The following is a 459400-nucleotide window of genomic DNA, read 5'->3' as shown; positions in this document are numbered from 1 at the left end:
CGGACTCGGTGATCTCGTCGGCGAGCTCGTCGAGGGCTGCGTGGTCAACTTCCGACAGCTCGATCTTTGCCAGCCTGGACTCGTAGAAGATCCGGACAGTCGCGCCATCCTCCACTGCCCTTGTGAGGTCGTACACGTCGACGTAGTCGCCGAACACAGCCCGGGTGGACTTGTCTTTCGACTCGATCGGAGTGCCGGTGAAACCGAGGTACGTGGCACCAGGGAGCGCGTCGCGCATGTGCTTGGCCAGCCCAGACTTGAGCCGGCCGTGGCGGTCGAGCGTCTCGCTGAAGCCGTACTGACTCCTGTGCGCCTCGTCGGCGATAACGATGACGTTCCGACGGTCAGTGAGCACGGGGTTGGTATCCCCGTCCTCGCCCGGCGCGAACTTCTGCAAGGTGGTGAACACGATCCCACCCGACGCGCGCTTCAGCTTGGCCCGCAGATCCGAGCGCGTTGCTGCCTGCACCGGCGTCTCCGGCAGGATGCGCGCGGGGGCGAAAGTCTCGCCGAACAGCTGATCGTCGAGATCGTTGCGGTCAGTGATGAACACCAGCGTCGGGTTCGCCATGCGCGGGTCACGCATGATCTTCGCGGCGTAGAACACCATCTCGAAGCTCTTTCCCGACCCCTGCGTGTGCCACACGACACCGCCGCGACGGTCCCCATCAGGGCTTGACGCTTGCACCGTGGACTCGACGGCAGCGTTGACCGCCCAGTACTGGTGGTACTTCGCCACACGCTTCACGAGCGCCCGCGTCGGCTGTCCTGTCGACTTGTCGGTGACTGTCTCGTCACTGAACACGACGAAGTTCTTCAGCAGGTCCAGGAACCGCTTCGGCTCGAACACACCCTTGATGAGAACCTCAAGGGCTGGCCGGTTGCTGACAACCTCACGCCCCTCGATGGTCTTCCACGGCGCGTAGTGCTCGAACGCACCCGAGTAACTGCTCATCGCAGCAGATGTGCCGTCAGAGATCACCGTGACAGCGTTGGGCACGAACACCGACGGGATGTCATGGCGGTAGGTCTGCACCTGGTTCCACGCCGACTTCAGCGTCGCGTGCTCAGCGGCCGGGTTCTTCAGCTCCAACAACGAGAGCGGGAGCCCGTTGACCATGACGAGCACGTCAGGGCGGCGATTCTTGCCGTTCTCGACGATCGTGAACTGGCTGACAGCCACCCAGTCGTTGTTCTCCGGCTCGTCGAAGTCCATGAGCCACAAGCGCGTTGTGCGCAGCAGACCATCGTCGCCGCGATGCTCGACCGGTACGCCCTCCGTGATGAGCTTATGCAGGCGAGCGTTCTCGTCGATTGGGCTCTGTGACTCGGCACGCTGAACCGTCTTCACAGCCTCTGCGACAAGCGCGGCGTCCGCACCACGATTAATCCGCCGAAGCGCATCACGCACATGCCCCCACAACATGACGTCCTCGTACGACTCCCGCTCAGCGCCAGGCTCTCCTGGCGCGATGTCAGGGCCATGCACACGTCGGTAACCCAGCTCGGCGAAGTACTCCAGAGCGGCCTGCTCAACGACGTTCTCATTGAAGGTGTTCATGTGACACTCCTCAGAACCGATTCGTCCACCCAGCGTGCGAGCACACTGAGTGCGGCCAAGTACTCCAGTACCTGCTGCTCAGGCATTTCCTGTTCAGCTTCGTGCGCGAGCGGATTATGGATACCGGCGAAGACACCTTCGGCGAACATGCGAGCCCCGCGCTGAACTGATTTAAAGGTCTTACTGCCGTCGTTCGGCATCCGATGGAGGCGTGGATTGTTCGCAGCAGCAGGTTGCTCGCTGAACGCCTGGTTGAAAAGGTCTGTCTCGCTCACGTCGCGACGACCGAGCTTGTTTTGTGTTTCGGCGTTTAACTTGCGGATCGCACCCTCGACCGCCTCGCGGTAATGACCCGAATGCCACAATGACGACGCTCCCTCCCAGATCCAGGAGTGCAGCTTCGCAGCAGACAGCTCAGGGGCATCCTCCCCTAGATTTTTTCGGACCTCATCGGCACGGACTAAGGCCTCCCGCGCTCGAATAGATGCTTCATAGTGAATTGACCACTTCTGACGGTCCTTCTTCTTGATGCTCTCACGCCAGCCGGGCACAATACGGTCGAGAATTTGCTCGACGACCTGAGCCTTCTTGACGATGTCGTCCTCCGACGCTGCGGTCTTGTAGCCGTGGAATCCAACCGACCCAGGCGGCGACGGGACGTATGAGACTGTCGTCGCCGCAATAAACTCGTTAAGTTTTTTCTGTGCCCAATCGCCGTTGATATTCGTCATGCAGGGTCTCCTTCAATGGGGGCCCGAACACGACCGGAGAGGAGCTCGGGGAGCAGGGTGTCCCGAAGGGCGGCAAGACGTTCCGACTCAGCCCGAGCCTGAGCGACACGGCGCCGCAGTGGCATCGTGTCTGCCTCGAACTGCTCGGCGACAACGGCTTCCTTCGGCACAACAACCGAATAGTTACCCATGGCCTGAATACCGACGGCGGGATACGCACTACCGTGGGCGACCGATTCGAGGTACTCAGCGAACTTGTGCGCGCCCACCACGCTCGTTAACATCGATGAGCCGAGTCGGACGCTCGGGCTCATGACGGCAAAACCAGTCGAGGCGACGCTGCCGGGAGTCGGGTCAACAATTAGAGCAAAGGCGCGGTTGCCAGGGCGCACGGTCGAGTAAATTACGTCACCATCGCTCACACCACGTCGTGCCCGACTCGGCGCTTCATTCCAGGTTAGCTCCTGAACCGAGTCGATCTGCCCCGATGATACTGACGCGATGTCAATGTAGCGCAAGGTATCGGTCGAGTGCGGGTTCACGCTCAGTCGATTGAACTCCACAAGGTCGGCGAGAGGTAGAACCTCCGTCGATGTGCGCGCCAGGAGCTGCGAGGCAGATGCATCGATCAGCGCCGACGCTCGTTCAGCAAGTCGCCGGTTCGACTCGATCTTGTCGTCGAGCGCGCCGAGCGTCGCAGCGATCGCGCGCTGCTCGGGCAACGACGGTAGAGGCAGCTCAATATTAGATACTTCCGCGAGGCTCAAGTTCTGCTGCACAGATTGCACAACTCGTGTTCGTGCACGTGCAATGCGCTCTGTATCACGCAAGCAGTAATAGAGATAGTCGCGATCGACCTTCTCTGGGTTGGGGCGAATAATGGCGACTGCTTGGTTCGTATTCCCGGGGAGATCGCTGGGTCGCACTCGTGCAACTCTGCCAATTGTGCCAGCGATCGAAAAGAGCAAGTCGTCTTGCTCTAGGATCGAGCGAGCAAGCATTGCGTGCGTCTGCTCATCAATAAATGCCAGCTTTGAATGATTGAGCGTTCCAGCTTCGGTGATCGACTCCACTTTGACGAAGTTGATGCCGCTACTCTCAAACGTCCCGCCAAGTGTCGTTGGCGTGGTTCCCTTCGTCACACGATGCGTAACCTCGCCAACCGTGCCGGCTTTCCACGACTTGCTAGTCAAAGCACACCTCTCAGTCGAGCACGAACCTCATCTTCAAGCTCACGTCCGCGCTCGAATTCTGCAAATAGCTCGGTCGTGAGGCGCTCGATTTTCTCGTCGATCGGCTCGTCGTCAACCTCCGCCTCCGCCGCACCTACGTAGCGGCCAGGGGTCAGGACGAAGTCATGCTTCTCGATTTCTTCGATCTTCGCGGCCTTCGCGAACCCAGTCTCGTTCTGGTAACCGCCGTCGTGGTCGCGCCACGCATGGTACGTGCCCGCGATCTTCCCGATGTCGTCGTTATCGAGCACGCGCAGTTTGCGTGACTCCATCCGGCCGAGCTTGCGGGCGTCAATAAACAGCACCTCCCCTTTGCGCGCGCGGTGCCCGTTGCCGTCACGCCCCTTGGAAACGAACCACAGTGACACGGGGATGCCAGTGTTGAAGAACAGTTTGTCGGGCATCGCGACGATGCAGTCGACCAGGCCCGCCTCGACGAGCCGCTGACGGGTCTCGCCCTCGCCACTGCTCTTGGAAGACAGTGACCCGTTGGCGAGCACGAACCCTGCTGTGCCGTAGGGAGCAAGATGGTGAAGGAAGTGTTGCACCCATGCGAAGTTCGCGTTGCCCTTCGGTGGTGTTCCGTATTTCCATCGGGGATCGTCGGCGAGCTTCGCATCCCACCAGTCAGACACGTTGAACGGCGGGTTCGCGATTACGAAGTCAGCGCGCAGGTCTGGGTGGAGATCCTCGGTGAATGAATCAGCCGAGTGCGTGCCCATGTCAGCCTCGATGCCCCGCAAGGCCAGGTTCATCTTCGCCAGTTTCCACGTGGTATCGGTGAACTCCTGCCCGTACACAGAGATGTCAGTGCGCTTGCCGCCGTGGGCCTTCACGAACTCCGCTGACTGCACGAACATGCCGCCAGAGCCTGCTGCTGGGTCATAGACGCGACCCTTGTAGGGCTCCAGCATCTCCACGAGCGTCCGGACGACGGAGCGTGGCGTGTAGAACGCTCCGGCGTCCTTGCCAGTCTCTTTGCCCGCGAACTGGCCCAGGAAATACTCGTACACGCGGCCGAGCACATCGTCTGCGCCGTGATCGTCGGTCTCAGTGAAGCCGATCGAACCGATGAGATCGACCAGCTCACCGAGACGGCGCTTGTCGAGACCGTCCCGGCCATAGTTGCGAGGGAGCACGCCGCGCAGGGAGGGGTTCTCCTTCTCGATGAGATCCATCGCCTGGTCGATCTGCTGGCCGATCTCAGGCTGCTTCGCCACCGACTGCACGTAGCCCCATCGCGCGAGGGATGGTACCCAGAAAACGTTCTGGCTCGCGTACTCGTCGCGATCCTCCAAGAACGACTCGATCCGCTCGGGCTTGATGCCCTCGGCGGCCAGCTCGCCCTTGAGCTGCTCGCGGCGCTCCTCGAACCGGTCGGAGACGTACTTGAGGAATACCAGACCCAGCACGACATGCTTGTACTCGCTGGGCTCCTGGTTGCCCCTGAGTTTGTCAGCGGCATCCCACAGTGTCTGTTCCAGCGTCTTCGCTGGCTTCGTCTTCGCGGCCCGTCTCGCCATCAAGTTCGTCTCCTTTGCGCCCGAAACGCGCTTCCATCAGATTCATCCGTTTGAATTAGATGGTATCGGCGGTTACCCACATACAAGGGATGCTGAGGCTATGACGAGTCGCGCGGCGACGGCGGGCAAGGACCGGCTGTACCGCAACGACCTCGCCGCGGTGCCGGGAGGCGGGGCGACGGGCGCGGCGGCGGCGTCGTCGGCCGAGGAGGGACGTGCGCAAGGGGACGCGCGCGTACATCGGGTTCGTGGAGCTGCACCCCACGAACGTGGATTCCAAGGTGGACGTGATCCTCAAGCACTATCAGCACACCGTGAAGAAGGAGCTGGGCGGGCGCGCGAAGGCCATGGTGGTGACGGGGTCGCGTGCGTCCGCGGTGAAGTACCAGCGGGCGTTCCAGAAGCACATCGAACGCGAAAAGCTGCCGCTGCAAACCCTCGTGGCATTCTCGGGCTCGCTGCCGGATCCGGATGTTACCGCGATCGGTAATGTGGCCGTGCCGGAGGTGACCGAGGCGTCCATGAACCCGGAACTGCGCGGGAGGGACCTGGCCGGGGTGTTTAGCCAGGAGGACCAGAACATCCTGATCGTGGCGAACAAGTACCAGACGGGCTTCGACTAGCCGCTACTCACGGCCATGTACGTGGACAAGCAGCTCTCCGGGATCGCCGCGGTGCAGACGCTGTCGCGGCTCAACCGGCGCGCGGACGGCAAGAAGAACACGTACGTGCTGGACTTCGTCAACGACCCCGCCCAGATCCTGGCGGCGTTCCAGGACTACTACGAGGACGCGCGCATCGAAACCGATTCGGACCCGGACCTCGTGGCCAAACAGATGACCAAGCTGGATGCCGCCAACATCTACACGCCCGCGGAGGTCAACCGGGTGTGGGCGGCGTGGTCGGACAGGAACGGCAAGCGCGGCGCGCTGACCTCGGCGCTGGTGCCGGCGGTCGAGCGGTTCACCAACCGCTGGTCCCGCGCCGTGTACGACGACGACGCCGCAGCGCGCGACGAGCTCGACAAGTTCCGTTCCCTGCTGGACCAGTACACGAAGTCCTATGCGTTCTTCTCCCAGATCCTCAACTTCGGGGACACGTACTACCTCAAGCTCTCGGTGTTCGCGGACCTGTTGGCGCGACTGCTGCGCGAGCAGCTGGACGGCGGCGAGCGCGAGACGGTGACGGCGGACGACGTCGTCCTCACCCACTACCGGCTGGAGAAGCAGCGGGACGAGGACCTGCAACTGGAGGACGGCGAGGCCCGAGGGCTGCAGGGCATGACCGAGGCCGGCATGACCCGCCAGCAGGAACGCGAGCGGGCGGCCAAGGCCGAGCTGGTGGAGAAGGTCAACAGATTCCTCGGAGGCCTGGACGCCAGCGACGAGCACAAGGTGAGCGCGGTGGAACTACTGGTCCGCGAGGCCGCCGAGAACAAGGACCTGCAGCAACAGGCGCGCAACAACACCAGGGTGGACTTCTCGCATTCCCCGCAGGTGCGTCTTGTGCTGGAGGATTCCGTATGGAATCAGAACCGCCAGTCCGAGGCGATCGCCAAACGGTTCCAGGAGCTTCCACCCACCGATCTGGTGGAACTGGCCATGGCGTTCGATTTGTGGGAACGGTCGCGGGCAGGGTAGGGCTTATCCCTGAAAGCACGTGTTAGGGGGCCGCGACGCCGGGGAGAACTCAGGAGTACGAGTGAATACGACACGACGCGGGGGCACGGGGGACGTGGCAACCGCAACGGACGGGGCGCCACGCAAGCGGCGACTGGTGGGGATCGATGCCGCCCGGGGGCTGGCACTGATCGGGCTCATGGCCATCCACCTGCTGCCCGCGTGGAACGAGCAGACCGGGGAGGCCAGCTGGTCCTGGCGACTGTTCTCCGGGCACTCGGCGGCCCTGTTCGCGCTGCTGGCCGGAGTGGGCCTGGCGCTGGGCTCCGGCGCCCGACAACCACGCGAGGGGCGAGCCCTGACCGCTGACCGGGTGAGTGTCCTGGTCCGCGCCCTGCTGATCGTCACGGTGGGTATGACCGTTAACGCCGCGATGCCGGAGGATCCTCCCGCCTACAACATCCTGTTCTACTACGGCATGTTCTTCATCCTGGCCATCCCGTTCCTGCATGCCCGCCCCAAGACGCTGTTCATCTGGGCCGCCGCGTTCGGGATCCTCTCGCCCCTGCTGATGCAGCGCATGCTGAATGTCCTGCCGGAGTGGTTGTACTACAACCCCACGCTGCCCAATGTCCTCAGCAACCCCGCGGGCACGCTTTCTCAGCTCCTGCTGACGGGCAATTATCCGGCGCTGCCGTACATGACGTATCTACTGGTGGGGATGGGGCTGGGCCGCCTGGATCTACGGGCAGTGCGCACTCAGGTCCGCCTGGTGATCGTGGGCGTCGCGCTCACCGTGTTGGCCCAGCTCGTGTCCGCCGTGCTCCTCTACGGCCTCGGGGGCTACTCCGTATTGCAGGAGGCATCGCGCTTGAGCGAGTCCAAGCTCGACGAGATCCTGGTGTGGGGTACCGGCTCACTACCGACCGACACCGGGTGGTGGTTGGCCATCACGACCCCGCATTCCAACACGCCGCTGGCCATTGCGACCAGCCTCGGACTGAGTCTGGCGGTGCTGGGGGTGTTCCTGCTGATCAGTCAGAAGATCGGGGACTGGCTCCTGCCGTTGTCGGCGATGGGATCGATGACCCTCACGCTGTACTCGGCGCACCTGCTGGCCCTGTCCCTCGAGCTGCATTACGACTCCCCCTACCTCTGGTACCTCGTCCACGTACTGGTGGCCGCCGTCTTCGCGGTCATCTGGCAGCGGACTCTTGGGCAGGGACCGCTCGAGCGGGTGGTCGCCTACTGCGCGAAGGGCACGCGCCGCCTCGTCGCCGGGCAGGGCGGCAATGCCAATCCTGGAAAGACCCGCAACTCCTAACTGGGACCAACCTTGTCCCGCGGTACCCGCTCTGGCGTTCGACCTATGGAAGCGGCTGCGGCAGAGCGAGGGCTGCTGATCATCTGGGAATTTCCCGGCCGACACTGGTCAAGCTGCTGGAGCAAGGTGATATCCCATTCACCAAAGTCGGAAGACACCGCAGAGTCCTGCTGACTGATCTCATTGCCTACGAAGAACGCCTCGAGAAGACACGCCGCGAAGGCCTCCGACAGGCAACTCACGAGGCAGCTAACCACGGCACATACTTCGACATCCCGGCAGACCCGGCCACCCGGTAAATCCCCATGTCGTTCCCGGTGGTTCTCGATGCATGCGTATTGATTCCCATGCCTATCGCAGATCTACTACTGCGTCTGGCCACGGCCAAGCAATTCAGGCCACTCTGGTCGAGAACTACGAGAGCCTCGTGCCTGCCATGACCAATGACCCCAAGGACAGACATGTGCTGGCAGCAGCGGTCCGTTCAAGAGCCGAGCTCATCGTGACATCCAACCAGAAGGACTTCCCGACGACCGCCCTCAAGCCCTATGACGTTGCGGTGCGGTCTCCGGATGACTTCTTACTCGATCAGTTGAATTTGGACCCTTCAACCGTGGTCCGCATCGCCGAAGAAGTGGTGGCGGACATGCGGAATCCGACGATCACGTGGAATGGGTACCTCGAGGGTCTCGCTCGCGCCGGCTTGCCCCTATGTGCTACGGAACTCGAAAAGCGGACCGCAGGAGTCGGCTAGAAGCCAGTTCCAAGGGGCACCCCACAACGCTGACTGCCCATCTTCATCGTCGCCGGGCGGGGTGGCTCGTAGCTCACCCCAACTCCCCACCTCCCATGAACCCCTCCAACCGCTCGAGGTACGGGGCGATGTCCAATCCCTCCCCCGCCAGCCACTCGTCCGAGTAGTACTTGTCCAGGTAGCGGTCCCCGAGGTCGCACAGCAGCGCGATCACGCTGCCCCGCTCCCCCGCCCGGACCATCTCGGAGATGATGCGCAACGCCGCCCACAGCCCCGTGCCCGTGGAGGCCCCCGGCCTTGCGACCGATCAGGGTGTCCAGGTGGCGGATCGCGGCGACCGCGGCGGCGTCGGGAACGCGGATCATCCGGTCGATCGCCGAGCCCATGAAGCTCGGCCCCACGCGCTGCCGGCCGATGCCCTCGATCCGGGACCCGAGCGGCGTCGTCACCGAGGGGCCCTGCTCGCGCCAGGCCGGGAGGAAGGCCGAGTTCTCCGGGTCCGCCACGCACACCCCCGTCTGGCGGCCGGTGTAGCGCACGTAGCGGGCGATCGTCGCGGAGGTCCCGCCGGTGCCTGCCGTGGCCACGATCCACGCGGGATCCGGATAGCGCTCCTGGGACATCTGCGCGAACAGCGACTCCGCGATGTTGTTGTTCCCGCGCCAATCCGTGGCCCGTTCGGCGAACGCGAACTGGTCCATGTAGTGACCGCCGGTCTCGCGCGCGAGGCCCGCGACGACGTCTTACACCTGGTCCGGGCGCTCCACGACATGGCAGCGACCGCCGTGCAGCTCGATCAGGCGGATCTTGTCACGGCTGGTCCCCTGGGCCATGACGGCGATGAACGGCACCCCGATCCGCCGTGCAAAGTACGCGTCGGATACCGCCGTGGACCCGCTCGACGCCTCGATCACCGGCCGCCCCTTGCGCACCCACCCGTTGCACAGCGCGTGCAGGAACAGCGAGCGCGCCAGGCGGTGCTTGAGCGAGCCCGTGGGGTGGGTGGACTCGTCCTTGAGGTACAGGTCCACGCCCCACTCCTCGGGCAGCGGCACCGACAGCAGGTGGGTGTCCGACGACCGGTTGCCCTCCGCCCGCACCTTCGCCCCGGCCTCGGCGCACCATCGCCGGGCCTCCGCGTCGAAACGGTCGATGTCCTCGTCGGGAGCCACCGCCGACGATGACGCCGCTGGCTCCCCCACGCTCATTCCTCGAGTGCCCATGAGGGAAGCCTATGCCGGGCCCACTTCCCCGCGGGGCATCCCGTCACCGCAGCCAGCCGGGGTGGGCGTCACCCGTCAGCGCGGTCAGCCAGTAGTCCGGCAGCAGGTCCGCCAATCGCTTCCACACGACCGCCGTGGGATCGTCCCGGTCCGCCACCGCCGCCAGGACGTCCGGCCCGTACGCCGCCAACCGTTCCCGGCACACCCCGCACGGGCTCAGCACGACGACGCTGCCATCCGCCCTGCGGTGCACACACACCGAGGCCACCACCCTGAGGTCCAACCGGTGGGCGGCACAGTACGGTTCGATCTCGTGGCACACCTCGACCGCGGCATTCGGCATGTCCGGGGCGGTTCCGGTGACCACGGCGCCGTCCTCGAGCAGCATGGCCGCCGCACCGTGCTCCGACCCGTCCGGAAACCGGGTTTCGAGTAGTGCCTTGCACTCGGTCACGACGTAGTCCAGAGCGGAAGTGTCCATGGCCGGAGCCTATCGGGGAGCGCGCCGCATGGGTCGATTGGCCAGTCGGCCAGAGTTGCCTGCGGGTCCGCGAGTCCACTGGAATCGGCCGCTGGGCCGGGCTTACCGTGCAAGGGCATGTACTCATGGCGCGAAGCCACCTCAGACGTGTCGAGAGACAACACCGTAGGACCACCTCAGAATCAGGAGCCCGCACCATGAAGTACCTCCCCGGAATCCTCTCTCTGTCCTGCGCGATCGCTAGCCTGTTGATCTTCTTCCTGGCCCGCGAGCCCATGCTGGCCATGCTGGTCGCACTGCTCGGTGTGGTGGCCAGCGGTGCGACCACGTTCCGACGCCGGCCCGGCGGACGATCGAACCCTCGAACCGACCGAGGTGACGGTCGCACGGTGGAGCTGCAGCGGCGTCGTCTCCTCGCGGACGTGCAGGCGCACCAGCGCAACGTGGCGCACGAAGGGGGCCCGGCGGCCTCGCACTGAGAGGGCACGAACGTGTGAGGCGGGGCCTGACCGGCGACCCGCGCCGGCCACGAGCCGCCCTTGCTCCGCCCGCCACGACCGCCCCGCCTGATGGTGGCAGCGGCGCTCACCTGTGGTGCAACCCGACCCGGCATTGCCCGCCCCAACCACCACTGATACCCGTTCCGCATGAAACTCACGGGTAAGTGTTCTGGGTCACCCATCCATTGTATGAATGGGAGTCTCCGGTTGTCCGCCCCTCCGCGAGCGCGAGAGGGGCCGGACCCGGGCGATCCGACGGACCCGTTCAGTGGAGGCCCCATGCCCCGTACACTCAACCGCCGCGCGCTCCTGGCCGCAGCGGCGTCGTTACCCGTGCTGGCCGGTGTGGCCGGGTGCTCGGGCGGCTCGAAGGCCGCCGGGGGCTCGCAGCAGCTCGTGTGGTCCACGTACGGCGTGGGCACGGGCACGTACAACGATCTCGCCGCGGTGGCCAACACGCTGACCCAGAAGACGGGCCGGCAGATCCGGCTGATGACCTCGGACACCGGCATCGGGCGCCTGGCGCCGCTGATCAACGGGACCGCGCAGTACTCCCGCACCGGGGACGAGTACTACTACGCGTTCGAAGGCAACGACGAGTACTGCTCGGAGCAGTGGGGCCCGCAAGCGCTGCGCCTCGTGTGGACTCCCCCGGGCAACTACGGGGTGCTGGTGCGCAAGGACAGCGGCATCGAGACCGTGGCGGACCTCAAGGGGAAGAAGTTCCCCAAGCTGATCGCGAGCACGTCCATCAACCGCAAGATGGAGGCGATTCTCAACTTCGGCGGCCTCACCGGCAAGGACGTCCAGATGGTGGACGTCACCTACAGCGGCCAGATCGAGGCGCTGAAGACCGGGCAGATCGACACCCTGTACCAGAACGTGGTGGGCGCCAACGTCTCTGAGCTCGCGTCCCAGTACCCCATCCGCTGGCTGAACCTGGGCGGCGGCACACCCGACCAGTACGCCACGTGGAAGGAGCTGGCCCCCATGGTCAAGCCCGGCGAGTTCTCCAAGGGCGCGGGCCTGGCCAAGGGCGAGACGGCGGTGAACATGCAGTACACCATCCCGGTGGTCGCCCGCGCGGACCGCCCCGCGGAGGAGGTGGCCGCGCTGGTCGCGGACATGGACCGCTACTACCCGGACTACAAGGACACCACCCCGGACGCCCACCGCTTCGGCACGGACCAGATCCAGCTCACGCCCCTGGTGATCCCGTTCCACGACGCCATGGTGGATTTCCTCACCAGCAAGGGCCGCTGGAGCAAGGACCTGCAGACCCGCCAGGACGCCCTGCTGGAGCGCGAGCGCCGCATGCACGAGGCCTGGCCCGCGTTCTGGCAGGACCACAAGGACCGCGAGGACCCCAAGTCCGCGCGCAAGCAGTGGGTGGACTGGAAGAAGGCCAACCTCCCCGAGCTCCCGGACACCCCCGGCACCCTGCCCGGCGCCTCGTCCACCACCGCACCCTCCGGAGGCCACGCATGAGCACCCCGTACCAGACCGGCGACGCCGCCGGCCCCGCCAGTGCCTCGGCTCCCACTGGCACCGCTGGCCCCATCACCACCCCCGGACCGGCTATCGACCCCCGCACCGGCGCGGAGATCACCGCCACGCACCCGCACGGGGGTGACGACGCCGCCCAGCCCACCATGCCCTCGGACGTCTCCCTGCACGACGCGAGCCCGCGGCTGACGCCGTTCTGGCGCAGCCTGGTGATCGTGCTGACCGTGGTGGGCGTGCTGCTGACCATGAACCAGGTGTTCTTCTGGAACGTGGGCGGGGTGACCATCCCCACCAACTCGTTCCTGTACCTGCTGATCGCGGTGTTCGTGCCGATCGTGTTCATCGTGACCCCCATCCGCAAGCACGCCCCCGGGTCCGCGGCTCGGCAGCGGCGGGGCGTGCCGTGGTACGACGTGCTCCTGGTGCTGGCCGTGGTGGGCACCAGCGTGTACTTCGCGGTGCACGGCATCGAGATCCAGGAGTACGGCTGGCAGTACATGGCCCCCACCCTGGCCACCGTGCTGAGCTTCGTGTTCTGGGCCCTGATCCTGGAGACCCTGCGCCGGGCCGCCGGACTCGTGGTGCTCGTGATCGCGTTCCTGTTCTCCGTGTACCCGCTGTTCGCGGGGATCATCCCGCTGTCCTTCCTGCAGGGCATCTCCTACGACCTGCCCACCCTGGCCCAGGTGCACACCATGGGCGTGGACAGCGTGCTGGGCCTGCCCCTGCAGACCGCGGGCACCATCCTGGTGGGCTTCCTGCTCTTCGGCGTGGTGCTGCAGCACACCGGCGGCGCGGACTTCTTCCACGAGCTGTCCATGGCCGTGTTCGGCCGCTACCGCGGCGGCTCCGCCAAGGTGGCCGTGGCCAGCTCCGCGGCCATGGGCATGATGAGCGGCTCGGCGGTGTCCAACGTGCTGACCACGGGGCCCATGACCATCCCGGCCATGAAGCGCTCCGGGTTCAGCGCCCGGGTGGCCGGGGCCGTGGAGGCCACCGCATCCTCCGGCGGCTCCATCACCCCGCCCATCATGGGCACCGCGGCGTTCCTGATGGTCTCCTTCGTGGGCGTGCCGTACACGTCCATCCTGGTGGCGGCCACCATCCCCGCGATCCTCTACTACCTGGGCATCTTCCTGCAGATCGACGGCTACGCCGCCCAGCGCGGACTGCGCGGCACGCCCAAGAACCTGCTGCCGCGCGCCCGCCATGCCCTGGCCATGGGCTGGCCCTACCTGGGCGCCCTGGCCGTGCTCACGGTGCTGCTGTTCACCACGGACTCCGAGGCGCAGGTGCCCTACTGGGTGGTGGCCATCCTGCTGCTGATCGCCCTGGTCAAGCCCAGCGTCACGTTCGGCCCCCGCCAGTGGGTGGACATGGGCGTGGACGTGGGCAAGACGCTCGCGCAGATCGTGGGGATCATCGCGGGCGTGGGCCTGATCCTCGGTGGGCTGACCGCCACGGGCGTGGCCCTGTCCCTCTCGCGTGACCTGGTGGCCCTGGTGGGCGACAACGTGGTGCTCATCCTGATCGCCGGCGCCGTGGTGTGCTTCATCCTGGGCATGGGCCTGACCATCTCCGCCGCGTACGTGTTCCTGGCCATCGTGATGGTCCCGGCCGTCACGGCCCTGGGCGTGGACCCGATCGCCGCGCACCTGTTCGTCATCTACTGGGCCTCGGTCTCCTACATCACCCCGCCCGTGGGGCTCGCGGCCTTCGCGGCGGCGGGCATCTCCAAGGCCTCCCCCATGGCCACGTGCTTCTCCGCCATGAAGCTCGGCGCGGTGAAGTACGTGGTGCCGTTCGGCTTCGCGCTCAACCCCGCGCTGGTGGCCCAGGGGGAGCCGGTGCACATCGTGCTGGCCTTCCTCTCCAGCCTCGTGGCGGTCTACGCGATCGCCGCGGCCATGGGCGGCTGGCTCACGTTCGTGGAACGCCAGCTGCCCCTGTACCTGCGGGTGGTTCTCGCGGTGGGCGGATTCATGATGTTCTTGCCTGGGGCCCTGGTCACGCTCATCGGTCTGGCGCTGGTGGTCGCGGCCGCGGTGCTCGCGCGCCTGAGCCGGCCGCGCGCCGTCGTCGACCCCGAGACCGGGCAGATCACCCGGGTGCCGGAGGGAGCCGAGGTTCCCGACGCCGCCCGCGGCACGCACGGCGCGCACGACACCGGTGGTGCCACCGCGGGTGCGCACGCCCCGCACGAGAACACGAAGGAGAACGCATCATGAGCGCAGAGAACAACGACGTCCTGACCGTGGACGTCACGGACGGGATCGCCCTGGTCACCGTGAACCGGCCGGAGGTGCGCAACGCGATCAATGCGACCGTGCTGCGGGCCATCACCGAGACCCTCGCGGAGCTGGCCGAGAACGATGACGTGCAGGTGCTGGTCTTCACCGGCGCCGGGGACAAGGCGTTCGTGGCGGGCGCGGACATCAACGAGCTCGCCGTGCGCACCCCCAAGGACGGGCTGAAGGCCACCATGCAGGGCGTGTACGAGAAGGTGGAGCAGTTCCCCAAGCCCACCATCGCGGCCGTGAACGGCTACGCGTTCGGCGGCGGGCACGAGCTGGCCCTGGCGTGCGACATCCGGGTGGCCTCCACCAACGCGCAGTTCGCGCTGCCCGAGACCGGGCTGGGCATCATGCCCGCCGCGGGCGGCACGCAGCGCCTGGCCAAGCTCGTGGGCCTGGGCCGGGCCACCGAGATCGTGCTCACCGGGCGCCGCGTGAAGGCGGACGAGGCCCTGGACATGGGGCTCGTGACGCAGGTGGTGGAGCCGGGCGAGCTGCTGGCCACCGCCCGCGAGGCGGCGCAGGCCATCATGGCCAAGGGGCCGCTGGCCATCCAGCTCGCCAAGACCGTGATCCGCCACGGCTTCGACGTGGACCACCAGACCGGGATCCTGCTGGAGCGCCTGGCCCAGTCCGTGCTCTACAGCAGCGCCGAGAAGGCCGAGGGAACCACCGCGTTCCTGGAGAAGCGGACCCCCGATTTCCACAGCGCAGCACAGAAGGACGCGCCGCAGAACGCACAGAAGGACGTGAGCAAGTGAGCGAGAACCCCCTGAAGGACATCCAGCACATCACCGTGATCGGCGCCGGGGCCATGGGCTCCCAGATCGCTATGGTGTGCGCCCTGGCCGGGTACGACACGGACGTGGTGGACATCAAGCAGGAGGCCGTGGACAAGGCCTCCGAGCAGCTGCACTCCCGCATGGACCGGGACGTCAGCAAGGGCCGGCGCACCCAGGAGGACGTCGATGCCGCGTTCGAGCGCCTGACGTTCTCCACGGACCGGGACGTGTGCGCCGCGCAGGCGGACTTCGTGATCGAGGCCGCGGTGGAGGACCTCACCATCAAGCGCCAGGTCTTCGCGGAACTGGACGCCGTGTGCCCCGAGCACACCATCCTGGCCACGAACTCCTCGAACATCGTCTCCTCGCGCGTGGCGGACGCCACGAACCGCCCGGAGAAGGTGTGCAACGTGCACTTCTTCAACCCCGCGCTGGTGATGAAGTGCGTGGAGGTGGTCCCCCATGAGGGCACCTCGCGCGAGACCGTGGAGACCGCCATGGAGCTGGCCCGCTCGATCGGCAAGGCCCCCGTGGAGCTCAAGAAGGAGGTCCCGGGCTTCGTGGCCAACCGCCTGCTGGGTGCGCTGCGCTCCGAGGCGCTGAAGCTCTACGAAGACGGTGTGGCGGACTACAAGGACATCGACGTGGCCGCCAAGACCGCCCTGAACCACCCCATGGGTCCGTTCGAGCTCATGGACATGGTGGGCATCGACGTGGTCTACCTGATCCGGCTGGCCGAGTACGAGCAGACCGGCGACCCCGCGTCCCTGCCGGCGGAGTCCGTCAAGGAGAAGTACGAGGCCGGTGACTACGGCCGCAAGACCGGCCACGGGTGGTACGACTACAAGTAGGACCCGCTAGCTGTACAGCTAGCTCCCGGGGACCTCTGCAGCCTGGCCGCGGGGGTCCCCGTAGAGGTTCTGGGCCAGGCGCACCACAGCGCGCAGCGCGGGGTTGGAGTCCGCCGCCCGCCACACGAGCTGCACGTCCAGGGGGCGCTGCGGCTGGGCGAGGGGCCGGAACACTACGCCGTCCGAGGACACGTTGTCCCGCACGGTGTCCAGGCTCAGGGCGCAGCCGATCTGGGCGGCCACGAGCACCACCAGCGTCCACGAGTCCGGTGCCACCTGGGCCACCCGCGGCACGAAGCCCGCGGCGGTGGCCAGGGAGGTCAGCCGGTTCTGCAGCGCGGCCCCCGGACCCGCGGGCAGGATCACCCAGGACTCCTCGGCCAGCTGGGACATCTCCACCCGGGGCGCCTCCGCGAGCGGGTGGTTGCTGGGCAGCACCACCATGACCTCCTCGTGCCCGATCACGGACGAGCGCAGCTCCGAGGGGATGAAGTCCCACCGCCCGATGGCCACGTCCAGGGAGCCGTCCAGCACCTTCTGCATGGCGGTGTGGGAGAACTGCGAGCCGTGCAGCTCCAGGTGCACCCCGGGGCGGTGGGTGCGCACGTGGCGGGCCAGCTCCCCCACCTTCCGGTTGATGGACGCCCCCGCGAACCCGAGGCGCACCCGCCCGGTCTCCCCGGTCATGGACTTGGCCACCGCGGTGCGGGCCTGCTCCGAGGCCGCCACCAGCTCCCGTGCAGGCTCCACGAGGGCCGCACCGGCCGGGGTGAGCGAGACCTGCCGGGTGCTGCGCTCGAACAGCTGCGCGCCCAGGGACTTCTCGATGCTCTTGATCAGCCGGCTCAGGGGTGGCTGCGCGATCCGCAGGGTGGCGGCGGCCCGCCCGAAGTGCAGCTCCTCCGCAACCGCCAGGAACGCCTTGGCCTCGTGGACTTCCATGGGCGGAGCCTACGTGATTGTTGCCACACCCGCATCAGTCCCCCGCTCTTTTTGTATTGGACAGAACCCAATGGCGGTGGTTGTGTGGGATGCAACACAGTCCCCGTCACAGTGGAGCGCTCATGTCCCTCACCCAGGATCCTGCGACCCCCGGGCCGCTCAGCGGAGTGGTCGTTGCGGACTTCTCCCGCGTGCTCGCGGGCCCGTACTGCACCATGCTGCTCGCGGACATGGGCGCCACCGTGGTCAAGGTGGAGGGCCCCGCCGGGGACGACACCCGCGGGTACAAGCCGCCCAGCCGGGACGGGGTGGGCACCTACTACCTCTCCGTGAACCGCAACAAGCACTCCATCGTGCTGGACCTGCGCGATCCGGCGGACCTGGAGACCGCGTACGAGATCATCGACGCTGCGGACGTGTTCGTCGAGAACTTCAAGCCCGGCGGGCTGGCCCGCTACGGGCTGGACCCCGAGGCCGTGGCCGAGCGGTGGCCCGGGCTCATCCACACGAGCATCACCGGATTCGGCACGGACCGCGGCGCGCACCTGCCCGGCTACGACCTGCTGGTCCAGGGCGTCTCGGGCTTCATGTCCGTGACCGGCTCCGCGGACGGCCCGCCCCAGCGTGCGGGCGTGGCGATGTTCGACGTCCTCACCGGGCTGCACGCCGCCGTGGCCATTCTGGGCGCCCTGCACGAGCGGGACACCTCCGGGAAGGGCCAGCACATCCACCTGGACCTGCTCTCCTCGGCGCTGTCCTCCCTGGTCAACCAGACCACGGGCTACGCCGCGTGCGGCAACGACCCCCAGCGCATGGGCAACGACCACCCCAGCCTGTTCCCCTACGGCCCCTTCCCCACCGCGGACAAGGACCTCATCATCACGGTGGGCAACAACCCCCAGTTCCGGCGCTTCGTCACGGTCCTCGGGCTGCCCGAGCTCGCCGAGGATCCCCGCTTCGACACCGTGGAGAACCGCAACCACCACCGGGACGAGCTGCGCCCGCTGCTCAACGAGGCGCTGTCCTCGGACACCGCCGAGGTGTGGGCGTCCCGGCTGCAGGCGGAGGGCCTGCCGTGCGCCCCCATCCTCACCATCCCGGAGGGCGTGGAGTACGCGACCTCCCTGGGCCTGGAGCCCGTGGTCGAGGTGGGCGAGGGCGAGGAGGCCGTGCCCCTGATCAAGAACCCCGTGACCTTCAGCCGCACCCCGGTGCGCTACGACAAGGCCCCGCCCGCCCTCGGCGCGGACGGCACCGAGGTCATGGACTGGCTCCGCACCCACCGAAAGGACATCCCATGAGCGAACTGCTCGAGAACCCCGACTTCTTCCTGCTGGACCAGCAGCTCTCCGCCGAGGAGACCGCCCTGCGCGACCGCGTGCGGACCTACGGCCAGGAGCACGTGCTGCCCGCGATCAACGCGTTCTGGGAGCGCGGCGAGCACCCCCTGCCCGTGTTCAAGGGCCTCGCAGACCTGGGGATCGTGGGCACGTTCATCGAGGGCTACGGCTGCCCCGGGCTCTCCCGGCAGGCCGCCGGGCTGGTGGCCCGGGAGATGGGCCGGATCGACGGCTCCGTGAACACGTTCTTCGGGGTGCACTCCAACCTGTGCATGGGCAGCATCTACATGCTGGGCAACGAGGAGCAGCGCCAGCGGTGGCTGCCCACCATGGCGAAGATCGAGAAGACCGGGGCGTTCGCGCTCACCGAGCCCACCCACGGCTCGGACTCCGTGTCCCTGGAGACCTCCGCGCGCCGGGACGGGGACCACTGGGTGCTCAACGGGCACAAGCGCTGGATCGGCAACGGGCACGCCGCGGACGTGATCGTGCTCTACGCCCGGGACGAGGCGGACGGGCAGGTCAAGTGCTTCGTGGTGGAGAAGCAGGAGGACGGCGAGTACCCGCAGGGCTACCGCCCCACCGTGATCGACGGCAAGATCGGCAAGCGCGCCATCAACCAGGCGGACATCGTGATCGAGGACCTGCGGATCCCCGAGGAGAACCGGCTGGAGAACTGCCACAGCTTCAAGGACGTCAACAAGGTGCTCAAGGCCACCCGCGGCGGTGCCTCGTGGGAGGCCGTGGGCCACGGCATGGCGGCGTTCGAGATCGCCGCGAACTACGCCCTGGAGCGCGAGCAGTTCGGCATGCCGATCGCCAACTACCAGCTGGTGCAGGAGCGCCTGGCCACCATGCTCTCGGACCTGACCTCCATGCAGCTGCTGTGCACCCGCATGGCGCAGCTGCAGGAGAGCGACCAGCTCACGGACGCCATGGCCTCCCTGGTGAAGATGACCACGTCCCGCAAGGCCCTGGACATGTGCCGCACCGCCCGGGACATGCTGGGCGGCAACGGGCTGCTGCTGGAGAACCACATCGGCCGCCACCTCACGGACATGGAGGTGGTCTCCACGTACGAGGGCACGGACTCCGTGCAGGCGCTCATCGTGGGCCGGGCGATCACCGGCGTCTCCGCGTTCACGCGCACCCGCCGCTGAGCCGCCGCGGGGGCGGCTCACAGCCAGTACCGGGCGGAGCATGCCACCATGGAGGGCCGGGTCCACGCCGTCCGAGAGGACCCGTCCGTTCTCTCCCCGATGAGGTCCGCCGTCCGTGTCCTACAGCCAGCACCCCCTAGGCCCCGATCCCTACCGCGGTGATCCCTACCGCGGTGACCAGTACCCCGCTCCCGGGTACGGCGCACCGGGCCACCCCGGCTCCGGTTACCCGAGTCCCGGCCAGCCCGGGGTCGGCTACCCGACTGCGGGCCAGCCCGGCCCCGCCGCGCCGTCGTCCCGCCCCGTGGGCGCGCGCACCGTGCTCGGGGCGCTCGTGTGGCTGGCCGTGCTGTGGGGGCTCGTGCTGCTGATCGCCCACGGCGGGCTGGGCACCATGACCGGTCAGGCGCTGGACGAGGCCGCGCTGCAGCAGGCCGAGGCGGACCGCAACACGTTCTTCCCGGGACCGGTGCTGGTGGCCGCGCAGCTGCTGCCGGAGGTCGTGGCGGTGGCCGCGGGTCTGCTGGCGCTCGTGTGGGCCGTGCGGCACCGGCGGTGGATCGCCGCGCCGTGCGCGCTGGCCGCCGTGGTGGCGGCGAACCTCACCACCCAGGTGCTCAAGCACGGGGTCTTCGACAAGCCGGACCTGGGCGTGCAGCAGATCGCGTCCAACTCCTTGCCCTCCGGGCACACCACCGCCGCGGCTTCGCTGCTCATGGCCGCGTTGCTGGTGGCGCCCGCGCACCGTCGCGCCCGCGCCGGGCGGTGGGGTGCGTTCACCGCGGCACTCGTGGGCATGACCACCGTGCTCAACGGCTGGCACCGCCCCACGGACGCGGTGGCCGCGCTGCTCATCGTGGGCGGCTGGGGTGTCGTGGCCGCGCTCGTCGCCCAGCTTCTCGACGCCGCCCTCGCCCGCACCCGTGCCGGAACCTCCCCGGCCCGGGCCTACCAGCGGCTGCGCGAGGACCGTTCCCGCCGCCGCCAGGAACGCGCGTGGAGCACGGACCGCGGCGACAGCGCCTGGGTGCCACCCGCCCACGAGCGGGACGCGCTGCAGCGCGAGCGGGCGGCGTCGTCCTCCGTGCGCCGGAACGCGCCCCGGAACGCGGGGTGGGGCGGGGTCGAGCCGTGGCAGGTGGTGCCGTACGGTCCCGGTGCGCCGGTGCGGCCCCGGCTGGGGACGGCCATCACCCTGACCGTGCTCACCGCGGTGCTGCTGGCGGTGGCCGTGTGGTGGCCCTATCCCACCCTGGCGGGCACGTTCGCCGGGCGGATCACGCTGACGGCGGGGTATCTGGGGATTGCGTCCGCGGCTGCTCTGGGGTGGTCGGTGGTGTCGCGCCGGCTGCGTCCTGTGAGGCGATGAGCGCCCAGCGGTCCAGGAATACGCGCGCCACCCCGGCCTGGTAGGGCAGGCGGTACATGGCCGCGGTGGACGGGCCCTCCTCGGAGCGGTGGACGTCCCGGGCGCGCTGGATGGCGAGCTCCATGGTGTCCGCCTGCTGCGTCACGAAGTTCACGGACACCGGGGTGCCGTGGCCCGGCACGAACGCCGTGTAGCGCTCCAGCGTGGCCAGCGCCCGCAGGGACTCCACCCAGCGCTGCGGGAAGGCGTCCTCGAAGTTCGGGTCCGCGCCCTCCTCGATGAGGTCCCCGCAGAAGACTACGTCGTCCACGCCCACGCAGACGTCGTTGTCCGTGTGGCCGGGGCCCAGGAAGAACAGGGTCACGGGACGCTCGCCCAGGTCGATGCGCGTGAGCGAGGGGCGCAGCCCCGTGCCCGGAAGCGTGTTGGTGGGCAGCACCAGGCGGGTGTCGATGCCCTCGCCCGCGCCCATCTCCGGCTCCTGCGTGCTCACGAAGCTGCGCTGGTACTCCCCCACCTCGGCCATGGCGCTCGCGCACGCCTTGTGGGCCCAGAACTCTGTGGCCCCGGCACGGGCGAACACGGCGTTGCCCATGTAGTGGTCGTAGTGCGCGTGGGTGTTTGCCACGGTCAGCGGCAGGTCCGTGATCTCCCGGACGGCCGCGAGGATCTCCCGGCCCTGACGCGGCCCGGCACCCGTGTCCACCACCAGGGCGCGCTGAGTGCCCAGCACCAGACCGGAGTTGAGTCTCCAGTTCTCGGTGCCGATCACGTAGACGCCGGGGCGCAGCTCCTGGGTGCGTGCCATGACCTTCATTCTATCCGTAACGCACTACCGGTCCCGCATCCGCTGGAGGCCCGCGGGCCCCGGGTACCGGGCCGCAGGGCGCGTGGTGCGGGCCTGCACGCCGGGCTGGTGAGGGCCTGCGCACCGGGCCGGTGGGGGGCCACGGTTCCCCCCCTGCCGGCCCGCTGGCCGCCGGTGCTACTGTCTCTCGCGTGACTGCCCGCCACCCCGAGACCGCCCCTGCCCCCGCGGGCCGCTTCGCGCCGTCGCCGTCCGGGGACCTGCACCTGGGCAACCTGCGCACCGCCCTGGCCGCGTGGGGTTTCGCGCGCGCCACCGGGCGTCGTTTCCTGCTGCGCGTGGAGGACCTGGACCGGGTGAAGCGGGGCGCCGCCGAGCGCAACGTCGAGGACCTGCGGTCCATCGGCCTGGACTGGGACGGGCCCGTGGACGTCCAGTCCGAGCGCATCCCCGTGTTCCTGGACCGGGTGCGCGCCCTCACGGAGGCGGGCCTCACCTACGAGTGCTTCTGCACGCGCAAGGAGATCCACGCGGCGGCTTCCGCACCCCACGGCATCCCGGGCGCCTACCCGGGCACGTGCCGGGAGCTGACCGACACCCAGCGGGAACGACGCCGCACGGAGCGCCCTCCCGCCGTGCGGCTCCGCGCCGGGGTGCGTGAGTTCACCGTGCACGACAGCTTTGCGGGCGAGTTCACGGGTGCCGTGGACGACATGGTGCTGGTGCGCAACGACGGCACGCCCGCCTACAACCTGGCGGTGGTGGTGGACGACGCCGAGCAGGGCGTGGACCAGGTGGTGCGCGGGGACGACCTGCTGCCCTCCGCTCCCCGCCAGGCGTACCTGGCGGAGCTCATGGGCTACGAGGTCCCGGAGTACGCGCACGTGCCCCTGGTGCTCGGGCCCTCCGGGGACCGGCTGGCCAAGCGGGACGGCGCCGTGACCCTGCGGGAGCTGCAGGAGCTGGGGTACACGGCGCAGGACGTGGTGGGGTGGCTGGCCCGCTCCCTGGGGATCACCCACCCGGTCCGCACCGCCGCGGACGTGTTGGAGCACTGGGATCCGCCGAGCTGGAACCGGGAGCCCACCACCTTCAAGCCCTGGCCGGATGTGCGCGGCACCTGAGGGGCACGTGCCGCGGCGGGGCGTGGCTGCCGCGCAGGGAAGCCTTCCCCTCACCCCGGCCCAGCTGCGCTCCCACCTCGACGCGGCAGCAGCACGGCGGTGACGACGCCCGGCGAGGCGCGATTCCCGCGAGCGGAGGGCCGAGACACCTGCGGTCTGCGGCCCGGCCCTGGCGAGCGGTGGCGAACCGTATCATGGTGACGTAGCTCACTTCATGAATCCCGGTGGATGCTCACACCCCTATACAGTGGGCGCAGTCCAACGATCCCGTACCGGAAGGCACGCGTATGTCCGATCAGGCGTACCAACTCATGGCGATCCTGGCGTACTTCATCGCCATGATCTGCATCGGCCTGTGGGCCAACAGCAAGACCAAGAACCTCGACGACTACATGCTGGGCGGGCGCAACCTCAAGCCCGGTGTGGCGGCACTGTCCGCCGGGGCGTCGGACATGTCCGGGTGGCTGCTCATGGGCCTGCCCGGTGCGGTGTACCTCTCCGGGCTGGTGGAGGCGTGGCTGGCCATCGGCCTGACCGCCGGTGCGTGGGTCAACTGGAAGATCGTGGCGCCGCGGCTGCGCGCGTACACGGAGGTCTCCCACAACTCCATCACCATCCCCTCCTTCCTGGACAACCGGCTCAAGGGCAACACCCGGATCCTGCGCGTGATCTCCGGCGTGATCATCCTGGTGTTCTTCACGTTCTACGTGTCCTCCGGCATGGTGGCCGGCGGCGTGTTCTTCCAGTCCTCGTTCGGCACCAGCTACCTCACGGGCATGCTGCTGGTGGCCGGGGTGACCGTGCTCTACACGTTCTTCGGCGGCTTCCTGGGGGCGTCCTACACGGACCTGTTCCAGGGTCTGCTGATGCTCGCCGCGCTGCTGCTGGTGCCCATCGTGGGCATCTTCCTGGTGGGCGGGCCCGGTGAGATGGTCAACCGGATCGAGAACGTGAACCCCAACGCGCTGTCCCTGTTCGCGGGCGGCACCGCGGTGGGCATCATCTCCTCGCTCGCGTGGGGCCTGGGCTACTTCGGCCAGCCGCACATCATCGTGCGCTTCATGGCGCTGCGCACCCCCGCGGACGCCAAGTCTGGGCGCCGGATCGGCATCGGCTGGATGGTCCTCACGGTGCTGGGCGCCATCGGCACCGCCCTGGTGGGCATGGCCTACTACGGCAACCGCCCGGGCCAGGAGCCCACGGACCCGGAGGCCATCTTCCTGGACATGTCCCAGGTGCTGTTCCACCCGCTGATCGCGGGCCTCGTGCTCGCCGCGGTGCTGGCGGCCGTGATGTCCACGATCTCCTCGCAGCTGATCGTCTCCTCCTCCGCCCTGGTGGAGGACCTCTACAACCTGGCCGCCAAGCGCACCCCGTCCCCCAAGGCGCAGGTGTGGCTGGGCCGCGGCGGCGTGCTGCTCGTGGCCGTGGTGGCCGCCGGGCTCGCGTGGGAGCAGAACTCCACCATCCTGGATCTCGTGGGCTTCGCGTGGGCCGGGTTCGGTGCCGCCTTCGGCCCCGTGGTGCTGATGAGCCTGTTCTGGCGCAAGCTCACCAACGCGGGCGCCATCAGCGCCATGGTGGTGGGTGCGCTGGTGGTCTTCACGTGGCAGTACACCCCGTGGAGCGACCTCTACGAGATCATCCCGGGCTTCATCCTGGGTGGCCTGGTGGGCATCGTGGTCTCGCTGCTCACGCACCGTGAGAACCCCGAGATCGACCGCGAGTTCGACGAGACCCTGCGCCTCGTCAACCACCCCGAGCAGGCCGATCCCGCGGCCGCCGCGCACGCCGCTGCCGGCGACGCTCCTGCCGGGACCGTCTGAGTTCCACGGCCTGCGCCTCGGCGCAGACGGACGACGCCCTCGCACCGCACGGTGCGAGGGCGTCGTTCATTCCCGTGGACCCCGTTGCCCCGGGGTGCGCGGGCTCAGAAGCCGAGGTCGCGCAGCGAGGCCCGCATGGTCTCTGCGGACGCGCGCAGCTGCTGCTTCTCCGGCTCGCCCATGGGGATGCGCAGCTGCTGGCCCACACCGGTGCCCCCCACCACGGACGGCACGGACAGGGCCACGCCGCTCACGCCGTAGTAGTCCTCGAGCACCGTGGACACGGACAGCACCGACTGCTGGTCCTTGAGCACGGCCTCCGCGATCCGCACGCCGGCCAGGCCGATCGCGTAGTTGGTGGCGCCCTTGCCCTCGATCACGCGGTACGCGGCGTTGACCACCTGGTCCTTGAGCTCATCCAGGCGCTCGGGGGTGAAGGGTCGGTGCCCGTCCACCTCCCACTCGCTGAGCGGCACCTGGCCGATGCTCGCGGAGGACCACACGGGGAACTCGCTGTCCCCGTGCTCGCCGATGATGTAGGCGTGCACGCTGCTGGTGTTCACCTGCGCCTCGCTGCCGATCAGCCAGCGCAGCCGGGAGGTGTCCAGCACGGTGCCGGAGCTCATGATCCGCTGGTGGGGCAGCCCGGTGATCTGCTGGGCCACCACGGTGAGCACGTCGCACGGGTTGGTCACCAGCACGAAGACCGCCTGTGGCGCCTGCTCCACGAGCTGCGGCATCAGCGACTTGAGGATCGCGGTGTTGGCACCGGCCAGGTCCAGGCGGGTCTGCCCCGGCTTCTGCTTGGCGCCTGCGGTCACGAATATGATGTCCGCGTCCTTGAGCACGGCGACGTCGTCCGAGCCCTCCACCCGGACACCCGGGGCGAACATCTGGCCGTGGGAGAGGTCCAGTGCCTCGGCCTCCACCTTGGCGGTCTGCAGGTCGTAGAGGGCGATGTCCGTGGACGTGCCCCGGATCATCGCGGCGTAGGCCAGGGAGGTTCCCACGGAACCCGCTCCCACGATTCCGATCTTGGTGCGGCGGACGGTGGTTTCGATGGACGGGCTCACGGGGTCACTTCTCCATTCGACGCTGACGGCCCGGCCGCACCCGGCCACCTCGGCGGCGCGAACACGGTCCGGTTGGCGGAAACGCCTCCCGGTTCCGCGCCCGGCCGAGGCCGGATACAGATGGCACCGAAATGCGTTCCCGCCACCATCTTCCGCCGTCGCCCCCGGCCAGGCAATGACGCGGCCCACTCCGCGGCGGCGTGTCTCCGTCGGGGCCCAACCACGGGCCGGGGGCCCTCCGTCACTCCCCTACCGCGGCCGTGCCCGACGGCGCGGGGATGCGCGGGTGCCCGACGGGGCAGAGATGCGCCCCCCCGTCGGCGAGGGAAAGTGCTGGCACCGGACGGCGCGGGGACCTGCGGGTGCCGGACGGGGAGGGGACGGGCGCCGCGCGGAATCAGCAGTGGTAGGTGTCCGTGGGGGCCTCGAAGTGCATGTCGTAGCCCTCCGGCAGGCGCATGCCGAACGCCGTGGCCAGGCCCAGCACCTTGCGGGCGCGGGCCAGGCGGGGCAGGTCGGAGCCGTTGCGGATCTGGCCGCCGTCCTCCTCGAACTCCTGCAGGAACTCGGTGGCCCACGAGAGCTCGCTGAGGGACGGGGACAGACCCTCGTTGACCGTGGCGGTCTGCTCGGGCATGAGGCACAGCTTGCCGGTCATGCCGAACTCGTCCGTGATGCCCGTGGCCTCGGCGAGCTTGGCGCCCAGCGCACCCACCGCCGGGCCGTCGATGGGACCCGGGAGGTTCGCGGCGCGGGACGCGATGGTGAACTGCGAGCGCGTGTACGCGAGCGCCATGGGGTTCTCGCCGAAGCCGGTGTCACGGCGGTAGTCGCCGATGCCGAACGCCAGGCGGTACGTGGAGCGCGCGGTGGCGATGTCCTGCAGGTTCTGCACCCCGCGGGCGGTCTCCACGAGGGCCACGATCCGGGTGCCGCGCAGCATCTCGGCGGTGCGGGTCACGTGCTCGGGGGACTCGGTCATAGCCAGCATCACGCCGTCCAGGCCGGGGACGTCACGCAGAGCGCGGAGGTCGTCCTCCCACCACGCGGTGCCGAAGCCGTTGATGCGCACCCACGCGCGGTTGAGCTGACCGTCCTGGTTGCGGGAACCGAGCCACGCGATCACGTTCTCGCGGGCCTGGGCCTTGTCCGCAGGCGCCACGGAGTCCTCGACGTCCAGCACCACGGCGTCCGCGGCGCTCTGCGCGGCCTGGTCGAAGCGGGACGTGTGGGAGCCGTTGACGAGCAGCCACGAACGGGCCAGCTCCGGCCCCACGGCGGGGGTCTCGGTGGGATCGATGGTCATGGTGGTTTCAGCAGTGGTGGTGGTCATGAGAGTCACTTCGCGATCTGTGTCTGAGAACGGACACGCCCCCTCAGGCCTCGGTGTCCGGGCACGTGCGGGCGGTGAGCCGCGGCTGCGCGGGTGCTCTCCGGCCCTCCCGTGCGGCGTGACGGGTGAGGTGGGGTGGCGCGGGCCAGCCGATCACACGGACCGGCCTGAACGATGAGGGGCCGGTGCGGGTCGTCTGCCAGTCGTGCTGCCCGGTGCTTCCGCGCCGTGAGGTGAACGGTCGGACCCGGGGCGCACGTGGTGATGCGCTCCGGGAATGGGCGAAACTTCACCGTAACGCAGCTCACAGTCGATCTCAAACACGGTGTCCACGGCCGTCCCGGCTGCACCGCAACGCCTCCGCGGTCACGGGTCGGCGACCTCCGCCCACCTGCACCGTCCCGCCCCGGACCGGCGCGACCGCCCAGACCCCACCGCCCCGCCGCGTGCGCACACCGGGCACGCGATGGCCCCCCCCCCCCCCCGCGCCTGAACCCCTGCTCAGCCCTCCCGCCGCAGGGCCCGCGAGGTCTTGGCGGTGGCCACCGCGTTCCACGGGTCCTCGGGCCAGGGGTGCTTGGGGTAGCGCCCGCGCATCTCCGCGCGCACCTGGGCGTAGGGCCCGGACCAGAACGAGGCGAGGTCCTCCGTGATGGCCAGCGTGGCCTTCCCGGGGGAGAGCAGGTGGAACTGCACGGGCACGCGGCCGTCCGCCACGCGCGGGGTCTCCGCCCAGCCGAAGCACTCCTGGAGCTTCACGGCCACCACGGGCGGGCGGGCGGGGTCATCCTCGTCGAAGACCTCCGGATAGGCGATCCGGGCGGTGTTCCCGCTGGGCACGTCCAGCCGCCGCGGGGCCAGCTCGTCCAGCCGGGCGGCGTCGGGCCACGGCAGCAGCCGGCGCAGGGCGTCCGCCACCCGCACCGAGCGCAGCGACCCGCCGCGGGCCACGTCCCGCAGCTCGGGGCCCAGCCACTCCTCGGCTCGGGCGAGCAGGGCGGCGTCGTCCACCGCGGGCCACGGCTGCCCCAGGTGACGACGCAGCAGGGCGAGGCGCGCGCGCAGCCCCCGGGCGGCGTCGTCCCAGGGCAGCAGGTCCAGGCCCTCGGCGGCGAGCGCGGCGCGGATGGCGGGCACGGCGGTGTCCGGGTCCGCGCGGACGGGCGTGGCGGAGAGCTCGATCGCGCCCACCGCGCGCACCTCGCGGGTGCTCACACGCCCGTTCGAGAAGCTCGCGCGGGTCTCGGTGCGCGCGAGCGAACCCGCGACGAGCTGCGCGTGCTGCAGGTCAAGGGGTGCCGCCGCACGAATCACCGCGCCGGTACCCGCGGCGGCCCGTCCCGCAGCGCGCGTCAGTTCGGCGACGGCCAGCCACTCGTGGTGGCGCAGCGGGCTCCCGGCCTCAAGCCCAGCGCGCGTGCCGGAGGCGAGCAGCCACTGGTCCCCGTGGGCGTCCGCCCGCCGGGCCATCCACTCGGGCCGCGCCAGGCCCACGACGACGCCCTCCCGGACCTCGGCGGGCACGTCCGGTTCCGGCCCGCGGGGCGGCGCGTCTGTGTCCTCCCCGGATCCGTCCGCCGGGCCGCCGGCCGCGGGGTGCGCCGTCATCCGCTCCAGCCGCTGCACCTCGCGGCGCCACCGGGTGGACTCGCCACCGCGGGAGGAGCGCAGACCGCGCACCAGGGCAGGGATGTCCGCGGCGGGCACGCGGGCGCCGTCGGAGACTGAGGCGATGACCTCCGCCGCCGTTCTGGCGCCCACGAGGTCCGCACCGTCCAGCAGGGCGCGACCCCAGCGGGGTTCCACCGGCAGGGAGACCAGCAGGCGCCCGAGATCCGTGGCGCGGCCGTCCTCGGCCACAGCACCCAGCCGGACCAGCTCGGCGTCGGCGTCCGCGCGGGCCCGGGGCGGCAGCGGGTCCGGCAGGGCCATGCCCTCCCCACCCGGGGAGCCCCACACGGCGAGCGCGAGGCACGCGGCGGTGAGGTCCGCGGTGCGCACCTCGGGGACGGTGTGGGCGGGCATGGCGCCCCAGGCGGCGTCGTCGTAGCAGCGCACCACCGTGCCCGGGCCCTGGCGGGCGGCGCGGCCGGCGCGCTGCTCGGCCGACGCCTTGGACGCGGAGACCGTGACGAGCCCGGAGATCCCGCGCCCGGCGTCCCGGCGGGGCTGGCGGGCCAGCCCGGAGTCCACCACGAGGCGCACGCCGTTGACCGTGAGCGAGGACTCCGCGAGGGACGTGGTGACCACGATGCGCGGGCGCTCCCCCGGCCCGCGTCCCGCCACGGCGCGGTCCTGCTCGCGCGGGGGCAGCTGGCCGTGCAGCTCCAGGACCTCGGCGTCGGTGAGACCGCGCAGCTCGGCGGCTACATGGGAGACCTCCCGGGCGCCGGGGAGGAACACGAGGGCGTCCACGGACGGGTCCTGTGCCAGGGCCCTGCGATGTGCGTCGGCCGCTGTGCGGGCCATGTGGGAAAGGAACGAGGGGGTGACGCCCCGTTCGTCGAGACGCTGCGGGCCCGGCGCCCACTGGACCGCGAGCGGGTGCAGGGCCGACGGGCAGTCCACCACGGGCGCGGGAGCCTCCCCTCCCAGCAGACCCGCGAACCGCTCCGCCTCCACCGTGGCGGACATCGCCACGAGCACGAGGTCCTCCCGCAGCTGCCGCAGCTCCGCAAGCATCCCCACGAGCAGGTCCGACTCCACGCCGCGCTCGTGCACCTCGTCCAGCACCACGGCCGCGGCCCCGGCCAGCTCCGGGTCCCGCAGCAGGCGGCGCAGCAGGATTCCGGGGGTCACGAACTCCACGCGCGTGGCCTTCGACGTCTTCCGCTCGCCCCGCACGCTCCAGCCGACGACGCCGCCCGGCTCCGTTCCCGTGAGCGCCGCCAGCCGGCGCGCGGCGGCCCGGGCGGCCACCCGGCGGGGCTGGACGATGACGACGCGGGCGGCGGTGGGATCGAGCGCGGGGGCGGCCGTGTCCGTGGAAATGCGCGATTGGCCCGGGGCTCCCGCCGTGGCGGAGGAGGCGTGCGCACCGCGGTCGTCGACGTCCGCTGGACCGGTGGGGTCTGCTGTCTCGGCAGGTGAGGCCGTGGACCCGCTCTCCGCGAGAACCAGGTTGGCCACGACGGGCGGGACCACCGTGGTCTTGCCCGTGCCCGGAGGGGCCTGGACCACGGCCACTCCCCCACGCAGGGCGCGCTCCAGCTCGGGAACGGACTCCGCGAACGGGAGCCCCGCGCCGATGCGGTCCAGGTCGAAGGGGGTGAGCATGGTGTCCAGTATCGCGGAGCGCCCCGACCCCGGGTCACACCAGCAGGTACAACGACCCCAGCACCGTGACCACGATGACCGCGGTGTCGAAGACCCGCTGCCGGATGCGCGTGATCGCCCACCGCCCCGCGAAGGCACCGAGCACCACGCCGGGGACCAGCAGTGCGTCGAGCACGAGGGTCTGCGTGGTGATGAGCCCGAGCCCCACGGATACCGGGACCTTCAGCAGGTTCATCACCGCGAAGAACCACGCCGCCGTGCCCAGGAACGCGTGCTTGGGGAAGCGCGCGGCCAGGAAGTACATGGACATCACGGGCCCCCCGGCATTGGCGACCATGGTGGTGAACCCGCCCAGCGAGCCGTACCCCGCGGCCACGGCGCGAGAGGCAGGGGCGGGCGGAGCGGCATCGTCGTCCCGGGGTGCGGAGTCCCGGTGACGCTGCCAGAGCGTGAGCGCCATGAGCATCAGCAGCATCACGCCGATCACGCGGCGGACGAGGGAGTCCCCCGCGAACGCGAGGAACACGGCACCCAGCGCGAGACCCACCAGAACGGCCGGGAGCATGCGGACCAGCGTGGGCCAGTGCGCGTGCTTGCGGTAGGTCCACAGCGCGAACATGTCCCCCACGATCAGCAGCAGGAGCAGCGCGCCGGTGGACGGCTTGGCGGGAAGAACGGCTGCGAAGATCGCGACGGCCAGGGTGTTGATGCCCGGCAGCGCCGTCTTGGAGAACCCCACGAGCACCGCGCTCACCGCCAGGGCGGCCCAGGCGAGGGTGCTCAGGTCGGGGAGCAGGGTCATGGCAGGTCCTTTCCGCGTGACGGGCGGAGAACTTCCCCGGCGCCCCGGACAATCTAGTGGAACAAAGACAGCCCAGCGACCCGAAATCTGCACTGACAGAGCAAATGCAGGTGCCCGGGCGGGCGGGGGTGGCACCGGCCATCGAGGGCGGGCGAGGGCACCGCCCACCCCGTCCTACAGTGGTACCCATGACCAACGCGCAACTTCCGGACCGGGTGTCCGGGATCTTCGACCCCCAGCAGTGGCGGCCCGTGGAGGGCTTCACCGATCTGCAGGACATCACCTACCACCGCGGGGTGGAGCGGGATGCCAGCGGCGCCGTGGTGAAGGACCTCCCGTGGGTGCGCATCGCGTTCGACCGTCCGGAGGTGCGCAACGCGTTCCGCCCCGGCACCGTGGACGAGCTCTACCGCACGCTGGACCACGCCCGCATGTCCTCGGACGTGGGCGCCGTGATCCTCACCGGCAACGGACCCTCCGCCAAGGACGGCGGCTGGGCGTTCTGCTCCGGCGGGGACCAGCGCATCCGCGGCCGGGACGGCTACCACTACGCCGAGGGCGAGACCGCGGACTCCATCGACCCCGCCCGCGCCGGGCGCCTGCACATCCTGGAGGTGCAGCGCCTGATCCGCACGATGCCCAAGGTGGTGATCGCGGCGGTCTCGGGCTGGGCCGCTGGCGGCGGGCACTCGCTGCACGTGGTGTGCGACCTCACCATCGCCTCCGCCGAGCACGGGAAGTTCAAGCAGACGGACGCCACCGTGGGCTCGTTCGACGCCGGCTACGGTTCCGCGCTGCTCGCCCGCCAGGTGGGCCAGAAGTTCGCCCGGGAGATCTTCTTCCTGGCCGATGAGTATTCCGCCGAGGACATGCACCGCATGGGTGCCGTGAACCGCGTGGTCCCCCACGCCGAGCTCGAGTCCACCGCCCTGGAGTGGGCCCGGAAGATCACCGCCCAGTCCCCGCAGGCCGTGCGCATGCTCAAGTACGCGTTCAACCTCCCGGACGACGGCATGGTGGGCCAGCAGGTCTTCGCCGGGGAGGCCACCCGCATGGGTTACATGACGGACGAAGCCGTGGAGGGCCGCGACGCCTTCCTGCAGAAGCGGGACCCGGACTGGTCCGCGTTCCCCTACTACTTCTGAGCCGCCGCGTGAGCCCCGGTTCCACCCCCTTCCCCGACGACGACGCCGTGCCCGCCCCCCGCGGGTCCGGCTCCTCCGTTTCCGGACCAGAGCCTGGCCACCCGCTCGACGCCCCGCAGGCCGCGGAGCTGCCGAGCGACGTCGTGCTGCTGGACGGCCCCGTGGCGGGGGACCCCGCCGAGCTGCTGCCCCGGCTGCGGGCGGTGCTGTCCCGCCCGGGGCCCGCGGTGGTCGTGGCCACCTCGGGCTCCACGGGACGCCCCAAGAAGACCGTGCTGAGTTCGGAGGCCCTGACCGCCTCCGGACGGGCCACCGAGCGCGCAACCTCCGGGCCCGGCCAGTGGATGCTGTGCCTGCCCGCGCACTACGTGGCCGGGGTGCAGGTCCTGGCACGCTCGGTGCTCGCGGGCACCACCCCGGTGGTCCTGGGCGCGGAGCACTTCACCCCCGAGGCGTTCGCACATGCCGCCGAGAGCATGGACCACGCGGTGCGCTACGTGTCCGTGGTGCCCACCCAGCTGCAGCGCATCCTGGACCCGGCGGACGGCTCCCCGGATTCCCGCGCGGTGGCGGCGCTCACGCGCTTCGACGCCGTGCTCGTGGGCGGCTCCCCCCTCTCCCCTGCGCTGGCGGCCCTGGCCGACGCCTCCGGAGTGCGGGTGGTCCGCACGTACGGCATGTCGGAGACGTGCGGGGGCTGCGTCTACAACGGGGTGCCTCTCGACACGGTCACCGTCCGCCTCCTGCCCGACGACGCCGATCCCCACCTCGCGCACATCCCCGCACCGAGCACCCCTCCCGCCGAGGAGCAGTCCATGGGAACTTCCTCTGCCGAGGATGGGCCGGTGGGGAACTCGCCCGCAGAGGTGGGGGCTGCGGGGACCTTGCCCGCAGAGGCGGGGTCGGCGGTGGCTCCCTCCGTGGCGGCAGGTTCTGCCAGTGAACCGTCCCCGGTGGCACCGGTCGAGGGCCGCATCTGGCTGGGAGGTGAGGTGGTTGCCTCGGGCTACCTGGACGACCCCGAGCAAACCGCCGCGCACTTCCGCGTGGCGGACGGGCGGCGCTGGTACCGCACCGACGACCTCGGCAGCCTGGACGAGCACGGCCGGCTCACCGTGCTGGGCCGCACCGACGACGTGATCAACACCGGCGGCGTGAAGGTCTCCGCGGGTCGGGTCGCCGAGGTGCTGCTGGCGGATGAACGGGTCCGCCAGGCGCTCGTGGTGCCGGTGGCGCACCCGGAGTGGGGGCAGACCGTGGCCGCGGTCGTGGCCGCGCGGAATCCCCGATCCCACGAAGGCACCCGGTCGCAGGGCTCCTCCCCCGAGCATCGGGATCTGGAGCACGACCTCTCCCGGGCCGTCCGCGAACGCCTGGGCGCCCCCGCCGTTCCCAAGCAGTGGCGCCACGTGGCGCACCTGCCGCTGCTGACCACCGGCAAGCCGGACCGCAGGGCCGCCGGGGCGTTGTTCACCGAGGAACCCGCAGCACCCCCGCAGGCGTCGGACGAGCGACCGAGTGCACCCCGGCAGGGGCCCCAGCACCCGGACCGCGCTTCGTCCTGACCGGAGGATCCATGCCCCTGCACTCCCTGGACCTCGTGTTCTCCCCCGCCCACGACGCCGCGATCCGTGAGCGCTGGGACGCCCTCGAGCGCGCGGGGCTGCCCAACCTGGCCCGCCACCGCGGATCATCCAACGCCCCGCACGTGACGGTGCTGTCCGCACCGCGCTTCGAGGAGTCGGTGCTGCAGCGTGCCAGGGAGCTGTTCGGGACCCTGCTGCCGTGCACCCTGCCCGTCACGGGCCTCGTGGTCCTGGGCAGGGGCCCGTGGGTGCTGGCCGAGGCGCTGGCGGTCCCGGCCGCGGTGCTCACGGCCGTCGAGGACCTCCGGGCTCTGCAAACGGACGGCCCCGAGGAGTCCCGGCCGTGGGTCCCGCACGTGACCCTGGCCAAGCGTATGGACGGGCCCACCGTGGCCCGGGCCCTCGAGGTCCTCGGTGCCAGCCCGGCGCCGGAGATCCTGGAGGTCACCGCGCTGCGCCGCTGGAATCCCGAGCTGCGGGAGACCACGGTGGAGGCCCCCTGACCCGTTCCGGCAGCACCGAACGCCCGACACGTCAGAGCTCGCCGCCCTGCGCCGCGGGGACCCCCACCGGTTGGACGTCCCTGTCGCAGTCCCCTGGCCCACCCCCACGCCCTCCCCGGACGCCCGGGGCATCGGCCGGGGCGGGCGGCATCGTGCGCCGACAGGCCCGACAACCCCGGGCGCCCGGTGGCATGTGCACCTGCACAGCGCGTGGGACAATGGGATGAATTCGCCGTCAGTTCACGAAAGGTTGCACCGTGGCCACACCAGCTCAGTGGGTCGAGGGGGCGCGGCTCCGCACACTGCCCATGGCCGCGGCACCCGTGATCGCCGGAACCGCGGCCGCGCAGGCCATGTTCGGCGCGCGGATCGGCCCGGCGCTGCTCGCGCTGGTCGTCGCGCTTGCCCTGCAGGTGGGTGTGAACTACGCCAACGACTACTCGGACGGCGTGCGCGGCACCGATGACGAGCGCGTGGGGCCCCTGCGGCTCACCGGCTCCGGGGCCGCCGCTCCCCACCAGGTCAGGCTGGCCGCGTTCGCGTGCTTCGGGGTGGCCGCGCTGGCCGGTGCCGCGCTCGTGGTGCTCTCCCAGCAGTGGTGGCTCGCGCTCGTGGGTCTGCTGGCGATTGCCGCGGCCTGGGGCTACACGGGCGGGCGCAAACCCTACGGCTACATGGGCCTCGGGGACGTGTTCGTGTTCATCTTCTTCGGGCTCGTGGCCACCCTGGGCACCACGCTCACCCAGGCGGGGCGGCTGAACGCGGACGCGTGGGTCATGTCCGTCTCCACCGGGCTGTTCGCGTGCGCGCTGCTCATGGCCAACAACGTGCGGGACATCCCCGGTGACCGGGAGGTGGGCAAGCAGACCCTGGCGGTGCGGCTCGGCGATCCCCGGGCGCGCCTCGCGTTCACGGCGGAGCTGCTCGTGGGCATGCTCCTGCCGCTGCTGCTGGTGCCCCACAACCCCTGGGTGCTGCTGGTCTACGCCATGAGCCCGCTGGCCGTGGGCGCGGCGAGCACGGTGCTCCAGACCCCCGAGCGGCGCGAGCTGATCCCCGTGCTCAAACAGTGCGGGTTCATCAACCTGGGTGTCACCGTGCTGTACGCGGTGGCGGTGCTGGTCTACCAGTACGTGGGCTGAGCCCGCTCAGACGTCCTTGCGGGACTCGGCGTCCGTGTACGTGTCCTCGATCTCCTGGTCCTCCAGCGCCACGCGGTTGGCGGGCTTGGGCGAGCGGGAGATGAAGCGGTGGAAGTCCTGCCCGGCGGCATAGTGCAGCTTGGGGAAGAAGATGTAGCAGATGGCAAACGCGGCCAGCACGGCGGCGATCCCGGAGAACACGAGTCCCAGGCCCGCGAGCATGAACAGCAGGAACAGGACCACCAGGATGCCCAGGCGCAGCAGGGAATACTTCACGAAGTTCACGGCACCAGTCTAAGCGTGCGCCCTGGGTGCTCCCCGGGGGCACGCCCCCGGTGGGCGCCCGCCCCGTCCCCGCACAACCTCGCTGGGCCGGTGGGTGCGTGCGAGGTGCGTGCCCGCTGTCCGTCACCGCCCACGTCCGCGACGCCGCCCTGCCCGCCGCCCCCGCCCGGCCACGCCCGGCTCCCGGGCACGGTCGGCGCACGGCGCCGCGGCGCTCGTGCCCGCCGCTTCCCCGGACCGCGCGCCATGAACGGGGTGCACCCGGCCCGCTCGCCTAGGATGACACGCATGGGCAGAGCGATTCTCATCATCACCGCGGGTGCGCTCGCGGTGGGCGTCATCATCTACGCGCTCATCGAGTGTGCGCAGTCGGACCGGTACCGCGTGCGGGCCATCCCCAAGGGCGCCTGGCTGCTGGTGATCCTGCTGCTGCCGGTGGTGGGCGCGCTGCTGTGGCTCTTCTTCGGACGCCCCCGGCAGGACGACGCCGCCCGCGCCCCCGAGCGCGGCCGCGGGCCGGACGACGACCCCCAGTTCCTGCGCAACCTCGAGGAGCGCCGCAAGCAGCAGGAGCAGGCACGCCGGTTGCAGGAGTGGGAGAACGAGCTCAAGCGCACGGGCCGCGCCCCCGGCGCCCGCCCCGGCACGGACGACGCCGAGGACGGCACGAGCGCCCCGGACGCCGATTCCCGAGGCACCAATTTCCGCGGCACCGATTCACAGGGCACCGATTCCCGCGGCACTGATCCGCGAGAACCGCAGCCCCGCCGGGAGAACCCGGGTGACGAGGGCCCGACCGAGAACCACCCCGCAGCAGAGGACACCGACCCGCGATCCTGACGCAGGCGGTGGTCTCCGCCGCACCCGGGCCCGTCTCCTGCACCCCGGGATGCACACGAAAAGAGCCCGCCTCCGCAAGCACATGCGGAGGCGGGCTCTGCCGTATGGGGGCGCGGGCGGCGTCGTCGGCGCCACCCGGCCGCGAGGTCACAGACCCGAGTAGGAGTGCAGCCCCGGGAACAGCGTGTTGACCACGGTGAAGTTGAAGACCACGCACAGGTAGCCGGCGATCGCCAGCCACGCGGAACGGTTGCCGTTCCAGCCGCGGGTCACGCGGGCGTGCATGTAGGCGGCGTAGACGGTCCACACCACGAAGGTCCAGACCTCCTTGGTGTCCCAGCCCCAGAAGCGGCCCCACGCCTGGTCCGCCCAGATGGCGCCAGCGGCCAGGGTGAAGGTCCAGAACACGAAGCCCACGGAGTTGAGCCGGAACGCGAAGTTCTCGAGCGTCACCGAGTTGGGCACGGCGCGCAGGAAGCCCATGCGGGACTCCTCGCCCGCGGCCAGGCGCTTCTCACGGCGGGACTGCAGCAGCTGCAGCACGGCCATGGCGAACGTGATGGTGAAGATGCCCGAGGCGGCCACCGCGATCGACACGTGGATGATCAGCCAGTAGGACTGCAGGGCGGGCTGCAGCGGGGACACCGGCGTGGGGAACGCGATGGTGGCCAGGCACAGCATGGTCAGCACGAGGCCCGAGACCATGGGGCCCACGAAGCGCAGGTCCTTGAAGGCCAGCGTGACCAGGTACACGCCCGAGACCACCAGGGCGCCGGTGCTGCAGAACTCGTACATGTTGGCCCACGGCACGCGGTCCGCGGCCACACCGCGGGAGATCACGGCGAAGGCGTGCAGCGCGAACGCGAGCACCATCAGCGTCACGGCCACCCGGGCCGCGGGGCGGCGGGCGTCGCGGCGGTAGTTCAGGGCCTCGAACTCGCCCACCGCGCGGGCGGGGTTGTCCGCCGAGGTGCGGAACTCGCTCGCCACGGACGATCCCGCGGCCTCGCGCGAGGACACGCTGCCACCGCCGGAGGACGACGCCGCCCCGGCCCCGCGGGACGCGCCCGCGGCCACCAGCTGCGGGGACTCCGCGGCAGCCTCGGCACGCTTGCGCGCGCGCTGCTCCTGGACCCCCAGGGTCTTGGAGTGGCTGGCCATGTCCCACACGAACGCCACGAACACCACCATGTAGGTCATGGCGGCCAGGAGCATGAACCACTCGCTCCAGTTGCCCAAAGTCACATTGATGTCGCTACCCATTGTTCTGCGCCTCATCCGACGATTTCAGGTGGAACTCCCGGACACCGCGGTCCTCCCACAGTGACGTCCACAGTGCTGTCAGTTTTTCCGCTTCCGCGCCCAGCCGGTGGTCCTCACCGCGTGCCAGCAGTCCGTACTCCAGAACAGTACACCGCACCCCGTTGGCGTCCTCCGTCTCGGTGGCCCGCACCCAGGCCCGGCGGCGGGCGATGAACAGGCTCATGATCAGCCCCGCGAACGCCACCAGGAAGGAGATGAACGCCGGGATCCGCCCGGGGTCGCTGTGCACGTCCAGGCCCACGTAGCGCTTGACGTCCAGGAACTCCACGCTGCCCTTGCCGTCGGGCAGATCGGCGGTGCGGTGCTGGGCGTCCAGCATGATGGGCCCGTTCTCCGAGGTCATGGAGTTGAGCTCGGTGAGCCTCTGGGTGTCCAGCACGTACACGTTCTGCGGCTGGCCGCTGTCCAGGCCCAGGTCCCCGGAGAACGAGGAGAGGATCAGCGCCGGGTTGTTCAGCGCCGGGTCCACGGACTTGGGGATCTGGCCCTCCTGGGAGACCGCGGTGGGCAGCAGCAGCCCCACGAAGCCCAGCTGGTCCGGTGCGGCGTCCGGGACCTTGAGGGTCAGCGAGGACGTGTACACGGAGTCGGAGGGGACCGTGACCACGGGGCCCTCGTACGCCACGTTGCCCTTGCCGTCCTTCACGCGGATCACGGGGGCGTAGCCGTTGCCCACCAGGTACACCTTGGTGCCGTCGATGTTCAGCGGCTTGTTGACCGCCAGGTTGACGTCCTGGGGCGTGGCGCCGGGCTTGTCCGTGACCGTGAGGTCCGCGTTGAAGTCCGTGGGCTGGCCGTAGTGCTTGGGGTCCGAGGTGTCCCGGTTGAAGGTGGCCTCGAAGGACTTCAGTTGCACCGAGAACGGGTTGAGCGAGTCCGCGTCGAAGTTGGTCCCGGGGTTGAAGGAGTCGTAGTCCACCAGGGTGTTCACGAAGGACTCGCCCTCCACCACCACCTTCTGGCCCTTGTACCCGTAGAGGGAGCCGATGGCCACGGAGATCAGCACGGCCAGCAGCGCCACGTGGAAGAGGATGTTGCCCACTTCCTTGAGCATCCCGCGCTCCGCGGCCACCGACGGCGCCGCGGTGCCGAGGTCCTGCGGCGCCACCCGGTAGCCGCGCTTCTTCAGGGCGGCCGCGACTTGCTCCACGGCCTCGTCCGGGGTGGGGCCGGGCGCGCCGTCCCGCCCGCCGAGCATGACCTTGCGGTACTGCGGCATGCGGGAGATCCGCCGCGGGGTGCGCGGGGGCTTGGAGCGCCACGCCCTGAAGTGCTGCACCGCGCGCGGGATCACGCAGCCCACCAGGGAGATGAACAGCAGGATGTAGATCGAGGAGAACCAGTAGGACGAGTACACGTCGAAGAGCTGCAGCCGGTCCAGCCAGGGCCCCATGGTGGGGTTGGCCTGGATGTAGCTGGTCACGGCGTCCGGGTCCTGCACCCGCTGGGGGAACAGGGAGCCGGGGACCGCGGCGATCGCGAGCAGCAGCAGCAGCACCAGCGCGGTGGACATCTTGGTCAGCTGCCGCCACGCCCAGCGCAGCATGCCCACCGGGCCGAGGGCCGGGACCTCCACGTCGGAGCGCTTCGGGTTCCGCTCACGCGGAGTGCGCGCTGAAGTCATATCGGCATCACCCAATCGGTTACGAATTCGGACTGGATCCAGGAGACCAGCGCGGACCACACGCCCGTGGCCATGGCCAGCCCGATGAGCACGAGCACCACGCCGCCCACGCGCTGCAGCGTGAGGCGGTGGCGGCGGAAGAAGGACATGGCGCCCATGCCCCGGCGCAGCGCCAGGGCGATGAGGATGAACGGGACACCCAGTCCCAGACAGTAGGCGGCGGTCAGCACCACGGCCTTGCCCGTGGAGGCGCCGTCCACGTAGGCGAGGGCCTGCACGGCCGCGAACGTGGGCCCGATGCACGGCGCCCAGCCCAGCCCGAAGGTCATCCCGAGCACGGGTGCACCCCACAGCCCGGGAGGTGGGCGGCGCTCGATCTTGCGGTCGCGCTGGAACCACGAGAAGCCGCCCAGGAACACCACGCCCATGAGCGCCACCAGCAGACCCAGCACCACCATGATCCAGCGTTGGCCCAGGAACCACGCGAACGCCCCCAGCTGGGCGAGCACCACGGACATCACCACGAACACCACGGAGAAGCCGAGGACGAACAGCAGCACGCCCCAGAAGATCCGCCCGCGCTTCTGCTCGCGCAGGTCCGCGCCCGTGAGCCCGGTGATGTAGCCCAGGTACCCGGGGATCAGCGGCAGCACGCACGGGGAGGCGAAGGAGACGAAGCCCGCGAGCAGGGCCACGGGCAGCGCGGCAATCAGTGAGCCGTCGAGGATCACCTCGGCGAAGGGATTGCCGTTCATGCGGACTCGGCCACCGTGTCCTTGATGAGCGCGTCCAGGGTGGACTTGTCCGCCTTGCCCAGCACGCGCGCTGCCACCCGGCCCTGCGGGTCCAGCACCAGGGTGGTGGGCACGGCCTGCGGCGGGACGTAGTCGCTCAGCGCCAGCAGCACCGCACCGTTGACGTCTGTGGCGGAGGGGTAGTCCACGCCGAAGGTGCGCTCGAACGCCTCGGCGGTGGCCTTCTGGTCCCGCAGGTTCACGCCCATGAACCGGGCCTTGTCCCCGTACTCCTCGTGCAGCGCCACGAGGTCCGGCGCCTCGGCGCGGCACGGGGCGCAGCCGGCGTACCAGAAGTTCAGCACCACGGGCTTGCCGCGCATGCTCTCGGCGCTCACGGTGGAGCCGTCGAACATGGCGGCGTCGAAGGCCACGGGCTCCCCTCGCTTGTCCGGGGCGTACTCGCTCACGGAGCCGTCACCGGCCACGTAGCCCTTGTCCCCGCCGGCGTTGGCCTGCTGCGCGAGGCTGTCGTCCGAGGACGAGCACCCCGTGAGTGCGAGACCCACCGCGGCCACCACGGCAATGACGCCCGTGCGCACGCGTGCTCGGGTGGCCGGGCGCCGGGAGGAGGAGGGCAGTGAGTTCACGGGGGCAGCACCTGGAAGGGGTCGGGTGGGGTGGGACATCGATTATGAGCCGGGAAGCTGGTTGACACCTGGATAGAGGTGCGCGGCCGGCTCGCGGTAGGAGACCGTGGGGACCTCGGCGGCGTCGACGTCCCGGAAGGTCAGGGACGTGAGGGAGGCCAGGTTGCACTCGCGGCGGCGCGGGTCGTGCGGCAGGGGCCGGCCCTCCGCGGAGAGGCGGGTGAGCCAGATGGGCAGCTGGTGGGACACGGCCACGGCCTGGGCGCCGTCGCCCCCGCGGCGGACCGCCTCCCGGGCGATCTCCCGCACGGCCTCGGCCATGCGCGCGACCTGCTCGCGGTACGGCTCGCCCCACGAGGGGCGCAGGGGGTTGAGCAGGTGGGGCCAGTGCCGGGGCCTGGCCAGCTCGGCCGGTGTCACGTGCAGGCCCTCGAAGTGGTTGGCCGGCTCGATCAGCCGTTCGTCCGTGTGAACGTCCAGGCCCAGCTCGCGCGCCACCGGGGCGGCGGTCTCCCGGGTGCGGGTCAGCGGGGAGCAGGCCAGGTAGACGATCTCGTCCCCCGCCTGCACCCGCTGGGCGAGGTCCGCGGCGGCGGCCTCCGCCATGCGGGCCCCCTTCTCGGAGAGGTGGTAGTCCGGCAGACGCCCGTAGACCACGTGCTCGGGGTTGTGGACCTCGCCGTGGCGCAGGAGGTGAACGGTTGCGGAAGCCATGGCCCCAGTGTCTCAAACCCCGGGGGAAGGCCCCAATCCGCGGCTCACTCCAGCACGGAGCGCAGCCGCTCGGCGTCGATCCGCCAGCGGTCCCACGCCGCTCCGTCCACGAAGACCACGGGCACGAACTCGGCGTAGTCCCGGGTGAGCGCCTCGTCCCCGGTGATGTCCTGCTCGCGCAGCGCGCTGCCGGTCTGCGCGCAGACCCGCTGGACCACCTCGCGGGCGTCGTCGCACAGGTGGCACCCGGGTTTCGTCAGCAGCACCACCTCGTGCCGCGGCCGGGGGCGCGTCCAGTCCACCCCGGCCAGCAGGCCACCGGTGCGCCGGGCAGTTCCGGCGGTTCCAACTGCTCCAGGGGTTCCGGCTGTGTGAGCGGCTCCGGCAGCTCCAGCGGTCCCGGCACTGCCTGCGGTTCCGGCGCTCCCGGCCGGGGTGCGTGCCGGATGCGTGGCTCCGGAACCCGGCCCCGCGGCGTCGTCGTGGCCCGCGCGCGCCGACGCGGAGCGTGCGGCACCCGGGCTCCCCGGGGCGCCGGGGCCTGTGGACGGCTGGGCAACGCGGGGGTGATCGGTCATGGCGCCCATGCTACGCACACGGCACAGGCCCCGTTCCCTGGTGCGGGAACGGGGCCTGGCGCGAGCGCGACTACTTCTTGTTGCGGCGCTGGTGGCGGGTCTTGCGAAGCAGCTTGCGGTGCTTCTTCTTGGACATGCGCTTGCGGCGCTTCTTGATGACCGAACCCATAGGATCCCTCACAATTCTCTGGACAGTGTGTTTGCTGGGGGTCGCGAGTCGACGCCACCCCGCCCCGTGGAACTCAGGGGCAACATCCGATTAACGGCAAACTACGGCATAGCCTACCGCGTGACCCCGCCCCGCCCGAAAACGGAGGGCCGGTCTCACGCGCTCGCCCGGCGCTGCGAGCTCAGCTCGTGCTCCTCGCCCGGGGCGGACGACGACGCCGCGGGGCCCGGGTGCCCCACCTCCCCCAGTGCGCGGGGGTCCGCCGTGGTGCTGCGGGCCTGGTCCGGGTCCACCCCGGCCTCCTCGTACTGGTACTCGATGTGCTCCCGCACGAGCCGGGCCGCCAGGGTGCGGTCCCCCGCCTCCAGCGCGCCCACGATCGCGCGGTGCTCCGCGCGGATCCGGCTGGACGTGGTGGACCACAGGGGCACGTGGCCCACCAGCGCCATCGTGTACTCGTAGATGGAGTCGCGCAGCGCGGTGAACAGCGCCACGTTCACGGCGTTGCCGCAGGACTTCACGAGCGCTATGTGGAAGCTCACGTAGAGGTCGTGGAACTGCTTGAGCCCGAGGTCCTCGCGGTCCATCTGGGCCATGATCCCCTGCAGCTCCTCACGGGGGATGCTGCGCTGCTGGGCGGCGTGCAGGGCGGCGGTCTCCAGCAGCACCCGGGCCTCCACGATGTCCCGCAGGGGGTGCTCGGAGGTGGCCATGTGCAGCTGCAGCGCCGGTCCCGCGGACGCCGCCGGCTCACGCACCAGGATCGGGAGGATCCCGCGGTGCGGGCCCTCGAAGAGCTTGACGATGCCCTGCGCCTCCAGGATCTTCAGCGCCTCGCGCATGGAGCTGCGGGAGACCCGGAAGATCGCCGCGAGGTCCTTGTCAGTGGGCAGCCGCTGCCCCAGCACCAGGTGTCCGTCGAACAGCTCGTTCTCGAGCCACTGCAGAACCTCTCGATGCGTTGCCATGTTCCCCACCCTAGACTCGGCGGGTGGGCCAGCCGCGCCACGACGCGGCTGGCCCACCTTGCGAGACGTCTCGTGACCGTGCGTGTGATCAGATGATGCCCTGGGCCACCATGGCGCGCGCCACCTTGATGAACCCGGAGATGTTCGCGCCGGCCACGTAGTTGCCGGGCATGCCGTACTCGTCCGCGGTCTCCGCGCAGGTCTCGTGGATGCCGCGCATGATCTCCTGCAGCCGGTCCTGCGTGTGCTCGAAGCTCCACGAGTCCCGCGAGGCGTTCTGCTGCATCTCCAGGGCGGAGGTGGCCACACCGCCGGCGTTCGCGGCCTTGCCCGGGGCGAACAGCACGTCCGACTCCTGGAAGAGGTGCACGGCGTCCGTGGTGCAGGGCATGTTCGCACCCTCGGCCACGGCCACCACGCCGTTCTCCAGCAGGGTCTTGGCCTGGCGGCCGTTGAGCTCGTTCTGGGTGGCGCACGGCAGGGCCACGGATCCCGGGACGTCCCACACGGAACCGCCGGCCACGTAGGTGGCGGAGGAGCCGCGGCGTTCGGCGTAGTCGCTCATGCGCCCGCGCTCCACCTCCTTGATCTGCTTGAGCAGATCCAGGTCGATGCCGTCCTTGTCCACCACGTAGCCACCCGAGTCCGAGGCGGTCAGCGCCTTGGCCCCGAGGGACTGCGCACGCTCGATCGCGTAGATGGCCACGTTGCCGGAACCGGAGACGATCACGTCCCGGCCCTCGAAGGTCTTGCCCTGCGTCTTGAGCATCTCCTCGGCGAACATCACCGCGCCGTAGCCGGTGGCCTCGGTGCGCACGAGGGAGCCGCCCCAGGACAGGCCCTTGCCGGTGAGCACACCGGACTCGTAGCGGTTGGTGATCCGCTTGTACTGGCCGAACAGGTATCCGATCTCCCGGCCGCCCACGCCGATGTCACCGGCGGGAACGTCCGTGTACTCGCCGATGTGGCGGTACAGCTCGGTCATGAAGGACTGGCAGAAGCGCATGATCTCGGCGTCGCTGCGCCCGGAGGGGTCGAAGTCCGAACCGCCCTTGCCGCCGCCGATGGGCATGCCCGTGAGCGCGTTCTTGAAGATCTGCTCGAAGCCCAGGAACTTCACGATCCCCAGGTACACCGAGGGGTGGAAGCGCAACCCACCCTTGTACGGGCCCAGGGCGGAGTTGAACTCCACGCGGAAGCCGCGGTTGATGTGCACCTCGCCCTGGTCGTCCACCCACGGCACGCGGAAGATGATCTGCCGCTCGGGCTCGCAGATCCGCTCCACGATCGCGGAGTCCAGCACCTCCGGGTGGCGCGCCACCACGGGCCCCAGGGACTCGAAGACCTCGTCCACGGCCTGGTGGAACTCGGACTCCCCCGGGTTGCGTGCCGTGATGATCTGTCGGATGGGGATCAGTTTCTCGTGCATGTCTCTCCTGCCGTCTTGAAAGTGTCTGCGGATGCGCGCTCAGTCGCGGCGTGAGCCGCGGCCTCGGCGCCGGAAGCCCGTCAGAGTGGACAGCAGACCGCTCTGACGGCGATGCGCCCCACCGCGCGGACGCATCGGCTCCGCGGGCTCCGGTGAGGCGGTGTCCTCGGGGAGGTCGCGGGGCTCGACGCCGCGGGGCTCCTCCTCGTGCGCGGCACCCGGCTGCGCGGTCGAGTCGGCGGGGACATCGTCCTCCACCCTAGCGGCTGCCGCGTCGAGCCCTCCGGTCGCGGTCTCCCGCTCGACGTCCGCCACCGCGTCCGCGACGTCCTCGGCGGGATCGTGCTCGACGTTTGCCACCGCGTCCGCGGAGTCCGCGTGCAAGCCTGCGGTCTCGGCCACCACGTCCTCACCGGAGGTTGCGGTCCGGGCGCTCGGGGTGCTCTCGTCCGCGGCGTCCTCAGCGGTGGCGTCTGCGTCCTCGCCGTCCACGGCGGCACCGTCCGGCTCGACGTCGCTCTCGACCGCCGCGGGCCCGGTCACCTCGGTGACGTCCGCCGTGAACCACGGAACGGAGCGCTCCGGCTCGGCCGCGGGGAGCTCCGCGGGCTCCGCGACGTCCTCCCCCGCGGGCTCAACGGCCGGGGCGGCCTCCTGGCCAGCAGGCGCGGCGACGGCGGCATCCCCCTCGGTGCCCGCCGTCCGGGACGGCATGTCCGCACCAACGGTGGGCGAGGTCTCGGGGACGTCCCCGGTCGGAGGGGTGGTCTCGGTGACGTCCTCCTCGGCCGGGGAGGGCGCGTTGGCGTGGTCCCGGGAAGGCGCGGTCGGGTCGTCCCCCGACCGTGCGGCGTCGTCGTGCGACGGTGTGGCCGCCGTCTCCGGAACCGGCGCGGACTGCGGTGCGGCCTCCGCCGCGGCCACGAGCTCGTCGAGCCAGTCGGCGACCTCGGTGAGCGGCTCGGGCGCGATGCTGTAGAAGCGCTTCTGTCCCTGCGCGCGGGTGCTGACCATGTGCGCATCCCGCAGCACCTTGAGGTGCTTGGAGACCGTGGGCTGGGAGACCTCCAGCTCCGTGACCAGCTCGCCCACGGGCCTCGGACCGCCCCGCAGTGCCGCGAGGATGCGGCGTCGGGTGGGGTCGGACAAGGCGGAATATGCATCGTGGGACATGGGAAACAGCCTAGTGGGAGCGCACGTGTCCGCCCCAATCCGGTGCCCGGGTGGTGCCGGGCCGTGGTCCGGTGCCGTCCGGTGCGCTCAGTCGTACCAGGGGTCCAGTCCCCAGTGGGGGAAGACCTCCTTGCGCGTGGCCATGATGCTGCGGTCGGTCTCGTCGTTGGGGTCGTAGCCGATCTCCCAGGAACGCCACCAGAGGTCCACGTCGTCGCCCATGGACTCGGGAGGGCGCCCGCCGTACTTCTCGCTCATGTAGTCCCGCCAGGGCTGCGGCACGGGGGTGCTCACGTCCACCGGGTGCCCGGAGGCCACGCCCACCAGGTGGGCCCAGGAGCGGGGAACGGCGTCGTGGACGTCGTAGCCGCCCCCGCCCGTGGCCAGCCAGCGGCCCTCGCACAGCTCCCCCGCCAGCTCGGACATGGACAGTGCGATCTGGCGCTGCCCGTCCACGCTCACGCGCAGGTGCGTGAGCTCGTCCTGGAAGTGGGAGTCGCAGCCGTGCTGGGAGACGATCACCTCGGGGCGGAACTCGCGCGCGATGGGCGGGACCACGGCGTCGAACGCGCGCAGCCACTGGGAGTCGTCCGCGCGGGTGGGCACGGCCACGTTCACGGCGGTGCCCGCGGCCTCGCCCTCACCGATCTCGTTGGCGAAGCCCGAGCCGGGGAAAAGGGAGAGCCCCGTCTCGTGCAGGGAGATGGTCATCACGCGGGGTTCGCTGTAGAAGATCGACTGCGTGCCGTCCCCGTGGTGGCCGTCCACGTCCACGTAGAGCACCCGCTGCACACCGTTGTCCAGCAGGTGCTGGATGGCCACGGCGCAGTCGTTGTACACGCAGAAGCCCGAGGCTCGGTCCGCGGCCGCGTGGTGCATGCCCCCGCTGAAGTTCACCGCGTGCACCACCGAGCCGCTGAGCAGGTCCATGGCGCCCTGGTAGCTGCCGCCCACCAGCCGGGCACTGGACTCGTGGATGCCCTCGTAGCCGGGGGTGTCCTCCGTGCCCAGCCCGCACTCGGGGATCTCGCGGGTGGGATCCTCGGAGACGGCGTGGACGGAGGCCACGTACTCGGGGGTGTGCACGAGCTCCAGGACACTGTCCTCCGGGACCTCCGGGACGGTGACCCGCACGTTCTCCGCGGTGTCCAGGCCCAGCTCGCGCACCAGGCGCATGGTGGCGTCCAAGCGCGTGGGACTCATGGGGTGGTAGTCCCCGAAGTTGTACTGCAGCAGCTGCGGGTCCCAGTAGACGCTGGTGGGGTGCAGGGCGTCCTTGCCCCTTGTTGCGGAGGTCACAAGCCCATTAGACCACTCGGGTCCCGGGGCTGTCGCGGCACCGCACCGGCACGGGGGATACTGGGGGACGTTGCCCGCAACGAGCCCGGGGCCCGCGCCGCCGCGTGCGCCCCGATCCCACCCGCGACGTTCCCGAGGAGGTGCCGTGAGCGAGCTCGAACAGTGCAGTGCCGTGGAGGAGTCCGAGACCGAGGCGCCCACCACGGAGCCCCTGACCTCGCGCGCGGCACGCGGTGTGCGCGACTTCGTGGACCGGGTCGCGGATTCCTCCCCCGCCCGGCTGGCCGTGATCGTGTTCGTGATCGTGGACCTCGGCTTCGCGCTGCTGCTGTGGCTGCCGGTGTCCGCGCAGCCCGGGCGGCACACGCACTTCGTGGACGCCGTGTTCACCGCCACCTCCGCGGTGACCGTCACGGGACTGACCACGGTGTCCACCGCGGCGCAGTGGTCCGTGCTGGGGCAGGTGGTGATCCTCGTGGCCATCCAGGTGGGCGGTCTGGGCACCCTGACCATGACTTCCATCCTGGCGCTGGCGATCGGGCGGAAGCTGGGGCTGAAGTCCAAGCTCATCACGCAGGAGGCCCTGAACATCGGGCGCCTGGGCGAGGTGGGCTCGCTGCTGCAGATCATCGTGATCACCTCCATCTCCATCGAGGCGGCCCTCGCGGTGGTGCTCTCCGTGGGCTTCCTCGCGGAGGGCGAGCCGCTGGGCACCGCCCTGTGGCACGGCGTGTTCTACGCCGTGTCCAGCTTCAACAACGCCGGTTTCACCCCCCACACGGACGGCCTGGTGCCCTACGACCACGCCGGGCCCACCGTGTGGCTGATCCTGCTGCCGGTGTCCGTGGGCGTGATCGTGGGCTCGCTGGGCTTCCCCGTGATCCTGGTGCTGCGCCAGGTGGGCTTCCGCTTCAACCGGTGGAACCTCAACGCCAAGCTCACCGTGGTCACCACGGCCATCCTGCTGGTGCTCGCGTGGGTGCTGTTCCTGGCCGTGGAGTGGAGCAACCCGGCCACCCTGGGCGGCAAGTCCGTGTCCGAGCGGATCTTCCAAGGGTTCTTCGCCTCCGTGATGATGCGCTCGGGCGGCTTCAACCTGGTGGACATGCCGGACACCTCGCAGGTCACCCTGCTGCTCACGGACGCCATGATGTTCGCCGGGGGTGGCTCGGCGTCCACGGCCGGTGGGATCAAGGTGACCACGCTCGCGGTCGTCTTCCTGGCCATCCTCGCCGAGGCGCGCGGCGACCAGTCCGTGATCGCGTTCTTCCGCACCATTCCGGACTCCGTGCTGCGCATCGCGATCTCCGTGATCATGATGGGCGCCTCCGTGATCCTGCTGGGCTGCGCCGTGATGATCTCGCTCACGCACCTGCCGCTGGACCACGTACTGTTCGAAGTCATCTCCGCGTACGCCACGTGCGGGCTGAGCACGGGTGTCTCCGCGGCCTCCCCGGACGCGGGCAAGTACGCACTGTCCGTGATCATGCTGGTGGGCCGCATCGGCACCAACACCGTGGCCACCGCGCTCGCGCTGCGTTCCCGGCGGCGGCTGTACTCCTACCCGGAAGAGAGGCCGATCATTGGCTAAGAACTCCTCCCACGCCGCGCCCGTGCTGGTGGTCGGTCTGGGCCGCTTCGGCGCGGCCACCGCACTGCAGCTGATCCAACAGGGCCGCGAGGTGCTGGGCGTGGAACGGGACGCCGCGCTCGTGCAGAAGATGTCCGGGCAGCTCACCCACGTGGTCGAGGCCGAGGCCACGGACATGGACGCCCTGCGCCAGATCGGTGCCACCGAGTTCTCCTCGGCCGTGGTGGGGGTGGGCACGTCCATCGAGTCCTCGGTGCTGATCACCGCCAACCTGGTGGACCTGGGCATCGACCGGATCTGGGCCAAGGCCATCTCCCCCGCGCACGGCAAGATCCTCGCGCGCATCGGCGCGCACCACGTGATCTTCCCGGAGGCCGACGCCGGGCGGCGCACCGCGCACCTGGTCTCCGGGCGCCTGCTGGACTACATCGAGTTCGACGACGACTTCGCGATCGTCAAGATGTACCCACCCCGCGAGACCCAGGGCTTCACGCTGGGCGAGTCCCACATCCGCTCCAAGTACGGCGTGACCGTGGTGGGCGTGAAGTCCCCCGGCGAGGACTTCACCTACGCGCGCCCCGAGACCACGGTCTCCTCGCGGGACCTGCTGATCGTCTCCGGGCACGTGGACCTCATCGAGCGCTTCGCCGCCCGCCCGTAGGACGACGCCGCACGGTCGCCTCCCGGGTGCCCGTCACCCGCAGGACGCCGGCGGCTGTCCCGGCCCGCTGGGGAGGGCACGCGGCGGCACCCGCGGGCGCAGCGGCGTCGTACCGACCCGCACGCGCGTGCACGCCGCAGCGGAACCGTGCCCCGTTCCCCGACTCAGGCCCGCGGGTCGGCCGTCATCGCCGCGGTGGCCATGTCCATGACACCGGGGATCCCCGCGCGGGCGAAGGCGCGGCGCTGCCGGATGGCCCCGTTGCCGCGCTCCGCGATCCGGCGGACCCCGGCCTCGGCGAACTCGCGGTCCGCCGCCGTGGGGTAGTAGTCCCGCACCCGCTCCAGCAGGTCGGTGACCAGCGCCTCGCCCGGGACCAGCTCGGCGGCCACGGGGTCCAGCACCCGGCCGCTGAGCCCCCAGCGGGCCGCCTGCCACAGGGCGATGTCCAGGTACTCCTGACTGAACTCCATGGTGGGCGGGACGTCCATTGCGTAGTCCGCCAGGGCGCGGATCAGCACCGCGATGGCCACGGAGTCCTGCGCCTCGAGCTGCACGTCGCACGCCCGGATCTCCAGGGTGCCGTGCTTGTGGGACAGCCGGGCCAGCCAGCTCAGGGTGGAGGGGCTCTCCATCACGTCGAACGCGCTGAGCACGGCCACGCGCTGCTCGTGGTCCGCCAGGTCCTTGAAGTGCGGAGGGATGTCGTTGGCAATCCAGCGGCGGTAGTGGATCGAGCGCCAGGACTCGAACCCGGACTCCGCGCCGCGCCACAGCGGCGAGTTGGCACCGATCGCCACGAGCGCGGGCAGCCAGCCGCGCAGCCCGTTCAGCGCACGGACAGCGTCCTCCATGTCCGGGAAGCCCAGGTGCACGTGCATCCCGCTGATGTACTGGTCCGCGGCGACCGCCGGGGTGTACCCGGCGAGGCGCTGGTAGCGCTCGTTCACGGTGATGTCCGCCGGTTCCGGGCGGATGTCGGGGGCCGCGGCGAGTCCCACCACGTCCATGCCCATGGCGTCCGTGGCGTCGTGCAGGGCGGTGCGGAAGGTCACGAGCGAGTCCACGGCCCCGGCGGCGTCGTGGAAGATCGGCGAGGTCTCCTCCACCTGGCACGCCAGCCACTCGGGCGTGGCGGAACCGCCGCCCGCCTCGAGGGAGACCAGCTGCGCGGACTGCTCCGGAGTGGGGCGTGCGGGCAGCCTGTCCCCGCGGTCGATCAGGAGGAACTCCTCCTCGATGCCGAACGTGCTCATGGTGCTACCGCCTTGCTGGTCTCGTGGGGTGGCCGGTGGCGTCACTCGCCGCCGTACTCCTTCTCCATCTCGTCGCCCTTGGCCGCGGACGCCTCGGCACCCGCGGCGACGATCTCCCGCAGGCCCTTCTCGTCGAACGTGGTGATGGCCTGCTCCGTGGTGCCGCCCGGGCTGGTGACGGCCCGGCGCAGAGCCGCGGGATCGGCGTCGTCGGGGCGCAGCAGCTCACCGGCGCCCGAGACGGTCTCCTTGGCGAGCACGCGCGCGGTCTCGGGGTCCAGGCCCAGCCGCTCGCCCGCCTGCTGCATGGCCTCGGCCAGGTAGAACACGTACGCGGGCCCGGAGCCGGAGACGCCGGTGACCGCGCGGATCAGGTGCTCGGGGACCTCCACCACGGTGCCCACGGTGGAGAGCACCTCCCTGACACGGGCCAGCTGCTCGGCCGAGGTGTGCTCCCCCGGCGTCACGGACAGCGCGCCGCGGCCCACGCTCGAGGGGGTGTTGGGCATGCAGCGCACCACGGGCTGCCCGTCCGGCAGTGCCTTCTGCAGCGCGTCCAGCGCGACGCCGGCCGCCACGGAGACCACCACCGTGGCCGGATCCAGCGCGGGGGCGACCTCCCGGGCCAGGTCCAGAACCGCGTAGGGCTTCACACCCAGCAGGACCACGTCCGCGCCCGTCACGGCCTGGGTGTTCGCCTCGGGATCTGACTCCCCGGCAAAGACCTCCACGCCGGTCTCCTCGTGCAGGGCTTCCGCCGACGACGCCGAACGGGTCGTCGCGCGCACCCGCCCCGCCTCCGTGCCCGCGGCCAGCACACCGCGCAGGATTGAGCCGTTCATGGATCCGGCGCCCAGGAACGTCAGGGTGGTCTCGCTCATCGGATCAGTCCTCTCTGCCCCCGCGGTCCCCGCCCAGCAGGGGCGGCAAGACGCGCGGTTGGTGCGGATGTCGGGAAATCTGGTCTCGACCGTACAGCGCCCCGGGGCGTCCCGCGACCGTCCCCGCGGGCCCGTGCAGTGCGCACCGCGGGCTCAGGCGGTGGGCAGCGACCCGTGCGGCGCCAGCGCGAGGTGCAGGATCGGGTACGGGCACCCCGCCTCGTCCGTGGCGTTGCGTCCGACCGTACGGAAGCCGTGGTGCTCGTAGAAACCCACGGCCCCGGGGTTCTGCTCGTTGACGTCCACCGCCGTGACGCCCCGCTCCCGGCGCACGTGTGCGAGCAGGGAGCTTCCGATCCCCCGGCCGCGGTGGTCGTCGGAGACGAAGAGCATCTCCAGGCTTCCGCCCAGGGTGCCCACGAACCCCACCGGCTCCCCGTCCAGAGTGGCCACCGTGAGCTCCACGGCGGGGAAACAGTCCGGCTCCAGGTGCGCGGCGATCGACTCCCGGTCCGCCACGCTCAGGAAGTCGTGGGTGGCCTCCACCGCGCTGCGGCAGATGCGCACCAGCGCGGGATGCTCCTGCGGCCCCCGGCAGGCACGGATCACGGGCTCGGAACGGGGTGCGGCGGCGGCGTCGGCCATGGCGGTTCTCCTGAGCGGTGCAGGCGGGCTACGGCGTGGGCGTCATGTGGCGCCGGGCGAAGTCCAGGGACTCGGCAAGCCACTCGTCGCGCTGCTCCGGGGTCTCGCACTTGCGCGTGGAGACCTCCACGCCCACCACGCCCTGCCAGCGCTGGTCCCGCAGGTACTCGAGGGTCTGCGCGACCGGTTGCACGCCGTGGCCCGGGAGCAGGTGCTCGTCCGCAAGCGTCTGCCCGGAACCGTCCGTGAGGTGCACGTGGCCCAGCCGGGAGCCGAGCTCCTTCACGGCCGCGAGGGAGTCCATCTTGGCGGTGGCGGCGTGGGAGAAGTCCCACGTGACCCAGTCGTAGTCCTGGCCCAGCGGGCTGTAGTGCGGGGAGTAGACCACGGCCTCCCGCCCGGCCACGCGCCACGGGTACATGTTCTCCACGGAGATCTTGGTGTCCGTCATCCGGGAGACCTCCCGGACCCCGGCCACGAAGTTCCTGGCGTACTTGCGCTGCCACCGGAACGGCGGGTGCGCCACCACCACCTCGGCGCCCACCTGGTGGGTGAGCTTGGCGGCCATCTGGATCTTGGTCCAGGACTTGCCCCACACCTGCTGGGTGAACAGCAGCGTGGGCGCGTGGATGGTGGAGATGGGGATCTGGTACTTCTGCACGCTGTCCAGCAGCTGGTGGGTCAGCTGGCTCATGCGCTCGTGGGTGACGAGCACCTCCACGCTGTCGTAGCCCAGGCGAGTGGCGGCCTCGAAGGTCTCCGGAACGCCCTGCGGGTACAGCGAACTCGTGGACAGCGCCACGTGCGGGCGGTAGACGGCGGGGTTCTCGCTCATCGGCGGTTCACCAGGTCCTTCGGGTTGACGGTCTCGCTCGTGGCGTCCCGGACCAGCCGGTCCATGCGGCGCAGGATCAGGCCCTCGCGCAGCGCCCACGGGGAGATCTGCACGGTGTCCACGGCGAGCATGTCCATGGCGGTCTCCGCGACGATCGCCCCGGCCACCACCTGGGCCGCGCGGTACTCGGAGACGCCCGGCAGGTCCTCGCGCTCCCGCACGCTCATGGCCTCCATGCGCCGGGTCCACAGCCGCAGGTCCTCCAGGTGCATGAGCCGCTCCACGTAGGGCCCCTGGGCGGACGGCGCGGCGCCGCAGATTCGGGCGAGGGAGCGGAACGTCTTGGACGTGCCCGCCACCAGGTTGGGGTGCCCGCCCCCGGCGATCCGGTCCACGGCCGGGCGCAGCGTGGTGCGCACGTGCTTGCGCAGGGCCTTGAACTGGGCGGGAGAGGCCACGTCCGCCCCCGCCAGGTACCCGCGGTACAGCCGGCCCGCTCCCAGCGGCACGGACGTGGCCACCGAGGGCAGCGCGTTGGTGCCGATCGCCATCTCGAACGAGCCGCCGCCGATGTCGAAGTCCAGGATCCGCCCGGCGCTCCACCCGAACCAGCGCCGCACCGCGGAGAACGTGATGGCGGCCTCCTGGTCCCCGGAGAGCTCCGTGAGGCTCACCCCGGACACGGACTGCACGTGCTCCAGCACGTCGGCGCCGTTGGTGGCCTCACGGATCGCAGAGGTGGCGAACGCCAGCAGGTCCTCCGCCCGGTGGTCCACCGCGAAGTCCCGAGCCTCCACCACGAAGGACGTCAGCAGGTCCCGCCCCTCGTCCGTGATCCGCCCCTCGGCGTCCTGGTGGTCCACCAGGCGCAGCGCCATCTTGTGGGACGCGTACGGCTCCGGGCGGGATCCCGGGTACACGTCCAGCAGCAGCAGGTGCACCGTGTTCGAGCCGACGTCCAGGACGGACAGACGCATGTGTGCTCCTTCGCTCGCGGGCGGGGCGGGTGCGCGTCCCACCCCGCGGATTCACCGGTCGACGACGCCGCTCGCGGCGTCCCCGGGCTCAGCTCGACTTCTTCGCGGGGGCCTTGCGGGTGGTCCGCGCCGCGCCCGTGGTGCTCTTTGCCTTCGTCGCGGAGGCGCGCTTCGCCGTCGTCGTCCCGGCCTTGGCCTTCGAGGAGGTGCCCTTGGAGGCGGAGGCCTTGGACGTGGAGCTCTTCGACGCGGTGCGGGCCTTGCCGCGCGCCGGGGACTTGGCCGGGGCGGGGCCCTTGGCGCGCTTCTCCGCCAGCAGCTGGGAGGCCCGCGCCGCGGTGATCTGCTCGACCGCCTCCGCGCGCGGCACCGTCACGTTGGTCTCGCCGTCCGTGATGTACGCGCCGAAGCGGCCCTCCTTGATGACCATGCGCTTCTCCGTGAGGGGGTCCGCGCCCAGGTCCGCGAGTGGCGGCCGCGCGGCCTGGCGGCCACGCTGCTTGGGCTGCGCGTAGATGGTCTTGGCCTCCTCCAGGGTGATCGTGAAGATCTGGTCCTCGGAGGAGATCGAGCGGGAGTCCGAGCCCTTCTTCAGGTACGGCCCGTAGCGCCCGTTCTGCACCGTGATGGTCTCGCCGTCCGTGTCCTGGCCGAGCTCACGCGGCAGGGACAGCAGCTTCAGGGCGTCGTCGAGCGTGATGTCCTGCAGATTCATGGACGAGAACAGCGAGGCCGTGTTCGGCTTGGGCTTCTCGATCTTCTTGGGTTTGGGGTTGCCGTTCTTGTAGTACTCGGTGGGGATCGCGTCGAGCTCCTCCTGCGTGGGCTCGGGCACGATCTCCGTGACGTACGGGCCGTAGCGGCCGTCCTTGGCCACGATGGTGCGCCCGTTCGCCGGGTTCACGCCGAGCTCCCGGCCGTCCGCCTTGCCGATCTCCATGAGCTCCTGTGCCTTCTCGGGCGTGAGCTCGTCCGGGGCGAGGTCCAGGGGAACGTTGGCGCGCACGGGATCCGTGATCTCCCCGGTCTCCGGGTCCACGGTGCCGCCGGCCTCCAGGTAGGGGCCGTACTTGCCCACGCGCAGGGTGATCTCGTCCGTAATGGGGATGGAGTTCACCGCGCGGGCGTCGATCTCCCCGAGGTCGTCCACGATGGGCTTGAGCCCGGGCTCGGACGGGTTCTCCCCGAAGTAGAAGCCAGAGAGCCACTTCACGCGCTCGGCCTCGCCGCGGGCGATCCGGTCCAGGTCGTCCTCGAGCTCCGCCGTGAAGTCGTAGTCCACGTAGTCGGAGAAGTGGTCCTCCAGCAGGCGCACCACGGAGAACGCGAGCCAGGACGGGATCAGCGCGGAGCCGCGCACCTGCACGTAGCCGCGGTCCATGATCGTGGAGATCGTGGCGGCGTACGTGGAGGGGCGTCCGATGCCCAGCTCGTCCAGGGTCTTCACCAGGGAGGCCTCGGTGTAGCGGGCCGGCGGGGTGGTGGTGTGCCCGTCCGCGGTGACCTCGGAGGCGTCCAGGGCGTCGCCCTCGGCCATCACGGGCAGACGCTTGTCCTCGTCCTTCGCGCCCTTCTTGCCCGAGTCCGCGGTGAGGTCCGGGTTCACGTCCCGACCCTCCTCGTACGCGGCCAGGAACCCCCGGAAGGTGATGACGGTTCCGGAGGCCGAGAACTCGGCGTCGGCCCCGGCGTGCTCACCGGCGGCGGAGGTGGCCGTGGCGCCCAGGCGCACCGTGGCGGTGTCGCCTTTGGCGTCCTGCATCTGGGAGGCCACGGTGCGCTTCCAGATCAGCTCGTAGAGCTTGTACTCGTCCACGGACAGCTGCGAGCGCACCTGGGAGGGCGTGCGGAAGGTGTCCCCGGCGGGGCGCACGGCCTCGTGGGCCTCCTGCGCGTTCTTGGACTTGGAGGCGTACACGCGCTTGGAGGACGGCACGAACTCGGGGCCGTAGAGCTCCTTGGCCTGCGCGCGGGCGGCGTTGACGGCCTGGTCGGACAGGGCCACCGAGTCCGTTCGCATGTAGGTGATGTAGCCGTTCTCGTACAGCCGCTGCGCCACGCGCATGGTGGTGCGGGAGGTGAAGCGCAGCTTGCGCGCGGCCTCCTGCTGCAGCGTGGAGGTGGTGAACGGTGCGGCGGGGCGGCGCGTGTAGGGCTTGGTCTCCAGGGAACGCACCGAGAAGGGCGCGTCCTGCAGGCCGGCCGCGAGCGCCGTCGCCACGGCTTCGTCCAGCGTGACCGGGGCGTTGCCGGACGAGGGGGACTTGAGCTGGCCGCGGTCGTCGAAGTCCTTGCCCGTGGCCACGCGGCGGCCGTTGACGGAGCTCAGGCGCGCGGAGAAGGCGCGCCCGGCGTCCTGGCCCTCGGGGCGGGAGAACTGGCCCGTGAGGTCCCAGTAGTCGGCGGGCACGAAGGCGATCCGCTCACGCTCGCGCTGGACCACCAGGCGCGTGGCCACGGACTGCACGCGGCCCGCAGACAGGCCCGCGGCCACCTTGCGCCACAGCACCGGGGAGATCTCGTAGCCGTAGAGGCGGTCCAGGATGCGGCGGGTCTCCTGGGCGTCCACGAGGTCCTGGTCGATGTCCCGCAGCTGGCCGAAGCCGCGCTCGATCGCCTCCTTGGTGATCTCCGGGAACGTGAGGCGGTAGACGGGCACCTTGGGCTTGAGCACCTGCAGCAGGTGCCACGCGATGGCCTCGCCCTCGCGGTCCCCATCAGTGGCGAGGTAGAGGGCGTCGGCGTCCTTCAGCTTGCGCTTGAGCTCCGTGACCTTCTTCTTCTTGTCCGGGTTGACCACGTAGTACGGGTCGAACTCGTGCTCCACGTCCACCGCGAACTTGCCGTACGGGCCCTTCTTCATGTCCGTGGGCAGCTCGGAGGGCTGCGGCAGGTCACGGATGTGGCCCATGGAGGACTCCACCTCGTAGGCGTCCCCCAGGTAGCCCGCGATCGTCTTCACCTTGGACGGTGACTCCACGATCAGCAGGCTCTTGCCCGTGCCTTCGTTCTTGGTGGCCTTCGATGCCAAAGGTGCTCCTCGTCCTGACCCGTGCGTGCGGGGCGGGTCTGTCTGTGGTGGTCGCCGTTCAGCGTAGGCGACGGCGCCCGGTCTGGTGCTCGTGGTGTGTCTCGTCCCGCGTCTGAGTCGTCAGCGTACGTCACGCGGCTCATCGGCCCCGGTGGGCCGCGTGACTGTGCAGATGTTCACACCCGGTGGGCGGCCGTGGTGCGGATCAGCACCGGGCACCCGTCCACGGGCTCAGTCTGACACCTCCAGCAGGAAGCCGTGGGCGATGAGCCCCTCGATCTCGGACACCAGCTGCGCGGACGGGCCCTGCTCCCACCCCAGCAGCACGCCCAGCGCCGTGAGGATCTGCTGGGCACTCAGCTCGCCGTCGCACACCCCCGCGAAGCCTGCGGCCTCGCTCGAGAGGATCACGGTCCGCCGCAGCCCGGTGCCCTGCCGCAGCAGGATCAGGGACGGGTCTTCCGCGCCGGGGGTGCCGTGGCGCTCCTCGGTGACGTCCGGCGCCACGGTGAAACGACGCTCCAGCCACGCGGGCTGCCCGGGCGCTCCGCTCTCGGCATCCGCCGCTTCCCGGCCCAGCCGCACGGTCCGCTCCCACTCGGCCGCCAGTGCGGGCGCGATCGGCTGCTGGATAGGGTGCGGGACGGTCTCGAAGATCCGCGGCAGGGACCACGACGCCGCACGGCCGGGTTCCGCGGTCCCGCTCGCCGTGCGCTGTATGTCCTCGGGGCGCTGCAGCCACACCATGCCGAAGCCGATCGCGGCCACGTCCCGGGAAGCGAAGTCGTCCAGATAGGCGGCGTAGGCGCGGTCGAAGCCCTCGGGATCGCGCTGCTGGGAGGCGTCCTGGAGCCAGGTCTCGGCGTACTCGCACGGGTCCTGCAGCTCGCGCTGGATGAGCCATGCCCCGGTGCCCTCCGGGAGCCACGACGCCGGACCGCGGGACCACGTGGTCTCGGGGGTGTCCTGCGGATCGTGGGGGATCTCCCAGTTGGCGAGCAGGTGCGCGGTGCCGCCGGGGGCCAGCACGGAGGGCAGCGTGCTCAGCAGCTCACGTACGATCCGGTCCCCGGGCAGGCCGCCGTCCCGGTAGGTGAAGCGTTCGGTGTCCGACTCCCGCGGGGTGCGCGGGGTGATCACGAACGGCGGGTTGGAGACAACCATGTCGAAGGACCGCCCGGCCACCGGCTCCAGCATGCTGCCGAGCTCCAGGCTCACCCGGTCCTCCAGATGCTCCGGGTCCAGGCCCAGGGCCGGGGCGTTGAGCAGCAGGTTGAACCGCGTGGTGGCCAGGGCGCGCTCGGAGATGTCCGTGGCGGTGACGTGCTCCGCGTGGGCCAGCAGGTGGAAGGTCTGGATGCCGCAGCCCGTGCCGAGGTCCAGGGCCGTGGCCACCGGGCGGCGCGGGGTGGACTGCACCAGGGTGGTGGAGGCTCCCCCGATGCCCAGCACGTGGTCGTGGCGCAGCACGCCCGGGCGCTGGAAGGCCCCCAGGTCGCTCGCGACGTACAGCTCGGCCGAGGAGTCCGTGGCGTAGGGGCGCAGGTCCATGGCGGCGCTCAGCAGCGGGTCGGTGCCTGCGCCGGCGCCCGGGCAGGTGCTCGTGGGCTCGGGGGTCCCCTCCACCAGCCCGAGACGCACCAGCCCGAAGGCGCCCACGGTGGGCAGGGCGGCGTCGAGCGCGGAGGACTGAACGGGGTCGCCCAGGAGGAAGAACGCCGTCAGGGTGCTCAGCGCCGGATCCTGTGCGCCGCGGTCACGGAGGGCGCGCCGGGCGGGTACAGCCTGGTCACGTGACCACGCGGACATGGCCTCCGGGCCCACCAGGTCCGTGACACTGTCCACCGTGAAGCCCGCCGCTGTGAGGTCCGCGTGCAGGGAGGCGAGCAGGGCGGCGTCGTCGGAGCGGGGTGCGTCCGGGACGGTGCTGAACGGGGCGGGGCCGGAGACAGCCGCGGCCACGCTCAGTGACCCAGCCGGAACGCGCGGCCGGTGATGCGCGTGGGGGTGATCTCCACGAACTCGATCTTCTCCGTGTTCAGCCACGGCCGCAGCCCCAGGCCCTCCACGCGCTTGATCTCCGCGGAGTCCGTGATCATGGCCGCGGTGCCGCGCACCACCACGGAGTGCGCCTCGGAACCGGACGTGCGGTCGATCTCCAGCGCCACGTTCGGGTTCAGCTGCAGGTGCAGCACCTTGGTGCCCTTGGCGGAGCGGAAGTAGAGCTTCTCGCCGTCGGTCACGATATTCAGGGGCGTGATGTCGATCTCGTCCCCGTCGCGGGTGGCCAGCCGGGCGAACCGGGCCTGCCGGAGCAGCTCCCAGCTCTGCTCCTCGCTCAGCTCCGTGATGGGCGAGCCCTGGGGGGCGTCCTCGTGCTCGCCGGCGATGTTCATGGGGTGGGAATGCGCGTCGTTGCTCATGCCCCCATGATTCCACGCAGGCGGGCGCGGCGGGTGAGAGGGCTCGGACGCGTCGTCGGCACCCCGGGCTGGCGGGGGCGGGTGGGAGACCAGCAGGGCCGGGGCGGGCGATGCCGCCGATTCCTCGCGTGGCCGGGGTGCAGCGTGGCTGGGGTGCGGTGGCCAGCGCGCGGTACGGCCGGGGTGTGAGGCGGCTGGGGTATCAGGCGGCGGCGGGGCGGGCCGCCGCCCGTCCCCGGGAGCCGGGCAGCTCGTTCGTGCTCCCTCACCGGGTGGGCGACAATGACGGGATGACGACCTCCCAGCAGATGGTGGACCTGCTCGGCCGCGGACCGCGCCCCGAGCAGGTGCGTCACGTCCGGGAGATTCCCGAGCGCGCCCCGGTCCACGCACCGTGGCCGGACTGGCTGCACCCGGACGTGGTGGCCGCCTACGAACGGCTGGGCATCCACGAGCCCTATGCCCACCAGGTGGCCGCGCTGAACGCCCCGCGGCACGCGATCGTGGCCACCGGCACGGCCTCGGGAAAGTCGCTCGTCTACCAGTCGCTCGTGGTGGACGCCGTGCACCGCGGCCGCCTGGCCGTGGCCGAGCGTCCTGGGATGCTCCACCACCCGGACGAGGCCACCGCCCTCTACCTGTCCCCCACCAAAGCGCTCGCGGCGGACCAGCTCAGCTCCCTGCGCTCCCTGGGTTTCGACGACGTCCGGGCCGCCACGTACGACGGCGACACCGATCCCGGCGAGCGCCGCTGGATCCGCGAGCACGCGGACGTGATCCTGTGCAACCCTGACATGCTCCACCACGGGGTCCTGCCGAACCACGCCGGGTGGTCCCGGTTCTTCCGGCGGCTGCGGTACGTGATCATCGACGAGGCCCACTCCTACCGCGGGGTCTTCGGCTCCCACGTGGCGGTGGTGCTGCGCCGGCTCGCGCGGATCGCCGCGCACTACGGGGCGTCCCCGCGGTTCATCGGGGCGTCCGCGACGAGTGCCTCCCCGCAGGAGTCCTTCGCCAAGCTCATCGGCTGCCCTCCCGAGGACGTCACGGCGGTCACGGAGGACACCTCGCCCCACGGCTCGCGCACGGTGGTGCTGTGGGAGCCCGAGCAGTCCCCCGGCGGCTCGGACAACGGCGCCCCACGACGCCGCACTGTCACCGCCGAGGCCTCGGACATGCTCACCGACCTGGTGCTGCGCCAGGTGCGGACCATCGCGTTCATCCGCTCCCGGCGCGGCGCGGAGACGATCGCGCAGGCGGCCCACCGGCAACTGGAAGAGGTTGACCCCTCGCTCGGCCACCGGGTGGCCGCGTACCGCTCCGGCTTCCTCCCGGAGGAGCGGCGAGAACTGGAGCAGCAGCTGCGGGACGGTCGGCTGCTCGGGGTGGCCAGCACCTCCGCACTGGAGCTGGGGATCGACATCGCAGGCCTGGACGCCGTGCTCGTGGCCGGGTGGCCCGGCACCCGGGCCTCGTTCCTGCAGCAGATTGGCCGGGCCGGACGGGCCGGGCAGCAGGCGCTCGCTGCGCTGATCGCCGGGGACGATCCCCTGGACGGGTACCTGGTGAACCATCCAGAGGCGATCTTCGACGTCCCCGTGGAGGCCACGGTGTTCGAGGCGTCCAACCCCTACGTACTGGCACCCCACCTGTGCGCGGCGGCCGCCGAGCTGCCCCTGCGCCCCGAGGAGCTGGAACGCTTCGGCCCCACGGCCCGGGACGTGGTGGACTCCCTCACCGCGGCTGGCCACCTGCGACGTCGCCCGTCCGGCTGGTTCTGGACCCGTTCCGAGCAGCCGGCGGGCATGGTCTCGATCCGTTCCGGGGACGGCGGCCCGGTGCAGATCATCGACTCGGACACCGGTACCGTGCTGGGCACGATGGGCGCGCCGCAGTCCCACTACCAGGCACACCCCGGGGCGGTGTACGTGCACCAGGGCAGGACCTACCTGGTGGACGAGCTGGACGAGGAGCTGCACGTGGCGGCCGTGCGGCGGGCGTTCCCGGACTTCTACACGGTCGCGCGGGACGTCACCGAGGTGCGGGTGCAGGACGTGGCCGACTCGGTGCAGTGGGGTCCGGTGAGCATCCACCGCGGCTCCGTGGACGTGACCACCCAGGTGGTCAGCTACCAGCGCAAGCTCGTGGCCTCCAACGAGGTGGCCGGCGAGGAACCCCTGGAGCTGCCACCGCGGCAGCTGTCCACGGTGGCCACGTGGTTCACGGTGTCCGGGCCCCAACTGGCCGCCATGGGCATCGAGGAGCCGGACATCCCCGGCGCCCTGCACGCCGCGGAGCACGCCATGATCGGGCTGCTGCCCCTGCTGGCCTCGTGCGACCGGTGGGACGTGGGCGGGCTGTCCACCGCGCTGCACGTGGACACCGAGCTGCCCACGATCTTCGTGCACGACGGCCACCCCGGTGGCGCGGGCTTCGCCGAACGCGGCTACGACATGTTCCGCACGTGGGTCACCGCCACCCGGGACGCGATCGCCCAGTGCGAGTGCGAGTCCGGCTGCCCGTCCTGCGTGCAGTCCCCCAAGTGCGGCAACCGCAACAACCCGCTGGACAAGGCCGGGGCGCTGAAGCTGCTCAACGGGGTGCTGCGCTTCGCGCCCTGAGCGATCTCCTAGCGGGTGAACGCGGGCCAGCGCGGGCGTCAGCCGACGGTGGCCATCCTCGGACGACGCCCTCCGGTTCCGTCCGGTTGCCCCCGGCCCCGGAGATACCGGGGGGGCTTCCCCGGGTCGTGACCATCACGGCTCCCCCGGTGGCGGTCCGGCGCGGGACACGCCGCGCGCCGGTCCGAGCGGGCTCAGCGGCGGCGGCAGGTCGATGCTCGCGGTGACGTCCACCGAGGTGTTCTCCGGAGCCACTACCGCGCACTCGACGGCGTCCGCGCCGTTCTCCCGGGCCACCGCCCCGGCAACGTCGCACGGCACCCCGGGACTCAGCCCCCGCGCGACGTCCGCTGCCGCGAGTGCGGCGAGGTCTGCGGCCTTGGCGGCGCGGTGCGTGGCAATGCCGGCCTGCGCCACGAGGAGCAGCGCGATCAGCAGCGTGCACAGCACCGCCGCGAGGGTGAGCCCGTGCACGGTTCCGGAGCCCTCGTCACGGTCCTCCATGACCGGCTCCGTCCCTGTCCGTGGCGGGCCCGTTCCCACCGGCTCCGTTCTCGCCGCCCTCCTGCCCGCGCTCCCCGGCTCCGCCCGGCCCGTCATCCGACGGCGCGACCGCGATGCTCTCCACCGCGGCACTCGCGTCCGCGTCGAGCCGCCAGCCGCTCCACTGCCCCAGGATTCCGGGGGCGGGTCCGCTCACGGCCACCGTCACGCGGCCGGCAGCGGCCCCGACGATGACGCTCGCGGACTCCCCCGCGATCTCCCGAGCGGTGCGCTCCACCACCGCAGTGTTCTCGCCCCGCGCGGCAGCACGGGCGGACGCCCGGGCCGCCTCCTCGTAGCGGACGGTGGTCATCCCGGCGGCGGCCGCGGCGAGCAGGACCGCGAGCAGCAGCACCAGGGCGGGCATGATGACGGCGGTCTCCACGGTCACCGCACCCCGGTCCGGGTCGGTGTGGTCTGGACGAGCTCTGGTCCGGTCGATCATGGTTCCTCCTGACAGGTGGTGGGTGACTCGGCAGCCCGGTCTCCGCTGCACCGACCCACCGGAGCGCGGGGCGCCCGCTCGTTGCGGCGAGCACCCCGCACTCCGTGGCCTCGGTGGCATCTCAGATGGCCAGGGCCTTCTGGATGATCCCGAGCAGCATCCCGGACACGGAGTCCGAGGACAGCACCGCGGCCATGACCCCGCCGAACGCGGCGGCGGCCAGGACGATCACCGCGTACTCCGCGGTGGACGCCCCGAGATCGGGATCGTCCTGGTCCGGGAGCACCTCGGCGGTCGCGCCCGGGTTAGTGACGGCCCCCGCATCCGCAACGGGGTCGGTCGAGGGGTCCGTGGTCTCGACGGGGACCTCGGTGTCCGTCGTGTCGGTCGGCTCGGTGACGGGCACGGCCAGGGGCGGCACGTCAGCGAGGTGGGCGGCGTCGTCGTGGCCGGAGGTCGGGGTGGCGGGAAGGCAGGTGAGCATGGACATGGTGGGTCTCCTTCGGTGGGTGGATCGGTCGAGTGCATAGAACGGGATGGAACGGCTGTGGACGCCGCGAGCGGTGGATCGACCGCGGCACGGCACGCGGGCGGGCCTCGCGCCGGAGGCGCACGGTGGACGCACGGCGGGCTCATGAGCCGAACGCCCTGGGCAGCAGGCCCATGAGCACGGGCACCACGCCCCAGCACATGAACGCCGGCAGGAAGCACAGGCCGAGGGGAAGCACGAGCTTCACCGCAAGGGCCTCCGCGGCCCGTTCCGCGCGGCGGTACTCGGCGCGGCGCACGAGTTCCGCCTGACCCCGCAGCACGGACGCGGACGCCGTGGCGGAGGTGGCCGTGAACTCCAGGGCGTCCCGATAGTCGTGGATCTCGTGCGGCAACGCCGTCTGATCCGGCCACGCGGCGTCCCACGAGAGGCCGAGACGCAGTGCGGCGGCCGCCCGCGAGAGCGCCGGATAGGGGCGCCCCGCGCTGCTGTCCGCCAGCACCCCCACCGCTTCGACGAGGGGCAGCCCGGCATCCAGCTGGCACGCCGTGAGCTCGACGAGAGCGGCGGCCGGCAGAGCGGGGAACGAGTGCTCCCCCGGCCCAGGACGAGCACGGTGCAGGGCGGAACCGCCGGCCGCGCGGCGTCGTGGGCCCGGCCCGCGTGAACGGACACCGAACGCGCCCCGTGACATCCACAGCAGCAGGGCACCGGCGGCGAGCAGGCCCGCGAGGACGGTGGCGATCACGACCCGTTCACCCCCTCGGCGCGGTGCATGAGGCTGCGCGTCCACAGCCGGCCCGCAATGCTCAGTCCGGCCCCGGCGGCGAGCGCGATCCGGCCCCACACGGTGGTGAGCAGGGTGCTCACGGGGTCCGTGCCCATCAGCACGCCGAGCCCCAGGGCGAGGACGGGCAACCAGGACAGGGTGCGGACGGTGACGCGCGGCCCGGCCAGGGCGCTCTCGCGGGCGGCCTGGGCGTCCAGCCGCGACTCGAGAGACTCCGCAACCCCGGAGAGGGTCCGGGCCAGTGAGGAGCCGGAGCGCTCCGAGATCTCCCAGCACGCCGCGAGCTGGGCGCACACCGAACGGGCCGTGGCGCCGAGCACGCGGTCCCCCACGGCGGCGGGCCGGCGGGCGAACTGACCGAGCGTCGTCGAGACCGGAATGCCCACGAGGGCCGCGGCGTGCACCTCCTGGCACACACGGGTGATCCACCGGGCGGTGGGATCAGCGGTGCCGGGGGTGATCTCGGCGAACACCGTGGCGGGGGCCCGCCCGGCATGCAGCAGGGCCGCCAGACGACGCACTGCGGTGACCCAGCGCATGGCCTCGGTGGCGCGGTCCCGGCGCCGCCACCGTCCGACGAGCCGCGGGCGTGGCGTCTCACCCGAACGCTGCGGGTGCAGGGCCCCCAGCGAGTGCAGACGCCCGGCGGGCGCTGCGGCCCCGGAGCCGATCAGCAGGGCGGCGAGCACCAGCGCGCCCGCGAGCACGGCGGCCGTCATGACGGCTCCCGTCCGCGCGCGAGAAGCTGGGCCAGCCGGGGCCACCCGGGTCCCTGGACCGGGTGGCCGTCCGTGGTGCTCAGCGCGGGCAGCGTGCGCAGCACGCCGTCCTCCCGGGCCAGGACGCACAGCTCGCTCAGGCGGCGCCCGGCGGGTGCGCGGTCCACGTGGGCCACGAGGTCCAGGGCGCTGGCCGCCTGCAGGTCCACGGCCTCGCGGCCGAGCCCGGCCAGTGAGCCGAGCGCGGCCAGCCTGGCGGGCACCGCCCGGGCCGAGTTCGCGTGCACGGTTCCCGCCCCGGAGTGGCCCGTGTTCAGCGCGGTCAGCAGCTCGCGGACCTCCGCACCTCGGCACTCCCCCACCACGAGCCAGTCCGGGCGCATCCGCAGGGCCTGGCGCACGAGGTCCGCGAGATCCACGGACCCGGCGCCCTCCACGTTCTCCTGGCGGGACTGCAGGCCCACCACGTGCGGGTGCTCGGGGTTCAGCTCCGCAGCGTCCTCCACCAGCACGATCCGCTGCTCCGCTGGGCACTGGGACAGCAGCGCGGAGAGCACCGTGGTCTTCCCGGACCCGGTGGCCCCGCTGATCATCAGGTTGACACGGGCCGCCATGGCATCGGTGAGCACGTCCGCCGTGAAGGGGTGGACCGTGCCGGAGGCCACGAGGTCCGTCAGGGACAGCCGCTGCGGCGCCCGGAACCGGATGGACAGCAGCGTTCCTCCGGTGGACACGGGCGGGATCACGGCGTGCACGCGCAGTCCCGTGGCGGTCTGCACGTCCACGCAGGGGTGGCCGTCGTCCAGCCGCCGTCCCGCGGCCGTCACCAGCCGCACCGCGAGCGCTCGCAGCTGTGCCTCGCCCGTGAACGGTGAGGCCACGCGCTGGATCCCGTCCAGGGTCTCCACGAACACGTTCTCGTGGCCGTTGACGTAGAGATCGCTCAGCCCGGAAGCGGGCAGCAGGGGTTCGAGCGGACCGAGGCCGGTCAGCTGCGCCTTGACGTGCTGGGCCGCGCGCACCGAGCCCACGGCGCCGAGCACCCGCCCGGTCTCCCGCACGGCGGTGGCGATCCGGGTGTCCGTGAGGGCACCGCCCTCGGACAGCAGACGTTCGCGCACCTGGTCCACGAAGGCGTCGTCGAGCGCGGTGGCCTCCGCGGCGGCGTCGAGCGTGGCGCGGCCCGCGGGGGTGCGGTGGGCGGGCCCGTTCACGAGAGTCCCTCCAGGGCCCGGGCGAGCGCCGCCACCGTCTTGGCGTGCTTGGCGGTCCGGCCGCGCCGCAGCACGGTGCCGTCGTCGAGGTGCTGGGGCACGCGCGCGTCGAACGCGATCGTGGCCGCGCACGGCACCCCGGTGGCGTCGGCGAGGACGCGCGGTTCGAGATCCGCCACGTTGACGCCCGTGAGCGCGGTGGCGGCGGGCACCGGGGCGCAGCGGGCGAGGGCGAGCTCGGCCGCGAGCACGCCGCGCACCGTGCGCGGGGTCAGCACCAGCACGGCGTCGCACCACCGGGCCTGGCGTTCGAGGTCCGCGCGGGAGAGGTCCACGACCTGCACCGCCGCAGCGCCCCGCAGAGCCGCGACGACCGTGGCCGCGGGAACGGTCTCCGCGTGCGTGGCGCGACGGTCCCACGAGAGGTAGCGCAGCGCCTCCACACGCGGCATGGCGGCCCACAGCTGGTCCGCGGCCAGGGCGCCGGAGAACTGGTTCAGCTCCGGCCAGCGCAGCCCGTCCGCGCCCTCCTCACCGAGCACGAGGTCCAGTCCCGCACCCAGCGGGTCCCCGTCCACCAGGGCGGTCTCGCTGCCCTGCCCGGCGAAGTGCCCCGCGAGCCAGCTCGCCACGGTGGACGCGCCGACCCCTCCGGTGGCCCCGACGACGCCGTACACGCGCCCGTGCGCCCGCGGCACCTCCGTGTCCACGGAGCGGGAGATCAGCTCGGCCAGCCACGCGGCGGCCTGCGGCAGGACCACCACAGCGGATGCCCCACGCCGTGCGGCGACGTCCCACGCGTCGCCGTGCTCGGCGAGCGCCACGACCACCGCTCCCGGTGGCACGGCCTCGCCCTCCCAGCTGGCGTCCACGAGCACCACGTCCGACGACGACGCCGCCCGCGCTCCGGTTTGCGCGCCCTCGACCGTGAGCGGCACTGCGGCTCCAATGCACACCGCCTCCACGGCCTCCGCGAGGTCCGGGCAGCTGGTGAGCAGGCGGACTCCGCGCCCGCGGTCCTGCCGTGACGGGGCAGGGGCCGGCCGGGTGCGTCCCCACTGGCGGGGTGCGATGGGCCCATCCCATGAGGCGGGTCCGTGGCCCACTCGCTCGTCCCCGGTGAACCGGCCCACCGACGTCGATCCGGCGGCTCCCCGAGGCGGGCCGGCGGCCTCCGGAGCCGGATCAGCGGCGCGACGAGCTCGGCGCGGGCTGTCGACAGCGGGAGCGCCCGGGGCGGTCATGTGTGCGGTGGTCATGGCCCCACGGTGGCGGTCGCGCCGTGGCCATGGTCCGGGCCACCTCGGGATTGTGGAGCGCCGCCGACGGCCGGTCAGGGCAAAACGGGCTGTGCAGTGACCCCGCCGCGCGCCGGGAACTCTGGCCGGAGGGCCATGGTGGTAACGGACTCACACCGCCAGCATGGATTGATGGATATCAAGCCGGTCTCCCGTACGTCAGTCGTCGGCGCCCTCGCCCTCTGGTTCGTCTACGTGGGGCTCGTGGTGCTCCTCTTCCGCTGGGCGAGCGGCGAGTTCGTCCCGATCGTCGTGGCTGGGGCCGTGGTGGCGGGCGTGTCTGCGGCCATCTTCAGCCTGGTGGCCTGGCGCCCCGGCGTCCGCCGGGACGAGGGGTGGGAACTCACGGTCCACGGTGCCCGCTGCCAGGGCCGGGCCCATCTGGATGTCCCCGCCGAGGACGTGCCGGGACTGGTGGAACGGGTATGCCAGCGCAATGAAGAGCTGGGGCTGCGGACACTCGCGGCTCACGGCGGCACGGCAACAACGGGGCCCTCGTTCCGGACGTGGGGCGAGCGCCTGCGCTTCGCCATCCGCCCGTCCTCCGACGAGGGCTCCGAGGTGGAGGCCACGTGCCGCCCGGTGGTCCCGTTCGTGGTCTCGGACTGGGGTCGAAGCGAACGGATTCTCCGCGAGTTCCTGCGCGCCCTGCACCAGGAATCCCTCCAGCCACAGGCCCCGTTGCACACCGCCGGGCCGCCACACACCCCCTAGAGGGGCGCCCGTCTCACAGGGTGAGGGGGACTCTGCTCACCACCACGCCCGCGTGGTGTCCGTGGGTCCGTCCAGCTCGGTCAGCCCGGAATCCGTGACCGTCACCGGCCGCCGCGCCCCGGTCCACTCCCGCTCCGAGGGGAACACCACCCGCACGCGGTAGTCGTCCGCCCGCCAGCGGTCCCGCACGTCGGCGGGCATCTGCTCCCACGCGAGCTGCGCGGCGTGCCCGCACTGCGCCGCGAGCTTGCCGCTGGAGATCCCCAGCCCCGGAGCCACCTCCACGGTCACCACGGCGTCCTCGGCCCGTGACACGCCGCCCGCCGGGAACTGCGTTCCGGACACCTGCAGCTTGTGCAGTTCTCTCGGAAGGGGGCGCACTGGGGCCGGGACGAACGCGCGCACGGCGGCCGCGGCGTCGTCGTCCGAGCCGGCGCGCACCACCGTGACGCCGGGCAGGGACTGGACGTCCTCCCAGCGCTTGCCGTCCGCGCGGCGCACGAGCTTGCGGATCTGAACGTCGCGCCAGGTTCGCACGGCCTCGTGCCAAGGCCCGCCGGGGGCGCTGCGCTCGTCGGCCAGCAGGGTGACGACGGCGCTCGCGGCCGCCTCCGCCGCGTCCACCTCGCGTGCCGGATCGGCCCTGTCCCGGTGCACGACCAGCTGCATGGCCCACGGCACGTCCTGCTCCACGTTCGCCTCGCTCATCATGCCGCCCAGTCTCCCACCGACCCCGCGGAGCACGACGCCGCCCGCTCCCCAGCCTGCGCGTCCCGGGTTCGGGAGCGGCCGCGGTCGCTGATGCGTGTCCTGGCCATCCGGTAGACCTGGAAGCATCAGCGGGACAGGTCGTGCTGGCAGAAAGAACACGTGGGCGGTTCCCCGGCCACGGCGCAGCACGCACCGCTCCCGCCCGGCATGCAGGAGGAGCCATGAGCACTCTCACGGACCGCGCCAGGGACATCGCCACCCGGGCGCACCGGGGCCAGACGGACAAGAGTGGCGCGGACTACATCGACCACCCACGCCGCGTCGCGCAGCGGGTGCGCCACTACGCGACTGCGGACCAGCAGGACGCCGCACAGGTGGTGGCGTGGCTGCACGACGTCGTGGAGGACACCGGGGTGACCCTCGACGACCTCCGCAATAACTTCACCGAGGACACCGTCGCTGGAGTGGACGCCATGACCCGGCGGCCGGGTGAGGACGGCGACGACTACTACCGGCGGGTGGCCGCCCACCCCCTGGCGCGCGCCGTCAAGCAGGCGGACCTGGACGACAACACGGACCCCGCCCGCACGGCCCTGCTGGACGAGGACACCCGCGCCCGCCTGGCGCGCAAGTACGCCCACGCCCGGGAGGTGCTCGCCGCCGGGTGAGTCCGCCGGGCGATCCTTGGCGCGTTGGTCTGTTCGGCCATCGGTCCGCCGCCGAACACGCAGCACACCCGGTCCCCCGCAGAGCTCCGGCTGGGCGGCCGCTCAGTGCCGCGGGCCGCCACTGTCGGAACCCCGGCCCATAATGAACCCCATGCACATCGTGGTGGCCGCCGCCGAGCCCGGGACCTGGGTCCTGCAGGTGGTCTCCGCCAACGGCGAGCGCGCGGGGCAGGAGCTCACGGTCGCGGACGCGGAACTGCCCGGCGTCGTCGCCCAGCGGGAGGAGGCGGCCGCCCGCGCGGGCGTCCAGCCCCCGGTGTGGACCTGGCAGGACACCTCCGTGCCCGCCGCTCTGCTGTGCGCCGCGGGGGTGTGGGTCACGCGGTGCCGGGACCTGGGACTGTGCGCCACCATCCTGGCCACGGCCTCCACCGCCCCGGGATCGGGCGCGCCCGACGATGCCGGGGAACCCCGTCCCCTCGCCTACCGTCCCGTCCTCGAACCGGCGGACCCCCGGCACGTTCCCGGGCCCCGGCCACTGGCACCGGCAAGCAACCAGGGATCGCTGTTCGCGGTGGCCGAGGAGCACGGACCGGGCGTCACGGAGCTGATCGCCGAACTCGCGGCCCAGACCAGCGCGTGCGCCACGGCCCGGAACCCGCAGCGTCTCGAACGGCTGCTGAGCCTCGAGTCCCAGGGGGCGCTCGTGGCCGCGGACATGCGCCACCGGGGCATCCCGTGGAACCCCGCGGTGCACCAGCAGATCCTGGAGGACATGCTCGGCACGCGTCCGGCAGGTGAGGAGCGCCCTGCCCGGATGCAGGAGCTCGCACAGGAGGTCCGCACCGCACTGGCCGCGCCCGCCCTGAACCCGGACTCGCCCGTGGAGCTGCTCAAGGCCCTGCGCAACGCCGGGGTGGACGTGGACACCACCCGCGCGTTCAAGCTCCAGGAGTGGACGCTCGTCAACGGTCAGCCGCAGGAGCAGCGCGTGGCCACGGTGACGCCGGTGCTCGAGTACAAGAAGCTTTCCCGCGTCTTCTCCGCCACCGGGTGGCACTGGCTGGACACCTGGGTCCACGAGGGCCGCTTCCACCCCGAGTACGTGGTGGGCGGCGTCGTCACCGGCCGGTGGGCGGCGCGCGGCGGGGGTGCCCTGCAGATCCCCAAGTACATCCGGGACGCGGTGCGCGCGGACCCCGGTCACGCGCTCGTCGTCGCGGACGCCGCCCAGCTGGAGCCGCGCGTGCTCGCCATCCTCGCTCGCGACGACGCCCTGGCCGAGGCCTCGCGCGGCCGCGACCTCTACACCGCCATCGCGGAGCAGGGCCAGGCCCGCGGTTCCGAGCTCACGGAGCGCTCCCACGCGAAGCTCGCGCTGCTGGGGGCCATGTACGGCGCGACGTCCGGGGCGGGCGGCCGGTTCATGCCGCAGCTGACCCGCATGTTCCCGCGGGCCGTGGGCTACGTGGAGCACGCGGCGCGCGTGGGCGAGCTCGGCCACCAGGTGTGCACCTACCTGGGCCGCTGGTCCCCCGCGCCGGGCCCGGAGTGGTTCGAGGTGCAGCGCGCCACGGACACGCAGGCCGGCGAGCGCCGCGCCGCGCAGGCGTCCCGCAGCCACGGCCGGTTCTCCCGCAACTTCGTGGTCCAGGGCTCGGCGGCGGAGTGGGCGCTCGCGTGGCTCGGCCACATCCGTCAGGGCCTGCACGGCGCGGACGTGGACGCGGAGCTCGTGTTCTTCCTCCACGACGAGGTCATGGTGCACTGCGCCGAGCAGCACGCGGACCGGGTGCAGCAGATCGTGGAGCACGCCGCGGGGCAGGCGGTGCACACGGTGTTCGGCACGGTACCGGTGGAGGTCCCGGTGGCCACGACGGTGGTGACGTCCTACGCGGACGCGAAGTAGAGGCGCTGCCTCACCCACCCGACGGAGAGGCCACCCGGATGCGACCTCCGCGACCGGGCCACCACATGCGACAAGCTCACGCCGCCCGGCCTGGCTCTACGTCTTCGGCCCCATCCCCGGCGCCGGCCGCTTCACCGATCGGTCCCACTCCACGGACCACCCGAGCCACTCGAGCACGCGGTCCAGCACCACGCCGGTGAAGCCCCACACGGTCACGGTCTCGGGGGCCCCGGCCACGGAGACGTCGAACGCCGGGGACTTGTAGGTCTGGTTCCCCCGGGTCACGGTCGCGTAGTAGCGGTGGGCGGGGTTGATGAGATCCAGCACGGGCACACGGAACACCAGGGAGGACTCGGCGTGGTCCACCACGTCCACGGGTGACTGGCTGCGCCACCACCCGATCACGGGGGTCACCAGGTGGTTGCTCACGGGCAGCGGCACCTCGTGCAGTGCTCCGAGCACCTCCACGCCGTCCGGGTCCACACCGGTCTCCTCGTGGGCCTCGCGCAGCGCCGCGCGCACGTGCGGGGCGCTCACGGTTCCCCCGGGGGTCTCCAGGGTGGTTCCGGGTTCGCCGTCGGGTGGGTCGAGGCGCCCGCCAGGGAAGGCCACCTGACCGGGATGCGCCCGCAGGGTGGAGGCACGCTGCACCAGCAGCACGTCCAGGTCCCGCCCGGGGCCCTCCGCGTGCTCGGCGTAGGCGGAGGGCACGCTGTCCAGCGCGCCGAAAAGGATGAGCACCGCCGAGTGCCGGAAGTTCTCGTTCAGCTGCCCGATCCGCCACGGCTCGCGGTCGTGCATGACCACGGAGTCGCCGTGGCGCGCGAGCTCCACGAGCTGCTCGCGCGGGCCCGCGGGCATCGCTGAAGAAGTGGTCATCGTCCGTCCTTTCACGCGCTGAGCGTGTGTCCCTCGGCGCGCAGCTGCCGCCGGGTGCGTCCCGCCATGAACCCGGCCAGCAGGTCCTCGCGGCCGGGTTTCAGTTCGTAGCCGAGTAGCTGGCGCGCCGCCTCCGGGTCCGTGGGGCCCTCGCCGTAGGAGGGGCACAGGTCTGCCACCGGGCACACCCCGCACGCGGGCCGGCGGGAGTGGCAGATCCGCCGTCCGTGGTAGATCAGCTCGTGGGACAGCTCAGTCCACAGCGCGGGCGGGAACAGCGCCGCCACGTCCGCCTCGACCTTCACCGGATCGTCCTGGACGGTCCACCCCAGCCTGCGCGCGAGCCGCCCGAAGTGGGTGTCCACGGTGATCCCGGGCACCCCGAACGCGTTGCCGAGCACCACGTTCGCGGTCTTGCGCCCCACGCCGGGCAGGGTCACGAGCTGCGCGAGCGTGCCGGGCACGGTGCCGTCGTACTCGTCCACGACGCGCGCGGCCAGGGCCTGGATCGAGCGCGCCTTGGAACGGTAGAAGCCGAGGGAGCGCACCATCTCCTGGACGTCCTCGGCGGGCGCCTCGGCCAGCTCGCGCGGGCCGGGGTACGCCGCGAACAGCCCCGGGGTGACCGCGTTGACGCGGATGTCGGTGGTCTGTGCGGACAGGACCGTGGCCACGAGCAGCTGCCAGGCGTCGTCGAAGTCCAGCTCCGCCACGGCGTAGGGGTACGTCTGCGCGAGGATCCGCTGGATGCGCCGCGCGCGCCGCGTCCTGGACAAGGCAGTCTCACTCCCGGCACGACGACGCCGCGCGGCCGCCTGCTCCGCCTGCCGCGCCGGGACGAAGCGCACGTGCTCGGCTGCGGCGGGGGTCTCCATGCCCTCGATCATGGTGCGCCCCGTCACGGGGGTCAAACCCGCCCTGGCGCCGCAGAACCGGGCCGACATGCGCCCGCACACGATGGAGGGCGCCCGCGGGGTTCCACTAGGCTGAGCGGGAGAATGTGAACTGCACCACGCGCCCGCGCAAGCGGCGCGCACCGGCCCCAGTGAAGGAGCACCATGACCACGGATCCCGCAGCCCAGCCGAAGACCTTCGCCCCGAGCGAGGAGTTCGCCGCCCAGGCCAACGCCACCGCGGAGCTGTACACGCAGGCCGAGGAGCAGGGCGAGGAGTTCTGGGCGAACCAGGCCCGTGACCTGCTCACGTGGTCCACCCCGTTCACCGAGGTGCTGGACTGGTCCAACCCGCCGTTCGTCAAGTGGTTCCAGGACGGCACCCTCAACGCCGCGTACAACGCCGTGGACCGCCATGTGGAGGCCGGCAACGGGGACCGCGTGGCCCTGTACTTCGAGGGCGAGCCCGGGGACAGCGCGTCCTACACGTACGCGCAGCTCAAGGACGAGGTCTCCAAGGCGGCGAACGCCTTCGAGGCGCTCGGCGTGGGCAAGGGCGATCGCGTGGCCGTGTACCTGCCCATGATCCCGGAGGCCGTGATCACCATGCTCGCGTGCGCGCGCATCGGTGCGATCCATTCGGTGGTCTTCGGCGGCTTCTCCGCGGACGCCCTGCGCTCGCGCATCGAGGACGGCGAGGCCAAGCTCGTGGTCACCGCAGACGGCTCCTACCGCCGCGGCAAGCCCACCACGCTGAAGCCCGCCGTGGACGCCGCCCTGGAGAAGGGCGGGGACACCGTGCAGCACGTGGTGGTGGTCAAGCGCAACGGCGAGGACGTCGCGTTCCAGGACGGCCGCGACGTGTGGTGGCACGAGATCACCGAGAACGCCTCCACCGAGCACACGCCCTCGGAGCAGAACGCCGAGGACCCGCTGTTCATCCTCTACACCTCCGGCACCACCGGCAAGCCCAAGGGCATCCTGCACACCACCGGCGGCTACCTGACCCAGGCGGCGTTCACCCACAAGAACGTGTTCGACCTCAAGCCGGAGACGGACGTCTACTGGTGCACCGCGGACGTCGGGTGGGTCACGGGCCACACCTACATCACCTACGCGCCGCTTGTGAACGGCGCCACCCAGGTGATCTACGAGGGCACCCCGGACTCCCCGCACCGCGGCCGGTTCTGGGAGATCGTGCAGAAGTACGGCGTGAGCATCCTCTACACGTCCCCCACCGCCATCCGCACCATGATGAAGTGGGGCGAGGAGATCCCCGCCGAGTGGGACCTCAGCTCCCTGCGCCTGCTGGGCACCGTGGGCGAGGCCATCAACCCCGAGGCATGGACCTGGTTCCGCAGGGTCATCGGCCAGGACCGCTGCCCCATCGTGGACACGTGGTGGCAGACCGAGACCGGCGCCATGATGATCTCCCCGCTGCCCGGCGTCACGGCCACCAAGCCGGGCTCCGCACAGGTGCCGCTGCCGGGCATCGCTGTGGACGTGGTCGACGACGCCGGCACCTCCCTCCCCAACGAGACGGACGGCTTCCTGGTGGTCCGCAAGCCGTGGCCGTCCATGCTGCGCACCATCTGGGGTGACGACGAGCGCTTCGTGAACACCTACTGGGGCCAGTTCGGGGACAAGTACTTCGCCGGCGACGGCGCCAAGCGGGACGCGGACGGGGACGTGTGGATCCTGGGCCGCGTGGACGACGTCATGAACGTCTCCGGCCACCGCCTGTCCACCCCCGAGATCGAGTCCGCGCTGGTCTCCCACCCCTCCGTGGCGGAGGCCGCCGTGGTGGGCGCCGCGGACGAGACCACGGGCCAGGCGGTCTTCGCGTTCGTGATCCTCTCGGACCAGGCCACCGCCGAGAACCGGGACGCCGCCGAGCTCGCCGAGGAGATCCGCGCGCACGTGGGCCGGGAGATCTCCCCGATCGCCAAGCCCAAGAAGGTGCTGATCGTTCCCGAGCTGCCCAAGACGCGCTCCGGCAAGATCATGCGCCGCCTGCTCAAGGACGTCGCCGAGGACCGCCCCGTGGGGGACGTCTCCACGCTCGCGGACCAGACGGTCATGCAGCAGATCGTGGACTCGCTCGGCACCAAGTAGCCCACCCGCACGCTCCGTTCACGACGCCGCCGCGGCGCCTTCCCCACGGGAGGCACCGCGGCGGCGTCGTCCGTGGCGAGTGCCCCGCGACGGGGACCGTCAGACGCCCGGGCGGCACCCAGCAGAGCAACGGCCCGGGCGGCGCCCGCCGGAGGAACGGCCCGCGCGATCTGCCCGGGAGACCCGGGAGGGCCACCGCGGCGTCGTGCGTCCGCGGCACAGTGGGCGGGACCGATGCGCTTGAATGGGGGCATGAGCGAGCTGCCGATCCACGTCCTCAACGGCCCGAACCTGAACACGCTGGGCACGCGCAAGCCCGAGATCTACGGGCACACCACCCTGGCGGACGTCGAGGCCGACGTGCGCGCCAGGGCGCAGAGCTACGGGCTGGAGGTCGTGTTCGAGCAGTCCAACTGGGAGGGCCAGCTCGTGGACTGGATCCAGCGCGCGCGCACCGAGGCGTGCGGGATCGTGATCAACCCCGCCGCCCTGACCCACTACTCCGTGGCCATCCACGACGCGCTGGAGATGTGCGAGATGCCGGTCGTGGAGGTGCACATCTCCAACGTGCACCGCCGGGAGGCGTTCCGCCACACGTCCTTCGTCTCGCCGCAGGCCACCGCGGTGATCGCCGGGGCCGGGGTGCTGGGCTACGAACTGGCCGTGGACGTGGTGGCCCGGAACCTCGGCCTGGGCTGAGCGCACCGCACCTCAAGGCGGCGCAGCCGCAGCGGCACCGACGCGCCGCTGCCCGGACGGGCCGTCCCGCAACTGCACCGGACACCCACGCCCCCGTTACGCACGGCCCGCTCAGCCACGGCTCGGGCAGGAGCGGCCCGGGCAGGAGCGTCGCCCCAGGGATCAGGGCACCACGCACTCGCCCGTGGCCACGGACTCCGTGGAGTCCCCTGCCGCGGTGAGCACCTCGCGGACCCGGTCCACGGGAATGGCGTAGCCCACCTGGTCCTGCACGGCCTTGGCGAAGACCACGCCCACCACGTGGCCGTCCGCGTCGAGCAGCGGCCCGCCCGAGTTGCCCTGCTCCACCTTGCCCGCGATCTGGATGATGCTGCGGGTCTGTGTCTCCCCCGTGGTGACGTTCTGCACGGGGGCCACGGCCTGGCCCTGCACGGTGGCCGCCCGCAGGGTGTAGGGCCCGCCCAGGGGGTAGCCCGCGAAGGACACGGCCTCGCCCTGGCTCACGGTCCCGTCCATGCTCAGCGGGGCCTCGGGCAGGTCCGGGATGCGCAGCACGGCGAGGTCCGAGGCGGCGTCGTACTGCACGGTACGGGCGGGGTAGGCGCGGCCGTCCCGGGTCTCGACCACGGGCTGGTCCACGCCCGCCACCACGTGAGCGTTGGTGACCACGGTGCCGGGCTGGGCCACGAAGCCGGAGCCCGTCTGGTTCTGGGCGCACTTGGCGGCCGTGCCGTAGACCTGCACCACGGACTGCCCGGCGTCCGCGACGGTCTGCGAGTCCGGGGTGTCCTTCGGATCGGGGGCGGCCTGCGTGGGGAACAGCAGCTCGTCCAGCTGCCGGATGCCCTGCGCACCGCTGATCGCGTTGCGGGTCTGGGTCATGGCGTGGCGCACCGGATCCGGGGTCATGCGCTCGATCCCGCGCAGCACCTGGGAGGACGCCACTTGCTGGGAGAGCCCCGGCAGACCCATCTGCCCCACCAGGGAGCCCAGCAGGGACATCACCAGGCCGGCCACCACCACGTTGAGCACCGCACCGCCGAGCCGGTCCAGCAGACCCACCCCGGACTTCTCCAGCAGCTCGGACAGGGCCCTGCCCAGCACGGCGCCCAGGTACTCGCCGAGGGCCAGCAGCACCAGGACCGTGAGCAGCACGGTGGGGATCTGCCACTGGGTGTCCACGTACGCGGCCACCACGGGACTTGCCCAGAAGGCCAGCACAGCGCCCAGCAGCAGGCCCACCAGGGCCGCGAACGAGCGGAAGAAGCCTCGGCGGAACCCGGCCACCAGGTACGCCAGCAGGACGACGATCAGCACGGCGTCCAGGAGGTTCAGGGCCAGGGTCATCAACGGTCCTCGGGAAGTTGAGGGGTCACGCGGGGATCCACCGCGTGTGGGCACGAGCATACGGTGGGTGCCCGGGCGCCACACGAATCCCGCGGCCGCACCCCGGATCGCGGGCTCCCTCCGGGGAATTTCCTGGACGTCCACACGGAGCACCCACCCCCGGGTGGCCCTGAACCGTGTGAAACTCGTTACTATGTAACGTAATCATGCACGTGGCCCCACCGGGGCACACCCTTCTTCGTGAGGAGATCTACCTTGGATACCGACGTCCTGCGCCGCGCTCCGCTTTTCGCTTCCCTGGACGACGAGGCGTTCGCGGCTCTGACCAAGGAGATCACCGAGGTGGACCTCTCCCGCGGCGCCACCCTCTTCTACGAGGGCGATCCCGGGGACCAGCTCTACTTCATCGTCTCCGGCAAGATGAAGCTCGGGCGCACCGCGAGCGACGGCCGTGAAAACCTCGTGGCCGTCATGGGCCCGGGCGAGATCTTCGGTGAGATGGCGCTGTTCGACCCCAGCCCGCGTTCCACCTCCGCGACCGCGGTGTCCGAGACGCGCCTGGCCGGGCTCAAGCACGAGAACCTGCGCAAGGTCATCCAGCACTCCCCCGAGGTCTCCGCCCAGCTGCTCCAGGCCCTTGCCCGCCGGCTGCGCCGCACCAACGAGAACCTCGCGGACCTCGTGTTCTCGGACGTCCCCGGCCGCGTCGCCAAGGCCCTGCTGGACCTCGCGGACCGCTTCGGGCGCCCCGCCACGGACGGCATCCTGGTGGCCCACGAGCTCACCCAGGAGGAGCTGGCCCAGCTGGTGGGCGCCTCCCGCGAGACCGTCAACAAGGCCCTCGCCGAGTTCGTTCAGCGCGGCTGGATCCGCCTCGAGGCGCGCGCCGTGGTCATCCTGGACCTGCAGCGCCTCAAGCAGCGCTCGCGCTGACCCCCGTCACAGCATTCACGACGACGCCCACGGCACCTGCCGCGGGCGTCGTCGCGTTGTGCACGCGCTCACCGTGGCGTGCGTCGCGTACCGGCCCGGGCGGCGTCGTCCGGCGGTGGGGTGTGCGGCTGCTCGCGGTGGGGTGTGCGGGTGTCCGCCGTTGAGCACGCCCGCAGCGGCGGATCCCAGCGGGGCGGGTGCGAGGTCCGGTGTCAGCCGTCGAGCACGAGGACGGGTTCGCCGTCGCGCAGGTCCAACCGGGGGCTGCGCACCCGCAGGTCCCGGCGCGCCGCGAGGAACGCCACCGCGGAGGACGCCTCGGCCACCGCCTCCACGGCGCACTGCACCCCGGGAGTGGTGAGCTCGTGGAACTCGAAGTGCCTCGGATCGTCCGTGAGCGCGGAGTCCTCGGCCTGCTGCCGGAACAGCTCGGGAACCGGCGTGGACCACGGGTCCTCCAGCAGCGTGCGGGCATCCACCCACCCGAGCCACGCGCGCCCGCGCTGGGTGGCCAGCGGACTGTGGCGCTGACCCACGGGCACCGCCGCCGCGAAGAACTGCAGGTCCACCCGCTGGTGCACGAAGTCCGAGGTCACCCAGTGGGACAGCGGGCGCAGGCACTCGCTGTGGAACGCCATGCTGCGCTTGGCCAGCAGGTCCGCGAAGGAGATGTCCTCCGTGGCCAGCAGCTCCCGCGAGCGCATCCAGTCCACGCCCTCCACGGTGTCCGCGACCCCGTACATGGGGGTCCCGGCGAAGAGGATCCCGGTCTCCACGAACGTTTTGCGCGCGGCGGCGACCACGCGGCGTCGTGAGAGACCGATGTCCTCCGAGAGCAGCCGGTGCGCCCACTCGGCGGGGGACGGCCCGCACCAGCTCAGGGGCTCGTCGTCGCTGGTCTCGGTGATGCCACCGGGGAACGAGAGCGTACCCATGGACTGGCGCCCGGGGCGGTGGAGCATGAGGGTCTCGACCCCGTGCTCGCCGTCACGCACGAACACCGTGGCCGCACCGTGGCGCGGCGCGGACCCGTGCATGCCGAGCCCGCGCTCGAGCCACGCACGGGCCGCCTTGGAGTACGCGCGGGGCACCGCGAAGATGCGCTCGCTCCCGCGGGGGGCGTCCATGCTCAGCCGAACTCGACGATCAGCTCGACCTCCACCGGGGAGTTCAGGGGCAGGACGCTCACGCCCACCGCGGAGCGCGCGTGCACGCCCGCGGCCCCGAACACCCGGCCCAGCAGGGTGGAGGCACCGTCCACCACGGCGGGCTGGCCGTGGAAGTCCGGTGCGCTGGCCACGAAGCCGGTGACCTTCACGATGCGGCGGATCCGGTTGAGGTCCTCGATCTGGGACTTCACGGCGGCAATCGCGTTGAGCGCGCAGCGCTCCGCGAGCTCGGCGGCCCGCTCCGGGGACACGGTGCCGGCGGCGCCGGAGTCGCTGACCACGCCGGTCTCCGGCAGGGCCCCGGACACGAGCGGCAGCTGCCCGGCGGTGTACACGTACGTGCCGCTCACCACGGCCGGTGCATAGGCCGCCAGGGGCTTGGCCACCTCCGGCAGCTCGAGCCCCAGCTGCGCCAGGCGCTCCTCGAACTTCTCACTCATGGTTCGACCTTCCCGCCGCTCAGGGCTTGGGGCGCTTGAAGTAGGCGATCGGGTTGTTCTGGACGGGCGCGTTCATGTTCCCGGCCGGCGTGTCCGCGGCCTGGGTGCCCGGCAGGACGGTCACGAGCTCCCAGCCGTCCTCCCCCCAGTTGTCGAGGATCTGCTTGGTGGCGTGGATCATGAGCGGAACGGTTGCATATTCCCAAGTGGTCATGGCCTCCACACTACTTGCCACGACACTGTCAGGCGCGTGCGCGCACCCCGGGAGAACACAGTGTGACCCCTCCCGCGCCCGCCCGGTCCACCCCGCCCCGGCTTGTACACTGGCGCAATGGCATCACGCAACAACTCGGGCTCCGAGCCCACGTCGGTCCTGGGCAACGTCGTCGCGTTCATCGCCGTCGCCGTGGTCACCGGAGTGGTGGCGGCCGGACTCCTGGTACCCCCCGCCGCGGCCGCCGGGCTGGCCGCCAACGCGTCCGTGGGCTGGTTCAAGTCCCTGCCCGCGAACATGGAGTCCGGACCCGTCTCGGAGGCCTCCACCGTGGTGGCCAAGGACGGCACCGAGGTGGCCAAGTTCTTCGCGCAGAACCGTGATCCCGTGCCGCTGGACCAGATCTCCCCGAACATGCGCAACGCGCTGCTGTCCATCGAGGACCGCGACTTCTACGACCACGGCGGCGTGGACCCGTGGGGCATCGTGCGCGCCATGGGCAACAACCTGCTGCGCCCCAGCACCCGCCAGGGTGCCTCCACCATCACGCAGCAGTACGTCAACAACCTGATCATCGACCAGCAGGTCCGGGCCGGTGAGCAGGCCAGCACCATCGGTGCCGACAAGGGCGTGGTGGACAAGATCAAGGAGATCAAGCTCGCCCTGTCCATGGAGCAGGAGAAGTCCAAGGACGAGATCCTGGAGGGCTACCTCAACATCGTGCTCTTCGGCGGCTCCAACTACGGCGTGGAGGCCGCGTCCCAGTACTTCTGGGGCATCCCGGCGTCCAAGCTGAGCATCGCCCAGTCCGCCACGCTCGCGGGCATGGTGCAGTCCCCCAACTACTACAATCCCGAGGTCAACCCCGAGGCGTCCACGCAGCGGCGCAACGTGGTGCTCGACACCATGGTCCAGACCGGGTCCATCACGCAGCAGCAGGCGGACCAGGCGGCCAAGGAGCCCATGAAGCTGGACATCCACCACACCAACTCGGGGTGCTCCGCGGCCAAGACGGCCCCGTACTTCTGCGACTACGTGGAGAACGAGGTCATGCAGTCGGACTCGTTCGGCACCACCCCGGAGGAGCGGCTGGCCACGCTGCAGCGCGGTGGCCTGACCATCCGCACCACCCTGGACCCCAAGGCCCAGAAGGCGGCGGACACCCAGGTCAACGCCACGCAGCCCAAGGACAACAACCCGGACAGCGTCTCCACGTCCCTGATCTCCCTGGAGCCGGGCAACGGGCACATCGTGTCCATGGCGCAGAACACCAACTACTCCGCCGCGGAGGGCATGTCCAACACCACGTACAACTTCAACGTGGACACCTCCATGGGCGGGGCCGGCGGCTTCCAGGTGGGCTCCACGTTCAAGCCGTTCACCCTGGCCCAGTGGATCAACTCGGGCAAGGGCGTGAAGGCCAGCATCGACGCCCGCAGGCTGAGCTACCCCGCGGACTACCAGTGGAAGGCCTCGTGCCTGCCCAACGGGTACAAGATCGAGCCCGGCACGGACGGCAACGGCCTCTCGTTCCAGAACGCCACCGAGGGCTACAACAAGGTGATGGACGTGGACTACGGCATCTACAACTCCATCAACTCCGCCCTGTACGCCATGGCCGCGGACCTGGACCTGTGCCAGATCGGCGAGATCACCAAGGCGCTGGGCATCCACGACGGCAAGACCGGCGACCCCGTGGACACCACGGTGCTGTCCTCGCTGCTGGGTGGTTCCGCGGACATCTCCCCCATGACCATGGCCCGCGCGTTCTCCGCGTTCGCCAACGACGGCATGATGTGCGAGCCGCGCTCCATCACCAGGGTCACGGACCGTTCCGGCAAGAACTACTCGGTGCCCGGTGACAAGTGCCAGCAGGTCATCAAGAAGGAGGTCGCGCAGGGCGTGAACTACGTCCTGGAGCAGGTGATCGTGAAGGGCTCCGCGTACCAGCGGGGCATCGGACTGCCCAACGCCTCCGCCGCCAAGACGGGCACTACCGACAACTCCACCCAGACCTGGATGCTCGGCTACACCAAGGGTCTGTCCACGGCCTCGTGGGTGGGCAACTACCAGTCCGGCTCCCGCTCGCTGAACGGGCTGAACATCGGCGGCAAGCGCGGCGGCTCCGGCACCGAGTGGGTGGACGGCGCCACGTACGCGGGCAGCCAGTGGCAGAACTACATGAAGGAGATCGCGCCGAACTACAGCACGGCGCCGTTCTCCGACCCGCCCTCGAACGTGCTGTCCACCCGCAAGTGACGGCGCCCTCCCCCGGCACCGGCCCCGCCCCGGTCGCGCGCACCCTCGCCGCGACCGGGGCGGGGCTCTTCGCCGCCGGCGCGGCCACCGTGGCCTGGGCCACGCTCGGGGAGCGCCGCCGGTTCCAGCTGCGCCAGGAGACCGTGCGGGTGCTGCCCGCCGGGTCCCGGCCGTTGCGCATCCTGCACCTCTCGGACCTGCACACGGTTCCGGGCCAGGAGGCCAAGAAGCGCTTCGTGCACTCGCTGGCCGCGCTGGAACCGGACCTGGTGGTGGACACCGGGGACAACCTCTCCCACCCGCACGCGGTGCCGTACCTGCTGGAGATCCTCGAGCCGCTGTTCCGCTTCCCGGGCGTCTACGTGCCGGGCTCCAACTGCTACTTCGCGCCGCAGCCCAAGAACCCCACGCGCTACCTGTGGCGCACCACCGCGGGCGAGAAGTCCTCGGGCGAGGCGCCCCGGCTGCCCACCGAGCAGATGCACCGCGCGTTCGAGTCCCACGGCTGGCAGGGACTCGTGAACCGCGCGCTGCGCCTGGAGGTGGCCGGGACGGTCGTGGACTTCTCGGGCGTGGACGACCCGCACCTGAACTACGACCGCCACCCCGGTTTCCCCGAGGGCCAGCCGACCCCGGCGGACGTCCGGATCGGGGTGGCCCACGCCCCGTACCTGCGCACCCTGGACCGCTTCGCCGCGGACCGGGCGGACATCGTCTTCGCGGGCCACACCCACGGCGGCCAGGTGTGCCTGCCCGGGGGCCGGGCCCTGGTCAGCAACTGCGACCTGGACCCCGCGATCTGCAAGGGACTCATCGATCACCGCGGCGTCCCGGTGAACATCTCCCAGGGCCTGGGCGAGTCCCGCTTCGCCCCGGTGCGGCTCTTCTGCCCACCACAGGCCGTTCTGGTCACGCTCACGGACTAAAGTTCTTCCCATGGCACCGATCCGACTCCCCCTCCCCACGCGCCGGCCCGACGACGCCCCGGCTCCCCTCGACTCTCCGTTGGACCACGCGGTGGCGAGGATCGAGCGGGAGTGCGGCAGCGGCGTCGTCGTCACCGGGGAGCTGGAGCGGCGCGCGGTGGCCCACGACGCCTCCCACTACCTGATGCAGCCGCGCGCGGTGCTGCGCCCGCGAGACACGCACGAGGTGGGGCAGATCTTCGCCGCGGCCGCGGACACGGACGCGGGCCTGACCCTGCGCTCGGGCGGCACGTCCCTGTCGGGGCAGTCCGTCACGGACCAGATCCTCGTGGACGTCCGCCGCCACTTCAAGAGCGTGGAGGTCCTGGATCGGGGTGCCCGCGTGCGCGTGCAACCGGGGGTCACCGTGCGCCAGGTCAATGCGCGGCTGGCTCCGCACGGGCGGGCGCTGGGCCCGGATCCGGCCAGCGAGTCCGCGTGCACGCTGGGCGGAGTGGTGGCCGACAACTCCTCCGGGATGGCGTGCGGCACCGAGTTCAACACGTACCGCACCCTGGAGTCCATGGTGCTCGTGCTGCCCTCCGGCACGGTGCTGGACACCGCCGCCCCGGATGCTGGTGAGCAGCTGCGGGCCCGAGAGCCCGACCTGTTCGAGGGCCTGCTCCGGCTGCGGGACCGCGTGCGGGGCAATCCGGAGTCCGTGCGGACCATTGAGCGGCTGTTCGCCATGAAGAACACCATGGGCTATGGGCTGAACTCGTTCCTGGACCACGAGGACCCCGTGGCCGTCCTGGAGCACCTCATGATCGGCTCGGAGGGCACCCTGGGGTTCGTGGCGAGCGCGACCCTGCGCACCGTGCCCGTGCACCCGCACGTGGCCACCGGCCTGCTGGTGTTCCCCACCGTGGTGGCCGCCACGAGTGCCGTTCCGGAGCTGGTGGGCTCGCAGTGCGCCACCCTGGAGCTGATGGACGCCACGTCCCTGGCGGTCTCGCAGCGCACCGGACTCGCGCCGCCCGCGATCATGGACATCCCGGTGGGCCAGCAGGCCGCACTGCTCGTGGAGTACCAGCACGACACCGCGGCAGGTGTGCGGGAGCTGGCGGAGGCGGCGGCGTCCACCTTCGATGCGCTCGAGCTGGCCGGGCCGGTGGCCCTGACCACCGACCCCCGCGAGCGCGCGAGCCTGTGGACCGTGCGCAAGGGGCTCTACACCACCGTGGCGGGCAACCGACCGCAGGGCACCAACGCGCTGCTCGAAGACGTGGTGGTGCCGGTGGACCAGCTGGGCGGCGCGTGCGAGGAGCTCACCGGACTCTTCGACGCCCACGGCTACCGGGACTCCGTGATCTTCGGCCATGCCAAGGACGGCAACGTCCACTTCATGCTCAACGAGCAGTTCGACGATCCCGCCCAGCTGGAGCGCTACGAGCGCTTCACCGAGGAGATGGTGGATCTGGTGCTCGGCCGCGGTGGGTCCCTGAAGGCCGAGCACGGCACCGGGCGGATCATGGCCCCGTTCGTGCGGCGGCAGTACGGGGACGAGCTGTACTCGGTGATGGTGGAGCTGAAGGCCCTGATCGATCCCGGCAACCGCTTCAACCCCGGGGTGATCCTCACCGAGGACCCGCGCGCGTACCTGCGGGACCTCAAGACCGCCCCGCCCGTGGAGTCCGAGGTGGACCGCTGCGTGGAGTGCGGCTACTGCGAGCCGGTGTGCCCGTCCCAGGACCTCACCCTCACCCCGCGCCAGCGCATCGTGGGACGCCGGGAGATCGCCCAGGCCGAGGAGCGCGGGGACACCGCCCTGGCCGCACGGCTGCGCCGCGAGTACGACTACGCCGGGCTGCAGACGTGCGCCGTGGACGGCATGTGCGTCACGGCCTGCCCCGTGCACATCAACACGGGCGACCTGGTGCGGCGGCTGCGCGCGGAGAACCACTCCACGGTCGCGGACCTCGCGTGGGGAGCCGCCGCGCGCTCGTGGGCCGCGACCTCCGCCGGGGCGGCCTTCGCCCTCACCATGGCCTCGCACATGCCCGCGGTGCTTCCGGTCTCCGCCACCCGCGCGGCCCGCGCGGTGCTCGGCGCAGACACGGTCCCCCGCTACAACGCCACGCTCCCGGCGGGCGGCGGCACCCGCTCCCGGTTGACGACGCCGCCCGCGCACTCCCCTGCCGGGCAACCGGTCCGAGGGGCTGCGGGCGCCCCGGGCACGAGCGCCCAGGGCACGAGTGCCGCAGGAGTGAGGGCGGCGGCTCCCCGCGGTGACGCCGCGGCGTCGACCTCCGCCGAGCACCGCCCCGTCCGGGCCGTGTTCTTCCCCGCGTGCATCGGGGCGATGTTCGGCACGGTCTCCGGTGAGGGCCCCTCGGCGTCCGAGGCGTTCCTGCGGCTGTGCGAGCGCGCCGGGGTGGCCGTGCGGATCCCGGAGGGCATCGACGCGGCCTGCTGCGGCACCCCGTGGAAGTCCAAGGGACTGCCCACCGGCTACGCCACGATGAGCGAGCGGACCCTCGGGATGCTCTGGGAGGCGTCCGAGCACGGGCGGCTGCCGGTCGTGTGCGATGCGGCGTCCTGCACGGAGGGGCTCGAGACCATGCGGGAGCTGGCTACGGAGCACCCCGTGTACCGTGACCTGCGCTTCGTGGACGCCGTGACGTTCACCGCCGAGCACGTGCTGCCCGGGCTGGACCGGGGAGCACCCCTGGAGACCCTGGCCGTGCACCCCACGTGCTCGTCCGTGCACCTGGGCGCCACCGAGGACCTGCTGCGCGTGGCCCACGCGTGCGCCGGGGAGGTCACCGTGCCCGTGGACTGGGGCTGCTGCGGCTACGCGGGGGACCGCGGGATGCTGCACCCGGAGCTCACGGCGTCCGCCACCCGGCGCGAGGCCGCGGAGGTCGTTGCCGGAGATTTCGATGCGTATGCATCGTTGAATCGGACGTGCGAGCAGGCCCTCACGGAGGCCACGGGCCGGCCCTACGAGCACGTGCTGCAGGTCCTGGAGCGGGTCACCCGCTGAGCGCGTGCGCCACCTGACGCCGGCGGTGGGCTCAGCGCGGACCCACCGCCGGCGACGGCCGGACAGGCCACCGCGCCACGTGCGAGCGGCCGACGCACCGGGGCGGGCGCGCCTCAGCCCTGCGGCGTCGTCGTACCCGGATCCGGAACGCCGCGTGCCGCGGCGCGTGCCACAGGGACCGCGGAGGCCGCGCACACCAGCACGCCGAAAAGCAGGCACCACACGAAGCCCGTGGTGGGCTCCACCCCGGCCCAGCGCGCCACGGCCGGGGCCACCAGGGACAGCACGAACGGCACCGCGAAACCCGTGTAGGTGAGGGTGTAGAACACCCCGATCAGCGCCCCGAGCTCGTGCGGGCGGGCCATGAGCTCCACCTCGCGCAGCCCGGCAACCATCATGAACCCGTAGCTCACGCCCAGCATCACGGCTGTGGGGAACGCGAGCCAGCTCAGGTGCCACGTGACGGTCAGGGCCCCGAGGACCAGGCCCGCGCTCGCGGCACCGAGCCCCGTGACGGACAGGGGGAGCCACCCGCTGCGCGCGAGCCGGGCCGCCAGGGGCTGCACGAGCACCCCGGTGAACATCACCGTGGCGGCCACCGCGCCGAGGTAGGCCACGGGGAAGCGCACCGTGGTGAGCAGGAAGGACGGGATGCTCGCGAACGCGATCGTGGCCGTGCCGAACACCCACGGCGCCCACGCGGCCACCACCCAGAAGAACCGGCCCGTGCGCGCCACGGCGGGCACGAGCGGCCGGGACGGGCGCGGGCCGCTCGCGGGCGGCTGGGTCTCGGGCACGCGCCACACCAGCACCGCAGCGCAACCCGCGAGCAGCACGTGCAGCAGGAACGGCGTGACCTGCGGTGCGGGCAGGAACTGGGCGAGCAGTCCGGCGGCGAGCGGGCCCCCGCCGAATCCCGCGGAGAGCACCACGGTGGCGCGTCGGGGTCCGGAGCCGGGGCGGTCCGTGCTGAGCTGCTTGACCCACGCGGAGCCCGAGGCCATGGCCATGCCCACCCCGAAGCCCATGACCCAGCGGCCCGCGTACAGCAGCCAGTCCGAGGTGTGGGACGCCGCGGCGAGCACCAGGGAGGCCGCGATCACCACGACGAGCGCCGGGCGCATCACGGCGCGCCGCCCCCGGTGGTCGGACACCGGCCCGAACACGAGCAGCGCGGGCACCAGCCCGGCGGCGTAGATCCCCAGCATCCCGGTCACGAAGGACTCGCTGAGCCCGTCCTGCGAGCGGTAGACCTCGAGCATGGGGGCGAACAGGTTGGCCCCGAACCCCACGGTGAACATGGCCGCGCCCACCCGCCACCACGTGCGCGGGGCGGCGGCCGTCATGGCGGGATTCTCCATATGGGCGAGCGTACCGGTGCCCGCCCCGGTGATTTCGCATTCCCCGGAGCCTGACGCTATGCTGAAGCAGTTGTTCGCGGGTCCGCCCGTGCAACTTCCGGGATGTGGCGCAGCTTGGTAGCGCGCGTCGTTCGGGACGACGAGGTCGCAGGTTCAAATCCTGTCATCCCGACCGAAATCCCCTTGCTCCTCCGCAACCGGAGCAAGGGGATTTTTTCATGCCCGCCCCGGGCGTCGGGGCTCCGTGGTGGAATCGTGGCATGACCTCCGCACCCCGCTCCCGCCCGTTCGCCCAGGTGGACGTCTTCTCCGCCGAGCCCTGCCAGGGCAACCCCGTGGCCGTGGTCCTGGACGGCACGGGCCTCTCGGAAGAGCAGATGGCACGGTTCGCCACCTGGACCAACCTCTCCGAGACCACGTTCGTGCTGCCGCCCACCGACCCCGCGGCCGACTACCGGCTGCGCATCTTCACCCCGGACCGCGAACTGCCCTTCGCCGGGCACCCCACCCTGGGTTCGGCCCGCGCGTGGCTCGCGGCGGGCCACGCCCCGCGCGCCCCCGGCAGGGTGGTCCAGGAGTGCGCGGCGGGTCTCGTCCGCATCCACGTCCCGTCCCCGGACGACGACGCCGCCGCGCTGCGTTTCGAGGCCCCACCCATCCTCCGCTCGGGCGGGCTGGACCCCGGGGACCTGCGGGCGGTCACCGTGGCGCTCGGGCTGGCCGAGGGGCAGGTGCGCGACCACCAGTGGGTGGACAACGGCCCCGGGTGGGCCGCGCTGCTGCTCGCCTCCGCCGAGGACGTGCTGGGCGTCGAGCCCGACTACGCCGCGCTCGGGGACCGGAAGGTGGGCGTGGTGGGCCCGGCGCCGGACGGGGCCGGGCACCGCTTCGAGGTGCGGGCCTTCGTGCCCGGGGCCCGCGGCTACGAGGACCCCGTGACGGGCAGCCTCAACGCGGCCCTCGCGCAGTGGCTGATCCGCACCGGGCGTGCACCCGGCGAGTACACGGCACGGCAGGGCACCCGCGTGGGCCGGCACGGACTCGTGCACGTGATCTCGGACCGGCAGGGCGCCGTGCTGGTGGGCGGCGAGTGCGCGGTGCGCATCACCGGGAGCGTGGAGCTGTGAGCGCACGGCTGCACGTGGTCTTCGACGGCCGGTGCGGTTTCTGCACCCGCGCCGTGGGCTGGGTGCGGCGCCTGGACCGGCACGGGCGGGTCGAGCTGCACGCGTGGCAGCAGCCGGACGTCCCGGAACGGTTTGGCCTGACCCCGCAGGAGTGCGACGCCTCGGTGTGGGCGGTGCCCCAGGCCGGGGAGAGCACCGTGATCGCCGCGCAGCGCCCCCGCGGGGGCGGAGCCTCGGGCAGTGCCTGCGACGGTCCGCAGCCTGGAGCTGCGCCGCCGGACGCTCCGGAGTCCGGATCCGGTGACCTCGGGTCTGGGATCGGAGGCCTCGGGTCGGGGCGCGGAGGCCCGCAGGCCACGAGGAGGCAGGCGGTGAGCGGCGCCCGAGCAGTCGCGGCGATCCTCGACACCGCCCTGGGCACACGCTGCTTCGGCGCGTTCCACGGCCTGCCACTGGTGGGCCGCACCCAGGAGGCCGTCTACCGCTGGGTGGCCACCCACCGGGGCCGCTTCCCGGGGGTCACCCCGTGGTGCGAGGAGCACCCCGGGCAGTGCGCCGGGGATGCCTGACCTCCGGTTCTGCCCCGCCTCGCGCACAGCCCCCGCACCAGCTTCCCCGCCGGAGACGCCGGGGGGGGACCACCCCGGACGACAACGCGTTGCGTCGCCGCCCTGGTCAGGCGGGCAGCGCGCTGCGCAGCTCCCGCGCGGCGGCGGTGACGTCCCGCGCCTCGGTGACGGCGCGGACCACCACGATGCGCGTGGCACCGGTGCCGAGCACGGCGGGCAGCCGGGCGGCGTCGACACCCCCGATGGCGAAGAACGGGGTGGTGCCCGCGTGCTCGGCGGCGTAGCGGGGCAGCTCGAGCCCCACGGCCGCGCGGCCGGGCTTGGTGGGGGTCTCCCAGACCGGCCCGGTGCAGAAGTAGTCGAGCCCGGGGTCCGCGAGCGCGGCGTCCACCTGCGCGGGCGAGTGGCACGAGCGGCCCAGCACCACGTCCGGGCCCAGCACAGTGCGTGCCTGCCGCGTGGTGAGATCTCCCTGGCCCACGTGGAACACGTCCGCACCGGTCAGCAGGGCCACGTCCGCGCGGTCATTGACGGCGAAGAGTTTGCCGTGCTCACGGGCGACCTCCGCGAGCACCTGGATGGCCTCGATCTCCGCGGCCGCCTCGAGCGTCTTGTCCCGCAGCTGGATGATGTCCACCCCGCCCTCGTACGCGGTGTGCAGGAAATCCCGCAGGTCACCGCGCTCCCGCCGAGCGGTCACGCACACGTAGAGCCGCGCGTCCCGCAGCTGTCGGCGTCGTCGTCGTCCCTGGTCCTCGCTCCGTTCCATGCCGCCATGGTGGCACGAACAGCGCACCGGGGGTGCAGCGCGCGCTCAGCCGGCCGCGAATCCCCAGGGGAAGCGACCGGCAAGGAGGACTAGACTGGCGGCGTCGTCCGGTTGCCGACGCCGCACCGCGCGACGAGGTCCACGGGAGCCCGCACACGTCACCGACCACCGCATCCGGCTGAGAGGGCGTGAGACGCCGACCGGTCACCTGATGCGGATCATGCCGCCGGAGGAAGGATGAGGATGTCCGAGAACGCACCCGTGCACGTCGTCGTGGCCGGGGCGGGTCTGATCGGGCTCGCCACCGCGGTCGAGCTGCGACGCCGCGGCGCCGCCGTCACGGTCGTGGACCCCCAGCCCGCGTGGGGCGCCACCCGAGCCGCTGCGGGCATGCTCGCACCGGTCGCGGAGACCCAGTACGGCCAAGAGCGGCTGTACCCCCTCATGCGCGCCTCTGCGGAGGAGTACCCCCGGTTCGTGGAGCGCATCGGCGCGGCCACCGGGCTGCCCACGGGCTACCGCACGGAGGAGACCCTGGTGGTCGCCGCCGACGCCGCGGACGCCCATTCCCTCTCTGACCTCGCCTCCCACCAGATCGCCTCCGGCATGGACGTCGAGGAGATCTCCACGGGCGAGGCCCGCGCCATGGAGCCCGCGCTCGCCCCCCGCCTCGCGGGCGCCGTGCGCATCGTCTCCGACCGCCAGGTGGACCCCCGCATGCTGGCCGCGGCCATGGTCGAGGCCCTCAAAGCCCCGCACACCGAGACGCTCGCCGGGGTGCCCGACGCCGGGCCCGCCCTGTGGCGCACCCGCCGCGTGGACTCCGTGCAGGTCCCCCGCAGGGGCCCCCGCCGCGCCGAGGGCGTACTGCTGGACGACGGCGAGCGCCTGCCCGCGGACGCCGTGGTGGTGGCCTCGGGGCTCACCGCCAACACCGTGGGCGGACTGCCCGAGGACCTCGAGCTGCGCCTGCGTCCCGTGTTCGGGGACATCCTGCGGCTGCGCGTTCCCGACGCCGCCCTGGCCCCCGGTGAGGACCACCTGCTCACCCGTACCGTGCGCGCCCAGGTGATGGGGCGGCCCGTCTACATGGTCCCCCGCGTGGACCGCACCCTGGTGGTGGGTGCCACCAGCCGTGAGGACGGCCGCGAGTCCGTGCTGGCCGGCGGGGTGCACCAGCTGCTGCGGGACGCCCGAGCCGTGGTCCCCGCGATCGACGACTGCGACGTCCTGGAGATGATGGCCCGCGCACGGCCGGGCACCCCGGACGACCTCCCCTACCTCGGCGCCACCTCCGTGCCCGGACTCGTGATCAGCACCGGGCACTTCCGCCACGGCATCCTGCTCACCCCGGTGGCCTCGCGGCTGGCCGCGGAACTCGTCACCGGGGTCCTGGACCCGGCGGTGGACCACGCGCAGGACGCGCAGTTCCTGGCAGCAACCGACCCGGGCCGGCACAGCCCCCGCAACGACGACCCGCACGACACCCCTGACTTCTCGGGAGGACTCGCATGAGCACCCCTGCACCGCACACGCCCGGCCCCGCCACCCCGGCCGCTTCTCCGCTGACACCCGCCGTCACCTCCGCCCCGCAGCCCCAGACCGCGGTGGTCTCGCAGCACGATGACGCCGCCGCGGGCACCGCGAGCATCAACGGCGCTCCCGTGCCCGTGCGCGAGGGGTTCACCCTCACCGACGCCGTGGCGGATCTGACCGGGCGGGAGATCACCCCCCGGGGCACCGCCACGGACGGGCATCCCCTGGGCATCGCGGTGGCCGTGGACGACACCGTGGTCCCCCGCTCCCTGTGGGCCACCACCGCCGTGGCACCGGGGCAGTCCGTGGAGATCGTCACCGCGGTGCAGGGAGGCTGAGCATGACGGATGCACACCGGACCGGCACCCCGAACACCGATCCCGTGACCGGAGGCCCCGCCACGCCGGAGAACCCCGCCACCGCCGCCGGTTGCCGTGCCCGCGGCTCCGGTGACACCCGCAGAGCCCGGACAGCGGGTGACCCCTCGCTGCCCGCCCTGAGCGTGGCCGGGGTGGAGCTGTCCTCACGGCTCATCATGGGCACCGGCGGTCTCACGGACCTCGCGATGCTCGAACGCGCCCTGCTGGCCTCCGGCACGGACCTGACCACGGTGGCGCTGCGCCGCTTCTCCCCGGGGGTACCCTCCGCGGACCGCCCCACCGGGCAGGGCCCGCACGGAACCGGACCGGCGAGCGGTGCCGGCGGAGCGGCGTCGTCGTCGGGGGCCCCGCAGGACAGCCTGTACGGGATCCTGCGCCGCCACGGGATCCGGGTGCTGCCCAACACCGCCGGGTGCTACACCGCCCGGGACGCGCTGCTGACCGCGGAGCTCGGGCGCGAGGCCCTGGAGACGGACTGGGTGAAGCTGGAGGTCATCTCGGACGAGGACACCCTGCTGCCGGACGGCGTGGAGCTGCTGGACGCCACCGAGAAGCTCGTGCGACGCGGCTTCACGGTCTTCGCGTACACCTCCGACGACCCCGTGCTCGCGCTGCGCCTCGAGGACGCAGGGGCCAGCGCCGTGATGCCCCTGGGCGCGCCGATCGGCACGGGGCTGGGCATCCTCAACCCCCACAACATCGAGCTGATCGCCTCGCGAGCCTCCGTGCCCGTGGTGCTGGACGCCGGCATCGGCACGGCGTCCGAGGCGGCGCTGGCCATGGAGCTCGGGTGCGACGCCGTGCTGCTCGCCTCCGCGGTGACCCGCGCCCAGGACCCCGTGGCCATGGCCCACGCCATGAAGCACGCCGTGCAGGCGGGTCAGCTCGCGCGGGGCGCGGGGCGGATCGCGCGCCGCACCCACGCGCTGGCATCCTCGCCCATGGCCGGGCGGATCGGCACCGATGAGGACACCCCGCGCGGGGACTGGCCCGCCCGGTCCGTGACCGAGACCGCGGGTGAGCCCGTCACCGGTGAGGGAGCGGCGCGGAACCCTCGAGGGAACCACCCGTCCCCGGTGGGACCCCGTATGGATGGGGGTGGCGGCGCACCGCGTGACGTGGTGGACGCCTCCCCCGGCGCCCCCGGAAGCGCGGGGGACGTCACCCGATGAGCGCTCCCTCCCCCTTTGATCCCCTGGTGGAACCGGCCGCCGAGCTCACGCGCGAGGAGCTCGAACGGTACTCGCGCCACCTCACCCTCACGCAGTTCGGACCGGTGGGGCAGCGGCGGCTCAAGAACGCGCGCGTGCTCGTGGTGGGGGCCGGGGGGCTGGGCGCGCCCGCGCTGCAGTACCTCGCCGCCGCCGGTGTGGGAACCCTGGGCGTCGTGGACGACGACGTGGTGTCCGTGTCCAACCTGCAGCGCCAGGTGATCCACACCGTGGCGGACGTGGGCCGTCCCAAGGTGGACTCTGCCGCGGACGCCCTGGCCCGCCTCAACCCGCTCGTGACCGTGCGGACCCACGACACGCGCCTGAGCACCGACAACGCCCTGGAGATCCTCGGGCAGTACGACCTCGTGCTGGACGGCGCGGACAACTTCGCCACCCGCTACCTCGTGGCGGACGCCGCGGAGCTCACCGGGATCCCCGTGGTGTGGGGATCCATCCTGCGCTTCGACGGCCAGGTCTCGGTGTTCTGGGCGGGCCGAGGGCCGGTGTACCGGGACCTCTACCCGGAGGCTCCCCCGGCCGGTTCCGTCCCCTCGTGCGCGGAGGGCGGGGTGCTGGGCGTGCTGCCCGCGACCATCGGCTCCGTGATGGCCACAGAGGCCCTGAAACTGCTCACCGGCATCGGGGCGCCCCTCGTGGGGCGCGTGCTGGTCCACGACGCCCTCGCCCAGACGTGGCGCACCCTCACCGTGCTGCCGGACCCCCAGCGCGAACCCGTCACCGACCTCACGCAGGTCTTCGTGGCGTGCGGCCTCCCGGCCCCCGACAACGACGCGGCGGACCGCGGGGACGTCCCGCCCGCCGCGCCCGGGGCCGGGGCGGGCACCCCGCCGGCCGCACCGAGCGCCGCGGAGACCGTGGACGCCACCGAACTCGCCCGGCTGCTGGCGGCCCGCGAGCGCGGCGAGACAACGTTCACGCTCGTGGACGTGCGTGACGACTGGGAGCGGCAGCTCGTCTCGATCCCCGGATCCGTGCCGGTGCCGCTGGACCGGCTGCTCGCCGACGGCGTGCAAGCGTTGCCCGCGGGCTCCGAGGGGGACGTGGTCCTGCACTGCAAGGCCGGGGTGCGCTCCGCACAGGCACTCGCGGCCCTGCGAGCCGACTACGCCCTGCGGGAGGACCGCCTGAAGCACCTCGACGGTGGCGTCCTCGCGTGGATCGAGGACGTGGACCCCACGCTGCCGCGCTACTGAGCAGCGCAAGAGGCCACGCGCCGCGAGCGCACCTCAACCGCGCACCCTCCTGACCCAGAAAAAAGTGCAGATATTGTTATCTACCGCTTGGTAGATAGCAATATCTGCACTTAATCCCGCGGGGTGAGCCTCGGCATCAGCCCGTCGGACAGTCAGCCCAGCAGGATGACGTCCAGCGTGCGCGGACCGTGGACGCCCTCCACGCGCTCGAGCTCGATGTCCGACGTGGCGGACGGGCCCGAGATCATGGTGGTGGGCGCGGTGGGCTCCACGCGGGCCATGGCCTCGGGGATTAGCTCCACCACGGAGTCCAGCGGCACGATGCAGATGTGGTGGTCCGGCACCAGGGTGATGGCGCGCCGCCCCTCGTCCGGGCGCCCGGACAGGAAGATGGTGCCCGTCTGCGCGCACGAGACCGTGGAGGAGGTCACCACGGCGTCCACCTGGTTGAGGTCCCGCACGGTGAGCGCGGAGGCCTTGCGGGCGTCGTTGGGGTCCACGATGGCCCGGCGCGCGGCGGTCTCCTCGGGCAGCCACGCGGTGTCGAGGCCCTCGGGGATCACGTAGCGCGCGGAGGTCCCAAGCTGGGTGGCGACGCGCTGCGCCACGGTCTGCGCGGTCTCCCGGTACACGTTGGCCTTGTAGTCGAGCAGCCGGTCCTCGAGCATGTCGATGATCTCGTTCCGCCCGAGGTCCGAGGTGTGCCGGTAGTCGCGAGGCACGTGGGGAGCCCGCGGGTGGTCCGCGAGGGCGCCGTTGAGCCGCTCGAGGATTTCGGTCTTGGCGTCGGCGCTCATGCCCGCTCTCCGTCCTGGTTCCCGCGGCCTGCGTGGCCGTTGCGGGGTGCGATGTTGTCCTTCTGGGGGTCGCCCGTGGCGGCACTGTCCGCTCCGGCCACGGCGTCCGCGCCGGCACCCGGGGTGGCGGCGTCCTTGCCGGTGCCCGCGGCGGTCTCCTCGGTCCGGGCGGCCTTGGACTCGCCGTGCGCACCCGCGGGGCTCGCCTCCCCGGGGGACGACGCCGCCGGGTGGCCCTGCGCGGGCCCCGCACCGGTGCGCGCGGTTCCCGACGCCGCGGTGACGCCGTCGCGCTCGAGCCGCTCGTCGGTCTCCCCCTCGTGCTTCTTCCACCAGTTGCGGAAGGACTCCTTGGGGGGCTCGGGGATGTCGCGCTCGGCGGTCCAGCCGCCCACCATGCCGGGCAGCCAGCCGATGGCGCGGTCGCGGCCGGCGATTACACGGCCCATGGGTAGCCCGCGCTCCGCCAAGGACATCCGCTGGCCCGACGACATCACGAAGGAGGCGCCCTTCATCATGGCGTCCATCTGCGTGGGCACACCGCGGGAAGGCACGGCTCCTCGGATGCGGCGTCCTGCGCGACGCGCCCGAGAACCGAGCTCCTGGAGGGTGCCCTCCTGGGGGGCAGTGTCCTGCCCACCCCGGCCCTCGTCCGCGGTCAGGGACTTCTCCTCGCGCCAGTTGTCGTCCCCGCCCACCGCGGGGTCCTTGGAGACCGGTGCTGGGTTGGCGTGGTCCGCGCGTTTCCCGTGCTGGGCGCGGATGTCCTCGTCCCGCAGATGCACGAGGATCTCGGGGATGTTGATCTTCACGGGACACACCTGGTAGCACGCCCCGCACAGGGAGGACGCGTACGGCAGGGAGGCATTCTCCTCGGACGTGATGCCCGTGAGCTGCGGCGAGAGGATCGCCCCGATGGGACCGGGGTAGGTGGAGCCGTAGGAGTGCCCGCCCGCGTGCTCGTACACGGGGCACACGTTCAGGCACGCGGAACACCGGATGCAGTGCAGTGCGGAGCGACCCTGCGGGTCCGCGAGCACCGCGGAGCGCCCGTTGTCCAGGAGCACCACGTGGAAGTTCTTGGGGCCGTCCCCGGGCGTCACGCCGGTCCACAGGGAGGTGTACGGGTTCATGCGTTCGCCAGTGGAGGAGCGCGGCAGGAGCTGGAAGAACACCTCGAGGTCCTGGTAGGTGGGCAACAGTTTCTCGATGCCCATCACGGTGATCAGGGTCTCGGGCAGGGTCAGGCACATGCGCCCGTTGCCCTCGGACTCCACCACGGACAGGGTGCCGGTATCCGCGATGCCGAAGTTCGCGCCGCTGATGGCCACCTTGGAGGTGAGGAACTTCTCCCGCAGGTGCTGCCGCGCGGCCTCCGCGAGCACTCGGGGCTCGCTCGTGAGCTCCTCGGTGACGCCGGGCATCTCGCGGCTGAAGATCTCGCGGATCTCCTCGCGGTTCTTGTGGATCGCGGGCACCAGGATGTGGGAGGGCTTGTCCCGCCCCAGCTGCACGATGAGCTCGGCGAGGTCCGTCTCCGTGGCGGTGATCCCGTGCTCGGAGAGGTGCTCGTCCAGCCCGATCTCCTGAGTGGCCATGGACTTCACCTTGATCACGTCCGTGGTGTCCTGCTCCTGGACCAGACGGGTCACGATGGCGTTCGCCTCGTCCGCGTCCCGGGCCCAGTGGACGACGCCGCCGCGCGCCGTCACGTTCGCCTCGAACAGCTCGAGCAGCTCGGGCAGCCCCGCCATCACGGTCTCCTTGATGGCGGAACCGGCGTCGCGCAGCTCGCTCCAGTCCGGGACCTCCCCCACCACGCCGGCGCGCTTGGCGCGGATGGTGTGGGTGGCGTGCCGGATGTTGGCGCGCATCTGCTTGTTCTGCAGCTCCTTCTTGGCGGCCTTGGGGAAGGCGACCTGCGCGTGCAGGTTGCCCTGCCCGTGCACGGGACGCACGGCGGGCATGCCGAGGGACGTGACGCTCATCGAGTTGCTCCTGCGGTGGTGGCCGGGCTCGCCGCGCGACGGCCGGGTTGGGAGATGGACAGTTCAACGGGGCCCTCTACCTGCAGCGGGTTGGCCCGGGTTGAGGCGAGGATTTCCGCGAAGTGGACGGTCTGGACGTCCACGTTCCGCTTGGACGCGGCTCCGCCCAGGTGCAGCAGGCACGAGGCATCCCCGCCGGTGCACAGCGAGGCGCCCGAGCTGCGGATGTTGTTGAGCTTGGCGTCCGCCATGGCACCGGAGACGTCCGGATTCTTGAAGGAGAACGTGCCGCCGAAGCCGCAGCACTCCTCGGCGTCGGGTAGCTCATGGAACTCGATGTCCGCCACGGAGCGCACGAGGTCCTTCTGGCGATCCCCGAGTCCCAGCAGGCGCATGCCGTGGCACGAGGGGTGGTAGGTCACCGGGTGCGGGAACCAGGAGCCGAGCTGCTCGGCGGCGTCCGTCACGCCCAGCACGTCCACGAGCAGCTCGGAGAGCTCGTAGGTGTTCTCGGCCACCATGGCGGCATCCTCGGCCAGGGCGTCCTCGCCGCACTGGCGCGCAACCATCGGCTGCTGGTGCCCCAGGGAGGCCACACAAGAGCCGGAGGGGGCCACGGCGACGTCGTAGTCCACGCTGGTGAACGCGCGCACGTGGTTGCGGATCACCGGCACGGCGTCCTGGAAGTACCCGCTGTTGACGTGCATCTGGGAACAGCAGCCCTGCCCCTGGGGAAACACGACCTCGTGTCCCAGCCGCTCGAGGATCCGCACGGTGGCCAGCGCCACCTTGGGATACATGGCATCCACAATGCATGTGGCGAAGAGCGCGATTTTCATGGGTGTGGTCTCCTAACCGTCTGCCCCGGTCATGCTGTGCCCCGGTCCATCTCTGTGGCCAGACCAGGCTACGCCCGTGAGTCCGGTCACAACAACGCACCGCTCGGCATCGGGGATGTGCATGGAGGCCCGCACACGGGCTCCCCGCCGCCGGGCGCGAGATCTTCACCGTGTGACCTGGATCATGTACGCTGTGTGGTCGGACCACTGTGGTCTGACCACTTATCGTACGACCGGTCCCGGACACGGAGCACACCGCCCCGCCGGGACCATCCTCTCGACCCGGGAACCACGGTTCCGATCCGGCCCCACCCCTTGGAGAACGCGTGAACACCTTTACCGCCGCGACCGACGCCGTGGGCGGCAGCGTCGGGCTGTCCGCCCTGGTCGGCTGCCTGCCCCTGCTGACCTTCTTCGTGATGCTGCTGGCCTTCAAGGCCAGCGCCTACGTGGCGGGGCTGACGTCCCTCGCCGTGGCCCTGCTGGTGGCCATCCTGGGCTTCGGCATGCCGGCCCACCTCGCCGCGCTGACCGCCACCCAGGGCGCCGTCTACGGACTGTTCCCGATCGTGTGGATCGTGGTCATGGCCCTGTGGTTCTACCAGGTGACCGTGCTCTCGGGGCGCTTCGAGGACCTGCGCACCATCTTCGACACCATCGGCGGCGGTGACCTGCGCATCCAGGCCATGCTCATCGCATTCTGCTTCGGCGGCCTGCTGGAGGCGCTGGCGGGCTTCGGTGCCCCCGTGGCAATCACCGCCACGATGATCCTGGCCCTCGGCCTCAAGCCGCTCAAGACGGCCACCCTGGTGCTGATCGCCAACACCGCCCCGGTGGCGTTCGGCGCGATCGCCATCCCCATCACCACCGCGGGCACGCTCACGGATCTGGACCCCGCCCACATCGGTGCCGTGGTGGGGCACCAGGCCCCGTTCTTCGCATTCGTGGTCCCCTTCTTCCTGCTGCTGATCGTCGACGGCGCCCGCGGCCTCAAGCAGGCCTGGCCCGCCGCCCTCGTGGTGGGTGGCAGCTTCGCGATCGCCCAGTGGTGGTGCGCCACGCACTTCTCGTACGAGCTCACCGACGTGGTCGCGTCCCTGGCCGGACTCGCCGGCGTGGTGATCCTCATGCGCTTCTGGCGGCCCAAGGGCGCCGAGGCCGTGCGCGCGGACCTCGGCATTGCCCGCCCGGAGAACGCGGCCGTCCTCACGCCCGGACGCGTGTGGATGGCGGTGCTGCCCTACCTGCTGGTGGTGGTCGTCTTCGGCATCGCCAAGCTCTGGACCGCCGGAATCAATGTGCCCAAGGCACTCGCGTCCACGGACGTCAAGATCCCGTGGCCCGGCCTTAACGGCCACCTGCTCAACGCCAAGGGCGAGGCCATCTCGGGCACGGTCTACTCCTTCCAGTGGCTCTCGAGCCCCGGCACGCTGCTGCTCATCACCGGGCTGCTGGTGGCCGTGATCTACGCTCTGTTCACCCACCACGGGATGTTCCGGCTCTCGATCGCGGACGCCCTTGCCGAAATCGGACGCAGCTTCTGGAAGATGCGTTTCTCCGCCCTGACCATCATGTCCGTGCTGGCACTGGCGTACGTGATGAACTTCTCCGGCCAGACCCTGGCGATCGGCACGTTCGTGGCCGGTCTCGGCGCGGCGTTCGCGTTCTTCTCCCCCGTGCTGGGCTGGGTGGGCACCGCGGTCACCGGTTCGGACACCTCCGCCAACGCACTGTTCGCCAACCTGCAGAAGACCGCGGCCCTGGGGTCCGGGCTGGACCCGCACCTGATGACCGCCGCGAACACGTCCGGCGGTGTGGTGGGCAAGATGATCTCGCCGCAGTCACTGGCCATCGCGTCCTCAGCGGTGGGCATGCAGGGCAAGGAGTCTCAGATCTTCCGCTCCGTGGTTCCGTGGTCCCTGGGCATGCTGCTGGTGCTGTGCTGCCTGGTGTTCCTGCAGTCCAACGTGCTCTCCTGGATGCTCCCGGCGGCCTGAGCCGCCCGAGAACGGTGAGCACCCATGGCCCGTCGTCGCCGCGCGCGACGGCGGGCCACTGCACGTGAGGACCCTGGAGGAAGCATGAGCGCTGCACCCGCCTACACGGTGGTGCTGGACTGGCTCGAACGGCAGCTGCGTTCGGGAGCGCTGCGCGTGGGCGACAAGCTGCCCGCGGAGCGCACGCTGGCCGAGGACTTCGGGATCTCCCGCGCCTCGGTGCGGGAGGCCGTGCGGATCCTCGCGGCCATGGGCCTGGTGCGCTCGGCCACGGGGTCCGGCCCGCAGTCCGGGGCCACGGTCATCTCGGACCCCTCCGCCGCCCTGGGCTGGGCGCTGCGGATGCACATCGCCACCCGGTCCCTGCCGGTCGCGGACGTGGTGAGCGCCCGTGTGCTTCTGGAGACGCAGTCGAGCCTGGACGCGGCATCGTCGACATGCCCCGAGCGCGAGGAAATCTTGGAGCAGGCCGCGCAGATGCTCGACCGCATGGACGACCCTGCGGTGGACGACGAGCAGTTCCACATCCTGGACGCGCAGTTCCACCTGCACCTGGCCTCGCTGGGCGGCAACGTGGTGCTCGAGACCATCATGGCGTCCCTGCGGGAGGCCACCATCGGCTACGTCCAGGAGACCGTGGCGGGAACCTCCGACTGGCCCGCGATCCGCGCCCGCCTGCAGGAGCAGCACCACGCGATCCACCGGGCCACCGAGGCCCGCGACGGCGCTCTGGCCGCCCGGCTGCTGCGCGAGCACATCATGTGGTTCTACGGCCACGCACCGGACGCGCCTCGCCACCGGGAGTAGGTGCCGCGGGTGCCGCCGGGTCCGGGAACAGAGGAACCCCGGCGCCCACTGGTCGGAGGACGCCGGGGCCAGGCCTGTCTCTGCCCTGGACCGCTGACGCAGCGGAGGTCCCGGAGCTTCGCGTGAGGTGATCCAGGCCTCACGGTACTCATCCGGTAACACCAGGGGCACGAGGACCCCCGCTGCGAGTTCAGCGATCCGCTCCTGCGCGGGACGGACGCCGTACATCCGCCCGCCCCGGTGGAGCGTGGGGACACCTCTCGGGGTGTCCGCCACCTACTCTGCCGCACGGGGTGCCGCGCCCACCATGGCCGAACGGCCAGAGTTGCGCCCCGAAGCTGGGCGGGGACTGGGAGTCAGCGCGGGCCGAGGGTGCCCTCCGGCTCCAGTTCGGGGTGCACGAGGCCCCACTGGATGCCGGAGATCAGCACCTGCACGCGGTCCCGCACGGCCAGCTTCTCGCACAGGTGGGACACGTAGGACTTCACGCTGCCGTGGGACACGGACATCCGCTCCGCGATCTCGGCGTTGTTGAGCCCCTTGGCGATCCACTGCAGCGTCTCCTGCTCGCAGTCGGTGAGCTTGGGAGCACCGGGGTGCGGGCCCGGTGGCGGGGACATCGCCGCCTGGGTCATCGCGCCGCGCTGGCGCCCGCGCCGCACGGACGGCACGGGCACGTCCCCCAGCACGTTGTTGGCCAGGGAGTTGGCCACGGACGGGGACAGTGCGAGCTCGTCCTCCCGGATCAGGCTCACCGCGGAGACGATCTCGTGGTGCCGCGCGTCCTTGACCAGGTACCCCGAGGCGCCGGCGCGCAGGGCCGGGACCACGTACTCGAGCGTGGAGAACGTGGTGAGGGCCAGCACCTTGGTGTCCGGGCACTGCGCGACGATCTGCGCGGTGGCCTCGATGCCGTCCATCCCCGGCATGCGGATGTCCATGAGCACCACGTCGGGGGACAGGTCCAGGCACGCGGCCACCGCCCCCGCGCCCTCGGAGGCCTCGCCCACCACCTCGAAACCCGGCTCCGCGCGGAACAGGTTGGCCAGGGCATCACGCATGAGGGGGTGGTCGTCCACGAGAATGAGCCTGCACAAATCCATGATCTTGATCATAAACTGGGTGCATGACTCACACTTCTCAGGGCTCCGGCACCGCCGCCCCCACTCGCAACGTGACCCTTCTGCGCGCGGCCGCGGCCGCCACCCTCGTGTTCTCCATGCTCTTCGCCTCGGCGGCACCCGCCATGGCCCTGCCCGACGACGCCTCGGTGCGCGGCCCGGGCAGCGCCCTGTGCCGCTTCTTCCCCATTTACTGCAACCCCCGGTGAGTTCGGCCCCCGCCGTCACGGACGGGGATCCCACCGCACGCACCAGCACGATGCCCAGTTGGCTGCGCATCGTGCTGGTGCTTTTTGCCGCCGTGGCACTTTTCGACGACCTCCACGCCCTGGACTGGCCCGCCCTGTCCCCCGGGCAGAGGGTGCTGACCTCGGCCTGGATCGTGCTCAGCTACGGCGCGGTGGCCCTGCTCGCGTGGTCCGCCGTGGCGGGAGCGGCGGCCATCGCCCTGTCCTACGCGCTGTGCCTCGTGCTCGACGAGTACTCCATCACCCTGCTGTGCGGGTGCGTGGTGATGGTGGCCGCGCTCGCGATGCTCGAACGCACGGCCATGCTCGTCCACCTGGCGGTGACCGCCGTGTGGATCGCCGTCACCGCGTGGGTGCTCGAGAGCACCGACTTCCTCTGGGCCCTGGGGCTGCCCCTGGGCATCGCGGCGCTGATCGGCGTGGCGGTGCGCTTCTTCCTGGGCCAGTACCGCCTCAGCACGCGCCGGCTCGCCGCCATGGAGGCCACCCACCAGCGGCTGCGCGAGCAGGAGCGGCTGGCCCTGGCCCGGGACCTGCACGACGTGGTGGCCCACGAGCTCACCCTCGTGACCATGCAGGCCGCGGGCTCGCAGCGCCAGAGCGACCCCGAGGAGCTGCACCGCACGATCGACACCATGGACACCGCCGCGCGCTCCGGACTCACCGAGCTGCGGACCCTGCTGCACATCCTGCGGGACTCCCCCGGCTCCTCGGACACGGACCCCGACCCGGACGGACCCGAGGAGCGCGGCAACGCGTCCGGGCTGACCACCGGGTCCCTGCACGGCGTGGCCCAGGCGCTCGAGGGGAGCCTGGAGCGCGCCGGTCTGCTGCCCCGCTTCGAGCTGGGTGAGGGCGTGGACGACCTCCCGACCTCCATCCGCGGCACCGCCGCACGGGTGATGCAGGAGGCCGTGACGAACATGATCAAGTACGCCCCCACCGGCTCCCGGTGCCTGGTGCGGATGAGCGTGCGCGGTTCCACGCTGCACATCCACACGGAGAACCGGATCCCGCACCGGGCCGTGGAGCTCGACCACCGGGAGCTGGCCTCCGGTTTCGGGCTGCGGGGCATCCACGAGCGGGTTGCGCTGCTCGACGGGGAGGTGGCCTACGGGCCCCGCAACCACGTGTGGCACCTGGACGTGCGGATCCCGTTCTCGTGAGCGAGGGGCGCGGCACCCGCACCGGGGCGGACGCGGTCGAGGCGGTGCGCGGCGTCGTGCTGGCCGTCCCGCCCGCCGCGGTGCTGTCCTACGGGGACGTCGCGGAGCTCGCCGGGCTGGGCACCCCGCGGCTGGCCGCGCGCATCATGGCCCTGGGCCAGGCTGGTGAGGACATTCCGTGGTGGCGCGTAGTGCGTGCGGACGGCACCCTGCCGGACCGGCTGCAGATCGGCGCTCGGGAGCACTACGAGCGGGAGGGCACGCCCCTGCTCGAGACCGCGGCGCACTGGGTCCGGGTGGACATGGCCCGCGCCCGCTGGGCCGGACCGGGCGGGGCGCTCAGCCCTCGCGGGATCCCGTGACCTCGAGGAACGGGCCGCGGGGGTCGAAGACCCGACCCGTGAGCCGTTCGTAGGCCTCCACGTAGCGCTCGCGCGTGCGGGCCACCACGTCCTCGGGCAGCTGGGGCACCGGCCCGTGGCCGTCCCACCCGGAGGCGTCCGAGCGCAGCCAGTCGCGCACGTACTGCTTGTCGAAGGAGGGCTGCGCGCGGCCGGGCCGGTAGGTCTCCATGTCCCAGAAGCGGGAGGAGTCCGGGGTCAGCACCTCGTCCCCCAGGGTGATCGCGCCACGGTAGGAGTCCAGGCCGAACTCCACCTTGGTGTCCGCCACGATGATCCCGCGCTCCCGGGCGATCCGCTCGGCGCGCGTGTAGATCTTCAGGGACAGCTCCCGCAGCCGGTCCGCCACGGAGTTGCCCACCACGTCCGCCATCTCGCGGTAGGTGATGGGCTCGTCGTGCTCGCCCAGGGCGGCCTTGCCCGTGGGCGTGAAGATGGGCTGCTCCAGGCGGTCGCCGTCCTGCAGCCCCTCGGGCAGCTCGATCCCGCAGACGGATCCCGTGGTGCGGTAGTCCTTGAGACCGGAGCCCGTGAGGTAGCCGCGCACGATGTTCTCCACGGGGAACATGGACAGGTTCTTGCACACCACGGCGCGCCCGCGCACGGACTCGTGCACGTCCGTGGAGAGGATGTGGTTGGGGATCCCGTCCAGCTGCTCGAACCACCACAGGGACAGCTGCGTGAGGATCGTGCCCTTGTCCGGGATCTCGGTGGGCAGCACCTGGTCGAACGCGGAGATCCTGTCGCTCGCGACCACCAGCACGGCACCCGCGCGGTACTCGGCGTCGTCGTGGATGGCCACTCCCGTGGCGGTCATGCGGGACTCGTCCGGGACGTACAGCTCCCGCACCTTCCCGGAGTAGACGTGCTTCCAGCCCGGGATCTCGCGGGGTGTGCCGTGCTCGCTCATGCCTGCTCCTCTGCCGTGCGCGCCGTGGGCGGGGCGTCCGCACCGGTTCCGCCGTCCGGGTCCGCCGGGGACGACGACGCCGCCCCCACCCCGGGCAGCGCCACGCGGCCGTGCGCGGCGTCCAGGGCAATGTCCGTGCGGTGGTGCGATCCGTCCAGGGTGATGTGCTCCATGCCACGATAGCCGCGCTCGCGCGCCTCCCCCAGATCAGCGCCCCGGGCCACGACCGCGAGCACCCGCCCGCCAGCCGAGACCAGGTTCCCTGCGGCGTCGCGGGCCGTGCCGGCGTGGACCACCCACGTGTCCTCCTCACGGGCGGCGTCCTCGAGCCCGGTGATCACGTCCCCCGTACGCGGGGCCCCGGGATAGTTGTGCGCCGCGAGCACGATCGTCACGGCCGCACCGGGCTCCCACTCGAGGGGCTGCTCCTCGGACAGCCGTCCCGTGGCGGCGTCGAGCAGCAGCTGCCCGAGCGGCGTCTCCAGCACCGCCAGCACGGACTGGGTCTCGGGGTCCCCGAAGCGCGCGTTGAACTCGATCACCCGCATGCCCTGGGACGTGACGGCCAGCCCGCAGAAGAGCACGCCCGTGAACGGGGTGCCGCGGCGTCGCAGCTCGTCCACCACGGGCCGGGCCACCCGCTCGACGACCTCCCCGGCGAAGCCCTCGGGGAGCCAGTCCAGCGGCGTGTAGGCCCCCATGCCGCCCGTGTTGGGGCCCCGGTCCCCGTCCCGCACGCGCTTGAAGTCCTGCGCCGGCTGCAGCGGCACCACGTGCGTGCCGTCGCTGAGCACGAACAGGGAGACCTCGGGACCGTCCAGGAACTCCTCCACGAGCACCGAGCCCCCGGCGTCGAGGCACTCGCGGGCGTGGGCCTCGGCGCGCTCGCGGTCGTCCGTGACCACCACGCCCTTGCCCGCGGCCAGACCGTCGTCCTTGACCACGTAGGGCGCGCCGAACTGCTCGAACGCCTCGCGCACCTGCGCCAGGTCCGAGGTGGCCACGGCCCGCGCGGTCGGAACATCCGCTGCGGCCATGACCTCCTTGGCGAACGCCTTGGAGCCCTCGATCCGGGCGGCCTCGCGGGACGGGCCGAACACGGGGATCCCGGCCTCCGTGAGGGCGTCGGCGACGCCCGCGACGAGCGGCGCCTCCGGACCCACCACCACGAGGTCCACCGCGAGCTCGCGGGCCAGGGCCACCACGGCGTCCGGGTCCTGGGCGTTGAGCGGGTGCACGGGGACGTCACGGGCGATCCCGGCGTTGCCGGGGGCCGCGTGGACCTCGCTCACGTGCGGGTCCCGCAGCAGGGACATGATCATCGCGTGCTCGCGGCCGCCTGGGCCCACCACCAATACCTTCACGCGCTCAGCGTATCGGCCGGGGCCCCCGCCGGGGCAACGACGCCGCGCGGTGCGCTGACATACTGGGGCCATGCAGACTTTCAGCTCGGATCAGGCCGTGGACCTCGCCGTGGTGCAGCGCAGCGGCTTCGTGGAGTCGCGCCACCGCGGCTCCGCCGTGGTGCTGGCCCCGGACGGCTCCGTGGCCCTGTCCCTGGGGGCCCCGGACGTCCCGGTGTTCCCCCGCTCCACGCTCAAGCCGTTCCAGGCCATCGCCTCCATGAAGGCCGGGGCCGCGCTGCGCGGCGAGCAGGTGGCGATCGCGGCGGCGTCGCACACCGGCACGTTCGACCATCTGGACGCCGTGAGCTCCATCCTGAAGGCCGCGGAGCTGGGCCCCGAGGCACTGCAGTGCCCGCCGGACTGGCCCGAGGACGAGGACACCCGCGCGTGGCTGATCCGCACCGAGCGCGGGAAGAACCGGATGTGCATGAACTGCTCCGGCAAGCACGCGGCGTTCCTGCTCGCGTGCGTGACCAACGGCTGGCCCACGGACTCGTACCTGGACCCCTCCCACCCGCTGCAGCAGCTTGTGGTGGAGACCATCGAGGAGTTCTCCGGCGAGCGCGCGGCGCACCTGGGCGTGGACGGCTGCGGTGCGCCCCTCGCGGCCGTCACCCTCACGGGTCTGGCGCGGATGTACTCCACCCTGGGCCGTGCCGCGCGCAACATCCAGGCGGACGCCCGCGCCGCCACCGTGGCCACCTCCATGCTCGACTACCCCGAGTACGTCCAGGGGCCGGGCCGCTCCAACACCGTGATCATGGAGGAGCTGGACGTGATCACCAAGCTCGGCGCAGAGGGCGTGCTGGGCCTCGGCACCCGCTCGGGCTGGTCCGTGGCCATCAAGATGCTCGACGGCTCCTCGCGTGCCAACTCGCTCGTGGGCCTCACCCTGCTCGCGCACGCGGGGGCGATCTCCCGGGCCGACGCCGACCGTGTCCTCGCGCGCGTCACACACCCCATCACGGGGGCCGGGAAGCCCGTGGGCGCCATCGAGCTCGCCCAGCCGCTGCTCGACCTCGTGGACTGAGGGCGGCTCCGTGGTGCGACGCAGGATCGACCCCGCCGACGGCTCCCTCGCGCTCGCGCGCTGGCGCCGGGACCCCGCGGCCGCGGACCGCAGGACCACCGCCACCGCGGTGCGCTACTGCCTCGAGGAGCTCGGCTCACGGGCCGAGGGGAACTCCGTGGAGGTGCGCGTGCCCCCGTTCGGCGTGACCCAGTGCGTTCCGGGACCGCGACACACCCGCGGCACCCCGCCCAACGTGGTGGAGACGGACGCCGCCACATGGCTCGCGCTGGCCACAGGCACCGAGACGTGGGCGGGCGCCGTCGGGCGCGGCACCGTGGCGGCGTCGGGAACGCGCACGGACCTCAGCCCGTGGCTGCCCCTGTTCGGGTGACGCGAACTCCCAGCGGACCGCAAGAGCACCCACAGCCCGCACGGAGCGCGGGAGCGCGCGGCCGCGATAACCTGGAGACCATGAGTTCCGCGAGCCCCGAGACCCCAGACCGCGCAGCGCAGACCACGTCCGAGACCCAGCGGATGACCGTGCGCCGCGCACCCAACCTCGTGGCGTTCGTGGCCGCGGGCGCCGGGGTGGGCGCCATCGCGGGGCTGCTCGTGGGAGCACTGGGCCCGGGAGCCCTGGCCTACACCCGGGCGGCCATCCTCGGCTTCTTCCTCATGGCGTTCCTGATCCTCGGCGCGGCCCTCGGGGCCGTGGTGGGGCTGCTGCTGGACCGGATCTCCCTGCGGCGCTCCCGCCAGGTCTCCGCGGAGGTCAGCGACGTTCACGAAGCGGAGCCCGAGTCCGGCGCATGAGACACTGTCAGCGTGGTTCGAGCTGACGGAAAACTCTCTCACGACCTTCTTCCCGGCGAAAAAGGCCCCCAGGACGCGTGCGGCGTGTTCGGCGTGTGGGCCCCCGGGGAGGACGTGGCCAAGCTGACCTACTACGGTCTCTACGCGCTGCAGCACCGCGGGCAGGAGTCCGCGGGCATCGCCACCTCGGACGGCGAGCGGATCTCGGTCTACAAGGACATGGGGCTCGTGTCCCAGGTCTTCGACGAGACCACGCTCAACACCCTCAAGGGCCACCTGGCCGTGGGCCACGCCCGGTACTCCACCACGGGTGCCTCCCACTGGGCCAACGCGCAGCCCACGCTGGGCGCAACCCCGCACGGCACCCTGGCGCTCGCGCACAACGGCAACCTCACCAACTCCGCGGAGCTCTACGACCTGCTGCTGGACAAGTCCGGCTTCCCGTCCCGCGGCGAGATGGCCCGCGGCAACACCACGGACACCGCTCTGATCACCGCACTGCTGGCCGAGCACCCGCTGAACTCGCTCGAGGAGGCGGCCATGAAGCTGCTCCCCCAGCTGGTGGGCTCGTTCTGCCTCACGTTCATGGACGAGAGCACGCTCTACGCGGCCCGCGACCCCCTGGGGGTGCGCCCGCTCGTGCTGGGACGGCTGGAGCGCGGCTGGGTGGTGGCCTCCGAGACCGCCGCGCTGGACATCGTGGGCGCCTCCCTGGTGCGCGAGGTCGAACCCGGGGAGTTCATCGCCATCGACGAGAACGGGCTGCGCTCGAGCCGCTTCGCGGAGCCCACCCCGGCCGGGTGCGTGTTCGAGTACGTGTACCTCGCGCGCCCGGACACCACCATCAACGGCCGCTCGGTGTACGAGTCCCGCGTGGAGATGGGCCGCCGCCTGGCGCACGAGCACGCCGTGGACGCGGACCTCGTGATGCCCACCCCCGAGTCCGGCACCCCGGCCGCGATCGGCTACGCCGAGGCCGCCGGGATCCCCTTCGGCCACGGACTCGTGAAGAACTCCTACGTGGGGCGCACGTTCATCGAGCCCTCGGACACCATCCGCCAGCTCGGCATCCGGCTCAAGCTCAACCCCCTGCGCTCGATCGTGGCGGGCAAGCGCCTGGTGGTCGTGGACGACTCCATCGTGCGCGGCAACACCCAGCGGGCCCTGGTGCGGATGCTGCGCGAAGCGGGAGCCGCGGAGATCCACGTGCGGATCTCCTCCCCGCCCATCAAGTGGCCGTGCTTCTACGGCATCGACTTCGCCTCCCCCGCCGAGCTGATCGCCAACGGGATCACCGTGGAGGACGTCCGGGCGTCCCTGGGCGCGGACTCCCTCGGCTACATCTCCGAGGACGCCATGATCGAGGCCACCGCCCAGTCTCGCGGCAACCTGTGCACGGCGTGCTTCTCCGGCGAGTACCCCACGGCCCTGCCCAAGGCGGACCGCCTCGGCAAGGCCGTGCTCGAAGCACCCGGCGCCCACGCGGAGCCCTCCGCGGACCTCGTGGAGCCCCTCACCGACCGACCCGACGACGCCGCCACCCAGGAGACCCGCGCATGAGCCAGCAGCCCCAGCAGGACAGGTCCGTCACCTACGCGAGCGCGGGTGTGGACGTCGAGGCCGGGGACCGCGCCGTCGAACTCATGAAGGCCGCGGTCAGGGCAACCCACACGCCGGGCGTGGTGGGCGGCGTCGGCGGCTTCGCCGGACTCTTCGACGTCTCCGAGCTGACCGCGTACCGCCGGCCGTACCTGGCCACCTCCACGGACGGGGTGGGCACCAAGGTGGCCATCGCGCAGTCCCTGGACATCCACGACACCATTGGATGGGACCTCGTGGGCATGGTCGTGGACGACATCGTGGTGGTGGGCGCCACGCCCCTGTTCATGACCGACTACATCGCCACCGGCAAGGTGGTGCCCGAGCGCGTCGCGGACATCGTGCGCGGGATCGCCGCGGCCTGCGAGGCCGCCGGGACCGCTCTCGTGGGCGGGGAGACCGCCGAGCACCCCGGCCTGCTGGCGGTGGACGAGTACGACGTCGCCGGGGCAGCCACGGGCGTGGTCGAGGCCAACGAGCTGCTCGGCCCCCAGCGCGTGCGGGACGGGGACGTCGTCATCGGCATGGCGTCCTCCGGTCTGCACTCCAACGGATACTCCCTGGTGCGTCGCGTGATCAACATGGCGGGCTGGCAGCTGGACCGCCAGGTCAGCGAGCTGGGCCGCACCCTGGGCGAGGAGCTGCTGGAGCCCACCCGCGTCTACGCCGCGGACGTGCTGGGCCTCGCCCGAGCCTTTCCCGTCAACGGGGACGACGGCGCCACGGGCCACGGTGTGCGCGGCTTCTCCCACGTGACCGGTGGCGGGCTCGCCGCGAACCTCGCCCGCGTGCTGCCGCCGGAGCTGCAGGCCACCGTGGACCGCTCCACGTGGTCCCTGCCCCCCGTGTTCCGCCTGGTGTCCGAGCTCGGCGGCGTGCCGCAGCCGGACCTCGAGCGCACCCTGAACCTCGGGGTGGGCATGGTGGCGATCGTGGACCCCGCGGTGGCCGACGCCGCCGTGGCCCACCTGAACGCGCGCGGAGTGCCCTCGTGGGTCATGGGCGGGGTGGGGCCGGTGGACCCGGACGCCGCGCACCACGGCAGCGACTGGGTGCAGGGCGCCAAGGGTGTGTCCGGCGGCGGAGTGCTGATGACCGGCTCCTACGCGCACTGAGCACGGGGGCCCGGCCCACGACACGCAAAGAACCGCCCACACGGTCGTGTGGGCGGTTCTTGCTGCACTGTGCTCGAGGGGCGCTCGGTTCGCGGAGACTCTCCTCCCGCAGCTTCGCTGCGGTCAGGACTGCGCTGGGTGCCAGGCTGCGCCACGGTCCGATGCCGAACTGGTGTCGAGCGGCGCGCTCACCGCGCCGGGCGCGGGGTCAGTCGTAGTCCGAGTACTTCTCCGCGTAGGTCGAGTAGTCGTCCTCGTCCTCGGGTCGTTCCTCGTGGTCCACGGCTCGGGAGGACGGTGTCGTGCCTCGCAACTCACGTTGCAGGGCCGAGTAGTCGGTCTGCGGGCTGAAGTACTTGATCTCCCGCGCCTGTCGTGTCGCCTTCGCCTTTTGACGGCCGCGCCCCATGGCGTGACCCCCTCTGCGTCTCGTGTCCGGTGGGCGGTGCCGTGTTGAACACACAGTACGGCCCCGGAGTGTCTTGTCAGTTTTTCGTGAGTCCAGGGTACATGTTTTGAACGCTTCCCGCGCACCAGTGCCCGTTGCGTTCACCCCCGGCCGATCGGGGGCTGCCAGGGCGTGGAGCCGCGCCGGTACAGTGGGGCGGCCCGGGCGCCCCGACCCGCGCTCCGCCACCCCGGAACGCAGGTTCCCATGAGCTCCCCCCTGCCAGGACCCGCCCGCCGGAAGTCGCTGCCCGCACGACGCCCATTCCGGTCTGGTGCCCGGGGTGTCCGTGGAGGAGCAGCGGGTGCGCTCGCACCAACCGCATCACCTTCGGCATGGCCGGTGCGCTGGTCATCGGCTTCGTGGTGAGGGGGCGGTCTCCACCGATCCCATCAGTCTGCGTCACCGCTACGCCCGCACCGCGCTGGAGAACGCCGTTCGCCAGGGCGTGGGCGAGCACGGCGATGACGTCGCCCTGCAGGTGCGCCACACGTCGGGGCCCGCGGCTGCGGGCCCCGACGTGGACTTCACCGGCGAGCGGATGAGCTCGTGGGACCGGCGCACGGACGCGGACGGCCGCCCCGTGACCTGCGACTACGCCCGGGACAGCTGCGTGGAGCCGGATTCGCCCGAGCACTACTGAGGCATGACGCTGCCCGCCCGCCTCGCGCGCCCGCTGCACCGCCGCACACGGTCCCCGCTCGGTGCCCCGTCGGCGACCTGCCCGGCAGGGAACCGGAACGCGCGACGAAGCGCCGGGCCGGACTCCCAGGAATCCGGCCCGGCGCTTCTGTCTCCGGTGCACGAGGACACGGGTTCCCCACGCCCTCGTCTCACGCGGAGGTCACTCGTCCACGATCTCGGCGTCCACGACGTCGTCGTCGCCCATGGCCCCAGAGGCGTCGGACTCGCCCCGTTCGGCGGTGACCGTGAGGCCGTCCTCGGCGACGTCCGGGTTGACGTCCACCACCACAGTATCCCCGTCCAGAATGGCCCCGGACAGCAGACCCTTGGCCAGCCGGTCCCCGATCTCGCGCTGCACGAGCCGGCGCAGCGGGCGTGCGCCGTAGGCGGGGTCGTAGCCGGTGATGCCCAGCCACTCGCTCGCCGCAGGCGTGACCACCAGGGTCAGGCGGCGCTGCGCGAGACGCGTGGCCAGCTGGGCCACCTGGATGTCCACAATCTTCGCGAGGTCCTCGGTGCTCAGCGGCTCAAACATGATGATGTCGTCCAGCCGGTTCAGGAACTCCGGCTTGAAGGACGCGTTCACCACGCCCATCACGGCGTCGTTCTTGGCCTTCTCGTCCAGGGTGGGGTCCACCAGGAACTGGCTGCCCATGTTGGACGTGAGGATCAGGATCACGTTGCGGAAGTCCACGGTCCGGCCTTGCCCGTCGGTGAGCCGGCCGTCGTCGAGCACCTGCAGCAGGATGTCGAAGACCTCGGGGTGAGCCTTCTCCACCTCGTCCAGCAGCACCACGGAGTACGGACGACGCCGCACGGCCTCGGTGAGCTGCCCGCCCTCGTCGTAGCCCACGTACCCCGGAGGGGCACCGACCAGGCGCGAGACGGAGTGCTTCTCCGAGTACTCGGACATGTCGATGCGGATCAGGGCGCGCTCGTCGTCGAACTGGAAGTCCGCCAGGGACTTGGCCAGCTCGGTCTTGCCCACGCCCGTGGGGCCCAGGAACAGGAACGAGCCGATGGGCCGGTCCGGGTCCGAGATGCCCGCGCGGGAGCGGCGCACGGCGTCGGCCACGGCGGTCACGGCCTTGCGCTGGCCGATCAGGCGCTTGCCGAGGACCTCCTCCATGTGCAGCAGCTTCTCGGACTCGCCCTGCAGCATCTTGCCCGCGGGGATCCCGGTCCAGGCCGAGATCACCTCCGCGATGTCGTCCGCGGTGACTTCCTCGGAGACCATGGTGTCCTCCGCCGCGCCACCGGCTTCTTCCTGGGCCTGGGCGGCATCGAGCTGCTTCTGGGCGTTCGGGATCTCGCCGTAGAGCAACCGGGAGGCCTCACCCAGGTCGCCGTTGCGCTGGGCACGCTCGGCCTGTGAGCGCAGGTCGTCGATGCGGGCCTTGAGCTCACCCACCTGGTTCAGCCCGGCCTTCTCCGCCTCCCAGCGCGCGTTGAGCGCGTCCAACTCGGCTTCCTTGTCCGCCTTGTCCTGGCGCAGAGCGGCCAGGCGTTCCACGGAGGCGGGGTCTGTCTCGCCCTCCAGGGCCAGCTCCTCCATGGTCAGCCGGTCCACGGCACGGCGTAGCTCGTCGATCTCCTCCGGCGCGGAGTCGATCTCCATGCGCAGCCGGGACGCGGCCTCGTCGATGAGGTCGATGGCCTTGTCCGGAAGCTGACGGCTGGGGATGTAGCGGGCGGACAGCTGCGCGGCGGCCACCAGGGCGGAGTCCGCGATCTGCACCTTGTGGTGCGCTTCGTAGCGCTCCTTGAGCCCCCGCAGGATGGCCACGGTGTCCTCCACCGAGGGCTCCCCCACGTAGACCTGCTGGAAGCGGCGCTCCAGGGCGGCGTCCTTCTCGATGTTCTCGCGGTACTCGTCCAGCGTGGTGGCACCGATCAGGCGCAGCTCACCGCGGGCCAGCATGGGCTTGAGCATGTTGCCGGCATCCATGGACCCCTCGGACGCACCCGCACCGACCACGGTGTGGATCTCGTCGATGAACGTGACGATCTGGCCCTCGGACTTCTTGATCTCGTCCAGGACGGCCTTGAGCCGCTCCTCGAACTCTCCACGGTACTTGGCGCCGGCCACCATGGACCCGAGGTCCAGGGAGATCAGGGTCTTGCCGCGCAGGGACTCGGGGACGTCCCCGGCCACCATGCGCTGGGCGAGGCCCTCCACCACGGCGGTCTTACCCACGCCGGGCTCACCGATCAGCACGGGGTTGTTCTTGGTGCGCCGGGAGAGCACCTGGACCACGCGGCGGATCTCCGAATCACGGCCGATGACCGGATCCAGCTTGCCGTCCCGGGCGATCGCGGTGAGGTCCGTGCCGTACTTCTCCAACGACTGGAACGTGCCCTCCGGATCCGGGCTGGTCACCCGGCGGTCGCCCCGCACCTGCGGAATGGCCTCGCCGAGGGCCTCGTCCGTGACCCCGGCACCCTTGAGCGCCTCCGCGGTCTTGTCGTGGCCCGCGGCCAGACCGTAGAGGATGTGCTCCGTGGAGACGTACTCGTCCTTCAACTCGCGGGCGTAGTTCTCCGCAGCCTGCAGCGCCTGCAGGGCGGCACGGCCCAGCTGCGGCTGCGCGGTGGAGTTGCCGGACGCGCTGGGCATCTCCTGGATGAGGTTGCTGGCCTTGATGGACACGGCGTCCGCGTTCGCGCCGGTGGCCTTCAGGACCGCCACGGCCACGCCTTCCCGCTGGTCCATGAGGGCCTTCAAGATGTGGGCCGGTTCGATGGTGGGGTTGCCCGCCGTGGCGGCATTCGTGGCCGCGGCACTCAGGGCTTCTTGGGACTTGGTGGTGAACTTGGTGTCCATGGCATCTCCTCGTACTTGATCGACGTTTTATCAGTTGCCTTGAGTCTACCCCGCTCAAGTCGCATTGGGAAGGCCGGAGCCTTGGGGACTTCGGGAACCGCTTCGTTGCACCGGCTATGCTTAATGCATTAGTTGTTGAGGCGAGACCGCCCCGCCCGCCCCGTGGGAAGGACCAGCCATGCCCCGCAGCCACGACGCCGATCCACCGCGCCGCAGTCTCTTCCGGCGCTTCGACGACTTCGTGATGAAGTTCGTCGGGCCCGCCGACCGCAGCCCCGTGGATCTCAGGGGCAAGGAGCGGATGAACGAGCAGACGCAGCAGTGGTACGACAACCTGCAGTCGGAGTACGAGCTGGTCAAGGACGCTCACGGCCAGAGTTACCTGCGCCGCCGCGAGGGCTGAGCCCTACCACGCGCCATCGGCCCCGACCGAGCGGCGCCGCCACCCGTTACTGCACCGTCGGCCCGCCCGCACGCCCAGAGACCCGAGCTGCCGCGGCGATGGCTGCCCACCAGGTGCGTGTCCACCATGCCGATCGCCTCCATGAGGGCGTACATGGTGGTGGGCCCCACGAAGGCGAAGCCGCGGCGCTTGAGTTCCGCGGACAGCGCCGCGCTCTCGGGCGAGGCCGTGGGCACCTCCGCGAACCGCACCGGCTCGGGGGTCTCGGAGGGTCGGAAGGACCACACCAGCTCCACCAGTCCCTCGTACTCCCGCAGCGCCACGGTCGCGCGGGCATTGGTCAGGGCGGCGCGGATCTTGCGCTCGTTGCGGATGATGCGGGCGTCGGCCATGAGCCGCTGGACGTCCGCGTCCGTCATGGCGGCCACCGCGTCCGGATCGAAACCGTGGAACACCTCGCGCAGCGCCGTTCGTTTGGCCAGCACCGTGCGCCACGAGAGTCCTGCCTGGAACCCCTCGAGCACGATCCGCTCGAGCAGCCCTGTCTCGTCCCGCACGGGCATGCCCCACTCGGTGTCGTAGTACTCGCGCAGCAGCGGATCGCTCGCGGCCCACACCGGGCGGGCCAGGCCGTCCGAGCCGACCACCAGGTCCGGGTTCTCACCCATGGTCGTTCGTCCCCTTCTGCCCCGTGGCCGCGGCCGACGAGGCCGCTCCCGTCAGCGGTGCCTCGCCGCACGTCCCGCTCGGGGCGGCGGCGGGCGCCGTGCGCTCGAAGAGGGCGCACTCGGCGTCGTAGTAGGCGCGGCTGAGGCCCCGCGGGGTCATGCCCAGCCGCAGGCACACCACCTGGGACGCCTCGTTGGCGGGGTGCGTCACGGCCACCACGCGGGTCAGGCCCGCCGCGAAGGCGTGGGCCAGCACCGCGTGCGCGGCTTCGGTCGCGTAGCCGTGTCCCCAGGCGGGCGGGTGGAAGTGCCACCCGATCTCGATGTCGTGGGCGGTGGCCGCGCCCGAGTCCGGAATGGGCTTGAGCAGCAGGGTTCCCAGCGGCTCGCCCGCGCGGGTGCTCACGAGCCACACCCCGTGCACGGGGTGGCTGCCGTGCAGCTCGTTCCAGCGCTCGATCTTCTGCCCCGCCGCCGCGAGGGTCCGCACGCGCTGGGTGCCGTCTCCAAGCCACCGCTGCACCTCCGCTCGGGAGTAGAGATCGCGCGCGAACGGAGCGTCCGCGGCGGCGTCGTAGGCCCGCAGCTGCAGGCGCGAGGTGCGCAGGGGAACCGTCACGAGCGGCCCCCGGTCGACGCCGCGGTGCCCGGACGTGCGGCGTCGTCCTCCCGCTGGGCCTCCAGCCGGTCCAGGCGCTTGTCCTCAGTGAGCGGCTCGCCGCGCAGCCGCCGCGCGGTGACCCGCAGCTCCGTGACCGCCAGCAGCACCAGGGCCACCGCCATGGCCACGGACAGCACGCCCAAGATGTTCACGAACCCGTAGCCGAGCTCCAGGTACCCCGCTCCCGCCACACGCGTGAACACGGACTGCATGCCCTGGGCGGTGGCGTCCGGGAGGAAGAAGCCGAACCCCAGCGTCACGAGCCAGGCGCCCACCGCGGTGAGCACGGCCCGCCGACTCACGGCGTGGGACGGGTAGTTCAGGGCGTCCCGGCGGAACAGCGCCGCCGCAATCACGTGGAGCACCAGGACGGGCAGGGCGATCGCCACGGCGTACACCGGTGTGAGACCGCCCAGCACACCCGCCAGGGCACGGCCGAAGCCGACCCACAGGGCCAGCAGCAGCGCCACCACCACCATGACCGCGGGGAAGCTGCGGGACAGCGCCGATCCCGGTCTCGAGAGGGCTGCGGGCTCACGGTCCTGGGAACTCATGTGCCCATGGTAGGGCGCTGGGACGTGTCGGGGCGGGCACGTACCGTGGAGTCATGAGCGCCGCAGACTTCCCCCGAGCCGTCCTGTTCGACCACGACGGCACCCTCGTGGACACCGAGCCCCTGTGGGAGACCGGCAAGCAGCGGATCGTGGCCGCCCACGGCGGCGAGTGGACCGACCGGGACACCTGGGACACCCTGGGCGAGCCCCTGGCCGCCACGGTGCAGCGGCTGTCCGAGCTGGGCGTCCCCGGCTCGCCGGAGGAGGTCTTCCGCGAGTTCTACGAGGTGCTGGAGGACGTCCTCGCGAAGAACCCTCCCACGTTCATCCCCGGCATCCGGCCGCTGCTGGCGGACCTGGACCGGGCCGGCATCCCGGCGGCCATCGTCACGAACGCCACCTCGGAGGTGGCGCGCTACACCGCCGGGCTGGCCCCGGACAACCTGTTCCGGGTGATCATCGGGGACGAGGAGGTGGCGCAGGGCGTCACCCCCAAACCGGACCCGGACGCGTACCTGGAAGCGGCCAGGCGCCTGGGCGTGGACCCCCGCGCCTGCGTGGTGGTCGAGGACTCCCCGTCCGGCGCCGCCGCGGGAGTGGCCGCGGGCATCGTCACCGTGGTGGTTCCCGGGGTTCAGCAGGTCCCGGAGGGGCCGGGGGTCGTGCACGTCCCGGAGCACTCCGCCGTGACCCTCGACCTGCTGCGCTCCCTCGACCCCCGCGACTGAGCAGCCGCGCGGCCGCCGGCGGTCCACCACTACACTGTCCCCATCCCGGTGCACCGCTCCGACGACCACCGGCGCTTACCCACCGCGCACCCCTCGCGGCTGCTCCCGAAAGGCGGACATGAGCTATCCCCTCGCCGTGCTCTTCGACCACGACGGCACCCTGGTGAACACCGAGCCCCAGTGGGCGGTGGCCAAACGGAAGGTCGCCGAACGCTACGGCCAGAGCTGGAGCGTCGCGGACGACCACGCCACCCTGGGCGGCACCGTCCAGGACGCCGCGCGCACGTTCGTGGACCGGGGCGCCCCGGACTCGGTGGAGGACATCACCCGGCAGCTGGCCGAGCACGTGATCGGGAGCATGGACGAGGAGATCCCGTTCCTCCCGGGCATCCGCTCCCTGCTGCGGGAGCTGGCGGACGCCGGCATCCCCGCAGCCATCGTGACCAATGCCCTGACCTCGGTGGCGCGGCACACCGCGGCCGGCGCCCCGGAGGTCCTCACACGCATCGTCTCCCACGACGACGTCACCCACGCCAAGCCCGATCCCGAGCCGTACCTGCGCGGTGCCGAGCTGCTCGGCGTGGCGCCCCGCGACTGCGTGGCCGTGGAGGACTCCGAGCCCGGCGTGCGCAGCGCCGTGGCCGCGGGCATGACCGTGGTGGTGGTCCCCGGGGACAAGCCCGTCCCGGAGGGGCCACACCGCGTGTTCGTGACCGCGCACGAGGACGTCACCCTGGACTTCCTGCGCTCCCTCACCCCGCCGGCCTGACGGGCCGCACCGCGCCCGCCTGCGCCTGCACTTGCCCACCCGCGCACGAAAGACCCCCGGCTCGATGCTCTCGGGCCGGGGGTCCTTCGTGTCGTGCGTCCGGGGGTCGACCCGGTCGCCTCAGGGGTCAGCGCGCCGACTGCCCCGAGCGGTTGCTCTCACGACGACGCTGCGCCGCCGCCATGGCGCGATCCGGCACCCGGTCCGCGGCGCCGCCGCGCGCGCCTCGCGGGGAGGAGCTGCGCGCGGCACCGGGCCCGGCGGCGTCGCCACCCGAGCGGCGGGTGGTGGCGGACCGGCCGCCGTTGCCACCGCGCCCGGCGTCGGAGCGGTTCGTACCGGAGCGGCCGCCAGAGGGACGGCCGGAGCCCTGGCCCTGCTGGCCGCCACCCTTGCCGGAGCGCCCGGCCGAGCCGGAACGTCCACCGCTCTGACGGGACCCGCCCTGGCGCTGGCCACCGGAGCGGCCACCCGAGGAACGACCACCCGAGCGCCCGCCGGATCCGCGGCCGCCGCCGGGCTGGGTGACCGCGGGGGCCGCGGTGGGTGCCACGCGCTCGGCACGCTCACCCACGAGCTCCTTCACGACCTCCGAGTCCGGACGCACCTCGTCCACGCGGGGTTTGACGCCGGCCTTCTTCATGAGCTTGTCCACGTCCGAGCGCTCCTCGGTGGTCGCGATGGTGATCACGGCACCGGAAGCACCAGCGCGGGCGGTGCGCCCGGAGCGGTGGAGGTAGGACTTGTGCTCGGCGGGCGGGTCGATGTGCACGACCAGCTCGACGTCGTCCACGTGCACGCCGCGCGCGGCGACGTCCGTGGCAACGAGGACCCGGACGTCGCCGTCGGAGAACGCGCCCAGGTTGCGGTCACGCGCGCCCTGGGAGAGGTTGCCCTGCAGATCCACGGCGGGGATGCCGGCCTGGCTGAGCTTCTTGGCCATCTTCTTCGCGCGGTACTTGGTGCGCGTGAACATCATGCGCCGCCCGGTGCCGGAGGCGAGCGCCTCGATCAGGGCCTGCTTGTCGTCCGCGTGGGTGACCAGGACCTGGTGGTCCATGGTGGTCACCGCGGCCTGGGCGTTGTCCGCCGAGTGCAGGACGGGGTCCTGGAGGAACTTCTTGACCAGCACGTCCACTCCGTTGTCCAGCGTGGCGGAGAACAGCAGCCGCTGCGAGCCCTTGGGGGTCTTGGCGAGGATCCGGGTGACCACGGGCAGGAAGCCCATGTCCGCCATGTGGTCGGCCTCGTCCAGCACGGTGACGCGGACGTCGTCAAGTGTGAGCAGGCCCTGCTTGATGAGGTCCTCGAGACGACCGGGGCAGGCCACCACGATGTCCACGCCGTCCGCGAGCGCCTTCTCCTGGCGCTTCTGGGACACACCGCCGAAGATCACGGTGGTGTTCAGCCCGGCGGCCTTGGCCAGCGGGGCCACGGTGCGGTCAATCTGCGTGGCGAGCTCGCGCGTGGGAGCCAGCACCAGGCCGGTGGGGCGGTGCGCGCGGCGGGACGCGCGGGACGCACCCGGGGCCATGCCGGCGAGCCGCGCCACGAGCGGCAGCGCGAACGCCACCGTCTTGCCGGAGCCCGTGCGGCCGCGGCCGAGCACGTCCCGACCGGCCAGCGAGTCGGGGAGGGTCTTCTCTTGGATGGGGAAAGCTTCCGTGATGCCCACGCGGGCGAGATCGGCGGAAAGCGCCTCGGGCACACCGAGGTCTTCGAAAGAATGAGACAAGGAACGTCTTTCAGAATTGGTCCACGCGAAACGATTCCGCGCGCTCGCGCCTCATGGGACGCGGCCTGCGCGCCTCGGACCGGCGCGCTTCGACCCCGCACTCGGTGCGGGGGAACTGGGCAAGTCTACACGCAGTATGTGTGGCGCCACGAACCGGGTGGCTCAGAGGAGTTCGTCCCAGCCCGACGCCGTCGGCTCGCGCGGGCAGGTTGCGCGCCGCACCGGCGGGGTGCCCGCGCAGCCCGGTGGGGGTGCAGGCACCCCGCCCGGGCGCCAGGAATCAGACGGCGGTGTACCCGCCGTCCACCAGGTAGTAGGACCCGGTGATGAAGGATGCGGCGTCCGAGAGCAGGAACGCGGTCAGCTGCGCGACCTCCTCGGGGGTGCCCAGCCGCCCCATGGGGTGCTTGGCAATCAGCTCCGCAAGTACCTGCGGCGGCAGGTTCTCCAGCAGCGGGGTGTCGATGTACGCGGGGCCCACGGCGTTCACGCGGATCCCCCGCTGGGCGTAGTCCACACCGGTCTGCCTGGTGAGACCCACCAGGCCGTGCTTGGCGGTGGTGTAGGCGGAGTTGCCCATCATGGTGGCCACGGTGGAGTGGATGGAGCCCACGTTCACGACGGCCCCACCCCCGTGCTGCTCGATCACCGGCAGCTGGGCGTGCATCCCGTAGGCCACCCCGTTGAGGTCGATGGCCACCGTGCGCTCCCAGGCGGCGATGTCGGTCTCCCCCAGCGCCTCGGCCTGCCCGCCCACACCAGCATTGTTCACGGCGTAGTGCAGCCCGCCGTATGTCTGGACCGCGAAGTCCACGGCGGCCTGCGCGTCGTCCCTGCTGGCGACGTCCTGGCGAATGCCCGCGGCATCACCACCGGCGGCCATGATGGCCTGCACCACGTCGTCGACGCCCGTGGCATCGATGTCCGTGACCACCACCTTGGCGCCGCGGCGCGCCAGATCCTTCGCGATCGCCGCGCCGATCCCCGAAGCCGCTCCGGTGACCAGTGCTACTCGGGATGTGAACTCTGACATGGGGACTCCTGGGTGTCGATGTCGGTGTGAACCCCTCCAGTCTTACCGGCGGGACACGCCACGGCCAGGTGTTGCGCACATGAGACGGTGGGAACACCCGCGGTTCGTGGACTGCGGCGTTCCCACCGGGATCCTCATGCACGACGAGACCAGCCACGCGGGAGAACGAAGCCGGCCGTTCCACGGCGTCACGCCTGCGGTCTGCTGTCCCTCGCGAAGCGACGCGCCTTGACCCGCTCGGGCAGGACCGTGTTGAGCAGGGCAGCGCGGCGTGTGGCCCGGTCCCCGCCGATGACGTGGTCCTTGCCCGCGAACATGGCCTCCACACCCTGGCGGGCGACCTCGGCCGGGTCGTTCTTCCAGTCGTTCGAGCCGAAGACCGTGTTGTCCATCCCCGCGGTGTGGTGGAACTGTGTGGCCGTGGCGCCGGGAAGCAGGGCTGTCACGGACACCCCGCACTCCTTCATCTCCTCATGCAGCCCCTGCGCGAAGGCGTATGCGAAGGCGCGCGTGGGCCCGTAGATGGATTCGTAGGGAGTGGGAGTCAGCGCGGAGAGGGACGCGGTGATCAGGATCCTGCCCGAACGCTGCCGCGCCATAGTGCGCACCACGCGCTTGGCGAGCCGCACCTGGCCCGCGACGTTGAGATCCAACATGTGCAGCTCGTCCTCGAGGTCCGTGTCCACGAACGAACCACCCAGGCTCTTGCCTGCGTTGAGGACCGCCACGTCCAGGGGCATGGCAAGTTCTTCGTAGCGGGCCCAGAGCAGCGCCACTCCCTCCGCGGTGCTGAGGTCCGCGCGCACGGGGATGACATTGACCGTCGGAGCGGAATCGCCCGCAGCCTCCTGCAACTTCTGCGGCAGGGACTCGATCCGCTCGCTCGAGCCCACGCCCAGGATGTCGTACCCGTGGGCCACGAGCTGCGACGCCATCTCGAACCCGATTCCGGATGATGCGCCGGTGACGAGCGCCAAGGACGTCACGATTGCTCCTCCTCGTCTGCGGCCTTCTCCGCGTCGTGTTCCGCGCGCAGCTCCTGGGCCGACTGCTCCTCCTGCGCCTTCTGCTCGCGGACCACCTCGGTGAGCAGCTTGGTCATCTCCTTGGCCACGCCGGCCGCGGACTGCGGGTTCTGCCCGGTGACGAGGCGCTCGTCCACCTGGACGTTCTCCTCCCAGTTCTCCGCGACCTTGACCGTGGCCCCCTGCTCCTCGAGCCGCTCCTGCAGCAGGTAGGGCACCGTGTCCTTCTTGCCCACTTCCTCCTCCTCGGCGGTGGTGAAGGCCGCCACCTTCCGCCCGGAGAGCAGGTTCACGCCGTTGGCCAGCTCCACGTCCACCAGCCCGGACGGGCCGTGGCACACCGCGCCCACCACACCGCCGGCGTCGTAGACGGCGGCCACGAGCTTCTGGAGGTCCCGGTTGCCCGTGAAGTCCCACATGGTGCCGTGCCCGCCCACCAGGTACACGGCGTCGTACTGGGCCGGGTCCACCACCGAGACCTTGGGGGTGTTGTAGAGGGAGGCCTTGGCGGTCTCGTCCTGCGTGAACTCCACCTGCACGGGATCGTCCTGCTGCACGGCGTCCTGCGGGGGCTGCCCGCCCGCGATGGACGCGAAGTCCACGAAGTAGCCGGCGTCCCGGAACACCTTCCAGGGGTGCGCGGCCTCGGCCACGTTGTAGCCCGTGGCCTCACCCGTGTCCCCGAGGGTGTCCTGGCTGGTCAGGACCAGGAGGATCTTCTTCATGGTGGTGATGTCCATGGGGTCTCCTTTCGTGAGCGCGCGGCGCGCGCGGCGTGGCACCACCCTAGACAAGCGCCGCAGCCCCGGGTCCGGGACGTTCGCTGTGGGCGTGCCCGGCGCCGCCGGAATGGTGCGGGAACCCGCTGTTAGCATGAGCAGCGATCCCCGGCGGGGTGCTCCGACCCCCGCGCGGCCCCGTCCCACCACAACGAAAGGCTCTTCCCATGCGCATCTCCAACGCCATCCTCCGCGGCATTCCCGGCGCCTACCTGCTGCAGTCCGGCTACGGCAAGCTCGGCATGGACGCCCAGGCGGCCGAGGGCCTCAAGCAGTTCGCTGCCACCGGCGTCCCCCAGTTCGCCGAGTGGGACTCCCGGACCTTCGCCACGTTCATCGCGGGCACCGAGCTGGCCGTGGGAGCCGCCCTGGTCACGCCGTTCGTGTCCAGGCGACTGGCCGGCGCGGGCCTGCTCGCGTTCAGCGCCGGGCTGCTCACCATGTACTTCCGCAACCCGGAGATGACCCAGGAGGACGGCATCCGCCCGTCCGAGCAGGGCATCCAGCTCTCCAAGGACGCCTTCCTCGCCACGATCGGCGCGGCCCTCATGGTGCAGAAGTAGCGCCTCACACGCATCCGGTCACGACGACGCCGCAGGCCACCCTGCGGCGTCGTCGCCTTTTCCGCCCCGGGCACAAAAGGCGGGGCACTGCACCCCAAGGGGTACTGCTAGGTTGGTCAGCAATCCGCACCATCCCTCATGGAAAGCTCCGTCCCCCATGGAATCCCTGCAAAGCAGCTTGGACACCGTTCGCGACCTGATCTGGGGGCCGTGGCTGCTCCTGCCCCTGCTCTTCGGCACGGGCGTCTTCCTCACGTTCCGCCTGCGCGGGATCCAGTTCCGCCTGTTCACCAAGGCCATGAGCCTGGGCTTCGGGCGCCGCTCGCGCGCCAAGGGCGAGAAGGGGGACATCTCCTCCTTCGCGGCCATGTCCACCGCGCTGGCCGCGACCGTGGGCACCGGCAACATCGTGGGCGTGGCCGCCGCGATCTCCATCGGCGGGCCGGGCGCGCTGTTCTGGATGTGGATCACGGCGCTGTTCGGCATGGCATCCAAGTACGCGGAGTGCTTCCTGGGCGTGCGCTTCCGCACCCGGGACACCGCCGGGCAGCTCACGGGCGGACCGCAGGTGTACCTGGCCCGCGGGATCCCCAACAAGTTCGGCCGGGCCCTGTCCGTGGTCTTCGCGGTGGGCTGCGTGGTGGCCACGTTTGGGATCGGCAACATGACCCAGGGCAACGCGATCGCGTCCAACCTGGAGCACTCCTTCAGCGTGCCGCCCGTGCTGACCGCCGTGGTGCTCGCGATGGGCACCGGGCTGGCCCTGGTGGGCGGCATCCAGTCCATCGCCAAGGTGACCACCTACATGGTGCCGCTGATGATCGTGCTCTACATCGGCTCCGGTCTCTACATCATCGGCGTGAACTACGAGGGCATCCCCGAGGCCCTGCGGCTGATCTTCACAGGTGCGTTCACCCCCATGGGCGCCACGGGCGGCTTCGTGGGCTCCACGGTGCTCGTGGCCATGCGCATGGGCGCGGCGCGCTCGCTGTTCTCCAACGAGTCCGGCATGGGCACCGCCTCAATCGCGGCGTCCATCGCCCAGACCAGCCACCCCGTGCGCCAGGGGCTCGTGTCCATGACCCAGACGTTCGTGGACACCCTGGTGGTCATCTCCATCACGGGCTTCGTGATCCTCACCACCGGCATGTGGACCCAGGGCGACACCGCCACCATGACCTCCCGGGCCTTCGCCACCGGGCTGCCGGGTGAGTGGGGCGGCACCATCGTGACCATCTGCCTGGTGCTGCTGGGCTACTCCACCGTGCTGGGCTGGGCGTACTACGGCGAGCGCAACGTGGAGCGCCTGGCGGGGGCGCGGGCGGCCATCGTGTACCGCGTGGTCTTCTCGGTCGCCGCCGGTCTCGGGGCGCTGGCCCCCCTGGCGCTCGTGTGGACGTTCTCGGACATCATGAACGGCCTCATGGCCATCCCCAACCTGATCGGGCTGGTGATGCTCTCCGGGCTGGTGGTCCGGGAGACCAGGCTCTACCTGGACCACGACCCCAAGTTCACCGCCACCACCGAGGAGATCAACGCGTTCATGGGCAGCCACCCCGGCGCCCTGGACGCGCAGATCGGCCACGAGGTGGACCTCACCTCGCCCACGCCCGCCCTCTCGGAGACGGGTTCCGCGCCCACGCCCCCGGCCATCACGGGCAACGACGCCGCCGCGCGCTCCTGAGCCCCGGGTCCCCGGGCTGCCCGCTCAGGCCTGCCCGGAGTCCCGAGCCCGCACCTCGACGGTCTGGGCGATCGTGTGGGACTCCCCCGCCGCCAGGCGCACCGGGGAGCCCATCACGTTGCCGGCCTCGACGCACACCATGGTCCGCCACTCGTCGTCCCCGAAGTCGCTGATCCCCACGGCCTTGTCCGCCCACGGGTTCCACACCACGGTGCTGTCCGAGCCCTCCTTGCCGAGCACCAGCACGCGGTCCAGGGCGGGGTCGTCCACGTGCACCTCGCCGCGGTGGGCGAACACGGCGTCGGTCTCGCCCGTGAGGCGCAGCCCGCCCACCTGGGTGCGCTGCTCCTTGGCCACCTTGTCGTAGTAGGACACGCCGTCCAGTCCGGAGAGCGTGATCCGGGTGGCGTCCCCCACGTGCAGGTAGGTGTGCAGGGCCTCCTCGACCTCGAAGGTATCGGAGCCCGTGTTCGTGACCGTGAGCTCCAGGCGCAGCCTGCGCCCCGCGGTCATCCGGAACCGGGCGGCGAACTCGTGGGGGAACGGTGCGCGCAGCTCGTCGGAGACGTCCTCGGGCGTGAGGGTGAACTCCGCGAAGGGGTCACCGTGCTGGTCCTCGCCCTGCTCCGTGAGCGCCCACTCGGTGATCCGCGCGAAGCCGTGGGCGGGTTCCATCTCCCCCGTGCGCCCGGGGCCGAACCACGGGAAGCACAGGGGCACCCCGCCGCGCAGCGCCCGGCCGGTCTCGCTGTAGGCCCGCGAGGACATCCACAGGACGGGCTCGTGCCCCTCCGGGGCCCAGGAGACCGCGTGGGCGCCGTAGCTCAGCACGGCGCCGGTGCCGTGGGGGCCCGACAGGGTCAGGGGTTCGGGCAGTCGTGTCATACCCCCACCTAAGCACGCTCCCCGGCCTGCGCCGGGGAGCACCACGGCAGGTTACTGCTGGGTTACGAGTCCGCGTGCTCCGCGGACTCCGGGTGCGCGACCTCCTGCTTGAACCACTCGAAGGCCTGCCGGTGGGACTCCGAGCGGCGGACGAAGGCCCAGGAGATCCCCAGCAGCACGAGCCACACGGGAAGGGCCACGAGTGCCGTCGCCGTCTCCACCTCGGTGGTCAGCGTCCACACCACGAACGCGAAGAACAGCAGCACCACCACGCACATGAGAAGCCCGCCCGGCATCTTGTACTCGGAGGCCGCGTGGCGCTCCGGGTGCTTGCGGCGGAAGCACATGTATGACACCAGGATCATGGACCACACGAAGATGAACAGCATGGACGCCACGGACGTGATGAGCGTGAACGCCTCGATGATCGAGGCCCCGGCGTAGAGCACCGGGATGGTCAGCAGCAGCACCAGGGCGGTGAAGAACAGGGCCCGCACGGGAACTCCCACACGGTTGAGCCCCTTGAACAGCCGGGGTGCGCTGCCCTCCGCAGAGAGCCCGAACAGCATGCGGGAGGTGGAGTACACGCCCGAGTTGGAGGAGGACATCGCCGAGGTCAGCACCACGAAGTTCACCACGGAGGCGGCCGCCCCGAGGCCCGCGAGGGAGAACATGGCCACGAACGGGGACTGCTCCGGGTTGATCGAGCGCCACGGGGTGACCACCAGGATGGCCAGCAGGGAGCCCACGTAGAAGATCAGGATGCGCAGCGGCACGGAGTTGATGGCGCGGGGCAGCGTGGTGCGGGGGTCCCGCGCCTCGGCCGCCGTGGTGCCCACGAGCTCCACACCCACGAAGGCGAACACCGCGATCTGGAACCCCGCGACGACTCCCATGGCCCCGTGGGGGAACCAGCCGCCGTCGTTCCACAGGTTGGACACCTGGGCCACGTTGCCGTCCGGGGACGTGAAGTGCGTGACGGCCATGACCGCGCCCACCACGATCAGCGCCAGGATGGCCACGATCTTGATGAGCGCGAACCAGAACTCCATCTCCCCGAAGCTCTTCACGCTCACCGCGTTGAGCAGGAACACGACCACGAGCACGGCCACGGTGGGCAGCCACAGGGGCACCGAGGGCCACCAGAACTGCACGTACCCGGTGATGGCCACGAGCTCCGCGATCGCGGTGACGATCCAGCAGAACCAGTAGGACCAGCCCACGAAGAACCCGGCCCACGGCCCGATCAGGTCCGCCGCGAAGTCCGCGAAGGTCTTGTAGTGCAGGTTGGACAGCAGGATCTCGCCCATCGCGCGCATCACGAAGAACAGGACGAAGCCGATGGCCATGTACACCAGGACCACGGCCGGACCGGCCAGGGAGATGGTGCGGCCCGAGCCCATGAACAGCCCGGTGCCGATCGCACCGCCGATCGCGATCAGCTGGATGTGACGGTTGCTCAGGCCACGGGTGGGGCCGGAGTGTGCGTGGGGCGGCGACACCGCGGTGGAGCTGTTGGTCATGGCTCCCGAGGGTACACCGCCACCGCGCGTGGCCGTGGCCTGGACCACACCCCTGCGCGGGTCGTCCGGGAACCGGGCCGGCGAGGCGTGGGCCCCACCCGGGGACCACTCCGGCATCACGTCGACCTCGCCCCGGGGGCCGTGCCGGCGTGATGCTGGGGACCGTGCCCGTCAGGTGCCGGGAACGCCTTCGAGGGTGCTCCGGGCACGACGCGGCCCCCGCGTCGCACTGTCGTGAACAGGCGGCGCGGGGGCCGGGGTGGATCACCCCAGGGCCCGCCGGGGCGGGCACCCGCCGCGGGCGGGCTCAGCGCACGCCGCCCGATGCCGCGCTCTGCGGCAGCACGTAGCTGTCGATCGCACCGGGGCGGCCGTCCATGAACCCGTCGATCTGCAGCTTGTCCGCCCGCAGGTGGGGGTCGTTGCGCAGGTAGTGCTTGGTCTCCCGGGCCACGAGCCCGGAGAGGATCAGCAGCCCGATCAGGTTCGGGATGGCCATGAGCCCGTTCATGAGGTCCGCGAAAGACCACACGATGGCCAGCGGCACGCTGCAGCCCACGAACACCACCGCGGAGAAGAACACGCGGTAGGGCATCACGGCCCCGCGACCGAAGAGCCGCTCCATGCAGCGCTCGCCATAGTACGCCCAGCCCAGGATGGTGGAGTACGCGAAGAGCACCAGGCCCACGGTCACGATCAGGTGGCCCCAGCCGCCGGGCAGGCCGTGGCTGAAGGCGTCACCGGTCATGGTGGCGGCGAAGTCCTTGCCCTGCTCCCACACGCCGGTGGTGACGATCACCAGGCCCGTGCAGGTCACCACGATGATGGTGTCGATGAACGTCTGCGTCATGGACACGAGCCCCTGGCGCACCGGGTGGGTGGTCTGGGCCGCGGCGGCGGCGATGGCCGCGGAGCCCATGCCGGACTCGTTGGAGAAGATCCCGCGGGCCACACCCATCTGCACCACGATGATGATGGCCGAGCCCGCGAAGCCGCCCACGGCCGCGTGGCCGGTGAACGCGGTGGTGAAGATGGTGGCGAAGGCCGCCGGGACGGCGTCGAGGTTGACCACCAGGATGAACAGCGCGCCGAGCACGTAGAAGATGATCATCACGGGCACGAGCGCGGAGGTGACCTTGCCGATGGACTTGATGCCGCCCACGAGCACCAGCAGGGTCAGCACGGCGAGCACCAGGCCGGTGACCCACACGGGCACGCCGAACGAGGACTCCACGTTGGCGGAGATGGAGTTGCCCTGGGTCATGTTCCCGATGCCGAACGAGGCCAGCACGGCAGCCACGGCGAAGAACAGGGACAGGAACTTGCCGAAGCCGTTGGGGATGCCGCGGAACAGGTAGTACTGCGGGCCGCCCGAGATCTCGCCCTTGGCGTCCCGCGCGCGGAAGCGCACGCCCAGGAACGCCTCCGAGTACTTGGAGGCCATGCCGAGGATGCCGGTGACCCACATCCAGAACAGGGCGCCGGGCCCGCCCACGGAGATGGCGGTGGCCACGCCCACGATGTTGCCGGTGCCCACGGTCGCGGCGAGCGCGGTGGTCAGGGCCTGGAACTGGGAGACGTCCCCGCCGGGGGCGTCCTTGTCCTTGCGCTCGAACAGCGCGAGCCGCAGCGCGGGGATCAGCTTGGTGACCTGCAGCCCGGCGAGTCGGGCGGTGAGGTAGATGCCGGTGCCGAGCAGCAGCGGCATGAGGATGAAGGGCCCCCAGACGACGCCGTCCACGGCGTCGAGGAGGTTCTGGATCGCATCGAGCATGGAAGTGTCTCTCGTTCGTGCTGGAGGCGCGAAGCCGTGGATCAACTGTGAATCACGTCACCGTTTGGCACAGTGAACCACATCGGCGCCGCGGCTCCCGGCCCATCCGCCGCGTGGCGCGGCGGTGTTGCCAGCCCCGCCGGTCCTCGGGCACGACGACGCCGCGCGGCCGCCCCGGTGCCCTGCGCACCCGGGTGCCGGGTCACCGGGGTGCCGGAGCACCCGTGCACGAGGGGATGACGAGACCCCTGCACGCTCGACCCGCCGGGTACGGGTCCCTGCGGCGCCGCGGCCGAGGGGCCCGCCGCCCGAGCGCGCGCCGGGGTGCGGGAGCGCGCTGGGGGCGCGGGCGGCGTCGTGCGCTAGCGGCGCGCGGCGAGCACGAGGGCCACGGAGACCACCGCGCACGAGGCCATGCACGCGAGCATGGGCACGGCGGTGGACTCGCCCGCCAGTCCGGTGAGCGGGGTGACCACCCCGGCCATCACGAACTGCGCGGTGCCCACCACCGCGGCGCCGGTCCCGGCGAGGCCTCGGGCCTGGGCGCGTCGCTGGGCGAGGGCCACCGCGTTGCCGAGCACGAAACCCATGCAGGACTGGGAGAGGAAGATCAGCACGAGCGTGGCGGGGCCCACCACACCCAGCAGCGCGAGCACGAGGTTGAGCACGGAGGTCGCGGCGAGCCCCGTGACCCCGGCCAGCAGCAGCGACTCCGGCGCACGGGAGCCCACGATCCGGGTGTTGACCACGCCGGTGGCGATCGACCCGCACGCGTTGAGCGCGAAGACCACCGAGTACCCGAGCGCGCTGAAGCCCAGCACGTCCTGGATCACGAACGGGGACGCGGAGATGTAGGAGAACAGGGCCCCGAACGCGAACGCGAAGCTCAGGGCGTGCAGCGTGAACCGCCGGTCCCCGAGCACCGCGCGGGCGTTGCGGAGGATGCGCCCGATGCCGCCCCGCGAGCGGGCCTCGGGCGGCAGGGTCTCGGGGATCACGAGCAGCGAGCACCCGAGCATCACGGCGCCGAAGACGGTGAGCACCGCGAACGCCGTGCGCCAGTCCGCCACGGTGGCGATCACCCCGCCCGCGAGCGGTGCCACCACGGGCGCGAGGGACGTGATGAGGGACAGCACGGAGTACAGCTGCGCGGCCCGGTGCCCGCGGGCGATGTCCGAGACCACGGCGCGCGCGATCACCACCCCGGCGGCCCCGGCGGCGCCCTGCAGCAGCCGCAGCCCAAGCACGAGCCCGATGTGCGGGGCCACGATGATCGCCGCGGAGCTCAAGAGGAACACCAGGTTTCCCCCGAGCACCAGCCGACGGCGCCCGAGGACGTCCGAGAGCGGCCCCAGCAGGAACTGCCCGAGGGCCATCCCGACCATGTAGGCGGTCAGGCTCAGCTGGATCACGCTGGCCGGGGCGCCGAACCACTGCGCCATCTCCGGCATGGAGGCCAGGTACATGTCCGTGGCCATGGGACTCACGGCGGAGAGCACGCCCAGGGATCCCACGAGCACCACCGCGTCCCCCCGCGGCCGCAGCCCCAGCCGGCTGCGCAGCAGATCGCGCGGCCCGGGATCCTGCATCGCGGGGCCCTGCTCGTCGGGATCCCCCTTCCGGGGGTCGCGCTCGTGGGGGTCCCGCTCGTCGGAGTCCCGCTCCCGGGCGTCCCGCTCGTCGGGATCGCGCTTCCGGGGGTCGCCGGGCGGGGACTCGGGCGGCTCGTGGTCCTGGGGCATGCGAGTCTCCTGCGCGGCGCGGGCGGCGGGTGGGCCTCAATCGTAGGGTCCGCCCGCCGCGCCGTGACCTCCCGTGACGGCCCGCCTAGGATGTTCCACGATGGAATCCAGCGATCGCACCCAGTCCTCCGCCCTCCCCTCCGGGGACGACGCCGCCCTGCCGGACTCGTCCGCCCCGGGCACCCCGGCCACCGCGCCGGCGACCACCGCCCAGCACTCGGACGCCGAGCACGGCGAGCGGGCCGCCGCACCGCGGGACGGCGGGGGCGGCGCGGCGGCGTCGTCGTCCGGGGACGCGGTGGGTGGCGAGCCCGGCACCGACGGCCCCGGGGCGACCCCCGCGGCGTTCCACCGGCAGCCGTTCTCGTTCGTGCGCCGCGGGGACCGGCTCTCCCCCAAGCGGCAGAAGGCGTGGGAAGAGCATGCCGGGCAGTGGGTCCTGGAGATCCCCCGCGTGCGCACTGACACCTCCGTGGACCCCTCCTACCACCTGGACCGGGAGGCCGTGTTCGGCCGCACCGCGCCGCTCGTGGTGGAGATCGGCTCCGGGCTGGGCGAGGCGATCGTGGCGCACGCCGCCGCGCACCCCGAGCTGGACCACCTCGCGGTGGAGGTCTACAAGCCCGGGATCGCGGACCTGCTCATGAAGGCCGCGCAGGCCGGGGTGGAGAACGTGCGGGTCGCCCAGGCCAATGCCCCCGAGGTGCTCGAGCACATGCTCGAACCGGCATCCGTGCGCGAGCTGTGGGTGTTCTTCCCCGATCCGTGGCACAAGACCCGCCACCACAAGCGCCGCCTGGTCTCCCCCCGCTTCGCCGAGCTCGCCGCGCGCGTACTCGAGCCGGGCGGGCTGTGGCGCCTGGCCACGGACTGGCAGGAGTACGCCGTGGTGATGCGCGAGGTGCTCGACGCCGCGGACGCCGACTTCGAGAACCTCCACCCCGGGCCCGTGGCCGACGACGAGCACCCCGAGACGGGGTGGGCACCGCGCTGGGACGGGCGGGTCCTCACGAGCTTCGAGCGCAAGGCCACGGAGGCCGGCCGCGTGCCCCGGGATCTGACCTACCGGCATCGCTGACCCTGCGGCCACAGGGATCCCGGCCGGGGCAGTTCGGTCGCTGAGCAGTTCGGTCGCTGAGACCACGGATGTGACCCCGCGCCCCCCCGTTCTGGACGCCACGGAGTGGGCAGATGCGCAGGGACCCCGCACCACGAGGTGGTGCGGGGTCCCTGCATGCCGAGGTGCGCTCAGGACGCGCTACGGCCGCGCTTCATCCCGCGTGCGGTCGGGGCATCGGCGGCGCCGGTGTCGCGGCCACCGTGCTCCGGCCGGGCCGGGCGGTAGAGCATGAGCGCCTGCGAGACCTTGCGCGGCGCCCGAAGCGAGCCGCGGGCGATCCTCACGACGTCCCCTTCGGAACCCGCCGTGAAGATCATGTCCCGCTCGCGCCGGGCCTCCCGCTCCTGCTCCAGCTCCTCGGAGAGTTCCGTGACCCGGGACTGCAGCGCCTGTACCTGGTTCTCCAGCTGCATGATCCGCTTGATGCCCTCCAGGGACACCCCATCCTGGGAGAGCTCCTGGATCTGGCGCAGCTTCTGCACGTCCATCTGGGAGTAGCGGCGCGCCCGCCCGGAGGCCCGGGACGGGGTCACCAGGCCCAGGCGGTCGTACTGGCGCAGCGTCTGCGGGTGCATGTCCGCGAGCTCGGCCGCGACTGAGATCACGAAGACGGGCTGGGCGAAGTCGATGGACATCTCAGACCGCGGCCTCCTCGGTCAAGGACGCACGGGGATCAAAGTCCCCCGTGGCCTCGGCGAACGTGCGCAGGGCCTCCTTGGCGGCGTCGTCGAGGTCGGCGGGCAGCTGGATCTGCACGGTGACGATCATGTTGCCCGTGCTGGATCCCGTGGTGAAGCCCTTGCCCCTGACGCGCATCCGGCGCCCGGACGATGTCCCCGCGGGAACCTTCACGCTCACGTGGCCCCCGTCCAGGGTGGGCACCTGCACGGTGGCCCCCAGACCGGCCTCACTCACGGTCACCGGGACCGTGACGTGGACGTCCTGGCCCTCCCGGGTGAAGAACGGGTGCTCCTTGACCTTGACGGTCACGAACAGGTCCCCGTTGCCGCCCGGGCCGGTGTGGCCCTTGCCGGCGATCTTGAGCCGTTGGCCGTCCTTCACGCCCTTGGGCACGCGCACCGTGGTGGTCTGCCCGTTGCCCCGGCGCAGCTTCACGGTGGTGCCGTGGTACGCGGAGCGCAGCGGAATGGTGGTGGTCGTGTGAATGTCCTCGCCCTTGGTGGGCGGGGCCTGATAGCCGCCGAACCCACCCTGGCCGCCGAAGCCGCCACCAGTGCTGAAACGGGTGTCCCCGCCCTGGGCACCGCCGAACTGCGCGAACAGGTCCTCGAACCCGCCGCCGCCGCTGGACGTGGTGTAGCGCCTGCGGCCGCCGCCACCGCCGTTGAACAGGTCCCCGAAGATGTCCTCGAAGCCCGCGCCGCCGGTGCCGCCCGCTCCCGCGGGCCCGCCGGCCGTGAAGCGCGCACCCGAGCCCATGGCCCGGATGGCGTCGTACTGCTCACGCTCCTCCGGGTCGGAGAGCACGGAGTTCGCCTCGGTGATGTCCTTGAACTTCTTCTCCGCAGCCGCGTCCCCCGGATTCTGGTCCGGGTGGTACTTGCGGGCCAGTTTGCGGTACGCCTTCTTGACGTCTTCCGGGGATGCGTCCTTGGAGACGCCCAGGACGCTGTAGAAATCCTTGTCGATCCAGTCCTGACTGGCCATGACGCCTCCTTCCTGTGAAATCTTCCTCAGTAGGACTCGGGGCGGGTCCCGTCATGTGGACCCGCCCCGAGGTGTTGGTGTGCGCTACGGCTGCGCCGCCACGGCCACCTGGGCCGCCCGGACCACCCGGTTGCCCACCTTGAAGCCCGAACGCAGCACCATGGACACGTGGTCCGGCTCCACCTCGTCGGTGGGCTGCTGCATCACGGCTTCGTGGACGTTGGGGTCGAAGCTCTCCCCCACCTCACCGATGCGGGTGAGTCCCTTCTTGCCCAGGGCGTCCTCGAGCTTGGTGGCGATCGCCGCGAACGGGCCGTCCGTGAGGTCGCCCGCCTTGCGGGCGGCGTCGACGTCGTCCAGCACCGGCAGCAGCGCGGAGATCAGCTCACCCGAGACGAAGTCCCGCAGCTGGTCCTTCTCCCGCGCCGTGCGGTTCTTGAAGTTCACGAACTCCGCCTGCAGCCGCCGCAGGTCCTCGAGCCGCTCGTCGGCCAGCTTCTGGGCCTCGGAGCCGCCCGCCGGGGCGGCGTCGCCGGACGACGACGCCGCGTCCGCGGACCCGGCCTCCTGGGACTGGGGGGTGCCGAGGATGTCGTCCACGGTGAGCCCCTCCTGTCCCTCGGTGCCGTCCTGACCGGTGCGAGCGGGCTGTTCCGGATCCTCCGGCACGGACTGGCCGTGGCCCTGGGTGTTCTCGGAATCGCTCATGCTCACTTCTTCCCGTCGTTGTCGTCGTCCACGACCTCGGCGTCGACGATGTCGTCGTCCTCCTTGGCCTGGGCGCCCTCGGCACCGGCGGCACCGGCCCCAGCACCCGCGGCCCCCTCGGCCTGGGACTGGGCGTACAGGGCCTCGCCGATCTTGGTCTGCGAGGACTGCAGCTTCTCGAACGCGGTCTTCACGGCATCGTCGTCATCGCCCTCGAGCGCGGCCTTGACGGCGTCCACGTCCGCCTGGACCTCGGACTTGACGTCCTCGGGGATGGCGCCCTCGTCGTCCTTGATCAGCTTCTCCACCGAGTACGCGGTCTGCTCCGCGTTGTTGCGGCGGTCCGCGGCCTCACGGCGCTGCTTGTCGGCGTCCGCATTGGCCTCGGCGTCCTTGACCATGCGGTCGATGTCCTCCTTGGACAGCGAGGTGCCGCCCGTGATGGTCATCGACTGCTCCTTGCCGGTGCCCTTGTCCTTGGCGGACACGTGCACGATGCCGTTGGCGTCGATGTCGAAGGTGACCTCGATCTGCGGCATGCCGCGCGGGGCCGGCGCGATGCCGGTCAGCTCGAACGTGCCCAGGTTCTTGTTGTCCCGGGTGAACTCGCGCTCACCCTGGAAGACCTGGATGGACACGGAGGGCTGGTTGTCCTCGGCGGTGGTGAAGGTCTCGGAGCGCTTGGTGGGAATGGCCGTGTTGCGCTCGATGAGCTTGGTCATCACGCCGCCCTTGGTCTCGATGCCCAGCGACAGCGGGGTCACGTCGATCAGCAGCACGTCCTTGCGGTCGCCCTTGAGCACACCGGCCTGGATCGCGGCGCCGATGGCCACGACCTCGTCCGGGTTCACGCCCTTGTTGGGGGCCTTACCCGCGAGCTCGGTGACCTTCTCGACCACGGCGGGCATACGGGTGGAACCACCCACGAGCACCACGTGGTCGATGTCGGAGACGTTGATCCCGGCCTCGGAGATGACGTCCTTGAACGGCTTCTCGGTGCGGGCCAGCAGGTCCTTGGTGAGGTCCTCGAACTTGGCACGGGAGAGCTTCTCGTCCAGGTGCACGGGGCCCTCGGGGGTCACGGACAGGTACTGCAGGGAGATGGTCGTGGACGTCGCGGAGGACAGTTCCTTCTTGGCCTGCTCGGCTGCCTCCTTCAAGCGCTGCAGGGCGATCTTGTCCTTGGACAGGTCCGCACCGGTCTTGGACTTCACCTGCTCCAGCAGCCAGTCCACGATGCGCTGGTCCCAGTCGTCGCCACCGAGGCGGTTGTCACCGGCGGTGGCGCGGACCTGGATGGTGGAGAAGTCGTCCTCGTCCTTGCCGACCTCCAGCAGGGAGACGTCGAACGTGCCGCCGCCGAGGTCGAAGACCAGGATGAGCTCGTCCTCCTTGCCCTTCTCCAGGCCGTAGGCCAGGGCCGCGGCGGTGGGCTCGTTGACGATGCGCAGCACGTTCATGCCGGCGATCTCACCGGCCTCCTTGGTGGCCTGGCGCTCGGCGTCGTTGAAGTACGCGGGGACGGTGATCACGGCGTCCGTGACCGTGTCGCCCAGGTAGGACTCGGCATCCGCCTTGAGCTTCATGAGCGTGCGGGCGGAGATTTCCTGCGGGGTGTACTTCTTGCCGTCGATCTCAGTGGTCCAGTCGGTGCCCATGTGGCGCTTCACGGAGGCTACGGTGCGGTCCACGTTCGTCACGGCCTGGCGCTTAGCCACGTCACCCACGAGGGTCTCGCCGTCCTTGGAGAACGCGACGACGGACGGGGTGGTGCGGTTGCCCTCGGCGTTCGCGATGACGACGGGCTCGCCGCCCTCGAGAACCGCCACCACGGAGTTGGTGGTGCCGAGGTCGATTCCTACTGCACGGGACATTGTCGATCCTTTCGTTGATGCGGTGCGGCCCGTCGGTGACGCCGGTGCGTCCGCGGTGCCGCCAATACTTGAGCTTTCGTGACTCAAGTTTACACATTGAGCACCCCGTGTCAACCTAAGTTGAGTGCCACCCACTCAACTTACTGGCCGCCCGATCTGGCAGGATGCGCGGCGAGTTAGGCCGCCTACCCGTTGCGCGTTACAATCGTGAGTTTGCACGCCCGGGGCGAAACATGGTGTCGCCCTGGTACCACCCACCACGTCCATGGGAGACGCACACCCTTCAGGCCACACATCACTGCCCCGCCACAGTCAGGAGAACTGTCTTGAGCACGCCACCGCCCTCCTCGCCACGAGACCCGCAGGAGACCCCCGCCGTCGAGCACGGCTCCACCTCCGGATCCAGCGCCCGCAGCCGCCCGCGGCAGATCATCGACGAGCTGACCTACCCCCACGGCATCCACCCCGCGCTGGTCCCCGGCGTGGGTGTCGAGGACCGCAAGGTCCGCTTCAACACGGACAAGACGGTGTTCACCGTGACCGCGCTGCTGATCGTGGGGTTCATCGCCTGGGGCGTGCTGGGCACGGAGAGCCTGTCCTCCGTCTCCTCCACCGCCCTGGCCTGGGTCACCGCGAACACCGGGTGGTTCTTCATCCTGCTGTCCACCGCGGCCGTGTTCTTCATGCTCTTCATCGGCTTCACGCGCACCGGGCGCATCAAGCTCGGCCGTGACGACGAGAAGCCCGAGTACTCCTTCTTCTCCTGGCTCGCGATGCTCTTCGCGGCCGGCATGGGCATCGGGCTCATGTTCTACGGGGCGTTCGAGCCCATGAGCTACTTCGAGGGCGGGATCCCCGGCTTCTCGCACATGGCCGAGGCCGGCAGCGACTCCATGGCGGTCTACGCCCTCGTGCAGTCCGCGTTCCACTGGGCCCTGAACCCGTGGGCCGTGTACGCGGTGGTGGGCGTGTCCGTGGCCTACGGCGCCTACCGGCGCGGTCGCGCACCGCTGATCTCCCGCGTGTTCACCGCCCTGCTCGGGCACAAGCGCGTGGACGGTCCGCTGGGCAAGCTGATCGACGTGTTCGCGATCTTCGCGACCCTCTTCGGCACCGCGGCCTCCCTGGGCATGGGCGCCCTGCAGATCGGCTCCGGCATCTCGATCGTGAGCGGCCTGGGCGAGCTGGGCAACAACGTGCTCATCCTGCTGATCGCCGTGCTCTCCGTGGGCTTCATCATCTCAGCGGTCTCGGGCGTCTCCCGCGGCATCCGCTACCTCTCGAACATCAACCTGACGCTGGCGTTCGTGCTCGCACTGTTCGTGTTCTTCGTGGGCCCCACGGTCTTCCTGCTGACCCTGATTCCCTCCACGTTCTCCACGTACGTGTCCCAGTACCTGTTCATGACCGGCCAGTCCGCCGCCTGGGGCCCGGAGAGCGCCAAGTTCTCCAACACCTGGACCGTGTACTACTGGGCCTGGTGGCTGTCCTGGTCCCCCTTCGTGGGCATGTTCATCGCCAAGATCTCCCGCGGGCGCACCATCCGCCAGTTCGTGACCGTGGTGCTGGTGGTCCCGGCCTCCGTGTGCGTGCTGTGGTTCATCGTCTTCGGCGGCTCCGCCATGTGGTTCTCCAAGAACGGTGCGAACCTCTCGGTCGAGGACGGCGCCGAGTCCATGCTGTTCAGCCTGTTCGACCAGCTGCCCCTGACCGGGGTCACCTCCGTGCTCGCGATGGTGGTGATCGGCATCTTCTTCATCACGAGCGCCGACTCCGCCTCCGTGGTCATGGGCACCATGACCCAGCGCGGGCGTCCGGACCCGAGCAAGTGGATCGTGGTCTTCTGGGGCGTGTGCCTGTCCGGCATTGCGATCGTGATGCTGCTCGTGGGCGGCGACGACGCCCTGGCCGGGATGCAGAACCTGGTGATCGTCTCCGCGCTGCCGTTCGCCGTGATCATGGCGTTCATGATGGTGGCGCTCTACCGGGACCTGCGCAACGACCCCGCCACCCTGCGCACGCGCTTCGCGCTGTCTGCGGTGGAGAAGGCCGTGTCCACGGGTCTGGCCGAGCACGGCGACAACTTCGCCTTGCAGGTGGAGCACGCCGAGGGCTACCGCGCCGCCGGCGACTCGTTCGACTCCCACGACCCGGCGATCACCGAGTGGTACCGCCAGACGGACGAGAACGGGGACGAGACGGACTTCCAGTACAAGTCCCGCTGGGTCTCCTCCGCGGTGGACGACATCGTGGAGCAGACCCCCGAGGGCGAGGCGCCCTGGGACCAGACCACTCCCCACAACGCCAACCAGAAGTAGCCAGGGGGGGGCGGCACCCACCTGAGCCGCACCACGCAACGGGGTGCACGTCCGCGGACGTGCACCCCGTTGTCCGTTCGACCGGTCGCGTCAGTGCTCCGCGGTGTCCCGCGAGTCCGTGAGGGTGCGGATGCCCACCCCGGCGAGCACCAGCACGAGCACCGCCAGCAGGGAGAACGAGATCTGCTGCGAGTGGATGAACCCCGCGACGGTGGCGGGGTCCCACGTTCCGGTGGGCAGCGCGGTGCCCACCACGGAGGCCATCACGGTGCCCACGATGGCGAGCCCCACCGCGTTGCCCACCTCCTGGGCGGTGTCGTTCATGGCCGACCCCATGGAGGTGTGGCTCTCGGGCAGCGCCCCCATCAGCGCCACGGCCCCGGTGGTCATCACGGTGCGCATGGCCACGGTCATCATGAGCATCCCGAGGGCGCACCACACGAAGCCGGGGCCACCGCGCAGACCCACACCGCGAGGCTCGCGAGCAGCAGCACGACGGCGCCCAGCGAGGTCCTCCGGTGCCCCTACCCGGCCACGGCCCGGTCCACGAAGGGTCCCGCGCCCATCATGCCCACCACGAACGGCAGGTTGGCGAGGCCGGCCTGCAGCGGGGTCCAGCCCCACGCGAACTGGTGGAGCTGGGTGGACACGAACATCACCCCGGCCATTGCCGTCATCACCGAGGTCTGCAGGATCGCGGAGCCGCGCACCGTGCGGATGCCCAGCAGGGAGAGGTCCAGCATCGGGTCCGCCGCGGTGCGCTCGCGCCACACGAACCCGGCGCGCGGGCTCTGGGGCGAGGACCCGGCGCGGTGCCGGGCGCGGTGTCGGTGAGCTGTGTCGTGGGAGGCCCTTATTTAGTGTCAGACACTATTCGATTAGTCGAACTGTGTTCGAAAATAGAACGTTGTTTGATACTGCGCAACACCCTGCGTACCGTGAGCTCCATGACAGCCGCGCGTGAACCCTCCCCGGACCGGACGTCCCCCGCCCAGAACGCCGCGCAGTCGGGCCCCGAACGGCGGGCGGGCGGGCCCGGACGGGGCCGGCGGGGCGGCACGCAGGCGGGCGGGCGGCGTCGCGCGTCCCTGTCCGTGGACGCGATCGTGGAGACCGCGATCGCCATGCTGGACCGGGAGGGGGCCGCGCGGCTGACCCTGCGGGGGCTGGCCGGCACGCTCGACAGCGGCGTGGCCAGCCTGTACTGGTACGCGTCCGGCAAGGACGAGCTCATGGCCATGGTCGCGGACGAGGTGCTGGGCCGCGCGCTCGCCGAGTTCGAGGCGCTGCGGGTGGCGGGGCGGAGCACGCCCGAGCAGTTCGCGCAGCTGCCGGCCCCGGAACCGGACCGCCGCACGAGCGCCCGCACCCGGGAGGCCCTCGTGGACCTGCGCCGGCTGTCCCTGTGCCTGTTCGCGCAGATGCTGGAGCACCTCTGGCTCGCGGAGCAGCTGATGCACGCGGGCCCGGACGAGGAGAACGCCCTGCGCACGTGGGAGTGCACCGGGCAGATCCTGCAGCGCATGGAGCTGAGCACCTCCCAGCAGTTCCACGCGTCCATGGCGGTGACCAACTACGCCACCGGGATGGGTGCGGAGATCTCCCAGCGCAACGAGCAGGACGCCGAGCAGATGTTCCGCGAGCAGCTCGAGCGCTGGGAGCACGCGAGCACGCAGGACTTCCCGTTCGTGCACTCGGTGCTCGGGGAGTTCCGCCGCCACGACGGCCGCGCCGAGTACGCGGCCGGGCTGGACCTGCTGCTGTCGGGCATCGAGCGCCAGACGTGGAGCGCCGACGCACCGCGCTGAGCCCCCTCGCGGCGGCCGGATTTTTCGTACAGTGGTGGCCATGATCGAAATCGTCACGGTGTGCACGGGCAACATCTGCCGTTCCCCCATGGCCGAGGCGCTGCTGCGCCGCGAGCTCGAACGGGCGGGCCTGGGCGAGCGTGCCGCCGTGGGCTCCGCCGGTGTGAGCGACGAGGAGCACGGCAACCCCGTGGACCCGCGCGCCCGGGAGGTCCTTGAGCGCAACGGTCTGCAGCTGCCAGCGCACAGCGCCCACCGCGTCACCGACCGCGAGCTCGCGGACGCGGACCTGCTGCTGGCCATGACCGGGGAGCACGCGCGGCGGCTGCGGGAGCGGCTGCCCCACGGCGCCCGGGACACCGTGCGTCTGCTGCGCAGCTTCGACCCGCAGGCCGTGGCCTCCCACGAGGACCTCGACATCGCCGACCCGTGGTACGGCGGCTCGGAGGACTTCGACACCGCATGGGAGCAGATCGAGGCGGCGACCCCCGGGGCCGTGGAGTGGGTCCGCGAGCGGGTGTCCGAGCGGTGATCGGCCCCGGCGAGGCGTTCCACGACCACGAGCTGGAGCGGTACCCGGACGGCGTCAACCTCGCCCGGACCCTGCCCCCGGTCACCCGCAAGCCGTTCCTCGTGGGGATCGACGGACGCTCCGGGGCGGGCAAGACCACCCTCACCGACCAGCTCGCCGCAGTGCTGCGCCGCTCGCACGACGTGGTGGTGTTCCGCCTGGAGGACATCTACCCGGGGTGGGGCGGCCTGCTGGCGGGCATGAATGCCTACCGCACCGAGATCCTGGAGCCGCTGCGCCGCGGCGAGGACGCCCACTGGACGGCGTGGGACTGGCTGACCAGTGAACCGGGCACCCCGCGGCTCACGCGCACCGCGGAGATCGTGCTGCTCGAGGGCGTGGGTGCGAGCCACCGCGAGGCCCGCGGACTGCTGGACACCGCCGTGTGGGTCGAGCTGCCCACCGCACAGCGCAGGCAGCGCGCGTTGGAGCGGGACGGCGCCGCGTACGAGGGCCACTGGGAGCAGTGGGCCGCGCAGGAGGAGGAGTACCTCGCGGAGGACCATGTGTGGGAGGCCGCGGACGTCATCCACCCCGGCCCGTCCTCGGAGAACCCCGCGGCGGAGGACCGGGGCCCGGCATGAGCTCCCGGGGTGCCGGCACGGCGGCCGTGATCATTTCCCCCGTCACGGGAAAGCCGCGGCTCGTGGACCCGCACCACCCCCACGTGGGCCTCGAGGACCAGGCGCTCACCCGCGGGGACGGTGTCTTCGAGACGCTGCACGTGCTGGACGGGGACGCCTACAAGTTCGACGCCCACCACGCCCGCCTGAGTGCGTCCGCGCGCAGCTGCGACCTGCCCGCTCCCACGGCGGCCACGTGCCGCGCGGCCCTGGCCATGGCGCTCGACGCCGCCGGGCCCGGTTCCCAGGACCCCGCCCTGGGGCTCGGCGCGGAGCACTCCGTGAAGCTCAGCATCTCGCGCGGCGCCCCGGGGGACGCCCCGTGGGCGTGGCTCACCGCGGCCCCCGTGCCGGACTCGACGTTCGCCGCGCGCCGGGACGGGGTGTCCGTGGTGCTGCTGGACCGCGGCCACGACCCCGCGGAGGATTCCGGGCTGCCCTGGCTGCTGCCGGGGGTCAAGACACTCTCCTACGCCGTGAACGTGGCCGCCCTGCGCCACGCGCGCGCCCACGGCGCCCAGGACGCCGTGTTCACGGCGTCCTCCGACCGCCGGATCCTGGAGGGCGCCACCTCCTCGGTGGTCTGCGCCCGCCTCGCACCCGGTGCCCCGCCCACGCTCGTGACCCCCGAGCCCTCCCGCGGGGTCCTGCCGGGGACCTCCCAGGCCAGAATCTTCGACGTGGCACGCGCCCACGGGTGGGGCGTGGACCACGGCCCCCTGCACCCCGGGGACCTGCTGCGCGCCGACGCCGTGTGGCTGACCTCCTCGGTGCGGCTCGCGGTGCCCGTGACGGCCGTGGACGGCCACCCCGTGTCCACGGACCCGCAGCTCACGCGCACGCTCACCGGCTTCCTGGTGGGGCGCGACATCGGGCACGGCACCGGGGGCCGCTGAGGAGGGAGCTCCGCCCGCGCCCCGCGCGCGCCGACGGACCCGCCCACGTCCCGGGGACACACGGCTCGGGTGTCCCGTACCGGCCCGCGCTCCGTCCCGTTCGCGCCCCCGACGTTGCTCCCACCCCCGACGCCGCTCGCACCCCCGACGCCGCGGGGGCCGCCGGTGCCTCACCCGCGCGCGGCTCCGCTCCGGCTCCCGGTGCAGGCGCCCGGACCGGACGACGACGCCCGCGCCGTCACTGCCAGATGAACCGGTGGGTGCCCAGCGCCAGGGACAACGCTGGCCCGCCGAGGGCGGTGAGCAGCACCGCGGCCCCCACGACCACGTCCACCCGGCTGTAGTGCAGGCTCCTGGCCCACGTGCGCGGCCCCGCCCCGAAGCCCCGGGCCTCCATGGTCATCGCGAGTCGGGTGGCGCGGCGCAGGGACTGCACGAGCAGCGTGAACGCCTGGCCGCCGAACTCCCGCAGCATCCCCCACGGGCCGCGCCTGCCCCCGGCACCGCGTGCGCGGCGCGCAGCGGCGAGCACGCTCCACTCGGTGATCATGACCTCCACGAGGCGCATCGCGGCCAGGGCGGCCAGCACGAACCGGGCGGGCAGCCGGAGGGTCTGCGCGAGTCCGTCCGCGAGGTCCGTGGGGTCCGTGGTCAGCAGCACGGTGATCCCGGGCAGCGCGATCGCGAGCCCGCGCAGGGCGATCGCCCCGCCAGCGGCCAGCGAGCCGGTGGTCACGGTGACCCAGCCCAGCTGCACCAGCACGGTCCCGCCCTCCGGGGAGAGCATCGCGGTGCCCCAGCCACTGACGAGCGCGGCCACCACCACGGGCCACAGGGTGGCGAGCAGCCGCACGGGGCCGAGACCCACCCCGGCGAGCAGCACGAGCTGGCCCGCGAGCACGGCTGCGTTGGTCACGGGGTCCGCGCTCACCACGACCACCACGGTGATCAGCAGCGCGCCGAGCAGCTTGACCACGGGGTTCGCGCGGGCCAGCAGCCCGCTGCGGGCTCCGAACACGGAGGGTGCTGCGGTGGTGCTCATGGGCCGAGTCTCACTTCCTGGGCGTCGAGGGCGGCCAGGAGGTCGCGGTCGTGGGTCACGGTGACCACGGCGGTGCCGCGGTCCAGCTCCGCCACGAGCAGGTCCACGAGCTCCCGCCAGGTCTGGGCGTTTTGCCCGAACGTTGGTTCGTCCAGGACCACCACGCGCGGCGCGGCCGCGAGCACCGTGGCCACGGACAGCCGGCGCTTCTGGCCCCCGGACAGGGTGAACGGGTTGGCGTCCGCGAGGTTCTCGAGGCGAAGGCGGGCCAGCAGCTCCGACACGCGGGCGGCATCGTCCTCCGGGAGCTCGTCGTCCCCGTGGCCAGCGCGCAGCCGCAGCTGACGCGGGCCGAACTCGAGCTCCTCGCGCACGGTGGGGCGCAGGAACTGGTGCTCGGGGTGCTGGAAGACGGTGCCCACGCGCGGGACCAGCTCGGCGCCGTCCCACAGGCACGGATCGGACGGGGCGTCCCCGGCGAGCAGCGGCGCCGCGCGCACCGTGCCGCGCACCGGCACGAGCAGCCCGGCGAGCGTGAGCGCCAGAGTGGACTTGCCCGCGCCGTTGACCCCGGTGACCGCGAGCGCCCGCCCGGCCCGCACCTCCAGGCTGATCCCCTCGGCCGCCACGGGCGGGTCCCAGCCCGCCGGGCGCCGGGTGGGCGCGTCCCCGCCCCGCCGCCACGCCCTGCGCGCACGACGCCGCTCGCGCGCCACCGTGCGCCCGGGGGGCTGGACCCGGGAGACCGCGAGGTCCCGCGCGCTGAGCAGCAACTGCCCGGCGTCGGGTCCGCGGGCGGTCTCGGGGGCCGGGGTCCGTGTGCTCGGGACCCAGCCGGGAACCCACGTGCCCTGCTCCTGGAGCAGGTGCCGGGCCTCGTGCAGTGTCTCCCGGGTGGGTCCGTCGAAGGCCACGCCGCCGTGCTCGTCCAGCACGAGCACCCGGTCCACCACGGACTCCCACAGGGCCACGCGGTGCTCCACGACCACCAGGGTGATGCCCTCCTCCGCCACGGCACGGGACACGGCCCGGCAGAGGTCCTCGGCACCCTCCTGGTCCACGCTGGCCGTGGGCTCGTCCAGCAGCAGCAGCCGGGGCCGCATGGCCAGCACGCCCGCGAGCGCGAGGCGCTGCTTCTGGCCCCCGGACAGGGCCGTGGTGGAGTGCTCGAGGGGCAGCGGCAGCCCCACGCGGGTCAGTGCCTCCGTGACGCGGGGCCAGATCTGCTCCCGGGGCACCGCGAGGTTCTCCAGTCCGAATGCGACGTCGTCCCCGACCCGCGAGAGCACCACCTGGGTCTCGGGGTCCTGGTGCATGAAGCCCACGGTGCCGCGGACGTCCCGGGGGTCCGCGCCGTCCACGGTGAGACCCCCGGAGCGGGACTGCCCGTCCGGGTCCTGCTCGACACCCGCGAGCGCCTGCAGCAGCGTGGACTTCCCCGCACCGGAGGGACCGAGCAGGAGCACGCGCTCCCCCGGGGTGATGGTGGCGGTGACGTCCCGCAGGCTCGGGTCCTGACGGCCGGGGTAGTGCCAGTCGAAGCCCTCGAGCCGGACCTCGGCGCCCCTGCGGGCGGCGGGCCCCTCCCCCGTCATCGACGCCGCGTGGCGCCGGAGGCCAGGGCCCCGAGCACACCCGTGGCCTGCAGTGCGCGCACCACGAGCCACATGAGCGCACCGGCGATCACGGCGCCGGAGAGCGTGGTGAGTGCGGCGTAGACGACCCTCTGGTCCAGCGCCCACTCGTAGTTGTACATGATGTCCTCGCTGACGCCGAGGAACAGCCCGGAGAGCGCACCCGCCGCCGTGGCGGTGGCCAGGCCGAAGCGGCGGTACCCGGTCAGCAGGAACACGAGCTCCACGCCCAGGCCCTGCACGAGCCCGGAGACCACCACGGTCCACCCGAAGTGGGTGCCCAGGAACCCCTCGAGGACGGCCGCGAGCAGCTCGCAGAACAGCGCGGCGCCCGGCTTGCGGATGATCAGGGCGCCCAGGGTTCCTGCCACGAGCCAGCCGCCGGCGAGGAGTCCGGCCGAGGGCGGGTAGGCCACCGAGGCCGTGGACACCACCGGGTACAGCAGGTTGGACCACATCCAGAAGATCACCGCGCACGCCGCCGCGAGCACCGCGGCCACCACGATGTCCACCACCCGCCACGAACGGGCACGCGCTGTGCCGTGTCCGGCCCGGGGCGAGGTGCTGCGCGTCTGTGTCATGAGAAGTCCTCCTGAAGGTTCCAGGAGGGGAAGAGCACCGGGCGCCGTTGCGCACGGGCTCCTGAGATGCTCGACTCCCTAGCGCCGGTATGAACCGGATCAGGTTCGAGGGTCTGCGCTCGCGCGCACTCTCAGCGCCGCGGTGGCGCTCCCCTGTCGTTGAGGCTCCAGCTTAGACCACGACGGCGGGCGGGCGGGGCATCCTGGATGCCTCGCCCGCCCGCCGTCGCAGGGGCGCCGCGGTGCCCGACGCCGGGCTCAGACCTCGGTCTGCGAGCTCTTGCCGGACTCGGAGTCCTCGGACTGCATCTTGGCCACCTGGCGGGAGATCCCCACCTTGATGACGGTGCCCACCAGGCCCGTGAGCAGGGACCACAGGATGATGTCCCGCCAGGCCTCGTCCTCGTCCGGGTTCTTGGCGGGGGGCTCGTTGCCCGTGACCTTCTTCCAGACCACCGTCAGGGCCTTGTTGGACAGGGCCACGCCGCCCAGGGAAGCGGCCGTGCCGAGCAGGTCCATCGCCTTGTTCATGGAGTTCTCCTTGGTTCTCGTGAGTGCCGCCGGCGCAGGGTGGCCGACGGCGCGGTGTTCCTCCCCCAGCATACGAACCTCGGCGCGTGTCCGGGGACACCGCTGCGGGGGAGGCGCCCTGGTGGCGCCGTCAGCCGGACTCCTCGCCCGCGCGCGCCACCACGTCCCGCAGCTCGTCCTCCACGAGGTTCTCCTCGTGCAGGTGCTTGGAGCGGTAGGCCGCACGGCCCACCATGTGCGCGGAGACCGGGACCGTGAGCAGCTGGAAGATCCACGCGAGCAGCAGCAGCGGGATCATGCGCGGCTCGCCGCTCTCCAGGGCGACCGCCGTGAGCAGCAGCAGCAGCCCGAAGACCTGCGGCTTGGTGCCCGCGTGCATGCGCGAGAGCAGGTCCGGGAAGCGCAGCAGGCCCACGGCCGCGGCGAGGGACATGAACGTCCCCACCACCAGGCAGATCACGGCGGCCACGTCCACCACGGTGTGCCAGCTCATGAGCGGTCCAGCCCCACGTTGCGGGCCACTGTGACCGAGCCGAGGAAGCCCACCAGGGAGACGATCACCAGCAGCACGATGTTGTCCGTGTGGTGGTGGTAGACCATGTCCACCGCCAGGGCGGCGCCCACGATCGCGAGCAGCACGTCGGTGGCGATCACCCGGTCCAGCAGGGACGGCCCCTTGGCCAGCCGGTAGATGGTTCCGGCCGCCGCGAGCGCGAGGAGCACCCCGCACACCCACACGGCCACGTCGAACATGGTCATGATCGCTCCTGTCCCGGCCCGCGCTCGGCCTCGTCCATATCTTCGGTCGGGGACTCCACGGCACCCGTGGCCTCCGTGCGGTCCGGATCCCCCTTCACGGGCAGCAGCGCGAGGTCCTCGCGGGAGCCCATGATCCGGATCCACGCGGCCTCCGCGTCCAGCACGGAGCGTTTGAAGGCCTCCGCCTGCTCCGCGGTGGCGATGTCCAGCACGTGGAAGTAGAGGATCCCGTTGCCGCGGTCCACCTCCACCACCAGCGAGCCGGGGATCAGTGCCATGGTGTGGCCCACGGCCGTCATCAGGAGGTCGTTGTTCTGCCGCAGCGCCACGCCCAGCACCGCGTTGTGCACGCGGGGGCCCTGGGTCAGCGCCACCCGGAACACGTGGATGCTCGCCCGGGCCACCTGCCAGATGAAGGTCACCACGAACAGCACGAAGTGCACCACGCTGAAGCGCCCGGACAGTCGCACGGGCGGCAGCACCAGGGTGCGCGTGACCAGCAGGGCCAGCAGCAGCCCGAACACCAGGTTCCCGGGGCTCCAGTCGCCCCACAGGGCACCCCACACCACCACGAGCCACAGGATGAGGGGCAGCTCGGCCCGCAGGGAGTTGCGGGACTGCCGACGGATCGCGGACGTGCTCACTGGCCCTCCTCGCTCACGCCGCCGTCACCCATGGGTGCCAGTACGGCGTTGGTGTAGCGCTGCGGGCTCACCAGGTTGTCCGCCGCACTGCCCGCGAGGTCGAACAGGGGTCCGGCGAACACGGTCAGGGCCACACCCACCGCCACGAGCGCCGTGGTGGCGCCCACCATGGTCTTGGGCAGCAGCACCACGGGGGCGGAGTCCGAGAACCTGCTCGCCGGGTTGCCTGCGACCACGCGGGACGTGCGCGGACGGTGGCCCTGCGCGGTGGTGGCCCGCAGCACGGGATCGGGGTACTCGGCGTCGTCCACCCGGCGCAGGAACACTCGGTTCCACACCCGGACGAGGGCCATGAGCGTGAGCAGCGAGACGAACACGGACACGCCCACCAGCAGGTAGTCCAGCCAGGTTCCGCTCTGCACGCCGGCCTCGATCAGACCCACCTTCCCCAGGAAGCCTGAGAACGGCGGGATCCCGCCCAGGTTCAGCGCCGGGACCAGGTACAGCACGCCCAGCATGGGGGAGATCCGCAGCAGCCCGGCCAGCCGGTCCACGTTGGTGGACCCGCCGCGGCGCTCGATCAGCCCCGCCACCAGGAACAGGCTGGTCTGGATCACGATGTGGTGGGCGATGTAGTACACCACGGCCGCGAGGGCCTGCGGGGTGCCCACCGCGATGCCGAAGATCATGTACCCGATGTGGCTGATCAGCGTGAAGGAGAGCATGCGCTTGATGTCGATCTGGGCGAGGGCGCCCAGGATGCCCACCAGCATGGTCAGCAGGGCCACCCACATCAGGAGGTCGTTGATCTGGCGCCCCGGGAACAGCAGGGTCTCCGTGCGGATGATCGAGTAGACACCCACCTTGGTGAGCAGGCCCGCGAACACCGCGGTGACCGGCGCCGAGGCCGTGGGGTAGGAGTCGGGCAGCCAGAAAGACAGCGGGAAGATCGCCGCCTTGACCCCGAACGCGATCAGCAGCATGAGGTGCAGCTGCATCTGCGTGCCCTGCGGCAGGTCCGCGAGCTTGAGGGAGAGGTCCGCCATGTTCACGGTGCCCGTGGCCCCGTAGATCATCCCCAGGGAGATCAGGAACAGGATCGAGGAGATCACCGAGACCACCACGTACGTGACCCCGGCCCGGATGCGCTGCGCGGTGCCGCCCATGGTGAGCAGCACGTACGAGGCCGTCAGCAGGATCTCGAAGCCCACGTAGAGGTTGAACAGGTCCCCGGCGAGGAACGCGTTGGAGACCCCCGCCACGAGCAGCAGGAACGTGGGGTAGAAGATCGAGATGGGGCCCTCGTCGTCCCCGCTGGCCACGCCCTCGCTCACTGCGTACACGAGCACCGCGAGGGAGACGACCACCGAGACCACGAGCATCAGCGCGGAGAGCTGGTCCACGACCATCACGATCCCGTACGGGGCCGCCCAGCCGCCCAGGTGCACGGCCTGCGGGCCCTGGTTCCACACGTCCGCGAGCATCAGGCAGTTGAGGACCAGCGTCAAGGCCATGGTGCCCACGGTCACCGTGCGCTGGAGCTTGTTGCGGTGCACGATCACGAAGTTCAGGGCCGCGCCCACGAACGGGATGAGGACCGCGAGCGGTGCCAGCTGCGCCAGATCAGTGCTCATGCGGATCCCTCCTGTCGTCCTGCTGCAGCCGCTCCACCCGGTGGTGGCCCGGGGACTCCGTGGCCTCGTCCTCGTTGTGCCGGGCCGGCGAGTAGCGCGGGTCCCCGTGGTTGAACTCGGAGGTGTCCTGCGGCATGGCGTCGTCGTCCTCGGCGTCGTAGGAGGACTGCTGCGCCACGCGGCGGTCCTCGAGGTCGTCCTGGATCTCGTCCCGGCGCGCCAGGATCCACGAGCGCCAGATCATGGACAGCAGGAAGGCCGTGGTGGCCAGCGAGATCACGATGGACGTGAGCACGAGCGCCTGCGGCAGCGGGTCCGAGTACTCGGAGGGGTCCAGCCCGGACTCGTAGAGGGGCGCCGCCCCCGGGGCGCCGCTCGTGTGCAGGATCAGCAGGTTTGCCCCGTTGGTCAGCAGCATCAGCCCCAGCAGCACGCGGGTCAGGGAACGCTCCAGCAGCAGGTACACGCCCACGGCGAAGAGCACCCCCATGACCACCAGCAGGGTCACGTTGACCGTCATGGCCGCACCTCCGAGGTCTCGTCGCCGGAGGCCATGGAGCCGGCCGGCAGGTCCGGGCTCTCGGAGCGGGTGGCGGACATGGCCGATCCCTTGCGCGTGAGGCGGATGCGGGAGCCGCGACCGCTGCGCTGGGTGCTCGCCTCGAGGGCGGCGCGCTCGATGCGCTCGTCGATGCGCCCGCCGAGGGAGCGCAGGATGTCCAGCACCAGGCCCACGACGATCAGGTAGACGCCCACGTCGAAGACCAGCGCGGTCACGAACTTCACGTGGCCGAACAGGGGCATGTCCCACTCGAAGGTGTAGCTCTCCATCACCGCTCCCCCGAAGAACAGCGGGCTCAGCGCGTAGAAGGAGGCCAGCGCCAGACCGGCACCGAGCATCCAGCCGGCGTTGACCAGGGTGGCGCGCTCCAGCTCGTAGCGCCCGCCTGCGAGGTAGCGCAGGGCCAGGGCCAGGGAGGCCATCAGACCGCCCGCGAAGCCGCCGCCGGGATCGTTGTGGCCCGCGATGAGCAGGTACAGGGAGACCAGCATGAAGGTGTGGAACAGCAGCCGTGCGACCACCTCGAAGATGATCGAGCGGCGCTCCGGGGCCAGGGTGCGCCCGGCGAGCAGGAACGGGTCCGCGTCCGGGCGTGAGGAGAACCGCCGGGCCACCTCGATCTCCCGGGTCACGCCCTGCTGGGAGTGCGCCGCCGAGTCCGCGCCGCGCAGCGCCCGGAGGCGGCGGGTGTCCAGCTGGTGGCGCTCGCTGCGCAGCCGGTCCCCGCGGCCCTTGACGAAGATCAGGGATGCGATGCCCGTGGCGGCCACGGTGAGCACGGAGATCTCGCCCATGGTGTCCCACGCGCGGATGTCCACGAGGATCACATTGACCACGTTCTGGCCGTGGCCCAGTTCGTATGCCATGGACGGCATGTCCAGGGAGATCCGCTCGGCGCTGCGCGAGGAGATGGAGAACACCGCGAGCGCCGTCATGAACAGCCCGAACACCACCGCGAACACCGCGCGGAGCACCCGGCGCCCGGCACGGCGCCGGTTCCAGAGGGGCCCGGGCAGGGAGCGCAGCGCCAGCACGAAGGCCACGAGGGAGATGGTCTCCACGAGCATCTGCGTGAGGGCGAGGTCCGGGGCGCCGTGCAGCGCGAAGGTCAGTGCCAGCCCGTATCCGGTCACGGACACCAGCAGCACGGCCAGGAACCGTTTGCCCGCGGTGAGCACGAGCAGCGCGGCCACCACCATGGCGATCCCGGTGACCACCTGCGCGGGCGAGTCCGCCAGCCGGAAGCCGGCCAGCGGCGGGGTCTCGAACCAGAACAGCGCCACGAGCGGCACCACGATGGCCGTCACGAGGATCACGGAGAGGTAGAACATCAGCGAACCACGCTGGGTGCGCCCGGTGAGCCACACGGCCACGATGTCCAGCACGTTGATGATCCGGCGGTACACGTAGTCGCCGGTGGGCAGCTCGGGGAGGCGGCGCTGGAAGCGGGCCACGGGTCCGCGCAGGGCGTGCAGTGCGAGGCCCGCGGCGATGATGCCCGCGGAGATCCCGAGCGCCGGGGTCAGCCCGTGCCACAGCTCGAGGTGCACGTGGGACTCGTCCGCGTGCGGGAACAGCCGCTGGTAGGGGGCGATCCCGGCCTCGAGGGGTGCCGGGAGCACGCCGAGCACCACGGTGGCCACGGCCAGCACGATGGGTGCCATGAGGAAGGCCCAGGACGCCGGGGTGAACTCGCTGATCACCGACTGGCCGTCCGGGGCGGCGTCGAGATCCGAGAACTCGGCCGACTTGCGGGCGAAGCCGCCCCACAGGAAGCGCGCGCTGTAGGCCACGGTGAGCACCGAGCCCAGCACCGCGCAGACCAGCGCGATCAGGCCCACGGGTTCGGAGACCTCCTCGAAGAAGGCCGTGAGCACGGCCTCCTTGGCCACGAAGCCCAGCAGCGGGGGGATGCCCGCCATGGAGGCCGCACCGATCACGGAGACCACGAACAGCTTGGGCGCCATGCGCCCCACCCCGGAGAGCCGGCGGATGTCGCGGGTGCCCGCCTGGTGGTCGATCACGCCCACGCTGAGGAACAGCGTGGCCTTGAACAGCCCGTGGGCCATGACCATGCCCATCCCGGCCATGGCCGTGTCCGCGGTGCCGAAGGCCACCACGGCGGTGATGAAGCCGAGCTGGCTCACGGTGCCGTAGGCGAGGATCAGTTTGAGGTCGTACTGGCGCAGCGCCACCCAGCCGCCGAAGACCATGGTGCCGAGGCCCAGGGTGAGCGTCACGGGCAGCCAGAACTGCGTCTCGGCGAAGCCCGGAGCCAGCCGCGCCACCAGGTAGATCCCGGCCTTGACCATGGCCGCCGCGTGCAGGTAGGCGGAGACCGGGGTGGGCGCCGCCATGGCCGCGGGCAGCCAAAAGTGCGTGGGGAACAGCGCGGACTTGGTGACCACCCCGGCCAGGACGAGCACCACGGCCACGTCCACCGGGGTAGAGCCCATCAGCTGGGGGGCCGCGGCGAGCACCCCGGAGATCCGGAACGTGCCGGCCGCGGTGCCGAGCATCACCAGGCCCACGAGCATGGCCAGTCCGCCCGCGGTGGTGATGATCAGGGCCTGCAGCGCGGCCCGGCGCGCTGCCAGCTTGGTGCGCGAGTACGAGATCAGCAGGAAGGAGAGCACCGAGGTGATCTCCCAGAACACGAACAGCACCATGAGGTCGTCCGCCGTGACCAGGCCGAACATCGCGCCGGCGAACGCCACCAGCTGGGCCGCGAAGGATCCGATGTCCTGCGCGTCCGCCTTGAAGTAGCGCGCGCAGTAGGCCAGCACCAGGGCCCCCACCCCGAGCACCAGCACGCACATCATGTACGCGAGCGCGTCCATGCGGAACGCCAGGCTGATCCCCAGCTGGGGGATCCAGCCGAAGGAGGTGGACCACCCGTCCTCGGGTCCGTACACGCGTGCCGTCTGCGAGAGCAGCCATGCGAAGCCCGCGAGCGGGGCCAGGGCCACGACGTAGAAGCCGGAGCGTCCGGTGCGCTTGAGGATCGACGGTGCGCACAGGGCCATCAGCCCGTGGAGGAGCAGCACCGGGATCATGGAACCCTACCTTTCGGGCCGCAGAGCACTCACGCGCACCCCCGGGAAGGGCACAGTGGCAGTCGAGGGGAAGTCGTGGACTGACGAGACCCCATCGTAACAAAACGGACTGTTGACGCGTCCCCGACAGGACGGCCCCGCGGGAGCCCCGCACCACACTGCACCGCGCCGACTCCCGGACCGTGTGACCGGCGCCGCACCGTAGGGTGAACCCCATGACCGGTCAGCACGCGCACGCGTTAGCACGCCCCCCACGCAGCACGGACCCCTCCCCCGAGGGCGGCTCGCGCGCCCGGGTGCTGATGTGGTGCCTGTGGGACACGGGCACCTCCGCGTACAACTCCGTGATGCTCACGTTCGTCTTCACGGTGTACCTCACCAGCTCGGCGTTCGGCTCCGCGGAGTACACCTCCACCGTGCTGAGCGTGGCCATGACCGTGGCCGGTTTCGCCATCGCACTGACCGCCCCGATCGTGGGCCAGCGCAGCGACACCCCCCGCTCCCGGGCCTCGTTCCTCACGGTCAACACCGCGGTGCTCGTCGCGTGCACGGCACTGTGCTTCTTCGCCCGCCCAGAGCCCGGCTACCTCTACCTGGGCGTGGGCCTGGTGGCCGCCGGCAGCGTGGCGCAGGAGTTCGCCACCGTGAGCTACAACGCCATGCTGCCCGCCCTGGCCGGACCCGCGCGCATGGGCAAGGTCTCCGGGTGGGGCTGGGGCGCGGGCTACGTGGGTGGGATCTTCGCGCTCGCGTTCGTGCTGTTCGGCTTCGTGACGCCCGGCTTCCTGGGCATCCCCACGGACGACGCCCTGAACTACCGCGCCGTGGCCCTGTTCAGCGCCGCCTGGATCCTGGTCCTCTGCCTGCCCATGAGCCTCGCGGCCCGCTCCATGCCGTTCCGGGCGCACGACGGCGCCGTGCACGGCCCCTCCCCCGCCGCGACTCCCACGCTGGGCGGGCTCGCGGGCCCCGACGTCCCGGTGTCCCCGCCCGCCACGCGGCGGCGCGGGATCATCGGCCCCTACCGGGAGCTCTTCGCCACGGTCGCCGGGCTGTGGCGGGTGTCCCGGGCCACCGTGTTCTTCCTACTCTCCTCCGCGGTCTACCGGGACGGGCTCGCCGGGGTCTTCACGTTCGGCGGGGTGCTCGCGGCCGGCTCGTTCGACTTCTCCCTCACCGAGGTCATCCTCTTCGCGGTCGCCGCCAACCTCATTGCCGCCCTCGGTGCGTTCGTGGGCGGTTCGCTCGACGACGCACTGGGGCCCCGGCGGGTCATCGTGGGTTCCCTCGTGGGCGTGATGGCCGCGGGGGTCGTGCTGCTGTTCTGGCACGGCAAGCCCGCGTTCTGGGTGTGCGGGCTAGCACTGTGCCTGTTCGTGGGACCGGCGCAGGCGGCGTCGCGCACGTACCTGGGGCGGCTCATCCCCCCGGGGCGCGACGGCGAGATCTACGGGCTCTACGCCACCACCGGGCGCGCGGTGAGCTTCATGGCCCCCGGGCTGTTCGGGATCTTCGTGTCCCTGCTGGGCGCGCAGATCTACGGGATCCTGGGCATCCTGGTGGTCGTGGCGGTGGGGCTCGCGCTGCTGCTGCTCACGCCCAGGCCGCCCGAGGGGTTCACCACCGCGCAGGTGTGAGCGCGGCTACTCGATGACCGTGCGGTGGAAGTTCAGGTGGCTGCGCGAGGCCGTGGGGCCGCGCTGGCCCTGGTACCGGTTGCCGTACGCGCCGCTGCCGTAGGGGTGCTCGGTGGGCGAGGAGAGCTGGAAGAAGCACAGCTGGCCCACCTTGGAGCCCGGCCACAGCTTGATGGGCAGGGTGGCCATGTTGGACAGCTCCAGCGTCACGTGCCCCGAGAACCCCGGGTCGATGAACCCGGCGGTCGAGTGGGTGAGCAGCCCCAGGCGTCCGAGCGAGGACTTGCCCTCGAGCCGGGCGGCGATGTCGTCGGGCAGCGTGACCTTCTCGTACGTGGCACCCAGCACGAACTCCCCCGGGTGCAGCACGAACGGCTCGTCCGGGGCCACCTCCACCAGGCGGGTCAGCTCGGGCTGCTCCTGCTCGGGGTCGATGTGCGCGTACTTGTGGTTGTCGAACAGCCGGAACCAGCGGTCCAGGCGCACGTCCACGCTCGCGGGCTGGACCATGGCGGGATCGCTGGGCTCGAGGCGCACGCGCCCGGAGTCCAGGTGACGGCGGATGTCGCGGTCTGAGATGAGCACGCTCCCACGGTAGTCCACGGGTGCCGCCGACAGCCCGGTCCCCGCACCGCCCCCGGGTGTCCGCGGGATGCGCGGCCGCGTGCCGCGACTGGCACTGTGGGGCAGGGAGGCGAGGAAGGTCGCGCGGGGAGCGGGCCGGCGTCGTGCGGGGGGGGGGTTGCGGCGTCGTGCCGCCACGCGCGCGGCGAACGTGTTGTACAGTGGTGGGCGTTCGATCGGGAACGTCGGCTGGTCCGGCACCCGAGGAACCGCGCGGCTGTAGCTCAATGGTAGAGCGCACGCTTCCCAAGCCTGATACGCGGGTTCGATTCCCGTCAGCCGCTCCACGACGACCACCCCGGGCACCCACTGCGGACCCGGGGTGTTTGCGTGCCGGCCCCCGGGCCGCCGGACGGACCCCGCCCGGCACCCCGCGCGGGACCGGTCCCCTCTTCACCCCAGGAGCACCCATGCTGCGCACCATGTTCACCGGCAAGATCCACCGGGCCACCGTCACGCAGGCGGACCTGCACTACGTGGGCTCCGTGACCGTGGACCAGGACCTGCTCGACGCCGCCGGGATCCTCCCCGGTGAGCTCGTGGCCGTCGTGGACGTCACCAACGGCGCCCGGCTCGAGACCTACACGATCGCCGGTGAGCGCGGCAGCGGTGTGCTGGGCATCAACGGCGCCGCCGCGCACCTGGTGCACCCCGGGGACCTCGTGATCCTGATTGCCTACGGCCTCATGGACACCGCGGAGGCGCAGACGTACGAGCCCCGCGTGGTGCACGTGGACGAGCGCAACAGGATCGTGGCCCTCGGCTCGGACCCGGCGGACGCCGTGGTCGGGGACGTGGTGCGCCCGCCGCACGCCCGAGAGCACGGCCGCGCCCGGGAGGACGCCGCCACCACCCGCGCGTGAGGCGCGGCACGGGAGCCGCGGCGTGAGCGGCGTCGCCTCCGGGTTCTTCATCGTGTGGGCCGTGATCGGGCTCGGCTGGGTGATCGGGCGGCTCGGCGTGCTGGGCGAGAACGGCCAGCAGGTGCTCTCCCGGCTCGCGTTCTACGTGGCCTCCCCTCCGCTGCTGTTCACCACGCTCGCCCAGGCCGACGTCCGCCACGTGTTCTCGGCGCCGCTGCTCGTGGCGGCGGGCTCCGCGTGGCTCACGATGCTCGGCTACGGGCTGGTCTCCCGCTTCGCGCTGCACCGGGACGCCGCCACCGTGGTCATGGGCTCGCAGGCCGCGGGGCAGGTGAACTCCGCCAACCTGGGGATCCCCATCGCCCTGTTCGTGCTGGGGGACGCCTCCCAGGTGGCGCCCGTGATGCTGTTCCAGCTGGCGCTCAACAGCCCCCTGTACCTCACGGCCATGGACACGATCACGGGTGGTCGGCGCCCCACGGTGGGTTCCGTGCTGCGCACCGTGGTGAGCAATCCGCTGATCGTGGGCTCCGCCCTGGGCATCGCGGCCTCGGCCACGGGCGTGACGCCGCCCGAGCTGGTGATGGAGCCCGTGCGGATCGTCGCGGGGGCCGCCGTGCCCGCCATGCTGCTCGCGTTCGGGATCTCCCTGGTGGGTGCCCGGCCGCTGTCCGCGCCCGGTGCGCGCGCGGACACGCTGCTCGCCACGGGTGCCAAGGTGCTGCTGCACCCCGCCCTCGCCTGGGGCCTGGCCCTGTCCCTGGGACTGACCGGCCCGACCCTGTACGCGGCCGTGGTCATGGCGGCCCTGCCCACGGCCCAGAACCTGTACGTGGCGGCCGTGCGCTACGACCGCGCCACCACCGTGTGCCGGGACACCGTGCTGCTCACCACGGTGGTCTCTATGCTCGCGATGGCAGGCATCGCGGCTTTCCTCTCCTGACGTCGAGTCACACGGGCGAAGTGAGCCACGCCACCCGTAGACTGTGCAAATGCTGAACCGGCTGGGATCCCCGCGGGGCCGCCGGGCAGATCCGCTCAGCACTCGCGCTCGCCAGGGGAGGAACCACAGTGAAGCCCACCCACCACTCACGCAGGGCCGGGACACCGCGTGCCGTCCGCAGCGCCGCGGCCGCCGCAGCCGCGTCCGTCATGCTGCTCACGGGGTGCAGCGGCGGGGAATCCGGACCGCCCACGCTCACCTGGTACATCAACCCCGACGACGGCGGCCAGGCCGTCATCGCGCAGGACTGCTCCGAGGCCTCGGGCGGCAAGTACACCATCCAGACCTCCCTGCTGCCGCGCGACGCCTCCTCGCAGCGTGAACAGCTCGCGCGCCGTCTCGCCGCCGGGGACTCCTCGATGGACATCATGAGCCTGGACCCGCCCTTCGTGGCCGAGCTCGCCGAGCCGGGGTTCCTGGCCAAGCCGCCGCAGGACGTTGCCAAGGCCACCACCCAGGACACCCTGGAGGGTCCGCTCAAGGGCGCCACATGGAACGGCGAGCTCGTGGCCGTCCCTTTCTGGGCCAACACCCAGCTGCTGTGGTACCGCGAGTCCGTGGCCAAGGCCGCGGGGCTGGACATGTCCAAGCCCGTCACGTGGGACCAGATCATCGGGGCCGCCCGTTCCCAGGACAAGTACCTGGGCGTGCAGGGCATCCGCGGTGAGTCCATGTCCGTGTGGGTCAACGGTCTCGTGGAGTCCAACGGCGGGCACATCGTGACCGACGGCCAGGAGGGTCAGGACGCCCGCGTGAGGCTGGACTCCGAGGCCGGGAAGAAGGCCGCGGACATCATCGGGACCATCGGCCGTGAGGGCCTGGGCGGGCCGGGCCTGGCCACCCAGGACGAGAACGCCTCCATGATCCAGTTCCAGGGAGACAAGGGCTCCTTCATGGTCAACTACCCCTTCATCTACTCCGCCTCCAAGGGCGCGGTGGAGGAGGGCTCCCTGGACCAGTCCGTGGTGGACGACATCAAGTGGACCACGTGGCCGCGCGTCAACGCGGACACCACCGCCGCCGCCCCGCTGGGCGGAATCAACCTGGGCGTGGGTGCCAACTCGCAGCACCAGGACCTCGCGTGGCAGGCCGTGCAGTGCATCGTCTCCACCGAGCACCAGGCGCAGTACTTCGCCACCAACGGCAACCCGCCCTCGTCCGCCAAGGCGTTCGACGACCCCGCCGCTCGGAAGGCGTTCCCCATGGCGGACACCATCCGCAAGTCCCTGGACGACGCCAAGCCGCGCGCCCAGACCCCGTACTACAACGAGATCTCCACGGCCATCCAGCAGCACTGGACCCCGCCGAGCGAGGTCACCGAGGACACCCCTCGTGAGACCACCGAGTTCATCCAGGAAGTCCTGAAGGGAGATGCGCTGCTGTGAGCACAACCGTCGACTCTCGCGCTCGCGACGCCGCGCCCGGGAAGCCCCGCAAGAAGGCGCAGCTCTCGGACCGTGCCCGCTCCGAGCGGAAGCTGGGGTGGCTGCTCGCCGGCCCGGCCTTCGTGATCATGCTCCTGGTGACCCTGTACCCCATCGTGCAGGCCCTCTGGGACTCGCTGTTCTCGTTCCGCCTGACCGCCCCCGGGGACAAGGAGTTCGTGTTCCTGGGCAACTACGCCACGGTCCTCTCGGACAGCCTCTTCTGGCGGGACCTCGGCGTGACCCTGCTGATCACGGTGGTCACCGTGCTCGTGGAGCTCGTGCTGGGCCTCGCGCTCGCCCTGGTGATGCACAGCGCCGTCAAGGCCACCCGCGGGCTGCTGCGCACCGCCATCCTGGTCCCCTACGGCATCATCACCGTGGTCTCGGCGTTCGCGTGGTTCTACGCGTTCGACATCACCACGGGCTACGTGAACAACTGGCTCTCGTGGCTGCCCGTGATCGGCCCGGACTTCAACTGGTTCGCCTCCGCGGGCCCGTCCCTGACCGTGATCATGGCGTCCGAGATCTGGAAGACCACGCCGTTCATCTCGCTGCTGCTGCTCTCCGGCCTGGCCCAGGTTCCCGGTGAGCTCTCCGAGGCGGCCCGCGTGGACGGCGCGTCCTCGTGGCAGCGCCTCGTGCGGGTGGTCCTGCCGAACATGAAGGCCGCCATCATGGTGGCCGTGGTGTTCCGCGCGCTGGACGCCTTCCGCATCTTCGACAACGTCTTCATCATGACCCAGGGACAGTACGGCACCGAGACGCTCTCGCTGCTCGCGTACCGCACGTCCATCGGTCGTCTGGAAATCGGCCTGGGTTCGGCCATCTCGGTGATCCTTTTCATCTGCGTGATGCTCATCGCGCTCGTGGCGATCAAGATCTTCAAGGTGGACCTCACCGGTGGCTCTGGGAAGGGGAAGTGACCCGTCATGTTGAGCACTAAGCAGAAAATCGGGTGGACCGTGGTCTCGGTCCTGGTGCTGGTCTACGCACTGTTCCCGGTGCTGTCCATCCTGATGACCTCCTTCAAGTCCCCCTCGGACCTGAACTCGGGGAAGTTCCTCCCCACCACGTTCGTGTCCGAGAACTACCAGCAGATCTTCGTGGGCGACGCCAAAGACCTGTTCCTGCCGGCCCTGCGCAACTCGATCGGGATCTCCCTGATCGCCACGCTGATCGCCGTGGTGCTGGCCACGCTGTGCGCGTACGCGATCGCCCGCCTGGACTTCCCGGGCAAGAAGCTCGTGCTGACCACGGCGCTGATGGTCTCGATGTTCCCGGTGATCTCGATCGTCACGCCGCTGTTCAACCTGTGGCGCCAGGTGGGCCTGTACGACACCTGGCTCGGCCTGATCATCCCCTACCTCTCCCTGACGCTGCCGATCTCCATCTGGACGCTGGCCGCCTTCTTCCAGCAGATCCCGTGGGACCTGGAGCGCGCGGCCCAAGTGGACGGCGCCACCACCTGGCAGGCGTTCCGCAAGGTGATCGTGCCGCTGACCCTGCCGGGTGTGTTCACCACGGCGATCATCGCGTTCTTCATCGCGTGGAACGACTTCGTGTACGGGATCGGCCTGACCTCCACCTCGGCGGCCCGCCCGGTGCCCGCGGCCCTCGCGTTCTTCACGGGCGCCTCGCAGTTCGAGGACCCCGCGGGCGCGATCTCCGCGGCCGCCATCATCGTGACGATCCCCGTGGTGCTCCTCGTGCTGGCCTTCCAGCGCCAGATCGTCTCCGGTCTGACCCAGGGCGCCGTCAAGGGCTGAGCCCGGCCCTCCCCATTCACGCTCGGACACAGTTAGGACTGACAGAACATGGCAGCTATCACCATGGAGCACCTCGTCAAGAAGTACGACGACGGCTTTCCGGCGGTCAACGACATCTCCATCGACATCGCCGACGGCGAGTTCCTGATCCTCGTGGGCCCCTCGGGCTGCGGCAAGTCCACCCTGCTGCGCATGGTCGTGGGGCTCGAGGACATCACCAGCGGCGATCTGCTGATCGACGGCGAGCGGGTCAACGACCGCCAGCCGCGCGACCGCAACCTGTCCATGGTGTTCCAGAACTACGCCCTGTACCCGCACCTGTCGGTGTACGAGAACATCGCGTTCCCGCTGCGCCTGGCCAAGGGCCAGTTCAGCGACGACGAGATCGACCGCAAGGTGCGCGAGGCCGCGGAGACCCTGGACCTCAACGAGCACCTCGAGCGCAAGCCCGCGAACCTCTCGGGCGGTCAGCGCCAGCGTGTGGCCATGGGCCGCGCGATCGTGCGCGACGCGGACGCGTTCCTGTTCGACGAGCCGCTGTCCAACCTGGACGCCAAGCTGCGCGGCCAGATGCGCACCGAGATCGCGCAGCTGCAGCGCCGCATGGGCATCACCTCCATCTACGTGACCCACGACCAGACCGAGGCCATGACCCTCGGGGACCGCGTGGCCGTGCTCAAGCGCGGTCAGCTGCAGCAGATCGCGTCCCCGCGGGAGCTCTACGAACAGCCCGTCAACCTGTTCGTCGCCGGGTTCATCGGAGCCCCGTCCATGAACTTCATCCCCGCGCGGATCGAGGGCGGTGTGTTCCAGACGCCCATCGGCGAGATCGAGATCCCGCAGCGCGTGCGCGCCTCGCTCTCGGGTGCTCCCGAGATCGTGCTGCTGGGGCTGCGCCCGGAGCACTTCGAGGACGCCAAGTTCGTGGACGAGGCCAAGGCTGGGCACGGCACCACGTTCGACGCCGAGTTCACCCACACGGAGTGGCTGGGCAACCAGCAGTACGGCTACATCCGCTACCAGCAGGACGAGACGGTCCAGCACAAGCTCAACGAGCTGGCCCAGGAGCTGGACGCGGACGAGATGCCGGCGCAGGTGATCGTCTCCCTGGACGCGTCCTCGCGCATCCGCGGCGGGTCCACGTCCAAGATCTGGCTGGACAGCCGCCGGATGCACGTGTTCAACCCCGAGACGGGTGAGAACCTCACGCGCGACGCCGAGGCCGGCGCCGAGCTGACCCGGGAGGCCAACGAGGAGCGCAAGGCCGAGATCGACCGCGCCCGCCAGCACGAGGGCACGGACCGCACGGGCGGCCCCACCGCGCCGGGGCACGACGACGCGCGCGCGGCGGATGCCCCGGCCCACGGCGGCCACGCCGGACCGGGCGACGGCGGCAGCAGCGCCGCCCGCTGAGCCGCATCCCTCGAACCGCGCCCGCTGAACCGGTTCCGCTGAGCGGGATCCGCCGCGGAACCGCTGCGAGGCGGCAGGTTCGGGCGCCGCCGGGCACGTGCGGGGTGCACGTGCCACCGGACCACCGCGAACGGCCGGTCCCCTCCCGGGGGGACCGGCCGTTCGTTGTGAAGCGGCGTTGCGGGGCGTGCAGGGACATCGTGGGAGCCGGCGGGCGGAGTGACGGCCCGCCGCTCACCCGGCCCGGGAGGCGAGCGCCCACCACACGGCCAGCGCGATCGCGGCCACGAGGGCGAGCGAGGACACCGCGTACCGCAGCCGCGGATAACGCACCCGCCAGGAGACCAGGTGGGGCCGGTGCTCGCGCACCTCGGCCGGGGTGGCCCGCCGGAAGTTCAGGTGCCGCGCGCCGCTGAGCCGGGCGATCTCCTGCAGGCTCTTCCCGTCCCACACGGTGCCGTCGAGGGCCAGGGCGCTGCGCCCGGCCCCGGTGACGAACCACAGCTGCGGGCGCCCGCGGGGCGTGCCGCCGCCGACCCGCGGGGGCAGCAGCGCCTCCACGGTGACCACCTCCGCGATACGCTCGCGGGGCACGGCCCGGAACCCCACCCAGCGGGAGACCAGCACGTGGCTGGCCGTGAGCACCGCGAGCGCCGGCCGCAGGTACGCGTAGGACACCACGAGACCCAGGAGGGCGAGCAGCACCAGCACCGCCGCCGCGGGCGCACCCGGGCGGCGGTAGTACAGCATGGCCACGGCGAGTCCCACCACGAGCAGCGGGGGCAGCGCGGCGCCCAGCCGCCTGCCGTAGGACCCGATGCGGGGGTGGAACACGTGCTCGGGCGTGCCGTACCGGGCGGGAATCTGTCGGACGGTCTCTGCCATGGGCTGCTCTCGTGCTTGCGGGTGCCGGTCCGCACGGTGGCGCGGACCCCGTGGCGGCCCCGTGTCCGGGTGCGGCCGCCGCTCGGCGGCTCCGACCGGTCGGTGCCGCGGGGGCGACGCCGCGGCGTCGCCCGGTTCAGCCTAACGGCACCGCAGGCGGGCCGCGCGGGGACACAGGTCGGCCGGAGTCCCGGGCATCAACTACCGTGAGTGGTCATGGAACGCAGTGATCGCATCGTCAGGGCCGTGGGGGCGTGGTTCTTCCTGATCGTGCTCTCGGTCGCGGCCGCCGCGGTGACCATCGCGCTCGTGAACAAGTACCAGTACGGCCCGGAGACGGACGTGCGGGAGTACTTCCAGGCGCTGCAGGACGGCAACGGCGGCAAGGCACTGGGTCTGCTCAACGCCCGCGTGCCGGACTCGAATGCAGCGCTGCTGGACGGGGACGCCCTCGCGGAGGCGGGCAGCCACCTGGAGGACGTCGCGGTGTCCACGGTGTCCTCGGACGGGGACCGCGCGGTGGTGCGGGCCAGCTACCTGCTGGACGGCAAGGAGGCCTCCTCGGAGTTCACCCTGCACCCGGCGGAGACCCAGTGGGGTTTCTTCACCGTGTGGGACTTCGACCCGTCCACACTGCCCACGATGACCGTGTCCATGCCGGGCTCCACCGCCGTGGACATCAACGGCGCGTCCGTGGCGCTGCGCGGCTCGTCCCGCGAGTTCGCGGTGTTCTACCCCGGCGTGTACACCGGTTCCTACAGTTCGCCCATGATCACGGCCGAGCCGCGCGAGGTCCCGGTCAGCGACGAGGACCAGCGCACCACCATGGAGCTCACCGCCGTGCCCTCCGAGCAGCTCAAGCAGCAGGTGGAGCGGCAGGTCCACGACCACCTGGACGCGTGCGCGCGCCAGGACAGCCTCTACCCCGCCGGGTGCCCGTTCTCCGCGGACTTCCCGGGCCGGATCCAGGGCGCGGTCTCGTGGAGCATCAAGGACTACCCGCGCCCGGAGGTCCGCCTCGGTGGCGCCCACGCGGACCAGTGGTCGCTGCCGGACAGCCGGGGCACGGCGCACCTCGAGTTCACTGCCGTGGACCTCTACGACGGCCACACCACCAAGGTCTCGCGGGACGTCCCCTTCACGTTCTCCGCGGGTCTGCAGGTCACCGGGGACAAGGCCACGGTCACCCCGAAGTAGCGCCCGCACCACGGCGCGCCTCCGCACGACGCCGCCCGGCCCGGGTGTCGTGCCGCGCGCACCGCGGGCGGTGAAGCCGCCCGCGGGCCCGACGCCGGGTCCGAAGTCTGCCGCGCGCGGGGCGCGGTCCACGCGGTGGCCAGCGGGTGCCCGGGCCACCTCGCGCCCTGGGGCGCGCCCGCGGGACGACGCCGCACGGGCCGTCCCGCGCCAGGGCGGTCCACCCCAGCCGTGCCGGGCGGCGTCGGGTTCCGGCGTGCCGCCCGTGCCGCTCAGTCCGTGCCGCGCAGGTCCAGCGTGAGCTCGGATGGCGCCGCAGGATCCACGCGGAACGGGATCCCCCAGTCCTGCTGGTACAGGTGGCACGCGGCGTGGTCCGGGATCTCCCCGTCCGGAGAGCCGTCGCACGCGGCCGCGCGGGCCGAGATGTGCAGGACGCCCTCGGTGACCCCCTCGGCGAGGCGCAGGGTGCGGGTGAGCCCCTGGGCCGTTCCCCCACCGGACGCGAGGGCCTCCTCCGGGGACGCGGAGACCTTCAGCTGGGTGGGATCCCCCCAGCGGGTGTCGAGCTTCTGCCCGGCGGGGGCGGCGAAGCGCACCGCGAGCTCGAGCTCACCGGGGGCCAGCTGGGTGCGCTTGCGCTGCACCTGGGCCGCCCCCTCGTCCACCGTGAGGGCCTGCCGGGGCACCGGCACCCGAACGAGCCGGTGCGCGTTGGTCTCCACCACCACCAGCACGGGGTCCTCGTGGGTGGTGTCCAGCAGCACGTCGGACGGCTCGGCCAGGCCGCGGGTGAGGGTCGTGACCTCGTCCGTGGCGGGGTCGTAGCGCCGCACGGCACCGTTGTAGGTGTCCGCCACCGCCACGGAGCCGTCCGGGAGCACGGTGACCCCCAGACAGTGCTGCAGCCGGGCGTCCGCGGCGGGGCCGTCCCGGAAGCCGAAGTCGAACAGCCCCAGCCCTACGGCGGAGTCCACCGTGGCCGCGCCGGTGCCGGGGGCACCCACGCCCCCGGGCGTCGTCGCCCCGTCGGAGGGCGCCGCCGCCCCCGTGGAGGGTGTCGTGGAGGCCGCGCCGGAGGGCAGCGCGTCCACCGCGCGGGCGAAGATCCCCTCCGACCCGGCAGCCGGGGCGGCAGCGGCACCCGGCGCGGCGGCGTCGTGACCCGGCAGCCGGACGCGCCGCAGCGCGGAGGACTCGGAGTCCGCCACCCACACGTCCCCGTGCGCGTCCTGGGCCAGACCCGAGGGCTGGGCGAACCAGGACTCGTGGGCGGAGCCGTCGCGCAGCCCCTCGTCTCCCGTGCCGGCGAGGACGGCGAGCGCCCCGGTGCGCGGGTCGAAGGAGAACAGCTGGTGGGTTCCGGCCATGGCGACCACCAGGGTGTCCGCGGCGTCGGACCACACCACGTCCCACGGGGAGGACAGCGCGACCGACGTGGGTTCCGTGTCCGTGATCTCGTTGGGGTCCACGCCCCGGGCGCGGGCGTCGTCGAGCAGGCGCTGCACACCGTTGCCCGCGAGGGTGCGCACCGAGCCGGAGCCCAGGTCCACCCCGCGCAGCCGGTGGTTGACGGTGTCCGCGACCACGAGATCGTAGCCGACCTCCGAGCGCAGCCTGCCCGGCAGCACCGCGATGCCCTGCGGCTCGTTGAACCGGGCCACGTCCCGCGGGCCGTCCGACCAGCCGCGCGCACCCGAGCCGATGGCGCGCCGCACCGTGGTGAGGTCCGACTCCAGCTGCACGAGGCGGTGATGGCCGGTGTCGCTGACCATGAACGAGCCGTCCGGCAGCGCGACCACCTTGCCGGGGAAACGCAGGTCCCCCTCGGGCTGCGGGCGCGGCACGTAGGGTCCGTCCCCGCGGTGCAGCGTGCCCTTGGCCTCGTGCTCCGCCACGAGCTCCGTGACCAGGGACTCCAGCCCCTGCACGTGGCCCTCCCCGGACAGGTGCGCCACGATGTAGCCCTCGGGGTCCACGACCACCAGGGTGGGCCACGCGCGCGCCGTGTAGGCGTCCCACGTGCGCAGCTCGGGGTCGTCCAGCACGGGGTGGGTGAGCTCGTAGCGGTCCACCGCGGCGGCCAGGGCGTCCGGATCGGCCTCGTGCTCGAACTTCGGGGAGTGCACGCCCACCGTGACCAGCACGTCCGCGTACTGCTCCTCGAGCGGGCGCAGCTCGTCCAGCACGTGCAGGCAGTTGATGCAGCAGAAGGACCAGAAGTCCAGGATCACGATCTTGCCCCGCAGCGACTGCAGGTCCAGCGCCTCGCCGCCGGTGTTGAGCCAGGCCCGGCCCTCCAGCTCCGAGGCGCGAACGGGTGTGGTCATGCGTGCAGCGGTCACGGGGGTCCTTCCACGGGGGTCAGGTATCTGTCATTGCCAACGCTAGCGGCGCGCCCACGCTTCCCGCGCGCCGCATGACGCCCCGCACACGCGGCTCGTCACACAGGCTCTGCCCACGGCGCCGGGGACGACGCCGCCCGCACCGGGAACGGGACGACCGCTCCCGCGGCGACCGTGCGGCGTCGTGCCCACGCGCACGGTGGCGGGCCCGCTGGGAGGCGGGGTCAGCGGCGGGACTCGTCCCGCTCGGCGAGCTCGGCCATCATCTCGTTGTAGGCGCGCAGCTCGGCGTCGTCCGTGCGGTCCGCCTGCCGGTCCACGCGCCTGTTCTCCTTGCTGCCCTCCATGGCCCACAGCACCGCCATGATCACGGCCAGCAGGAACGTGGGGAACTCCCCGATGCCCCACATCAGCATGCCGCCCAGCTCCTGGTCCTCCAGCGCGGTGAGCCCCCACGGGCGGCCCATGTTGCCGAACCACGAGGCCTGCATCACGGACGTGAGGCTCATGATGCTGATGCCGATGAACGCGTGCGCCGCCATGGTGGCCAGCAGCAGCACCAGGCGCATGGGGTAGCTGGGACGGCGCGGAATGGGGTCGATGCCGATCAGCACGAGCGCGAACATGTACCCCGTGAAGAGGAAGTGGACCATCATGAACTCGTGGCCCACGTGGTAGCGCAGGGTGAAGCGGAAGAGGTCCGTGAAGTAGAACAGCACGATCGAGAACGCGAAGTTCGCCCCCGCGAAGATCGGGTTGGTCACGATCCTGCCCCACGTGGAGTGCACGAGGCGCAGGATCCACTCGCGCGGACCGCGGGTGCCGTCCCGGCGGGGTTCGAGCGCCTTGAGGATCACCGTGACCGGCGCGCCGGAGACCAGGAACAGCGGGATGATCATGGTCAGCGTCATGTGCTCCACCATGTGCGCCGAGAACAGCACGCGGGCGTACACCGAGACCCCGCCGCACGTGGCGTAGACCAGGGCGGCCAGGCCCACGAACCAGGAGACCGTGCGCAGCGCGGACCACGTGTCCCCGCGGCGCCACACCTTCACCGCGGCCCACAGGTACACCACGGCCATGAAGAGCACCACGGCCACCCAGAACCAGTCCCAGCGCCACGTGGTGAACCAGTGGGCGAGGGTGGGCTCCGGGGGCAGCTCGTACCACGTGAGGATCCGTGCGGGTGAGGCGTCCGGGGCGAGCTCCTCCGGGACGGGCGGGGCGGTGCGGCTCAGGGACGTGGCGATCCCCATGAGCAGGCCCATGAGGAAGACCTCCACCACGATCACGCGCCACAGCGTGGCCGTGCGCGAGCGCGAGCCCTCCGCGACCCCGGGGATGAGCCACTGCCGGTGGGCGAAGCCCGCCGCCGCGAGCAGCAGGGTCAGCACGAGCTTGGTCAGGGCGAGCACCCCGTAGGACGAGCCCAGCTGCTCCCACGTGCCGATGCGCACCGCGGCGTTGACGATCCCCGAGAAGAACACCAGGGCGTAGCAGCCCAGGGCCACCACGGAGTAGCGGCGCAGCACCACCGCGAGCAGCGGTTCCCGGTGCGTGGTGCCACCGCGGCGGCTGACCACCGTGGACTCGCGGGACAGCAGCGGCCCCACCCACACCAGCACCACGATCCCGCCGACCCACAGGCTGACGCCCAGCAGGTGCAGCCCCAGGGAGTTGACCGCGCCCATGTGGTCCGCACCGCCGGCGGCGTGCCCGTTCAGGGCCAGCGCCACGAGGGCCACGAAGGACAGCGCCAGCGTGCAGAACAGCCCCAGCAGCGCGCGCACGCCGAACACCAGCGTGGTGACCACGGCGGCCACCATCATGATCACCGCCTGGGACTGGCCCGTGGAGATCTCCGTGACGTAGTGCAGCAGCTGCTGGGTGTAGCCCGCTCCCCGGCCGAAGCCCGAGCCGGAGACGTCCGCGTACGTGAACACCAGCACCGCCACCGCGGAGACCGTCCACACCACGGACGCGGCCTCCACGAGCTGCAGCACGGAGCGGTACACCGGGTGCTCGGGCTCCCCCACCTGCTCCTTGCTGTTGCGGGGCGGGCGCTTGCGGGTGGTGTCCGCGAAGCGCGGCACCACCCCGATGGCCAGCAGCAGTCCGCCCATCACCACGGTCATGGCGATGTTGTGCACGGTCTCCACCACGGGCAGCCCCCAGCGCACGAGGGTGCCCGGATCCGCCACCTGCCGGGGTGCGGCCGCACCGCCGTACAGCAGCGCGGCCGCCATGCCGAGCATGGCCGCCACCAGCACGAGCGAGATGCTCCACGGGCTGACGCTCACCCCGCCGTCCCCGGGCGCAGAGGTGCGCCCGGCCGGGCCGTTCGTGCGCTCCCGGGTTCGGCCCCGGTTCCGTGCGGTGGTGCTCATCAGTGCTCCTTCGGCCCCTCGACCGATCGCGGTGGTGTCCTGGCGCCGTGATGGCGGGACCGTGCGTGGTGAACGCGCTAGTTGAACAGCACGTCCCCGATGAACCCGCCCGGCTGGCAGCCCGGCGGGATCGCGAACACCGCGGAGCCGATCGGCACCGTCCACGTGTTCAGCATGTCCAGCTCGTCCAACCGCTTCTGGATCGGCACGAACTGCCTGTCGGGGTCCGACTGGTAGGACGCGAAGATCAGCCCCGTGTTGGACACCCCGCCCGAGACGTCCCCGGAGCGGCTCTGCCCGGAGGCGTTGCTCACCGCCAGATCATAGTTGTAGACCCTGCGGAAGATCTTCTCGTCCGGGTTCTCGCTGCGGGAGCGGCGCACGTGGCTGTAGGAGGAGATCACCGGGAACCCCAGGGGTCCCTTGGCCTCGAAGTCCGGCTCGTCGTGCTCGCTGCCGCCGGTCAGTGGCGCCCCGTCCGAGAGGCGGCGCCCCACGGCGTCCTCGCGGGCGGGGGTGTCCGCCTCGTCCCACGTGTCCAGGTTCATGTGGATGCGCCGGATCACCACGGAGGTGCCGTCCTGGATCCACGGCTCGAAGCCGCCCTGGCCGTAGACCACCTTCTCGTGGTCGGGCTCCCCCGGGTAGGCGTTGACGGTGCCGTCCAGCTGGCCGAACAGGTTCCGTGTCGTCTGACCGTCCGGGGTGGCCCCCACGGTGTTGCGGAAGCCGTCCTGGACCCACTTGACGCTCGCGAAGGAGCGCACGTCCTTGAGCAGCACGCGCTGCGCGTGGGCCAGGGTCAGCTTGTCGTCGCAGCACAGTTGGATCAGCAGGTCGCCCTGGCCCCACCGGGGCTGCAGCCGGTCCACCCCGAAGGCGGGCAGGGGCCGCAGCCAGGACGGGGAGCGTGTGCGGTCCACGAGCTCCATTGCACGGGGGCCGAAGCCCACGGTGACCGTGAGCCGCGAGGGGTTCTCCGCGAGCCACGGTTCCTGGTCGTTGAGCGGGGCCCGGCCCTGGGTCAGCGCCGCGGCGTCGTCCGTGAGCACCCGCAGCAGCCGCCGCAGGGAGTCCCTGGTGGCGCCGTCCGCGAGCCGAAGCGCGACGAAAGCACTGAAGGCCTGGGGCAGCGTGGCCACGCCGGCCTGCCGGGCGCCGTGGAAGGGCTCCGTGGCCAGCCCGTGCCGGGGCAGGCCCTGCTCGGAGGAGAAGCGGGGATCCCCGGCGCCCAGGGCGGCGGCCGAGACCGCGCCGAGACCCGTGGCGCCGGCGCCGGCGACCGCTCCCGTGAGGAGCGATCGCCGACTCCATCCCGAGGGGGAAGGGCTGGGATCAGTGGGCATGGCACTCCGGCAGTGCGGAGGAGGAGGGCGAGGACATGTCCATCCCGCCGTGGGATGCATGCTCGCCCGAGCCACTCCCGTGGGAGCCGTGGAAGGCGTCCGAGCCGTGATCGCTCGCGGACGCGCTCGCCTCCTCGCCCGGTGCGTAGTTCTCCTTGGCGCCCGAGTAGTCGCGCACCGGGACGCTCACGTCCTGGGTGCCGCCGTCGGTCTCCAGCTGCAGCGTGAGGTCGCTGCCTGCCTTGAGCGAGCACGTGAGGCCCATCAGCATGATGTGGTTCCCGCCCGGCTCCAGGTTCACGCTCTGCCCGGGGGCGATCGTGAAGCCGTCCTTCTTCTCCTTCATCTCCGTGGCCCCGGTCTTTGGATCCTTCACGGTCTCGTGCATCTGGACGTCGTCCGCGGTGCCGTGGGCCGCCGCGCTCTTGAGCGTGACCTCCTTGTCCGAGGTGTTGGTGACCTTGCCGAACACGGCCGTCATGCCCGAGTCCGCGGCTTTCGCCCAGCCGTCCTCGATCTTCAGGGCCCCGGCGGCCGCGGCGTGGGAGGCGGAGCTGCTGCCGGAGGCCGACGGCGCCTGCTCACCGTTCTGCGCGGAGCAGCCGGTCAGCGCGGCGAGGCCCAGCCCCAGCACGGTGACGGCCGCCACCGCCCGGTGGGCGGGACGCACGCGTCGGTCGGGGCGGGAGGAGGTGTGGGTGGTGGTGTTCATGGTGTGAATCCTTCGAGTGTGCGACCGTCGGGTGCCGGCGGGCCGCCACGGGTGGCATGCTGCCCATGGCATGTACCGCGGCTCGCCCTGCGTGGTGGTTCCCGCGGGGTGCGGGTGCCGGGCCGGGGACGCCGAGGTCCCCGCCGTGCCCGCGCGGTCCGCTCCGGGGCTCGGACTCCACCGCGTGGGCAGGCCCGGCCTCACGGGGCAGGCACCGTTCGGTCGATGAGTGTGATGAGTGGTCGGGACCGGCGCGGGGCGCGCCCTGCCTGCCGGTCCGGGTGTCAGCGCTGCCGCGGACGGGTGGCGAAGGCGAGGACCACGAGCAGCAGGATCAGCGCGACGACGCCGCCGATCACGGGCAGCACCCAACTGGGCACCCCCGTGCCGCTCACGTTCTGCTGGCCGGCGTCCCCGCTGGCCTCCCCCGCACCTTGGGAAGTGGAGGCCACGGGCGCCGGAGCCGCCGTGGTCCCCGAGCCCTTGCCCACGGAGTAGGAGAAGGTCCCCTCGATGGGGTGCCCGTCCTGGGAGACCACGCGCCACGTGACCGTGTACGTCTCGTCCGTGCTCCCGCCCTCGCGCAGCGGCTGGGACACCTTGGTGTTCTGCACCGCGAGCTTGCCGCGGGTCATGTCCGTCCCGTGGGAGTCCGTGACCCGGACCTCGCTGCCGATGTCCTGGATGTTGCCGGAAAAGGTGAGGTCCAGCGTCGTCGGCGCCTTCTCCAGGGTGGCACCGGACTCGGGGGTGGTGCGCACGAGCTCGTCGTGGGCCTGCGCCGGGCCGGAGGCGGCCAGCGCGAGGACCATGGCGAGCAGCACCGCGAGGACCGCGGTGAGCGCCGCCCCGGGCCCTCGGAGGGCGGCCGTCGCGGGCGGCCCACCGGCGGAGAGCGGGGGTGCCGTGCGGGCGACCGCCCGCACGGTGGAATCTGAACGGGTGTGACGGTGTGACATGGGTGCTCCTGCGCCGAAGGGCGCGGACGGGCCGCACTGGTGCGGCGGGGTGGATGCGATGGACGCCGGGGCGGCATCGGATCCACGGGGCGCGGGGCCCGTCCGATGCCTAGGCGAACGCGGGCGGTCCGCGGTACCTGCAGACCGAGGGCAGCAGGAGCTGGGGCGTGAGTGCGCGCGGCGAGGTCCAGGAGGTGCGCCGGGGCACCTCCACCGTGACCGGGCGCAGCACGGGCGCGAGGATGCGCAGCACGCGCACGGAGAAGGCGTCGAGCAGCCGGAAGGCCGCGACCTCCCCGTGGCGCAGCAGCAGGTAGGTGGCCAGCGCGGCCACGGCGTGGGCGACGAGCATGCCGCCACCGTGGTGGGCCACGACGGGGGCCGCGGTGATCACCACGGTAGGGCCGTCCGTGGCGGCCGCGAGGTGGTGGTGGGTGTGGTCCACGGTGTGCACCGCGCCGCCGGACTGGGCGAACAGCGTGTGGAGCAGCGCCTGGGAGAGCGCGACACTTGCTGCCACGGCGCCCCGCGAGAGGACGCGCCCGGCCAGCAGCATGCACACGGGTGCGGCCAGGCACGTGGACAGTGCCACGAGCAGCGGCGAGGGCCAGCCTCCCCCCACGGCGGCGTGGGAGGCCGCGGCGAGGGTGGTGGCCACCACGGCGGCAACCCATCCCCGGGCAAGCCGGTGGGCGCGAGGGGACACCGGACACCTCCGAGGCAGACGCAATGGGATTCGTCCTCCATTATGCGCCACGGCCCGCGGGAGTTCGACCACCGCCGGGACACGGACCGCGCTCCCCTCTGGCCCGTGACGCGCCCCACGCACTCGAAGGGTGCGCCGGGGTGCAGGTGTTCGCGCCCAGGGCCACCTGGGCCCGAACACCGGCGGCGGGAACACGGCGGGGTGCGGGGGATGCGGGCGGGGATGCACGAAGGGACCGTTCACGCGAGTGCGTGAACGGTCCCTTGAGCAGTCACGGGTGAGGCACCCGTGCAGACCTGCCTCACTTGGAGGAGACGGCAGCCTTCAGCTTGGAGCCCGCGGTGAGCTTGACACCGTGGCCGGCCGGGATCTGGATGGCCTCTCCGGTCTGCGGGTTGCGGCCCTGGCGAGCGGCACGGTCGGTGCGCTCCACGGACATCCACCCGGGGATGGTGATCTTCTCGCCCTTGGAGACGGAGCTCTCGAAGACCTCGAAGAGAGAATCCAGCACGCCGTTGACGGCGGCCTGGGTGTTGCCGGACTTCTCGGCAACCTCGGCAACGAGTTCGCTGCGGTTCATAGCCATGTGCTTGTCCTCCTGGACTTGGTTGGCGTTCTCTGGGACGGACCGCGACCGGGGGTCACTCGGCCCTTCCGGGTGAGAAATTACCAGCTGGACTTGTAGATGCCGGGCAACTCGCCACGGTGAGCCATGTCGCGGAAGCGCACACGGGAGATGCCGAAGCGCTGGAAGGTGCCACGGGGACGGCCGTCGATCTGGTCGCGGTTGCGCACGCGGATCGGGGAGGCGTCACGGGGCAGCTTCTGCAGACCCAGGCGGGCCTCCTCGCGGGCCTCGGGGGAGGCGTTCTCGTCCACGAGGGTCTTCTTCAGCTCAGCGCGCTTGGCGGCATAGCGCTCGACGATGACCTTGCGCTGCTCGTTCTTGGCGATCTTGGACTTCTTGGCCATGGATTCAGCGCTCCTCGCGGAAATCGACGTGCTTGCGGACCACCGGGTCGTACTTCTTCATGACGAGGCGGTCGGGGTTGTTACGGCGGTTCTTGCGGGTGACGTAGGTGAACCCGGTGCCGGCCGTGGACTTCAGCTTGATGATGGGACGTACGTCCTTGTCCTTGGCCATCTCAGATCTTCTCCCCACGTGCGATGAGCTCGTTGACCACGGCGTCGATGCCGCGCGCGTCGATCACCTTGATGCCCTTGGCGCTCAGGTTGAGCGTCACGTTGCGGCGCAACGAGGGCACCCAGTAGCGCTTCTTCTGGATGTTCGGGTTCCACCGGCGCTTCGTGCGGCGGTGCGAGTGCGAGATGCTGTGGCCAAAGCCCGGCTGGGCCCCGGTCACCTGGCAGTGCGCTGCCATAGTGTTCTCCTCCAATGTCCAATGTCGACGAAATGACGGCACGCATGGTGACCGCCGGGCGGTGTTCCGCCAGCAGCCGTGGCCACGAGTGATCCGCCACCTCAAGAAAATGCCACCGTTCGCGCGCCGGGCGTGATGTGTGCTTACCCCGCGGCAGTACCGGTCAGGGCACTCGCTACGACGAAGACGGTGAAGATCAAGGCGCCGGTAGATGGACTCCACCACACGACAGCCTTAGATTCTAGGCTTCTGCGGGCTCTCTCGCAAACGTGGAACAGCAGAACGGTGCGAGTGAGCGCCCCTCGATCTTAGCCGGTGGGGCTCGCCTGACCAATTTGGCGGGCCCGGCACCCCCTCTCGGGACCCCGATCCACGCCCCGGTGGGCCTGCGGGCATGCACCCCGTGGGTGCGCATCGAGAATGCTCCCGGCGGAATGCACGGGATAGCGCAACGGGGTGGGGGCGCGTCCATGACCCGCGCCCGCCACCCCGATGCCTTTCCTTCGGCCCCATCTCCTCACCCAGGAGATTAGGTAAGAGAAGTCTCACCTAATTGCCCGGCCGGGGCAACCCCCGCACGGCGTAACTCAGGACGCGCTGCGGAACGGGTCCGCGAGGTCCCGGCGCTCCGGCTGCTCGGGCGCGGTCACGGCGGAGGTGCGCCGGTGGGTGCCCAGAGCCTCGTTGACCACGTCCACGAGGCGCTGCACGCGCGGCATCCTGGGCAGGGACTCGAGCATCACCGGCCGGCCGTCCGCGTCCGCGAGCGGAACGCGCCAGTTGGGGTACTCGTCGCTGGTGCCCGGCTGGTTCTGGATCCGCTTCTCCCCCACGGCGTCCACGAGGGACACGTTGAGCAGCAGGGACGGCGCATCGCACAGGTAGCGGTAGAGCGCCTCGACCTTCGTCTCGGCGTCGGCGTCCGCACCTCCGGGCAGGTACCCCGCCTCCGTGACGGCCGCGAAGAACGTCTCGAGCTGGGCGCGGGCGTCCTCCCGCTCCTCCTCGGGGGAGCGTGCCAGCAGCCCGAGGTCCTCCCGCAGCTGCAGCTGCACGCCCTCCAGGTACCCGGGCGTGGGCGGCAGGTCGTGGGTGTTGACCGAGGCCATGCACAGCTCCCGGTAGCGGGACGGGTCCCGGGGGACGTCCCCGTCCATCTCGAACCACAGGATCGAGGTGCCCAGCACGCCCTTGGACTCCAGGTACTCGCGCACGCTGTCCTCGACCGTGCCGAGGTCCTCGCCCACCACCACCACGCCGGCGAGCTCGGCCTCCAGCGCCAGCACGCCCACCATGGCCTCGTGGTCGTAGTAGACGTACGTGCCGTCCGAGGCGGTGTTGCCCTCGGGGATCCACCAGAGCCGGAACAGGCCCGCCACGTGGTCGATCCGCACCCCTCCGGCGTGCCGGAAGATGGTGCGCATCATCTGGCGCCACGGCCGGTAGCCCAGCTCCGCGAGCTTCTCGGGGTGCCACGGGGGCTGGCTCCAGTCCTGGCCCAGCTGGTTGTACATGTCCGCGGGGGCACCCACGCTCACGCCCGCCGCCATGGCGTCCTGCAGCGCCCAGGCGTCCGCGCCGTGCTTGTGCACGCCCACCGCGAGGTCGTGCACCACGCCGATGTCCATCCCCGCGCGGTGCGCCGCGCGCTGCGCCGCCTCGAGCTGCTCGTCCAGCAGCCACTGCAGCCACACGTGGAAGTTGACCCGGTGGGCCAGCCGGGTGCGGGCCTCCTGCGCGTACGGGGACCCGGGCGAGCGCGCCTCGTCCCGCCACAGCGGGGAGTCCTCCCCCAACTCCTCGCGCAGCGCGCACCACAGCGCGAAGTCCTGCAGCGGTTGGCCCGCCTGCGCCACGAACGCCTCCAGCTGCTGCTGGCGGTAGGGCGAGCGGCGCACGGTGTAGAGCAGCTCCAGGGTCTTGAGCTTGGCGGCGTAGGCCGGGTCCCGGTCGATCGAGGAGGGGTCCAGCACGGCCTTGCGCTGCACCGCGGCCAGGCGGTCCACCACCTCACGGTCCGCGGGGCGCAGGTAGGGGAACTCCGCGACGTCCGCCACGCGCAGGTACAGGGGGTTGAAGAACCGGCGGCTCGAGGGCAGGTACGGGGAGGGCTCCACGGGCGGCTCGGGCTCGGCCGCGTGCAGGGGGTTGATGAGCACGTAGTCCGCGCCCTGCACACCGCTCAGCGCCGCGAGCGAGGCGAGGTCCGAGAGGTCCCCCACCCCCCACGAGCGCGAGGACATCACCGAGTAGAGCTGCGCCATGTACCCCCAGCGCCGACGCCCCCGCAGCCGGTCGGTGGTGCTCAGCCGCCGCGGCGTCACGGCCACGTCGATCCTCGCGCGCTCACCCGATCCCGTGACCGCCTCGAGCCGGTACCAGCCCAGGGGCAGCTCCGCGGGCAGCGCGTAGGGCACACGACGCCGCTGCTCACCGTCCACCTCGCGCGTCTCGGGCTCCTCGTCCGCGGCGGGCTCCAGGGCACGCTCCGCGTCCTGGTCCCCCTCCGGCCACAGCCGCACGCGCACCGTGTCCCCCGGGGCGGTGGTCACGGCCACGGTGGCCGCCCTGCCGACCTCGGTGACCACCACGGGCGGCAGCAGCCGCCGCCACGGCGCGGACTCGCGCTCGCGCAGGGAGCGGGCCACGGCGTCGTCGTCGGACACGTCCGCCCCCAGCGCGGTGAGAACGCTGCGCAGCGTGGCGTCCGGAACGCTCTCGTGCTCGCCGTCGAAGCCCTCGTACTCGGTGGCCACACCGTACTCGGTGGCCAGGCGCCGCACCGTGGTGTCCCCTGAATTCCCTGCCTGCTCAGCCATGCCCCACACTCTAGTCAGCGCGGGGTGCGACCCTCGCCCCGCACGACGACGCCGCACCCGGCCGCCGCGCGCCGCCCGCCCGGGTGCGTGGTTGACTGGAGGCATGGAACCCACCCTGCCCGGACCGGACCCGCAGTGGCGCCCGAGCGCCGTCGTCTTCGACTGCGACGGCGTGCTGATGGACACCGAGAGCGCGTGGGCCCGCGTGCAGAAGCAGGTGGCGGCCGGCTACGGGGTGGACATCGACGCCCGCACCGAGGCGGACCTGATGGGACTCTGCGCGCAGGACATCGCCGCGTTCATCACGGGCCGCGCCGGCGAGGTGGCGCGCGAGCGGGGGACGTCGGCCCCCGGGCAGGGCGAGGTCCTCGCGCGGCTCGTGGACACCGAGGCCGAGGTGGTCGGAGCGGTGATTGAGGCCCTGCCAGGAGCGGTCGAGACGGTGCGCACGGTGGCCCGGCACGTCCCGGTGGCCGTGGCGAGCAACTCCACGAGCGCGATCCTGGACCGCAAGATGCACGGCGTGGGGATCGCGGACCTGCTGCGGACCTGGGTCAGCGCGGAGGACGTGCCGCGCGGCAAGCCCGCGCCCGACATCTACCAGGAGGCCGTGCGCAGGCTCGGCGTGGACCCTGCGGACGCCCTCGCGGTGGAGGACTCCCCCGCAGGGAGCACCGCCGCGCGCACCGCGGGACTGTGGGTGCTGGGGGCGCCGCTCGGCCACACCGAGCCCATGGCCACCCACTTCCTGGTGGAGTCCCTCGCGGACCCCGCGGTGGGGCGGCTGCTGCGCGGCTGGGGCTTCGAGCGCTGACGCCGCGGGGCGCGCGGCCTCAGCTGTTCCAGAGGCCGTAGGTCTCGGCGAGCTCGGAGACTTTCCGGGCGCGCGCGAGGCGGGGCAGGTAGGAGCCGTCCGCGCCCCCGTGGCCCGAGTTCGCCTGCTCGATCATCTCCCGGGCCCACCGGATCTCCTGCTCGCTGGGGGCCAGCGCGTGGTTGATCGTGTCGGTCTGCGCCGGGTCCAGGCACAGCTTGCCGGTCATGCCCATGGACTGGGTGACCTTGCAGGCCGCCTCGAGCTCCTCACCGGACACGCCGTTGCTGGGCCCGTCGATGGGCCCGGGCAGCTCACCCACGCGCGAGGCCGTGACCAGGGTGGAGCGCGCGAACGCGAGCGCCATGGGATCCCCCGAGGCACCGGTGTCCTTGCGGAAGTCCCCCACGCCGAAGGCCAGGCGGAAGACGCCCGGGGCGCGGGCGATGTCGTAGGCGTTCATGAGGCCCACGGCGGACTCGATCAGCGCCACCACGGGGGTGCCCGCTCGGCTCATCATGGCGGTCTTGGTGATGTGGTCCGGGTGCTCGGTCTTGGCCAGCACGATGCCCCGCAGCTGGGGGACCTCGCTCAGGGCGGCGAGGTCCTTCTCCCAGTGCGGGGTGGAGATGTCGTTGATGCGCACCCACGCGCTCACGCCGTCCTGCATGGCGGCGACCATCTCCTCGCGGGCGCGGTCCTTGTCCTCCTCCGGCACGGCGTCCTCGATGTCCAGGACCACGGAGTCCGCCTCCGAGGCCATGGCGGGCGCGAAGAGCGAGGTGTCCGCCGCGGAGGTGAGCAGCCACGAGCGGGAGAGCCGTGCGGGAAGGGCTGCTGCGCGCTGGTTGCGGTACGGGGCCATGGATCTCCTCGATCGGGTGGGACGGTGGACCCCGGAGGTGGCACCGGGGCGGGGCGTGCGGCGGCCCTGGAGGGACCGCCCGGCCCGGTCCCGGACACGGCGCACGCGAACCACCACAGGGGCCGTGGACGCGCGGAAGTGCCGCGGGGATCAGGCGCCAGGCACCCGATCCACTCTAGTGGCTCCGCGCGGGACCGGTCCCGAGGGGTGGGCACAAAAGGCCCCGCCCGTGATTTGTGCGGTTCCCACCACCGCGCGCCGCTGCCGGACCGGCCCGGCAGCGGCTCAGCGCCCCGCCCGCTCACCCCGGGGCCGGCTCCGCCCGGGCCGGCTCGACCCGGCGCCGCTCAGCAGACCAGCGGGGTGTGCTCCGGGTCCACCCGCTCCTCGGCGCGCACCGGGCCGGGGGCCGTGGCGCCGGGAGCGAACGGCGAGCCGCCCAGGGACTCCCGGCCGTGCGGCGTCGTCCAGTTCGACAGGTCGGGGCCGAGCGGCACGATGCCCGAGGGGTTGATGTCCCGGTGCACCACGAAGTAGTGCTCCTTGATCTGCTGGAAGTCCACGGTGTCCCCGAAACCGGGGGTCTGGAACAGGTCCCGGGCGTAGCCCCACAGGTTCGGCATCTCGGTGAGCTTGTTGCGGGAGGCCTTGAAGTGGCTCACGTAGACGGGGTCGAAGCGCACCAGGGTGGTGAACAGCCGCACGTCCGCCTCGGTGATGTGCTCCCCCATGAGGTAGCGCCGTGTGCCCAGCCGGTCCTCCACCCAGTCGAGGGCGGTCCACAGCCGCTCGTACGCGGCGTCGTAGGCCTGCTGGGAACCGGCGAAGCCGCAGCGGTACACGCCGTTGTTGATCTCGGTGTAGATGCGCTTCATCACCGGGCGCATCTCCGGGACCAGCTCGGCGGGCCACAGGTCCGGGGCGCCCTCGCGGTGGAACGCGCGCCACTCGGTGGCGAAGTCCTCGGTGATCTGAGAGAAGTCGTTGGTGACCACCTGCCCCGAGGGGACGTCCACGATGGCGGGCACCGTGATGCCGCGCGGGTAGTCCGGGAAGCGCGCGAAGTAGTTCTGCTGCAGCCCCTGCGTGCCGAGCACCGGGTCCCGGCCGTCCGGGTCCAGGTCGAAGCGCCACGAGCGCGAGTCGTGTGTGGGGCCCGGCAGACCCACCGAGATCGCGTCCTCGAGACCCAGCAGCCGCCGCACGATCAGCGTGCGGTTGGCCCACGGGCAGGCCCGCGCCGCGATCAGCCGGTAGCGACCGGGCGCCACGGGCCACGCCCTGGCTCCCGCAGCGAGCTCGGCGTGCTCCGGGTCCGCCACGATGCGGTCCTCGATGTAGCTGGTGTCGCGGGTGAACTCCTCCCCCGCGTGGACGTAGTGCCCCGCGGTCGAGTACTGCTCGTCCTCGTGCGCTCCGGTCTCCTGCGCCATGGCGGCCCCTTCCCTCGGTGTGCCTGGATGCCCTCGGTGTGCCTGGATGCTACGCCACGCACGGCGCAGCGCATGACCGGTGGGCCCGCCACCCCGCGGGCCGGGAGGACTACAGTGGCGGTGTCCAGTCCGTCGCGGCCAGGCCCGCGCGGCACCGCCGAGAACTCCACCGGATCGCCACCATGAACCCCGTTCAGCGCCCACGGGACGAGCACGGCTCGTCGGACCCCCACCCCTCGGACTCCCCTGCCCCGGATCCCCGCGCCTCGGCTCACGAGGCCTCGGATCCCGACGCCTCGGCGCCGGGTGCCCCGGCAACGGGGGCCACGAAGGACCGCACCCGGGATGCGCGCGACCGGTCGCAGTACGGCATCCGCCTCGATCCCTCCGCGCAGGCCTCCGGCCCCGGTGCGGGCACGACGCCGCCCGCTCGCCCCGACGCTCCGCAGGGAACCTCCGGGGGCCGGGGCACCGCACGCGGGAGCGCCGCGCAGGGGGCGCGGTCGGCGTCGTCGTCCGGGGCGGGCACTGCCCCCGCCACCGCCGCGGAGGACCCTGCGGCGCGTTCGGCCGCGGCCCGAGCGGCACGACGGATGGGGCGCGGGCTGTCCTTCACCGTGATCATGCTGGGGGTGCTGGCTGGGCTGGCGCTCGTGGCCATGGACGTGTGGTTCGGCTGGGTCGTGGGCACGGTGCTCGTGGTGCTCGGTGCGCTGGGCTACGCGCTCGTGCAAACGCGCGCGCTGCCCGTGCTCCAGGACCCGGGTGAGCCCGAGCGGCGCTCGTGGTCCAAGCTGTGGCTGATCCCCGCCGTCCTGCTGCTGCCCGGGTTCGCGTGCCTGGGCATGGCGTTCGTCGTACCGTCCTGGCTGGGCCCCACCGTTCCCGCGGACCTGCTGGACGACTACGTGCTGGCGTTCATCGTGGGCGGGATGACCATGATCGTGGGCGCGGGGCTCGGCTTCGGGCTCGTGGCCACGGCGCGCTTCACCCGCCCGGACGACGACGACTCCCCGCTGCGCCCCACCGACTACGCCGAGCGCCTCCGGGAGCGTGAGCGCCCCGAGGGCGGCGACTACTACGATTCGGACTGGATCCGGCGCGATCCCCGCACCTGAGAAACCCGTCCCGCGGTGCGGCGCGTCACGGAGGAGCACTGGAACATGGACAGCACACCCACCGACCGCCCCGTCCCGTGGCTCAGCGACGCCGAGCAGGAGGTGTGGCGCAGCTTCCTGCGGCTCTCCCGCGGCATGGAGCGCGCCGTGGACCGGCAGCTGCAGCGGGACAGCGAGCTCTCCGGCTCGGAGTACGAGATCCTGGTGCCGCTCTCCGAGTCCGAGACCGGTGAACTGGCCTCGCGCGAGCTGCTGCGTGCCCTGGGCTGGGAGCGCTCGCGGCTGTCCCACATGCTCTCGCGGATGGAGCGGCGCGAGATGATCCGCCGCTCCCCGCACCCCACGGACGCCCGCGGACTCATGGTGGGGATCACCGAGCACGGCCGCCGCACCATCGCACGGGCCGCCCCCGCGCACCTGCTCATGGTCCGCGAGGCCTTCGTGGACCGGCTCGAAGAGCAGGACCGGGCGGCGCTGGTGCGCATTGCGCGCGCGGTGCTGCCGAGGCTGGAGCAGCTGGGCCTGACCTGACCCGCCGCCGTCCTCGGCCGGCTCCGGCCCGACGCCGCGCCCGCCCGGCTCGCCCCGGCGAGCGTTCCGGCGGCGTCGCCGTCAGGGACCCGCGCCGCGTTCTGGACACTGTGGAACGAACCCCACGAGGGGACCGAGGCGTGGAGTGGGGCTGCGGTGGCGGGGAAAAGACCCGTTAACAGGGGACGGGTCCTGCCACTTGGGGGATCGGCAGGACCCGTCGGACATCCCGAATCTGGGGGAGATCGGGACGCCGGCCAGCCGGGGGATCATCCAGGCGCGTATTTGGGGGGATGCGCCCGGGCCACTTCGACCGACATCAACACATTATGTGGCAAGTCCATCCAGACGCAAGTAAACCATCCGATAAATCCGCAAATACTTTCCCACCTGGGACGATGCGTCGCGACGTGACGAGGACCATGTCTTCGTTCGTCACACTGTGCGACACCCCCCCCCCGAGCCCCTTGTCCCCAGGTAGGACCACACGTACTTTGCCCCGGCCCGCCCCGCGAGCGCCGGCTCACTCCGCGTCCTCGAGCTCCTGGAGCATGGTGAGGACCGTGCGCAGCAGCGGGGAGCGGTCCTCGCTGCGCCACGCCACGGCGAGATCCACCGCGGGCGGATCGGCGAGCTCCTCGTACGCGACACCGTGCAGCTGCAGGGCACGCAGGGCCTCGGGCACCACGGCCTCACCGCCACCGGCGGCCACGAGGGAGAGCACCGCGGAGCTCTCCCGGGCCACCTGCCCGATCAGCGGCGCGAAGCCCGCGGCCCGGCACATCTCCTCCAGCGCGCGGTGGACCGCGGAGTCCGGCGCATGGCACACGAGCGGGCGGCCCGCGAGCGCACTCGCGGGCACGGGCCGGCCCGTGGCGAGCGGGCACCCCGTGGGCACGGCCAGCACGAGCCGCTCCCGGCGCACGAGCCGGCGCTCGAGCCCCGGGGACGCCACGGGAGGGTGCAGGACGGCGGCGTCCAGGGTGCGCCCACGCAGGGCGGCCTCCATGTCCGGGGTGGACATCTCTCCCTGCAGCCTCAGGGTGGCGCCGGGGAGCCGGCGGGCCACCTCACGGGCGAGCCGCGGCATGGTCCCGTAGGTGGCCGAACCCGCGAAGCCCAGCCGCAGGGCACCCGCCGATCCCCGACCCACCTGGCGGACGTCCGCGGCAAGCGCCTCCACGTCGGTGACGATCCGACGGCCCCGGTCCAGCAGCAGCTGACCGGCGGGGGTGAGGTCCACGCGTCGGGTGGTGCGCTCCAGCAGCGTGACCCCCAGCCGCTCCTCGAGCTGGCGGATCTGCTGGGACAGCGCGGGCTGGGCCGTGGACAGCCGCTCGGCCGCGCGCCCGAAGTGCCGCTCCTCCGCCACCGCGATGAACTGTCTGAGCTGCCGCAGCTCCATCACCGTTCTCCTCTCCGCCCCGGACCAACCGGTCCACGGGTGCGCCGGGCGGGCAGTCCTCAGCCCTTGAGCAAGTCCTGGGACAGGATCTCCTCCTTGACGGCGCGACGCAGGGTCTTGCCGAGCATCGTGCGGGGGAGGTCGTCCATGGCGATGATCCGCCGCGGGACCTTGTAGCGGGTGACCTTGTCGTAGCAGTGCTGGCGCAGGGCGGCCTCGTCGAGGGTCACCCCGGGCTCCAGCACCACGGCGGCCACCACGGTCTCGTTGCCGTCGTCGTTGGGTATCCCCACCACGGCGGCGTCGGCCACGCTGTCGTGCAGCTTCAGGGCGGTCTCCACCTCGGTGGGCGCCACGTTGAACCCGCCCGTGATGATGACCTCCTTGATCCGGTCCACCACGCGCAGGAAACCGTCCTGGTCCACGGTCACGATGTCGCCCGAGCGCAGCCAGCCGTCCTCCGTGAACAGCTTGGCGGTCTCCTCCGGGCGCTTCCAGTAGCCCTGGGTGGTCTGCGGGCCCTTGACCAGCAGCTCGCCCTCGGCGTCCACGGGCACGTCCTCGCCGGTCTCGGGATCCACCATGCGGATGTCGGTGCTGGGGAAGGGGACGCCGATCGACCCCGCGCGGCGGTGCTCGTTGAGGGGGTTGCACGCGACCAGGGGGGAGCACTCGGTCAGCCCATAGCCCTCGATCAGCATGCCTCCCGTGGCATCCTCCCACGTGGCGACCAGGGGGACAGGCAGACTCATGGCGCCGGAGACCGCCACCCGGACCCCGGTGAGGTCCTTGCCCTGCTCCTCGGCGGCGTCGAGCACCTTCTGGTAGACCGGCGGGACCGCGGGCAGCACGGTGGGCATGCTCTTCTTCATGGCCCGCAGGATCAGGTCCGCGCGCACCGTGGGGAACAGCACCAGCTTGGCCCCCAGGGACATGGCGAAGGTCAGCCCGAGCGTGAGCCCGAAGGCGTGGAACAGTGGGAGCACGCCGTAGACCACCTCGTTGGAGGAGCTGTCCAGCCAGTGCTGACCCATCAGGGCGTTGGACTCCAGGTTCCGGTGGCTGAGCATCGCCCCCTTGGGCAGGCCCGTGGTCCCGGACGTGTACTGCAGCAGGGCGGTGTCCGTGGCGGTGGGGCGCGGGTGGTCCGCGCGCAGCGGCGTCGAGTCCAGCAGGGAGGCCCACGAGATGGTGCCGGGTGCGGCGCCGGTGAGCTCGCGGCGCTGGGCGGCGAGCTTCTTGAGTGGCAGCCGCAGCCCGAGGCGCATGGGGGCGGGCATCGCGGTGGTGATGTCCACGGCCACCACGTGCTCCACGGCGAGATCCTGGGGCATGCTCGTGATCCGCGAGGCCACCTTGTCCCACGCGATCACCACGCGGGCACCGTGGTCCTCGAACTGGTGCCGCAGCTCCGGGGTGGTGTAGAGCGGGTTGTGCTCCACCACGATCGCTCCCAGGCGCAGCACCGCGTAGAACGCCACGATGTGCTGCGGGCAGTTGGGCAGCACGATCGCCACGCGGTCACCGGCCTGCACCCCCAGCACGCGCAGCCCCTCGGCCACGCGCTGGACCTGGTCCCCCAGCTGCGCGTAGGTGGTGCCCGCGCCGAAGAACTCCACGGCGGTCTTGGCGCCGTGACGGGCCACGGACTTCTCGAGCATGTGCACCAGGGACGTCTCAGGCAGGTCCAGGTCCCGCGGGACCCCGGGGTCGTAGCTCGCCGTCCAGGGTCGGGTCGCCAGGAAGTCACGGGAATTCACGTCAGCCATGACTGCGAGGTTACCTGCCTCACGCCGCCCGCCCGCACGCGGTCCCTCGATACACTTCTGGGGACCCGCCCACCGGACTCCCCGCCGAATCGAGGCCTCTCGCATGTCCCCCTCCACCGCCCGCGATCCCTTCGACGACGGCAACGCCCCCTGGACCGGCGCCCACACCGAGGTGGGCCCGGACCGTTCGGGCGAGGACACCCGCCCGCTGCCCCGCCCGGGAACCGGCTCCGGCGCCGAGGGCGCCACCGGACCCGTCCCCATCGGGCACGAAGCCGCGCGCACCGCTCCCCTGCCCTCCTCCGAGGACGCCGCCGTCCCCACCCGGGGCGGGGCGGCACCCACGGGCCGCACCGGGGTGGCCTCGGGTCGGCTGCAGCCGCGGAGCCAGCGCAGCGGGCCGGCGGACCCCGTGGGCGACGACCACCTCACCCGCTCCCCGGACCGGATCTCGGCGGAGGCCTCGTGGGAGACCATGCGCCCGGCCGTGCGCTCCGGGCAGGACGGTGCCACGGCCGTCGCACGGCCGAGCGCGGAGCAGGTGCGGGCGCGGCAGCGGCAGCGGTTCGGGGGCATGCGGATCCTGCCCGGGCTCATGGGCCTGCTGGTCGCCCTGGCCCTCGGCGCGCTGCTGCTCGGGCTCGCGGACCTCGCCGGGCCCGGCGTGGGCCTCGATGTGAGCGGCGGCGCGGGCAGCACCCTGGACCGCGCGTGGTCGGAACCGGGGGCAGCGCAGCTGTGGGGCGGCGTCGTCGTGCTGGGTCTCGTGGAGCTGCTGTCCATGCTCGCGGGGGGATACACCGCGGGGCGCATGGCCCGCTTCTCCGGAGTGGCGCAGGGGGTCAGCGTGTGGCTGTGGTCCCTGCTCGCCCGCGCGGCCGCCTCCGCGGCGGTCCTGCTGTGGGCCACCGGTGCGACCCCGCGGGAGGGCTCACGGTGGGTCGTGCAGGAACTCGTGGGCGCGAACCCCGGCGTGGGACTCGTGGCCCTGGCCGGGCTGCTCGTGCTCGGGCTGCTGGGCGCGGTGCTCGGCGGCGCGTGGGGCATGCGCTACCACCGCAAAGTGGACGCATGGACCATGTCGAATGCATGGGAATAGTAGACTTCCGTACTGTCGGAGGCCTGGGCTGGGCCTCCACAGGGGAGTACGGAGGAAACATCTATGCCTTCAACACTCGTCGCGGTAGTCGACGATCATGAAGTGGTTCGTGAGGGCGTCCGACTGGTGTCCATGACATCGCTCGCGGACGTCAAGCTTGTGGGGTCCTCGGACTCGGTGACCACGCTGCTGGACCAGTTGGGCCGGGACCCGGAGAATCCCGCGCTCACGGCGCAGGGGGCCAAGCGCATCGAGTGCGACGTCGTCCTGCTGGACCTCTCGCTGGCGGACAAGTCCCGCCCGGCGAGCAACGTGGAGCGGTTGCGCAGCGCCGGCATGAAGGTGCTGATCTTCAGCATCGGGGAGAACGCCGGGCTGATCCGCGAGGCCCTGCGGGCCGGAGCGCTGGGGCTCGTGCGCAAGTCGGACCCGCTCGAGCACGCCATCGAGGAGGCGCGCGCCATCGCGGACGGCAAGCCCGTGATCACCAAGGAGCTGGCCGCCGCCATCGACGGCGACGTCGAGTTCTCCCGGGCCGCACTGTCCCCCCGGGAACGCGAGACCCTGCGGCTGTACGCCTCGGGCTTCGCGCAGGTGCAGGTGGCGCGCCGTATGGGCATCAAGCAGTCCGCGGTGAAGACCAACATCGACCGGATCCGCGAGAAGTACGCGCGCATCGGCCGCCCCGCGCCCACCAAGATCGACCTGCGCATCCGTGCCATCGAGGACGGCCTGGTGGACCCGGAGGACGACGTCACCACCGCCGAGAAGAAGCTGTGACCCCCGCCCCGGGGGCTCCGTGATCCGTCCGGGCAGGACCACGGGGAACAGAGCCCGCTCCTACCGCATGGTCAACACCCAGCTGCGGTGGAAGCGGTTCTTCGCGACCACCGCTCCCGGTGAGCTGGGGGTCTACACCTACCGGGCGCACTGGCTGGCCATGATCGGCTTCGGGGTGTTCGGGGTGACGCACCTGATCGAGGTGCTGCCGATCTTCGCGCAGCAGCAGACGTCGCTGCGCGGGTGGTACACGTTCTTCCTGGTGGCACTGGGCGTGCTCACGGGATTCACGCTCTACTTCGGGCTGCGGCACTCCGTGCGGCCGCGGGTGTTCTTCGCCTACACCACAGTGGTGGCCGCCTCCATCCTGGCGCTGCCCATGGCCTGGACCGGCGACCCACTGCCCCAGAACCCGTGGATCTCCGGATTCATCATCCTGGCGGTGGGCGCGGCCGCGGTGCTGTGGAGCCCCATGGCGGCGATCCTGTACATGCTGCTGATCGAATTCGTCTACGCCGTGGTGGCGAGCCAGATGATCACCGTGAACCCCACCGCGGAGTCCTGGGTGGGCGAGGGGCTCTCGCGCATCGTGTTCAGCCTGATGCTGATCATGATCATCACCGTGGGCAAGCGGGGTGTGGAGCGGATGGACCTCAACTACGCCGAGGCCCTTTCCGAGACCCTCGCGATGCGCCGCAGCCGCTCCGAGACCGAGGACCAGGAGCGGATCGACCGGCTGATCCACGACAACGTCATGGCCGCGCTGCTGGACGCCTCCCGGTCCCAGGGGGTCCTGCACCGGCGGACCCGCCAGCTCGCGGCCCGGGCCCTGGATGTGCTGGCCGAGGAGTCCAGCCGGTCCACGGGGGCACACACCGTGATGGTGCACGACCTCATGGACGAGCTCATGGACTCCCTCGCCCCCTGGCGCTCCCGCGTGCGCTTCACCAACCTCCGCGCGCCCATGCGACCCGTGGGTGAGCCGCGCGTGTTCGTCCCCGCCTACGTGGCCCACGGGCTCACGCAGGCCGTCACCGAGGCGGTGTCCAACAGCGCCCGGCACTCCGGCTGCGAGGTCACCACGGTGTCCATGGAGGGTGAGATGTGCGAGCCCAGCGCCATCAACCCCGAGGGCTTCTGCCTGCGCTTCACCATCACCGACGACGGCCGCGGCTTCAACTACCACGACGTCCCCAACCGCCGGCTCGGGGTGCGGGTGTCCATCATGGAGAACCTCGACGCCATCGGCGGGCGCGTGCAGCTGGACACCGCTCCCGGCCGCGGCACCCGCGTGAGCCTCGTGTGGCCCAGGGACGTGACGCCGTGAGGACCGTGCAGCGGACGGTGTTCGCCAACCGGTTCATGGGCGTGTTCGTGCTGGCCGCGTTCACCGCGCCCTTCATCGACGCCGTCATCCACTTCGACACCGCGGAGCGGCCGCGGCAGATGCTGGTCTCGCTCGCGGCCTACGCGGTCTCGGGGCTGACCGTGGCCGTGCCGCCGTGGAACGGGCGCCGGTTCCATGTCACGGCCACCGCCGCGAGTGCGCTGCTGTTCCTGGTGGCGGCGCAGCAGGGCTACGAGGCCACCCGGGTGACCATGGACGCCGGGCAGTCCCCGTGGTTCCACCTGGGCTTCATCGCCGAGCTGTTCGCCCTGGGCATGCGGCGGCGGCGCGGCTGGGCGCTGCTCGTGTGGCTGGGCGTGACCGTGATGTCCTTGCTGCGCTGGCCCGTGGTCAACGGCACGCTCATTCCCATCGAGGCATACCATGTGGTGGGCGTGGCCGTGATGATCGTGACCTGGATGGTCGAGCGCCAGTACGTCTTCTTCATGCACCGCCGCGAGGAGACCCAGCGCATCCTGGACGCGGCACGCAGCCGGGACTCGGCGGAGAAAGACATGCGCCACGCCTCGAGCCGCCGCGTGGACGAGGTGCGGCGCCTCGCGGGCGGACTGCTGGAGCAGATCGCCCAGGAGTCCTCCGTGGTCACCGACTACGACCTGAAGCAGTTCCGCCTCACCGAGGCCCAGCTGCGGGACAGCATCCGCGGCCGCTCCATCGCCACCCCGCACGTCCTGGAACTCACCCGCGCTGCCCGCGCCCGGGGCGTCGCGGTGGACATCCTGGACGAGCGCGGCACGCCGCCCTCTCCGGAGGTGCTCGCCTCGACCGCCAAGCAGCTCTCGGAGATCCTCTCCCAGGCGCGCTCCGGCGTGGTCACGGTCCGAGCACTGCCCCCGGGGGATCCCGCGGCGGTTCTCATCGTCCACGACTCCCAGGACCCGGACGCCGATCCCGTGGCCGTGGAGATCGAGGACGGCACGGGGATCGCCTCGGCCTTCTGAGTCCGAGCCCGCGGCGAGGGCACTGCACAGCCCCGCCGTTACGGTCCTGAGCGGTTCCACGGTCCCCAGGCCCGCGCTCGGCCCTGCCCCGGGCCCTCGCGCGCTCCTAGCCTCCAGGCATGACGACGATCGCACCGCCCACATCCGCGGACGCACAGCCGCACTCCACCGCCCCGGCCGGACCCCACGAGCACGATGCGCCGCCACCGGGGTCCGCGCCCACGCGGGCCGCGTTCCAGGCGGTGGGGTGCGGGGACGGGCTGGAGCGCTGCCCCTGGGCCCTGGGCGCGCCGGGGACCCTCGCGGACCACGACGACGCCTGGGGCACCCCCGCGGGCAGCGCGCGGGAGCACTTCGCGAGCCTCACGCTGGAGCTCGTGGACTCCGGCCTCGCACGCTGGTCCCAGTCCGCACGCCACGGTTCCTGGTACCTGCACATGGCGGGGCTGGACCCGGCGCGGGTGGCGCTGCTCGACGAGGACGACGTCGAGGACCTCCTGGTCAACCCGGAGCTGATCCGCAACCGCGCGAAGATCGAGGCGGTGATCCACAACGCCGGGGTCTGCCAGGACTGGGACCTCTCCCGGTGGCTCGACATTGTCGAGGAGGCGCAGATCCCCGAACCGGAGGCACCTCCCGAGAACGCTCTCGACCTCCCGAGCTCCTCCGAGGCCTCCCGCAGGCTCTCCCAGATCCTGCGCACCCGCGGCATCGTGCTCGTGGGGCCGGTGACGGCCCACCGGTGGCTGCAGCGCATCGGCCGCGCCCCCGGGCACGTCGCGGGGTGCTTCCGGGCGGGTGCCCTCGGCTAGCCGTGGCCGCACCGCACCGCACCGCACCGACGAGGGCACCGCGGTCGTCGCGGTACGGCGCCACGGCCGCAGCGCGGCGCGGGATCACTCCAGGAGCAGCGCGGGCTCCTCCACGATCCGGGCGACGTCGGACATGAACCGGGCGGCCAGCTCGCCGTCCACCACGCGGTGGTCGAAGGACCCGGCCAGGGTGGTGATCCAGCGGGGGACCACGTCCCCGTCCACGACCCACGGCTTCTGCTTGATGGCACCGAACGCCACGATCGCGGACTCGCCCGGGTTGATGATGGGGGTGCCCGTGTCCGCCCCCAGCACACCGATGTTGGTGATCGAGAGGGTCCCGCCCTGCATGTCCGCGGGCTGGGTGCGACCCGCGCGGGCGGTCTGGGTGAGGTCCTGCAGGGCCACGGCCAGCTCGCGCAGGGTGAGGTCCTGGGCGTCCTTGATGTTGGGCACCAGCAGACCCCGTGGGGTGGCCGCCGCGATCCCGAGGTTCATGAAGTGCTTCACGAGGATCTCGGTGTCCGCCCAGGTCGCGTTCACGTGGGGGTTGCGCTCGGCGGCCCAGATCACGGCCTTGGCCACGATCAGCAGCGGGGAGACCTTGACCCCCTCCATGCTGGGGGACTCCTTGAGCCGCTTCACGAACTCCATGGTGCGGGTGGCGTCCACCTCCACGAAGATCGACACGTGCGGGGACGTGAACGCGGACTTCACCATGTTCTGGGCGGTGGCCTTGCGCACGCCCTTGACCTTGATCCGCTCGATGCGGTCGTCCGGCAGACGGGCTGCGGAGGCCTCGGGCACACCCACCGCGTCCGTGGCCTTCCCGGCCCGTTCCGCGTGGGCGAGCAGATCGCGCTTGGTGACCTGGCCGCCGTCGCCGGTGGCCTTCACGTCCGCGAGGTCGATGCCCATCTCCTTGGCGGCCTTGCGGACCGGCGGCTTGGCCAGTCCAGGGCGCCGGGGCACCGCAGCGGCCTGATCCCCCGAGGGCTCCTCGAGCGAGCGCAGCAGCGATCCGCCGCGCCCTCGGATCTTGCCCGCGCGCTCGGCGAGGTCCACGGCCGCGCCGCCCAGGCCCGTCCGCGAGAGCCGGTCAGCCCACGCGGAGCGGCGCTGGGCGTTCGACCCGCCGGAGAGCTCGGAGTCGGCACCGGCGCCGGTCAGCGCCTGGGGCGTGTCCGAGTCCATGCGCATGCCCACCCGGGAACGACGCCGCCGGCGCACCGGGTCCGCCTTCGGACCGGAGCCCACGAGGGCCTTGCCCTGGCCGGACTCGGCGGGCTCCTCGGGAGCCGCCTCCGCGGCAGTGGCGGCCTCCGTGCCGGCGGCGTCGGAGCCAGCCACGGCGCCGCGCTCGAGGCCGTCCTGCGGCACGGATCCCGCGTACCCGGGGTCGGTGCCGCCGGCGGGCGCGTCGTCGGCGGAGCTCACCGCGATGATCGGCGTGCCCACATCCACGGTGTCACCCTCGGCGACCATGAGCTCCTGCACCGTTCCCTCGAACGGTGAGGGCAGCTCCACCACGGACTTGGCGGTCTCGATCTCCACCAGCACCTGGTTGACGGACACGGTGTCCCCCTTGGACACCTTCCAGGCCAGGATGTCGGCCTCGGTCAGACCCTCGCCCACGTCGGGCAGTGTGAAAACCTGGGACATCTGTTCTCCCTCCAGGCAGCGCCACGCCCGTGCCGGGCGGCGGCGCTGAACAGCGGACGTCTAGTAGGCGAAGGACCGGTCGAGTGCTTCCAGCACGCGGTCCAGGTCCGGGACGTAGTGGTCCTCCACGGCCGCGGGCGGGTAGGGCTGGTGGTACGCGCCCACGCGCAGCACCGGGGCCTCCAGCGAGTAGAACGCCCGCTCCGTGACCCGAGCGGCGATCTCCCCGCCCAGTCCCCCGAAGGTGGGGGCCTCGTGGGCGATCACCATGCGGCCCGTCTTGCGCACCGAGGCGGTGAGCGTGTCGAAGTCGATGGGCGAGATGCTGCGCAGGTCGATGACCTCCACGCTGCGCCCGTCCTCCTCCGCGGCGGCGGCCGCGGCGAGCGCCACGGGCACGAGCGGACCCCAGGCGACGACGGTGGCGTCGTCACCCTGGCGGATCACCGACGCCGAGAACGGGTCGCCGGGGGAGGTGGTCTCGTCCACCTCGCCCTTGAGCCAGTACCGCCGCTTGGGCTCGAAGATGATCACGGGATCGTTGCACGCGATGGCCTGCTGCTCCATCCAGTAGGCGTCGTGCGCGTTGGAGGGCGAGACGATGCGCAGCCCGGCCGTGTGCGCGTACAGCGCCTCCGGGGACTCCGAGTGGTGCTCCACCGATCCGATGACCCCGCCGTAGGGGATGCGGATGGTCATGGGCAGGGTGAGCCTGCCCTCCGAGCGCGCGTGGATCTTGGCCACCTGGGTGGTGATCTGGTTGAACGCCGGGAAGCTGAAGCCGTCGAACTGGATCTCGCACACGGGCCGGTAGCCGCGCTGCGCGAGCCCCACCGCGGTGCCCACGATCCCCGCTTCACCGAGCGGGCTGTCCAGCACGCGGTGGGCCCCGAAACGGTCCTTGAGCCCCTCGGTCACGCGGTACACGCCTCCCAGGGAGCCGATGTCCTCCCCCATGAGCACGACCTTGGGGTCCTCCTCCATGGCTCGCGAGAGCCCCGCCGTGATGGCCTTGGCAATGGTCAGCCTGCTCATGCTCCCGCTCCTTCCGTGTGCGCGTCCTGGGCATCGGCCGGGACGTCGAATCCCGCCTGGTAGTCCAGGTACTCGGCGCGCTCGGCCTCCACCAGGGGGTGGGGCCCGGCGTAGACGTTCTCGAAGCGCTCCACGAACTCGGGCGTGGTCATGGCCAGGACGTCGGCGCGCATGCGGCGCGCGAGCTCGTCGTTCTCGGTGGCCACGGTCTCGAAGAAGGAGTCCTCCACGCCGTGCTCGGTGCGCAGCAGGACCGTGAGCCGCTCGACGGGGTCGAGCAGTCCCCACTGGTCCTCCTCCTCGCGCTTGCGGTACTTGGTGGGATCGTCCGCCGTGGTGTGCGCGCCCATCCGGTAGGTCTCGGCCTCGATGAGCACGGGGCCCTCGCCCCGGCGGATCTTGTCGAGCGCGTAGCGGGTGGCCGCCACCACCGCCAGGATGTCGTTGCCGTCCACCCGCAGCCCCTCGAAGCCGTAGCCCGCCGCACGGGTGGCGAGCGGCACGCGGGACTGCGTGGCGAAGGGCACGGAGATGGCCCACTGGTTGTTCTGGATGAAGAACAGCACGGGAGCGTCGTAGGAGGCCGCGAACACCATGGACTCGTGGACCTCGCCCTCGGTGCTGGCGCCGTCCCCGAAGTAGGCGACGACGGCCTCGGGCTCGGTCTCGAGCGGCGTGCCCGCCTCCTCGGCGGCACGGCGGTCCATGACGGTGCCCATGGCGTAGCCCACCGCGTGCGGGACCTGCGAGCCCAGCACCACGGTGTAGAGGTTGAGGTTGTGCTCCTCGGGGTCCCAGCCGGCGGCGGTGAGCCCGCGGAAGTAGCGCATCAGCTCGGAGGGCTCCACGCCGCGCTCGAAGGCCACGGCGTGCTCGCGGTACGACGGGTAGAGCCGGTCGGTGGGCCGCGTGGGCCACGTGGAGCCGATCTGGGCGGCTTCCTGGCCGCGCAGCGGGACCCACAGCACGAGCTGGCCCTGACGCTGGAGGGAGGTGCCCTCCTCGTCGATCCGCCGCGCCCGGGTCATGGAGCGGTAGAGGTGCTTGAGGTCATCGACGGTGATGTCCTGCACGTGGGGGGAGAGGAGGGGGTCCTGCGTGACGACGCCTCGTTCGTCCAGCAGCTGGTGGCGCGGGAGAGTGCTCTCCACGACACCCGGGTGAATGGCTGATTCCATGGTCGATCTCGGTCCTTCCGCTGTCTTCATGACCGGAGGATCGCCCCGGTCATGTCGAGCCTTGCGAACACAGAGTTCTCGGTGCGCTCCACCACCTCAGGGTTGCCGGGGTGTCGGCATGGTGCTGGGGTGCGGGAAGGCAGCGCAGAGTTCCAGGAATCGGGAGTTCGCCTCGGGTTCACCGAAGCTTACACGGACCCCTTCGGAAGTGAAACACCTCACAGACAGGGCGTGTTGGTCGCACATTTCGGTGAATTCCGCGCTGCGCTCGCCCAGCGGCAACCACACGAAATTGGCCTCGGTGCGGGGGTGCTGCCACCCGAGCTCGGCCAGTCCGCGCAGCACGCGCTCCCTCTCGTCCACCAGGCTCTGGACCCGCTGCTCGACCTGCTCGATGCTGGCGAGCGAGGCCGTGGCCGCGAGCTGCCCGAGCTCCGTGACGGCGAAGGCCGGGGCGCTCTGGCGCAGGTGGCGGGTGACGTCCTGCTGGGCCACGGTGTAGCCCACCCGCAGCCCGGCCAGGCCGTGCGCCTTGGAGAAGGTGCGCAGGGAGACCACGTTCGGGTGCTCCCGGTACAGCTCGATGCCGTCCACGAGTCCCTCACCGCGCTGGAACTCCCAGTACGCCTCGTCCACCACGACCACCACGCTGGACGGGATCCGCCCCAGGAACTCGCGCACGGCGTCGGCGCGCAGGCTCGGACCCGTGGGGTTGTTGGGGGTGCACAGCAGGACCACGCGGGTGCGCTCTGTCACGGCCGCGGCCATGGCGTCGAGGTCGTGGGAGCCGTCGGAAAGGTTGGGCACCTGGACGCTGAGGGCGCCGGCGAGGCCCACCGAGATGGGGTAGGCCTCGAACGAGCGCCACGAGTAGACCACCTCGTCCGGCCTGCCGTCCTCCCCCGTGCCCGCGAACGCCGCGAGCAGCTGGTTGAGGGCGCCCAGGCTGCCGGCCCCCGCCACGATGTCCTCCGCGGGGACGTGCAGGTAGTCGGCCAGAGCCTCGCGCAGCGCAGTCGCTGAGGGGTCCGGGTAGCGGTTGTAGGCGTCGAAGCCCGCCACGGCCTCGCGCACGGCGGGCACTGCCCCGAAGGGGTTCTCGTTGGAAGCCAGCTTGTAGGCCACCAGCCCCGGGATCTGGGAGGCCGGCTTGCCGGCGGCGTACGCGGGAAGCTTGGCGAGGGCCGCGCGCGGGGTCACGCGTGTGACGTCCCCGGGGGTCTCGGACGGTCCGGATGCGTGCGTGGCTGAATCCATGCCTGACATGCTAGTCCGGCCCTGCACCTCACCCGGGGAGGGGACCGCTGCCGGCCCCGCCCTGACCTGGGCACTCACCCGGTGCCGTGCCCGAGCACCGGGCCCGGGCCCGGAGGGCGCCGCTCACCGCACGCGGTCCGCGGCCCGCCGGGGGCTCACCACGCCGTCGAGCCCGGTGTGCTCCTCCCACCCCTCGTACACGTAGCTCTCGGTGCGGGTCCCGGGACCGTGGGGCACCGCGTCCGCGAGCCGCTGCTCGTGGGCCAGGACCACCGGGTGACCGGAGCCGGAGATGCCCTGGGCCCCCACGGTGTAGAGGTGCATCTCGTGCGCGGTGGCCCCGGTGCGACCGCCGTACCACTCCAGGGCGCCCGCGTAGGGGGTGTTGACCTGCACCGTGGAACGGTGCGCGCCGTCCGGGTTGGGCACGCCGTCCAGGGTGGGCACCACGTCGTCCACGTGCTCCACGGCCATCACGGAGGTCTCCCCGGGGATCGCGAAGTCCCCCACGGGCGCGCCGAAGGTGGTGACCGCGGCGACGTCGTAGAGCCCCCGGAACTGCTGGTTGGCGGCAAGCCCGGCGGCATCGATCCCGCCCAGGCTGTGACCCGTGAGCACCACGGTGTCCCCGGGGCGGATCCCCGCGTCCCGCAGAGCCTGCACCGCCATGCGCTGGGCCTGGGGGAGCTCGCTGAGCGGTGCCGAGGGCACGGTGGTCATTCCCTGGCTGATCCCCTTGAGGTCGTGCACCCCGGCGCTGTCCGTCCACTTCTCCGTGCCGGTGAGGACCACGGAGTACGCGGTGCGCCCGTCCGCCCCGGTGGCCTTCTGGACCATCACGGTGCTGTTCTCCACGGGCCGGCCGTCCGCGTCCGTCCCCGAGACGATGCTCTTGGCGTCCTTGAGGGCGGCCGCCGTGCCCGCCACCGTGGTGGGCACGGCGCCGTCGTGGTGCACGCCCGCCGGCAACGGTCGCCCGGAGAGCGGGGTCATGTGCCGGGCGGCGGCGGTCGCGGGGGTCACCCCCGTGAACACCTCCCGGCGCGCCGGGTACAGAGCCCGTTCCTTCTCGAGGCCGCGCAGCACCCCGGTGAGCCCCGGACCCGGGCGCTCCGCAGCGCTCAGCCGCCGCCCGGTGCGGTACAGCGCATAGATCCCCGCGGTCGTGGGATTCGCGAGCATCATGGCGGCCACCGCGGGCTCGAGGGAGTCGAGGAGCTCCGCGTCCGTGGCCGGCGGGTCGCCCTCCCCCGGCCCGCGGGCCAGCCGCCGGCCCGCGCCGTCGAGCCGGCCCACCATCACGCCGCGCAGGTACTGGCCGAGCGTCAGGGGCGAGGATCCAGAAGCCGCCGCGCCACCGGGAGCGTGCCCGGCGCCGGGGTCCTCCCGTCCCGGCACCCCACCCGGACCGGGCAGCTGCAGCACCCCGTCCAGGAGGTCGTCCACCCCGGGGCCGCGGATCACGGCGTCGGTGCCGTGGGGGCCGCCGCCCCGCACGATCACCCCCAGGGCCGAGAACCGCACGCGCTCGCGCAACGCCGCGGGAGAGTCCACGTCCGCCCGTGCCAGGGCCACCTCGACGTCCTCCGCGGTCCGCGCCGCCTCCCTCGCGAAGGACGCGCTCAGTCCCCCCAGCGGCGAGCCCAGGGCCGCGGCCGTGAACGACCCGGTCAGGGCGTGCTCCGTGACGTCGTAGCGCAGCGCGGCCCGGCCGAGCCGCCCAGCGGTCAGGGCGACCCCGGCCGTGTGCTCCAGCACGCTCGCCACCAGGGCGCCCGACAGCGCGGCGGCGTCCCCGAGCAGCGCCTGACCCGTGAGCGCCCACAGCTCCAGCTCGGCCGTGAGCGGCACGAGTGCGGCCGCGGCCTCCCCGAGCTCGCCCGCCGCGCGCCCGAGGTCCTCGGAGGTGCTCCGGAGGCCGTCGCCGTCCACCGTGACGATCCCGCCGCCCTGCCCCGGCGCCGCTCCCCCGTGCACGCTCATGCTCTGCCGCGCGCCCTCCGCCGCGGCGGCGACCTCCCGGGCGGAGGTGAACCCCCGCGCGGCAGGGCGCCACGGGTCCCCCTCGCCGAACAGCTGCGCCTGGACGTCCTGGGCGGGGCCACGGACCTCGGTCACGCCCCCGGCAGGGAACGACGGCGCACCCGCCGTGCTTCCCGCGGGCGGCGCACCGCGGCCCGCACCCTCCGCGGCGCTCATCCCCGGCGCTCCGACCCGAGTGACGGGAGCACGACGCCGGGACCCAGCAGGGTGCTCAGCACCGAGACCAGGGGCGCACCCAGCTCCGCGGCCGTCTCGAGCGCGGCAAGGCGCTCCGCGAGCACCGCAGCCGCCCAGCGCACCGACCGCGCGGCCTCACGGCACGTCTCCACGTCCCGGGCGAGGGTGCGCTCGTGGCGCTCCACGCGGGCCCGGAAGGCCCGGGACCCGGGCCCGGTCCAGGCGCCGTGGGCCTGTCCCAGGCCGCCGACCCTGTGGCCCAGCGCGCCGAGCCGTTCCGCGGCGTCGTCGTAGCGCTGGGCGAGCGCCGTGAGCTGCTCGTGGACCATGGCGCCGAGCCCAGGGTGCAGCCCGGGGGCCGCGTTGAGCGTGGATGTCATCTCGTGTCCTCTCCGCGCGGCCCGGGCGAGGTGGCCGGCGCGCGGGATCAGGCTAGGACGGGGTGCCCGGCGGCACGGGCCGGTCGCGGGCCCCCGGGACACCGCGGCGCCACAGGCCCCGGAGCGTGCCGCGGTGCAGTGTGCTCGCCGCGGCACCGGGCCGCGGGCCCGTGGAAGAATGGGGGCCATGTCGAACGCCGCGCAGACCCTCCCGTCCGGACGAGTGGCCCTGGGCCAGCAGAGCCCCGCGATAGCCCTGGGGCCCTTGGACGGCCGCTACCGTCCGCAGGCCTCCGCGCTCGTGGACCACCTCTCCGAGGCAGCCCTGAACCGGGAGCGCGTGCACGTGGAGGTGGAGTGGTTCATCCACCTGTGCGAGCGGCGCGCCCTGCCCGGGCTCGACCCCCTCACTGCGGAGCAGCAGGCCGGGCTGCGCGCGCTCGTGACCGGTTTCGACGCCGCCTCCGTCGCGGAGCTCGCGGAGCTCGAAGCCGTCACAGTGCACGACGTCAAGGCCGTGGAGTACTTCATCGCCCGACGGATGCCCGAGCTGGGTCTCGAGCACCTCACGCCCCTGGTGCACTTCGCGTGCACGTCCGAGGACATCAACAACCTGGCCTACGCACTCGGGATCAAGGACGCCGTGCAGAACGTGTGGCTTCCCTCGGCCCGCGGACTGGTGGCGGCGGTGTCCACCATGGCGCGCGAGGCCAAGGCCACGCCCATGCTGTCCCACACCCACGGCCAGCCGGCCACGCCCACCACGCTGGGCAAGGAGCTCGCGGTGTTCGCCCACCGCCTGGACCGGCAGCTGCAGCGGGTGGCCGGCACCGAGTTCCTGGGCAAGCTCAACGGCGCCACCGGCACGTTCGCGGCGCACACGGCGGCCGCCCCGGACACCGACTGGCCCGCGGTCTCCCGGACCTTCGTGACCGGGCTGGGCCTCACGTGGAACCCCCTGACCACCCAGATCGAGTCCCACGACTGGCAGGCGGAGCTGTACGCGGACGTGTCCCGGTTCAACCGGATCCTGCACAACCTCTGCACGGACGTGTGGTCCTACATCTCCATCGGCTACTTCCAGCAGATCCCCGTGGAGGGTGCCACGGGCTCGTCCACCATGCCCCACAAGGTCAACCCCATCCGCTTCGAGAACGCGGAGGCCAACGCGGAGATCTCCTGCTCGCTGCTGGACACCCTGGCCGCCACCCTCGTGACCTCCCGCTGGCAGCGCGATCTCACGGACTCCTCCTCGCAGCGCAACATCGGCGTGGCCTTCGGCCACTCGCTGCTGGCCATCTCCAACGTGGTCAAGGGCCTGGAGCGCCTCGACGTCGCGGAGGCCACCCTCGCCGAAGACCTCGACGGCAACTGGGAGGTGCTGGGCGAGGCCGTCCAGACCGCCATGCGGGCCGAGGCGATCGCCGGGCGCGAGGGCATGGACAACCCCTACGAACGGCTCAAGGACCTCACCCGGGGCCACCGCGTGGACGCCGACCGGATGCGCGAGTTCATCGCCGGGCTGGGGCTCTCCGAGCAGACCGCGCAGCGGCTCAGCGCCCTGACCCCGGGCGGCTACACCGGTCTGGCCGAGGAGCTCGTGGACACCTACGGCCTCTGAGCCGCACCGCCGGGCGGCGGTCCCGTGCAGGGCCCGCCGGCCGTTCTCGGACCACCCGGGCCGGAGGGATGGGCCGGAGGGATGGGCCCGAGGAATGAGTCAGCCGCAGCGGGTCTCCCCTCAGACCGACCCGAGCACCTGGGGGACGCGCGTCCGGTGCCCCGGAACCGGGGCCCGGTGCGGATCGGTCCAGCTCCGCACCAGGGCCGGAACGTTCGTGGTGATCTGCTGGACTCCCAGGGCCAGGCACACGTGGGTGTCCGCGAACGTGTCCACCGTCCACACCCGCAGGGTGGAGCCGCGCTCCCGCCAGCGCTCGACCAGCCGCGGGTTCTCCCGCACGAACCGGATCCCAGGCCCCGCGATCTCCACCTCGCCGCGGGAGATCAGCGGGACGGCCGGGGGCACCACGAGCCGCATCCCGGCGCGGCACACGGCGGCGGTGGCCGAGCCCACCCCGAGGCTCGAGCGCACCGAGGCCACGGTGGACTGCGTGACCAGCTGGCACACGTGCCGCGGGGCCACCACCCCCAGGACGTAGCGGACGGCGTCGGGGTGGAAGCTCATGATCGACACCGTCACGGTGCCGAGCCTGCCGGTCTCCGGGTTCCAGCCGCGGCGCATGAGCAGCACCAGCAGCGCCTCCTCGAGTCCCTGCCCGTGGGGGCTGGGGTGCTTGGTCTCGACCGCCAGCCCCACCGGCCGCCCCGCGGCGAGCAGCAGGTCCAGCAGCTCGTCGAGCGTCATGAGCTGCTCGTGCGGTGCCCCGTGGGTCGGCGGGATCCGCACGCCCTTCCACGTGGTGAAGTCCAGCCGCCGCAGCTGCGCGAGCGTGTGCTGGCCCACGGGTCCGCTGCCGTTCGAGGTGCGCCCCAGGTGGGCGTCGTGGTGCAGCACCAGGTGCCCGTCACGGGTGAGGTGGACGTCGCACTCCACGCCGTCGGCGCCATCGGCGAGGGCCTGCACGAACGCGGCCCGGGTGAGCTCGGGATAGCGCTGCGAGGAGCCGCGGTGCGCGTAGACCAGGGGGCGGGCGGCGGGCGGTTCGGTCGGGGTGGCCACGGCCCCACGCTAGGAGGCGGGGGAAACGCGGGTCCGAGCGCCGCCCGACGCGGAGGTGACCTCCCGGTGACGTCCGCGTGAACGCGCACGGGCGCCCCGGGGAACCGTGGTCACCCGGGCGCCCGTGCGCGCGTGGTCGGGTGGCTACTTGCCCCGGGTGCGCCCCTTCGCGGAGGACTCCACGGCCTCCTGCTGGGTGGCGGTGGTCCCGCCCTCGAACGCCGCGGCACGCTCGTCCACGGCCAGCGTGGCCGGGAAGTCCGAGGGGAACTCCCCGAACGCCTCCTGCGCGGACTTGATGACCTGCCGGGCCATGGCCAGGTTGGCGCCGCCGCCGACCACCGCACCGATGCCGAAGGGCAGGGCACGGCCGAGCATCGCGCCGGACTGGCGGGCGATGAACCGCTTGACGAACATGTTGCGGATGGACCGGCCCACGTCGAAGCGCTTGGAGTGGTCCGAGGACTTGCCCATCATGAGCCCCCACTTGCCGGAGAGACTCTTGCTCGCGGAGGAGCTGGTGAGCAGCTGGCCCATGAGGGCCTGACCGTCCTCGCCGAGCATGAGGGCCATGACCATGGTGCGGTTCTGCTCGTCGTCCTGCGGCTCCACACCGTGCAGCTCCGCCACGGCCTGCGCGTACAGCGCGGTGGCCTCGAGGTAGCCGGTCACGGCCACCGACGAGAGCCCGAAGGAGGCCAGCGTGCCGATGCCCGGCACCGCGGCCGTTGCGCCCACCGCGCCGCCGCCGGCGGTCACGGAGCGCACGTAGAGCTTCTGGGCGCGCTTGGCCAGCTGGGCGGGGGTCTCGTCCGGGTGCTGGCGGCGCATGTGCTTGATCATCTTGACCACCCAGGGCTTCTGCATGCGCAGCGCGTGGTTGAGGAACTTGTTGACGCCCGGCGAGGGCTGGCCGTTCTCGTCGAACGCCTTGTTCAGGGGGTTAACGCGCATCTCTGTCCACTCCTCGACACGGATGGGGGGTTGTTCGGCGGGTGCGCCGGAAATCTCCGGATTCACTATGACACAGCGCCCGCCACCGCGCGCCGCCGTACGCCCAGGGCTCACAGGACGGGCCCGCAGCCGTGGGTCGCGGGGCGGGTTCGCGGCTCCGGTTCACGGGACGGGCCCGCTCCCCTCAGCGCACGAAGTCCCGCCACGCGTGCAGCTGCCGCAGCAGGTCCGTCTTCTTGGAGGCGTGCCCGGACATCCGTTCCAGCACAGAGGAGAGGGTGCGGATGGCCTCCACCACGAAGGGCCCCTTGTTGAGCATCACGCACTCGGCCTGCTGGCCCTGGGCGGCGTCCGTGATCTCGGCGCGGGAGGGCAGGCCCTTCTTGGCGAGGGTCTCCAGCACCTGGGTGGCCCAGACCACCGGGACGTGCGCAGCCACAGGATCTCCTGCTGCACCTCGGCCATGCGCTCGAAACCGGTCTCCACCGCGAGGTCCCCGCGGGCGATCATGACACCGGAGTCCTGCCACCGCATGACCTCCAGCAGGATCATGGACAGGTGCTCGAACCCGCCCACGGTCTCGATCTTGAGGGTGACGTCCACGGAGCGGGCGTCCAGCGCCTCCAGGCGGGCGAGCAGGTCCGCCACGTCCTGGGCACTGCGCACGAAGGACATGTTGACGTTGTCCGCGTGGCGGGCCACGAACGCCAGGTCCTCGCGGTCCTTCTCCGTCAGCGCGGGCAGGTGCAGGTCCGTGTCCGGGAAGTTGATGCCCTTCTCGGCCCGGAGTCTGCTGCCCGTGGGCCCGGCGTGGGTGATCTCCACGTCCATGTGCTGCGGGTGCACCGAGCGGATCACCCCGCCGATCCTGCCGTCGTCCAGCCACACGCGGTGCCCGGCGGCGGCGTCCCGGAAGACCTCGGGGAGGGTGCAGCCGATGACGAGCGGAGCCGTGCCCTCCGCGGGCACGGGGTCCGTGTGGTTCAGCAGGCGCAGGGTCTCGCCCACCGCCACGCGCAGGGACTGCTCGGTCTCGGGCAGCTCGCCGAGCACGCCCTCCGCACCGTCCGGGGCCCTCAGGACGATCCCCGTGGCGAAGTAGACGGTCTTGGAGAACTCCACCAGCACGGCGTCCTCGTGGACCTCCACCACGCGCAGGGTGCGTCCGGAGTCCCGGGCGTCGCGCAGCCGGAGGCGCTCGCCCACGGTGCGCGCGGCGAGCCACCCCTGGGGCTCCACGGGCACCGCGGGGACGTCCTCCGAGCGCTGCGTGCCGAGCCACAGCCGGGCGGGGCGGCGCACGTGGCCCTGGCGTCCCGTTCGGGCTTGATCTTCTCCACGCGCGGGCCCGGTGACACGGGTCCCGTGCGCACCTTGGGCCCCGCGAGGTCCATGGCCACCCGCAGGTCGGTGCCCAGCTCCGCGGCCGCCGCCCGGAGGTGCTCGAGCATCGCGGCCCACTCCCGCGGCCCGTCGTGGGCGCAGTTGATGCGCGCCACGTCCATGCCGACGGCCACCATGCGCCTGACGAGCGCCGGGTCCCGGGCGGCGTTGGTGGGCATCGTGACCATGATGCGCGTGGCGCGGCGCTCACGGCCCTGGCCCACGAGGCGCACGGTGTCGCGTTCCAGCGTCAGTGGTCCGGGGAGGGCGTCCTCCCCCGGCGGCAGGCCCGGGTCGAGGTCGGGCAGCCGGGCATCCGTGCCCGCCACGGCGACCAGCGTCAGCGCGACCGCCACGAGGTGCTCCGCGACCCCGGACTCCATGCGCCCGAGGGGAGGAGACCCCCAGCGCCGCGAGCTCGGTCGGCAGCTCCCTAAGGTCCTAGGAGCGCACGTCGGTGTAGTCCACCAGGTTCAGCGCGGAGTGCCGGTGCCGGGGCGCCACCCGGTTGACGTCCGCGAGACGCGCGCGACGGGCCGCGCGGATGCGCTCCAGCAGCTCGACGGCGCCGCCCAGGCACCGGGCCGCGCGCTCAGGCCGGGAGCCGGTCCCCGGGGAACTCGTGACGGTCATGGACTCCTCCTCGCGGGCGGTCGGTCGGACTCCCCCACGGTAGGGTCCGCAGACCAACCGGAGGTGAACACGGCCGCGGACCCGCGAATCAGTGGGTGGTGAAGTCCGTGTACTGACCGGTGGCGGGGCCGAAGTGCTCGTCCACGGTGATCACGGCCCCGGGGGTGTCGCGGGAGATCAGGGCCTGCAGGAACTCCCCCACGGCCCAGCGCGGCCCCTCGGCGACGACGCCCACGGTGCCGTCCTCCTGGTTGGTCGCAGTGCCGGTGAGCCCGAGCTTCTCCGCCTGCCGCCAGCACCAGTAGCGGAAGCCGACCCCCTGGACGGTCCCGTGGACCACGGCGGTCAGGGCCATGACCTCGTTGAGGTCCATGCGCTCCCGGGGGTGGCCGTCGGAGGCCTCGGGGTGGATCAATGGCATATCCATGCGCTCAGCCTAGAAGATCGCCCGGCCCGCACGGCACCCCGGCAGGGGCGGCGCGGACCGGGCGATCGGTGTGCGGATCAGTCCAGCGAGTCGACGGCCTCGGCGATCGGGGTGCTGCCGTCCGCGAACTCGATGAAGCGGTGCACGGTGTGGGCGGGGTCGGCGAGCACCCTGGCGGCCACCAGTGCCACGTTGCCGCGGGCGGTGTCCCGGTTGCCGTCCTCCCCGGCCCTGCCGATCGCGATCGAGCCCGTGGCGGCGTCGTCGGTGAGCATTCCGGGGCCCAGGATGGTCCAGTCCAGGGAGCTCGCCCGCAGGTGGTCGTCCGCGTCCGCCTTGGACTGGGCGTAGGCGTAGAAGTCGTTGTCCTGGGGCACACCGTGGTCCTGCCCGGCGCCCATGTAGGAGACCATCACGTAGCGCTTCACACCGGCGGCCTCGGCGGCGTCCATCGAGCGGATGGCGGCGTCACGGTCCACGGCGTAGGTGCGCTCGGGGGATCCCCCGCCGGCGCCCGCGGACCAGACCACGGCGTCCTGCCCGGCCAGCAGCTCGCTCAGCGCCGCCACGTCCATCTCCTGCACGTCCGCGACCACGGGGTTCGCGCCCGCGTCCTGCACGTCCTGACTCTGCTCCTCCTTGCGGATCACGGCGTTGACCGTGTCCCCCTGCGAGGAGAGCAGCCGGCTCAGCTGCAGCGCCACCTTGCCGTGGCCACCGATGATCGTGATCTGGGACATTGTGAGTCCTTCCTGTCGGAACGGATCTGTGAGGGGTGCTCGCGCGCCCCTGGACTCCGTACAGCGGCTGTGAGGGCGTGATTATTCCGGCAGGGGGCGTGGTGGGCCCGCCCTCAGCAGCAGCTCATCGACTCCGCGAGCCCCGCACTGAGGGAGTGGGCCAGGGACTGCACGCTCACGCCCGGCTGCGCCACGAGGGACTCGGCGATCACGCCCACGAGACCGTGCACGATGAAGCGGTCGCACTCGCCGGCGTCCCGCACGCGGGGGTCCTCGATGCGCCCGCGCACCTCCCGCAGCCCGGTGACCGCGTGGTCCACCACGGCGTCCCGCACCAGGAAGCAGCCGGGTCCGGAGAGCACCGCGCGGTAGAAGTCCCGGAACTGCTCCACGTGCTCGGCGATGGGCGCGAGCACCACGTCCCAAGGGTTCGGCCGCTCGGCGTCCAGCGCGCTCACGCGCAGGGGCACCGTGGCCAGCAGGCTCTGGGTGGCGCTGCACAGCACCTGGTCCCTGGAGCCGAAGTTCTCGTACACGGCCTTGCGGCTGACGCCCGCGGCGTCAGCGATCTCGGTCATCCCGACCTGCGAACCGCGGGACGCCACCAGCTCCACGGTGGCCTGCACCACTGCCGCGCGGGTGCGTTCGATCCGCCGGTCCATCTGCACTCCCTAGCACTGCTCGTCAAACATGGGCCCAGCCATTCAACGCCTCTCGGCGGCCGCGCGCGACCATCTAAAGGGTGAGACGGGGCCCGTGCGGCCGGCCGGGAGTCACAGCCTCCACGAGGAACACACACCCCTCGCCGGTGATCCGCACGGTGCACGCGCCGCCCAGGCGCACGAGCGACTCCCCGGCCGCCGCGGCCGTGCCCTCGTCCTGCGCGCCGCCGTCCTCGGGCCCCGCCGTGGCGGAGACCCGTACGGAGCCCTCGGTGACGAGCACCATGCAGGTGTCCGCGACCTCGCGCACGAGCGGCGCACCGGGTGCCACCCGCGCGGACACGAGGGACAGGGCCGGATCCCACAGGGGGTAGTGCACGGCGCCGTCCTCGGCGGTGCGGGTCTGCAGCAGTTCCACGGGCTCCTGGGTCTGCGCCATCACGGCGAGCAGCTCGGGGACGTCGATGTGCTTGGAGGTCAGCCCCGCCCGCAGCACGTTGTCCGAGCACCCCATGATCTCCACGGCCGTGCCGCTGAGGTAGGCGTGGACCTGCTGCGCGGGGGTGAACAGCGCCTGCCCCGGAGCCAGGTGCACCACGTTCATGCACAGGGCCACCAGCATCCCCCGGTCCTGCGGGTGGTGCCGGCTCAGCAGCTCGATGAGGTGCACGGCGCGCTCGGCCGGGCCCTGCTCCGGGGACAGCGACCCGGTCCCCTCTTGTGAGGACGCCGCCGTGTCGCGTGCGGAGGCGGCCGCGGTGACGCACACGCGCACGGCCGCGGCGGCGTCGTCGTCACCGAGCTCCAGGGCGTGGCGCAGGGGACACGGGGAGGCGGCCGCCGCAGCGAGCCACGGCAGGTCCAGCGTCTCGGCGAGCTCCGCGAGCCGCCCGGGCTCCTGCTGCCCGGCGAGCAGCCACATGTCCGTGAGGGCGATGACCGTCTCCGGCTTGGCGTGCTCGTCCCGGTAGTTGCGGTGGGGTGCGTCCGGGGCGATCCCGGCGGCGTTCTCCCGCGCGAAGCCCTCCCGTGCCTGGTCGGAGGAGGGGTGGACCTGGATGGACAGGGGTGCGTCGATGGCCAGGACCTTGAGCAGGAACGGCAGGTGCGGGGCGATCTCGTCCAGGCCCCGCTGCTGCCCGGCGAGCTCCACGCGCGACGGTGCGCTCGCGTGGGCGCCCATCCACAGCTCCGCCTCCGGCCGTTCGGTGGGCCCGGGGCGGCCCTGCATGTCGGCGAGCACCGAGCAGGACCCCCAGGCGTAGTGCTGGATCGGGTTGCTCATCCTCAGGAACTCGGCCATGCCACACATGTAACCACAGCGCCCCGCGCGGACCCTGGCACCCCGCGAACCCCCAGGGCCCCTCCCGTAGAATCGGGGCCGTGACCACAGACCTTTCCTCATCATTCAAGGCCTACGACGTGCGCGGCATCGTGGGCGAGAGCATCACCGCCGAGAGCGTGCGGGCCACGGGCGCGGCCTTCGTGGACGTCCTGGGCCTGACCGGCTCCTCCGTGGTGGTGGGCGGGGACATGCGCCCCTCCTCCCCGGAGTTCGTCGAGGCCTTCGCGGCCGGTGCCACCCGCCGTGGCGCGGACGTCACGGTGATCGGCAGCATCTCCACGGACGAGCTGTACTTCGCGTGCGGCACCCTGGACTGCGCGGGCGCCACGTTCACGGCGAGCCACAACCCGGCGCAGTACAACGGGATCAAGATGGCCCAGGCCGGTGCGGTGCCCGTGTCCTCGGACACCGGGCTGTACGAGATCCGCGACGCCGCCCAGGCGTACCTGGACGCGGGCGAGATCGAGGCCGTGCCGCGCGGTGGTCGGGTGACCCGCCGGGACGTGCTGGGCGACTACGCCCGCTACCTGCGCTCGCTCGTGGACCTGAGCGGGATCCGTCCGCTGAAGGTCGTGGTGGACGCCGGCAACGGCATGGCCGGTCTCACCACCCCCGCGGTGCTGGGCGATGCCCTGCTGGAGGCCCTGCACCTGGAGATCGTGCCCCTGTACTTCGAGCTGGACGGCACGTTCCCCAACCACCCGGCCAACCCGCTGGAGCCCGCCAACCTGGTGGACCTGCAGAAGGCCGTCCGGGAGCACGGCGCCGACATCGGCCTCGCGTTCGACGGGGATGCCGACCGCTGCTTCGTGGTGGACCAGAACGGCGAGCCGGTCTCCCCGTCCGCCGTGGCGGCGATCGTCGCGGAGCGGGAGATCGCCCGTGCGCAGGCCGCGGGCGAGGAGCACCCCGTGGTGATCCACAACCTCATCACCTCCCAGGCCGTGCCGGAGCTGATCGAGGCGAACGGCGGGCGCGCCGTGCGCACCCGCGTGGGCCACTCCTTCATCAAGGCAGTGATGGCCTCCGAGCGCGCCGTGTTCGGCGGGGAGCACTCCGCGCACTACTACTTCAAGGACTTCTTCAACGCGGACACCGGGATGCTCGCGGCCATGCACGTGCTGGCCGCCCTGGGCGAGCAGACCGGCACGCTCAGCGACCTCATGGACCGCTACGACCCGTACGTGGCCTCCGGCGAGATCAACTCCGAGATCGAGGACAAGGCCGCCGCCGTGGACCGCGTGCGCGCGCACTTCGCCGAGACCGATCCCGCGGTCACGGTCGAGGACATGGACGGCACCACGTTCACGCACCCCACCCAGGGCTGGTGGTTCAACCTGCGCCCCTCCAACACGGAGCCCTTCCTGCGGCTCAACGTGGAGGCCCCGGACGCCGCGGCCATGGAGGCCGTGCGGGACACCGTCCTCAGGATCGTCCGCCAGGGCTGAGCACCCCGGGCACCATCCCCGCCTCCGGACAGGGTACGACGACGCCGCGCAGCCACCCGGCCGCGCGGCGTCGTCGTACCCCCGGCTCTCCGCACGTACCCGGCCCTCCGCGGGTGCCCGAGCCCTCCGCGCGTGCCCGCGGGCGCTGGGCGGGGGGCACCGCGAACGGGCGACGTCACCGGCCCACCGGGTCACCGCCGCCCGGCGCCCCGCCGAGCGGTCGCGCGCGTTGTGGCAGTGGTGACGGGGCTCAGGCCGCGGCGCGGGCCTCGTCGTGGAGCATCCACAGGTCCGGGCCGAAGATCTCGTAGTGGATCGCGCGGCCGGGCACGCCCGCGTCGACCAGCTGCGAGCGCACGGCCTGCATGAACGGCAGCGGGCCGCACATGAACACCTCGGCGTCCGCGGGGACCTCCACCCGGGAGACGTCCATCCGCCCCTCGTGGTCCCCCTCCCCCGGAACCCCGAGCCACGAGACCAGGCGGGCGTTGGGCAGCTGCGAGACGTACTCCCGCACCTGCTCCCGGCACGGCCAGGCCGCCGCAGAGTGGTCCGCGTGCAGCACCAGCACCTCCCGCTCGGGATCCTCGCGCACGAGCTGGTCGAGGAACGCGAGCACCGGCGTGATCCCGATGCCCGCGGACACCAGCACGAGCGGAGCGGGGGACGCCGGGTCCAGGACCACGTCCCCGTACGGGTTGGAGAGCTCCAGGACGTCCCCCACGGCCACGTCCCGGTGCAGCACCGGGGTGACCTCCCCCTGTGGGTCCTCCCGCACGATCACCCGGCGGTGGCCCGGGCGGCCCGGCACCAGCGTGAACTGGCGGGGCTGGCGCAGCCCGTCGGTCACGGTGACCTGCACGGTCACGTACTGCCCCGGGACCGCCGGGGTCATGGGGGTGCCGTCCGCGGGCTCGAACTCGAAGGCCAGCACACCGTCCGCCACGGCCTCCCTGGCGCTCACACGGAAGGGCGCGAACGCCACGCGGTTGGCCTGCCGGGCGTAGAGGTCCTTCTCGAGGGCGATGAGCGCGTCCGCCATGAGCCAGTAGACCTCGTCCCACGCGGCCACGACCTCCGGGGTGGCGGCGTCCCCGAGGTCCGCGGCAATGGCCTTGAACAGGTGCTCGTGCACCGTGGGGTACTCCCGGGGATCGAGCCCGAGGGACGCGTGCTTGTGCGCCACACGGGAGAGCACCTCGTCCGGGTAGGAGTCCGGGTGGTTCAGCAGGTGCGAGGCGAACATGGCGATCGACCCGGCCAGCGCCTGCGGCTGCGTGCCGTTCTTCTGGTTGGCGCGGCTGAACATCCCGTCCAGCAGGTCGGGGCGAGCCTCGAACATGGACCGGTAGAACACCGGGGTGATGTGGGGGATCCGCTCGGCGATGATCCCCAGGGTCTGGGCGATGACCGGGCGTGACTTCTCGGACAGCATGGCGGCTTCCTCTCGTCTGAACCTGACGAGACTAATTTAGCATTTAATATGCTGTGTTTAGTGAGCGGTGCTGTCGGGTCCCCCACCCGTGCGAGTGACCGGGGTGACGCCCGCCGCCCCCTCGCCCGGTGCAGTGCCCCCGGCGGGCGGGCGCAGCCCCAGCTGCACGGCGATCGGCCCCACCTGGCGGGGGTTCACCAGGTCCGTGACCGTGACGCCGTCGAGCTCCCGGTAGAACGCCTCCCGTGCACTGTTCAGCGCCCGGCGCAACCGGCACCCGTGGTTCAGCGGGCACGCCGCCTCGTCCGCCTCACACTCCACGATCGCCGTGTCCGCCTCGAGCTCCCGCAGCACCCGGCCCACGCTCACCCCGCACCCCTCGGCTGTGAGGGCAACGCCTCCCGCGCGGCCGCGCTGCGAGCACAGCAGGCCCATCCCCCGCAGCCGCGCCACGGTCTTGGCCACGTGGTGGTACGGGGCACCCACGCCCTCCGCGATGCGTTGCGTGGACAGCATGGTGCCCTGCGGCAGCCCGCCCATGAGCAGCAGCACGCGCAGGGCGATGTCCGAGAACGCCGTGAGCCGCATGGTCTTCCTCTCCTCGGTGCCGTCCGTCGGCACGCACGACGACGCCGCGCGGCCAGCTCGGCCGCGCGGCGCAATCGCACAGGGGGTCCGGCGGGTGCCGGCCCTCGTCAGTCGTTCTTCAGGCGCTCCTCGAGACCGGCGCGCTGCTCGAGGATGACCTCGGGGACGTCGCGCAGTCGGGCGAACCACTCGTCGATGCCGGGCAGCTCCGCGAGCCACTCGTCCTTGTCCACGCGCAGGGCTGCCTCGATCTCCTCGTCGGAGATCTCCAGACCCGTGAGGTCGAGGTCCTCCTTGGCCGGGAGGATGCCCACGGGGGTCTCGTGGCCGCCCGCGGTGCCCTTGAGGCGTTCCACGATCCACTTGACCACGCGCGAGTTCTCACCGAAGCCGGGCCACGCGAAACCGCCGTCCGGGGTGCGGCGGAACCAGTTCACGTAGTAGATCCGCGGCATGTTCTCCTCGCCCATGCGGGCGCCGGTGTCCAGCCAGTGCTCGAGGTAGTCGTTGGCGTTGTAGCCGATGAACGGGAGCATGGCCATGGGGTCGCGGCGCACCACACCCACCGCACCCTTGGCGGCGGCGGTGGTCTCGGAGGACAGCGTGGCGCCCTGGAACACGCCGTGCTCCCACCCGAAGGACTCGGACACCAGGGGCACGGTGGTCTTGCGGCGCCCGCCGAAGATGATCGCCGACAGCGGCACGCCCTCGGGGTCGTCGTACTCCGGGGCCAGGATCTCCACCTGCTTGATGGGGGTGCAGAACCGGGAGTTGGGGTGCGCGGCGGGTCGCCCGGACTCTGGGGTCCAGTCGTTGCCCTTCCAGTCTGTGAGGTGCTCGGGGACCTCGTCGGTCATGCCCTCCCACCACACGCCGCCGTCGTCGGTCAGCGCCACGTTGGTGAAGATGGTGTTGCCGCGAGCAATCGCGTGCATCGCGTTCGGGTTGGTGGACCACCCGGTGCCCGGCGCCACGCCGAACAGCCCAGCCTCCGGGTTGACCACGCGCGGGGTGCGGTCCTTGCCGAAGCGGATCCAGGCGATGTCGTCCCCGACCATCTCGGCCTTCCAGCCCTCGATGGTGGGCTCGAGCATCGCGAAGTTGGTCTTGCCGCACGCGGACGGGAAGGCCGCGGCGATGAAGCGGGAGTCGCCCTCGGGGTCCGTGACCTTGAGGATCAGCATGTGCTCGGCCAGCCAGCCCTCGTCGTGGGCGATCGCGGAGGCGATGCGCAGCGCGTAGCACTTCTTGCCCAGCAGTGCGTTGCCGCCGTAGCCGGAGCCGAAGGACCAGATGGCGCGGTCCTCGGGGAACTGCACGATGTACTTGGCCGGGTTGCAGGGCCAGGGGACGTCCTCCTCGCCCGGCTGCAGCGGGGCGCCCAGGGAGTGCACGCACTCCACGAACGGGGCCTTGTCCCGGGACATCTTCTCCAGCACGTCCGTGCCGATGGTGGCCATGATGCGCATGGAGCACACCACGTAGGGGGAGTCGGTGATCTCCACGCCGTACTGGGGCTTCTGCGCGTCCAGGGAGCCCATGACGAACGGGATCACGTACATGGTGCGCCCGCGCATGGCGCCGTTGAAGCGCTTGCGCAGGGTCTCCTTCATGACCTGCGGGTCCTCCCAGTTGTTGGTGGGCCCCGCCCCCTTCTGGGTCTTGGTGCAGATGAAGGTGCGCTCCTCCACGCGGGCGACGTCCTCGGGGTCGGAGAACGCCGCGAACGAATTGGGGAACTTGTCCTCCGCGAGACGCACCAGCGTGCCGGCCTCGACCATCTGGTCGGTCAGCTGGGCCCACTCGGCCTCGGAGCCGTCCGCCCAGTGGATGCGGTCCGGCGTGGCAAGCTCTGCGACCTCGCGCACCCAGTCCACGAGCTCCCGGTAGTCCGTGGGCGGGTTGTCCAGCGACTGCTGGACCTCGCGGTTGAGCTCGGTGGTCCCGGTGCTTGCTGTGCTGTTGTCAGCCATTGACATGTCTCCTCGTTGAGGCCGTCGTGCGTGCCGCACCACCGCGGGGCCGCGGCCGCCGGTTCACGCGCCGCACCTCGCTGTGCAACGGCGCCGGGGTCGGGCCTCCCCCGGGGGCACGGGGGTGTGCCTGGAGTCTATCGCGGTGCCGGGAACCCCGGACGAGAGTTACACCACATCCACCCCGCACGGAGAGCTCCGCGATTTGTCGCCGGGGGCACGCGGGTGTAAGTTGTTACCCGTTGCAGAGGCCGCGTGCCGCTGCACGAGGGCGCCTGTAGCTCAACGGATAGAGCATCTGACTACGGATCAGAAGGTTGTAGGTTCGAATCCTATCGGGCGCACTCCATCGGGACCCCGCATCCACCGGATGCGGGGTCCTTGCGTTAACCGCCGCCCCGCCGGCGCCGCCAGGATCGAGGACTCCCTGACTTCCCCCCGCACCTCCCCCGCCCGCAGCACCGCCATCGTGGCCGCGGTGCTCGCCGTCGCCCTCGCCGGGTGCGGCGCCCCGGGCACGTCCGCCCCCTCGTCGGACGCGCCGACCGCCTCCGCTGCGCGCACAACCGACACGACGACGCCGCCCGCGCCCTCCCCCACGCCGGCCGCGAGCCGCACCGGGGCAGCCGGGGCGGGGACGGCGTCGTCGTCCCCCTCCGACCGCACGCGCAGTGCCGCACCCGGAACGGCGCTCGCGGCACTGGGAGAAATCCCCGTGAAGGGCCGCGCGCCCAGGACCGGCTACTCGCGGGACGAGTTCGGCCCCCGCTGGGCGGACACGGACCACAACGGCTGCGACACCCGCAACGACGTCCTGCGGCGGGACCTCACCGGGGTGGAGGTGAAGCCGGGCACGCACGGCTGCAAGGTGGCCGCGGGCTCGCTGCTGAGCCCGTACACGGGGGAGGCCATGGCGTTCACGGCGGGCCGGGACACCAGCGCGGAGGTGCAGATCGACCACGTGGTGGCCCTCTCCGACGCGTGGCAGAAGGGTGCGCAGCAGCTCGACGCCGCCCGGCGCACCGAGCTCGCCAACGACCCCCTCAACCTGCTGGCCGTGGACGGCCCGAGCAACACTGCGAAGTCCGACGGGGACGCCGCCACCTGGCTGCCCCCGGCCAGGGGCGAGCGCTGCGAGTACGTCGCCACGCAGATCGCGGTGAAGAAGACCTACGAGCTGTGGGTCACGGACGCGGAGAAGCAGGCGCTGATCCGCGTGCTGGACACGTGCCCCGAGCAGATACTGCCGGGCCCGCGCGCCGTTCCGGCCCCGGCGGACGAACCCGCCGCGGAACCCGCGGCACCGCCCGCCGTGCCGGCGGCACCCGCCGCCCCGGCCGCGCCCGCACCCCGGCTGCCGGCTTCTGCGCAGCCCCCGGCCGGTGCGGGTGCGCCCGGCGGGGACGTGTACTTCTCCCGCTGCGCCGAGGCCCGCGCCGCCGGGATGGCGCCGCTGTACGCGGGATCCCCCGGGTACCGCCCGGGTCTGGACGGGGACGGCGACGGTGTAGCGTGCGAGGCCAAGCACTGACCCCTGCACGAGGCCGCATGAGACCCTTCCACCGCACGCTGCGGAGCCTGTGGCTCACCGCGGGCGTCCTGGTGGCGCTGGCCGCGGTGCTGTGGGGTGCCGCGCTGCTGGGCCTGCCTCTCGTCCCGGACGACGGTCTGGGCACCGCCGTAATCGGGTTCGTCCTGCTCCTGCTGAGCGTGATGAGCGCGGGGATCTCCCTGGCGTTCGTCATCGCCCGCGCCCGGCGTGAGGCGCGCCGGCGGCGGGTCACACCTCCGGTGCGTGGAACGCGGTGAGGCGGGCGTCCGCACCGTCGAGCAGCGCCCAGTCCCCGGGGACCTCCAGCACCGCGGTGCCCGCGGTGGGGAAGCCACCGGCCACGTCCATCATGGCGTCCGGGTCCGAGTCGCGTGAGGCCAGGCGCAGCACGGCGTCCAGGACACCCGGCATGTGCGCGACCACCAGCAGGGTGCGCACGGATTCCGGCACGTGGTTGACCGCGGCGACCAGCTGGGCGTCCGCCCCGTTGTAGAGCCCCTCCCACAACTGGGGAGTGGGCGCCTTCTCCCCCAGTTCGTGGCACACCCACGTGACCGTCTGCCGCGTGCGCAGGGCGGGCGAGACCAGGATCATCTCTGGCGGCGCGTTCTCCGCCAGCCACGCCCCCGCCGCCGCGGCCTCCCGCGCACCGCGCGGCACGAGCGGACGGTCGTGGTCCGGGACGTCCCGCGGGTAGTCGGCTTGCCCGTGGCGCATGATCACCAGGTGCTTGAGGTCGTGGCGGGTCATGCAGGCCAGTCTGTCACGGGCCGCCCACCCCGGGTGACGACGCCGCCGGGCACCGTTGCGGGCGGCGTCGTGCACGCTTCGCGGCGGCGCGCACGTGCGGCCGCGGCGCCGTCAGATGGAGTACTCGGGAGCCGCCCACACGACCACCTCGGGGTGGTCGTAGAAGCGGTAGCCCTGGCCCCGCACGGTGCGCACGGTGTTGGCCAGGCGCCCCAGCTTGGAGCGCAGCCGCCGCACGTGGACGTCGATGGTGCGCTCGGAGGGCACCTCCTCGGCGTCCTCCCACAGGTTGTCGAGCAGCTCGGTGCGGCCCACGGTGCGCGTGCCGTTCTCCACCAGGTAGTTGAGCAGCTCGAACTCGCGGTGCGTGAGGTTGAGCAGGTCCCCGTCCAGGAACACCTCGCGGCGGGACAGGTCGATCAGCACGCCCACGCGCTGGTGGTCGATGCGGCTGCCGGCACCGCACGCGGGCAGCGGCGCGATGGGCTCGATCACCGGATCCGTGAAGGTGGGGTCCCCCAGGGCGCTGCGCACCACCTCGAGGTCCGTGCCCTGCGCGTTCACCGGGGCGAGCGCCACGGCGGCGTAGGAGTCGGACCCGGGAACGGTGGAACGGATGTGCTGGCGGATCTCCTGCACGAGCTGGACCAGGTTGATCCCCCGGTCCGCCGCGGCCTGCTCGTCCACGCCCACGTACAGCACGAAGCCGCGGGCCTCGGTGGGCTGCTGGTCGGGCACCTGGGGGTCCCGGACCTCGGGGGCGTAGTCCGCGGAGACGGAGCGCAGGTGGCGGTGCTCCTCGGGAGCCCCGGGAGCGCGGTGGGCTCCGCGTGCGCGCACAGGGGCCTGGGCGCCGGACAGCCGGTGCCGCTGGGAGATGTGGACGTAGCCCGGTGCGCCTGACATTCGTACCCCTGCCTCGTGAAGCCCCGTTCCCGTGAATTTCCTGGAAAACGGTGTTATATCCCATGTTCCGCGACATGGGGCTGGACTGGCAAGTAATATATGCGCTTTTTTCTCACATGGTGAGATGGGGTACACCTCTGGCGTGTCCGGAGCGAAAAAAGGTTGCAATTCGCCCGGGCTTAGGGGTCAGGTGTGGCGCATCATGGTGGGGGATCACATCCCGCACGTCTTTCGCTGGTCGGCGGCTGCCGGGCAGCTCAGTCCACGACGCCGTACAGACGGTCCCCGGCGTCCCCGAGCCCCGGCACGATGTAGGCGTTCTCGTCGAGCCGCTCGTCCACGGAGGCGAGCACCACGTTCACCTCGCTGTCCCCGAGCTCCTTCTCGAGCCGGTCGAGCCCCTCGGGGGCGGCCAGCAGGCACACGCACGTGATGTCCTGCGCACCGCGGCGGTACAGGAACTTGATGGCCTCGCTGAGGGTGCCACCCGTGGCGAGCATGGGATCGAGCACGTACACCTGGCGCCCCGTGAGGTCGTCCGGCAGCCGTTCGGCGTAGGTGATGATGTCCAGGGTGGCGTCGTCCCGGGCCATGCCCAGGAAGCCGACCTCCGCGGTGGGGATCAGGTGGGTCATGCCCTCGAGCATCCCCAGCCCGGCGCGCAGGATGGGAACCACCAGCGGGCGCGGGCGGGTCAGGGCGGTGCCCTGCGTCTCGGCCACCGGGGTCTGGATGGTCACCGGCTCCACGCGGACATCCCGGGTGGCCTCGTAGGCCAGCAGCGTGACCAGTTCCTCCACCAGCTGGCGGAACACGGGGGACGGGGTGTCCTTCTCGCGCAACACGCTCAGCTTGTGGGCGACCAACGGGTGATCCAAGACAGTGACTCGCATACCCAGAATCTAGCAGTAGCCCCGGCTGCGCGGACCATCGCCGGAGCGGGCTCCACCGGCCCCGGCCCACGCGCCCACGACGCCGCCGTCCCCGGCCGGACGGGTCACGTCACGACTTCGTCACGGGACACCGCCGCACGCCGTGCAGGATGGTGCCGTGCCCTACTCTCGTAGGGAACATGCGATCCCGCTCCACCCAGTCCTGCGCACGGCAACCCTCGGAAGGGGCACCACACATGACGGCACCGGTTCTCGAGACGGAGAATTTGGTCAAGATCTACGGCAGGGGCGACACCCGCTTCGACGCCCTCAAGGGCATCAACCTGGAGATCGGCAAGGGCGAGTCCGTGGCCGTGGTGGGCAAGTCCGGCTCGGGCAAGTCCACCCTCATGCACCTGCTCGCGCTGCTGGACGCCCCCACCCACGGCGTGGTGGCCGTGGAGGGCAGGCCCACCGGGGACCTCGGCGCCAAGGAGCTCAACGAGCTGCGCAACTCCGCGTTCGGCTTCGTGTTCCAGCAGTTCTTCCTGACACCCAACCAGAGCGTGCTGGAGAACGTCACGCTGCCCCTGAAGATCGCGGGCGTCCCCGCGTCCGAGCGCAAGCGCCGGGGCCTCGAGGCGCTCGAGCAGCTGGAGATGGCGGACAAGGCGGACAACAAGGCCACCGACCTCTCCGGCGGGCAGAAGCAGCGCGTGGTGATCGCCCGCGCGCTCATCAACGACCCCTCCGTGATCTTCGCGGACGAGCCCACCGGCAACCTGGACTCCGCGACCTCCAAGGTGGTGGAGGACATCCTCTTCGGACTCAACCGGGACAAGGGGATCACCCTGGTGGTCGTGACCCACGACGAGGACCTCGCCAAGCGCTGCTCGCGCCAGATCTACCTGGTGGACGGGCAGATCGTGCCGAGCCCCGAGAAGCCCGCGAGCGACGTCGCCCCCGGATCCCCGGCCCACCCGTGGGCCCAGCAGCCCGCCGAGGCCGCTGCGGAGACCCTGCAGGTCACCGAGCCCGCCACCGGGGAGGTGGTCACGATCAGCCAGGCCGACGCCGCCGAGATCGCCCGCGCCGCCCAGGAACCACCGCGCCCCGGCAAGCACGCCGCGCCCGCCCCCACCCCCGAGCAGCCAGGAGCCACCGCGTGAAATTCATCGATCTGCTGCGCACGGCGATCGGGAACACGTTCCGGGCCAAGGCGCGCACCATCCTGACCGTGATCGCGATCTTCATCGGCTCGTTCACGCTCACCCTGACCTCCGGGATCGGCACGGGCGTCAACGACTACATCGACAAGACCGTGGCCGCGTTCGGCAACGAGAACGCCCTGTTCGTCCAGAAGGTCTCCGAGCAGTCCGCCCCCGGCTCCAGCGAGCAGGACGGACCCACCGAGTACAACCCGGACGAGACCAACGTGCAGCTCGGCTTCGGCTCCATCAGCGGCCTGACCGACTCGGACATCGACAAGATCGAGAAGATCGACGGCGTGGGCTCGGTGGACCCCATGTACATGGTCACCCCCAAGTACCTGGAGGCCCCCGGCGGCGAGAAGTTCACGCTCAGCCTGGGCTCGCCCCCGGAGGCGGACGGGCTGCAGCTCGAGTCCGGTGAGGCCCCGGAGCGCGGCAAGGACGAGATCCTGCTGCCCTCCTCGTGGGTCGAGCCCCTGGGCCTGGGATCCAACCAGGACGCCGTGGGCAAGACCGTGAAGATCGCGCTGGGCAACGCCGTGGACCAGGACAGGACGTTCACCGTCAAGGTCTCGGGCGTCGCCCAGGCCTCACTGGCGGGCTCCTCCGACAACCCCATCCCCTCCGCGGGCCTGAACAAGAAGCTCTACGACTACCAGGTCTCCGGAAGCCCCCGGAAGGTCCCGAACTCGTACCTGACCGCCACCGCCACCGTGGACGACATGTCCAAGGTGGGCGCCATCAAGTCGCAGCTCTCGGACGAGAACATGCTCGGACGCACCGTGGAGGACCAGCTGGGCATGTTCCGCGCGGTCATCAACGGCATCGTGTGGATCCTCAACTCCTTCGCCATCATCGCGCTGCTCGCCGCGGGCTTCGGCATCGTGAACACGCTGCTGATGTCCGTGCAGGAGCGCACCCGGGAGATCGGGCTGATGAAGGCGCTGGGCATGAGCGGGGGCAAGGTCTTCGGCCTGTTCTCCCTCGAGGCGATCTTCATCGGCTTCCTGGGCTCCGCGATCGGCGCCGGCGTAGCCGTGGCAGCCGGGAGCATCCTCAGCGGGGTGCTCTCCAACGGGCTGCTGTCGTCACTGCCCGGGCTGAGCCTGTTCCTGTTCAACCCCGTGAACATCGCCCTGATCATCCTCTCGGTCATGTTCATCGCCTTCCTGGCCGGCACCATCCCCGCCGTGCGGGCTGCCCGCCAGGATCCCATCACCGCCCTGCGCTACGAGTGACCCCCCACACCTGCACCACCACTCGCACCACCACATGAAAGGACGGCAGTCATGAGCACCACTCCGAACGAACCGCAGAACCCGCAGTCCGGCATCCCCGGACAGCCCGGCCCCGCACAGTCCGGCCAGCCCATGCCCTACGGCCAGGGCGCGGTCAACGGCGCACCGCAGGGTGGCCCCAACGGCCAGCAGTACGGTCAGGCCGGAGGCAAGTTCGGCACCGCGGAGTACAACCCCGGGCAGTACACCGGCCTGATGGAGCGCCCCTCCACGATCGACCGGCTGCTCAAGCTGACGCTGGTGTCGCTGGGCATCTACGTGCTCAACGCCGTCCTGGGACTGGTCGCGACTGCCAACATCGACTTCCCCGAGCTCTACCGCAACATGGGCTTGAGCACTGAGACGGCGAACCAGACTGCCGACCGCGCTTCCGGTGTGGGTGGCCCCATCGGCTCGATCATCAGCATGATCGTCACCATCGGCTTGTACCTCCTGGTGTACACCTTCCTCAAGAAGGGCAAGAACTGGGCACGAGTCCTTGGCACCGTGTTTGCGGCCATTTCGATCCTGGGCGGCATCTTCAACCTGTTCACCGCCTTCGTCTTCCCTGCCCCGTGGAACATCCTCATCGTCGCCCTTGGCCTGGTGAAGGTTGTCGTGGACATCCTCTGGATCGTCACCGCGTACAAGGCCCCCACCACCGCCTGGTTCAACCAGAACAGCGTGCAGCGATGAGTCGCATGGCTCTTCCGCACACCGCCAGGTCCATCCAGCTCGAGGGCTGGATGGACCTGGCGCTTTCCGAGGCCGCACTCACGGCCGCGTCCGGGGACGTGCCCATCGGCGCCGTCGTGCTGGACACGGACGGGCGGGTGATCGGCACCGGGCGCAACCGCCGCGAGGAGTGCGGGGACCCCACCGCGCACGCGGAGGTGCTCGCCCTGCGCGAGGCGGCGGCGCACCGCGGTGAGTGGCGGCTGGAGGGGTGCACCCTCGTCGTCACCCTGGAGCCGTGCGCCATGTGCGCCGGGGCGGTCGTGCTCGCCCGCGTGCCCACCGTGGTGTTCGGCGCGTGGGACCCCAAGGCCGGGGCGTGCGGCTCGGTGTTCGACATCGTGCGGGACCCCCGCCTCAATCACTGGGTGGAGGTCACCGGCGGCGTGCGCGAGGACGAGTGCGCCGCTCTGCTGCGCGATTTCTTCCGCACCCACCGCTGAGCGCCGCATTCCCCGACGCCGCCGCGCAGCCTGCCAGCCCAGGGCTCCGGTTTGGAGGGGTTGCGTCTCGGCCTGTAAAGTGCTGGGAGCTGGTGACGTGTCCGAGCGGCCGAAGGTGCATCACTCGAAATGATGTTTGGTGTCAAAGCCAACGTGGGTTCAAATCCCACCGTCACCGCCACTGTCCCGATCAGGGACTCCGAGAACACCCCGAACCTCAGGTTCGGGGTGTTCTCCGTTGCAGGGGAGCACCACGCCGCAGAGCGTCCAGGAAGCCCGAAGGATGAAAAGGGCCCGCAGGGATTGCCGGCCTGCTTATCAATCGGATAGAACTTGGGCATGGGCCGCTCCGGGATCGTGAGATTCCTCCACGCAGCAGCCGGCATCCTGAGCTACCCCCAGGATCCGCGCTCGTTTGCACAACTCTTCGGCGCACTCTCGAGCGCCCACTACACGCGCGGGCGGATCACCCGCATCCACCGAGAGACGCCCGACACCGTGACCGCGTTCTTCACCGCCGGCGACGGCTGGATCCCGCACCGCGCGGGCCAGTGGGCGCGGATCGGCGTAGAGGTGGACGGGAAGCGGATCTGGCGCCCCTACTCCCTCAGCGCTCCCGAGCAGGGCGACCCCTCGATCACCGTCAGGGCCCAGGGGACCGTGTCCGAGCACCTCGTGCACCGGGCCGCCCCCGGGGACGTGCTGTACCTGGAGCGCCCGGAGGGGCAGTTCATCCTCCCGGAGATGCCCACGGCGCTGCTCTTCATGGTAGCCGGTTCCGGCATCACCCCGGTGATGTCCATGCTGCGGACCCTCATGCCGCGCAGACCGGATCACGACGTGGTCCTGGTCTACGTGGCCAGGAACCGGGAGTCGTGCATCTTCCACGACGAGATCCTGGAGCTCGCCGACCAGTTCCGGGGCCTGCGCCCGGTCTTCTGGTTCACCGAAGAGCGCGGGCGGCTCGACGCCGCGGACCCGGGTGCAGTGGGCGCGCTGTGCCCCGACCACCGGGCGCGCGCGACGTACGCGTGCGGCCCGGACTCCTTCGTCACGGCCGTGGAGGCCCTGGGGGAGGTTTCCGGTCACGCCCCCGTGGTGGAGAGGTTCGACGTGGCGCGCGCAGCCACCGGCGGGCGCCCGGGAGAGATCCGTCTCCAGCAAAGCGGCCTCACGGTGGCGGTGGGCGGACGCGACACCATCCTGGAGGCCGCCGAACGCGCCGAGCACCCTCTGCCCCACGGCTGCCGGATGGGCATCTGCCACAGCTGCCTGATTCCCATGACGGACGGAGCGGTCACCAACATCCGCACCGGTGAGCTCCACCGGGAACCCGGACCCATCCAGACCTGCGTGACGCGGCCCGCCCCCTATGCCGCGTTCGATGCCTGACACCCACCACCCTCCCCTCTCCGCCGGCACCGATCCCTCCGGCCTGCACCCCCGGAACAAAGGAACCACCATGACGCTCACCTCAGTCACCCCCACCCAGAACACCAGAACAGCGCCGCGTCCACCGGGTGATCCCCTGAACCTCACACGGGCGGAACTCGACGACCTCGCGGCACAGCTCGACGCCGTGCGGGAGGACATCTTCTCCCAGCGCGGGCAGTCGGACGCACGCTACATCCGCCGTGTGGTGGCCCTGCAGCGCGGCCTGGAGATGACGGGGCGCGCGTGCATGATCTTCTCCAAACACCGGCCCCTGTGGTGGGCGGGCGTGGGCTGTCTGAGCGTGGGCAAGATCCTGGAGAACATGGAGATCGGCCACAACGTGCTCCACGGTCAGTGGGACTGGATGAACGACAAGGAGATCCACTCCACCACGTGGGAGTGGGACTTCGTGGCACCGTCCGCCGGCTGGCAGCGCACCCACAACGATCTCCACCACACCTGGACCAACGTGCTCGGCAAGGACCGGGACGTGGGGTACAACGTGCTGCGCATGGACCCGGACCAGCCGTGGCGGCCCGTGAACCTGCTCAATCCCGTGATCAATCTCCTGCTGGCCCCGGCGTTCGAGTGGGGGATCGCCATCTACGACGTGGAGCTGGACCAGTTCCGCGCCGGGACCAAGTCCGGCCGAGCCACCTGGGAGGACTTCAAGCGGGTGATGAAGAAGCTCGGGAGGCAGTCCGCGAAGGATTTCCTGGTCTCCCCCCTGCTGGCATCCCTCACCGGGTCGGGGAAGGCGTCGATCAAGGGCTTCCTGGCGGCGAACGTGATCCGCAACGTGTGGGCGCACGCGGTGATCTTCTGCGGCCACTTCCCGGACGGCGCGGAGACCTTCACGGAGGACGAGGTGGAGAACGAGTCGCGGGGGCACTGGTACCGGCGGCAGGCCATGGGATCCGCGAACATCGACGGCTCCCGCCTCATGCACTTCATGAGCGGCAACCTGTCCTTCCAGATCGAGCACCACCTGTTCCCGGACATGCCCTCCAACAGGCTGTCCCAGATCGCACCGCGCGTGCGGGAGATCTGCCGGCAGTACGGGATCCGGTACACCTCCGGCCCGCTGCCCCAGCAGGTCTTCCAGGCGTGGCGCAAGGTGTTCAGGCTGGCCCTGCCCTGATCTCACCCGGAGTCCGGGACAGGTGCTCGACTCGCCGAGAACTTCTGCGAGGCAGGCGCGAGCCCGCGCTACGCGCCGGTAGGCGTTCACACAGCCCTCCCCCTAGGGTGTAATCCGGCACACACTTCGGTCGTGGATGGGGGTGTCCCCTGGGACGCGCCGCGCACCCACGGCCCGGACAGGAAGAGGATCAGAGCATGAGCGACGAGCAGCCCGTGGGGCACCTGGGCGTGAACGGCGAGGACACCCCGGACGCCCACTACATCCGCACCGGGGAGCACAGCTTCCGCACCACCGTGTACACACAGGGCGCGTGGAGCCCCCTGGAGCAGCACATGGCGGCGTCCTCCGGGCTGCTGGTGCACGAGATCGAGCGCAACCACCCGCGTGAGGACATGATCCCGGTGCGGTTCTCGTTCGACATCCTGGGCTTCATTGCCGGCGGCGAGATCGAGGTGCACACCCGCGTGCTGCGCCCGGGCAAGACCATCGAGCTGGTCGAGGCCACCATGAGCAGCGGCGGGCGGGACTGCATCCGGCTGAGCATGTGGCGGCTGAAGACCTCGGACACCCAGGACGTGGCGGGCGGCGAGATCGAACCGCTCACCCCGCTGGAGCAGTGCGAGGAGCTGAACATGTACGAGCAGTGGGGCGGCGGCTACATCGGCTCCCTCGAGGCCCGCGTGGCGCGCATGCCCCGCCCGGGCAGCGGCGCGGGCTGGCTGCGGATCAGCAAGGCCGTGGTGGAGGGCGAGGACTCCTCCCCCACCGCCCAGTTCATCAGCGCGGTGGACGCCGCCAACGGTCTGGCGCCCCGCGTGGAGATCGGCCCGTGGGCGTTCCCCAACGTGGACCTCACCATCCACATGTTCCGCGCCCCCGTCTCCGCATGGGTGGGCCTGGACACCAACGTGGAGTTCGGCGGGGACGGCGTGGGCCTGACCCACTCGGAGCTCTTCGACGAGCAGGGCCCCATCGGCCGGGTGGCGCAGGCGCTCACCGTGCGCCGCATGGGCTGAGGCCCGGGCGGCGTCGTGCGATGACGCAGGGTTTGACGGGCGCTCGTAGAATGGCGGCTGATTCCCAGAACAATTCGGACGGGGTGCGAGCCCCAGGAGGTCCAGGCGAGTGAGCAGCATCCAGATCAACGTGACCGACCGCGACGGTGTGCGCACCCAGGGTGTGGAGTGGAAGGACTTCGAGTCCCTCATGGAGTGCCTCACCCGCAACAAGTTCCCCATCCTGGCCACGTGCGGCGGCAACGCCTCGTGCTCCACGTGCCACTCGTACCTGGACCAGGAGACGTTCGTGAAGACGGGCGGCACCAACGAGGAGGAGGAGGACCTCCTGGAGATGCTGGACGACACCCGCCATGACAACTCTCGCCTGACCTGCCAGGTGGAGTGGTCCGAGGACCTGGACGGCGCGGAGATCGAGATCGCCCCGGAGTGGTGAGCGCCCACCGGTGACAGCAGCGCGGCAGTGCGCGGAGGAAGAGGTAGCACCATGACGGTCCTGCGGGACGACCTGACCACGCGCGCGGCGTACGTTTCCGACGCCTCGATCTACCGCAGGCTCCCGGCCGCGGTGGCCGAGCCGAGCTCGGTCGCGGAGATCCGCGAGCTGCTCGCCACCGCGCGGGAGAACGGCTGGTCCGTGGTCCCCCGCGGCGGCGGCACGTCCGTGGCGGGCAACGCGATCGGCGAGGGACTGGTGATCGACACCTCCCGCCACTTCCGCCGCATCCTGGAGATCGACCCGCAGGCCCGCACGGCGCGGATCGAGCCCGGGGTGATCTGTGACCAGCTGCGGGAGGCTGCCTCCGAGTTCGGCCTGACCTACGGACCGGACCCCTCCACGCACTCCCGCTGCACGGTGGGCGGGATGGTGGCCAACAACGCGTGCGGCTCCCACTCGGTCGCGTGGGGCACGAGTGCGGAGAACCTCGTGTCGGTCACTGTCATGCTGGCCGACGGCCGCCTGGTCACCCTGGACGCGGGCGGCACCTCGGAGCCCGCACTGACATCGCAGCTGGAGCGGCTGCGCAACGAGCACCTGGCCATGCTGCGCACCGAGCTGGGCCAGTTCCCCCGGCAGGTCTCAGGCTACGGGTTGCACTACCTGCTGGGCGAGAACGGCTTCGACACCGCCAAGGCCTTCGCGGGCACCGAGGGCACGTGCGGGATCATCACGGAGCTCACGGTCAAGCTCGTGGCCAGGCCCGCGCACACCGCGCTGGCGGTCCTCGGGTTCCAGGACGCGATCGACGCCGCGAGCGCCGCACCCGCGCTCCGCGTCTCCGGCGTGACCACCATCGAGGGCATGGGCTCGGACCTCCTGGACGCCCTGCGCACCCGCCCCGGCCAGGAGCACGCCGGCTCCGAACTCCCGCGCGGCGGCGGCTGGCTGTACTGCGAGGTTTCCGGGGACACCCCCGAGCAGGCCTACGACGCCGCCCGGAGACTCCCCGCGCTGGTCGAGGAGACGGTGGTGGACTCGGTGGTGGTCGGGGATCCGACGCAGGCCCGGGCCCTGTGGCACATCCGAGAGGCCGGGGCAGGCATCGTGACCCGCCTGCCGGACGGCGGCGAGGCGTGGCCCGGGTGGGAGGACTCCGCGGTGCCCCCGGCACGGCTGGGCGAGTACCTGAGGGACCTCTACGCCCTGCTGGACGAGATGGGTCTGCGCGGCATACCGTTCGGGCACTTCGGCGAGGGTTGCGTGCACATCCGCATCTCCTTCGACTTCAACTCCGACCACGGAGTGGCCCAGTACCGCACGTTCATCGAGCGGGCCGCCGAGCTGGTGCACCGCTACGGCGGTTCGGTCTCCGGAGAGCACGGGGACGGCCGCGCCCGTTCCGAACTGCTGAGCACCATCTACACACCGGAGGCACTGGCCGCGTTCGCGCGCTTCAAGCGGATCTTCGACCCCGAGGGCCTGTTCAACCCCGGTGTGCTGGTGGATCCGGAGCCGCTGGACCGTGGCATCCGCCCCGGACCGGGTGCGCGCACGTTCGAGCTCACCCCGGTGCACGCGTTCTCCCACGACAACGGCTCGTTCGGCCAGGCCGTGAACCGCTGCGTGGGCGTGGGAGCGTGCCGCTCGGACTCCGGTGCGATGTGCCCGTCCTTCCACGCCACCGGGGACGAGGTGCACTCCACGCGAGGCCGCATGCGCTCACTCGCGGAGATGCTGCGCGGCGAGCACCTCACCGACGGCTGGAAGTCGCAGGAGACCTACGAGGCCCTGGACCTGTGCCTTTCGTGCAAGGCGTGCGCCACCGAGTGCCCCGTGAACGTGGACATGGCCACCTACAAGGCCGAGTTCCTGCACCACCACTTCCGGCAGGGCCTCCGTTCGTTCATCGGCCGGGACCGCCGGCCCATGGCGCACCTCACCATGGGGTGGATGCCGTGGCTCATGCGGATCGCGGCCCGCGTGCCCGGCTCCCTGCGCGCGGTCAACGCCCTCGAGCGCATCCCGGCCGTGGAGGCGCTCACCAAGAAGCTCGGTGGCATCGAACCGCGCCGCGACATGATCCGCTTCAACGACACCCCGTTCACCGCGTGGTTCCGCGCGCGCTCCCGTCACGCGGGCCACGACGCCGCCCACCCGGGGACCGCGCGGGGTGTGGCCCCCTCGGGAGCAGCGCCCACGGGCACTGGGGCCCTCGCTGCCGGGCAGCATGCTGCGGGGAACGACGCCGCCGGTGCGGCTGCGCGCGGAGGCGGCCGTGCGGCGTCGTCGGCCCGCGGCGCCCTGGCAGACGGGGTGGCGGGCGCGGACCCCGCCGGGCGCCCGTCCGTGGTGCTGTGGCCGGACACGTTCACCACCTACTCCGCGGACGGGCCCGGCAAGGCCGCCGTGGAGGTCCTGGAGGCCATGGGCTACCGCGTGCTGATGCCCATGGGGGACGTGTGCTGCGGGCTCACGTGGCACTCCACGGGCCAGCTGGACATGACCCGGAAGGTGCTGCGCCAGACCCTGGACGTGATGGCACCGCTGCTGGAGGCCGGGTACCCGGTGATCGGACTGGAGCCGTCCTGCACGGTGATGCTGCAGCACGAGATCACCGAGCTGCTGCCCGAGGATCCGCGGGCCCATGCGGTGAAGGGCCTCACCCGGACCCTGGGCGAGTTCGCGGCGGCCCACCTGGAGGCCGGCGGGGACTGGCCGTTCGAGCCGCTGGAGACCCGGCAGGGGCCGAGCAGCGCCGTGTGCCAGGTGCACTGCCACGAGAAGGCCATGGGGGACTACTCCCCGGAGCTCACCGTGCTGGAGAAGCTGGGCGTGGACACCTCCGTGGTGGGCGGCGGGTGCTGCGGGCTGGCCGGGAACTGGGGCTTCGAGCCGGGGCACTACGAGATCTCGCAGACCCTCGGCGAGCGCAATCTGTTCCCCGCGATCCGGGCCGCCGAGCCCGGGGCGATCGTGCTGGCGGACGGTTTCTCGTGCCGCACGCAGATCTCCCAGGGCACCGGGGCCGACGCGGTGCACCTCGCGGAAGTGATGTGTGCCGCATTGCGGACGAAACGTAGGACACTGTCACCATGACGACCTCATCGCCCGACCCCCGGGGCACCCGCAAGCACTCCCGTCCGCTGCTCGCCGCCACTGCCCTGACCGCCCTGCTGGCGCTCTCCGCGTGCGGCTCCTCCGACGACTCCCCCACCACAGACTCAACGTCCGCGAGCGCATCGGCCACCTCGGCCTCGCCGAGTGCGTCCCCGAGCGCGTCGGCCAGCTCCTCGGCCAGCTCCTCCGCGAGCGAGACGCCGGCCCCCTCGGAGACCGCCACGGCGGCGGACGCCTCACAGCCCCAGCCGGAGGAGACCCGCATGGCGTCGGCCCCCGAGGTCGGGATGCCCACCGCGAGCCCGTTCGACAAGGAGAAGGCCGACCAGCAGGGCGTGGGCGGCGTGTGCAGCGCGTCGCAGCTCAGCGGCACCGCGGCACCCTCCAACGGCGCGGCCGGGCACGTCATCGCGAGCCTCACCGTGACCAACACCGGCTCCACCCCGTGCGTGCTCAGCGGGTACCCGGGGGTGTCCTTCGTGGACGCCTCCGGCGCCATGGTGGGCGCCCCGGCCTCCCGCACCGAGTCCGCGGCCGCCGCGGTCACGCTGCAGCCCGGGGCCTCCACGAGCACGAGCCTGAGCATCACCCAGCCGGGTGTGATCGGGCAGGTGTGCAACCCGCACGACGTCACCGGCCTGCGCGTCTACCCGCCGGGCAGCCACGAGTCCCTCGTGGTCTCCTACCCGGGGCAGGCCTGCGGCAACCCCAAGGTCTCCCAGCTCCAGGTCAGAGGCTTTGGATCCTGACTCGGTCCTGAACCTCTTCTCCCCCGCGACCGCGCGGTGGTTCGACGCCGCCTTCCACGGGCCCACGGCGGCCCAGCGCGGCGCGTGGGAGGCCATCTCGGCGGGCCACCACGCCCTCGTGGTGGCCCCCACCGGTTCCGGCAAGACGCTCGCGGCGTTCCTGTGGTCCATCGACCGGCTGCTCGCGGCAAAGTCCCCCGCGGGCTCCCCTGACGGGAGCTCGCCGAGCGGCCCCACCGCGCCGGGCTCCTCCGGCGACGACGACGCCGCGGCCGCCCCGTCCGAGGACCGCACCTCGGTGCTCTACATCTCCCCGCTCAAGGCCCTCGGCGTGGACGTGGAGCGCAACCTGCGCGCACCCCTGATCGGGATCACCCAGGCGGTCAGGGCCGCCGGGGGTGAGCCCCCGGAGATCTCCGTGGGGGTCCGCTCGGGCGACACCCCCCAGGCGATCCGCCGCTCCCTGCTGGCCCACCCGCCGGACATCCTCATCACCACGCCCGAGTCCCTGTACCTCATGCTCACGTCCAAGGCGCGAGAGACCCTGCGCCACGTGAACACCGTGATCATCGACGAGGTGCACGCGGTGGCCGGGACCAAGCGCGGCGCGCACCTGGCCGTCAGCCTCGAACGCCTGGACGACCTGCTGGAGCAGCCCGCCCAGCGGATCGGGCTCTCCGCCACCGTGGAACCCGTGGACACCGTGGCCGGATTCCTGGGCGGTTCCCAGCCCGTGGACGTGGTGCGCCCGCCGTCCGAGAAGGACTGGGACCTCACGGTCTCCGTGCCCATCCCGGACATGACCGTGCTGGGCGGGGCGGCGGCGTCGCCGTCATCGGACGGCTCCCCCTCCCTGGACGCCGAGCTGGACGGTGCGGGGCAGCAGGCTACGGCATCCATCTGGCCGCACGTGGAGGAGCGGATCGTGGACCTCGTGGAGGCCCACCGCTCCACCATCGTGTTCGCGAACTCCCGCGGGCTCGCGGAGAAGCTGACCGCGCGGCTCAACGAGATCCACGAGTTCCGCCTGGAGAACGCCGCGGAGCAGTTCCCAAGTGGTGAACGCTCCGGGGATCCCGTGGCCGTGGGGGACGCACTGAACCACCTCTTCGCGGAGAGCGCTCGGCGCGCGGCCGGGGACGAGGACACCGGATCCGAAGGCCTCGACGGTTTCGCCGTCGAGGGGGACGACACGCCGGGCACCCCCGGTGCGCCCTCGGACGGTCCCAGCCACCCAGGGCGAGCGCCCGGCGACGCAGCGCTGTTCGGCACCCCCGGGGACGGGACTGGCGCGCCCGACGGCCCGGGCGGCGTCGCCCGCCCCGCGTCCGACGAGCGGGAGCCCGCCGCGATCCCCCGGCAGAGCAACCGGCACGAGGGCGCGTCCCCGGTGCTCGCGCGCGCCCACCACGGCTCGGTGTCCAAGGACCAGCGCAGCCTGATCGAGGAGGACCTCAAAACCGGGCGGCTGCGGTGCGTGGTGGCCACCTCGTCCCTGGAGCTGGGCATCGACATGGGCCACGTGGACCTGGTGGTCCAGATCGAGTCCCCGCCCTCGGCGGCCTCCGGGCTGCAGCGCGTGGGGCGTGCCGGGCACCAGGTGGGTGAGGTGTCGATCGGGCGGATCTACCCCAAGCACCGCGGGGACGTGCGGGACGCCGCGGTGATCGCGGAGCAGATGCTCGCCGGAAACCTGGAACCGCTCTCGGTGCCCGCCAACCCCCTGGACATCCTGGCCCAGCAGACGGTCTCCGCGGTGGCCGCCGAGGACGTGGACGTGGAGGCCTGGTACGACACCGTGCGCCGCAGCGCCCCGTTCCGCTCCCTGCCGCGCTCCGCGTACGACGCCGTACTGGACCTGCTCGCCGGGCGGTACCCCTCGGACGAGTTCGCACAGCTGCGCCCGCGACTGGTGTGGGACCGCGAGACGGGCACGCTGCAGGCCCGCCCGGGAGCGCTGCGCCTGGCGACCACGAGCGGCGGCACCATCCCGGACCGGGGACTGTTCCCCGTGTTCCTGGTGGGTGAGCAGGACTCCAAGTCCCCCAAGCGCGTGGGCGAGCTGGACGAGGAGATGGTCTACGAGTCCCGCGTGGGGGACATCATCGCGCTGGGCGCCTCCAGCTGGCGGATCGAGGAGATCACCCACAACCGGGTGGTCGTGGCCCCGGCGCCGGGTGTTCCGGGCAAGCTGCCGTTCTGGCACGGGGACGGGCTGGGCCGGCCCGTGGAGCTGGGGCGCGCCGCCGGGCGCTTCACCCGGGAGCTGGCCGGTGCCGCGAACGCCGAGGCCCGCGAGCGCCTGGCGGTGTCCGGGCTGGACGAGTGGGCCCAGGACAACCTGCTGGCCTACCTCGCGGAGCAGCGGGAGGCCACCGAGCACGTGCCGGACGACCGCACGCTCATGGTGGAGCGGTTCCGGGACGAGCTCGGGGACTGGCGCGTGGTGCTGCACAGCCCGTTCGGCACGCCCGTGCACGGCCCGTGGGCGCTGGCCGTCCGCGCGCGGCTGGACGAGCGCTGGGGCCTGGATGCCTCCGCGCAGGCCGCGGACGACGGCATCGTGCTGCGCGTGCCCGCCACGGATGAAGAGCCTCCCGGGGCGGAGCTGTTCCTCTTCGAGCCGGAGGAGCTCGAGCAGATCGTCACCGAGGAGGTGGGCGGTTCCGCGCTGTTCGCGTCCCGGTTCCGGGAGAACGCAGCCCGCGCCCTTCTGCTGCCGCGCGCGGACCCCGGCAAGCGCACGCCGCTGTGGCAGCAGCGCCAGCGCTCGGCGCAGCTGCTGGACGTGGCCCGGAAGTACCCGCAGTTCCCGATCATCCTGGAGACGGTGCGCGAGTGCCTCCAGGACGTGTACGACGTCCCCGCCCTGCTCCAGCTGCAACGGGACCTGGCCGGACGGAAGCTGCGGGTGGTGGAGACCACCACGGACTCCCCTTCACCCTTCGCGCGCACCCTGCTGTTCGGATACGTGGCGCAGTTCCTCTACGAGGGTGACTCCCCGCTGGCCGAGCGCAAGGCCGCCGCGCTGTCCCTGGACCCCGCCCTGCTCAACGAGCTGCTGGGCCGCGCCGAACTGCGCGAGCTGCTGGACCCCGAGGTCATCGAGACCACCGTCCTGCAGCTGCAGCGCCTCGCCCCCGACCGCCGCCTGCGCGGGGTGGAGGGCGCGGCGGACCTGCTGCGCCTGCTCGGGCCCATGACCGCCGACGACGCCGCCCTGCGCCTGCGCGGGGACGGTTCCGTTCCGGCGGGGTCGCCGGCCGCGGGGTCCGCCTCCGCCGGGGCAGGTGCTGCGCCCCCCGACGCTCCGGCGCCCAGCACCGGGGCTTCGGGGGCGGCGTCGTCAGCGGCGTTGGAGGCGCCGGGCGCCGCCGCGTCCGCCCGGATCGGCGACGAAGGCGGCCCTGAGGACGAGGAGGACACGGGGCGGGCCGAGGACCCCGCGTACCGGGCAATCTCCCCGGAGGCCGCGCGCGAGCTGCTGGACGCCCTCGTGGACACCAACCGCGCGATCGTGCTGCGCGTGGGCGGGCGTGAGGTGTACTGCGCGGTGGAGGACGCCGCCCGGATGCGGGACGCGCTCGGTCAGCCCCTGCCCATGGGGGTTCCGCTCGCGTTCCTGGAACCGGTCGCGGATCCCGTGGGGGACCTCGTCTCCCGGTACGCCCGGACGCACGGGCCGTTCAGTGTGGCCGAGGCCGCGCAGGCCCTGAGCCTGGGCCCTGCCGTGGTGGAGTCCGCCCTGCGGTCCCTGGCCAGGCAGCGGCGGGTGAGCGAGGGGGCGTTCCGGCCGAGCGGTGACCCGGCGGCGTCGGACTCGGAGTGGTGCGACATCGAGGTGCTGCGGACCCTGCGGCGTCGTTCGCTGGCGGCCCTGCGCGCGGACGTGGAGCCGGTGGACCCGCAGGCGTACGCCACGTTCCTGCCCGCGTGGCAGCACGCCGTGAAGGGACATCAGCTGCGCGGGCTGGACGGGGTGCTCACCGTGATCGACCAGCTCGCCGGGGTGCCGATCCCGGCGTCCGCGTGGGAGCCGCTCGTGCTCGCGCAGCGCGTGGTGGACTACCGGCCCGCCATGCTGGACGAGCTCATGGCCACGGGCGAGGTCGTCTTCTCCGGCGCCGGGTCCCTGGGTGGTGAGGACGGCTGGGTGGCGTTCCACCTGGCCGAGTCCGCGGAACTCTCGCTACCGCCCGTCGCCCAGTTGGACGCCACCGCGGACGCCCTGGACTCCGCGCTCGAACGGGAGCTGCTCACGGTCCTGCAGGGCGGTGGCGCGTACTTCGCGTGGCAGCTGGTCCAGCCCCTCGCCGCGGCGGGCGTGAGCGTGGACATGGCCCAGCTGCGCACCGCGCTGTGGAACCTGCTGTGGGCGGGGCTGATCACCAACGACACGTACGCCCCCGTGCGCGCACTGATCTCCGGCGGGCACTCCGCGCACAAGACGCCCAAGCGGCCGGGGCGTTCCCGCTCCGCGGGGCGCCGGGGTGCGGCGCGGCTGCGCGCGGTCGGGCGCGGTCCGGCCGGCTTCGACCCCGCGGGTTCCGCCGACGACGCCGCTCCGTCCGGCACGCGCGTGGTCCGCGCCTCCGGGGGCGGCGAGGAGCGCACGACGGCGGGCCGGTGGTCCGCGCTGCGCCCCGAGCCGCTGAACCCCACCGTGCGGGCGCAGGCCCAGGCGGAGCTGCTGCTGGACCGCTACGGGATCCTCACGCGTGGACCCGTGGCGGTGGAGGACGTCCCCGGCGGGTTCTCGACGGTCTACAAGGTGCTGCGTGCCCTGGAGGACGCGGGGCGGGCGCGGCGCGGCTACTTCATCGAGGGTCTCGGAGCCGCCCAGTTCACGCAACCGGCAACGGTTGATGTGTTGCGCAGCTTCACGGACGACGACGCCGCCCGCAAGGCCGATCCCCAGGTCCTCGCCCTCGCGGCTACGGACCCCGCGAACCCGTACGGCGCGGCGCTGGACTGGCCGGAGGCGGTGGTGCTGGAGTCCAGCACAAAGCACCGGCCGGGGCGCAAGGCCGGTGCCGTGGTGGTGCTCGTGGACGGCGCGCTGACCCTGTACCTGGAGCGCGGCGGCAAGACGGCGCTGGCGTTCGCCTCTGACCCCGCGCTGCTGCACCTCGCGGCGGAGGCCGTGGCCGCTCTCGTACAGCGCAAGGCCGTGGACTCGCTGGTGGTGGAGAAGGTCAACGGGGACTCGGTGCTCTCCTCGGAGGAGCTCGTCACCGCGGTGCGGGACGGGCTGCTCGCGGGCGGCTTCTACCAGACCCCGAAGGGCGTGCGGATGCGGGCGCCGGTGGGTGGGGGCCGGGGGTGACGGTCCGGGGCCGTCTCCACGGTCACTCTGGGGAGGCCCGGCGACCTCGATGGAGTTTCGTCCTGTTCTGTGCGGGAGTGCGTGATCAGGGCACGGCAGGATGCCTGCGGATGAAAGCGCCCGCCCGCCGGAGCACGAGGTCCGCACTGTCAGGGTCACTCATGAAACCGTGACCGCGCCCGTCCACGATATTCAGTTCGCAGTCCCATCCGCGGCTCGCGCAGATAGTTGCCAGCATTCGCGCCTCTGGAACCAGAGAGTCCTCGCTTCCGACAGCAAGAAAAATGGGTGGCGGCGGTTTCTCCGGTCGGTGGAACTCCGGGGCTTCCTGCAGCGGCAGCGGCCGTGACCAGAGCGTGAAAGCACGGTGAGTCAGTTCCCAGTCCGGACCCTGGGGAGCCTGACGGTCGAAGGACTGCAGAGTGAGGTCGAGATTCGGGTTGGTGAGCATTGAAGCGCGAACCGTGGCTCCGATCCGATTCCCTGCGGCGACGCTCACGGCATCCCCGGCCGAATCTCCACAGAGAATGACGCCCGTGGTCCCTGTCTGGACCCGAACACAGCTCGCGAGATCGTCGACTGCGTCGAAGAATGAATTCTCGGGCGCCAGGCGGTAGTCAACGGCCACGACTCGACGGTGCAAGACCGTTGCGAGACGACGACAGTAGGCGTCCTGCAGGTCGAGGTCACCGAACACCCCGTATCCACCGTGTGAGAAGTAGACGATGGCATCGGTCATCCTCTCGTGCGGGGTGTAGGACCGCGTCGCAACGACGCCCACGTGCTCATCGCGGATCACACCGTCAAATGGGGACCCTGGCCGCGCGGCTGCTCGCTGCCGGGCTGACTGCCACAGCGCTTCAACGTCGATCATCTCGTCACCATAGGCGGGACCGGACGTGCACCGGCGGAGATGGGCCTACGTGTGGACCATGGACACCGCTTGCTCCTGCGTCACTCGTTTCCCTTGCGCTTGTCGTAGCTGTCCCGGACCTTCTGACCGGCCTGCCGTTTGAGGTCTTGCACATCGTCGTCGAACGTCTCGTGCGTCATCTGCTTGGTCTGGCGCCACTTCTCGTCAAACTCGGCCTGGGTGTCGCCGGGCAACCAGGACTTCGACAGGATCGTCTCGCCCACCGCGGCCACTGCATATGCCATCCCCAGAGCGATGCCGCCCCTCAGACCGCCCAGGAGGAGGGCGCCGAGGCCCAGCCCCACGACCGCGTGGATCACCACGGGCACGAGCGCGTAGTCCCAGCCGCCCGGGGCGGAGAGCCGTCGCTTCACCACGAAGGGCCGCTCCGCCAGTGTGGTGAGGACCTCCCCCACGACCACTGCGGCCACCCCTGCGACGACCAGATTCTGCAGGGGCGCGGCCGCCAGCCACCCCGTGAGCGTGGCGGCCCACAGCAGAAGCACCATGACGGGCACCTTGACCGCCCCCATCATCAGGTGTCCGGACACCGGCGCCCACAGAGGAGGCGGGGTCCAGCCTTCGGCGTTTCTCGCGATTTCCTCGGATCTCATCAGGGCTCCTCACAGTTGGAGTGAACCGCCAAACACTCGGCGAATCCGGAAAATCCACCATAAGCATCTGGTGGAGCACGCCGTACGCTGAACACCCCACCGCGAACCGAGGAGGACCCGTGCCCGAAGGTGATTCCGTCTACCGCCAGTGCAAGATGCTGCGCGAGGCGCTGGAGGGTGCCGTGATCGAGAGCTCGGACTTCAGGGTGCCCGCCCTCGCCACCTCGGACGTGTCTGGACGCACCGTGGTGGCCGTGGTGCCGCGCGGGAAGCACATCCTCATCCGGCTCTCCGCGGCCCCGGACGCGGAGCAGATGAAGTCCGGCGCCGAGCCCCTCACCCTGCACTCGCACCTCATGATGGACGGCACCTGGCGGGTCTTCGACCGGCAGCAGGACGACGCCGCCGCGCGCCCCGGCGGGCGCCGGAGCCGGCCCGGCGCGAGCCCGTACCGACCGCGCGGCCAGGCCCGGAAGGGCGGAAGTGTGCGCTCCGCCGCCGAGGCGCGCACCCGGCTCAGCGCCGACGTGGCCATCGGGCAGGGCTCGCACACCATCCGCGCGATCCTGCGCACCAAAGAGGTGGAGGCCGTGGGCTTCGACGTCAAGGACGTGCGCCTGGTGCCCACCCGGCTGGAGGACCAGGAGCTCGTGGGCTACCTGGGCCCGGACATCCTCGGCCCGGACTGGGACCTGGAGAAGGCCCTGGAACGGTTGAGCGCCCAGCCGGACCGGGCGATCGGCACCGCCCTGATGGACCAGCGCAACCTCGCGGGCATCGGCAACGTGTACCGCGTGGAGACCCTGTTCATGACCCGCACCAACCCGTGGGCCCGGGTGGACTCCCTGCCGGAGGGCAAGCTGCGCGAGATCGTCGTGCTCGCCCACAAGCTGCTGCACCTGAACAAGGACCGCTCGATGCGCTCCACCGTGGGCCAGGCGCCGCCGGGCCGCCCCCTGTTCTGGGCGTACGGCAAGGACGGTCAGCCGTGCCGCCGCTGCGGGACGCAGCTCAAGCGCGGGGAGATCGACGACGCCCTGCTCACCGTGGACCCCGCCCCCTCACGCACCGCGGTGCAGCACCTGCGCACCATCGCGTGGTGCCCCCGCTGCCAGGCCGCGGCCTGACGCAGCCGGCCGGCACGTCACCGCGCGCCCCCGGGCACGGCCACCGCGCACGACGCCGCCCGCTCACGTACTCGAAGCACGCGGTCTTCGCTTCGGGCCGGGGCGATGGGCGCCGCTGCCCGGCCCATGGACCCTGTCCCCGCCCACCTGCGCTGCCCGGGCCGCAGCGACAGGGAAACGCAGCGCCCCGCGGACCCGTGCCGAGGCAGGGAGTCCGCGGGGCGGCGTCGTCGGCTGTGCGGTACGTGTCAGCGCGTGACCCAGGTGCGGCCGGTGGTGCGGGACCAGTGCGCGGTGTAGCCGTTGGAGAAGCGCTGCTGGACCTCGGAGCCCGCGCGGTATTCCTCGGTGAGCGGGTAGCCCCAGCCGCGCTCGAAGCCCGCGGCCTTCCAGGCGCTGCCGATCCCGCCCGACTCCTTGACGGCGTGCGCGCCCGTGCGCGGGGTCCACAGGATCTTCCACTGGGCGCCGTTGGCCGCGCGGAAGCTCTGGTAGACGCCGCCTCCCACGAGACCGCCGCGCTCGTTGGCCAGGGGAGCACCGCACACGGAGGCCCCGCCGAGGGCGTCGTAGCGGCCCCTGATGGCACCACGCACCACGACCTTGGGAGGTGCGGGCTTCACGGCGCTCGCGCGGGGTGCGACGGCGCCGGCCACCCGGGTGCTCGTGTCCGCGGGGGCGCGCCCGGCCGGGAAGCCGTAGGAGTTCACCGTTCCCACCAGCCGCCAGCCCTGACCGCTGCCGCCCAGGCTGCCGTCCACGTAGGTCAGCCCGATGCCGATCACCTCCATGCGCGGATCGGTGAGCACCTTGTTGTGCGCCGGAGAACCCTTCCACCAGGTGGTGAGGTCCGTGACTGAGTTCTTCCAGGACAGGGCGTGGATCTCACCCGCGGCGCTGTACCCCGCGGCCCGGCGGTCCGTGAGGAAGGTGTTGGAGTGGTTGATGACCTCCTGGTTGACCAGCCGGTCCGACTGCCCCTGGGCGAGCCCGGACAGGGACTTGGAGTACTTCACGGGCTTCAGACCACGGGACGCCCGGTGGCTGTTGACCTGGTCCAGCAGCTTCTGGGAGTCGGCGGCGCGGGTCCCGGAGGACACGGCCACGATGTCGGAGGGGCTGGCCTGCGCCTGCGGCGCAGTGAGCAGGCTGCCCGTCAGGACCACGGTGGCCGCGGACGCGGCGGCGGCGAGGGTGGTCAGGGCACGGCGGATCGGACTCTGCGCGCGGGGCGCAGAGGTGAGGTGTGTGGACATGCAGGGCCGTTTCGTCGTCGGGCGGGCACGAGGGTCCCGCCGGGTGCGACGGGTCGTGCACGCTGTGGGGACAGCTCCCGGTGGCTGACGCCAACCGGTTCGGGCCCCCGCACTGCGGCGGTGGCTCCGAGGTGGGCCCGCTGAGGGGGGAAGACCCGCGCGCTACGGTACCCCCGGAGGGCATCGGCGTGTGCCACCCGTCACATGTTACGCAATCGTTACGTGGCGCTCCGAGTGGCCGCCGCATGGCTGCCGGGGGTCAGTCGCGAGTCGATCCGCACCGCGCGACCCGTCACGGGGTGCACGAACTCGATGGAGCGGGCGATCAGCTGCAGGGGGTTCTCCGGGTCCTCCACGTCGAAGTCCTGCCGCGGCTGCGGATAGAGCTTGTCCCCGCGCAGCGGCAGCCCGAGCGACGTCATGTGCACGCGGATCTGGTGGGTGCGCCCGGTCAGCGGGGCGATCTCGTAGAGCCCCCATGTGCCGTCCGCGTCCGTGAAGGTCTCCACGCGCCGCACGTCCGTGACCGCGTTGACCTCACCGGGCTCCTCGAAGGCCTGCACCACACCCTGGATCTTGCGGATGCGTGACTCCACGCGCACGGTCTGCTCCCCCACGCGCTCGTTCACGCCCGCCACGGCCCAGTACGTCTTGCGCACCGTGCGCTCCTGGAACAGGCGGTGGAACGCGCTCCGGTCCTCCGCGCGCTTGCACAGCAGTAGCACCCCGCCGGTGGAGCGGTCCAGGCGGTGCAGCGCGGAGATCTCGTCGTTGTCGAACTGGCAGCGCGCGGCCACCACCACCGAGCGCCGCACGTTCTCCCCCTTGGGTGTGCTGCACAGCCCGTGGGGCTTGTCCACGGCCATGATCCACTCGTCCTCGTGGAGCACGTCCAGTGTGACGGGCGGAGCGTCCTCGTCCGGCACGGGGCGGTGGAACCACACGGACACCCCGGGCTCGTAGGGGGTCTCCGGGGTCACGACGACGCCGCCGTCCCCGAGCACACGACCGGCCGCCACCTGCTCGGCGAACCACGCGGCGTCGTCGGGAAAGCGGGCCCGGACGTAGTCCACCGCGGTGGCGGGCAGACCGGGGAGGGAGTCGAGAACGGGGTCCGGGGCGCCCGGGCCGGGCATCCGCACGCGGGTGGGGCCCACGCCGCGAACGATGGGCAGCGGAGGGGTCACGCGGCGTCTCACTGCGTGTCCGACCCGGCCGATACCATGGCGAGGAACCTAACACACCACCGTGAGGCGGCACCGTGAGCGAGAACAGCACCCCGGAGCGCGTCGTGCTCCTGGACGAGCAGCACCAGCCGACCGGGACCGCACTGAAGTCCGAGGTCCACACCGAGGCCACCCCGCTGCACCTGGCGTTCTCGTGCCACGTGCTCAACCCGGACGGTCGGGTGCTCGTGACCCGCCGAGCGCTGAGCAAGCGCACGTGGCCCGGCGTGTGGTCCAACAGCTTCTGCGGGCACCCGGGGCCGCACGAGTCCTTCGAGGACGCGATCGCCCGCCGCGCCCGCCAGGAACTGGGGCTGGAGATCCGCAACCTCACCGTGGTGGTCCCCGAGTTCCAGTACCGCGCCACGGACGCCACCGGCGTGGTGGAGAACGAGTTCTGCCCCGTGTTCGTGGCCGTCACCGACACCGACCCGCAGCCCGCGGAATCGGAGGTGGCCGAGTACGCCTGGACCGCGCCGCGGGACCTGATTGCGGCGGTGGAGTCAGCCCCCTACGCGTTCAGCCCGTGGCTCGGGGACCAGGTGCGGGAGCCGGCGCTGCGGGAGGCGCTGGGCTGAGGGAGGCTCGCGGCCCGCAGGAGGGGGCCGGGATGCCCACCCCTGCGAACCAGGCGGCGGCTCAATGCTGACAGTCCCTTGGCACAGCGCACCCCTCCCGCTCGGGCCGTTAGGCTTCTGCCACACCCCGCCACGTCCCGCAGGAGCCCCGCGATGTCCGAGCCCCCCGCCCACCGCGCCGCCACGGCCGCCCGTTCCGTGGACCGGCTGTTCGGCTCCCGCGCGTTCCGTGTGCCGGGCACGTACCTGGGCGCCGTCGCGTTCCCGCACCCGCGCCGCGGCCCGTGGCACTACTGGTGGCAGGCGCACCTGCTGGAGGCGTTCGTGGACGCCGCCGCCCGCGAGCGCGCGGCCGGTCACCACGACGACGCCGCCCTGGCCCGCTCCCGCGCGCACCAGCTGCTGCGGGGCATCGCCGTGCACAGCGGTGGCCGGGTGACCAACAACGTGTTCTTCGACGACATGGCATGGCTGTCTCTCGCGCTGGGGAGGCTGCGCCACGAGGACGTCGCCGCCACGGGCCGCACCACGCGCACGGTGCAGGACGACGGCGTCGCTCTGGCCAAGCGGCTCGAGGCGGGGTGCGACGAGAACCTGGGCGGCGGGGCGTGGTGGAACATGACCCGCGACTACAAGAACACCGCGTCCACGGCCCCGGTGGCACTGAGCTTCCTGCGGATGCACCGGGTGGACGAGGCCCGCGCGCTGCTCACGTGGCTGTTCGACACCCTCTTCGACGCCGAGCGCGGCGTGTTCCTGGACGGCATCCGCATGGTCGCCGCGGGCTCCGGCTCGGAGATCACGGCGGTGGACCCGCACGTCTACACCTACAACAGCGGCCCCGCCCTGGGTGCCGCCCTCGCGCTGGCGCGCGTGACGGACGACGCCGCCCAGCGCGAGCTCTGGCTCTCCCGCGCCTCCCAGCTCGTGCAGGGAGCGGCGCAGCAGTTCACGGTCCCCGGCCCGCACGGCGCTCCCGTGCTCACGGGCCAGGGCGGTGGGGATGCCGGACTGTTCACGGGGATCCTGGCGCGGTACCTGGGCGAGGCGGCGTCGTCGTCCGACGTGGATGCCGAGACGCGCCGCACGGCGAAGGCGCTGGTGTGCGACACCGCGGACGCCCTGTGGGACGGGCGGCGCGAGTTCGACCCGGACGAGGACTTCTCGACTCCGGGCGCGGACGGCGGCGAGACCGTGGCGGTGTTCTCCCCGGAGCCCGCCGAGCACGCGAACCAGGCGCAGCGCACCGGCGCGCCCGTGGAGCTGAGCACCCAGGTGCAGGCGTGGACCGTGCTGGAGGCGGCCGCGCGTTCGGCTGACCGCTGAACCGGGCCCGCCACGCGCGCGGACTCTGGCCCGCAGGGGTACGCCGGGGGTAGAAACGAGGCATGAGCTCAGTACGCACCCCGGACCCGAACCCTGGTTGGCTCAGCGAGGAGGACCTCAACCGAGCCCGCGCCACGCTGCCCATCGTGTACGTCCAGGCCATTCCCGTGCGCCTGGACCCCCTGGGCTGCCTCTCTGAGATCGGGCTGCTGCTCACCGCCAACGACGAGGGCCGGATGGTCCGCACGTTCGTCTCCGGGCGCGTGATGTACCGCGAGACGGTGCGCGCCGCACTCCTGCGCCACCTCGAGAAGGACCTCGGCCCGCTGGCCATGCCGCAGATGCCCTCCACCACCGTGCCGTTCGCGGTGTCCGAGTTCTTCCCGTCCCCGTCCGAGACGGGACTCACCGACGACCGCCAGCACGCCGTGGCCCTGAGCTACATCATCCCCGTGCGCGGCGAGTGCGAACCCCGCCAGGACGCGCTGCAGCTGTCCTGGATGACCCCGGACGAGGCACTATCCCTGGACGTCCAGGAGGAGTTCGAGGGCGGACGCGAGGACCTCATCCGGCAGGCAATCGCCCACGCGGGCTGGGGTCGCTGAGCGGCCCTCCACGGCGTCACCCCCCCCCCGGCGCAACACCGTTGCCTTCACGCGCGGCCCGGAACCCATGACGGTTCCGGGCCGCGCGGCGTCCTACCTCCGGGCCCGCAAGTTACCGGTCCTCCATTGACCGGACAGCGTTCCGCACCGTAGCTTGTGGCAACCGGGTTGCACTCCTTGCAACCCCCGACCCCTGGGGGACCCATGACGCACGATGCTGCAACTCCACAGGCGGCCCCCGCGGGAGGACCACCGGCCGCAGCGGCGGCGGTGTCCGCCGGGACGCGCCGCCGGGTGATCGGGGCCAGCTTCATCGGCAACTTCGTGGAGTGGTTCGACTACGCCGTGTACGGCTACCTGGCCGCGACCATCGCGGTGGTGTTCTTCCCGGAGTCCGACCCGCAGACGGCGCTGCTCGCCACCTTCGCACTGTTCGCCATCTCGTTCTTCGTCCGGCCCGTGGGCGGCTTCTTCTGGGGCCACCTGGGGGACCGGCTCGGGCGGCGCACCGCGCTGTCCCTGTCCATCCTGATCATGACCGGCGCCACGTTCTGCATGGCCCTGATCCCCGGCTACGGGAGCATCGGGATCTTTGCGCCCATCCTGCTGCTGGTGGTGCGGATCGTGCAGGGCTTCTCCGCCGCCGGTGAGTACGCCGGGGCCTCGGCCTTCCTGGTGGAGTACGCCCCGGCCCACCGCCGCGGGCTCTACGCCGCGGTGGTGCCCGCAAGCACGGCTGCTGGTCTGCTGTTCGGCTCCCTGTTCGTGGCCGCCCTGACCGCCGTCCTCTCCGGGGACCAGATGAACGTGTGGGGCTGGCGCATCCCCTTCCTGCTGGCCGCCCCCATGGGCCTGATCGGACGCTACGTGCGCACCAAGCTCGAGGACACCCCCGTGTTCCAGGAGCTCGCCCAGGAGGACGAGGTCATCCACGCCCCCGTGCGGGACATGTTCCGCCACCACTGGGCCACGCTGCTGCGCGCGTGCGGCGCCGTGCTGCTCAACGCCGTGGGCTTCTACATGCTGCTCAGCTACATGCCCACGTACCTCTCCGAGGAGATCGGCTTCGGCAAGACCGAGTCCTTCCTGGCCACGTCCCTGGCGCTGCTGTCCTACATCGGCTTCATCTTCCTCACGGGCCTGGCCTCGGACCGTTTCGGGCGCAAGAAGCTGCTCATGGCCGCGTCCGTGTGCTTCGTGCTGCTGACCGTCCCGCTGTTCCTGCTGCTGGACGAGGGCTCGTTCCTGGTGGTGCTGCTGGTGCAGGTGGTGCTGGGCGCCATGCTCACCCTCAACGACGGCACTCTGCCCAGCTTCCTGGCCGAGCAGTTCCCCACCCGCATCCGCTACAGCGGCTTCGCGGTGAGCTTCAACCTGTCCAACGCGATCTTCGGCGGCACCGCACCCTTCATGGCCACGCTGCTGATCTCCGCGTTCCACAGCCAGCTCGCCCCCGCCTGGTACCTGATGGCCGCCGCCGCGGTGTCCTTCGTGGCGGTCGCCCTCTCCCACGAGACGCACCGCGAACCGCTGTCGCACTGACCCGCACGTCCCGCTGACCGCACCGCCCACCGGCCCCGCCGCCCGGGGCGGGCGGCACGGGGCCACCGACCCACCGCCACCGGGGCAGGGACGGCGACGCCGCGGCGTCGCCCCCGTCCCGGACCCACCAACCCCACCAACCCCACCAACCCCACCACCAAGGAGGATCATGAACACGTCACCCGCCACCGATGTCTCGGAGCTGGCCCGTCTGAAGGTCATGCACAACGGCCAGAAGGAGCAGCTCACGTTCTCCGACGCCGAGTTCGAGCGCCGCCTGGACGGGCTGCGCCGGATCATGGCGGAGAAGCAGCTGGACGCCGTGATCCTCACCAGCCACCACGGCATCAAGTACTACTCGGACTTCCTCTACACCACGTTCGGGCGCAGCTACGCGCTGGTGGTCACCCCGGAGGACTCCGTGACCGTGACCGCGAACATCGACGCCGGCATGCCGTGGCGCACCAGCTACGGCGAGAACGTGGTCTACACGGACTGGCAGCGCGACAACTACTACTTCGCGCTGCAGGAGGTGCTGCGCCAGCGCGGGATCACCGCCCGCAGGATCGGTGTGGAGGACGACGCCCTGCCGCTGCTGAACCGCCAGCGCATCCAGGACGCGTTCCCGGACGCCGAGCTGGTGGACATCTCCCTGGAGTCCATGCGCCAGCGCATGTTCAAGTCCGCGGAGGAGATCGCGGTGATCAAGGACGGCGCGCGCATCGGTGACCTGGGCGGTGAGGCCATCCGCAACGCGATCCGCGAGGGCGTCACCGAGTACGAGGTGGCGCTGGCCGGGACCGAGGCGATGATCCACGAGATCGCCACCACGTTCCCGCTGCGCGAGGTCCGGGACACGTGGGTGTGGTTCCAGTCCGGGCTCAACACGGACGGCGCCCACAACTGGGCCACCACGCGCAGGCTGCGGCGCGGGGACATCCTGTCCCTGAACTGCTTCCCGATGACCTCCGGGTACTACACCGCCCTGGAGCGCACCCTGTTCCTGGGGGAGCCGGATGCCCGTTCCCGCGAGCTGTGGGAGATCAACGTGGAGGTCCACGAGCGCGGCCAGGAGCTCATCAAACCGGGTGCGGTGTGCAAGGACATCGCCCACGAGCTCAACAAGATCTACGTGTCCCACGGGCTGCTGGCCAACCGGACGTTCGGCTACGGCCACTCGTTCGGCGTGCTCTCCCACTACTACGGGCGGGAGGCCGGGCTGGAGCTGCGCGAGGACATCGACACCGTGCTGGAACCGGGCATGGTGATCTCCATGGAGCCCATGATCACCATCCCGGAAGGCCAGCCCGGCGCCGGCGGCTACCGCGAGCACGACATCCTGGTGATCGGGGAGGACACCGTGGAGAACATCACCAAGTTCCCCTACGGCCCCGAGCACAACATCGTGGACGCGTGAGAACCCCGTCACGCAGCGGGGCGGTGTCGCGTGCGCGCGGCGCCGCCCCGCTGCGTGCGGGAGAATACGGGGCACCATGACTACTGCGACCAACGACTCCCGCACCACCCCGGTGGTCTCCAACGCCATCGGCGTGCTGCGCTGCTTCACCGTGGATGAGCCGCACCTGGGCGTCACGGACATCGCCGGCCGCGTGGGACTGCACAAGTCCACCGTGTCCCGGATCCTGACCAGCCTGGAGCAGGAGAACCTGGTGGAGCGGGACCCGCAGTCCCTCAAGTACACCCTGGGGCTCGGACTGATCACCCTGGCCGGGCCGCTGCTCGCAGAGCTGGACGAGCGCCGCGTGGCCTACCCCGTGCTGCAGGAGCTCACCGAGCGCACCGGTGAGACCAGCGCCCTGGTGGTGTGGAACGGCACGGAGACGGTGTGCGTGGAGCAGATCCCGAGCCCGCGGGAGATCAAGCACACCGTCCCGCTGGGCACCCGCTACAACTCCGCGCCCAGCTCCACGGTCCAGGTGTTCCTGGCCCACCAGCCCCAGGAGCGGGTGCGCGCGCTGCTGCTGGCGGGCACCCTCACGCACCACTCCACGGCCGACGCCGCCGTGGACGCCTACCTGGGCGAGCTCGCCGAGGTGCGGGAGGCCGGGGTGGCCGTGAACTACGGCCGGACCTCCGTGGACGAGGTCGGGGTGGCCGCCCCGGTCTTCGACCACCGGGGTGAGCTGGTCTCCGCGGTGGTGATCGCGGCCCCGCGGTACCGGGTCACGGAGGACCAGGTGGCCCTGATGGTGGAGGCGTGCACGGACGCGGCACGGGAGGTCTCGCAGCGGCTCGGCCACGTTCCCCCGGCCGGCTGAGATCCCGGGCCCCCGCGGGAGCGGCACCCCAAGACCCAGGGCGCCTCAGCGACGCCCGCACCGGGATTCGGGGGCACCGTGGCATGGCGCGCTGAGACCCCTGCGACGACGCCGCGCGGTGGCCCCGAGCGGCGTCGTCCCCGCGTCGGCACGGGCCCGGGACCCCTGCGGCCGCCGGACCCGGCACAATGGTCGGGTGCCCACCACAGACTCCGTGCCCCCGTTCAGCTTCGAGCTCCACACCCGGCTGCGCGACAGCCCCACCCTGCCCGAGGAGCGGGTGCGCGAGAACGGCGGACAGTTCCAGGCCCGCACGGGCACCATCACCACCCCGCACGGGCAGATCCGGACGCCCGCGTTCATCCCCGTGGCCACCCAGGCCGCGATGAAGGCCGTGCTGCCCGAGTCCATGGCGGCCGAGGGCGCGCAGGCCATGCTGGCCAACGCGTACCACCTGTTCCTCGAACCCGGGGACGACGTGCTGGACGAGGCCGGCGGGCTGGGCACCTTCATGAACTGGCCCGGACCCACGTTCACGGACTCCGGCGGGTTCCAGGTGATGTCCCTGGGCTCGGGGCTGGGCAAGGTGATCGACATGTCCACCGTGGCCAACCCCCTGGGCGACTCCCAGATGGCGCCCGGCCAGAAACGCATGGCGCGCGTGGACGACGACGGCGTGTGGTTCCGCTCCTACCTCAACGGGGACCTGCACCGGTTCACCCCGGAGGTCTCCATGAGGGTGCAGCACAACATCGGCGCGGACATCATGTTCGCCTTCGACGAGCTCACCACCCTCCACAACACCCGCGAGTACCAGGAGACCGCCCTGGAGCGCACCCGGAAATGGGCGCTGCGCTGCGTCGCGGAGCACCGCCGGCTCACGGAAGAGCGCGCTCACAAGCCCTACCAGGCGCTGTTCGGCGTGATCCAGGGCGCCCAGTACGAGGACTTGCGCCGGCAGGCGTGCCGGGACCTGTCCGAGATGGGTTTCGACGGCTTCGGCATCGGCGGCGCACTGGAGAAGTCGCAGCTGGGCACGATTGTGCGCTGGTGCACCGAGGAGCTGCCGGAGAACACCCCCAAGCACCTGCTGGGCATCTCCGAGCCGGACGACATCTTCACCGCGATCGACAACGGGGTGGACACCTTCGACTGCGTCTCCCCCACCCGCGTGGCGCGCTCCTCCGCGGTCTACTCCCCCACGGGCCGCTTCAACCTCACGAACATCCGCTTCAAGCGGGACTTCACGCCCATCTCGGACACGTGCCCCTGCTACACGTGCACGCACTACACCCGCGCGTACCTGCGGCACCTGTTCAAGTCCAAGGAGCGCAACGCCGCCACCCTGGCGTCCATCCACAACGAGCGCTTCGTCCTGGACCTCGTGGCCGGCGCCCGCGCCGCGATCGAGACAGACACCTACTTCGAGTACCGGGACGAGTTCCTGGGCACCTACTACGGCACCGCCCGGCCCACCGCCTGACGACGACGCCGCGGGGCCGGCTGGTCCCGCCGGGCCAGCCCACGCGCGGCACTGCCGGGACCGTGGTGTCTCAGGGCGCCGAGGGAATGCCCGCGACGGCCACGAGTTCCTGCTGCGTCATCCCCTCCCGGTCGATGATGGGCATGGCCCGGGCGATCCGCTCCTGCACCGCCGGGATCTCCAAGGAGGCACGGTGGGCGGCCTCGGTGTCCCAGACCTCGGTGACCCACACGGCGTCGGCGTCCTGCGGGTCACGGGCGACCAGGTAGAGACGGCATCCCGGCATCGGCTCGTTGCGCTCCTGCTCGCTCAGGATGCTTGCCAGCGTGTCACCCTCGCCCGCAGTGGAGCGCAGGCGGCCGTGGAGCATGTAGGAGGAATTCTCACCGGTGGTCTTGTTGTCAGCCATGTCACAACCGTAGGTCATGGCAATTCCCCTGGACTTGTAGATTCTTGCCATGGTTGCGAAGACCGTGCCGAACGGCCGCGGGGTCCCCTACCCCGAACATCCCCCGGTGACGTTCCGGCGTCTGCCCGCCTCGGTGCAGACCGATGAACTGGTCGCGTGGTGGTGGATCTGCGAGTGGGACGTTCCTGTAGGGCAGCACTCGAACCAGCAGGTCCTCGCGTTCCCCGCCCTGAACTTCACGGTCGACGACCGTGGAGCCGGGATCTCCGGTGCCACCAGCTCGGCCTCCACCCGCGAGCTGACGGGCCGGGGATGGGTGATCGGTGCACTCCTCAAACCTGCCGCGACCCCGGTGTTCACCTTCGATCCGGCCTCGCTGCGCAACCGACTGGAGCCGCTCCACCTCCCCGGGCTGCACTCCCGCGTGGCGGACCGTGCAGCGACAGGTCACCTCGACAGCGCCGTCGACGTCCTGTCACGGTGGCTCGTGGCCCGAGCCGGAGCGCTCGACGATTCGGCTCTCACCGCCAATCACATGGGGCGCCTTGCCACGACCGACCCTCAGATCACCTCCGTGTCAGGACTTGCCGACGCCGTGGGAGTTTCCCAGAGTGGCCTCTGCCGGCTGGCCCGACGCTACGTGGGGGTGTCCCCCTACAGCATGATCAGGCGGTGACGCCTCCAGGAGATCGCTGAACGCATCCGCCTCCACCCAGGGGAATCACTCGCGGACGTCGCAGTCCACTTCGACATGACGGACCAGGCCCACTTGGGCCGAGAGTTCAAGTCGGCCTTCGGGATCACCCCCGGCGACTACAGATCCACATGCAGTGCCGCGCAGCGGCACCCCTGAGACGGTTCTCGCCCCGGTGCCGCACGCCGGAGGATCGTCAGCCACGCGGCCGCATCGCCGCCTCCACCCTCTCCGGTGCCATGTGCACCTGGGGAGTCAGCTCCTGGGGCGGGAATTCCGGGTCGATGCACTCGCGCCAGAACTCCAGGTGCTTCGCGTCGAGCCAGTGCTCCGACTCCAACACGGATCGCCGGCCCTCACCCTGAACGGAATACCAGTAGAGGTACATGACACTGTCGAGAACTTCGCTGAAGATCGTCTCCACGTACATCTGTTCCGGTTCGAGTGTTTCCCGGAAAGCCTCCGGGTTCGAACGGAGAAAATTCATCCACTCGGCTGCGCGTTCTTCCGCGCCGGGCCGCACTCGGAAGCGGGTCATCTCGACGATCATGGGCTGACTCTACGAGATCGTCACCCTGCAAACGTTGGGAGCGTGACCCTGGACAGCGGCATGCACGGACCGGGACACCCGCTGTCCGCGTTAGACTTCCGTGAACTTCTTCAACCCGCCGGGAGTCCTCTGCACGCGGATCCACGGCCCCGGTGGGTCCACCCGGCTCTCCTGCCGCAGCAGGCGGGGGTTCAGGGATCCGCAGGTTCGAGGGCCCCACGTGTTGAGCGAGACCAGGCGCGTCCCCACCACGGGACCGCTCTGCCGCGCCGCGCGCACGGTGACAGGGGCCGCGCGCGCCGGCGGCAGCGGCGTCGTCGTCCGCGTGGGAGCCACGGGACGGGACCCGCGAGCGTGAGCGCCCAGCCCGACTACACCGTCCCCGGCGTGCTGCACCGCGTGAGCGCGTGCGCCGGGATGGTCCTTGCGCCGAATCCCGGGCCCATGACCCTGGACGGCACCAACACCTGGATCCTCTCCGCCCCCGGCTCAGGGCCCGAGCACCCGAACTACGGGCAGCACCCGTCCGCGCAGGGGCGGGGCGAGTGGCCGGGGCCGGACGTCGTCGTCGTGGACCCGGGACCCCTGGACGAGGACCACCTTCAGGCCGTGGCCGCCACCGGCAGGGTCGTGCTGATCCTGGTGACGCACCGCCACAGGGACCACACGGACGGCATCGACCGCCTGCACGAGATCACCGGCGCCCCCGTGCGCGCCGCGCTGCCCGAGTTCTGCCGGGACAGCGGCGAGCCTCTGCGGGACGGGGACTTCGTGCTGGCGGCAGGCGTGAGCATCCGCGTGCTCGCCACCCCGGGCCACACCTCGGACTCCGTCTCGTTCCTGCTGCACCACGACGAGCCCGAGACCATCCTCACCGGGGACACCGTCCTGGGCCGCGGCACCACCATGATCGACCACCCGGACGGCACCCTGGGCGACTACCTGCGCTCCCTCGAACGCCTGGGCAGGCGCTCCGGCGCGATGGGCCTGCCCGCCCACGGTGCACCCCTGCCGGGCCTGCAGGACGCGTGCGACGAGCTCGCCGAGCACCGGCTGGAGCGCCTGGAGCAGGTGCGCGGCGTCGTCGCGGACTTGGGCGAGCGCGCGAGCGTGGAAACCGTCACGGACGCCGTCTACCCGGACGTCCCCGCCGAGGTGCGCCGCGCGGCCGAGCACTCCATCGCGGCCCAGCTCGCGCACCTCGACCACCTCGGCCGCTGAGCGCAGCGCACGACGACGCCGCACGCGCCGTTCCCTGCGGCGCTCAGCCCTGCAGCGGGGCCGACTCCGCGTAGCTGGGCTCGCGGCGCTTGATCCACGCGATCGCGGCGTAGGTGACCGGCATGATCACCACCTCCACGAGGCACTTGTACACGTAGCCCACGAGCACGTAGTTGAGGAACCCGGACCACGAGTCGATGCCGATGATGGGCGCGGCGATCGTGCAGAAGATGAGGGTGTCCACCAGTTCACCCACCATGGTGGAGGAGATCAGCCGCGCCCACAGGTGCTTCTCCTGGGTGCGCTGCTTGACCTTGACCATCACGTACGCGTTGAGCAGCTGGCCCACCAGGTAGCCCAGCAGGGACGCCGCGACGATCAGCGGCACAGGGCCCAGCACAGCCTCGAACGCCCCCTGGTTCTCGTAGAACGGGGCGGCGGGCAGGATGATCACGATCCAGAACACCACCGACGCGAACGCGCCGAAGACGAACGAGGTGAGGATCGCCTTGCGGGCCGCGCGGAAGCCGTAGACCTCGGAGACCACGTCCCCCAGCACGTAGGCCAGAGGGAAGAGGAAGAACCCGCCGTCCGTGATGACCGGGCCGAACTGCACACCCTTCGTGGCGCCAATGTTGGAGAGCACCAGGATGACGCAGTACGCGGCCAGGATCAGGTCGAAGTACGTGCGGGGACGGTGCGCGAAGGCGGGCGCCGCGGTGGAGGGCCGGGATGTGGCAGTGGCCGCAGCGGCGGGTGCGGGGTGCGTGGAGCCGCGGGGCGGGGTGGCGTGGGAAGACACGGGTGTCCTTGGGGTCGTCGCGTGCGGTGAGGGGACGTCGCCTGCCACCCGACGTCGCGCACCAGTGTAGTGCGGCGTTCGAAACTCGCGGGGCCGGTGCCGGGCGGAGCACAATACTGTGCATGAGCGAAACCACACGCAACCAACCGCCCGTCGCCATGACCGTCGCGGGCTCCGAGGCCACCGGCGGCGCCGGGGCGCTCGCGGACATCAAGACCTTCACGTCCCTGGGGGTCTTCGGCTCGCTGGCGCTCACGTGCATCGTCGCGTTCGACCCCGAGAACGAGTGGGGCCACCGCGTGACCCCCGTGGACCAGCAGACCCTGGCGAACCAGCTGCAGACCATCACCGCGGCCTACGACCTGGACGCCGTGAAGATCGGCATGCTCGGCCACCCGGACACCATCCGCACCGTGGCCACCGCCATGAAGGAGCTCAAGCCCCGCCACCTGGTGCTGGACCCCGTGCTGATCTGCAAGGGCCAGGAGCCGGGTGCCGCGCTGGACACGGACCAGGCGCTGAAGGCGGAGGTGCTGCCGCTGGCCACGTTCGTGACCCCCAACCACTTCGAGTCCCTGTCCCTGTCCGGGATGGAGTCCATCGACTCGGTGGAGGACCTCAAGGAGGCCGCGAAGCGCATCCACGACTCCTCAGGTGCCGCCGTGCTCGCCAAGGGCGGCGTGCGGCTGGCCGGGGCGGAGGCCGTGGACGTGTTCTACGACGGATCCACGCTCGAGGTGCTCACCGAGCCCAAGGTGGGCGAGGTGCCGGTGTCCGGCGCGGGCTGCTCGCTCGCGGCGGCCGTGACGGCGGAGCTCGCCAAGGGCGCCACCCCGCTCGACGCCGCCCGCACCGCCAAGAGCTTCGTCACCGCGGGCATCCGGCACCGTCTGGCATCCCACCTGCCGTTCGACTCCCTGTGGCAGGGCGGATACGCCGCTGACGCGTAGCCGCACAGCGCCACCGAGGTTCCTGGGAGCCTTCGGGGAATGCCCTGTTCCGCAGGGCATTCCCCGTTTCCATAGGGTGGAATGGACACCGAACCCGCACGCGATGTCGGCAACCCGCACTTTGCTGACAGAACAAGGTAAGGTGTCATCATGCCCCGCATCACAGCCCCCAGCAACGCCGCCCAGCGAGAGCGCACCCAGCGCGCGATCCTGGATGCGTTCGGGGAGCTGCTGTACAGCAACGGGCTCACCGACCTCACCATGACCCGCGTCGCCAAGACCGCCGGAGTGGGCCGCACTGCGGTCTACAACTACTTCGCGGACATGGGCGAACTGCTCGTGGCCTACGCCCTGGACAAGACCGAGCGCTTCGTGGCGGACCTCAACCGCGAGCTCGCGGACACCGAGAACCCCGTGGACCAGCTGGGTGTCTACATCCAGCACCAGATCGAGGACCTCGGCCGCCGCCACCTGCCTCCCGGCCAGGCCATGCGCACGGTGCTCTCCCCCGAGGACTTCGCGAAGCTGGGCGCGCACGTGCAGAAGCTGCAGACCGTGCTCGCGGGCATCCTGCAGCGCGCCATGGACGAGGGCTACCTGCCCCACGGCGACACCGACGAGCTCTCCCAGCTGGTGCACGGCTCTCTGACCTCCACCGCGGACCGCACCACCTCCGTGGAGAGCACCCGCGCCCAGCAGCAGCGCACGCTGGCCACCGTCCGCTTCATCCAGCGCGGCCTGGGTGCCCAGTTCGACGCCCAGATGCGCCCCGTGCACCTGCCCCAGCAGCCGCCGCAGCTCAGCGCGGTGTCCTGATCCCCGGGACCCCACGTAGGCCCAGCACCGGAACTCGCCGTTGCGTGTGGCCACGTGCAACGCGTCCCTGAACCGCGGCGCGGAGGGGCAGCTGCTCCGCGATCTCAGCACGCCGGGCAACGAGCAGGCGCAGAACATCGCGGAGGTCATCCAGATCAACGCGCCGGACGTGGTGCTGGTCCACGAGTTCGACCACGTGCCGGGCGGCAGGGCCGCCGAGGCATTCCGTGACCACCACCTGTCCGTGAGCCGGAACGGAGTGTTCTGGCCGATGCTCGGCGAACCCGGTTCGGGGCTCACGAGCGACCCCGCCCTGGCCACCGACCACCACCTCGTCTGGGTGGACATGGATGTTCCCGGCAAGCGCTGACCTGCTCCGGCTGGTGCCCAGCTGCCGGGATCGGGGCTTCCGGCGGCCCGGTCACCGGGTTGGCCCGGCTACCGGGCCCGCATGCTCGCCGCTCCCGTCCGGTGACCGATCCGGCCGGTGGTGGGGCCCGCCCGTCGAGGTAGAGCTGGACGAACCGCTCCGCGTCGAAGTACGGGGTCCAGTCCTGGGTGGCGCCGTGGAACGCCTCCGCCATCTCGAACACCCGGGCTGGGGGCTGGGGGCTGCGTGACGCACCTCACCGGGAATTCACTGTCCCGTCACGACCTGGTCTTGTGCTGTCCTTACGCTCACTGGCAGCAGTGCTGAACCAAGAGCACCGGTCGATCCCCCTCGACCGTTCACCCCACTCAGACCCCCCTTTCACAGCCCCCGCCCAGGAGATCACCGTGCCCACACCCCACCCCTCCGCCCCCGCCGGCGCAGTGCGCCGAGGCGCGCTGGCCATCTCGCTCAGCGCCGCGCTGCTCACCACGGGACTCGGTGCCACCCCCGCCATCGCCGCGCCGAGCACCACGAGCATCGCCACCATCCAGGGCACCGGGAAGAGCACTCCCCTGGCGGGCCAGACCGTCACCACGGAACCCGCGGTGGTCACCGCGGTGTACCCGCCAGGACCCGGGTCCCTCGGCGGGTTCGTGATCCAGACGCCGGGATCCGGGGGCACGATCACTGGGACCACCGCCTCCACCGGGCTGTTCGTCCACACCGGGCAGGCTCCCGTGACCGTGCAGAGGGGCGATGCCGTGCAGGTCACCGGCACCGCCGGCGAGTACCAGGGCCTCACGCAGCTCTCGGGGACCGTGAGCGTCAAGAAGGTCGTCAAGAAGGTGGCACCGGTCAAGCCCGTCACCACCGACTGGGCCTCCACCGCCTCCTACCGGGAGAACCTGGAGTCCATGGTGTACCAGCCCCGGGAGAACTTCCGGGTGGCGGACACCTACGGAGTGGGCCGCTACGGGGAGCTCGGACTCTCGGCGGGCCCGGCGCTGCCCACCCAGCCCACCGACGTCGCCCTGCCCAGCAGCCCCGAGGCCGAGGCGCAGGCCGCGCGCAACGAGGCCATCTCGGTGACCCTGGACGACGGCACCAACCGTGGCTTCGCCGCGAGCCCCCAGCAGGAGGCGCGCACCGTCCCCTACCTGGATCCGCAGAACCCCGTGGAGGTGGGCGACCGCGCCAAGATCACCGCACCCGTGATCGTGGACTACCGGCACGACTCCTGGCGGTTCCAGCCCACCTCCGAGATCACCCGTGGTGCGGAGCCGGCGCGCTTCACCACTTCCGCGGACAAGACCCCTCGCGTGGGCGGCCAGGTGTCCGTGGCCTCCTTCAACGTGCTGAACTACTTCACCACCACGGGCCAGCAGAAGAAGTGCAAGGGTGGCAACTTCTCCACCGACGGCACCTACAACGTGGCCCAGGGGTGTGACGTCCGGGGTGCCTACGACGCGGCGGACCTGCAGCGCCAGCAGGCCAAGACCGTGGCGGCCATCAACCAGCTGAACGCCTCAGTGGTGGGTCTCATGGAGATCGAGAACTCCGCAAAGCTGGGGGAGGAGCCGGACGAGGCGCTGGCCACCCTGGTGAGCGCACTCAACGGCGCGGCCGGCTACGAGAAGTGGGCCATCGCCCCCGTGGACGCCTCCCAGTTGCAGCCGGTGGCGGACCAGGACGTCATCACCAACGCGATCATCTACCAGCCTGCCGAGGCGAGCCTGATGGGTGAGGCCCAGGCACTCGGTGCTGAAGCGGGCGCCGGCGGGGCCTTCGAGAACGCCCGGACCCCACTGGCGGCCTCTTTCACCGCCACGCGGGGCAAGGGCCGCGGCACCAACGCCCCGATCACCGTGGTGGTCAACCACTTCAAGTCCAAGGGCTCGGGGCCCAAGAACGGCCCCAACGCGGACGCCGGGGACGGGCAGGGCGCCTGGAACGCGGCCCGGGTGGCCCAGGCCGAGGCGCTGGTGGACTGGATCCCGGAGCTCGCGGACCGCGCCGGCTCCGCGGACGTGGCCCTGCTGGGCGACTTCAACTCCTACACGCAGGAGGACCCCATGCAGGTCTTCTACTCGGCCGGCTTCGCGTCTGCTCCCGCTGCGGACGAACACACCTACGTGCACGGCGGGCAGGTGGGATCCCTGGACCACCTCCTGGTGTCACGGAGCCTGCAGCAGCGCACCACGGGTGCGGACGTGTGGAACATCAACTCCGGGCAGTCACCCCTGCTGCAGTACGCCCAGTACCGCACCACCGCGCTGGACTACTACCGCCCGGACGCCGCGGCGTCCTCCGACCACGACCCGGCCATTGCCGGATTCCGGGCGGGCCGGTAGCAGCTCGCCGCACACGGAGTGCCCCTGTGGCCGCCACCGGGCGGTCGCAGGGGCACCGTCGTGACCATCCGTCCGGGAGGGGCGGGCCACCGGGCAGGTCAATGAGAAGCCATGTGTAATTTTCGCGCGCAAACCCCCTGGGTGGGGCAGGCGCGGCTACGATCCTGCTGTTCTCATCCCCTGGGCGCGGGAACGGATCGGCCGGGCTGTCGATCAGCGAGCACTGCAGAATCCCCAGCGCGCCCCTCCCACAAAGGACCCACCATGGCCACTGCCGCACCCTTGCGCCGCTCCCTCGCCACCGCCTTCGTGGCCCTCTCCCTGACCGCCGGCCTCTCCCTGGCCGACGCCGCCCCGGCCGAGGCCGCGGCCGCCAAGCCGTGTGCCGCGAGCATGTCCGTGACGCAGCCGAAGCAGAACACCACCACCACCGTGAACGTCTCCAAGGTGGGCGCCAAGGCGAAGGTCACCACGCGCGCCCGCTACAAGACCACGACCACCGTCAAGAACGCCACGGCGTCCACCAGGGGAACGGCAGCGGTTCCGTACGCCATTGCCAGGGCCACCCCGGGGGTCAAGGTGGTCGTGGACGTCACCGCCGTGTCCGGCAAGACCACGTGGAAGTGCTCCACGTCCTTCACCCCGCGCCGCAAGTAGCGGGTACTCGCACCCTCCGGACTGCCCCGTGCTCGGGGCAATCCGGAGGTGGGCACGAGGGCACCGCGGGTCTCACGAGCGACCCTGCGGTGCCCTAGCCATGGGCGACTCAGGAACGGAACACGCCCCGCAGGCGGTACCCCGCGTCGTCGACCGTGGCCCGGAGCGCAGGACCCGCGCCCCGGAGCCTGGAGCGCACGGCAATCCGGTCCCGCAGGGACGGCGGGAGGGGCGCCTCCCGTCGCGCGGCGGGCCCGTCCTCCGAGGCGCGGATGGTGGATCCGCCCGACCACCGGACGAGGCTGGGTCGGACGAGCGCGACGTCCACCCCGCCCTCGTCACGGAGATCCGGCCACGCATCCGCGACGCGCTGCAGCTTCCCCTCCGGCAGCGCCCGCACCTAGTCGTCGAACTTCCTCGCGCCGCCGCGGGTCATCAGGTACAGCCCCGAGCAGTCCCCCTGTCCGGCGAAACGCCCGATCCGGTGACGCCGCTCGGGGCCCGAGACGGTGCGCGAGAGGAGGGAGAGCTGAGAGATGGAGGTGAGGAACCGCCTGCGGTGCAGCGCGGGGTCCAGGCTCAACCCGTCCGTCAGGACCACCACGTCGTGCGGCAGCGGACCCTCGGTCACGGCACGCAGGGCACAGGGGAGGTCGGCGGTGAACCGGGCGTCGTCCTCCGCCACCAGGAGCAGGTCCGCATCGTCCCCGGGCTCCGCCGCGAACGCGCGGATCACCTGGGCATGGCTGATGGCGCAGCCGATCTCGGCAGGGTCCGGGGGACGCAGGTAGTTTCCCGCGAACCGTTCCGCGTCGAAGTACGGAGTCCAGTCCTGGGTGGCGCCGTGGAAGGCGTCGAACACCTCGAAGATTTCCCCCAGCGGCTGGGCGAAGAAACCGGGCCTGCGGTCGCTGTCGGCAAGACTGACGACCACCGCGCGAGAGGGAGAAGGGGAGCCCGACCATGGAGGCAGACTACGCAGGCCGCCTCACGTGATCCGCGCGTCACGCGGCGGGGCACCAGGGCAACGACGAAGCCCCCGACCCGCCAGGTGGCGGATCAGGGGCTTCGCGGTGCTGCGGAGGATGGGGGATTTGAACCCCCGAGGGCGTTAACCCAACACGCGTTCCAGGCGTGCGCCATAGGCCGCTAGGCGAATCCTCCAGGCAAACACGCGTTCCGCTCTCGCGGGGCACGTGCGGCAATCAGCATAGCGGAACTCCCGTCCAGCGCGCGAATCCTCACCCGGGCGGAGGGTGCGGCCACCGGTGGCGGCCGGTTCGAACTCCGCGCGCGCTTGGGCTAAAGTAGTGACCAGCCCCTCGTGTGGCGCCATCTCGTAAAACTCCCCCAGGGCCGGAAGGCAGCAAGGGTATATGGGCTCTGGCGGGTGCACGGGGGGTCTTCACGTTCCTGGCTCCCCATGCTCGCGGGCCCGCTGAGGGCGTCTGAGACCCCCGCTAGAGTCTTCTGTGTGACTACCGCCCTGTACCGCCGCTACCGCCCGGAGACCTTCGAGGACGTCATCGGTCAGGAGCACGTGACCGAGCCCCTGATGACCGCGCTGCGCAAGAACAGGGTCAACCACGCCTACCTCTTCTCGGGCCCCCGCGGCTGCGGCAAGACCACGTCCGCGCGCATCCTGGCCCGTTGCCTCAACTGCGCCGAGGGGCCCACCGCCACGCCGTGCGGGCGCTGCGAGTCCTGCCGGGACCTCGCCCGGGACGGCGCCGGCTCCCTGGACGTCATCGAGATGGACGCCGCCTCCCACGGCGGCGTGGACCACGCGCGTGACCTGCGCGAACGCGCCACCTTCGCGCCCGTGCGGGACCGCTACAAGATCTTCATCATCGACGAGGCCCACATGGTCACGCGCGAGGGCTTCAACGCCCTGCTGAAGATCGTGGAGGAACCTCCGGAGCACGTGAAGTTCATCTTCGCCACCACCGAGCCCTCCAAGGTGCTCACCACCATCCGCTCACGCACACACCACTACCCCTTCCGGCTGGTGCCGCCCGAGCCGCTCATGCGCTACCTGGAGCAGCTGTGCCAGGAGGAGGGCGTCAGCACCGAGCCGGGTGTGCTCTCCCTGGTGGTCCGCGCCGGCGGCGGGTCCGTGCGCGACTCGCTCTCGGTGCTGGACCAGCTCATGGCGGGCTCGGACGAGCGCGGGATCAGCTACGACCTCGCCGTCGCCCTGCTCGGCTACACCCACGCCGCGCTGCTCGACGACGTCGTGGATGCCTTCGCCGCCGGGGACGCCGCCACCGTGTTCTCCTCCGTGGACCGCGTGGTCCAGACCGGTCAGGACCCGCGCCGTTTCGTGGAGGACCTCCTCGAGCGCTTCCGGGACCTCGTGGTGGTCAACGCGGTCCCGGACTCCGCGGCCAACATCCTGCACGGGATGCCCACGGACCAGATCAACCGGCTGCGCAACCAGGCCACCCAGCTGGGCGCCGCGGAGCTCTCCCGCTCCGCGGACATCACCAACGAGGCGCTCAACGAGATGACGGGAGCCACCTCCCCGCAGCTGCACCTGGAGCTGCTGTGCGCCCGCATCCTGCTGCCCTCCGCGGATGACACCACCCGCGGCATCACCTCCCGCGTGGACCGCCTGGAACGCCGGCTGAGCATTCCCCGGGGCGCGGGCATCCGGCCCGGTGGGCCCTCCATTCCTCCGGCGCCCGGCGCGGCGGACGGGGTCGACCCGGCCGCGCCCCACGCACCCGGTGCGGACGCCATGGCGCCCGTGGCGCCCGACTCCCCTTCGTCCGACGCCTCCGCGGCACCCGCACGGGAGGCCGCGGACCCTGCCCCGTCCGGCCCCGTCCGGCAGGACGGCTCGCAGCCGGGCCGTTCCGCCCTGACCACCCCGGACATCGCCGAGCCGTCCATCCCGGAGGACGAGGCCGAGAACCCCCGCGGCAGCGACCACCCCGCCGCGGGTGACCCCGTTCCGCAGGGTGAGCGCGGACCCCAGGGCAACCACCCGCCCGCGGACGGCACCACCACCGAGCACGACGCCGCGGGGCAGGAGCGCTCCCCGGCCACCGGTGCACCCGCCGACCCGACGAAGTCGCCAGCGTCTTCGACGCCCTCCCGGCCCGACGACGCCCAGGACACCGTCGGGGCGCAGTCACGTTCCGGCGTCCAGCGCTTGGATGACACGCGCGGTGGTGCGGACGCGCACAGACCGGACGGCCGGGAGTCCGCGCCGCGCTCCGACGGACAGTGTTCTCGTGGGCGCGATTACGACGCCCGGGGTTCGGACGCCCCGTCCCACGCCACCGCCCCCGGAGAGGACCGCGCCGCCACCCCCGGCGAGGAGACCGGGGCATCCTCCGGCGCCCGCGGCGAACCGGACACCGCACCGTCGGACGACCGGGACCCCGCCGCGCCGTCGCCCTCCACTGGAAGCGCTGGAGAGGGCGCGGGAGACGGTGTGAACGACGGTGCCGCGGCCGGTACCACCGCGGCGAGCGACGTCACCAGCGGCGAGCTGGAGCTGCTGCGCTCCTCGTGGCCGGAGATCGTCTCCGCCCTCGCGGAGATCCGCCGCGTGGCGTGGGCCATCACGGTGCGCGGCACGCCCATCTCCTACGAGAACTCCACGCTGCGCATTGCCTTCGAGGGTGACGGCGACATCATGAACTTCCCCCGCTTCGAGGGGGACGTCCGCACCGCCATCCAGAACGTGGTGGGGCTGGACTGCGCGGTGGAGGCCGTGCGCCCGGGGGACACGCGAGGACAGCACGGCGGCCCCGCCGGAGGCCCACCCCCGGGCTCGGGCGGAGACCCGCGCGGCGGCGGTTCCGGTGGGCGCGGCCCGGCCCCCAGGAGCACCGGTGGCCCGGGTTCATCCCAGGAGCAGCCGGACTACTTCCGGGAGCCGGAGGGCTTCGGCGTGAACCGACGGCGCAGCAACCCCTCGGGTGGCCAGGACAGCGCGTCCCCCGCGTCGAGGGACGCGTCGACCGCCCCCGCGCGGGATGCCTCCTCGGGGCCCTCGCGGAGCGACCGGGGGCAGGATCGGCGGGCGGGCCGGTCGGAGGAGCGCGGCCGCTCCGCATCGCAGGAAACTCACCGAGAGCCGTCCGGCGACGACGACGAACCCGTCACCTCGTGGTCCGTGGCGCCCATTCCCCAGCCGGGGGTCGGCACCCGAACGGGTGGTGACCGGTCCGGCACCGGGGAGCACTCTGCGGAAGAGAGCGGCACCTCCACGGGCGCGCGGGCCAGTGCCTCGGAATCCGCTGCCGCGCCGTCCGGGGAGGCCGCCGGAACCGACAGCACCACTGCACCACGCTCCGGTACGGGGCCCGGCTCGGGATTCAGCACGGGGCGCGGGCCGGAGTCCGACACCGCGCTCGGGTCGGGGCAGGCCACTGAGCCCGGGTCGGGGCAGGCCACCGCGCCCGGCTCCGCCCAGGGTCCCGAGTCCCCGAGTCAGGCGCCCACGGAGCACCAGGCACCGCAGGACGCAGTGCAGGGCGGGCCGTCCGAGCGCCCCGACGCATCTCCCCCGGCACCCGGTGAGAACACCCCCGCGGACGGCAGCCGTCCGCACTCCGGTGGAGCCCAGAACCCGGGCGGCGGGACCCCGGGCAGTGGGGCCCCAAGCAGCGGGATCCAGGGCCGGGGGGGCCAACACCGTGGGGAGCAGAGCACCGAGAACCAGAGCACCGGGGACCAGAACCACCGGGACCAGGGCATGGGCGGCGTCACCCCGGGTGGTGCGGGCGCCCGACCGGACCGGGGCCCCGAGTACTGGAGCCCTGAGGAGCCGCCCCCTCCCCCGGAGGACGAGCCCCCGGCGGACATGTACGACGAACCGGGGCCCGCGGCGTCGTCGTACCCGCGGCGTGGACGCCGCCCCGAGGGTCGGGGCGACGGCTCGGGGCCCGTGCGGGACGGGGACCGCCCGGATCCGCACCGCACCCCCGGGGGCGGGGGCGGCGCCGGGGAGCGCACCGCGTCCGGCCGGGAGTCCGCGAGCCCCTCGGCACACGGCGGGGCCACCCCCTCGCCCGCCGGAGGACAGCGGCGCGGCTGGCGGGAGCGCCACGCCGCTGCCATTGCCGCGGCCACCAGCGGTTCCCCGGGCATCGCCCCGCCGAGCACCCGCAGCCCGGGCGTGGACGAGGAGAACTTCGTTCCCGGAGCCGACGACGAGTCCCTCGAGGACTCCGCCCTGTACGGGAAGGCCGCCATCGAGCGCATCCTGGGTGGCATGCTGATCGACGAACGGTCGCACGACACCGGCCGGTGACCTCGCACGGGTGCCGCTCACCGCGGCCGCCCTGCGGCGCACCGCCCGATCACGACCACCACCACGAAGGAGCACGGTGTACGAAGGACCGGTTCAAGACCTCATCGACGAGCTGGGGCGGTTGCCCGGTGTGGGCCCCAAGTCCGCGCAGCGCATCGCGTTCCACCTGCTGGACGCGGACAAGGACGAGGTCCAGCAGCTCGTGGACGCCATCTCCACCGTGAAGACCTCCGTGTCCTTCTGCGTGATCTGCGGCAACGTGACCGAGCAGGAGGAGTGCGCCATCTGCCGGGACGCCCGCCGGGACCGCAGCGTGATCTGCGTGGTGGAGGAGTCCAAGGACGTCATGGCCATCGAACGCACCCGCAGCTACCGCGGGCTCTACCACGTGCTGGGCGGTGCCATCTCGCCGCTGCAGGGAGTGGGCCCGGACCAGCTGCGCATTCGTGAGCTGATGACCCGCCTGTCGGACGAGACAGTGCAGGAGATCGTGCTGGCCACGGACCCCAACCTCGAGGGCGAGGCCACCGCCACGTACCTGTCCCGGCTGCTGAAGACCCTCGGCATCCGGGTCACGCGGCTGGCCTCGGGGCTGCCGGTGGGCGGTGACCTGGAGTACGCGGACGAGGTCACGCTGGGCCGCGCGTTCGAGGGCCGCACGGTGGTCTCCGAGGCCACGTAGCGCACCGGGCCGACCCGCCGGGCAGTGCGCCCCTGGACCCGCCACCGCCCCGTGATCCCGTGACCGGCGGTTCCCCCGAACCAGTAGCATGGGGCACTGAACCCCCGAGACCGTCCGCCCGCCCAGTGCGGGCCACCGCCCGCGAGAGGAACGCATGAGTCTCATTGTCCAGAAGTTCGGCGGCTCGTCGGTCGCCGATGCCGATGGTGTCCGCAGGGTCGCCCGCCGTGTGGCCGAGACCCGCAACGCCGGCAACCAGGTGGTCGTGGTGGTCTCCGCCATGGGCGACACTACCGACGACCTCCTGGACCTCGCGAACGAGGTGGCCCGCAAGCCCCCGGCCCGCGAGCTGGACATGCTGCTGACCTCCGGCGAGCGGATCTCCATGGCGCTGCTGGCCATGGCCATCTCGGACCTCGGCGTCCCGGCGCAGTCCTTCACGGGCTCCCAGGCGGGGATGATCACGGACGGCGCCCACGGGGCGGCCAAGCTCGTGGAGGTCAGCCCGCTGCGGGTCCGGGAGGCCCTGGACAACGACAACGTGGCCATCATCGCCGGCTTCCAGGGCATGAACCGCTCGTCCAAGGACATCACCACGCTGGGTCGCGGCGGTTCGGACACCACCGCCGTGGCCCTGGCCGCGGCCCTGGACGCGGACGTGTGCGAGATCTACTCGGATGTGGACGGCGTGTACTCCGCGGACCCGCGCATCGTGCCCTCGGCCCGGAAGCTGGACCGGGTCTCCTCGGAGGAGATGCTGGAGCTGGCCGCGAACGGCGCCAAGATCCTGCACCTGCGCTGCGTGGAGTACGCCCGCCGCTTCAACGTCCCGCTGCACGTCCGCTCGTCCTTCACCCACAACGAGGGCACCTGGGTGATCCCCAGCCCCGACGAGATCCTCACGCCCCAGAAGGAGATCCCCTTGGAACAGCCGCTGATCGCCGGTATCGCTCATGATCGCAGCCAGGCCAAGATCACGATCGTGGGCGCACCGGACCACCCGGGCATCGCGTCCCGGATCTTCCGCCTGCTCGCGGACTCCGAGGTGTACGTGGACATGATCGTGCAGAACGTCTCCACCGGCGAGCACCCCCTCACGGACGTGTCCTTCACGCTGGACGAGTCCCAGGGCGCCCTGGCCATGAACCTGCTGCGCGCCGCCGAGGAGAAGATCGGCTACACCCGCCTGGACTACAACAGCGAGGTGGGCAAGCTGTCACTGGTGGGCGCGGGCATGAAGACGAACACGGGCGTGGCCTTCCAGTTCTTCCAGGCGCTGGCGGACGCGAACATCAACGTGGACATGATCTCCACCTCCGAGGTCCGCATCTCCATCGTCACCTCGGTGGACAAGCTCGACGAGGCGGTGCGCGCCGTCCACACCGCCTTCGGCCTGGACTCCAGCGAAGAGGCCACCGTCTACGGGGGCACGGGGCGCTGACCCCGGCGCACCCCATGACCCGCGACACCGCACCCCTGGGCGTCGGGAACGACGACGCCGCGACGCCCGGTCCCTGTGCCGCGGCGGGTTCCGCACACGCCCCCGCAGCCGCGCCGGGCCCGGCGGACGGGGCCCCGTCCGCTGCGGCACGCAACCCCGTGGCCTCCCCCGACCACCGGGACGCCGCCCCAGCCCAGGGCACCGTCCCGCCCCAGGACCCGGCCGACGACCCGCTGGCGCTGTCCAACCAGTTGTGCTTCTCCCTGTCCGTGGCCTCGCGCATGGTGGTGCACAGCTACCGCCCGGTCCTGGAGCCGCTGGGGCTGACCCATCCGCAGTACCTGGTGATGCTGGCCCTGTGGGACCGCCACCCGCGCACGGTCAAGGACCTCGGCGAGGACCTCATGCAGGACTCGGCCACTCTCTCCCCGCTGCTCAAGCGCCTGGAGGCCCGGGGGCTCATCACCCGGGAGCGGGACCCGGGCAACGAGCGCGCCCTGGCCGTGACCGTCACACCCGAGGGGGCGGCGCTGAGGGAGCGGGCCGTGCAGGTCCCGGAGGAGATGATGCAGCGGCTGCGGGTCACCGCGGAGCAGGTGCAGCGGCTCAACGAGGAGATGCACCTGTTGATCGTCACCTCGAAGGAGAACGCGCAGGACGGCACCCGTGCCTGAGGTCCTCACCCGTGAGGAGTGGACCCGCAGGGAACGGGCCCACCGGCACCGGGTCTCCCGCTGGACCGAACCGTTCCTGGACCGCCGTTCCCGCGGGGAGAAGCACCCTGTGGAGGACTTCCTCTTCACCTACTACACGCTCTCCCCCGCGCAGTTCACCCGCTGGCACCCGGGCCCCGGGGTCGTCCTGCTGGACGCCCCCGAGCGTGCGGACTGGAAGTTCTACCGCCCCGCGACCGCCGCAGAGCCCACGGCGCCGGGCGTGCGGGAGGGCGCGAGCGGCGTCGTCGTGGATGCGCGCGCGTTCCTCGCCAAGCGGGAGACGGCCGTGAGGTTCACGCGCGAGATCCTGGCGAACACCGCGGCGAAGCCCGGCACGTTCGACTGCTTCGGGCTGCACGAGTGGGCCATGGCCTACCGCGCGGAGGAGAACGGCGTGCGCCACGAGAACGCGGCGCTGCGCCTGGGCGCGAGCGGCACGGACGCCGTGGTGCAGAGCCACCGGATCCGCTGCTCGCACTTCGACGCGTACCGCTTCTTCCAGCCGCAGGCCGTGGAGCGCAACGAGCTGCGGCCCACGCGCGAGACCCAGCGCACCATGGAGCAGCCCGGGTGCCTGCACGCGAGCATGGACCTCTACAAGTGGGCGTACAAGCTGCTGCCCGCGGTGGACTCGGAGCTGCTCGCGGACTGCTTCGAGCTCGCGTGGGACGTGCGCGTCACGGACATGGAGGCCTCCCCGTACGACCTCGCGGACCGGGGCTACGAGCCCGTGCGGATCGAGACGCCCGAGGGCAAGGCCGAGTACGTGCGGCGCCAGCGCGCGTTCGCCGCGCGCGGCACGCAGCTGCGGCAGCGTCTGGTCGCCGCCACGGACCGCATCCTGGAGGCCGCCGCGTGAGCTGGCAGCAGGTTCCCGACGCCGCCGCGGTGACCCGCGCACTCGCGGCACCGTCCAGCGCGGTCCCGGTGCGGGTCGGGGACACCGCCCTGGTGCTCACCCGGGACGCCGCCGGGACCCTGCGGGCCCTGCGCAACGAGTGCCCGCACCAGGGCGCCACGGTGTGCCGGGCCGCGGAGCACGGGGCGGATGTGTTGGAGTGTCCCAACCACTACTGGGTCTTCGACCTCGCGGGGGCGTTCCAGGGCTCGCGACTGGCCCTGGACCTGGGACGCACCGCACCGCCCGACCCCGCCAAGAACCTGCCGGAGCTCCCGTGCCGGGAGGTGGCCGGACTTCTCGAGGTGGACGTGTGAGTCCCGGCCGGGCTCAGTCCCGCGCCACGTAGCGGTGCTCCGGGCGGCCCCGGCTGCCGTAGCGCAGCTCGAGCTGCACCGCGCCCCGCTGCACCATCTGGGAGAGGTAGCGCTGGGCGGTGGCCCGGGAGATCCCCACCGCGCGGGCCACGTCCATCACGGTGACCTCGCCGCCGTCCGCAACGGCATCCGCCACCGCGGACTCGGTGGCCGAGGCCGCGGTGCCCGCCGGGGCGTCGTCGGAACCCGTCATGGCACGCCGGGCGCGGTCGATCGCGGACTGGCTCAGGGGCCCGGGGGCGTCCAGCTGGCGCCGGTAGCGCGCGTAGGCCCGCAGCTTGGCCTTGAGCACCTCGGGCTCGAAGGGCTTGAGCAGGTACGCGAGCGCCCCGCGCCGGAACGCCGCCGCCACGGTCGCGCGCTCCGAAGCGGCCGAGAGCACGAAGGCATCCACGTCCACGGCGCGCAGCACGTCCAGCCCGGAGCCCTGGGGGAAGTAGACGTCCACGAGCATGAGGTCCGGGCGGTGCTCCTCGACGGCGGCCGCCACCGCGCGCAGGTCGTGCACCGGGGGCAGCGCCTCGAAGCCGGGCACGGCGTTCACGTAGCCCACGTGGAGGGCAGCCACGTGGAAGTCGTCGTCGATGATCAGGACTCTGAGGTCGCTCACGGGCTCTCCTCCGGGAAGTGGGGTGCGGTGTCAGCGGTGATGAGGACCCCGGGCAGGCGTGCCGCGAAGACCGCCCCGAGCCCGTCCTCCGCGCCGCCGGGGTCCGCGAGCCACACGTCCCCGCCCATGGTGCGGGCGAGCCTGCGGGACAGGCTGAGCCCCACGCCGTGGCCGTGCACCCCGGACTCGGCGCCCGCGCGGGTGCTCACGCCGGAGGCGAAGATGTCCAGGCCGGGGGCCACCCCGGCGCCGGAGTCCGCCACGGCGAGGTGCAGCGTGGAGCCCTCGCTGAGCAGGTCCACCTCCACCCACCGCTCGTCCCGCCGGGCGGGGGCGGAGTCGATGACCGCGGCCACCGCGTTGTCCACGAGGTTGCCGAGGATCGCGGTGACGTCCTGCGCCTCCACGAGCTGGCCCTCCAGCGCCGTCTCCAGACCCACCCGCAGCTGCACACCGCGCTCGTGGGCCTGCACGCCCTTGGCGCCGATGAACGCGCGCAGGAACGGCTCCTCGACCGCGGTGACGTTCTCCACCGGGTCCCGCACGGGCCCCGAGGCCATGATCTCCGCGACGTACTGCCGGGCGTGCTCGTGCTCTCCGTTGCCCAGCAGCCCGGAGAAGGTGTGCAGCCGGTTGGCGAACTCGTGGCGCTGGGCGCGCAGGGCATCGGTGATGGCCTGCATGGCGCTGAGCCGGCTGCGCAGGTCCTCCAGGGCCGTGAGGTCCCGCAGCATGACCACCTGCCCCAGGTCCACGCCGTCCCGGTGCACGCTCTGCACCTGCGCGCGGATCGTGCGGTGGGAGGTGTCCAAGCGCACCACGGACTCCTCCGGCGCACCCCCGCTGCGCTGGCGGGTGATCGCGTCCGTCAGGGCGGGGTCGAAGCCCACCTCGGTGTACGGGCGGCCGACGACGTCCGCGGCCTCAGTGCGCCGCGGCAGCTCGAGCAGCACCCGGGCGGCCTTGTTGCGGATGCTGATCCGCCCGTCCGGGCCGATGCCGATCACCCCGTCCTCCACGCCGTAGAGCACGGCCTCCTGGTCCCGCACCAGCTGCGCCATCTCCTCGGGCTCCAGCCCCAGGGTGGTGCGGCGCAGCCACCGGACCAGCAGGGCCGCGGCCCCCGCGGCGAGCGCCATGGCCAGTGCCGCGATGATGAGGATGGACACGACCGCCTGCTGCAGCTGCCCGGTGACGGTGGCCACGGGCACGCCCACGCTGACCTCGCCGACCACGCGCTCGCCCTGGCGCACGGGGACCTTCGCCCGCACGGACTCCCCCAGGGTCCCGGCGTCGCGGGACACGGACTCGCGCCCGCCGAGGGCGTCCGGGGCGGTGCTGACCGGCTGCCCGAGGGAGCCGGGGTTGGGGTGGGACATCCTGATGCCCTGGTCGTTGGTGACCACCACGAACAGTGCACCGGTGCCCTGACGGACCGCCTCCCCGCGCTGCTGCACCGACCCCTTCACGAGGGTCCCGGCGTCCAGGTGCTGGGCGCCGGACTCGCGCGCCACCGCGCTCACGAGCACCGGGTCCGCGGCGAGGGTGCGTCCGATGCCCAGGGCCTCCTGCTCCGACTGGTCGTACACGCGCTCGACCGTGAGCACGAGCACCGCCGCGAGGCACAGCACCACGATCCCGGCCACGATGCCGAGCAGCACCACCATCATGCGGGTGGTGAACGTCCCCGCAGGGGTGCGCGCCGTGCTCATGCGCTCATCCTAGGGTGCGCCACACCACTGAGCAGAATGAGCACAAACGTGTCAATGAGCACAACCCCCGGCAATGAGCACAACGGGGACGTGACCGGGCTCTCACTCGTACGGTGTGATCAGCCGCACGTTCGCCGTGCACCCATCCCACCCACAGACCCCAGGAGAGACTCATGCTGGTCGTACTCGGGTTCCTGATGATCGCCACGTTCATGGGCCTCATCATGACCAAGCGGCTCACACCGCTGCTCGCCCTCATCATCGTGCCCACCGTGTTCGGCCTCTTCGCGGGCGCCGGGCTGGGCATCGGGGACATGGTCATGGACTCCGTCAAGGACATGTCCTCCACCGCCGCGCTGCTGATGTTCGCGATCATCTACTTCGGCCTGATGATCGACGTGGGCCTGTTCGACAAGCTCGTGAACCTCATCGTGCGCGCCACCGGCCACGATCCCGCCAAGGTGGTGGTGGGCACCATGATCCTCACCGCCCTGGTCTCCCTGGACGGGGACGGCTCCACCACGTACATCGTGGTCACCGCGGCCATGCTGCCCGTGTACCAGCGCCTGGGCCTGAGCCCCGTGGTGCTCACGTGCATCGCCGGTCTGACCAACGGTGCCCTGAACATCGTCCCGTGGGGCGGACCCACCGCCCGCGCCGCCGCCGCGCTGCACGTGGAGGCCACGGACATCTTCCTGCCCATGCTGCCCTCCCTGGCCGCGGGCCTGGTGGTCATCTTCGTCTTCGCCGTGCTGCTGGGCCGCTCCGAACGACGCCGCCTGGCCACTGCCGATCCCGCCCGCTGGGGCCGCGGCGCGGCCGTGGGCGTCGGTGCCCCCGGCACGGGCACGTCCCGCTCGAACACCCCGCTGCTGACCGGCGAGGGCCTCACCGACACCGCCCTGGACCCCAACCGCGAGTCCCTGCGCCCCCGCCTGTTCTGGTTCAACCTGGCCATGACCGTGGCCGTGATGGTGCTGCTCGTGGCGGACGTGGTGCCCCTGCCGTACCTGTTCATGGTGGCCAGCGCGATCGCCCTGGTGGTGAACTTCCCCAAGATGTCGGACCAGGGCAAGATGCTCGCGTCCCACTCCTCCTCCGTGATCGCGGTGGTGTCCATGGTGATGGCCGCGGCCGTGCTCACCGGCATTCTCTCCGGCACGGGCATGGTGGAGGCCATGTCCAAGTGGCTCGTGGAGGTCATCCCCTCCTCGATGGGCCCGTACATGGCGGTGCTGACCGGGCTGATCAGCATCCCGGCCACGTTCTTCATGAGCAACGACGCCTTCTACTTCGGCATCCTGCCGGTGCTCACCGAGACCGGCGCGCACTACGGGATCCCCGCGGTGGACATGGCCCGCGCGTCCATCACGGGCCAGCCGGTGCACATGCAGTCCCCGCTGGTGCCGGCCATCCTGCTGCTCGTGTCCCTCGCCGGGGTGCAGCTGGGCGACCACCACAAGAAGGTGCTGTGGCGCGCCCTGGTGGTCTCGCTCGTCATGCTGGTCGTGGCCGTGGTGGTGGGTGCGGTGACCATCGGCTGAGTGCGCCTCCCCCACCGCTTCGAGCGGGTCCACCTCCGGGTGGGCCCGCTCGTCCCGTGCGTACAGTGGCCCCATGAACCCTGCGGCCCGCCGTCCGTCACACCGCCCACCCCGCACGTCACCGGGTGACGACGCCGCGGAGCCCCGGCTCGCACCGTGCCGGCCCCGCGCGGTGGAGGTCTTCTCCGGGGACGTCCGCGCGGAGGACGCGCTGGAGGGCCTCACGGTCGACGACGCCGCATGGGCCGGGCTGGACCTGCACGGCCTCACGCTGCTGGACTGCGACGTGCGCGGCGCGGACCTGGACGGCACGGTGCTGCAGGGCGCACGGCTGCGCGACACCGCGGTGCAGGTCGCCCATGCCCCCACCCTGGACGCCCCGGACTCCTCCTGGTCCACGGTCACGCTGCACGACAGCCGTGCGGGCGCGGCCGTGCTGCACGGCAGCACCTGGTCCTCCGTGCTGGTGGTCGGGTGCCGGATCGACTTCCTCAACCTGCGCGACGCCTCCCTCCAGGACGTCGTCTTCGAACGGTGCACGTTCCGGGACGTGGACCTGGTCAGCGCCCGGGCGCAGCGTGTGGCCTTCCGCGAGTGCAGCGCGCAGTCCCTCGACGTCCGATCGGCGCAGCTGCAGGCAGTGGACCTGCGCGGCCTGGAGTTCCACCAGCTGGACGGCCTGGAGTCCCTGCGGGGGAGCGTCGTCCACGAGGCCCAGCTGCAGGTTCTCGCTCCCCTGCTCGCACGGCACCTGGGGATCACGGTCCGCTGATGCCGGGGCGGGGCGCGGGCACCCACTAGAGTGGGGTGCGCAAGCTCGCGGAGCGTCGTCGTCGCCCGGGGATCCGTCCCGGATGCGCCCGGCGTGAGACGGCACCGGCTCCGCGCGGCGCACACCCCACCGCAGCAAGGAGCGTTCCATGGCCCGAATCGTCGTCGACGTCATGCCCAAGCCGGAGATCCTCGACCCGCAGGGCAAGGCGATTGCCAACGAGCTGCCCCGGATCGGGCTCAGCGGCTTCACCGAGGTCCGCCAGGGCCGCCGCTTCGAGCTCACCGTGGACGGCGAGGCCACCGAGCAGGTGCTCGCGCAGGCCCGCGAGGCTGCGGAGAAGCTGCTCTCCAACCCGGTGATCGAGGACGTGGTCAACGTCAGCGCACTGCCCGAGGAGCACTGAGCGTGGCCCAGGACCTGAGCCCCGAGCAGACGCCCCTGGTGGCGGACCTCTCCCAGCCCGCCCCGGACTCCCGCCTCGCGGACGTGCGCGTGGGCGTGGTGACCTTCCCCGGCACCCTGGACGACCGCGACGCCGCCCGCGCCGTGGAGATCGCCGGCGGCACCGCCGTGCCGCTGTGGTACGCGGACGAGGACCTGCAGGGCGTGGACGCCGTGGTCCTGCCCGGCGGCTTCTCCTACGGCGACTACCTCCGGGCGGGTGCGATCGCACGCTTCGCCCCGCTCATGGACCGGATCGTGGACGCCGCGAGCGCGGACGGCGCCATGCCCGTGCTCGGGATCTGCAACGGCTTCCAGGTGCTCACAGAGGCGCACCTGCTGCCCGGGTCCATGATCAAGAACGAGCAGCTGAAGTTCATCTGCCGGGACCAGCACCTGCGCGTGGAGACCACGGACACCGCCTGGACCGGGCGCTTCACCCCGGGCCAGGAGATCGTGGTGCCGCTGAAGAACCAGGACGGGCAGTACGTGGCGGACCAGCGCACCCTGGACGAGCTCGAGGCCGAGCACCGCGTGGCGTTCCGCTACACGGGCGGCAACCCCAACGGCTCCCGCAACGACATCGCCGGGATCACCAACGCGCGGGGCAACGTGGTGGGGCTCATGCCGCACCCCGAGCACGCCGTGGAACCCGGTTTCGGCGCGGACCTCTCCGGCGCCGGGACCGTGGGCATGCGCGAGGGCACGGACGGGCTGGACGTGTTCCTCTCCGTCCTCGAGCACCTGACCCGCTGAGGCGCCGCGCCGCGCGGGAGGCCCCGTGCGGCGTCGTCCGCTCCGGCTCGCACGCGCAGCCCCGCCACGCTCCCGCCCGCCGGGCACCGGCGCGACCGCACCACACCTCCCACCCCGGACACGTAAGGGACCCGCAGACGTCATGAGTGAAACGCACTTCAACCTGGACACCGTCGAGCACGCCGCCGCCACCCCGGACACCGAGCTGCCCTGGGCGGAACTGGGGCTCAGCGAGACCGAGTTCGGGCGGATCCAGGAGATCCTGGGCCGCCGCCCCACCGCCGCCGAGCTCGCCATGTACTCCGTGATGTGGTCCGAGCACTGCTCCTACAAGTCCTCCAAGGTGCACCTGAAGCAGTTCGGGGACAAGGTGACGGAGGAGATGCGCCGGAACCTCATGGTGGGCATCGGGGAGAACGCCGGTGTCACGGACATCGGGGACGGCTGGGCCGTGACGTTCAAGATCGAGTCCCACAACCACCCCTCCTACGTGGAGCCGTACCAGGGTGCGGCCACGGGCGTGGGCGGGATCGTGCGGGACATCATCTCCATGGGCGCCCGCCCCGTGGCCGTGATGGACCCGCTGCGCTTCGGCGCGATCGACCACCCGGACACCCAGCGCGTGGTGCACGGGATCGTGGCCGGCGTGGGCGGCTACGGCAACTCGCTGGGGCTGCCGAACATCGGAGGCGAGGTGGAGTTCGACCCCTGCTACCAGGGCAACCCGCTGGTCAACGCGCTGGCCGTGGGCGTGATGCGCCACGAGGACATCCGCCTGGCCAACGCCTCCGGCACGGGCAACAGGGTGGTGCTCTTCGGGGCGCGCACCGGCGGTGACGGCATCGGCGGTGCGTCCGTGCTGGCCTCCGAGTCCTTCGACGACTCCAAGCCCTCCAAGCGCCCCGCGGTGCAGGTGGGTGACCCGTTCGCGGAGAAGGTGCTCATCGAGTGCTGCCTGGAGCTGTTCGCCAACTCCCTGGTGGAGGGCATCCAAGACCTCGGGGCGGCGGGGATCTCCTGCGCCACCTCCGAGCTGGCCTCCAACGGGGACGGCGGGATGCGGGTGAACCTGGACGAGGTGCTGCTGCGGGACCCCTCGCTGACCCCGGGTGAGATCCTGATGTCCGAGTCCCAGGAGCGGATGATGGCCGTGGTCACCCCGGAGAAGGTCGAGGCCTTCGAGGCGGTCATGGCCAAGTGGGACGTGGAGTACTCGTGGATCGGCGAGGTCACGGACACCGGCAGGCTGGTGATCGACTACCGGGGCGAGGTGATCGTGGACGTGGATCCGCGCACCGTGGCCCACGACGGCCCCGTCTACGAGCGCCCCTACGCCCGCCCGGAGACCCAGGACGCGCTGCAGGCGGCGCACTTCACGGGGTCCCCGGAGGACGCCGCGCGCCCCTCCGGGGCGGGGCTCGGCCCGGCGCTGCTCGAGCTGATGGCCTCCCCCAACCTGTGCTCCAAGGAGTGGGTCACCAGCCAGTACGACCGCTACGTGCAGGGCAACACGGCCATGGCCATGCCCGACGACGCCGGCGTGGTCCGCGTGGACGAGCGCAGCAACCTGGGCGTGGCCCTGTCCACCGATTCCAACGGTCGCTACACCCGCCTGGACCCGTACCACGGCGCCCAGTTGGCACTCGCCCAGGCGTACCGCAACGTGGCCACCGCGGGCGCCCGCCCCGTGGCGGTCTCCGACTGCCTGAACTTCGGCTCCCCCGAGGACCCGGAGGTGATGTGGCAGTTCGCGGAGGCCGTGCGCGGTCTCGCGGACGGCTGCCAGGCCATCGGTGTGCCCGTCACGGGCGGCAACGTGTCCCTCTACAACCAGACCGGCGGCGTGGCCATCAACCCCACCCCGGTGGTGGCCATGATGGGCGTGTTCGACGACGTCACGCGCCGCACCCCCTCGGGCTGGCGCGAGGACGGCCAGGCGATCTACCTCATGGGCGAGACCGCGGACGAGCTGGACGGCTCCGAGTGGGCGCGCGTGCGCGGCCACCTGGGCGGCACACCCCCGCGCGTGGACCTGGAGCGTGAGCGCGTGCTCGCGGACATGCTGATCAACATGTCCCGGGACGGCATGATCGACGCCGCGCACGACGTCGCCGAGGGCGGGCTCGCCGCCACGCTCGCCGAGATGGCCCTGCGCTTCGGCGTGGGTGCCCGGATCGGCCTCGGCGAGGTGGCCGAGCGGGACGGCCTGGACCTGTTCACGCTGCTGTTCTCGGAGACCCAGGCGCGCGCCGTCGTGGCCGTGCCACGCTCCGAGGAGGTGCGCTTCCGGGACATGTGCACCGTGCGCAACTACCCGTTCGCGAGGATCGGCGTGGTGGACACCGAGAGCGGCTCCCTGGACTTCCAGGGCGAGTTCGCGGTGGGCCTGAAGGAGCTGCGCAGCGCCCACGAGTCCACGCTGCCTCGCCACTTCGGCTGAGGACAGGGAGACCACCGCAAGACGACAGGACGAGAGACCACGGAAGGGCCGCACCATGCCGGAGCCACTGTCGCAACCGAAACCCCCGCAGCCGTTGCACGCCGATCACATGGAGCTGCGTCCGTTCACGCGTGACGAGCTGGAGACAGCCGCGGACGCCCCCACCATGACCCACTTCGCGTGGGGCTTCTCCTCCGTGGAGAACACGGTCTGGGCGCGCAGTGCGATCGAGGCCGGGGAGCGCTTCGTCACGGAGTCCGAGCACACGTGCCTGGCCGTGGTGGAGCGCGCCTCGGGGCAGGCGGCGGGCACCGCCGACTTCACGGGCCCCGTCATGGACGGGGAGTTCGAGATGGAGAGTTCCCTGGTGCCGGGGACGCACCGCCGGGGCCCGGCCGGTGAGGCGTTGGACGCCCTCGTGGAGCGGGCCTTCGAAGTCCCGGGCGTCCGGGCCGTGTGCGCCGCCGTGCCCGAGGACATGGCACCCGCCCACCGGCTGCTGGTGGGCCGCGGCTTCGTGCGACGCCACTGCGCGGATTCTGAGATCTCGTACCGTCTGCCCCGCCCCTGACGAGACGCTGCCATGAATCCCTGGATACCCTTCGACCTGCTCCCGGCGGACACCGTCCCGGAGTGGATCCGGCTGGCGCTGGTCGCACTGGACCTGCTGCTGAAGCTCGTGGCGCTGGGTTGGATCCCCCACCAGAGGCGGCCCTCCGTGGCGCTCGCGTGGCTGCTGGGCATCTTCCTGGTGCCGTACGCGGGCATCGTGCTGTTCGTGGTGATCGGCTCCAGCCGCCTGCCCCGGGCCCGGATGGCCAAGCAGGCCCGGATGAACCACGTGATCCAGGAGAACACCCCCGAGGGCGTGACCCCGGGCCCAGAGTTCGACCGGTACCCGGAGTGGGTGCGCACCACCGCGGAGCTCAACCAGAACCTCGGGGCGCTTCCCATGGTGGGCGGCAACGACTTCGAGATCCTCCCGGACAACCACCTCGCCATGGCCCGGATGGCCGCGGAGGTGGACGCCGCCACGGACTACGTGCACTTCGAGTTCTACATCGTGGCCGTGGACCACGTCTCCCGGGACCTGCTCAACGCCCTGATCCGTGCCCACGAGCGCGGTGTGCGGGTGCGCATCCTCATCGACCACGTGGGGTCCCTGGGCTACCCCGGCTACGCGGAGCTGGTGCGCGAGTTCGACCGCTCCGGGGTGCCGTGGCGGCGGATGCTCCCCGTCCGGCCGTGGCGCGGTGAGTGGCAGCGCCCGGACCTGCGCAACCACCGCAAGATCCTGGTGGTGGACGGGCAGGTGGCCTACACCGGGTCGCAGAACATCATCCACCGCTCGTACAACAAGGCGAAGAACGTGCGGAAGGGCCGGCAGTGGAAGGACCTCATGATCCGGGGCACCGGCGCCGTGGTCACGGAGCTCAACGCGGTGTTCGTCTCGGACTGGTACTCGGAGACCGACGACCTGCTGCTGGACGAGTCCCCCGCCGCCCTCGAACAGGCCTCCGGGCCCATGTTCGCGCAGGTGGTGCCCTCCGGGCCCGGGTTCGAGACCGAGAACAACCTGCGGCTGTTCAACCACCTGATCTACAACGCCAACCACCGCGTGGTGATCTCCAGCCCGTACTTCGTGCCGGACGAGTCCCTGCTGCACGCGCTCACTACGGAGGCCCAGGCGGGGGTGCGGATCCAACTGTTCGTGGGTGAGACCTCGGACCAGTTCCTCGCGCAGCACGCCCAGAACTCCTACTACTCGGAGCTCGCGCGCGCCGGGGTGGAGATCCACCGCTACAGCTCCCCCACGGTGCTGCACGCCAAGTTCGTGCTGGTGGACGACATCGTCTCGGTGATCGGCTCCTCCAACATGGACGAGCGCTCGTTCGCCCTGGACCTCGAGGTCTCCGTGATGATCGTGGACCACGGGTTCCGCGAGCGGATGGAGCGGATCGTGGAGCAGTTCACCGCGCACTCCACGCGCCTGGACCTCGACGCCTGGGAGAAGCGGTCCCTGGGACGCAAGTTCGTGGAGAACGTCTGCCGCCTTACTTCCGGCCTGCTCTGAGCGCTTCCGACGACGACGCCGCACGGCCGGGTGGGCACCGTCCGTCCCCTCGGCGTCGCCCGACTCCGTGCTGTCCACACGGAGTCGGGCGGCCCGGGTGCGGCATGGGGGGGGGCGGGCCGCGCTGGGGGTGTGCCCGCGTGCGCGTTGTGCGCCCGGGTGCACGAACGCCGTCGCCGGCCCGTGAGATCGGGGCGGCGACGGCGTCGTCGTGCGCGGTGGGTCCAGGACCCGGTGCGGGGTCAGTCCGCCACGAGCACCGCGCGGCCGTTGAGCGTGCGGTTGCGCAGGCCGTCCAGGGACGCGTTGACCTGCTCGGCGCTGAGCGGGACCTCCATGATGGGCGGCCGGGGCAGCTCCACGTCCTGGGCGAGCTTCACGAGCTCTTTGAGCTCCGGGAGGCTGCCCACGAAGTTGCCGCGGATGTTCAGCAGGTTGAACGCCGCGAGCGCGGTGGGGAACGAGTACTGACCACCGAACAGCCCCACGCTCACCAGGGTGCCGCCGTTGGCCATGGCGAACAGCGCGGCGCTGGAGGTGTCCCCGTTGTTGACCAGGTCAATTGCCGCGGCGATCTTCTCCCCGCCGGCCGCGACGATGTCCTTGACCAGGTTCTCCCCGCCCACGGTGACGGTCGCGGAGGCGCCCACCGCGGTGGCGTTGCGCAGCGCGGCCTCGCTCATGTCCACGGCCACGATGTTCTCGTGGCCCAGGGCCTTGAGGACGGCGATGGTCATGAGTCCCACGCCGCCGGCGCCGATCACGGCCACGGGCTTGTCCGCGGGAACCGGCATGATCTTCTGCACCGCGGAGTACGAGGTCAGCCCGGAGCACGCGAGCGTGGCACCGAAGGACGGGTCGATGTCGCCCAGCGGGATCAGGTAGCGCTCTCCCGGGACGTGAACCTCCTCGGCGTAGCCGCCGTCCAGCTGCACCGAGAGGTTGCGCTTCTTCCCGCTGCAGTAGTTCTCCCGGTCCTCCTGGCACGCCTGGCACTCGCCGCACCCGATCCACGGGTAGACGATGTACTTGGTGTCACCGGGTTGCACGGTGGCGTCCGGACCGGTGGCCACCACCTCCCCCACGATCTCGTGGCCGAGCACCACGGGGTACTGGGCCCCCGCGGCGGTGAGCTCGTGGCGTCCGGCGTCGCCGAGGTCGAAGTACCCGTCCTGGCAGTGGACGTCCGAGTGGCACACTCCCGAGTTCGTGACCCGGACCAGGACGTCCGTGCCCTCCAGCGCGGGACGCTCGATGTCCATCTCCTCCGCCGGGGCACCGGGCTCTGCGTGACCGAAGACCTTCATGGCTGACTCCTTTGCAGCGTGTTCGGATGTGCACTTCACATGTGGGCTGCACTGTCACTGTAGGCCGCGTCACACCGGGAGAACACCGGCTCGCGGGACCATTTCAACTCGGGAGTAACATCTGCGCCCGGCGGCCCAGACCCCGCCCCTGCGCACCGCGACGCCGCGGGGCTGGCGCGGCCGACGAGACGGACGGGACCCGGCGGCGGCGTCCGCCGGTGTGGCGCACGGGGGTCGGGTGCCGCGAGACCTAGTGTGAGCCGCATGACATCACTCACCATGGACGAGCACGGCCGCCCGGAACCGCCCCAGCACGGGGACGAGACCACCAGCCTGTTCGGGTTCCTGGACTTCCTGCGCGCGACGATCCGCTGGAAGACGGAGGGACTGAGCACGGAACAGCTGCACAGCACTCCGCTGCCCACCACCATGACGCTGGGCGGGATGGTCAAACACCTCGCCTACGTGGAGGACCACTGGTTCTGCCACGTGCTCAGCGGGGGTGAACCGTGCTCACCGTGGGATGCCGTGGAGTGGCAGCAGGACCCCGACTGGGACTGGAACTCGGCCCCCGACGACGACGCGACGCAGCTGCGGGCCCTCTGGGCCTCCGCCGTGGAGACGTCCCGGCAGCGGTGGGTCCTCTTCGCCGCGGAGCACGCCAACCCGCTGGACGCCCCGGTGGAACGGCCCGTCGGCGGAGGCACGAGCGCGCGCTGGGTGATCACCCACATGATCGAGGAGTACGCCCGCCACTGCGGCCACGCGGACCTGTTGCGCGAGGCGCTCGACGGGGTCACGGGGGAATGAGGGGAAGCATCCCTGCCCCTGGTGCCGACGGGAACGTCTAGGTGTACTGACCGGAGACGTTGATCGAGGATCGGCCGGTGACGCGAGATACTCGCTGCATGGGCGAGCCGCAGGTTGAAGAGGTCAGCGCAGACTTCGCGCGCCGATGGTGGAAGTCCCTGATGGCGAACGCGGTGGCGCTTGTGGAGGATGCCCACGCCCTGGCGGACCGGGGCAGTGCCGGCCGGGCTCAGGCGCTCCTGGTGCTCGCGATGGAGGAAGTGGCGAAGGCACGCTGGCTTTACGAGGCCGCCGAGTGGGAGTGGAGTGCACCTTTGAGCCTCTACGGGGTGCAGCCTCACGAACCTGGCCTGGTTCGGGTTCCGGACGGCCTACGCACCACCCGCGCACCACATGCAGAAAAGCTGCAGGTGGCGGAGCAGTTTGCGTCAGGTCTGGGTGGCTTCTGGGACCCAGACCGTCGGATCGAGTACTACCAGTTGCCGGACTTGGAGACGTTCCATGGGTTGGCGCGGCAGCGGAACCTCGACAAGCAGGCTGGCTTCTATGTCGACCGTGCAGCCGACCGGATCTCCTCGCCGCTGGACATACCCGCCGGGGGGATCGTGGAGCAGATTCGTCGAGCGGCCAAGGTAGTTCAGATGCATCTGATCCAGGACCACACCCGCCAACAAGACGCCTCCGTTCCTAGCCGGATCGACTCGGCGGAGGATCTCCACTGGACGATCCTTCCCTACTCGGACCCCGAGTTCTTCACCGAGGAGCCGCCCGGCGTGGGCGTCGAAGCCACCGAAGAGTAGCCAGCCGCTCTGAGTTTGGTGAGTGGCGGCTGGTTACCGCACGCGGTATGCGGTCGCACTTCGTTGTAGTGCCCCAGCCACGGCTCGAGCGCGTCGCGGCGTTCTTGCTCGCTGGTGTAGCAGCGGGCGTAGGCCCACCCGTCGGCCATCGTCCGGTGGAAGCGCTCCACCTTCCCATTGGTCTGCGGGCGGTACGGGCAGGTCCGTTTCGGCGTGATCGACAGGCCATGGCAGGTGTCGCGCCACAGGTGCGAGCGGTACGCCCCACCGTTGTCCGACAGCACCCGCTCGATGGTGACGCCATGGCCGGCGAACCACTGCACCGCCCGGCGAAGGACGGCGACGGCAGTGACGGCGGTCTCGTCGTCGTGGACCTCGGTGTATGCGACGCGGGAGTGGTCGTCGATGACGGTGTGGACGAACGCGTACCCGAGTTTCGGGCCGCCGTACTGGTTGCGCGGCTTGCCTGGCGTGGCGGCGCGGTTCTTCTCGCCTTGGCGGCGGCCGACGTACCGCCAACCGCCACCGTCAGGGATGTTCCCGACCTTCTTCACGTCCACGTGAACCAGCGACCCGGGGTGAGGGTGCTCGTACCGGCGGACGGGCTCACCGGTGGCGCGGTCCACGTAGGACAACCGGTTCAGGCGCGCCGTGGTGAGGATGCGATGCACGGTGGACGGTGCGATGTCGAGTCGGGAAGCGAGCTGAACGGGCCCTTCCCGCAGTCGCATTCGAAGGCTCACGCAGCGCTTCGTCACCGACTTCGGGGTCTTGTTCGGCGAAGTCCTCGGGCGCGACGACCGGTCCTGCATGGACTCGCCGACCAGGTAGCGGTCGACCCATCTCTTCACGGTCGGCCATGACACTTGGAACCGCGCGGCGACTTCACTGATCGGCCAGCCGTCGTCGACGACGAGACGGGCGACCTTGAGTCGGTGTCGGGGCGTGAGAGCGGCGTTGGCGTGATGTCCTCGTGTCATGAAGCCAGAGCCACGAAGAGTGTCGCCGCGATGAAGACGCACTGCATCGCCGTTCGCTGCGGCAGGGGCGTGTTGGGTGAGTGCTCAGACCTACGGGCTTGTGACGCGTAGACATTCGCGGGGAACATCACGAACAGCAGCACGGCCAGACTGAGCGCTGCTGCCACGCGCAGCTGTCCCGCCTCGGGAGGAACGAGAAGGGCGACGGCACCCAGCAGCTCGAGCACGCCGGTGAGTGCGACCAGCGCGGCGGGATGCTTGAGAGCCGGTGGGACGATGGCGATGAGCCCTGCCCGCCGTGCAGGGAAGAAGTGGCTGGCGCCGGTCACGATGAACATGGCAGCCAGCCCCACAGCCGTGGCGGCGGGCCAGGAGGCGACGTAGCCGACGCCCAGCGCCCCCACCGCTCGGGCAAGAGTTGTGAAGACGAGTAGGACGAGCAAAGGTGCCATGGGAACTCCCTATCTAGACAATGACTAGATCAGGCTAGCCTTTGATCTGGTCGATGCCTAGATCGAACTCATAGGGTGTGGTCATGAGCGACGGATATCACCACGGCGACCTAAGACGAGCACTCCTCGACGAGTCGGCGCAGATGATCGACGAGGTTGGACCCAGTTCACTGTCGCTGCGCGAGCTTGCCCGTCGGGCCGGGGTCTCGCATGGCGCACCCGCGCATCATTTCGGCGATCGACGGGGCCTGCTCACGGCGCTAGCCGCGCAAGGTCTGCGCCTGCTTGCCGCCGATGTGGCCGCAGCCACGGCTGGTGGCTTCGACGAGGCAGCAGTCGCGTACGTCAGGTTCGCACGTGAGCACCCTGGCCACTACGCCGTGATGCACAGGCCGGAGCTGCTCCACGCCGATGACGGTGAGTTGAGTGCAGCCCGGGCATCCTCGATGGAGGCGCTTATGGCAGGCGTCGAATCAATACCCGCAGAACGCAGGGCACACCTGACAACCTCGGAAGCAGCGCACGTGGCCTGGTCCCTGGTTCACGGGCTTGCATCCCTTGCAGCCGAAGGCGCTACCCCCGATCTTCAAACAGACGATCTCGCCCGCCGCGCCGCTCGGCAACTCTTCGCGTAAGTCTTCGATCAACGTCCCCGGTTAGTACATCTAGGGGGACGCCGCCTGCCGTGCCGCCCGCACATCCCGGCGGATGTTCACGCCGATCTGCAGGAAGGCGACGAGGAACACGAGCCCGCCCAGCCGCGGCGAGTGAGAGACGTTGACCGGCCCGATGCCCAGGTCGCTGCCCGTCAGGCTGATCCCTAGAAGGAGGATGGCAACCCAGCCGACATAGGTTTGGGCGCGGTCCCACTTCCGGGCAGTGCTCCGCTTCGTGATGTTCTCCCGTCGGGGCGCTCGCGATGTTGCTATGACTCGCCTCTGGTGGCCGGGGTCCGCTGTCTGGAGATCGAAGCCATCACGGCCCCGCGCTCAGCCGTCCCGCTCCAGCAATCCCTGGTACCGCTCGGTCACAAGCTTGGAGAACAGCAGCACCAGCAGTGCCGAGACGACGCTGACCAGCACGAGCCCCACGGACCACGGCACCCACACGGAGAAGAGCGCGGCAATCACCAGCACGAACACGACGGCGGAGCAGATCTGGGTGGCCACCCGGCTCCGGGTCAGGGCCAGGAACGCGGCGTCCACGAGCGTGTCCACCATCATGAGCACCACTAGGACCACGCACGTGGCCAGGAACTGCGCCAGCAGGGTGAGCGGCCCGGTGGCCTGGTGCTCCCCGAAGACCTGCCACAGCACGTGGGGAGCCATTACCGCCAGCGGGGCTCCCGCCAGCACCAGGCACAGCTCCGCCAGCGCGCCCCATTCCTTGGCCTTGCTGCTCATGATGCACTCCTGAGCTTGGTGGGGAACGCGCGCTCGTACTCCGCCGCGAGGTGGTCGTATACGGGCTGCATGGCCTCCACGCTCACACACCACGGCCGGCACCTCAAGGGACGCACGGCGCAACCGCCCCGACCACGACGCACGGGGACGTGAGCCCGGGACGCGCCGCAGCGGCGTCGTGCGGCCCCGGCGTGGCTGCCGCACCCAGCGCGCAACGGGGAATGACCGCGTGTGACTTCCGGAACTGCCCCCACCCGCCCGAACTCCTAGGATTGGCAGGTGATGACTCCCACCACGCCTCCCCAGCGAGACCGCGCGGCCGCGCCCGGCTCCGCCGGCTCCCCGCGCGCTACAACCGCCCCCACCGCACCGCACGGGGTCGACGACGCCGCCCCGGCACCCGCGGGTGCGTGGGCACCCACCCTGGGAGCGGCGTCGAACCCGGACCTGAAACTCGCGATGGCCGCCTCCGGGACCGTGCTGAGTGTGTTCACCGTGGGGCACATGGCCGGGAACATGCAGGTCTACCTGGGCCGGGAGCGGTACAACCGGTACGCGCTGCTGCTGCGCCACGCGGGCGCGCCGGTCCTGCCCACGAACACGCTGCTGTGGGCGGCGCGCATCGGGCTGCTCACGAGCGCCGGCGTGCACGTTCTCGCGGGAACCGAGCTCACGCTGCGCAGCATGCGCCGGGAGGGTCGCACCGTGACGAGCACCGTCCGGCAGGTCACCCGGCAGATCGCCACGGGGGTGGACCGGCGCCCCCACCTCGCGCTGCCCGGGCGACCCGGGGGCGTGCCCGAGCAGTCAGCCGGAATGCCGACGAGCAGACCGCAGGTCTACCGCCGCGCGCCGCTCGACGGCGCCTTCCTCCCGGGCCGCTTCGAGGCCGACGCACCCCGTCGTCGCCCCCGGGGACGACGCCGCTCGGTCCCCCGGGTCATCGCCCGCTCCATGCGCTCCACGGGTGCGGTGCTCGGCCTGTTCGTGACCTACCACGTGCTGGACCTGACCACGGGCACCCGCCCGGCGGCGGCGCGCTCCTTCGAGCACGGGGACGCCTACGGGAACCTGGTGGGCAGCCTCTCCCGGCCCGTGGTGGCGGTGTTCTACACGGCCTCCATGGCCGCGCTGGCCGGGCACATGGTCCACGGGCTCCGCACGGCCGCGCTGGACACCGGGCTGTCGGGGACCGCGGAACGCGTGCGCCAGGTGGACGTGGCCGCGAAGGCCGCGGGCGCCGTCGTTGCCGTGGGCAACGCAAGTATTCCCCTGGCCGTATTCTTAAAGGTGGTGCGCTGATGCTGCTGACCGTTCATGTGTGGCGCCAGCCGGACGCCGACACCCCCGGGGGCTTCGAGACCGTCCACCCCGTCCAGGCGCGCGAGGACATGAGCGTCCTCGAGCTGCTGGACTCCGTCAACGAGACGCTTGAGCGCCAGGGTGAAGAGCCGGTGAGCTTCGACGACGGCTGTCGCGAGGGCATCTGCGGCAAGTGCGGCGTGACCGTGGACGGTGTCCCGCACGGCCCGGACCGCAACAGGGCCTCGTGCATGCAGTCCCTGAACGCATACCGGGACGGGGACGAGATCTTCGTCGAGCCCATGCGCGCGGGGGCGCTGCCGGTCAAGAAGGACCTGGCCGTGGACAAGAAGTCCCTGCGTCGGGTGTCCAAGGAGGCCAAGTTCCCGCTGGCCATGAAGGCGCTGAACACTGCGGGCTGCATCAGCTGCGGGGCGTGCATCGCCGCGTGCCCCAACGGTTCCGGGCAGCTGTTCGTGGGGACCATGCTCAAGCACCTGCCGCCGCTGGCCAAGAACCCCGAGGAGCGCGACGAGCGCGCCGCCAAGGTGCTGGACGCCGCGGACCAGGAGTTCGGGCCGTGCTCCCTGCTGGGCGACTGCACGGAGGTGTGCCCGGCGGGGCTGCCGCTGGAGAACCTCACGTCGGTGGCCCGGGAGAACCTGCACCGTAGCTTCCCGGACCGGTACCCGGCGCCCGGGGACCCGCAGGACTGACGCGGCACCCCGGGGCACCCGGGCATGCCGCACGCGTGCGTTGCTGGTGCGGCTTGCTCCGGCGCGCGCTGGTGGTAACGCCCGCTCAGGCCCGCTGTGGTGGTGCCACCCGCTCAGGAGAGCCGCAGCACCGCGGCCGCGCGCCGCCACCCCTGGGGCTCACGCCCGGGAACGTCCTCCTCGGGCACCACGGTGTAGAGCCGCTGCGCGTCCGCCAGGAAGGCCTCGTTGGCCATCGCGGACACCAGCGGGTCCACCACCTCCGCGGGGTCCCGGTCCTCGGCGGTGCCCGCGACCAGCGGCCCCATGAACGCCACGTCCCCCTGCACGGAGAGGGTCGAGTGCGCCACGGGGCAGCCCCACTCGTCCACCTCGAAGCGCAGGTGGTCCCCCATGGGGGCGTCGAACATCCCGGCGTCCCCGGGCAAGTCCAGCCCGCGGTCCAGCTCCTGGACGTCACCGCTCAGCAGCACCTCGGTGGCGAGCACCTCCCGGCCCGCCGCCCGTGCCGCAGCCCGGACCCCCTCCGCCTGCCCGGGGCCGCACACGAGCACCGCACCGTGACCGCGCCCACCGGGCAGGGCGCCGTCCCACGCCCGCACCTCGCGCGGCGAAGCGTCCTGCGCGACCGCGTTCCACCCCGCCGCCCAGGCCTCCAGATCCGACTGCCACTGCTGCACCACGGCCACTCCCTCCACTCGTCGTCCGCCCTCGAGTATCCCACCGCCGCGGGGCCCGGGCGATCCGGCTCCGGCGCACTCTCTATGCTTGGCCCGACAGGTTGTCACGCCGCGGCGTGCGCGCCACGACATTCACCCACCACTCGAGGAGATGCTCTCGTGTCCGCCAAGAAAACCCTCCAAGTCGCCCTGGCCTTCATCGGCCTCATGGTGGGCGCCGGCTTCGCCACGGGACAGGAAGTCATCCAGTACTTCGTCTCGTTCGGTCTCTGGGGGCTCGCGGGAGCCGTCATGGCGGGCATCCTGATGATCACGGCGGGAGCGGTGATCATCAACATCGGCAGCTACTTCCTGGCCGACGAGCACCTGAGGGTGTTCCGCTCCGTCTCCGCCCCCGTGGTCTCCCGCTTCCTGGACATCTCCGTGTCCCTCACCCTGCTGGCCATGGGCATCGTGATGCTCGCCGGCGCGGGCTCCACCCTGGAGCAGCAGTTCGGGCTCCCGGCGTGGATCGGCTCCGCGATCATGGTGGCCATCGTGATGCTCACCGGTCTGCTGGACGTCAACAAGGTCACCAACATCATCTCCGGCGTGACCCCGGTGATCTTCGTGGCCGTGATCGTGGCGTTCGTCTACACCCTCATGCAGCTGCCCGTGGACCTCGGCGCCATGAGCGATCTGGCCGTGCAGGCCGACTCCCCCGTGAGCCCGTGGTGGCTCTCCGCGATCAACTACACCTGCATGGCGCTGATGCTGGGCGTGTCCATGTCCCTGATGATCGGCGGCAACACCCTGGACCCGCGCGACGCCGGGCGCGGCGGCCTGCTGGGCGGCGTGGTCTACACGATCCTGCTGGTGATGAACGCGTTCGCGCTGCTCGTGAACTTCAACGCCGTGGGGGACGCGGACGTCCCCATGCTCAAGCTCTTCGAGAGCATGCACCCGGTGGCCTCCCTGGCCATGGTGCTCGTGACCTTCCTGATGATCTACAACACCACCATCAGCATGTTCTACGCGCTGGGCCGCCGCATGACAGTCAACCACCGCAAGCGCTACGTCCCCGTGTTCCTGGGCATCTGCGCCCTGGGCTACGTGATCAGCCTGGTGGGCTTCGGCACGCTGATGAGCGTGGTCTACCCGGTGATCGGCTACGTGGGCATGATCCTGGTGGTCGTCATGTTCGTGTGGTGGTTCCGCAACCGCAAGGCCATCGGTGTCGAGGCCGGGCGCCGTACCCGCATCCGCGCCCTCATGACCAAGCGTGGTGACGAGAGCAAGGAGTTCACCGAGTACAACGAGAACCAGCTGCGCGACGCCACCGAGGAGTCCCCCGCGGACAACGAGGCCCTCACCGGCGCCATGGAGGTCCAGGTCAAGCGCGAGCTCGGCGAGGACAAGTCCTCCTCCTGACGACGCCGCCGGGTCGCCCCGGCAGGCCACCCCGCCCGCGCTGCCGGGCAGGGTACGAGGAAACCCCCGGCAGCGGCCGGGGGTTTCCTCGTGAACGGGAGCGGGCGGCGTCGTGATCCGGTGCGGACGGATCCGCCGCGCACCCGCGGGAGGGCTCAGCCGCGGGCGGCGTTCTTCTCCTGCGTGCGCTGCTCCCAGAAGATCGGCAGGGTCACGGTGTCCGTGCCGTCCCACGCGGACAGGCCGTGGAGGCCGGGGACGTCGCCCGCCTTGAACACGGGCTCCACGCCGGCCTTGCGCTGGTCCATGTAGTTCTGCAGCACCTTGGCCGCGACCCCCGCGAGCATGACCAGCGCAATCAGGTTCAGCGTGGCCATGAACGCCATGAACAGGTCCGCGAGCGACCACACGAGGTCCAGGGCCAGCACCGCGCCCATGAACACGCACACCAGCACGGCGAAGCGGTAGACGCCCATGGTCACGCGGGAGCGCGTCATGAAGCGGATGTTGGACTCGCCGTAGTAGTAGTTGCCGATCACCGAGGACCAGCCGAAGAGGAAGATCGCCACGGTCAGGAAGTGCACGGCCCAGTCGCCGAGCTGCATGCCCAGCGCGGTCTGCGTGAGGGACGCGCCCTGGCGCTGGTCACCGTAGGTGGGGTTGGACAGCAGCACGATGAACGCGGTGATGGAGCACACCAGCATGGTGTCGAAGAAGACGCCCAGGGACTGCACGAAGCCCTGCTTGGCCGGGTGGGAGATGGACGCGGTGGCGCCGGCGTTCGGGGCGGAGCCCATGCCGGCCTCGTTGGAGAACAGGCCGCGCTTCATGCCCTGGATGATCACGCCGATCAGACCGCCCGTGATGAACTCGCGGATGCCGAAGGCCCCCTGGATGATCATGCCGAACATGGCGGGGATCTCGGTGATGTTCAGGACCACCACGAGCAGCCCCAGCACCAGGTACAGCACGGCCATCACGGGCACGAGGATCTGGGTCACCGCGGAGATGGAGCGGATGCCGCCGAAGATCACCAGGGCGGTGATGACCACCAGCGCCAGGCCCAGCACCACGCGCAGCCATATGTTCTGGCCCTCGGTGACGTCCACGCTGAAGGAGCCGGCCACGGCGTCCACGATCGAGTTGGACTGCACGGAGTTGAACACGAAGCCGTAGGTCACGGTGATGATGACCGCGAAGAGCACGCCCATCCAGCGCTTGTTGAGCCCGCGCTCCATGTAGTACGCCGGGCCGCCCACGTAGCCGTCCGACGTCTTGACCTTGTAGAGCTGGCCCAGCAGGGACTCCACGAACGCGCTGGCCGCGCCGATCGCGGCGATGATCCACATCCAGAACACCGCACCCGGGCCGCCCAGAGTGATGGCGATGGCCACACCGGCGATGTTGCCCGTGCCCACGCGGGCCGCGGCGGAGACCGTGAACGCACGGAACGAGGAGATGCCCTTGCGCCCGTCCTCCTCACCGGCCGGATCGGTGAGCACCCGGAACATCTCGGGGATGCCGCGCAGCTGGATGGCCTTGGTGCGGACGGTCAGGTACAGGCCCACGCCGATGAGGACGGCGAAGACGACGTACCAGACGTACTCGCCCACCGTTCCGACGAGTTCGGTCAGTGCTTCCATGGAAAACTCCGGGATCTTCGGGGATGCCCGGGCCGTGGGACTGTTCCAGTCGCGCGAGGGCCCGGGTGGAAAAGAATGTGTGCTGCCACACCAATTCAGCACAGATTATCCGATTCCCACCCGGGCCGAGACCATCCGGGGTCGCTGCGAGGGGTCAGTCCTCCACGACGCGCACGGCGCCCTTGTCGGCGCTCGTGACCATGGAGGCGTACGCCTTCAGCGCCTTGGACACCCTGCGCTCACGCGGCTTGGTGGGCTTCCACGGGGCGTCCCCCTTTTCCTGGCGACGGCGCGCGAGCTCGGCGTCGTCCACGTTGACGCGCAGCACGCGGTTCTCCACGTCGATCTCGATCTCGTCACCGTGCTGGACCAGGCCCACCGCGCCACCCGCGGCGGCCTCCGGGGAGATGTGCCCGATGGACAGCCCGGACGTGCCGCCCGAGAAGCGCCCGTCCGTGATCAGCGCGCACTTCTTGCCCAGTCCCAGGCCCTTGAGGTAGCTGGTGGGGTAGAGCATCTCCTGCATGCCGGGGCCGCCCTTGGGGCCCTCGTACGCGATCACCACGATGTCCCCCTCCTTCACATTCTTGGAGAGGATCTCGTGCACGGCCTCGTCCTGGGACTCCACCACGAACGCCCGGCCCGTGAAGTGGAACAGCTCCGGGTCGATGCCCGCCGTCTTAATGACGGCGCCGTCCTCGGCGATGTTGCCGAAGAGCACGCACAGCCCGCCCTCCTTCGTGTAGGCGTGCTCCACGGAGCGGATGCAGCCCCCGGCGGCGTCCACGTCGTGGTCCTCGTACTCGTTGGCCTGCGAGAACGCCTGGGTGGTGCGCACGCCGCCCGGTGCCGCCAGGAAGAACTCCTTGGCGGCGTCGGATGCCTTGCCCGAGCGGATGTCCCACTCGTCCAGCCACTCGCCCATGGTCTGCGAGTGCACGGTGTGGACGTCCTCGTTCAGCAGCCCGCCGCGGCGCAGCTCCCCCAGGATCGCGGGGATGCCGCCGGCGCGGTGCACGTGCTCGATGTGGAACGTCGTGGAGTTCGGCGCCACCTTGGCCAGGCACGGGACCTGGCGGGAGAGTGCGTCGATGTCCGAGAGGTTGAAGTCCACCTCCGCCTCCTGCGCGGCGGCGAGGATGTGCAGCACGGTGTTGGTGGAGCCGCCCATCGCGATGTCCAGAGCCATGGCGTTCTCGAACGCGGCCTTCGTGGCGATGCTGCGCGGCAGCACGGACTCGTCGTCCTGCTCGTAGTACTTCTTGGCGGACTCCACCGCACGGCGGCCGGCCTCCAGAAACAGCCGCTTGCGGTTGACATGGGTGGCCAGCGTGGTGCCGTTGCCGGGCAGGGAGAGCCCCAGTGCCTCGGTGAGGCAGTTCATGGAGTTGGCGGTGAACATCCCGGAGCACGAGCCGCACGTGGGGCACGCGTTCTCCTCGATCTGCGCGAGCTGCGCGTCCGTGACGGACTCGTCCACGGCCAGGGACATGGCATCCACCAGGTCCACGCGGTGCTCCACAACGCCCTCCACACCCTCCCCGGACTCCATGGGCCCACCGGAGACGAACACCACGGGGATGTTCAGCCGCAGTGCGGCCATGAGCATGCCCGGGGTGATCTTGTCACAGTTGGAGATGCACACCAGGGCGTCCGCGCAGTGGGCGTTGACCATGTACTCCACGGAGTCGGCGATGATGTCCCGGGAGGGCAGGGAGTACAGCATGCCGTCGTGGCCCATGGCGATGCCGTCGTCCACGGCGATGGTGTTGAACTCCTTGGCCACGCCTCCGGCCTCCTGGACCGCGGACGCCACCAGCTCACCCATGTTCTTGAGGTGCACGTGGCCCGGGACGAACTGCGTGAACGAGTTCGCGATCGCCACGATCGGCTTTCCGAAGTCCTCGCTCCCCATGCCGGTGGCACGCCAGAGGGCACGCGCTCCCGCCATGTTGCGGCCCGTGGTGGACGTTGCTGAACGCAGCTGCGGCACTGTGGTTCCTTCCCGAAAGACAGTGCCGGGACGGGGCGTCACTCCAGACCCCGCCCCGGCACACGTGTTGCGTACCAGCCTACGCGCGGCCCCGCAGCGGGTTTCACATCTCGGGCACGCATCTCACATAGCGGACTCAATGCAAGAGGGCTACGAAGGCGCCGCGCCTGCGGAAGCGTCAGAGCGGCGTCGTACCCCCCCCGGACCCTGCCGACGTCGCCCGGGGCGGGTCGTGCGGGTCGTGCGGGTCGTGCGGGTCGTGCGGGTCGTGCGGGTCGTGCGGGTCGACGGAACCTACACCCCAACCGGCAACCGCGCCATCACCGGCCACCCGACCTGCTCCGGCGCAGATCACGTGCAGTGTCTCACCATCCGGGTCGCCGCCGCGCTGAACGGACCCTCTTTGCTTTCTCGATGCCGGTCCCGGTGCTCGGCACGCCTCTGGACCCCCTCGGTCCGGGCAGCTGGACCCAGATCGCCAAAGACGTCGGGTGGATTGCCGACACCGGTTACATCGCGTACGCCGCGACCACCCCGACGAGGAAGGCCCGAGGCGCTGTGCTGGGTGGGGGAACATCATTCTGTACGAAATTGCTTGTCTGACCGGGATGAATGGGACTTGCCCAAGATTCCGTTCCACCGCGATGAGAAGGCATCTCGCAGATGCCACTTTCCCTCCCCCGCTCTGCCTTGTCAGCTTCCTTGGATGAGCCCCCCTCTCGTGGGTTCCGCGGGGCTGGCGCCGGTGATGAAACTTGCGGCCGAGGCGGGCCTGCATTCACTGGCCGGTCGGCAGCTGACGGTGCCCACGAACAAGGCCGCCAACGCCGGTGCGAAAGCCGCTGCCCTGGTGGCCGGCAGGTGCGCCGACGCCGACAGCTTCCACAACATGGCCATCTCACGCCGGGCGGCGATGAGGCGGCTCTCCAACGCCTGTCATGCGCCCTCGACGCTGGGCTGATTCCTGCGCTCCTTCACCGTAGACCTGGTCTCAAAACCTGATCGATCGTTGCCCACCTGCCTGGTAACGGTTCACAGTGCCTGCAGGACGACGAGGATGCAGTCGCGGATGGTCGATGACCGTCTGTGGGAGCTGATCGCTCCGCTGATCCCTCCCCAGCCACCGCCTCGAGGGCCCGGTGGTAGCCCCAGGATCGAGGACCGGGCGGCCCTGGAGGGGATCCTGTTCGTACTCCACACCGGGTGCCGTTGACGGGACCTGCCCGTGGAACTGGGGTGCAGATCCGGTCACACCGCCTGGCGCCGGCTGCGCGCGTGGCAGGAGGCCGGGGTGTGGGAGAAGCTGCACCGGGCCGCGCTCGAGGAGCTCTCCAAGCAGGAGATCCTCGACTGGTGCCGGGCCAGCATTGACGCGGTGTCCGTACGGGCCAAGGGGGGCGAGCTGACCGGCCCGAACCCCACCGACCGAGGGAAGCCGGGGACGAAATACCACCTGCTCACCAACGCGACCGGCCTCCCCCTGCACGTACTGGCCTCAGCAGCCAACACGCACCACAGCAAGCTCTTTGAGCCGCTGCTGGAGACCAATCCGGCAGTGCGCGTTCGCCGTGGTCGCCCAGGGCAGCCTCGCCGCCGGCCGGAGAAGCTGCACGCGGACAAGGGTTACGACTACCCGAGGTGCCGCCGCTACCTGCATCGGCGGGGCATCAAGGTTCGGATCGCCCGGCGCGGCACCGAGGCCAAGACCCATCCGGGCCGGCACCGCTGGGTCGTGGAGCGCACCATTTCTTGGGTGCTGCGGTTCAAGCGCCTCGGGCTTCGCTACGACCGCACCGAGGCAACTTTGCTCCCGCTGCCCCCTGCTCGCCGTCACGCTCATCACCCTCCGCCGACCGCGCCAGGCGACCGAGTTACGAGACCAACTCCTAGGTAGACTTCCTGCATGCAAAACACGACAGCCCCTCGCCCAGGTCTCGGGCGAATCGCGCGCAGTCTACGAACAGAGTCCGGATCGGCGCTGTTTCTGGCGCTAGTCATAGTAATGGCGCTTGTGTGGGCGAACTCGCCGTTATCTGACAGCTATTTCGAGCTCAGGCAGCAAAAAGTCGGTTTCGATTTCGGCCCCGTCGGCATGCATTTGGATCTGCAGCATTGGATCAACGATGGCCTCATGGTGATCTTCTTTTTTGTTGTCGGATTAGAGGTGCGACAGGAGTTCGCGCACGGGTCTTTACGCGATCGCAGTCGTGCTCAACTCGCTTTGATAGCTGGCGTCGCAGGTGTCGCTTTTCCTGCTCTCGTGTACGTGCTTGTCGTCAGCTTGTCCGGCGGTAGCGGACTTGGTGGATGGGGCGCTGTCGTCGGAACCGATACAGCGTTCATGCTTGGCGCACTCGCAGTAGTGGGTCCGCGACTGTCAGGTCAGTTGCGTGTCTTCCTCCTCACCCTGACAGTGGTCGATGACTTCCTGGCAGTATCGATCATTGGCCTTGTCTATAGCGATGAGATCAAGCTTGTCCCCTTGTTGATCGCTCTCGCCTGCCTCATCGGATTGTGGGCGCTTGGCCGTTCACGACAGTGGAACGCGGCACCTTACGTGATCATTGTGATTGTTCTGTGGTTCGCCACTGTCTCTTCTGGGGTGCATGCTTCACTCGCCGGCATGATGGCTGGTCTGCTGATCCCCGCCTACCCCACTCAGCGCCACGAGGTAGTCGCCGCCCGACAGCTTTTCCGTGACTTCTGGCAGTCGCCCAGCGCCGCCTCGGCGCGCGGTGTCAACCGTGGCCTGGCCCGGGGGATCTCGGTGAACGAGAGAATGCACGAAGTCCTTCGCCGCCCCACAGCACTGCTTGTCGTGCCGATCTTCGCCCTCGCCAATGCCGGCGTCGACCTCGGAGGTGGACTGCTCGCTGATTCCTTAGGCTCATCCGTGACCTGGGGAGTCATTGTTGGCCTCGTACTCGGCAAGCTTCTCGGAATTGGCGTTGCCACTCTGCTGGCGGTCAGGATGGGCCTTGGCCGTCTGCCCGAAGGGGTGGGAATGGGCAGCGTCTTCGGTGGTGCAGCGCTTTCAGGTATCGGGTTCACCGTCTCCCTGCTCATCATCGGACTCGCCTTCGGCTCGACGAGCGATCTCGGGCGGCAGGCTACTCTTGGGGTACTGGTGTCCATGGTGCTCGCCGTCGCCCTGGGCTGGTTGATATTCAAGATCGCCGCTAAGCGGTGGGGTGAGGAGACTGCAGATCTGCCCATGGTGCTCGACCCTACGGTCGATCCCGAAGTTGATCACATCCGCGGCCCGGAGGACGCCAAGCTGACGTTGGTCGAATATGTCGACTTCGAGTGCGAGTACTGTGCACACGCCACTGGCTCCTGGGAAGATCTGAGCGCGCAGTTCGGCGAAGATCTTCGTTACGTCGTGCGACATCTTCCCCACCACCCACACGGGCCGCTGGCTGCAAAAGCATCTGAAGCAGCTGCGATCCAGGGCGAATTCTGGCGATGGCTCGACCTCGTATTTACGCACCAGGACGCGCTTGAGCGGAAGCACCTCATAGGCTATGCGGAAGAACTCGGGCTGAACGTCGATCACTTCATACACGACATAGACAGCGAGGCTGTCGCAGAACGAGTCAACCGCGATGTCGTGAGTGCCGAGGCCAGCGGAGCTCACGCCACCCCAACCTTCTTCGTCGAAGGTCGCCGCCTGTTGGGCGACTATGACGCCCGGACGTTGGCTGCGGCGCTCGAATCCAGCAGGCGCGGCACACGAACCCAGAAAGCCTCCAGCTGAGAAGATTGGGGCGGCTGCCTAGGAGTGCCAAAAATGAGTCGTGACGTGCCTGTTGTCAGGCACGGCTTCTACCGGCCACATTTCGTAGCCCATGCGTTGATAACGTTGGCCCATGAATTCGCCTTCCACACCCACTGGTGAGAACTCAGCCTTCATTAAACCGGGCGTTCGAGTGCGTGGCGCCCGCGAGCACAACCTCAAAGACATCGAGCTGACGGTACCGCGTGATGCCATGGTGGGCGGATTCAATGGATCACTGCAACAGGTGTTCTTCGAGGGTTTCGTAGGGTGTGGCGAACTGTAAGCGTTTGCGGGGCCGGCGGTTCATCTCATCCGCGACCTGGTCAAGGTCCAGCTGCGAGAAGATCGACAGGTCGGTGCCCTTCGGGAAGTACTGGCGTAGGAGCCCGTTGGTGTTCTCATTCGTGGCTCGCTGCCAGGGAGCGTGCGGGTCGGCGAAGTAGATCTTCATTCCGGACTCGATCGTGATCTGCCGGTGCTGGGCCATCTCCTTGCCCTGGTCCCAGGTCAATGACCTCCGCAAAGACTCCGGAAGTTCTACGAGCTTGGGCACCAAAGCCTCGCGCAGGGCGACAACACGGTTCTGCCCTGGTTCCAGCCTCACCAGGTTCAGGTAGTTCGAGAACCGTTCCACGACCGTGCCGATGGCCGAAGCCCCGTTCTTGCCGATGATCAGATCTCCTTCCCAGTGCCCAGGGACCTTGCGTTCCAACGCTTCTGCCGGGCGATCCCAGGTCGAGACCATCCCCCGCATACGCCCACGAGTGCTCACCGGGCGGCGGTTGGGATAACGGATGGTGCGCCCGGTACGAGTCAGTGCCGTGAGTTCTCGCTTGAGACCACCTCGGGCATGGAGATAGATCGTGCGGTAGATCGTTTCGCGACTCACACGCATCCGAGGGTCGTTGGGGTACTCACGCTGTAATCGTCCCACGATCTGCTCCGGAGACAACTTGGCCTCCAACCAGTCCTGGACCACCGCGTGCAGTACCGGATCAGCGGGAATCTTCAATGGTTTCGGGCGTAACCGGTTGGTCCAGGACTGCTGCTGTGCCCTGGCCGGACGGTATCTTCCGCGGGTTCCTTCCATGGACCCGCGGGCGACTTCGCGGCTGATCGTTGACGGTGCTCGCCCCAGGGCGGAAGCGATCTGCCGGTAAGAGCGTCCCTCTCGGAGCATGTCCTTGATCTGGAGACGCTCGTCATAGCTGAGCATCCTGGCCGGTGAGGCCCACCGCTGGGCTCGTAGCCCACCACAGCGACAGATGTACCTCTCCATCGATCGCCGCGGCAATCCTAACGTCGAGGCAATGGCCTCCGATGATGCGCCCATGCCCCGAGCATCCCAAAGAGCCTCCACAGCTCGCGGGCTACGACGCCAGAACGACAACGCGCCAGTGACTCCCAAACCCCTCATACAACACTCCCAATAGAAGAAGCGTTGCAACCACCCTCTGAACCAGCGCGTGACATCTAGGGCAGAACTGCACCTCAGACGCTCTCGGACCGGGGGTGCGGAGGCGCCCTAGAAACCGCCGGGAGCCTTCGAGCGTCGTCGTGCCCCGAGTCGCGGCGCCCCCGGTCGCTGCGTGAACCGGTGAGCGGCGAGGCGGCCCTGTGGCCGCGTGGCCCCGCGAGCGGCGCAACCGGCAACCACGGGACCCCGCGGCGGGCGAACCCGGCAACCGAGTCCCCTCGCACGGCGCCCCCGGCGGCGGTTCCTAGACTGGGGCGCAGACCACCGGAACCCGAGTGCCCGCAGCGGACGCGGGATCAGGAGAGACATGGGCAAGCACAAGAGGACACCCCGCCCGCACGACGGCACCGACTTCGCGGTGGATCTGGAGGGCGCCCGGGATCCACTGGTGATGACGCTGGATATCGGTTCCACCGCAACCCGCGGCTCCCTCTACGACGCCACCGGAACGCCCGTGCGCCACTACCGGGACAAGGTCCCGCACGAGTTCACCACCGCGTCCGACGGCACGTCCGTGATGGACCCGGACCAGGTGGTCGGGGAGATCACGGAGATCCTGGACCGCGTGTGCGACCGGCCGGAGCTCGCGGGGCGGGTAGGCGGCGTCGGGCTGGACTCGTTCGCCTCCTCCCTGGTGGGCGTGGACGCGGACGGCGAGGCCGTGAGCGAGTGCTTCACGTACGCGGACTCGCGGTGTACGCCGCAGCTCGCGCGGCTGCGGGAGGAGCTGAACGAGCGCGAGGTGCAGCAGAAGATGGGCGCGCGGCTGCACACGAGCTACCTGGCGCCGCGCTTCTGGTGGTTGCGGGAGACGCGGCCCGAGCAGTTCGAGGCGGCCGAGCGGTGGCTGAGCATCGGGGAGTACGCGTGGCTGCGGCTGCTCGGGACCACCGCAGCCGGGACCGCGACCGCCGCGTGGACGGGGCTGCTGAACCGGCGCTCGGGCAACTGGGACCAGCGCATGCTGCGCGCCGCCGGGATCACCGCAGACAAGCTCTCCCCGATCCTCGAACCCCACGAGCCGCTGCCGGGCGTGGACCCGGAGCGCACCGCACGCTGGCGGGGACTGACCGGAGCGCAGTGGTTCGCTCCCGTGGCGGACGGGCTGTGCGCGAACCTGGGCGTGGGCGGGGCGGACGAGGACACCATGGTGGTCTCCGCCGCGACCTCCGGCGCCATGCGGGTGCTGCTGCACCACATGCCGCAGCAGATTCCCGCGGGGCTGTGGTGCTACCGGATCGACTCCTCCCGGTGCCTGCTGGGCGGGGCGCTCAACGACGTGGGGCGTGCCGTGAGCTGGCTCGAGAGCACCTTGGGGCTGGACATCGAGACACTGGACGACATTGCGGCGGCCCCCGTGAGCACCGAGACCCCCGGTGTGCTGCCGTTCCTCACGGGTGAGCGCTCCACGGGGTGGGCGGGCAGCGCGCGGGCGGTGTTCTCCGATGTCTCCGCCACCACGGACGCGCCCGCCATGGCCCGCGGGATGCTTGAGGGAATCGCCGGGTCCTACCGCCGGGTCTCCGACGAGCTGGAGAGCACGTCCACTGGTATGGAGCGGATCGTGACCGCGGGGCGGGTCACCCAGGAGCTGCCCTCGTGGCTGCAGATCCTGGGCGACTACCTGGGCACACCCGTGATCCACCAGACCATGAAGCGCTCCACGTGCCGGGGCAACGCCCTGCTGATGCTGGAGTCGCTGGCGCCGGACGTGGAGCGCTCCCACCCGGAGCCGGCGGGCACCTACGCACCCCGTGCGCAGACGCAGGACTACTACCGGGGAGTGCACGAGCGCTTCGAGCACCTCTACGACGCGCTGGTGGCGGGCCGCTGGCCGTTACCAAATTAGCAGGCAGTTCGGGGAAATGCCTGTCGACGTTCTACTTTCATTACGAGCTGGCGCATTCCAGCCGAGAACAAACAGCTCAGCCGACAAAAAATCCACCCCGCCCCATCAGTCCCCCGTTAACCGGGACCCTCCGGGAACATGTCCAGCCTATTCCTCCCACAGGTGTAGATTTATCGGTCGCCGAAATCATGGATGAAGAGGAATTAGCGCTGACAACAATCCACTCGGCATGCCGCTTTGCCCCACATCCTTATTCGATTCTAGCCATTAAATTAAAACATCCCCAATTTATTATAGATTCGAAGGGCTTATCTCTCGGATCCATACGTTGCATTCCACGTGGTAGGTCGTATGGCACTCTGCATGTATCAAAAAAATTAAACAAGTCAAGCAGTGTCGCCGTACGCATCCATCGTTGAGCCAGTCTGAACGATCGGGTCAACTCATTAATCCCAAAAGACTCAAACGTGCCCAACTCGAAATACATTCTTGAAAAAAAGACAAACGCCACAAAATCTAACACGGGCCACATGGTGCCGACGGTTACATTAGCCCCACGATAAAAGAACGCAGACTGGAGGCTGAGATATTCTTCTTGGTGCATAAAATTTTGCGCCAAACCCGACTCGCACGAACTAAGCAATACACAGCCCGCCCTTGGCCCGTTTTCCAATACCTCAGCCACACTAAAAGTATCATTTTGAAGCATTAAAGCAGAAATTTTTGGATCCCAACTGGAAGTTGAATGACCACTGAAATGCAAAATGTCGCCTGGAATTGACAACCCTGTCATGTCAAACTTGGATGCCTCGACGGGCACTAAATTATAAGTGTTGGCAATAAAAGCCTTTTCCCTTTGGGTGGAGATTAGATTTGGAAGCCCCGAGACATCGTCGGCCGATGCGAAGTAGACGGTGGGTACAGGATTGAGAGACGCCTTCGACATTAAGCAAACACTAAGGGACGGAGCCGTAGCCAAATCAAACTCGTCTATCAGTAACCTTTGATCAGTTCCTTTGAATGCCGCCAACGGTAAGGATTGGTAGAACCCCCCGGGAGAAATGCGTACGACATTGCTTCGCGATTGGCAGGAAATGTAATCAGCAACTTCAATTATAATATCTGAAATCTTATTAACAACCCTCTCCGTCCCCTTGATTCGATTAAACTGATCATCGGTGACGTAATGCAACGGGAGTAGTCCAAGATCTTTCGCGACCCCAGAAAAAAGGACGGATAACATCTTGCCGTTAAGTTTCGGAAAGCATTTACTAAAATACTCAAATTGCCCAGTTGGACTGTAAGCACATCCTACTACTACCGTAGCCCTCGGTGAATGCGAAAGATGAATCCAAGTAAATCCGCTCGAGCCTTTGTGATCCTTGTAACGGAAAGAGCCCACCTGATTGAGGGCTCCGGAAAAACGTAATGCGCGCGATGATTCTAGAAGATCAAACGATTCTTTAAAAAAACCACTATTTGCAAGCTCAGTAGCAACAAATCTAAACGTCAGGTTATTTTTATTAAGAAAGATTTCAATATCTTCTTTTTTCCATTTTCTTATTATGAACCGCAAAAAGTCCGCAACCTTAAGAAGCTGATCGTTATATGCCGTCTGAAGATTTGGCTCACAAGTTAAACCAACTATTTTTGATGCTTTTCTAAAAAAACCTTCACGACTACTAAAATTCCAGGCATCATTGAGAGAATCCACGGCTAGCTCATCGAATTTTCTTTCAGAAGTCAAATATTTAAGTTGCCACTGCTGCCACAGAATGTCCGACCGATCCCGATCGGAACATAAATAAACTGCGCTTGCAATTTCGGACTGTGCCTCCCTAAGCATTCCGTCTATAGCTGATGTATCGACTTCCTCCTGCGCCCAGGCGGGGCATTCCATATAGCCAAACACGCCAGGATTGGCTCTTAAGGTTTCTACGATTTGGAACGGATCCAAGCTTTCGATAACGTTTTCCGGCACATCAGCTATGTGAGTACTAAGACGGTAGGCATATTGTTCTCGTCGCACGCATTCCATCATTGCGACGGCTGTCTGTGCTAGATTGCGCGCGTAATAAGACGGCCCTGAAGGGGATCCTCCATTTTTTGCAAATACCCGCTGGGCACGACGAAAACGATGCCAAGAACTCTCTAACATTTTTTTTGGATAACCACTATTTTCAGCAATCATACGTTCGCATATTCCAAGGTTAAACTCGGAAAAGGCCCAATCGCGAGGGGCTTTTCTCAGATCTGCAGCCCGGAGAAGCGTCTTGTGCGCCGATTTGATCTCGCTAAAGGAAGCAGCGTCTTTTTCCAGCGTCATCAAAGCGCTATTAGTAAGTTCAATCGCAGCATTTTCTTTTTGGTCCACATGTAAGTAGTAATCGGCCGCCGACTGGAGTAACTTACGTGCAACGTCAAGCGCTTCATCCTGTCTATCAAAAGTTGTTTGACGAAGCGCTTGAGCGAGCCGAGCAATTACTGTATATTTTTCATCTTCCCGCCCTAGTTGCCTCGCAATTCCATGCACCATACCGTATTTTTGGCAAATTTTTGTAGAAAATTCCAAGTTGAATGGATGCTGCGATTCATCATTCATTGCTGCGTCACATCTCTTCATAATTGAGCCCGCAATGAATTCTGCTTGGGTTTTACTTATAAATTCTTTATCCTGCCATTCTTCTGACCTCCGCAGGAATTCTTTTATAAGCTTACGAACTCCGTGTTGGTATATTTGCGAGATATCGATCATCTAAAAGCATTCCTTTGTGTCTCTATTAGCCACGTATAGGCTTCCTGAAATATTTCTATCCTAAGCGGTACTGCTGAATACCGCTTTACGTTCGAGGGTTTTGGTGTAGCTCCACAACAACCTGATAGTCCCCTGCACTAGGTGCCAGCGGATGCACTGAGACCGCGTTATTTTTATAGTGGGTGCGGCTGCTGTGGGGATTAAATTCGTATTGAGGACAGGACGTTCCATTAGGATCTGGGAATTCCACACCGCCGAATTCACACCTCCTACCCATCGACCGGACGAGAGAAATCGCTCCTGAGCGTCGTGATGGCACACCTATGCGCAATTATTAGTCTTTCGAAAGTTAAAGGTCAAGACCCGATGCACCCCCTCTGCATACGTTGCATCGGATTTTTTAGTTGTAGCTGCATGGCATCTTTAACCTCCCACTCATCTCATCGTGGAGTCAGATCCTGTATGCTCTCGACTAGAACAGGGGGTGAGCAGGCGAGTTGGCAGATGCCTATAAATTCATCGCCCTCCTGTCGTGGTTCCCCATCCCCGCGGTACGGCACCGAGCAGCGGTATGCGCCGAAAGGTTTTGTTCTCCGTCTCAGACTTCACACCTGTAACTCGCGCTGCCATGACGCCTAGAGCCCACTCGTTGTCAAGGTCGAAGGACATATTGATGTCAGAGCGCTTCGCCGCCGCGTATACTTCTTCTGTGGCCCTGTTATATCGCGCGATGAAAGTGAGGTTCTCAAGATATGCGCGATTGGAGACGAGCAATTGCTCGGGCGCGGTTGGCCAGCTGCCCAAGACCACGCCAGCCACCCGCACACCGCGGTGCAGCAGTGCCTCCAGACTCAGCAGCGTGTGGTTCAGCGTTCCCAGATCCGGGCGGACCACCAGCACAGTGCTCACCTTCCCCCCGCCGCGTTCCGCCGCGTGCACGGGCTCGGAAGTGGCAGAAGAGCCCCGCCGGCCGCTGGCTTCAGCCGTCGCGGGGCTCAGTGTGGCCGCTCCGTCGGGCTCGGTCGATGACGCGGATCGTGCGGAGGTCTCCTGCAACGCCACCGCGAGGTCCGCGACGGTGTGCCGCTGCCCGTCCAGCTCCACGAGCACGCCCCCGCTGCCCTCCACCACCACGAGGTCGTGGGATTCTTGTAATTCCACAATTTTCGCCACGTGCGCTGAGAGTGGCAGCAGCTCCACCCCGTCGATCGCGGCGGCCGGCGGGGGCGCCATCGGCTCGGTGAGGCGCTGGCCCTCGGTGGTGGTGAGCGCCGCGGAGGGTACGCCGGCGGCGCGGGCCAGCAGGGCGACGTCGTCCACGTCGCCCGGCTCCCCGCCCCGCATCCCGGTCTGCTGCGGCTTGTAGACCGCGATCCGGCGGCGCCCCGCGTTCCACCCGGAGACCACGAGCGCCGCCGTGGCGTACGTCTTGCCCACGTCCGTGTCGGTGCCCGTCACGACGACGGCGTGGCCCAGGGAGGCGACGAGGTCGCCCAGGGGGTTGGTGGTCATGGTGTCTCCTGTCAGGTTGGAAGAAGTGCGGCCACGTGCGCTGGACGTGGCTGAGGCAGCGGCGGGCAGTTCGTCCGCAGGGTGGGCCGCCCCTCACGCACCCGGCGGCTCGTCCCCCACCACGTCCCGGACGGTCTCCAGCGCACGGGCCAGAACCTGCAGCTCCATGTCCGCGGGAGCCGTGATCCGGAGCCGGCTGATGCCGTCCGGGACCGAGGGCGGACGGAAGCAGCCCACCACCACGCCGCGGGAGCGGATCTCCTCCGCCGCCCGCACAGCGGACTCCGTCGAGTCCACCGGGAGGGACTGCACCGCCGCACGCGCCAGCGGCGTGCCCAGCGCGGAGGCCACGAACCGTGCTCGCTCGCGCAGGGCCTCCACCAGTTCGGGGTGCGCCCGCACGATCCGAGCGGCCTCCGTGGCCGCGGAGGCGGAGGCTGGGGCGAGGGCGGTGTCGAAGATGAACGGGCGGGCCGTGTTGACCAGGTGCTCGCGCAACACCTCGGAGCCCAGCACCGCGCCGCCCTGGGCGCCGAGCGCCTTGGACAGCGTCATGGTCACGGCCACGTGCGGCGAGCCGGCCAGACCGAGCTCGTGCACGAGCCCCCTGCCGGCACCGGCCACCCCGATCCCGTGCGCCTCGTCCACGAGCAGCAGGGCGTTCTCCCCGCGGCAGACCGCGGCCAGTTCCGCGAGCGGCGCGTGGTCGCCCCACACGGAGTACACGGACTCCACCACCACGACGGCGCGTGCCTCCGAGCGCTCGGCCAGCAGCCGCGCCACGTGGGCCACGTCCGAGTGCCGCGCGATCCGCACCGGGGAACGTGACAGCCGCGCCCCGTCCACCAGCGACGCGTGCGCGTGGGCATCCGAGACGATGAGCGTGTCCGCATCTCCCAGTGCCGTGAGCACCCCCGTGTTGGCGGCGTAGCCGCTGGAGAACGCGAGGGCGGCGGGCTGCCCGGTGAGCTCGCACAGCTCCCGTTCCAGCACCTCGTGGATCCCCAACGTCCCTGTGACCAGGCGCGATGCACGCGATCCCGTGCCGAACTCCTCCAGCGCAGCGCGTGCCGCAGCCACGACCCGTGGGTCCCGGGACAGCCCCAGGTAGTCGTTCGAGGCGAGGTCCACGCACGCCCCGGGCAGCGTCCGCAGCCGACGCCGCAACCCCGTCTCCTCGCGCCGCTGCCGCCGGTCGCGGAGCCAGTCGTCGAGGGGTCCCGCAGCGGTCGGAGCGGAGACGTCCGGGTGCTCCGGAACTGGCGCGTTGCCCCCTGACGCGGCCATGCGGAACCCCGCGATCGAGTGGGCGGGTGCGGGCGCCCTCGTGAACGCGTCCGGGCGGTGGGCCGTCATGCGCCCGCCCCGTGCGGCGTGGCACCCCGGCCCGTGCTCGTGAGCTCCACCTCCTGCGCTGCCCGGAGCAGGGCGTAGGCAATGGTGCGGACCTCTTCGTCGGAGCACACGTACGGCGGCATGGTGTAGAGCAGCCTCCCGAAGGGACGGAACCACACCCCCTGATCCAGCGCCGCGCACGTGAGCGGTACCGGGTCCGGTGCCTCGTGGAACTCGACGACGCCCACCCCACCGATCACCCGCACGTCCTTGACCACCGAAAGGTCAGCCGCGACAGGAAGAATCTCGTTCAGGGCCGCAGAAAGCCGTGCCACGTTCTCTGACCATGTCTCGCGGAGCATGCGCACCGATTGAAGGGCCACGGCGCATGCCAGCGGGTTGGCCATGAACGTGGGCCCGTGCATGAGCGCGCGTTGCTCGGACCCGGTGATCACCTCCCCCACGGCCGCGGAGACGAGCACCGCGGCTAGGGACACATACCCGCCGGTCAGGGCCTTGCCCACGCACATCACGTCCGGGACCACGTCCGCCCACTCACTGGCGAACCACTTCCCGGTGCGTCCGAAGCCCGTGGCGATCTCATCCACGATGAACACCAGGTCCAGCTCGTCCGCCAGCTCTCGCAGCACCCGCAGGCACCGCGGGTCGTACGTGCGCATCCCGCCCGCGCCCTGCAGCACGGGTTCCACGATGATCCCGGCGAGCTCGTCCCTGTGGGCGCGGGCGACGTTGCGCACGTCCGCGATCCACGCCTCAACGGCGGCGTCGTCGGCGTCCCAGTCCACGGCCCCGGTCGACGACGGCGCTCCCGCACCCTGCGCGCCGCTCCCACCTGGCCCCTCGGTGTCCCCGGAAGGCACGAAACCAGCGGTGTCCGAGGCCGCGGCACCGAGGTTCTCCGGGGACCGCAACCCCTCGGGATCCTCGTACCCGGATCTAAGCCGGGGGTGCGCCGCCGGGGGCGGTGCCACGAACAGCTGCTCCGCCACCAGCCCGGAGAACTCGGCGTGCATCCCACCCTCGGGATCGCACACGCTCATGGCCCCGGTGGTGTCCCCGTGGTAGCCGCCGCGCACCGTGAGGATGCGCCGCCGCTCCGGTCGCCCGAGGGCCGCCTGGTACTGCACCGCGAGCTTCAGGGCGACCTCCACGCTCACGGAGCCCGAGTCCGCGAAGAACACGTGCTGCAGCTCGGGCGGCGTGACCTCCACCAGCAGCTCCGCGAGTTCCACGGCCGGGCGGTGCGTGAGCCCGCCGAACATCACGTGGGAGAACGCGGTGACCTGGTCCACGATCGCGCGGTCCAGCTCCGGGTTCCGGTACCCGTGCACGGCGCACCACCACGAGGCCATGCCGTCGATCGCCTCGATCCGATCACCCTCCGGGCTCACGAGCGTGAGGGTCACGCCCTCCGCCGCCTCCACGGTGTACGGCGCGGGGCCGTCCAGCGCGGCGTACGGGTGCCACAGCAACCCGCGGTCCCGCGCGGCGAGACTTTCGCCCGACGGCATGTTTGCCACGGCACCGGACTCAGGCATTCGGCGCCACCGACGTGCCCGCACCACGACGCCGCACGGTCGGGCTCAGCTCCACCCTCACCCTGGTGTCGTCCTCGTCCTGCTCGGGGCCGTCGTCCGAGCCCAGCAGCGCCGCGAGGGCCGGGGACATGCCGGCGCCGGTCGGCGCGGACGACGCCGCCGCGCTACGGGTGCGGGCTGGACCGCCAGCATTTCGAGAACCATCCTCGGGGGAACTGCCGACCGCCTCGGCAGGCCCGCTCCGGGACACGTCCGCAGGGGCACGCCCACCGTCCGGCGCAGAACCGTCACCTGACGAGGAACCGGCGGCCGATCCGCACACGGACCCGCACGGCGTCGTCGTCCGCTCCCCCGCGCCCTGCTCCGCGCCGCTGCCCTGCACGTCGGCCGGGCCGGCGTGACGGTCCCGGGACGGGTCCGGACCGGCGCCGAGAACGGTGAATCCGGCGTCGGCGATCATCGCGAGGTCCGCCTCGGCGGCCTGACCCTCGGAGGTGAGGTAGTCGCCCAGGAACAGCGAGTTGACCACGTGCAGCGCGAGGGGCTGCAGCGAGCGCAGGTGCATCTCACGCCCGCCGGCCATCCGGATCTCCTTGTCCGGGCACACGAAGCGAACCACGGCGAGGATCTTGAGGCACTTCTGCGGGCTGAGCTGCCAGGTGCCGGCCAGGGGCGTGCCCTCGAACGGCATGAGGAAGTTGACGGGCACGGAGTCCGAGCCCAGATCCCGCAGCGCGAACACCGCCTCGACGAGCTGCTCGTCCGTCTCGCGCATGCCCACGATCAGCCCCGAGCACGGGGAGAGGCCCGCGTCCTTGGCACGCTCCACGGTGTCCACGCGGTCCTGGTAGGTGTGGGTGGAGCAGATGGACTCGTAGTGGGACTCGGCGGTGTTGAGGTTGTGGTTGTAGGCGTTGACACCCGCGCTGCTGAGGGACTCCGCCTGGCCGTCCTTGAGCAGGCCGAGGCACGCGCAGACCTCCACATCCGGGTGCTGCTCCTTCAGCGCCTCGACCGTGCGGGTCACGTTGCCCACCTCACGGTTGGACGGGCCGCGACCGCTCGCCACGAGGCACACGCGGCTGGCCCCGCCCTTGATGCCGTACTCGGCCTGCTCCACGGCCTGCTCGGGGCTCAGCCACGAGTACTTGAGGATGTCCGTTCCGGCATTCAAGCGCTGCGAGCAGTAGCCGCAGTCCTCCGCGCACAGTCCGGACTTGAGGTTGACCAGGTAGTTCACCTTCACGGTCATGCCGAAGTGCTCACGGCGCAGGCGTGCGGCGGCGGCCACGAGATCCAGCATGCCGGGATCGTCGGTGCGCAGCAGGTCGAGGGCTTCATCCGGGGTCACAGGGGTGCCGGCGAGAACGCGGTCGGCCAGCTCTGCGGGGTTCTTGAACATTGTTCAATTATTGAACGGTGTTCAGGAAAGTCAATTCGTGACGGGGCACGAGCACGCACCGGGCCGCACCCCGGCGCCCTCTCTGCTCGTGGCCGGTCTGACCTCGCAGAACGGTCCATCGCGGGCACACCGGGCGCCCGAGACTCCCCAGCGCCCGCAGGGCCCCGAACCACGGCGCCCGCACAGCACACAGCCCACACACCACTACTCGGTAGAGTTTCCGCGGAGCCCGCACCCGGGCACGAGAGCAGGGAGGAACACCGTGGCACTGGACCGCAGCCAGGTGGTGGATGCCGCGTGGCACATCCTGCAGACGTACGGCCTCGGCGACCTCTCCATGCGCCGCCTGGCTCGTGAGCTGGGTGTTCAGCCGGGAGCGCTCTACTGGCACATGGCCAACAAGCAGGAGCTGCTCGCGGTCCTCGCCCAGCGCATGGTCGCCCCGCTCGAGACCCCCGCGGTCCGCCCCGCGCACACCGCGGACGACGACGCCGCCGCGCTCCTGCTGATCGCCCGGTTCCGTTCTGCGGTGCTCGCCGTGCGGGACGGCGCGGACGTGGTGAGTGTGGCGCACGCACTGGACCCCTTGGGGATGCAGCCCGTCCCGCTGCTCATCACGGCGCTGACCGGCCGGGGCAGAAACCCGGAGGCCGCCGAGACGCTCGCCCTCACGCTCACCCGCTTCGCCCTGGGCTCCGTGACCGCCCAGCAGACCCGCGAGTCGATGGACCTCCCTACCGCCACCATGGACGCCGAGTTCGAGGCGGGCGTGCGCGCGATCCTGGCGTAGCGGCGTCGTCGTGCGCTGTGCGAGGCGGAGCCCGACGGGCGAGGCGCTGTGAGGTGGAGCAAATGCAGCCCCGCGCCCGCGAATCTGCACCTGCTCCGTTACTGCAGGCATTGAGTGGCGGGCGTGCGTGTGGTCCTAGTGCAGCGGCGTCGTCGCCCTCTGTCGTGTGCGAGCCGGACGGGGCAGAATGCCCGCATGACCACGACCCCTTTCACCCTGCGAGCGCCTGCGCCCGAGGACGCACCGAGGATCGCGGAGGTTCATGTGCAGTCCTGGCGGGAGACCTACACGGGATTGGTTCCGGAGCGCTTCTTCGGGGACGCCGCTCGGCAGGCCCGGCTGAGGCTGTGGACCACTCTGCTCGCTGACCCGGCCGGACGCGACCGGATCCGGGTGGCCGAGGTGGACGGGGCGATCGTGGGCTTCGCCGGCGTGGGTCGACCCGAGGAGACGGAGCCGTCGCGGGATCTGGCCCTGCACATGCTCTACGTGCTCAAGGCACACCACGGCAGTGGGGCAGGGCAGGCACTGTTCGACGCCGTTCTCGGCGAGGAACCTGCGCAGCTGTGGGTGGCCGAGGCCAACCCCCGCGCGATCCACTTCTACGAGCGCAACGGCTTCCGCGCGGACGGAGCCACTCTCACGGATCCCGCCCTGGAGGACCTCCGCGAGATCCGCATGGTGCGCTGAGGCGCGCCCCGGGCGCGGAGGGGTCCGATGAACGAGGCGCTGTGAGGTGGAGCACATGCAGCCCCGCGCCCGCGAATCTGCACCTGCTCCGCTATTGCAGACGTTGAGAGGTGGGCGTGCGCGCAGTCCTGGCTCAGCGGCGTCGCCGACACCCGTGGGCACCAGAACGGCGAGCGCCCCCTCGGGGATGACATGAGCCGACACCGCGCGGCGATGTGCCGGGCCGTCGGCCGGCCCCGTGCCACACTGACCGTGATCGGCATCACATCCAGTCAGCACGAGGAGCGAACATGAGCACAGCGGGCACCCCCGCCCCGGCGGTCGACATGGACCCCAACGACAACCCGGAGACCCGCAGCGGTCTGAAACGGGTGGTGGCGGCGTCCATGGCGGGCACGGTGGTGGAGTGGTACGAGTTCTTCCTCTTCGCCACGGCATCCACGCTCGTGTTCGGCCCGCTGTTCTTCGTGGACACCGGCAACCCGCTGGACGGGATCATCAAGGCGTTCCTGATCTACGCGGTGGGCTTCATCGCGCGGCCGCTGGGCGGGATCGTGTTCGGGCACTTCGGGGACAAGTTCGGCCGCAAGCACCTGCTGCAGCTGGCGATCATCCTGGTGGGTGCCACTACGTTCCTCATGGGCTGCCTGCCCACGTTCCACCAGGTGGGCTACTGGGCTCCCGCGCTGCTGGTGGTGCTGCGCTTCGCGCAGGGCTTCGCGGTGGGCGGCGAGTGGGGCGGAGCGGTGCTGCTGGTCGCGGAGCACTCCCCCAACAAGGAACGGGGATTCTGGGCCAGCTGGCCGCAGGCCGCCGTGCCGCTGGGCAACCTGCTGGCCACCATCGTGCTGCTGTTCCTCTCCCGCACGCTCAGCGACGAACAATTCCTCTCCTGGGGCTGGCGCGTGGGCTTCTGGCTGTCCGTGGTGATCGTGGCGATCGGCTACTACATCCGCACCCGCGTGAGCGATGCCGCGATCTTCACGCAGACGCAGGAGGAGCTGATCGAGGAGAAGGGTGCCTCCTACGGCGTGGCCGAGGTGTTCCGCCGCTACCCGCGCGGCGTCTTCGGCGCCATGGGCATCCGGTTCGCGGAGAACATCCTGTACTACATCGTGGTCACGTTCTCCATCACGTACCTGTCCACCCAGCTGAAGATGAACACGTCCAACATCCTGCTCCTGCTGCTGGTCGCGCACGTGGTGCACGTGATCGTGGTGCCGCTCATGGGCCGGTTCACGGACCGGATCGGACGCCGCCCCGTCTACGCCGCGGGTGCGGTGCTCGCGATCGGCTGGGCGTTCGTGGCGTTCCCCATGTTCAACACCCGCAACGATTGGATCATCCTGGCCGCGATCGTGCTGGGCCTGGTGATCCACGCGTTCATGTACGCCGGCCAGCCCGCCATCATGGCCGAGATGTTCCCCACCCGCATGCGCTACTCGGGCGTCTCCCTGGGATACCAGGTGACCTCGATCGTCGCGGGGTCCCTGGCGCCCATCATCGCCACGTCCCTGCTGCGCCGCTTCGACTCGTGGGTCCCCATATCCATCTACATCACCGTCGCGTGCCTCATCACGCTGTTCGCGGTGCTCACCCTGCGGGAGACCAGGGGCATCTCGCTGCACGCGATCGACGCCGAGGACCGACGCCGCCTGGACGCCGAACGCACCACCGCCTGACACCCACGGCACGGCCGACGACGCCGCACGGCCCGGCCCCGCGCCGTCGTCACCCCGCGTGCCGGTCCCGTGCGCGGAGGGCCCCTGGGCCCTCCGCGCACGGCAGACGCGGCAACCCGCCATGGGCCGCACACCCCCTTTTCCAGCGCGCACCGAGCACGGTGCCGACACGCACGACGAGAGGACACACCACATGAGCACCATCACCTGGATCGGCCTGGGCCACATGGGCGCACCGATGTCCGCCAACCTGGTGGCCGCGGGCCACGACGTCCGGGGCTTCGACCTCAGCGAGGCCGCGATGGCCGCCGCGCGGCAGGGCGGCGTGCAGACCTTCTCCACCATGGGGGAGGCCCTCGACGGCGCGGAGGTGGTCATCACCATGCTCCCCAAGGGCGAGCACTCCCGCGCCGTGTACCTCGGGGAGGACGGCGTGCTCGCCCTGGCCCCGAAGGACGCGCTGCTCGTGGACAGCTCGACCATCGACGTGGCCACCGCGGAGCAGCTGCACCGCGCCGCGTCGGAGGCCGGTTTCGCGTTCGTGGACGCGCCGGTCTCCGGCGGGATCAGCGGCGCCGCCGCCGGCACTCTGACCTTCATGATCGGCGGGGAGGAGCAGCACGCCCGCCGCGCGGAGGAGGTCGTGCAGCCCATGGCGGGCCGTGTGGTCCACACGGGAGCCGCCGGCACCGGGCAGGCCGCGAAGATCGTGAACAACATGATGCTGTTCATCTGCCTGGAGGCGTGCTCGGAGGGCTCCGTGCTGGCGGACCGGCTGGGCCTGGACCCCAGGGTCTTCTGGGAGATCGCCTCGGTCTCATCCGGCGACTCGTGGGCGCTGCAGACCTGGTACCCCGTGCCGGGAATGACGGACTCGGCGGCGGCAAACCACAACTTCGACGCCACGTTCTCGGCCACGCTCGCCGCCAAGGACATCGGTCTGGCCCTGGCCGCCGGTGAGCAGACGGACGTGAACCTGCCCGCCGCGCGCCTGGTGGCCGAGCGCTTCCAGGAGCTCATCGACGAGGGGCTCGCGGACAAGGACTGCAGCCTGATCGCCAAGTACGCCGCCCCGGACGGCGCCATCCCCGGCTGGGACCCGGACAAGGCCTGAGCCCCGCCGCAGAAACGCAGAACGGCCCCGCGCGATCCTCGGATCCCGCGGGGCCGTTGCCTGCTCGGCGTCAGACGCCCGCGCCCACCACGAGCATGGTGGCCCCGAAGACCAGACCGGAGACGATGAGCACCACGGTGGTGTAGCTGAGGATGTCCCGGATCCTCAGCCCGGCGATCGCCAGCAGGGGCAGGGCCCAGAACGGCTGGATCATGTTGGTCCACTGGTCCCCGTACGCCACGGACATGATGATCACGGACGGGTCCACGCCCAGGCGGGCGGCGGCGTCGAGCAGGATGGGCGCCTGGATGGCCACCTGACCGCCGCCGGACGGGACGAAGAAGTTGACCAGGCCCGCGGAGAGGAAGGCGAGCAGCCCCAGGGTCTGCGGGGTGGCGACCGCCACGATGGAGTCGGAGAGCACCTGGATCAGCCCGGTGGCGGTCATGATGCCCATGATCCCGGCGTACAGCGGGAACTGCAGCAGGATGTCCCCCACGTTCGCGGCGGCGTTCTTCACCAGGGCCATGACCTCGAACGCGTTGCGGGACAGCAGGAAGATCAGGGCCAGGAACATCCAGTTCACGATGTTCAGGGTCACGGTGCCGCCCCCGGTGAAGTGGGTGACCAGGTAGGCCACGAGGGCGAGGCCCACGAACAGGGTGGGGATGCGCGAGGCGTCCAGCCGGTCGGCGGGGGCCTCGATCGCGGGCTCGGGGATCTGCTGCTCCGACTGGGCGAGCGCCTCGGCGGTCATGGTATGGGACCCCGGCACGGCGCGCGGGGCCACGAGCCACAGGGCCAGCGAGACCAGGACCACGGTGACCCCTGCGGCCGTCATGTTCCACCACGAGAACGTGGTCTCGGAGATGGGGATCACGTGGCCCACCTGCTTCTCGATGAACGAGCCGGGAGTCGCGGCGGTCAGCGGACCGGATCCGGAGTAGCCCATGTGCCACACGACCATGCCGGAGAAACCGGCGGCCACGAGCATGGGGAAGCTCACGGGCGTGCCGCGCCGGGAGAACTCGGCGGCCACCTCACGCGCGAGCAGACCACCCACCACCAGGCCGAAGCCCCACGTGATGAGGCACGCCACCGCGGCCACCACGAACACGAACACGTAGGCGGCCAGCGCGCTCCGCGGGACAGCCGCGAGCCGTCCCAGCAGGGCCCGCACGGGCCGGGTGCTCGCGAGGGCGTGGCCCAGCAGGAGCACGAGCGCCATCTGGGTCATGAACTCGAGCAGCCCCGAGAGCCCCTTGCCCCAGCCCTCGACCACGGTCACGGGGCTCGCGTCGGTGAGCAGCAGCGCCATGACGCCCACCGCTGCGGTCAGCATGATCGCGAAGATCAGCGCGGAGGGGATGAACCGTTCCACCACATAGTTGACGGGGCGCATGGCGCGGGCCAGGACCGGTTCGGAGGAGGCCGTTCGGGCCGGGGAGTGCTGGGGGGAGCTCATGGGGGTTCCTCAGGGGTGGTTTGGATCAGGTACCGCCCCGATCCTAGGGAAAGTGGCATGCGTTACATGCTGTGCGGGCAGTGTGACGGTCCCGCGCGTCTCCTCGCCTCGTGCGTCTCCGCGGCCCCGCCCATCTCCCCGCCTCGTGCCAAGTGCTCACGACGGCGCGGCGCGGGCCCACGCGGCCCCGCTCCCGGCCCGTCCGCTCACGCCCGATCGCGCGCCGTGACCTCCGGGTGCCGGGCGTCGGGCTCTCGCGGCGCTGTGGCCCGGTGGTGGCCGAGGAACAGCAGCACGATGAGGGCCACGTCCACCACGTCCCCGCCGTAGTACATGAGCTGCGCTCCGACCTCCGCGTCCGCGGGCGCCACTCCCGCGGGCGGGTGCGCGAACAACCACTTGGCCAGGATGGAGTGGGCGGCGATGAACACCACCAGGACGGCCGCACGCACACGGAAGGACGAACGGTGCGGATCCGGGTCCGGCCCGGCGATCGAGGCGGTGAACACGTACCCGGCCAGGAAGATGTGCGTGTGCACCACCGCGTGGCCGAGCGCTGAGGCGTGCATCCAGTGGAGCAGCCCAGTGGTGTAGAGCAGCCACAGCCCGCCCACGTTGAGCACGGCGGCCACCGCGGGGTGCATCACGCACCGGATCCACGGGAAGCGCAGCGCCCGCGTGACCCTCCGGGCCCCGGCCGTGGGCAGACCGCGCAGCAGCACCCGCACCGGGGCGCCCAGCACCAGGAGCAGCGGCCCGATCATCCCCACCAGCAGGTGCCCCACCATGTGCATCGTGAAGCTCGCGTGACTGGCGTGGGCCACGGGCCCCACCAGCCCGGCACCCACGCACGCCAGTCCCGCGAGGAAGCTGACCGGGCGCCAGGGGGCCACGCCGCGTCGCCCGCGCCCGGCCCACAGACGCCAGCAGTACGCCACTGCGGCGAGCAACACGAGCGCGAGGACCAACCACTCGAAGAGCGGCCACGGGGCGGCCACTGCGGCGTCCGCGTGCCCAGCGGCACCGCCACCGTGCTGCCCGTGGTCCCCGTGCCCCTGCTCCCCCGCGCCCACCGCAGCCGCGAGAAGCCCCGGGGGCGCGGAGAGCGTCCGGAACCCGGGGAGGATCAGAGTCCCCGAGCCCATCACGCCGCCCGGTACGCCCGGGCGCCGCGCCGTATCACCAGGTACCCCACGAGCATGAGAACCACGGCCGTACCGTTCCACACCAGGTCGTACGGCAGCAGGTCCACGCCGTAGCGGATCTGGTGGATGCCCAGCAGCTTGTGGTCCACGATCCCGTCGAAGAGCTGGAAAGAGCCGGCGCCCAGGATCACCGCACCCACCCAGTGGAGCCAGCGCACCCCGCCACGACGGCGCACGTCGGCCAGCATGAACAGACCCCACACCGTGATGAACCATGCGAAGGCATGGAAGAAGCCGTCGGTCACGAGAGCGACCTCGTGCGTGGAGAGATCGTAGAAGTGGTGCCACTGCAGGCCCAGGTGGAAGATGAACAGGTCGATCATGGCCGCCGCAATCCCGCAGCCGAACAGGAATCCGGACAGCGCGGCCCGCTTCCGGGTGCGGGTGATGTCCGGGGTCGACGCCGCCCGGTCGGCCGTCCTCTCGCCCCTCACCGATCCTGCGGACGGCGCAGCGGGTGTGGATTCCGGATGTGCCATGTTCCCTCCCGGGTCGCGCGGTGGCCCGGGGTCGGACGCAGCGCGCGTGTCCCGAGCGTGAACCGCACCGCCGCCCGCCCTCGGACTGCTTGCCGTCATCAGCCTACTGATGTGTGCGCTCCGTGGCACGGGTCCCGCACCCGTAGCGGCCGACATGACGTGTCCGCCCGGACCTGCGGGGCCACCACCCCGCCCGGACCCGACCCTCCGCCCACGCCCCGGGCCACGAGAACGGGGTGCCCCGCTCTGGTGAGCGGGACACCCCGTAGGTCACGCGGCGCCGCTCAGCGGCACCGCCCGTCTCAGCGGCTCAGCAGCAGCGCCTCGCCCTGACCGCCGCCGCCGCACAGCGAGACCGCGGCCTTGCCGGAGCCGCGGCGCGCGAGCTCCATGGCCGTGTGCAGCGCCAGGCGGGCGCCGGAGGCCCCGATGGGGTGGCCCAGGGCGATCGCACCGCCGTGGATGTTGACCTTGTCCATGTCCACGCCGAGGTCCCGGACGGACTGCACGGAGACCGCGGCAAACGCCTCGTTGATCTCGATGAGGTCCAGCTCGTCCGCGGTCCACCCGGCACGGGACAGCGCGTGCTCGATCGCGCGCGAGGGCTGGGAGTGCAGGGACGTGTCCGGCCCGGCCACCTGCCCGGGCTTCCCCACCACGGCGAGCCAGTCCAGGCCGTGCTCCTGCGCGTAGCCGCGCGTGGTCAGCACCATGGCAGCCGCGCCGTCGGAGATCGGGGAGGAGTTGCCCGCAGTGATGGTGCCGTCCTTGGTGAAGGCGGCCCGGAGCTTGCCGAGCCCCTCGGCCGTGGAGTCCGGGCGCACGCCCTGGTCCTCGGACACCGTCACCGGATCGCCCTTGCGCTGCGGGATCTCGATCGGCGCGATCTCGTCCGCGAACACACCGTTCTGCTGCGCCCTGCCCGCGAGCTGGTGGCTGCGGGCGGCCACCTCGTCCTGCTCCTCGCGGGAGATGGAGCGCTCCGTGTTGCCGGTCTCGGTCAGCTCGCCCATGGGGATCTGCAGCTCCACGTCCACCAGACCGTCGTGCGACAGGGAGTCGGCGAGGGTCATGTCCCCGTAGGACTTCCCCTTGCGAGCGCCCAGCGCCAGGTGCGGGGCGTTGGTCATGGACTCCATGCCCCCGGCCACGACGACGTCCGCCTCGCCCGCGCGGATCATCCGGGCCGCCTCGGTCACGGCCACCAGCCCGGACAGGCACACCTTGTTCAGGCTCATGGCGGGCACGGTCATGGGGAGCCCCGCGGCCACGGCGGCCTGCTTGGCGGGGTTCTGCCCGCCGCCGGCCTGCACCACGTTGCCCATGTAGACGTAGTCCACGTCCTCCGGTGCCACACCCGCGCGCTGGAGGGCGTGCTTGATGGCGTGCGCGCCCAGGTCCACGGCGCTCTGGGACGCGAGGGCCCCCAGCAGCTTGCCCTGCGGGGTACGCGCCCCGCTGACGATCACGATGTCGTTGGCGTTCTCTGTCACTGTTCCTCCTGAACGGGTACGGAATCGGGGGTCACGTCCACGAGATCCACCCGGTAGTTCGCTTCGGTCTTCTCGGCCACCTCTGCCTCGGTCACGCCGGGGGCCAGGGTGCGCAGCACCAGTCCGGCCTCCTCGACGTCGAACACGCACAGGTCCGTGATGATGCGGTCCACCACGCCCACACCGGTGAGCGGGAGGTCGCACTCGTGCTTGAGCTTCGCGGAGCCGTCCTTGGCCACGTGCTCGGTGAGCACCAGCACGCGAGGGGTTCCGGCCACGAGGTCCATGGCGCCGCCCATGCCCTTGACCATCTTGCCCGGGATCATCCAGTTGGCCAGGTCCCCGGTCTCGGAGACCTGCATGGCGCCCAGGATGGCCATCTTCACGTGCCCGCCGCGGATCATCCCGAAGGACGTGGCGGAGTCGAAGATCGCTGCCCCCGGCTGCAGGGTGATGGTCTGCTTGCCGGCGTTGATGAGGTCCGGGTCCTCGTCCCCCTCGTACGGGAACGGACCCATGCCCAGCACGCCGTTCTCGGACTGCAGCACCACGCTCACGCCCGGCGGCAGGTTGTTGGCCACGAGCGTGGGGATGCCGATCCCCAGGTTCACGTAGTCGCCGTCCGCCAGTTCCGACGCCGCGATGGCCGCCATCTCGTCGCGTGTCCAGCTCATGCCGCTCCTCCTTCGACGCCGCCCGCGCCCGGCCGCGGCCGGGTGGTGCGCTGCTCGATCTCCTTGGGCGCCCCCGAGTACTGCACCACGTGCTGCACATACACCCCCGGGGTCACGATGTGGTCCGGGTCCAGCTCACCGGGGGCCACGATCTCCTCGACCTCCGCGAAGGTGACCTTCCCGGACGCCGCGCACACCGGGTTGAAGTTCCGGGACGTGCGCCGGTACACCAGGTTGCCGTCGGTGTCCCCGCGCCACGCGTGCACCAGGGCCACGTCCGCCACGATCCCGCGCTCCTGCACGTACGTGCGGCCGTCGAACTCCGCGGTGGGCTTGCCCTCCGCCACGGGTGTGCCCACACCGGTGGCCGTGTAGAACGCGGGGATCCCCGCACCGCCGGCGCGCAGCCGTTCCGCGAGCGTGCCCTGGGGGTTGAACTCCACCTCGAGCTCACCCTCCAGGAACTGGCGCGCGAACTCCCTGTTCTCCCCCACGTACGAGGCCAGCACCCGGGAGACCTGACGGTTCTCGAGCAGCACGCCCAGGCCCTTGCCGTCCACGCCCATGTTGTTGGAGACCACCGTGAGGTCCGTGACCCCGCTGTCCCGCACCGCCTCGATGAGGTCCCGCGGGATCCCGGAGAGTCCGAAACCGCCCACCGCGAGCGTCATCCCGTCCCGCAGGGTCTCCGCCAGCAGCCCGGCGACGTCCTCTCTGACCTTGGACATGCCCACCCTTTCGCGTTGCCTGCACATGTGATCCGCATCTCAGCGTAGACGGTCCGCGTCCCGGCTGCCGAAAGCGTGGCACGGCAGGCGCGCGGGCGGCGTCGTCTCAGGAGGCGGTCCAGCCGCCGTCCATGGCGTAGGAGGAGCCCGTGACCATCCCGGCGGACGGGCCCGCGAGGAACGCGATCAGCTCCGCGACCTCCTCGGGCTCCACGAGGCGCTTGATGGCCGACTCGGTGAGCATGATCTTCTCGACCACCTGCTCCTCCGGGATGCCGTGCGTGGCCGCCTGGTCCTTGATCTGCTTGTCCACCAGCGGGGTGCGCACGTAGCTGGGGTTCACGCAGTTGCTCGTGACGCCGTGCGGCGCGCCCTCCAGGGCCACCGCCTTGGACAGCCCCTCCAGGCCGTGCTTGGCGGCCACGTACGCGGCCTTGTACGGCGAGGCCCGCAGCCCGTGCACCGAGGACACGTTGACGATCCGGCCCCAGCCCTGCTCGTACATGTGCGGCAGGGCCGCGCGGATCAGCAGGAACGGGGACTCCAGCATGAGCGTGAGGATCCTGTGCAGGTCCGCGGGCTCCACGTCCTGGAGGGGCGAGACCTTCTGGATGCCCGCGTTGTTGACCAGCACGTCCACGTCCAGGCGCAGCCGCGCCAGCGCGGCGGTGTCCGTGAGGTCCACAGCCCAGGCTTCACCGCCCACCTCGTCCGCGAGACGCGCGGCGGCGTCGTGGTCGATGTCCGCGACCACCACGTGCGCACCGCGCGCGGCGAGCGCCCGGACGGCCGCCGCACCGATGCCGCTGGCACCTCCGGTGACGAGTGCCTTCTTCTCCTGCAGAGACTGTTCGGTCATGCGCGGACTCCTCGGGGACGGCGGCCTGGTTCCCGGACGGTGGCCCGGGTCACTCCAGGGTACGCAGGCCCGTGATTCGCCCGACCACCCGTGCGTGAGGTTGGATGGGCGGACACCCGGTGACGGGTGCCCATCCAGAGCGGCTCAGAGATCTGGCTCGATCACGCCGCAGCAACCGGGTCACACCCGGTGCTAATGCCAGAACCGATGGAAAGGATCAGCACAGCCATGCCCTTGAACACCGATCGCATCCAGACCACCCACGTGGGGTCCCTCCCCCGCACGCCGCAGTTGCTCGAGGCCAACAACCGCTTCCAGGCCGGGGAGATCGACCTGGCGCAGTTGGGTGAGGCGCTGGACGCCGGGGTGATCGACGTCGTGCGCAAGCAGCGGGAGATCGGCCTGGACATCGTCAATGACGGCGAGTACGGCCACACCACGTCCGGCGCCGTGGATTACGGGGCCTGGTGGAACTACTCGTTCCACCGCCTGGGCGGGCTGACCCCCACGGACGAGGACCGCTGGCAGACGGCGGAGACGCTGCGCTCGTCGCCGGGCAACATCGTGCTCACGAGCTTCCCGGACCGCCGCGACCGCTCCAAGTTCCGGGAGGCCTACGAGGATCCCACGGCCGGGGTCCTGGCCCACCGCGCAAGCGTGTCCCAGCCGAAGATCACGGGCCCGCTGACCTACACGGGTCAGGAAGCCGTGGCCGGTGACATCCGCCGGATCAAGGAGGCCATGGCCGAGACCGGGGCCACGCAGGGGTTCGTGGCAGCGCTGTCCCCCGGCTCGTGCGCGCGCGTGAAGAACGAGTACTACGCGAGCGACGAGGAACTGGTCTACGCGTGCGCGGACGCGATGCGCGAGGAGTACAAGGCCATCACGGACGCCGGGTTGATCGTGCAGATCGACGACCCCTCGATCGCCGAGTCCTGGGACCAGATCAACCCCGAGCCCACAGTGGAGGACTACCTGGCCTTCACCCAGCTGCGCGTGGACGCCCTGAACTACGCGCTGCGCGACCTGCCCGAGGAGCAGATCCGCTTCCACCTGTGCTGGGGTTCGTGGCACGGCCCGCACACCACCGACCTCGAGTTCAAGTACCTCGTGGACCTCATGCTCACCATCCGCGCGCAGGGCTACAGCTTCGAGGCGTCCAGCCCGCGCCACGGCCACGAGTGGAAGGTGTGGACGGACCACCAGCTGCCCGAGGGCAAGGTGGTCTACCCCGGTTTCGTCTCCCACTCGACCAACGTGGTGGAGCACCCCGAGCTCGTGGCGGACCGGATCGAGCAGTACGCGTCCGTGGTGGGCAAGGAGAACGTGATCGCCTCCACGGACTGCGGTCTGGGCGGGCGACTGCACCCGCAGATCGCGCTGGCCAAGCTCGAGTCCCTCGTGGAGGGTGCGCGGATCGCCTCGCAGCGCCTCTTCTGAGCCCCACCCCCGGCTCCACCCCGGGCACGACGACGCCGCACGCGCACTCCGCGGGCCCGGCACCCACCGCGGGGGCCGGGCCCGCGGCATCGAGGGGCTTCCCCGTGACCCGCGTAACATATACGATTTGATACACGACGCGGGTGACGCGCTTCACATGCACCCCTACACTCACGTCAAGACCAATCGGTCGGTAAATGCGCCGGCCCCGCCACTGGCACCCCACGGACTCCGGTCCGACGATCCTGGAGACCCCACATGGCATCCACCACCGCAGCGCCCGCGCAGGGCCACACCATGTCACGAGAAGAGCGCAAGGTCCTTGCGGGCACCCTCGTGGGCACCACCATCGAGTGGTACGACTTCTTCATCTATGCCCAGGCCGCCGCGTTCATCCTGGCCGCGCACTTCTTCAACCCGCTCGGGGCGGAGAACGCGCAGCTCGCGCAGGTTGTCTCGTGGGCCTCCCTGGGCATCAGCTTCCTGTTCCGCCCACTGGGCGCGATCGTGGCGGGGCACATCGGCGACCGCTTCGGCCGCAAGGTCACGCTTGTGATGACCCTGTTCGGCATGGGCGCGGCCACCACGTTGATCGGCCTGCTGCCCACCTACGAGAAGATCGGCATTGCCGCTCCGATCCTGCTGGTGCTGCTGCGCATCCTGCAGGGCTTCTCCGCCGGCGGTGAGTGGGGCGGCGCGGCCCTGATGTCCGTGGAGCACGCCCCCGTGAACAAGCGCGGACTCTTCGGCGCGTACCCGCAGATCGGCGTGCCGATCGGCATGCTCATGGCCACCCTGTTCATGTTCGGCCTGAGCACGGGGCTGACGCCCCAGCAGTTCGAGTCCTGGGGCTGGCGCGTGCCGTTCCTGTTCTCCATCGTGCTGATCTTCGTGGGCTGGCTCATCCGCCGCTCGGTGGACGAGTCCCCGGTGTTCCTGGAGATGCAGCAGCGCGCCAAGGAGTCCTCCGCGCCCCTCGGCCAGCTCTTCCGCAAGAACCCCCGCGAGGTCCTGCTCGCCGCGCTGATCTTCGCCGGCAATAACGCCGCGGGCTACCTGGTGATCGCGTTCTTCGCCTCCTACGGCACGAAGGTCCTGCATATGTCCCGGCCGGAGACCCTGGTCGCCTCCCTGGTGGGCGGCATCGGGTGGCTGATCTTCACCATGCTGGGCGGCTGGATGTCGGACAAGGTGGGACGCAGGCGCACGTTCATGATCGGCTACGGCATCATCATTGTGTGGGCCATCCCCATGTGGTGGCTGCTCAACACGGCCTCCCTGCCGCTGTTCGCGCTGGCCATCTTCATCCTCACCATCGGACTGGGCCCCTCCTACGGCCCCCAGTCCGCCATGTACGCCGAGATGTTCCCGGCCCGCGTCCGCTACTCGGGCGTCTCCATCGGCTACGCCCTCGGCTCCATCATCGGCGGCGCCTTCGCCCCCATGATCGCCGAGCTGCTGCTGGGACGCACCGGGCAGGCCTGGACCATCGGCCTGTACATCGCCGCCCTGTCCCTGGTCTCCTTCATCGCCGTGTGCTTCGTGCGCAGCTCGGACCAGGGCAAGGACCTCCACGTGGCCGAGGTGCATGAGGAGTACGTCAAGTCCCACCCGGACGAGGTCGTCCCGCCGGTGGCCGGAGAGCCCGAGGGCGGCGCGGTGGCCGGCACCATCCGCCACTGACCCGCCCTCCCGCACCGACCGGTCGGCGGGACTCGGGGGCCGACCGGTCGGGGCACGGGCCCGGCATCCCCTCGGGTGCCGGGCCGTGCGCGTGCCGACGGCGGCGTCGTCCATTGACGCAGCTCACACGATCGGCAAAAATTGCAGAGTACAAATCCAGGAACCACGCCAAGGAGACACCATGTCCGAGATGCCGCAAGCCTTCCTCGTCGGGGGAGCCCGCACCCCTGTGGGCCGTTACGGCGGGGCGCTGTCCTCCGTGCGTCCGGACGATCTCGCCGCCCTGTGCATCCGCTCCGTGGTGGAGGACTCCGGGATCGACCCCTCCCTCGTGGACGAGGTGATCCTGGGCAACGCCAACGGCGCGGGTGAGGAGAACCGCAACGTGGCCCGCATGGCGTGGCTGCTCAACGGCTACCCGGACACCGTTCCCGGGATCACGGTCAACAGGCTGTGCGCCTCGGGCATGTCCGCGATCACGATCGCCTCGCAGATGGTCAAGTCGGGTGCCGCGGACATCGTGGTGGCTGGCGGCGTGGAGTCCATGTCCCGCGCTCCGTGGGTCATGGAGAAGCCCGCCACCGCGTTCGCCAAGCCCGGCGAGGTCTACGACACCTCGATCGGCTGGCGCTTCCCCAACCCCGCGTTCCTGGACGGCCCGCTCTCCCGGGACGGCAAGATGACCTACTCCATGCCGGAGACCGCGGAGGAGGTCGCCCGCGTGGACAGCATCTCCCGCGAGGACGCGGACGAGTTCGCCGCGCAGTCCCACGAGAAGGCGCTCGCGGCCATTGCGGCGGGGCACTTCACGGACGAGATCGTCCCCGTGGAGGTCAGGGGCCGCAAGGGTGCGGTCACCGTGGTGGACACGGACGAGGGCCCCCGCGAGGGCTCCACCATCGAAGTGCTCGCCAAGCTGCGCCCGGTGGTCAAGGGCGGTTCCGTGGTCACCGCCGGCAACTCGTCCTCCCTCAACGACGGCGCCTCGGCCGTGATCGTGGCCAGCGAGCGCGCCGTGACCAAGTACGGTCTCACCGCCCGGGCCCGCGTGGTGGACGGCGCCTCCGCCGGTCTCGCCCCCGAGATCATGGGCCTGGGCCCGGTGCCCGCGTCCGAGAAGGTGCTCGAGCGCGCCGGCTGGTCCGTGGGGGACCTCGGCTCCGTGGAGATCAACGAGGCCTTCGCCACGCAGTCCCTCGGCTCCATCCGCCGCCTCGGCCTGGATCCCGAGATCGTCAACCGGGACGGCGGCGCCATCGCCCTCGGCCACCCGCTGGGCTCCTCCGGCTCGCGCATCGCGATCACGCTGATGGGCCGCATGGAGCGCGAGCGCACCGCCAAGGGCCTGGCCACCATGTGCATCGGCGTGGGTCAGGGCGCCGCCCTGCTGATCGAGCGGGTGTGATCCGGCCGTGACGGACACCAACCCCACGCACGACGACGCCGCACGCGAGCACCGCGCGGATGGCACCACCGCGGCGTCGTCCTCCGCGAACGGGAGCGCGGCGGGCACCGCCACCGGCGGCTCCCCCTCGGCAGCCACCCCGGAGGGCCGGACCCCGGCCGGAACCCCCGCGTGGGCCGCGGACTTCGAGGCGCTGCGCGTGAGCCAGCGCCCGGACCGCCTGCACGTGGCCCTGGACCGCCCGGACGTGCGCAACGCGATCGACCAGGTCATGGTGGACGAGCTGCACACGGTGTGCGCGCACCTGGAGCGTGAGCCGAAGATCATGGTGCTCAGCGGCACCCGCGTGAACGGGAAAGGGATCTTCGCCTCCGGTGCGGACATCGCCCAGCTGCGCGAGCGGCGTCGTGAGGACGCCCTGCGCGGGGTGAACTCGCAGATCTTCGACCGGATCGCCAAGCTGCCCATGCCCGTGGTCGCGGCCCTGGACGGGTACGCCCTGGGCGGCGGCGCGGAGCTCGCGTGGGCCGCGGACTTCCGGATCGGCACGCCGCGTCTGAAGGTGGGCCAGCCGGAGACCGGGCTCGGCATCATCGCCGCGGCGGGAGCCCTGTGGCGGCTCAAGGAGCTCGCCGGGGAGGCCCTGGCCAAGGACATCCTGATGGCCGGGCGGATCCTCTCCGCGGACGAGGCCCTGCAGGCGCGCCTGATCACCGAGATCCACGAGCCGGACGAGCTGCTGGCCGCCGCGGACGCCCTCGCGGACCGGATCGCCGCGCAGGACCCCCTGGCCGTGCGGATCTCCAAGCGGGTCTTCGCCATGCCGCGCGAGGCACACCCCCACGTGGACGAGCTCGCGCAGGCCGTCCTGTTCGAGTCGCAGGCCAAGTTCGACCGCATGCAAGCGTTCCTGGACCGCAAGAAGGAGCCCACGAAATGACCGAGAAGACCACAGCTGCCGTGCCCGCCACCGTGGGTGTGCTCGGTGGTGGCCGCATGGGTGCGGGCATCGCCCACGCGTTCCTGATCGCGGGATCCCGCGTGACCGTGGTGGAGGTGGACGCCCCCGCCGCGGAGGCGGCGAAGGAGCGGGTAGAGTCCGACCTCGCCAAGTCCCTGGAGCGCGGGAAGATCGACGGCAACCTGGACGTGTGGACCGAGAACTTCGCGGTCAGCGTGGACTACGCGGACTTCGCCCAGTGCGAGCTGGTGGTCGAGGCCGTTCCCGAGATCTGGGACCTCAAGGTCTCCTCCCTGCAGAACGTGGAGGCCAACCTGCGTGAGGACGCGTGGCTCGCCTCCAACACCTCGTCCCTGTCGATCGATGGGCTCGCCGCCGAGCTGCAGCGCCCCGAGCGCTTCTGCGGCATGCACTTCTTCAACCCGGTCCCGGCCTCCAAGCTCGTGGAGATCGTGGTGGGCGAGCGCACCGGTCAGGACATGCAGGATCTCACCGCGCAGTGGGTCGCAGGTCTCGGCAAGACCCCCGTGACCGTCAAGGACGCCCCCGGTTTCGCGTCCTCCCGCCTGGGAGTGGCACTGGGCCTGGAGGCCATTCGCATGGTCGAGGAGGGCGTGGCCTCCCCCGAGGACATCGACAACGCCATGGTGCTCGGCTACAAGCACCCGGTGGGTCCGCTCGCGCTCACGGACATCGTGGGCCTGGACGTCCGCCTGGGCATCGCGGAGTACCTGGAGAAGGAGCTCGGACCCCGTTTCGCTCCTCCGCAGCTCATGCGGGAGATGGTGGAGCGCGGTGAGCTGGGCAAGAAGTCCGGCAAGGGTTTCTACGACTACTCCTGACCCCGTGACCAGCGTCTGACCAGGTCAGAGGCATGTTGTGCGTTGCAGCCCGCCACCCGGGGACCCCGGGTGGCGGGCTTCTTCCGGTCACGATTCGATCACGAACGGTTGCACACGCAAATCGGATCCCGCAGGGTGGGTCATGTCCCACCTGGAGGATCCGGCCCCCCACCCGGAGGGGAGAAATGGGCCGGCGCCGGGGTTGGGACCCGGTGCGGGGAGAAGGGGAGAGAACCGGGGTTGGGACCCGGAGGGGGCGAAGACGAGCGGTCCACGCAGCACTGCGTGGGCCGCTCGTTCTCGTGGCGCCGCTCTCGCCGCCAGGCGCTCCCCCGCTCGCCCCTCCCGTCTGCCGGTCGAGGTCACGATCCGATCACAGGGGGTTGCCATCGCAAACACGAGTCGGAATGGTGGTGCGTGCTCGACATGCCAGATGACTCCCGTTCGAGAGGTGATCGAGATGAAGTCCACCAAGACTCTGACACTGACGGCCGTGGCCGTGGCGGTCCCGATGCTCGTGGGATGCGGGCAGGGCGGGCAGTCCGCCGAGGCGAGCAGCCCGGCCGCGTCGCAGACGGAAGCCGCAGCAGAGTCGTCCGCACCAGCCAGTTCCGCCGCCACGACCCCCGGGGGCGACGCCGCCAGCTCGCCCGCCGCGACCACCGCGCCGTCCGCGAGCGGGGCGCCCGGTTCCGGCTCCACGCTGCCCACTGTGAAAGACCCGTGCGCCGGTGTGTGCGATGAGACCGCCCGCGTGAAGGTGGAGCACCCCGCGTTCGGCCCCATGGAGATCGTGGCCTACACGCTGACCACCGTGCCGGACACCGCCCCGCAGGGCAAGCGCCCCAGCTACGCCGTGTACCAGGACGGCCACGCGGTGGGGTACGCGTCGTCCCCGGAGAAGACCACCGTGGTGTCGTTCGGCCCCGAGCCCGTGATCGGGGACCAGATGTGGGGAGTGAACCCCAAGCATCCGGTGGACAAGTACGGCAACGTCTACTTCTCGGACAGCATGGGCGTCACGGTGATCAGCCCCACCGAGAGGGGCTACGACTCCCACGGCACGCTGCCCGGGTCGGAGAAGCCGGGGTTCCCGTTCCAGAGCGCGGGCGCGAGCATCGACCCCGCCGGGGAACCCACCGTGACCCAGAAGGTTCTGGGCAAGGACCACGTGTACACCGGCGAGACGGTGAAGTGGACGTGGAACGGCTCCCAGTTCGTGGTCAAGAAGTAGCCCGCAACCCGGCCGCCGGCGCCCGACCCGGATGACGAGAGGAGCGGTCCCGCTGCGGCGGGGCCGCTTCCCGTGTGCGCGAGGGCCAGGGTGCTCGGCGGCCGTCCCGCCCCCTCGAGAAGAACCGGTCACGATCCGATCACGGCCGGTTGCAATAGCAAATCATCTGGCGGAGGGTGGAGGTACTGGCGATCACAGAGATCTCCGCAGCCGAGAGGTGATTGAGACGCACTCCACGAAGACCAAGACGCTGACCGCCGCCGTCCTGGCCACCCCGCTGCTCCTGGGGTGCGCCTAGGGAAGCGACCCCTCGCAGACCGCCGACACCGCGTCGTTGCCCGCCGCGAGCACCGCCGCCCCGGCGAGCAGCACCCTGAGCGCCGTGCCGAGCACCCAGGCGGCGAACCAGAGCGAGGGGACCCAGAGCGCGGTGCACACGGCACCGGCGCAGTCGGCGCAGTCGGCGCAGCCGTCCTCGAGCACCGCCCCCATCCGCTCCACACTTCCCGCCGTTGAGGACCCCTGCGCCGGGGTGTGCACCGCGACGGGGCGGTTCCAGATGAACCACCCCGCGTACGGGCCCATGGAGGTCGTGTCCTACGAACGTGTGACCCACGCCGACACCGCACCCCAGGGCAAGCAGTCCAGCTTTGCGGTCTACCAGGGCAACACCCCCGTGAACTACGAGGTCAACCGGGATGCAACCACCCTGGTGTCGTTCGGACCGGCCCCCATGATCGGGGACCAGGTGTGGGACGTGGCAGGAGGCACCCCGGTGGATAAGTACGGCAACCTGTACCTCAGTTCCGGCGAGGGTGTCACGGTGATCTCACCCACTGACGAGGGCTACTCGTCCAACGGCACCATCCCCGAGGCAAACGTCATCACGCCGTACCCGACCAACCCGGCGGGGCTGACGATCGATGCCTCCGGCGAGCCCACCATCCTCATCAAGGACGTGGCCCCTGGTGGGGCACCGAACGGGAAGACCCTGGAGTACATCTGGAACGGTTCCACGTTCGTGCTGAAGAAGTAGGCACGGTTGGCTTCCTACGTACAGCACGGGCGCGCCCCCTCGGGGGCGCGCCCGTGCTGCGTGCTCGGCAACGGAACTGCGCCCGCGGCGCGAGTGCTCCCGGCTCCGACCCGGGGGCCGGATCCACCTCGTCGACGCCGCGGCAGGCCGCGCGCGAGGCAGCGTCCCCGAGCACCCAGCGGCAGAGAACGACGACGCCGCACTGACGGATCTGCGCCCGCACCGGGCTCGGGGGTCAGCGCTCCACGAGGATCCCGTCCTCGTCCGCCCACAGGGTCTTGCCGGGGCGGAAGGTCACGCCGCCGAAGTTGAGGATCACGTCCGTCTCCCCGAAGTCGTTGGGGGAGGACTTGCGGGGGTTGGTGCCCAGCGCCTTGACGCCGATCTCCAGGGTGCCGAGCTCCACCCGGTCCCGCACGGGGGCGTTGATCACCAGACCGGCCCAGCCGTTCTGCATGGCGGTGCGGGCCACGTTGTCGCCCAGCAGCGCGCAGTTCATGGAGCCCTGCCCGTCCACCACGAGCACCGCGCCCTCACCAGGGGTGGCCACCAGCTTCTTGACGTCCACGTTGGACTCGAAGCAGCGCACCGTGCGGATGGGGCCGGTGAACCGGTGGACACCGCCCACCGAGATGAACTGGGTGGTCACGGACTGCAGCTCGTCGCCGCGCTCGTCGTAGAGGTCGCACGTGGAGATGCTCATGGGACTGGCCTTTCGTCACGAACGGGGCCGCGCGGCGTCGTCGTCCCCCGGGGGCGGTCCGGTGGTGGCGGGCCCCACGGCGCCCCGGGACGGGGCATCCACGGGCACGCGGACGGCAGGCTACGCGGCAGTAGGAACGTGATGGACGTTACGCGAGGTCCGCATCCAGTTCAACGGTGGGCGCGTGGCGCTGCAGGAAGCGGAACACCTCGGTCTCGTCCACACCGGGGAACGCGCCCGCGGGCATGGCCGCGAGCATGTGGGTGGCCGGGCGCGCCGAGGGCCAGGCCTGTCCCTCCCACTGGTCCGCGAGAGCCGGGGAGGGCTGCTGGCAGCACGCGGGGTCCGGGCACGTGGAGGTGCGGCGGTAGTCGGCGGCGCGGCCGCGGAACCACTTGACGTGCTCGTAGGGGACCCCGAAGGAGATGGAGAACTCGCCGTGCTCGGAGCCCTCCACACGCGCCGAGCACCAGTACGTGCCGTGCGGGGTGTCCGTGTACTGGAAGTGGGACAGCAGCCGGTTGGTGCCCGAGAACGCCTGGCGCGCGGAGAAGAACCGGCACGCGCGCTGGCCCTCCACGGCACCGCTGTGGTCGGTGGGGAACTGCAGGCCGTCGTTCTGCCACGCCTTGTGGATGATCCCGGAGGAGTGCACCTTCTCGAAGTGCGTGGGGATGTCGAAGTGGTGGGTCATCAGGTTGGTCATCCGGTGCGCGGCGGTCTCGTGGGACACCGCGAACGCGTCACGGAGGTCGTCCACGGACAGCTCCCGCTGGGACTTGGCGCGGGCGAGCAGGTCCACGGCAGAGGCCTCCGGGATCATCAGCGCCGCGGCGAAATAGTTGGTCTCCACGCGCTGCTCCAGGAACTCGCCGTAGTCCGCCGGCCGGCGGTGCTCCAGCAGGTGGTGCCCCACGGCCTGCAGCAGCACGGACCACGGGGAGCCCGCCCCGGCGGAGGTGGGCAGGTAGAACCGCCGGTTGCGCAGGTCCGTGACGGAGCGCGTGGAGTGCGGCAGGTCCGGGACCTGGTGGATCTCGAAGCCCACGTGCTCCACGAGCCGGGAGATGTGGTGCTCGGACAGCGGCCCGCCCGTGTGCTTGATCGCGGCCAGCAGCTCCGCGGCCATGGTCTCGATGCGCTCGAAGTAGTTGTTCACGCCCTGCATCCGCGCGCGCAGCTGGGTGTTGGCGCGCCGGGCCTCCTCCGGGGTGGCGGCCTGCTCCTCCAATCGCTGGCCGAGCTGCTGCTGCAGGGCCGCGAGCGCCTCGAGCGTCTCGGTGCTCATGCCCGGGCCCACGCGCACGGTGGGCAGCCCGAGGGCCGCGTACATGGGTCCGCGCTGCGCCCGCTCCACCTGGATCTCCAGCTCCATGCGGCGGGACGGCGCCTTGGACCCGAGCAGCTGCTCCACACCCATGTCCAGCGCGCCGGCCAGGGCCGAGAGGGTGCTGAGCTTGGGCTCGCGCTTGCCGTTCTCGATCAGGGACAGCGCACTGGGCGCGATGCCCACCGTGCGCGCGAGCTCCTCCAGGGTGATGCGCAGCCGCTTGCGGCGGTACCGGATGCGGCGCCCCAGCACGATCGGGTCCGTGGGGTCCCCCGCCTCCTCCGGCGGCACCGGGGCCTGCGTGCGCCCGCCCGCACCGGTTCCCGCTCCGGCGCGTGCGCCCCGCAGGCCGTCGCGGGCCCCGGAGGACGACGCCGCGGCGCCGGCTGTCCCGCGCTCGGCACCCCTGCCGTCCCGGCCGATGGAGGCCGCCGAGGAGGTCCGCGCGCCCGCGGTGCCGCGCACGGCGGGGGTTGTCCGCCCGGAGGTGTCCGCGGGGGTGCGCCCGGCGGTGGCCGCGGAGCTCGTGGGTCCGGCTGCGGAGGGGGAGGGAGCGGCGTCGGCGGTGCGACGCCGTCTGCGGGGGCCTGTGGTCGGGGTCATACCCCGAGTTTAGAACCAATTTTCTCAGACGTGAAGAAACACGATTCTTCACCTGGAAAACCCCTTTGCAGGGGTGCAGATCGCGGCAAAAGTAGAACACATCAAGTTACCCGTGCGGAGCTTCTACCCAGTCCGCCGGCTCGAACGATCAAAGGAGACCGAGATGAGCAACGAGAACAGCAACCTCCGCAGCGCCGCCGAACTGGCCCGTGATTGGGAGGAGAACCCGCGCTGGGCGGGTGTGACCCGTGACTACGCGCCCGAGGAGGTCCTGCGTCTGCAGGGCTCCTTTCGAGAAGAGCACACCAACGCCCGCCGCGGGGCGGAGCGCCTCTGGTACCTGCTCAACTCGGAGGATTACATCAATGCTCTGGGCGCTCTGACCGGCAACCAGGCGGTCCAGCAGGTCAAGGCGGGCCTGAAGGCCATCTACCTCTCCGGCTGGCAGGTGGCCGGTGACGCCAACCTGGCGGGCCAGACCTACCCGGACCAGTCCCTCTACCCGGCGAACTCGGTTCCCCAGGTGGTGCGCCGGATCAACAACGCGCTCAAGCGTGCGGACCAGATCGAGCACGCCGAGGACGTTCACACCGTGGAGAACTGGATGGCGCCGATCGTCGCGGACGCGGAGGCCGGCTTTGGCGGACCGCTCAACGCGTTCGAGCTCATGAAGTCCATGATCGACGCCGGTGCGGCGGGCGTGCACTGGGAGGACCAGCTGGCCTCCGAGAAGAAGTGCGGCCACCTGGGCGGCAAGGTGCTGATCCCCACCCAGCAGCACATCCGCACCCTCAACGCGGCCCGCCTCGCGGCGGACGTGGAGGACGTGCCCAGCATCATCATTGCCCGCACGGACGCCGAGGCCGCCACCCTGATCACCTCGGACATCGACGAGCAGGACGCCGAGTTCATCACCGGCGAGCGCACCGCGGAGGGCTTCTACAAGGTCCGCAACGGCATCGAGCCCTGCATCGCCCGAGCCAAGGCGTACGCGCCGTACTCCGACCTCATCTGGATGGAGACCGGCACCCCGGACCTCGAACTCGCCAAGCAGTTCGCGGAGGCCGTCCACGAGGAGTTCCCGGACCAGATGCTGGCGTACAACTGCTCGCCGTCCTTCAACTGGAAGAAGCACCTGGACGACGACACGATTGCCAAGTTCCAGCGCGAGCTGGCCGCCATGGGCTTCCGCTTCCAGTTCATCACCCTGGCGGGCTTCCACGCCCTGAACTACTCTATGTTCGACCTGGCCCACGGCTACGCCCGCAACCAGATGAGCGCGTACGTGGAGCTGCAGGAGCGCGAGTTCGCCGCCGAGGAGCGCGGGTACACCGCCACCAAGCACCAGCGCGAGGTGGGCACCGGCTACTTCGACCTGGTCTCCCAGGTGGTCAACCCGAACTCCTCCACCATCGCGCTCAAGGGCTCCACCGAGAGCGCCCAGTTCTGAGCCGCCCGGCGGCCACGGACTGATCCGGACCCGCGGGGGTCGCAGCACGGTCATTGGGGCCTTTGACTTCGCACCCCGGCCCCCGCGTTCACCTCGTCCGCTCCGAGGGGCTCCTCAGCCCTCCCGCGGACGACCAAGCGCCCCGGCACCGCAACCCTGCGGCGCCGGGGCGCTTGACGTGTGCCCGGTCTCAGGAGCTCGGCGCGTCCTTGAGGAAGTTGGTGATCCGCACCGTGCACAGCCGGCGGCCGGTGTCGATGTGCGTGATGACCACCTCGTGGCTGGTCATGGTGCGGCCCAGCCGGATGGCGGTGGCCACGCCGCGCACCCGCCCGCTCGTGGCGGAGGCGTGGTGGGTGGCGTTGATGTCCACGCCCACGGCCACCTTGCCCATGGTGGAGCCGTGGATCACCGCGGCCCACGAGCCCAGCATCTCCCCGAGCGCCACGGACGCCCCGCCGTGCAGCAGCCCCAGGGACTGCCGGTTTCCCGCCACGGGCATGGTGGCCACGATCCGCTCGGCGGACTGCTCCTCCACCTCCACGCCCATCTTCCGGTCCAGCTCGCCCAGCTCGATGTTCCAGGGGTCGAACGCCCTGCCCTTCTGCTCGTCCGACGACGCCGCGCGCGGCTCGTTCTCCACGCGTGCGTCCGCGGGGGTGGGATCCTCGTGCATATCTGCTCCTTCGTTCCGCGTCTCTCGTCCTTGTCGAGTCGCTGTCGTCATCGGCCTCTGCCGTTGCTGGCCTCCGCGTCGTCACGGGCCCACCGGGCCCACGACGCCGCCCGGGTGCGTTGCGCAGGAAAGGCCGCCGAGCGGCGTCGTGAGCGGTCAACCCGGGTGACGGCCATGGTGTGCCTGTGTGACCTAGGTTATCCTGGGGGCAATACTGACCGATCGTTCGGCTAACGGCCGCGACAGTCCGGAGGACCCCGCGTGAGCACCCAGAACCAGGCAATCGACACCCCGCAGCCGCAGATCCTGCCCAGCTTCGTGAAGGGTGCCTGGTGGCGCCCGGAGGACCCGCAGAGGGTCGCAGACGTGTGCAATGCCACCACCGGCGAGCTCGTGGCGCGCGTGAGCACGGACGGGATCGACACCGCCGGGGCCGTGGAGTACGCGCGCACCGTGGGGCAGGCCTCGCTCGGGCAGCTGCGCATCCACGACCGCGCGCTGATCCTCAAGCAGCTGGCCCAGTACCTCGGGGAGCACAAGGAGGAGCTGTACGAGATCTCCTACGCCACGGGTGCCACGGCCAAGGACCACCTGATCGACATCGACGGCGGCATCGGCACGCTGTTCACGTTCTCCTCCAAGGGGCGCCGCGAGCTGCCCAACGCGAACGTGATCGTGGACGGCGCCGTGGAGCAGCTCTCCCGGGACGGCTCGTTCCTGGGCGAGCACATCTACACCCGGCTGCCCGGCGTGGCCGTGCAGATCAACGCGTTCAACTTCCCCGTGTGGGGCATGCTCGAGAAGTTCGCGCCCGCGTTCATCGCCGGGGTGCCCACCATTGTGAAGCCCGCGACCCCCACCGGGTACGTGACCGAGGCGTGCGTGCGGCTCATGCTGGACTCCGGGCTGCTGCCGGAGGGTTCCCTGCAGCTCATTTCCGGCTCCGCCCGGGACCTGCTGGACCACCTGGACGCCCGGGACCACGTGGCGTTCACCGGTTCCGCCGCCACCGCCCGGTCCCTGCGCGCGCACAGCCATGTGCAGGAGAAGGGCGTGCGCTTCACCGCGGAGACCGACTCCCTCAACGCCGCCATCATGGCCCCGGACGTCACCGAGGACTCCCCCGAGTTCGAGGCGTTCGTGAAGTCCGTGGTCCTGGAGATCACCGCCAAGGCCGGTCAGAAGTGCACGGCCGTCCGCCGCGTGATCGTCCCGCAGGAGATCAAGCCGGCCGTGGTCGCGGCCCTGAAGGAGCGCGTCGCGCAACGCGGCGTGGTGGGCGATCCCCGGGACCCCGCCACCACCGTGGGCCCGCTCGCGTCCGAGGACCAGGCCTCCGAGGTGCTGCGCTCCGTGCGCACCCTGATCGACGCCGGAGCCACGGTGGAGCTGGGCGGGCCCGAGGAGCTGTCCTCCGTGCCCCAGGACGGCGCGTTCTTCCCCGTCACCCTGCTCTCGTTCGACGACGCCCGCACCCCCGCCGTGCACGAGGTCGAGGCGTTCGGCCCGGTCACCTCCGTGCTCGGCTACTCGGGTGACGTGGCGGACGCCGTGGAGATCGCCGCCCTGGGCGGCGGTTCCCTGGTGGCCACCGTGTGCACCCACTCCCCCGAGCTCGCCGCGCAGTTCGCGTCCGGGATCGGCGCCCACCACGGGCGCGTGCTGTTCCTGGACCGCGACGATGCCAAGACCTCCACCGGTCACGGCTCGCCCGTGCCCCACCTGGTGCACGGCGGACCCGGCCGTGCCGGCGGCGGCGAGGAGCTGGGCGGCGTGCGCGCCGTGAAGCACTACATGCAGCGCACCGCCGTGCAGGGCTCCCCGGACCTGCTCACCGGCATCACCGGTCAGTGGCACTGGGGTGCCACCGCCAACACCGTGACCCGCGAGGACGTGGAGAACGGCACGGGCGAGCACCCCTTCCGCAAGTCCCTGGAGACCCTGCGGATCGGGGACCAGTTCGTCTCGGACCTGCGCACCGTGAAGCTCGACGACATCCTGGAGTTCGCGGACAAGACCGGGGACACCTTCTACGCGCACACGGACGAGGAGGCCGCCACGGCCAACCCGTTCTTCCCGCGCCGCGTGGCCCACGGCTACCTGCTGGTCTCCTGGGCCGCGGGGCTCTTCGTGGAGCCCGCCCCGGGGCCCGTGCTCGCCAACTACGGACTGGAGAACCTGCGCTTCATCACCCCGGTGACCTACGACGACGCCATCCGCGTGACCCTGACCGCCAAGAAGATCACCCCGCGCGTCACGGACGAGTACGGCGAAGTGGCGTGGGACGCCCGCCTGACCAACCAGAAGGACGAGATCGTGGCCACCTACGACGTCCTCACCCTGGTGGCCAAGCAGTGGCCCGTGCGGGAGGCCTGAGCCCCAGCGCGGGTTCCGCTGACACACCGGACCGCACCTGAACGCTGAGGCCCCGCGACGACGCGTCGCGGGGCCTCAGCGTGTGCCGACGGCCGCCGCGCGTGCACTGCCGGGCAGCCTTCCTGGCGGGCGGGCCCGCTCAGCGCATGATCGCGAGCGTGGTGCAGCCCAGGTCCGGGGTGGGGCGGAAGCCCAGGGAGCGGTAGAGCGCAACCACGTGGCTGTTCCCAGCGGCGTCGTCCGTGGTGATGTAGACCTGGCGGATGTGGGGCGTCTCGGCCAGCACCTCGGTGAGCAGCGCGCGTCCGATGCCCTGGCGCTGGTGGGTCGGGTGCACCAGAAGGTCCTGGATGTAGGCAACCGTCACTCCATCGCCGACGACCCGGACCAGGCCCACCAGCTCCCCCGCGTCCCAGGCGGAGATGACCAGCCACGCGTTGCGGATCATGGGCCCGAAGTCCTCGGGGCGCCGCGTGTAGGAGCTCCACCCCACGGCGTCGTACAGCCGGATCAGTGCCGCGGAGTCGATATCTCGGAAACGGGAGATGTCCATGAGCTCACCCTAGGCGGGTGCGGGCGCCTGCCCTCGGTGGGAGCGCGGACTACGCCCGCAGACCCGCGAAGACCATGGTCACCACGGTTGCGGCCAGCTGGTCCACCGTGCCGGAGCGCCCGGGCTGGTACCAGTCCACGATCGAGTTGACCATCCCCAGCATCAGCCGCGGCGCGGACTTCCCGGAGATGTCCGAGCGCAGCTCGCCCAGTTCCTGGGCCTCACGCACCAGGTCCTCCAGGTTGCGGGTCAGGGTACGACGCCGCTGCAGCGCCGCCTCCTCGACCTCCGAGTTCCCGCGCAGCCGCAGCAGCAGCGTCACGTAGGGCATCTGCGCCACGAGCACCCGCACGGAGCCGTCCAGGATCCGTTCGAGCTTGACCACGGGACCGCTGTCGCTCGCCAGGACCTCCGCGAACACCGCCTCGAGGGCGTCCAGGGCACGGTCCAGGGCCTGCCCCAGGATCTCCTCCTTGGACTCCACGTGGTGGTAGATCGCGGACTTGGAGATCCCCAGGTGCTTGGACAGCATCCCCATGGACGTGGCGTCGTAGCCGTAGCGGTTGAACACGTCCACGCACACGGACAGCAGGGTCTCGCGGTCGTAGCCGGGACGGCCGCGCCGGGGTGCGGCAGCGGCGTCGTCGGCGGTGGCGGTGCGCTCGGGGGACATGGGCGTGGGCCTCGATCTTCCGGGGGACGGGATGTTCAGATTACCGGCTCGTCACCCGGCACCCGCCCCGCGGACGACCGGCGGCACCGCGCGGGCTACTTGTCGCGGCGGTCGTACACGCGGCGCAGCTTGCCCGAGGAACGCTCCAGGGTGCCGGGCTCCGCGATGTCGATGGCCGCGCTGGAACCGATCTTGGTCTTGATCTCGTGCTGCAGCGCGCGCCCGGCCTCCTGGGCCTCCTCCACCGTGGCGTCCTCGCGGCGCTCGATGTGGATGGTCATCTGGTCCATGCGGTTCGGCCGGGTGATCTCCAGCGTGAAGTGCGGGGACAGCGCCGGGATCTTCAGCGCGAGCTCCTCGATCTGGGACGGGAAGAGGTTCACGCCGCGCAGGATGATCATGTCGTCCGAGCGGCCCGTGATGCGGCCCATGCGGCGGTGCCCGGGACGCGCGGTGCCCGGGAGCAGACGGGTGAGGTCGTGGGTGCGGTAGCGGATGATCGGCAGCGCCTGCTTGGTCAGGGCCGTGAACACCAGCTCTCCGGGGCGGCCCGTGGGCAGCACGGTGTCGTCGAACGGGTCGATGATCTCCGGGCGGAAGTGGTCCTCCCAGATGTGCGAGCCGTCCTTGGTCTCGAAGGACTCGCCGGCCACGCCGGGGCCCATGACCTCGGACAGCCCGTAGATGTCGCACGCGGTGATGTCGAAGGTCTTCTCGATCTCGTGGCGCATCTCCTCGGTCCACGGCTCCGCACCCAGAACAGCGTGCTTGAGGGACGTCTCCCGCGGGTCGAAGCCCAGCTTGCGGAACCCGTCCGCAATGGTGAGCAGGTAGGTGGGCGTGGAGAGAATGGCCTCGGGCTCGAAGTCCCGGATCAGCTGCACCTGCTTCTCGGTCTGTCCGCCGGACATCGGGATCACGGCGCAGCCCAAGCGCTCCGCGCCGTAGTGGGCGCCCAGGCCACCGGTGAACAGGCCGTAGCCGTACGCGTTGTGCACCTTGTCCCCCGGCTTGATCCCGGACATCCGGAAGCAGCGGGCCACCAGGGAGCCCCAGGTGAGCAGGTCGTCCTCGGTGTAGGCCACCACGGTGGGCTGGCCTGTGGTGCCCGACGACGCGTGGATCCGGCGGATCTCGGACATCGGCGTGGCGAAGGACTTGAACGGGTAGGCCTTCCGCAGGAACTCCTTGTCCGTGTACGGGAACTTGGCCAGGTCCTCCAGCTCGCGGAAGTCGTCCGGGTGCACGCCGTGCTCGTCGAAGAGCTCCTTGTACGCGGGGACGTTCTCGTACGCGTAGTGCAGGGTCCAGTTCAGCCGCTCGGTCTGCAGGGCCTCGATCTGGTCCCGGCTCATCAGCTCCTCGGGATCCGGCTGGGTCGGATCCTGCGAGGCCTCGGGCCGGTACGGGTTGGGGGCGGAGCACGACGTCATGGGATTCACGCTTTCTGGCGAAGGGGCACGGTGCGGCTGCGGCCGCGGAACTGGGCGATCACGTCCCCTTCCTGGGTGGTGACGGTGATGTCGCACAGGCCGCTGCGTCCGGTGGTGGCGATCTGGCGGCCCTCCGCCACCAGGGTCTGACCGGGCTGTGCGGAGCTGAGGAAGTTGATGTCCACGCCCTGCGCCACCGTCATGGAGGTGCCGTCGGGGTCGGGGTCGTTGCAGGTCATGGCGAAGCAGGAGTCGGCCAGGGCGAAGATCATGCCGCCGTGGGCGATCCCGAAGCCGTTGAGCATCTCGTCGCGCACGAGCATGGAGATCACGCAGTGCCCGGGGTCAGCACGCTGCACGGTGATGCCCAGCCACTCGGAGGCTCGATCCCCCGTGAGCACCGGATGATGTGGCACCGGGGAGCTCCTTCCGATTTTCAGAACGATCGGTCAGTAGACAACCGCGAATTGTGACGTGTGTCAACCAGTCCCCGCTCCGTTGCAGCGCCGTCACCGTTGACGCACCCCCTGACCGGGGGCGGAAAATGTGTTGACGGCCACGCTGGGGGTCTATATTCTGAACGAGCGGTCAGTTATTATCGTCGGCAGCGTACAGAGTTCATCCTCCGCTCCCATCTCACCCGTGAACCGAGGACACACCATGACTGAGCAGACCACCACTGCGGACCAGGCGACCACCGCCGAGCAGCAGCACTTCGACCACCTCCTCAGCGAGGACTCCCGCGTGGAGCCCCGCGACTGGATGCCCAAGGCCTACCGGAAGAGCCTGACCCGCCAGGTCTCCCAGCACGCGCACTCCGAGATCATCGGCATGCAGCCGGAGGCCAACTGGATCACCCGCGCCCCGAGCCTCAAGCGCAAGGCCGTGCTGATGGCCAAGGTCCAGGACGAGGCCGGCCACGGGCTGTACCTCTACTCCGCCGCGGAGACCCTGGGCACTCCCCGCTCCGTGCTCAACGAGCAGCTGCTCAGCGGCAAGGCCAAGTACTCCTCGATCTTCAACTACCCGGCCCGCACGTGGGCCGACATGGGTGCGATCGGCTGGCTCGTGGACGGCGCCGCGATCTGCAACCAGGTCCCGCTGTGCCGTGCCTCCTACGGCCCCTACGGCCGCGCGATGGTGCGCATCTGCAAGGAGGAGTCCTTCCACCAGCGCCAGGGCTGGGAGATCCTCTACGAGCTCTCCCACGGCACCGAGGCCCAGAAGCAGATGGCGCAGGACGCCGTGAACCGCTTCTACGGCCCCGCCCTGCAGATGTTCGGCCCCCCGGACGCCGACTCCCCCAACTCCCAGCAGTCCATGGAGTGGAACATCAAGCGCTTCTCCAACGACGAGCTGCGCCAGCGCTTCGTGGACATGATCGTCCCGCAGGCCGAGGCCCTGGGCCTGACCCTGCCGGACCCGGACCTGAAGTGGAACGAGGAGCGCGGGCACTACGACTACGGCCAGCTGGACTGGAACGAGTTCATGTCCGTGATCAAGGGCTCCGGGCCTTGCAACGTCCAGCGCATGAAGCGCCGCCGCGAGGCGCACGCCAACGGCGCGTGGGTGCGCGAGGCCGCCGAGGCCTACGCCCAGCGACAGGCGCGCGAGGCCGCGGAGGCTGCGACGTCGTCGTCCCAGGAGGACGCGAACGAGGACTTCACCGTCATGGCGGGCCGCGGCTCCGCCGAGCTGATCGGAGCGTGAGCATGAGCGAGAACCAGAACGGCAACTGGCCCCTGTGGGAGGTCTTCGTGCGCTCCTCGCGCGGGCTGTCCCACGTGCACGCGGGCTCGCTGCACGCCCCGGACGCCACCATGGCAGTGCGCAACGCGCGTGACCTCTACACCCGGCGCAACGAGGGCACGAGCGTGTGGGTGGTCCCCGCGGACGCCATCACCGCCTCGGACCCGGATTCCAAGGGCGGCTACTTCGAGTCCGCGCAGGGCAAGAGCTACCGCCACGCCACGTACTACACCAAGAGCGAAGGGGTGAAGCACCTGTGAGCGCGTTCGCCTCCCACGACTCCGCCACCAAGCAGTCCGCGGGCGTCGCCATCACCGCCGAGGACATCGCGGAGACCGGCGGAAGGGCCCCCGAGGCCGTGGCCCAGTACGCGCTGCGGCTCGGCGACGACGCCCTGATGCTGTCCCAGCGTCTGGGCTGGTGGATCTCGCGGGCACCCGAGCTCGAGGAGGACATCGCGCTGGGCAACATCGCGCTGGACCTCATCGGCCACGCCCGGTTCCTGCTGACCTACGCGGGCTCCGCATGGGGCAAGACCGAGGACGAGCTCGCGTACTTCCGCAACGAGGAGGAGTTCCGCTCCGTGCGCCTCGTGGAGCAGGAGAACGGGGACTTCGGCCAGACCATCGCGCGTCAGCTGCTGTTCTCCTTCTACCAGTACGAGCTCTACTCCGCGCTGCAGTCCTCCACGGACCAGACCCTTGCAGCGATCGCCGACAAGGCCCTCAAGGAGGTGGAGTACCACCAGGACCACGCGGCCCAGTGGATCCTGCGCCTGGGCCTCGGCACCGAGGAGTCCAAGCGGCGCATCCAGGACGGGCTCTACTACATGTGGCCCTACCTGGACGAGCTGTTCGCGGACGAGCCGCTGCACGACGAGCTCGAGGGCGTGGCCGTGCGCCCCTCCACGCTGCGCGAGCGGACCATGGACCGCGTGACCGCGCTGCTGGCCGAGGCCGAGCTCGAGGTCCCCAACGTGGCCCAGGCCCGGCTCTCCGCGGAGCCCCGTGACGGCGCGTATTCCGAGTACCGCGGGTACATCCTCGCCGAGATGCAGTGGCTCGCCCGCCAGCATCCCGGCGCCACGTGGTGAGTTCCGTGTTCTCCCGCGTTCCGCCCCGTTCCCTGCCGCCCACCGGTGGCGTGGCACCCCGTGAGGTCCCCCTGGGGCCCTCGCAGCGCCCGGACGACCCGGCCGACGCCGCCCTGTGGGACGTCGCCGCCACCGTGTGCGACCCGGAGATCCCCGTGCTCACGCTCGAGGACCTCGGGGTGCTGCGGGACGCCGTGGCCGGGCAGGACGAGACGGTGGTGGTGATCACCCCCACCTACTCCGGGTGCCCCGCCATGGACACCATGGCCGCGGACCTCGAGGCGGCCGTGACGGCCGCCGGCTACGAGAACGTGCGCGTGGTGCAGGTGCTGCGCCCGGCGTGGACCACGGACTGGATGTCCGCCGAGGGCCGCGCCAAGCTCAACGAGTACGGCATCGCGCCTCCCACCGGGCGCACCGCCGCCGGTCACAACTCCGGGCCCGTGCGGCTGAGCCTGGCCGTGAAGTGCCCGCGCTGCGAGTCCCTGCGCACCCACGAGATGACCCGCTTCGGGTCCACGTCCTGCAAGGCCCTGTGGGTCTGCGACGACTGCAAAGAACCCTTCGACTACTTCAAGGTGCACTGATCATGAGCGAAACCGCGGACACCTCCACGCTGGAGGACGCCACCGAGGCCAGCGCGGGCGGCGGCAGGCGCCGTGCCGTGTTCAACACCCTCACGGTCTCCGAGGTGCGCAAGCTGACCTCCGACTCCGTGGAGGTCACGTTCGACGTGCCCGAGGACCTCGTGGCGGACTACGACTACCTCCCGGGTCAGTACGTGGCCATCCGCGCGCAGATCAACGGCCACGAGGTGCGCCGGTCCTACTCCATCTGCGCCGATCCCACCCCCGGTGAGATCCGCGTGGCCATCAAGAAGGACATGGGCGGCGTGTTCTCCACGTGGGCCAACGAGCAGCTGGCCGCCGGGGACACCCTGGACGTGATGAACCCGCAGGGCGCGTTCACCTCCAAGGTCAACATCACCTCCATGAACGACCCCGAGAAGCTCGCGGAGAAGGAGGTGGCCAAGAAGCGCAACGTGCACCTGGTCGCCTTCGCCGCCGGTTCCGGGATCACCCCCATCATGGCGATCGCCCGCGCCCTGCTGCGCGCATCGGACACCGCCCAGATGGACGTGATCTACGCGAACCGCTCCTCCATGGACGTGATGTTCGCCGAGGAGCTGGGCGACCTCAAGGACAAGTACCCCGCACGCCTGGCCGTGCACCACGTGCTGTCCCGAGAGCAGCGGATCTCGCCGCTGATGTCCGGGCGGATCGACCACGACAAGCTCGAGGAGCTGCTGGACCGCGTGATCCAGGTGGACTCCGCGGACGAGTGGTTCCTGTGCGGCCCGTTCGAGCTCGTGCAGCTGTGCCGGGACGTCCTCAAGGAGCGCGGCGTGGACGAGTCCCGCGTGCGCTTCGAGCTGTTCACCACGGGCAAGCCCACCGCACCCCAGGGCCAGCAGGGCCGCCCCGTCGTGGCCGACCCCAAGGGCGAGAACTACACGATCGTCTTCAACCTGGACGGCACCTCAGCCCAGGTGGAGTCCCCCAAGTCCGCCGCGGAGACCGTGCTCAACGCCGCACTGCGCGTGCGCCCGGACGTCCCCTTCGCGTGCGCCGGCGGCGTCTGCGGCACGTGCCGCGCCAAGGTCACCAGGGGCGAGTTCGAGATGGAGGAGAACTTCGCGCTCGAGAAGGACGAGGTGGACGCCGGCTACGTGCTCACGTGCCAGACCCGCCCCACCTCGGACGAGCTCGCCGTGGACTTCGACGCCTGACCCACCCCTCTGACGACGACGCCGCACCGGCACCCGGGCGGCGTCGTCGCCGTACCTGCCCGCTCGCGTGGTGCGCGCACCGTGCGGACGCGGCGCGTATGCGGCTGCCATGCGGTGTCGGTGCGCGGGCCTGCTGAGCCGGAACGACGCCGCCCTGTCAGCCAGCGCCCACCGCACCCCGCCGAGACCCCAACCCCGAGGAGAACACCGTGATCGACCTGACCATCGAGGACGAGATTGCCCACGTGGTGCTCAACGCACCCCAGAAGATGAACTCGCTGGACGTCTCCGCGCTGCGCGGGCTGACGGATGCCTACACCGAGGCGGAGGCGGCCGGTGTGCGGGCGCTGCTGCTCACGGGTGAGGGCCGGGGCTTCTGCGCGGGCCGGGACATCTCCGGGGTGGATCCGGCCACGGACGACACCGAGGGCTACCTCACCGGCACCCTGCAACCCCTGCTGCAGCGGATGTCCGCGTTCCCCGCGCCCACGTTCGCGGCGGTGCAGGGGGCGTGCCTGGGTGTGGGGCTGGGCCTGGCGATCGCCACGGACGTGGTCTACGTGGCGGAGAACGCCAAGATCGGGTCCCCCTTCGCGAATCTCGGGGCCACGCTGGACTCCGGCGGGCACGCGCTGTTCACCGAGCGACTGGGGGCCCACCGCACGCTGGACCTCATCTACACCGCCGAGCTCATGAGCGGCGCGGAGGCCGTGGCGTCCGGTCTGTTCTCCCGCGCGGTGCCCGCGGAGGAGCTCATGGACTTCACGCTCACGCGGGTGCGCCGTGCCGCCGACGGGGCCACGCAGGCGTTCGTGGCGTCCAAGGAGCTCGTGGCACAGATCCGGGACCAGCGGATCGGGCTGTGGGAGTCCATGGCCGCGGAGAACGCCGCGCAGACCGCCCTGTGCGCCACTGCCGACTACCGCGAGGGCTTCAAGGCTTTCCAGGAGAAGCGCAAGCCGGAGTTCACCGGCAAGGGCTGAGTGCGGGCCACCCCCGAAACGTCCCCGGAGCAGGCCCGGGCACCTCTGGAGCAGGCCCGGGCATCCCTGGACGCCCGGTGCATGTGCTCCGTTAGTGCAGAAATCCGGCGCCCATACTGCGTTTGCTCCGCCAATGCACACCGTGTGCGGCGGTGCGGGCACGCCCCGGGGTGGCTGCCGTGTCCTACGGTGAACTCCATGGCCGCCACCCGAGACAGTGAGACCGCACGGCGTTCCTCGGGGCGCACGGACCAGCCCCTCGAGGACGAGCTGGTCGAGGGGTTCAAGAACACCGTCCAGGAGGGCACGGACCGGTTGCACCGCACGTGGCGGGCACTGGTGGTCACCGGGCTGTTCGGCGGGATCGACGTGGGTCTCGGCATCATGGCCATGCTCGCCGTCATGGATGCCACCGGCTCCAAACTGCTGGCGGGAACGGCGTTCGGCATCGGGCTGCTGGCCCTGCGCCTGGCCCACTCCGAGCTGTTCACGGAGGACTTCCTGCTGCCCATCAACGCGGTGGTGGCCGGGCACGGCACCTGGTGGACACTGCTGCGGCTGTGGGTCGTGATCCTGGTGACCAACCTGGTGGGCGGGTGGGCGTTCATGTGGGTGGTGGTTGCCGCGTTCCCGGACTTCTCCGCCACGCTCGTGGAGGTGGCCACCGGGTACGTCTCGGACGGCTTCGGCACGGAGACCGTGTGCCTCGCACTGCTGGCCGGGTCCACCATCACCCTGATGACCCGCATGCAGCAGGGCACGAACAGCGACATGATGACCGCCGTGATCTCCCTGATCGGCGGTTTCCTGGTGGTGGGCCTCGGCATGCTCCACGGAGCGCTGAACTCGATCGTGATCTTCGGAGCCATGCACGCCGGGTGGGACTACTCCTACCTGGACTGGCTCGGCTGGTTCGCGTGGGTCATCCCGTTCAACATGCTGGGCGGGCTCGCGATCATCTCGCTCCCCCGCCTGGTCCGCACGTGGGAGCTGCTCATGGCCGAGCGCCGCGGGGAGAAGATCTCGGACGCGGAGCCCGCGGAGGCCTGACCAGCCCCGTCCCGGCCGGCGCGGTGAGGCCCTCCACAGCAACCGTCCCCAGGAAAAAGTGCAGTTTTTGCCACATCTCACCCTCTGAGCGGCAATACCTGCACTTCATCCTGGTTCAGCCGGTGACCCCCAGCACGAGGAACACCGCACCGGCTGCCGTGAGTCCCCATGCCAGCACGGGGCGGGGGTCCTGCGCGGCCACCCACCGGGTGAGGCGCTCCACGTGACCGGCGAGCGCGGGGACCCGTTCCCACACCCACGTGAGGAGCCAGTACGGCCCCACCACCGCCGCGAGGAACAGGGCGTAGTACGCCGCCTGGACCGCCAGGTGGTGGCTGAGCCCGGTGATGAGGCGACCCGCGATGTACATGGTGGCCGGCCCGCTCACGCCCACCACCGTGTTGACGAAGCCCAGGGTGGTCATGTGCCGCACGGAGTCCGTCTTGGGCCTGCGCGGCCGACGCCGCTGCGGTCGCGCCCGCGTGCACCAGCGGCGGAACTCCACACCCGCGAGGACCAGCAGGAGGATGCCCGCGGTGAGGTCCACCCCGCGCCGCACCAGCAGCTCCTTGGTGCGGTCCTCGACCAGGGCGGTGATGGTCTGCGGGTCCACGGAGCGGAAGACGATCAGCAGCAGCGTGGTCCCCAGCACCATGCCCAGGGTCAGCCGGTGCACGGAGCGCGACGGGTGGGGGCGGCGCGTGAGGATCCGCAGCACCAGGGCGTAGATGGTGGGTGAGAACCCCATGACCAGCCCGAGGCCCACCACGGACACCACACCCGCGAGCACCGCGCCCATCCCGTGTCCTTCCCCTGTTCCGTGTCCGTCCCTGCTGGCATCTTGGCATGCAGCGGCCCGGACTCCCCGGTTCCGGACACGCTGCGGGCCTGCCGGACGGGTTTAGCCGTCCGCAGATTCGACCCGCCACCCGTGGAGCCGCACCGCGCGGGTGGTTAGCGTGTGGGCATGACGACTTCCGTGTTCGACCTCGACGCCTTCGACCGCTCGGTCCGTCCCCAGGACGATCTCTTCCGCCACGTCAACGGCACGTGGTTGCGCACCGCGCAGATCCCCGACGACAAGGCCAGCACCGGTGCCTTCGTGGAGCTGCGGGACCAGGCCGAGCAGGCGGTGCGCGAGATCATCACGGGCGCGAGCGCGGACGGTGAGCAGGCGGCGTCGGCGGTGGAGCAGAGCGCGGAGACCAAGATCGCGCTGCTGTACCGCTCGTTCATGGACACCGAGCGCATCGAGGAGCTCGGCGCCGAGCCACTGCGCGAGGACCTGGACGCCGTGGCCGCGATCGACTCGCCGCAGGCGCTGTCCCGCTGGTTCGGCACGGCCATGCGGCGGGGCATCGGCGCGGCACTGGACATCGACCTCGACTCGGACCCCGGGGACCCGCAGCGCAACCTCGTGTTCGTGGGCCAGTCCGGGCTGGGTCTGCCGGACGAGGAGTACTACCGCGAGGAGCAGTACGCGCAGATCCGCGAGCAGTACGCGGCGCACGTCCAGACGATGCTCGAGCTCGCCGGGTTCGACGACGCCGCACGGCAGGCACGCGCGGTCGTGGACCTGGAGACACGCATCGCCTCCCACCACTGGGACAAGGTCACGGTGCGGGACCTCACCAAGATGTACAACCCCATGAGCTTCGAGGAACTCGCCGGCCAGACGCAGGACCTCGACTGGAACGCCGTGCTCGAGGGCATGGGTCTCACGCCGGAGCACCTGGCCACCGTGGTCAACGCGCAGCCGAGCTTCTTCGCGGGCCTGGACGAGCTCCTCACGCCGGACGAGCTGGGGGCCTGGAAGTCCTGGGCCCGCTGGCACGTGGTCTCCTCGCGCGCCGCGTACCTCTCGGAGGCGTTCGTCGCCGAGAACTTCGCGTTCTACGGAACGGTGCTCTCCGGGACCCCGCAGCTGCGCGAGCGGTGGAAGCGCGGCGTGGGGCTGGTGAACGGAGCACTGGGCGAGGCCGTGGGCAAGCTGTACGTGGCGGAGCACTTCTCTCCCACGGCCAAGGCCCGCATGGACGAGCTGGTGGCCAACCTGCTGGACGCGTACCGGGACTCCATCGAGCAGCTGGACTGGATGACCGAGGGCACGCGCGCCGAAGCCCTCAAGAAGCTCTCCGGCTTCACGCCCAAGATCGGCTTCCCGGAGAAGTGGAAGGACTACTCCGCCCTCGAGATCCGCGGTGACGACCTCGTGGGCAACGTGGTGCGCACCACCCAGTTCGCGGTGGACGAGCTCGCGCGCAAGGCCGGGCAGCCCGTGGAGAAGCACGAGTGGCTCATGACCCCGCAGACGGTCAACGCCTACTACCACCCGCTGCGCAACGAGATCGTGTTCCCCGCGGCCATCCTGCAGCCCCCGTTCTTCGACGAGACCGCGGACGACGCCGTGAACTACGGCGGCATCGGCTCCGTGATCGGCCACGAGATCGGCCACGGCTTCGACGACAAGGGCTCCACGTGCGACGGCGAGGGCAGGCTGCGCAACTGGTGGACGGACGAGGACCGCGCCGCCTTCGAGGAGCGCACGTCCCGTCTGGTGGGCCAGTACGCGGCGCTCGTGCCCGCCCAGTTCGGGGACGACGACGCCGCACCGCACGTCAACGGCGAGCTCACCCTGGGCGAGAACATCGGTGACCTGGGCGGGCTGTCCATCGCCTACAAGGCATGGAAGCGCGCGCAGGAGAAGATGCCCACGCCGGACACGGAGAGCATCGACGGCTACACCCCCGCGCAGCGGCTGTTCATCTCGTGGGGCTACGTGTGGCAGGAGAAGTCCCGGGACGAGGCGCTGCGCACGCGGATCGCCACGGACCCGCACTCCCCCGCGGAGTTCCGCGCCGGGCAGACCCCGCGCAACGTGGACGCCTTCTACGAGGCGTTCGACGTCTCGGAGGGTGACGGCATGTGGCTGCCGCAGGAGGAGCGCGTCACCATCTGGTGACCCGCTCCCCGGGTACGACGACGGCCGGTTCCCTCGCGCTCGAGGGGACCGGCCGTCGTCGTCACGGGCCCGTGGAGCCTGCCCGCGGTGCCCCACCGAACCGTCTGGGCGAGAGGCGGGGCACCTCACGGGTGGGCGCCAAGTGACAGGGTGTGCGCGGCGGTGCTGCGAGCCCGCCCAGTGCTCCGCCCTGGAACGTCAGACCGAGGAGTCCGCCACGCCCGGCATCTGGGTGACGAGCGCCCCCCACATCACCAGGATGAACACGAGCCAGAGGATCCCGAGGGCCAGCATGACCACGCCCACCCAGCCCAGGACCTTGCCCGCGGTGGCGCGGCCGCCGAGCTTCTCGGCCTTGCTCGCCTGCCACAGCGCAAACGGCGCGAGCAGGGGCAGGACGGTCACGGAGAGGATGCCGAGGACCAGGGAGGTGTCGGTGCTGCTCGTGGCCTGTGCATAGCGCTGCGCGTCCTCGGGGCTGCCGGGAACGTACTCCCAGCGCCCGGCGGGCTGGGCATAGGGCTGGTACTGGTTGGGGGCCACGTGCACCCCGTGGGAGTCACGGAACGGGCCTGACCCGGAGTCCGGGCCGGGGTGGTACGCACCCTGGGCTGCTCGATCGTTCCCGGTGGGCTGCTGGTTCGAGCTCAAGGTGTGTCCTCCGTGCGGTCGCGGTGTGCGGGTGCAACCATCCTCTCCCAGGCCCCGCCCGGGAACAAGGAACCCCCGCCCGTGGTCCTCACCCGTGCTCCGCGCGGCATACCATCGAGGGACCAGCACCCGAGGAGGACCGTGAGCCACCACGAAGAGCCGGACGAGCGGCGTCGTGAACCGTGGGGACGGCGCCTGCTGCGCGGCGGCGGCGAACCCGATCCGCGCTTCACCCTGGCCAACGAGAGAACCTTCCTCGCCTGGATCCGCACGTCCCTGGCGTTCCTGGCCGGCGGGATCGCGGTGGAGGCCTTCACCGGGGCCCTCTTCGACCCGGCCGTGCGCAAGGTGCTGGCCATCGTCCTGCTGCTGCTGGGCATGCTCCTGAGCGCGGGCTCGGCCGTGCGGTGGCTCAACGTGGAGCGCGCCATGCGCCACGGAACTCCCCTGCCCCTGCCGCTCATCGCCCCGCTCGTGGCACTCGGCGGTGCCGTTGCGTCCGGCGTGCTCGTGACGGTCGTGCTCACGCGATGACCTCCCCCGCCCCGGCGTGCCCCCACCCGGATCCCGGGCTGCAGCCCGAGCGGACCGTGCTCTCCTGGGGACGCACCATGCTGGCGCTGTGCACCGCGGCGGCACTGCACCTGCGGTGGCTGCCGAGCCACGGCGGCTTCGTGCTGAGCCTGGTGACCGTGGCACTCGGGCTGGCCACCGGGATCTATGTCACCCAGCGCATACGCTACCGGCGCTCCGCGGCGGGCATCAGCGGGGAACGCATCACCCCGGACACGCCGGCCGTGCTCGTAACCGCGGGATCGTGCGTACTGTTGGGGGCGCTGGGGATCACCGCCATCCTGCGTTTCTGAGCAGTTGTCACCATTTCGGCGGACCCTGGCGTGGGAACGACCCGTTCACCCGGCACGCACCGCATAATGGCGTTCAGCCGCAGCACTTCTGCTCGGCACCGGACCAACAATCCCTGGGAGGACCCAGTGTCTTCAACAACGTCCGGTGGAGGCCACGCCGGGGCGGCCGCCACGCCGCCCGCACAGGGCGCCGCCCACCACTCCGATCCCCGGCCACCCGGTCAGGAGGAACCCGGCGAGGGGACGCTGCAGCGCTCGCTGAAATCCCGCCACCTGACGATGATCGCCATGGGCGGTGCGATCGGCACCGGGCTGTTCGTGGCCTCGGGCAACTCCATCAACACCGCCGGACCCGGTGGCGCCCTCATGGCGTACGCCGCGATCGGCCTGATGGTGTTCCTGCTCATGCAGTCCCTGGGCGAGATGGCCACCCACCTGCCGGTGGCAGGCTCCTTCGAGGAGTACTCCACCCGGTACATCAGCCGCTCCTTCGGCTTCGCGATCGGCTGGAACTACTGGTACAACTGGGCGATCACCGTGGCCGCGGAGCTCGTGGCCGCCGCCCTGGTGATGAGGTACTGGTTCCCGGACGTTCCCGCCTGGATCTGGTCCGCGGCCTTCCTGGCCATCCTGTTCACGCTCAACGCACTCAGCGCCCGGGCGTACGGCGAGGGCGAGTTCTGGTTCTCCCTGATCAAGGTGATCACCGTGCTGATCTTCCTGGTCCTGGGTGTGCTCATGATCCTGGGGATTCTGGGCGGACCCTCCCCCGGCTTCCACAACTGGACCGCGGGCGAGGCGCCGTTCGTCAACGGCTTCACCGGCATCATGGCCATCTTCATGGTCGCCGGCTTCTCCTTCCAGGGCACCGAGCTGGTGGGTGTGGCCGCGGGCGAGGCGGAGAACCCGGGCGAGACGGTCCCCAAGGCCATCCGCACCGTGTTCCTGCGCATCCTGCTGTTCTACATCGGCGCCATCACCGTGATCGGTTTCCTGATCCCCTACACGGACCCGCACCTGCTCGCGAGCGACGTCTCGGACGTGTCCATCTCCCCGTTCACCCTGGTGTTCGAGCACGCGGGAGTGCTTGCCGCCGCTTCCGTGATGAACGCCGTGATCCTCACGGCCATCCTCTCCGCGGGCAACTCCGGCCTGTATGCCTCCACGCGCATGCTCTACGCGCTGGCCCGCAGCGGCAAGGCACCCCGGTTCCTCGCCAAGGTCGACCGCCGTGGCGTGCCCATGTACGCCCTGCTGGCCACCACGCTGATCGGCATGTTCTGCTTCCTCACCACGCTGATCGGCGAGGGCGAGGCGTACGTGTGGCTCATCAACGCCTCCGGTCTGGCCGGCTTCATCGTGTGGATGGGCATCGCGTGGAGCCACTACCGCTTCCGCCGGGCCTACGTGCTGCAGGGCGGGGACCCCAAGGACCTCACCTACCGGGCGCGGTTCTTCCCCATCGGGCCCATCGTGGCGCTGATCATGTGCGCGATCGTGATCGTGGGCCAGGGGTACAGCATCTTCACCTCCGGGGACGTCAACCCCCTGAGCCTGCTGTCCTCCTACCTGGGCCTGCCCGTGTTCCTGGCCCTGTGGCTCGGCCACAAGCTGGTGACCAAGGACAAGCCCGCGGACCTGCGCACCGCGGACGTGGCACCGGCTCACCACTGAGTCCCAGCACCAACGGCGCCGCCCCGCTCTCCCTGGGAGAGCGGGGCGGCGCCGTTGGTGCCCTGGGGGGAGTCAGTCGGCGATGAGGTCCCGCACCACGATGGTGTCGTCCCGGTCCGGGCCCACGCCGACCGCGGAGATCCGGCAGCCGGACATGGCCTCGAGCGCGTGGACGTAGTCCTGGGCGTTCTTCGGCAGGTCCTCGAGCGACCGCGCGCCGGTGATGTCCTCGGTCCACCCGGGGAAGTTCTCGTAGACCGGCACCGCGTGGTGGAAGTCGGACTGGGTCATGGGCATCTCGTCGAAGCGCTGCCCGTCCACCTCGTAGGCCACGCACACGGGGATCTCGGACAGCCCGGTGAGCACGTCCAGCTTGGTGATGAACAGGTCCGTGAAGCCGTTGATCCGCGCCGCCTGGCGGGCCATGACGGCGTCGTACCAGCCGGTGCGGCGCGGACGGCCCGTGTTGACGCCGAACTCGCCGCCCGTGGTGCGCAGCCGCTCCCCCATCTCGTCGAAGAGCTCCGTGGGGAACGGCCCGGCACCCACGCGGGTGGTGTACGCCTTCTGGATGCCGATCACCCGGGTGATGCGCGTGGGGCCCACACCGGAGCCCACGGAGGCACCGCCGGCGGTGGGGTTGGAGGAGGTCACGAACGGGTAGGTGCCGTGGTCCACGTCCAGGTAGGTGGCCTGACCGCCCTCCATGAGCACCACCTCGTCGCGGTCCAGGGCCTCGTTCAGCAGTCGGGTGGAGTCCACGATCATGGGCGCGAGGCGGTCCGCGAAGCCCATGAAGTACTCCACGATCTCGTCCACCTCGAAGGCGCGGCGGTTGTAGAGCTTGACCAGCAGCTCGTTCTTCTGCCGCAGGGCGCCCTCGATCTTCTGCCGCAGGATGGACTCGTCCAGGACGTCCTGCACCCGGATGCCCAGGCGCCCCACCTTGTCCATGTACGTGGGGCCGATGCCGCGGCCGGTGGTGCCGATGGCGCGCTTGCCCAGGAACCGCTCGCTGACCTGGTCCAGGGTCTGGTGGTACGGGGCCACCAGGTGCGCGTTCGCCGAGATCCGCAGGTGCGAGGTGTCCGCCCCGCGGGCCTCGAGACCGTCGATCTCCTCGAAGAGCGCCTGCGGGTTGATGACCACGCCGTTGCCGATCACTGAGGTGGCGTTGGGGCTCAGGATGCCCGCGGGAAGGAGCTTGAGCTCGAACTTCTCGCCGCCCACCACCACGGTGTGCCCGGCGTTGTTGCCGCCGTTCGGCTTGACCACGTAGTCCACGCGCCCGCCGAGCAGATCTGTGGCCTTGCCCTTGCCTTCATCGCCCCACTGGGCGCCGACGATCACGATTGCTGGCATGGAAGCACTCTCTATCCGGGTGTGGCCAGACGGCCGGAGGAACCAGCCCCCAAGTCTACCCGGCGCGGCCGACGGCGCTCGGCGGCACCCGGGGCACACCCCCTCCGGACCCCGCCGGACGCGCCCGAGATCGGGGTACCCAGGTCTTCTTCAGGTGTAACACAGGGGATTTTTACGAAATTTTTGCTTTTCACTGCACCAGGACGCACTCTTGGGTCACTGTGATGCACCTCACGGCATCCCCCAATGTCAAAGGACACGACATGAACCATGAGACACGAGCTGGTCGTGGCAGAGCCGCCAAGACCTGCCTGGCAACAGCCCTCGGCCTGACACTGGCCCTGGGGACGACGCTGCCCGCCAGCGCCGTCGACGTCCCCTCCGCTCCCAAGGCGGACGACGTCAACCCGCAGAACCCCGACGCCCTGATCAGCTCCGAGCTCAAGGGCGCCGAGGGCCAGGTGGCTGTGTTCGTGCAGCTGCAGGGCCCGAGCGCCTTCGAGGCCACCCAGCCGAAGGGCGTGCGCTCCGGCTCCCAGGCCCCCGTGCAGGCAGCGGCGCAGGTCCAGGCCATCCGCCAGTCCGTCAAGACGGCCAGCTCCTCCATGGCCTCCGAGTCCAACTCCAAGGTGCTCTACTCCACCGCCAACGCGATGCGCGGCGTGGCCCTCCAGGGCGATGCCGAGCAGCTGCGGCAGCTGGCCAAGCGCTCGGACGTCGTGAAGATCTCCAAGATCGTCCCCAAGTACCGCAACAACGCGGGCTCCGTGGTGGACACCGGCACGCTCGACTCCTGGACCCAGACCAAGGAGACCGGCAAGGGTGTCAAGGTTGCCGTGATCGACTCCGGCGTGGACTACACCCACGCCGACTTCGGCGGTCCGGGCACCACGGACGGCTACAAGAAGGCCAAGGCCTCCACCGACATGCCGGCCAAGGACTCCGGGCTGTACGACCCCGAGAAGTTCCTGGGCGGCTACGACCTCGCCGGTGACGCCTACGACGCCCGCGTGGCTTCCAGTGTTCCCAAGCCGGACACCAACCCGCTGGACTGCGAGGCCGGTGGGCACGGTACCCACGTGGCCGGCACCATCGGCGGCTACGGCGTGGGCGAGGACGGCAAGACCTTCAAGGGCGACCACACCAAGCTGACCAAGGACCAGGTCCTCAAGATGAAGATCGGCCCGGGCACCGCGCCCGGCGCCCAGCTGATCGGCCTGCGCGTCTTCGGCTGCGAGGGTTCCACCAACCTGGTGCTCGAGGCCCTGGACCGGGCCCTCGACCCCAACATGGACGGGGACTTCTCGGACAAGGCGGACATCATCAACATGTCCCTCGGCTCCGACTTCGGCCCCGCGGACGACCCCCAGAACGACGTGATCGACGCCCTGTCCCGCCAGGGCATCCTCTCCGTGATCGCCGCCGGCAACGCCGGGGACGCCCACGAGATCTCCGGCTCCCCGGGCAGCGCGCGCTCCGCGCTCACCGTGGCCAACTCCCAGGGCAGCACCGCGGTCCAGGACAAGGCCGAGGGGCTCTCCCCGGACAGCGCCAAGGGTGAGCTGACCGGCTCCTACAGCGGCAGCTACGACTACCAGGGTGCCAAGCCCGAGGACCTCCAGGGCGACGTGGTGGCGGCACCCGCCGACAACAAGTTCGGCTGCTCCCCCTTCTCCCAGAACTTCGCGGGCAAGTGGGTCATGCTCGACTGGGAGGACAACGGACCGTTCCCGTGCGGCTCCAAGGTCCGCTTCGACAACGTGGCCGCCGCCGGTGGCAAGGGTGTGGTCCTCGAGTCCGACTACACGGTCGACCCCTCGGCCATCGCGGGCAACGCGAAGATCCCGGGTCTGCTCATGGGCAAGAAGTCCGTGGACAAGATCAAGCCCGCGGTTCAGGCCGGCGGCGCGAAGATCAAGCTGGCTCCGGAGTGGGTCGGTGCCGCACGCGCGGAGACCGGCAACAAGGACCAGGTCAACGACTCCACCTCCCGCGGCCAGCACGGCAGCAACGGCGTGATCAAGCCGGACGTCGCCGCTCCCGGCACGAACATCGGCTCCGCCGGTGTGGCCCAGGGCAACGGCGTGTCGATCAAGACCGGCACCTCGATGGCCACCCCGCACGTGGCCGGCATCGCCGCCCTGGTGCAGCAGAAGCACCAGAACTACGATCCGCAGCACGTGAAGGCCGCCATCATGAACTCGGCCGTGCACGACGTGCACGCCGCGAACGGCGCCACCTCCGCGGTGGACCGTGTGGGCTCCGGTCGTGTGGACGCCCGCCGCGCCGTGGACCAGGACGTGACGGTCTACGACAAGGCGGATCCCACGCTGGTCTCCTCGACCTTCGGTGTCACCGAGATCAAGGACGGCAAGCAGACCTTCTCGCGTGAGCTGGTGCTGGACAACGCCGGTGGCGCTGCGCACACCTACAAGGTGCGCTTCGACGCCTCCACCGACGTCCCCGGTGTGAGCATCTCCGCCCCGAGCTCGGTCACCGTGGCCAAGGGCGGCAAGGCCACCGTGAAGGTGACCGCCACCGTGGACCGCGCGCAGCTCGAGAAGACCCACGACCCCTCGGAGGCCGTGACCCAGCTGGGCCGCGCCCGCCAGTTCCTGGCCAGCGAGTCCGGACGCCTGGTGCTCACCGAGGCCGGCCAGGACATGCGCCTTCCGATGTCGATCGCCCCGAAGCCAGCGGCCGACATGCGCGTGGACAACGCCAAGCTGGACCAGTGGGACAAGGACGGCAACTCCACCGTCTCGCTGACCGGCACCGGCCTGGACAAGGGCGGCTGGAAGTCGGCCGTGGGTGCCTTCGAGCTCGGTGCGAAGTCCGATCGTCTGGACTCCACCAAGCTGGCCGGCGGCAACTCCCAGTTCGCCGACCTGCAGTACGTGGGCACGTCCTCCAACATCCCCCAGCTCAAGGCTGACAAGGGGGACGTGGCCAAGGACGGCATGATCAACTTCGGCATCTCCAGCTGGGGCACCGCGTCCACCATCAAGCCCGACGTGGAGATGGAGATCCCGATCGACACCTCCGGTGACGGCCGCCCCGACTTCTTCGCGGCCCTCGGCCGCACGGACGGGCTGGACTACCCGCTGGCGAACCTCTACGGCTACGTCAACGGAGAGCTCAAGGTCATCGACAGCCAGCCGGTCAACGGCTCCTGGGGTGACACCGACACCAACACCTTCGACACCAACGCGGTGGTGCTGCCCGTGAGCGCCGCCAAGCTGGGCATCGACCCCGCCAAGGCGGACACCAAGCTCACCTACCAGGTGAACACCTACTCCGCGAACGTCAGCGGTGCGGTGGACCGCTCCGATGCGGTGCAGTTCAACCCGGTGTCCCCCAAGGTCTCCTTCACCGGCGAGAAGTTCAACGCGTCGCTGTTCACGGACCTGCCCGGCAAGAAGCTGACCGCGCACCGCAGCTCGGACAAGGTCAAGGGTGACGCGCTGTTCCTGCACATGCACAACGGCACCGGGGACCTCTCCGGCATCCGCAAGGGCGAGGACGGCTCCAAGGCCGAGGTGAAGACCATCCAGTCCGCCGCCGTGCCGCCCGAGACGCAAAACCCGATGTTCAAGGACGTCCCCAAGGACCACGTGTTCTACAACGAGATCTCGTGGCTCGCCAACAAGGGCGTGACCAAGGGCTGGGCGGACGGCACCTTCCGTCCGAACCAGGCCGTGCAGCGCGACCAGATGGCCGCCTTCCTCTACCGGATGGCCGGCTCGCCCCAGTACACCCCTCCCACGAAGTCTCCCTTCAAGGACGTGCCCACCAGCCACGTCTTCTACAAGGAGATCGCCTGGATGAGTGAGCAGGGCATCACCAAGGGCTGGTCCGACGGCACCTTCCGCCCCACCCAGCAGATCAACCGTGACCAGATGGCCGCGTTCTTCTACCGGATGGCGGGATCCCCGGCGTACACCGCTCCCAAGGCTTCTCCCTTCAAGGACATGCCCACCAACCACGTCTTCTACAAGGAGATCGCCTGGATGAGCAGCCAGGGCATCGCCAAGGGCTGGTCCGACGGCACCTTCCGTCCGTACCAGCCGGTGAAGCGCGACCAGATGGCCGCCTTCCTCTACCGCTACGACCAGCAGAAGTAGCACCTGAGAGCGGGATCGGGCAGGACCGCTGATCCCCTCGACCGCCAGGGCCCCTCGGCATCCACGGTGTGGATGCCGAGGGGCCCTGGTCGTGTGCGGCGGCGCGGGGGCGGACACACGCCCTCCCGCGACGTCGTGCGCTGCGGGCACCGGCTCCCCGGACCCGCACGAGTCGTGCGAGCCGTGGGAGCCGTGCGAGCCGTGGGCACGGCGCCACGGCGACGTCGTCCACCGCGGCGGGCACCCGCCCGGTGCCGCCGCCCCGCGGCTACCGCCCGTAGAGCTGTGCCGCCTCGTCCCGCTTGGCGCGCACGGCCTCGGCGAAGCCGGTGGGCCGGGCCAGCTCCTCGAGCCCCACGGGCTCGGACTGCCGGGCGGCGTGGACCACGGGCCAGCCGGAGCCGGCCTCCACCACGGACTGGTGCTTGACGTCGTAGTAGCCGGGTTTGCCGTTGAGGGCCACGCCCCTGGCCCCGTGCAGGGCAGCCACGAGGTGGTGGTGGAAACGGGTGGTGAGCCAGAGCTGGTGGGGCCCGAAAGTGAAGTCCCCGTCCCACGCGGCCTGGAACGGGATGAACCCGTCCGGGGCGATCACGTCCCGCAGCCGGTCGTACCCCTCGTGGTCGTCACCCGGGATGGCCTCCAGGTACCGCACGGCGTCGCGAGGCAGGTCCCACCGCTGCAGCTGGGCCCTGGCGAAGTCCAGCATCATCTCGAAGGAGCCCTCGGCGAGGGTGTCCGACTGCACGCACACCACCACCTCGCGCGGCGGATCGTCCTGCTGCGCGCCGGGTCTGTCCCCCTTCTGCCCGGCGAGCAGCCCGAGGGCGCGGGCGTGGCGCGGGTCCTCGGCCAGGAGGAAGGCGTCGTCGTAGCCCAGGGGCACCCCGGCGGCCTCGGCGCTGGGACGGTCCCGCACGCTGAGGTGGTCGAGGTCCGAGAGCGGGTCCCCGGCGTAGGGCATCAGCCCCTGCCCCGTGGCGAACAGCCGCGCCCCGGTGAGCTCACGCACGGTGCGCATCGCCTCCACGACTCTCAGGTTCTCGGACCAGTCGCTGTGCAGCACCCCTCCGCCCAGCAGGTGCACGGTGCCCGCCTCGCGCAGGGCGAGCAGGCCGGCGTCGTACTTCGGGGAACCGAGATCCGCAACCAGGCTGCGCATGGAGCGTTCCAGCCCGTGGTGGATCTCGTGCATGGCCCGGAACACGGTGTTGACCACGTGCAGGCGGGGGTGGATGCCGCGCAGCAGGCTGGTGACGGTCCCCGGCTCGCGCACGTCCAGCCACACGTCCGTGGTGGGGGCGACCTTCGCGAGGTGGTTGACCCAGGTGGCGGCGATCAGCTCATCCCCGAAGTTCGGGTAGCCCGCCCACGAGATCAGGTAGATGGGCGGCTTGCGGGACGGCGGCACCCGGCGGTGGTCCTTCAGGAGGTTGCGCATGGGGGCACAGTACCCGGGGGCCGTCCCCGGCGCGGGTGGATGACATCGACCCCCGGCCCCGCGCGGGACGCACCGAAGACCTGCCCGGACGCAGACTGACGGGCGCGGTCGAGCGGACGCGGGCGGAGCGGGCCCCCGTGGCCGGCGGAGAAGGGCCCCGGGGCGCGGTGGCGCGCCGGGCGGCGTCGTCGCCCCGGGGACGGGCGCCACCCACCCCCGGGCAGCCGGTACTCTGTTCTCCCATGACCCCGCCCCACGCCGCCCAGGAACCGCCCGCCCAGCAGCCACCCGCCGAGCCCGCCCGCAGCGGCTCGGCCAGTGTGATCGACGGGGGGCAGCGCGAGCACACCCCGCACGTGCCGTCACAGCCCGCGCAGGGCACGTACCTCAAGCCCCGCCACCTGGTGATGATGGCGCTCGGCTCGGCCATCGGTACGGGACTGTTCGTGGGCACGGGTGCGGCGATCCAGACGGCCGGGCCTGCCGTGCTGATCTCCTACCTGGTGGCGTGCACGCTGCTGGTGCTCGTGATGCGGGCCCTCGGTGAAATGGCCGCGGCGGACCCCTCCTCCGGCGCGTTCTCCACCTACGCCGGCAAGGCCCTGGGGCCCACGATGGGCCGTGCGCTCGGCTGGCTGTGGTGGGCGCAGATCGTGGTGGTCGTGGCGGCGGAGGCCACCGCCGCGGCGCAGCTGGTCACGGAGATGTGGCCCTCCCTGCCGCAGTGGGCGTGGGCGCTGGTCTTCATGGCCGCGTTCACCGTGATCAACCTGGTGCGCGTGGGGACCCTGGGCGAGGCGGAGTTCTGGTTCGCGCTGCTCAAGGTGGCGGCGGTGGTCGGGTTCCTGGTGGTGGGTGTGCTGCTGCTGATCGGCGCGCTGGAGGTCCCGAGCCCGGGGCTCTCCAACCTCACGGAGCACGGCGGCTTCATGCCCACCGGGCTCACGGGCGTGGCCTCCGCTCTGCTGGTGGTGGTCTTCGCGTTCGGTGGCACCGAGCTGGTCACGATCGCCGCGGCCGAGACCGAGGACCCCCAGAAGAACGTGGCCCACGCCATCCGCACCATCCTGGTGCGCATCCTCATCTTCTACGTGGGCTCCGTGTCCGTGATGGTCGTGGTGCTGCCGTGGAACAACGAGGGGCTCTCTTCCAGCCCGTTCGTGGCCGTGCTCACCGAGGCTGGGATCCCCGGGGCGGACGTGCTCATGAACGTGGTGATCGTCCTGGCGCTGCTCTCCGCGCTGAACGCCAACATCTACGGCAGCTCGCGCATGCTGTTCTCCCTGGCCCGCCGCGGCTCGGCCCCCCGCGCACTCGCGGCCACCACGGCGCGCGGTGTGCCCCGCGCCGCCGTCGTTGCGTCGGTGGTCTTCGGCTTCATCGCCGTGGTGCTGAACTACCTCTGGCCGGAGACCGTGCTGAACGTGATGCTCAACCTGCTGGGCTCCACGTGCCTGGTGGTGTGGGGCATCGCGCTGGTCTCGCAGATCATCCTGCGCCGCCGCATGGACCGCGCCGGGGAGTCCTCGCCGCTGAGGATGTGGGCCTTCCCGTGGCTCTCCTACTTCGCGCTGGCCCTGCTCGCGGCCATCGTGGTCATCGGGCTGCTGGACCCGACCGTGCGCATCCAGTTCATCGCCACGTTCGTGCTGGTCTGCCTGATCGCCCTCGCGTGCAAACTCCTCCTCCGGGACGACGACGCCGCCCGGGCCACCCCCGCGCGCACCTCCTGACCGCGGCGCGGACCCGGTCCAGGGTGCAAGCCCTCCGGCCACGGCACCGGCCTGCACCACAGACGGGGTCGGTGGACGCGGCCGGGGGTCATCCACGGCAACGGCACCGGCCGTCGCAGGGACCGTTCCCCGCGACGGCCGGTGCCGGTACGTCGTCGTGCGCGGTGCCGCACCGCACGCGTGGTGCAGCCCGAGCCGCGGACCTCAGACCGCCGAGGGCAGGTCCGGGAAGGTCTCGGCCACGCCCGGCGTGTGGAGCTTGCCGTGACGCGTGGAGAGCCCGGTGGCCAGGGCGGCGTCGGACTCCAGGGCGGCGTCGATGCCCGCGGCGAGACGCATGACGTACGGCGTGGTGGCGTGCGTGAGGCCCTGGGTGGCCGTGACGGGCACCGCGCCCGGGAGGTTGGCCACGCAGTAGTGGCGGATGCCGTCCACCTCGTACACGGGGTCGTGGTAGGAGGTGGGGTGGGTGGTCTCGAAGCAGCCGCCCTGGTCCACGGCCACGTCCACCATGAGGGCGTGCGGCTTGAGCAGGGACAGGTGCTCGTGGCGCACGAGCTTGGGGGCGGCGGCACCCGGGATCAGCACGGAGCCGACCACCACGTCCGCGCGGGGCAGCTCCTCCTCGATCCGGTGGGCGTCGCTCATCAGGACACGGGCGTGGGGGAACAGGGCGTCCAGCTGGCGGATGCGGTCCCCGTTGGCCTCCAGGATGGTCACGTCCGCGCCGGCACCCACGGCCGCACGCGCGGCGTGCTCGCCCACGGTGCCGCCGCCGATCACCAGCACGGTGGAGGGCACCACACCGGGCACGCGGCCCAGCAGGATGCCCGAGCCGCCGGCGTGGAACTGCAGATGGTGCGCGGCGTTGGCGATCGCCAGGCGCCCCGCGATCTCGGACATCGGGCGCAGCAGCGGGAGGGTCCGGCCCACGCGCACGGTCTCGTAGGCGATGCCGGTGACGCCGCTGTCCAGCATGGCCTCCGTCAGCTCACGGCTGGCTGCGAGGTGCAGGTACGTGAACACGGTGAGGTCGGAGCGCAGGAAACCGTACTCCGCGGGGATCGGCTCCTTGACCTTCACGAGCAGCTCGGCCTGCGCCCAGGCATCCTCCTGGGAGGTGAGCTGCGCGCCCGCCTGGCGGTAGTCGTCGTCGGAGAAACCGGCACCCAGACCGGCACCCTCCTCCACGAACACCTCGTGGCCCTGCGCGGTCAGCGCGGTGACCATGGTGGGGGTGAGGCCCACACGGGCTTCTTCGGGCTTGATCTCGCGGGGGACGGAGATTCTCATGACGGCACGCTCCTCGTGGGAAGTCCATGGGCGGCGCGGGGCACGAGGGGATGCGCCCGGGCTCCGCGCTGAGCCCCTGATGAGTCCCCATTGTGTCCCACAGGGCCCACGGGCAGCAGGGGCCTCCCGAATGTGACCGAGCGCCCGCCCCCACACGGGAACGGGCGCTCGGCTCCGCGCGGCGGAGCGGGAGGTCAGCGGGCCTGGATCTGCGCGGCCGCCTCGGGGTCCGAGTCGTTGAGGAACTTCTCGATCCGCGTGGCCTCGTCCGACTCTCCGATCTGCGCGGCGGCCTGGCCGAGCGCGGCGAGCGCCCGCAGGAACCCACGGTTGGCCTCGTGCGCGTACGGCACGGCGCCGTGGCCCTTCCAGCCGTGGGCGCGCAGCGAGTCCAGGCCGCGGTGGTAGCCCACGCGCGCGTACGCGTAGCCCTCCAGGGTGCGCCCGTCCGCGAGCGCCTCCTCCGCCAGGACCGCCCACGGCAGCTGCTCCTTGGGGAACGCGGCGGCGAGGTCCTCGGCCTCGTCACCGGCCTCGAAGCGCGCGCTCATCGCCTCGTTCTCCTCCAGGTACGTGGGCTCCGGTTCGTCCAGCAGATTCTTGCCGAGCAGTGCCACGGTGGTTCCTTTCCACGGTCGTGCGGGGTTCGCTGCCACTGTACGCACGATTCACGACGCCGCTCCACGCCGTTCGCCGCGGGGGTGCGCTCAGTCGCCGATCATGATCCCCACGCCGGGACCCAGCGGCAGCCCGCCCACGTAGAAGACCACCAGGATGGCCACCCACACGAGCCAGAAGGGCACGACGAACGGCAGCATCCGGGCCATGAGCGTACCGAGCCCCGCCGAGGGCTCGTACTTCCGGAGCATCGTCAGCAGCACCACCATGTAGGGGTTCAGGGGAGTCATCACCTGGGTCGCGGAGTCGCCCACGCGGAACGCGGCCTGGATGAAGGCGGGCTCGAAGCCGAGGAGACCGAACATGGGCACGAACACCGCGGCCATGAGGGTCCACATGGAGGACCCGGAGATGATGAACAGGTTGAGCAGCGAGCACAGCAGGATGAAGCCGATGATCACGGGGAATCCGGTCACCCCCGCGTCCTCGAGGGCGGTGGCGCCGGTGACCGCGATCCATGAGCCGATCCCGGACCAGTTGAACAGCGCGATGAACTGCCCCAGGACGAACGCGAGCACCAGGAACGAGATCATGTCCCGCAGCGCGGCTCCCATCATCACGGGCACGTCCTTGAAGCCCCGCACGGTGCCCGCCACCCGGCCGTAGACGTAGCCGCTCACCGAGAAGAACGTGAAGATGATGAACACGATCGAGGCCAGCAGCGGTGACTTGGGGAGGAAGTGCCCTGCCTCGTTGCGCCACGGGGAGTCCGGCAGCAGGGCGAAGACCGTGAGGGCCACGCCGATCAGCACGAAGGTGATCCCGGCCCACAGCAGGGCCTTCTTCTCGCGCGGGGACAGCGCCGCCTCCACATCGGGTTCCTGGGACTCGGCCACCGTCTGCTCGTCGCCCACGATGCGGATGGCGCGGGTGTCCGTCATGAGCTGCTGGGTCTGCGGGTTGACCTCCTCGCGGGAGACGCCCACCCGTTCCACGCGCGGTTCCAGGACCTTGTCGATCACCCACCCGGCCACGAGGGACAGGATGATCGCTGAGACGATGTTGAACCAGTAGTTGGACAGCGGGTTGACCTCGGTGGCGTTCTCCGCCAGCGCCGGAACGGTGGGGATCACGGCGTTGGTGATGCCCGCGAACAGCGCGTCCAGGGACGTGGGAAAGATGTTGGTGGAGTACCCCGCGCCTGCCGCGGCGAACCCGCCCAGCAGGCCCGCCACCGGGTGGCGCCCCGCCGCCTTGAACGCGAGGGCCGCCAGCGGAGGAATCACCACGAACGCGGAGTCCGCCATGATCGAGCCCACCACGCCCACGAACCCCACGGTGTAGGGCAGCATCCACCGCGGTGCGCTGCCGATCGTGAAGCGGATGGCCGCGGCCAGGAATCCGGACTTCTCCGCGATGCCGATGGCCAGCAGAATCGTGGCCACCGTGACGAGCGGCGGGAAGCCGATGTAGTTCTCACCCAGGGTGGTGGTGAACCATGCGATCCCGTCCCCCGTGAACAGGCCCTGGATGGCCACGGGTTCGTCTTTGCCCGGAACCTGCACCACCACTCCGGCCCACGCCATGGCCGTGGAGACCGCCGCGGTGATCAGGAACAGGATGGTGAACAGCGCAAAGGGCTCGGGCAGCCTGTTGCCCACCCGTTCGATTCCGGAGAGAAGACGATCCCCCCGGCTGGGCCTGGTGGTGGCGGTGGCGTTCATGGGTGCTCCGTGGTGGTCGGTGGTGTGGAAGGTGTGGTCCGGGGCGGAGCCGGGGCGGCGGCGTCGAGCCGGTGCCGGAGAAACGGTGGAACGCCCCGTCCCGGGCGCTCAGTCGAAGTAGTCGGGTACGGAGATCCCGCCACCGCTCGCCCGGAAGTCCTCCGCGACGTCGGCGGCCAGCTCGTCGTCCGTCAGGTAGTCGAGGGCCACAGCGGCCAGTCCGTACGCGCCGTCGAGACCGGCGCGCTCCGCGCGCGGGGAGCCCGCCGCCTGCGCGAACTCGCGGGAGTGCAGCCCTGTGTCCTCCGTGGCGATGCCGATGAGCGGGTGGATCCCGGGGACGCGGTAGCTGACGTTGCCGAAGTCCGTGGAAGCGGCCAGCACCTCGGACAGTGTGCCCGCGGGGTAGGGGTCCCGCCCGCGCCGCTGCTGCGCGAGGACCCAGCGGTCGGACAGCGGGCCGTTGCTGAGCACGGGCAGCGTGGCCGGGGAGGTGTCCCACGCGACGCTCACGCCCACCCCGGCCATGAGCGCTGCGCCCTCCATGACCTCGCCCACCCGCTGGGACAGGGCGCTGAGCGTCTCGGGGCGCTGGGACCGCACGTAGAGCCGCAGGGTGGCGGACTCGGTGATGATGTTCGGCCGCTCGCCGCCCTCGGGCAGCACCGCGTGGATGCGGTCCGTGGGCGGGGTCTGCTGACGCAGCAGCCCGAGGCCCTGGTAGGCGAGCACGGCGCCGTCGAGCGCGTTGCGGCCCATGAAGGGGTGCGACGACGCGTGGGAGGCCCGGCCGTGGAAGGTCACCTCGCACTGGCGCCGTCCGAGCCACACCTGGTCCGTCAGGTCGGTCATGTAGGGGTGGACCATGGCGGCGGCGTCAACGCCCTCGAGCGCACCGTTGCGGGCCATGATCTCCTTGCCGCCCTCCCCCTCCTCGGCGGGGGTGCCCAGGTAGACCACGCGCCCGGAGAACGCGCCGGGCTCCTCCCGCAGCAGTTCGGCGAGCGCGACGAACGCCCCGAGGCCCGTCACCGCGATCACGTTGTGCCCGCAGCCGTGGCCGATCCCCGGCAGGGCGTCGTACTCGGACATCACGGCGATGGTGCGGTGGGATCGGGGGTCGAAGTCCTCGGAGGAGACCTCCGCGTGAACGGCGGTGTCCAGCCCGAACGCGGGGCTCTGCGCCTCGACCCCGTGCCGCGTGAGGTGCTCCGTGATGCGCCGCGCGGCGCGGTGCTCCTGGAACGCCGTCTCCGGGTCCCGGTGGAGTTCGTGCAGGATGCGCACGAGGGCCTCGGACTGCGCGTCCACGAGGGCCTCCAGCCGCTCCTGCGCCGTGGGCCCCGCACCGTGGTGGTCCCGCAGGTGGTGCGCCAGCTCCCTCTTGCGGCGCTCCGTGTCCCGCTGCAGCTGGCCCAGGTAGGCGCGCGAGGGCTCAGGCGGTTCGTGCTCCGGGGCGGACCGTGGTGCGGGCGGCGTGGACTGCTCGTGCGGGGATGCCATGCCCAGGACAGTAGCAAGGGGCATGACCCACAGCACAGCGGTGCCCCGCACGCGGACGTGCGGGGCACCGGGGAAGGACGTGCGGGCTACTTGATGGACGTGCCCGCGGAACCGAGGTTCTGGCAGGCCTCCACCACGCGGGCGGCCATGCCGGTCTCGGCCTCGGCGCCCCACACGCGGGGGTCGTACTTCTTCTTGTTGCCGACCTCGCCGTCAATCTTCAGGACACCGTCGTAGTTGCTCAGCATGAAGCCGGCCACGGGGCGGGTGAACGCGTACTGGGTGTCGGTGTCCACGTTCATCTTGATCACGCCGTAGGACACCGCGTCCGCAATCTCCTGGGCGGTGGAGCCGGAGCCGCCGTGGAACACGAGGTCGAACGGGCGGTCCTTGCCGATCTTCTTCCCGACCTCGTCCTGGATCTCCTTGAGCAGCTCGGGGCGCAAGCGCACGTTGCCGGGCTTGTAGACGCCGTGAACGTTGCCGAAGGTCAGGGCGGTGATGTAGCGGCCCTTCTCGCCGGCGCCGAGCGCCTCGATGGTCTTCATGCCGTCCGCCACGGTGGTGTAGAGGGAGTCGTTGATCTCGCCGACCACGCCGTCCTCCTCGCCGCCCACGGCGCCGATCTCGACCTCCAGGATGATGTGTGCCTTGCTGGTGCGCTCCAGCAGCTCTTGAGCGATCTTCAGGTTCTCGTCCAGGGCGATCGCGGAGCCGTCCCACATGTGCGACTGGAAGATGGGGTCCTCACCGCGGGCCACGGCCTTCTCGGACTCGGCCAGCAGCGGGAGGACGAAGCCCTCGAGCTTGTCCTGCGGGCAGTGGTCGGTGTGCAGGGCGATGTTGACGTCGTACTTCTTGGCCACCTCGCGGGCGAACGCGGCCATGGCCAGCGACCCCGTGACCATGTCCTTCACGGAGGAGCCGGACCAGTACGCCGCACCGCCGGTGGAGGCCTGGATGATGCCGTCCGAACCGGCCTCGGCGAACCCGCGGATCGCGGCGTTCAGCGTCTGCGAGGAGGTCACGTTGATGGCCGGGTACGCGAAGCCCTTCTCCTTGGCCCGGTCGATCATCTCGGAGTAAACGTCAGGGGTTGCGATGGGCATGGAGTGCTCCTTCTTCTGGGTTCCCGATGCACGGCTGGACCGTGGCCTGAGGCCTGTTTCCAGTCTAGGCGACGGGTCTGCTCGTGACCCGGGACGGCACCGTAAAATTGCGGGCCGCCACGGGATGAACCGTGGCGGCCCGATCGGCTCAGAGCCGCGCCGTGGTCACGCAGCCGTGACCACGTGCGGACCCACGGGTGACCTCCTCGGTGGGTGCGCGGCGCCCGGGGGTCGTTGCCTCGTGGCGCTCACAGCCGCCAGCATGAGCTGGTCTGCGAGATGCCCTTGAACCGTGCGTCCAGGTAGACGAGCATCGAGGGAATGCCCTCCAGGGAGGCGCCCACATGGGTGGGCGTGGCGAGCGTCTGCATGGACACGTTCACCCCGGAGGCGCACCATTTCTGGGCGAGCCGTCGGCCCGACTGGTAGGGCACGACGTCGTCCGCCACGGTGTGGGCGATGCGCACCGGGACACGCGGGTGGCGGCCCGCGGCGCCGATGGTCTGCTCGTCCAGGTACGCCTTCAGAGCGGGATCCCCGAGCAGCTGGGAGAAGGAGCGCCCGTCAGCCGTGAGCTTCTCGGACGGCACCAGGGCGTCGGAGAGGACGGTGCCCACCAGGCAGCTGTCCTGGGCCTTGTCATAGCGCCTCTGCCCTTCCGCATTGAGCCTGTCCCGAACCGCCACCCCAGAGTCCTCGGCCGCCCCCATCACGTAGAAGGACAGGCCGGAGAAGAGAGAAGAGTCGATGTGCTGGCCCGTGAGCGTGAGATCCGCGGGCGGCGCACCCACCCACGCGCTCTTGAGCTGCACCTCCGGGGCGTACTCAGGGGCGCTCTCCGCGGCTGCAGCCGTGGCACCGCCGCCCTGCGAGTACCCCACGGCGGCCACGGGGGTCTTCGCGTCCACTCCCTCCACGCCGAGCTGCTGCGCACCGCGCACGGCATCGAGCACGGCGTGGGCCTGGTCCACACGGTTCATGTAGGTGTGGGCGCCCTCGGTGCCCAGACCGATGTAGTCCGGGGCCACCACGTTGTAGCCGGCGTTGATCAGACCGGTCAGGCTGAGGCCTTCGTAGTTCGTGCCCATGGCCATCTGACGGGACGGCGCGCACGAGTCGCCCATGCCCTGGGTGCCCGAGGACAGCACCACGAGCGGCCGCGGGCCGGGCCTGCGCCACGCAGCCTTGGACTGCAGCACGGTGCCCGTGGTGGCCACGGCCTGGTTCTTGCTGTTGGTGGTTTTGTACATGATGCGCGTGGCGGACGCATTGGGCTTGATGAGCTTGACGGGGTCCAGGTAGAACGTGGACGGCTCCGAACGCACCACGCCCCCGTTGGCGGCCGGCAGCTGTGCCGGGGCGCTGTAGAAGTCCGTGTCCGTGGAGCTGCGGAGCTTCTTCAGCGCATCCTCGCGGGCAAGATCATCGCGGGTCAGACCCTGCTCCTGGAGCTTCTGGTCCTGCTCGCTGCGCGGCAGCTCGGAGAAGCCGCCATCCGGTGCAGTGCCTGCTGCGTTCTGCGCATGCGCGGGCTGCAGTCCAGCAAGCAGCAGCCCGGCGCCCAGGGCGAGGGCACCCGCAGAACGCCGGAAGGATGATGGCCGTGTGGTCGAGGCAGGCATGAGCATGCGACCCTTTCATCATGTGATTTGTCTCACATGACCATACGGTAACTTCTGCCTCCTGGCTATGGCCGGTCGGCCTCTTTCACACTCCCGCGCCCTTCGTGACGTGGGACGAGGGCGCAGGACCCTGCTCGAACACGTGGCGCCGGATCCACGCGTGCATGGTCACGGCGGCGGCCGCCCCGGCATTGATGGAACGGGTGGAGCCGAACTGCTCGATGGCCAGGACGGCATCCGCCTGCGCCACCAGCTCCCCCGAGACCCCCGGGCCCTCCTGGCCGAAGACCAGGACGCAGCGCTCGGGCAGGTCGAACGTCTCGATCAGCTGCGAACCGGGGACGTTGTCGATGGCCAGCACCGCGAGCTCCTCGCCGCGCGCCCACTCTACGAACTCCGCGACGCTCGCGTGGTGGCGCACGTGCTGGTAGCGGTCGGTGACCATGGCCCCGCGGCGGTTCCAGCGGCGTCGCCCGATGATGTGGACCTCGCGCGCCAGGAACGCGTTGGCGGTGCGCACCACGGAACCGATGTTGAAGTCATGCTCCCAGTTCTCCACCGCCACGTGGAAGGCGTGGCGGCGCGAGTCCAGGTCCGCGATGATCGCGTCCATGCGCCAGTAGCGGTACGTGTCCGCCACGTTGCGACGGTCGCCGTCGCGCAGCAGCTCGGGGTCCCAGTGCTCCCCGGTGGGCCACTCACCCTGCCAGGGACCCACACCCACCGCGCGCTCCTCCGGCGCCGGTGGGGCGGGCACGTGCCGCGCGCGGGCGGCGTCGTCGGCGGACGTGCCCGGATCAGTCAAGCCCCAGCTCGTCCTTGGAGTAGGCGTACAGGCACGGGACGCCCGCGGTCTCCTCGATGCGCTCCTTGGCGCCGGTGCGGCGGTCCACGATCACGGCCACGGCCACCACGTTCGCGCCCGCGTTCTGCAGGGCCTCCACCGCGGTCAGCGCGGAGCCCCCGGTGGTGGAGGTGTCCTCCACGACCACCACGTTGCGCCCCTTCACGCTGGGGCCCTCCACCTGACGGCCCATGCCGTAGGACTTCTGGGCCTTGCGCACCACGAAAGTGTCGATCGCGCGGTCCTGGTCCCCGGCGGTGCGCATGATCGCGTGACCCACCGGGTCCGCACCCATGGTGAGGCCGCCGGCAGCGTCGAACTCGATGCCCGCCTCGTCCAGCAGACCCAGCATCACCCGGCCCACGTAGCGGGAGGCCTCGTGGTGCAGCGTCACCCGCCGCAGGTCCACGTAGTAGTCCGCCTCGATGCCGCTGGCCAGCGTGACCTTGCCCCGCACCACGGCGAGGTCCTTGATGAGGTCGCGCAGGCGCTCGCGGGCGGTGTCCAGGTCCACGGGAGAGAAGTCGGTGCTCATGCGCCCAGCTTACGTGGCCAGGTGGCACGGCAGCGGGGACGACGGCGCCCGCTCACCCCAGCCGGCCGCCGGACTCGCGCAGGTAGCACGCCGCGCACAGGGACTCGTAGGTCACGGCCACGCCGTCGATGGCCACCTGGTCCCCCTCGAACACGAAATCCTCCCCCACCTTGCGGGTGTTGAACACCGCCTTGCGGCCGCAGCGGCAGATGGTCTTGAGCTCCTCGAGCGAGTGGGCGAGCTCCATGAGCCGCTCGGAGCCGGGGAAGGAACGCGTACGGAAGTCGGTGCGGATGCCGTAGGCCATCACGGGAACCTCGGAGAGCACCGCGATGCGCAGCAGGTCGTCCACCTGCTCGGCCTGGAGGAACTGGGCCTCGTCCACCAGCAGGCACGCCACGGGCTGGGCCTCCACGTGCTCGAGCAGGGCGTCCGGGTCGTCGCCCAGGGCGTGGCGCTTGAACAGCCCCATGACGCTCTCCCCCGGCGGGATGAGGAAGTCCACGGACCGGGTGACGCCCAGGCGGGAGAGGATCTGGTCCTCACCCTTGGTGTCCACGCGGGGCTTGGCGAGCAGCACACGCTGCCCGCGCTCCTCGTAGTTGTAGGCGGCCTGGAGCAGCGCCGTGGATTTCCCGGAGTTCATCGCGCCGTAGCGGAAGTAGAGCTTGGCCACGGTCGGTCAGTCTATCGACGCGCGCAGCCACGCGGCCGACGGGCGGGGCCAGCGCTGCACCCGGCCGTCCTCGGAGGTGGCCTCCACCGCGTACTCAAGTTCCCGGGAGTCCGGCCCCTGCGGCAGGTGGGCCGTGTACTCGCCGTTCAGCGCGGTCTCCCGCATGGGGGTGCGGGTGGTCTCCGCACCGTCCGCCCGGCGACTCAGCAGGGTCACCGCCTTCACCCGGGTGCCGCCGCAGCCCTCCGCGCGCACCCGCACCAGGGAGGGGTTCTCGGGGCCGGGGCGTCGCACGGACACGTGCATCATCCTGGGGTCGAACACCCCGCGCACGCGGCAGTGCAGCACGTCCCCGTCCCGCCAGCCGGTGGGGCCCGTGTTCCGGGGGTTGCGCACCGCGTGGGGCTCCTTGTCGAAGGAGAACGTGTACCCGCGGACCTCGTAGCCCGGCATGGCCGCGCGCCACTGCTCCAGGGCCGTCTCGTCCTCCGGGATGCCGTAGCGCGGCACGTAGACCACCTTGTTGAGCACCACCGAGTTCACGTACGGCGCCAGCCCGCCGTGGGGGCTGATTCCGGTGTCCATGCGCAGGATCTCGAAGGGCCGCCCCCAGCGGGTGAGCAGCGGCTCCAGGTGCTCGGTCACGATCGCGTCGTAGCGTTCCCGCAGCGGGTGGTCCGCGGGCGGGCGCAGCACCAGCAGCCGCTCCTCGTCCAGGACCTTGAGCAGGCAGTCCGCGTGCTGGATGCCCCAGTTCTCGTAGTCGGGCAGCACCACGTGCTCACTCATGCCCGTGGCCGCGGAGGCGTCCTGGCGCACCTCGTCCCACATGGCGCCGTCGAACGCGTTCTCCGCCACGAGCACCTGGGTGCTGATGAGCAGGTCGTGGCCGTCCGAGAGCACGTTGCCCCCGGTGAAGGCGTGCGGGAGCTTCTCGAACGGCAGCCCCAGCGCCCGGGCGAGCGCGGGCTGGGCACGCTGGTCCACAGGCTCGTACTCGAGCGCGGCGAGCGGTTCACGGTCCGCGGTCTCGAGGGGCGCGCCCGGTTCGTGGGTCGTGAACGGGGTGGCGTAGACGTACCGCGGGCCCACGCACCACAGCTGACCGCGCTCGTCCATCACGGGGTGCGGGCCCCAGTCGCGCACCCACACGGCGTCGTCGCCCTGCGGCGCATGGACGAAGGTGACCCGGTCCGGGGAGACGCCCTGGGACGCGAACCACGCGGCGGCGTCGGTCTCCGAGGCGGCGCCCGTGACGAGGACCCACAGGTGCGCGTCCAGCGCGAGGTCCCGTAGCAGGGCACCCGGAAGCGCCGCGGGCCAGGTGACGAAGGCCCCGAGCGCGGGCTCCCACTCAGCGACAAGTCGTTTCTTCACGGGAGAACGCCTTTCCATGCCGGCAGAGGTTGGGAGGTCACGGCCCCTGCCCCGGCCGTATGCTGCGCACAGTCCACACTAGCCGTCGCCGGCAGGGGCGGCCTGGATGCCCCGGCGCTCCCGGGGACGCATGCGGCCGCGCGGCGCGGGCACGGCACCGCCCGGCGGGCCTCCACGCGGCCCGGGCCCTCAAACCTGACGGACCGGAACGGACCACCGTGACGCCAGGAGCGCGAACCCCAGGGACACCACGGCCACCCCGAGCATCGTGGCCGCCCACGCCCACGGGGCGAGCGTGGCGGGAAAGGCGATCAGCGCCGTCGTCAGCGCGCCGGAGAGGAACTGGGTGGCACCGAGCAGCGCGGAGGCCGCCCCCACGTTGCTGGTGGCCGAGGACATGCACAGGGACATGAACGCGGGTTCGCACGCGCCCAGGCCCAGCAGCCCGAAGCCCACGCTCAGGGCCAGCAGGAACAGGGAGTCGGTGCACAGCGCGGCCGCGGTGGCCATGATGCCGCCCGCCACCATGATGAGCATCCCCAGCACGCCCAGCTGGCCCGTGGTCAGCCGGTGCGCCAGGCGGTGGCCGATCACCGCGCCGCCCACCGAGGCGAAGCCCGTGACCCCGAAGATCATCCCGAAGTCCGCCTGACCCACCCCGTAGTGGCCCTGGTAGACGTAGGACGCCCCGCCCAGGTAGCAGAAGAGGTACACGAACGTGCCCGCGAGCGCCCCCAGGGGCACGAGCATCCGGCGGGAGCGCAGGTGCCCGGCGTAGGCGCGCAGCACGGGCGCGAAGGCCAGCGGGACCCGCCGCTGGGCGGGCAGTGACTCGGGCAGCCACCGGAACACGATGCCGAGGGACACGGCCCCGATCAGCGCGAGCACCAGGAACACCGGGCGCCACCCGAAGAGCTCGCCCACCCAGCCGCCGACGGCCGGGGAGATCATGGGGATCACCGAGGTCACGGTGACGAGCACGGCGAAGGCGCGGGTGGCGGCGTCGCCGGAGACGCGGTCCCGCACGGCGCTGTTGACCACCACGAACGCCATGGCGGCCCCCGCGCCCTGGAGCATGCGGGCCACCACGAGCACGGCCATGGAGGGCGCCGCGGCCGCGAGCAGGCAGGCCGCGATGAAGATGCTCAGGCCCAGCAGCAGCGGGCGGCGCCGTCCGAAAGCATCCGTCACGGGCCCCGCAACCAGCTGCCCCGCGCCGAGCATGATGAGGTAGCCCGTGAGGGTGAGCTGCACCGTCCAGGACGGGGCGGCGAAGTTCGCGCCGATCTCGGGCAGGGACGCGAGGTACATGTCGATCGCGAAGGGACCCACGCCCAGCACGGCGGCCAGGGAGAGGAGGAAGGAACGGGGCGGGGCCGCGGGGGCCGGAATCACCTCGGGGGTGTCAAGGGTTGCTGTCATGGCTGAGCTTGCCTTCTCGCTGTCTCTGCCCGCACGGCGGGTGGCACTCGACGAGGATATAGCATAGTTGTACGCCCGTACTAGTTTTGAGGAGTGGTGGTCATCGCAGGCACACAGGCCCGCGCCGTGGAGCGCCGGGCGGACATCCTCGCCGCCGCGTGCGAGCTGCTCGCGCACGGGGGCACGGCCGCCGTGACCCACCGCCAGGTGGCCGAGAGGGCGGGGGTCCCCAACGGCTCCATCCGCTACTACTTCGCCACCCGGGACGCCCTGCTCACGGCGTGCGTGGAGGACATCGAGTCCCGCCGGGACGCCGAGGCCCGGCGGGTGCTGGCCGAGGCGGCCGCGGAGGCCGCCCGCCCGGACCCGGAGGTCACCGCGCAGCGCATGCTGCGGGTCATCACCGGCCGGGGGCTGGAGGACGCGGAGTTGCGCGGGACCCTGTGCTGGCTCGTGGACACCACCCGGGAGAACGCGCAGCTGGCCACCGTGCTCGCGGAGGAGCGCGTGCGGCTCGAGGGGCAGGCGCGCGAGCTGCTGCGGCTCAGCGGGTGCACCAGCATTCCCGCAGAGCTGGTGATCTCCCTGGGGGAGGGCGTCATGTTCAAGCTGCACGTGGAGAACCGCACGGGGATCGCCCGGGAGACCGTGGCGGCCATGGCGGAGCTGCTGAAGTACCGGCGGGACTGAGCCGTCCCGGACGCTGCCCGCCGCCCGGCGGGCGTGGCGCGGCGACGCAATCCGCGCTCCGATTCGCCCGCACGTCCCCGCGTGCGCTCCAATGGACGGTGATGTCCGCTCTCAGCGTGTTTCTGATCCTCCTGGCCGCCGTGGTGCACGCGGTCTGGAACATCCTCGCCAAGGGCATCCGCGGCAACGGGACCCTGTTCGTGTGGTGGTACGGGCTCGTCTCCTCGGTGGCGCTGATCCCCGTGAGCCTGCTGGAACCCGGGGCGTGGCAGTCCTGGGGGTGGCCCCTCGTGGGCGCCGCCGTGGTCTCCGGGCTGCTGCACACCGTCTACGGCACCGCCCTGCAGACCGGCTACGACCGCGCACCCCTGGGCGTGGTCTACGCGGTGGCCCGCGGCACCGGGCCCATGATCACCATGATCGTGGCGGTCCTGTTCCTGGGTGAGCAGCTCTCCCTCACGGCCGCCGCCGGGGCGATCGCCGTGCTCGTGGGCGTGGCCGTGGTCGCCACGTTCGGCACGCCCACTTCCACCCGGGACGACGACGCCGCCCCGCCGAGTTCGTCCGACGCGTCGGATCCCGGCGCGGTCATCGCGCGCGACGCCGCCCCGCTGGACTCCTCCGCGTCCGGAACGTCGACCCCGGAAGGAGCGGACGGGCACTCACCGGGGGGCGACTCCGCTGCCACACCCACCCGCGGGTCCGCCCTGACCGGCGTGCTGTGGGGTGCCGCGGTGGGCGCGTGCATCGCCGGGTACACCCTGTGGGACGACCACTCCATGGCCACCCTGGACCTGCCGCCCGTGCTGTACTTCGCGCTGACCTCGGTGGTCCTGGTGCTCACCCTGACGCCCAAGGCGTGGCGGCAGCGCCAGGACATGGTGCGCTCGTGGGCCGTGGACCGGAACCGGATCGTCGCGGTGGGCCTGCTGTCCCCGCTCGCGTACATCCTGGTGCTCTTCGCCATGCAGTCCGCCCCGGTGGCGCTCGTGGCTCCCCTGCGGGAGTCGAGCATCGTGGTGGGCTCGCTGCTCGCGTGGTGGATCTACAAGGAGAACCGCCTGGTGCCGCGGCTCATCGGCTGCGCCGCCGTGCTCACGGGCATTGCGCTGATCTCCGCCTGAGGCTGCTCCCCCACTCGCCCGGGCACCCCCGGGGAGATTGGAAGACCAAGGCCACCGGGCGGCGGCGTCCGGCAGCGCGCACGAGAAACTTGCCGCGGCATGGAATAAGGCCCCGCCCGGGGCCGTTGAGACAGACATGACCACAATGAAGGCGCAGACATATCAGCAGTACGGTGACACCTCCGTGCTGGAGCTCACCGACCAGCCCATGCCCAAGGTGGGCCCCGGCGAGGTCCTGGTGAAGGTGAAGGCCGCGGGCATCAACCCGGTGGACTGGAAGGTCATGTCCGGCGGGCTGGATCCCATGATGACCGTCCAGTTCCCGGCGGCCCCCGGCTGGGACGTCGCGGGCGTCGTCGTGGGCAAGGGCTTCGACACCCCCAGCGTCTCCGAGGGCGATGAGGTGATCGCCTACGCCCGCAAGGACTGGATCCACGGCGGTACGTTTGCCCAGTACGTCTCGGTCCCGGTGCGCGCACTTGCCCCCAAGCCGAAGAGTCTTTCCTGGGAACAGGCCGGAGGGCTGCCGCTCGCCGGACTCACCGCGTACCAGGTGCTCACCCGACTGGGTCTCGCGGAGGACAAGACCGTGCTGATCCACGCGGCCTCCGGTGGTGTGGGGAGCATGGGCGTGCAGATCGCCAAGGCGTTCGGCGCGCGGGTGATCGGCACCGCATCGACCAAGAACCACGACTACGTGCGTGAGCTCGGCGCGGAGCCCGTGGAGTACGGGGACGGCCTCGTGGAGCGCGTCAAGGAGCTCGCCCCGAACGGGGTGGACATCGTCGTGGACTTCGTGGGCGGCGTGGTGGAGGACTCCGTCGCGGTGCTCGCGGACGGCGGCCAGCACGCCTCCATCGCGGACCCCGAGGTGGAGGAGCACGGCGGGCACTACATGTGGGTCTCTCCGGACGCAGAGCAGCTCACCGAGCTTGCCCGCCTGGCCGATGACGGCAAGCTCACCGTCCGCGTGGACCGCACCTTCCCGCTCGCGCAGTTGCCGGACGCATTCACCGCGAGCCAGGAGGGCCACACCGTGGGCAAGGTCGTGCTCACGGTCGACTGATCCGCGGAACGCCCCAGGGGGACGCCTCGACCTCAGCGAGGCGACTCCCGGGGGCCTTTCGCGCAGGCCGGAGCCGTGGAGCTCTGACCACATCACGACGATGCCTCGTCACGGGTGGACCGTGACGAGGCATCGTCATGTGCGGGGCCGTGCGGCGTCGTCGCCCGTGGCTGCGTGGCCGGGACGGGACGGGCGCGCGGCAGCGAGGATCAGCGCGGCGCCATGCGCAGGGCGCCGTCCATGCGGATGGTCTCGCCGTTGAGGTAGTCGTGCTCCACGATCATCCCGGCGAGCTGCGCGAACTCCCTGGGCTGGGCCAGGCGGTGCGGGAACGGAACGGACTCCGCGAGCGCTGCGCGGAAGTCCTCGCCCACGCTGCCGAGCATGGGGGTGTCCACGATGCCGGGGGCGATGGTCATGACGCGCACGCCCTTGGAGGAGAGGTCGCGCGCGGCCGCGATGGTCAGCGAGTGCACACCGCCCTTGGAGGCCGCGTACGCCGCCTGCCCGATCTGACCCTCGAACGCGGCCACGGACGCGGTGTTGATCACGAGGCCGCGCTGGCCGGCCTCGTCCACCGGCTCCTGCGCGGTCATCACCTCGGCCGCGAGCGCGAGCACGGTGAACGTGCCCACCAGGTTGATGCGCACCACGCGGTCGAACAGGGCGAGGTCGTGCACGCCGTTGCGGCCCACCACGCGCGCGGACGGGCCGATCCCGGCGCAGTTCACCACGGTGCGCAGCGGGGCGATCTCCGCAGCACGGGCGACGGCGGCGCGCACCTGCTCCTCGTTGGTCACGTCCGCAGCCACGTACGTGAGCCCCTCGACCTGGGGCGCCTTCTCGATGCCGCCCTGCAGGTCGATGCCCACGACCTTCGCTCCGCGCTCGATGAGCTGCGCGGCGGTGGCCGCCCCCAGCCCCGAGGCCGCCCCCGTGACGATCGCCGAAGTACCCGTGATGTCCATGTCCGCTCCTGCCGTTGTGGTGCGCGGCGCACGACGCCGCCCGGTTGCTTTCCCGGCCGATCGTACGGGCCCGGGCGGGGTAGTTCACGTCACACCCGGACTGTGCCGCGCGCGGCAGAGCGCGGCGGGTGCCCTCCACGGCGGAATCCTTCTGACCGCGCCGCACGGTCCACTCATGGTGGGCGCCCTCAATTCGTGCCGGGAGTCCGCCCAGGGCGGGCGCGTCCGCGGTGCCCCTCGCTCCTCCCGCCGCCGAACCGCGCGGAACGCACTCCCCAGGCGGCTGTGTCGACCACTTCCCTCGACCCCTCGATATTTCCCGTGACACGGACCACATCCGGGCGGGTTCCTGCAGTACGTTGGGGGAAAGTTCTCACCCGGACCCCTGGTGACCGCACGGCCCCGGTGAACACCGTGGTTCACGGGCGCGGCACGAGGTCCCCGCACTGGAACGAGGATCCCCATGAGCGAGACCACCGCAGCCCAGCCCACCGACGGGCAGTCCGTCACGGAGCGTTTCCGCGCCGCACGGGACCAGCTGCTGCGCCTGCGCACGGACCTGGACGCCGCCCACGCCGAGTTCGAGTGGCCGCGCTTCGACACCTTCAACTTCGCCCTCGACTGGTTCGACGCCCTCGGCGCCGGCGAGGAGGCCGACCGCGAGGCCCTGGTGATCGTCGAAGAGGACGGCGCCCAGACCCGCCGCACCTACGCGGAACTCTCCCGGCGCTCGTCCCAGCTCGCCACGTGGCTGCGCGGTCAGGGGGTGCAGCGCGGCGACCGGGTGATCCTCATGCTCGGCAACCAGGTGGAGCTGTGGGAGACCATGCTCGCGTGCACCAAGCTGGGCGCACCCATGATCCCCACCACCGTGATGCTCGGGGAGAACGACCTCCGGGACCGCGTGGAGCGCGGCAACGCCTCGTGGGTGGTCACCTCCCACAGCAACGCGCTGAAGTTCGCGGACGTCCCCGGGAACTTCACGATCATCGAGGTCCCGGATCAGCCGGACCACCGCGTGCGTCCCACCTCCGGGGCCTTCACCTCTTCCTCCGCGGACGACGACGCCGCCCCGGCCGGTTCTGCGGGCCCCGGCGCCTCCGGGGGCACCACCGCGTCCACCTTCGGCGCGGACACCTCCTCGGGCACGACGTCGGGGGATGATGCGAGCACCGTGGACGGGGCGGGTGGTACGGAAGGCGGCGCAGCGGCGTCGTCGTCCGGAAACGTGGAACTGGCACCGATCGGGGAGCACCGTGTGCTGGACTACGCGCGGTCCGTCGACGGGCCGGAGACGTTCGAGGTGCTCGAGCCCTCCCCCGCGGACGCCACGCTGCTGCTGTACTTCACGTCCGGGACCACCTCGCTGCCCAAGCTCGTGGAGCACACGAACACGTCCTACCCGGTGGGGCACCTGTCCACGATGTACTGGATCGGGCTGGAGCCGGGGGACGTGCACCTGAACGTGGCATCGCCGGGGTGGGCCAAGCATGCGTGGTCGAACTTCTTCGCGCCGTTCATCGCCGGTGCCACCGTGTTCCTCTACAACTACACGCGCTTCAACGCCGTGGCGCTGATGGACCAGATGGAGCGCGAGCACGTGACCTCGTTCTGTGCGCCGCCCACCGTGTGGCGCATGCTGATCCAGTCGGACCTGTCCCACCTGAAGAACCCGCCGCGCAAGACCGTGGCCGCGGGCGAGCCGCTGAACCCGGAGATCATCTCGCGCGTGAAAGCCGCCTGGGGCACGGACATCCGGGACGGGTTCGGGCAGACGGAGTCCTCCCTGCAGATCGCCAACACCCCGGGCATGCCCGTGAAGCCCGGATCCATGGGGCGGGCACTGCCGGGCTACGACGTGGTGCTGATCGACCCGAACACGGACCAGGAGAGCGAGACCGAGGGCGAGCTGTGCCTGAGGCTGGACCCCCGGCCCGTGGGCCTCACTCCCGGCTACCACGGTGACCCGGCAAAGACCGCGGACGCGTTCCGGGACGGCGTCTACCACACGGGCGACGTGGTCTCCCGGGACGCCAGCGGGGTGTTCACGTACGTGGGCCGCGCGGACGACGTGTTCAAGGCGTCCGACTACCGGCTCTCCCCGTTCGAGCTGGAGTCCGTGGTGATCGAGCACCCCGCCGTGGTGGAGGTGGCCGTGGTTCCCTCCCCGGACCCCATCCGCCTGGCGGTGCCCAAGGCGTACGTGGTGCTCGCGGACGGCCACGAACCCACTGCGGAGACCGCCGAGAGCATCCTGCACCACTGCCGCGTGAACCTCGCACCGTACAAGCGCATCCGCCGGCTGGAGTTCGCCGAGCTGCCCAAGACCATCTCCGGCAAGATCCGCCGGGTGGAGCTGCGCCGCCGGGAGGCGTTGCTGCACCCGGACACGCTGGGGGACGCCGGTGCGGCGTCGGGTGGAGCGGACGAGTCGTCAGGCGGGGCCGGTTCCGGCGACTCCGTAGAGTACGCGGACACGGACTTCCCGTCGCTGCGGGGTGAGTGAGCTTGGTGGCTGACATCGGCTCGGTGTGGCACCGGGAGCTGACACCTGAGCAGACCGGCCAGCTGGGGCAGCTCTTCGATGCGGAGTACGGAACCGACGAGGGGCCGTGGAACCTTGACGCACCCTATGGCTACGCTCCCGCCGAGCTGCACGTCATGGCCGTGGAGGGCGAGAGGGTCGTGGGTCACGTGGACACCCAGCGGCGGATGATTTTCGTGGGTGACCGCGAAGTGCTGGTTGCGGGCACCGGCGGAGTGCTGGTCTCCCCCTCGCATCGGGGCCAAGGCTGTGGTGCGCGGCTGCTCGCTGCAGCGCACCACGCCGCTCGATCCATTGCACCGGCCGAGTACGGATACCTCGGTTGTCGAGAAGAGGTAGTCCCGTTCTACGAGTCGTGCGGGTACAAGCGCATTGAGGTCACCGAGCGATTCCGTTCCCGCAACGGTTCCAGCCAAACGGTCGAAGAAACAGGCGCCCCGGTGATGGTGTGCACTGGAACGCGCGATGTGGACACCTGGCCCGAGGGCCGTATCGATCTTCGAGGTCGCTGCTGGTGACTCCCTGCAGCGCTCCCGTGGAGCGACCGGTCCGTATCACCCCGCCTTCCACACCAGGACCCCGTCATGCTCTCGTTCGGGGACCGCTGAGAACCTTTCGGACTCGTAGAGGTCTCTCGCGCGGTTGCCGTCCTCCACGGAGAGGCTGACGCGGTCGTGCCCGCGCGCGGCGCTCTCCACGAGAAGCATTCGGAGCAGCCGACGCCCCTGCCCGGCACCCCGGCATTCGGGGGCCACCCACAGACTGGCTTCCGGAACGTCAGCGGCAACGAACCCGTACCCGGGGTTGTCCACGCCCAGGAACTGTGCCCAGGCCACGCCGACGACGCCCGAAGGGTCCACCATGATGAAGCCGAAGTCTCCGCGCTCGGGTTCGAACACCGTGTAGTGGGCGATTGCGGGATCGGCAAGAACGTCCTCGCGCGAGAAGCGTTCTCCGCACCAGTTCATGTTGCCCAGGGTGGCCGCGCGGAGAGCGTCGCCGTCCCGACTCGACAGAGGTCGGACCAACGAGAGGTCTTGGTGGTTCATGGGACACTCCTTCAGGGATCGTGAGGCCCCACCGGTGGGGCACTTCTCGACGAGCCCAAGACCCGACCGTACCGCCCGGCCTCCCACTCGTAGCACGGAGAATCATCCATGGGAAAGACGCACAACTTCTACCACCGGGCGTGCGATGTCGCCGCCGGGGAGAACATCGTGGGCATCACCGTGGCGGAGGCCGGACGGGTGGCACTGGAGTACGGCGAGTTGCCCGAGATCCTCCGGTACAACTGGGCAGGATTTCTCTACGATCTGTCGCTGACTCCCGCGCTGCTCGACGACCTCTACCCGGACCTCCGGGTCGTCTCGGCGCACCTGCAGGAGGGGTACGGGCACGTCGTCGTCTCGGACGGCACCGCGCGGCGTGAGTACCGCTGCGAGATCGTGGCCGTGGACCGCGGGCCCGCGGCGCTCGACGTCATACCCTTCGACCCAGCCGTCGAGCCACAGAACATCAGCCGCGTCTGGGACGGTTCGTCTCCGAGCGGCTTCATGGAGGAGCTGAGAGGCAACTTCCCCGATGGGGAGCCCCTGGGGCCGTACCTGAACTCGGTGCGAGCACCGCGCCGCCCGACCGCCGAAGGGGGGCGTCGGGCGTAGGCTGGCCCGGCGTCGTCGCCCCCGGATGACGACGCGATCATCCCCTCGCCCCGAAAGGCCCCCGTGAGGACCACCGCACCAGTTGAAGTCCCCGAGACCGCCACCCCCGCCAAGCGCATGGCCTGGGCGGGGGCGGCCCTTACCCTGGTGATCCTGGTGGCAGGTCTGCTGTGGGCCAAGTGGCTCCCGTACGACCTCAAGGCCCACAAGCTGGCAGAGACCGGCATGTGGGACGGCGGGGCGATCTTCGACGCGGCCGGTTCCACTCCGTCCTTGCAGGGCGCGTTCGACTTCACGGTGGTCTATCTCAAGGCCGTGTGGAAGGCCGCGCTCGTCGCCCTTCTGATGGCCGCCGCACTGGAGTCCCTGGTGCCGCGCCGCTGGCTGCTGCGGGCGCTGAGCCGCAGAACGTCCTGGGGACAGGGCATCTCGGGAGCGCTGCTCGCTCTGCCCAGCATGATGTGCACGTGCTGCACCGCCCCCGTGGCCATCGGTCTGCGGCGTTCCGGGGCGCCGGCGGGGGCCACCGTGGCGTACTGGCTGGCCAATCCGCTGCTCAATCCCGCAGTGCTGGTATTTCTCGGACTCACCATGTCCTGGCCGTTCGTAACCACGCGCGTGGTCGTGGGCATCGTGGTGGTCCTGGTTGCGGCTGTGCTCGTGAGCCGTCATTTCTCCACGGTGGAGGTCAAGACCCCCGAGACTCTGCCCGCCGATCCGCAGACGTGGGGTGAGATGCTCTCCCGCTTCGGCAGGGCCCTGGGCCGCTACCTGCTGATCCTGGTCCCGGAGTACCTGCTCCTGGTGGTGCTCGTCGGGTTCTTCTCCGGGTGGCTCTCGGACTTCGCGGCCCTGAGCCAGCACACCGGGCCGCTCGCACTGCTCCTGGTGGGCGTGATCGGTGCGGCACTGGTGATCCCCACGGGCGGCGAGATCCCCGTGGTCGTGGGCCTCACCGCCGCGGGCGCGAGCTACGGGGTAGCCGGGGTCCTGCTCATCACCCTGCCGGCGCTGAGCATCCCGTCCATCGTGATGGTCGCCCGCCACTTCGGGATCCGCACCACACTGCTCGTCACCGGGTGGGTCGTGGTGGGCGGCCTGCTGGCGGCCGGGCTGCTCGTGGCGCTGACCTGACGATGCCGCCCGCGCCCGTCAGGCGCCGGCTCGCCTTGGCCCACACCCCCCAGTACCCGGCCCCTGATCACCCTCGCTTCCGGCCCACCACGACACCGCAGACTGCCGCTGGGTTGAGCGACGGTACGCAGCTTAAGAGCGCAGAGAGGCAGCCGGGCGCGGTGCAGCGTCGTCATCCCGGGGGGGCACCGGCACAACACGTCAAACCGCGATCAGCCAGTAGATCCCGCCCAGGAACACCACCCCGTAGGCGGAACCCGCCACCAGCTGCGGCCATGTGTGCGCGCCCAGGACGCGGCGGCTCACGCAGACGGCCACCGCCACCGGGATGAAGAGCAGGCCCCACGGCCCCCACGCGACGGGCAGGATCACCGCGGTGCCGCCCATCATCATGCCGTGCACCGAGATCTTCCACCACGGGCTCACCAGGGCCACCGCCGCGCTCGCGGCGAGCGTGGCGGTGAGCAGGCCCGTGATCTCCACGGGCCCGTGGAACGCGAGAGTCGCGGCGAGGAACGCCACCACCAGCAGGAACGTTCCGACCATCACTGGGCGGCGGTGCTCCTTGACGCTCACGTGGTGGTCGGTGAGCACACCCCGGCGCGTCAGCACAGTGACCGTGGCGAGTGAGACCCCGCAGACCGCCAGCGCCGCCACCACGCCCCACAGCAGTGCCCCGAGGCTCCTGTGCACGGTCCACGGCAGGACCACCAGCAGCGCGGCCAGCACGATCGGCGCCTGGAAGACCTCGCTGAGGGCAAGGGCCCACGCGGGTCCTCGTTCAGCCGGGACAGAATCCGGGCGCGGCGGCGTTGTCCCCGCGTGGTTGGTCACGTGTGGCGGTCAGAAGTCGAGCGTCTCGTAGGTCTTGTGCGCACGCTCCGCCAGGACGGGGATCGCCTGGCTTGTTCCCCACTGGTCGAAGTGCTCGGAGCTCACATGGGCCGTGAACGCATCCTTGTCCGTGTACACCTCGAAGATGCGGAACACGGCAGGCTCCTCCGGGCTCTGGTACGCCTGGTAGTAGAGGTTCCCGGGCTCCTGGCGAGCGGCCGGGGAGAGGTGGGAGAGCGCGTCACGCACGGTGTCCTCCTCTCCGGGCTTCGCAGTCCAGGTGGCGCTGCAGACGAAAGCCATGGGTTGTCCTTTCTCGATGTCGACGCCGGACGGTCACCGGCCCGGCTCATGCTACCGATCCGGAGGCGGGCGCCGGACGGCGGGGGCTCGTTCTGCAATCACGCCGCCGACCGGCGCAGTCTCCACCCCTTGTCGAACACCTCGAGGCGGGCGAGGATCGTGGGACCAGCCGTCCCCCGAGAGGAACGACCCCATGTCCACGCCGACGACCGTTCGCATGTTCAACGAATACGGCTGCGGCTGGCCGTTCCGGGGAGAGGAAGGTCTCCTGGACCAGGAGGACTTCCCCCTCCCGCCGGAACTGACCCGGGACGTCCTGGCGTGGACCCGGAACTTCAACCAGCACTTCGACCACGAGAGGGCTGGCCCACGCCGGAGCAGCGGGAGGCCAGCCGCTGCGAGGGCGAACGACTCGCGGAGAGGGCGCAAGACGCGGTGGGCCCAGAGGTCACCATCGACCTGCACCTGTGGGAGGTGCACGTCGACGAACCACGCCTGCCTCGGTGAAGGCGGGTCGTCCGCTCACCCTCCGAGCGTGCCTGAGAACCCTGTCTGCGTGAATTCGTCGACACTCCTCTCCTGCCGCACCGCTCTACGAGACTCGCCCGCATCCCCACCTCCACCGTCCCACCCCGTTCGGCCGTCAGGATGGAGAGCATGATTCGCATCGAGCACCTCACCAAGCGCTACGGCGGATTCACCGCGGTGGACGACATCTCGTTCGTGGCACAGCCCGGCCGGGTCACCGGTTTCCTGGGGCCCAACGGCGCCGGGAAGTCCACGGCACTGCGGATGCTCACCGGTCTCACGCCGGCCAGCTCGGGCGAGGCGCTCGTGCTCGGCCGCCGCTACGCCGAGCTGCCCAACCCCAGTCGGCACGTGGGCGTGATGCTCGACGCCGCCGCGCAGCACCCCGGGCGCACCGGCCGCGAGGTGCTGCAGCTCGCCGCCACCATCACGGGTGCGGGTAAGGCACGGGTGGACGAGATGCTGGACCTCGTGGGGCTGGAGCCCTCCGAGGCACGCCGCCGCGTGAAGAACTACTCCCTGGGCATGCGCCAGCGCCTCGGTCTCGCGGGCGCACTGATGGGGGAACCCCAGGTGCTCGTGCTCGACGAACCCGCCAACGGCCTGGACCCCGCCGGCATCCGCTGGATGCGTGGCCTGCTCCGGGACTTCGCGGACCAGGGCGGCACCGTGCTGCTGAGTTCACACCTGCTGCACGAGGTGGAGCAGGTCGCGGACGACCTCGTGATGATCGGCCACGGCCGGATCGTCGCCCAGGGCCGCATGGCGGACCTGCTCGCCACCCGCCCCGGCTGCGTGGCCGACGCCGAGGACCAGGCGGCCTTCGCCACCGCGCTCAGCGCCGCAGGCATCGCCTTCTCGGGACGCGCGGACGGTGCCGCCGAGATCGAGGCCGACGCCGCCCGCGTGGGTCGCGTGGCGCTCGACGCCGGTGTGCCCCTGAGCCTGCTGCGCCCCGCGGACGGCACCCGGCTGGAGGACATGTTCCTGCAGCTCACCGCGGACACCGCCCGCGACGAGCGGGGGCGCGGAACGCCCGCACCCGGCGCGGCGGCGTCGTCCGCCACCACACCGCCCGCGCAGCCGTCACCCGCCCAGGCATTGCCCGCCCGAGAGGAGCCCACCGCATGAGCACCGCAACCACCACCACGGCCCCGTGGGGCCACGCCGAACCGACGGGCCGCGGGCTCTCGTTCCTCACCCTGCTGCGCGTCGAGCTGCGCAAACAGGTGGACACGCGCGCCGGGCGCGGTCTGCTGATCGCCATCGGCGTGCTCACCGCCCTCGCGCTGGGGCTCGTCACCTGGCTGACCCGCGAGCAGGGCACCGACCTCCCCGGGCTGTTCGTCGTGACGTTGACGCCGCAGGGGCTGCTGCTGCCCGTGCTGGGGATCATCACGGCGTGCAACGAGTGGAGTCAGCGCACCGCCCTGATCACGTTCACGCAGGAACCCCGCCGGCTCCGTGTGGTGCTCGCCAAGCTCCTCGCGGCACTCGTCCTGGGGACGATCGCCCTCGCGGCCGCGTGGGTCCTGGCGCTGATCGCCCACCTGATCTCCGCCGGTCTCTCCGGCAGTCCGGTGAACATCGACCTCGCTCCCGGTCAGCTGGCGGGCCAGTGGCTCAGCCAGATGCTCGCCCTCCTGCAGGGTGTGGCGTTCGGGCTGGCGCTGCTGTCCGTGCCCCTGGCGATCGTCGCGTACTTCGTCCTGCCCATCCTGTACTCGGCAGCTGCCCTGATGGTGCCCGCGCTGCAGGATCTCGGCGCGTGGGTGAGCATCACCGCGGCCTCCGCCCCGCTCATGGAGGGAGTGGACCTCACCGCCACGGAGTGGGGTCAGCTGGGAACGTCCTCGCTGCTGTGGATCGGGGTGCCGCTGCTGATCGGCATCTGGCGGGTGCTCACCCGCGAAGTGAAGTAGGGGCCCCGGCACCCCCGCGGGTGATCGCAAGGGGAGATCAGCCCTCGCAGGGCTGACGGCCAGGGCTTGTCCGGCACAGCGGACATCGATGTCCTCCGTACGTACGAGGACCGGCCCTGACCTGTGGAACAGGCGGGCCGGTCATGGTGGAATTACGTCGTCTCAGCCTGGTGCGACCGGCCATTCCCACCACGGATGACCCGATCCATCCGCACCACCCCGTCCGCGAGTTCGGCGACGTCCGCGTCGTCGTGAGTGATGACCACCGCGGTGCGCCCGGCCAGCACGCGCTTGAGCACCTCGCGCATCCGCGGGCGGGCCGCCACGTCCAGTGCGCTCATGGGCTCGTCCAGCAGGATCACGCGCGGGTCCGCGGCCAGCACGCGCGCGATCGCGACCCGCTGCGCCTGCCCTCCCGAGAGTTCGTCCGGGCGCCGCTGCACGAACTCCTCCGCGCCCACCTCCCGCAGCCATGCCCGGGCACGACGCCGCCCTTCCGCCCTCCCTGCCCCGCTCGCCCGCGGCCCGAACGCCACGTTGTCCAGCACGCTCAGGTGGGGGAACAACAGAGGCTCCTGCGCCATGAGGGCCACCCCCCTACGGTGCGCGGGGACCCACACGGGCCGAGCTCCGGTGCCCGCTCGGACCACGCACCGCTCCCCCACCTGGACCGCACCGCGATCCGGTGCCACCAGTCCGGCGATCACGCCGAACACCGTGGACTTCCCCACCCCGTTGGGCCCGAGCAGCGCCACGGTGGCGCCCGGCTCCACGGTGAACTCGGCCGCCGCATGCCGCTGCTCGTGAAGCACGTCCACGCGCAGCCCGATGGGGCGGTGGGACCCCTGCGCCGGACTGGCAGGTGAGACCGGGGTCGTGGCCGACGGCGCATCTTCCCATGTCGACGGCAGCGACGCGGACGGCGAGAGCCCGCCCGCGGCCCGGGTTCTGGGCGCCGACGCGTCCGACACCCCGCCCACGCCCGCCCGACTGCGGTCCGGGTGGCAGGTCGCCTCAGACCGGTCCCCCACACCCGCACCGACCCGCCACTCCACCGACTCGGCCGGCGCGGCGAGGACCCCCTCGGTCGAGCCCGGCGCGGCGGATTCCCCGCGCGGCTCCGGATCGGCCCGACCGCCCGGCCCGTCGGCGCCACCCCGGCCGACCCACCGGGTGAGGTTGGCGCGGAAGCCGGCCCCGCGGCGTCGTCGTGCGGGGGCGCTGAGACTGACGACCAGCAGCGCGACCAGGACGAGGAGCAGGGAGAGGGCCACGGCGGCGTCGGGATCAGTCTCGCGCTGCAGGTAGATCTCGAGCGGCAGCGTACGGGTGACGCCCTCCAGGCTGCCGGCGAACGTGAGGGTGGCGCCGAACTCGCCCAGGCAGCGCGCGAAGGACAGCGCGGCGCCGGAGAGCACAGCGGGCAGGGCGACCGGCAGCGTCACGCGGAAGAGCGTGTGCGTGGGGGAGGCGCCCAGGCCCGCGGCGACCTGTTCGTAGCGGGTGCCCGTGGTGCGCAGCGCACCCTCCAGCGAGACCACCAGGAACGGCAGGGCCACGAACGTCTGCGCAAGCACCACCGCTGCGGTGGAGAACGCGATGTCCACCCCCAGCGCGCCCAGAGGACGCCCCAGGAATCCCATGCGCCCGAACGTGTAGAGCAGCGCGATGCCGCCCACCACCGGGGGCAGCACGAGCGGAAGCAGCACCAGCGAGCGGAACACGGTGAGGCCCCGGGCCGTGGACCGCGCCAGCACCAGGGCCAGCGGGCAGCCCAGGACCACGGACAGCACGGTGGAGACCACCGCCGTGCGCAGGCTCAGCCACAGCGCGGCGAGCGAGGACTCACTCGTGAGCAGCTCCCCCAGGTGCGCCCAGTCGATGCGCAGCAGCATCCCCACCAGGGGCAGCAGGATCAGCAGGGCACCCACGGCCGCCGGGAGCAGCACCCACCGCGGGGTGGCGGAGAAGCCGCGCGTCACGGGGTGCCGAAGCCCGCGTCCTTCAGCATCTTCTGCCCGCGCTCACCCGTGACCAGGTCCACGAACTGCGCGGCGAGCTCCGGCTGCTCGGACTTGTTCAGTGCCACGATCGGGTACTTGTTGATCGCCTCGTCCGTCTTGGGGATCTCGATAGTGGTGACCTTGTCCCCGGCAGCCTTGGCATCCGTGACGTACACGATCCCGGCGTCCGCCTGGCCGCTGGTGACCTTGCCGAGCACGTCCGTCACGGCGTTCTCCTGGCTCACGGGCTTGAGCTCCACACCGTTGGCCTTCTCCACCTTCTGGGTGGCGGCGCCGCACGGCACCTCGGGCGCGCACGTGACGAGCTTGACCTTCTTGTCCAGCACGTCCTGGACGCTCGTGATCCCCGCCGGGTTGTCCTTGGGCACCACGAGGGTCAGCACGTTGGTCGCGAAGATCTTCGGCTCCCCCTGGGTGAGATCCGCGTTCGTGAGCTTCTTCATGTTCTTCTGGTCCGCGGAGGCGAACACGTCGGCGGGTGCGCCCTCGGTGAGCTGCTGCACGAGCCCCGAGGACCCGCCGTAGTTCACGTCCACGTTCACGCCGGGGTGGTCCTTCTCGAACTCGTCGGAGAGCTGGTCGAAGGACGTGGTGAGGGACGCCGCCGCGGACACCCGCAGGGTCTTGTCCCCGCCCCCGGCCTCCGAGGACGACGCCGATGCGTCACCTGCCCCGCTCTGCCCACCGCAGCCGGTGAGCACCAGGGCACCCAGACCCGCAGCGGCCACGAGGGCCGTGAGGCGGCGTTTACCCGCGGTGCCCGGTGTCTTCCGCTCTGCGCGCGCCATCACTTGCGCCCCTCCGTCTCCACGATCACCGCGGTGGACTTCACCACGGCAGTGGCCACGGATCCCGGTTCGAGCCCGAGGTCCTCCACCGCCTCCGTGCTCATGAGGGACACGATCCGGTGCGGACCGCACTGCAGCTCCACCTGGGACATCACGGGGTCGGACTTCACCGCGGTCACCAGCCCCACCAGCCTGTTCCGGGCCGAGCTGCCCACCTTCGCGGGGTCCTCGGGGCTCACGGCATTGCGGCGGGCAAGCTGCGCGAGCTGCGCCCCGTCCACCACGGTGTGCCCCGCAGAGTTCTTGTGCCCGGTGAGCGCGCCCTGCTCGATCCACCGCCGCACGGTGTCGTCGCTGACGCCCAGGAAGGTGGCCGCCTGGGCCACGCGGAGGAAGGTCATGGACACACCCTATCCGCAGCTGCGGGTCATAGGTACCAGGAGGACCGCAGATGCGGGGACAGTCCGTGGTCACGGGCTCGCGGCGTCGGCCTGGCGCCCTTCCGGTGCTGCCTGGCGGAGCAAGTGCACGCAACGGCCCGAATGTCGACGTTTGCTCCGTTGGTGCACGCCCCCAGAAAACCGCCCACCTCTCGCCTCCACCCCCGCGCAAGAACGGAGCAAACGCACCAGAACCGCTCAATTTCCGCATCTGCTCCGTTGTTGCGACCGCCGCCGGGCAGCACGACGGCGCCGCCCCCGGGCCTCCCCCGGAACGGCGCCGTCGATGCGTGTCACCGGGTGGTGCACCACCCCGCGCGGTGCACCTCTGGTGCTCACTCGTGGGAGAAGTTCGGCTTCCGCTTCTCCGTGAAGGCCGCCATGCCCTCCTTCTGGTCCGCAGTGGAGAACAGCCCGTGGAACACGCGGCGCTCGTACTGCAGGCCGGCGGCCAGGGTGGTCTCGTACGCGGTGTTCACCGTCTCCACGGCGTGCTGGGCCACCGGCTTGGACATGGAACCGATCTTCGCGGCGACCTCCAGCGCGGTGTCCATGAGGGAGTCGGCGGGAACCACGCGGGAGACGAGTCCGGAGCGCTCGGCCTCCTCGGCGTCCATCTGGCGGCCGGTGAGGATGAGGTCCATCGCCTTGGCCTTGCCCACCGCACGGGTGAGCCGCTGCGTGCCGCCCATGCCCGGGATGACGCCCAGGGTGATCTCCGGCTGCCCGAACTTGGCGGTGTCCGCGGCGATGATCATGTCGCACATCATGGCCGCCTCGCAGCCACCGCCCAGGGCGTAGCCCGAGACCGCGGCAATCTTCGGAGTGCGCAGCCGGGCGAAGGTGTCCCACGCGGAGAAGAAGTCCTCGCGGTACATGTCCGAACCGGTCTTGGAGCCCATCTCCTTGATGTCGGCGCCCGCGGCGAACGCCTTCTCGGAGCCGGTCAGGACGATCGCGCCGATCTCCGGATCGCGGTCCAGGTCGGTGGCGGCCGCCACGAGCTCGGTCATGGTCTGCACGTTCAGCGCGTTCAGCGCCTTGGGGCGGTTCAGCGTGATCACGCCCACGCGTCCCTCGCGGCGGACCAGGATGGTGTCGTAGGTGTTCTCAGTCATGTGACCAGCATCTCACGACACCGCCCTGCCCTGCCTCACACACGGCGCGAACCGGAGCAGGCGCCGGCGCGGCGTCGTCGTCATCCGGCGGGTGGGACGTGATGTGCCGGAAACACACGGTCGCTAGCATGGCGGCATGCGTGAATTGCAGGCACAGATCATCGCCGAGCTCGGGGTGGCCCCGCAGATCGACCCGGAGGCGGAGGCGGCGCGACGCGTCGACTTCCTGTGCGACTACCTCCGGGCGACGCACACCAGGGGCTTCGTGCTGGGCATCAGCGGCGGCGTGGACTCCACGCTCGCGGGGCGGCTCGCGCAGCTGGCCGTGGAGAAGCTGCGCGAGGACGAGATCCCCGCGGAGTTCGTGGCCATGCGTCTGCCGTACCGCACCCAGCAGGACGAGGACGACGCGCAGGCGGCGCTCGCCTTCATCGAGCCGGACCGGGTGGTCACGTACGACGTCGCTCCGGCCGTCGACGGGTTCGAGGCCGCCTACGCCGCCGCCACCGGTGAGCAGCTCAGCGACTTCACCCGCGGCAACACCAAGGCCCGCGTGCGCATGACCGCGCAGTACGCGGTGGGCGGGGACCACAACCTGCTGGTGATCGGCACGGACCACGCGGCGGAGTCCATCACCGGGTTCTTCACCAAGTTCGGGGACGGCGGGGCGGACCTCCTGCCGCTGGCCGGGCTGAACAAGCGGCAGAACCGACAGCTGCTGGGGTACCTGGGAGCCTCGGAGCAGCTGGTCGGGAAGGTCCCCACCGCGGACCTGCTCAACGACAACCCCGGCCGCACGGACGAGGACGAGCTGGGGCTCACCTACGAGAACATCGACGACTACCTCGAGGGCAAGGACGTCCCCGTGGAGGTCGCTGAGAAGCTGGAGCAGATCTTCCTGCGCTCCCGTCACAAGCGCACCGTGCCGGTCACCCCGGCGGACGCGTGGTGGCGGGAGGGCTGAACCCGCTCCCGTTCAGCGCCGACGCCGCCGAGCGGGTCGTGCCCGGCGGCGTCACTCATTGGGGGCCCCGGTGATGCGGGCCCTCAGCGCGTCGTGGAGTGCCATGGCACGGCTTCCGTTCCACGCGATCCGACCTCGCGACTGACACAGTTTCGGCCCCGGGAAGCGCCCGGCACATGACCTCCGCAACGACCACCGCAGGGGACGGAAGCCCCCGGTCCCTACGCCTCTGCGGCGTCGTTCCCGAACACCCGGGGTGACGCGCTGCGGTAGCGGCGGTTGCGGACCGCCAGGACACCGCCGGCCAGCACGGCCGCCAGGACCGAGGCGGTCAGCACGGCCACCTTGGCCTGGTCCCCGGCGTCCGCGGCCGGGTCGAAGCTGAGCTCCGAGATCAGCAGGGACACCGTGAACCCGATCCCGGCCAGCAGCGCGATCCCCACCAGGTCGATCCACCGGTAGGACGGGTCCAGCTTGCGTCCGGTGAGCACGGTGGTGAGCCACGTGGCACCCATGATGCCCAGGGGCTTGCCCAGGACGAGGCCCGCGATGATGCCGAGCGTGACGGGGGCGGCGAGCGCCGTCGTCAATCCGTCCCAGCCGCCCACCGCGACGCCCGCGGAGAAGAACGCGAAGACCGGCACCGCGAACCCGGCAGACAGGGGCCGGACGCGGTGCTCAAGGTGCTCGGCGAGCTCCACGGGCTCCCCGGAGGCCTTCCCCGCGAGGACGGGGACGACGAAACCGAGCAGGACACCCGCGACCGTGGCGTGGATCCCGGCCTCGTGCACCAGGGCCCACGTGATCACGGCCAGCGGCACCAGGATCGCCCAGGCGGCCCACGTGCGGTGGGCGAAGAAGCGCGGGAAGCGGTGCGCCAGGAGCCCGAACACGGCCAGCGGGACGAGCGCGAGGAGCAGCGGGAGCACGTGCACCTCGTCGGTGTAGAAGACCGCGATGATGGTGATGGCGAGCAGGTCGTCCACCACCGCGAGCGTCAGCAGGAACAGGCGGAGCGCGCTGGGCAGGTGCGAGCCCACGATCGCGAGGACGGCCACCGCGAACGCGATGTCCGTGGCGGTGGGGATCGCCCAGCCGCCCAGGGTCTCGGGGCTGCCGAGGTTAACGCCCGCGTAGATCAGAGCCGGGACGACGACGCCGCCCACGGCCGCCGCGATCGGCACCGCCGCCTTCCCGAGGTCCCGCAGATCACCCGCGACGAACTCGCGCTTGAGCTCCAGGCCCACGAGGAAGAAGAACACGGCGAGCAGCCCGTCCGCGGCCCACGTCCCCAGGCTGAGGTCCAGGTGCCACGGCTCGTAGCCGACCTTCAGGTCCCGGAGGGCGAAGTAGCTCTCCACGAAGGGCGAGTTGGCCCAGACGATGGCGAGGACGGCGGCGACCACCAGGAGGATGCCGGCCACGGTCTCGCGGCGCAGGACGTCCTGGAGGCGGGAGAAGAGGCCGCCCGAGGGGTGGTCGGGCTCGCACGGGGGCTCAGGATGGTTGAAGAAACCGGGCTCCGAGACGAAGCCGGAGGGTTCTGTCTGCACCACGGTTCCCGGGGTTCCGGGCTCAACGTGGGCAGGGGTGGTGCTGTGGTGCGGGGGCATGGATCACTCCAGTGTCGACGGGCATCACGCTCATTACCGCCGACCAGACTTCCCGGCACACCAGCCAGCAAGGGTAGCAGTGCGCTTTTGGGCGGCGCACGCGGGGCGGCTGCCATGAGGCTGAGCGGCTCCGTCTACACTGGCCACCAGTGACACGGGGTGCCGCCACCCTCCCCGCCCACCGGGCGGGCAGACAGAGGACCGCAGCGGCTGAGATGACACCCGTCGAACCTGTCCAGTTAGTACTGGCGAAGGGATGTCACGGTGGCACCGCGCAGGTGGCGCACCGCTTTCTTCGCCGTGAGCCACAGGAGTGAGCATGCGGATCGAGAACACCATCGTCCTGGTCACCGGCGGAGCCCGCGGGCTCGGGGAGCACCTCAGCCGGGCGTTCGCGCGCGAGGGTGCGCGCGTCGTCGTGAACTACCACTCCAGCGAGGAGCGGGCCCGTGCGCTGGTCAGCGAACTCGGGGAGGACCGGGCACTCGCGGTCCAGGCGGACGTGACCGACGCCCAGCAGGTGCGGGACATGGTCGCCCGCGCCCGGGAGCACTTCGGCGCACCGATCACGGTGGCCGTGAACAACGCCCTGGTGGACTTCAGCTTCAACGGCGATGCCCGCCCCACCCTGGACACCCTCACCGCCGAGAACCTGACCCAGCAGTTCCAGGGCGCCGTGGTGGGTGCCCTCAACGTGATGCAGGCGGTCACCCCGGGCATGGCGGAGGCTGGCGAGGGGCGCATCATCAACATCGGCACCAACCTCTTCCAGAGCCCGGTGGTCCCCTACCACGACTACACCGCCGCGAAGGCCGCCCTGCTCTCCCTCACCCGCACCGCCGCCAAGGATCTGGGCCCGCAGGGCATCACCGTCAACATGATCTCCGGCGGCCTGCTGCGCACCACGGACGCGAGCGCCGCCACCCCGGACGAGGTCTTCGACTTCATTGCCGCCGGCACTCCCCTGGGCCGCGTGACCACCCCCGAGGAGTTCGCGGACACCGCCCTGTTCTTCGCCTCGGACTGGTCCCGCGGGGTCACCGGCCAGAACCTGGTGGTCGACGGCGGGCTGGTGATGGACTGACATGGCCGCCCCCTCTCCGCACGACGACGCCGCCCAGCCCGGTCCCGCGCGCACGGCACCTGCCGGGGGCGCGGCGTCGGCAACCACCCCCGAAGCCGGGCCGACGCTCGGGACGGCCGCTGCGGCGTCGTCGCCCACGACCGCACCGGCCCGCCGCCTCCACCTCAACGCGTTCCTCTACGGCGCCGGCCACCACCAGGCCGCGTGGCGCGCCCCGAACTCCTCGGTGCACCGCCTCACGGACATCACCTACTACGAGGAGCTCGCGCAGACCGCCGAGCGCGGCCTGTTCGACGCCGTGTTCTTCGCGGACGGCCACAGCGTGGGCGACGTGTCCGGCGGACCCCACTGGTCGCTCGAACCGCTGACCGCGCTGTCCGCGATGGCGCGCGCCACCGAGCGCATCGGCCTGGTGTGCACGGTCTCCTCCACGTTCTTCACCCCGTTCCACGCGGCCCGGATGCTCGCGTCCCTGGACCACATCTCGGGCGGCCGGGCGGGCTGGAACGTGGTGACCTCCATGTGGGATGCGGAAGCCCGCAACCACGGCTACCGGGCCATGCCGCCCAAGGACGAGCGCTACGAGCGCGCCCGCGAGTTCGTGGAGGTGGCCCGCGCCCTGTGGGCCAGCTGGGACGAAGACGCCGTCACCGCGGACCCCGAGGGCCGGTGGGCGGACCCCTCCAAGCTGCACCGCCTGGACCACGAGGGCCGCCACTTCCTGGTGGACGGACCCCTCACGGTCCCGCGCTCCCCGCAGGGCGAGCCGGTGCTCTTCCAGGCCGGTGCGTCCGGCCCCGGCAAGGCCCTGGCCGGGGACTACGCGGAGGGGATCTACGCCGTGGCCTACGACCTCCCCGCCGCCCAGGAGTACTACTCCTCGGTCAAGGCAGAGGTCGCGCGGGCCGGCCGCGATCCGGAGTCCGTGGCCGTGATGCCCGGGCTGGTCACCTACGTGGGCCGCACCCACGATGAGGCCCTCGCCAAGCAGGACCGCGTGGACCGGCTGCTGCCCGTGGAGCAGTCCCTCGCGCAGCTCTCCACGTTCGTGGAGCAGGACTGCTCAGCCTGGGACCTGGACGCGCCCGTGCCCCCGCTGCCGCCCCTGGAGGAGTTCACCGGGCCGCAGGGCCGCTACGGGACCATCCTGCGGATCGTCGAGGCGGAGCACCCCACGGTCCGCCAGCTGCTCGGGCGCCTGGCCGCTGGCGGGGGCCACTGCACCATGGTGGGCACCCCGGAGTCGATTGCGGACCAAATGCAGGAGTGGCTGGAGAACGGCGGGGCGGACGGCTTCAACCTCATGCCACCCGTGCAGCCGGACTCGCTCGAGGACTTCGTGGACCTCGTGGTCCCCGAGCTGCAGCGCCGCGGCCTGTTCCGCACCGAGTACACCGCCACCACGCTGCGCGGTCACCTCACGCTGGGCTGACACCCGCCGCACGACGACGCCGCCGCGCCCCTTCCCGGGGGCCACAACCTCGCCAGCGCCCCCGCCCACATTCTTAAGTGCAGCTTTTGCCACTTTTCGGCCCCTGAGGGGCAAAACCTGCACTTAACCCTGGGGTGGGGGGCTTATTGCTGGGGCGGGGAGCCCGATCTTGGGGAGTGCAGGGTTCCGCGAGGGCGGCGGCGGTCCGGGGACGGGCGCGCGGGAGCCGGCCGTGCGGCGTCGTCGTCCGGCGGGGATGTCAGAGCAGGGGGCGCAGCGGGACCAGCAGGACCTCGGCAACGCGCGCCATGGGGTGACGGTCCCGCCAGCGCGGGGAGGTGAGCTCCTCGCAGTGCTCGCTGTCCGCGAGGAACACCTTCTCCATCTGCGCGGCGAAGTCCGGGTCCACGATCTCCACGTTGGTCTCGTAGTTGAAGGACAGGGAGAGGCGGTCCAGGTTGGCGGTGCCCACGGTGGACCACTCGCCGTCGATCGTGGCCGTCTTGGAGTGGATCATGCTCGCGGCGTACAGCAGGATGGTCACTCCGCCGCGCAGCAGCTGGCCGTAGAAGCCGCGCGACACCCAGTCCGCCAGGATGTGGTTGGAGTCCTTGGGGACCATGATCCGCACGTCCACCCCGCGGGCCGCGGCGTCCAGGAGGGTGTCGAGCACCTGCTGGTCCGGGATGAAGTACGGGGTGTTGATCCAGATGTGGTCCTGCGCCCGGTCGATCGCGTTCATGTACATCTCGCGGATGGGATACACGATCTGGATGGGCAGGTTGGCGTTGACCCGGACCTCCGGGTCCCAGCTCTTGGGCGGAACCCACTCGATGGCCGTGCCCGGCTCGCGGTCCTCGTTCCACACGGTGGCCACCGCGTTGCGCAGCCCCCACACCGCTGGGCCGACCTCCCGGATGTGGGTGTCCCGCCACTGCCGCGAGTACATGGACCCGATGTTGAACCCGCCCACGAAACCGATCTCGTCGTCCACCACCAGGATCTTGGAGTGGTTCAGGCCGGAGAACCGCAGCGGCCCCTTCCAGAACGGGCGCCGCAGGAACGGCATGCGGAACACGTGGACCTTGCTGTCGAAGCGGTAGAAAGTCTGCGGGACCACCAGGTTGGCGAAGCCGTCGTAGATCACGAACACGTCCACGCCGCGCTCCGCCGCACGGTTCATGCCGTCCAGGAAGCGCTGCCCGATCTCGTCGTTCTTCCAGATGAACGTCTCCATGTGGACGGAGCGCTCGGCGCCGTCGATGGCCTCCAGCATGTCCTCGTAGACGTCCTCACCCGAGGTGTAGATGGTCAGCTCCGAGTCCTGCACCTGCGCCGTGAACGTTCCCGGACGGGGGGCGTCACGCTGTTTGCGCCCGCGCTGCTTCCACCAGTCGATGCCCGCGAGCGAGGCCACCACCGCTGCCTGTGCCCCCAGCAGGGAACCCGCGCCGATCCCCGCCGCCTTGACGACGATCCGGCGTTCTCTGATCTCGGACAGCACACGCGAAGCACTCATCCCGCCACCCTACTGCCCGGCGTTCACGGGGGTGCCGTGCCACGGCTGGGGCTCCTGTGGAAGTCCCCGGACGGCGACCCGTGCGGAGCGCACTGCACCGGTTTCTCCGGTGCGGCGCGGATGGCTACGGTGGAGCCCATGAGAATCGCCACGTGGAACGTGAACTCCATCCGCGCCCGCGCCGACCGCATCGAGGCGTGGCTCGACCGCTCCGACGTGGACGTGCTGGCCATCCAGGAGACCAAGGCCAAGGACGAGAACTTCCCGTGGGAGCTGTTCGAGTTCGCGGGCTACGAGGTGGCCCACTTCGGCGTGAACCAGTGGAACGGCGTGGCGATCGCCTCCCGCGTGGGGCTCACGGACGTGCAGCGCACCTTCCCGGACCAGCCCACGTTCGGCAAGCCCGGCCAGGAGCCGGCGCAGGAGGCCCGCGCGATCGGCGCCACGTGCGGCGGTGTGCGCGTGTGGTCCCTCTACGTGCCCAACGGCCGCGGCCTGGACGACCCCCACATGCCGTACAAGCTCGAGTGGCTGCGCGTGCTGGAGGGCCATGCCAAGCAGTGGCTGCAGGAGGACCCGGACGCGCAGATCGCCCTGGTGGGCGACTGGAACGTGGCCCCGCAGGACGACGACGTGTGGGACATCCAGCTCTTCAAGGAGGGCGGCTACACCCACGTCAGCGAACCCGAGCGCGCGGCATTCCACGCGTTCATCGAGGACGCCGGCTACCAGGACGTCGTGCGCCCGCGCCACCCCGGCCCCGGCGTCTACACCTACTGGGACTACAAGCAGCTGCGCTTCCCCAAGAAGGAGGGCATGCGCATCGACTTCCAGCTGTGCTCCCCCGCACTGGCCGCGCGCGTGCAGGACGCCTGGATCGACCGCGACGAGCGCAAGGGCAAGGGCGCCTCGGACCACGCGCCCGTCGTGATCGAGATCGACTGATCCCGTGCCCCTGATCAACGCGGGCAGCGCCTACCGCAGCATCACGGGCCCGCCCCTGCGGTTCGCGCTGCGTGTCTACGTGCCCCAGCAGGACCTCGACGCCCACTACGCCCCCGGCATCCCCCGCGCCCTGGACCCCTTCACCGGCGGGGTGCACGAGTTCTCGGAGCAGCTCGCCCGCCTCACGGACACCTCCCAGTCCCTGCTGCCCCCGGCCCGCGAACCCCTGTGGACCATGCCGTTCTCCACGGCACCGGCCGGCGCGTGGCGGTTGCTGGGGGTGCCGGGTGCAGCGGGGCCATCGGGTTCCTCCGGTTCCCCGGGCGCCGCGGGTGCCTCGGGTTCTGCGGGTGCCCCCGGCGCTGCGGGCGCTTCCGGTTTTCCGGGCCGTCCGGGGGCCGCTCGCGCCTCGGGCGCTGCAGGTGCGTCAGGTTCCGCGGGGGCTCCGGGCGCTTCGGGGTCCGCGGACACTTCGGGCTCCCCGGGGCCTGTTCCCGGTGCGTCCCCGAACCACCCCGGGGACTTCCCAGTGTTCCACCCCACCCAGAGGCTGCGCCGCTCCCTGCGTCTGTTCACCGCGGCGGAGAACGAGGACAGCGCCCAGCTCCTGCCCCTCCTCGTCCCCGAACGCGAGGTCGAGGACGCCGCCCGGGCCACCTCCACGGAGGCCTTCCAACCCGTCTACACCCGCGAGGCCGCCTACGCCGTCCCCCTCGCGTGGTTCGCGGCCTTCGAACCGGCGGACCACGTGGCGTCGCAGCACTCCGGGCACGAGATCCACCGGTTCATCGCCCCCGCTGACACCGCCTCACGGCGCGCGCTCGACGCCGCACGGACCGTCGACGACGCCGGGCGGGCCGTCTCCGGCAACGCCCCCGAGGACGACCTCCCGGACGAGGCCCGACAGGCCGCCGCCTTCGCCCAGGACCTCACCCGACTGGGCCGCTGGCTGGGCTCGTTCAGCTCTGCTTCCCTGGTGAGCCTGGACTACGGTTCCCTGGCGGACCGGATCCAGCCGGACGAGTCCCCGCAGGACATGGCCGATGCCCTGGATCTGCTGCGTGAGGGGGAGTTCGGATCCGCGACGGCGGCACTGCGGCGCATCTTCCGGCGCTGGGCCCCGCTGGCGCAGCTGCAGCAGGCGAACTGACCCGGAGGGGCGGAACCGAGCGCCGTCGCCCCCGCTCTCCGCACCCGGGAAGCGGCACCCCCGCCGGCCGGTGAGCCTGGGGGCCTGTCCTGCAGGTGCTGCATGTGCTCCGTTACGGCAGATTCAAGGCCGTGTGGCTGCATTTACTCCACTCGAGAGCACGGTGCGAGCGACTCAGGTTCCGTTGAATGCGTGAGAGCCACGTCATCCTGCGCGCCGGGGAGCGGAGATCGTCCCACGTGAGGACCGTAACGTCCCACCCCGCGTCTCGCAGGAGGGACAGGCGGTACATCTCGTCCCGGTACTGGGACACCTCACGAGCATGAACACCGCCGTTGTACTCCACGGCCGTTCGCGCACCCGGCCATGCCAGGTCCAGGAAGAACGTGCGCCCTGCAATCGTCACCTGATGGTTCAGGGACGGCTCAGGCAGGTCGTGGCGGGCAATGATCAACCGGGTCAGGGTCTCCGCCGCCGACCAGCACGGTGACCGGGCGTCACGCCACGCGCGGCGCAGCCGGATGACCCCTCGGGCGGCCGGAGGAAGCTGGTCCAGACTCTCCTCCAACTGGTCTCGCGTGAACTGCAGCGGGCGGGACGTGCCGGGCATGACGAACCGGGTGGACAGCAGCGCGTCCAGGCACGCGGTGATCCGCCATGGAGACAGCACGGTGCTCATCCGGGACAGCATCTCCAGTGGGTGGGCAACCCTGCTGCCCCATGGGCCCTCGAGGCCGGGCAGACCGTGGGACATGGCAATGCGCACTCCGTCCTGCTTGGACTGGGCGCGGTGACCAGTCCAGAGCAGCTCAACGCAGTGGTAGGCGGCGTTCAGTGACGAAGCGCTGAACACCCCCTGACGTTGGCCGCGCGACTGGTGGGGCCGCGCAAGCACGTCTTGCACCCACGCCTCGCTTCCGCCCACGGGAAGCCGCAGCAGCTCCAGCCCGTGCAGGCCGCTCACCAGGAGCCCGGCCTCGGGTCGGCACAGATGCCGCTGCAGGAGAACGGCTCTTTCCACCGCCGTGAGCGGTTGGTCCCGGAGCACCCACAGTCCCCGCGCGAGTCGCTGCACGCCCGGGCTGCCGAGCAACTGTGAGGCGCGTCGGCCGGTTTCCGCCGTGGGGACCACCAGGGGCTCAGGGGGAAACGGGACTGGACGCTGCTGGTACAACACCATGCCCGAACTGTAGGTAGGTGATCCATTGACCGGGGCAGGTTATCCACAACCCTGCCCCGCACACCCTCTGGGCCGGAGGCTGCACCGCCCCTCGGCGCACCCGCCCCGAGATGTGGACGCTGTCCAGTGGAGCAAATGCAGCTGAGGGTCCTGTTTTCTGCACTTACGGAGCAAATGCAGCGGGCGGGCGGGGGGTCGCACGGGGTAGCGCGCCGTGGGGCGGGTCCCCTGCAGAGGGCGTGGTGCCCCTTGGCCCCCTGCGCCCGGACGTGGGTAGCCTGGAACGCGTGACTTTCTCCCAGACTTCCTTCCCTGCCCCCTCCGGTTCCGAGTGGTGGCGCGATGCCGTGATCTACCAGGTGTATCCCCGCTCCTTCAAGGACTCCAACGGTGACGGCATGGGGGATCTGGGCGGCGTGACCCAGAAGCTGCCGTACCTCAAGCGGCTCGGCGTGGATGCCGTGTGGCTCTCCCCCTTCTACCTCTCGCCGCAGCACGACGCCGGCTACGACGTCGCGGACTACCGCACCGTGGATCCCCGCTTCGGCTCGCTCGAGGACTTCGACCGCATGCGCGAGGAGGCCCACCGGCTGGGGTTGAAGATCATCGTGGACCTGGTGCCCAACCACACGTCCGAGGACCACGAGTGGTTCCGGGCCGCCCTGGCCTCGGCACCCGGTTCACCCGAGCGGGACCGCTACATCTTCCGCGAGGGGTCCGGTGAGAACGGGGAGCTGCCGCCGAACAACTGGAAGTCCCTGTTCGGCGGTTCCGCGTGGACCCGTGTGGCGGACGGCCAGTGGTACCTGCACCTGTTCGACTCCTCCCAGCCGGACCTGAACTGGGAGAACCCGGAGGTGTGGGAGGAGTTCCGCGCGATCCTGCGGTTCTGGCTGGAGCGCGGTGTGGACGGCTTCCGGGTGGACGTGGCCCACGGGATGATCAAGGCCGAGGGCCTGCCGGACTGGGACGAGCAGGTGCACATGGTGGAGGGCACAGCCGCGGAGGACGACGCCGCGAACGGCGCCCCAGCGGACCGCACCGGCCCCGCCGCTCAGGACGTCCCCGTGGACTCCACGGCCGCGGCCGAGACCGGCCCGGCACCCTCCGGGCCGGAGACGGTCGGCGCCGAGCAGGCGTGCGGGGCCGGAACCGGGCCGGGCGGCGTCGTCGGAGACGACGAGGAAAGCGCGAACGCGGACGATCCCGCCAAGACCATGGACACCGGCCCGTACTTCGACCAGGACGGCGTGCACGAGATCTACCGGGACTGGCACCGCGTGCTGCAGGAGTACCCCGGGGACCGGATGCTCGTGGTGGAGGCGTGGGTGGGCCCCGCGTCCCGCCTGGCCCGCTACGTGCGCCCGGACGAGGCGCAGCAGGCCTTCAACTTCGACTTCCTGATCTCGGGGTGGCACCGCAACCGCATGCGGGACACCATCGACATCTCCCTGCGCGCCAACTACGAGGTGGGCGCGCCGTGCACCTGGGTGCTCTCCAACCACGACACCGTGCGCCACGCCTCCCGCTACGGCCTGGGCTCGCGCACCGCGTACCCCAACGGCATCGGCGCGCAGGACGAGCAGCCCCACCACGGCCAGGGCCTGCGCCGCGCCCGCGCCGCCGCACTGGTGGAGCTGTCCCTGCCGGGGTCGGCGTACGTCTACCAGGGGGACGAGCTGGGTCTGCCCGAGCACACGTCCCTTCCCGACGCCGCCCGCGAGGATCCCACGTTCCACCGCACCGCGGGCGCGGAGCTGGGGCGCGACGGCGCTCGCGTGCCGCTGCCCTGGTCGCCCGTGGGCGAGGGGCTAGGTTTCGGTGCGGAACCGTGGCTGCCGCAGCCCGAGTCCTTCGCGCAGATCACCGTGGACCACCAGCTGGGCGACCCGCAGTCCACGCTGAACCTGTACCGGCGTGCGCTGACGCTGCGGGACGAGCTGCGGGTGGGGACCGCGGACTTCTCGTGGCACCCGCTGAGCGACGGTCCGGAGGGCGTGCTGGCCTACGTGCTCAGCGCCCGGGGCGGCCGCCGCGTGCTGGTGGCGGCGAACCTCGGGGAGACCGAGGCGGAGGTCGCGGAGCTCGGGAACGGCACGCTGCTGCTCACGAGCGGCCAGGACGCCGTGGTCAACGACCGGCTCACCGTGGACAGCGCGGTGTGGGTGGAGCTGTGACCGGTTGAGCGGGGCTCTGCGGCGTCGGCCCGGCCCGCAAGAACGCAGAGCCGCAAGACCGCAGGCCCGGGGGACCGCAGGGCCGCGTCGCTCGGGTGAAGTTCAGCATGTGAGCGGGAGTCCCCGCTCGTGCTCATGGCGCTTGGCGCGGACCTGGTGTCCAGCTCCTGCCCCGGGCCCGGGGCTCAGCCCGTGAGCCGCCCCGCTCAGCCGCCGGGGCGGGCCGTGGCCGCGCAGTGGGACTGCAGCCAGGCCTCCGCGGGGTCGAGGGCCCGGTGGATCTTGGCGGCCTCCCCCGGCTGCAGGGTCTCCCCCGCGCCGTCGAGGATCGAGCGGACCTCGTCGAACGCCGGCTGCACCTCGGAGGGCAGCTGACCGCGCACCCGGCCCGCGGCGGCGCGGGCGTGGTCCAGGGCGTCGTCGTCGGTGGTCTCGTCCTCCGCCTGGTCGGTGAGGGGCAGCAGCTCCACGCCGCTGAACAGCTCGGCCACCTCGAAGCACTCCTGGGACGTGGCCGGGGAGGGCTGGGACGACCCGCCCGTCGAAGGTGTCGCGGCGGAGGGGCTGGGACTCACGGGGGTGAGCTCGATGGCGGTGCCGCGCTGGTGCTGCAGGCCGCACCCGGTGGCCACGGCGGAGACCGCGAGCAGGGCCGTGGCCGCGCCCATCACACGCATCCGCCGTTCCATGACCGTTTCCTCCCCCGGAGCGGAGCCGCCCGCGCACGCGGCGGACCTCCCGCCGACACCCCTGACGGTAGGCGGGCAACCTCGGCGTGCCCTGGGGGTGTGGTGGGCGGGTCCTGCGCCGGGTGCGCCGCGGGAGACGCGACCAGGAGCAGCGGTGGCAGACCCCCGGGGCCGCCGGGCGGAGACAGCAAAGAACCCCCGCGTGTAGAAGCCACGCGGGGGTTCAGTGGCTCCGACCGGCGTCGATCCGGTGACCTTACGATTTTCAGTCGTACGCTCTACCAACTGAGCTACAGAGCCAGGCACACGCCGGGAGGAAACCTCTCGGTGATATGCCGCGACGGCGCGAAAAGTTGCCTTTTCATCGCCGCCTGAGCGACCCTGACGGGACTTGAACCCGCGACCTCCGCCGTGACAGGGCGGCGCGCTAACCAACTGCGCTACAGGGCCTTGGTTGTTTCCAACGAGTGGATATCCTACCAGGACGAACGGTTCGCTGTGCAAATCGAGCGTCCGGCGGGCTCCTCCGTGGAAACCGTACCCCCAACGGGATTCGAACCCGTGCCGCCGCCGTGAAAGGGCGGTGTCCTAGGCCGCTAGACGATGGGGGCCAGAACAGCGTCCGGGAGCACAGAGTGCACCATGGGACGATGGACCTCCAGTAGCTTAGAGCCAAACCACCCGTTCCACAAACACCCGTGGTATGGGACGGCCGCTCGTCAGACCGCCACGTGGGGCCGGTCCGAGAGCCGCGGGTCCTGGAAGCCCGGCACGATCATGGACGGGCCCGTGCAGTTGTGCAGCACACCCTGGGACGTGGAGCCCAGCAGCATCCCCGCGAAGCCGCCGCGGCCGCGGGTGCCCGTGACCACCAGCTGGTTGCGGGCGGAGCGTTCCACGAGCACGTCGATGGGAGAGCCGTCCACGAGCTCACCGGTGATCTCGAGCGTGGGGAAGTGGGACCGCAGCCAGGCCACGCAGGCGTCCAGTGCCGCGCGGACCTCGCCGCGCAGGTCGTCGAAGTCCACGGGTGAGGGCAGCCACGCGGAGGTGCCCGCGTCCGAGGGGGCGGCGCACACCACGGTCAGCGGCACGCCCAGCTGCTCGGCCTCGTCCGCGGCCCACAGCATCGCGGCACTCGCGTGCTCGGAGCCGTCCGAGCCCACCGTGACGCCGTCCACGAAGGCGGAGCGCCGGCTGACGTCCTCGTGCACCCGGTACTCGGTGCCCCACTGCAGGGGGATGATCCCCACGGGGCAGTGAGCGTGGGCGGGCACGGCCGTGGACACCGAGCCCAGCAGCCGTCCGATGAACCCGCCCCGGCCACGGGATCCCAGGACCAGCAGCTGGGCGTCCCTGCTGAGGTCCACGAGCACCCCGGAGGGGTCCCCGGCCTGGACCGTGGAGCGGACCTCCACGTCCAGCTCGGCCACGCGGCGTCGGGCGTCCGCGACGAGGTCCTCCACGGCGCGGTTCATGGCGGCGTCGTCGAACGCGGCGTAGCCGACGTCGAAGGTGGACCCGCCGATCATGGGCACCGTGTAGGCGGTGACCACGCGCAGGGGCGCCCCGCGGCGTCGGGCCTCGCGGGCCGCCCAGTGCAGTGCGCCCAGGCTCTGCTCGGAGCCGTCCACGCCCACGATGATCTCGGCGTCCGGTGCGTTCATGCTGATCCCTCCCCGGGTCACGGTTCCTGCGTCCAGCCTAGCCCCGGGGTCCCTCCCGGGGCGGGCGCGGTGACATGATGGGAGGGTCCGCACCGGGCGACGACGCCGCGGGGCACAGCGCTCCCGCACCGAGGGTCCCCGAGGGGCCGCGGCCCGCACGGACACCACCCCGCGGGGGACCGGCAGCGCCCGTGGGCGACGCCGGACGGACGAGGATCGAGGGGATCGCACGGTCCCCGGGAACGGAGGTGAGCCGTGAGCACACGCGGAGCATCGGAGCCGCGCATGACGGCCCAGGTCAGGGGCGGTGCGTGGCGTTCGTGGGGTGGGAACCAGAGCGCCGATCCCGCCGCGACGGTGCGCCCGACGACCTCGGACCAGGTCCTGGACGTGCTGCGTGAGGCGCGCGCCGCGGGAACGGCGGTCCGGCCCGCAGGATCGGGGCGCAGCTGCTCCCCACTGGTCCCCACCGGGGGTGTGCTGCTGGACACCTCGGCGCTCAAGGGTCTCGTGTCCGTGGACGAGGACCACCAGAGGGTCACGGTGTTCGCCGGGACCACGCTGCAGGAGCTGAACCTGGTCCTGGAGCAGCACGGCCTGGCGCTGGCCAACCTCCCCGACTCCTCACACATGAGCGTGGGCGGGGCGCTCGCCACGGGCACCCACGGCACGGGCCTGGGCCAGCCCTCGCTGGGCGGTCAGGTGATCGGGCTGAGCCTCGCGACCCCCGAGGGCGAGCTGATCTCCTGCTCCGAGACCCACCGCCCCGAGCTGTTCGACGCCGCCCGGGTGAACCTGGGCGTGCTGGGCGTGGTGGTGTCCGTGACGTTCCAGTGCGTCAACGCGTTCCGGTTGCACTGCGCCGAGTTCCGCGAGCCGATCGGTTCCCTGCTGGACACCCTGCAGGAGCGGATGTCTGCCGCGGACCACTTCGAGTTCTCCTGGATGCCGGGCACCACCATGGCCCACACCCGCATCCTGAGCCGGCTGCACCGCCTCCCGGACACCTACACGCGCCCCGCCTCACCGATCTCCCGGGCGCTGCGCCGCGCGGACGACGCCGTTCTGCGCACCTCCCTGACCGCCGGGCTGGGCCGCGTGGGGAACCTGATCCCGCGGGCCGTGAACGGGCTCAACCGGATCGAGTCCCTCGCGGAGAGCTCCCGGCGCTACACGGACGTGTCCTACCGCGTGTTCACGGTGGCCCGTCCGGTGCGCTACGTGGCCGCCGAGTACGCCCTGCCGCTCGAGGCCACCGCTTCCGCGGTGCGCGAGCTGCGCACCCTGGTGGACGCTCACGTCTACGACCTCGCGTTCCCCATGACCGTGCGCTGCTCACCGCCGGACCAGGGCCACCTCTCCCCCGCCGGGGGCCGCTACACGGGGTGGATCAACCTGCGCCAGTACGGCCGGCGCCCCAGCCAGTCCTTCCTCACCGCCGCGGAGCAGATCCTGGTGGAGCACGGCGGCCGCCCCCACTGGGGCACGCTGCACACCCGCACCGCCGAGGACCTCGCACCGCTCTACACACAGTGGGACGAGTTCCTCACCCTGCGCGCCGCCATGGACCCCCAGGGCACGCTGCTCAACCCCCACCTCCGAAGGTTGCTGGGACTCTAACGCCCGCACGTTCCGCCCCTGCGCGGAGCTCGCACTGCTCAGAGCAGACCGTCGGCTTGGAGGAGCGGACGGACGCCCTCGCCGAACCAGTAGGCCTCCTCGAGGCACGGGTACCCGGAGAGCACGAACTCGTCGATGCCCGCGGCGACATACTCCGCGATGAGGTCGGCCACCTCCCGGTGGGACCCCACCATGGCCGTCCCCGCTCCACCACGCAGTAGGCCCACTCCTGCCCACAGGCCGGGGTGGACCTGCAACTTGGTTGCGGAACCACCGTGCAGATCCAGCATCCGGCGCTGCCCCTCGGACTCTGAACGGCGCAGCGCTTCCTGCTGCTCCTGGATCATCCGTTCGTCCACGCCCGCGAGCATGCCCTCGGCCACCGCCCATGCCTGAGCCGACGTCTCCCGCGAAATGGTGTGCAGACGGATGCCAAAGCGCACGCTGCGTCCGCGTGCCCTCGCGAGTTCACGGATCCGGTCGATCTTCTCCTTTGCCTGTTGCGGTGGTTCACCCCACGTGAGGAAGACATCCGCGTGCTCCGCAGCCACGGTGGCCGCAGCTGCGGAGGAACCCCCGAAGTACACCTGCGGACGGGGCGCAGGCGGGAAGTCCAGCCTGGCCTGCTCCACGGCGAGGTGCTCACCTCGGTAGTCGAAGGGTGACTCGTGATCCCACAGGCGGGACACGATGTCCAGGAACTCTCCGGTCCGAGCGTAGCGACCGTCTTTGTCCAAGAAGTCTCCGAAGGCGCGCTGCTCGGTGGACTCCCCGCCGGCCACCACGTTGACGTTGAGCCGTCCCCCCGTGAGGTCCTGGTACGTGGCCGCCATCTGGGCCGCCAGGGTGGGGGACATGGCTCCGGGACGCAACGCGACGAGGAACTTGAGTCTTTCCGTGTGCTGGGAGATGGCGGCCGTGGTCAACCAGGCGTCCTGGCACCACAGGCCCGTGGGCGAGAGCACGGATTCGAAACCGTTGTATTCCGCCGCCTGCGCCACCTGCACCAAATAGGGCAGACGCGGTCCACGCAGGGTCTGTGTGGCCTGAATGCTCGCCCCGTGGCCTCCGCCCACAATGCCGCGGGAATCCGACGCGGTGGGGAGGAACCAGTGGAGGGAAATCGGGGACATGGGAAACACTCCTGTCGTAGCTGTCCGGTCCAGGCCACGCTACGGCTGACGGAGCTGAGGCCTATGCGTCACGTCACTCAAGGACACACAACCCGATCCCACTGCGCGCCTGGGCAGGCGGCGGCCCAAGGGCGTGCAGGGGAGGGGAGGACGACCTGATGGGCGCTACTGCTGGACAGCTCCGCGGGAGACCGAGATCATCTCGTCCCGCTCCACCACCTTGACGCGCTCGCGCGGGTTGCCCTCGGCGTCGTGGGAGGACTGGCCCAGGCTCTGCTCGTACTCGTCCAGGGCGAGCCAGCCGTCCCACGTGGTGTACTGCACGCCCTTGTCCTCGAGCAGCTCCACGACGGCCTGCGGCTCCGGCCGGTCCGGGTCCGCGAGCGAGGCACGGTCCTCGACCAGGTGGGTGACGGTCTCCAGGGCGTCGGACTTGGTGGCCCCGATCAGGCCCACGGGCCCGCGCTTGATCCAGCCCGTGGCGTAGACGCCGGGGACCGGGGTGCCGTCCGCCTCGACCACGCGGCCCTCCTCGTTGAGGATCACGCCGCGCTCGGGGTCGAACGGCAGCTCCGGCAGGGGCGAGCCCAGGTAGCCGATCGCGTGGTAGACGGCCTGCACGGGGTACTCGGTGTACTCGCCCGTGCCCGTGACGGAGGCGTCCCCGTTGAGGCGCGTGCGCTCCATGCGGATGGCGCGGACCTTGCCGTCCTCGTCCCCGAGGATCTCGTCCGGGGTCTGCAGGAAGTGCAGGTGCAGCCGGCGGGACGCGGTCTTGGGGGTCTCGTCCTCACGCCACTTCTGCAGCGTCTTCATCATGACCTTGGTCTGGTTGTTCTCCACCATGGCCTTCTCGGAGGCCTCGTCGAACTGGAAGTCCTCGTCGTAGACCACGATGTCCACGTCCCGGGACTTGGCCAGCTCGCGCAGCTCCAGCGGGGTGAACTTGATCTGGGCGGGGCCGCGACGCCCGAAGATGTGCACGTCCGTGACCGGGGACTCCCGCAGCCCCTGGTACACGTTGCCCGGGATCTCCGTGACCAGCATGTCCTCCGCGTGCTTGGACAGCACCCGCGCCACGTCCAGCGCCACGTTGCCGTTGCCGATCACCGCGATCTCCTTCGCGGTCAGCGGCCACGTGCGGGGGTAGTCGGGGTGGCCGTCGTACCACGCCACGAAGCGCGCCGCACCGTAGGAACCGTCCAGGTCCGCGCCGGGGATGTCCAGGGGGGCGTCGTTGACGGCGCCGGTCGCGAAGATCACGGCGTCGTAGTGGGTGAGGAACTCCCCCAGGGTGATGTCCCGGCCGTACTCCACGTTGCCGAAGAACCGGATGTCCCCGCGGCCCAGGATGGAGCGCAGCGCCGTGATGATCCCCTTGATGCGCGGGTGGTCCGGGGCCACGCCGTAGCGGATGAGCCCGAACGGGGTGGGGTAGCGGTCGAACAGGTCCACGCTGACCTCGAGCTCACCCTCGCGGACCGCCTCGGTCTTGGTGATCATGTCCGCGGCGTAGATGCCGGCGGGGCCTGCACCGATCACGGCCACGCGGAGCGGGCGGGAGTTGGGGGTTGTCACGGTGGTGATTCCTTTCGACGCGCACACGGATCCCGCGTGCTGGCAGGGACTGGGATCAACGGTAGTGAACGCGGGTCAGTCTTGCCTAACCACGCGGGGCGCCCGCGCGGGCACCGCGCACCCCACCCCGCGGGACCGGCCGCGCAGGTGCGCGCGGTGCCGCGGTGAGCGGGCGGCGTCGGCGTAGTATTTCTACACAAACATCCCCCACCCGTCCCGTTCGGCGCCCGAACGCGCCCACCCGTGAGGATCCCCATGTCGTCATCCACCCCGCCCGCCCAGCGCAGCGAGCCCCGAGGCGGGCTGGACCGCTTCTTCTCCATCACCCGGCGTGGTTCCACCGTGGGCCGGGAGGTCCGCGGTGGCGTGGCCACGTTCATCGCCATGAGCTACATCGTGGTGCTCAACCCGCTGGTGCTCGGCTACGGCCCGGACGGCGCCGGGAACACGCTCGGCGGTGACCGCGTGGCGGCCATGACCGCCCTGGTGGCCGGTGTGCTGACCATCCTCATGGGCGCGTGGGCCAAGGCCCCGTTCGGTGTGGCCACGGGGCTGGGCGTGAACGCGTTCCTGGCCGTCACGATCGCCACGAACCCCGGTCTCACCTGGCCGCAGGTGATGGGGCTGGTGATCTGGGCCGGCGTGATCATGGTGGTGCTGGTGCTCACGGGCTTCCGCACCGCCGTGTTCAACGCGGTGCCGGACTCCCTCAAGGCCGCGATCGTGGTGGGCATCGGTCTGTTCATCGCCCTGATCGGCTTCGTGAACGCCGGGTTCGTGCGGCGCATCCCGGACGCCGCCCACACCACCGTGCCCGTGCAGCTGGGCGTGGGGGGCGAGCTGTTCGGCTGGCCCACCCTCACGTTCGCCGTGGGTCTGCTGCTGACGGTGGCGCTGCTGGTGCGGGACGTCAAGGGCGGCATCCTGATCTCGGTGGTGCTCACCACCGTGCTGGCCCACGTGCTGGAGGCGGTCTCCCCGTCCGGCTCCTCCGTGGAGAACCCCCACGGCTGGTCCCTGGTGGTGCCCTCCGCCCCCGAGGGTCTCTTCGCGGTGCCGGACCTCTCCCTGCTGGGCTCCGCCGCCCCCATCGACGCCTTCACGCAGCTCGGCGGGATCGCGTGCGCGCTGCTGATCTTCACCATCCTGCTGTCCATCTTCTTCGACGCCATGGGCACCATGGTGGGGCTCTCCCGCCAGGCCGGGCTCGAGGACGCGAACGGTCAGATCGAGAACGTGGACCGCGTGCTGCTCGTGGACGCCCTCGGTGCGGTGGCCGGCGGCACGGGTTCCGTGTCCTCCAACCAGATCTTCGTGGAGTCCTCCACGGGCATCGCGGACGGCGCCCGCACGGGCCTGGCCAACGTGGTCACCGGCGTGCTGTTCCTCGCCGCCATGTTCCTCACCCCGCTGGTCAACGTGGTCCCCTTCGAGGCCGTGGCCCCGGCCATGGTGGTGGTGGGCTTCCTGATGGCCCGCAACGTGGTCAACATCGACTGGACCGACTGGGGCGTGGCCATCCCCGCGTTCCTCACCTTCGCCGTGATGCCGTTCACCTACTCGATCGCCAACGGCATCGGCGCGGGCTTCGTCTCCTACGTGTTCATCCGCCTGGTGCAGGGCCGCGCCAAGGACGTCCACCCGCTCATGTACGTGGTGGCCCTGGCGTTCGTGGCGTTCTTCGGCATCGGCGTGATCCACGGCTGGGCGGGCTGATCCAGCTTTCCTGACGACGACGCCGCACGCCGCCTCCCACGGGCCCGTTCCCGTGAGGCGCGGGCGGCGTTCGTCGTGGCTGACCGTCAGGCCGCGTCCGGCCCCTCGGGGACCGGGTCCGCAGGCTTGTCGAGCCACGGGCGAGTGTCCGCCGCGAGCTCGCGGCACCACGCGGTGTCCTTGTACTGGGCCGGCAGGGAGCCGCCGAGCAGCTCGCGGCCCAGCGCGGCGGCGTCGGCGGAACCGGCCGCGGGCAGGGGTGCGTGCGAGGCGGCGAGCACCACGTTGCCGTAGCGGCGGCCCTTGAGCATGGGGGCATCCGCGACCGCGGCCACGTGCTCGAAGACCTCCAGCAGCGCCGCGATCTCCGCCCGGGTGCCCTTGAGGTTGCGGGTGTCCCCCACGTTCAGCAGGTACAGCCCGTCCGGCGCGAGCACGCGGTCCACGTGGTGCGCGAACTCGAGCGTGCGCAGGTGGCCCGGGGTCTGCTCCCCGGCGAAGACGTCCCGGATCACGATGTCCCGCGAGGCCTCGCTGAGCGACTCCGTGACCGCCCGCGCCTCCCCCGGGCGGATCCGCAGCAGCGGTGCCCGGGGCAGGTCCAGCCACTCGCGCACCAGGGTGGCCAGGGCGGCGTCGAGCTCCACGACCACCTGGCGCGACTGCGGGTAGCGCCACGCGAGGTAGCGGGCCACCGAGCACGCACCGCCACCGAGGTGCAGCACGCGCAGCACGGTGGGATCCAGGTGCGAGGACACGTGGTCCTCGAGCACCGTGGAGAACCAGCGCATGTACTCGAACTCCAGCTGGTCCGGACGGTCTGGGACGATGTGCGAGGACGGCACCCCGTTCACCCGCAGCACCCACGCGCCGGGCACGTACGTGTCCTGCTGCAGCTCCACGGTCCCGGTGTCCGTGACCCAGGTGCGCGCCACGAGCCCCGGTGCGTCCGACGACGCCGCGGCGCCGGTTTCCGCGCGACCGGCCCGTTTGGCGTTCTTGCTCTTCCTGCTCACGAGGTGCGCGGGGCCGTCACGTCCGACCGACGGCGTCGGAGCTCGCGGTGCCCTCCGGGCCAGCGGTGCCATTCGAGCCGGCGGTGCCCGAGGTGATGCCGCGGCGCTCCTGCGAACGGCCCAGCTCGTGGTGGGACAGCGCGGACTCCAGGCGCTCCAGCTTGCCCGTCAGCTCACCGGTGTGGCCCGGGCGGATGTCTGCCTTGAGCACCAGGGACACGCGCGGCCCGTACTCGGCGACCGCGGCGGTGGCCTCCTTGACCACGGCCATGCACTCGTCCCACTCACCCTCGATGGTGGTGAACATGGAGTCGGTGCGGTTGGGCAGCCCGGACTCGCGCACCACGTGAACGGCGGCGGCCACGGCGTCGTGGACGGAGGCATCGGGATTGTCCCCACCGCTGGGGGAGACGGAGAAGGCGACCAGCATGTGACCAGTGTGGCACCGATCCCCGGTGTGCGTTACCCCTCACCCCCGGCCGCGTGGGGAGTCCATAGACTTGGAGGCACAGCCGGACGCTACCGAGGGAGCACGTTCCATGACGCAGGGCATCTACATCTCCGCGATGACGCCGCTGAGCGGAAAGACGCTGGTGGCACTGGGGCTCACGGACACCATGTTCAAGCGCACGGACGCCCTGGGCTTCTTCCGCCCGGTCTTCGACGGCACCTCCCCCGAGGAGGACTCGGTGCTGCAGCTCATGAAGCGCACCTTCGACCTCCCGGACTCCCGGTGCCGGGGCGCGGTGTCTCTGGAGCGCTGCCGTGAGATCCTCGCCTCCGGTGAGCACGACGACCTCGACTCCGCCGCCATGGCCGTGTACTCCGAGATGGCGCTGGAGTGCGATGTGATCGTCGTGGACGGCACCGACCTGCTGGCCCACAACGCGGTCACCGCCGAGTTCGACCTCAACGCCCGCCTGGCCAACAACATGGGCTGCTCCGTGGCCGCGGTGATCGGCGCCCACGAGTCCGGGCGCGTGAAAGACGTGCTCAACGCGATCGACGTGACCCGCACCGAGCTGCGCCAGGCCGGGTGCGACATCTACGCCGTGATCGTCAACCGCGCGGACCCGGAGCAGGCGGAGCAGATCCGCCGGGAGGCCAAGCCCGGCAACCACAACCTCCCCGCGTACGTGATCCCGGAGATCCCCGCGATCTCCAACCCCACCGTCGCCGAGCTCGTGGACGCCCAGGGCTACGGCACGGACTTCAACTCCGCGTCCCTGGACCGCGACATCAAGGCCGTGAAGGTGGCCGCGATGACCGCCGGGAACTTCCTGGACCAGATGGCGGACGGGGACCTGGTGATCACCCCCGGGGACCGGACGGACGTGGTCTCGGCAACCCTGGCGTCGTCGTTGGCGCCCACGCTGCCGGTGCCCGCCGGGATGCTGCTGACCGGGGGCTTCCGGCCCGCCGGCGCGGTGGGCTCGCTGCTGGGCGCGGCCCCCTTCCCCGTGCTGACCACCGAGCGGGACACCTTCACCACCGCGCAGGCGGTGGCCGGCACGCGCGGCACCCTGGCCGGCGCGCACTCCCGCAAGATCGCCGCCGCGCGCGGTGCGTGGGCGGAGCACGTGGACAGCGACGAGCTCTCGGGGCGGCTCACCCTGCCGCGGCCCGTGCGACGCACCCCGCTGCGGTTCCTGCACGAGCTCGTGGAGTCCGCGCGGGCGGACCGCAAGCGGATCGTGCTGCCCGAGGGGGACGACCCCCGCATCCTGCGCGCCGCGGAGCTCATCCACCGCCGCAACTTCTGCGACCTCACCGTGCTGGGCGATCCCGAAACGGTCCGCTCGCTCGCGCAGTCCGAGGGCATCGAGCTCGACTTCGACGCCGACGGCCTGGACCTCGTGGACTTCCAGCACGACGACGCCCTGCGCGAGAAGTACGCGGACGAGTACGTGCGGCTGCGCTCCCACAAGGGTGTGAGCAAGGGCCAGGCGCTCGAGCGCATGATGGACGGCTCCTACTTCGGCACCATGATGGTCCAGATGGGGGACGTGGACGGCATGGTCTCCGGTGCCGCCCACACCACCGCGAACACCATCCGCCCGGCGCTCGAGTTCGTGAAGACCCGCGAGGGCGTGAACATCGTCTCCTCGGTGTTCTTCATGCTGCTCGCGGACCGCGTGCTCGTCTACGGCGACTGCGCAGTGAACCCCAACCCGGACGAGCAGCAGCTCGCGGACATCGCCCTGGCCTCCGCGCAGACCGCCCGTGAGTTCGGCGTGGACCCCCGCGTGGCCATGCTCTCCTACTCCACCGGCGGCTCCGGCTCCGGCGAGGACGTGGAGCGCGTGCGCGCCGCCACCGACCTTGTGCGCGCCGCGGACCCTGACTTCGAGGTGGAGGGCCCCATCCAGTACGACGCCGCCGTGGACGCCTCGATCGCGAGGTCCAAGCTCCCGGGCTCGCACGTGGCGGGGCAGGCCACCGTGTTCGTGTTCCCGGACCTGAACACCGGCAACAACACCTACAAGGCCGTGCAGCAGTCCGCGGGTGCGGTGGCCGTGGGCCCCGTGCTGCAGGGGCTGCGCAAGCCCGTGAACGACCTCTCGCGCGGCTGCACCGTGGACGACATCGTCAACACCGTGGCCATCACCGCGATCCAGGCGCAGACGCTGTGACCTGGGAGGACGCGGCCGGGGCTGCGGGACGACGCCGCCGGCGCCGGCGCCGTCGGCCGCCCCACCAGGCCGCACGCCTCGGCAGCCAACTCCTCCACAACCCACGGCACTCCTGCCTCTGAAGGGACACCACCATGCTCGTCCTCGTCGTCAACTGCGGTTCCTCGTCCATCAAGTACCAGGTGCGGGAGGTCACCCCGGAGGGCTCCGAGCCCAGCCCGTACACCTCCTCCATGCCCGCGATCAACGAGAACATCCCCCTGGCCACGGCCACCGCGGGCATGGCCGGCGACCAGGTGATCACCAAGGGGCTCATCGAGAACATCGGCACGTCCGAGATCCAGGACCACACCCAGGCACTGGAGATCCTCGCCCGGCGCCTGGACGAGGAGCTCGGCGGGCGCACCATCGACGCCGCGGGCCACCGCGTGGTGCACGGCGGCGAGCGCTTCTCCGCCCCCGTGCTGGTGAACAACGAGATCATCCGGGCGATCGAGCGCCTGGCCCCGCTCGCCCCGCTGCACAACCCCGCGCACGCCCTGGGGCTGCGGGCCATCCAGAAGACCTACCCGGGCATGCCGCAGGTGTGCGTGTTCGACACCGCCTTCCACCGCACGATGCCCGAGAAGGCCTGGCGCTACGCCATCCCCGAGCAGTGGTACGAGATGGACGGGATGCGCCGCTACGGGTTCCACGGCACCTCGCACGACTACGTGACCGGCAAGGCCTGCGAGTTCCTGGGCATCCCGCGGGAACAGTTCAACACCGTGGTGGCCCACCTGGGCAACGGCGCCTCGGTCACCGCCATCCGCGAGGGTCGCTCCTACGACACCTCCATGGGCTACACCCCCCTGGCCGGGCTGGTCATGGGCACCCGCAGCGGGGACCTGGACCCCTCCGTGGTCACCGCCATGCTGGAGCGCAAGCCCGGGATGAGCGCCCAGGACATGAACCGGATCCTCAACAACGAGTCCGGGCTGCAGGGCATCTGCGGGGACTCGGACATGCGCGCCGTGGAGCAGCGTGCCGACTCCGGGGACGAGCGCGCCCAGCTGGCCCTGGACATGGCCGCGTACCGGCTGGCCAAGTACATCGGCGGGTACCACGTGGCCGTGGGCGGTGCGCAGGCGCTGATCTTCACCGCGGGGATCGGGGAGAACTCCCCGGGCTTCCGCGCGCTGGTGTGCGATCAGCTGGGGGCGCTGGGTGTCCGCCTGGACGCGTCCCGCAACGAGCACCCCGAGGGGAACGTGGCCCGCATCAGCTTCCCCGATTCGGCCGTGGAGGTGCTGGTGGTCGCCACGGACGAGGAGCGCGCCATCGCGGAGGCCACCGCGGCCCTGGTGTGGGAGCGCGTGAAGAACTGACCCGCGGGGCGGCGCCCCTCCCGGTCCCAAGTGCAGATATTGCCGCCTACCAGGCAGTAGGCGGCAATATCTGCACTTGAGACTCAGGGGACGCGGCTGGCGGTGTGCTGCTCACCCGCGGGTACCCGCGGGCGCGGCACCACGGGCCCGGGGGGCGGTGAGCCGGAGGAACTCACAAGGGTAACGAGGCTGCGCGGCAGCCGGGTCCTGCGGCGCGGGTCAGCTGGACCGGGTGACCGGCTCCTGCGCGGACCACGGGAACACGATCCACTCGTCCGTGGACTTCCAGGAGAAGTCGGGCCGCACCTCGGAGCGGGGCTTCTCGTAGATCACCGCGGAGCGGCACTCGGCGCCGTAGCCGCGCAGCAGCTCGAGCACGAGGGCCAGGGTGCGCCCGGAGTCCACGACGTCGTCCACCACCAGGACCTTCTTGTCGCTGATGGACTCGGTGTCCAGCATGGGGGCGAGCAGCACGGGGTCCGGGAGGGTCTCATGGACGTCCGTGTAGAACTCGACGTTCACGGCGTCGGAGAGCTTCACGCCCATGGCGTAGGAGAGGGCACCGGCGGGCAGCAGTCCGCCGCGAGCCACCGCGATGATGATGTCCGGGACGAATTCCGAGTCCACGATCTGCTGGGCGAGTTCCCGGGTGGCGGTCCCGAACCCTTCCCAGGTCAGGATTTCCTTGTTGTCCAGTTCGGTGGAGTCCGCGTGAAAGGCCATTCCCGTAGGGTAGTCGGTTTTGCGCGGCGGGAACTGCACGTGCCGCACCCCGCCTACACTTTTCGTGAGTCCACGTCTCCGTCCCCACCGAGGATCCTCATGCCCAGCAGCGCACCGTCCGTCCCGTCCGACGAGCGGGGGTCCCGCCCCGAGGACGAACGGCTGGGCGCCGGGCGCACCGTGGCGTACGCGGTGCAGCACATCCTCACCATGTACGGCGGTCTCATCGCCGTGCCGCTCGTGGTGGCCAGCGCCGCGGGGTACGACGCCGCCACCACCGCCCTGCTCGTGGCGGCCGCCCTGTTCGTGGGCGGGTTCGCCACGTTCCTGCAGGCGTGGGGGCTGCCGCGGATCGGTTCCCAGCTGCCGCTGGTGCAGGGGGTTTCCTTCACCGGCATCGCCACCATGCTGTCCGTGCTGGCCACGGGCGGCGGCATCCAGTCGGTGATGGGCTCCATCATGGTGGCCTCCGCGTTCGGGTTCCTGGTGGCCCCGTTCTTCGCCCGCGTGCTGCGCTTCTTCCCGCCCGTGGTCACGGGGTCGATCATCACGACCATCGGCATCACCCTGGTGCCCGTGGCGGCGTCGTGGTCCATGGGTGGGGACGAGAAGGCCCCCGGCTACGGCTCCCTGGGCAACATCGCCCTGGCTGGGGTCACGCTGCTCGCCGTGCTGCTGCTGTCCAAGTTCGGCGGGGCGGTGCTGTCACGGCTGGCCATCCTGGTGGCGATCGTGGTGGGCACCGTGGTGGCGTGGGCCACCGGCATGGCCGACTTCTCGCAGGTGGGGCAGGGGCCGTGGGTTGCGCTGCCCTCCCCGTTCCACTTCGGCGCGCCCACGTTCCACATGGCGGCGATCGTGGCCATGGGCATCGTGATCCTGGTGAACATGGCGGAGACCACCGCGGACATCCTGGCCCTGTCCGAGATCACGGGCTCGCGGATCAACTCGGCGCGCATCGCGGACGGGCTGCGCGCGGACATGCTGTCCTCCGCCGTGGCGCCCGTGTTCAACTCGTTCACGCAGACGGCGTTCGTGCAGAACGTGGGCCTGGTGGCGATCACCAAGGTCAAGAGCCGCTACGTGGTGGCCCTGGGCGGTGTGTTCATGGTGCTGCTGGGCATGCTGCCCGTGCTGGGTCAGGTGATCGCCGCGATTCCGCTGCCCGTGATGGGCGGCGCCGGGTTCGTGCTGTTCGGCACCGTGATGTCCTCGGGCATCCGCACCCTGGCGCGCGTGGACTACCGGGGCGGGATGAACCTGATCATCGTGGCGGTGTCCCTGTCCTTCGGGATGGTGCCGATCGTGGCCCCCACCTTCTACGCGGCGTTCCCGTCCTGGGTGGGCATCATCTTCTCCTCCGGCATCTCCTCCGCCGCCGTGGTGGCCCTGGTGATGAACTTCTTCTTCAACGAGCTCAGCGTCCACAAGAGCTCCACCGAGGCCATGGGCCTGGGCACCGTGGGTCTGCGGGTGCTCTCACCGCGGGAGGCCGGGGCCCTGCAGGACGGCGACCAGTTCGTGGACGGCCGCCTGCTGGACGCCCAGGGCCGGGAGGTTCCCTTCGCCACCTCCCAGGAGCAGTACGAGTCCGTGCGCGAGCGCATCAGCGCGGGCGAGCTCACCTCGCTCGAGGACATCCGCCGCGCCGTGGGCAACTAGCCCCGGACGACGCCGCCCGCCCCCGTCCGCGAGCGACGTCGGCGCCTGCCACTGCTCCGTTGGTGCAGAAATCGGCCCGGAAATCTGCACTGGCGGAGTAAATGCACGCGCGCGCACGTGGTGGCGGGGGCAGGCACGGGCCGGGGCGGACGTGCCGCGAGCGCTGGCCGTGGTTCACGCCCCGCGTCAGCGGCACAGCTCCCGTCAGCAACGCACCCGGCGGCGCGGCACAGCTCCCGTCAGCGGCGGACCCGGTGGTAGGCCGCCGCCACGTCCTGCGCCCTGGGCAGCGCCAGGTGGCCCGGGTGGCCGCGGTGGTGCGCGAGGGCGTCAAGGCCCTCACGGACCACCCGTTCCAGGGTGGCGTCCACGAGCTCGGTGAGGGGCGTGCGACCGTCCGCGGTGCGCTCGACCTCCTCCAGAAGCCGCGCGATCGCCTCCGTCTGTGAGGGGTCCACGAGCTGGCTCAGGGCGGAGAGGTCCACGTCCTCGCGCCCCAGCTGGATGGTGTCGAGGCCGCGAGCGCGTGCCGGTTTGTTCCGGCCCCCGGGGCGGCCGGAGCTGCGGTCCGATCCTCCCCGGCCATGCTGTCCCCGGCCACCGCCGCGGTGCTCGCTGCGTCCACGGGAATCGTCCCGGGCACCCGCCACGCGCTCGGTCACCCCACCGTCGTGACCACCGTGGGCTCCGGGCGCTGCGCCGGGACCCACCCCCGGACCGGACCGGGCGGCGTCGTGCCCCGAGGCCCGGGACGCGGCGTCACCCGGGACGCCACCGGGAACGTGCGGACGGATCTGCCCGAAGGACTCCGCGGGACGCATGTCCTCGGGGCGCGGGAACTCGCGGACCACCTGCCGGGCGCGGTCGGTGACGTCCAGGGCGCGGTAGGCGTCCATCGCGATCACCAGGTCCGCGACGTCCAGGAACGCCCCGGAGCCGCCCGTGACCAGGATCGAGGACACCCCGCGCTCGGCGTAGAGGGCGCCCACCCGGTCCACGAACGGGGTGATGGGCTCGCGCTCGCCCGGAACCATGGCGCGCATGCGCTCGTCCCGGACCATGAGGTTGGTGGCGCACGTGTCCTCGTCCAGCAGCAGGACGCCGGCCTCCGCCTCCACGGCCTCGACCGTGGCGGCCGCCTGGGACGTGGAGCCTGACGCGTTGGACGTGCTGAAGTCGCGGGTGTCCGCGCCGGTGGGCAGGTTGGTGATGAACGGGGAGACGTCCGTGTGGGACACCGCCCGACCGTCCTCGGCGCGCACGGACACGGCACTCGGCAGGGTGACCACGCGCTCGCGGCCGTCCCCGGGCACGTGGCTGTAGACCCCGCGCTCCAGGGCCTGCAGCAGCGTGGACTTGCCGTGGTAGCCGCCGCCCACGACCACCGTGACACCCTCCGGCACGCCCATGCCGCTCACGGTGGAGCCGTCCTCGAGCTCCAGCTCCACCCGCAGCCGCGGCGGGGTCTCGAACGGCACCGCCCCGCGGGCGAGCGGCTCGTCCCGGTGACCGGAGGCGCGGGGCAGCACGGCGCCGTCGGCCACGAACGCCACGAGGCCGCGCTGGGGCAGCTGCGCGCGCAGGTGCTGGGCGTCCAGGTGGGAGGTCACGTGCGCCTCGAACGCGGCGGGGTCCAGGTTCTCCCAGCGCAGCGAGCGCTCGACGACGCCCGGCAGCACCTCCGTGAGCAGCCGGTGCGCGGCGTGGCCCTTGATGCGCCGCCCTGCGGCGGGCAGGGCGATCTCGCAGCGCACCTCGACGGCCCCCGCCTCAGCGGTCGACGACGCCGGACGGCCGGCTCCGCGCCCCCGGTCCACCGCCCCGGCGTCCCCCGCCCGGTGCATCCCGGACTCGCGTGCCGGGGCGGGATCCACCGCGCTCCCTGGATCCGGCACGATCACGGAGGAGCGCTCGAGGATCTCCTGGCCCGTGCGCTGGATCGAGATGCCACCGGAGTCCTTGCCGCCGCGCGGGCCCAGGTCCCGGGCGGCCCGGGCGAACTCACGGGTGAGGAAGTCCCCGGCGGCCACGCGGGCGTCCCGGGTGGCGATCAGCTCGCGGGGGATCCCGGTGTCGGACAGGGAGAGCCGGATCCGGGCCAGGGACGGCGGGGCGTACGGGTCCGACTGCACCCGGTCCACGATCAGCTCCGCATCACCCAGCCGCCACGAGCCCTTGAGCTGCTTGTAGGCGCCGTAGCTGCCGCCGTCCAGGCGGCGGAGGGTCTGGGCGAGGTCCGTGCGCGGTGAGCTCATGGGTCCATGGCACCACATGTGCGCTGGCCGGGGCACGCGGCAGGGCCGTCTTCCCGTGCGGTTCCCCACAGGCAACGGGCCGGGGACCAGGCCCAAGCGAGCGCTGCGCGCCCCGGGCCCCGTTCACATCTCAGGCTCTGCGTGCCTGCACCCGCCCCAGCACCAGCGCTGCCACGAAGCACAGCACGTACGCCCCGGCGACGGCGGCCCAGCCGGCGGTGAACGCTCCCGTGAGGTCCACGAGCTGGCCCACCACCACGGGCCCGAGCGCGAAACCCAGGTACATCCCGGTGGCCACCAGCCCGGACGCCACACCGATCCGTTCCTTGGGCACGGCGGCCACGATGCCCGAGTTGATCACCACGTTCGCAGCCAGAGGCAGTGCTGCGTGGAAGGCGACGCCCAGCCACATGAGCCAGTGCTGCTGCGTGGTCTCCGCGAGCACGAGCAGCCCGAGCCCCACGATCCCGCCCACGCTCATGACCTGGATCAGCGGCGCGGGCCTGCCCAGTCTGCCGGTCACCCGACCCCACCCGATCCGGCTTCCGATCCCGATCACACCCATCACGCCCAGCAGCAGCCCGGCCACCGTGACGGTGTACCCCATGGCCCGCACTGCGAACAGGGACGCGTACACGTTCACGCCCTGCGTACCCACCGCGTTGAGGAAGGACGTCAGCGTCAGCAGCCACACCGCAGGCGGCAGCGCGCCCGACGACGCCGCGGCCCCCCTTCCCGGGGCTCCCGCACCCGCCGCGCGCAGCCCGGACCTTTCCCCCGTTCGTTCCTGAGAGACCTGGCCGGGGCCCGGGTTCACGCCGTCGGCTGCGGCGTCGGACAGTTCCACGTGGGCGGACTCGAACGGTCCCCCATGGGTCGGCCCGGGCAGACCGGCGGAGGGGCGGTCGCACGGTGGTGCGGGAGCGCGCCGCGCGGCGGAGGGGGCCGCGGGAGAGGGAGCGGGCGGCGCCGTCGTCGGGGTGCTCTCGCGGGCGCGGCGCTGCAGCCGGGTGACCACGGTCCACCCCGTGACGAGCAGGGGAACGCACAGCAGCGCGCCGAACAGTGCGGCACCCCGCCAGCCGAACGCCGCGCCCACCACGGGGAACGTGAGGCCCGCGACCAGCAGACCCACCTGCACCCCGGACTGCTTCCACCCCATCCACGCGGAGCGCTGGGCCAGCGGCACGCGCTGCGCGACGATGCGGTTGGTCACCGGGTTGGAGAAGGACTGCGCAAGACCCGCAATCAGGGCCGCGACCAGCAGCATGGCGTAGGACTGCCACGTGGCGCTGAGCAGGAACGCCACCAGCACACCCCCGAAGATCAGGGTGAGCTGCACGCGGGTGTCGATGCGGTCCGCGAGCACTCCCAGCAGCGGCGCCGCGAGACCCGCTACCACGAACACCGCCGTGATGATGAACCCGTACTGCCCCTCGGTGATCCCGTAGCTCTCCACGATGGTGGCGCTCAGCGCACCCACCCCGTAGTTGAACACCGGCCCGGCGGCCATTGCGGCCATGAGCACCGCCAGCAGGATTCCGGGGGCCTTGCGCGTCGGCGCGGATGGGGTGCGGGTCACAGTCGATCACCTTAGCCCCGCACCGCGCCCTCGACCTCCCGTAGGCTTTCCCCACGACTGAGAAAGGCGGACGTCATGAGCGACTCACTGGATCCGGAGCTCGCCCGGGCCCTGCAGGAACCGGCGCGGCTGGTGCGCGCGGACCCCGAACTGCTGAACACGGTCCACCAGGCTGGCTCCCCCGCCCAGGCGGAACTGATGCGCCGCACTTCGGACGCGGGCACCGTGGAGGACCGGTACGCCGCGGCCGCCATGCTCGCTGCCCTCTTCGGACACCGCGGCCCGCTGGACCAGGCCGCCCACGGCTACGGCAGCACCCCTCCGTCCGAGCTGCTGGACCTCGCCGAGGTCCCGGCGTTGCGGCCCGCCCTGCGGGAATCCCTGTCCTCCCCCGTGCGCACCGGCCTGCTGGAGTGGGCCACCACCGCGGACCCCTCGCGCCCGCCCCTCGAACTCGCCATGGCGGCCCGGGACCTCGGGCTGCCCGACGCCGCGGTGCTGCGCTCCGTCGCGGACCGTGCGGACCAGGTCGCCCAGGGTGCGGCCCCCGCGCAGCGCGATCCGCTGGCCCGTTTCTCGGAGGTGCTGCGCGCGGCGGCGGCCAGCCCCCGGGACGGCGGGGCGGCGTCGTCCGCGCCCGGTTCGATGCCGACGCCGCAGGGCCCCGTCGGCTCGCAGGGCCCCGCGGTCACGACCACCGGCATCCCGGCCTCCGAGATGCTCGGCGAGGACGAGCTGGACGAGCCCGCCCGGCCCGGGAACCGCTACCCCGGCGAGGGCGTGCCCGTGCGCGACTCGATCGCGGGCCCCGGCGCCGGCGCGCCGCGGCAGACCTGGGAGCCGGGCAGCCTCTCGGGACGTCCCGCGGCCGGCGAGTCCCGGGACGGGGACGGCGCCGCCCGCCCGGCCGGTCCCGCGGGTTCGGCCGACCGCCACGGACCGCCGGTGCCCCCGCGCGAGCCGTCCACCAACGAGCTGTACTACGGGGTGGGCAGCGACCGGCACGCGGACCGGGACCCGGACAGCGAGCAGACCCGGGCCGAGGACCGCCACGCCGCCCGCAACTGGGCCATCGTGTTCGCGGTGATCGTGGCGGTCATCGTGGTGCTGGTGCTCCTGTTCTGACCGCGGCAGGGCCGCCGACCCCCGCCGCGCTCAGGAGTCGAAGCCGAGGCCCATGGCATCCAGGGTCCTGAGCAGTGGGTGCCGCCTGCCCTCACGGTGGTCCGCACGGTCCATGGCCCAACGGGTGAAGTTGATCCCCGCGCTGGCCACGGGCTCCGGGGGGAACGGCACGGGCTGCTTGCGGACCATCTCCAGGGCGGTGCGCTCGGTGTGACGGCCCTCCAGGAGGTCCAGCATGACGTCCGCCGCGAAGGCGGTGGCGCCCACACCCAGCCCCGTGAACCCGGCGGCGTAGGCCACCCTGCCACCGCGGGCCAGGCCGTGGAACGCGCAGAACCGGGTGGAGGAGTCCACCGCACCGGACCAGCGGTGCGTGAACCGGATGCCCTCGAGCTGCGGGAACGTGGTCAGGAAGTGGGAGGCGAGCCGCCGGTAGCTGCCGTCGCGCTCCTCGTAGCGGTGCCGGACCTTGCCGCCGTAGTGGTAGATGGCGTCGTAGCCGCCGAAGAGGATCCGGTTGTCCCTGCTGAGTCGGTAGTAGTGGAACTGGTTGGCCAGATCCGCCAGGCCCTGCCGGTTGCGCCACCCGATCGAGTCGAGCTGCTCGTCGGTGAGCGGCTCGGTCATGAGTGCGTAGTCGTAGACCGGGACGGTCTTGAGCCTGTTGCGCTTGAGCAGCGAGGGGAACACGTTGGTGGCCAGCACGGCCCGGGGCGCCCGCACGAGCCCGGCCTCGGTGTGGGCCACCACGCCGTCACCGGAGGTGTCCAGCTCGGTCACGCGGCTGTGCTCGTGGATCTCACCACCCAGTTCCGTGACCACCCGGGCCAGTTCGAGGGCCAGTTTCGCGGGGTGCACCAGGGCGCACGACCGCTTGCTCCACCGCCCGGCGAGGTACGTGGGCGAGTTGACCTGTTCGCGCACCGCCCGGGCGTCCAGGAAGATGCTGGAACCGTCCCCGACATCGGGCTCGTTCAGCCACTGCACCTGGTGCGGCTCCACGGCCAGGTCCAGGCTGCCCGTGCGCTCGAAGTCCACGTCCATCCCGTAGCGCTCGACCGTCTCCTGGATCGCGTCCAGGTTCTCGAGGCCCAGGCGCTCCAGCGTGTCGAACTCCTTCGGCCAGCGGCTGCGCCCGTTCTCCTCCCCGTGGGTCAGGCTCGACTCGCAGAAGCCGCCGTTGCGCCCGGATGCGGCCCAGCCGACCCGCTGGCCCTCCAGCACCACCACGCGGGAGCCGGGATGGCGTTCGAGGGCGCGCAACGCGGTCCACAGCCCCGCGTAGCCGGCGCCGACGACCACCAGGTCCGCGGTGTCCCTGCCCTGCAGGGGAGGGTGCTGGACCTGCTGGTCCCGCACGTCGTCCAGCCAGAACGTGGACTGGACGCTCTGACTCAGCGCTTCGGTGACCGCCTGCTCGGACGGGGCCTGACGTTCGAAGACGGTGGGACGGGACTGCATGGTTCCTCCAGCGGTTGACGGGTGCCGCGCTGATCGTGGTCGGGTCGAGCGCCGTCCCTGGTCGGTCCGGGCTGCTCGGCGGGGGGTTCGAGCAGCACTCGGCCTCACCCCGTGGTGCTCGACGGTAGTGCGGCCCCCGCGGAGATGTCAACGGTGTTGACAACACTGTGCAGCAGGCCGTTCCGCGGCACCGGAGACCGCAGACCACGTGGCACCATGGGGTGGATGCAGAGAGGAACCGCCGTGCGCGCCGAGCAGGACACCCCCCGACGCCCCCGCCCCCGGCTGGAGCGGGAGTCCATCATCGAGGCGGGCCTGGAGATCACGGCGCGGCCCGGCACGCGCACCCTGTCCGTGCGGGACCTGGGGCAGCGCCTGGGCTCCGACCCCACGGCCATCTACCGGCACTTCCGCAACAAGGAGGACCTCGTCCTCCACCTCCTGGACACGCTCACCGCCCGTGCCGTGGCCGCGGTCGACGCCCCCGCGGCGAACTGGCGGGAGCGCCTGACGCAGCTCTCCGAGGCCTCACTGGCCCAGTACACCGCCCACCCCGCTGTGGGAGTGGAGGCCATCACCGCCACCACGCACGGACCGGGCGAGAAGGCCTCCGTGGAGCTCATCCTCGACGCCTTCACCACCGCCGGTCTCGACGAGCGCGCAGCCGTCGCCCACTACGCCCTGTTCGCGCAGTACATGATGGCCTCCGCCTCCGGCCTCGCCCGAGCCGTGATGGAGACGGGCGCCACCGACCCCTCCGTCCCGTGGTTCGACGCCGTTCCCACGGCCGATCCCACGGCCCACCCCCTGCTCATGCGCCTGGGCGGCCAGCTCGGGGAGCTGCAGGACAGGGAGGTCTTCCGCTTCGGGATCGGCGTGATCCTGGACGCCGCCGAACGCCAGGCCCGCGGCACCTGACCGGACGGTGCGTCGTCGGCCTCGGGTATCGTCGCCGGGGTGACTATCGAGCAGAACGGCACCGCATCCTGGCAGCACGGCGTAGTGGTGCGCGGCGCGCGCCAGAACAACCTCCGGGACGTCTCCCTGGACCTGCCCCGGGACGCCATCGTGGTGTTCACGGGGGTGTCCGGCTCGGGGAAGTCGTCCCTCGCGTTCGGCACGCTGTTCGCGGAGTCGCAGCGGCGCTACCTGGAGTCCGTGGCGCCGTACGCGCGGCGGCTCATCGACCAGGCGGGCGTCCCGGACGTGGACGTGATCGAGGGGCTGCCGCCTGCCGTCGCCCTCCAGCAGCAGCGCGGCGGGGGCGGAGCGCGCTCGGACGTGGCCACCGTGACCACCCTGTCCAGCCTGGTCCGGATGCTGTACTCGCGCGCCGGGTGGTACCCCCCGGGGCAGGGGATGCTCTACGCGGAGGACTTCTCCGCGAACACCGTGCAGGGCGCCTGCCCCACCTGCCACGGCATCGGGCGAGTGTACGAGGTCACCGAGGACTCCATGGTCCCGGACCCGTCCCTGACCATCCGCGAGCGCGCCGTCGCCTCCTGGCCCGTGGCGTGGGCGGGACAGAACCAGCGGGACATCCTCGTGTCCCTGGGCTACGACGTGGACACCCCCTGGAAGGACCTCCCGCAGAAGGACCGCGACTGGATCCTCTACACCGAAGAGCGCCCCACGGTGGGCGTGTACCGCGGGCTCAGCCCCAACCAGACGCGCAAGGCCCAGCAAGAGGGTGTGGAGCCCACCTACCAGGGCACGTTCATCGGGGCGCGGCGCTACGTGCTGGACACCTTCGCCAACGCCAAGAGCCCCAGCACCAAGAAGCGCGCGGCCCAGTACCTCACCAGCGAGCTGTGCCCGGAGTGCCACGGCAAGAAGATCAAGAAGGAGGCCCTGTCGGTCACGTTCGAGGGCCTGGACATCGCCGCGTTCTCGCACCTCCCACTCGCGCGCCTCGCGGAGATTGCACGCGCCGTGGCCGCGGACGGCTGGACCCCGAGCGAGGCCGGTCACCTGCCGGACCACGTGCTGGACACCGAGTCCCGCGCGGCCTCCACCGCCTCGCGGGTGGCGCAGGGAGGGGCCTCGCACGACGCCGCCCCGGACGTCCGGCGCACCCCGAACCTCTCGGTGGAGAAGCGTGCCGCCGCCCAGCGCCTGGCCGCGGACCTCGTGGCGCGGCTGCAGCCCATGATCGACCTGGGCCTGGGCTACCTCTCCCTGGACCGCACCACGCCCACGCTCTCCGGGGGTGAGCGGCAGCGGCTGCGCCTGGCCACGCAGCTCTCCTCCAAGCTCTTCGGGGTGGCGTACGTCCTGGACGAGCCCTCCGCGGGTCTGCACCCCCGTGACCTGGACGCGCTGATCGGGATCCTGCACGGGCTCAAGGACCGCGGCAACAGCCTGTTCATCGTGGAGCACTCGCTCACGGTGATCCACGAGGCGGACTGGCTCGTGGACATCGGCCCCGACGCCGGCGAGCGCGGCGGGCGCGTGCTCTACAGCGGGGATCCCCGGGGCCTCGCGGACGTTCCCGAGTCCGCGACGCGCCGCTACCTCTTCCCGGAGCAGGCCACCGCTCCCGCAGCCCGCGCACCGCGCACGCCGCGCGGATGGCTCGCCCTCGAAGAGGTCACCCGCAACAACCTGCGCGGCCTGGACGTGAGCTTCCCCGCCGGGTGCCTCACCGCCGTCACGGGCATCTCCGGCTCCGGCAAGTCCAGCCTGGTCAGCCAGGCCCTGCCGGTCCTCGTGCGCGAGCGCCTGGGCCAGCGCACGGGCGAGTCCCAGGAGATCACGGGCGATCCGGAGTCGGACCTGCTGACGGCCGACGACGCCGCCGAGGACGTCCGCGGGAAGGTCACCTCGGCGCCGGGAGGCGTGCGGCGCGTCGTCGTGATCGACCAGAAGCCGATCGGCCGCACGCCGCGCTCCAACGTGGCCACCTACACGGGGCTGTTCGACGACGTCCGCAAGCTCTACGCCGCCACGGACGAGGCCAAGGAGCGCGGGTACAAGGCCGGGCGGTTCTCGTTCAACGTGGTGGGCGGGCGCTGCCCCACGTGCGAGGGCGAGGGCAGCGTGATGGTGGAGCTGCTGTTCCTGCCCAGCGTGTACGCCCCGTGCCCGGACTGCCACGGCACCCGGTACAAGGCGAGCACCCTGGAGGTGCTGTGGCGGGAGCGCTCCGTGGCGGACGTGCTGGGCATGAGCGTGGACGAGGCGCACGCGTTCTTCGAGGGTGAGGACTCCATCCACCACAGCCTGGGCGTGCTGCGGGACGTGGGGCTCGGCTACCTGCGGCTGGGCCAGCCGGCCACGGAGCTCTCGGGCGGTGAGGCCCAGCGGGTCAAGCTCGCGTCCGAGCTGCAGCGGGCCTCCCGCGGGGACACCCTCTACGTGCTGGACGAGCCCACCGCGGGTCTGCACCCGGCGGACAGCGACCGGCTCATGAACCACCTGCAGGGGCTCGCGGACGCGGGCAACACGGTGGTCATGGCCGAGCTGGACATGCGCATGGTCGCCCAGGCGGACCACGTGGTGGACATGGGCCCCGGCGCGGGAGCCGACGGCGGCCGGGTGGTCGCGGCGGGCACCCCGCACGACGTCGCCGCGCACTCGGACGGCGCCACGGCACCGTACCTAAAGGCCGTCATGGCCTGACGGAGACCTTCTCAAGCAGCGACGAGCCCCACCGTGAGTGCCGTACGGTGGGGCTCGTCGTCGTCCGCGGTTCCTCCGTCTGTCCGGACTCGGTCCGGTCAGACGGCGGCTGCTCAGGCCTTGATCATGCCGTGCGGGTCGATGATGAGCTTGTCATCCGAGCCGGCATCGAAGGCCGCGTAGGCCTCAGGCACCTCGTCGAGGCTGATGACCTTGGTGTTGAGCATCTTGCTCAGGTACGGCATGCGGTCCCAGAGGATCGACATCATGAGCTGACGATTGTAGTGCATGATGGGCGCCTGGCCAGCAGAGATGCGCGGGGACTTGATCCATGCCTTGCCGAAGTCGATGGGGTACGTACCCTCCTGCTCCGCCTTCGAGGATGCCAGCGGATCCGGGCCGTAGACGCCGATGATACCCGTGGCACCGCCCGCGCGGGTGGCGTCCAGGACCTGGTTCACGGCGTACGCGGGATCCATGTTCTCCGCCTCGGAGCCGATGCCGTGGGCCTCGGTGCCCACGTAGTCCACCGCGCAGTCGACCATGGGCTCGCCCAGGATCGCCTCGATCTGCTCGGTCAGCGGGACGTCTTCGGAGAGGTCGATGGTCTCGCAGCCGTTCTGCCGCACGAGATCCAGCCGCTCCTTGCTGTAGTCGCCCACAATGATGCAGGACGCCCCGAGCAGCCGTGCCGCGGCGGCCCCGCAACGGCCCACGGGCCCGGCGCCCGCGATGTAGACCGTAGAACCGGGCTTGGCGCCCGCCTCCATGAGGCCGTGGAATGCGGTGGGCAGGATGTCGGAGAGCAGAGCGAGGTCCCGGATCTTCTCCATGGCCTGGTCCCGGTCCGGGAAGCGCAGCAGCTGGAAGTCCGCGTACGGCACGAACATGTACTCAGACTGTCCGCCGTCCCAGTTGCCCAGGTTGAACCCGTACGCGGCGCACGCGGTGTCCGGGTTGGTGGTCTCGCACACTTCGGTGCGTCCGGCACGACAGTTACGGCAACGGCCGCACGCCACGTTGAACGGCACGGAGACGAGGTCTCCCTCGCTCAAGAACTCGACGTCCGAGCCTACTTCCACGACCTCCCCGGTCATCTCGTGGCCCATGCGCATGCCCTCAGGCACGGGGAACGAGCCGCGGTAGATGTGCAGGTCGCTACCGCAAATGTTCGTGGCCACGATCCTGAGGATGACGCCGTGCGGGGCCTTCTTCCCGTTCGGCATGACGAGCTTTGGGTACTCCACCGTGTCCACCTGCATGTTGCCGGTGCCGTGGAACACTACTGCGCGATTGCCGTCTGCCATCTTCACCACTCCTTCGGACCCGCCGCACGCGAGGCGCGGGACCACAGGGACGGTGCCGTCGGTTGGCGGCACCGTGGCCCATCCTTGCCGATGTCCTGGGCAAATGCCAGAAATTTCCCTGAACTGGGCCTTGCTGAGAAGCGTTCTCCGTTGCGCTGTGAACCGTTCTCATCCCCTCCGGCGGCTCTCGCGACGGGCCCGGTTGCCGCTGCGGGCGCAATGACCGCATGAGCCTCCAGCTGCGCCCCGAGCACCCCAACGATGCCGCGGCCGTCCACGCGCTAGCCGCCCGCGCCTTCGAGTCCGCCCCGTGGCCGTGGACCCGGCCCGGCAGGGCGAGGGCATCGGCTCACGGCTCATGACCGCCCTGGTCCAGCGCGCCGCCGAGGCCGGGCAGGCGGTCCTGGTGCTGCCGGGCGACCCGGAATTCTACTCACGCTTCGGGTTCGTCCCGGCCTCCCGGATCGGCATCACCGGGGAGCCCGAGTGGGGCGAGTTCTTCCAGGCCGCGCCACTGGGGGACGGCGGCGTCGTCGACCCGGGCGAGTACCGCGGCCCGCGCGGCTGCTACGAGTACGCCGAACCGTTCGCACGCCTCGGCTGAGCCGGGCTCCGCCCGGTGTGACCTGCGACACCGTAGGGTGGATCCCGGAAGGGACGTCGGGGCGTGGCAGCACCCCGGCACGGGGGTCCTGCCACGGCTGCCGCGTGCGGGGGCGCGCCGGGGGTGACCGTTCGACGTCGTCCACCGGGGTCCCGCGCCGGACGGGGGAACACCGAGATGACCGAGCCCGAGAAGCAGCGCGGCCACGCCGCCCACCGAGCCGAGCGCCGAGGCCCGAGCAGGGCCCTGCTGTGGATCACCCTCGCCGTGCTGGCGATCATCGCCTCCACCGTGTTCGCGCTCTCCCGCCTGGCCCCGGAGGACGCCGCCGCCCCCGGCGGTTCCGAGGCGAACGGCCCCTCCGGTGCCGCGAGCGCGGGAGGCGAGGAGCCCGTCGTCGTGGGCCCGTCGAAGACCACGGCGGGAACGTGGGCCGCAGTGCTGCAGGACCCCGCCGTGGAGCTGGGCGCCCCGGGCGAGGACACCGGGACCCGCGAGCTGATCTCCCGTGCACTGGGCGAGGCGCGGGACGGTCAGGCGGAGCGCGCGGCCACCGAGCAGGCCATGAAGCGGCGCGCCCGCACGGAGGGGGACGCCGCCCCCGTGCAGGACGCGGCGCGACGCCTGCAGCAGGTCGCCGAGGACCCCGCACCGAGCACTGCGCCCGCGGCGGACCCGAGCGCCCCCGCGTATGCCGCGGGCGCGCAGCACCCCGCAGCCACCGTGGTCACGCGCGGCGAGTGGGAGGACTACCGCTCCCGGCACGCGGACACGACGCTCGTGGCCAGCACCCCGGGCGACCGCCCCGCCTCCGAGGCACCCACCGCGGACGACGCCGCCCTGACGCAGGCCCTCGGGCAGTGGCAGCACCTCGCGGAGCCGTTCCACGCCCTCGTGGCCATCGACGTCTCCGGGTCCATGGGCACGAAGGCCCTGCCGGACGGCTCCACGCGCATGGACCTCACCAAGGCGGCGGCCACCACTGCCGTGGGGCTGTTCCCCGAGCACGACGCCCTCGGGCTGTGGACGTTCGAGCGGCACCTGGACGGGGACAAGGACTACCGCAGCGTGACCCCGGTGCGCGAGCTCTCCGCTTCCGTGGACGGCGGCACCCAGCGGGACCAGCTCTCCCAGGACGTCCAGTCCCTGACGTTCTCCCCGGACGGCTACACAGGCCTGTACGACACCACCCTGGCCGCCTACCGCCAGGTGCTCCACGACGACGCCCCCGGTCACCTGCGCACGGTCATCGTGCTGTCCGACGGCATGAACCACGACCCCGACTCGATTGCGCTGGACGAGCTGCTCTCCACGCTGAAGGCCGAGCAGGACGCCGAGAACCCGGTGCGGATCATCACCGTGGGGGTCTCGAAAGACGCGGACGCCACGGTGCTGCGGCAGATCGCGGAGGCCACCGGCGGCTCGTCCCACGTGGCGCGCACGCCGCAGGACATCCAGAAGGTGTTCGTGGACGCGCTGACGGGGGCCTGAGGGGCGCCCGTCGCAGACGCGGGCGCGGTCTCGGGCGGCGACGCGTGAGGTGCGGTTCTGCCAAGGATTTTCGCGACTAGGCGGGCAGAAATGCACCTCATGCGCTTCGGGCGCGGAGAACACCTCGGATCTAGCGGTAGACCTCCCGACGGTGTCCGATCCTCGGCACCATGATCACCGGCTCCCCATCGAGGATCTCGTAGATGACGCGATGGTCGCCCACCCAGATACGCATCTCCCCCGCGCCGCCCTTCAACTGGATGAAGCCCGGTGGGCGTGGGGCCCGGGCAAGTTTCCCGATTGCTTCCCGAAGACGCCGCGCAGTGCGCTGGCCCAGCTTGCGCAGCGTCGTCGCCGCCGAGGCCGCATAGCTGATCGCGTAGGCCAAGGCAGGGTCTCAGATGCCGAGTTCTCGCCGCAGGTCCTCGTGGGAGACCCGTGGCTCCTGCTCGGCGCGCGCTTCTGCCGCCGCCCGGGCATCGGCCACGTCCTCGAGGGTCGCCACCACACGTTCGTAGAACTCGGGCGAGACCACGACGGCACGTCGTCCCGCGCCCCTCGAGGTGATCTCGACTGGCTCGCGTTGAGCAGTTGCGATGTAGTCGCTCTGCTGGTTGCGGAACTGGGAAAGCGTCACGGAGACCATATCGAAAGCGTGCAACTTGTACGTTTGCGCCGCTGCTGATGGGGGGGGTAATGATGTGCGAACAGATATTCAATTGGCGCTTTGGCTTTGTCCCCACGGACTAGTGTGCGGACATGATTGAGACCAGTCGTCTCCTACTTCGCCGGCCCTGCCCCGCTGACATCGATGCCGTCTATGCCTACCGGTCCCGAGCAGATGTCGCCCGCTACTTGAGTGCAGGAACGTGGACCCGTCAGAAAACTGGCGAGGAAATCGACACCTATGCCGAGGCACAGCTGAATGGACCCGGCGACGAATTGGTGCTCCTGGCCGAGCTCCGCGCCACCCGGGAAGTCGTGGGCGAGGTGGGGCTGACGTGGACCGACGCGGACAACGCCGCCGAAATCGGGTACGTGTTCAACCCTGCTTACATGGGGCTGGGCCTGGCCTCCGAAGCTGTCTCCGGTGTTCTCTCCGCAGCCCTCGGCGCATGGGGCTTCACCCGGGTCAGTGCGCGAACCGATGCTGACAACCGGGCCTCCCGCTTGCTGTGTGAGCGGGTGGGAATGACGCTCGCCTCCCGCTCTCTGAGCACAGATGGGCGCGACGTGGAAGAAGTAACCTACATCAAATCCGGCGCGTAGTGATCTCTGTACGGGATCAGGACACTATCAAGCCCCCGCAGCCACAAGTTCCGCTTTGAATCCTGCGGAATTCTCCAGCCAGCCAGCATAGTGCTCAGGGCCACCGGCATGGGGATAGCGCTCCTGGTACAGCGGGCGCCAGCCATGCTCGGGGGCAGCTCGCATGATCTCATCCACGCGGGCGGATCGGCCCGCGATGAATGCGAGATGGTTCACGCCCGGGGCTCGACGGTCGTGGACAGCACCGGAAAGATTTGGCGAGGTTGTCAGCGTGAGATAAGCGCCCCCTCCTGACCAGGACTCGCCCTCAACCCACTTATCCGACTGGCTGAACCCAAGTTCCTCGAGGAGCCAACCCCACTCGGACCGCGCCTGAGCCAGGTCAGCCACCCACACTTCGACATGATGAAATCCCGTCATGAATCCATGGTGCCACCCTCGCAAAGACTGGCCGTTCGACCATGGTGTCGCCTCCCCGGTCGCACCTACCGTGGTGGGATGGCTACCACCACTTCGTCCCGAGCGCCCTGGCTCGTCGTTCTCGGCGTCCTGCTGGCCGTCGCGGCCGCGGCACTGATCACGTTCACCGACCTGGCCTGGCGCGGCCTCATCGGCTGGCCGCTGCTGGTGGTGGCACTGCCCCTGGTGGTGACCGGCGGCATCCGTCGCGGTCAGCGGCGGAGGGACACCCACCGAGCCTGAGACCCTCGAAGCGGCCCGCGCTTCGCGGGGTCGCACCGCCCCACCGCACCCGGGCATGACACGAGCCGCGCCCCGGTCTCCCGGGAGCGCGGCTCGCGTTCGCTCCGATCCCAGACCTCGAATGTCCGGGGCCAGCAGCCGGTCGGCCTGCGGGCGCCCGGCCCCCGGGACCCGCAGGCCGCCGAGCGCCGGGCGTCAGGCACGACGCCGCCGGGTCAGCGCACCAGCTCGTCCACCACCCGCTGCATGGACTGGCTGTGGTTGCCGAAGCGGTGCATGGTGATGGACACGGCCTGCTCGGCCAGCATGTACATCATCTCCACGCGCCCGGTGCCCACCACGTCCTCGGTGATCAGGGCGATGTCCGGGTGCTCGGCGCGCACCGCGTAGAGGTCCTTGAGGTCCCCCTCGGAGCCGTCCCACGGGGAGATCACGCGGACGCGGGCGCCGTGGCGGACGTCGAGGGCGTCGTCGTCCAGGGCGCGCAGGTCCGAGAGCTGACCCAGCGGGCCCAGGGAGCCGGTGCCCAGGGCGTGCGCGAACTCGGCGTCGGACGCCGGGTTCAGCACCGTGGCGAACAGCCCGTTCACGGCTGCGGGCAGCGAGTCCGCGGCGCTGAGGACCACCTGCGAACCCGAGCGCACGGCCGCGAGGCCCACGCGCAGGACGTCCGTGAGGGACGCACCCTCCTGGGCGCGCACCACCACGGTGCGGGGGCGGTAGCGGAACAGGTTGGCCTCGCTGCGCAGGGCGGTGGGGTCCTTGACCTGGCCGAACTCGCGCTGCCACTCGGACTGGTCCGACTGCGCGGCACGGCGCAGCCACACGAGGTCATCGGCCGAGATCAGCGCGGTGACCGCGTCCAGCGCGCGGTGCACGCGCGGATCGAGGACCCACGCACCGGCCGCACCCCGGTCCGTGCTGGAGTCCGAGAACCCGGCGCGCTTCCAGCGGCCCAGCGACGCCAGGTAGTTGGGGCCACCCGCCTTCGCACCGAGACCCACGGAGGAGCGCTTCCAACCACCGAACGGCTGGCGCTGCACGATCGCACCGGTGATCCCGCGGTTCACGTAGAGGTTGCCGGCCTGCACGGTGTCGATCCAGCGCAGGATCTCGTCCGCGTCCAGGGAGTGGATGCCCGCGGTGAGCCCGTAGTCCGTGGCGTTCTGCAGCTCCACGGCCTCCTCGAGGCTGTCTGCGGACATGAGCCCCAGGACGGGTCCGAAGCACTCGGTGAGGTGGAAGAAGGACCCGGGCTTCACTCCCGTGCGGATCCCGGGACGCCACAGCCGACCGGAGTCGTCCAGCTGCTTCGGCTCGATCAGCCACTCCTCACCCGGCTCCAGCTTGGTGAGCCCGCGCAGGAGCTTGTCCGAGGGCTGCTCCACGGTGGGGCCCACGGTGGCCTGCAGGTTCACGGGCCAGTCCACCACCATGGAGGAGGCGGCGTCCACGAGCTGGCGGCGGAACCGCTCGGACGTGGCCACGGAGCCCACCAGGATGCCGAGCGACGCCGCGGAGCACTTCTGCCCCGCGTGCCCGAAGGCGCTGGAGACGAGGTCCCACACCGCCTGGTCCCGGTCCGCGCTGGGGGTGATCACCAGGGCGTTCTTGCCGGAGGTCTCCGCGGTGAGCGGGCGCTGCGGATCCCACGAGGCAAACAGCTGCGCGGTCTCGTACGCGCCGGTGAGCACCACGCGCTCCACGTCCGGGTGGGAGATCAGCGTCTTGCCGGCCTCGCCCTCCACGGCGTCCACGAGCTGCAGCACGTCGCGCGGCACACCGGCCTCCCACAGCGCCTCGCACACCGCGGTGGAGCAGCGGCGGGACTCGGGGGACGGCTTGTGGATCACGGCCGAGCCGGTGGCCAGGGGAGCCACGGTGGTGCCCGTGGGGATGGCCAGCGGGAAGTTCCACGGCGGGGTCACCACGGTCACGGCGTGCGGCACGAAGTCGCCGCCGTCCACGAACTCCAGCTCCAGCGCGCGGCGGGCGTAGTAGCGGCAGAAGTCCACGGCCTCGGAGACCTCGGGGTCCGCCTGCTCCAGCACCTTGCCGGTCTCGGCACCCGCCACGGCCATGAGGTGGCCGCGGCGCGCGGCGAGGATGTCCGCGGCGCGGTTGAGGATCTCGGCGCGCTCACGGGCGGGGGTGTCCGCCCAGCGCTTGCCTGCGGCCTTGGCGGTGGCCACGACGTCGTTCACGGCCTGCACGGCCTCGTCCGAGTCCTGGTCCAAGTCCTTCAGCAGCTCGGGCACGGCCACGGAGGCGTACCACTCGCTGCTGCCGATCTTCTCGGCCAGGGTCTCGGCCCAGCGCTGGTTGGCGGGCACGGAGACGTCCGTGTCCGGCTCGTTGCGGAACGGCTCGTCCAGCGGGATGGTGGGGGTCTCCCCCACGGTCTCCGAGCTGCGGTCCTGCACGCGGCGCGGTGAGGGCACCTGCGGGTCCTGCTCGAGGTCCGCGAGGGCGGCGCGGAAGCGGCCCTCCTCACGCTGGAACACCCAGTTGTCCGGGCCCAGGTCGAAGATCCCGGACATGAAGTTCTCGCTCGCGGAGTTCTCCTCGAGCCGGCGCACCAGGTAGGACACGGCGACGTCGAACTCCGCGGGCTTCACGGCCGGAACGTAGAGCAGCAGCTGGCCCACGTCCGTGGCCACGGCCTCGCTCTGCGCGGTGGCCATGCCCTGCAGCATCTCGAACTCGATGCGCTCGGTCACGCCGCGCTGCTCCGCGAGCAGGTGCGCGAAGGCGATGTCGAACAGGTTGTGCCCGGCCACGCCCAGGCGCATGCCCTTCATGCGCTCGGGGTGGAACAGCCAGGCCAGCACCCGCTTGTAGTTGGTGTCCGTGGCCTGCTTGGACTCCATGGTGGCCAGCGGCCAGCCGTGCGTCTCGGCGTCCACGTTCTCCATGGCCAGGTTGGCGCCCTTGACCAGGCGCACCTTGATCTGGGCGCCTCCGTCCGCCACGCGCTGCGCGGACCACTCGGAGAGCCGCTCCACGGCGCTGAGCGCGTCCGGGAGGTAGGCCTGGACCACGATGCCGGCCTCGAGGTTCTTCAGCTGCGGCTTGTCGAGCAGCCGCTTGAACACCTCGATGGTCAGCTCCAGGTCCGAGTAGACCTCCATGTCCAGGTTGATGAACATCTTCCCGGTGCCCTTGGTGGCCGCGGTCTCGTACAGCGGCAGCAGCCGCTCCACCACGCGCTCGGCGGTGCGCTCGAAGCCCCAGTGGGACAGCTGCGGCACCACGGAGGAGACCTTCAGGGAGACGTAGTCCACGTCGTCGCGGCGCAGCAGGCCCTCGGCGTCCGCGAGGTGCTTCTCGGCCTCGTCCTCGCCCAGCACCTCCTCGCCCAGGAGGTTGATGTTGAGCCGGTGGCCCTGCTGCTTGATGTTCTTCACGGACTTGCCGAACGGCCCGGGGCGGGCGTCCACGACCATGTGGCCCACCATCTGGCGCAGCCGGGTGCGCGCGGCGGGGACCACCACGGAGGGCAGCGCTCCGGAGAGCACGGTGCCCGCCTGGATCTGCGCGCGGTCCGCCACGGACATGGACTGCGGGGTCAGCTTGGTGATGTCCTGCAGCGCCTTTGCCGCAGCCTTCGTGTCCTCCGTGCGGATCACGCGGTCCACGAAGCCCACCGTGAACTCCAGCCCGTTCGGGTCCTGGAGCACGGCGGCCAGACGGTCCTCCGCGGGGTTCTTCTGCTTGTTCCTGCGCTGATTCTCCTGCGCCCGCTGCAGCCAGGTGCGCACGAGCTCCACGGCGGAGTCGGCGAGGGCGTGGGGATCAGTCACGGTATTGACGGTGCGTGCCATTGCAGCGCCTCCAAGGTCTCGGCCCGGCGACGGTGCCGAGGCACTCCCTCGGCCACCAGCCGAGTCACACCGGGCCCGGCGTAGCTGGTGCGCTCACGCTACCGTGCGCCTCTGGGTCGCCAGTAATCGGTTCCGCCTCGAACCCGGCACATGACGCCCCGCACCGTCGTCCGCCCCGCACGGGGGTCACGACGACGCCGCACGGCCGCCTCCCGCGCGCCCCGCACCCGGCTGCCGGCGGCCGTGCACGGCTCCCCGGGCGGCGTCGTGGCCCGTTGCGTCAGGAGGCGTCCGGGGCGGTCTCCGCCTGCAGGATGTCGAGCACGCGGATCAGGCGAAGGTGCGCCTCCACCTGGGGGAAGTTGCCCGTGGCGCGGTGCTGGGTGGGCGAGTACGTGGAGGGCAGCAGACCCAGCTCATTGGCGGTGCCCAGGGCCACGTCCGTGAGGCGCACCGCGTCCTGCGTGTGCCCGCACAGCGCGAGCTGCTCGGCCAGCTGCAGCGTGGCGGAGACGGACGGCGCGGACTGGCCCGCGAAGCCGTCCTGGCCGATCGAGGACGCGAACGCCTCGACGTCGTCCAGGTCCGTGAGCTGCGGCAGGTTGCGGTAGCGGTGCAGCAGCCCGGAGCTGTCCGTGAGCTCGGTACGGATGCGCTGGACGGTGCCGAGCATGCGCTCGTCGTCGTAGGCCACGAAGCCCACCATGGGCAGGTGCAGCAGGGAGGCGTCCACGTCCGTGGAGCCGTAGTACTGCACGAACGATCCCACCTGGGGGTCGTAGCCGCTGGTCCAGATCTCGTGCGCGAGCTGGTCCCGGTGCTCCTCCCACGTCTCCACGTCACCGGGCAGGCCGTGGATGCGCACCGCGTCCACACCCGCCTGCATGGCGGCCCATATCATCACGCGCGAGTGCGTGTAGTACTGGGGCTCGCCGCGCATCTCCCAGATGCCCTGGTCCTTCTCCTCGTAGTTGGCCACCACGGCGCGCAGCAGCGCCTGCTGCAGCGGCCACGAGAGGTGGTCCTCCTGCACACCGCGCCGGCGCAGCATCTCGAACACGCGCAGCACGTGCCCGGCCACGTCCGACTGGTAGTGGCTGCCGGAGGAGTTGCCGTCACGGACGGGCCGCGAGCGCTCGTAGCCCGGCAGGTCCACCAGGCGCTCGCGAATCTGGGGGGAGCCGTCCAGCGTGTAGATGTTCGAGGGGTTGTTGACGTCCCCGGCCACCGCGCGCAGCAGCCAGTTGCGCAGCTGGGCGGCCTCACGGTCGTGGCCGTGGTCCAGCATGACCTCCAGCGCGGACGCGGCATCCCGGGGCCACGAGAGCCGGTGGTCCCAGTTGCGCTCCGCGCCCACGACCTCCGGCAGGGACGTGGTAGGGGCACCGATCAGCCCGCCCGTGGCCTGGTGCATCAGTCCGCGCACCACCAACAGGCTGCGCCGGACGAGGTCCGCGGGCTCGTCGTCCGTGGCCGTGAGCGTGAACCCGCCCAGGGCGGCGCCCTCGTGGTGGGGGCGGTCCCCGTGACGACCCACGTCCCGTGCCGAGGGGCGCTCGGAGGTGTCGAGGTCCCCGGCGCCCGCACCGGAGGCGTGCAGCGCGGGCGGCTGCTCGTCCGGGTCCGTGTGGTTCATGGCCGCGGGATCCGTGAGGGGGTCGTAGGGCTCGTAGCGCTCTGTCCACTCCTGCCACAGGTTCACGGTGGCCGTCAGCGTCTCGTTCACGTCCACCGCCTCCGGGGGCACGCCGTGGGACGGGAACCACGTGAGCGTGAAGTCCCGGGTCTGACCGGCCGCCACCGTGAACGAACCCGCGTGGCGGCGCTTGGTCTTGTCCGGATCCGCCTCCGGCAGCGGATCGCCGTGGAAGACCACGGAGTCCGGACCGGCCATGCCCACCAGCACGGACTCGGCCTCGGCGTCCTCCGACTCGTCCTCGAGCACGTCGAAGCGGCTCAGCCACGGCACGGACGAGCCGTAGTTGAAGCGCAGCCGGAGGTCCTGGAACATCTCCACCTCACCCGTGAGGCCCTCCACCCGGCGGATCAGCTCGGTGCGGGCGTTGAGCGGCATGAAGTCCGTGACGCGCACCGTGCCGGTGTCCGTGGACCACACCGTGTGCAGCACGAACGTGTTCTCCGCGTAGAAGCGCTCCACCGCGATCACACCGGGCAGGGACATGTCCACCGCGGCGTCGTCGTCCACCGCGCAGTACGGCGCGAGCAGCCAGCGTCCGTGGTCCGGGGTGCCCAACAAAGCCGCGAACAGTGCCGGGGAGTCGAAGCGCGGCACGCACCACCAGTCCACCGACCCGTGCCGGGAGACCAGCGGCCCGCTGCGCATGTTGGACAGCAGGGCGTAGTCCTCGATCTTTGAAGCCATGCCCCCAGAATCTCACGAACGCGCGGGCGGCTCACCTCGCACGGGACACTGGCCGTGCGGCCGATGTGGGCTGAATGAATCCTCGGTACGGTGGATGGCTCACTGGTTTCCGGCCGAGCGGTTCCAGGGCCCTCTGCGGCCCTCGAACCGCATGGACGGGGCCGCAACCAATGCAGGAGGACAGCACCCATGACCATGCCGTACCAGCCCGCGGCCCGGGGCACCCAGCCCGGCGAGCCGGTGGGTCCGATCAAGGCGATCGGCAACTACTTCCGCAAGGGGTTCCAGTTCTCCGGCAGAGCCTCCCGCTCCGAGTACTGGTGGATCGCGCTGTACTCGTTCCTGTTCGCAGGCGCCCTGGAGTTCGCCCAAGCCCAAAACGAGAACTGGTTGGAGAACACCGGTGTCTTCGGCAGCGCCCTGGGGATCGTCGTGGCCTTGATAATTCTTGTTGTGGGCCTTCTTCTGACCATTTTCACCATCGCCCTGAACGTCCGCAGGCTGCACGACTGCAACCTGTCCGGCTGGTTGTACCTGCTGATCCTCGTGCCGTTCCTGGGCAGCATCGCCCTGCTGATCATGGCCGCCCTGCCCCCGGACCCGCGGGGCGTGCGCTTCGACGCCCAGCCCGCCGCCGGGACCGTCATGCCCGCCGGGAGGTAGGACCGCGTCGCTCCTTGCCCGGGCCACCTCCCCGGTCTAAAGTTCGGTACACCGAACTTTAGGATCCACGGGAGCGAGGAATTGGGATGGGACGTCGTCCGGGATGGGCAGTGGCGGCTACCGCAGCCGCGGGTGTGCTGGTGCTGGGAGGCTGCGCGGGGGCCGAGCCCGGCGGCGGCAGCTCCGAGAAGCCCACCGTGCTGACTACGTTCACGGTGCTGCAGGACATGACCGCTGCGGTGGCCGGTGACCACGTGAGCGTGGAGTCCATCACCAAGCCAGGCGCGGAGATCCACGACTACGAACCCACTCCACAGGATGTCACCAAGGCCTCCCGCGCGGACCTGGTGCTGGACAACGGCCTGCACCTGGAGCAGTGGCTCGAGCAGTTCACCTCCTCAGCCAACGTGGCCCACAGGGTGGTCTCCGAGGGCGTGGAACCCCTGGACATCGCCGACACCCCCGGAACCCCCAACCCCCACGCGTGGATGAGCCCGCGCAACGGCGAGCGCTACGTGGACAACATCGTCACCGCACTCAGCGAGCTGGACGGAGAGCACGCCCAGCAGTTCCGGGACAACGGGGAGAAGTACAAGGAACAAATCCGCGCGATCGGCACGGACCTGACCCGGAAGCTGGAGGCCCTGCCCCGCAACGAGCGCGCGCTGGTCACGTGCGAGGGCGCGTTCTCCTACCTGGCGCGGGACACCGGGCTCACTGAGAAGTACATCTGGCCCGTCAACGCGGAGCAGGAGGCCACCCCGCAGCAGGTCAGCTCCGCCATCGAGTTCGTGGACCGACACAGGGTGCCCGCGGTGTTCTGCGAGTCCACCGTCTCGGACAAGCCCATGCAGCAGGTCGCGGAGGCCACCGGCGCCCGCTACGGCGGCACCCTCTACGTGGACTCCCTCTCGGAGCAGGACGGCCCGGTGCCCACCTACCTGGACCTGTTGCGCCACGACGCGGACACCATTGCCAACGGCCTGTCCGGGAGGGCGCGGTGACGCCCGCGATCCGGGCGAGCGGCGTCGTCGTCGACTACGGCCGCGTGCGCGCCCTGGACGGCGTGGACCTGGAGATCGCCCACGGGCAGGTCACCGGGCTGGTGGGCATGAACGGCTCCGGGAAATCCACGCTGTTCAAGGCGCTCATGGGCACCGTGCGGCTCGAGGCCGGCGAGGTGCGGCTGGACGGGCTGGACCCCCGCACCGCGCGGAAGCAGGGCGTGGTGGGGTACGTGCCGCAGAGCGAAGACGTGGACTGGACGTTCCCACTGTCCGTGCGGGACGTGGTCATGACCGGGCGCTACGGGCACATGGGCCCCACCCGGCGGGCGCGTCCCGCGGACCGGACCGCCGTGGCGGACGCGCTGGAACGGGTGGAGCTCACGGAGCTGGCCGGGCGGCAGATCGGGCGGCTGTCCGGCGGGCAGCGCAAGCGCGTGTTCGTGGCGCGGGCGATCGCCCAGGGAGCGCGGACCCTGCTCCTGGACGAACCGTTCGCGGGCGTGGACAAGCGCAGCGAGGCCACCATCGTGCGGCTGCTGCACGAGCTCGCCGCGCAGGGCTGCGCGGTGGTCGTGGCCACCCACGACCTGCACGCACTGCCGCAGCTCGCCGAGAGCGTGGTCCTGCTGCGCCGCCACGTGCTCTTCCACGGGCCGGTCGCGGAAGGGCTCGCACCCGAGCACCTCGTGCGCGCGTTCGGCCTGGACGTGCTCTCCGACCCGTCCTCCACGCGGTCCCCGGGGGACGACGGCGCCGCTCCCGCGGACCGCACGCCGCTCACCGCGGGCGCGGCCCACGAGGGTCCGCCACCGGGCCCTGCCGCGGGGGGCACCCCGGTGCCGGGCGCCGTCACGACCCCGGGGGGCGTCGTGCCCCCGCGCAACGGAGCCGCCGCGACGAAACCCGCCGCACCCACCCCGGACCGAGGAGGCCGCGCATGAGCGCCCTGGAGCTGTTCACCCAGCCACTGGAGTACGAGTTCATGCTGCGCGCGCTGGTCACCACCGTGGCGGCGGCGTCCGTGTGCGCGGTGCTCTCGTGCTGGCTGGTGCTCGTGGGGTGGTCGCTCATGGGCGACGCCGTGTCCCACGCGGTGCTGCCCGGCGTGGTGCTCGCCTACATCCTGGGTATCCCGTTCACCGTGGGGGCGCTGGTCGCGGGCGTGCTGGCCGTGGTGCTGATCGGCGGGCTGCGGGGGACCAGCAGGGTCAAGGAGGACGCGTCCATCGGGATCGTGTTCACGTCCCTGTTCGCGCTGGGCCTGGTGCTCATCTCGGTCACCCCCAGCCAGACGAACCTGACCCACATCATCTTCGGCAACGTGCTGGGCATCTCCGCAGCGGAGCAGCTGCAGATCTGCGCGCTGGCAGTGGTGGCGCTGGCGGTGATGGTGCTCAAGCGGCGGGACCTCACCCTCTACGCGTTCGACCCCCAGCACGCCCACGCGATCGGGCTCTCCCCCAGGTTCCTGGGCGGGCTGCTGCTGGGGCTGCTCGCGGTCACCTCGGTGGCCGCCCTGCAGGTGGTGGGAGTGGTGCTCGTGGTGGCCATGCTCATCATCCCGGGCGCCACCGCGCACCTGCTCACCGACCGGTTCGGGGCCATGCTGGTGATCGCGCCGTGCGTCTCGGCCACGTCCGCGGTGCTGGGCATCTACCTCAGCTACTGGCTCAACGCCTCCCCCGGCGGGCTGGTAGTGCTCGTCCACGCCGCTGCCTTCGCGCTCGCGTACCTGCTCAGCCCCGCGCACGGGGTGCTGGGCAGCAGACTGGCGGCACGACGTCGCCGGCGGGCGGTGGCGGGGTAGGTCGCCTCCGCGCCCGGGCGGGGCTCGGCAGCGTCCCGCGCCCTGCCCGTGCCACACGGAACCTGCGTGCGCGCGTCGGGCAGGCGTCGATCCCCGCCGGGCCAAGGTTGCCCGGGCGGCAGCGCTATGAGCTCCGGCCCCTGGCCCGGGCGGCACGCTTCCGTTCCTGCTGCCGCGCGTAGTAGGCGCGGGAGCGGTTCCGGTCCCCGCAATCTCTCGTGACGCACCAGCGCCGGTTCCGCCGGGGGGACGTGTCGAGGTAGACCCATCCGCAGGTGGCGTCCTCGCACTGGTGGAGGCGGTCGAGGTCGTCCCGGTTCATGAGTTCCACCAGGCCGCGCGTGATGCGGTGGCGGACGGTCGCCAGCGTGAGCTCGTTGTCGGACCAGCACCAGCCCGCACCGCGCCGGGACAGGTGGGAGTGGCCCAGGGTGTCCCGGAAGGCAGTGGCAATGGTCTCTGCGGCGTGCTCGTCACCGTGGAACAGGGCCTCGTAGAGCCGCTCGCGCAGCGCAACGACCCGATCCAGTTCAGCGGCGGCGGTGCACGGATCCTCTCCGGCAAGAACCCGGAGCTGTTCCTGCTCCGTCGCATCGAGCAGACCGGACTCCCGGCACCACGTGAGCACGCGGTCGTAGGAGGTCAGATCCTCCTCCCGCGCGGGGCCGCCGAGCCGCCACTCCACGGTGTTGACCAGGTCGAGCATCCGGTCGCCCGAAATGTGGCTGAACGCCGCCATGCACCCTCCTCACAGACAGGTCAAGTCTTGCATGTGAGGGGGATCCGGGTTTGACTCTCACAAGCAACATCAATTTCACCCGTGAGAGCCACGCACCGGCCGACCACTCGAGAAAAGAGTCCCCTCATGTCGCTCCGCCTGTCGCACACCACCTGGGACGCCATCGACCCGCACGCCGTCGCCGAGTTCTGGCGCGAGCTCACGAACTGGGCGATCCACGAACCCGACTGCTACCACCCGGGCTCCGACGAGTGCTACCTGGTGACCCCCGACGGCTACATCGTGCTCTTCTTCCGGGTCCCGGACGCCAAGAAGGTGAAGAACCGGGCCCACATGGACCTCGTTCCCCAGGGAGCCTCCCAGGAGGAGGAGGTCGCGCGGGCACTTCGACTGGGGGCAGTCATGGTCGACGACCGCCGCCACGACCTGGGCTGGGCCGTCATGGCGGACCCCGAGGGCAACGAGTTCTGCATCCTCTGACCCGCGGCCTGGCGCAGGGTGGCGCCCGAGGGCCACGGGACAGAAAGTCTCCGCCCTCGCACCCCTCTCTGTCGTTGGGCTTGCCGGGCTCGCCTCGACGGCCCCGGGCCTGTCAGGAACCGACCTCGCCCAGCGAGACCCAGACCGCGTCGGTGGCGGTCTGCCCGAGGGGGACGCTGCGAGCGCCGTCGTCCAGCACGGCCTGGACCGAGCCCGAGTAGGGGCCGCCGGAGCGGATGTCCAGGGGGACCCCCACGCCGATGCCCTGCTCGGCGAAGAAGCGCAGCAGTCCCGAGTCCCGGTCCGAGATCCGTTCCACGCGCACGCGGGAACCGTCCGGGACGGTGGTGAGGGAGACGGCGTCGGGAGAGGTGATGGTGCCGTCCTTGGCGGGGATCGGATCGCCGTGCGGGTCGCGCGAGGGGCGCCCCAGGAGGTCGTCCAGGCGGTCGATCATGAAGTCCGAGACGGCGTGCTCCAGGTGCTCCGCCTCGTCGTGGACCTGGTCCCAGCGGTAGCCGAGCATCTCCACCAGGAAGGTCTCGATCAGCCGGTGCCTGCGCACCATCTCCACCGCGAGCGCCCGGCCCTGCTCGGTGAGCTCGATGGCGCCGTACGGGCTGTGCGCCACGAGACCCTGCTCCGTGAGCTTCTTGAGCGCATCCGAGACGGTGGACAGTCGCAGACCGACCTTCGCGGCCACCGCCGAGGTACTGACGGGCTCCGCAGACCACTCCCCCAGGTTCCAGATGGCCCTCAGGTAGTTCTGGTGGCTGACCGAGAGCTTCGCGACCGACATGATGGGGAGACTAACAAAGCCCCGCACCCGGCGCGTCAGGAGGCCGGCGGTTGCGTGACGCCCTCGATCATCCGGCACAGAAAGGCCGCTACCACACCCCGCTCCGCCGCGGACATCTCGTTGACCACGGCCATCATCCGACCGTGCATGTCCCGCAGGGTGGTGCGGACCTCTTCCTTGCCGTGCTCGGTGGGGACCACGGCCACGGACCGGCGGTCGTCCGGGTGGGGGATGCGTTCGGCGTAGCCGTCGCGGACCAGGCGGTCCACCAGGGCGCTCGTGGAGGCGTTGGTGATCCCGAGCATCGCGGCCACGTCCTTCTGGCGCAGAGCCGTGCCCGCCTTGTCCGCCGAGATCAGGTACCGCAGCGCCAGGATGTCCTTCTCGCCCATGTCCATGTCCGCGCGCACGCGCGAGCGCATGGTCGTCTCGGCGTCCCGGTAGCGGCGCAGCAGGTTCAGGACGTCCACGCCACTCGCGGACTCGGGTGAGTCGTCGTACCAGAAGTGCCTGGCACCGGCAGATTCCTGCGTCATGGCCCCACCCGTCCGGCGCGTCGTGTTCGGTGTGCTGCTGTGGTCCTCATACAGTCCTGTAGATTAGCTAACAGTTAGTTTGACCATCAACCTGTTGCCGCTCCCGCAAAGTTGCTTCCAGGAAGAGCGGAGGGCTTGCAATGCTGCTCGCACAGGACCCGGCACCGGACACCACGGTGGTGCCCGTCACCGATCTCGGATCTGCCCAGAACACCCCGTTCGACGGCGTGTCCCTGCCCTCGGTGGCCCGCGCCGCCACGCTCGGCGTGCAGGTTTACCCCTCCGTGGCCTCGGCGGACTTCGCCATCACGGGCGGCCTCGACGACCTCCACCTCACCGTCACCCTGGCCTTCACCCCCAGCGCGGAGAACCAGCGCATCAAGGACGAGATCACCACCGAGCTCATCCCCGGCCTGGAGGTCATCCTGGGCGCCTCGTTCACCCGCACCACCCTGGACTACTCGGTGGCGGAACCCGCCCTCGCCGCCGCCCCGGTCGCCGCGGCCTGACTTTCCCGCACGAGGACACCACCCAGCTTCCTCGTCCCCCGGCTCGCCGTCCGGACCGCGCGCAGACGCCTTTGACCAGGGGTCGAATACCGGCGCCAGCATTTGCCCCCTGGCGCGCCTGACGGGTGGGCCCGCGGCCGACGGGTACAGTCGTGGGCTCTGCACGACGACCACGACGTTCGACAACGCGAGGCGGTATCGGCAATGGTGTGGCTCATCGTCATGGCCCTGGGTGGGGCGTTGTACTTCTGGGCGGCCGTGGAACTCAACGCGGCCAACAAGGGTGTGCGCTTGCCGATGCTGGTGGGCAGAGCGCAGAAGACCCCGGGAAGGACCCATGTTCTTCGATTTCTTGGTGTCTTCCTGATCGTGTTCAGCGCCCTCATGCTCTTCGATTCCATCGGCTACTGGAACGTGGCGCTCATCGTCCTGTTCATGACGCCGGCCATGCTGTGTGGAGTCCTGCACAATCGCAAGGTGGCCCGGGACACCCGCAGCTCCGGGCAGACCGCTTGAGCTGAGGCGCCCTCAGGCCGCGAAACTGGCAACGGCTGGCGGGCAGCAGTCACCCCCGCCCCACCAGCCGACCTCTAGACCGACGCCGCCGCCGCGGCCGCGGCCGCCGCGGTGCTGGCCTCTTCCCGTTCGCTCAGCACCGCGAACAGGTGGCGGCGCTTCTGGCGCAGGGTGCCGAAGACGGCCAGGGCGATCCCGCCCGCGATCCACGCGATCATGATCCACACCGGGGCCGCGAGGGACACGTCCTGGAAGTAGATGGCGTCCCGGATGGCCGCCACGCCCTGGGGCGAGTACAGCCAGCCGTAGACCACCATGCCCGTGGCCACCACGACCGGCATGAGGAACCACAGGGCGACGCGCAGCTTGGTGCCGGCGGGCATGAAGCTGCTGACGATGCCCGTCATGAACCCGCCCAGGATCGCCCCGACATCCCACGTGACTGGCCCCACCTTGAACAGATACCCCCAAGGGGTATACCGTGGAGGCCATGAGCAGCCAGGACACGCCCACCCACGGCTACACCCAGGACAAGGCCTCCTACGCCCGGCGCCTCAAGCGCATCGAGGGCCAAGTGCGCGGGATCCAGCGGATGATCGACGAGGACACCTACTGCATCGACGTCCTCACCCAGATCTCCGCGATCCAGTCCGCCCTGAAGTCCGTGAGCCTGGGGCTCATGGAGGAGCACCTGGGCCACTGCGTCAAGCACGCCGTGGAGCACGCCCACGACACCGGGGACACCTCGGAGATGGACGAGAAGCTCGCGGAGGCCAACGCCGCGATCGCGCGCCTGGTCAAGAGCTGACGCACGCCCCCTCAGACTTCCGGGCCCCCGGGCCCACCGACTCGAAGGAGAAATCCATGAACACCACCGTCAACGTCTCCGGCATGACCTGCGGCCACTGCGTCTCCTCCGTGACGGAGGAGCTTTCCGAGATCCCCGGCGTGACGTCCGTGGACGTGGACCTCCACGCGGGCGGCACGTCCCCGGTGAGCATCACGAGCGAGCGCGAGCTGAGCCCGGAGGAGATCTCCGCGGCCGTGACGGAAGCGGGGTACACCGTTGAGTGACCCCACCACATCCACCGACACCCTCGACAGCGAGGTCCACGGACCCCTGCGGGAGCTGGAGCTGGAGATCTCGGGCATGACGTGCGCCTCGTGCGTGGGCCGGATCGAGCGCAAGCTGCGCAAGATCGACGGCGTTGACCCGGCGGTGAACCTGGCCCTGGAGTCCGCGACCGTGAAGGTCCCGCAGGACGTCTCCGACGAGCAGATCGTGGACACCGTCCACCGCGCCGGGTACGAGGCCCGCATCACGGGCGGCGCCCAGCAGAGCGCGCCGGCATCCCAGGTGCGGGGCGGCACCGGCGGGCCCGCCGCCGCCCGGGGGGCCACCGCGAACCCCGCCCCGGGCGCGTCCCCGGCGCCGTCCGGGACATCCCCTCGTGGCACGGAGCCCGAGCCCACCGGCACTCCCCGCCAGGGCGGGAACCCCGTCTCCCACGCAACCCCCGACCAGGCGGACGCACCGGACGCAACGGCGGGCACGACGTCGTCGCCCGCCTCCCCTGACGCAACTTCCGTGGGTGCCGTGCCCCCCGATGCCCCGGAACGCACCGCGGGACAGCCGGAGGACCTCGAGCAGGGCCCGGCCGGGAACGAGCACCGCGATCCGGCGCTCGAGACCACCCCGGCGCAGCGCCGGATGAACGACCTCAAGAGGCGCTTCTGGGTCGCGGCGGCCTTCTCCGTGCCCGTGTTCGTGATGTCCATGGTCCCGGGAGCCCAGTTCCCGCACTGGGGCTGGATGGCGGCGCTGCTCGCGCTGCCCGTGGTCACGTGGGCGGCGTGGCCGTTCCACCGGGCCACCGCCGTGAACGCCCGGCACCTGTCCACCACCATGGACACGCTCGTGTCCCTGGGCGTGGCCGCCGCGTACCTGTTCTCGCTGTGGCACCTGGTGGCCGATCCGGGCATGACCGCCCACGCCCACCCGGGCGCGGCCATGGACATGTCCGGGCACCAGCTGTACTTCGAGTCCGCCGCCCTGGTGACCACGTTCCTGCTGCTGGGGCGCTGGCTCGAGGCCCGCGCCAAGTCCCGCTCCGGTGAGGCCCTGAAGGCCCTGCTGGACCTCGGCGCGCAGCAGGCCACCGTGGTGGCCGAGGACGGCACCGAACGCACAGTGCCCGTGTCCGAGCTGCGGGTGGGAGACACCTTCGCGGTGCACCCGGGCGAGAAGATCGCCACGGACGCCGTGGTGCTGGAGGGCGAGTCCGCCGTGGACGCCTCCATGCTCACCGGTGAGTCCATGCCCTTGGAGGTGGGGCCCGGGGACGAGCTGACCGGAGCCACCGTGAACACCACGGGTCGGCTGCTGGCCCGCGCCACCCACGTGGGCTCGGACACCGTGCTGGCTTCCATGAGCCGCACGGTCGCGCGCGCCCAGGCCACAAAGGCCCCCGTGGCGCGGCTCGCGGACCGGATCTCCTCCGTGTTCGTGCCCGTGGTCATGGGCATCGCCCTGCTGACGCTCGTGATCTGGTTGCTGGTGACCGGGGACCCCAACCGCGCGTTCGTGGCGGCGGTGTCCGTGCTGGTCATCGCGTGCCCGTGCGCCCTGGGCCTTGCGACTCCCACGGCCATGCTCACCGGAACCGGGCGCGGCGCCCAGCTGGGCATCCTCATCACGTCCGCGGAGGTCCTGGAGGACACCCGCTCCGTGGACTCCGTGGTGATGGACAAGACCGGCACCGTGACCCACGGTGAGATGGCCGTGAGCGCGGTGACCCCCCTGAACGCGTGGTCCAAGGACCAGGTGCTGGACCTGGCCGCGGCCGTGGAGCGCTACTCGGAGCACCCGATCGCCCACGCCATCGTGGCCGCCACTCCCCACCGCTACCAGGTGACCCGTTTCGAGTCCGCACCGGGCGGGGGCGTGCGGGGCTACGTCCCGGACGGCATGAACGCCCGTTTCGTGGTGGTGGGCCGGCAGTCCTGGCTGCACGAGAACGGCGTGCGCCTGAACACCGAGGAGTCCGACGCCCTGGAGCTGGCCCGCGCGGGCGGCACCACCACCATCCTCGTGGCGGTGGACGGGCGGCTGGCCGGGTTCATCGACCTGCGGGACACCGTGAAGGACGAGGCCCCGGCGGCGATCGCCGAGCTCAAGGACCTGGGACTGCGCCCCATTCTGCTGACCGGCGACAACGCCGCGGTCGCGCGCTCCGTGGCCGAGCAGGTGGGCATCGACCCCGCGGACGTGATCGCGGACGTCACCCCGGACGGCAAGGTCCAGGCCATCGAGAAGCTGCGCTCCGAGGGCCACGTGGTGGCCATGGTGGGCGACGGCGTCAACGACGCCCCGGCCCTGACCACCTCCGACCTCGGGATCGCCATGGGCTCCGGCACGGACGCCGCCATGCAGGCCGCGGACATCACCGTGGTGCGCAGCGAGCTCACCGCCGTTCCGCTGGCCATCCGGCTGTCCCGCAGGACGCTGTCCACCATCAAGTCCAACCTGTTCTGGGCGTTCGCGTACAACACCGTGGCCATCCCGGTGGCCGCCCTGGGGCTGCTCAACCCCATGGTCGCCGGTGCCGCCATGGCGTTCAGCTCGGTGTTCGTGGTGCTGAACTCCCTGCGGCTGCGGGGCTTCGCCCGCTGAGGGCGCGGGCGGCGTCGGTGTCCGGCACGACGCCGCCGTGCCCCACCCCGCGAACGACCCCGCCCGAATGGGCGGAGACACTGCGCAGCCCCACGGAGTACGTGCCCCGTGGGGCTGCGCCATGCGGGGCTCCCGCGGTTCCGGGGCGGTGTGCCACAAACGGCTCCGCCCCGGGGACCAGAAGTCACCGGGGCGGAGCCGTCAAGAGATCGGTGAACGGATCAGCGGGCGCTCGAGCCCGGCTCCTCACCCTGGGTGTCCGGGTGGACGCGCTGGCCGAACTCGGGCTCGTCCGAGGCCGTGGACGCGGTGCCGCCCTGTTCGGCGCGGCGGGCGCGCTCGGCCTCGCGGCGGGCCTTGTTCTCCGCGAAGAGCTTGGCGGAGGAACGGTTCACGCCGGTGCCCTGGCCGAGCTCCTCGGCGTTGGGCTTCTCGATCAGCATGAGGGTGGCGCACACCACCACGGAGGCGATGAACGTGATGCCCGCGGCAATCAGCCCGAGGCCCACGCGCGCGGCGTTGTCCGAACCGCCGGCGGCCACCACGGACACGATCACGAACGCCACGACCGCGAGCACCGCCGAGATGACCAGGGGCCCCTTGATGTCGGTCTTGCGCCGGCCGTTGTGCTCAGTGCGCTGGGCCACGTGATTCCTCCTGGCAGTGCTGGGGATGTGCGTCGGGGGCGGCTTCCCGCCCGTCGGTTCAAGGGGTCAGTCTACGCCGTCAGGCCTCGCGGGCCGGGCCCGAGGCGGGGCCGTCCGCCACCCGCGCGTCGTGGCGCAGGCTCAGCGCGGCGATCAGCTGGGTCACGCCGATCAGGATGGCGGCACCGCCCACCACCCCGAGCTCGGCCTTGGCGCCGAGGGTCTCCACGAGCACCATGCCCATGGCCGCGAACACGGTGATGGCCCCGCACAGGGTCCAGTCCCGCCCCAGCGGGAACTGCCCGCGGAAGCGCATGCCGAGTACGAGTTCCGTGATCCCGCACAGCACCAGGATCACCGATGAGAGCAGCACGAACAGCCAGTTGCTCTGGGCCACCACCGCGGTGAGCACACCGCCCAGGACGTACAGCACGCCGTAGGACTGCGGGATGGACCGGCTGGCACCGAGGTCCACGTCCTCGCGGCGGTTCAGGCGCACCTGCAGGAAGATCGCGGACGCCCCGGTCCCCACCAGGAAGAACGCCATGACCCAGCGCCCAGCCTCGAGCGACGGCTCCTGCCAGAACACGGTCACCGCCGCGAACACGAGGGCCACCGCCGCGCGCACCAGCGTGGGCGCCCAGAGGTCGTGGCGCACATCGGTTCCCCGGGCAGCGCCGCGGTCTTGGCCGCCGTGCGGTGCGGAAATCTGTGGGGGCACGCGGAAACTCCTGAATTCTCCGAGGGTGTTTCGGTCAGTCTAGCGAGCGCCCCTGGTGGGTTCCCCGGCATCCGGAGCGCCGCCGGCCGCAGCGCCGCCCAGCACCTCCCGCAGCACACCCGCGCCTCGCGCGAGATCCTCGTCCCGTGCGGTCAGCCCCAGCACCAGCCCGCCCCCGGACGACGACGCCGCTCCGCCCGGCTCCCCGCGCGTCGCACCTGCACCTCCCGCGTGCGGTGCGGCCCGGCCCGCTCCTGCCCGATCCGTCCCGGAGCGCACCGCGGTGCACTCCCGGGCTGCTGCTCCGGTCCCGCCCGTCCCTGCCTCGTCGGTCCCCGAGAGCACGGCCGTCCACGTCCGGGCCTCGCCACGCCCCCGCGCCGGATACCCTGCGCCCGCGGCCCAGTAGTCCCCGAGACCGCTCACCAGCACACCCCGTTCACGGGCCCGGGCCACCGCGGCGTCCTCGTCCGGCACCTCGACCACCGCGTGGGCGCCGCCGGCCATGGGCACCACGAGCACCCCGGGGAGGTCCGCGAGCGCGTCCGAGACGAGCGAGCGGCGTCGTCGGAAGGAGCGGCGCATGCGCGCGGTGTGGCGCTGGAACTCGCCGGTGTCCATGAACCGGGCGATCGCGTCCTGCGCCACGCGGGACACGGGCGAGCCCAGGTCCTCCCGCGCGCGGATCAGCTCCGGCAGCAGCGGGTCCGGAGCCACCAGGTGACCCACCCCCACAGAGCTGCCGAGCACCTTGGCGAAGCTGCCGAGCGTGACCACGGTGTCCCGCGCGGTGTCCAGGGCCCCGAGGGCGGGCAGGGGCTGGCCGGTGTGGCGCAGCTCGGAGTCGTAGTCGTCCTCGATGACCACCGCGCCGTGCTCGCGCGCCCAGGACAACAGCTCGGCGCGGCGGCTCACCGGCATGGTGCCGCCCAACGGGTACTGGTGACCCGGGGTGAGCACCAGGACGTCCGGGGGTGCGCTCACGTCCCAGCGGCTCACACCACCCCAGCGTCCGGTGGGCAGGGCGGCGGGGTCCAGACCGTGGTGGTCCACGGCCACGGTCAGGGCGGTGTGCCCGGTGGCCTCCACCACCCGGCGCAGCGCGGGGTAGCCGGGGTTCTCCACGGCCACCCGCAGGGTGCGACGCCGCGCGAGACCGAGCACGCGCAGCACCAGCTGCAGCCCGTCCCGGACCCCGGCCGTGACCAGTACGTCCTCCGGGGCGCGCACGATGCCGCGGCTGAGGCGCAGGTACGCCGAGAGGTGCTCCTGGAGGGACGCTCCCGGCGTCTCCCCCCGAGCGGTCGCGCCCGCGGCGTCCCGCCACGCGCCGCGCCACGCGGGGGTGTCCAGGGCGGTGACGGAGCCCGTGCCCGGGCGCAGGTCGAGGACCCGATCCGTGGGGCTCACGCTCGGGCGCGGGACCCCTGGTGGCGTGGCGGCAGAACCGGGATGCCGCTCGGCGCCCGGGCGCGCGGACCGCGTCGCGCGAACCGGGGGCGTCGTCGTGGCCGGTGCGAGCTCCCGGTCCAGGTGCAGGGACGGCGTGATCCGCGTGGCGCCGCGGTCCGCCACGAGGTAGCCCTCCCCCGTGAGGACGTCCCACGCCGCGGTCACGGTGCCGCGGGAGGTGCCCAGGCGGGCCGCGAGCGCCCGGGAGGAGGGCAGCGGATCCCCCGGGCGGAGCACGCCGCGCGCCACGAGGTCACGGACCTGACGCACCAGCTGCTCACCCAGGGGCACCCCGGAGGTGCGGTCCACGGCGAGGGGCAGGTCGATGTCCCGGGGGTGCCTCATGCCCCGAACTGCCGAGCGATGTATCCGGCCATACCAGGCACCGTGAAGGTCACCTTCCCGTGCTCAGGGGCGTAGATCATGCCCTTGTGGAGCAGCTGCGCGCGGGTGGGACCGAGCGTGCTCGTGGTGACACCGAGGCGTGCCGCCAACTCACCGGTTCTCGACGGCCCGTCGCCATCCTGTGCCATGGCGCTCATGTACTGACGCTCCCTGCCAGTGGCCCGCCCCCACCGTGCGGGGAAGAACCCGGCGTCCAGCTGCGCCCATCCCCGCTGGATGGCCAGCTCCGCATCCTCAGCGGTGAAAGGGGTGGACGGGGCGACCTCCCACACGGCCTGGCCGAACTCCTGGATGAAGTAGGGATAGCCGCCCGTGGCGGAGACGAGCGCATCGAGCGCATCGGGCTCGAATGCTGCACCGACCTCCTTCGCGGGCCTGGAGAGGGCATGACCCGCCGCCTCTCGGTTCAGCGGTCCGATGCTCCGGTAGTCGAAGAGGCGCTCTGCGCAGCTGCGTGCGGCACTGAGGGTCGCGGGCAAGGTGGGCAGTCCCGCGCAGATGAGGTAGAACGGCCAGTCCCGCTGCCCGGCGATGTGCTGCACCGTGATGATGGCACTCATCAGATCCGGATCCAGGTCCTGCATCTCGTCGACGAACAGGCCGAAGGCACTGTGCTCAGCCGCGAGGGGTTCGCTGAGGTCCGCCACGAGTTCTTCCAGGTCCACGTCCAGACGCCCGGAACCGGCCCGCCCGCCCGTCAGATCCACCCCTGCGGACACCCCACCGGGGCCCACCGAGACGCTGAAGGACTGGATGGTGGACAGGGCTTCCGCGAAGCGGGGTCCCGGGTGACGCCCGTGGTGCCGCCGGGCGGCGACGATGAGCTCACGGGCGAGCCTGTCCCGGACTCCCTCCCGGCCCCGCCCCTCCGGACGACCCTCCAACTGGACCGTGAGCCAGCCGTGGTGGTCTGCCTGGGCCCGGAGAACGTTCAGGAGCACGGTCTTGCCCACACCGCGCAGCCCGGTGAGGACCATTCCCCGGTTGGGGCGGCGCAGCTTGGTACGGGCGATCATGAGGTCGAAGGCCTCGACGTCCGCCGCGCGGCCGCTGAGGACTTTCGGGCGCAGGCCCGAGCCGGGGCTGTAGGGATTGGCAGCGAGGTCCATGCAGGAAATTCTATGCGGATATAGCAAATTTCATATACCCGCCACTATTTCCCTCGTTATCGCACCACCACCGCCCCACGGCATCTGGACCAGCCATTTCCCTCAATTATGGCCCTGGCACTGGACCACTTCCGCGCGTCAGCATGGACCCCATGACTGAGACTTCCCAGACCTCCGCCCAGAACGCCACCCCCGTGACCGGCTCGCGCCTCGTGAAGCGCGGTCTCGCAGACATGCTCAAGGGCGGCGTGATCATGGACGTGGTCACCGCGGAGCAGGCACGGATCGCCGAGGACGCCGGTGCCGTGGCCGTCATGGCACTGGAACGTGTGCCCGCGGACATCCGCTCCCAGGGCGGCGTGGCCCGGATGAGCGATCCGGACCTCATCGAGTCCATCATCGACACCGTCTCCATCCCCGTGATGGCCAAGGCGCGGATCGGGCACTTCGTGGAGGCGCAGGTGCTGCAGCACCTCAAGGTGGACTACATCGACGAGTCCGAGGTGCTCTCCCCCGCGGACTACGCCAACCACATCGACAAGCACCGCTTCGACGTCCCGTTCGTGTGCGGCGCCACCAACCTGGGCGAGGCGCTGCGCCGGATCACCGAGGGCGCGGCCATGATCCGCTCCAAGGGCGAGGCCGGCACGGGTGACGTCTCCGAGGCCACCAAGCACATCCGCACCATCCGCGCGCAGATCGCGGAGCTGCAGGCGCTCTACACCGCCGCCCCGGACGCCCTGTACGTCAAGGCCAAGGAGCTGCAGGCACCCTACGAACTCGTGGCCGAGGTGGCCCGCACCGGGTCCCTGCCGGTCGTGATGTTCACCGCCGGCGGCGTGGCCACCCCCGCGGACGCCGCAATGATGATGCAGCTGGGCGCGGACGGCGTGTTCGTGGGCTCGGGCATCTTCAAGTCCGGCAACCCCGCCGAGCGCGCCCGCGCCATCGTGGCCGCGACCGCCTACTACGACGACCCCGCCCGCATCGCGGACGCCTCCCGCGGCCTCGGCGAGGCCATGGTGGGCATCAACGTGGCGGACCTGCCCGCACCGCACCGCCTCGCGGAGCGCGGTTGGTGAGCGGGTCCCCCTCGCAGCACCACCCCCACGACGACGCCGCCCTGCCGGGCCCGAGCGCCCGCCCCACTGTGGGCGTGCTCGCCCTGCAGGGCGGCGTCGTGGAGCACGTGCGCGCGGTGGAGTCCCTGGGCGCCCGCGCCGTGAAAGTGCGCTCCGCCGATGACCTCGTGGACCCGGACGGCGTCCCCCGCATCGACGCGCTGATCCTGCCCGGCGGGGAGTCCTCCACGGTGGACCGGCTGTGCCGTACGTTCGGACTGTTCGACTCCTTGCAACGGGTGGTCCGCGGAGGCCTGCCCACGCTCGGCACGTGCGCCGGGCTCATCATGCTCTCCTCCGAGATCGAGGATCCGGCCCCCGGCCAGCAGTCCCTCGGGGTGCTGGCCGTGAGCGTGAACCGCAACGCGTTCGGTTCACAGGTGGCCTCTGCGGAGGTGGAGCTGGCGTGGGAGGGCCCAGCGAGCGACGTCGTGGCGCCCGGTGACGTGGTGCGCGCGGCCTTCATCCGCGCCCCCGAGGTGACCCGTGCGGGCGACGGCGTGGAGGTTCTCGCGCGCCACCGGGGTGCGGTGGTGGCGGTGCGCCAGGGCAGCGTGCTGGGCATCAGCTTCCACCCGGAGCTCACGGGGGACACCACCCTGCACCGGATGCTGCTGAAGCAGGTGGCCGCCCGCCGGGGGTGAGCACGGTCGGGGTGAGCGCCCAGACGAACTCGGGCAGGGCGCAGGACCCCCCCCCCCCGACCAGCACCGGGACGGGAAACCCCGGTGCGCCACATCACGACTTCCGGCGCAACAGACTCGCACCGGCGCGCCGATCCGTGTAGACCTGGCCTCTCTGACTACTCACGACGGAGGAACTCTTGGCCGGCTTCACCACACGCACCATCCACGCGCTGCACGACGTCGCCCTGGGTGCCGTGGTGCCCCCGATCCACACCGCCTCCACGTTCCTGCAGCCCACCGAGGGCGGCGAGGGTCCCTTCGAGTACCAGCGCGGGTCGAACCCCACGCGCACCGATGCCGAGACCACCCTGGCGGCGCTCGAGGGCGCCCGGCACTCCTTCGCGTTCGCCACCGGCATGGCTGCCACCGGGGCCGTGCTCGGCACCCTGCACGCCGGTGACTCGGTGATCATGGGCCTGCCCGTCTACGGCGGCAACTACCGGTGGGCCACCATTGAGCTGCCCAAGCGCGGGATCACCACGCACTTCCACGACGACCTCAACCGGCTCTCGGACGAGGACTTCGACGAGAGCACGCGCATCGTGTTCCTCGAGACGCCGTCCAACCCCACGCTGCGCGTGACCGACATCCGACGTGTCGTCGAGCTTGCCCACCGCCACGGCGCCATGGTGGTCGTGGACAACACGTTCCTCACCCCGTACCTGCAGCGCCCGCTGGAGCTGGGCGCGGACGTCACCGTGCAGTCCGCCACCAAGTACCTCGGCGGCCACGGGGACCTGCTGGGCGGCGTGGTCAGCACCAACGACAACGAGATGGCCCAGCAGGTGCACCTGGCACAGATGGTCTCGGGCGGGGTGCTCTCCCCCATCGACTCCTACCGCCTGATCCAGTCCGTGAAGACCCTCGGCATCCGCCTGGACCGCCAGCAGGAGAACGCCCATCGGATCGTAGAGTTCCTGCGCGGCCGGGACGAGGTGGCGCGAGTCCTCGTCCCCGGATCCTTCGACGAGGAGGAGGCCCGGATCCAGGAGGCCCAGGCGGACGGGCTCGGGGGGCTGTTCTCCTTCGAGCTCCTCCCGGGCAAGGACGTCCGGGCGTTCCTCGGCCGCCTGGAGATCTTCGGCTTCGCAGTGAGCCTGGGCGGCATCGAGTCTCTGATCTGCCTCCCCGCATCCATGACCCACGGGGCATACTCACCTGAGGACCGCGAGCTGGCGCACCTGAGCGAGAACCTGCTGCGCGTGGCCGTGGGCATCGAGGACGTCGAGGACCTCATCGCGGACCTCGCCCAGGCCCTCGACGCGGCCTGAGAGGGGAACCCACCGTGGACTCACGTCGAGCATCCCGCCGGGCCGTGCTCAGCGGCACCGGCCTGGCGGGGCTGGTTGCCGTGCTGGCCGCCTGCTCACCGGGCGGCGGCTCCGAGGACTCGGGTGCCTCCGAGGACCTGCTGGCCAGGATCCAGCGCACCGGTGAGGTGCGCATCGGGATGGAGGGCACGTTCCGCCCGTACGGCTACCATGACGACTCCGGCGCCCTGGTGGGCTATGAAAAGGAGATCGGGGACCTGATCGCCAAGGACCTCGGGGTGCGCGCCACCTACGTTGAGACCCAGTGGGACTCGCTGATCGCGGGGGTGGACGCGGGCCGCTACGACCTTGTCATGAACAACATCGCACCCACGGCCGAGCGCAGGGAGAACTTCGACTTCTCCATCCCCTACGCGATCTCCCAGGGCCGCGCCGGGGTCGCCCAGGACTCCCCGCTGACGTCCGTTGACGAGATCTCCGGGCACACCTCCGCCCAGACCGAGACCTCCAACTTCGGCAAGAGCATGGCCGCCCTGGGGGCCCAGCTGGTGCCCACCACGGGGTTCGACGAGGCCATCATGCTCGTGACCTTCGGGCGCGTGGAGATGACCGCCAACGATTTCGTGACGTTCCAGGCGTTCTTCGAGCAGCGCCCTGACGCCAGGATCCGTCTCCTGGACGGCCAGGTGGGAGACGCCTCGGAGTCCGCGGTGCTCATGGCCCGCAACCAGCCACGGCTGCGAGCCGCCGTGGACAAGTCCCTGACCACCCACATGGACAACGGCGATCTGGCCAAGATCTTCGAGAAATACGTGTCCACCGACCTCACCCCGGAGTCATGACCGATTTCCTGAGCCTTTGGGCCGATTCCCTTCCGCAGCTGCTGCTGGCCACCGTCAAGGTGACCATCCCGCTGAGCATCATCGCCTTCGTCCTCGCCCTGGTGGTGGCGGTACTCGCCACCGCCATGCGCCTGAGCGGCATCCGCCCCCTGCAGTGGATCTCCCGCTTCTACGTGTGGCTGTTCCGCGGCACCCCGATCCTGGTGCAGCTGTTCATCATCTTCTACGGGCTGCCCGCCGCCGGCATCACGCTCTCCGCGTGGACCTCCGCGATCCTCGCGTTCACCCTGAACACGGGGGCCTACGCGGCCGAGACCCTGCGGGCCTCCGTGCAGTCCATCCCCCGGGGCCAGCTCGAAGCCGCCCGGACGCTGAACTACACGGGCTGGCAGACGGTGCGCCACGTCGTCGCGCCCCAGGCCCTGCGGATCGCGCTGCCTCCCCTGGGCAACGACCTCATCGACCTGGTCAAGGGCACCTCCCTGGTCATGGTCATCACCCTGGCGGACGTGTTCCAGGTGGGCCGTCAGATCGCCGCGACCAACTTCCAGCCCCTCGCGCTCTACGCGGAGGTGGCTGTGATCTACCTGGCGATCTTCACTGTCCTCTCGCTGCTGCAGTCCCGCCTCGAACGGGTGTCCAACCGCTACATCAGGAGTTCCCATGCTTGAGCTGACAGACGTCTCCAAGAGCTTCGGGGACACCACCGTCCTGCGGGGGATCACCCTGGCGCTGCCCAACGGGGAGACCACCGTGATCCTCGGGCCGTCAGGCTCCGGGAAGTCCACCCTGCTGCGCACCATGAACCTGCTCGAGGTCCCCGAGTCCGGGCGCCTGGACATCAACGGGGACTCCGTGACCTTCGGTGCGCAGCTGACCCGCAGGCAGATCTCCGCGATTCGCCGCCGCTCCGCCATGGTCTTCCAGAGCTACAACCTCTTCCCGCACGAGACGGTGCTGGACAACGTGGCCATGCCCCCGGCACTGAACGGCAAGGCGGACCGCGCCACGGCCCGGGCTCGCGCAGTGGAGCTGCTGGAGTCCGTGGGAATGGGCCACCGGTTGGAGGAGTACCCGGACAACCTCTCCGGCGGGCAGCAGCAGCGCGTGGCGATCGCCAGGGCCCTGGCCGTGGAGCCGGACTACCTGCTCTTCGACGAGCCCACCTCCGCCCTGGACCCCGAGCTGGAGGCCGAGGTCATCAGGGTCATGGTGGACCTGGCCCGCGAGCGCCGCTCCCTGGTGGTGGTCACGCACAACATCGGCTTCGCCCGCCGGGTCGCGGACCGCATCGTCTTCCTCGCGGACGGCGGGATCGGCTTCGACGGCACCCCGGAGGACTTCTTCGCCTCGGACAACGAGCGGATCCAGCGCTACCTCAACGTCTTCGACGCCGTCTGAGCACGTTCTCGCCTGCCGTCCCGTGCGAGCACCACGGAGCACGACGACGCCGCCCGGCACTCGCCCGGGCCACCGCGCCCCCGCGGGCGGCAGCGCAGCGGCGTCGTTCCCCGGCGGGCCGAACGGGCCGCGCTCAGAAGCTGCCGGACGCACCGCCGCCGGTGAAGCCCCCGCCGCCGCCGAACGAGCTGGACGCCCCGCCGCCGTAGTTGGACCCCGAGGCGCCGGGCGTGTGCGCCGTGCCGTTGTACACGGACGGGTACATCGCGTACAGCGGCAGCCAGGCGCGGAACGAGGGCGCGTACTGGACCTCGCGCTCCACGCCGCTCTTGTCCTTGACCCGGCGGGGTTTCTGGTTCAGACCGGGCGCCTTCCGGTTCTGCTGCCGGTAGCGGTAGTAGGCCCGGCGCATGCCCTCCGTGACCTTCTCCTCGGGGTGCTCGCGCTGGAACTGCTCGATCTCCCGGTCCGCCTGCGCCCGGATCCGCTTGTTCCGGCGCGCGCCCACACCGAAGGCCGTGGCCACGGCCGCCACGGCGCCCCCGACGACCAGCAGCACGATGCCCAGGACCGTCTTGCTGTCCGCGTCGCGCTGCGCGGCGGCCTCCGGGGTGGCCTGGTCGTAGACCTCGGTGAGGGTGTCCGTGAACGCCCCGGCATAGTCCTCGTCCTTGAACCCCGGTTCGAGCTGGTCCTTCATGATGTCCTCGGCGTCCGCGTCGGAGAGCACCTCGCGGGCACCGTCCGCCACCTCGATGCGCAGCTTGCGGTCCCCCATGTCCGCGACCACCAGCACGCCGTTGTTGCGGCCGTCCTCCCCCACGCCCCAGTCCGTGGCCATCCGCCGGGAGAACTCCTCGATGTCCTCGCCGCGGGTGTCGTTGACGGTGAGCACGGCGGCGCGGATGTACTCGTTGTCCTTGTTCCGGTCCCCGATCAGCCGGTTGAGAGCGGCCTCCTGCTGGGTGGTGAGCAGGTCCGCCTGGTCCTGCACGGCGCCCTCGGTCGGCCGGGGCGGGAGGTCCACGGCGTGTGCGGGGGCGGCGCTGCCCAGCAGCAGCACGGCGCCGACCGCGGCGGTGGCCAGGGTGCGCCCCACCGGGGCGGTTCTCGTTTCTCGGCCGTGCACGGGTCCTCCAGGTTCTCGACGTCCGGCGCCTCGCGCCGTCTCCTGCCCCCCAGGTTACGTGCGCGGGACGGCATGCACCGCGCCGGTGCCCCGTGAGTCGTGGCCGCACCGCCCTGCGGTTCCGGCACCTGGGCGGGGACGACGCCGCCCGGCAGGGTTCTCGGATCATCGTCCGGGCCGCGGGGTCCGGGCGCTCCGGATCTCCCCCGGAACACGGCCGCGGGCCGGCACCCCGGGGAGGGGAACCGGCCCGCGCAACCCAGCCGTACGGCGTCGTGACCGTCAGCTGCGGGCGGTGGGGACCACCATCACGGGCGACTCGGTGTCCGCGAGGACCGCCTGGGAGACCGAGCCCATGAGCAGCCCGCGGAAGCCGCCGTAGCCGCGGGTGCCCACGACCAGCAGGTCCGCGGTGCGCGAGGCGTCCACGAGGGCGTCCGCGGGGCGGCCGTCGAGCACGCGGGTGACGATCTGCAGGTCCGGGAAGTCACCGCGCAGCTCCTGGGCCACGGACTCCGTGAGCTCCTTGGCCGGGGCCTTCAGCTGCTCCTGGACGGCACGGTCCAGCTCGTAGGAGTTCATGGGCAGGTAGCTGGTGGTGGGGACCACGCTCACCACCGCGAGCGTGAGGCCGTGCTCCGCGGCGTAGCGGGCGGCCAGCGGAACCGCCTGGTTCTTGGCGCCGAGCTTGTCCACACCCACCACCACGCAGCCCGCGAAGGTCTCACCCTCCGGACGGGACTCCCGCTCGTCGGGGTTCCAGCTCTCCGGGAGGATCACCACGGGCACCTGCGAGTGGGAGGCCACGGCCGCGGAGACCGAACCCACCCGGCCGCGCACCCCGTGGTGGCCTCGCTTGCCCATGACCACCATGGCGGCGTCCTGCGCCTCGTAGACGATCACCCCGGCGGCGTCGCCGCGCTCGATGATGCACTGCGCCGTGACCCCGGCGGTCTTGGCCGTCTCCACCGCGTGCTTGGCCAGCTTCTCCGACTCCTCCTGCAGGGCCTCCGCGAAGACCCCGTAGAGGGACTGGTCCAGCCCGGTCTGGCGCCCCGTGGAGAGCACGATCTTCACCGGCAGCTGCCGCTGCTGCGATTCCGCGATCGCCCAGTCCAGGGCGCGCTCACTGTGGTCGGAGCCGTCGTACGCCACCACGATGTTCTGTGTCATGTCTGTGCACCTGCTTGTCTCGGTTGGAGGATGGGGGTGTTCGGGGCGGGCTCAGTGCTTGGTGGGGACCACCATCACGGGCCCGGCGGCGCCGGCCAGCACGGCCTGGGAGACGGAGCCCAGCAGCAGGCCCGTGAAGCCGCCCACGCCGCGGGAGCCCACCACCACGAGGTCCGCGGTGCGGGTGGCCTGCACGAGCACGCGGCCGGGGCGGCCCAGGAAGGCGTAGTCCGTGACCTCCACACCCGGTTCCCGCTCCGCGATGCTGCGGGCCAGCGCCGAGAGCTTCTTGAGGGACTCCTCGAAGTAGTAGGTCTGGTTGTACTGGTCCTGGAACCACTCGGGGGTCCCGGACAGGGCGCCGTTCACGGACACCAGGCTGAGCCCCAGCCCATGGGCCGCGGCGTACTCGATGGCCTGGGCCACCGCGGGGTTCTCGTCCCCGGCGGCGTCCACGCCCACCACCACGGTGCCGGAGAAGTCCGTCTCGGACGCGGGCACGCGCTGCGTGTCCTGCCGTTCGGTGAGCTGGACGTCCTGCGCCTCCTGGGCCTGGGATGCGGCCTGCTCCCGGTCCGAGGAGTCCTGGTGCTCACCGGGCGGGACCACGATCACGGGCACCGGGCAGTGGGCGGCCACGGCGTTGGACACGGAGCCGATCCGTCCGCGCAGGGCACCCCCGCGGCCGCGCTTGCCCAGCACCACCAGGCTGCAGTCCTTGGCGGCACGCAGCACCGAGCGGGCGGCGTCCCCCTCCGCGGAGATGGTGTCGATCGGGACCTGCGGGTCCTGCTGGCGGGCGTGCTCCACGGCGGCCAGGAGGTTCTTCTCGCACTCCTGGCTGACGGCCTCCCGGTAGCGGGCCTCCAGGCCGGGCTCCCCCACGATGGCCACGGGGTAGGCGCCGATCAGCCGGACGGGAACGTTGCGGGCGCTGGCCTCGGCGAGGGCGCGGTCGAGGGCCCTGAGGGCGATCTCGGAGCCGTCGATGCCCACGAGGACGGGAGCGGTGGACGAGGTGCTGCGAACGTCTTTGTTCATGCCTTAAGGATAGTCCCGTGAGCTGTGAACGGAAAGGTTCACCACGCGTCGTACCGGTGCTCGCGGGCCCCGGTGCACGACGCCGCCCGGCCCGGTGCCGCGCTCCCCGCAGCGGCACGCCGCGGCAGGTCCCGGGGCGCTTCACGCAGCTGCCGCGGGGCTGGAGAGCGGTGCCGCCCCGGCCTCACGCCATGGCGAACATCCACCGCGAGCCGCGGATCCGCCAGCCCAGGGTGGCCGCGCGGGCGCCCGTGTAGCCGCCGGCGTACGCGAGCCACAGCCACACCGCCCCGGCCGCCCCCGCGCCGCCCCACTGGGCCACGGCCCACAGCAGAGGGAGGTAGACCACCAGGTTCACGACCCCGGCCAGGGCCAGGTAGCGGGCGTCCCCGGCGCCGATCAGCACGCCGTCGAGCACGAACACGAACGCCGCGACCGGCTGCCCCACCGCGACCACCAGCAGGGAGACGCCGAACAGCGCCTGGACGTCCTGCGAGTCCGTGAACAGGAACCCCAGCCGCGGGCCCAGCACGCCCACCAGCAGGCCGGTGACCACGCCGAAGCCCAGCCCCCAGCGCAGCAGCCGACGCATGAGCAGCCGCACCGCGTCCCGGTCCTCCTGGCGGTCCAGGTTGCGGGCGCCCAGCTCCTTGCCGAGCAGCGCCTGCGCGGCGATCGCGAGGGCGTCCAGGGCGAAGGCCAGGAAGTTGAAGATGGTCATCGTCAGCTGGTACGCCGCGAGGTTCTCCGCGCCCTGGGCGGTGGCCACCACCACGGTGGAGAGGATCGCCACTCGCAGGGACAGGGTGCGCAGCATGAGCCACGAGCCCACGGTGAGGTGGCCTCGGATCCCGGCCCAGCCGGTCCGCACCGCCACGCCCTCAGCGCGGAACCGGCGCCCCAGCATCACCAGGTAGGTCAGGGCCATGCCCCACTGGGTGATGCTGGTGCCGATGGCGGCGCCCGCGACCCCCAGGTCCGCACCGTAGACGAGCGCGACGTTCAGCCCGGCGTTCACGGCCGCGCCCACACCGGCGACGACCAGCGGGGTGGTGGTGTCCTGCAGTCCGCGCAGCACCCCCACCGCAGCGAGCACCACGAGCATGGCCACCAGGCCGGGCAGGGACCACAGCGCGTACGATGTCGCGTGGTCCAGCACCTCCCCCTGCGCACCCATTGCGCGCAGCACCGGCGGCATCACCACCGCGCCCACGGCCGCCAGGAGGATGCCCAGCCCGGCGGCGGTCCACAGTCCGTCCCGGCCCACGCGCAGGGCGTCCGCCATCCGCCCGGCCCCGAGGTGTCGTGCCACCGCCGGTGTGGTGCTGTAGGCCAGGAACACCATGAGC

General features: G+C 71.0%; 409 protein-coding genes, 8 tRNA genes, 1 other RNA gene, 4 pseudogenes and 4 riboswitches (2 of these 426 cut by a window edge). Of the genes and pseudogenes, 204 read left to right on the top strand and 218 right to left on the bottom strand.

The annotated features are described in order from the left end of the window. The 4 genes in view from KRH_RS02525 to KRH_RS02520 are tightly spaced (each overlapping or abutting the next) and all read right to left on the bottom strand, a layout consistent with a single transcriptional unit that may run on beyond the window. Nucleotides 1-1561 carry the 5' portion of a type I restriction endonuclease subunit R gene (locus KRH_RS02525; protein WP_012397599.1) on the bottom strand. 1574 nt of this gene lie to the left of the window's left edge, so 1561 of the gene's 3135 nt are visible here — the first part of the coding sequence; it begins with the start codon at nt 1559-1561; its stop codon lies off the left edge, out of view. Beyond that, nucleotides 1558-2292 (bottom strand): TIGR02391 family protein, encoded by a 735-nt coding sequence (locus KRH_RS12010; protein ID WP_012397598.1) that lies wholly within the window; start codon nt 2290-2292, stop codon nt 1558-1560. The genes KRH_RS02525 and KRH_RS12010 overlap by 4 nt, the downstream gene beginning before the upstream one ends. Next, nucleotides 2289-3485, bottom strand: coding sequence for a restriction endonuclease subunit S (locus tag KRH_RS12005; RefSeq protein WP_012397597.1), 1197 nt, complete (start codon nt 3483-3485; stop codon nt 2289-2291). Before KRH_RS12005 ends, KRH_RS12010 begins: the two co-directional genes overlap by 4 nt. Further along, complete coding sequence (locus KRH_RS02520) at nt 3482-5047, bottom strand: type I restriction-modification system subunit M (RefSeq protein ID WP_012397596.1); 1566 nt, start codon at nt 5045-5047, stop codon at nt 3482-3484. Before KRH_RS02520 ends, KRH_RS12005 begins: the two co-directional genes overlap by 4 nt. A 215-nt stretch (nt 5048-5262) precedes the next feature. On the opposite strand from KRH_RS02520, the gene KRH_RS11685 reads away from it, so the two are divergent. From KRH_RS11685 to KRH_RS11890, 5 genes are all read left to right on the top strand, one after another. Further along, complete coding sequence (locus KRH_RS11685; protein WP_012397595.1) at nt 5263-5670, top strand: hypothetical protein; 408 nt, start codon at nt 5263-5265, stop codon at nt 5668-5670. A gap of 15 nt (nt 5671-5685) precedes the next feature. Next, nucleotides 5686-6687 carry a hypothetical protein gene (locus KRH_RS02515; RefSeq protein WP_012397594.1) on the top strand — a complete coding sequence of 334 codons (1002 nt, stop codon included), beginning with the start codon at nt 5686-5688 and terminating at the stop codon, nt 6685-6687. A gap of 94 nt (nt 6688-6781) precedes the next feature. Next, on the top strand, nt 6782-7990 hold the full coding sequence (locus KRH_RS02510; protein WP_012397593.1) for a heparan-alpha-glucosaminide N-acetyltransferase domain-containing protein: 1209 nt from the start codon (nt 6782-6784) through the stop codon (nt 7988-7990). Next, nucleotides 7915-8289: a helix-turn-helix domain-containing protein gene (locus tag KRH_RS12860; RefSeq protein ID WP_081431627.1), complete on the top strand. Its 375-nt coding sequence runs from the start codon at nt 7915-7917 to the stop codon at nt 8287-8289. The genes KRH_RS02510 and KRH_RS12860 overlap by 76 nt, the downstream gene beginning before the upstream one ends. A 137-nt stretch (nt 8290-8426) precedes the next feature. Then, nucleotides 8427-8744, top strand: coding sequence for a PIN domain-containing protein (locus tag KRH_RS11890; protein WP_226905932.1), 318 nt, complete (start codon nt 8427-8429; stop codon nt 8742-8744). A gap of 73 nt (nt 8745-8817) precedes the next feature. Here the strand turns inward: KRH_RS11890 and KRH_RS02500 are convergent. Both KRH_RS02500 and KRH_RS02495 read right to left on the bottom strand, forming a co-directional pair. Then, nucleotides 8818-9952: pseudogene (locus KRH_RS02500) on the bottom strand (PLP-dependent cysteine synthase family protein). Nucleotides 9953-10010: 58 nt separating this feature from the next. Beyond that, on the bottom strand, nt 10011-10448 hold the full coding sequence (locus tag KRH_RS02495) for a cytidine deaminase (protein ID WP_012397587.1): 438 nt from the start codon (nt 10446-10448) through the stop codon (nt 10011-10013). Between the two features lie 197 nt (nt 10449-10645). Between KRH_RS02495 and KRH_RS02490 the strand changes: the two genes are divergently transcribed. The 5 genes from KRH_RS02490 (at nt 10646) to KRH_RS02470 (ending at nt 16381) form a co-directional block, all read left to right on the top strand. Next, a complete protein-coding gene (locus tag KRH_RS02490) occupies nt 10646-10927 on the top strand; it encodes a hypothetical protein (RefSeq protein WP_012397586.1) in 282 nt (93 codons plus the stop codon). 300 nt (nt 10928-11227) lie between these two features. Further along, a complete protein-coding gene (locus KRH_RS02485; RefSeq protein WP_012397585.1) occupies nt 11228-12436 on the top strand; it encodes a TAXI family TRAP transporter solute-binding subunit in 1209 nt (402 codons plus the stop codon). Further along, entirely contained in the window at nt 12433-14682 is a 2250-nt protein-coding gene (locus tag KRH_RS02480; RefSeq protein WP_012397584.1) for a TRAP transporter permease, read from the top strand. The genes KRH_RS02485 and KRH_RS02480 overlap by 4 nt, the downstream gene beginning before the upstream one ends. Then, entirely contained in the window at nt 14679-15509 is an 831-nt protein-coding gene (locus tag KRH_RS02475; protein ID WP_012397583.1) for an enoyl-CoA hydratase/isomerase family protein, read from the top strand. Before KRH_RS02480 ends, KRH_RS02475 begins: the two co-directional genes overlap by 4 nt. Then, on the top strand, nt 15506-16381 hold the full coding sequence (locus tag KRH_RS02470; protein WP_012397582.1) for a 3-hydroxyacyl-CoA dehydrogenase family protein: 876 nt from the start codon (nt 15506-15508) through the stop codon (nt 16379-16381). Before KRH_RS02475 ends, KRH_RS02470 begins: the two co-directional genes overlap by 4 nt. A gap of 18 nt (nt 16382-16399) precedes the next feature. Here KRH_RS02470 and KRH_RS02465 read toward each other — a convergent pair whose 3' ends face one another. Then, nucleotides 16400-17323, bottom strand: coding sequence for a LysR family transcriptional regulator (locus KRH_RS02465; RefSeq protein ID WP_012397581.1), 924 nt, complete (start codon nt 17321-17323; stop codon nt 16400-16402). Nucleotides 17324-17445: 122 nt separating this feature from the next. Between KRH_RS02465 and KRH_RS02460 the strand changes: the two genes are divergently transcribed. The 3 genes from KRH_RS02460 (at nt 17446) to KRH_RS02450 (ending at nt 21192) form a co-directional block, all read left to right on the top strand. Continuing rightward, entirely contained in the window at nt 17446-18624 is a 1179-nt protein-coding gene (locus KRH_RS02460) for a CaiB/BaiF CoA transferase family protein (RefSeq protein ID WP_012397580.1), read from the top strand. Then, entirely contained in the window at nt 18621-19823 is a 1203-nt protein-coding gene (locus KRH_RS02455; protein ID WP_012397579.1) for an acyl-CoA dehydrogenase family protein, read from the top strand. Before KRH_RS02460 ends, KRH_RS02455 begins: the two co-directional genes overlap by 4 nt. A 115-nt stretch (nt 19824-19938) precedes the next feature. Beyond that, nucleotides 19939-21192: a phosphatase PAP2 family protein gene (locus tag KRH_RS02450; protein ID WP_226905933.1), complete on the top strand. Its 1254-nt coding sequence runs from the start codon at nt 19939-19941 to the stop codon at nt 21190-21192. Here the strand turns inward: KRH_RS02450 and KRH_RS02445 are convergent. After that, on the bottom strand, nt 21101-22000 hold the full coding sequence (locus KRH_RS02445) for an MBL fold metallo-hydrolase (RefSeq protein WP_041297292.1): 900 nt from the start codon (nt 21998-22000) through the stop codon (nt 21101-21103). The two genes, KRH_RS02450 and KRH_RS02445, sit on opposite strands and share 92 nt — an antisense overlap. Nucleotides 22001-22191: 191 nt before the next feature. Here KRH_RS02445 and gluQRS point away from each other — a divergent pair, with 191 nt between their 5' ends. Both gluQRS and putP read left to right on the top strand, forming a co-directional pair. Beyond that, nucleotides 22192-23124: a tRNA glutamyl-Q(34) synthetase GluQRS gene (gene gluQRS, locus KRH_RS02440; protein WP_012397576.1), complete on the top strand. Its 933-nt coding sequence runs from the start codon at nt 22192-22194 to the stop codon at nt 23122-23124. Between the two features lie 287 nt (nt 23125-23411). Next, nucleotides 23412-24950 carry a sodium/proline symporter PutP gene (putP, locus tag KRH_RS02435; RefSeq protein ID WP_012397575.1) on the top strand — a complete coding sequence of 513 codons (1539 nt, stop codon included), beginning with the start codon at nt 23412-23414 and terminating at the stop codon, nt 24948-24950. A gap of 104 nt (nt 24951-25054) precedes the next feature. Here putP and KRH_RS02430 read toward each other — a convergent pair whose 3' ends face one another. The 4 genes from KRH_RS02430 to KRH_RS02415 form a co-directional block, all read right to left on the bottom strand. After that, complete coding sequence (locus KRH_RS02430) at nt 25055-26023, bottom strand: L-lactate dehydrogenase (RefSeq protein ID WP_012397574.1); 969 nt, start codon at nt 26021-26023, stop codon at nt 25055-25057. 397 nt (nt 26024-26420) lie between these two features. After that, on the bottom strand, nt 26421-27356 hold the full coding sequence (locus KRH_RS02425) for an HpcH/HpaI aldolase/citrate lyase family protein (protein ID WP_041297291.1): 936 nt from the start codon (nt 27354-27356) through the stop codon (nt 26421-26423). 501 nt (nt 27357-27857) lie between these two features. Next, on the bottom strand, nt 27858-30632 hold the full coding sequence (gene hrpB, locus KRH_RS02420; RefSeq protein ID WP_012397572.1) for an ATP-dependent helicase HrpB: 2775 nt from the start codon (nt 30630-30632) through the stop codon (nt 27858-27860). A 34-nt stretch (nt 30633-30666) separates the two neighbouring features. Continuing rightward, nucleotides 30667-31434, bottom strand: a complete 768-nt coding sequence (locus KRH_RS02415; protein WP_012397571.1) for a sulfite exporter TauE/SafE family protein — start codon at nt 31432-31434, stop codon at nt 30667-30669. Between the two features lie 188 nt (nt 31435-31622). Between KRH_RS02415 and KRH_RS02410 the strand changes: the two genes are divergently transcribed. The 4 genes from KRH_RS02410 to KRH_RS02395 all read left to right on the top strand — a co-directional run bounded on the left by KRH_RS02410 (nt 31623) and on the right by KRH_RS02395 (nt 35810). Next, entirely contained in the window at nt 31623-32579 is a 957-nt protein-coding gene (locus tag KRH_RS02410; protein WP_041297290.1) for a 1,4-dihydroxy-2-naphthoyl-CoA synthase, read from the top strand. 8 nt (nt 32580-32587) lie between these two features. Next, nucleotides 32588-34144: an AMP-binding protein gene (locus KRH_RS02405; protein ID WP_012397569.1), complete on the top strand. Its 1557-nt coding sequence runs from the start codon at nt 32588-32590 to the stop codon at nt 34142-34144. Nucleotides 34145-34155: 11 nt separating this feature from the next. After that, complete coding sequence (locus KRH_RS02400) at nt 34156-34668, top strand: 2'-5' RNA ligase family protein (protein ID WP_012397568.1); 513 nt, start codon at nt 34156-34158, stop codon at nt 34666-34668. Between the two features lie 257 nt (nt 34669-34925). Continuing rightward, on the top strand, nt 34926-35810 hold the full coding sequence (locus KRH_RS02395) for a 1,4-dihydroxy-2-naphthoate polyprenyltransferase (RefSeq protein WP_012397567.1): 885 nt from the start codon (nt 34926-34928) through the stop codon (nt 35808-35810). Nucleotides 35811-35816: 6 nt separating this feature from the next. Here the strand turns inward: KRH_RS02395 and KRH_RS02390 are convergent, their stop codons facing one another. After that, nucleotides 35817-36095 carry a DUF4229 domain-containing protein gene (locus KRH_RS02390; RefSeq protein ID WP_012397566.1) on the bottom strand — a complete coding sequence of 93 codons (279 nt, stop codon included), beginning with the start codon at nt 36093-36095 and terminating at the stop codon, nt 35817-35819. A gap of 288 nt (nt 36096-36383) precedes the next feature. On the opposite strand from KRH_RS02390, the gene KRH_RS02385 reads away from it, so the two are divergent. Beyond that, on the top strand, nt 36384-36935 hold the full coding sequence (locus KRH_RS02385; protein WP_012397565.1) for a PLDc N-terminal domain-containing protein: 552 nt from the start codon (nt 36384-36386) through the stop codon (nt 36933-36935). Nucleotides 36936-37082: 147 nt separating this feature from the next. Here KRH_RS02385 and ccsB read toward each other — a convergent pair whose 3' ends face one another. The 11 genes from ccsB to KRH_RS02335 form a co-directional block, all read right to left on the bottom strand. Further along, nucleotides 37083-38150 carry a c-type cytochrome biogenesis protein CcsB gene (gene ccsB / locus KRH_RS02380; RefSeq protein ID WP_012397564.1) on the bottom strand — a complete coding sequence of 356 codons (1068 nt, stop codon included), beginning with the start codon at nt 38148-38150 and terminating at the stop codon, nt 37083-37085. A 40-nt stretch (nt 38151-38190) separates the two neighbouring features. Then, nucleotides 38191-39882, bottom strand: a complete 1692-nt coding sequence (gene resB, locus KRH_RS02375) for a cytochrome c biogenesis protein ResB (RefSeq protein WP_012397563.1) — start codon at nt 39880-39882, stop codon at nt 38191-38193. Continuing rightward, the gene (locus KRH_RS02370) at nt 39879-40637 is read right to left on the bottom strand and encodes a cytochrome c biogenesis CcdA family protein (RefSeq protein ID WP_012397562.1); all 759 of its coding nucleotides are present in this window, start codon (nt 40635-40637) and stop codon (nt 39879-39881) included. Before KRH_RS02370 ends, resB begins: the two co-directional genes overlap by 4 nt. Then, on the bottom strand, nt 40634-41266 hold the full coding sequence (locus tag KRH_RS02365) for a TlpA family protein disulfide reductase (RefSeq protein WP_041297288.1): 633 nt from the start codon (nt 41264-41266) through the stop codon (nt 40634-40636). The genes KRH_RS02370 and KRH_RS02365 overlap by 4 nt, the downstream gene beginning before the upstream one ends. 42 nt (nt 41267-41308) lie before the next feature. Continuing rightward, on the bottom strand, nt 41309-41980 hold the full coding sequence (locus tag KRH_RS02360; protein WP_012397560.1) for a histidine phosphatase family protein: 672 nt from the start codon (nt 41978-41980) through the stop codon (nt 41309-41311). Nucleotides 41981-42024: 44 nt separating this feature from the next. Next, nucleotides 42025-42282: a glutaredoxin family protein gene (locus tag KRH_RS12550; RefSeq protein WP_041297287.1), complete on the bottom strand. Its 258-nt coding sequence runs from the start codon at nt 42280-42282 to the stop codon at nt 42025-42027. A 346-nt stretch (nt 42283-42628) separates the two neighbouring features. Further along, a complete protein-coding gene (locus tag KRH_RS11990; RefSeq protein WP_005504750.1) occupies nt 42629-42727 on the bottom strand; it encodes a 30S ribosomal protein bS22 in 99 nt (32 codons plus the stop codon). 155 nt (nt 42728-42882) lie between these two features. Continuing rightward, a complete protein-coding gene (locus tag KRH_RS02350; protein ID WP_041297286.1) occupies nt 42883-43695 on the bottom strand; it encodes a FadR/GntR family transcriptional regulator in 813 nt (270 codons plus the stop codon). Nucleotides 43696-43783: 88 nt separating this feature from the next. Then, on the bottom strand, nt 43784-45124 hold the full coding sequence (gene gdhA, locus KRH_RS02345; RefSeq protein ID WP_012397557.1) for an NADP-specific glutamate dehydrogenase: 1341 nt from the start codon (nt 45122-45124) through the stop codon (nt 43784-43786). A gap of 39 nt (nt 45125-45163) precedes the next feature. After that, nucleotides 45164-46297: an ArsR/SmtB family transcription factor gene (locus KRH_RS12450; RefSeq protein ID WP_012397556.1), complete on the bottom strand. Its 1134-nt coding sequence runs from the start codon at nt 46295-46297 to the stop codon at nt 45164-45166. 87 nt (nt 46298-46384) lie between these two features. Further along, nucleotides 46385-47596 (bottom strand): acetoin utilization protein AcuC, encoded by a 1212-nt coding sequence (locus KRH_RS02335; RefSeq protein WP_012397555.1) that lies wholly within the window; start codon nt 47594-47596, stop codon nt 46385-46387. Between the two features lie 145 nt (nt 47597-47741). Between KRH_RS02335 and KRH_RS02330 the strand changes: the two genes are divergently transcribed. Next, a complete protein-coding gene (locus KRH_RS02330) occupies nt 47742-49187 on the top strand; it encodes a TrkH family potassium uptake protein (protein WP_012397554.1) in 1446 nt (481 codons plus the stop codon). Further along, nucleotides 49180-49848: a potassium channel family protein gene (locus KRH_RS02325; protein ID WP_012397553.1), complete on the top strand. Its 669-nt coding sequence runs from the start codon at nt 49180-49182 to the stop codon at nt 49846-49848. The genes KRH_RS02330 and KRH_RS02325 overlap by 8 nt, the downstream gene beginning before the upstream one ends. A gap of 164 nt (nt 49849-50012) precedes the next feature. Here KRH_RS02325 and KRH_RS02320 read toward each other — a convergent pair whose 3' ends face one another. From KRH_RS02320 to KRH_RS02285, 8 genes are all read right to left on the bottom strand, one after another. Next, nucleotides 50013-51104 (bottom strand): carboxylate-amine ligase, encoded by a 1092-nt coding sequence (locus KRH_RS02320; protein ID WP_041297285.1) that lies wholly within the window; start codon nt 51102-51104, stop codon nt 50013-50015. Nucleotides 51105-51145: 41 nt separating this feature from the next. Then, nucleotides 51146-51985: a pyrroline-5-carboxylate reductase gene (proC, locus tag KRH_RS02315; protein WP_012397551.1), complete on the bottom strand. Its 840-nt coding sequence runs from the start codon at nt 51983-51985 to the stop codon at nt 51146-51148. 153 nt (nt 51986-52138) lie between these two features. Then, nucleotides 52139-52630, bottom strand: a complete 492-nt coding sequence (locus tag KRH_RS02310; RefSeq protein ID WP_041297284.1) for a GNAT family N-acetyltransferase — start codon at nt 52628-52630, stop codon at nt 52139-52141. A 28-nt stretch (nt 52631-52658) separates the two neighbouring features. Next, a complete protein-coding gene (locus KRH_RS02305; protein WP_012397549.1) occupies nt 52659-53465 on the bottom strand; it encodes a sugar phosphate isomerase/epimerase family protein in 807 nt (268 codons plus the stop codon). Continuing rightward, entirely contained in the window at nt 53462-54442 is a 981-nt protein-coding gene (locus tag KRH_RS02300) for an exopolyphosphatase (RefSeq protein WP_012397548.1), read from the bottom strand. Before KRH_RS02300 ends, KRH_RS02305 begins: the two co-directional genes overlap by 4 nt. Before the next feature lie 88 nt (nt 54443-54530). Continuing rightward, entirely contained in the window at nt 54531-57473 is a 2943-nt protein-coding gene (gene topA / locus KRH_RS02295; RefSeq protein WP_012397547.1) for a type I DNA topoisomerase, read from the bottom strand. A 231-nt stretch (nt 57474-57704) separates the two neighbouring features. After that, the gene (locus tag KRH_RS02290) at nt 57705-59435 is read right to left on the bottom strand and encodes a DUF7059 domain-containing protein (protein WP_012397546.1); all 1731 of its coding nucleotides are present in this window, start codon (nt 59433-59435) and stop codon (nt 57705-57707) included. A 2-nt stretch (nt 59436-59437) separates the two neighbouring features. Then, the gene (locus KRH_RS02285) at nt 59438-59896 is read right to left on the bottom strand and encodes a pyridoxamine 5'-phosphate oxidase family protein (protein WP_041297283.1); all 459 of its coding nucleotides are present in this window, start codon (nt 59894-59896) and stop codon (nt 59438-59440) included. 290 nt (nt 59897-60186) lie between these two features. On the opposite strand from KRH_RS02285, the gene KRH_RS02280 reads away from it, so the two are divergent. Continuing rightward, entirely contained in the window at nt 60187-62517 is a 2331-nt protein-coding gene (locus KRH_RS02280) for a DEAD/DEAH box helicase (RefSeq protein WP_012397544.1), read from the top strand. A gap of 135 nt (nt 62518-62652) precedes the next feature. On the opposite strand, the gene KRH_RS02275 is transcribed toward KRH_RS02280, so the two are convergent. The 7 genes from KRH_RS02275 to ssd all read right to left on the bottom strand — a co-directional run bounded on the left by KRH_RS02275 (nt 62653) and on the right by ssd (nt 67656). Beyond that, nucleotides 62653-63021 carry an Rv3654c family TadE-like protein gene (locus tag KRH_RS02275; RefSeq protein WP_012397543.1) on the bottom strand — a complete coding sequence of 123 codons (369 nt, stop codon included), beginning with the start codon at nt 63019-63021 and terminating at the stop codon, nt 62653-62655. Further along, complete coding sequence (locus KRH_RS02270; protein WP_012397542.1) at nt 63008-63505, bottom strand: TadE family type IV pilus minor pilin; 498 nt, start codon at nt 63503-63505, stop codon at nt 63008-63010. Before KRH_RS02270 ends, KRH_RS02275 begins: the two co-directional genes overlap by 14 nt. A 121-nt stretch (nt 63506-63626) precedes the next feature. Beyond that, the gene (locus tag KRH_RS02265; RefSeq protein ID WP_012397541.1) at nt 63627-63995 is read right to left on the bottom strand and encodes a DUF4244 domain-containing protein; all 369 of its coding nucleotides are present in this window, start codon (nt 63993-63995) and stop codon (nt 63627-63629) included. 142 nt (nt 63996-64137) lie between these two features. Next, the gene (locus KRH_RS02260; protein WP_012397540.1) at nt 64138-64743 is read right to left on the bottom strand and encodes a type II secretion system F family protein; all 606 of its coding nucleotides are present in this window, start codon (nt 64741-64743) and stop codon (nt 64138-64140) included. Then, nucleotides 64740-65504, bottom strand: a complete 765-nt coding sequence (locus KRH_RS02255; protein WP_012397539.1) for a type II secretion system F family protein — start codon at nt 65502-65504, stop codon at nt 64740-64742. The genes KRH_RS02260 and KRH_RS02255 overlap by 4 nt, the downstream gene beginning before the upstream one ends. Beyond that, nucleotides 65501-66718, bottom strand: coding sequence for a TadA family conjugal transfer-associated ATPase (locus KRH_RS02250; RefSeq protein ID WP_012397538.1), 1218 nt, complete (start codon nt 66716-66718; stop codon nt 65501-65503). The genes KRH_RS02255 and KRH_RS02250 overlap by 4 nt, the downstream gene beginning before the upstream one ends. Further along, complete coding sequence (gene ssd, locus KRH_RS02245; protein WP_231844725.1) at nt 66715-67656, bottom strand: septum site-determining protein Ssd; 942 nt, start codon at nt 67654-67656, stop codon at nt 66715-66717. The genes KRH_RS02250 and ssd overlap by 4 nt, the downstream gene beginning before the upstream one ends. Nucleotides 67657-68148: 492 nt before the next feature. On the opposite strand from ssd, the gene KRH_RS02240 reads away from it, so the two are divergent. Continuing rightward, nucleotides 68149-68730 (top strand): hypothetical protein, encoded by a 582-nt coding sequence (locus tag KRH_RS02240; protein ID WP_105590630.1) that lies wholly within the window; start codon nt 68149-68151, stop codon nt 68728-68730. 36 nt (nt 68731-68766) lie between these two features. On the opposite strand, the gene KRH_RS02235 is transcribed toward KRH_RS02240, so the two are convergent. Then, nucleotides 68767-69441: a peptidyl-tRNA hydrolase gene (locus KRH_RS02235; protein ID WP_041297282.1), complete on the bottom strand. Its 675-nt coding sequence runs from the start codon at nt 69439-69441 to the stop codon at nt 68767-68769. Nucleotides 69442-69662: 221 nt separating this feature from the next. On the opposite strand from KRH_RS02235, the gene KRH_RS02230 reads away from it, so the two are divergent. Both KRH_RS02230 and KRH_RS02225 read left to right on the top strand, forming a co-directional pair. After that, nucleotides 69663-70109, top strand: coding sequence for an HD domain-containing protein (locus tag KRH_RS02230; RefSeq protein WP_012397534.1), 447 nt, complete (start codon nt 69663-69665; stop codon nt 70107-70109). Between the two features lie 151 nt (nt 70110-70260). Next, nucleotides 70261-72018, top strand: a complete 1758-nt coding sequence (locus tag KRH_RS02225) for a bifunctional 3'-5' exonuclease/DNA polymerase (protein WP_041297281.1) — start codon at nt 70261-70263, stop codon at nt 72016-72018. Nucleotides 72019-72114: 96 nt separating this feature from the next. Here the strand turns inward: KRH_RS02225 and KRH_RS02220 are convergent, their stop codons facing one another. Together KRH_RS02220 and nth are read right to left on the bottom strand one after the other, a co-directional pair. After that, nucleotides 72115-72897 carry an NUDIX hydrolase gene (locus KRH_RS02220; RefSeq protein WP_012397532.1) on the bottom strand — a complete coding sequence of 261 codons (783 nt, stop codon included), beginning with the start codon at nt 72895-72897 and terminating at the stop codon, nt 72115-72117. An 11-nt stretch (nt 72898-72908) separates the two neighbouring features. Beyond that, nucleotides 72909-73772, bottom strand: a complete 864-nt coding sequence (nth, locus tag KRH_RS02215) for an endonuclease III (RefSeq protein ID WP_172599367.1) — start codon at nt 73770-73772, stop codon at nt 72909-72911. Between the two features lie 183 nt (nt 73773-73955). Between nth and acs the strand changes: the two genes are divergently transcribed. Then, nucleotides 73956-75905, top strand: coding sequence for an acetate--CoA ligase (acs, locus tag KRH_RS02210; RefSeq protein ID WP_012397530.1), 1950 nt, complete (start codon nt 73956-73958; stop codon nt 75903-75905). A gap of 252 nt (nt 75906-76157) precedes the next feature. Next, nucleotides 76158-76604: a type II 3-dehydroquinate dehydratase gene (gene aroQ, locus KRH_RS02205; protein WP_041297280.1), complete on the top strand. Its 447-nt coding sequence runs from the start codon at nt 76158-76160 to the stop codon at nt 76602-76604. A gap of 162 nt (nt 76605-76766) precedes the next feature. Here the strand turns inward: aroQ and KRH_RS02200 are convergent, their stop codons facing one another. Then, nucleotides 76767-77951 (bottom strand): MarP family serine protease, encoded by a 1185-nt coding sequence (locus KRH_RS02200; protein ID WP_012397528.1) that lies wholly within the window; start codon nt 77949-77951, stop codon nt 76767-76769. A gap of 255 nt (nt 77952-78206) precedes the next feature. Here KRH_RS02200 and KRH_RS02195 point away from each other — a divergent pair, with 255 nt between their 5' ends. Then, the gene (locus KRH_RS02195; protein WP_012397527.1) at nt 78207-78884 is read left to right on the top strand and encodes a Crp/Fnr family transcriptional regulator; all 678 of its coding nucleotides are present in this window, start codon (nt 78207-78209) and stop codon (nt 78882-78884) included. 212 nt (nt 78885-79096) lie between these two features. Here the strand turns inward: KRH_RS02195 and KRH_RS02190 are convergent, their stop codons facing one another. Genes KRH_RS02190 through KRH_RS02180 form a run of 3 tightly spaced genes read right to left on the bottom strand, consistent with a single transcriptional unit; the run spans nt 79097 to nt 80707 of the window. Further along, nucleotides 79097-80011: a hypothetical protein gene (locus KRH_RS02190; protein ID WP_012397526.1), complete on the bottom strand. Its 915-nt coding sequence runs from the start codon at nt 80009-80011 to the stop codon at nt 79097-79099. Nucleotides 80012-80013: 2 nt separating this feature from the next. Next, complete coding sequence (locus KRH_RS02185; protein ID WP_012397525.1) at nt 80014-80493, bottom strand: RidA family protein; 480 nt, start codon at nt 80491-80493, stop codon at nt 80014-80016. A gap of 19 nt (nt 80494-80512) precedes the next feature. Then, nucleotides 80513-80707 carry a DUF4177 domain-containing protein gene (locus KRH_RS02180; RefSeq protein WP_012397524.1) on the bottom strand — a complete coding sequence of 65 codons (195 nt, stop codon included), beginning with the start codon at nt 80705-80707 and terminating at the stop codon, nt 80513-80515. A 117-nt stretch (nt 80708-80824) separates the two neighbouring features. Between KRH_RS02180 and KRH_RS02175 the strand changes: the two genes are divergently transcribed. The 3 genes from KRH_RS02175 to KRH_RS02165 are packed head-to-tail and all read left to right on the top strand — an operon-like array spanning nt 80825 to nt 86917. After that, nucleotides 80825-82966, top strand: coding sequence for a transglycosylase domain-containing protein (locus tag KRH_RS02175; RefSeq protein WP_012397523.1), 2142 nt, complete (start codon nt 80825-80827; stop codon nt 82964-82966). Beyond that, entirely contained in the window at nt 82963-83892 is a 930-nt protein-coding gene (locus tag KRH_RS02170) for a metallophosphoesterase (RefSeq protein WP_012397522.1), read from the top strand. The genes KRH_RS02175 and KRH_RS02170 overlap by 4 nt, the downstream gene beginning before the upstream one ends. A gap of 10 nt (nt 83893-83902) precedes the next feature. Then, nucleotides 83903-86917 carry an FAD-binding and (Fe-S)-binding domain-containing protein gene (locus KRH_RS02165; RefSeq protein WP_012397521.1) on the top strand — a complete coding sequence of 1005 codons (3015 nt, stop codon included), beginning with the start codon at nt 83903-83905 and terminating at the stop codon, nt 86915-86917. A gap of 113 nt (nt 86918-87030) precedes the next feature. Here the strand turns inward: KRH_RS02165 and KRH_RS02160 are convergent, their stop codons facing one another. After that, a complete protein-coding gene (locus KRH_RS02160) occupies nt 87031-88263 on the bottom strand; it encodes an MFS transporter (RefSeq protein ID WP_041297279.1) in 1233 nt (410 codons plus the stop codon). Nucleotides 88264-88376: 113 nt separating this feature from the next. Between KRH_RS02160 and KRH_RS02155 the strand changes: the two genes are divergently transcribed. The 3 genes from KRH_RS02155 (at nt 88377) to KRH_RS12545 (ending at nt 89974) form a co-directional block, all read left to right on the top strand. After that, nucleotides 88377-88450, top strand: a tRNA-Pro gene (locus KRH_RS02155). Between the two features lie 88 nt (nt 88451-88538). Further along, the gene (locus KRH_RS02150; protein WP_012397519.1) at nt 88539-89405 is read left to right on the top strand and encodes a PhzF family phenazine biosynthesis protein; all 867 of its coding nucleotides are present in this window, start codon (nt 88539-88541) and stop codon (nt 89403-89405) included. Continuing rightward, the gene (locus KRH_RS12545) at nt 89402-89974 is read left to right on the top strand and encodes a thiol-disulfide oxidoreductase DCC family protein (protein WP_012397518.1); all 573 of its coding nucleotides are present in this window, start codon (nt 89402-89404) and stop codon (nt 89972-89974) included. The genes KRH_RS02150 and KRH_RS12545 overlap by 4 nt, the downstream gene beginning before the upstream one ends. A 106-nt stretch (nt 89975-90080) precedes the next feature. Here KRH_RS12545 and thiE read toward each other — a convergent pair whose 3' ends face one another. Next, nucleotides 90081-90743 (bottom strand): thiamine phosphate synthase, encoded by a 663-nt coding sequence (gene thiE / locus KRH_RS02140; RefSeq protein ID WP_012397517.1) that lies wholly within the window; start codon nt 90741-90743, stop codon nt 90081-90083. A 131-nt stretch (nt 90744-90874) separates the two neighbouring features. After that, a riboswitch (TPP riboswitch) is annotated at nt 90875-90995 on the top strand. On the opposite strand from thiE, the gene thiO reads away from it, so the two are divergent. The 4 genes and pseudogenes from thiO (at nt 90987) to moeB (ending at nt 95087) form a co-directional block, all read left to right on the top strand. Then, the gene (gene thiO / locus KRH_RS02135) at nt 90987-92258 is read left to right on the top strand and encodes a glycine oxidase ThiO (RefSeq protein WP_105590547.1); all 1272 of its coding nucleotides are present in this window, start codon (nt 90987-90989) and stop codon (nt 92256-92258) included. (Overlaps the previous riboswitch by 9 nt.) Then, a complete protein-coding gene (gene thiS, locus KRH_RS12810) occupies nt 92255-92617 on the top strand; it encodes a sulfur carrier protein ThiS (RefSeq protein WP_105590548.1) in 363 nt (120 codons plus the stop codon). The genes thiO and thiS overlap by 4 nt, the downstream gene beginning before the upstream one ends. A gap of 2 nt (nt 92618-92619) precedes the next feature. After that, nucleotides 92620-93612, top strand: a pseudogene (locus KRH_RS02125) (thiazole synthase); the annotation flags it as partial. A 215-nt stretch (nt 93613-93827) separates the two neighbouring features. Next, nucleotides 93828-95087, top strand: a complete 1260-nt coding sequence (gene moeB / locus KRH_RS02120; RefSeq protein WP_012397513.1) for a molybdopterin-synthase adenylyltransferase MoeB — start codon at nt 93828-93830, stop codon at nt 95085-95087. Between the two features lie 152 nt (nt 95088-95239). Here the strand turns inward: moeB and KRH_RS02115 are convergent, their stop codons facing one another. Genes KRH_RS02115 through KRH_RS02105 form a run of 3 tightly spaced genes read right to left on the bottom strand, consistent with a single transcriptional unit; the run spans nt 95240 to nt 98711 of the window. Beyond that, nucleotides 95240-95884, bottom strand: a complete 645-nt coding sequence (locus tag KRH_RS02115) for a LutC/YkgG family protein (protein WP_012397512.1) — start codon at nt 95882-95884, stop codon at nt 95240-95242. Further along, nucleotides 95881-97872, bottom strand: a complete 1992-nt coding sequence (locus KRH_RS02110) for a LutB/LldF family L-lactate oxidation iron-sulfur protein (protein WP_012397511.1) — start codon at nt 97870-97872, stop codon at nt 95881-95883. The genes KRH_RS02115 and KRH_RS02110 overlap by 4 nt, the downstream gene beginning before the upstream one ends. Continuing rightward, on the bottom strand, nt 97869-98711 hold the full coding sequence (locus tag KRH_RS02105; RefSeq protein ID WP_012397510.1) for a (Fe-S)-binding protein: 843 nt from the start codon (nt 98709-98711) through the stop codon (nt 97869-97871). The genes KRH_RS02110 and KRH_RS02105 overlap by 4 nt, the downstream gene beginning before the upstream one ends. Before the next feature lie 326 nt (nt 98712-99037). Here KRH_RS02105 and KRH_RS02100 point away from each other — a divergent pair, with 326 nt between their 5' ends. Together KRH_RS02100 and KRH_RS02095 are read left to right on the top strand one after the other, a co-directional pair. Next, nucleotides 99038-100708, top strand: coding sequence for an L-lactate permease (locus tag KRH_RS02100; protein WP_012397509.1), 1671 nt, complete (start codon nt 99038-99040; stop codon nt 100706-100708). A gap of 84 nt (nt 100709-100792) precedes the next feature. Then, on the top strand, nt 100793-101515 hold the full coding sequence (locus KRH_RS02095) for a FadR/GntR family transcriptional regulator (RefSeq protein ID WP_012397508.1): 723 nt from the start codon (nt 100793-100795) through the stop codon (nt 101513-101515). A 356-nt stretch (nt 101516-101871) separates the two neighbouring features. On the opposite strand, the gene KRH_RS02090 is transcribed toward KRH_RS02095, so the two are convergent. Further along, nucleotides 101872-102618 carry a response regulator transcription factor gene (locus KRH_RS02090; RefSeq protein ID WP_148202429.1) on the bottom strand — a complete coding sequence of 249 codons (747 nt, stop codon included), beginning with the start codon at nt 102616-102618 and terminating at the stop codon, nt 101872-101874. Nucleotides 102619-102641: 23 nt separating this feature from the next. On the opposite strand from KRH_RS02090, the gene KRH_RS02085 reads away from it, so the two are divergent. From KRH_RS02085 to KRH_RS02075, 3 genes are read left to right on the top strand one after another with little or no spacing between them, the layout of a single operon-like run. Continuing rightward, a complete protein-coding gene (locus KRH_RS02085; protein WP_012397506.1) occupies nt 102642-102845 on the top strand; it encodes a hypothetical protein in 204 nt (67 codons plus the stop codon). Continuing rightward, a complete protein-coding gene (locus KRH_RS02080) occupies nt 102842-104050 on the top strand; it encodes a sensor histidine kinase (RefSeq protein WP_041297278.1) in 1209 nt (402 codons plus the stop codon). The genes KRH_RS02085 and KRH_RS02080 overlap by 4 nt, the downstream gene beginning before the upstream one ends. Continuing rightward, complete coding sequence (locus KRH_RS02075; protein WP_041297277.1) at nt 104047-104412, top strand: MGMT family protein; 366 nt, start codon at nt 104047-104049, stop codon at nt 104410-104412. The genes KRH_RS02080 and KRH_RS02075 overlap by 4 nt, the downstream gene beginning before the upstream one ends. On the opposite strand, the gene KRH_RS02070 is transcribed toward KRH_RS02075, so the two are convergent. Both KRH_RS02070 and purD read right to left on the bottom strand, forming a co-directional pair. Then, the gene (locus tag KRH_RS02070; protein WP_012397503.1) at nt 104390-105361 is read right to left on the bottom strand and encodes a phosphoribosylaminoimidazolesuccinocarboxamide synthase; all 972 of its coding nucleotides are present in this window, start codon (nt 105359-105361) and stop codon (nt 104390-104392) included. The two genes, KRH_RS02075 and KRH_RS02070, sit on opposite strands and share 23 nt — an antisense overlap. Beyond that, nucleotides 105358-106725, bottom strand: coding sequence for a phosphoribosylamine--glycine ligase (gene purD, locus KRH_RS02065; protein ID WP_012397502.1), 1368 nt, complete (start codon nt 106723-106725; stop codon nt 105358-105360). The genes KRH_RS02070 and purD overlap by 4 nt, the downstream gene beginning before the upstream one ends. 70 nt (nt 106726-106795) lie before the next feature. On the opposite strand from purD, the gene KRH_RS02060 reads away from it, so the two are divergent. From KRH_RS02060 to purM, 5 genes are all read left to right on the top strand, one after another. Next, nucleotides 106796-107797, top strand: coding sequence for an asparaginase (locus KRH_RS02060; RefSeq protein ID WP_012397501.1), 1002 nt, complete (start codon nt 106796-106798; stop codon nt 107795-107797). Between the two features lie 10 nt (nt 107798-107807). Beyond that, nucleotides 107808-108170 (top strand): sterol carrier family protein, encoded by a 363-nt coding sequence (locus KRH_RS02055; RefSeq protein WP_012397500.1) that lies wholly within the window; start codon nt 107808-107810, stop codon nt 108168-108170. 80 nt (nt 108171-108250) lie between these two features. Next, on the top strand, nt 108251-108592 hold the full coding sequence (locus KRH_RS02050) for a hypothetical protein (RefSeq protein WP_041297276.1): 342 nt from the start codon (nt 108251-108253) through the stop codon (nt 108590-108592). A gap of 12 nt (nt 108593-108604) precedes the next feature. Beyond that, nucleotides 108605-110152 carry an amidophosphoribosyltransferase gene (purF, locus tag KRH_RS02045; protein WP_012397498.1) on the top strand — a complete coding sequence of 516 codons (1548 nt, stop codon included), beginning with the start codon at nt 108605-108607 and terminating at the stop codon, nt 110150-110152. Continuing rightward, complete coding sequence (gene purM, locus KRH_RS02040) at nt 110149-111306, top strand: phosphoribosylformylglycinamidine cyclo-ligase (RefSeq protein ID WP_012397497.1); 1158 nt, start codon at nt 110149-110151, stop codon at nt 111304-111306. Before purF ends, purM begins: the two co-directional genes overlap by 4 nt. A gap of 208 nt (nt 111307-111514) precedes the next feature. Here purM and KRH_RS02035 read toward each other — a convergent pair whose 3' ends face one another. Continuing rightward, a complete protein-coding gene (locus KRH_RS02035; RefSeq protein ID WP_012397496.1) occupies nt 111515-111715 on the bottom strand; it encodes a DUF3073 domain-containing protein in 201 nt (66 codons plus the stop codon). 487 nt (nt 111716-112202) lie between these two features. Here KRH_RS02035 and KRH_RS02030 point away from each other — a divergent pair, with 487 nt between their 5' ends. Next, nucleotides 112203-112397 (top strand): hypothetical protein, encoded by a 195-nt coding sequence (locus tag KRH_RS02030; protein WP_041297275.1) that lies wholly within the window; start codon nt 112203-112205, stop codon nt 112395-112397. A 201-nt stretch (nt 112398-112598) separates the two neighbouring features. Here KRH_RS02030 and clpB read toward each other — a convergent pair whose 3' ends face one another. After that, a complete protein-coding gene (clpB, locus tag KRH_RS02025; protein WP_012397494.1) occupies nt 112599-115262 on the bottom strand; it encodes an ATP-dependent chaperone ClpB in 2664 nt (887 codons plus the stop codon). 178 nt (nt 115263-115440) lie between these two features. Here clpB and KRH_RS02020 point away from each other — a divergent pair, with 178 nt between their 5' ends. Then, nucleotides 115441-115665, top strand: coding sequence for a hypothetical protein (locus tag KRH_RS02020; RefSeq protein WP_012397493.1), 225 nt, complete (start codon nt 115441-115443; stop codon nt 115663-115665). Here the strand turns inward: KRH_RS02020 and KRH_RS02015 are convergent. From KRH_RS02015 to KRH_RS02005, 3 genes are read right to left on the bottom strand one after another with little or no spacing between them, the layout of a single operon-like run. Beyond that, nucleotides 115641-116333: a DNA-3-methyladenine glycosylase I gene (locus KRH_RS02015; protein ID WP_012397492.1), complete on the bottom strand. Its 693-nt coding sequence runs from the start codon at nt 116331-116333 to the stop codon at nt 115641-115643. The two genes, KRH_RS02020 and KRH_RS02015, sit on opposite strands and share 25 nt — an antisense overlap. Continuing rightward, complete coding sequence (locus KRH_RS02010; RefSeq protein ID WP_012397491.1) at nt 116326-116952, bottom strand: GNAT family N-acetyltransferase; 627 nt, start codon at nt 116950-116952, stop codon at nt 116326-116328. The genes KRH_RS02015 and KRH_RS02010 overlap by 8 nt, the downstream gene beginning before the upstream one ends. Next, nucleotides 116949-117548: a hypothetical protein gene (locus KRH_RS02005; protein WP_012397490.1), complete on the bottom strand. Its 600-nt coding sequence runs from the start codon at nt 117546-117548 to the stop codon at nt 116949-116951. The genes KRH_RS02010 and KRH_RS02005 overlap by 4 nt, the downstream gene beginning before the upstream one ends. Before the next feature lie 53 nt (nt 117549-117601). Here KRH_RS02005 and KRH_RS02000 point away from each other — a divergent pair, with 53 nt between their 5' ends. Together KRH_RS02000 and KRH_RS01995 are read left to right on the top strand one after the other, a co-directional pair. Continuing rightward, on the top strand, nt 117602-118276 hold the full coding sequence (locus KRH_RS02000; protein ID WP_012397489.1) for an HAD family hydrolase: 675 nt from the start codon (nt 117602-117604) through the stop codon (nt 118274-118276). A 118-nt stretch (nt 118277-118394) separates the two neighbouring features. Beyond that, nucleotides 118395-119045: an HAD family hydrolase gene (locus KRH_RS01995; protein WP_012397488.1), complete on the top strand. Its 651-nt coding sequence runs from the start codon at nt 118395-118397 to the stop codon at nt 119043-119045. 127 nt (nt 119046-119172) lie between these two features. On the opposite strand, the gene KRH_RS01990 is transcribed toward KRH_RS01995, so the two are convergent. The 4 genes from KRH_RS01990 to KRH_RS01975 all read right to left on the bottom strand — a co-directional run bounded on the left by KRH_RS01990 (nt 119173) and on the right by KRH_RS01975 (nt 123578). Continuing rightward, nucleotides 119173-120780 carry a DEAD/DEAH box helicase gene (locus KRH_RS01990; RefSeq protein ID WP_012397487.1) on the bottom strand — a complete coding sequence of 536 codons (1608 nt, stop codon included), beginning with the start codon at nt 120778-120780 and terminating at the stop codon, nt 119173-119175. Nucleotides 120781-121060: 280 nt separating this feature from the next. Then, entirely contained in the window at nt 121061-121813 is a 753-nt protein-coding gene (locus KRH_RS01985) for an SDR family NAD(P)-dependent oxidoreductase (RefSeq protein WP_012397486.1), read from the bottom strand. Nucleotides 121814-122001: 188 nt separating this feature from the next. Continuing rightward, entirely contained in the window at nt 122002-122799 is a 798-nt protein-coding gene (locus tag KRH_RS01980; RefSeq protein ID WP_012397484.1) for an SDR family NAD(P)-dependent oxidoreductase, read from the bottom strand. After that, nucleotides 122796-123578, bottom strand: a complete 783-nt coding sequence (locus KRH_RS01975; RefSeq protein ID WP_012397483.1) for a type 1 glutamine amidotransferase domain-containing protein — start codon at nt 123576-123578, stop codon at nt 122796-122798. The genes KRH_RS01980 and KRH_RS01975 overlap by 4 nt, the downstream gene beginning before the upstream one ends. A 206-nt stretch (nt 123579-123784) precedes the next feature. Between KRH_RS01975 and KRH_RS01970 the strand changes: the two genes are divergently transcribed. Then, nucleotides 123785-124180 carry a hypothetical protein gene (locus tag KRH_RS01970; RefSeq protein WP_012397482.1) on the top strand — a complete coding sequence of 132 codons (396 nt, stop codon included), beginning with the start codon at nt 123785-123787 and terminating at the stop codon, nt 124178-124180. A 157-nt stretch (nt 124181-124337) separates the two neighbouring features. Then, on the top strand, nt 124338-125864 hold the full coding sequence (locus KRH_RS01965) for an alanine/glycine:cation symporter family protein (RefSeq protein ID WP_012397481.1): 1527 nt from the start codon (nt 124338-124340) through the stop codon (nt 125862-125864). Nucleotides 125865-125888: 24 nt separating this feature from the next. Here the strand turns inward: KRH_RS01965 and KRH_RS01960 are convergent, their stop codons facing one another. The 4 genes from KRH_RS01960 to KRH_RS01945 all read right to left on the bottom strand — a co-directional run bounded on the left by KRH_RS01960 (nt 125889) and on the right by KRH_RS01945 (nt 131788). Next, nucleotides 125889-126749: a D-hexose-6-phosphate mutarotase gene (locus tag KRH_RS01960; protein WP_012397480.1), complete on the bottom strand. Its 861-nt coding sequence runs from the start codon at nt 126747-126749 to the stop codon at nt 125889-125891. Nucleotides 126750-126811: 62 nt separating this feature from the next. Further along, entirely contained in the window at nt 126812-128272 is a 1461-nt protein-coding gene (locus tag KRH_RS01955; RefSeq protein WP_050738025.1) for an amino acid permease, read from the bottom strand. 307 nt (nt 128273-128579) lie between these two features. Further along, nucleotides 128580-130046 carry an alanine/glycine:cation symporter family protein gene (locus tag KRH_RS01950; RefSeq protein ID WP_012397478.1) on the bottom strand — a complete coding sequence of 489 codons (1467 nt, stop codon included), beginning with the start codon at nt 130044-130046 and terminating at the stop codon, nt 128580-128582. 362 nt (nt 130047-130408) lie between these two features. After that, nucleotides 130409-131788, bottom strand: a complete 1380-nt coding sequence (locus KRH_RS01945) for a multidrug effflux MFS transporter (protein ID WP_226905772.1) — start codon at nt 131786-131788, stop codon at nt 130409-130411. Nucleotides 131789-131888: 100 nt separating this feature from the next. Here KRH_RS01945 and trmB point away from each other — a divergent pair, with 100 nt between their 5' ends. After that, entirely contained in the window at nt 131889-132866 is a 978-nt protein-coding gene (gene trmB / locus KRH_RS01940; RefSeq protein ID WP_226905774.1) for a tRNA (guanosine(46)-N7)-methyltransferase TrmB, read from the top strand. Between the two features lie 170 nt (nt 132867-133036). On the opposite strand, the gene KRH_RS01935 is transcribed toward trmB, so the two are convergent. The 4 genes from KRH_RS01935 to dnaK form a co-directional block, all read right to left on the bottom strand. Next, complete coding sequence (locus KRH_RS01935; protein ID WP_012397475.1) at nt 133037-133543, bottom strand: heat shock protein transcriptional repressor HspR; 507 nt, start codon at nt 133541-133543, stop codon at nt 133037-133039. A gap of 1 nt (nt 133544) precedes the next feature. Next, complete coding sequence (locus KRH_RS01930; protein WP_012397474.1) at nt 133545-134576, bottom strand: DnaJ C-terminal domain-containing protein; 1032 nt, start codon at nt 134574-134576, stop codon at nt 133545-133547. A gap of 84 nt (nt 134577-134660) precedes the next feature. Then, nucleotides 134661-135290: a nucleotide exchange factor GrpE gene (locus KRH_RS01925; RefSeq protein WP_041297274.1), complete on the bottom strand. Its 630-nt coding sequence runs from the start codon at nt 135288-135290 to the stop codon at nt 134661-134663. Beyond that, on the bottom strand, nt 135287-137158 hold the full coding sequence (gene dnaK / locus KRH_RS01920; RefSeq protein WP_012397472.1) for a molecular chaperone DnaK: 1872 nt from the start codon (nt 137156-137158) through the stop codon (nt 135287-135289). Before dnaK ends, KRH_RS01925 begins: the two co-directional genes overlap by 4 nt. A gap of 326 nt (nt 137159-137484) precedes the next feature. Between dnaK and KRH_RS01915 the strand changes: the two genes are divergently transcribed. Next, nucleotides 137485-139476, top strand: a complete 1992-nt coding sequence (locus KRH_RS01915; protein ID WP_012397471.1) for a BCCT family transporter — start codon at nt 137485-137487, stop codon at nt 139474-139476. A 90-nt stretch (nt 139477-139566) separates the two neighbouring features. On the opposite strand, the gene KRH_RS11670 is transcribed toward KRH_RS01915, so the two are convergent. Further along, nucleotides 139567-139944, bottom strand: coding sequence for a hypothetical protein (locus tag KRH_RS11670; RefSeq protein WP_012397470.1), 378 nt, complete (start codon nt 139942-139944; stop codon nt 139567-139569). A 56-nt stretch (nt 139945-140000) separates the two neighbouring features. Further along, nucleotides 140001-140249 (bottom strand): hypothetical protein, encoded by a 249-nt coding sequence (locus KRH_RS11665; protein ID WP_012397469.1) that lies wholly within the window; start codon nt 140247-140249, stop codon nt 140001-140003. Between the two features lie 174 nt (nt 140250-140423). On the opposite strand from KRH_RS11665, the gene KRH_RS01905 reads away from it, so the two are divergent. From KRH_RS01905 to KRH_RS01890, 4 genes are read left to right on the top strand one after another with little or no spacing between them, the layout of a single operon-like run. Further along, a complete protein-coding gene (locus KRH_RS01905; protein WP_012397468.1) occupies nt 140424-141284 on the top strand; it encodes a TetR/AcrR family transcriptional regulator in 861 nt (286 codons plus the stop codon). 40 nt (nt 141285-141324) lie between these two features. After that, entirely contained in the window at nt 141325-141816 is a 492-nt protein-coding gene (locus KRH_RS01900) for a low molecular weight protein-tyrosine-phosphatase (protein WP_041297492.1), read from the top strand. Then, nucleotides 141813-142439 carry a uridine kinase family protein gene (locus tag KRH_RS01895; protein WP_012397466.1) on the top strand — a complete coding sequence of 209 codons (627 nt, stop codon included), beginning with the start codon at nt 141813-141815 and terminating at the stop codon, nt 142437-142439. Before KRH_RS01900 ends, KRH_RS01895 begins: the two co-directional genes overlap by 4 nt. Further along, nucleotides 142436-143374, top strand: a complete 939-nt coding sequence (locus KRH_RS01890) for an aminotransferase class IV (RefSeq protein ID WP_012397465.1) — start codon at nt 142436-142438, stop codon at nt 143372-143374. The genes KRH_RS01895 and KRH_RS01890 overlap by 4 nt, the downstream gene beginning before the upstream one ends. Before the next feature lie 238 nt (nt 143375-143612). Here the strand turns inward: KRH_RS01890 and KRH_RS01885 are convergent, their stop codons facing one another. From KRH_RS01885 to KRH_RS01840, 10 genes are all read right to left on the bottom strand, one after another. Further along, nucleotides 143613-144416: an energy-coupling factor transporter transmembrane component T family protein gene (locus tag KRH_RS01885; RefSeq protein ID WP_012397464.1), complete on the bottom strand. Its 804-nt coding sequence runs from the start codon at nt 144414-144416 to the stop codon at nt 143613-143615. Then, on the bottom strand, nt 144413-146011 hold the full coding sequence (locus KRH_RS01880) for an ABC transporter ATP-binding protein (RefSeq protein ID WP_012397463.1): 1599 nt from the start codon (nt 146009-146011) through the stop codon (nt 144413-144415). Before KRH_RS01880 ends, KRH_RS01885 begins: the two co-directional genes overlap by 4 nt. Further along, on the bottom strand, nt 146008-146631 hold the full coding sequence (locus KRH_RS01875) for an ECF transporter S component (protein ID WP_012397462.1): 624 nt from the start codon (nt 146629-146631) through the stop codon (nt 146008-146010). Before KRH_RS01875 ends, KRH_RS01880 begins: the two co-directional genes overlap by 4 nt. A gap of 58 nt (nt 146632-146689) precedes the next feature. Further along, a riboswitch (TPP riboswitch) is annotated at nt 146690-146796 on the bottom strand. Nucleotides 146797-146889: 93 nt separating this feature from the next. Next, a complete protein-coding gene (locus KRH_RS01870; RefSeq protein ID WP_041297273.1) occupies nt 146890-147162 on the bottom strand; it encodes a DUF4235 domain-containing protein in 273 nt (90 codons plus the stop codon). A 130-nt stretch (nt 147163-147292) separates the two neighbouring features. Then, the gene (gene mnhG, locus KRH_RS01865; protein ID WP_012397460.1) at nt 147293-147655 is read right to left on the bottom strand and encodes a monovalent cation/H(+) antiporter subunit G; all 363 of its coding nucleotides are present in this window, start codon (nt 147653-147655) and stop codon (nt 147293-147295) included. Next, nucleotides 147652-147921 carry a monovalent cation/H+ antiporter complex subunit F gene (locus tag KRH_RS01860; RefSeq protein ID WP_012397459.1) on the bottom strand — a complete coding sequence of 90 codons (270 nt, stop codon included), beginning with the start codon at nt 147919-147921 and terminating at the stop codon, nt 147652-147654. The genes mnhG and KRH_RS01860 overlap by 4 nt, the downstream gene beginning before the upstream one ends. Continuing rightward, nucleotides 147918-148565 (bottom strand): Na+/H+ antiporter subunit E, encoded by a 648-nt coding sequence (locus KRH_RS01855; protein WP_012397458.1) that lies wholly within the window; start codon nt 148563-148565, stop codon nt 147918-147920. The genes KRH_RS01860 and KRH_RS01855 overlap by 4 nt, the downstream gene beginning before the upstream one ends. Further along, nucleotides 148562-150199, bottom strand: a complete 1638-nt coding sequence (locus tag KRH_RS01850) for a Na+/H+ antiporter subunit D (RefSeq protein WP_012397457.1) — start codon at nt 150197-150199, stop codon at nt 148562-148564. The genes KRH_RS01855 and KRH_RS01850 overlap by 4 nt, the downstream gene beginning before the upstream one ends. After that, nucleotides 150189-150719 (bottom strand): Na(+)/H(+) antiporter subunit C, encoded by a 531-nt coding sequence (locus KRH_RS01845; RefSeq protein ID WP_012397456.1) that lies wholly within the window; start codon nt 150717-150719, stop codon nt 150189-150191. Before KRH_RS01845 ends, KRH_RS01850 begins: the two co-directional genes overlap by 11 nt. Beyond that, entirely contained in the window at nt 150716-153817 is a 3102-nt protein-coding gene (locus KRH_RS01840; RefSeq protein ID WP_012397455.1) for a Na+/H+ antiporter subunit A, read from the bottom strand. The genes KRH_RS01845 and KRH_RS01840 overlap by 4 nt, the downstream gene beginning before the upstream one ends. Nucleotides 153818-154032: 215 nt before the next feature. On the opposite strand from KRH_RS01840, the gene KRH_RS01835 reads away from it, so the two are divergent. Continuing rightward, nucleotides 154033-155454 (top strand): MFS transporter, encoded by a 1422-nt coding sequence (locus tag KRH_RS01835; RefSeq protein WP_226905776.1) that lies wholly within the window; start codon nt 154033-154035, stop codon nt 155452-155454. A 6-nt stretch (nt 155455-155460) separates the two neighbouring features. Here the strand turns inward: KRH_RS01835 and dcd are convergent, their stop codons facing one another. After that, nucleotides 155461-156039, bottom strand: a complete 579-nt coding sequence (gene dcd, locus KRH_RS01830) for a dCTP deaminase (RefSeq protein WP_012397453.1) — start codon at nt 156037-156039, stop codon at nt 155461-155463. Nucleotides 156040-156291: 252 nt separating this feature from the next. Between dcd and KRH_RS01825 the strand changes: the two genes are divergently transcribed. From KRH_RS01825 to KRH_RS01795, 7 genes are all read left to right on the top strand, one after another. Further along, nucleotides 156292-156365, top strand: a tRNA-Gly gene (locus KRH_RS01825). Between the two features lie 123 nt (nt 156366-156488). Continuing rightward, the gene (gene panD, locus KRH_RS01820; protein WP_012397452.1) at nt 156489-156941 is read left to right on the top strand and encodes an aspartate 1-decarboxylase; all 453 of its coding nucleotides are present in this window, start codon (nt 156489-156491) and stop codon (nt 156939-156941) included. Nucleotides 156942-156963: 22 nt separating this feature from the next. After that, the gene (locus tag KRH_RS01815) at nt 156964-157884 is read left to right on the top strand and encodes an AEC family transporter (protein WP_012397451.1); all 921 of its coding nucleotides are present in this window, start codon (nt 156964-156966) and stop codon (nt 157882-157884) included. Nucleotides 157885-158012: 128 nt separating this feature from the next. Beyond that, nucleotides 158013-159329, top strand: coding sequence for an extracellular solute-binding protein (locus KRH_RS01810; protein ID WP_012397450.1), 1317 nt, complete (start codon nt 158013-158015; stop codon nt 159327-159329). Next, entirely contained in the window at nt 159326-160294 is a 969-nt protein-coding gene (locus KRH_RS01805; protein ID WP_012397449.1) for a carbohydrate ABC transporter permease, read from the top strand. Before KRH_RS01810 ends, KRH_RS01805 begins: the two co-directional genes overlap by 4 nt. A 6-nt stretch (nt 160295-160300) precedes the next feature. Further along, nucleotides 160301-161137, top strand: a complete 837-nt coding sequence (locus tag KRH_RS01800; RefSeq protein WP_012397448.1) for a carbohydrate ABC transporter permease — start codon at nt 160301-160303, stop codon at nt 161135-161137. Between the two features lie 48 nt (nt 161138-161185). After that, nucleotides 161186-162550: an ABC transporter ATP-binding protein gene (locus KRH_RS01795; protein ID WP_012397447.1), complete on the top strand. Its 1365-nt coding sequence runs from the start codon at nt 161186-161188 to the stop codon at nt 162548-162550. A 234-nt stretch (nt 162551-162784) separates the two neighbouring features. Here the strand turns inward: KRH_RS01795 and KRH_RS01790 are convergent, their stop codons facing one another. Beyond that, entirely contained in the window at nt 162785-163435 is a 651-nt protein-coding gene (locus tag KRH_RS01790) for a hypothetical protein (RefSeq protein ID WP_012397446.1), read from the bottom strand. A 216-nt stretch (nt 163436-163651) separates the two neighbouring features. On the opposite strand from KRH_RS01790, the gene KRH_RS01785 reads away from it, so the two are divergent. Continuing rightward, nucleotides 163652-164632 (top strand): hypothetical protein, encoded by a 981-nt coding sequence (locus KRH_RS01785; protein WP_050738023.1) that lies wholly within the window; start codon nt 163652-163654, stop codon nt 164630-164632. A gap of 272 nt (nt 164633-164904) precedes the next feature. Here the strand turns inward: KRH_RS01785 and KRH_RS01780 are convergent, their stop codons facing one another. From KRH_RS01780 to malQ, 11 genes are all read right to left on the bottom strand, one after another. Continuing rightward, nucleotides 164905-166962, bottom strand: a complete 2058-nt coding sequence (locus KRH_RS01780; RefSeq protein WP_041297272.1) for an NHL domain-containing thioredoxin family protein — start codon at nt 166960-166962, stop codon at nt 164905-164907. A 239-nt stretch (nt 166963-167201) separates the two neighbouring features. Continuing rightward, complete coding sequence (locus KRH_RS01775; RefSeq protein ID WP_012397443.1) at nt 167202-169364, bottom strand: cytochrome c oxidase assembly protein; 2163 nt, start codon at nt 169362-169364, stop codon at nt 167202-167204. Between the two features lie 77 nt (nt 169365-169441). Continuing rightward, nucleotides 169442-170710, bottom strand: a complete 1269-nt coding sequence (locus KRH_RS01770; RefSeq protein WP_012397442.1) for a Dyp-type peroxidase — start codon at nt 170708-170710, stop codon at nt 169442-169444. Further along, a complete protein-coding gene (locus KRH_RS01765; RefSeq protein WP_012397441.1) occupies nt 170700-171422 on the bottom strand; it encodes a copper chaperone PCu(A)C in 723 nt (240 codons plus the stop codon). Before KRH_RS01765 ends, KRH_RS01770 begins: the two co-directional genes overlap by 11 nt. Nucleotides 171423-171706: 284 nt before the next feature. After that, nucleotides 171707-172381 (bottom strand): copper resistance CopC family protein, encoded by a 675-nt coding sequence (locus KRH_RS01760; protein WP_012397439.1) that lies wholly within the window; start codon nt 172379-172381, stop codon nt 171707-171709. 109 nt (nt 172382-172490) lie between these two features. Continuing rightward, on the bottom strand, nt 172491-173042 hold the full coding sequence (locus KRH_RS01755; RefSeq protein ID WP_226905777.1) for a hypothetical protein: 552 nt from the start codon (nt 173040-173042) through the stop codon (nt 172491-172493). 346 nt (nt 173043-173388) lie between these two features. Further along, the gene (locus KRH_RS01750) at nt 173389-173673 is read right to left on the bottom strand and encodes an HU family DNA-binding protein (RefSeq protein WP_012397437.1); all 285 of its coding nucleotides are present in this window, start codon (nt 173671-173673) and stop codon (nt 173389-173391) included. 80 nt (nt 173674-173753) lie between these two features. After that, nucleotides 173754-174059, bottom strand: coding sequence for a 30S ribosomal protein S14 (gene rpsN, locus KRH_RS01745; protein WP_012397436.1), 306 nt, complete (start codon nt 174057-174059; stop codon nt 173754-173756). A gap of 4 nt (nt 174060-174063) precedes the next feature. Then, nucleotides 174064-174231 (bottom strand): 50S ribosomal protein L33, encoded by a 168-nt coding sequence (gene rpmG / locus KRH_RS01740; protein ID WP_012397435.1) that lies wholly within the window; start codon nt 174229-174231, stop codon nt 174064-174066. A 1-nt stretch (nt 174232) separates the two neighbouring features. Then, nucleotides 174233-174469, bottom strand: a complete 237-nt coding sequence (gene rpmB / locus KRH_RS01735) for a 50S ribosomal protein L28 (RefSeq protein ID WP_012397434.1) — start codon at nt 174467-174469, stop codon at nt 174233-174235. 587 nt (nt 174470-175056) lie between these two features. Next, entirely contained in the window at nt 175057-177288 is a 2232-nt protein-coding gene (malQ, locus tag KRH_RS01730; RefSeq protein WP_012397433.1) for a 4-alpha-glucanotransferase, read from the bottom strand. A 103-nt stretch (nt 177289-177391) separates the two neighbouring features. Between malQ and KRH_RS01725 the strand changes: the two genes are divergently transcribed. Continuing rightward, a complete protein-coding gene (locus KRH_RS01725) occupies nt 177392-178102 on the top strand; it encodes an HAD family hydrolase (protein WP_012397432.1) in 711 nt (236 codons plus the stop codon). A 19-nt stretch (nt 178103-178121) separates the two neighbouring features. Here the strand turns inward: KRH_RS01725 and KRH_RS01720 are convergent, their stop codons facing one another. Then, complete coding sequence (locus tag KRH_RS01720) at nt 178122-178967, bottom strand: HpcH/HpaI aldolase/citrate lyase family protein (RefSeq protein WP_012397431.1); 846 nt, start codon at nt 178965-178967, stop codon at nt 178122-178124. 347 nt (nt 178968-179314) lie between these two features. Next, the gene (locus tag KRH_RS01715) at nt 179315-180400 is read right to left on the bottom strand and encodes a glutathione S-transferase family protein (protein ID WP_012397430.1); all 1086 of its coding nucleotides are present in this window, start codon (nt 180398-180400) and stop codon (nt 179315-179317) included. 182 nt (nt 180401-180582) lie between these two features. Between KRH_RS01715 and KRH_RS01710 the strand changes: the two genes are divergently transcribed. Both KRH_RS01710 and KRH_RS01705 read left to right on the top strand, forming a co-directional pair. Next, complete coding sequence (locus KRH_RS01710; RefSeq protein WP_105590549.1) at nt 180583-181518, top strand: hypothetical protein; 936 nt, start codon at nt 180583-180585, stop codon at nt 181516-181518. A 45-nt stretch (nt 181519-181563) separates the two neighbouring features. Beyond that, on the top strand, nt 181564-182049 hold the full coding sequence (locus KRH_RS01705; protein WP_012397428.1) for a MarR family winged helix-turn-helix transcriptional regulator: 486 nt from the start codon (nt 181564-181566) through the stop codon (nt 182047-182049). Nucleotides 182050-182572: 523 nt separating this feature from the next. Here KRH_RS01705 and KRH_RS01700 read toward each other — a convergent pair. Together KRH_RS01700 and KRH_RS01695 are read right to left on the bottom strand one after the other, a co-directional pair. Next, a complete protein-coding gene (locus KRH_RS01700) occupies nt 182573-183454 on the bottom strand; it encodes a LysR substrate-binding domain-containing protein (protein ID WP_012397427.1) in 882 nt (293 codons plus the stop codon). A 59-nt stretch (nt 183455-183513) separates the two neighbouring features. Continuing rightward, nucleotides 183514-185223 (bottom strand): long-chain-fatty-acid--CoA ligase, encoded by a 1710-nt coding sequence (locus tag KRH_RS01695; protein WP_012397426.1) that lies wholly within the window; start codon nt 185221-185223, stop codon nt 183514-183516. Between the two features lie 103 nt (nt 185224-185326). Between KRH_RS01695 and KRH_RS01690 the strand changes: the two genes are divergently transcribed. The 5 genes from KRH_RS01690 (at nt 185327) to KRH_RS01670 (ending at nt 190263) form a co-directional block, all read left to right on the top strand. Then, a complete protein-coding gene (locus KRH_RS01690; RefSeq protein WP_012397425.1) occupies nt 185327-186322 on the top strand; it encodes a hypothetical protein in 996 nt (331 codons plus the stop codon). 63 nt (nt 186323-186385) lie between these two features. Next, the gene (locus tag KRH_RS01685) at nt 186386-187102 is read left to right on the top strand and encodes a response regulator transcription factor (protein WP_012397424.1); all 717 of its coding nucleotides are present in this window, start codon (nt 186386-186388) and stop codon (nt 187100-187102) included. 67 nt (nt 187103-187169) lie between these two features. Next, complete coding sequence (locus KRH_RS01680) at nt 187170-188429, top strand: ATP-binding protein (RefSeq protein ID WP_012397423.1); 1260 nt, start codon at nt 187170-187172, stop codon at nt 188427-188429. Continuing rightward, complete coding sequence (locus KRH_RS01675; protein WP_012397422.1) at nt 188405-189451, top strand: hypothetical protein; 1047 nt, start codon at nt 188405-188407, stop codon at nt 189449-189451. Before KRH_RS01680 ends, KRH_RS01675 begins: the two co-directional genes overlap by 25 nt. Before the next feature lie 119 nt (nt 189452-189570). Further along, complete coding sequence (locus KRH_RS01670) at nt 189571-190263, top strand: DNA-3-methyladenine glycosylase I (RefSeq protein WP_081431572.1); 693 nt, start codon at nt 189571-189573, stop codon at nt 190261-190263. 84 nt (nt 190264-190347) lie between these two features. On the opposite strand, the gene KRH_RS01665 is transcribed toward KRH_RS01670, so the two are convergent. From KRH_RS01665 to KRH_RS01640, 6 genes are all read right to left on the bottom strand, one after another. Continuing rightward, entirely contained in the window at nt 190348-191925 is a 1578-nt protein-coding gene (locus KRH_RS01665; protein ID WP_012397420.1) for a dihydrolipoamide acetyltransferase family protein, read from the bottom strand. Between the two features lie 60 nt (nt 191926-191985). Beyond that, on the bottom strand, nt 191986-192960 hold the full coding sequence (locus tag KRH_RS01660; RefSeq protein ID WP_012397419.1) for an alpha-ketoacid dehydrogenase subunit beta: 975 nt from the start codon (nt 192958-192960) through the stop codon (nt 191986-191988). After that, on the bottom strand, nt 192957-194168 hold the full coding sequence (locus KRH_RS01655; protein ID WP_012397418.1) for a thiamine pyrophosphate-dependent enzyme: 1212 nt from the start codon (nt 194166-194168) through the stop codon (nt 192957-192959). Before KRH_RS01655 ends, KRH_RS01660 begins: the two co-directional genes overlap by 4 nt. 66 nt (nt 194169-194234) lie before the next feature. Then, on the bottom strand, nt 194235-195395 hold the full coding sequence (locus KRH_RS01650; protein ID WP_012397417.1) for a histidinol-phosphate transaminase: 1161 nt from the start codon (nt 195393-195395) through the stop codon (nt 194235-194237). A gap of 123 nt (nt 195396-195518) precedes the next feature. Further along, nucleotides 195519-197513 (bottom strand): lipase family protein, encoded by a 1995-nt coding sequence (locus KRH_RS01645; protein WP_231844724.1) that lies wholly within the window; start codon nt 197511-197513, stop codon nt 195519-195521. 77 nt (nt 197514-197590) lie between these two features. Further along, nucleotides 197591-197995, bottom strand: a complete 405-nt coding sequence (locus KRH_RS01640) for a hypothetical protein (protein WP_012397415.1) — start codon at nt 197993-197995, stop codon at nt 197591-197593. A 178-nt stretch (nt 197996-198173) separates the two neighbouring features. On the opposite strand from KRH_RS01640, the gene purB reads away from it, so the two are divergent. Next, nucleotides 198174-199616: an adenylosuccinate lyase gene (gene purB, locus KRH_RS01635; RefSeq protein WP_041297271.1), complete on the top strand. Its 1443-nt coding sequence runs from the start codon at nt 198174-198176 to the stop codon at nt 199614-199616. A 120-nt stretch (nt 199617-199736) separates the two neighbouring features. Here the strand turns inward: purB and KRH_RS01630 are convergent, their stop codons facing one another. The 10 genes and pseudogenes from KRH_RS01630 to manA all read right to left on the bottom strand — a co-directional run bounded on the left by KRH_RS01630 (nt 199737) and on the right by manA (nt 206780). After that, nucleotides 199737-200678, bottom strand: a complete 942-nt coding sequence (locus KRH_RS01630; protein ID WP_012397413.1) for a glycerophosphodiester phosphodiesterase — start codon at nt 200676-200678, stop codon at nt 199737-199739. A 144-nt stretch (nt 200679-200822) separates the two neighbouring features. Continuing rightward, a complete protein-coding gene (locus tag KRH_RS01625) occupies nt 200823-201632 on the bottom strand; it encodes a hypothetical protein (RefSeq protein WP_012397412.1) in 810 nt (269 codons plus the stop codon). 184 nt (nt 201633-201816) lie between these two features. Then, complete coding sequence (locus KRH_RS12535) at nt 201817-202035, bottom strand: hypothetical protein (RefSeq protein WP_226905781.1); 219 nt, start codon at nt 202033-202035, stop codon at nt 201817-201819. After that, a complete protein-coding gene (locus tag KRH_RS12530) occupies nt 201951-202934 on the bottom strand; it encodes a pyruvate kinase (protein WP_012397410.1) in 984 nt (327 codons plus the stop codon). The genes KRH_RS12535 and KRH_RS12530 overlap by 85 nt, the downstream gene beginning before the upstream one ends. An 83-nt stretch (nt 202935-203017) precedes the next feature. Continuing rightward, nucleotides 203018-203194 (bottom strand): annotated as a pseudogene (locus KRH_RS12525) (hypothetical protein); the annotation flags it as partial. A 262-nt stretch (nt 203195-203456) separates the two neighbouring features. Continuing rightward, nucleotides 203457-203648: a hypothetical protein gene (locus KRH_RS12520; RefSeq protein WP_012397408.1), complete on the bottom strand. Its 192-nt coding sequence runs from the start codon at nt 203646-203648 to the stop codon at nt 203457-203459. An 88-nt stretch (nt 203649-203736) separates the two neighbouring features. Next, complete coding sequence (locus KRH_RS01615) at nt 203737-204075, bottom strand: acylphosphatase (protein WP_105590550.1); 339 nt, start codon at nt 204073-204075, stop codon at nt 203737-203739. Between the two features lie 77 nt (nt 204076-204152). Further along, on the bottom strand, nt 204153-204815 hold the full coding sequence (locus tag KRH_RS01610) for an SDR family oxidoreductase (RefSeq protein ID WP_012397406.1): 663 nt from the start codon (nt 204813-204815) through the stop codon (nt 204153-204155). Nucleotides 204816-204928: 113 nt separating this feature from the next. After that, entirely contained in the window at nt 204929-205477 is a 549-nt protein-coding gene (locus KRH_RS01605) for a TetR/AcrR family transcriptional regulator (protein WP_012397405.1), read from the bottom strand. A 73-nt stretch (nt 205478-205550) separates the two neighbouring features. Next, nucleotides 205551-206780 (bottom strand): mannose-6-phosphate isomerase, class I, encoded by a 1230-nt coding sequence (gene manA / locus KRH_RS01600; protein ID WP_041297270.1) that lies wholly within the window; start codon nt 206778-206780, stop codon nt 205551-205553. Nucleotides 206781-206860: 80 nt separating this feature from the next. Between manA and KRH_RS01595 the strand changes: the two genes are divergently transcribed. Further along, nucleotides 206861-208270, top strand: a complete 1410-nt coding sequence (locus KRH_RS01595) for a phosphomannomutase/phosphoglucomutase (protein ID WP_012397403.1) — start codon at nt 206861-206863, stop codon at nt 208268-208270. A 250-nt stretch (nt 208271-208520) separates the two neighbouring features. Here the strand turns inward: KRH_RS01595 and KRH_RS01590 are convergent, their stop codons facing one another. The 3 genes from KRH_RS01590 to KRH_RS01580 form a co-directional block, all read right to left on the bottom strand. Beyond that, nucleotides 208521-209705, bottom strand: coding sequence for a globin domain-containing protein (locus KRH_RS01590; RefSeq protein ID WP_012397402.1), 1185 nt, complete (start codon nt 209703-209705; stop codon nt 208521-208523). 57 nt (nt 209706-209762) lie between these two features. After that, complete coding sequence (locus KRH_RS01585) at nt 209763-210293, bottom strand: RrF2 family transcriptional regulator (RefSeq protein WP_012397401.1); 531 nt, start codon at nt 210291-210293, stop codon at nt 209763-209765. A gap of 107 nt (nt 210294-210400) precedes the next feature. After that, nucleotides 210401-212266: a phosphoenolpyruvate carboxykinase (GTP) gene (locus tag KRH_RS01580; protein WP_012397400.1), complete on the bottom strand. Its 1866-nt coding sequence runs from the start codon at nt 212264-212266 to the stop codon at nt 210401-210403. Nucleotides 212267-212537: 271 nt separating this feature from the next. Between KRH_RS01580 and KRH_RS01575 the strand changes: the two genes are divergently transcribed. The 3 genes from KRH_RS01575 to KRH_RS01565 all read left to right on the top strand — a co-directional run bounded on the left by KRH_RS01575 (nt 212538) and on the right by KRH_RS01565 (nt 214075). Beyond that, a tRNA-Arg gene (locus KRH_RS01575) sits at nt 212538-212610 on the top strand. A 26-nt stretch (nt 212611-212636) separates the two neighbouring features. After that, nucleotides 212637-213797, top strand: a complete 1161-nt coding sequence (locus KRH_RS01570) for a GmrSD restriction endonuclease domain-containing protein (protein WP_081431571.1) — start codon at nt 212637-212639, stop codon at nt 213795-213797. A 17-nt stretch (nt 213798-213814) separates the two neighbouring features. Further along, complete coding sequence (locus KRH_RS01565) at nt 213815-214075, top strand: hypothetical protein (protein WP_012397398.1); 261 nt, start codon at nt 213815-213817, stop codon at nt 214073-214075. On the opposite strand, the gene KRH_RS01560 is transcribed toward KRH_RS01565, so the two are convergent. The 3 genes from KRH_RS01560 to upp form a co-directional block, all read right to left on the bottom strand. Continuing rightward, nucleotides 214047-214568 (bottom strand): SixA phosphatase family protein, encoded by a 522-nt coding sequence (locus KRH_RS01560; RefSeq protein WP_012397397.1) that lies wholly within the window; start codon nt 214566-214568, stop codon nt 214047-214049. The genes KRH_RS01565 and KRH_RS01560 overlap by 29 nt on opposite strands. A 111-nt stretch (nt 214569-214679) precedes the next feature. Beyond that, nucleotides 214680-215474, bottom strand: coding sequence for a winged helix-turn-helix domain-containing protein (locus KRH_RS01555; RefSeq protein ID WP_012397396.1), 795 nt, complete (start codon nt 215472-215474; stop codon nt 214680-214682). 257 nt (nt 215475-215731) lie between these two features. Next, entirely contained in the window at nt 215732-216367 is a 636-nt protein-coding gene (upp, locus tag KRH_RS01550) for a uracil phosphoribosyltransferase (RefSeq protein ID WP_012397395.1), read from the bottom strand. Between the two features lie 236 nt (nt 216368-216603). Between upp and KRH_RS01545 the strand changes: the two genes are divergently transcribed. The 12 genes from KRH_RS01545 (at nt 216604) to KRH_RS01490 (ending at nt 233240) form a co-directional block, all read left to right on the top strand. Beyond that, on the top strand, nt 216604-217515 hold the full coding sequence (locus KRH_RS01545; protein ID WP_012397394.1) for an ABC transporter ATP-binding protein: 912 nt from the start codon (nt 216604-216606) through the stop codon (nt 217513-217515). Continuing rightward, complete coding sequence (locus KRH_RS01540) at nt 217512-218795, top strand: ABC transporter permease (RefSeq protein WP_012397393.1); 1284 nt, start codon at nt 217512-217514, stop codon at nt 218793-218795. The genes KRH_RS01545 and KRH_RS01540 overlap by 4 nt, the downstream gene beginning before the upstream one ends. Before the next feature lie 51 nt (nt 218796-218846). Then, entirely contained in the window at nt 218847-219530 is a 684-nt protein-coding gene (locus tag KRH_RS01535) for a hypothetical protein (RefSeq protein WP_012397392.1), read from the top strand. 5 nt (nt 219531-219535) lie between these two features. Beyond that, nucleotides 219536-220012 carry a tRNA adenosine(34) deaminase TadA gene (tadA, locus tag KRH_RS01530; protein ID WP_012397391.1) on the top strand — a complete coding sequence of 159 codons (477 nt, stop codon included), beginning with the start codon at nt 219536-219538 and terminating at the stop codon, nt 220010-220012. Between the two features lie 91 nt (nt 220013-220103). Further along, a tRNA-Ser gene (locus KRH_RS01525) sits at nt 220104-220193 on the top strand. Nucleotides 220194-220351: 158 nt separating this feature from the next. Further along, nucleotides 220352-221404 (top strand): flavin reductase family protein, encoded by a 1053-nt coding sequence (locus KRH_RS01520; RefSeq protein ID WP_012397390.1) that lies wholly within the window; start codon nt 220352-220354, stop codon nt 221402-221404. 70 nt (nt 221405-221474) lie between these two features. Next, nucleotides 221475-222587 carry a fatty acid desaturase family protein gene (locus KRH_RS01515; RefSeq protein WP_012397389.1) on the top strand — a complete coding sequence of 371 codons (1113 nt, stop codon included), beginning with the start codon at nt 221475-221477 and terminating at the stop codon, nt 222585-222587. Between the two features lie 197 nt (nt 222588-222784). Further along, nucleotides 222785-223606, top strand: coding sequence for a thioesterase family protein (locus tag KRH_RS01510; protein WP_012397388.1), 822 nt, complete (start codon nt 222785-222787; stop codon nt 223604-223606). A gap of 109 nt (nt 223607-223715) precedes the next feature. Beyond that, nucleotides 223716-224042: a 2Fe-2S iron-sulfur cluster-binding protein gene (locus KRH_RS01505; RefSeq protein ID WP_012397387.1), complete on the top strand. Its 327-nt coding sequence runs from the start codon at nt 223716-223718 to the stop codon at nt 224040-224042. A gap of 51 nt (nt 224043-224093) precedes the next feature. Beyond that, nucleotides 224094-227144 carry an FAD-binding and (Fe-S)-binding domain-containing protein gene (locus tag KRH_RS01500; RefSeq protein ID WP_041297269.1) on the top strand — a complete coding sequence of 1017 codons (3051 nt, stop codon included), beginning with the start codon at nt 224094-224096 and terminating at the stop codon, nt 227142-227144. Then, nucleotides 227141-227914, top strand: coding sequence for a DUF4232 domain-containing protein (locus KRH_RS01495; protein WP_012397385.1), 774 nt, complete (start codon nt 227141-227143; stop codon nt 227912-227914). The genes KRH_RS01500 and KRH_RS01495 overlap by 4 nt, the downstream gene beginning before the upstream one ends. Then, nucleotides 227904-233240 carry an Lhr family ATP-dependent helicase gene (locus KRH_RS01490; RefSeq protein WP_012397384.1) on the top strand — a complete coding sequence of 1779 codons (5337 nt, stop codon included), beginning with the start codon at nt 227904-227906 and terminating at the stop codon, nt 233238-233240. Before KRH_RS01495 ends, KRH_RS01490 begins: the two co-directional genes overlap by 11 nt. Nucleotides 233241-233325: 85 nt before the next feature. On the opposite strand, the gene KRH_RS01485 is transcribed toward KRH_RS01490, so the two are convergent. Next, complete coding sequence (locus KRH_RS01485; RefSeq protein WP_012397383.1) at nt 233326-234114, bottom strand: alpha/beta hydrolase; 789 nt, start codon at nt 234112-234114, stop codon at nt 233326-233328. 80 nt (nt 234115-234194) lie between these two features. Next, nucleotides 234195-234662 (bottom strand): hypothetical protein, encoded by a 468-nt coding sequence (locus KRH_RS01480; RefSeq protein WP_126341226.1) that lies wholly within the window; start codon nt 234660-234662, stop codon nt 234195-234197. A 224-nt stretch (nt 234663-234886) separates the two neighbouring features. On the opposite strand from KRH_RS01480, the gene KRH_RS01475 reads away from it, so the two are divergent. Continuing rightward, the gene (locus KRH_RS01475; RefSeq protein ID WP_012397381.1) at nt 234887-235894 is read left to right on the top strand and encodes a DNA-formamidopyrimidine glycosylase family protein; all 1008 of its coding nucleotides are present in this window, start codon (nt 234887-234889) and stop codon (nt 235892-235894) included. Nucleotides 235895-236142: 248 nt separating this feature from the next. Here KRH_RS01475 and KRH_RS01470 read toward each other — a convergent pair whose 3' ends face one another. Both KRH_RS01470 and KRH_RS01465 read right to left on the bottom strand, forming a co-directional pair. Beyond that, complete coding sequence (locus KRH_RS01470; protein WP_012397380.1) at nt 236143-237150, bottom strand: CAP domain-containing protein; 1008 nt, start codon at nt 237148-237150, stop codon at nt 236143-236145. Between the two features lie 218 nt (nt 237151-237368). Continuing rightward, nucleotides 237369-238307: a pseudouridine synthase gene (locus KRH_RS01465; RefSeq protein WP_231844722.1), complete on the bottom strand. Its 939-nt coding sequence runs from the start codon at nt 238305-238307 to the stop codon at nt 237369-237371. A 104-nt stretch (nt 238308-238411) separates the two neighbouring features. Between KRH_RS01465 and idi the strand changes: the two genes are divergently transcribed. The 7 genes from idi to tgt all read left to right on the top strand — a co-directional run bounded on the left by idi (nt 238412) and on the right by tgt (nt 246189). Then, complete coding sequence (gene idi, locus KRH_RS01460; RefSeq protein WP_012397378.1) at nt 238412-238954, top strand: isopentenyl-diphosphate Delta-isomerase; 543 nt, start codon at nt 238412-238414, stop codon at nt 238952-238954. A 153-nt stretch (nt 238955-239107) separates the two neighbouring features. Then, on the top strand, nt 239108-240280 hold the full coding sequence (locus tag KRH_RS01455) for a glycoside hydrolase family 76 protein (protein WP_012397377.1): 1173 nt from the start codon (nt 239108-239110) through the stop codon (nt 240278-240280). A 62-nt stretch (nt 240281-240342) separates the two neighbouring features. Next, nucleotides 240343-240885 (top strand): NUDIX hydrolase family protein, encoded by a 543-nt coding sequence (locus KRH_RS01450; protein ID WP_012397376.1) that lies wholly within the window; start codon nt 240343-240345, stop codon nt 240883-240885. A 204-nt stretch (nt 240886-241089) separates the two neighbouring features. Further along, on the top strand, nt 241090-242427 hold the full coding sequence (locus tag KRH_RS01445) for an MFS transporter (protein WP_012397375.1): 1338 nt from the start codon (nt 241090-241092) through the stop codon (nt 242425-242427). 169 nt (nt 242428-242596) lie between these two features. After that, a complete protein-coding gene (locus KRH_RS01440; RefSeq protein WP_012397374.1) occupies nt 242597-243844 on the top strand; it encodes an aminopeptidase P family protein in 1248 nt (415 codons plus the stop codon). Nucleotides 243845-243920: 76 nt separating this feature from the next. Continuing rightward, the gene (locus KRH_RS01435; RefSeq protein WP_012397373.1) at nt 243921-244706 is read left to right on the top strand and encodes an IclR family transcriptional regulator; all 786 of its coding nucleotides are present in this window, start codon (nt 243921-243923) and stop codon (nt 244704-244706) included. Between the two features lie 196 nt (nt 244707-244902). Continuing rightward, the gene (gene tgt, locus KRH_RS01430) at nt 244903-246189 is read left to right on the top strand and encodes a tRNA guanosine(34) transglycosylase Tgt (protein WP_041297266.1); all 1287 of its coding nucleotides are present in this window, start codon (nt 244903-244905) and stop codon (nt 246187-246189) included. Between the two features lie 70 nt (nt 246190-246259). Here tgt and KRH_RS01425 read toward each other — a convergent pair whose 3' ends face one another. After that, nucleotides 246260-246598 carry a putative quinol monooxygenase gene (locus KRH_RS01425; protein ID WP_070105243.1) on the bottom strand — a complete coding sequence of 113 codons (339 nt, stop codon included), beginning with the start codon at nt 246596-246598 and terminating at the stop codon, nt 246260-246262. A 49-nt stretch (nt 246599-246647) separates the two neighbouring features. Between KRH_RS01425 and KRH_RS01420 the strand changes: the two genes are divergently transcribed. Together KRH_RS01420 and KRH_RS12855 are read left to right on the top strand one after the other, a co-directional pair. Continuing rightward, the gene (locus tag KRH_RS01420; protein ID WP_012397370.1) at nt 246648-247274 is read left to right on the top strand and encodes a DUF6597 domain-containing transcriptional factor; all 627 of its coding nucleotides are present in this window, start codon (nt 246648-246650) and stop codon (nt 247272-247274) included. A gap of 75 nt (nt 247275-247349) precedes the next feature. After that, on the top strand, nt 247350-247451 hold the full coding sequence (locus KRH_RS12855; protein WP_012397369.1) for an AraC family transcription regulator: 102 nt from the start codon (nt 247350-247352) through the stop codon (nt 247449-247451). Between the two features lie 37 nt (nt 247452-247488). On the opposite strand, the gene KRH_RS01415 is transcribed toward KRH_RS12855, so the two are convergent. After that, on the bottom strand, nt 247489-247842 hold the full coding sequence (locus KRH_RS01415; protein ID WP_012397368.1) for a DUF6176 family protein: 354 nt from the start codon (nt 247840-247842) through the stop codon (nt 247489-247491). A 354-nt stretch (nt 247843-248196) separates the two neighbouring features. Here KRH_RS01415 and KRH_RS01410 point away from each other — a divergent pair, with 354 nt between their 5' ends. Beyond that, a complete protein-coding gene (locus KRH_RS01410) occupies nt 248197-249063 on the top strand; it encodes an MBL fold metallo-hydrolase (protein WP_012397366.1) in 867 nt (288 codons plus the stop codon). A 43-nt stretch (nt 249064-249106) separates the two neighbouring features. Here the strand turns inward: KRH_RS01410 and KRH_RS01405 are convergent, their stop codons facing one another. Further along, nucleotides 249107-249865 carry a queuosine precursor transporter gene (locus KRH_RS01405; protein ID WP_012397365.1) on the bottom strand — a complete coding sequence of 253 codons (759 nt, stop codon included), beginning with the start codon at nt 249863-249865 and terminating at the stop codon, nt 249107-249109. A gap of 122 nt (nt 249866-249987) precedes the next feature. Between KRH_RS01405 and KRH_RS01400 the strand changes: the two genes are divergently transcribed. The 5 genes from KRH_RS01400 to KRH_RS01380 all read left to right on the top strand — a co-directional run bounded on the left by KRH_RS01400 (nt 249988) and on the right by KRH_RS01380 (nt 255012). Beyond that, nucleotides 249988-250815 carry a hydroxymethylpyrimidine/phosphomethylpyrimidine kinase gene (locus tag KRH_RS01400; RefSeq protein WP_012397364.1) on the top strand — a complete coding sequence of 276 codons (828 nt, stop codon included), beginning with the start codon at nt 249988-249990 and terminating at the stop codon, nt 250813-250815. 150 nt (nt 250816-250965) lie between these two features. Then, nucleotides 250966-251631 carry a TetR/AcrR family transcriptional regulator gene (locus KRH_RS01395; RefSeq protein WP_012397363.1) on the top strand — a complete coding sequence of 222 codons (666 nt, stop codon included), beginning with the start codon at nt 250966-250968 and terminating at the stop codon, nt 251629-251631. Nucleotides 251632-251677: 46 nt separating this feature from the next. Continuing rightward, entirely contained in the window at nt 251678-252001 is a 324-nt protein-coding gene (locus tag KRH_RS01390) for a hypothetical protein (protein WP_041297265.1), read from the top strand. A gap of 407 nt (nt 252002-252408) precedes the next feature. Continuing rightward, a complete protein-coding gene (locus tag KRH_RS01385) occupies nt 252409-254355 on the top strand; it encodes an ExeM/NucH family extracellular endonuclease (RefSeq protein WP_050738021.1) in 1947 nt (648 codons plus the stop codon). A gap of 264 nt (nt 254356-254619) precedes the next feature. Then, nucleotides 254620-255012, top strand: coding sequence for a hypothetical protein (locus tag KRH_RS01380; protein WP_012397360.1), 393 nt, complete (start codon nt 254620-254622; stop codon nt 255010-255012). A 400-nt stretch (nt 255013-255412) separates the two neighbouring features. On the opposite strand, the gene KRH_RS01370 is transcribed toward KRH_RS01380, so the two are convergent. Further along, nucleotides 255413-255946: a glycosyltransferase family 25 protein gene (locus KRH_RS01370; protein WP_012397358.1), complete on the bottom strand. Its 534-nt coding sequence runs from the start codon at nt 255944-255946 to the stop codon at nt 255413-255415. Nucleotides 255947-256091: 145 nt separating this feature from the next. Next, a tRNA-Ser gene (locus tag KRH_RS01365) sits at nt 256092-256176 on the bottom strand. A gap of 152 nt (nt 256177-256328) precedes the next feature. Here KRH_RS01365 and ffs point away from each other — a divergent pair. The 7 genes from ffs to KRH_RS01335 all read left to right on the top strand — a co-directional run bounded on the left by ffs (nt 256329) and on the right by KRH_RS01335 (nt 264335). Next, an RNA gene (gene ffs / locus KRH_RS11885) (signal recognition particle sRNA small type) lies at nt 256329-256419 on the top strand. Between the two features lie 67 nt (nt 256420-256486). After that, on the top strand, nt 256487-260281 hold the full coding sequence (locus KRH_RS01360; RefSeq protein ID WP_012397357.1) for a DNA polymerase III subunit gamma and tau: 3795 nt from the start codon (nt 256487-256489) through the stop codon (nt 260279-260281). Nucleotides 260282-260357: 76 nt separating this feature from the next. Continuing rightward, the gene (gene recR, locus KRH_RS01355; RefSeq protein ID WP_012397356.1) at nt 260358-260963 is read left to right on the top strand and encodes a recombination mediator RecR; all 606 of its coding nucleotides are present in this window, start codon (nt 260358-260360) and stop codon (nt 260961-260963) included. 154 nt (nt 260964-261117) lie between these two features. Continuing rightward, on the top strand, nt 261118-262404 hold the full coding sequence (locus KRH_RS01350) for an aspartate kinase (RefSeq protein ID WP_012397355.1): 1287 nt from the start codon (nt 261118-261120) through the stop codon (nt 262402-262404). A gap of 158 nt (nt 262405-262562) precedes the next feature. Then, a complete protein-coding gene (locus tag KRH_RS01345) occupies nt 262563-263078 on the top strand; it encodes a MarR family winged helix-turn-helix transcriptional regulator (protein WP_012397354.1) in 516 nt (171 codons plus the stop codon). Continuing rightward, entirely contained in the window at nt 263071-263979 is a 909-nt protein-coding gene (locus tag KRH_RS01340; protein WP_012397353.1) for a hypothetical protein, read from the top strand. The genes KRH_RS01345 and KRH_RS01340 overlap by 8 nt, the downstream gene beginning before the upstream one ends. Further along, a complete protein-coding gene (locus KRH_RS01335) occupies nt 263976-264335 on the top strand; it encodes a Rieske 2Fe-2S domain-containing protein (RefSeq protein WP_012397352.1) in 360 nt (119 codons plus the stop codon). Before KRH_RS01340 ends, KRH_RS01335 begins: the two co-directional genes overlap by 4 nt. A 13-nt stretch (nt 264336-264348) precedes the next feature. On the opposite strand, the gene KRH_RS01330 is transcribed toward KRH_RS01335, so the two are convergent. Together KRH_RS01330 and KRH_RS01325 are read right to left on the bottom strand one after the other, a co-directional pair. Then, nucleotides 264349-265005: a response regulator gene (locus tag KRH_RS01330; protein WP_012397351.1), complete on the bottom strand. Its 657-nt coding sequence runs from the start codon at nt 265003-265005 to the stop codon at nt 264349-264351. Next, nucleotides 265002-266717 carry a sensor histidine kinase gene (locus KRH_RS01325; protein ID WP_012397350.1) on the bottom strand — a complete coding sequence of 572 codons (1716 nt, stop codon included), beginning with the start codon at nt 266715-266717 and terminating at the stop codon, nt 265002-265004. Before KRH_RS01325 ends, KRH_RS01330 begins: the two co-directional genes overlap by 4 nt. 173 nt (nt 266718-266890) lie before the next feature. Here KRH_RS01325 and KRH_RS01320 point away from each other — a divergent pair, with 173 nt between their 5' ends. The 7 genes from KRH_RS01320 (at nt 266891) to cls (ending at nt 274747) form a co-directional block, all read left to right on the top strand. Next, nucleotides 266891-268261, top strand: coding sequence for a CitMHS family transporter (locus tag KRH_RS01320; RefSeq protein ID WP_012397349.1), 1371 nt, complete (start codon nt 266891-266893; stop codon nt 268259-268261). Between the two features lie 73 nt (nt 268262-268334). Then, nucleotides 268335-269033, top strand: coding sequence for a pentapeptide repeat-containing protein (locus KRH_RS01315; RefSeq protein ID WP_012397348.1), 699 nt, complete (start codon nt 268335-268337; stop codon nt 269031-269033). Between the two features lie 148 nt (nt 269034-269181). Further along, nucleotides 269182-269439 carry a phosphoribosylformylglycinamidine synthase subunit PurS gene (gene purS, locus KRH_RS01310; protein ID WP_012397347.1) on the top strand — a complete coding sequence of 86 codons (258 nt, stop codon included), beginning with the start codon at nt 269182-269184 and terminating at the stop codon, nt 269437-269439. A 2-nt stretch (nt 269440-269441) separates the two neighbouring features. After that, on the top strand, nt 269442-270233 hold the full coding sequence (purQ, locus tag KRH_RS01305) for a phosphoribosylformylglycinamidine synthase subunit PurQ (protein WP_041297264.1): 792 nt from the start codon (nt 269442-269444) through the stop codon (nt 270231-270233). A 142-nt stretch (nt 270234-270375) separates the two neighbouring features. Beyond that, nucleotides 270376-272673 (top strand): phosphoribosylformylglycinamidine synthase subunit PurL, encoded by a 2298-nt coding sequence (purL, locus tag KRH_RS01300; RefSeq protein ID WP_012397345.1) that lies wholly within the window; start codon nt 270376-270378, stop codon nt 272671-272673. Nucleotides 272674-272782: 109 nt separating this feature from the next. Continuing rightward, nucleotides 272783-273244, top strand: a complete 462-nt coding sequence (locus KRH_RS01295) for a GNAT family N-acetyltransferase (RefSeq protein ID WP_041297263.1) — start codon at nt 272783-272785, stop codon at nt 273242-273244. 12 nt (nt 273245-273256) lie between these two features. Continuing rightward, nucleotides 273257-274747 (top strand): cardiolipin synthase, encoded by a 1491-nt coding sequence (gene cls / locus KRH_RS01290; RefSeq protein ID WP_012397343.1) that lies wholly within the window; start codon nt 273257-273259, stop codon nt 274745-274747. 242 nt (nt 274748-274989) lie between these two features. Here the strand turns inward: cls and KRH_RS01285 are convergent, their stop codons facing one another. Beyond that, the gene (locus KRH_RS01285) at nt 274990-276054 is read right to left on the bottom strand and encodes an alcohol dehydrogenase (RefSeq protein WP_012397342.1); all 1065 of its coding nucleotides are present in this window, start codon (nt 276052-276054) and stop codon (nt 274990-274992) included. A 255-nt stretch (nt 276055-276309) separates the two neighbouring features. Between KRH_RS01285 and KRH_RS01280 the strand changes: the two genes are divergently transcribed. Next, nucleotides 276310-276864 carry a DinB family protein gene (locus KRH_RS01280; RefSeq protein ID WP_012397341.1) on the top strand — a complete coding sequence of 185 codons (555 nt, stop codon included), beginning with the start codon at nt 276310-276312 and terminating at the stop codon, nt 276862-276864. 98 nt (nt 276865-276962) lie between these two features. After that, on the top strand, nt 276963-277664 hold the full coding sequence (locus tag KRH_RS01275; protein WP_040364787.1) for an AbiV family abortive infection protein: 702 nt from the start codon (nt 276963-276965) through the stop codon (nt 277662-277664). On the opposite strand, the gene KRH_RS01270 is transcribed toward KRH_RS01275, so the two are convergent. Further along, nucleotides 277598-278644, bottom strand: coding sequence for an IS481-like element ISKrh1 family transposase (locus KRH_RS01270; protein ID WP_012397339.1), 1047 nt, complete (start codon nt 278642-278644; stop codon nt 277598-277600). The genes KRH_RS01275 and KRH_RS01270 overlap by 67 nt on opposite strands. Continuing rightward, entirely contained in the window at nt 278641-279096 is a 456-nt protein-coding gene (locus tag KRH_RS01265) for a DoxX family protein (RefSeq protein WP_012397338.1), read from the bottom strand. The genes KRH_RS01270 and KRH_RS01265 overlap by 4 nt, the downstream gene beginning before the upstream one ends. An 83-nt stretch (nt 279097-279179) precedes the next feature. On the opposite strand from KRH_RS01265, the gene KRH_RS11975 reads away from it, so the two are divergent. Further along, a complete protein-coding gene (locus KRH_RS11975) occupies nt 279180-279731 on the top strand; it encodes a TetR/AcrR family transcriptional regulator (protein WP_012397337.1) in 552 nt (183 codons plus the stop codon). 354 nt (nt 279732-280085) lie between these two features. Here the strand turns inward: KRH_RS11975 and KRH_RS01260 are convergent, their stop codons facing one another. Next, a complete protein-coding gene (locus KRH_RS01260) occupies nt 280086-280499 on the bottom strand; it encodes a hypothetical protein (RefSeq protein ID WP_012397336.1) in 414 nt (137 codons plus the stop codon). A gap of 282 nt (nt 280500-280781) precedes the next feature. On the opposite strand from KRH_RS01260, the gene KRH_RS01255 reads away from it, so the two are divergent. Beyond that, nucleotides 280782-281801, top strand: a complete 1020-nt coding sequence (locus KRH_RS01255; RefSeq protein ID WP_012397335.1) for a hypothetical protein — start codon at nt 280782-280784, stop codon at nt 281799-281801. Then, nucleotides 281801-282517 carry a succinate dehydrogenase/fumarate reductase iron-sulfur subunit gene (locus tag KRH_RS01250; protein ID WP_012397334.1) on the top strand — a complete coding sequence of 239 codons (717 nt, stop codon included), beginning with the start codon at nt 281801-281803 and terminating at the stop codon, nt 282515-282517. Before KRH_RS01255 ends, KRH_RS01250 begins: the two co-directional genes overlap by 1 nt. A 113-nt stretch (nt 282518-282630) precedes the next feature. On the opposite strand, the gene KRH_RS12745 is transcribed toward KRH_RS01250, so the two are convergent. After that, nucleotides 282631-283200, bottom strand: coding sequence for a hypothetical protein (locus KRH_RS12745; protein WP_126341227.1), 570 nt, complete (start codon nt 283198-283200; stop codon nt 282631-282633). A 156-nt stretch (nt 283201-283356) separates the two neighbouring features. Here KRH_RS12745 and KRH_RS01240 point away from each other — a divergent pair, with 156 nt between their 5' ends. Further along, on the top strand, nt 283357-284607 hold the full coding sequence (locus KRH_RS01240; protein WP_012397332.1) for a YkvI family membrane protein: 1251 nt from the start codon (nt 283357-283359) through the stop codon (nt 284605-284607). A gap of 155 nt (nt 284608-284762) precedes the next feature. Here KRH_RS01240 and KRH_RS01235 read toward each other — a convergent pair whose 3' ends face one another. Together KRH_RS01235 and ilvD are read right to left on the bottom strand one after the other, a co-directional pair. Then, nucleotides 284763-286250 (bottom strand): alanine/glycine:cation symporter family protein, encoded by a 1488-nt coding sequence (locus tag KRH_RS01235; protein ID WP_012397331.1) that lies wholly within the window; start codon nt 286248-286250, stop codon nt 284763-284765. A gap of 154 nt (nt 286251-286404) precedes the next feature. Then, nucleotides 286405-288243: a dihydroxy-acid dehydratase gene (gene ilvD / locus KRH_RS01230; protein ID WP_012397330.1), complete on the bottom strand. Its 1839-nt coding sequence runs from the start codon at nt 288241-288243 to the stop codon at nt 286405-286407. A 706-nt stretch (nt 288244-288949) separates the two neighbouring features. Between ilvD and KRH_RS01225 the strand changes: the two genes are divergently transcribed. The 3 genes and pseudogenes from KRH_RS01225 (at nt 288950) to nhaA (KRH_RS01215) (ending at nt 292000) form a co-directional block, all read left to right on the top strand. Then, nucleotides 288950-289204, top strand: coding sequence for a hypothetical protein (locus tag KRH_RS01225; RefSeq protein WP_012397329.1), 255 nt, complete (start codon nt 288950-288952; stop codon nt 289202-289204). A gap of 96 nt (nt 289205-289300) precedes the next feature. Next, nucleotides 289301-290096 (top strand): annotated as a pseudogene (locus KRH_RS11970) (IS5 family transposase); the annotation flags it as partial. Nucleotides 290097-290146: 50 nt separating this feature from the next. Continuing rightward, on the top strand, nt 290147-292000 hold the full coding sequence (gene nhaA / locus KRH_RS01215) for a Na+/H+ antiporter NhaA (RefSeq protein ID WP_012397326.1): 1854 nt from the start codon (nt 290147-290149) through the stop codon (nt 291998-292000). A gap of 253 nt (nt 292001-292253) precedes the next feature. On the opposite strand, the gene KRH_RS01210 is transcribed toward nhaA (KRH_RS01215), so the two are convergent. Continuing rightward, complete coding sequence (locus KRH_RS01210; RefSeq protein ID WP_158301517.1) at nt 292254-293237, bottom strand: IS30 family transposase; 984 nt, start codon at nt 293235-293237, stop codon at nt 292254-292256. 568 nt (nt 293238-293805) lie between these two features. Here KRH_RS01210 and KRH_RS01205 point away from each other — a divergent pair. Then, entirely contained in the window at nt 293806-295347 is a 1542-nt protein-coding gene (locus KRH_RS01205) for a gluconokinase (RefSeq protein ID WP_012397323.1), read from the top strand. Nucleotides 295348-295597: 250 nt separating this feature from the next. Here the strand turns inward: KRH_RS01205 and KRH_RS11965 are convergent, their stop codons facing one another. The 5 genes from KRH_RS11965 to bioB all read right to left on the bottom strand — a co-directional run bounded on the left by KRH_RS11965 (nt 295598) and on the right by bioB (nt 303910). Beyond that, complete coding sequence (locus KRH_RS11965) at nt 295598-298102, bottom strand: CHAT domain-containing protein (protein WP_012397322.1); 2505 nt, start codon at nt 298100-298102, stop codon at nt 295598-295600. A gap of 516 nt (nt 298103-298618) precedes the next feature. Then, nucleotides 298619-299614, bottom strand: a complete 996-nt coding sequence (bioD, locus tag KRH_RS11960) for an ATP-dependent dethiobiotin synthetase BioD (protein ID WP_012397321.1) — start codon at nt 299612-299614, stop codon at nt 298619-298621. A gap of 93 nt (nt 299615-299707) precedes the next feature. Continuing rightward, the gene (locus tag KRH_RS01195) at nt 299708-300901 is read right to left on the bottom strand and encodes an 8-amino-7-oxononanoate synthase (protein WP_012397320.1); all 1194 of its coding nucleotides are present in this window, start codon (nt 300899-300901) and stop codon (nt 299708-299710) included. Nucleotides 300902-300966: 65 nt separating this feature from the next. Then, on the bottom strand, nt 300967-302508 hold the full coding sequence (locus tag KRH_RS01190) for an aminotransferase class III-fold pyridoxal phosphate-dependent enzyme (RefSeq protein WP_012397319.1): 1542 nt from the start codon (nt 302506-302508) through the stop codon (nt 300967-300969). Further along, nucleotides 302501-303910, bottom strand: coding sequence for a biotin synthase BioB (gene bioB / locus KRH_RS01185; RefSeq protein ID WP_012397318.1), 1410 nt, complete (start codon nt 303908-303910; stop codon nt 302501-302503). Before bioB ends, KRH_RS01190 begins: the two co-directional genes overlap by 8 nt. Nucleotides 303911-304172: 262 nt before the next feature. Between bioB and KRH_RS01180 the strand changes: the two genes are divergently transcribed. The 4 genes from KRH_RS01180 (at nt 304173) to mmsB (ending at nt 308186) form a co-directional block, all read left to right on the top strand. Beyond that, complete coding sequence (locus KRH_RS01180; RefSeq protein WP_012397317.1) at nt 304173-304700, top strand: TetR family transcriptional regulator; 528 nt, start codon at nt 304173-304175, stop codon at nt 304698-304700. A gap of 195 nt (nt 304701-304895) precedes the next feature. Next, nucleotides 304896-305390 (top strand): GNAT family N-acetyltransferase, encoded by a 495-nt coding sequence (locus KRH_RS01175; RefSeq protein ID WP_012397316.1) that lies wholly within the window; start codon nt 304896-304898, stop codon nt 305388-305390. A gap of 290 nt (nt 305391-305680) precedes the next feature. After that, the gene (locus KRH_RS01170) at nt 305681-307072 is read left to right on the top strand and encodes an MFS transporter (RefSeq protein ID WP_012397315.1); all 1392 of its coding nucleotides are present in this window, start codon (nt 305681-305683) and stop codon (nt 307070-307072) included. A 193-nt stretch (nt 307073-307265) separates the two neighbouring features. After that, the gene (gene mmsB, locus KRH_RS01165; RefSeq protein WP_012397314.1) at nt 307266-308186 is read left to right on the top strand and encodes a 3-hydroxyisobutyrate dehydrogenase; all 921 of its coding nucleotides are present in this window, start codon (nt 307266-307268) and stop codon (nt 308184-308186) included. Between the two features lie 70 nt (nt 308187-308256). Here mmsB and KRH_RS01160 read toward each other — a convergent pair whose 3' ends face one another. The 7 genes from KRH_RS01160 to KRH_RS01130 form a co-directional block, all read right to left on the bottom strand. Beyond that, nucleotides 308257-309651 (bottom strand): short-chain fatty acid transporter, encoded by a 1395-nt coding sequence (locus KRH_RS01160; RefSeq protein ID WP_012397313.1) that lies wholly within the window; start codon nt 309649-309651, stop codon nt 308257-308259. A gap of 206 nt (nt 309652-309857) precedes the next feature. Next, nucleotides 309858-310796 (bottom strand): cytochrome c oxidase assembly protein, encoded by a 939-nt coding sequence (locus KRH_RS01155; protein WP_226905783.1) that lies wholly within the window; start codon nt 310794-310796, stop codon nt 309858-309860. Then, nucleotides 310796-311335: a DUF2243 domain-containing protein gene (locus tag KRH_RS01150; RefSeq protein WP_088610682.1), complete on the bottom strand. Its 540-nt coding sequence runs from the start codon at nt 311333-311335 to the stop codon at nt 310796-310798. The genes KRH_RS01155 and KRH_RS01150 overlap by 1 nt, the downstream gene beginning before the upstream one ends. 302 nt (nt 311336-311637) lie before the next feature. Beyond that, entirely contained in the window at nt 311638-312828 is a 1191-nt protein-coding gene (locus tag KRH_RS01145; protein ID WP_012397310.1) for an acetyl-CoA C-acetyltransferase, read from the bottom strand. Next, entirely contained in the window at nt 312825-313502 is a 678-nt protein-coding gene (locus tag KRH_RS01140; protein WP_012397309.1) for a CoA transferase subunit B, read from the bottom strand. Before KRH_RS01140 ends, KRH_RS01145 begins: the two co-directional genes overlap by 4 nt. Beyond that, nucleotides 313499-314230 carry a CoA transferase subunit A gene (locus tag KRH_RS01135; RefSeq protein ID WP_012397308.1) on the bottom strand — a complete coding sequence of 244 codons (732 nt, stop codon included), beginning with the start codon at nt 314228-314230 and terminating at the stop codon, nt 313499-313501. The genes KRH_RS01140 and KRH_RS01135 overlap by 4 nt, the downstream gene beginning before the upstream one ends. Nucleotides 314231-314336: 106 nt before the next feature. Beyond that, the gene (locus tag KRH_RS01130; protein ID WP_012397307.1) at nt 314337-315089 is read right to left on the bottom strand and encodes a 3-hydroxybutyrate dehydrogenase; all 753 of its coding nucleotides are present in this window, start codon (nt 315087-315089) and stop codon (nt 314337-314339) included. A 127-nt stretch (nt 315090-315216) separates the two neighbouring features. Further along, nucleotides 315217-315303, top strand: a riboswitch (SAM riboswitch). Between the two features lie 14 nt (nt 315304-315317). Between KRH_RS01130 and KRH_RS01125 the strand changes: the two genes are divergently transcribed. From KRH_RS01125 to KRH_RS01100, 6 genes are all read left to right on the top strand, one after another. Then, on the top strand, nt 315318-316529 hold the full coding sequence (locus tag KRH_RS01125; RefSeq protein WP_012397306.1) for a cobalamin-independent methionine synthase II family protein: 1212 nt from the start codon (nt 315318-315320) through the stop codon (nt 316527-316529). Nucleotides 316530-316787: 258 nt separating this feature from the next. Further along, on the top strand, nt 316788-318212 hold the full coding sequence (locus KRH_RS01120; RefSeq protein WP_012397305.1) for an MFS transporter: 1425 nt from the start codon (nt 316788-316790) through the stop codon (nt 318210-318212). 181 nt (nt 318213-318393) lie between these two features. Next, nucleotides 318394-319617 (top strand): thiolase family protein, encoded by a 1224-nt coding sequence (locus tag KRH_RS01115; protein ID WP_012397304.1) that lies wholly within the window; start codon nt 318394-318396, stop codon nt 319615-319617. A gap of 7 nt (nt 319618-319624) precedes the next feature. Further along, on the top strand, nt 319625-320557 hold the full coding sequence (locus tag KRH_RS01110) for an enoyl-CoA hydratase/isomerase family protein (RefSeq protein ID WP_012397303.1): 933 nt from the start codon (nt 319625-319627) through the stop codon (nt 320555-320557). After that, nucleotides 320554-321420, top strand: coding sequence for a 3-hydroxyacyl-CoA dehydrogenase family protein (locus tag KRH_RS01105; RefSeq protein WP_012397302.1), 867 nt, complete (start codon nt 320554-320556; stop codon nt 321418-321420). Before KRH_RS01110 ends, KRH_RS01105 begins: the two co-directional genes overlap by 4 nt. Before the next feature lie 433 nt (nt 321421-321853). Continuing rightward, the gene (locus KRH_RS01100) at nt 321854-322654 is read left to right on the top strand and encodes a hypothetical protein (RefSeq protein ID WP_012397301.1); all 801 of its coding nucleotides are present in this window, start codon (nt 321854-321856) and stop codon (nt 322652-322654) included. A gap of 294 nt (nt 322655-322948) precedes the next feature. Here KRH_RS01100 and KRH_RS12510 read toward each other — a convergent pair whose 3' ends face one another. Beyond that, nucleotides 322949-323239 (bottom strand): hypothetical protein, encoded by a 291-nt coding sequence (locus KRH_RS12510; protein WP_041297259.1) that lies wholly within the window; start codon nt 323237-323239, stop codon nt 322949-322951. Nucleotides 323240-323246: 7 nt separating this feature from the next. On the opposite strand from KRH_RS12510, the gene KRH_RS12505 reads away from it, so the two are divergent. Further along, nucleotides 323247-323690, top strand: a complete 444-nt coding sequence (locus KRH_RS12505; RefSeq protein ID WP_226905784.1) for a hypothetical protein — start codon at nt 323247-323249, stop codon at nt 323688-323690. A gap of 235 nt (nt 323691-323925) precedes the next feature. Here KRH_RS12505 and rraA read toward each other — a convergent pair whose 3' ends face one another. Together rraA and KRH_RS01080 are read right to left on the bottom strand one after the other, a co-directional pair. Next, entirely contained in the window at nt 323926-324393 is a 468-nt protein-coding gene (gene rraA, locus KRH_RS01085) for a ribonuclease E activity regulator RraA (RefSeq protein ID WP_012397298.1), read from the bottom strand. Nucleotides 324394-324541: 148 nt separating this feature from the next. Next, nucleotides 324542-326014 (bottom strand): XRE family transcriptional regulator, encoded by a 1473-nt coding sequence (locus KRH_RS01080; protein ID WP_012397297.1) that lies wholly within the window; start codon nt 326012-326014, stop codon nt 324542-324544. Between the two features lie 475 nt (nt 326015-326489). Between KRH_RS01080 and aceA the strand changes: the two genes are divergently transcribed. Beyond that, the gene (gene aceA / locus KRH_RS01075; protein ID WP_012397296.1) at nt 326490-327776 is read left to right on the top strand and encodes an isocitrate lyase; all 1287 of its coding nucleotides are present in this window, start codon (nt 326490-326492) and stop codon (nt 327774-327776) included. A 190-nt stretch (nt 327777-327966) separates the two neighbouring features. On the opposite strand, the gene KRH_RS01070 is transcribed toward aceA, so the two are convergent. Continuing rightward, nucleotides 327967-328452 (bottom strand): hotdog fold thioesterase, encoded by a 486-nt coding sequence (locus tag KRH_RS01070; RefSeq protein ID WP_197524573.1) that lies wholly within the window; start codon nt 328450-328452, stop codon nt 327967-327969. Nucleotides 328453-328713: 261 nt separating this feature from the next. On the opposite strand from KRH_RS01070, the gene paaZ reads away from it, so the two are divergent. Continuing rightward, a complete protein-coding gene (gene paaZ / locus KRH_RS01065) occupies nt 328714-330828 on the top strand; it encodes a phenylacetic acid degradation bifunctional protein PaaZ (RefSeq protein WP_012397294.1) in 2115 nt (704 codons plus the stop codon). Nucleotides 330829-330967: 139 nt separating this feature from the next. Here the strand turns inward: paaZ and KRH_RS01060 are convergent, their stop codons facing one another. The 4 genes from KRH_RS01060 to KRH_RS01045 all read right to left on the bottom strand — a co-directional run bounded on the left by KRH_RS01060 (nt 330968) and on the right by KRH_RS01045 (nt 333903). After that, nucleotides 330968-331381 carry a GNAT family N-acetyltransferase gene (locus KRH_RS01060; protein WP_012397293.1) on the bottom strand — a complete coding sequence of 138 codons (414 nt, stop codon included), beginning with the start codon at nt 331379-331381 and terminating at the stop codon, nt 330968-330970. A gap of 49 nt (nt 331382-331430) precedes the next feature. Next, nucleotides 331431-332054, bottom strand: coding sequence for a TetR/AcrR family transcriptional regulator (locus KRH_RS01055; protein ID WP_012397292.1), 624 nt, complete (start codon nt 332052-332054; stop codon nt 331431-331433). 95 nt (nt 332055-332149) lie between these two features. Next, the gene (locus tag KRH_RS01050; RefSeq protein ID WP_172599356.1) at nt 332150-333487 is read right to left on the bottom strand and encodes an AMP-binding protein; all 1338 of its coding nucleotides are present in this window, start codon (nt 333485-333487) and stop codon (nt 332150-332152) included. Nucleotides 333488-333492: 5 nt separating this feature from the next. After that, nucleotides 333493-333903: a hotdog fold thioesterase gene (locus tag KRH_RS01045; RefSeq protein ID WP_012397290.1), complete on the bottom strand. Its 411-nt coding sequence runs from the start codon at nt 333901-333903 to the stop codon at nt 333493-333495. Nucleotides 333904-334147: 244 nt separating this feature from the next. On the opposite strand from KRH_RS01045, the gene paaA reads away from it, so the two are divergent. The 7 genes from paaA (at nt 334148) to KRH_RS01010 (ending at nt 340151) form a co-directional block, all read left to right on the top strand. Next, nucleotides 334148-335197 (top strand): 1,2-phenylacetyl-CoA epoxidase subunit PaaA, encoded by a 1050-nt coding sequence (gene paaA / locus KRH_RS01040; RefSeq protein ID WP_041297257.1) that lies wholly within the window; start codon nt 334148-334150, stop codon nt 335195-335197. 2 nt (nt 335198-335199) lie between these two features. Continuing rightward, entirely contained in the window at nt 335200-335496 is a 297-nt protein-coding gene (gene paaB, locus KRH_RS01035; RefSeq protein ID WP_012397288.1) for a 1,2-phenylacetyl-CoA epoxidase subunit PaaB, read from the top strand. After that, nucleotides 335493-336329: a 1,2-phenylacetyl-CoA epoxidase subunit PaaC gene (gene paaC, locus KRH_RS01030; RefSeq protein WP_012397287.1), complete on the top strand. Its 837-nt coding sequence runs from the start codon at nt 335493-335495 to the stop codon at nt 336327-336329. The genes paaB and paaC overlap by 4 nt, the downstream gene beginning before the upstream one ends. Nucleotides 336330-336379: 50 nt before the next feature. Further along, complete coding sequence (gene paaD / locus KRH_RS01025) at nt 336380-336916, top strand: 1,2-phenylacetyl-CoA epoxidase subunit PaaD (protein WP_012397286.1); 537 nt, start codon at nt 336380-336382, stop codon at nt 336914-336916. 2 nt (nt 336917-336918) lie between these two features. After that, nucleotides 336919-338118 carry a 1,2-phenylacetyl-CoA epoxidase subunit PaaE gene (gene paaE / locus KRH_RS01020; RefSeq protein WP_012397285.1) on the top strand — a complete coding sequence of 400 codons (1200 nt, stop codon included), beginning with the start codon at nt 336919-336921 and terminating at the stop codon, nt 338116-338118. A 209-nt stretch (nt 338119-338327) separates the two neighbouring features. Then, complete coding sequence (locus KRH_RS01015) at nt 338328-339101, top strand: enoyl-CoA hydratase/isomerase family protein (RefSeq protein ID WP_012397284.1); 774 nt, start codon at nt 338328-338330, stop codon at nt 339099-339101. 198 nt (nt 339102-339299) lie between these two features. Further along, nucleotides 339300-340151, top strand: coding sequence for a formate/nitrite transporter family protein (locus KRH_RS01010; RefSeq protein WP_041297256.1), 852 nt, complete (start codon nt 339300-339302; stop codon nt 340149-340151). A 115-nt stretch (nt 340152-340266) separates the two neighbouring features. Here the strand turns inward: KRH_RS01010 and KRH_RS01005 are convergent, their stop codons facing one another. Further along, nucleotides 340267-340950 (bottom strand): GAP family protein, encoded by a 684-nt coding sequence (locus KRH_RS01005; RefSeq protein ID WP_012397282.1) that lies wholly within the window; start codon nt 340948-340950, stop codon nt 340267-340269. Between the two features lie 168 nt (nt 340951-341118). On the opposite strand from KRH_RS01005, the gene KRH_RS01000 reads away from it, so the two are divergent. Continuing rightward, nucleotides 341119-343113 (top strand): M13 family metallopeptidase, encoded by a 1995-nt coding sequence (locus KRH_RS01000; RefSeq protein WP_041297255.1) that lies wholly within the window; start codon nt 341119-341121, stop codon nt 343111-343113. A gap of 198 nt (nt 343114-343311) precedes the next feature. Here KRH_RS01000 and KRH_RS00995 read toward each other — a convergent pair whose 3' ends face one another. Then, nucleotides 343312-343764, bottom strand: a complete 453-nt coding sequence (locus KRH_RS00995) for a DUF4190 domain-containing protein (protein WP_012397280.1) — start codon at nt 343762-343764, stop codon at nt 343312-343314. A 141-nt stretch (nt 343765-343905) separates the two neighbouring features. Here KRH_RS00995 and KRH_RS00990 point away from each other — a divergent pair, with 141 nt between their 5' ends. The 3 genes from KRH_RS00990 (at nt 343906) to KRH_RS00980 (ending at nt 346304) form a co-directional block, all read left to right on the top strand. Beyond that, nucleotides 343906-344298: a YidH family protein gene (locus KRH_RS00990; RefSeq protein WP_012397279.1), complete on the top strand. Its 393-nt coding sequence runs from the start codon at nt 343906-343908 to the stop codon at nt 344296-344298. Beyond that, nucleotides 344295-344630: a DUF202 domain-containing protein gene (locus tag KRH_RS00985; protein WP_012397278.1), complete on the top strand. Its 336-nt coding sequence runs from the start codon at nt 344295-344297 to the stop codon at nt 344628-344630. The genes KRH_RS00990 and KRH_RS00985 overlap by 4 nt, the downstream gene beginning before the upstream one ends. A 279-nt stretch (nt 344631-344909) precedes the next feature. Further along, nucleotides 344910-346304: an amino acid permease gene (locus tag KRH_RS00980; RefSeq protein WP_226905961.1), complete on the top strand. Its 1395-nt coding sequence runs from the start codon at nt 344910-344912 to the stop codon at nt 346302-346304. Nucleotides 346305-346376: 72 nt separating this feature from the next. On the opposite strand, the gene KRH_RS00975 is transcribed toward KRH_RS00980, so the two are convergent. Next, the gene (locus KRH_RS00975; protein WP_012397276.1) at nt 346377-347666 is read right to left on the bottom strand and encodes an adenylosuccinate synthase; all 1290 of its coding nucleotides are present in this window, start codon (nt 347664-347666) and stop codon (nt 346377-346379) included. A 263-nt stretch (nt 347667-347929) separates the two neighbouring features. Between KRH_RS00975 and KRH_RS00970 the strand changes: the two genes are divergently transcribed. Then, nucleotides 347930-351790 (top strand): S8 family serine peptidase, encoded by a 3861-nt coding sequence (locus KRH_RS00970; protein WP_012397275.1) that lies wholly within the window; start codon nt 347930-347932, stop codon nt 351788-351790. Between the two features lie 268 nt (nt 351791-352058). On the opposite strand, the gene KRH_RS00965 is transcribed toward KRH_RS00970, so the two are convergent. After that, a complete protein-coding gene (locus tag KRH_RS00965) occupies nt 352059-353231 on the bottom strand; it encodes a polysaccharide pyruvyl transferase family protein (protein ID WP_012397274.1) in 1173 nt (390 codons plus the stop codon). A 242-nt stretch (nt 353232-353473) separates the two neighbouring features. On the opposite strand from KRH_RS00965, the gene KRH_RS00960 reads away from it, so the two are divergent. Beyond that, nucleotides 353474-354964: an amino acid permease gene (locus tag KRH_RS00960; protein WP_012397273.1), complete on the top strand. Its 1491-nt coding sequence runs from the start codon at nt 353474-353476 to the stop codon at nt 354962-354964. A 204-nt stretch (nt 354965-355168) separates the two neighbouring features. Here KRH_RS00960 and ald read toward each other — a convergent pair whose 3' ends face one another. From ald to KRH_RS00905, 11 genes are all read right to left on the bottom strand, one after another. Then, nucleotides 355169-356257, bottom strand: a complete 1089-nt coding sequence (gene ald / locus KRH_RS00955) for an alanine dehydrogenase (RefSeq protein WP_012397272.1) — start codon at nt 356255-356257, stop codon at nt 355169-355171. 194 nt (nt 356258-356451) lie between these two features. Next, entirely contained in the window at nt 356452-356913 is a 462-nt protein-coding gene (locus tag KRH_RS00950; RefSeq protein ID WP_012397271.1) for a DUF3151 domain-containing protein, read from the bottom strand. Between the two features lie 51 nt (nt 356914-356964). Further along, a complete protein-coding gene (locus KRH_RS00945) occupies nt 356965-358599 on the bottom strand; it encodes an AbgT family transporter (RefSeq protein ID WP_012397270.1) in 1635 nt (544 codons plus the stop codon). Nucleotides 358600-358707: 108 nt separating this feature from the next. Beyond that, entirely contained in the window at nt 358708-360102 is a 1395-nt protein-coding gene (locus KRH_RS00940; protein WP_012397269.1) for a M20 family metallopeptidase, read from the bottom strand. 86 nt (nt 360103-360188) lie between these two features. Continuing rightward, on the bottom strand, nt 360189-361211 hold the full coding sequence (fbaA, locus tag KRH_RS00935; RefSeq protein WP_012397268.1) for a class II fructose-bisphosphate aldolase: 1023 nt from the start codon (nt 361209-361211) through the stop codon (nt 360189-360191). A 248-nt stretch (nt 361212-361459) separates the two neighbouring features. Then, nucleotides 361460-362833 (bottom strand): lipase family protein, encoded by a 1374-nt coding sequence (locus tag KRH_RS00930; RefSeq protein WP_226905786.1) that lies wholly within the window; start codon nt 362831-362833, stop codon nt 361460-361462. An 85-nt stretch (nt 362834-362918) separates the two neighbouring features. Further along, nucleotides 362919-363638: a TrmH family RNA methyltransferase gene (locus tag KRH_RS00925; RefSeq protein ID WP_012397266.1), complete on the bottom strand. Its 720-nt coding sequence runs from the start codon at nt 363636-363638 to the stop codon at nt 362919-362921. Beyond that, the gene (gene pyrE, locus KRH_RS00920) at nt 363631-364212 is read right to left on the bottom strand and encodes an orotate phosphoribosyltransferase (RefSeq protein WP_041297254.1); all 582 of its coding nucleotides are present in this window, start codon (nt 364210-364212) and stop codon (nt 363631-363633) included. Before pyrE ends, KRH_RS00925 begins: the two co-directional genes overlap by 8 nt. Before the next feature lie 52 nt (nt 364213-364264). After that, the gene (locus tag KRH_RS00915; protein ID WP_012397264.1) at nt 364265-364888 is read right to left on the bottom strand and encodes a thymidine kinase; all 624 of its coding nucleotides are present in this window, start codon (nt 364886-364888) and stop codon (nt 364265-364267) included. 6 nt (nt 364889-364894) lie between these two features. After that, the gene (locus KRH_RS00910; protein WP_012397263.1) at nt 364895-366265 is read right to left on the bottom strand and encodes an agmatine deiminase family protein; all 1371 of its coding nucleotides are present in this window, start codon (nt 366263-366265) and stop codon (nt 364895-364897) included. Between the two features lie 189 nt (nt 366266-366454). After that, nucleotides 366455-367687, bottom strand: coding sequence for a multidrug effflux MFS transporter (locus KRH_RS00905; protein WP_012397262.1), 1233 nt, complete (start codon nt 367685-367687; stop codon nt 366455-366457). 93 nt (nt 367688-367780) lie between these two features. Here KRH_RS00905 and KRH_RS11655 point away from each other — a divergent pair, with 93 nt between their 5' ends. From KRH_RS11655 to KRH_RS00890, 3 genes are all read left to right on the top strand, one after another. After that, a complete protein-coding gene (locus KRH_RS11655; RefSeq protein WP_226905787.1) occupies nt 367781-368377 on the top strand; it encodes a TetR/AcrR family transcriptional regulator in 597 nt (198 codons plus the stop codon). A 101-nt stretch (nt 368378-368478) separates the two neighbouring features. Continuing rightward, entirely contained in the window at nt 368479-369501 is a 1023-nt protein-coding gene (locus KRH_RS12500) for a DMT family transporter (RefSeq protein ID WP_041297253.1), read from the top strand. A gap of 145 nt (nt 369502-369646) precedes the next feature. After that, complete coding sequence (locus KRH_RS00890) at nt 369647-370567, top strand: NADP-dependent oxidoreductase (protein ID WP_172599369.1); 921 nt, start codon at nt 369647-369649, stop codon at nt 370565-370567. Between the two features lie 209 nt (nt 370568-370776). Here KRH_RS00890 and KRH_RS00885 read toward each other — a convergent pair whose 3' ends face one another. Then, nucleotides 370777-371535, bottom strand: coding sequence for an SDR family NAD(P)-dependent oxidoreductase (locus KRH_RS00885; RefSeq protein ID WP_012397258.1), 759 nt, complete (start codon nt 371533-371535; stop codon nt 370777-370779). 463 nt (nt 371536-371998) lie between these two features. Here KRH_RS00885 and KRH_RS00880 point away from each other — a divergent pair, with 463 nt between their 5' ends. Further along, complete coding sequence (locus KRH_RS00880; RefSeq protein ID WP_012397257.1) at nt 371999-374041, top strand: AMP-binding protein; 2043 nt, start codon at nt 371999-372001, stop codon at nt 374039-374041. 5 nt (nt 374042-374046) lie between these two features. After that, the gene (locus tag KRH_RS00875) at nt 374047-374598 is read left to right on the top strand and encodes a GNAT family N-acetyltransferase (RefSeq protein WP_226905963.1); all 552 of its coding nucleotides are present in this window, start codon (nt 374047-374049) and stop codon (nt 374596-374598) included. 36 nt (nt 374599-374634) lie between these two features. Here the strand turns inward: KRH_RS00875 and KRH_RS00870 are convergent, their stop codons facing one another. Continuing rightward, nucleotides 374635-375129, bottom strand: a complete 495-nt coding sequence (locus KRH_RS00870) for a GNAT family N-acetyltransferase (RefSeq protein WP_012397255.1) — start codon at nt 375127-375129, stop codon at nt 374635-374637. Between the two features lie 108 nt (nt 375130-375237). Here KRH_RS00870 and KRH_RS00865 point away from each other — a divergent pair, with 108 nt between their 5' ends. Together KRH_RS00865 and KRH_RS00860 are read left to right on the top strand one after the other, a co-directional pair. Next, on the top strand, nt 375238-375741 hold the full coding sequence (locus KRH_RS00865; RefSeq protein WP_012397254.1) for a hypothetical protein: 504 nt from the start codon (nt 375238-375240) through the stop codon (nt 375739-375741). Nucleotides 375742-375804: 63 nt separating this feature from the next. Beyond that, entirely contained in the window at nt 375805-376875 is a 1071-nt protein-coding gene (locus KRH_RS00860; protein ID WP_012397253.1) for a permease, read from the top strand. A 201-nt stretch (nt 376876-377076) separates the two neighbouring features. Here KRH_RS00860 and KRH_RS00855 read toward each other — a convergent pair whose 3' ends face one another. Further along, nucleotides 377077-377709 (bottom strand): hypothetical protein, encoded by a 633-nt coding sequence (locus tag KRH_RS00855; RefSeq protein ID WP_012397252.1) that lies wholly within the window; start codon nt 377707-377709, stop codon nt 377077-377079. A 9-nt stretch (nt 377710-377718) separates the two neighbouring features. Further along, a complete protein-coding gene (locus KRH_RS00850; protein ID WP_012397251.1) occupies nt 377719-378012 on the bottom strand; it encodes a putative quinol monooxygenase in 294 nt (97 codons plus the stop codon). Between the two features lie 657 nt (nt 378013-378669). Between KRH_RS00850 and KRH_RS00845 the strand changes: the two genes are divergently transcribed. Together KRH_RS00845 and KRH_RS00840 are read left to right on the top strand one after the other, a co-directional pair. Beyond that, complete coding sequence (locus KRH_RS00845) at nt 378670-379671, top strand: ABC transporter ATP-binding protein (protein WP_012397249.1); 1002 nt, start codon at nt 378670-378672, stop codon at nt 379669-379671. Then, nucleotides 379668-380462: a hypothetical protein gene (locus KRH_RS00840; protein ID WP_012397248.1), complete on the top strand. Its 795-nt coding sequence runs from the start codon at nt 379668-379670 to the stop codon at nt 380460-380462. The genes KRH_RS00845 and KRH_RS00840 overlap by 4 nt, the downstream gene beginning before the upstream one ends. Nucleotides 380463-380614: 152 nt before the next feature. Here the strand turns inward: KRH_RS00840 and KRH_RS00835 are convergent, their stop codons facing one another. The 4 genes from KRH_RS00835 to KRH_RS00820 all read right to left on the bottom strand — a co-directional run bounded on the left by KRH_RS00835 (nt 380615) and on the right by KRH_RS00820 (nt 384832). Beyond that, nucleotides 380615-382444 (bottom strand): ABC transporter permease, encoded by a 1830-nt coding sequence (locus KRH_RS00835; RefSeq protein WP_012397247.1) that lies wholly within the window; start codon nt 382442-382444, stop codon nt 380615-380617. Next, nucleotides 382441-383274, bottom strand: a complete 834-nt coding sequence (gene modA, locus KRH_RS00830; protein WP_012397246.1) for a molybdate ABC transporter substrate-binding protein — start codon at nt 383272-383274, stop codon at nt 382441-382443. The genes KRH_RS00835 and modA overlap by 4 nt, the downstream gene beginning before the upstream one ends. Next, nucleotides 383274-383675, bottom strand: a complete 402-nt coding sequence (locus KRH_RS00825) for a TOBE domain-containing protein (protein ID WP_012397245.1) — start codon at nt 383673-383675, stop codon at nt 383274-383276. Before KRH_RS00825 ends, modA begins: the two co-directional genes overlap by 1 nt. A 374-nt stretch (nt 383676-384049) precedes the next feature. After that, the gene (locus KRH_RS00820; protein WP_012397244.1) at nt 384050-384832 is read right to left on the bottom strand and encodes an enoyl-CoA hydratase; all 783 of its coding nucleotides are present in this window, start codon (nt 384830-384832) and stop codon (nt 384050-384052) included. A gap of 136 nt (nt 384833-384968) precedes the next feature. Between KRH_RS00820 and nadE the strand changes: the two genes are divergently transcribed. Next, nucleotides 384969-385796 carry an ammonia-dependent NAD(+) synthetase gene (nadE, locus tag KRH_RS00815; protein ID WP_012397243.1) on the top strand — a complete coding sequence of 276 codons (828 nt, stop codon included), beginning with the start codon at nt 384969-384971 and terminating at the stop codon, nt 385794-385796. 221 nt (nt 385797-386017) lie between these two features. Here the strand turns inward: nadE and nhaA (KRH_RS00810) are convergent, their stop codons facing one another. Next, the gene (gene nhaA, locus KRH_RS00810; RefSeq protein WP_012397242.1) at nt 386018-387409 is read right to left on the bottom strand and encodes a Na+/H+ antiporter NhaA; all 1392 of its coding nucleotides are present in this window, start codon (nt 387407-387409) and stop codon (nt 386018-386020) included. Between the two features lie 145 nt (nt 387410-387554). After that, a riboswitch (TPP riboswitch) is annotated at nt 387555-387683 on the top strand. Between the two features lie 45 nt (nt 387684-387728). On the opposite strand from nhaA (KRH_RS00810), the gene KRH_RS00805 reads away from it, so the two are divergent. Then, nucleotides 387729-388493 carry a 3-oxoacyl-ACP reductase gene (locus tag KRH_RS00805; protein ID WP_012397241.1) on the top strand — a complete coding sequence of 255 codons (765 nt, stop codon included), beginning with the start codon at nt 387729-387731 and terminating at the stop codon, nt 388491-388493. A gap of 1 nt (nt 388494) precedes the next feature. Beyond that, complete coding sequence (locus tag KRH_RS00800) at nt 388495-389925, top strand: LLM class flavin-dependent oxidoreductase (protein ID WP_012397240.1); 1431 nt, start codon at nt 388495-388497, stop codon at nt 389923-389925. Between the two features lie 259 nt (nt 389926-390184). Here the strand turns inward: KRH_RS00800 and KRH_RS00795 are convergent, their stop codons facing one another. Continuing rightward, nucleotides 390185-391444, bottom strand: coding sequence for a phospholipase D-like domain-containing protein (locus tag KRH_RS00795; protein ID WP_012397239.1), 1260 nt, complete (start codon nt 391442-391444; stop codon nt 390185-390187). Nucleotides 391445-391582: 138 nt separating this feature from the next. On the opposite strand from KRH_RS00795, the gene KRH_RS00790 reads away from it, so the two are divergent. Both KRH_RS00790 and KRH_RS12430 read left to right on the top strand, forming a co-directional pair. Continuing rightward, nucleotides 391583-392389: an exodeoxyribonuclease III gene (locus tag KRH_RS00790; protein WP_012397238.1), complete on the top strand. Its 807-nt coding sequence runs from the start codon at nt 391583-391585 to the stop codon at nt 392387-392389. A 4-nt stretch (nt 392390-392393) separates the two neighbouring features. Further along, the gene (locus KRH_RS12430) at nt 392394-393539 is read left to right on the top strand and encodes a hypothetical protein (RefSeq protein WP_012397237.1); all 1146 of its coding nucleotides are present in this window, start codon (nt 392394-392396) and stop codon (nt 393537-393539) included. 112 nt (nt 393540-393651) lie between these two features. Here KRH_RS12430 and KRH_RS00780 read toward each other — a convergent pair whose 3' ends face one another. Continuing rightward, nucleotides 393652-394503: a hypothetical protein gene (locus tag KRH_RS00780; RefSeq protein WP_226905788.1), complete on the bottom strand. Its 852-nt coding sequence runs from the start codon at nt 394501-394503 to the stop codon at nt 393652-393654. A gap of 503 nt (nt 394504-395006) precedes the next feature. Between KRH_RS00780 and KRH_RS00775 the strand changes: the two genes are divergently transcribed. Continuing rightward, complete coding sequence (locus KRH_RS00775) at nt 395007-396896, top strand: glycoside hydrolase family 13 protein (protein WP_012397235.1); 1890 nt, start codon at nt 395007-395009, stop codon at nt 396894-396896. Between the two features lie 206 nt (nt 396897-397102). Here KRH_RS00775 and KRH_RS00770 read toward each other — a convergent pair whose 3' ends face one another. From KRH_RS00770 to KRH_RS00750, 5 genes are all read right to left on the bottom strand, one after another. Then, nucleotides 397103-397585 carry a hypothetical protein gene (locus tag KRH_RS00770; RefSeq protein WP_012397234.1) on the bottom strand — a complete coding sequence of 161 codons (483 nt, stop codon included), beginning with the start codon at nt 397583-397585 and terminating at the stop codon, nt 397103-397105. Between the two features lie 227 nt (nt 397586-397812). Then, a tRNA-Phe gene (locus KRH_RS00765) sits at nt 397813-397885 on the bottom strand. A 76-nt stretch (nt 397886-397961) separates the two neighbouring features. Further along, nucleotides 397962-398035 (bottom strand) — tRNA-Asp (locus tag KRH_RS00760). Between the two features lie 88 nt (nt 398036-398123). After that, nucleotides 398124-398196 (bottom strand) — tRNA-Glu (locus tag KRH_RS00755). A gap of 108 nt (nt 398197-398304) precedes the next feature. Beyond that, nucleotides 398305-399252: a universal stress protein gene (locus tag KRH_RS00750; protein WP_012397233.1), complete on the bottom strand. Its 948-nt coding sequence runs from the start codon at nt 399250-399252 to the stop codon at nt 398305-398307. Nucleotides 399253-399507: 255 nt separating this feature from the next. On the opposite strand from KRH_RS00750, the gene KRH_RS00745 reads away from it, so the two are divergent. Continuing rightward, nucleotides 399508-400872 carry a D-arabinono-1,4-lactone oxidase gene (locus KRH_RS00745; RefSeq protein ID WP_226905789.1) on the top strand — a complete coding sequence of 455 codons (1365 nt, stop codon included), beginning with the start codon at nt 399508-399510 and terminating at the stop codon, nt 400870-400872. 38 nt (nt 400873-400910) lie between these two features. Here KRH_RS00745 and KRH_RS00740 read toward each other — a convergent pair whose 3' ends face one another. After that, nucleotides 400911-402005, bottom strand: coding sequence for an LLM class flavin-dependent oxidoreductase (locus KRH_RS00740; protein ID WP_012397230.1), 1095 nt, complete (start codon nt 402003-402005; stop codon nt 400911-400913). A 165-nt stretch (nt 402006-402170) separates the two neighbouring features. After that, nucleotides 402171-403610 carry an FAD-dependent oxidoreductase gene (locus KRH_RS00735; protein ID WP_012397229.1) on the bottom strand — a complete coding sequence of 480 codons (1440 nt, stop codon included), beginning with the start codon at nt 403608-403610 and terminating at the stop codon, nt 402171-402173. A 228-nt stretch (nt 403611-403838) separates the two neighbouring features. Here KRH_RS00735 and KRH_RS00730 point away from each other — a divergent pair, with 228 nt between their 5' ends. After that, complete coding sequence (locus tag KRH_RS00730) at nt 403839-405299, top strand: NCS2 family permease (RefSeq protein ID WP_050738019.1); 1461 nt, start codon at nt 403839-403841, stop codon at nt 405297-405299. 86 nt (nt 405300-405385) lie between these two features. Here KRH_RS00730 and KRH_RS00725 read toward each other — a convergent pair whose 3' ends face one another. Together KRH_RS00725 and KRH_RS00720 are read right to left on the bottom strand one after the other, a co-directional pair. Further along, complete coding sequence (locus KRH_RS00725; protein ID WP_012397227.1) at nt 405386-406315, bottom strand: spermidine synthase; 930 nt, start codon at nt 406313-406315, stop codon at nt 405386-405388. 16 nt (nt 406316-406331) lie between these two features. Continuing rightward, nucleotides 406332-406745, bottom strand: a complete 414-nt coding sequence (locus tag KRH_RS00720) for a thiamine-binding protein (RefSeq protein ID WP_012397226.1) — start codon at nt 406743-406745, stop codon at nt 406332-406334. 109 nt (nt 406746-406854) lie between these two features. Here KRH_RS00720 and pta point away from each other — a divergent pair, with 109 nt between their 5' ends. Both pta and KRH_RS00710 read left to right on the top strand, forming a co-directional pair. After that, entirely contained in the window at nt 406855-408948 is a 2094-nt protein-coding gene (gene pta, locus KRH_RS00715; RefSeq protein ID WP_012397225.1) for a phosphate acetyltransferase, read from the top strand. 134 nt (nt 408949-409082) lie between these two features. Next, nucleotides 409083-410315 (top strand): acetate/propionate family kinase, encoded by a 1233-nt coding sequence (locus KRH_RS00710; protein ID WP_012397224.1) that lies wholly within the window; start codon nt 409083-409085, stop codon nt 410313-410315. 219 nt (nt 410316-410534) lie between these two features. Here KRH_RS00710 and KRH_RS00705 read toward each other — a convergent pair whose 3' ends face one another. Beyond that, on the bottom strand, nt 410535-411038 hold the full coding sequence (locus KRH_RS00705; protein ID WP_012397223.1) for a phosphoribosyltransferase: 504 nt from the start codon (nt 411036-411038) through the stop codon (nt 410535-410537). Between the two features lie 99 nt (nt 411039-411137). Between KRH_RS00705 and KRH_RS00700 the strand changes: the two genes are divergently transcribed. Further along, entirely contained in the window at nt 411138-412700 is a 1563-nt protein-coding gene (locus KRH_RS00700; protein ID WP_012397222.1) for a nucleobase:cation symporter-2 family protein, read from the top strand. A gap of 239 nt (nt 412701-412939) precedes the next feature. Here KRH_RS00700 and KRH_RS00695 read toward each other — a convergent pair whose 3' ends face one another. Together KRH_RS00695 and KRH_RS00690 are read right to left on the bottom strand one after the other, a co-directional pair. Continuing rightward, nucleotides 412940-414955, bottom strand: coding sequence for an ABC-ATPase domain-containing protein (locus KRH_RS00695; RefSeq protein ID WP_012397221.1), 2016 nt, complete (start codon nt 414953-414955; stop codon nt 412940-412942). A 130-nt stretch (nt 414956-415085) separates the two neighbouring features. After that, nucleotides 415086-416537, bottom strand: coding sequence for an MFS transporter (locus KRH_RS00690; RefSeq protein ID WP_012397220.1), 1452 nt, complete (start codon nt 416535-416537; stop codon nt 415086-415088). A gap of 75 nt (nt 416538-416612) precedes the next feature. On the opposite strand from KRH_RS00690, the gene KRH_RS00685 reads away from it, so the two are divergent. Continuing rightward, nucleotides 416613-417662, top strand: a complete 1050-nt coding sequence (locus KRH_RS00685; protein WP_012397219.1) for a hypothetical protein — start codon at nt 416613-416615, stop codon at nt 417660-417662. Nucleotides 417663-417692: 30 nt separating this feature from the next. Here the strand turns inward: KRH_RS00685 and KRH_RS00680 are convergent, their stop codons facing one another. Continuing rightward, on the bottom strand, nt 417693-419123 hold the full coding sequence (locus tag KRH_RS00680) for an NAD(P)/FAD-dependent oxidoreductase (protein ID WP_012397218.1): 1431 nt from the start codon (nt 419121-419123) through the stop codon (nt 417693-417695). 225 nt (nt 419124-419348) lie between these two features. Between KRH_RS00680 and KRH_RS00675 the strand changes: the two genes are divergently transcribed. Then, on the top strand, nt 419349-420041 hold the full coding sequence (locus tag KRH_RS00675) for a TetR/AcrR family transcriptional regulator (RefSeq protein ID WP_070105258.1): 693 nt from the start codon (nt 419349-419351) through the stop codon (nt 420039-420041). Nucleotides 420042-420080: 39 nt separating this feature from the next. Next, nucleotides 420081-422744: an excinuclease ABC subunit UvrA gene (locus tag KRH_RS00670; protein WP_012397216.1), complete on the top strand. Its 2664-nt coding sequence runs from the start codon at nt 420081-420083 to the stop codon at nt 422742-422744. A gap of 113 nt (nt 422745-422857) precedes the next feature. Here the strand turns inward: KRH_RS00670 and KRH_RS00665 are convergent, their stop codons facing one another. Next, entirely contained in the window at nt 422858-424051 is a 1194-nt protein-coding gene (locus tag KRH_RS00665) for a glutathione-independent formaldehyde dehydrogenase (RefSeq protein WP_012397215.1), read from the bottom strand. A gap of 310 nt (nt 424052-424361) precedes the next feature. Here KRH_RS00665 and KRH_RS00660 point away from each other — a divergent pair, with 310 nt between their 5' ends. Continuing rightward, nucleotides 424362-424655 carry a GNAT family N-acetyltransferase gene (locus KRH_RS00660; protein WP_012397214.1) on the top strand — a complete coding sequence of 98 codons (294 nt, stop codon included), beginning with the start codon at nt 424362-424364 and terminating at the stop codon, nt 424653-424655. Between the two features lie 177 nt (nt 424656-424832). Then, on the top strand, nt 424833-426146 hold the full coding sequence (locus tag KRH_RS00655; RefSeq protein WP_019309763.1) for a VWA domain-containing protein: 1314 nt from the start codon (nt 424833-424835) through the stop codon (nt 426144-426146). 130 nt (nt 426147-426276) lie between these two features. Here KRH_RS00655 and KRH_RS00650 read toward each other — a convergent pair whose 3' ends face one another. Further along, on the bottom strand, nt 426277-426534 hold the full coding sequence (locus tag KRH_RS00650) for a type II toxin-antitoxin system RelE family toxin (protein WP_012397212.1): 258 nt from the start codon (nt 426532-426534) through the stop codon (nt 426277-426279). 9 nt (nt 426535-426543) lie between these two features. Then, the gene (locus tag KRH_RS00645) at nt 426544-426792 is read right to left on the bottom strand and encodes a type II toxin-antitoxin system prevent-host-death family antitoxin (protein ID WP_012397211.1); all 249 of its coding nucleotides are present in this window, start codon (nt 426790-426792) and stop codon (nt 426544-426546) included. A gap of 113 nt (nt 426793-426905) precedes the next feature. Between KRH_RS00645 and KRH_RS00640 the strand changes: the two genes are divergently transcribed. Next, nucleotides 426906-427415 carry a GNAT family N-acetyltransferase gene (locus KRH_RS00640; protein ID WP_012397210.1) on the top strand — a complete coding sequence of 170 codons (510 nt, stop codon included), beginning with the start codon at nt 426906-426908 and terminating at the stop codon, nt 427413-427415. A 27-nt stretch (nt 427416-427442) separates the two neighbouring features. On the opposite strand, the gene KRH_RS11945 is transcribed toward KRH_RS00640, so the two are convergent. After that, the gene (locus KRH_RS11945) at nt 427443-427835 is read right to left on the bottom strand and encodes a VOC family protein (protein WP_012397209.1); all 393 of its coding nucleotides are present in this window, start codon (nt 427833-427835) and stop codon (nt 427443-427445) included. Nucleotides 427836-427913: 78 nt separating this feature from the next. Here KRH_RS11945 and KRH_RS00635 point away from each other — a divergent pair, with 78 nt between their 5' ends. Then, nucleotides 427914-428117, top strand: a complete 204-nt coding sequence (locus KRH_RS00635) for a hypothetical protein (RefSeq protein WP_012397208.1) — start codon at nt 427914-427916, stop codon at nt 428115-428117. A gap of 215 nt (nt 428118-428332) precedes the next feature. Here KRH_RS00635 and KRH_RS00630 read toward each other — a convergent pair whose 3' ends face one another. After that, nucleotides 428333-431941 (bottom strand): bifunctional proline dehydrogenase/L-glutamate gamma-semialdehyde dehydrogenase, encoded by a 3609-nt coding sequence (locus KRH_RS00630; protein ID WP_012397207.1) that lies wholly within the window; start codon nt 431939-431941, stop codon nt 428333-428335. A 280-nt stretch (nt 431942-432221) separates the two neighbouring features. Further along, nucleotides 432222-434324, bottom strand: a complete 2103-nt coding sequence (locus KRH_RS00625) for a glycoside hydrolase family 15 protein (protein ID WP_012397206.1) — start codon at nt 434322-434324, stop codon at nt 432222-432224. Nucleotides 434325-434513: 189 nt separating this feature from the next. Here KRH_RS00625 and KRH_RS00620 point away from each other — a divergent pair, with 189 nt between their 5' ends. The 4 genes from KRH_RS00620 to KRH_RS00605 all read left to right on the top strand — a co-directional run bounded on the left by KRH_RS00620 (nt 434514) and on the right by KRH_RS00605 (nt 437801). Next, entirely contained in the window at nt 434514-434987 is a 474-nt protein-coding gene (locus tag KRH_RS00620) for a DUF805 domain-containing protein (protein WP_012397205.1), read from the top strand. Nucleotides 434988-435073: 86 nt separating this feature from the next. After that, a complete protein-coding gene (locus KRH_RS00615) occupies nt 435074-435991 on the top strand; it encodes a metal ABC transporter substrate-binding protein (RefSeq protein WP_012397204.1) in 918 nt (305 codons plus the stop codon). After that, entirely contained in the window at nt 435988-436935 is a 948-nt protein-coding gene (locus KRH_RS00610; protein ID WP_012397203.1) for a metal ABC transporter ATP-binding protein, read from the top strand. Before KRH_RS00615 ends, KRH_RS00610 begins: the two co-directional genes overlap by 4 nt. Then, nucleotides 436932-437801: a metal ABC transporter permease gene (locus KRH_RS00605; RefSeq protein WP_012397202.1), complete on the top strand. Its 870-nt coding sequence runs from the start codon at nt 436932-436934 to the stop codon at nt 437799-437801. The genes KRH_RS00610 and KRH_RS00605 overlap by 4 nt, the downstream gene beginning before the upstream one ends. Nucleotides 437802-437925: 124 nt before the next feature. Here the strand turns inward: KRH_RS00605 and KRH_RS00600 are convergent, their stop codons facing one another. Continuing rightward, nucleotides 437926-438540 carry a CGNR zinc finger domain-containing protein gene (locus KRH_RS00600; RefSeq protein ID WP_041297251.1) on the bottom strand — a complete coding sequence of 205 codons (615 nt, stop codon included), beginning with the start codon at nt 438538-438540 and terminating at the stop codon, nt 437926-437928. Nucleotides 438541-438666: 126 nt separating this feature from the next. Between KRH_RS00600 and KRH_RS00595 the strand changes: the two genes are divergently transcribed. Continuing rightward, entirely contained in the window at nt 438667-439020 is a 354-nt protein-coding gene (locus KRH_RS00595; protein WP_012397200.1) for a VOC family protein, read from the top strand. A 112-nt stretch (nt 439021-439132) separates the two neighbouring features. Here KRH_RS00595 and KRH_RS00590 read toward each other — a convergent pair whose 3' ends face one another. Both KRH_RS00590 and KRH_RS00585 read right to left on the bottom strand, forming a co-directional pair. Then, on the bottom strand, nt 439133-439819 hold the full coding sequence (locus KRH_RS00590) for a metal-dependent transcriptional regulator (protein WP_012397199.1): 687 nt from the start codon (nt 439817-439819) through the stop codon (nt 439133-439135). Nucleotides 439820-439854: 35 nt separating this feature from the next. Then, a complete protein-coding gene (locus tag KRH_RS00585; RefSeq protein ID WP_012397198.1) occupies nt 439855-440355 on the bottom strand; it encodes a MarR family winged helix-turn-helix transcriptional regulator in 501 nt (166 codons plus the stop codon). Nucleotides 440356-440495: 140 nt separating this feature from the next. Between KRH_RS00585 and KRH_RS00580 the strand changes: the two genes are divergently transcribed. Continuing rightward, nucleotides 440496-440864: a hypothetical protein gene (locus tag KRH_RS00580; protein ID WP_012397197.1), complete on the top strand. Its 369-nt coding sequence runs from the start codon at nt 440496-440498 to the stop codon at nt 440862-440864. Between the two features lie 204 nt (nt 440865-441068). Further along, nucleotides 441069-441380, top strand: coding sequence for a hypothetical protein (locus tag KRH_RS00575; protein WP_012397196.1), 312 nt, complete (start codon nt 441069-441071; stop codon nt 441378-441380). A gap of 74 nt (nt 441381-441454) precedes the next feature. Here the strand turns inward: KRH_RS00575 and KRH_RS00570 are convergent, their stop codons facing one another. Then, entirely contained in the window at nt 441455-441787 is a 333-nt protein-coding gene (locus KRH_RS00570; protein ID WP_012397195.1) for a hypothetical protein, read from the bottom strand. Nucleotides 441788-441861: 74 nt separating this feature from the next. On the opposite strand from KRH_RS00570, the gene KRH_RS00565 reads away from it, so the two are divergent. From KRH_RS00565 to KRH_RS00555, 3 genes are read left to right on the top strand one after another with little or no spacing between them, the layout of a single operon-like run. Then, the gene (locus KRH_RS00565; RefSeq protein WP_012397194.1) at nt 441862-442188 is read left to right on the top strand and encodes a metal-sensitive transcriptional regulator; all 327 of its coding nucleotides are present in this window, start codon (nt 441862-441864) and stop codon (nt 442186-442188) included. A gap of 56 nt (nt 442189-442244) precedes the next feature. Continuing rightward, the gene (locus KRH_RS00560; protein ID WP_012397193.1) at nt 442245-442454 is read left to right on the top strand and encodes a heavy-metal-associated domain-containing protein; all 210 of its coding nucleotides are present in this window, start codon (nt 442245-442247) and stop codon (nt 442452-442454) included. Then, nucleotides 442447-445053, top strand: a complete 2607-nt coding sequence (locus KRH_RS00555; protein WP_012397192.1) for a heavy metal translocating P-type ATPase — start codon at nt 442447-442449, stop codon at nt 445051-445053. Before KRH_RS00560 ends, KRH_RS00555 begins: the two co-directional genes overlap by 8 nt. Before the next feature lie 221 nt (nt 445054-445274). Here the strand turns inward: KRH_RS00555 and KRH_RS00550 are convergent, their stop codons facing one another. The 4 genes from KRH_RS00550 to KRH_RS00535 form a co-directional block, all read right to left on the bottom strand. Next, nucleotides 445275-445700, bottom strand: coding sequence for a hypothetical protein (locus KRH_RS00550; RefSeq protein WP_012397191.1), 426 nt, complete (start codon nt 445698-445700; stop codon nt 445275-445277). 79 nt (nt 445701-445779) lie between these two features. After that, complete coding sequence (locus KRH_RS00545) at nt 445780-446421, bottom strand: hypothetical protein (RefSeq protein WP_224764898.1); 642 nt, start codon at nt 446419-446421, stop codon at nt 445780-445782. A gap of 39 nt (nt 446422-446460) precedes the next feature. Continuing rightward, complete coding sequence (locus tag KRH_RS00540) at nt 446461-448218, bottom strand: PLP-dependent aminotransferase family protein (RefSeq protein WP_012397189.1); 1758 nt, start codon at nt 448216-448218, stop codon at nt 446461-446463. Further along, nucleotides 448215-449387 carry an ATP-binding protein gene (locus tag KRH_RS00535; RefSeq protein WP_012397188.1) on the bottom strand — a complete coding sequence of 391 codons (1173 nt, stop codon included), beginning with the start codon at nt 449385-449387 and terminating at the stop codon, nt 448215-448217. Before KRH_RS00535 ends, KRH_RS00540 begins: the two co-directional genes overlap by 4 nt. A 152-nt stretch (nt 449388-449539) precedes the next feature. Between KRH_RS00535 and pdxS the strand changes: the two genes are divergently transcribed. From pdxS to KRH_RS00505, 6 genes are all read left to right on the top strand, one after another. Beyond that, complete coding sequence (pdxS, locus tag KRH_RS00530; RefSeq protein WP_012397187.1) at nt 449540-450469, top strand: pyridoxal 5'-phosphate synthase lyase subunit PdxS; 930 nt, start codon at nt 449540-449542, stop codon at nt 450467-450469. Beyond that, entirely contained in the window at nt 450466-451152 is a 687-nt protein-coding gene (gene pdxT, locus KRH_RS00525; RefSeq protein ID WP_012397186.1) for a pyridoxal 5'-phosphate synthase glutaminase subunit PdxT, read from the top strand. The genes pdxS and pdxT overlap by 4 nt, the downstream gene beginning before the upstream one ends. 179 nt (nt 451153-451331) lie before the next feature. Continuing rightward, the gene (locus KRH_RS00520) at nt 451332-452465 is read left to right on the top strand and encodes a trans-sulfuration enzyme family protein (protein WP_012397185.1); all 1134 of its coding nucleotides are present in this window, start codon (nt 451332-451334) and stop codon (nt 452463-452465) included. A gap of 14 nt (nt 452466-452479) precedes the next feature. Further along, a complete protein-coding gene (locus KRH_RS00515) occupies nt 452480-453307 on the top strand; it encodes an amino acid ABC transporter substrate-binding protein (RefSeq protein ID WP_041297248.1) in 828 nt (275 codons plus the stop codon). Next, on the top strand, nt 453304-453978 hold the full coding sequence (locus KRH_RS00510) for an amino acid ABC transporter permease (RefSeq protein WP_012397183.1): 675 nt from the start codon (nt 453304-453306) through the stop codon (nt 453976-453978). Before KRH_RS00515 ends, KRH_RS00510 begins: the two co-directional genes overlap by 4 nt. After that, entirely contained in the window at nt 453971-454708 is a 738-nt protein-coding gene (locus tag KRH_RS00505; protein ID WP_012397182.1) for an amino acid ABC transporter ATP-binding protein, read from the top strand. The genes KRH_RS00510 and KRH_RS00505 overlap by 8 nt, the downstream gene beginning before the upstream one ends. A 133-nt stretch (nt 454709-454841) precedes the next feature. Here the strand turns inward: KRH_RS00505 and KRH_RS00500 are convergent, their stop codons facing one another. From KRH_RS00500 to KRH_RS00485, 4 genes are all read right to left on the bottom strand, one after another. Further along, nucleotides 454842-455807, bottom strand: a complete 966-nt coding sequence (locus tag KRH_RS00500) for a TPM domain-containing protein (protein WP_012397181.1) — start codon at nt 455805-455807, stop codon at nt 454842-454844. A 312-nt stretch (nt 455808-456119) separates the two neighbouring features. Continuing rightward, nucleotides 456120-457010, bottom strand: coding sequence for a universal stress protein (locus KRH_RS00495; RefSeq protein WP_012397180.1), 891 nt, complete (start codon nt 457008-457010; stop codon nt 456120-456122). A gap of 51 nt (nt 457011-457061) precedes the next feature. Next, nucleotides 457062-458051, bottom strand: a complete 990-nt coding sequence (locus KRH_RS00490) for a universal stress protein (protein ID WP_012397179.1) — start codon at nt 458049-458051, stop codon at nt 457062-457064. A gap of 184 nt (nt 458052-458235) precedes the next feature. Beyond that, nucleotides 458236-459400 carry the 3' portion of an MATE family efflux transporter gene (locus KRH_RS00485; protein WP_226905791.1) on the bottom strand. The gene runs 131 nt beyond the window's last position, so 1165 of the gene's 1296 nt are visible here — the last part of the coding sequence; its start codon lies off the right edge, out of view — the gene reads right to left on this strand; the stop codon is at nt 458236-458238.

The sequence above is a fragment of the Kocuria rhizophila DC2201 genome, from assembly GCF_000010285.1.
In the GTDB taxonomy this organism is placed as follows: Bacteria; Actinomycetota; Actinomycetes; order Actinomycetales; family Micrococcaceae; genus Kocuria; species Kocuria rhizophila_A.
Note: the sequence above shows the minus strand (reverse complement) of the source record. Positions and strands in the feature narration are given on the sequence as shown.

Excerpts from the sequence above, each read along its gene's own strand:
- KRH_RS01535 (WP_012397392.1), top strand. The coding sequence starts at position 218,847 with ATGAGCACCACTCCGAACGAACCGCAGAACCCGCAGTCCGGCATCCCC.
- KRH_RS01565 (WP_012397398.1), top strand. The coding sequence starts at position 213,815 with ATGAGACCCTTCCACCGCACGCTGCGGAGCCTGTGGCTCACCGCGGGC.
- pta (WP_012397225.1), top strand. The coding sequence starts at position 406,855 with ATGACGCAGGGCATCTACATCTCCGCGATGACGCCGCTGAGCGGAAAG.
- KRH_RS12510 (WP_041297259.1), bottom strand. The coding sequence starts at position 323,239 with ATGGGCCCGTACGCGGGGTGGTTCATCTGGAACCGCCCCGTCGCGGTG.
- tadA (WP_012397391.1), top strand. The coding sequence starts at position 219,536 with ATGGCTCTTCCGCACACCGCCAGGTCCATCCAGCTCGAGGGCTGGATG.
- KRH_RS00720 (WP_012397226.1), bottom strand. The coding sequence starts at position 406,745 with ATGCTGGTCGCCTTCTCCGTCTCCCCCAGCGGTGGGGACAATCCCGAT.
- KRH_RS01845 (WP_012397456.1), bottom strand. The coding sequence starts at position 150,719 with ATGACGGTCAACGTGACCCTGCTGGTGGTCATGGGGGTGCTCTTCGCC.
- KRH_RS01060 (WP_012397293.1), bottom strand. The coding sequence starts at position 331,381 with ATGGACATCTCCCGTTTCCGAGATATCGACTCCGCGGCACTGATCCGG.
- KRH_RS00905 (WP_012397262.1), bottom strand. The coding sequence starts at position 367,687 with ATGACAGCAACCCTTGACACCCCCGAGGTGATTCCGGCCCCCGCGGCC.
- KRH_RS00700 (WP_012397222.1), top strand. The coding sequence starts at position 411,138 with ATGCCCAGCAGCGCACCGTCCGTCCCGTCCGACGAGCGGGGGTCCCGC.
- KRH_RS02275 (WP_012397543.1), bottom strand. The coding sequence starts at position 63,021 with ATGGAGGACCGTGACGAGGGCTCCGGAACCGTGCACGGGCTCACCCTC.
- KRH_RS01440 (WP_012397374.1), top strand. The coding sequence starts at position 242,597 with ATGAACACGTCACCCGCCACCGATGTCTCGGAGCTGGCCCGTCTGAAG.
- KRH_RS00845 (WP_012397249.1), top strand. The coding sequence starts at position 378,670 with ATGATTCGCATCGAGCACCTCACCAAGCGCTACGGCGGATTCACCGCG.
- KRH_RS01150 (WP_088610682.1), bottom strand. The coding sequence starts at position 311,335 with ATGGCACATCCGGAATCCACACCCGCTGCGCCGTCCGCAGGATCGGTG.
- KRH_RS01485 (WP_012397383.1), bottom strand. The coding sequence starts at position 234,114 with ATGATCGACGTTGAAGCGCTGTGGCAGTCAGCCCGGCAGCGAGCAGCC.
- KRH_RS01870 (WP_041297273.1), bottom strand. The coding sequence starts at position 147,162 with ATGAACAAGGCGATGGACCTGCTCGGCACGGCCGCTTCCCTGGGCGGC.
- KRH_RS01510 (WP_012397388.1), top strand. The coding sequence starts at position 222,785 with ATGAGCGACGAGCAGCCCGTGGGGCACCTGGGCGTGAACGGCGAGGAC.
- KRH_RS01560 (WP_012397397.1), bottom strand. The coding sequence starts at position 214,568 with ATGACCCGCCACGACCTCAAGCACCTGGTGATCATGCGCCACGGGCAA.
- KRH_RS01140 (WP_012397309.1), bottom strand. The coding sequence starts at position 313,502 with ATGAGCTGGACACGCGACGAGATGGCGGCCATCGCGGCGTCGGAACTG.
- KRH_RS02070 (WP_012397503.1), bottom strand. The coding sequence starts at position 105,361 with ATGAGCGAGCACGGCACACCCCGCGAGATCCCGGGCTGGAAGCACGTC.
- KRH_RS00930 (WP_226905786.1), bottom strand. The coding sequence starts at position 362,833 with ATGCCTGCCTCGACCACACGGCCATCATCCTTCCGGCGTTCTGCGGGT.
- resB (WP_012397563.1), bottom strand. The coding sequence starts at position 39,882 with ATGACTTCAGCGCGCACTCCGCGTGAGCGGAACCCGAAGCGCTCCGAC.
- KRH_RS00800 (WP_012397240.1), top strand. The coding sequence starts at position 388,495 with ATGGCCGCCCCCTCTCCGCACGACGACGCCGCCCAGCCCGGTCCCGCG.
- KRH_RS00820 (WP_012397244.1), bottom strand. The coding sequence starts at position 384,832 with ATGACTGAGAACACCTACGACACCATCCTGGTCCGCCGCGAGGGACGC.
- KRH_RS01700 (WP_012397427.1), bottom strand. The coding sequence starts at position 183,454 with ATGGAGCTGCGGCAGCTCAGACAGTTCATCGCGGTGGCGGAGGAGCGG.
- KRH_RS02200 (WP_012397528.1), bottom strand. The coding sequence starts at position 77,951 with ATGACCCTGGCCCTGAACCTCCTGGACGCCGTGCTGATCGTCGTCCTG.
- pdxS (WP_012397187.1), top strand. The coding sequence starts at position 449,540 with ATGACTGAGACTTCCCAGACCTCCGCCCAGAACGCCACCCCCGTGACC.
- KRH_RS01875 (WP_012397462.1), bottom strand. The coding sequence starts at position 146,631 with ATGACACAGACGCGCAGCACCTCGCCCCGGGCCGGACACGGCACAGCG.
- KRH_RS01050 (WP_172599356.1), bottom strand. The coding sequence starts at position 333,487 with ATGACGTCGTGCTCCGCCCCCAACCCGTACCGGCCCGAGGCCTCGCAG.
- KRH_RS01900 (WP_041297492.1), top strand. The coding sequence starts at position 141,325 with ATGATCGAAATCGTCACGGTGTGCACGGGCAACATCTGCCGTTCCCCC.
- KRH_RS01680 (WP_012397423.1), top strand. The coding sequence starts at position 187,170 with ATGGTCAACACCCAGCTGCGGTGGAAGCGGTTCTTCGCGACCACCGCT.
- KRH_RS01270 (WP_012397339.1), bottom strand. The coding sequence starts at position 278,644 with ATGACACGAGGACATCACGCCAACGCCGCTCTCACGCCCCGACACCGA.
- KRH_RS00595 (WP_012397200.1), top strand. The coding sequence starts at position 438,667 with ATGTCGCTCCGCCTGTCGCACACCACCTGGGACGCCATCGACCCGCAC.
- paaA (WP_041297257.1), top strand. The coding sequence starts at position 334,148 with ATGACTGAGCAGACCACCACTGCGGACCAGGCGACCACCGCCGAGCAG.
- KRH_RS00570 (WP_012397195.1), bottom strand. The coding sequence starts at position 441,787 with ATGACGGGCATCGTCAGCAGCTTCATGCCCGCCGGCACCAAGCTGCGC.
- KRH_RS02240 (WP_105590630.1), top strand. The coding sequence starts at position 68,149 with ATGGATATCAAGCCGGTCTCCCGTACGTCAGTCGTCGGCGCCCTCGCC.
- KRH_RS00945 (WP_012397270.1), bottom strand. The coding sequence starts at position 358,599 with ATGAACGCCACCGCCACCACCAGGCCCAGCCGGGGGGATCGTCTTCTC.
- fbaA (WP_012397268.1), bottom strand. The coding sequence starts at position 361,211 with ATGCCCATCGCAACCCCTGACGTTTACTCCGAGATGATCGACCGGGCC.
- KRH_RS01260 (WP_012397336.1), bottom strand. The coding sequence starts at position 280,499 with ATGAGCAGCAAGGCCAAGGAATGGGGCGCGCTGGCGGAGCTGTGCCTG.
- KRH_RS01285 (WP_012397342.1), bottom strand. The coding sequence starts at position 276,054 with ATGAAGGTCTTCGGTCACGCAGAGCCCGGTGCCCCGGCGGAGGAGATG.
- KRH_RS01445 (WP_012397375.1), top strand. The coding sequence starts at position 241,090 with ATGACGCACGATGCTGCAACTCCACAGGCGGCCCCCGCGGGAGGACCA.
- KRH_RS02190 (WP_012397526.1), bottom strand. The coding sequence starts at position 80,011 with ATGGACGCCCCCCGCGGGAGCGAGCGCATCTTCGCGGTGCCCCGCGCG.
- rpmG (WP_012397435.1), bottom strand. The coding sequence starts at position 174,231 with ATGGCCAAGGACAAGGACGTACGTCCCATCATCAAGCTGAAGTCCACG.
- KRH_RS02020 (WP_012397493.1), top strand. The coding sequence starts at position 115,441 with ATGCCCCGCAGCCACGACGCCGATCCACCGCGCCGCAGTCTCTTCCGG.
- KRH_RS12520 (WP_012397408.1), bottom strand. The coding sequence starts at position 203,648 with ATGACCGTCACGAGTTCCCCGGGGACCGGCTCCCGGCCTGAGCGCGCG.
- KRH_RS02520 (WP_012397596.1), bottom strand. The coding sequence starts at position 5,047 with ATGGCGAGACGGGCCGCGAAGACGAAGCCAGCGAAGACGCTGGAACAG.
- KRH_RS01720 (WP_012397431.1), bottom strand. The coding sequence starts at position 178,967 with ATGGCCCCGTACCGCAACCAGCGCGCAGCAGCCCTTCCCGCACGGCTC.
- KRH_RS00535 (WP_012397188.1), bottom strand. The coding sequence starts at position 449,387 with ATGGACCTCGCTGCCAATCCCTACAGCCCCGGCTCGGGCCTGCGCCCG.
- KRH_RS02515 (WP_012397594.1), top strand. The coding sequence starts at position 5,686 with ATGTACGTGGACAAGCAGCTCTCCGGGATCGCCGCGGTGCAGACGCTG.
- KRH_RS01520 (WP_012397390.1), top strand. The coding sequence starts at position 220,352 with ATGGGCCGCTCCGGGATCGTGAGATTCCTCCACGCAGCAGCCGGCATC.
- KRH_RS01965 (WP_012397481.1), top strand. The coding sequence starts at position 124,338 with ATGGAATCCCTGCAAAGCAGCTTGGACACCGTTCGCGACCTGATCTGG.
- KRH_RS00675 (WP_070105258.1), top strand. The coding sequence starts at position 419,349 with ATGCAGAGAGGAACCGCCGTGCGCGCCGAGCAGGACACCCCCCGACGC.
- KRH_RS01210 (WP_158301517.1), bottom strand. The coding sequence starts at position 293,237 with ATGCTCAGCTATGACGAGCGTCTCCAGATCAAGGACATGCTCCGAGAG.
- KRH_RS02220 (WP_012397532.1), bottom strand. The coding sequence starts at position 72,897 with ATGACCACTTCTTCAGCGATGCCCGCGGGCCCGCGCGAGCAGCTCGTG.
- KRH_RS00680 (WP_012397218.1), bottom strand. The coding sequence starts at position 419,123 with ATGCAGTCCCGTCCCACCGTCTTCGAACGTCAGGCCCCGTCCGAGCAG.
- KRH_RS01400 (WP_012397364.1), top strand. The coding sequence starts at position 249,988 with ATGAGCGAAACCACACGCAACCAACCGCCCGTCGCCATGACCGTCGCG.
- KRH_RS02285 (WP_041297283.1), bottom strand. The coding sequence starts at position 59,896 with ATGAGCAACGACGCGCATTCCCACCCCATGAACATCGCCGGCGAGCAC.
- KRH_RS00615 (WP_012397204.1), top strand. The coding sequence starts at position 435,074 with ATGGGACGTCGTCCGGGATGGGCAGTGGCGGCTACCGCAGCCGCGGGT.
- clpB (WP_012397494.1), bottom strand. The coding sequence starts at position 115,262 with ATGGACACCAAGTTCACCACCAAGTCCCAAGAAGCCCTGAGTGCCGCG.
- KRH_RS01685 (WP_012397424.1), top strand. The coding sequence starts at position 186,386 with ATGCCTTCAACACTCGTCGCGGTAGTCGACGATCATGAAGTGGTTCGT.
- KRH_RS00985 (WP_012397278.1), top strand. The coding sequence starts at position 344,295 with ATGACCTCCCCCGCCCCGGCGTGCCCCCACCCGGATCCCGGGCTGCAG.
- KRH_RS02485 (WP_012397585.1), top strand. The coding sequence starts at position 11,228 with ATGCCCCGTACACTCAACCGCCGCGCGCTCCTGGCCGCAGCGGCGTCG.
- KRH_RS00490 (WP_012397179.1), bottom strand. The coding sequence starts at position 458,051 with ATGAACAAAGACGTTCGCAGCACCTCGTCCACCGCTCCCGTCCTCGTG.
- KRH_RS01955 (WP_050738025.1), bottom strand. The coding sequence starts at position 128,272 with ATGACCAACAGCTCCACCGCGGTGTCGCCGCCCCACGCACACTCCGGC.
- KRH_RS00965 (WP_012397274.1), bottom strand. The coding sequence starts at position 353,231 with ATGCGCAACCTCCTGAAGGACCACCGCCGGGTGCCGCCGTCCCGCAAG.
- pyrE (WP_041297254.1), bottom strand. The coding sequence starts at position 364,212 with ATGAGCACCGACTTCTCTCCCGTGGACCTGGACACCGCCCGCGAGCGC.
- KRH_RS02090 (WP_148202429.1), bottom strand. The coding sequence starts at position 102,618 with ATGGATTTGTGCAGGCTCATTCTCGTGGACGACCACCCCCTCATGCGT.
- KRH_RS02385 (WP_012397565.1), top strand. The coding sequence starts at position 36,384 with ATGGGCAGAGCGATTCTCATCATCACCGCGGGTGCGCTCGCGGTGGGC.
- KRH_RS01640 (WP_012397415.1), bottom strand. The coding sequence starts at position 197,995 with ATGACATCCACGCTCAACGCGGCCCCCGGGCTGCACCCTGGGCTCGGC.
- KRH_RS01585 (WP_012397401.1), bottom strand. The coding sequence starts at position 210,293 with ATGCGGCTCACGGCGTTCTCGGACATCGCCCTGCGCGTGCTGCTGCTC.
- KRH_RS00805 (WP_012397241.1), top strand. The coding sequence starts at position 387,729 with ATGCGGATCGAGAACACCATCGTCCTGGTCACCGGCGGAGCCCGCGGG.
- KRH_RS12450 (WP_012397556.1), bottom strand. The coding sequence starts at position 46,297 with ATGTCCCACGATGCATATTCCGCCTTGTCCGACCCCACCCGACGCCGC.
- KRH_RS02400 (WP_012397568.1), top strand. The coding sequence starts at position 34,156 with ATGCCCCTGCACTCCCTGGACCTCGTGTTCTCCCCCGCCCACGACGCC.
- KRH_RS02035 (WP_012397496.1), bottom strand. The coding sequence starts at position 111,715 with ATGGGGCGCGGCCGTCAAAAGGCGAAGGCGACACGACAGGCGCGGGAG.
- purB (WP_041297271.1), top strand. The coding sequence starts at position 198,174 with ATGGGGGCCATGTCGAACGCCGCGCAGACCCTCCCGTCCGGACGAGTG.
- KRH_RS00890 (WP_172599369.1), top strand. The coding sequence starts at position 369,647 with ATGAAGGCGCAGACATATCAGCAGTACGGTGACACCTCCGTGCTGGAG.
- KRH_RS01455 (WP_012397377.1), top strand. The coding sequence starts at position 239,108 with ATGTCCGAGCCCCCCGCCCACCGCGCCGCCACGGCCGCCCGTTCCGTG.
- KRH_RS01100 (WP_012397301.1), top strand. The coding sequence starts at position 321,854 with ATGACTCCCGTTCGAGAGGTGATCGAGATGAAGTCCACCAAGACTCTG.
- KRH_RS01415 (WP_012397368.1), bottom strand. The coding sequence starts at position 247,842 with ATGATCGTCGAGATGACCCGCTTCCGAGTGCGGCCCGGCGCGGAAGAA.
- KRH_RS00695 (WP_012397221.1), bottom strand. The coding sequence starts at position 414,955 with ATGAGCTCACCGCGCACGGACCTCGCCCAGACCCTCCGCCGCCTGGAC.
- KRH_RS02000 (WP_012397489.1), top strand. The coding sequence starts at position 117,602 with ATGAGCGCCGCAGACTTCCCCCGAGCCGTCCTGTTCGACCACGACGGC.
- KRH_RS01205 (WP_012397323.1), top strand. The coding sequence starts at position 293,806 with ATGGGCAAGCACAAGAGGACACCCCGCCCGCACGACGGCACCGACTTC.
- thiE (WP_012397517.1), bottom strand. The coding sequence starts at position 90,743 with ATGGAACGGAGCGAGGACCAGGGACGACGACGACGCCGACAGCTGCGG.
- KRH_RS01450 (WP_012397376.1), top strand. The coding sequence starts at position 240,343 with ATGAGCTCAGTACGCACCCCGGACCCGAACCCTGGTTGGCTCAGCGAG.
- thiO (WP_105590547.1), top strand. The coding sequence starts at position 90,987 with ATGTCCGAGAACGCACCCGTGCACGTCGTCGTGGCCGGGGCGGGTCTG.
- purL (WP_012397345.1), top strand. The coding sequence starts at position 270,376 with ATGAGTGAAACGCACTTCAACCTGGACACCGTCGAGCACGCCGCCGCC.
- KRH_RS00840 (WP_012397248.1), top strand. The coding sequence starts at position 379,668 with ATGAGCACCGCAACCACCACCACGGCCCCGTGGGGCCACGCCGAACCG.
- mmsB (WP_012397314.1), top strand. The coding sequence starts at position 307,266 with ATGAGCACCATCACCTGGATCGGCCTGGGCCACATGGGCGCACCGATG.
- nhaA (WP_012397242.1), bottom strand. The coding sequence starts at position 387,409 with ATGCCCCCGCACCACAGCACCACCCCTGCCCACGTTGAGCCCGGAACC.
- KRH_RS00540 (WP_012397189.1), bottom strand. The coding sequence starts at position 448,218 with ATGAGGCACCCCCGGGACATCGACCTGCCCCTCGCCGTGGACCGCACC.
- KRH_RS01420 (WP_012397370.1), top strand. The coding sequence starts at position 246,648 with ATGGTTGCGAAGACCGTGCCGAACGGCCGCGGGGTCCCCTACCCCGAA.
- KRH_RS01580 (WP_012397400.1), bottom strand. The coding sequence starts at position 212,266 with ATGGCTGACAACAGCACAGCAAGCACCGGGACCACCGAGCTCAACCGC.
- KRH_RS01435 (WP_012397373.1), top strand. The coding sequence starts at position 243,921 with ATGACTACTGCGACCAACGACTCCCGCACCACCCCGGTGGTCTCCAAC.
- rraA (WP_012397298.1), bottom strand. The coding sequence starts at position 324,393 with ATGAGCATCTCCACGTGCGACCTCTACGACGAGCGCGGCGACGAGCTG.
- KRH_RS01380 (WP_012397360.1), top strand. The coding sequence starts at position 254,620 with ATGGCCACTGCCGCACCCTTGCGCCGCTCCCTCGCCACCGCCTTCGTG.
- nhaA (WP_012397326.1), top strand. The coding sequence starts at position 290,147 with ATGCAAAACACGACAGCCCCTCGCCCAGGTCTCGGGCGAATCGCGCGC.
- KRH_RS02185 (WP_012397525.1), bottom strand. The coding sequence starts at position 80,493 with ATGAGTGAGAAGTTCGAGGAGCGCCTGGCGCAGCTGGGGCTCGAGCTG.
- KRH_RS01770 (WP_012397442.1), bottom strand. The coding sequence starts at position 170,710 with ATGCCCACTGATCCCAGCCCTTCCCCCTCGGGATGGAGTCGGCGATCG.
- KRH_RS00790 (WP_012397238.1), top strand. The coding sequence starts at position 391,583 with ATGAGAATCGCCACGTGGAACGTGAACTCCATCCGCGCCCGCGCCGAC.
- KRH_RS00495 (WP_012397180.1), bottom strand. The coding sequence starts at position 457,010 with ATGACACAGAACATCGTGGTGGCGTACGACGGCTCCGACCACAGTGAG.
- rpsN (WP_012397436.1), bottom strand. The coding sequence starts at position 174,059 with ATGGCCAAGAAGTCCAAGATCGCCAAGAACGAGCAGCGCAAGGTCATC.
- modA (WP_012397246.1), bottom strand. The coding sequence starts at position 383,274 with ATGGCGCGCGCAGAGCGGAAGACACCGGGCACCGCGGGTAAACGCCGC.
- KRH_RS02235 (WP_041297282.1), bottom strand. The coding sequence starts at position 69,441 with ATGATGAGCGAGGCGAACGTGGAGCAGGACGTGCCGTGGGCCATGCAG.
- KRH_RS02360 (WP_012397560.1), bottom strand. The coding sequence starts at position 41,980 with ATGGCTTCCGCAACCGTTCACCTCCTGCGCCACGGCGAGGTCCACAAC.
- KRH_RS01470 (WP_012397380.1), bottom strand. The coding sequence starts at position 237,150 with ATGTCCACACACCTCACCTCTGCGCCCCGCGCGCAGAGTCCGATCCGC.
- paaB (WP_012397288.1), top strand. The coding sequence starts at position 335,200 with ATGAGCGAGAACCAGAACGGCAACTGGCCCCTGTGGGAGGTCTTCGTG.
- KRH_RS01190 (WP_012397319.1), bottom strand. The coding sequence starts at position 302,508 with ATGCCTGAGTCCGGTGCCGTGGCAAACATGCCGTCGGGCGAAAGTCTC.
- KRH_RS00940 (WP_012397269.1), bottom strand. The coding sequence starts at position 360,102 with ATGGCATCCCCGCACGAGCAGTCCACGCCGCCCGCACCACGGTCCGCC.
- KRH_RS01105 (WP_012397302.1), top strand. The coding sequence starts at position 320,554 with ATGACCGAGAAGACCACAGCTGCCGTGCCCGCCACCGTGGGTGTGCTC.
- KRH_RS12010 (WP_012397598.1), bottom strand. The coding sequence starts at position 2,292 with ATGACGAATATCAACGGCGATTGGGCACAGAAAAAACTTAACGAGTTT.
- KRH_RS02350 (WP_041297286.1), bottom strand. The coding sequence starts at position 43,695 with ATGGCAACGCATCGAGAGGTTCTGCAGTGGCTCGAGAACGAGCTGTTC.
- KRH_RS01175 (WP_012397316.1), top strand. The coding sequence starts at position 304,896 with ATGACCACGACCCCTTTCACCCTGCGAGCGCCTGCGCCCGAGGACGCA.
- KRH_RS02425 (WP_041297291.1), bottom strand. The coding sequence starts at position 27,356 with ATGACCACCACCACTGCTGAAACCACCATGACCATCGATCCCACCGAG.
- KRH_RS01655 (WP_012397418.1), bottom strand. The coding sequence starts at position 194,168 with ATGAAGACAGCGGAAGGACCGAGATCGACCATGGAATCAGCCATTCAC.
- KRH_RS00870 (WP_012397255.1), bottom strand. The coding sequence starts at position 375,129 with ATGAACCACCAAGACCTCTCGTTGGTCCGACCTCTGTCGAGTCGGGAC.
- KRH_RS01275 (WP_040364787.1), top strand. The coding sequence starts at position 276,963 with ATGGGCGAGCCGCAGGTTGAAGAGGTCAGCGCAGACTTCGCGCGCCGA.
- KRH_RS11975 (WP_012397337.1), top strand. The coding sequence starts at position 279,180 with ATGAGCGACGGATATCACCACGGCGACCTAAGACGAGCACTCCTCGAC.
- KRH_RS02305 (WP_012397549.1), bottom strand. The coding sequence starts at position 53,465 with ATGAGCGAGAACCCCGCCGTCTACCGCCCGCACGTGGCGCTGTCCACG.
- KRH_RS01840 (WP_012397455.1), bottom strand. The coding sequence starts at position 153,817 with ATGATCCCGGTGCTGCTCCTCCACGGGCTGATGGCCCTGTGCGCACCG.
- KRH_RS02015 (WP_012397492.1), bottom strand. The coding sequence starts at position 116,333 with ATGGGTGAGAACCCGGACCTGGTGGTCGGCTCGGACGGCCTGGCCCGC.
- KRH_RS00590 (WP_012397199.1), bottom strand. The coding sequence starts at position 439,819 with ATGTCGGTCGCGAAGCTCTCGGTCAGCCACCAGAACTACCTGAGGGCC.
- KRH_RS11890 (WP_226905932.1), top strand. The coding sequence starts at position 8,427 with ATGACCAATGACCCCAAGGACAGACATGTGCTGGCAGCAGCGGTCCGT.
- ald (WP_012397272.1), bottom strand. The coding sequence starts at position 356,257 with ATGAGAATCTCCGTCCCCCGCGAGATCAAGCCCGAAGAAGCCCGTGTG.
- KRH_RS02180 (WP_012397524.1), bottom strand. The coding sequence starts at position 80,707 with ATGACCACTTGGGAATATGCAACCGTTCCGCTCATGATCCACGCCACC.
- KRH_RS00640 (WP_012397210.1), top strand. The coding sequence starts at position 426,906 with ATGATTGAGACCAGTCGTCTCCTACTTCGCCGGCCCTGCCCCGCTGAC.
- KRH_RS01710 (WP_105590549.1), top strand. The coding sequence starts at position 180,583 with ATGAACCCCGTTCAGCGCCCACGGGACGAGCACGGCTCGTCGGACCCC.
- KRH_RS00980 (WP_226905961.1), top strand. The coding sequence starts at position 344,910 with ATGATCGCCATGGGCGGTGCGATCGGCACCGGGCTGTTCGTGGCCTCG.
- upp (WP_012397395.1), bottom strand. The coding sequence starts at position 216,367 with ATGCGAGTCACTGTCTTGGATCACCCGTTGGTCGCCCACAAGCTGAGC.
- KRH_RS01935 (WP_012397475.1), bottom strand. The coding sequence starts at position 133,543 with ATGTCCATCGACTTCGCCCAGCCCGTCTTCGTGATCTCAGTCGCGGCC.
- KRH_RS00585 (WP_012397198.1), bottom strand. The coding sequence starts at position 440,355 with ATGACGCAGGAATCTGCCGGTGCCAGGCACTTCTGGTACGACGACTCA.
- KRH_RS01480 (WP_126341226.1), bottom strand. The coding sequence starts at position 234,662 with ATGGTGCTTCTGCTGTGGGCCGCCACGCTCACGGGGTGGCTGGCGGCC.
- KRH_RS02005 (WP_012397490.1), bottom strand. The coding sequence starts at position 117,548 with ATGAGTTCCCAGGACCGTGAGCCCGCAGCCCTCTCGAGACCGGGATCG.
- KRH_RS00620 (WP_012397205.1), top strand. The coding sequence starts at position 434,514 with ATGACCATGCCGTACCAGCCCGCGGCCCGGGGCACCCAGCCCGGCGAG.
- KRH_RS00580 (WP_012397197.1), top strand. The coding sequence starts at position 440,496 with ATGCTGCTCGCACAGGACCCGGCACCGGACACCACGGTGGTGCCCGTC.
- KRH_RS02320 (WP_041297285.1), bottom strand. The coding sequence starts at position 51,104 with ATGAGCACGTTCGGCATCGAGGAGGAGTTCCTCCTGATCGACCGCGGG.
- aceA (WP_012397296.1), top strand. The coding sequence starts at position 326,490 with ATGAGCAACGAGAACAGCAACCTCCGCAGCGCCGCCGAACTGGCCCGT.
- KRH_RS02110 (WP_012397511.1), bottom strand. The coding sequence starts at position 97,872 with ATGAGCGTCACGTCCCTCGGCATGCCCGCCGTGCGTCCCGTGCACGGG.
- KRH_RS00865 (WP_012397254.1), top strand. The coding sequence starts at position 375,238 with ATGGGAAAGACGCACAACTTCTACCACCGGGCGTGCGATGTCGCCGCC.
- KRH_RS01130 (WP_012397307.1), bottom strand. The coding sequence starts at position 315,089 with ATGACCGAACAGTCTCTGCAGGAGAAGAAGGCACTCGTCACCGGAGGT.
- KRH_RS01785 (WP_050738023.1), top strand. The coding sequence starts at position 163,652 with ATGGAACGCAGTGATCGCATCGTCAGGGCCGTGGGGGCGTGGTTCTTC.
- nadE (WP_012397243.1), top strand. The coding sequence starts at position 384,969 with ATGCGTGAATTGCAGGCACAGATCATCGCCGAGCTCGGGGTGGCCCCG.
- KRH_RS01570 (WP_081431571.1), top strand. The coding sequence starts at position 212,637 with ATGCGGGGTCCTTGCGTTAACCGCCGCCCCGCCGGCGCCGCCAGGATC.
- KRH_RS01265 (WP_012397338.1), bottom strand. The coding sequence starts at position 279,096 with ATGGCACCTTTGCTCGTCCTACTCGTCTTCACAACTCTTGCCCGAGCG.
- KRH_RS02105 (WP_012397510.1), bottom strand. The coding sequence starts at position 98,711 with ATGAAAATCGCGCTCTTCGCCACATGCATTGTGGATGCCATGTATCCC.
- KRH_RS00795 (WP_012397239.1), bottom strand. The coding sequence starts at position 391,444 with ATGAGTGCTTCGCGTGTGCTGTCCGAGATCAGAGAACGCCGGATCGTC.
- KRH_RS01590 (WP_012397402.1), bottom strand. The coding sequence starts at position 209,705 with ATGCTGTCCGAGAAGTCACGCCCGGTCATCGCCCAGACCCTGGGGATC.
- aroQ (WP_041297280.1), top strand. The coding sequence starts at position 76,158 with ATGAGCGAGCTGCCGATCCACGTCCTCAACGGCCCGAACCTGAACACG.
- KRH_RS02225 (WP_041297281.1), top strand. The coding sequence starts at position 70,261 with ATGCACATCGTGGTGGCCGCCGCCGAGCCCGGGACCTGGGTCCTGCAG.
- KRH_RS01750 (WP_012397437.1), bottom strand. The coding sequence starts at position 173,673 with ATGGCTATGAACCGCAGCGAACTCGTTGCCGAGGTTGCCGAGAAGTCC.
- KRH_RS01555 (WP_012397396.1), bottom strand. The coding sequence starts at position 215,474 with ATGTCAGGCGCACCGGGCTACGTCCACATCTCCCAGCGGCACCGGCTG.
- KRH_RS11965 (WP_012397322.1), bottom strand. The coding sequence starts at position 298,102 with ATGATCGATATCTCGCAAATATACCAACACGGAGTTCGTAAGCTTATA.
- KRH_RS01500 (WP_041297269.1), top strand. The coding sequence starts at position 224,094 with ATGACGGTCCTGCGGGACGACCTGACCACGCGCGCGGCGTACGTTTCC.
- KRH_RS11990 (WP_005504750.1), bottom strand. The coding sequence starts at position 42,727 with ATGGGTTCGGTCATCAAGAAGCGCCGCAAGCGCATGTCCAAGAAGAAG.
- KRH_RS02060 (WP_012397501.1), top strand. The coding sequence starts at position 106,796 with ATGCAGACTTTCAGCTCGGATCAGGCCGTGGACCTCGCCGTGGTGCAG.
- KRH_RS00600 (WP_041297251.1), bottom strand. The coding sequence starts at position 438,540 with ATGGCGGCGTTCAGCCACATTTCGGGCGACCGGATGCTCGACCTGGTC.
- KRH_RS01905 (WP_012397468.1), top strand. The coding sequence starts at position 140,424 with ATGACAGCCGCGCGTGAACCCTCCCCGGACCGGACGTCCCCCGCCCAG.
- KRH_RS02370 (WP_012397562.1), bottom strand. The coding sequence starts at position 40,637 with ATGAACGGCAATCCCTTCGCCGAGGTGATCCTCGACGGCTCACTGATT.
- KRH_RS01835 (WP_226905776.1), top strand. The coding sequence starts at position 154,033 with ATGACCGGTCAGCACGCGCACGCGTTAGCACGCCCCCCACGCAGCACG.
- KRH_RS00710 (WP_012397224.1), top strand. The coding sequence starts at position 409,083 with ATGCTCGTCCTCGTCGTCAACTGCGGTTCCTCGTCCATCAAGTACCAG.
- KRH_RS01155 (WP_226905783.1), bottom strand. The coding sequence starts at position 310,796 with ATGGGCTCGGGGACTCTGATCCTCCCCGGGTTCCGGACGCTCTCCGCG.
- KRH_RS01790 (WP_012397446.1), bottom strand. The coding sequence starts at position 163,435 with ATGGCAGAGACCGTCCGACAGATTCCCGCCCGGTACGGCACGCCCGAG.
- KRH_RS01660 (WP_012397419.1), bottom strand. The coding sequence starts at position 192,960 with ATGAGCAGGCTGACCATTGCCAAGGCCATCACGGCGGGGCTCTCGCGA.
- KRH_RS01665 (WP_012397420.1), bottom strand. The coding sequence starts at position 191,925 with ATGTCCCAGGTTTTCACACTGCCCGACGTGGGCGAGGGTCTGACCGAG.
- KRH_RS02455 (WP_012397579.1), top strand. The coding sequence starts at position 18,621 with ATGAGCGAACTGCTCGAGAACCCCGACTTCTTCCTGCTGGACCAGCAG.
- KRH_RS00825 (WP_012397245.1), bottom strand. The coding sequence starts at position 383,675 with ATGACCTTCCTCCGCGTGGCCCAGGCGGCCACCTTCCTGGGCGTCAGC.
- KRH_RS01795 (WP_012397447.1), top strand. The coding sequence starts at position 161,186 with ATGGCAGCTATCACCATGGAGCACCTCGTCAAGAAGTACGACGACGGC.
- KRH_RS02300 (WP_012397548.1), bottom strand. The coding sequence starts at position 54,442 with ATGCGTCTGTCCGTCCTGGACGTCGGCTCGAACACGGTGCACCTGCTG.
- KRH_RS01325 (WP_012397350.1), bottom strand. The coding sequence starts at position 266,717 with ATGAGCACGGCGCGCACCCCTGCGGGGACGTTCACCACCCGCATGATG.
- manA (WP_041297270.1), bottom strand. The coding sequence starts at position 206,780 with ATGGCCGAGTTCCTGAGGATGAGCAACCCGATCCAGCACTACGCCTGG.
- KRH_RS00505 (WP_012397182.1), top strand. The coding sequence starts at position 453,971 with ATGCTTGAGCTGACAGACGTCTCCAAGAGCTTCGGGGACACCACCGTC.
- thiS (WP_105590548.1), top strand. The coding sequence starts at position 92,255 with ATGAGCACCCCTGCACCGCACACGCCCGGCCCCGCCACCCCGGCCGCT.
- KRH_RS01070 (WP_197524573.1), bottom strand. The coding sequence starts at position 328,452 with ATGCACGAGGATCCCACCCCCGCGGACGCACGCGTGGAGAACGAGCCG.
- KRH_RS01010 (WP_041297256.1), top strand. The coding sequence starts at position 339,300 with ATGGCCGCCACCCGAGACAGTGAGACCGCACGGCGTTCCTCGGGGCGC.
- ccsB (WP_012397564.1), bottom strand. The coding sequence starts at position 38,150 with ATGCTCCTGGCCGCCATGACCTACATGGTGGTGTTCGTGGCGTTCGTG.
- KRH_RS01625 (WP_012397412.1), bottom strand. The coding sequence starts at position 201,632 with ATGCGCGTTAACCCCCTGAACAAGGCGTTCGACGAGAACGGCCAGCCC.
- acs (WP_012397530.1), top strand. The coding sequence starts at position 73,956 with ATGACCACGGATCCCGCAGCCCAGCCGAAGACCTTCGCCCCGAGCGAG.
- KRH_RS01495 (WP_012397385.1), top strand. The coding sequence starts at position 227,141 with ATGACGACCTCATCGCCCGACCCCCGGGGCACCCGCAAGCACTCCCGT.
- KRH_RS01125 (WP_012397306.1), top strand. The coding sequence starts at position 315,318 with ATGCCCTTGAACACCGATCGCATCCAGACCACCCACGTGGGGTCCCTC.
- moeB (WP_012397513.1), top strand. The coding sequence starts at position 93,828 with ATGAGCGCTCCCTCCCCCTTTGATCCCCTGGTGGAACCGGCCGCCGAG.
- KRH_RS01670 (WP_081431572.1), top strand. The coding sequence starts at position 189,571 with ATGACGACGATCGCACCGCCCACATCCGCGGACGCACAGCCGCACTCC.
- KRH_RS01005 (WP_012397282.1), bottom strand. The coding sequence starts at position 340,950 with ATGGGCGCGGTGCTCGCGGGTGTGGTGTCCGTGGTGGGCCTCGGGCTG.
- KRH_RS02480 (WP_012397584.1), top strand. The coding sequence starts at position 12,433 with ATGAGCACCCCGTACCAGACCGGCGACGCCGCCGGCCCCGCCAGTGCC.
- mnhG (WP_012397460.1), bottom strand. The coding sequence starts at position 147,655 with ATGAGCTGGCACACCGTGGTGGACGTGGCCGCCGTGATCTGCCTGGTG.
- KRH_RS00655 (WP_019309763.1), top strand. The coding sequence starts at position 424,833 with ATGACCGAGCCCGAGAAGCAGCGCGGCCACGCCGCCCACCGAGCCGAG.
- KRH_RS01235 (WP_012397331.1), bottom strand. The coding sequence starts at position 286,250 with ATGGAAGCACTGACCGAACTCGTCGGAACGGTGGGCGAGTACGTCTGG.
- KRH_RS02310 (WP_041297284.1), bottom strand. The coding sequence starts at position 52,630 with ATGGCCGACGCCGCCGCCGCACCCCGTTCCGAGCCCGTGATCCGTGCC.
- KRH_RS01250 (WP_012397334.1), top strand. The coding sequence starts at position 281,801 with ATGCTGCTGACCGTTCATGTGTGGCGCCAGCCGGACGCCGACACCCCC.
- KRH_RS00880 (WP_012397257.1), top strand. The coding sequence starts at position 371,999 with ATGAGCGAGACCACCGCAGCCCAGCCCACCGACGGGCAGTCCGTCACG.
- KRH_RS02490 (WP_012397586.1), top strand. The coding sequence starts at position 10,646 with ATGAAGTACCTCCCCGGAATCCTCTCTCTGTCCTGCGCGATCGCTAGC.
- KRH_RS02460 (WP_012397580.1), top strand. The coding sequence starts at position 17,446 with ATGTCCCTCACCCAGGATCCTGCGACCCCCGGGCCGCTCAGCGGAGTG.
- malQ (WP_012397433.1), bottom strand. The coding sequence starts at position 177,288 with ATGGCTGAGCAGGCAGGGAATTCAGGGGACACCACGGTGCGGCGCCTG.
- KRH_RS01800 (WP_012397448.1), top strand. The coding sequence starts at position 160,301 with ATGTTGAGCACTAAGCAGAAAATCGGGTGGACCGTGGTCTCGGTCCTG.
- KRH_RS11945 (WP_012397209.1), bottom strand. The coding sequence starts at position 427,835 with ATGACGGGATTTCATCATGTCGAAGTGTGGGTGGCTGACCTGGCTCAG.
- KRH_RS02415 (WP_012397571.1), bottom strand. The coding sequence starts at position 31,434 with ATGACCCTGCTCCCCGACCTGAGCACCCTCGCCTGGGCCGCCCTGGCG.
- KRH_RS02495 (WP_012397587.1), bottom strand. The coding sequence starts at position 10,448 with ATGGACACTTCCGCTCTGGACTACGTCGTGACCGAGTGCAAGGCACTA.
- KRH_RS00625 (WP_012397206.1), bottom strand. The coding sequence starts at position 434,324 with ATGGCTTCAAAGATCGAGGACTACGCCCTGCTGTCCAACATGCGCAGC.
- KRH_RS01605 (WP_012397405.1), bottom strand. The coding sequence starts at position 205,477 with ATGGACCGGCGGATCGAACGCACCCGCGCGGCAGTGGTGCAGGCCACC.
- KRH_RS01255 (WP_012397335.1), top strand. The coding sequence starts at position 280,782 with ATGACTCCCACCACGCCTCCCCAGCGAGACCGCGCGGCCGCGCCCGGC.
- dnaK (WP_012397472.1), bottom strand. The coding sequence starts at position 137,158 with ATGTCCCGTGCAGTAGGAATCGACCTCGGCACCACCAACTCCGTGGTG.
- KRH_RS01425 (WP_070105243.1), bottom strand. The coding sequence starts at position 246,598 with ATGGCTGACAACAAGACCACCGGTGAGAATTCCTCCTACATGCTCCAC.
- KRH_RS01850 (WP_012397457.1), bottom strand. The coding sequence starts at position 150,199 with ATGAGCACTGATCTGGCGCAGCTGGCACCGCTCGCGGTCCTCATCCCG.
- KRH_RS00850 (WP_012397251.1), bottom strand. The coding sequence starts at position 378,012 with ATGGCTTTCGTCTGCAGCGCCACCTGGACTGCGAAGCCCGGAGAGGAG.
- gdhA (WP_012397557.1), bottom strand. The coding sequence starts at position 45,124 with ATGCACGAGAAACTGATCCCCATCCGACAGATCATCACGGCACGCAAC.
- KRH_RS02265 (WP_012397541.1), bottom strand. The coding sequence starts at position 63,995 with ATGTCCATGCTCACCTGCCTTCCCGCCACCCCGACCTCCGGCCACGAC.
- KRH_RS01610 (WP_012397406.1), bottom strand. The coding sequence starts at position 204,815 with ATGTCCCAGATCACGATCATCGGTGGCCACGGCAAGGTGGCGCTGCAG.
- KRH_RS01195 (WP_012397320.1), bottom strand. The coding sequence starts at position 300,901 with ATGGCCGCGTCAGGGGGCAACGCGCCAGTTCCGGAGCACCCGGACGTC.
- KRH_RS02465 (WP_012397581.1), bottom strand. The coding sequence starts at position 17,323 with ATGGAAGTCCACGAGGCCAAGGCGTTCCTGGCGGTTGCGGAGGAGCTG.
- KRH_RS01315 (WP_012397348.1), top strand. The coding sequence starts at position 268,335 with ATGAACCCTGCGGCCCGCCGTCCGTCACACCGCCCACCCCGCACGTCA.
- KRH_RS01765 (WP_012397441.1), bottom strand. The coding sequence starts at position 171,422 with ATGAACACCACCACCCACACCTCCTCCCGCCCCGACCGACGCGTGCGT.
- KRH_RS01545 (WP_012397394.1), top strand. The coding sequence starts at position 216,604 with ATGACGGCACCGGTTCTCGAGACGGAGAATTTGGTCAAGATCTACGGC.
- KRH_RS00665 (WP_012397215.1), bottom strand. The coding sequence starts at position 424,051 with ATGGCAGACGGCAATCGCGCAGTAGTGTTCCACGGCACCGGCAACATG.
- nth (WP_172599367.1), bottom strand. The coding sequence starts at position 73,772 with ATGGAGACCCCCGCCGCAGCCGAGCACGTGCGCTTCGTCCCGGCGCGG.
- KRH_RS00685 (WP_012397219.1), top strand. The coding sequence starts at position 416,613 with ATGAGCGACTCACTGGATCCGGAGCTCGCCCGGGCCCTGCAGGAACCG.
- putP (WP_012397575.1), top strand. The coding sequence starts at position 23,412 with ATGTCCGATCAGGCGTACCAACTCATGGCGATCCTGGCGTACTTCATC.
- KRH_RS01890 (WP_012397465.1), top strand. The coding sequence starts at position 142,436 with ATGAGCTCCCGGGGTGCCGGCACGGCGGCCGTGATCATTTCCCCCGTC.
- KRH_RS00635 (WP_012397208.1), top strand. The coding sequence starts at position 427,914 with ATGGCTACCACCACTTCGTCCCGAGCGCCCTGGCTCGTCGTTCTCGGC.
- KRH_RS02050 (WP_041297276.1), top strand. The coding sequence starts at position 108,251 with ATGAGTTCCGCGAGCCCCGAGACCCCAGACCGCGCAGCGCAGACCACG.
- KRH_RS00770 (WP_012397234.1), bottom strand. The coding sequence starts at position 397,585 with ATGGAACGGCGGATGCGTGTGATGGGCGCGGCCACGGCCCTGCTCGCG.
- KRH_RS01715 (WP_012397430.1), bottom strand. The coding sequence starts at position 180,400 with ATGGCGCAGGAGACCGGAGCGCACGAGGACGAGCAGTACTCGACCGCG.
- KRH_RS02095 (WP_012397508.1), top strand. The coding sequence starts at position 100,793 with ATGAGCGCTGCACCCGCCTACACGGTGGTGCTGGACTGGCTCGAACGG.
- KRH_RS00575 (WP_012397196.1), top strand. The coding sequence starts at position 441,069 with ATGGTGTGGCTCATCGTCATGGCCCTGGGTGGGGCGTTGTACTTCTGG.
- KRH_RS02115 (WP_012397512.1), bottom strand. The coding sequence starts at position 95,884 with ATGAGCGCCGACGCCAAGACCGAAATCCTCGAGCGGCTCAACGGCGCC.
- KRH_RS01615 (WP_105590550.1), bottom strand. The coding sequence starts at position 204,075 with ATGGATATGCCATTGATCCACCCCGAGGCCTCCGACGGCCACCCCCGG.
- cls (WP_012397343.1), top strand. The coding sequence starts at position 273,257 with ATGAATCCCTGGATACCCTTCGACCTGCTCCCGGCGGACACCGTCCCG.
- KRH_RS02475 (WP_012397583.1), top strand. The coding sequence starts at position 14,679 with ATGAGCGCAGAGAACAACGACGTCCTGACCGTGGACGTCACGGACGGG.
- KRH_RS01000 (WP_041297255.1), top strand. The coding sequence starts at position 341,119 with ATGACGACTTCCGTGTTCGACCTCGACGCCTTCGACCGCTCGGTCCGT.
- KRH_RS01975 (WP_012397483.1), bottom strand. The coding sequence starts at position 123,578 with ATGGACATCACCACCATGAAGAAGATCCTCCTGGTCCTGACCAGCCAG.
- KRH_RS00885 (WP_012397258.1), bottom strand. The coding sequence starts at position 371,535 with ATGGACATCACGGGTACTTCGGCGATCGTCACGGGGGCGGCCTCGGGG.
- KRH_RS00630 (WP_012397207.1), bottom strand. The coding sequence starts at position 431,941 with ATGGCACGCACCGTCAATACCGTGACTGATCCCCACGCCCTCGCCGAC.
- paaE (WP_012397285.1), top strand. The coding sequence starts at position 336,919 with ATGAGCGAAACCGCGGACACCTCCACGCTGGAGGACGCCACCGAGGCC.
- KRH_RS01695 (WP_012397426.1), bottom strand. The coding sequence starts at position 185,223 with ATGGCTGACGTGAATTCCCGTGACTTCCTGGCGACCCGACCCTGGACG.
- KRH_RS02230 (WP_012397534.1), top strand. The coding sequence starts at position 69,663 with ATGAGCACTCTCACGGACCGCGCCAGGGACATCGCCACCCGGGCGCAC.
- purS (WP_012397347.1), top strand. The coding sequence starts at position 269,182 with ATGGCCCGAATCGTCGTCGACGTCATGCCCAAGCCGGAGATCCTCGAC.
- KRH_RS01350 (WP_012397355.1), top strand. The coding sequence starts at position 261,118 with ATGAGTCTCATTGTCCAGAAGTTCGGCGGCTCGTCGGTCGCCGATGCC.
- KRH_RS01945 (WP_226905772.1), bottom strand. The coding sequence starts at position 131,788 with ATGCCCCAGGACCACGAGCCGCCCGAGTCCCCGCCCGGCGACCCCCGG.
- KRH_RS01950 (WP_012397478.1), bottom strand. The coding sequence starts at position 130,046 with ATGCTCGATGCGATCCAGAACCTCCTCGACGCCGTGGACGGCGTCGTC.
- KRH_RS02270 (WP_012397542.1), bottom strand. The coding sequence starts at position 63,505 with ATGATCGACCGGACCAGAGCTCGTCCAGACCACACCGACCCGGACCGG.
- KRH_RS00960 (WP_012397273.1), top strand. The coding sequence starts at position 353,474 with ATGACCCCGCCCCACGCCGCCCAGGAACCGCCCGCCCAGCAGCCACCC.
- KRH_RS01115 (WP_012397304.1), top strand. The coding sequence starts at position 318,394 with ATGTCCGAGATGCCGCAAGCCTTCCTCGTCGGGGGAGCCCGCACCCCT.
- KRH_RS12500 (WP_041297253.1), top strand. The coding sequence starts at position 368,479 with ATGTCCGCTCTCAGCGTGTTTCTGATCCTCCTGGCCGCCGTGGTGCAC.
- KRH_RS02280 (WP_012397544.1), top strand. The coding sequence starts at position 60,187 with ATGACGACCTCCCAGCAGATGGTGGACCTGCTCGGCCGCGGACCGCGC.
- KRH_RS00750 (WP_012397233.1), bottom strand. The coding sequence starts at position 399,252 with ATGAACGCACCGGACGCCGAGATCATCGTGGGCGTGGACGGCTCCGAG.
- KRH_RS02165 (WP_012397521.1), top strand. The coding sequence starts at position 83,903 with ATGGCACCGATCCGACTCCCCCTCCCCACGCGCCGGCCCGACGACGCC.
- bioB (WP_012397318.1), bottom strand. The coding sequence starts at position 303,910 with ATGTTCAAGAACCCCGCAGAGCTGGCCGACCGCGTTCTCGCCGGCACC.
- KRH_RS01690 (WP_012397425.1), top strand. The coding sequence starts at position 185,327 with ATGTCCCCCTCCACCGCCCGCGATCCCTTCGACGACGGCAACGCCCCC.
- KRH_RS02410 (WP_041297290.1), top strand. The coding sequence starts at position 31,623 with ATGACCAACGCGCAACTTCCGGACCGGGTGTCCGGGATCTTCGACCCC.
- KRH_RS01760 (WP_012397439.1), bottom strand. The coding sequence starts at position 172,381 with ATGTCACACCGTCACACCCGTTCAGATTCCACCGTGCGGGCGGTCGCC.
- KRH_RS00975 (WP_012397276.1), bottom strand. The coding sequence starts at position 347,666 with ATGCCAGCAATCGTGATCGTCGGCGCCCAGTGGGGCGATGAAGGCAAG.
- KRH_RS01860 (WP_012397459.1), bottom strand. The coding sequence starts at position 147,921 with ATGACCATGTTCGACGTGGCCGTGTGGGTGTGCGGGGTGCTCCTCGCG.
- KRH_RS00510 (WP_012397183.1), top strand. The coding sequence starts at position 453,304 with ATGACCGATTTCCTGAGCCTTTGGGCCGATTCCCTTCCGCAGCTGCTG.
- KRH_RS01880 (WP_012397463.1), bottom strand. The coding sequence starts at position 146,011 with ATGACGGGGGAGGGGCCCGCCGCCCGCAGGGGCGCCGAGGTCCGGCTC.
- KRH_RS00560 (WP_012397193.1), top strand. The coding sequence starts at position 442,245 with ATGAACACCACCGTCAACGTCTCCGGCATGACCTGCGGCCACTGCGTC.
- KRH_RS01960 (WP_012397480.1), bottom strand. The coding sequence starts at position 126,749 with ATGACACGACTGCCCGAACCCCTGACCCTGTCGGGCCCCCACGGCACC.
- KRH_RS00605 (WP_012397202.1), top strand. The coding sequence starts at position 436,932 with ATGAGCGCCCTGGAGCTGTTCACCCAGCCACTGGAGTACGAGTTCATG.
- KRH_RS01705 (WP_012397428.1), top strand. The coding sequence starts at position 181,564 with ATGGACAGCACACCCACCGACCGCCCCGTCCCGTGGCTCAGCGACGCC.
- KRH_RS01930 (WP_012397474.1), bottom strand. The coding sequence starts at position 134,576 with ATGGCCAGTCAGGACTGGATCGACAAGGATTTCTACAGCGTCCTGGGC.
- KRH_RS01160 (WP_012397313.1), bottom strand. The coding sequence starts at position 309,651 with ATGAGCTCCCCCCAGCACTCCCCGGCCCGAACGGCCTCCTCCGAACCG.
- KRH_RS02255 (WP_012397539.1), bottom strand. The coding sequence starts at position 65,504 with ATGACGGCCGCCGTGCTCGCGGGCGCGCTGGTGCTCGCCGCCCTGCTG.
- KRH_RS01515 (WP_012397389.1), top strand. The coding sequence starts at position 221,475 with ATGACGCTCACCTCAGTCACCCCCACCCAGAACACCAGAACAGCGCCG.
- KRH_RS01135 (WP_012397308.1), bottom strand. The coding sequence starts at position 314,230 with ATGTCCAAGGTCAGAGAGGACGTCGCCGGGCTGCTGGCGGAGACCCTG.
- KRH_RS01170 (WP_012397315.1), top strand. The coding sequence starts at position 305,681 with ATGAGCACAGCGGGCACCCCCGCCCCGGCGGTCGACATGGACCCCAAC.
- panD (WP_012397452.1), top strand. The coding sequence starts at position 156,489 with ATGCTGCGCACCATGTTCACCGGCAAGATCCACCGGGCCACCGTCACG.
- KRH_RS01395 (WP_012397363.1), top strand. The coding sequence starts at position 250,966 with ATGCCCCGCATCACAGCCCCCAGCAACGCCGCCCAGCGAGAGCGCACC.
- KRH_RS00705 (WP_012397223.1), bottom strand. The coding sequence starts at position 411,038 with ATGGCCTTTCACGCGGACTCCACCGAACTGGACAACAAGGAAATCCTG.
- KRH_RS12855 (WP_012397369.1), top strand. The coding sequence starts at position 247,350 with ATGACGGACCAGGCCCACTTGGGCCGAGAGTTCAAGTCGGCCTTCGGG.
- purM (WP_012397497.1), top strand. The coding sequence starts at position 110,149 with ATGAGCCAGCAGCCCCAGCAGGACAGGTCCGTCACCTACGCGAGCGCG.
- bioD (WP_012397321.1), bottom strand. The coding sequence starts at position 299,614 with ATGACCACCAACCCCCTGGGCGACCTCGTCGCCTCCCTGGGCCACGCC.
- KRH_RS01780 (WP_041297272.1), bottom strand. The coding sequence starts at position 166,962 with ATGACCACACCCGTTCGCGCCTCGGAGCTGGAGGGCCGGGCCTGGCTC.
- KRH_RS01225 (WP_012397329.1), top strand. The coding sequence starts at position 288,950 with ATGAGCCCCCCTCTCGTGGGTTCCGCGGGGCTGGCGCCGGTGATGAAA.
- rpmB (WP_012397434.1), bottom strand. The coding sequence starts at position 174,469 with ATGGCAGCGCACTGCCAGGTGACCGGGGCCCAGCCGGGCTTTGGCCAC.
- KRH_RS01995 (WP_012397488.1), top strand. The coding sequence starts at position 118,395 with ATGAGCTATCCCCTCGCCGTGCTCTTCGACCACGACGGCACCCTGGTG.
- hrpB (WP_012397572.1), bottom strand. The coding sequence starts at position 30,632 with ATGCTCACCCCCTTCGACCTGGACCGCATCGGCGCGGGGCTCCCGTTC.
- KRH_RS01725 (WP_012397432.1), top strand. The coding sequence starts at position 177,392 with ATGGAACCCACCCTGCCCGGACCGGACCCGCAGTGGCGCCCGAGCGCC.
- KRH_RS00740 (WP_012397230.1), bottom strand. The coding sequence starts at position 402,005 with ATGTCCCCGATTTCCCTCCACTGGTTCCTCCCCACCGCGTCGGATTCC.
- KRH_RS00645 (WP_012397211.1), bottom strand. The coding sequence starts at position 426,792 with ATGGTCTCCGTGACGCTTTCCCAGTTCCGCAACCAGCAGAGCGACTAC.
- KRH_RS02085 (WP_012397506.1), top strand. The coding sequence starts at position 102,642 with ATGACTCACACTTCTCAGGGCTCCGGCACCGCCGCCCCCACTCGCAAC.
- KRH_RS00730 (WP_050738019.1), top strand. The coding sequence starts at position 403,839 with ATGTCGTCATCCACCCCGCCCGCCCAGCGCAGCGAGCCCCGAGGCGGG.
- KRH_RS01295 (WP_041297263.1), top strand. The coding sequence starts at position 272,783 with ATGGAGCTGCGTCCGTTCACGCGTGACGAGCTGGAGACAGCCGCGGAC.
- KRH_RS01120 (WP_012397305.1), top strand. The coding sequence starts at position 316,788 with ATGGCATCCACCACCGCAGCGCCCGCGCAGGGCCACACCATGTCACGA.
- KRH_RS01970 (WP_012397482.1), top strand. The coding sequence starts at position 123,785 with ATGCGCATCTCCAACGCCATCCTCCGCGGCATTCCCGGCGCCTACCTG.
- KRH_RS00970 (WP_012397275.1), top strand. The coding sequence starts at position 347,930 with ATGAACCATGAGACACGAGCTGGTCGTGGCAGAGCCGCCAAGACCTGC.
- KRH_RS02160 (WP_041297279.1), bottom strand. The coding sequence starts at position 88,263 with ATGACGGCCGCCGCCCCGCGCACGTGGTGGCGGGTGGGCGCGGCCATG.
- KRH_RS01775 (WP_012397443.1), bottom strand. The coding sequence starts at position 169,364 with ATGAGCACCACCGCACGGAACCGGGGCCGAACCCGGGAGCGCACGAAC.
- trmB (WP_226905774.1), top strand. The coding sequence starts at position 131,889 with ATGGAATCCAGCGATCGCACCCAGTCCTCCGCCCTCCCCTCCGGGGAC.
- KRH_RS02445 (WP_041297292.1), bottom strand. The coding sequence starts at position 22,000 with ATGGCACGCACCCAGGAGCTGCGCCCCGGCGTCTACGTGATCGGCACC.
- KRH_RS01320 (WP_012397349.1), top strand. The coding sequence starts at position 266,891 with ATGCTGGTCGTACTCGGGTTCCTGATGATCGCCACGTTCATGGGCCTC.
- KRH_RS01885 (WP_012397464.1), bottom strand. The coding sequence starts at position 144,416 with ATGAGCACCACCGCAGCACCCTCCGTGTTCGGAGCCCGCAGCGGGCTG.
- proC (WP_012397551.1), bottom strand. The coding sequence starts at position 51,985 with ATGAGCGAGACCACCCTGACGTTCCTGGGCGCCGGATCCATGAACGGC.
- KRH_RS02150 (WP_012397519.1), top strand. The coding sequence starts at position 88,539 with ATGACCTCCGCACCCCGCTCCCGCCCGTTCGCCCAGGTGGACGTCTTC.
- KRH_RS01650 (WP_012397417.1), bottom strand. The coding sequence starts at position 195,395 with ATGGATTCAGCCACGCACGCATCCGGACCGTCCGAGACCCCCGGGGAC.
- KRH_RS02175 (WP_012397523.1), top strand. The coding sequence starts at position 80,825 with ATGGCATCACGCAACAACTCGGGCTCCGAGCCCACGTCGGTCCTGGGC.
- KRH_RS01055 (WP_012397292.1), bottom strand. The coding sequence starts at position 332,054 with ATGTCCCCCGAGCGCACCGCCACCGCCGACGACGCCGCTGCCGCACCC.
- KRH_RS01985 (WP_012397486.1), bottom strand. The coding sequence starts at position 121,813 with ATGTCAGAGTTCACATCCCGAGTAGCACTGGTCACCGGAGCGGCTTCG.